At 63.6% G+C, this 416540-nt stretch carries 394 protein-coding genes, 7 tRNA genes, 1 pseudogene and 1 riboswitch; of the genes and pseudogenes, 229 read left to right on the top strand and 173 right to left on the bottom strand.

Features of this window, described 5'->3' with window-relative positions; translation table 11 throughout:
* Positions 1 to 300: 300 nt before the first annotated feature.
* Genes JKP78_RS12485 through JKP78_RS12475 form a run of 3 tightly spaced genes read left to right on the top strand, consistent with a single transcriptional unit; the run spans position 301 to position 3863 of the window.
* Complete coding sequence (locus JKP78_RS12485; protein ID WP_186674036.1) at positions 301 to 960, top strand: paraquat-inducible protein A; 660 nt, start codon at positions 301 to 303, stop codon at positions 958 to 960.
* Complete coding sequence (locus JKP78_RS12480) at positions 947 to 1570, top strand: paraquat-inducible protein A (protein WP_186689420.1); 624 nt, start codon at positions 947 to 949, stop codon at positions 1568 to 1570. Before JKP78_RS12485 ends, JKP78_RS12480 begins: the two co-directional genes overlap by 14 nt.
* Positions 1563 to 3863: a PqiB family protein gene (locus tag JKP78_RS12475; RefSeq protein WP_186689418.1), complete on the top strand. Its 2301-nt coding sequence runs from the start codon at positions 1563 to 1565 to the stop codon at positions 3861 to 3863. Before JKP78_RS12480 ends, JKP78_RS12475 begins: the two co-directional genes overlap by 8 nt.
* Positions 3864 to 4097: 234 nt before the next feature.
* Here the strand turns inward: JKP78_RS12475 and rpsT are convergent, their stop codons facing one another.
* Entirely contained in the window at positions 4098 to 4376 is a 279-nt protein-coding gene (gene rpsT, locus JKP78_RS12470; protein WP_003247625.1) for a 30S ribosomal protein S20, read from the bottom strand.
* 250 nt (positions 4377 to 4626) lie between these two features.
* Here rpsT and murJ point away from each other — a divergent pair, with 250 nt between their 5' ends.
* The 6 genes from murJ (at position 4627) to ispH (ending at position 11962) form a co-directional block, all read left to right on the top strand.
* Positions 4627 to 6165: a murein biosynthesis integral membrane protein MurJ gene (murJ, locus tag JKP78_RS12465; protein ID WP_200626751.1), complete on the top strand. Its 1539-nt coding sequence runs from the start codon at positions 4627 to 4629 to the stop codon at positions 6163 to 6165.
* 118 nt (positions 6166 to 6283) lie between these two features.
* Positions 6284 to 7234: a bifunctional riboflavin kinase/FAD synthetase gene (gene ribF / locus JKP78_RS12460; protein ID WP_200626750.1), complete on the top strand. Its 951-nt coding sequence runs from the start codon at positions 6284 to 6286 to the stop codon at positions 7232 to 7234.
* Positions 7231 to 10062, top strand: a complete 2832-nt coding sequence (gene ileS / locus JKP78_RS12455; RefSeq protein ID WP_186689413.1) for an isoleucine--tRNA ligase — start codon at positions 7231 to 7233, stop codon at positions 10060 to 10062. The genes ribF and ileS overlap by 4 nt, the downstream gene beginning before the upstream one ends.
* The gene (gene lspA, locus JKP78_RS12450) at positions 10055 to 10570 is read left to right on the top strand and encodes a signal peptidase II (protein WP_170028137.1); all 516 of its coding nucleotides are present in this window, start codon (positions 10055 to 10057) and stop codon (positions 10568 to 10570) included. Before ileS ends, lspA begins: the two co-directional genes overlap by 8 nt.
* Positions 10563 to 11000, top strand: coding sequence for an FKBP-type peptidyl-prolyl cis-trans isomerase (gene fkpB / locus JKP78_RS12445; protein ID WP_186674028.1), 438 nt, complete (start codon positions 10563 to 10565; stop codon positions 10998 to 11000). Before lspA ends, fkpB begins: the two co-directional genes overlap by 8 nt.
* 14 nt (positions 11001 to 11014) lie before the next feature.
* Positions 11015 to 11962: a 4-hydroxy-3-methylbut-2-enyl diphosphate reductase gene (gene ispH / locus JKP78_RS12440; RefSeq protein ID WP_170028139.1), complete on the top strand. Its 948-nt coding sequence runs from the start codon at positions 11015 to 11017 to the stop codon at positions 11960 to 11962.
* A gap of 57 nt (positions 11963 to 12019) precedes the next feature.
* On the opposite strand, the gene JKP78_RS12435 is transcribed toward ispH, so the two are convergent.
* Entirely contained in the window at positions 12020 to 12517 is a 498-nt protein-coding gene (locus JKP78_RS12435) for a GspH/FimT family pseudopilin (protein WP_186689411.1), read from the bottom strand.
* A gap of 109 nt (positions 12518 to 12626) precedes the next feature.
* Here JKP78_RS12435 and JKP78_RS12430 point away from each other — a divergent pair, with 109 nt between their 5' ends.
* Genes JKP78_RS12430 through thiO form a run of 5 tightly spaced genes read left to right on the top strand, consistent with a single transcriptional unit; the run spans position 12627 to position 15454 of the window.
* Positions 12627 to 12809, top strand: a complete 183-nt coding sequence (locus tag JKP78_RS12430) for a prepilin-type N-terminal cleavage/methylation domain-containing protein (RefSeq protein ID WP_186689432.1) — start codon at positions 12627 to 12629, stop codon at positions 12807 to 12809.
* Positions 12806 to 13450: a PilW family protein gene (locus JKP78_RS12425; protein WP_186689409.1), complete on the top strand. Its 645-nt coding sequence runs from the start codon at positions 12806 to 12808 to the stop codon at positions 13448 to 13450. Before JKP78_RS12430 ends, JKP78_RS12425 begins: the two co-directional genes overlap by 4 nt.
* Entirely contained in the window at positions 13447 to 13911 is a 465-nt protein-coding gene (locus tag JKP78_RS12420) for a hypothetical protein (RefSeq protein WP_186689407.1), read from the top strand. The genes JKP78_RS12425 and JKP78_RS12420 overlap by 4 nt, the downstream gene beginning before the upstream one ends.
* Before the next feature lies 1 nt (position 13912).
* Positions 13913 to 14302 (top strand): type IV pilin protein, encoded by a 390-nt coding sequence (locus tag JKP78_RS12415; protein ID WP_186689405.1) that lies wholly within the window; start codon positions 13913 to 13915, stop codon positions 14300 to 14302.
* Between the two features lie 54 nt (positions 14303 to 14356).
* Entirely contained in the window at positions 14357 to 15454 is a 1098-nt protein-coding gene (gene thiO, locus JKP78_RS12410) for a glycine oxidase ThiO (RefSeq protein WP_200626749.1), read from the top strand.
* Between the two features lie 155 nt (positions 15455 to 15609).
* Here the strand turns inward: thiO and JKP78_RS12405 are convergent, their stop codons facing one another.
* The 10 genes from JKP78_RS12405 to JKP78_RS12360 all read right to left on the bottom strand — a co-directional run bounded on the left by JKP78_RS12405 (position 15610) and on the right by JKP78_RS12360 (position 25432).
* On the bottom strand, positions 15610 to 17019 hold the full coding sequence (locus JKP78_RS12405) for an amidase (protein WP_200626748.1): 1410 nt from the start codon (positions 17017 to 17019) through the stop codon (positions 15610 to 15612).
* Between the two features lies 1 nt (position 17020).
* Entirely contained in the window at positions 17021 to 18298 is a 1278-nt protein-coding gene (locus JKP78_RS12400) for a Zn-dependent hydrolase (RefSeq protein ID WP_225931921.1), read from the bottom strand.
* Positions 18299 to 18409: 111 nt separating this feature from the next.
* Complete coding sequence (locus tag JKP78_RS12395; RefSeq protein WP_186689399.1) at positions 18410 to 19105, bottom strand: ABC transporter ATP-binding protein; 696 nt, start codon at positions 19103 to 19105, stop codon at positions 18410 to 18412.
* Entirely contained in the window at positions 19105 to 19857 is a 753-nt protein-coding gene (locus tag JKP78_RS12390) for an ABC transporter ATP-binding protein (protein ID WP_186689396.1), read from the bottom strand. The genes JKP78_RS12395 and JKP78_RS12390 overlap by 1 nt, the downstream gene beginning before the upstream one ends.
* The gene (locus JKP78_RS12385) at positions 19857 to 20876 is read right to left on the bottom strand and encodes a branched-chain amino acid ABC transporter permease (protein WP_170028149.1); all 1020 of its coding nucleotides are present in this window, start codon (positions 20874 to 20876) and stop codon (positions 19857 to 19859) included. The genes JKP78_RS12390 and JKP78_RS12385 overlap by 1 nt, the downstream gene beginning before the upstream one ends.
* 1 nt (position 20877) lies before the next feature.
* Positions 20878 to 21738, bottom strand: a complete 861-nt coding sequence (locus JKP78_RS12380) for a branched-chain amino acid ABC transporter permease (protein ID WP_170028150.1) — start codon at positions 21736 to 21738, stop codon at positions 20878 to 20880.
* Between the two features lie 65 nt (positions 21739 to 21803).
* The gene (locus tag JKP78_RS12375; RefSeq protein ID WP_186689395.1) at positions 21804 to 23006 is read right to left on the bottom strand and encodes an ABC transporter substrate-binding protein; all 1203 of its coding nucleotides are present in this window, start codon (positions 23004 to 23006) and stop codon (positions 21804 to 21806) included.
* 90 nt (positions 23007 to 23096) lie between these two features.
* Positions 23097 to 23861, bottom strand: a complete 765-nt coding sequence (locus JKP78_RS12370) for a FadR/GntR family transcriptional regulator (protein WP_170028152.1) — start codon at positions 23859 to 23861, stop codon at positions 23097 to 23099.
* Positions 23862 to 24087: 226 nt separating this feature from the next.
* The gene (locus JKP78_RS12365; RefSeq protein WP_170028153.1) at positions 24088 to 24318 is read right to left on the bottom strand and encodes a PP0621 family protein; all 231 of its coding nucleotides are present in this window, start codon (positions 24316 to 24318) and stop codon (positions 24088 to 24090) included.
* Between the two features lie 94 nt (positions 24319 to 24412).
* Positions 24413 to 25432: an outer membrane protein assembly factor BamD gene (locus tag JKP78_RS12360; RefSeq protein WP_200626747.1), complete on the bottom strand. Its 1020-nt coding sequence runs from the start codon at positions 25430 to 25432 to the stop codon at positions 24413 to 24415.
* A gap of 147 nt (positions 25433 to 25579) precedes the next feature.
* Between JKP78_RS12360 and rluD the strand changes: the two genes are divergently transcribed.
* From rluD to JKP78_RS12330, 6 genes are all read left to right on the top strand, one after another.
* Positions 25580 to 26542 carry a 23S rRNA pseudouridine(1911/1915/1917) synthase RluD gene (gene rluD, locus JKP78_RS12355; RefSeq protein WP_170028155.1) on the top strand — a complete coding sequence of 321 codons (963 nt, stop codon included), beginning with the start codon at positions 25580 to 25582 and terminating at the stop codon, positions 26540 to 26542.
* Positions 26539 to 27279: a peptidoglycan editing factor PgeF gene (gene pgeF, locus JKP78_RS12350; protein ID WP_186689393.1), complete on the top strand. Its 741-nt coding sequence runs from the start codon at positions 26539 to 26541 to the stop codon at positions 27277 to 27279. Before rluD ends, pgeF begins: the two co-directional genes overlap by 4 nt.
* A 250-nt stretch (positions 27280 to 27529) precedes the next feature.
* A complete protein-coding gene (gene clpB, locus JKP78_RS12345) occupies positions 27530 to 30094 on the top strand; it encodes an ATP-dependent chaperone ClpB (protein ID WP_186689392.1) in 2565 nt (854 codons plus the stop codon).
* A gap of 466 nt (positions 30095 to 30560) precedes the next feature.
* Positions 30561 to 30636 (top strand) — tRNA-Asn (locus tag JKP78_RS12340).
* Between the two features lie 4 nt (positions 30637 to 30640).
* Positions 30641 to 30717, top strand: a tRNA-Pro gene (locus JKP78_RS12335).
* A gap of 6 nt (positions 30718 to 30723) precedes the next feature.
* Positions 30724 to 30799 (top strand) — tRNA-Lys (locus tag JKP78_RS12330).
* A 228-nt stretch (positions 30800 to 31027) separates the two neighbouring features.
* On the opposite strand, the gene JKP78_RS12325 is transcribed toward JKP78_RS12330, so the two are convergent.
* The 3 genes from JKP78_RS12325 to JKP78_RS12315 form a co-directional block, all read right to left on the bottom strand.
* Positions 31028 to 32323, bottom strand: a complete 1296-nt coding sequence (locus JKP78_RS12325) for an NAD(P)/FAD-dependent oxidoreductase (RefSeq protein ID WP_170028158.1) — start codon at positions 32321 to 32323, stop codon at positions 31028 to 31030.
* Between the two features lie 84 nt (positions 32324 to 32407).
* The gene (locus tag JKP78_RS12320; RefSeq protein ID WP_013970765.1) at positions 32408 to 32581 is read right to left on the bottom strand and encodes a DUF3094 family protein; all 174 of its coding nucleotides are present in this window, start codon (positions 32579 to 32581) and stop codon (positions 32408 to 32410) included.
* Between the two features lie 133 nt (positions 32582 to 32714).
* Entirely contained in the window at positions 32715 to 33344 is a 630-nt protein-coding gene (locus JKP78_RS12315; protein ID WP_013970766.1) for a DUF1780 domain-containing protein, read from the bottom strand.
* A gap of 212 nt (positions 33345 to 33556) precedes the next feature.
* Between JKP78_RS12315 and JKP78_RS12310 the strand changes: the two genes are divergently transcribed.
* Complete coding sequence (locus tag JKP78_RS12310) at positions 33557 to 34240, top strand: energy-coupling factor ABC transporter permease (protein WP_186689379.1); 684 nt, start codon at positions 33557 to 33559, stop codon at positions 34238 to 34240.
* A gap of 191 nt (positions 34241 to 34431) precedes the next feature.
* Here the strand turns inward: JKP78_RS12310 and yacG are convergent, their stop codons facing one another.
* The 4 genes from yacG to JKP78_RS12290 are packed head-to-tail and all read right to left on the bottom strand — an operon-like array spanning position 34432 to position 37329.
* Complete coding sequence (gene yacG / locus JKP78_RS12305; protein ID WP_170028160.1) at positions 34432 to 34632, bottom strand: DNA gyrase inhibitor YacG; 201 nt, start codon at positions 34630 to 34632, stop codon at positions 34432 to 34434.
* Positions 34629 to 35252 (bottom strand): dephospho-CoA kinase, encoded by a 624-nt coding sequence (gene coaE / locus JKP78_RS12300; protein WP_186689368.1) that lies wholly within the window; start codon positions 35250 to 35252, stop codon positions 34629 to 34631. Before coaE ends, yacG begins: the two co-directional genes overlap by 4 nt.
* Entirely contained in the window at positions 35252 to 36118 is an 867-nt protein-coding gene (locus JKP78_RS12295) for a prepilin peptidase (protein ID WP_200626746.1), read from the bottom strand. The genes coaE and JKP78_RS12295 overlap by 1 nt, the downstream gene beginning before the upstream one ends.
* Positions 36119 to 36120: 2 nt before the next feature.
* Complete coding sequence (locus JKP78_RS12290; RefSeq protein WP_200626745.1) at positions 36121 to 37329, bottom strand: type II secretion system F family protein; 1209 nt, start codon at positions 37327 to 37329, stop codon at positions 36121 to 36123.
* Between the two features lie 216 nt (positions 37330 to 37545).
* Between JKP78_RS12290 and JKP78_RS12285 the strand changes: the two genes are divergently transcribed.
* The 3 genes from JKP78_RS12285 to JKP78_RS12275 all read left to right on the top strand — a co-directional run bounded on the left by JKP78_RS12285 (position 37546) and on the right by JKP78_RS12275 (position 39205).
* Entirely contained in the window at positions 37546 to 37914 is a 369-nt protein-coding gene (locus JKP78_RS12285; RefSeq protein ID WP_200626744.1) for a pilin, read from the top strand.
* 70 nt (positions 37915 to 37984) lie between these two features.
* Positions 37985 to 38060: transfer RNA gene (locus tag JKP78_RS12280), tRNA-Thr, on the top strand.
* Between the two features lie 182 nt (positions 38061 to 38242).
* Positions 38243 to 39205, top strand: a complete 963-nt coding sequence (locus JKP78_RS12275; protein WP_200626743.1) for an STM4504/CBY_0614 family protein — start codon at positions 38243 to 38245, stop codon at positions 39203 to 39205.
* Here JKP78_RS12275 and JKP78_RS12270 read toward each other — a convergent pair.
* The gene (locus JKP78_RS12270) at positions 39167 to 39778 is read right to left on the bottom strand and encodes a recombinase family protein (RefSeq protein WP_200626764.1); all 612 of its coding nucleotides are present in this window, start codon (positions 39776 to 39778) and stop codon (positions 39167 to 39169) included. The genes JKP78_RS12275 and JKP78_RS12270 overlap by 39 nt on opposite strands.
* A gap of 283 nt (positions 39779 to 40061) precedes the next feature.
* Between JKP78_RS12270 and JKP78_RS12265 the strand changes: the two genes are divergently transcribed.
* The 4 genes from JKP78_RS12265 (at position 40062) to JKP78_RS12255 (ending at position 43161) form a co-directional block, all read left to right on the top strand.
* Positions 40062 to 40916: a pentapeptide repeat-containing protein gene (locus JKP78_RS12265; RefSeq protein ID WP_200626742.1), complete on the top strand. Its 855-nt coding sequence runs from the start codon at positions 40062 to 40064 to the stop codon at positions 40914 to 40916.
* A 1311-nt stretch (positions 40917 to 42227) separates the two neighbouring features.
* Positions 42228 to 42437, top strand: a complete 210-nt coding sequence (locus JKP78_RS25445; RefSeq protein ID WP_442793984.1) for a hypothetical protein — start codon at positions 42228 to 42230, stop codon at positions 42435 to 42437.
* Positions 42434 to 42694 (top strand): hypothetical protein, encoded by a 261-nt coding sequence (locus tag JKP78_RS25440; protein ID WP_442793983.1) that lies wholly within the window; start codon positions 42434 to 42436, stop codon positions 42692 to 42694. The genes JKP78_RS25445 and JKP78_RS25440 overlap by 4 nt, the downstream gene beginning before the upstream one ends.
* Entirely contained in the window at positions 42691 to 43161 is a 471-nt protein-coding gene (locus JKP78_RS12255; protein WP_200626741.1) for a helix-turn-helix domain-containing protein, read from the top strand. The genes JKP78_RS25440 and JKP78_RS12255 overlap by 4 nt, the downstream gene beginning before the upstream one ends.
* Positions 43162 to 43384: 223 nt before the next feature.
* Here the strand turns inward: JKP78_RS12255 and JKP78_RS12250 are convergent, their stop codons facing one another.
* The gene (locus JKP78_RS12250) at positions 43385 to 43828 is read right to left on the bottom strand and encodes an Lrp/AsnC family transcriptional regulator (protein ID WP_200626740.1); all 444 of its coding nucleotides are present in this window, start codon (positions 43826 to 43828) and stop codon (positions 43385 to 43387) included.
* A gap of 112 nt (positions 43829 to 43940) precedes the next feature.
* Between JKP78_RS12250 and JKP78_RS12245 the strand changes: the two genes are divergently transcribed.
* Positions 43941 to 44588 carry a LysE family translocator gene (locus JKP78_RS12245; protein ID WP_200626739.1) on the top strand — a complete coding sequence of 216 codons (648 nt, stop codon included), beginning with the start codon at positions 43941 to 43943 and terminating at the stop codon, positions 44586 to 44588.
* 26 nt (positions 44589 to 44614) lie between these two features.
* Here JKP78_RS12245 and chrA read toward each other — a convergent pair whose 3' ends face one another.
* Both chrA and JKP78_RS12235 read right to left on the bottom strand, forming a co-directional pair.
* Positions 44615 to 45985: a chromate efflux transporter gene (gene chrA / locus JKP78_RS12240; protein ID WP_200626738.1), complete on the bottom strand. Its 1371-nt coding sequence runs from the start codon at positions 45983 to 45985 to the stop codon at positions 44615 to 44617.
* Complete coding sequence (locus JKP78_RS12235; RefSeq protein ID WP_200626737.1) at positions 45978 to 46919, bottom strand: chromate resistance protein ChrB domain-containing protein; 942 nt, start codon at positions 46917 to 46919, stop codon at positions 45978 to 45980. The genes chrA and JKP78_RS12235 overlap by 8 nt, the downstream gene beginning before the upstream one ends.
* A gap of 189 nt (positions 46920 to 47108) precedes the next feature.
* Between JKP78_RS12235 and JKP78_RS12230 the strand changes: the two genes are divergently transcribed.
* From JKP78_RS12230 to JKP78_RS12215, 4 genes are all read left to right on the top strand, one after another.
* Positions 47109 to 48314: an MFS transporter gene (locus JKP78_RS12230; protein ID WP_325166793.1), complete on the top strand. Its 1206-nt coding sequence runs from the start codon at positions 47109 to 47111 to the stop codon at positions 48312 to 48314.
* Positions 48315 to 48375: 61 nt separating this feature from the next.
* Positions 48376 to 48693 carry a metal-sensing transcriptional repressor gene (locus JKP78_RS12225; protein ID WP_200626736.1) on the top strand — a complete coding sequence of 106 codons (318 nt, stop codon included), beginning with the start codon at positions 48376 to 48378 and terminating at the stop codon, positions 48691 to 48693.
* A 4-nt stretch (positions 48694 to 48697) separates the two neighbouring features.
* Positions 48698 to 49138, top strand: coding sequence for a YqaA family protein (locus JKP78_RS12220; protein WP_186689294.1), 441 nt, complete (start codon positions 48698 to 48700; stop codon positions 49136 to 49138).
* The gene (locus tag JKP78_RS12215) at positions 49135 to 49869 is read left to right on the top strand and encodes a TraX family protein (RefSeq protein ID WP_200626735.1); all 735 of its coding nucleotides are present in this window, start codon (positions 49135 to 49137) and stop codon (positions 49867 to 49869) included. Before JKP78_RS12220 ends, JKP78_RS12215 begins: the two co-directional genes overlap by 4 nt.
* A gap of 71 nt (positions 49870 to 49940) precedes the next feature.
* Here JKP78_RS12215 and JKP78_RS12210 read toward each other — a convergent pair whose 3' ends face one another.
* Positions 49941 to 50054, bottom strand: a complete 114-nt coding sequence (locus JKP78_RS12210) for a YHYH domain-containing protein (RefSeq protein WP_225931953.1) — start codon at positions 50052 to 50054, stop codon at positions 49941 to 49943.
* A gap of 478 nt (positions 50055 to 50532) precedes the next feature.
* Between JKP78_RS12210 and leuA (JKP78_RS12205) the strand changes: the two genes are divergently transcribed.
* Entirely contained in the window at positions 50533 to 52233 is a 1701-nt protein-coding gene (gene leuA / locus JKP78_RS12205; protein ID WP_200626734.1) for a 2-isopropylmalate synthase, read from the top strand.
* Positions 52234 to 52346: 113 nt separating this feature from the next.
* Positions 52347 to 53276, top strand: coding sequence for a malate dehydrogenase (locus JKP78_RS12200; RefSeq protein ID WP_200626733.1), 930 nt, complete (start codon positions 52347 to 52349; stop codon positions 53274 to 53276).
* Positions 53277 to 53333: 57 nt separating this feature from the next.
* Here JKP78_RS12200 and JKP78_RS12195 read toward each other — a convergent pair whose 3' ends face one another.
* Together JKP78_RS12195 and JKP78_RS12190 are read right to left on the bottom strand one after the other, a co-directional pair.
* Complete coding sequence (locus JKP78_RS12195) at positions 53334 to 54155, bottom strand: amino acid ABC transporter permease (RefSeq protein ID WP_186689280.1); 822 nt, start codon at positions 54153 to 54155, stop codon at positions 53334 to 53336.
* Positions 54152 to 54973 carry an ABC transporter substrate-binding protein gene (locus JKP78_RS12190; protein WP_200626732.1) on the bottom strand — a complete coding sequence of 274 codons (822 nt, stop codon included), beginning with the start codon at positions 54971 to 54973 and terminating at the stop codon, positions 54152 to 54154. The genes JKP78_RS12195 and JKP78_RS12190 overlap by 4 nt, the downstream gene beginning before the upstream one ends.
* 118 nt (positions 54974 to 55091) lie before the next feature.
* On the opposite strand from JKP78_RS12190, the gene JKP78_RS12185 reads away from it, so the two are divergent.
* The 9 genes from JKP78_RS12185 to JKP78_RS12145 all read left to right on the top strand — a co-directional run bounded on the left by JKP78_RS12185 (position 55092) and on the right by JKP78_RS12145 (position 64823).
* Positions 55092 to 55976: a homocysteine S-methyltransferase family protein gene (locus JKP78_RS12185; protein ID WP_200626763.1), complete on the top strand. Its 885-nt coding sequence runs from the start codon at positions 55092 to 55094 to the stop codon at positions 55974 to 55976.
* Positions 55977 to 56146: 170 nt separating this feature from the next.
* Positions 56147 to 57418 carry a cystathionine gamma-synthase family protein gene (locus JKP78_RS12180; protein ID WP_200626731.1) on the top strand — a complete coding sequence of 424 codons (1272 nt, stop codon included), beginning with the start codon at positions 56147 to 56149 and terminating at the stop codon, positions 57416 to 57418.
* Between the two features lie 143 nt (positions 57419 to 57561).
* The gene (locus JKP78_RS12175; RefSeq protein WP_200626730.1) at positions 57562 to 59001 is read left to right on the top strand and encodes an amino acid permease; all 1440 of its coding nucleotides are present in this window, start codon (positions 57562 to 57564) and stop codon (positions 58999 to 59001) included.
* Between the two features lie 46 nt (positions 59002 to 59047).
* Positions 59048 to 59932, top strand: coding sequence for a LysR substrate-binding domain-containing protein (locus tag JKP78_RS12170; protein WP_186689267.1), 885 nt, complete (start codon positions 59048 to 59050; stop codon positions 59930 to 59932).
* A 22-nt stretch (positions 59933 to 59954) separates the two neighbouring features.
* Positions 59955 to 61343 (top strand): threonine synthase, encoded by a 1389-nt coding sequence (locus JKP78_RS12165; protein WP_200626729.1) that lies wholly within the window; start codon positions 59955 to 59957, stop codon positions 61341 to 61343.
* Complete coding sequence (locus JKP78_RS12160) at positions 61340 to 61777, top strand: Lrp/AsnC family transcriptional regulator (RefSeq protein WP_170028186.1); 438 nt, start codon at positions 61340 to 61342, stop codon at positions 61775 to 61777. The genes JKP78_RS12165 and JKP78_RS12160 overlap by 4 nt, the downstream gene beginning before the upstream one ends.
* 206 nt (positions 61778 to 61983) lie before the next feature.
* Positions 61984 to 63027 carry a homoserine dehydrogenase gene (locus JKP78_RS12155; protein ID WP_200626728.1) on the top strand — a complete coding sequence of 348 codons (1044 nt, stop codon included), beginning with the start codon at positions 61984 to 61986 and terminating at the stop codon, positions 63025 to 63027.
* Between the two features lie 12 nt (positions 63028 to 63039).
* Entirely contained in the window at positions 63040 to 64458 is a 1419-nt protein-coding gene (locus JKP78_RS12150) for an aldehyde dehydrogenase family protein (protein ID WP_186689258.1), read from the top strand.
* Between the two features lie 41 nt (positions 64459 to 64499).
* Positions 64500 to 64823, top strand: a complete 324-nt coding sequence (locus JKP78_RS12145; RefSeq protein ID WP_186689426.1) for a RidA family protein — start codon at positions 64500 to 64502, stop codon at positions 64821 to 64823.
* Between the two features lie 24 nt (positions 64824 to 64847).
* On the opposite strand, the gene JKP78_RS12140 is transcribed toward JKP78_RS12145, so the two are convergent.
* From JKP78_RS12140 to JKP78_RS12130, 3 genes are all read right to left on the bottom strand, one after another.
* On the bottom strand, positions 64848 to 65795 hold the full coding sequence (locus JKP78_RS12140) for a bile acid:sodium symporter (RefSeq protein ID WP_200626727.1): 948 nt from the start codon (positions 65793 to 65795) through the stop codon (positions 64848 to 64850).
* Positions 65796 to 66055: 260 nt separating this feature from the next.
* On the bottom strand, positions 66056 to 67309 hold the full coding sequence (gene glyA / locus JKP78_RS12135; RefSeq protein WP_186689252.1) for a serine hydroxymethyltransferase: 1254 nt from the start codon (positions 67307 to 67309) through the stop codon (positions 66056 to 66058).
* 206 nt (positions 67310 to 67515) lie between these two features.
* Positions 67516 to 71346, bottom strand: coding sequence for a sensor domain-containing protein (locus JKP78_RS12130; RefSeq protein WP_200626726.1), 3831 nt, complete (start codon positions 71344 to 71346; stop codon positions 67516 to 67518).
* Between the two features lie 248 nt (positions 71347 to 71594).
* Between JKP78_RS12130 and JKP78_RS12125 the strand changes: the two genes are divergently transcribed.
* The 3 genes from JKP78_RS12125 to gdhA all read left to right on the top strand — a co-directional run bounded on the left by JKP78_RS12125 (position 71595) and on the right by gdhA (position 75548).
* Entirely contained in the window at positions 71595 to 71996 is a 402-nt protein-coding gene (locus JKP78_RS12125) for a hypothetical protein (protein WP_186689247.1), read from the top strand.
* A 230-nt stretch (positions 71997 to 72226) separates the two neighbouring features.
* Positions 72227 to 73894: an energy-dependent translational throttle protein EttA gene (gene ettA, locus JKP78_RS12120; RefSeq protein ID WP_170028194.1), complete on the top strand. Its 1668-nt coding sequence runs from the start codon at positions 72227 to 72229 to the stop codon at positions 73892 to 73894.
* 313 nt (positions 73895 to 74207) lie between these two features.
* Positions 74208 to 75548 (top strand): NADP-specific glutamate dehydrogenase, encoded by a 1341-nt coding sequence (gdhA, locus tag JKP78_RS12115; protein WP_170028195.1) that lies wholly within the window; start codon positions 74208 to 74210, stop codon positions 75546 to 75548.
* A 403-nt stretch (positions 75549 to 75951) separates the two neighbouring features.
* Here gdhA and JKP78_RS12110 read toward each other — a convergent pair whose 3' ends face one another.
* From JKP78_RS12110 to JKP78_RS12095, 4 genes are all read right to left on the bottom strand, one after another.
* Positions 75952 to 76449 carry a GreA/GreB family elongation factor gene (locus JKP78_RS12110; protein ID WP_170028196.1) on the bottom strand — a complete coding sequence of 166 codons (498 nt, stop codon included), beginning with the start codon at positions 76447 to 76449 and terminating at the stop codon, positions 75952 to 75954.
* 66 nt (positions 76450 to 76515) lie between these two features.
* Positions 76516 to 76872, bottom strand: a complete 357-nt coding sequence (locus tag JKP78_RS12105) for a hypothetical protein (protein WP_186689245.1) — start codon at positions 76870 to 76872, stop codon at positions 76516 to 76518.
* Between the two features lie 94 nt (positions 76873 to 76966).
* Complete coding sequence (locus tag JKP78_RS12100) at positions 76967 to 78820, bottom strand: Lnb N-terminal periplasmic domain-containing protein (RefSeq protein ID WP_186689241.1); 1854 nt, start codon at positions 78818 to 78820, stop codon at positions 76967 to 76969.
* A gap of 74 nt (positions 78821 to 78894) precedes the next feature.
* Positions 78895 to 79383, bottom strand: a complete 489-nt coding sequence (locus JKP78_RS12095) for a DUF3015 domain-containing protein (protein ID WP_170028199.1) — start codon at positions 79381 to 79383, stop codon at positions 78895 to 78897.
* A 252-nt stretch (positions 79384 to 79635) separates the two neighbouring features.
* On the opposite strand from JKP78_RS12095, the gene JKP78_RS12090 reads away from it, so the two are divergent.
* The 5 genes from JKP78_RS12090 to JKP78_RS12070 all read left to right on the top strand — a co-directional run bounded on the left by JKP78_RS12090 (position 79636) and on the right by JKP78_RS12070 (position 84453).
* Positions 79636 to 82074, top strand: coding sequence for a Lon protease family protein (locus JKP78_RS12090; RefSeq protein ID WP_170028200.1), 2439 nt, complete (start codon positions 79636 to 79638; stop codon positions 82072 to 82074).
* Positions 82075 to 82234: 160 nt separating this feature from the next.
* Positions 82235 to 82573, top strand: a complete 339-nt coding sequence (locus JKP78_RS12085) for a PA4575 family protein (RefSeq protein WP_186673859.1) — start codon at positions 82235 to 82237, stop codon at positions 82571 to 82573.
* A gap of 110 nt (positions 82574 to 82683) precedes the next feature.
* Positions 82684 to 83172 carry a TIGR00645 family protein gene (locus JKP78_RS12080; RefSeq protein WP_170028202.1) on the top strand — a complete coding sequence of 163 codons (489 nt, stop codon included), beginning with the start codon at positions 82684 to 82686 and terminating at the stop codon, positions 83170 to 83172.
* 272 nt (positions 83173 to 83444) lie between these two features.
* Entirely contained in the window at positions 83445 to 83750 is a 306-nt protein-coding gene (locus JKP78_RS12075) for a DUF6482 family protein (protein ID WP_170028203.1), read from the top strand.
* An 85-nt stretch (positions 83751 to 83835) separates the two neighbouring features.
* On the top strand, positions 83836 to 84453 hold the full coding sequence (locus JKP78_RS12070) for an FKBP-type peptidyl-prolyl cis-trans isomerase (RefSeq protein ID WP_170028204.1): 618 nt from the start codon (positions 83836 to 83838) through the stop codon (positions 84451 to 84453).
* Between the two features lie 175 nt (positions 84454 to 84628).
* Here the strand turns inward: JKP78_RS12070 and JKP78_RS12065 are convergent, their stop codons facing one another.
* The 3 genes from JKP78_RS12065 to JKP78_RS12055 all read right to left on the bottom strand — a co-directional run bounded on the left by JKP78_RS12065 (position 84629) and on the right by JKP78_RS12055 (position 86450).
* Entirely contained in the window at positions 84629 to 84874 is a 246-nt protein-coding gene (locus JKP78_RS12065; RefSeq protein ID WP_170028205.1) for a PA4570 family protein, read from the bottom strand.
* An 83-nt stretch (positions 84875 to 84957) separates the two neighbouring features.
* Positions 84958 to 85299 (bottom strand): zinc ribbon domain-containing protein YjdM, encoded by a 342-nt coding sequence (locus JKP78_RS12060; RefSeq protein WP_009686103.1) that lies wholly within the window; start codon positions 85297 to 85299, stop codon positions 84958 to 84960.
* 182 nt (positions 85300 to 85481) lie between these two features.
* Entirely contained in the window at positions 85482 to 86450 is a 969-nt protein-coding gene (locus JKP78_RS12055) for a polyprenyl synthetase family protein (protein ID WP_170028206.1), read from the bottom strand.
* A gap of 244 nt (positions 86451 to 86694) precedes the next feature.
* Between JKP78_RS12055 and rplU the strand changes: the two genes are divergently transcribed.
* The 5 genes from rplU (at position 86695) to JKP78_RS12030 (ending at position 90390) form a co-directional block, all read left to right on the top strand.
* On the top strand, positions 86695 to 87009 hold the full coding sequence (gene rplU, locus JKP78_RS12050; RefSeq protein ID WP_003247466.1) for a 50S ribosomal protein L21: 315 nt from the start codon (positions 86695 to 86697) through the stop codon (positions 87007 to 87009).
* Between the two features lie 38 nt (positions 87010 to 87047).
* On the top strand, positions 87048 to 87305 hold the full coding sequence (gene rpmA, locus JKP78_RS12045) for a 50S ribosomal protein L27 (protein WP_070092741.1): 258 nt from the start codon (positions 87048 to 87050) through the stop codon (positions 87303 to 87305).
* A gap of 188 nt (positions 87306 to 87493) precedes the next feature.
* Positions 87494 to 88720, top strand: coding sequence for an Obg family GTPase CgtA (gene cgtA, locus JKP78_RS12040; protein WP_170028207.1), 1227 nt, complete (start codon positions 87494 to 87496; stop codon positions 88718 to 88720).
* Positions 88721 to 88805: 85 nt separating this feature from the next.
* Positions 88806 to 89924: a glutamate 5-kinase gene (gene proB, locus JKP78_RS12035; RefSeq protein ID WP_186673845.1), complete on the top strand. Its 1119-nt coding sequence runs from the start codon at positions 88806 to 88808 to the stop codon at positions 89922 to 89924.
* Positions 89925 to 89946: 22 nt separating this feature from the next.
* The gene (locus JKP78_RS12030; protein WP_085617292.1) at positions 89947 to 90390 is read left to right on the top strand and encodes a CreA family protein; all 444 of its coding nucleotides are present in this window, start codon (positions 89947 to 89949) and stop codon (positions 90388 to 90390) included.
* Between the two features lie 146 nt (positions 90391 to 90536).
* Here JKP78_RS12030 and mksF read toward each other — a convergent pair whose 3' ends face one another.
* Genes mksF through mksB form a run of 3 tightly spaced genes read right to left on the bottom strand, consistent with a single transcriptional unit; the run spans position 90537 to position 95348 of the window.
* Entirely contained in the window at positions 90537 to 93368 is a 2832-nt protein-coding gene (gene mksF, locus JKP78_RS12025; protein ID WP_170028209.1) for an Mks condensin complex protein MksF, read from the bottom strand.
* Positions 93365 to 94072, bottom strand: coding sequence for an Mks condensin complex protein MksE (gene mksE, locus JKP78_RS12020; RefSeq protein WP_170028210.1), 708 nt, complete (start codon positions 94070 to 94072; stop codon positions 93365 to 93367). The genes mksF and mksE overlap by 4 nt, the downstream gene beginning before the upstream one ends.
* The gene (gene mksB, locus JKP78_RS12015; protein ID WP_200626725.1) at positions 94062 to 95348 is read right to left on the bottom strand and encodes an Mks condensin complex protein MksB; all 1287 of its coding nucleotides are present in this window, start codon (positions 95346 to 95348) and stop codon (positions 94062 to 94064) included. Before mksB ends, mksE begins: the two co-directional genes overlap by 11 nt.
* Before the next feature lie 302 nt (positions 95349 to 95650).
* On the opposite strand from mksB, the gene JKP78_RS12010 reads away from it, so the two are divergent.
* Both JKP78_RS12010 and rimI read left to right on the top strand, forming a co-directional pair.
* Positions 95651 to 96436 carry an energy transducer TonB gene (locus tag JKP78_RS12010; protein WP_200626724.1) on the top strand — a complete coding sequence of 262 codons (786 nt, stop codon included), beginning with the start codon at positions 95651 to 95653 and terminating at the stop codon, positions 96434 to 96436.
* On the top strand, positions 96433 to 96888 hold the full coding sequence (gene rimI / locus JKP78_RS12005; protein ID WP_200626723.1) for a ribosomal protein S18-alanine N-acetyltransferase: 456 nt from the start codon (positions 96433 to 96435) through the stop codon (positions 96886 to 96888). The genes JKP78_RS12010 and rimI overlap by 4 nt, the downstream gene beginning before the upstream one ends.
* A gap of 94 nt (positions 96889 to 96982) precedes the next feature.
* Here rimI and JKP78_RS12000 read toward each other — a convergent pair whose 3' ends face one another.
* Complete coding sequence (locus JKP78_RS12000) at positions 96983 to 98140, bottom strand: hypothetical protein (RefSeq protein ID WP_200626722.1); 1158 nt, start codon at positions 98138 to 98140, stop codon at positions 96983 to 96985.
* Between the two features lie 67 nt (positions 98141 to 98207).
* Here JKP78_RS12000 and JKP78_RS11995 point away from each other — a divergent pair, with 67 nt between their 5' ends.
* On the top strand, positions 98208 to 98789 hold the full coding sequence (locus JKP78_RS11995) for a D-Ala-D-Ala carboxypeptidase family metallohydrolase (protein WP_200626721.1): 582 nt from the start codon (positions 98208 to 98210) through the stop codon (positions 98787 to 98789).
* Here the strand turns inward: JKP78_RS11995 and JKP78_RS11990 are convergent.
* Positions 98729 to 99646 (bottom strand): LysR substrate-binding domain-containing protein, encoded by a 918-nt coding sequence (locus JKP78_RS11990; RefSeq protein WP_186689213.1) that lies wholly within the window; start codon positions 99644 to 99646, stop codon positions 98729 to 98731. The genes JKP78_RS11995 and JKP78_RS11990 overlap by 61 nt on opposite strands.
* 182 nt (positions 99647 to 99828) lie before the next feature.
* On the opposite strand from JKP78_RS11990, the gene JKP78_RS11985 reads away from it, so the two are divergent.
* Positions 99829 to 100440, top strand: coding sequence for a LysE family translocator (locus JKP78_RS11985; RefSeq protein WP_186689210.1), 612 nt, complete (start codon positions 99829 to 99831; stop codon positions 100438 to 100440).
* A gap of 66 nt (positions 100441 to 100506) precedes the next feature.
* Here JKP78_RS11985 and JKP78_RS11980 read toward each other — a convergent pair.
* Positions 100507 to 100583, bottom strand: a tRNA-Met gene (locus JKP78_RS11980).
* Positions 100584 to 100842: 259 nt separating this feature from the next.
* Between JKP78_RS11980 and JKP78_RS11975 the strand changes: the two genes are divergently transcribed.
* The 3 genes from JKP78_RS11975 (at position 100843) to JKP78_RS11965 (ending at position 103536) form a co-directional block, all read left to right on the top strand.
* Positions 100843 to 102057, top strand: coding sequence for an MFS transporter (locus tag JKP78_RS11975; RefSeq protein ID WP_186689208.1), 1215 nt, complete (start codon positions 100843 to 100845; stop codon positions 102055 to 102057).
* A gap of 100 nt (positions 102058 to 102157) precedes the next feature.
* Complete coding sequence (locus JKP78_RS11970; RefSeq protein WP_186689205.1) at positions 102158 to 102295, top strand: hypothetical protein; 138 nt, start codon at positions 102158 to 102160, stop codon at positions 102293 to 102295.
* An 83-nt stretch (positions 102296 to 102378) separates the two neighbouring features.
* On the top strand, positions 102379 to 103536 hold the full coding sequence (locus JKP78_RS11965) for an MFS transporter (protein WP_186689203.1): 1158 nt from the start codon (positions 102379 to 102381) through the stop codon (positions 103534 to 103536).
* Positions 103537 to 103542: 6 nt separating this feature from the next.
* Here JKP78_RS11965 and JKP78_RS11960 read toward each other — a convergent pair whose 3' ends face one another.
* Entirely contained in the window at positions 103543 to 104499 is a 957-nt protein-coding gene (locus JKP78_RS11960) for a FecR domain-containing protein (RefSeq protein ID WP_186689200.1), read from the bottom strand.
* The gene (locus tag JKP78_RS11955) at positions 104486 to 105001 is read right to left on the bottom strand and encodes a sigma-70 family RNA polymerase sigma factor (protein ID WP_186689197.1); all 516 of its coding nucleotides are present in this window, start codon (positions 104999 to 105001) and stop codon (positions 104486 to 104488) included. Before JKP78_RS11955 ends, JKP78_RS11960 begins: the two co-directional genes overlap by 14 nt.
* 169 nt (positions 105002 to 105170) lie before the next feature.
* Between JKP78_RS11955 and JKP78_RS11950 the strand changes: the two genes are divergently transcribed.
* Genes JKP78_RS11950 through JKP78_RS11940 form a run of 3 tightly spaced genes read left to right on the top strand, consistent with a single transcriptional unit; the run spans position 105171 to position 109359 of the window.
* Positions 105171 to 105797 carry a DNA-3-methyladenine glycosylase family protein gene (locus JKP78_RS11950; protein ID WP_186689194.1) on the top strand — a complete coding sequence of 209 codons (627 nt, stop codon included), beginning with the start codon at positions 105171 to 105173 and terminating at the stop codon, positions 105795 to 105797.
* Positions 105798 to 105839: 42 nt separating this feature from the next.
* Entirely contained in the window at positions 105840 to 106892 is a 1053-nt protein-coding gene (gene ada / locus JKP78_RS11945) for a bifunctional DNA-binding transcriptional regulator/O6-methylguanine-DNA methyltransferase Ada (RefSeq protein WP_170028222.1), read from the top strand.
* A gap of 55 nt (positions 106893 to 106947) precedes the next feature.
* Complete coding sequence (locus JKP78_RS11940; RefSeq protein ID WP_186689190.1) at positions 106948 to 109359, top strand: DUF3772 domain-containing protein; 2412 nt, start codon at positions 106948 to 106950, stop codon at positions 109357 to 109359.
* A gap of 132 nt (positions 109360 to 109491) precedes the next feature.
* On the opposite strand, the gene JKP78_RS11935 is transcribed toward JKP78_RS11940, so the two are convergent.
* From JKP78_RS11935 to ehuB, 7 genes are all read right to left on the bottom strand, one after another.
* Positions 109492 to 110922: an aldehyde dehydrogenase family protein gene (locus tag JKP78_RS11935; RefSeq protein ID WP_200626720.1), complete on the bottom strand. Its 1431-nt coding sequence runs from the start codon at positions 110920 to 110922 to the stop codon at positions 109492 to 109494.
* 13 nt (positions 110923 to 110935) lie between these two features.
* Entirely contained in the window at positions 110936 to 112435 is a 1500-nt protein-coding gene (locus JKP78_RS11930) for a purine-cytosine permease family protein (protein ID WP_186689187.1), read from the bottom strand.
* Positions 112436 to 112531: 96 nt separating this feature from the next.
* Entirely contained in the window at positions 112532 to 112921 is a 390-nt protein-coding gene (locus JKP78_RS11925; RefSeq protein ID WP_186689185.1) for a YybH family protein, read from the bottom strand.
* Positions 112922 to 113265: 344 nt separating this feature from the next.
* Positions 113266 to 114060 carry an ectoine/hydroxyectoine ABC transporter ATP-binding protein EhuA gene (gene ehuA / locus JKP78_RS11920; protein ID WP_200626762.1) on the bottom strand — a complete coding sequence of 265 codons (795 nt, stop codon included), beginning with the start codon at positions 114058 to 114060 and terminating at the stop codon, positions 113266 to 113268.
* A gap of 59 nt (positions 114061 to 114119) precedes the next feature.
* Complete coding sequence (ehuD, locus tag JKP78_RS11915; protein WP_170028227.1) at positions 114120 to 114776, bottom strand: ectoine/hydroxyectoine ABC transporter permease subunit EhuD; 657 nt, start codon at positions 114774 to 114776, stop codon at positions 114120 to 114122.
* On the bottom strand, positions 114773 to 115432 hold the full coding sequence (ehuC, locus tag JKP78_RS11910) for an ectoine/hydroxyectoine ABC transporter permease subunit EhuC (RefSeq protein WP_200626719.1): 660 nt from the start codon (positions 115430 to 115432) through the stop codon (positions 114773 to 114775). The genes ehuD and ehuC overlap by 4 nt, the downstream gene beginning before the upstream one ends.
* A 62-nt stretch (positions 115433 to 115494) precedes the next feature.
* Positions 115495 to 116349, bottom strand: coding sequence for an ectoine/hydroxyectoine ABC transporter substrate-binding protein EhuB (ehuB, locus tag JKP78_RS11905; protein ID WP_186689183.1), 855 nt, complete (start codon positions 116347 to 116349; stop codon positions 115495 to 115497).
* A 238-nt stretch (positions 116350 to 116587) separates the two neighbouring features.
* Here ehuB and ehuR point away from each other — a divergent pair, with 238 nt between their 5' ends.
* The 14 genes from ehuR (at position 116588) to JKP78_RS11835 (ending at position 133134) form a co-directional block, all read left to right on the top strand.
* The gene (gene ehuR / locus JKP78_RS11900; protein WP_170034030.1) at positions 116588 to 117982 is read left to right on the top strand and encodes a MocR-like ectoine utilization transcription factor EhuR; all 1395 of its coding nucleotides are present in this window, start codon (positions 116588 to 116590) and stop codon (positions 117980 to 117982) included.
* Positions 117983 to 118196: 214 nt separating this feature from the next.
* A complete protein-coding gene (gene eutB / locus JKP78_RS11895; RefSeq protein ID WP_200626718.1) occupies positions 118197 to 119168 on the top strand; it encodes a hydroxyectoine utilization dehydratase EutB in 972 nt (323 codons plus the stop codon).
* Positions 119169 to 119200: 32 nt separating this feature from the next.
* Positions 119201 to 120193 (top strand): cyclodeaminase, encoded by a 993-nt coding sequence (locus JKP78_RS11890; protein ID WP_186689178.1) that lies wholly within the window; start codon positions 119201 to 119203, stop codon positions 120191 to 120193.
* Positions 120194 to 120230: 37 nt separating this feature from the next.
* Complete coding sequence (doeA, locus tag JKP78_RS11885) at positions 120231 to 121421, top strand: ectoine hydrolase DoeA (protein WP_170028232.1); 1191 nt, start codon at positions 120231 to 120233, stop codon at positions 121419 to 121421.
* A gap of 3 nt (positions 121422 to 121424) precedes the next feature.
* Positions 121425 to 122444 (top strand): N(2)-acetyl-L-2,4-diaminobutanoate deacetylase DoeB, encoded by a 1020-nt coding sequence (gene doeB / locus JKP78_RS11880; protein ID WP_200626717.1) that lies wholly within the window; start codon positions 121425 to 121427, stop codon positions 122442 to 122444.
* Between the two features lie 36 nt (positions 122445 to 122480).
* On the top strand, positions 122481 to 123947 hold the full coding sequence (locus JKP78_RS11875) for an NAD-dependent succinate-semialdehyde dehydrogenase (protein ID WP_186689173.1): 1467 nt from the start codon (positions 122481 to 122483) through the stop codon (positions 123945 to 123947).
* 12 nt (positions 123948 to 123959) lie between these two features.
* Positions 123960 to 125345, top strand: coding sequence for an aspartate aminotransferase family protein (locus JKP78_RS11870; RefSeq protein WP_200626716.1), 1386 nt, complete (start codon positions 123960 to 123962; stop codon positions 125343 to 125345).
* A 127-nt stretch (positions 125346 to 125472) separates the two neighbouring features.
* The gene (gene ycaC, locus JKP78_RS11865) at positions 125473 to 126093 is read left to right on the top strand and encodes an isochorismate family cysteine hydrolase YcaC (protein ID WP_010951959.1); all 621 of its coding nucleotides are present in this window, start codon (positions 125473 to 125475) and stop codon (positions 126091 to 126093) included.
* Positions 126094 to 126307: 214 nt separating this feature from the next.
* Positions 126308 to 127126 (top strand): polyphosphate kinase 2, encoded by an 819-nt coding sequence (ppk2, locus tag JKP78_RS11860; RefSeq protein WP_200626715.1) that lies wholly within the window; start codon positions 126308 to 126310, stop codon positions 127124 to 127126.
* 35 nt (positions 127127 to 127161) lie between these two features.
* Complete coding sequence (locus JKP78_RS11855) at positions 127162 to 128358, top strand: monovalent cation:proton antiporter-2 (CPA2) family protein (protein WP_200626714.1); 1197 nt, start codon at positions 127162 to 127164, stop codon at positions 128356 to 128358.
* Between the two features lie 38 nt (positions 128359 to 128396).
* Positions 128397 to 129494, top strand: a complete 1098-nt coding sequence (locus tag JKP78_RS11850; protein WP_170028238.1) for an AI-2E family transporter — start codon at positions 128397 to 128399, stop codon at positions 129492 to 129494.
* A gap of 13 nt (positions 129495 to 129507) precedes the next feature.
* Positions 129508 to 131028 (top strand): efflux transporter outer membrane subunit, encoded by a 1521-nt coding sequence (locus tag JKP78_RS11845; RefSeq protein ID WP_200626713.1) that lies wholly within the window; start codon positions 129508 to 129510, stop codon positions 131026 to 131028.
* The gene (locus tag JKP78_RS11840; RefSeq protein ID WP_186689155.1) at positions 131025 to 132122 is read left to right on the top strand and encodes an HlyD family secretion protein; all 1098 of its coding nucleotides are present in this window, start codon (positions 131025 to 131027) and stop codon (positions 132120 to 132122) included. The genes JKP78_RS11845 and JKP78_RS11840 overlap by 4 nt, the downstream gene beginning before the upstream one ends.
* Entirely contained in the window at positions 132112 to 133134 is a 1023-nt protein-coding gene (locus JKP78_RS11835) for a DUF2955 domain-containing protein (protein ID WP_200626712.1), read from the top strand. The genes JKP78_RS11840 and JKP78_RS11835 overlap by 11 nt, the downstream gene beginning before the upstream one ends.
* 165 nt (positions 133135 to 133299) lie before the next feature.
* Here JKP78_RS11835 and JKP78_RS11830 read toward each other — a convergent pair whose 3' ends face one another.
* Both JKP78_RS11830 and JKP78_RS11825 read right to left on the bottom strand, forming a co-directional pair.
* Positions 133300 to 135012: a SulP family inorganic anion transporter gene (locus tag JKP78_RS11830; RefSeq protein WP_200626711.1), complete on the bottom strand. Its 1713-nt coding sequence runs from the start codon at positions 135010 to 135012 to the stop codon at positions 133300 to 133302.
* Between the two features lie 146 nt (positions 135013 to 135158).
* Positions 135159 to 135374, bottom strand: coding sequence for a TIGR02450 family Trp-rich protein (locus JKP78_RS11825; RefSeq protein ID WP_200626761.1), 216 nt, complete (start codon positions 135372 to 135374; stop codon positions 135159 to 135161).
* Positions 135375 to 135581: 207 nt separating this feature from the next.
* Here JKP78_RS11825 and folE point away from each other — a divergent pair, with 207 nt between their 5' ends.
* Positions 135582 to 136142 (top strand): GTP cyclohydrolase I FolE, encoded by a 561-nt coding sequence (folE, locus tag JKP78_RS11820; RefSeq protein ID WP_200626710.1) that lies wholly within the window; start codon positions 135582 to 135584, stop codon positions 136140 to 136142.
* A 9-nt stretch (positions 136143 to 136151) separates the two neighbouring features.
* Here folE and JKP78_RS11815 read toward each other — a convergent pair whose 3' ends face one another.
* On the bottom strand, positions 136152 to 136622 hold the full coding sequence (locus tag JKP78_RS11815; protein ID WP_200626709.1) for an OsmC family protein: 471 nt from the start codon (positions 136620 to 136622) through the stop codon (positions 136152 to 136154).
* Between the two features lie 311 nt (positions 136623 to 136933).
* Here JKP78_RS11815 and JKP78_RS11810 point away from each other — a divergent pair, with 311 nt between their 5' ends.
* Positions 136934 to 137578: a hypothetical protein gene (locus JKP78_RS11810; protein ID WP_234454594.1), complete on the top strand. Its 645-nt coding sequence runs from the start codon at positions 136934 to 136936 to the stop codon at positions 137576 to 137578.
* A gap of 177 nt (positions 137579 to 137755) precedes the next feature.
* Here the strand turns inward: JKP78_RS11810 and ychF are convergent, their stop codons facing one another.
* The 8 genes from ychF to JKP78_RS11770 form a co-directional block, all read right to left on the bottom strand.
* A complete protein-coding gene (gene ychF, locus JKP78_RS11805) occupies positions 137756 to 138856 on the bottom strand; it encodes a redox-regulated ATPase YchF (protein WP_170028247.1) in 1101 nt (366 codons plus the stop codon).
* A 24-nt stretch (positions 138857 to 138880) separates the two neighbouring features.
* Complete coding sequence (pth, locus tag JKP78_RS11800) at positions 138881 to 139465, bottom strand: aminoacyl-tRNA hydrolase (protein ID WP_051095896.1); 585 nt, start codon at positions 139463 to 139465, stop codon at positions 138881 to 138883.
* A 79-nt stretch (positions 139466 to 139544) separates the two neighbouring features.
* Positions 139545 to 140138, bottom strand: a complete 594-nt coding sequence (locus tag JKP78_RS11795) for a 50S ribosomal protein L25/general stress protein Ctc (RefSeq protein WP_087502895.1) — start codon at positions 140136 to 140138, stop codon at positions 139545 to 139547.
* A gap of 121 nt (positions 140139 to 140259) precedes the next feature.
* Positions 140260 to 141201, bottom strand: a complete 942-nt coding sequence (locus JKP78_RS11790) for a ribose-phosphate pyrophosphokinase (protein ID WP_016391678.1) — start codon at positions 141199 to 141201, stop codon at positions 140260 to 140262.
* 47 nt (positions 141202 to 141248) lie between these two features.
* Positions 141249 to 141323: transfer RNA gene (locus JKP78_RS11785), tRNA-Gln, on the bottom strand.
* 20 nt (positions 141324 to 141343) lie between these two features.
* Positions 141344 to 142204, bottom strand: a complete 861-nt coding sequence (gene ispE, locus JKP78_RS11780; protein WP_200626708.1) for a 4-(cytidine 5'-diphospho)-2-C-methyl-D-erythritol kinase — start codon at positions 142202 to 142204, stop codon at positions 141344 to 141346.
* Positions 142205 to 142207: 3 nt separating this feature from the next.
* Positions 142208 to 142825: a lipoprotein insertase outer membrane protein LolB gene (gene lolB, locus JKP78_RS11775; RefSeq protein WP_170028250.1), complete on the bottom strand. Its 618-nt coding sequence runs from the start codon at positions 142823 to 142825 to the stop codon at positions 142208 to 142210.
* Positions 142826 to 142829: 4 nt separating this feature from the next.
* A complete protein-coding gene (locus JKP78_RS11770) occupies positions 142830 to 144551 on the bottom strand; it encodes a tetratricopeptide repeat protein (protein WP_200626707.1) in 1722 nt (573 codons plus the stop codon).
* A gap of 1121 nt (positions 144552 to 145672) precedes the next feature.
* Between JKP78_RS11770 and hemA the strand changes: the two genes are divergently transcribed.
* The 6 genes from hemA to JKP78_RS11740 all read left to right on the top strand — a co-directional run bounded on the left by hemA (position 145673) and on the right by JKP78_RS11740 (position 151022).
* On the top strand, positions 145673 to 146950 hold the full coding sequence (hemA, locus tag JKP78_RS11765) for a glutamyl-tRNA reductase (RefSeq protein WP_170028252.1): 1278 nt from the start codon (positions 145673 to 145675) through the stop codon (positions 146948 to 146950).
* Positions 146947 to 148029: a peptide chain release factor 1 gene (gene prfA / locus JKP78_RS11760; protein WP_170028253.1), complete on the top strand. Its 1083-nt coding sequence runs from the start codon at positions 146947 to 146949 to the stop codon at positions 148027 to 148029. Before hemA ends, prfA begins: the two co-directional genes overlap by 4 nt.
* Positions 148029 to 148859, top strand: a complete 831-nt coding sequence (gene prmC, locus JKP78_RS11755; RefSeq protein WP_200626706.1) for a peptide chain release factor N(5)-glutamine methyltransferase — start codon at positions 148029 to 148031, stop codon at positions 148857 to 148859. The genes prfA and prmC overlap by 1 nt, the downstream gene beginning before the upstream one ends.
* A complete protein-coding gene (locus JKP78_RS11750; RefSeq protein ID WP_170028255.1) occupies positions 148853 to 149608 on the top strand; it encodes a molybdopterin-synthase adenylyltransferase MoeB in 756 nt (251 codons plus the stop codon). The genes prmC and JKP78_RS11750 overlap by 7 nt, the downstream gene beginning before the upstream one ends.
* On the top strand, positions 149601 to 150398 hold the full coding sequence (gene murI, locus JKP78_RS11745) for a glutamate racemase (protein ID WP_200626705.1): 798 nt from the start codon (positions 149601 to 149603) through the stop codon (positions 150396 to 150398). The genes JKP78_RS11750 and murI overlap by 8 nt, the downstream gene beginning before the upstream one ends.
* 105 nt (positions 150399 to 150503) lie before the next feature.
* A complete protein-coding gene (locus JKP78_RS11740; protein ID WP_200626704.1) occupies positions 150504 to 151022 on the top strand; it encodes an acyloxyacyl hydrolase in 519 nt (172 codons plus the stop codon).
* A gap of 38 nt (positions 151023 to 151060) precedes the next feature.
* Here the strand turns inward: JKP78_RS11740 and JKP78_RS11735 are convergent, their stop codons facing one another.
* The 5 genes from JKP78_RS11735 to JKP78_RS11715 form a co-directional block, all read right to left on the bottom strand.
* Positions 151061 to 151759, bottom strand: coding sequence for an SDR family NAD(P)-dependent oxidoreductase (locus JKP78_RS11735; RefSeq protein ID WP_186686394.1), 699 nt, complete (start codon positions 151757 to 151759; stop codon positions 151061 to 151063).
* Positions 151756 to 153198 carry a deoxyribodipyrimidine photo-lyase gene (phrB, locus tag JKP78_RS11730; protein ID WP_200626703.1) on the bottom strand — a complete coding sequence of 481 codons (1443 nt, stop codon included), beginning with the start codon at positions 153196 to 153198 and terminating at the stop codon, positions 151756 to 151758. The genes JKP78_RS11735 and phrB overlap by 4 nt, the downstream gene beginning before the upstream one ends.
* Positions 153189 to 154088: a MerR family transcriptional regulator gene (locus JKP78_RS11725; RefSeq protein ID WP_200626702.1), complete on the bottom strand. Its 900-nt coding sequence runs from the start codon at positions 154086 to 154088 to the stop codon at positions 153189 to 153191. The genes phrB and JKP78_RS11725 overlap by 10 nt, the downstream gene beginning before the upstream one ends.
* Positions 154078 to 155046, bottom strand: coding sequence for a YbgA family protein (locus JKP78_RS11720; protein ID WP_186686387.1), 969 nt, complete (start codon positions 155044 to 155046; stop codon positions 154078 to 154080). The genes JKP78_RS11725 and JKP78_RS11720 overlap by 11 nt, the downstream gene beginning before the upstream one ends.
* Positions 155047 to 155143: 97 nt before the next feature.
* A complete protein-coding gene (locus tag JKP78_RS11715; RefSeq protein ID WP_200626701.1) occupies positions 155144 to 156130 on the bottom strand; it encodes an NAD(P)/FAD-dependent oxidoreductase in 987 nt (328 codons plus the stop codon).
* Between the two features lie 187 nt (positions 156131 to 156317).
* Here JKP78_RS11715 and JKP78_RS11710 point away from each other — a divergent pair, with 187 nt between their 5' ends.
* Together JKP78_RS11710 and hemH are read left to right on the top strand one after the other, a co-directional pair.
* Positions 156318 to 157223, top strand: coding sequence for a TIGR01777 family oxidoreductase (locus tag JKP78_RS11710; RefSeq protein WP_186686383.1), 906 nt, complete (start codon positions 156318 to 156320; stop codon positions 157221 to 157223).
* A gap of 13 nt (positions 157224 to 157236) precedes the next feature.
* Complete coding sequence (gene hemH, locus JKP78_RS11705; RefSeq protein WP_200626700.1) at positions 157237 to 158253, top strand: ferrochelatase; 1017 nt, start codon at positions 157237 to 157239, stop codon at positions 158251 to 158253.
* A gap of 115 nt (positions 158254 to 158368) precedes the next feature.
* Here the strand turns inward: hemH and JKP78_RS11700 are convergent, their stop codons facing one another.
* Positions 158369 to 159643, bottom strand: coding sequence for a uracil-xanthine permease family protein (locus JKP78_RS11700; protein ID WP_200626699.1), 1275 nt, complete (start codon positions 159641 to 159643; stop codon positions 158369 to 158371).
* Positions 159644 to 159645: 2 nt separating this feature from the next.
* Complete coding sequence (gene upp / locus JKP78_RS11695; RefSeq protein ID WP_186686379.1) at positions 159646 to 160284, bottom strand: uracil phosphoribosyltransferase; 639 nt, start codon at positions 160282 to 160284, stop codon at positions 159646 to 159648.
* Between the two features lie 159 nt (positions 160285 to 160443).
* Here upp and JKP78_RS11690 point away from each other — a divergent pair, with 159 nt between their 5' ends.
* From JKP78_RS11690 to JKP78_RS11675, 4 genes are all read left to right on the top strand, one after another.
* Positions 160444 to 161001 carry a hypoxanthine-guanine phosphoribosyltransferase gene (locus tag JKP78_RS11690; RefSeq protein WP_170028265.1) on the top strand — a complete coding sequence of 186 codons (558 nt, stop codon included), beginning with the start codon at positions 160444 to 160446 and terminating at the stop codon, positions 160999 to 161001.
* A gap of 2 nt (positions 161002 to 161003) precedes the next feature.
* Complete coding sequence (locus tag JKP78_RS11685; RefSeq protein WP_170028266.1) at positions 161004 to 161477, top strand: WbuC family cupin fold metalloprotein; 474 nt, start codon at positions 161004 to 161006, stop codon at positions 161475 to 161477.
* Between the two features lie 186 nt (positions 161478 to 161663).
* The gene (locus JKP78_RS11680) at positions 161664 to 162134 is read left to right on the top strand and encodes a hypothetical protein (RefSeq protein WP_200626698.1); all 471 of its coding nucleotides are present in this window, start codon (positions 161664 to 161666) and stop codon (positions 162132 to 162134) included.
* A gap of 68 nt (positions 162135 to 162202) precedes the next feature.
* Entirely contained in the window at positions 162203 to 162493 is a 291-nt protein-coding gene (locus tag JKP78_RS11675; protein ID WP_186686377.1) for a PA4642 family protein, read from the top strand.
* Positions 162494 to 162670: 177 nt separating this feature from the next.
* Here the strand turns inward: JKP78_RS11675 and mqo are convergent, their stop codons facing one another.
* Positions 162671 to 164179 (bottom strand): malate dehydrogenase (quinone), encoded by a 1509-nt coding sequence (gene mqo / locus JKP78_RS11670; RefSeq protein WP_186686374.1) that lies wholly within the window; start codon positions 164177 to 164179, stop codon positions 162671 to 162673.
* A 597-nt stretch (positions 164180 to 164776) separates the two neighbouring features.
* Entirely contained in the window at positions 164777 to 165010 is a 234-nt protein-coding gene (locus JKP78_RS11665; protein ID WP_170028270.1) for a hypothetical protein, read from the bottom strand.
* A 145-nt stretch (positions 165011 to 165155) separates the two neighbouring features.
* Between JKP78_RS11665 and JKP78_RS11660 the strand changes: the two genes are divergently transcribed.
* Positions 165156 to 165740: a YajG family lipoprotein gene (locus JKP78_RS11660; RefSeq protein ID WP_186686372.1), complete on the top strand. Its 585-nt coding sequence runs from the start codon at positions 165156 to 165158 to the stop codon at positions 165738 to 165740.
* 102 nt (positions 165741 to 165842) lie between these two features.
* Here JKP78_RS11660 and JKP78_RS11655 read toward each other — a convergent pair whose 3' ends face one another.
* On the bottom strand, positions 165843 to 166049 hold the full coding sequence (locus JKP78_RS11655; protein ID WP_170028272.1) for a hypothetical protein: 207 nt from the start codon (positions 166047 to 166049) through the stop codon (positions 165843 to 165845).
* Between the two features lie 160 nt (positions 166050 to 166209).
* Here JKP78_RS11655 and JKP78_RS11650 point away from each other — a divergent pair, with 160 nt between their 5' ends.
* The gene (locus JKP78_RS11650) at positions 166210 to 166470 is read left to right on the top strand and encodes a hypothetical protein (RefSeq protein WP_186673704.1); all 261 of its coding nucleotides are present in this window, start codon (positions 166210 to 166212) and stop codon (positions 166468 to 166470) included.
* A 93-nt stretch (positions 166471 to 166563) separates the two neighbouring features.
* On the opposite strand, the gene JKP78_RS11645 is transcribed toward JKP78_RS11650, so the two are convergent.
* The gene (locus JKP78_RS11645; protein WP_200626697.1) at positions 166564 to 167733 is read right to left on the bottom strand and encodes a 1-acyl-sn-glycerol-3-phosphate acyltransferase; all 1170 of its coding nucleotides are present in this window, start codon (positions 167731 to 167733) and stop codon (positions 166564 to 166566) included.
* Positions 167734 to 167855: 122 nt separating this feature from the next.
* Between JKP78_RS11645 and JKP78_RS11640 the strand changes: the two genes are divergently transcribed.
* The 4 genes from JKP78_RS11640 (at position 167856) to JKP78_RS11625 (ending at position 169868) form a co-directional block, all read left to right on the top strand.
* On the top strand, positions 167856 to 168041 hold the full coding sequence (locus JKP78_RS11640) for a CPXCG motif-containing cysteine-rich protein (RefSeq protein WP_170028275.1): 186 nt from the start codon (positions 167856 to 167858) through the stop codon (positions 168039 to 168041).
* The gene (locus JKP78_RS11635; protein WP_170028276.1) at positions 168041 to 168301 is read left to right on the top strand and encodes a putative signal transducing protein; all 261 of its coding nucleotides are present in this window, start codon (positions 168041 to 168043) and stop codon (positions 168299 to 168301) included. Before JKP78_RS11640 ends, JKP78_RS11635 begins: the two co-directional genes overlap by 1 nt.
* Positions 168302 to 168316: 15 nt before the next feature.
* Positions 168317 to 168937 (top strand): SOS response-associated peptidase, encoded by a 621-nt coding sequence (locus tag JKP78_RS11630; RefSeq protein WP_200626696.1) that lies wholly within the window; start codon positions 168317 to 168319, stop codon positions 168935 to 168937.
* A 115-nt stretch (positions 168938 to 169052) separates the two neighbouring features.
* Positions 169053 to 169868, top strand: a complete 816-nt coding sequence (locus tag JKP78_RS11625) for a M48 family metallopeptidase (protein ID WP_170028278.1) — start codon at positions 169053 to 169055, stop codon at positions 169866 to 169868.
* Positions 169869 to 169992: 124 nt separating this feature from the next.
* On the opposite strand, the gene JKP78_RS11620 is transcribed toward JKP78_RS11625, so the two are convergent.
* The 3 genes from JKP78_RS11620 to JKP78_RS11610 all read right to left on the bottom strand — a co-directional run bounded on the left by JKP78_RS11620 (position 169993) and on the right by JKP78_RS11610 (position 172860).
* Positions 169993 to 170574 carry a TMEM165/GDT1 family protein gene (locus JKP78_RS11620; RefSeq protein ID WP_170034036.1) on the bottom strand — a complete coding sequence of 194 codons (582 nt, stop codon included), beginning with the start codon at positions 170572 to 170574 and terminating at the stop codon, positions 169993 to 169995.
* Positions 170575 to 170664: 90 nt separating this feature from the next.
* Positions 170665 to 170804, bottom strand: a riboswitch (yybP-ykoY riboswitch).
* 39 nt (positions 170805 to 170843) lie between these two features.
* Complete coding sequence (locus JKP78_RS11615; RefSeq protein ID WP_200626695.1) at positions 170844 to 171842, bottom strand: class I SAM-dependent methyltransferase; 999 nt, start codon at positions 171840 to 171842, stop codon at positions 170844 to 170846.
* Between the two features lie 52 nt (positions 171843 to 171894).
* On the bottom strand, positions 171895 to 172860 hold the full coding sequence (locus tag JKP78_RS11610; RefSeq protein ID WP_200626694.1) for a 2-hydroxyacid dehydrogenase: 966 nt from the start codon (positions 172858 to 172860) through the stop codon (positions 171895 to 171897).
* A 237-nt stretch (positions 172861 to 173097) separates the two neighbouring features.
* Here JKP78_RS11610 and JKP78_RS11605 point away from each other — a divergent pair, with 237 nt between their 5' ends.
* From JKP78_RS11605 to JKP78_RS11570, 8 genes are all read left to right on the top strand, one after another.
* Positions 173098 to 174780, top strand: coding sequence for a fatty acid--CoA ligase (locus tag JKP78_RS11605; RefSeq protein ID WP_200626693.1), 1683 nt, complete (start codon positions 173098 to 173100; stop codon positions 174778 to 174780).
* Between the two features lie 331 nt (positions 174781 to 175111).
* Positions 175112 to 176998: a DUF1302 domain-containing protein gene (locus tag JKP78_RS11600; RefSeq protein WP_200626692.1), complete on the top strand. Its 1887-nt coding sequence runs from the start codon at positions 175112 to 175114 to the stop codon at positions 176996 to 176998.
* 25 nt (positions 176999 to 177023) lie between these two features.
* Complete coding sequence (locus JKP78_RS11595; RefSeq protein WP_200626691.1) at positions 177024 to 178388, top strand: DUF1329 domain-containing protein; 1365 nt, start codon at positions 177024 to 177026, stop codon at positions 178386 to 178388.
* A gap of 319 nt (positions 178389 to 178707) precedes the next feature.
* Positions 178708 to 181419 carry a LuxR C-terminal-related transcriptional regulator gene (locus tag JKP78_RS11590; RefSeq protein ID WP_200626690.1) on the top strand — a complete coding sequence of 904 codons (2712 nt, stop codon included), beginning with the start codon at positions 178708 to 178710 and terminating at the stop codon, positions 181417 to 181419.
* A gap of 158 nt (positions 181420 to 181577) precedes the next feature.
* A complete protein-coding gene (locus tag JKP78_RS11585) occupies positions 181578 to 183185 on the top strand; it encodes a response regulator (RefSeq protein ID WP_170028285.1) in 1608 nt (535 codons plus the stop codon).
* A complete protein-coding gene (locus tag JKP78_RS11580; protein WP_170028286.1) occupies positions 183182 to 183874 on the top strand; it encodes a sensor histidine kinase in 693 nt (230 codons plus the stop codon). Before JKP78_RS11585 ends, JKP78_RS11580 begins: the two co-directional genes overlap by 4 nt.
* Before the next feature lie 72 nt (positions 183875 to 183946).
* A complete protein-coding gene (locus tag JKP78_RS11575; protein WP_186686434.1) occupies positions 183947 to 184591 on the top strand; it encodes an MBL fold metallo-hydrolase in 645 nt (214 codons plus the stop codon).
* Between the two features lie 108 nt (positions 184592 to 184699).
* Entirely contained in the window at positions 184700 to 185419 is a 720-nt protein-coding gene (locus JKP78_RS11570) for an OmpA family protein (RefSeq protein WP_170028287.1), read from the top strand.
* Between the two features lie 36 nt (positions 185420 to 185455).
* On the opposite strand, the gene pta is transcribed toward JKP78_RS11570, so the two are convergent.
* Positions 185456 to 187543, bottom strand: a complete 2088-nt coding sequence (gene pta, locus JKP78_RS11565) for a phosphate acetyltransferase (protein ID WP_186686359.1) — start codon at positions 187541 to 187543, stop codon at positions 185456 to 185458.
* Between the two features lie 31 nt (positions 187544 to 187574).
* Positions 187575 to 187877, bottom strand: coding sequence for a DUF3565 domain-containing protein (locus tag JKP78_RS11560; protein WP_200626759.1), 303 nt, complete (start codon positions 187875 to 187877; stop codon positions 187575 to 187577).
* Between JKP78_RS11560 and JKP78_RS11555 the strand changes: the two genes are divergently transcribed.
* Together JKP78_RS11555 and JKP78_RS11550 are read left to right on the top strand one after the other, a co-directional pair.
* The gene (locus tag JKP78_RS11555) at positions 187876 to 188361 is read left to right on the top strand and encodes an FKBP-type peptidyl-prolyl cis-trans isomerase (protein ID WP_170028289.1); all 486 of its coding nucleotides are present in this window, start codon (positions 187876 to 187878) and stop codon (positions 188359 to 188361) included. The two genes, JKP78_RS11560 and JKP78_RS11555, sit on opposite strands and share 2 nt — an antisense overlap.
* 143 nt (positions 188362 to 188504) lie before the next feature.
* Positions 188505 to 188987, top strand: a complete 483-nt coding sequence (locus tag JKP78_RS11550) for a glutathione peroxidase (protein WP_200626689.1) — start codon at positions 188505 to 188507, stop codon at positions 188985 to 188987.
* Positions 188988 to 189066: 79 nt separating this feature from the next.
* Here JKP78_RS11550 and JKP78_RS11545 read toward each other — a convergent pair whose 3' ends face one another.
* Positions 189067 to 190257 (bottom strand): glycosyltransferase family 4 protein, encoded by a 1191-nt coding sequence (locus tag JKP78_RS11545; RefSeq protein ID WP_200626688.1) that lies wholly within the window; start codon positions 190255 to 190257, stop codon positions 189067 to 189069.
* 156 nt (positions 190258 to 190413) lie between these two features.
* Between JKP78_RS11545 and JKP78_RS25435 the strand changes: the two are divergent.
* Both JKP78_RS25435 and JKP78_RS25430 read left to right on the top strand, forming a co-directional pair.
* Positions 190414 to 191163, top strand: a pseudogene (locus tag JKP78_RS25435) (PAS domain-containing protein); the annotation flags it as partial.
* Between the two features lie 156 nt (positions 191164 to 191319).
* On the top strand, positions 191320 to 191751 hold the full coding sequence (locus tag JKP78_RS25430; protein ID WP_442793985.1) for a methyl-accepting chemotaxis protein: 432 nt from the start codon (positions 191320 to 191322) through the stop codon (positions 191749 to 191751).
* 162 nt (positions 191752 to 191913) lie between these two features.
* Here the strand turns inward: JKP78_RS25430 and cysZ are convergent, their stop codons facing one another.
* Entirely contained in the window at positions 191914 to 192642 is a 729-nt protein-coding gene (gene cysZ, locus JKP78_RS11535) for a sulfate transporter CysZ (protein ID WP_170028293.1), read from the bottom strand.
* Positions 192643 to 192973: 331 nt separating this feature from the next.
* Between cysZ and trxB the strand changes: the two genes are divergently transcribed.
* Positions 192974 to 193936: a thioredoxin-disulfide reductase gene (gene trxB / locus JKP78_RS11530; RefSeq protein ID WP_170028294.1), complete on the top strand. Its 963-nt coding sequence runs from the start codon at positions 192974 to 192976 to the stop codon at positions 193934 to 193936.
* A 125-nt stretch (positions 193937 to 194061) separates the two neighbouring features.
* Here the strand turns inward: trxB and nadC are convergent, their stop codons facing one another.
* A complete protein-coding gene (gene nadC, locus JKP78_RS11525) occupies positions 194062 to 194910 on the bottom strand; it encodes a carboxylating nicotinate-nucleotide diphosphorylase (protein WP_200626686.1) in 849 nt (282 codons plus the stop codon).
* 242 nt (positions 194911 to 195152) lie between these two features.
* Here nadC and JKP78_RS11520 point away from each other — a divergent pair, with 242 nt between their 5' ends.
* From JKP78_RS11520 to ampE, 3 genes are all read left to right on the top strand, one after another.
* Positions 195153 to 197300, top strand: a complete 2148-nt coding sequence (locus tag JKP78_RS11520) for a DUF1631 domain-containing protein (RefSeq protein WP_200626685.1) — start codon at positions 195153 to 195155, stop codon at positions 197298 to 197300.
* Positions 197301 to 197401: 101 nt separating this feature from the next.
* Entirely contained in the window at positions 197402 to 197974 is a 573-nt protein-coding gene (gene ampD / locus JKP78_RS11515; protein ID WP_200626684.1) for a 1,6-anhydro-N-acetylmuramyl-L-alanine amidase AmpD, read from the top strand.
* Positions 197971 to 198801: a regulatory signaling modulator protein AmpE gene (ampE, locus tag JKP78_RS11510; protein ID WP_170028298.1), complete on the top strand. Its 831-nt coding sequence runs from the start codon at positions 197971 to 197973 to the stop codon at positions 198799 to 198801. Before ampD ends, ampE begins: the two co-directional genes overlap by 4 nt.
* Positions 198802 to 198968: 167 nt before the next feature.
* Here the strand turns inward: ampE and JKP78_RS11505 are convergent, their stop codons facing one another.
* Positions 198969 to 199745, bottom strand: coding sequence for a TatD family hydrolase (locus JKP78_RS11505; protein WP_200626683.1), 777 nt, complete (start codon positions 199743 to 199745; stop codon positions 198969 to 198971).
* A 2-nt stretch (positions 199746 to 199747) separates the two neighbouring features.
* The gene (gene cra, locus JKP78_RS11500; RefSeq protein WP_170028300.1) at positions 199748 to 200743 is read right to left on the bottom strand and encodes a catabolite repressor/activator; all 996 of its coding nucleotides are present in this window, start codon (positions 200741 to 200743) and stop codon (positions 199748 to 199750) included.
* Between the two features lie 283 nt (positions 200744 to 201026).
* On the opposite strand from cra, the gene ptsP reads away from it, so the two are divergent.
* The 3 genes from ptsP to JKP78_RS11485 are packed head-to-tail and all read left to right on the top strand — an operon-like array spanning position 201027 to position 206563.
* Positions 201027 to 203879, top strand: a complete 2853-nt coding sequence (gene ptsP / locus JKP78_RS11495; RefSeq protein WP_200626682.1) for a phosphoenolpyruvate--protein phosphotransferase — start codon at positions 201027 to 201029, stop codon at positions 203877 to 203879.
* Complete coding sequence (gene pfkB / locus JKP78_RS11490) at positions 203880 to 204827, top strand: 1-phosphofructokinase (RefSeq protein WP_200626681.1); 948 nt, start codon at positions 203880 to 203882, stop codon at positions 204825 to 204827.
* The gene (locus JKP78_RS11485) at positions 204824 to 206563 is read left to right on the top strand and encodes a PTS fructose-like transporter subunit IIB (protein ID WP_200626680.1); all 1740 of its coding nucleotides are present in this window, start codon (positions 204824 to 204826) and stop codon (positions 206561 to 206563) included. Before pfkB ends, JKP78_RS11485 begins: the two co-directional genes overlap by 4 nt.
* 59 nt (positions 206564 to 206622) lie before the next feature.
* Here JKP78_RS11485 and JKP78_RS11480 read toward each other — a convergent pair whose 3' ends face one another.
* On the bottom strand, positions 206623 to 206844 hold the full coding sequence (locus JKP78_RS11480; RefSeq protein ID WP_170034042.1) for a DUF3820 family protein: 222 nt from the start codon (positions 206842 to 206844) through the stop codon (positions 206623 to 206625).
* Positions 206845 to 207045: 201 nt separating this feature from the next.
* Between JKP78_RS11480 and JKP78_RS11475 the strand changes: the two genes are divergently transcribed.
* Positions 207046 to 207522: a ferritin-like domain-containing protein gene (locus tag JKP78_RS11475; protein ID WP_200626679.1), complete on the top strand. Its 477-nt coding sequence runs from the start codon at positions 207046 to 207048 to the stop codon at positions 207520 to 207522.
* Here JKP78_RS11475 and JKP78_RS11470 read toward each other — a convergent pair.
* The 7 genes from JKP78_RS11470 to norR form a co-directional block, all read right to left on the bottom strand.
* Positions 207519 to 209009 (bottom strand): sensor domain-containing diguanylate cyclase, encoded by a 1491-nt coding sequence (locus JKP78_RS11470; RefSeq protein ID WP_186686336.1) that lies wholly within the window; start codon positions 209007 to 209009, stop codon positions 207519 to 207521. The genes JKP78_RS11475 and JKP78_RS11470 overlap by 4 nt on opposite strands.
* A gap of 277 nt (positions 209010 to 209286) precedes the next feature.
* On the bottom strand, positions 209287 to 210621 hold the full coding sequence (locus tag JKP78_RS11465) for an OprD family porin (RefSeq protein ID WP_200626678.1): 1335 nt from the start codon (positions 210619 to 210621) through the stop codon (positions 209287 to 209289).
* A gap of 204 nt (positions 210622 to 210825) precedes the next feature.
* Positions 210826 to 211050: a hypothetical protein gene (locus tag JKP78_RS11460; RefSeq protein ID WP_200626677.1), complete on the bottom strand. Its 225-nt coding sequence runs from the start codon at positions 211048 to 211050 to the stop codon at positions 210826 to 210828.
* Positions 211051 to 211243: 193 nt separating this feature from the next.
* Positions 211244 to 211978, bottom strand: a complete 735-nt coding sequence (locus JKP78_RS11455; RefSeq protein ID WP_200626676.1) for a YkgJ family cysteine cluster protein — start codon at positions 211976 to 211978, stop codon at positions 211244 to 211246.
* Complete coding sequence (locus JKP78_RS11450; protein ID WP_170028309.1) at positions 211975 to 212286, bottom strand: hypothetical protein; 312 nt, start codon at positions 212284 to 212286, stop codon at positions 211975 to 211977. The genes JKP78_RS11455 and JKP78_RS11450 overlap by 4 nt, the downstream gene beginning before the upstream one ends.
* 86 nt (positions 212287 to 212372) lie before the next feature.
* Positions 212373 to 213272: a chemotaxis protein gene (locus JKP78_RS11445; protein WP_170028310.1), complete on the bottom strand. Its 900-nt coding sequence runs from the start codon at positions 213270 to 213272 to the stop codon at positions 212373 to 212375.
* Positions 213273 to 213483: 211 nt separating this feature from the next.
* The gene (gene norR / locus JKP78_RS11440) at positions 213484 to 215037 is read right to left on the bottom strand and encodes a nitric oxide reductase transcriptional regulator NorR (RefSeq protein ID WP_186686326.1); all 1554 of its coding nucleotides are present in this window, start codon (positions 215035 to 215037) and stop codon (positions 213484 to 213486) included.
* A 154-nt stretch (positions 215038 to 215191) separates the two neighbouring features.
* Here norR and hmpA point away from each other — a divergent pair, with 154 nt between their 5' ends.
* The 13 genes from hmpA (at position 215192) to JKP78_RS11375 (ending at position 227850) form a co-directional block, all read left to right on the top strand.
* The gene (gene hmpA / locus JKP78_RS11435; protein ID WP_200626675.1) at positions 215192 to 216370 is read left to right on the top strand and encodes an NO-inducible flavohemoprotein; all 1179 of its coding nucleotides are present in this window, start codon (positions 215192 to 215194) and stop codon (positions 216368 to 216370) included.
* A gap of 494 nt (positions 216371 to 216864) precedes the next feature.
* Positions 216865 to 217371 carry a disulfide bond formation protein B gene (locus JKP78_RS11430; RefSeq protein WP_200626674.1) on the top strand — a complete coding sequence of 169 codons (507 nt, stop codon included), beginning with the start codon at positions 216865 to 216867 and terminating at the stop codon, positions 217369 to 217371.
* Between the two features lie 558 nt (positions 217372 to 217929).
* Entirely contained in the window at positions 217930 to 218874 is a 945-nt protein-coding gene (gene cyoA, locus JKP78_RS11425) for a ubiquinol oxidase subunit II (protein ID WP_015268993.1), read from the top strand.
* Positions 218875 to 218877: 3 nt separating this feature from the next.
* Positions 218878 to 220896 (top strand): cytochrome o ubiquinol oxidase subunit I, encoded by a 2019-nt coding sequence (cyoB, locus tag JKP78_RS11420; protein WP_063911280.1) that lies wholly within the window; start codon positions 218878 to 218880, stop codon positions 220894 to 220896.
* 3 nt (positions 220897 to 220899) lie between these two features.
* A complete protein-coding gene (gene cyoC / locus JKP78_RS11415) occupies positions 220900 to 221523 on the top strand; it encodes a cytochrome o ubiquinol oxidase subunit III (RefSeq protein ID WP_170028314.1) in 624 nt (207 codons plus the stop codon).
* Entirely contained in the window at positions 221523 to 221855 is a 333-nt protein-coding gene (cyoD, locus tag JKP78_RS11410) for a cytochrome o ubiquinol oxidase subunit IV (protein ID WP_003259128.1), read from the top strand. Before cyoC ends, cyoD begins: the two co-directional genes overlap by 1 nt.
* 11 nt (positions 221856 to 221866) lie before the next feature.
* Positions 221867 to 222754 carry a heme o synthase gene (gene cyoE, locus JKP78_RS11405; RefSeq protein ID WP_170028315.1) on the top strand — a complete coding sequence of 296 codons (888 nt, stop codon included), beginning with the start codon at positions 221867 to 221869 and terminating at the stop codon, positions 222752 to 222754.
* A gap of 336 nt (positions 222755 to 223090) precedes the next feature.
* A complete protein-coding gene (gene alaC, locus JKP78_RS11400) occupies positions 223091 to 224299 on the top strand; it encodes an alanine transaminase (RefSeq protein WP_186686323.1) in 1209 nt (402 codons plus the stop codon).
* Positions 224300 to 224496: 197 nt separating this feature from the next.
* A complete protein-coding gene (locus JKP78_RS11395; RefSeq protein WP_186686322.1) occupies positions 224497 to 225624 on the top strand; it encodes a hypothetical protein in 1128 nt (375 codons plus the stop codon).
* Between the two features lie 159 nt (positions 225625 to 225783).
* A complete protein-coding gene (locus tag JKP78_RS11390) occupies positions 225784 to 226167 on the top strand; it encodes a YkgJ family cysteine cluster protein (RefSeq protein ID WP_170028317.1) in 384 nt (127 codons plus the stop codon).
* 88 nt (positions 226168 to 226255) lie between these two features.
* Entirely contained in the window at positions 226256 to 226819 is a 564-nt protein-coding gene (locus JKP78_RS11385; RefSeq protein WP_170028318.1) for a GNAT family N-acetyltransferase, read from the top strand.
* Between the two features lie 84 nt (positions 226820 to 226903).
* On the top strand, positions 226904 to 227443 hold the full coding sequence (locus JKP78_RS11380; RefSeq protein WP_170028319.1) for a hypothetical protein: 540 nt from the start codon (positions 226904 to 226906) through the stop codon (positions 227441 to 227443).
* A gap of 20 nt (positions 227444 to 227463) precedes the next feature.
* Positions 227464 to 227850, top strand: a complete 387-nt coding sequence (locus JKP78_RS11375) for a lysozyme inhibitor LprI family protein (protein WP_186686321.1) — start codon at positions 227464 to 227466, stop codon at positions 227848 to 227850.
* Positions 227851 to 228017: 167 nt separating this feature from the next.
* Here the strand turns inward: JKP78_RS11375 and mnmH are convergent, their stop codons facing one another.
* Together mnmH and selD are read right to left on the bottom strand one after the other, a co-directional pair.
* A complete protein-coding gene (gene mnmH, locus JKP78_RS11370; protein WP_186686319.1) occupies positions 228018 to 229130 on the bottom strand; it encodes a tRNA 2-selenouridine(34) synthase MnmH in 1113 nt (370 codons plus the stop codon).
* Positions 229130 to 230164: a selenide, water dikinase SelD gene (gene selD / locus JKP78_RS11365; protein ID WP_186686317.1), complete on the bottom strand. Its 1035-nt coding sequence runs from the start codon at positions 230162 to 230164 to the stop codon at positions 229130 to 229132. Before selD ends, mnmH begins: the two co-directional genes overlap by 1 nt.
* Positions 230165 to 230290: 126 nt before the next feature.
* Between selD and JKP78_RS11360 the strand changes: the two genes are divergently transcribed.
* Genes JKP78_RS11360 through phnE form a run of 4 tightly spaced genes read left to right on the top strand, consistent with a single transcriptional unit; the run spans position 230291 to position 233539 of the window.
* Positions 230291 to 231145, top strand: a complete 855-nt coding sequence (locus JKP78_RS11360) for a putative selenate ABC transporter substrate-binding protein (protein ID WP_186686315.1) — start codon at positions 230291 to 230293, stop codon at positions 231143 to 231145.
* A gap of 14 nt (positions 231146 to 231159) precedes the next feature.
* Positions 231160 to 231954, top strand: coding sequence for a phosphonate ABC transporter ATP-binding protein (locus JKP78_RS11355; RefSeq protein ID WP_200626758.1), 795 nt, complete (start codon positions 231160 to 231162; stop codon positions 231952 to 231954).
* Positions 231948 to 232775, top strand: coding sequence for a PhnE/PtxC family ABC transporter permease (locus tag JKP78_RS11350; protein ID WP_200626673.1), 828 nt, complete (start codon positions 231948 to 231950; stop codon positions 232773 to 232775). Before JKP78_RS11355 ends, JKP78_RS11350 begins: the two co-directional genes overlap by 7 nt.
* Positions 232772 to 233539: a phosphonate ABC transporter, permease protein PhnE gene (phnE, locus tag JKP78_RS11345; protein ID WP_186686310.1), complete on the top strand. Its 768-nt coding sequence runs from the start codon at positions 232772 to 232774 to the stop codon at positions 233537 to 233539. Before JKP78_RS11350 ends, phnE begins: the two co-directional genes overlap by 4 nt.
* Positions 233540 to 233722: 183 nt before the next feature.
* On the opposite strand, the gene JKP78_RS11340 is transcribed toward phnE, so the two are convergent.
* The 3 genes from JKP78_RS11340 to JKP78_RS11330 all read right to left on the bottom strand — a co-directional run bounded on the left by JKP78_RS11340 (position 233723) and on the right by JKP78_RS11330 (position 236450).
* Positions 233723 to 234616: a bestrophin family protein gene (locus JKP78_RS11340; protein ID WP_186686308.1), complete on the bottom strand. Its 894-nt coding sequence runs from the start codon at positions 234614 to 234616 to the stop codon at positions 233723 to 233725.
* Positions 234617 to 234738: 122 nt separating this feature from the next.
* Positions 234739 to 235227 (bottom strand): GNAT family N-acetyltransferase, encoded by a 489-nt coding sequence (locus tag JKP78_RS11335; protein WP_186686306.1) that lies wholly within the window; start codon positions 235225 to 235227, stop codon positions 234739 to 234741.
* A 119-nt stretch (positions 235228 to 235346) separates the two neighbouring features.
* On the bottom strand, positions 235347 to 236450 hold the full coding sequence (locus JKP78_RS11330; protein WP_186686304.1) for a GlxA family transcriptional regulator: 1104 nt from the start codon (positions 236448 to 236450) through the stop codon (positions 235347 to 235349).
* Positions 236451 to 236548: 98 nt separating this feature from the next.
* On the opposite strand from JKP78_RS11330, the gene JKP78_RS11325 reads away from it, so the two are divergent.
* From JKP78_RS11325 to alr, 6 genes are all read left to right on the top strand, one after another.
* The gene (locus JKP78_RS11325) at positions 236549 to 237421 is read left to right on the top strand and encodes a substrate-binding periplasmic protein (protein ID WP_200626672.1); all 873 of its coding nucleotides are present in this window, start codon (positions 236549 to 236551) and stop codon (positions 237419 to 237421) included.
* Between the two features lie 71 nt (positions 237422 to 237492).
* The gene (locus tag JKP78_RS11320) at positions 237493 to 238281 is read left to right on the top strand and encodes an amino acid ABC transporter ATP-binding protein (RefSeq protein WP_170028331.1); all 789 of its coding nucleotides are present in this window, start codon (positions 237493 to 237495) and stop codon (positions 238279 to 238281) included.
* Positions 238281 to 238937, top strand: a complete 657-nt coding sequence (locus tag JKP78_RS11315; protein ID WP_186686298.1) for an amino acid ABC transporter permease — start codon at positions 238281 to 238283, stop codon at positions 238935 to 238937. The genes JKP78_RS11320 and JKP78_RS11315 overlap by 1 nt, the downstream gene beginning before the upstream one ends.
* Positions 238934 to 239617 carry an amino acid ABC transporter permease gene (locus JKP78_RS11310; RefSeq protein WP_186686295.1) on the top strand — a complete coding sequence of 228 codons (684 nt, stop codon included), beginning with the start codon at positions 238934 to 238936 and terminating at the stop codon, positions 239615 to 239617. Before JKP78_RS11315 ends, JKP78_RS11310 begins: the two co-directional genes overlap by 4 nt.
* Positions 239618 to 239621: 4 nt before the next feature.
* The gene (locus JKP78_RS11305; RefSeq protein WP_200626671.1) at positions 239622 to 241049 is read left to right on the top strand and encodes an amidase; all 1428 of its coding nucleotides are present in this window, start codon (positions 239622 to 239624) and stop codon (positions 241047 to 241049) included.
* A gap of 230 nt (positions 241050 to 241279) precedes the next feature.
* On the top strand, positions 241280 to 242521 hold the full coding sequence (alr, locus tag JKP78_RS11300; protein ID WP_200626756.1) for an alanine racemase: 1242 nt from the start codon (positions 241280 to 241282) through the stop codon (positions 242519 to 242521).
* Positions 242522 to 242629: 108 nt separating this feature from the next.
* Here the strand turns inward: alr and JKP78_RS11295 are convergent, their stop codons facing one another.
* Genes JKP78_RS11295 through JKP78_RS11285 form a run of 3 tightly spaced genes read right to left on the bottom strand, consistent with a single transcriptional unit; the run spans position 242630 to position 245181 of the window.
* On the bottom strand, positions 242630 to 243532 hold the full coding sequence (locus tag JKP78_RS11295; protein ID WP_186673559.1) for a transporter substrate-binding domain-containing protein: 903 nt from the start codon (positions 243530 to 243532) through the stop codon (positions 242630 to 242632).
* 29 nt (positions 243533 to 243561) lie between these two features.
* Entirely contained in the window at positions 243562 to 243912 is a 351-nt protein-coding gene (locus JKP78_RS11290) for a RidA family protein (RefSeq protein ID WP_200626670.1), read from the bottom strand.
* 27 nt (positions 243913 to 243939) lie between these two features.
* Positions 243940 to 245181, bottom strand: coding sequence for a D-amino acid dehydrogenase (locus JKP78_RS11285; protein ID WP_186686285.1), 1242 nt, complete (start codon positions 245179 to 245181; stop codon positions 243940 to 243942).
* Between the two features lie 107 nt (positions 245182 to 245288).
* On the opposite strand from JKP78_RS11285, the gene JKP78_RS11280 reads away from it, so the two are divergent.
* Positions 245289 to 246194, top strand: a complete 906-nt coding sequence (locus JKP78_RS11280) for a LysR family transcriptional regulator (RefSeq protein ID WP_186686283.1) — start codon at positions 245289 to 245291, stop codon at positions 246192 to 246194.
* 103 nt (positions 246195 to 246297) lie between these two features.
* Here the strand turns inward: JKP78_RS11280 and JKP78_RS11275 are convergent.
* A tRNA-Leu gene (locus JKP78_RS11275) sits at positions 246298 to 246382 on the bottom strand.
* 107 nt (positions 246383 to 246489) lie between these two features.
* Between JKP78_RS11275 and queA the strand changes: the two genes are divergently transcribed.
* The 6 genes from queA to JKP78_RS11245 all read left to right on the top strand — a co-directional run bounded on the left by queA (position 246490) and on the right by JKP78_RS11245 (position 252555).
* On the top strand, positions 246490 to 247539 hold the full coding sequence (gene queA / locus JKP78_RS11270; protein ID WP_170028339.1) for a tRNA preQ1(34) S-adenosylmethionine ribosyltransferase-isomerase QueA: 1050 nt from the start codon (positions 246490 to 246492) through the stop codon (positions 247537 to 247539).
* Positions 247540 to 247553: 14 nt separating this feature from the next.
* On the top strand, positions 247554 to 248669 hold the full coding sequence (tgt, locus tag JKP78_RS11265) for a tRNA guanosine(34) transglycosylase Tgt (protein ID WP_161959640.1): 1116 nt from the start codon (positions 247554 to 247556) through the stop codon (positions 248667 to 248669).
* 42 nt (positions 248670 to 248711) lie between these two features.
* Positions 248712 to 249047, top strand: a complete 336-nt coding sequence (gene yajC / locus JKP78_RS11260; protein WP_085623861.1) for a preprotein translocase subunit YajC — start codon at positions 248712 to 248714, stop codon at positions 249045 to 249047.
* A 64-nt stretch (positions 249048 to 249111) separates the two neighbouring features.
* Entirely contained in the window at positions 249112 to 250974 is a 1863-nt protein-coding gene (secD, locus tag JKP78_RS11255) for a protein translocase subunit SecD (protein WP_186673521.1), read from the top strand.
* 11 nt (positions 250975 to 250985) lie between these two features.
* Entirely contained in the window at positions 250986 to 251894 is a 909-nt protein-coding gene (gene secF, locus JKP78_RS11250; RefSeq protein ID WP_170028341.1) for a protein translocase subunit SecF, read from the top strand.
* A gap of 118 nt (positions 251895 to 252012) precedes the next feature.
* Positions 252013 to 252555, top strand: a complete 543-nt coding sequence (locus tag JKP78_RS11245; RefSeq protein WP_200626669.1) for a glycine zipper 2TM domain-containing protein — start codon at positions 252013 to 252015, stop codon at positions 252553 to 252555.
* A 218-nt stretch (positions 252556 to 252773) separates the two neighbouring features.
* Here the strand turns inward: JKP78_RS11245 and suhB are convergent, their stop codons facing one another.
* A complete protein-coding gene (gene suhB, locus JKP78_RS11240; RefSeq protein ID WP_186686281.1) occupies positions 252774 to 253592 on the bottom strand; it encodes a type III secretion system regulator SuhB in 819 nt (272 codons plus the stop codon).
* A gap of 151 nt (positions 253593 to 253743) precedes the next feature.
* On the opposite strand from suhB, the gene trmJ reads away from it, so the two are divergent.
* The 21 genes from trmJ to JKP78_RS11135 all read left to right on the top strand — a co-directional run bounded on the left by trmJ (position 253744) and on the right by JKP78_RS11135 (position 272488).
* Positions 253744 to 254499 carry a tRNA (cytosine(32)/uridine(32)-2'-O)-methyltransferase TrmJ gene (gene trmJ, locus JKP78_RS11235; protein ID WP_186686278.1) on the top strand — a complete coding sequence of 252 codons (756 nt, stop codon included), beginning with the start codon at positions 253744 to 253746 and terminating at the stop codon, positions 254497 to 254499.
* A gap of 3 nt (positions 254500 to 254502) precedes the next feature.
* Positions 254503 to 255288, top strand: coding sequence for a serine O-acetyltransferase (gene cysE, locus JKP78_RS11230; RefSeq protein WP_186686275.1), 786 nt, complete (start codon positions 254503 to 254505; stop codon positions 255286 to 255288).
* A gap of 179 nt (positions 255289 to 255467) precedes the next feature.
* Positions 255468 to 255959 carry a Fe-S cluster assembly transcriptional regulator IscR gene (iscR, locus tag JKP78_RS11225; protein ID WP_186686273.1) on the top strand — a complete coding sequence of 164 codons (492 nt, stop codon included), beginning with the start codon at positions 255468 to 255470 and terminating at the stop codon, positions 255957 to 255959.
* 46 nt (positions 255960 to 256005) lie between these two features.
* Positions 256006 to 257220, top strand: coding sequence for an IscS subfamily cysteine desulfurase (locus tag JKP78_RS11220; protein WP_170028346.1), 1215 nt, complete (start codon positions 256006 to 256008; stop codon positions 257218 to 257220).
* Positions 257221 to 257266: 46 nt separating this feature from the next.
* Positions 257267 to 257653: a Fe-S cluster assembly scaffold IscU gene (iscU, locus tag JKP78_RS11215; RefSeq protein WP_003248539.1), complete on the top strand. Its 387-nt coding sequence runs from the start codon at positions 257267 to 257269 to the stop codon at positions 257651 to 257653.
* 28 nt (positions 257654 to 257681) lie between these two features.
* The gene (iscA, locus tag JKP78_RS11210; RefSeq protein WP_170028347.1) at positions 257682 to 258005 is read left to right on the top strand and encodes an iron-sulfur cluster assembly protein IscA; all 324 of its coding nucleotides are present in this window, start codon (positions 257682 to 257684) and stop codon (positions 258003 to 258005) included.
* A gap of 8 nt (positions 258006 to 258013) precedes the next feature.
* Entirely contained in the window at positions 258014 to 258535 is a 522-nt protein-coding gene (gene hscB, locus JKP78_RS11205; protein ID WP_186686271.1) for a co-chaperone HscB, read from the top strand.
* A gap of 42 nt (positions 258536 to 258577) precedes the next feature.
* Entirely contained in the window at positions 258578 to 260440 is a 1863-nt protein-coding gene (hscA, locus tag JKP78_RS11200; RefSeq protein ID WP_200626668.1) for a Fe-S protein assembly chaperone HscA, read from the top strand.
* Between the two features lie 3 nt (positions 260441 to 260443).
* The gene (gene fdx, locus JKP78_RS11195) at positions 260444 to 260785 is read left to right on the top strand and encodes an ISC system 2Fe-2S type ferredoxin (protein WP_186686267.1); all 342 of its coding nucleotides are present in this window, start codon (positions 260444 to 260446) and stop codon (positions 260783 to 260785) included.
* 10 nt (positions 260786 to 260795) lie between these two features.
* The gene (iscX, locus tag JKP78_RS11190) at positions 260796 to 260996 is read left to right on the top strand and encodes a Fe-S cluster assembly protein IscX (RefSeq protein WP_110699949.1); all 201 of its coding nucleotides are present in this window, start codon (positions 260796 to 260798) and stop codon (positions 260994 to 260996) included.
* A gap of 89 nt (positions 260997 to 261085) precedes the next feature.
* Positions 261086 to 261517: a nucleoside-diphosphate kinase gene (gene ndk, locus JKP78_RS11185; protein WP_023382208.1), complete on the top strand. Its 432-nt coding sequence runs from the start codon at positions 261086 to 261088 to the stop codon at positions 261515 to 261517.
* A gap of 24 nt (positions 261518 to 261541) precedes the next feature.
* A complete protein-coding gene (gene rlmN, locus JKP78_RS11180; protein ID WP_170028351.1) occupies positions 261542 to 262687 on the top strand; it encodes a 23S rRNA (adenine(2503)-C(2))-methyltransferase RlmN in 1146 nt (381 codons plus the stop codon).
* A gap of 14 nt (positions 262688 to 262701) precedes the next feature.
* Positions 262702 to 263463, top strand: a complete 762-nt coding sequence (gene pilW / locus JKP78_RS11175) for a type IV pilus biogenesis/stability protein PilW (RefSeq protein ID WP_186686265.1) — start codon at positions 262702 to 262704, stop codon at positions 263461 to 263463.
* A complete protein-coding gene (locus tag JKP78_RS11170) occupies positions 263460 to 264518 on the top strand; it encodes a RodZ domain-containing protein (protein WP_200626667.1) in 1059 nt (352 codons plus the stop codon). Before pilW ends, JKP78_RS11170 begins: the two co-directional genes overlap by 4 nt.
* 3 nt (positions 264519 to 264521) lie before the next feature.
* A complete protein-coding gene (gene ispG, locus JKP78_RS11165) occupies positions 264522 to 265631 on the top strand; it encodes a flavodoxin-dependent (E)-4-hydroxy-3-methylbut-2-enyl-diphosphate synthase (RefSeq protein WP_038408727.1) in 1110 nt (369 codons plus the stop codon).
* Between the two features lie 24 nt (positions 265632 to 265655).
* Entirely contained in the window at positions 265656 to 266945 is a 1290-nt protein-coding gene (gene hisS, locus JKP78_RS11160) for a histidine--tRNA ligase (protein ID WP_186686260.1), read from the top strand.
* Positions 266946 to 266984: 39 nt separating this feature from the next.
* Positions 266985 to 267623, top strand: coding sequence for a tetratricopeptide repeat protein (locus tag JKP78_RS11155; protein WP_186686258.1), 639 nt, complete (start codon positions 266985 to 266987; stop codon positions 267621 to 267623).
* Positions 267624 to 268766, top strand: a complete 1143-nt coding sequence (gene bamB / locus JKP78_RS11150; protein ID WP_170028355.1) for an outer membrane protein assembly factor BamB — start codon at positions 267624 to 267626, stop codon at positions 268764 to 268766.
* A 117-nt stretch (positions 268767 to 268883) separates the two neighbouring features.
* Positions 268884 to 270350 carry a ribosome biogenesis GTPase Der gene (gene der / locus JKP78_RS11145; RefSeq protein WP_170028356.1) on the top strand — a complete coding sequence of 489 codons (1467 nt, stop codon included), beginning with the start codon at positions 268884 to 268886 and terminating at the stop codon, positions 270348 to 270350.
* Between the two features lie 210 nt (positions 270351 to 270560).
* Positions 270561 to 271709, top strand: coding sequence for a pyridoxal phosphate-dependent aminotransferase (locus tag JKP78_RS11140; RefSeq protein ID WP_186686256.1), 1149 nt, complete (start codon positions 270561 to 270563; stop codon positions 271707 to 271709).
* The gene (locus JKP78_RS11135; RefSeq protein ID WP_186686255.1) at positions 271697 to 272488 is read left to right on the top strand and encodes an amidohydrolase; all 792 of its coding nucleotides are present in this window, start codon (positions 271697 to 271699) and stop codon (positions 272486 to 272488) included. The genes JKP78_RS11140 and JKP78_RS11135 overlap by 13 nt, the downstream gene beginning before the upstream one ends.
* Before the next feature lie 142 nt (positions 272489 to 272630).
* Here JKP78_RS11135 and JKP78_RS11130 read toward each other — a convergent pair whose 3' ends face one another.
* Positions 272631 to 275186 (bottom strand): PepSY domain-containing protein, encoded by a 2556-nt coding sequence (locus JKP78_RS11130; RefSeq protein ID WP_200626666.1) that lies wholly within the window; start codon positions 275184 to 275186, stop codon positions 272631 to 272633.
* A gap of 239 nt (positions 275187 to 275425) precedes the next feature.
* Positions 275426 to 277708 (bottom strand): TonB-dependent receptor, encoded by a 2283-nt coding sequence (locus JKP78_RS11125; RefSeq protein ID WP_170028361.1) that lies wholly within the window; start codon positions 277706 to 277708, stop codon positions 275426 to 275428.
* Positions 277709 to 277931: 223 nt separating this feature from the next.
* Here JKP78_RS11125 and JKP78_RS11120 point away from each other — a divergent pair, with 223 nt between their 5' ends.
* Together JKP78_RS11120 and JKP78_RS11115 are read left to right on the top strand one after the other, a co-directional pair.
* On the top strand, positions 277932 to 278612 hold the full coding sequence (locus tag JKP78_RS11120) for a Fe2+-dependent dioxygenase (RefSeq protein ID WP_170028362.1): 681 nt from the start codon (positions 277932 to 277934) through the stop codon (positions 278610 to 278612).
* 3 nt (positions 278613 to 278615) lie between these two features.
* Positions 278616 to 279365 (top strand): tetratricopeptide repeat protein, encoded by a 750-nt coding sequence (locus JKP78_RS11115; RefSeq protein ID WP_186686253.1) that lies wholly within the window; start codon positions 278616 to 278618, stop codon positions 279363 to 279365.
* Positions 279366 to 279440: 75 nt separating this feature from the next.
* Here JKP78_RS11115 and JKP78_RS11110 read toward each other — a convergent pair whose 3' ends face one another.
* Complete coding sequence (locus tag JKP78_RS11110) at positions 279441 to 280604, bottom strand: type III PLP-dependent enzyme (RefSeq protein WP_170028364.1); 1164 nt, start codon at positions 280602 to 280604, stop codon at positions 279441 to 279443.
* 507 nt (positions 280605 to 281111) lie between these two features.
* Here JKP78_RS11110 and JKP78_RS11105 point away from each other — a divergent pair.
* The 3 genes from JKP78_RS11105 (at position 281112) to JKP78_RS11095 (ending at position 285118) form a co-directional block, all read left to right on the top strand.
* Positions 281112 to 281597, top strand: a complete 486-nt coding sequence (locus JKP78_RS11105; protein ID WP_186686252.1) for a sigma-70 family RNA polymerase sigma factor — start codon at positions 281112 to 281114, stop codon at positions 281595 to 281597.
* A 20-nt stretch (positions 281598 to 281617) separates the two neighbouring features.
* Entirely contained in the window at positions 281618 to 282580 is a 963-nt protein-coding gene (locus JKP78_RS11100; RefSeq protein WP_200626665.1) for a FecR family protein, read from the top strand.
* Between the two features lie 108 nt (positions 282581 to 282688).
* On the top strand, positions 282689 to 285118 hold the full coding sequence (locus JKP78_RS11095; RefSeq protein WP_200626664.1) for a TonB-dependent siderophore receptor: 2430 nt from the start codon (positions 282689 to 282691) through the stop codon (positions 285116 to 285118).
* A 118-nt stretch (positions 285119 to 285236) separates the two neighbouring features.
* Here JKP78_RS11095 and JKP78_RS11090 read toward each other — a convergent pair whose 3' ends face one another.
* From JKP78_RS11090 to JKP78_RS11075, 4 genes are read right to left on the bottom strand one after another with little or no spacing between them, the layout of a single operon-like run.
* Positions 285237 to 286394, bottom strand: a complete 1158-nt coding sequence (locus JKP78_RS11090; protein WP_200626663.1) for an osmoprotectant ABC transporter ATP-binding protein OsmV — start codon at positions 286392 to 286394, stop codon at positions 285237 to 285239.
* Complete coding sequence (locus JKP78_RS11085; RefSeq protein WP_200626662.1) at positions 286391 to 287044, bottom strand: ABC transporter permease; 654 nt, start codon at positions 287042 to 287044, stop codon at positions 286391 to 286393. The genes JKP78_RS11090 and JKP78_RS11085 overlap by 4 nt, the downstream gene beginning before the upstream one ends.
* On the bottom strand, positions 287041 to 287955 hold the full coding sequence (locus tag JKP78_RS11080) for a glycine betaine ABC transporter substrate-binding protein (protein WP_186686244.1): 915 nt from the start codon (positions 287953 to 287955) through the stop codon (positions 287041 to 287043). The genes JKP78_RS11085 and JKP78_RS11080 overlap by 4 nt, the downstream gene beginning before the upstream one ends.
* Positions 287956 to 287968: 13 nt before the next feature.
* Positions 287969 to 288682, bottom strand: coding sequence for an ABC transporter permease (locus JKP78_RS11075; protein WP_186686243.1), 714 nt, complete (start codon positions 288680 to 288682; stop codon positions 287969 to 287971).
* Positions 288683 to 289029: 347 nt separating this feature from the next.
* Here JKP78_RS11075 and JKP78_RS11070 point away from each other — a divergent pair, with 347 nt between their 5' ends.
* The gene (locus JKP78_RS11070) at positions 289030 to 289608 is read left to right on the top strand and encodes a hypothetical protein (RefSeq protein ID WP_186686241.1); all 579 of its coding nucleotides are present in this window, start codon (positions 289030 to 289032) and stop codon (positions 289606 to 289608) included.
* A gap of 107 nt (positions 289609 to 289715) precedes the next feature.
* On the top strand, positions 289716 to 291299 hold the full coding sequence (locus JKP78_RS11065; RefSeq protein WP_170028373.1) for a peptide chain release factor 3: 1584 nt from the start codon (positions 289716 to 289718) through the stop codon (positions 291297 to 291299).
* A gap of 137 nt (positions 291300 to 291436) precedes the next feature.
* Here the strand turns inward: JKP78_RS11065 and JKP78_RS11060 are convergent, their stop codons facing one another.
* From JKP78_RS11060 to JKP78_RS11000, 13 genes are all read right to left on the bottom strand, one after another.
* The gene (locus JKP78_RS11060) at positions 291437 to 292516 is read right to left on the bottom strand and encodes a polyamine ABC transporter substrate-binding protein (protein WP_200626661.1); all 1080 of its coding nucleotides are present in this window, start codon (positions 292514 to 292516) and stop codon (positions 291437 to 291439) included.
* A 52-nt stretch (positions 292517 to 292568) separates the two neighbouring features.
* A complete protein-coding gene (locus tag JKP78_RS11055) occupies positions 292569 to 292910 on the bottom strand; it encodes a cupin domain-containing protein (protein ID WP_186686237.1) in 342 nt (113 codons plus the stop codon).
* A gap of 32 nt (positions 292911 to 292942) precedes the next feature.
* Complete coding sequence (locus tag JKP78_RS11050; protein ID WP_200626660.1) at positions 292943 to 294349, bottom strand: NAD(P)/FAD-dependent oxidoreductase; 1407 nt, start codon at positions 294347 to 294349, stop codon at positions 292943 to 292945.
* A gap of 64 nt (positions 294350 to 294413) precedes the next feature.
* Positions 294414 to 295223 (bottom strand): AraC family transcriptional regulator, encoded by an 810-nt coding sequence (locus tag JKP78_RS11045; RefSeq protein WP_200626659.1) that lies wholly within the window; start codon positions 295221 to 295223, stop codon positions 294414 to 294416.
* 429 nt (positions 295224 to 295652) lie between these two features.
* The gene (locus JKP78_RS11040; protein WP_170028378.1) at positions 295653 to 296621 is read right to left on the bottom strand and encodes a peptide ABC transporter ATP-binding protein; all 969 of its coding nucleotides are present in this window, start codon (positions 296619 to 296621) and stop codon (positions 295653 to 295655) included.
* Positions 296621 to 297589: an ABC transporter ATP-binding protein gene (locus JKP78_RS11035; protein ID WP_200626658.1), complete on the bottom strand. Its 969-nt coding sequence runs from the start codon at positions 297587 to 297589 to the stop codon at positions 296621 to 296623. Before JKP78_RS11035 ends, JKP78_RS11040 begins: the two co-directional genes overlap by 1 nt.
* A 10-nt stretch (positions 297590 to 297599) precedes the next feature.
* The gene (locus tag JKP78_RS11030) at positions 297600 to 298526 is read right to left on the bottom strand and encodes an ABC transporter permease subunit (RefSeq protein ID WP_063911340.1); all 927 of its coding nucleotides are present in this window, start codon (positions 298524 to 298526) and stop codon (positions 297600 to 297602) included.
* A gap of 10 nt (positions 298527 to 298536) precedes the next feature.
* The gene (locus tag JKP78_RS11025) at positions 298537 to 299547 is read right to left on the bottom strand and encodes an ABC transporter permease subunit (RefSeq protein WP_170028381.1); all 1011 of its coding nucleotides are present in this window, start codon (positions 299545 to 299547) and stop codon (positions 298537 to 298539) included.
* 91 nt (positions 299548 to 299638) lie between these two features.
* The gene (locus JKP78_RS11020; RefSeq protein ID WP_186686231.1) at positions 299639 to 301249 is read right to left on the bottom strand and encodes an ABC transporter substrate-binding protein; all 1611 of its coding nucleotides are present in this window, start codon (positions 301247 to 301249) and stop codon (positions 299639 to 299641) included.
* Between the two features lie 77 nt (positions 301250 to 301326).
* Positions 301327 to 302706 carry an OprD family porin gene (locus JKP78_RS11015; RefSeq protein ID WP_170028383.1) on the bottom strand — a complete coding sequence of 460 codons (1380 nt, stop codon included), beginning with the start codon at positions 302704 to 302706 and terminating at the stop codon, positions 301327 to 301329.
* Between the two features lie 224 nt (positions 302707 to 302930).
* On the bottom strand, positions 302931 to 304523 hold the full coding sequence (locus tag JKP78_RS11010) for an ABC transporter substrate-binding protein (protein WP_186686230.1): 1593 nt from the start codon (positions 304521 to 304523) through the stop codon (positions 302931 to 302933).
* A gap of 149 nt (positions 304524 to 304672) precedes the next feature.
* Positions 304673 to 306298, bottom strand: coding sequence for an ABC transporter substrate-binding protein (locus tag JKP78_RS11005; protein WP_200626657.1), 1626 nt, complete (start codon positions 306296 to 306298; stop codon positions 304673 to 304675).
* A 320-nt stretch (positions 306299 to 306618) separates the two neighbouring features.
* Positions 306619 to 307335: an SIMPL domain-containing protein gene (locus JKP78_RS11000; protein ID WP_186686228.1), complete on the bottom strand. Its 717-nt coding sequence runs from the start codon at positions 307333 to 307335 to the stop codon at positions 306619 to 306621.
* Between the two features lie 203 nt (positions 307336 to 307538).
* On the opposite strand from JKP78_RS11000, the gene JKP78_RS10995 reads away from it, so the two are divergent.
* The 4 genes from JKP78_RS10995 (at position 307539) to JKP78_RS10980 (ending at position 311927) form a co-directional block, all read left to right on the top strand.
* Positions 307539 to 308795, top strand: a complete 1257-nt coding sequence (locus JKP78_RS10995; RefSeq protein ID WP_170028387.1) for an ATP-binding protein — start codon at positions 307539 to 307541, stop codon at positions 308793 to 308795.
* Positions 308795 to 309355, top strand: a complete 561-nt coding sequence (locus tag JKP78_RS10990) for a response regulator transcription factor (RefSeq protein WP_170028388.1) — start codon at positions 308795 to 308797, stop codon at positions 309353 to 309355. The genes JKP78_RS10995 and JKP78_RS10990 overlap by 1 nt, the downstream gene beginning before the upstream one ends.
* A 216-nt stretch (positions 309356 to 309571) precedes the next feature.
* Complete coding sequence (locus tag JKP78_RS10985) at positions 309572 to 310513, top strand: AEC family transporter (protein WP_186686227.1); 942 nt, start codon at positions 309572 to 309574, stop codon at positions 310511 to 310513.
* A gap of 55 nt (positions 310514 to 310568) precedes the next feature.
* Positions 310569 to 311927 (top strand): amino acid permease, encoded by a 1359-nt coding sequence (locus tag JKP78_RS10980; RefSeq protein WP_186686224.1) that lies wholly within the window; start codon positions 310569 to 310571, stop codon positions 311925 to 311927.
* Positions 311928 to 312053: 126 nt separating this feature from the next.
* Here the strand turns inward: JKP78_RS10980 and JKP78_RS10975 are convergent, their stop codons facing one another.
* From JKP78_RS10975 to gatC, 6 genes are all read right to left on the bottom strand, one after another.
* Positions 312054 to 312428: a carboxymuconolactone decarboxylase family protein gene (locus JKP78_RS10975; RefSeq protein ID WP_012270635.1), complete on the bottom strand. Its 375-nt coding sequence runs from the start codon at positions 312426 to 312428 to the stop codon at positions 312054 to 312056.
* A 10-nt stretch (positions 312429 to 312438) separates the two neighbouring features.
* Complete coding sequence (locus JKP78_RS10970; RefSeq protein ID WP_170034046.1) at positions 312439 to 313482, bottom strand: calcium/sodium antiporter; 1044 nt, start codon at positions 313480 to 313482, stop codon at positions 312439 to 312441.
* Positions 313483 to 313542: 60 nt separating this feature from the next.
* The gene (locus tag JKP78_RS10965; protein ID WP_186686221.1) at positions 313543 to 313917 is read right to left on the bottom strand and encodes a septal ring lytic transglycosylase RlpA family protein; all 375 of its coding nucleotides are present in this window, start codon (positions 313915 to 313917) and stop codon (positions 313543 to 313545) included.
* Between the two features lie 153 nt (positions 313918 to 314070).
* Complete coding sequence (gene gatB / locus JKP78_RS10960) at positions 314071 to 315516, bottom strand: Asp-tRNA(Asn)/Glu-tRNA(Gln) amidotransferase subunit GatB (RefSeq protein WP_170028393.1); 1446 nt, start codon at positions 315514 to 315516, stop codon at positions 314071 to 314073.
* 11 nt (positions 315517 to 315527) lie between these two features.
* Complete coding sequence (gatA, locus tag JKP78_RS10955; RefSeq protein WP_200626656.1) at positions 315528 to 316979, bottom strand: Asp-tRNA(Asn)/Glu-tRNA(Gln) amidotransferase subunit GatA; 1452 nt, start codon at positions 316977 to 316979, stop codon at positions 315528 to 315530.
* A 15-nt stretch (positions 316980 to 316994) separates the two neighbouring features.
* Positions 316995 to 317282: an Asp-tRNA(Asn)/Glu-tRNA(Gln) amidotransferase subunit GatC gene (gatC, locus tag JKP78_RS10950; protein ID WP_200626655.1), complete on the bottom strand. Its 288-nt coding sequence runs from the start codon at positions 317280 to 317282 to the stop codon at positions 316995 to 316997.
* A gap of 205 nt (positions 317283 to 317487) precedes the next feature.
* Between gatC and mreB the strand changes: the two genes are divergently transcribed.
* The 8 genes from mreB to tldD all read left to right on the top strand — a co-directional run bounded on the left by mreB (position 317488) and on the right by tldD (position 328587).
* Complete coding sequence (gene mreB / locus JKP78_RS10945) at positions 317488 to 318525, top strand: rod shape-determining protein MreB (protein ID WP_003255163.1); 1038 nt, start codon at positions 317488 to 317490, stop codon at positions 318523 to 318525.
* Between the two features lie 166 nt (positions 318526 to 318691).
* Complete coding sequence (gene mreC / locus JKP78_RS10940; RefSeq protein ID WP_200626755.1) at positions 318692 to 319738, top strand: rod shape-determining protein MreC; 1047 nt, start codon at positions 318692 to 318694, stop codon at positions 319736 to 319738.
* Positions 319738 to 320226: a rod shape-determining protein MreD gene (gene mreD / locus JKP78_RS10935; RefSeq protein ID WP_170028395.1), complete on the top strand. Its 489-nt coding sequence runs from the start codon at positions 319738 to 319740 to the stop codon at positions 320224 to 320226. The genes mreC and mreD overlap by 1 nt, the downstream gene beginning before the upstream one ends.
* A gap of 31 nt (positions 320227 to 320257) precedes the next feature.
* Complete coding sequence (locus tag JKP78_RS10930) at positions 320258 to 320869, top strand: Maf family protein (RefSeq protein WP_170028396.1); 612 nt, start codon at positions 320258 to 320260, stop codon at positions 320867 to 320869.
* A gap of 54 nt (positions 320870 to 320923) precedes the next feature.
* Complete coding sequence (gene rng, locus JKP78_RS10925; RefSeq protein ID WP_186686217.1) at positions 320924 to 322381, top strand: ribonuclease G; 1458 nt, start codon at positions 320924 to 320926, stop codon at positions 322379 to 322381.
* A gap of 82 nt (positions 322382 to 322463) precedes the next feature.
* A complete protein-coding gene (locus tag JKP78_RS10920; RefSeq protein ID WP_200626654.1) occupies positions 322464 to 326291 on the top strand; it encodes a YhdP family protein in 3828 nt (1275 codons plus the stop codon).
* A gap of 2 nt (positions 326292 to 326293) precedes the next feature.
* Positions 326294 to 327145 (top strand): carbon-nitrogen hydrolase family protein, encoded by an 852-nt coding sequence (locus tag JKP78_RS10915; protein ID WP_186686213.1) that lies wholly within the window; start codon positions 326294 to 326296, stop codon positions 327143 to 327145.
* 2 nt (positions 327146 to 327147) lie between these two features.
* Positions 327148 to 328587 carry a metalloprotease TldD gene (tldD, locus tag JKP78_RS10910; RefSeq protein WP_200626653.1) on the top strand — a complete coding sequence of 480 codons (1440 nt, stop codon included), beginning with the start codon at positions 327148 to 327150 and terminating at the stop codon, positions 328585 to 328587.
* A 114-nt stretch (positions 328588 to 328701) separates the two neighbouring features.
* Here tldD and yjgA read toward each other — a convergent pair whose 3' ends face one another.
* Positions 328702 to 329223: a ribosome biogenesis factor YjgA gene (yjgA, locus tag JKP78_RS10905; RefSeq protein WP_003255152.1), complete on the bottom strand. Its 522-nt coding sequence runs from the start codon at positions 329221 to 329223 to the stop codon at positions 328702 to 328704.
* Between the two features lie 108 nt (positions 329224 to 329331).
* Between yjgA and pmbA the strand changes: the two genes are divergently transcribed.
* The 3 genes from pmbA (at position 329332) to JKP78_RS10890 (ending at position 332619) form a co-directional block, all read left to right on the top strand.
* Positions 329332 to 330678, top strand: a complete 1347-nt coding sequence (gene pmbA / locus JKP78_RS10900; RefSeq protein ID WP_200626652.1) for a metalloprotease PmbA — start codon at positions 329332 to 329334, stop codon at positions 330676 to 330678.
* 169 nt (positions 330679 to 330847) lie between these two features.
* Positions 330848 to 331240, top strand: a complete 393-nt coding sequence (locus JKP78_RS10895; protein ID WP_186686422.1) for a FagA protein — start codon at positions 330848 to 330850, stop codon at positions 331238 to 331240.
* 2 nt (positions 331241 to 331242) lie between these two features.
* The gene (locus JKP78_RS10890) at positions 331243 to 332619 is read left to right on the top strand and encodes a class II fumarate hydratase (RefSeq protein WP_186686206.1); all 1377 of its coding nucleotides are present in this window, start codon (positions 331243 to 331245) and stop codon (positions 332617 to 332619) included.
* Positions 332620 to 332700: 81 nt separating this feature from the next.
* Here the strand turns inward: JKP78_RS10890 and JKP78_RS10885 are convergent, their stop codons facing one another.
* From JKP78_RS10885 to JKP78_RS10840, 10 genes are all read right to left on the bottom strand, one after another.
* Positions 332701 to 332973: an HPr family phosphocarrier protein gene (locus JKP78_RS10885; protein ID WP_170028403.1), complete on the bottom strand. Its 273-nt coding sequence runs from the start codon at positions 332971 to 332973 to the stop codon at positions 332701 to 332703.
* Positions 332974 to 332992: 19 nt separating this feature from the next.
* A complete protein-coding gene (gene rapZ / locus JKP78_RS10880) occupies positions 332993 to 333847 on the bottom strand; it encodes an RNase adapter RapZ (protein WP_170028404.1) in 855 nt (284 codons plus the stop codon).
* A 2-nt stretch (positions 333848 to 333849) separates the two neighbouring features.
* On the bottom strand, positions 333850 to 334314 hold the full coding sequence (gene ptsN / locus JKP78_RS10875) for a PTS IIA-like nitrogen regulatory protein PtsN (RefSeq protein WP_170028405.1): 465 nt from the start codon (positions 334312 to 334314) through the stop codon (positions 333850 to 333852).
* Between the two features lie 12 nt (positions 334315 to 334326).
* Complete coding sequence (hpf, locus tag JKP78_RS10870; RefSeq protein WP_003255135.1) at positions 334327 to 334635, bottom strand: ribosome hibernation-promoting factor, HPF/YfiA family; 309 nt, start codon at positions 334633 to 334635, stop codon at positions 334327 to 334329.
* Between the two features lie 79 nt (positions 334636 to 334714).
* The gene (locus tag JKP78_RS10865) at positions 334715 to 336208 is read right to left on the bottom strand and encodes an RNA polymerase factor sigma-54 (protein WP_170028406.1); all 1494 of its coding nucleotides are present in this window, start codon (positions 336206 to 336208) and stop codon (positions 334715 to 334717) included.
* Between the two features lie 176 nt (positions 336209 to 336384).
* Positions 336385 to 337110: an LPS export ABC transporter ATP-binding protein gene (lptB, locus tag JKP78_RS10860; protein WP_012270657.1), complete on the bottom strand. Its 726-nt coding sequence runs from the start codon at positions 337108 to 337110 to the stop codon at positions 336385 to 336387.
* On the bottom strand, positions 337111 to 337635 hold the full coding sequence (lptA, locus tag JKP78_RS10855; RefSeq protein WP_170028407.1) for a lipopolysaccharide transport periplasmic protein LptA: 525 nt from the start codon (positions 337633 to 337635) through the stop codon (positions 337111 to 337113).
* Complete coding sequence (gene lptC, locus JKP78_RS10850) at positions 337622 to 338194, bottom strand: LPS export ABC transporter periplasmic protein LptC (RefSeq protein WP_170028408.1); 573 nt, start codon at positions 338192 to 338194, stop codon at positions 337622 to 337624. Before lptC ends, lptA begins: the two co-directional genes overlap by 14 nt.
* 8 nt (positions 338195 to 338202) lie before the next feature.
* Positions 338203 to 338727, bottom strand: a complete 525-nt coding sequence (locus tag JKP78_RS10845) for a KdsC family phosphatase (RefSeq protein WP_085623989.1) — start codon at positions 338725 to 338727, stop codon at positions 338203 to 338205.
* Between the two features lie 12 nt (positions 338728 to 338739).
* Positions 338740 to 339714 (bottom strand): KpsF/GutQ family sugar-phosphate isomerase, encoded by a 975-nt coding sequence (locus JKP78_RS10840; RefSeq protein ID WP_170028409.1) that lies wholly within the window; start codon positions 339712 to 339714, stop codon positions 338740 to 338742.
* Between the two features lie 248 nt (positions 339715 to 339962).
* On the opposite strand from JKP78_RS10840, the gene JKP78_RS10835 reads away from it, so the two are divergent.
* From JKP78_RS10835 to hisC, 10 genes are all read left to right on the top strand, one after another.
* Positions 339963 to 340772: an ATP-binding cassette domain-containing protein gene (locus tag JKP78_RS10835; protein WP_012270662.1), complete on the top strand. Its 810-nt coding sequence runs from the start codon at positions 339963 to 339965 to the stop codon at positions 340770 to 340772.
* Positions 340772 to 341569, top strand: coding sequence for a lipid asymmetry maintenance ABC transporter permease subunit MlaE (mlaE, locus tag JKP78_RS10830; RefSeq protein ID WP_186673349.1), 798 nt, complete (start codon positions 340772 to 340774; stop codon positions 341567 to 341569). The genes JKP78_RS10835 and mlaE overlap by 1 nt, the downstream gene beginning before the upstream one ends.
* The gene (gene mlaD, locus JKP78_RS10825) at positions 341569 to 342054 is read left to right on the top strand and encodes an outer membrane lipid asymmetry maintenance protein MlaD (protein WP_170028411.1); all 486 of its coding nucleotides are present in this window, start codon (positions 341569 to 341571) and stop codon (positions 342052 to 342054) included. The genes mlaE and mlaD overlap by 1 nt, the downstream gene beginning before the upstream one ends.
* Before the next feature lie 9 nt (positions 342055 to 342063).
* The gene (locus JKP78_RS10820; protein WP_186673347.1) at positions 342064 to 342711 is read left to right on the top strand and encodes an MlaC/ttg2D family ABC transporter substrate-binding protein; all 648 of its coding nucleotides are present in this window, start codon (positions 342064 to 342066) and stop codon (positions 342709 to 342711) included.
* Positions 342708 to 343010 carry an STAS domain-containing protein gene (locus JKP78_RS10815; RefSeq protein ID WP_186686203.1) on the top strand — a complete coding sequence of 101 codons (303 nt, stop codon included), beginning with the start codon at positions 342708 to 342710 and terminating at the stop codon, positions 343008 to 343010. The genes JKP78_RS10820 and JKP78_RS10815 overlap by 4 nt, the downstream gene beginning before the upstream one ends.
* Before the next feature lie 117 nt (positions 343011 to 343127).
* Positions 343128 to 343367: a BolA family protein gene (locus tag JKP78_RS10810; protein WP_003255121.1), complete on the top strand. Its 240-nt coding sequence runs from the start codon at positions 343128 to 343130 to the stop codon at positions 343365 to 343367.
* Positions 343368 to 343390: 23 nt separating this feature from the next.
* Positions 343391 to 344656, top strand: a complete 1266-nt coding sequence (gene murA, locus JKP78_RS10805; protein WP_170028414.1) for a UDP-N-acetylglucosamine 1-carboxyvinyltransferase — start codon at positions 343391 to 343393, stop codon at positions 344654 to 344656.
* Positions 344657 to 344835: 179 nt separating this feature from the next.
* Positions 344836 to 345471: an ATP phosphoribosyltransferase gene (gene hisG / locus JKP78_RS10800; protein WP_051096610.1), complete on the top strand. Its 636-nt coding sequence runs from the start codon at positions 344836 to 344838 to the stop codon at positions 345469 to 345471.
* Between the two features lie 126 nt (positions 345472 to 345597).
* Positions 345598 to 346923: a histidinol dehydrogenase gene (hisD, locus tag JKP78_RS10795; RefSeq protein ID WP_170028415.1), complete on the top strand. Its 1326-nt coding sequence runs from the start codon at positions 345598 to 345600 to the stop codon at positions 346921 to 346923.
* Between the two features lie 2 nt (positions 346924 to 346925).
* Positions 346926 to 347975 (top strand): histidinol-phosphate transaminase, encoded by a 1050-nt coding sequence (gene hisC, locus JKP78_RS10790; protein ID WP_186686202.1) that lies wholly within the window; start codon positions 346926 to 346928, stop codon positions 347973 to 347975.
* Positions 347976 to 348024: 49 nt separating this feature from the next.
* Here hisC and JKP78_RS10785 read toward each other — a convergent pair whose 3' ends face one another.
* Positions 348025 to 349221, bottom strand: a complete 1197-nt coding sequence (locus JKP78_RS10785; protein ID WP_186686201.1) for an alkaline phosphatase family protein — start codon at positions 349219 to 349221, stop codon at positions 348025 to 348027.
* Between the two features lie 139 nt (positions 349222 to 349360).
* Between JKP78_RS10785 and JKP78_RS10780 the strand changes: the two genes are divergently transcribed.
* From JKP78_RS10780 to JKP78_RS10770, 3 genes are all read left to right on the top strand, one after another.
* A complete protein-coding gene (locus JKP78_RS10780; RefSeq protein WP_170028418.1) occupies positions 349361 to 350011 on the top strand; it encodes a FadR/GntR family transcriptional regulator in 651 nt (216 codons plus the stop codon).
* 12 nt (positions 350012 to 350023) lie between these two features.
* Positions 350024 to 351304: a CynX/NimT family MFS transporter gene (locus tag JKP78_RS10775; RefSeq protein WP_186686200.1), complete on the top strand. Its 1281-nt coding sequence runs from the start codon at positions 350024 to 350026 to the stop codon at positions 351302 to 351304.
* Between the two features lie 98 nt (positions 351305 to 351402).
* Positions 351403 to 351888 (top strand): nuclear transport factor 2 family protein, encoded by a 486-nt coding sequence (locus tag JKP78_RS10770; protein WP_186686199.1) that lies wholly within the window; start codon positions 351403 to 351405, stop codon positions 351886 to 351888.
* On the opposite strand, the gene JKP78_RS10765 is transcribed toward JKP78_RS10770, so the two are convergent.
* Positions 351867 to 352643, bottom strand: a complete 777-nt coding sequence (locus JKP78_RS10765) for a hypothetical protein (protein WP_186686198.1) — start codon at positions 352641 to 352643, stop codon at positions 351867 to 351869. The genes JKP78_RS10770 and JKP78_RS10765 overlap by 22 nt on opposite strands.
* A gap of 151 nt (positions 352644 to 352794) precedes the next feature.
* Between JKP78_RS10765 and JKP78_RS10760 the strand changes: the two genes are divergently transcribed.
* Complete coding sequence (locus JKP78_RS10760; protein WP_225931924.1) at positions 352795 to 353088, top strand: GIY-YIG nuclease family protein; 294 nt, start codon at positions 352795 to 352797, stop codon at positions 353086 to 353088.
* A 183-nt stretch (positions 353089 to 353271) separates the two neighbouring features.
* On the opposite strand, the gene yejK is transcribed toward JKP78_RS10760, so the two are convergent.
* Complete coding sequence (gene yejK, locus JKP78_RS10755; RefSeq protein WP_186686196.1) at positions 353272 to 354279, bottom strand: nucleoid-associated protein YejK; 1008 nt, start codon at positions 354277 to 354279, stop codon at positions 353272 to 353274.
* Between the two features lie 371 nt (positions 354280 to 354650).
* On the opposite strand from yejK, the gene JKP78_RS10750 reads away from it, so the two are divergent.
* The gene (locus JKP78_RS10750; RefSeq protein ID WP_112250800.1) at positions 354651 to 354932 is read left to right on the top strand and encodes an HU family DNA-binding protein; all 282 of its coding nucleotides are present in this window, start codon (positions 354651 to 354653) and stop codon (positions 354930 to 354932) included.
* A 50-nt stretch (positions 354933 to 354982) separates the two neighbouring features.
* Here JKP78_RS10750 and rlmF read toward each other — a convergent pair whose 3' ends face one another.
* The 5 genes from rlmF to JKP78_RS10725 form a co-directional block, all read right to left on the bottom strand.
* On the bottom strand, positions 354983 to 355936 hold the full coding sequence (gene rlmF, locus JKP78_RS10745; protein ID WP_200626651.1) for a 23S rRNA (adenine(1618)-N(6))-methyltransferase RlmF: 954 nt from the start codon (positions 355934 to 355936) through the stop codon (positions 354983 to 354985).
* Between the two features lie 179 nt (positions 355937 to 356115).
* Positions 356116 to 358962, bottom strand: a complete 2847-nt coding sequence (locus tag JKP78_RS10740; RefSeq protein WP_200626650.1) for a valine--tRNA ligase — start codon at positions 358960 to 358962, stop codon at positions 356116 to 356118.
* Positions 358963 to 359172: 210 nt separating this feature from the next.
* Entirely contained in the window at positions 359173 to 359532 is a 360-nt protein-coding gene (locus tag JKP78_RS10735; protein WP_200626649.1) for a DNA polymerase III subunit chi, read from the bottom strand.
* A gap of 5 nt (positions 359533 to 359537) precedes the next feature.
* A complete protein-coding gene (locus JKP78_RS10730) occupies positions 359538 to 359966 on the bottom strand; it encodes a DNA polymerase III subunit chi (protein WP_170028426.1) in 429 nt (142 codons plus the stop codon).
* A gap of 49 nt (positions 359967 to 360015) precedes the next feature.
* Positions 360016 to 361509, bottom strand: a complete 1494-nt coding sequence (locus JKP78_RS10725; RefSeq protein WP_200626648.1) for a leucyl aminopeptidase — start codon at positions 361507 to 361509, stop codon at positions 360016 to 360018.
* A gap of 301 nt (positions 361510 to 361810) precedes the next feature.
* Here JKP78_RS10725 and lptF point away from each other — a divergent pair, with 301 nt between their 5' ends.
* Together lptF and lptG are read left to right on the top strand one after the other, a co-directional pair.
* A complete protein-coding gene (gene lptF, locus JKP78_RS10720) occupies positions 361811 to 362926 on the top strand; it encodes an LPS export ABC transporter permease LptF (RefSeq protein WP_186686185.1) in 1116 nt (371 codons plus the stop codon).
* Positions 362919 to 363980: an LPS export ABC transporter permease LptG gene (gene lptG / locus JKP78_RS10715; RefSeq protein WP_170028429.1), complete on the top strand. Its 1062-nt coding sequence runs from the start codon at positions 362919 to 362921 to the stop codon at positions 363978 to 363980. Before lptF ends, lptG begins: the two co-directional genes overlap by 8 nt.
* A gap of 117 nt (positions 363981 to 364097) precedes the next feature.
* On the opposite strand, the gene JKP78_RS10710 is transcribed toward lptG, so the two are convergent.
* From JKP78_RS10710 to JKP78_RS10665, 10 genes are all read right to left on the bottom strand, one after another.
* Positions 364098 to 364586, bottom strand: a complete 489-nt coding sequence (locus tag JKP78_RS10710; protein WP_186686183.1) for an RDD family protein — start codon at positions 364584 to 364586, stop codon at positions 364098 to 364100.
* Positions 364587 to 364676: 90 nt separating this feature from the next.
* Positions 364677 to 364889 (bottom strand): cold-shock protein, encoded by a 213-nt coding sequence (locus JKP78_RS10705; protein WP_075043881.1) that lies wholly within the window; start codon positions 364887 to 364889, stop codon positions 364677 to 364679.
* Between the two features lie 358 nt (positions 364890 to 365247).
* Entirely contained in the window at positions 365248 to 366369 is a 1122-nt protein-coding gene (gene gcvT / locus JKP78_RS10700; RefSeq protein WP_186686181.1) for a glycine cleavage system aminomethyltransferase GcvT, read from the bottom strand.
* 27 nt (positions 366370 to 366396) lie between these two features.
* Positions 366397 to 367773 (bottom strand): L-serine ammonia-lyase, encoded by a 1377-nt coding sequence (locus JKP78_RS10695; protein WP_186686179.1) that lies wholly within the window; start codon positions 367771 to 367773, stop codon positions 366397 to 366399.
* A 111-nt stretch (positions 367774 to 367884) separates the two neighbouring features.
* Positions 367885 to 370740, bottom strand: coding sequence for an aminomethyl-transferring glycine dehydrogenase (gene gcvP / locus JKP78_RS10690; protein ID WP_200626647.1), 2856 nt, complete (start codon positions 370738 to 370740; stop codon positions 367885 to 367887).
* A gap of 11 nt (positions 370741 to 370751) precedes the next feature.
* Positions 370752 to 371135 (bottom strand): glycine cleavage system protein GcvH, encoded by a 384-nt coding sequence (gene gcvH / locus JKP78_RS10685; protein ID WP_200626646.1) that lies wholly within the window; start codon positions 371133 to 371135, stop codon positions 370752 to 370754.
* 328 nt (positions 371136 to 371463) lie between these two features.
* Complete coding sequence (locus tag JKP78_RS10680; RefSeq protein WP_170028435.1) at positions 371464 to 372918, bottom strand: TrkH family potassium uptake protein; 1455 nt, start codon at positions 372916 to 372918, stop codon at positions 371464 to 371466.
* Positions 372919 to 373071: 153 nt separating this feature from the next.
* The gene (locus JKP78_RS10675; protein WP_186686170.1) at positions 373072 to 373644 is read right to left on the bottom strand and encodes a histidine phosphatase family protein; all 573 of its coding nucleotides are present in this window, start codon (positions 373642 to 373644) and stop codon (positions 373072 to 373074) included.
* Between the two features lie 3 nt (positions 373645 to 373647).
* A complete protein-coding gene (locus JKP78_RS10670) occupies positions 373648 to 374694 on the bottom strand; it encodes an SDR family oxidoreductase (RefSeq protein WP_200626645.1) in 1047 nt (348 codons plus the stop codon).
* Between the two features lie 3 nt (positions 374695 to 374697).
* Positions 374698 to 375120 (bottom strand): ester cyclase, encoded by a 423-nt coding sequence (locus JKP78_RS10665; protein WP_186686163.1) that lies wholly within the window; start codon positions 375118 to 375120, stop codon positions 374698 to 374700.
* A 117-nt stretch (positions 375121 to 375237) separates the two neighbouring features.
* Between JKP78_RS10665 and JKP78_RS10660 the strand changes: the two genes are divergently transcribed.
* Positions 375238 to 376107: a LysR family transcriptional regulator gene (locus tag JKP78_RS10660; protein WP_200626644.1), complete on the top strand. Its 870-nt coding sequence runs from the start codon at positions 375238 to 375240 to the stop codon at positions 376105 to 376107.
* An 11-nt stretch (positions 376108 to 376118) separates the two neighbouring features.
* Here the strand turns inward: JKP78_RS10660 and JKP78_RS10655 are convergent, their stop codons facing one another.
* The 6 genes from JKP78_RS10655 to arcD (JKP78_RS10630) form a co-directional block, all read right to left on the bottom strand.
* Complete coding sequence (locus JKP78_RS10655; protein ID WP_170034054.1) at positions 376119 to 377627, bottom strand: sigma-54-dependent transcriptional regulator; 1509 nt, start codon at positions 377625 to 377627, stop codon at positions 376119 to 376121.
* A gap of 221 nt (positions 377628 to 377848) precedes the next feature.
* Positions 377849 to 378217, bottom strand: coding sequence for a DUF5064 family protein (locus tag JKP78_RS10650; protein ID WP_170028439.1), 369 nt, complete (start codon positions 378215 to 378217; stop codon positions 377849 to 377851).
* Between the two features lie 56 nt (positions 378218 to 378273).
* Entirely contained in the window at positions 378274 to 379203 is a 930-nt protein-coding gene (arcC, locus tag JKP78_RS10645; RefSeq protein WP_170028440.1) for a carbamate kinase, read from the bottom strand.
* Positions 379204 to 379378: 175 nt separating this feature from the next.
* Positions 379379 to 380389, bottom strand: coding sequence for an ornithine carbamoyltransferase (locus JKP78_RS10640; RefSeq protein WP_170028441.1), 1011 nt, complete (start codon positions 380387 to 380389; stop codon positions 379379 to 379381).
* 68 nt (positions 380390 to 380457) lie between these two features.
* On the bottom strand, positions 380458 to 381711 hold the full coding sequence (gene arcA / locus JKP78_RS10635; RefSeq protein WP_186686155.1) for an arginine deiminase: 1254 nt from the start codon (positions 381709 to 381711) through the stop codon (positions 380458 to 380460).
* Positions 381712 to 381743: 32 nt separating this feature from the next.
* Positions 381744 to 383171, bottom strand: coding sequence for an arginine-ornithine antiporter (arcD, locus tag JKP78_RS10630; RefSeq protein WP_170028443.1), 1428 nt, complete (start codon positions 383169 to 383171; stop codon positions 381744 to 381746).
* Positions 383172 to 383607: 436 nt separating this feature from the next.
* Between arcD (JKP78_RS10630) and arcD (JKP78_RS10625) the strand changes: the two genes are divergently transcribed.
* On the top strand, positions 383608 to 385035 hold the full coding sequence (gene arcD, locus JKP78_RS10625; RefSeq protein ID WP_186686152.1) for an arginine-ornithine antiporter: 1428 nt from the start codon (positions 383608 to 383610) through the stop codon (positions 385033 to 385035).
* On the opposite strand, the gene JKP78_RS10620 is transcribed toward arcD (JKP78_RS10625), so the two are convergent.
* The 6 genes from JKP78_RS10620 to gap form a co-directional block, all read right to left on the bottom strand.
* Entirely contained in the window at positions 385015 to 385428 is a 414-nt protein-coding gene (locus JKP78_RS10620) for a YbaN family protein (protein ID WP_170028445.1), read from the bottom strand. The genes arcD (JKP78_RS10625) and JKP78_RS10620 overlap by 21 nt on opposite strands.
* A gap of 55 nt (positions 385429 to 385483) precedes the next feature.
* Positions 385484 to 386077: a biliverdin-producing heme oxygenase gene (locus JKP78_RS10615; protein WP_186686149.1), complete on the bottom strand. Its 594-nt coding sequence runs from the start codon at positions 386075 to 386077 to the stop codon at positions 385484 to 385486.
* Positions 386078 to 386277: 200 nt separating this feature from the next.
* Positions 386278 to 388866, bottom strand: a complete 2589-nt coding sequence (locus JKP78_RS10610) for a TonB-dependent receptor (protein WP_200626643.1) — start codon at positions 388864 to 388866, stop codon at positions 386278 to 386280.
* A 242-nt stretch (positions 388867 to 389108) separates the two neighbouring features.
* Positions 389109 to 390071, bottom strand: coding sequence for a FecR family protein (locus JKP78_RS10605; RefSeq protein ID WP_186686143.1), 963 nt, complete (start codon positions 390069 to 390071; stop codon positions 389109 to 389111).
* A 74-nt stretch (positions 390072 to 390145) separates the two neighbouring features.
* Complete coding sequence (locus JKP78_RS10600; RefSeq protein ID WP_170028449.1) at positions 390146 to 390658, bottom strand: RNA polymerase sigma factor; 513 nt, start codon at positions 390656 to 390658, stop codon at positions 390146 to 390148.
* A gap of 236 nt (positions 390659 to 390894) precedes the next feature.
* Entirely contained in the window at positions 390895 to 391896 is a 1002-nt protein-coding gene (gene gap / locus JKP78_RS10595) for a type I glyceraldehyde-3-phosphate dehydrogenase (RefSeq protein ID WP_170028450.1), read from the bottom strand.
* Positions 391897 to 392161: 265 nt separating this feature from the next.
* Here gap and edd point away from each other — a divergent pair, with 265 nt between their 5' ends.
* The 11 genes from edd to JKP78_RS10540 all read left to right on the top strand — a co-directional run bounded on the left by edd (position 392162) and on the right by JKP78_RS10540 (position 405493).
* Positions 392162 to 393988, top strand: a complete 1827-nt coding sequence (gene edd / locus JKP78_RS10590; protein WP_186686140.1) for a phosphogluconate dehydratase — start codon at positions 392162 to 392164, stop codon at positions 393986 to 393988.
* A complete protein-coding gene (locus JKP78_RS10585) occupies positions 393985 to 394944 on the top strand; it encodes a glucokinase (RefSeq protein WP_186686138.1) in 960 nt (319 codons plus the stop codon). Before edd ends, JKP78_RS10585 begins: the two co-directional genes overlap by 4 nt.
* Before the next feature lie 173 nt (positions 394945 to 395117).
* Entirely contained in the window at positions 395118 to 395843 is a 726-nt protein-coding gene (gene gltR, locus JKP78_RS10580) for a two-component system response regulator GltR (protein ID WP_170028453.1), read from the top strand.
* Positions 395824 to 397278, top strand: coding sequence for an ATP-binding protein (locus JKP78_RS10575; RefSeq protein ID WP_200626642.1), 1455 nt, complete (start codon positions 395824 to 395826; stop codon positions 397276 to 397278). Before gltR ends, JKP78_RS10575 begins: the two co-directional genes overlap by 20 nt.
* A 119-nt stretch (positions 397279 to 397397) precedes the next feature.
* Positions 397398 to 398645, top strand: a complete 1248-nt coding sequence (locus JKP78_RS10570) for a D-mannose isomerase (protein ID WP_200626641.1) — start codon at positions 397398 to 397400, stop codon at positions 398643 to 398645.
* Between the two features lie 107 nt (positions 398646 to 398752).
* A complete protein-coding gene (locus JKP78_RS10565) occupies positions 398753 to 400051 on the top strand; it encodes an ABC transporter substrate-binding protein (protein WP_200626640.1) in 1299 nt (432 codons plus the stop codon).
* A 181-nt stretch (positions 400052 to 400232) separates the two neighbouring features.
* Complete coding sequence (locus JKP78_RS10560) at positions 400233 to 401141, top strand: carbohydrate ABC transporter permease (RefSeq protein ID WP_200626639.1); 909 nt, start codon at positions 400233 to 400235, stop codon at positions 401139 to 401141.
* The gene (locus tag JKP78_RS10555) at positions 401134 to 401979 is read left to right on the top strand and encodes a carbohydrate ABC transporter permease (RefSeq protein ID WP_170028458.1); all 846 of its coding nucleotides are present in this window, start codon (positions 401134 to 401136) and stop codon (positions 401977 to 401979) included. Before JKP78_RS10560 ends, JKP78_RS10555 begins: the two co-directional genes overlap by 8 nt.
* A 3-nt stretch (positions 401980 to 401982) precedes the next feature.
* Positions 401983 to 403137: an ABC transporter ATP-binding protein gene (locus JKP78_RS10550; RefSeq protein ID WP_186686129.1), complete on the top strand. Its 1155-nt coding sequence runs from the start codon at positions 401983 to 401985 to the stop codon at positions 403135 to 403137.
* A gap of 41 nt (positions 403138 to 403178) precedes the next feature.
* On the top strand, positions 403179 to 404522 hold the full coding sequence (locus tag JKP78_RS10545; protein ID WP_170028460.1) for a carbohydrate porin: 1344 nt from the start codon (positions 403179 to 403181) through the stop codon (positions 404520 to 404522).
* A 116-nt stretch (positions 404523 to 404638) separates the two neighbouring features.
* Positions 404639 to 405493, top strand: a complete 855-nt coding sequence (locus JKP78_RS10540; protein WP_186686128.1) for a D-hexose-6-phosphate mutarotase — start codon at positions 404639 to 404641, stop codon at positions 405491 to 405493.
* On the opposite strand, the gene hexR is transcribed toward JKP78_RS10540, so the two are convergent.
* A complete protein-coding gene (gene hexR / locus JKP78_RS10535; protein ID WP_169774905.1) occupies positions 405486 to 406349 on the bottom strand; it encodes a DNA-binding transcriptional regulator HexR in 864 nt (287 codons plus the stop codon). The genes JKP78_RS10540 and hexR overlap by 8 nt on opposite strands.
* Positions 406350 to 406560: 211 nt before the next feature.
* Here hexR and zwf point away from each other — a divergent pair, with 211 nt between their 5' ends.
* Genes zwf through JKP78_RS10520 form a run of 3 tightly spaced genes read left to right on the top strand, consistent with a single transcriptional unit; the run spans position 406561 to position 409428 of the window.
* A complete protein-coding gene (gene zwf / locus JKP78_RS10530; protein ID WP_200626638.1) occupies positions 406561 to 408030 on the top strand; it encodes a glucose-6-phosphate dehydrogenase in 1470 nt (489 codons plus the stop codon).
* Entirely contained in the window at positions 408017 to 408730 is a 714-nt protein-coding gene (pgl, locus tag JKP78_RS10525; RefSeq protein ID WP_186686124.1) for a 6-phosphogluconolactonase, read from the top strand. The genes zwf and pgl overlap by 14 nt, the downstream gene beginning before the upstream one ends.
* Positions 408731 to 408747: 17 nt before the next feature.
* A complete protein-coding gene (locus tag JKP78_RS10520) occupies positions 408748 to 409428 on the top strand; it encodes a bifunctional 4-hydroxy-2-oxoglutarate aldolase/2-dehydro-3-deoxy-phosphogluconate aldolase (protein ID WP_200626637.1) in 681 nt (226 codons plus the stop codon).
* Between the two features lie 238 nt (positions 409429 to 409666).
* On the opposite strand, the gene leuA (JKP78_RS10515) is transcribed toward JKP78_RS10520, so the two are convergent.
* From leuA (JKP78_RS10515) to JKP78_RS10500, 4 genes are all read right to left on the bottom strand, one after another.
* Entirely contained in the window at positions 409667 to 411340 is a 1674-nt protein-coding gene (gene leuA, locus JKP78_RS10515; protein WP_170028465.1) for a 2-isopropylmalate synthase, read from the bottom strand.
* Between the two features lie 431 nt (positions 411341 to 411771).
* Positions 411772 to 412599 carry a M23 family metallopeptidase gene (locus JKP78_RS10510; RefSeq protein WP_186686122.1) on the bottom strand — a complete coding sequence of 276 codons (828 nt, stop codon included), beginning with the start codon at positions 412597 to 412599 and terminating at the stop codon, positions 411772 to 411774.
* A gap of 3 nt (positions 412600 to 412602) precedes the next feature.
* The gene (xseA, locus tag JKP78_RS10505) at positions 412603 to 413982 is read right to left on the bottom strand and encodes an exodeoxyribonuclease VII large subunit (RefSeq protein ID WP_186686120.1); all 1380 of its coding nucleotides are present in this window, start codon (positions 413980 to 413982) and stop codon (positions 412603 to 412605) included.
* Positions 413983 to 414118: 136 nt separating this feature from the next.
* A complete protein-coding gene (locus JKP78_RS10500) occupies positions 414119 to 414997 on the bottom strand; it encodes a LysR family transcriptional regulator (RefSeq protein ID WP_186686118.1) in 879 nt (292 codons plus the stop codon).
* Positions 414998 to 415094: 97 nt separating this feature from the next.
* On the opposite strand from JKP78_RS10500, the gene JKP78_RS10495 reads away from it, so the two are divergent.
* Both JKP78_RS10495 and JKP78_RS10490 read left to right on the top strand, forming a co-directional pair.
* Complete coding sequence (locus JKP78_RS10495; RefSeq protein ID WP_200626636.1) at positions 415095 to 415850, top strand: sulfite exporter TauE/SafE family protein; 756 nt, start codon at positions 415095 to 415097, stop codon at positions 415848 to 415850.
* Between the two features lie 50 nt (positions 415851 to 415900).
* Positions 415901 to 416458: a sugar ABC transporter ATPase gene (locus JKP78_RS10490; protein ID WP_186686113.1), complete on the top strand. Its 558-nt coding sequence runs from the start codon at positions 415901 to 415903 to the stop codon at positions 416456 to 416458.
* Positions 416459 to 416540 lie beyond the last annotated feature (82 nt).

Here is a 416540-nt window from a genome sequence, read left to right as displayed (position 1 = left end):
CCGATGGTAGTGTGGGGCTTCCCCATGTGAGAGTAGGTCATCGTCAAGATTCATTTCGCAAAACCCCTATCTGCGCATGCAGGTAGGGGTTTTGTCTTTGCGCCGGCAAAACAAGCGCGCGCCCTGTAGGAGCGGCCTTGCGTCGCGATCGGCCGCACAGCGGCCGCCACCCCGTACCTGGCCACCGCGTCGCCTGTTTCGCGGCTAAAGCCGCTCCTACACCGATCGCACGAAAGGCCCGCTCCCACTATCCAGGCAAGAACACTAGAATAGCCCCACGCACCTATTCAGAAGCGCTATATGCCCAACCCTGTCGAACCCGAATCATTGGCCCGCTTGCCGTTGGACGAGCTGGTTGCCTGCCATGAATGCGATTTGCTGCTGCGCAAGCCCGTACTCCAGCATGATGAAAAGGCCTTGTGCCCACGCTGCGGCTACGAGCTCTATGCCCATCGGCACAACGTGGTCAACCGTAGCCTGGCGTTGGTGCTGACTGCCCTGCTGCTGTTCGTGCCGGCCAATTTCCTGCCAATCATGCAACTGCACCTGCTGGGCCAGACATCGGACGATACCGTGTGGAGCGGCGTGTTGGGCCTGTACAACTCAGGCATGCGCGGCGTGGCCGTAGTGGTATTCCTTTGCAGCATGGCCATACCCCTGGCAAAACTCCTGTGCCAACTGGCCGTACTGTTGAGCATCCGGTTGAACATCGGCCGTGATTACGGCCTGCTGTTCTACCGCATCTATCACCATTTGCGTGACTGGGGCATGCTCGAGGTCTATTTCATGGGCGTGCTGGTGGCCATCGTCAAGCTGGTGGACCTGGCTGAACTGACCGTCGGCCTGGGGTTGTTCTGCTTCATCAGCCTGCTGTTGATCCAGGTATGGCTCGAGGTGGTGATGTCGCCGCACCAGATCTGGAGTGCGTTATCGGGGGAGGACCTGCATGCGGGCGATTGATGCGGGCATTCTGGTCTGCAACGAATGTCACGAGCTGAACCGGCAAGAGCCGGGCAGCACTTCCCAAACCTGCACACGCTGCGGCGCCATCGTGCATGCCCGCCGCCCGAACAGCATCGTGCGTACCTGGGCGCTGCTGATCGCTGCATCGATCCTGTACATTCCGGCCAACATGCTGCCGATCATGACCGTGAGTACCCTCGGCCAAGGTAGCCCTGACACGATCATGTCCGGCGTCATTACCTTGCTCAAGCATGGCATGGTGCCCATTGCTGCGGTGGTGTTCATTGCCAGTATCCTGGTGCCCACCTTCAAGCTGGTGGGCATTGGCCTGCTGTTGTATTCCGTTCAGCGGCGGCAGCCGCTTTCGGCGCGGCAACGGATATTGATGTACCGCTTCATCGAATTCATCGGGCGCTGGTCCATGCTTGATATCTTCGTTATCGCCATCCTGGTGGCGGTGGTGAATTTTGGCCGTATCGCCAGTGTCGAAGCCAACCTGGGCGCTGTCGCCTTTGCAACTGTGGTGATCCTGACAATGCTTGCTGCTTTAACTTTCGATCCCCGACTGATTTGGGATAACACGGAGTCGGATGACGACCATGAGTGACCTGCCAACGGCTAAAACCCGCCCAGCCTCGAACTGGTCGGCCATCTGGATACTGCCTTTGATCGCCTTGATGATCGGTGGTTGGCTGGCCTGGCAGGCTTACCGTGATGCCGGGGTGGAAATTGAAGTGCGCTTCGAATCGGGTGAGGGGATCGTCGCCAACAAGACCGAGGTCATCTACAAGGGCATGCCGGTTGGCAAGGTGACCCGCCTGGTCCTGGATGCCAAGGGCGAGAACCAAGGGGTGATCGCCACCATCGAGATGAACAAGGCTGCCGAGCCCCACCTGACCAAGGGCACGCGCTTCTGGCTGGTGAAGCCAAGTGTCAGCCTGGCGGGTATTTCCGGTCTTGAGACATTGGTGTCAGGTAACTACATCGCCGTCAGCCCGGGGGAGGGTGAACGTACCAAGCGCTTCACCGCGTTGAAAGTGGCACCGCCGCTGTCGGACACCGAGCCCGGCCTGCACCTGACCCTCAAGGCCGACCGGCTGGGCTCGCTCAACCGTGACAGCCCTGTGTTCTACAAGCAGATCCAGGTCGGCCGGGTGAAAAGCTATCGTCTTTCCGACGACCAGAGCACCGTCGAAATCAAAGTTTTCATCGAGCCGGCATACGCCAGCCTGGTGCGCAAGCACACACGTTTCTGGAACGCCAGCGGCGTCAGCATCGATGCGTCGCTGTCGGGGGTGAAGGTGCGCAGCGAGTCGCTGTCGAGCATCGTGGCTGGTGGTATCGCCTTCGCCACGCCGGAACACCGCAAGGACAGCCCGCCTACCGACTCCAGCCTGCCGTTCCGCCTGTATGAAGATTTCGATGCGGCCCAGGCCGGTATCCGCGTAAAGCTGAAGTTGAGCGACTATGAAGGCCTGCAGGCGGGGCGTACCCCCGTCATGTACAAAGGTATCCAGGTCGGCTCGCTGAAAACCCTGAAGATGGAAGACAACCTGGCCAGCGCATCGGCCGAATTGACGCTGGACCCATTGACCGAGGACTACCTGGTCGAGGGCACGCAGTTCTGGGTGGTCAAGCCATCGATTTCGCTGGCGGGTATCACAGGCCTGGAAGCGCTGGTCAAAGGCAACTACATCGCTATTCGTCCCGGCGAGAAGGGCGCGCGCCCCGAGCGTGAGTTCGAGGCCCGTGCCAAGGCGCCGCCACTCGATCTGAAGGCACCTGGCCTGCACATGGTGTTGTTCGCCGACACCCTGGGCTCGCTGGAGATCGGTAGCCCGGTCATGTACCGCCAGGTCAAGGTGGGTAGCGTGCAGAGCTACCAGTTTGCGCGTAACAGCAACCGCATCCTGATCGGCGTGCATATCGAGAAGGAATACGAAAAACTGGTCAACGGCTCGTCGCGCTTCTGGAACGTCAGTGGTATCACGCTGAGTGGCGGTCTGTCCGGCATCAAGATCAAGAGTGAGTCGCTGCAGACGCTGATGGCCGGTGGTATCGCCTTCGACACGCCGCGACCCGATGTGGCGCTCAAACGCCATATTCCGCGCTTCCGCCTGCATGACAGCCAGGAAGCGGCCAACCGCGCTGGAACGTTGGTCACCATCCGTGTCGACCGTGCCGATGGTTTGAAGCCGGGTACGGCTATCCGCTTCCGTGGCCTGGATGTAGGCAGCATCGAGAGCGTCGACCTCACGGATGACCTGCAGGCGGTATTGCTGCGGGCACGTATTACCGAAGCTGCAGACCGTATTGCCCGGGTCGGCACGCAGTTCTGGGTGGTCAAGCCGGCTTTTGGCCTGGTGCGCACCCAGAACCTCGACACCCTGGTCGGCGGGCAATACCTGGAAGTGCAGCCGGCAGCCAAGGACCGTGGCCCGCAGCGTGACTTCATCGCGCTGGCCGAGGCTCCGCAAGTGGCTGGGCCGGAAGTCGGCCTGCCGTTGACGCTCAGCGCGCCGCGCCGTGGCTCGATCAAGCCGGGCGTGCCGGTGACCTACCGCGAGGTCGCGGTGGGCAAGGTGACAGGCTTCGAGTTGGGCCAGAGTGCTGACCGCGTGCTGATCCATATCCTGATCGAGCCGCGCTATGCGGCCCTGGTACGCAGCGGCAGTCGCTTCTGGAACAGCAGTGGCTTCGGTTTCGACTGGGGGCTGTTCAAAGGGGCTTCGGTGCGTACCGAGTCGGTGGAGACCCTGATCGACGGCGGTATCGCCTTCGCCACGCCGGATGGTGACCAGATGGGCACCCCGGCACGGCCGCAGCAGACGTTTGCCTTGTTTGACCAGGCCGAAGAAGACTGGCTGAAGTGGGCGCCGAAGATTCAGATAGCCAAGTAGTACCGGGCCACCTCAGGCTCGCCTCTTTGTAGGAGCGGCCTTGTGTCGCGATCGGGCTGCAAGGCAGCCCCAGCGGTATCTGCGTTGCAGTTGCAATCGAGGGGCTGCTACGCAGCCCGATCGCGACACAAGGCCGCTCCTACAAAAAGCGGTGCGGCGTGGGGTAGTGCCGAAGCACAAATCGCAGGCAATAAAAAACCGACCCTAGGGTCGGTTTTTCGACTAGCGCGTCGCTTAGGCAGCTGCAGCTTCTTTCAGCGCCTTGATGTGGCCATTCAGACGGCCTTTGTGACGAGCAGCCTTGTTCTTGTGGATGATGCCCTTGTCGGCCATACGGTCGATTACAGGCACAGCCAGAACGTAAGCGGCTTGCGCTTTTTCGGCGTCTTTTGCGTCGATGGCTTTGACTACATTCTTGATGTAGGTGCGGACCATGGAACGCAGGCTGGCGTTGTGGCTGCGACGCTTCTCAGCCTGTTTTGCACGTTTCTTGGCGGAAGGTGTGTTGGCCACCGTCGAGCTCCTCGAAAGACTTTAGGTAAATAGCAAACAAAATAGGCCGCGAATCATGCCGATCAGTCGAGCGGATGTCAAGGCCACCTGCAAGGTTCCGCCGAGCGGTGCGCCAACAGGAGGGAAAGATTCCTTTCTGCTGCGCGACCTGTAAACTCGGGAATTTTTGGCTCCCCTGCGAAGGCGCGGGAGTATCGCACATTCGGACGCTGTCTGGCAGCGTCCTCTGCCCTTGGCGTGAATCTTTTCGATGAACCTGCTCAAATCCCTGGCTGCGGTAAGCTCGATCACCATGATTTCGCGGGTGCTGGGCTTTGTCCGCGACACCATCCTGGCGCGTATCTTCGGCGCCGGCATCGCCACCGATGCCTTCTTCATCGCCTTCAAGCTGCCCAACCTGCTGCGGCGCATCTTCGCCGAAGGTGCGTTTTCCCAGGCGTTCGTGCCGATCCTGGCCGAATACAAGACCCAGCAAGGCGAGGAGGCCACCCGTACCTTCGTCGCCTATGTCAGCGGCCTGCTGACCCTGGTCCTGGCGCTGGTCACCGCCATCGGCATCCTGGCCGCGCCGTGGGTGGTCTGGGCGACCGCCCCCGGCTTCGTCGACAGTGCCGAAAAGTACCAGCTGACCACCGCACTGTTGCGGGTGACGTTTCCTTATATATTGCTGATCTCGCTGTCTTCGCTGGTCGGGGCCATCCTCAATACCTGGAACCGCTTCTCGGTACCGGCCTTCACTCCGACCCTGTTGAACGTGGCGATGATCGCCTTCGCCGTGCTGCTCACGCCGTACTTCGACCCGCCGATCATGGCCCTGGCCTGGGGTGTGCTGGCCGGAGGCCTGGCGCAGCTGCTGTACCAGCTGCCCGCGCTGAAGCGGATCGGCATGCTCGTGCTGCCGCGCCTGAACCTGCGCGACACCGGTGTATGGCGGGTGCTCAAGCAGATGCTGCCGGCGATCCTCGGGGTGTCGGTGAGCCAGATCTCGCTGATCATCAACACCATCTTCGCCTCGTTCCTGGTGGCTGGCTCGGTGTCGTGGATGTACTACGCCGACCGCCTCATGGAACTGCCTTCAGGCGTGCTGGGCGTGGCCTTGGGCACCATCCTCCTGCCGACCCTGGCCAAGACCTACGCCAACAAGGACCGCGAAGAGTACTCGCGGATCCTCGACTGGGGCCTGCGCCTGTGCTTCCTGCTGGTGCTGCCTTGCACCCTGGCCCTGGCCATCCTCGCCGAGCCGCTGACCGTGGCGCTGTTCCAGTACGGCAAGTTCACCGCCACCGACGCGGCGATGACCCAGCGGGCGCTGATTGCCTATTCGGTGGGCTTGCTGGCGATCATTCTGGTCAAGGTACTGGCCCCGGGTTTCTATGCGCAGCAGAATATCCGCACGCCGGTGAAGATCGCGGTGTTCACCCTGGTCTGCACCCAGCTGTTCAACCTGGCCCTGATCGGCCCGCTGGCTCATGCCGGGCTGGCACTGGCGATCAGCCTGGGTGCCTGCCTGAATGCCGGCCTGCTGTTCTGGAAGCTGCGCAGCCAACAACTGTTCCAGCCGCAGCCAGGCTGGGCGATGTTCCTGCTCAAGCTGCTGCTGGCAGTGGGGCTGATGTCGGCGGTGTTGCTGGCTGGCATGCACTTCCTGCCGGCCTGGGAGCAGGGCAACATGCTCGAGCGCCTGCTACGCCTGGCAGCGCTGGTACTGGCCGGCGTCGTGAGCTATTTCGGCTGCCTGTACCTGTGCGGCTTCCGCCCACGGCATTTCGCCCGCAAGGCCTTGCACTAGGGCAACGGGTGGGTCAGGCGTCGGTTTTTCGCATTCCACGCCGCCCTTGGGCGCTGCTGCCTGTCACCGGCGCCCGGGTGTGGTTATAATCGGCCACTTTATGAGCAAGAAGCGCGTTATGCAGCTGGTTCGAGGTCTTCACAACCTGCGCCCCGAGCACCGGGGCTGTGTCGCCACCATTGGCAACTTCGACGGGGTTCACCGCGGCCACCAGGCGATCCTGGCGCGCCTGCGCGAGCGCGGCCAGGCCTTGGGCCTGCCAACCTGCGTGGTGATCTTCGAACCCCAACCACGCGAGTACTTCGCCCCTGATAGCGCGCCGGCGCGCCTGGCGCGCCTGCGCGACAAGATCGAGCTGCTGGCAGCCGAAGGCATCGACCAGGTCCTGTGCCTGGCATTCAACCAGCGCCTGAGCCAGCTCGGTGCCGATGCCTTCGTCAAGACCATCCTCGTCGACGGCCTGGGGGTACGCCACCTTGAAGTGGGTGATGACTTCCGCTTTGGTTGCGATCGCGCCGGTGACTTTGCCTTCCTGGTCGATGCCGGCAAGCAGTACGGCTTCTCTGTCGAGGCCGCCAATACGGTGATCCAGGACGGCCTGCGGGTCAGCAGCACCGAAGTGCGCAAGGCGCTGTCCGAGGGCAACTTCGAACTCGCCGAGCACCTGCTGGGCCGCCCCTACAGTATCAGCGGCCGCGTGCTGCACGGCCAGAAGCTGGCCCGCCAGCTCGGTACACCCACTGCCAACATCCAGCTCAAGCGCCGTCGGGTGCCGTTGTCCGGGGTCTACCTGGCCAGCATCGAGATCGACGGCAAGGCCTGGCCGGGTGTCGGCAATATCGGCGTGCGCCCCACCGTTGCCGGTGACGGGCGCCCGCACCTGGAAATTCATCTGCTGGACTATGCCGGCGACCTGTATGGCCGGCGCCTGACGGTGGAGTTCCACCACAAGCTGCGTGAAGAGCAGCGTTTCGCCTCCCTGGAGGCGCTGAAGTCGGCGATCGATGCGGATATCGCCGCCGCACGTGCACATTGGCACGCTCAACCGTTAACGAAGAGCCTGAAATGACCGACTACAAAGCCACGCTAAACCTTCCGGACACCGCCTTCCCCATGAAGGCCGGCCTGCCACAGCGTGAACCGCAGATCCTGCAGCGCTGGGACAGCATTGGCCTGTACCAGAAGCTGCGCGAAATTGGCAAGGATCGTCCCAAGTTCGTCCTGCACGACGGCCCGCCCTATGCCAACGGCAAGATTCACATCGGTCATGCGCTGAACAAGATCCTCAAGGACATGATCGTCCGTTCCAAGACCCTGGCCGGCTTCGATGCGCCTTACGTGCCGGGTTGGGACTGCCATGGCCTGCCGATCGAGCACAAGGTCGAGGTCACCCACGGCAAGCACCTGTCCGCCGACCGCACCCGCGAGCTGTGCCGCGAGTATGCCGCCGAGCAGATCGAAGGGCAGAAGACCGAGTTCATTCGCCTGGGCGTGCTGGGTGACTGGGACAACCCGTACAAGACCATGAACTTTGCCAACGAGGCCGGGGAAATCCGCGCCCTGGCCGAGATGGTCAAGCAAGGCTTCGTGTTCAAGGGCCTGAAGCCGGTGAACTGGTGCTTCGACTGCGGTTCGGCGCTGGCCGAAGCCGAGGTCGAGTACGCCGACAAGAAATCGCAGACCATCGACGTGGCCTTCCCGGTTGCCGACGAGGCCAAGCTGGCCGCCGCGTTCGGCCTTGATGCGCTGGCCAAGCCGGCCGCCATCGTGATCTGGACCACCACTCCGTGGACCATCCCGGCCAACCAGGCGCTGAACATTCACCCGGAGTTCAAGTACGCCCTGGTCGATACCGGCGCGCGCCTGCTAGTGCTGGCCGAAGAACTGGTCGAAGCGTGCCTGAAGCGCTACAACCTGGAAGGCTCGGTCATCGCCACCGCCCAGGGTTCGGCACTGGAGCTGATCAACTTCCGTCACCCGTTCTACGATCGCCTGTCGCCGGTGTACCTGGCCGACTACGTCGAACTGGGCGCCGGTACCGGCGTGGTGCACTCCTCGCCAGCCTACGGTGAAGACGACTTCGTCACCTGCAAGCGCTACGGCATGGTCAACGACGACATCCTCACCCCGGTGCAGAGCAACGGCGTGTACGTGGATTCGCTGCCGTTCTTCGGCGGCCAGTTCATCTGGAAGGCCAACCCGGCCATCGTCGACAAGCTGAGCGAAGTCGGTGCGCTGATGCACACCGAAACCATCAGCCACAGCTACATGCACTGCTGGCGCCACAAGACCCCGCTGATCTACCGCGCCACCGCGCAGTGGTTCGTGGGCATGGACAAACAGCCGTCCACTGGCGAGCCGCTGCGTGAGCGCGCGCTGAAAGCCATCGAGGACACCAAGTTCGTACCCGCCTGGGGCCAGGCGCGCCTGCACGCGATGATCGCCAACCGCCCGGACTGGTGCATCTCGCGTCAGCGCAACTGGGGCGTGCCGATCCCGTTCTTCCTGCACAAGCAGACCGGCGAACTGCACCCGCGCACCGTCGAATTGATGGAAGAAGTGGCCAAGCGCGTCGAGCAGCAAGGTATCGAGGCCTGGTTCAAGCTGGACGCTGCCGAACTGCTGGGCGCCGAAGCCGAGCAATACGACAAGATCGCCGACACCCTCGACGTGTGGTTCGACTCGGGGACCACCCACTGGCATGTGCTGCGTGGTTCGCACGACATCGGCCACGCCACCGGCCCACGTGCCGACCTGTACCTGGAAGGTTCCGACCAGCACCGCGGCTGGTTCCACTCTTCGCTGCTGACCGGCTGCGCCATCGACGGCCATGCGCCGTACCGCGAGCTGCTGACCCACGGCTTCACCGTGGACGAGAACGGCCGCAAGATGTCCAAGTCGCTGGGTAACACCATCGAGCCGGAAAAGGTCAACAACACCCTGGGTGCCGACATCCTGCGCCTGTGGGTCGCCGCCACCGACTACTCCGGCGAGATGGCCGTTTCCGAGCAGATCCTGCAGCGTAGCGCCGACGCCTACCGTCGTATCCGCAATACCGCACGCTTCCTGCTGTCCAACCTGTCCGGCTTCGACCCGGCGCGCGACCTGCTGGCCCCGCAAGACATGCTGGCGCTGGACCGCTGGGCAGTCGACCGCACCCTGCTGCTGCAGCGCGAGCTGGAAGAGCACTACAGCGAGTACCGTTTCTGGAACGTCTACTCCAAGGTGCACAACTTCTGCGTGCAGGAACTGGGAGGCTTCTACCTCGACATCATCAAGGACCGCCAGTACACCACCGGCGCCAATAGTGTCGCCCGTCGTTCCTGCCAGACCGCGCTGTACCACATCAGCGAGGCGCTGGTGCGCTGGATCGCTCCGATCCTGGCGTTCACCGCCGACGAAATCTGGCAATACCTGCCGGGCGAGCGCAACGAGTCGGTGATGCTCAATGGCTGGTACCAGGGCCTGAGCGAGCTGCCGGAAGGCACCGAGCTGGACCGTGCCTACTGGGACCGCGTGATGGCGGTGAAGGCATCGGTCAACAAGGAGCTGGAAAACCAGCGTACCGCCAAGGTCATCGGCGGCAACCTGCAGGCCGAAGTCACCCTGTACGCCGACGAAGGCCTGAGCGCCGACCTGGGCAAGCTGGGCGACGAACTGCGCTTCGTGCTGATCACCTCGGCTGCCAGCGTGGTGCCGTTCGCCCAGGCGCCGGCCGAAGCCGTGGCCACCGAAGTCGAAGGCCTCAAGCTGAAGGTGGTCAAGTCCGGCCACGCCAAGTGCGGCCGTTGCTGGCACTTCCGCGCCGACGTCGGCAGCCACCCGGAGCATCCGGAAATCTGCGGCCGTTGCGTCGACAACCTGAGCGGCTCGGGTGAGGTGCGCCACTATGCCTAACCCTGCAGCGGGGCGCTTCGGGCGCCTTGCATGGCTTTGGCTGAGCCTGCTGGTCCTGGTCCTCGACCAGGCCACCAAGCTGTATTTCAACAATGCCCTGACCATGTACCAGCAGATCGTCGTGATTCCCGACTACTTCAGCTGGACCCTGGCCTACAACACCGGCGCGGCCTTCAGCTTCCTCGCGGAAAGCTCCGGCTGGCAGCGCTGGCTGTTCGCCCTGATCGCCGTGGTGGTCAGTGCCGTGCTGGTGGTATGGCTCAAGCGCCTGGGGCGCAACGAGACCTGGCTGGCCGTGGCGCTGGCGCTGGTACTGGGTGGTGCGATCGGCAACCTGTACGACCGCGTCGTGCTCGGCCATGTGGTCGACTTCATCCTGGTGCACTGGCAGAACCGCCATTACTTCCCGGCCTTCAACCTGGCCGACAGCGCCATCACCGTTGGTGCGGTGATGCTGGCGCTGGATATGTTCAAGAGCAAGAAGTCCGAGGATCCGGTTCATGACTGACACCCGTATCGGCCAGAACACCGAAGTCACCCTGCACTTCGCGCTGCACCTGGAAAACGGCGATACCGTCGACAGCACCTTCGACAAGGCCCCGGCCACCTTCAAGGTGGGCGATGGCAACCTGCTGCCAGGTTTCGAGAACGCCCTGTTCGGCTTCAAGGCCGGCGACAAGCGTAACGTGGTGGTGGCCCCGGAGAATGCCTTCGGCCAGCCTAACCCACAGAACGTGCAAGTCATGCCGCGGTCCCAGTTCGAGGGCATGGAGCTGTCCGAAGGATTGCTGATCATCTTCAACGATGCTGCCAATACCGAGCTGCCGGGTGTGGTCAAAGCGTTCGATGACGACCAGGTGACCATCGACTTCAATCACCCACTGGCTGGCAAGACCCTGACCTTCGAGGTGGAGATCCTCGAGGTCAAGGCCCTGTGAGCCTGGAGCCGAGCATGCAAATCAAACTCGCCAACCCTCGCGGCTTCTGCGCGGGGGTCGACCGGGCGATCGAGATCGTCAACCGCGCGCTGGAAGTCTTCGGCCCGCCGATCTATGTGCGTCACGAAGTGGTGCACAACAAGTTCGTGGTCGAAGACCTGCGCAACCGTGGGGCGATCTTCGTCGAGGAGCTGGACCAGGTGCCGGACGACGTCATCGTCATCTTCAGCGCCCACGGGGTTTCCCAGGCCGTGCGCCAGGAAGCCGCTGGCCGTGGCCTGAAAGTGTTCGACGCCACCTGCCCGCTGGTGACCAAGGTGCACATCGAAGTGGCCAAGTACAGCCGCGATGGCCGTGAGTGCATCCTCATCGGCCATGCAGGGCACCCGGAAGTCGAAGGCACCATGGGCCAGTACGACGCCAGCAACGGTGGCGCCATCTATCTCGTCGAGGACGAGGAGGATGTCGCCAACCTGCAGGTGAAAGACCCGGACCACCTGGCCTTCGTCACCCAGACCACGCTGTCGATGGACGACACCAGCCGCGTCATCGACGCCCTGCGCGCCCGCTTCCCGAACATCGGCGGCCCACGCAAGGACGACATCTGTTACGCAACCCAGAACCGCCAGGATGCGGTGAAGCAGCTGGCAGACGAATGCGACGTGGTACTGGTGGTCGGCAGCCCGAACAGCTCCAATTCCAACCGCCTGCGCGAGCTGGCCGAGCGCATGGGCACCCCGGCTTACCTGATCGACGGCGCCGAAGACCTGCAACGTGGCTGGTTCGAGCAGAAGGCGCGAATCGGCATTACCGCCGGCGCTTCGGCCCCCGAAGTGCTGGTGCGTGGCGTGATCGAGCAGCTCAAGGCCTGGGGCGCTACCGGCGCTGAAGAGCTGGATGGGCGAGAAGAGAACATCACCTTCTCCATGCCCAAAGAGCTGCGGGTTCGTTCGCTGATTTAAGGTGACCCTGTCCCGGCCCTATCGCTGGCTTGCCGGCGATAGGTGGCTACGGCTTGTTCAGGGCTGGGCGGCCGGACACTGGGTGTCTGGGCCGGCCTCTGTATCCAGCCTGACCCTGCCGGTCGATGCCAGCACCACCTTGTAGCGGCTGTCGCCTGGCGACCGCTCGCAAACACGCAGCGTGGCAGCCAGCAACTGGTTGCCCACCCCCAGCGGAACACCCTGCGCACTGAATTTCACCTGCCCGCCACGATTGCCAGCAATGTCCAGAGGCCGGGAAAGACGCTGTTCACGCAACACTTGCTGGTTATGTTCCAGCAGTACCCGCCAACCGTTCCCCCACTTACCGTTCAGGGCCTGCACCAGCACCGGCTGGCCTTGCAACATGGCATGGCTGCGCGCACTGCGCAGGGCCTGCGCCAGGTCGCGGGCGGCAGCTGCCCTGTGCAAGTCGTCGCTCAACCGGGCATAGGCGGGCATGCCGAGCTGAGTCAACAGAACTGCCACTGCCAAGGCCGACAACATTTGAATCAGTGTTACGCCGCGTTGCTTCACCGTGCATTCCTCCCTGGAAGTGCTTGGCTATAGCTTCTCGGTCGTTGGACAGGAGCACCAGTCGCCCGAGTTCAAGGCAATTGCAGGAAAAGTCCTAGGAGGTGCAGGGATGCACGGAGTTCAACGAGGCATGACACTGCTGGAAGTACTCTTGGCAGTGGTGGTAGTGGCGGTCGGCCTGTTTGCAGCAGCAGGCCTGCAACTGCAGGCATTGCAGGCCGTGGAGGACGCGCGCCGCGATGGACAGGCAGCAATGGCGGCGCACAGCGAGCGAGAACGGAGGCTGCAGTGAAGCGCAGGCAACGCGGGTTTGGTCTGCATGAGGTGATGATCGCCCTGGCGTTTGGCCTGATGTTGCTGGCGGCGGCTAGCCAGGTCTTTGTTTCGGCACACCAGGGCTGGCGACTACAGAGTACGGCAGCACACATGCAGGACGAGGCCCGCCTGGCACTGCTGCGCATGGCACAGGATATCCGCATGACGGGCATGTTCGGCTGCTTGCGCCTGCAGCCTGGCGATTTTGCCGATGCGGCAGCACGTCAGTCGTTCGGCCGCCCGTTGCAAGTCGAAGGCACCACGCTCAGCCTGGTGGTGACAGAGTTGCCCGGGCAGGCCGGGGCGCCAGACTGGTACTTGCACACAGACTGTCGGAGTAGGGTGCTTGTCGATGCGCAGCGCAAGGCGGGCTTCCCAGTGGTGCATCCGATCAGCAGGTATACCTATCAGCTGCAAGGCACCAGGCTGAGGTTCAAGCGCGGTGAAAGAGCGTTCCAACCGCTGCTCGAGAACGTGCAGGCGATGCGTCTCGAGCATGTGCAAATGCCGGAGGGAGAGCGGATAGACATTGCCCTGACGCTGTACGAACCGACGCTCGGGCTCGAACAGCGGCATGAGCTGAGCGTGGCAATCCGCAACCCGGTGCCTGCCTCATGAACCGCCAGCGTGGCCTGGTCCTGTTGCTGGCACTGCTATTGAGCATGCTGTTAAGCCTGCTGGCAGCTTCTGCCCTACGCGCGGCGCTGGTAGAAACGCGAATGGTCGGCTACCTGAGCGATGGCCTGCTGGCGCTGGAGCAGGCCGAGGAAGCCTTGCTGGCAGGGGAGGGCGAGGTGCATCGGGCACCGCCTGCCCCTTGTGATGCATGCCCGCCCCCGGTCCGCCCGCATGATCTGGCCGGGCAATGGCAGCGCACGCGGATGGGCTATTTCCAGTTGCAGAACCTGGGGTCAAGCAGCCGCGCCGCGCACATGCCGGAAGGACAGCAGGTCGCCCTGTTCAGGGTTACCGCCGTCAGCCTGCAAGCCCAGCCACGCTATGTACTGGAGGCGGTCTATGCCGTGGGCGACGACGGTGCACGGCGCATTGCCTGGCGGCAGAGATTGCAAGGAGACTGACATGCAGCAAGGCTTGAGCCTGATTGAGTTGTTGATTGTGCTGGCGGTCACCGGCATTCTGGCAGCCATTGCCTACCCAAGTTACAACGATCAGCTCCGGCGCGCTGCACGCAGCGAGGTGGTCGGCCTGCTGCACGATACCGCCCTGCGCCTGGAGCGCCATCGCGTGCTCACCGGCCAGTACGCCGAGGGCGAGCCGGACTTGCCCATGGGTAACCGCTACTACCGCCTGCAGGCCCAGCGTGACAGGGATACCTTCACGCTGCGTGCCCGGCGGCTGCCGGGCGCACTGATGGCGCAGGATAGCTGTGGTGATTTCCAGCTCGACCAGGCCGGTGTACGGAGTAATCCGGGCGCCGTTGGTGGCAGCGAACACTGCTGGGGAAGCTGAAGGTTGAATGATGCCGGGTGCATCGCGAATTTACTTCAGGTGTTGGATCGACAGATGAGCAAGCGAGTAGTGGTGGTCGGCGGCGGGGTGATCGGCCTGCTGACGGCGTTCAACCTGGCCGCGAAGGTCGGGCAGGTGGTGCTGTGTGACCAGGGCGAGGTCGGTCGCGAGTCGTCCTGGGCCGGCGGTGGCATTGTTTCGCCGCTGTACCCGTGGCGCTACAGCCCGGCAGTGACGGCCCTGGCGCACTGGTCGCAGGAATTTTATCCACAGCTGGGCGAGCGGCTGTTCGCCAGCACTGGCGTCGACCCTGAAGTGCACACCACTGGCCTGTACTGGCTCGATCTGGACGACGAGGCCGAAGCGCTGGCCTGGGCCGAGCGTGAGCAGCGGCCGCTGAGTGCCGTGGATATCTCGGCGGCCTATGACGCAGTGCCGGTGCTGGGCCCAGGCTTCAAGCGTGCCATCTACATGGCCGGCGTGGCCAACGTGCGCAACCCGCGCCTGGTGAAGTCGCTCAAGGCGGCGTTGCTGGCGTTGCCCAACGTGACCTTGCGTGAGCACTGCCAGATTACCGGCTTCGTCGGGCAAGGCGGCCGCGTGACCGGTGTGCAGACGGCAGACGGCGTGCTGGCAGCGGATGCGGTGGTGCTCAGCGCCGGGGCCTGGAGTGGTGAGCTGCTGGGTACGCTTGGCCTCGCGCTGCCGGTGGAGCCGGTGAAAGGCCAGATGATCCTGTTCAAGTGTGCCGAAGACTTCCTGCCGAGCATGGTGCTGGCCAAGGGGCGCTATGCGATCCCGCGGCGTGACGGGCATATTCTGGTAGGTAGCACGCTGGAGCATGCCGGGTACGACAAGACCCCGACCGGGGAGGCGTTGGAGAGCCTGAAAGCGTCGGCGGTGGAGTTGTTGCCTGAACTGGAGGGGGCTCCGGTGGTGGCGCATTGGGCCGGGTTGCGGCCGGGGTCACCGGAAGGTATTCCGTATATCGGACCGGTGCCGGGGCATGAGGGGTTGTGGTTGAACTGCGGGCATTACCGCAACGGTCTGGTGCTGGCGCCGGCTTCGTGCCAGCTGTTTACCGACCTGTTGACCGGGGCAGAGCCGATCATTGACCCGGCGCCGTATGCGCCAGCCGGGCGTTTGAGCTGAGATTGCCGGGGCCGCTGTGCGGCCCTTTCGCCGGCAGCCAGCTCCCACAGGTTCACCGACAGCCTCGGGACTTGTGCTTTACCTGTGGGAGCCGGCTGGCCGGCGATGGCCAGCAAGGCCAGTAAATATTTCAACCGGCGGGGCCAATGGAGCACTTAGCCGGTAATGGGGGCTTGCAAGTGCCGGCCAGGATAATGCTGCTCATACACCTTGCACACTCGCAGCACCTGCTCATCGGCAAAGCGCCCGGCCACCACCTGCAGCCCCACCGGCAACCCCTCGCGGGTGAACCCGCACGGCACCGAAGCCGCCGGCTGCTGAGTCAGGTTGAAGGGATAGCTGAACGGCGTCCATTCCATCCACTGCGCCATCCCCGACCCAGGCGGCACATTGTGCCCTGCCTCGAATGCCACCAGTGGCAGCATCGGCGATACCAGCACGTCATAGCGCTGGTGGAAGGCATTCATCCTGGCGATCAACTCTGCCCGTGCCTCCAGGGCCTGGGTGTATTCGCCCAGGTTGATCCGCGCCCCCTGTTCGGCAATCCAGTGCAGCCCTGGGTCAAGCAGCGCCCGCTGTTCATTGCTGAGCGCACTGGCCAACCGCGCCGCGCCGGCAAACCACAGGGTGTTGAACGTCTCCAGCGGGTCGCCGAACCCCGGGTCGACCTCTTCAACCTGCGCGCCCAGCCGTGCCAAGCGTTGCACGGCCTGGGCCACCAGTGCCTGGATTTGCGGGTCGACCTGCACGTAGCCGAAGTTGGCACTGTAGGCGATGCGCAGGCCGCTCAGGTCCTGCTCCTGGCACAGCCACGGCGCCTGCCTGGGTGCGCCAGCCAGCCCGTCACGGGCGTCGGGCCGGGCGACGCAGCCGAGCATCAGTACCGAATCGTCGACGGTGCGCGTCATCGGCCCCAGGTGCGACAGTACGGTCATGGCACTGGCGGGCCATTGCGGTACGTAGCCGAAGGTCGGCTTGATGCCGAACGTGCCGGTAAAGGCGCAGGGAATGCGAATCGAGCCGCCGGCATCGCTACCCTGGTGCAGCACGCCCAGGTTCAGCGCGGCTGCCGCCGCGGCACCACCGGAAGAGCCGCCAGCTGTCAGCCGGGTATTCCAGGGGTTGCGGGTGATGCCATACAGCGGGTTGTCGGTGACCCCCTTCCAGCCGAACTCCGGCGTGGTGGTCTTGCCCACCAATACAGCGCCGGCTTCGCGCATGAAGGCCGTGAAGGGCGCATCGACTTCCCACGGGCCGCTGCCCGAAGTGGTGCGCGAACCCTTGCGTGTGGGCATACCGCGGGTCAGGGTCAGGTCCTTGATCGAGGCGGGTACGCCATCCAGCCGGCCGCAGGGCTCGCCACGTTGCCAGCGCTGTTCGCTGGCGCGGGCGGCGGCGCGGGCACCTTCGCCGTCGACATGGCAATAGGCGTTGACCGCCGGGTTGTGCAGGTCGATGCGTGCCAGTACATCGTCGATCACCTCGACCGGTGACAGTTGGTGGCGCTGGTACAACTCGAGCAGTTCGACGGCGGTGAACTCGCCAATCGCGGTTTTCTGATTCATCTCAGCGGGCTCCCGGGTTGGCGGCCTGGAACATGGCGCGCAGCAGCACGTCGCAGCCATCGGCCAGGTCCTGTGGCGCGGCATTTTCGATTTCGTTGTGGCTGATGCCGCCCTCGCAGGGCACGAAGATCATCCCGGCCGGGCCCAGTTCGGCGAGGAAGATCGCGTCGTGGCCAGCGCCGCTGACGATATCCATGTGGCTCAGGCCCAGCTCCCGCGCGCCTTGGCGCACAGCGTCCACGCACTGCTCGGCGAAGTACAGCGGTGGAAAGTCGGCGGTTGGCGTCAGCTTGTAACTCAGCCCGTGTCTTGCCGTGCTGGTTTCAATGGCCGTGAACACCTCGTTGACCATGGCTGCGAGGTGCTCGGGGTCGAGGTGGCGCAGATCGATGGTCATTTGCACCTGGCCCGGAATGACATTGCGCGAGCCCGGGTGCAGGTTCAGGCAGCCGACGGTGCCGCAGGCATGCGGCTGGTGAGCATGGGCCACGCGGTTGACCGCAGCCACCACCTCGGCGGCACCGACCAGGGCATCCTTGCGCAGGTGCATCGGGGTGGGGCCGGCGTGGGCCTCTACGCCGGTCAGTACCAGGTCGAACCATTTCTGCCCCAGACAGCCCTGGACCACGCCAATGGTGGTGCGCTGGTCTTCCAGCACCGGGCCCTGTTCGATATGCGCCTCGAAGTAGGCGCCGACGGCGTGCCCGGTGGGTACACGCGGGCCAGCGTAACCGATGCGCTGGAGTTCCGCGCCTACCGACAGGCCCTTGTCGTCGACCTTGGCCAGCGTCTCCTGCAGGCCGAACTTACCGGCGAACACCCCCGAGCCCATCATGCATGGCGGGAAACGCGAGCCTTCCTCGTTGGTCCACACCACCACTTCCAGCGGGGCTTCGGTGGTCAGGTTCAGGTCGTTCAGGGTGCGCAGCACCTCGAGGCCGGCCATGACGCCGTAGCAGCCATCGAACTTTCCGCCGGTGGGTTGGGTGTCGATGTGGCTGCCGGTCATCACGGGCGGCAGCGATGGGTTGCGGCCGGGGCGGCGGGCGAAAATGTTGCCGATGGCGTCGATGCTGACGGTACAGCCGGCTTCTTCGCACCAACGCACGAAAAGGTCGCGGGCCTGGCGGTCGAGGTCGGTCAGGGCCAGGCGGCACACGCCGCCCTTGGCGGTGGCGCCGAGGCCGGCCAGGTCCATCAGCGATTGCCAGAGCCGTTCGCGGCTGACCAGCGGGCCCTGGCCGAGCAGGTGTTGCGAGGGATCGATGCGGTTGTTCATGGTTCATCTCTCCTGAAATGACTGGGTTGCTTGTGCCGGCCTCTTCGCGGGTGAACCCGCTCCGCAGGGACATCACTGCCTTCAGGCCTGCGGGCCCCTACGAGGCCTGTATCAGGCACTAAGGGCCAGATAACGGTTCTTGATACTCGGGTCCTCGCGGAACTGCGCGGCACTGCCTTGATAGGCAACCCGACCCTGCTCCAGCACGTAATGGCGGTCAGCCAGGGCATCGCAGACCATCAGGTTCTGCTCCACCAGCAGGATCGACAGGCCTTCGTCCTTGATCCGCCGCAGAATCTTCACCAGTTCGTCGACGATTACCGGGGCCAGGCCTTCGGTGGGCTCGTCGAGGATCAGCAGCTTGGGGCCGTTGAGCAGGGCGCGAGCGATAGCCAGCATCTGCTGTTCGCCGCCGGAAAGGGCGAAACCGCCGTTGCGGCGCCGTTCCTTCAGCCGCGGGAACATGCTGTACACGTCTTCCAGCTGCCAGCGGCTGTCCTTGCGTACGGCAATCCTCAGGTTTTCCTCCACGCTGAGCTGGCGAAAGATGCCGCGGTGCTCCGGCACCAGGGCAATGCCGAGCCGCGCGATATCGAAGATTTCGCGGCCGACCAGCTGCTGGCCGTTGAAGCTGATCTGCCCCTGTCGTGGGCGGACGATGCCGAGGATGCTGCGTAGGGTGGTGGTCTTGCCGGCGCCGTTGCGCCCCAGCAAGGTCACCAGTTCGCCAGCCTCGACCTTGAGCGAGACGCCTTCGAGCACATGGCTCTTGTCATAGTAGGAGTGGATCGAATCGACTTTGAGCATCAGGCGGCCTCTCCAAGGTAGGCGGTGCGGACACGCTCGTCGTTGCGCACCTGTTCAGGGGTACCCTCGACCAGGATCTGGCCGTGGCTCATCACTGTGATGCGCTGGCTGATTGACATGACGATGCTCATGTTGTGCTCGATCAGCAGCACGGTGTGGTCGCGGCCGAGGTCGCTGATCAGGTTGGTCATCACCGGGATGTCGTCGATGCCCATGCCCGAAGTGGGCTCGTCGAGCATCAGCAACGTCGGTTTGGCGCAGATCGACATGCCCACCTCCAGCACCCGTTGCTGGCCGTGCGACAACTCGCCGGCCAGGGTCTCGGCGCGGGCGGTCAGCTTCAGGCGCTCCAGCACCTGGTCGGCAGTGTCCCAGTGGCTGCGCTTGTGCTCGACGCTGCGCCAGAAGTTCAGCGCACCCAGACCATCGCGCCCCTGGGCGGCCAGGCGCAGGTTCTCGCGCACCGACAGGTTCTGGAACAGGCTGGTGAGCTGGAACGAACGGGCCATACCCAGCGCCACGCGCCCGTGGGACGGTTTGCGGATGATGTCCTGGCCGTTGAACAGGATCTTGCCCGCGGTGGCCTGGCGCTCGCCGGTCAGGCAGTGGAACAGGCTGGTCTTGCCGGCGCCGTTGGGGCCGATGATGGTGTGGATTGAGCCGGCGCTGACCTTGAGGTCGACGCCTGCAACCGCCTTGAACGGCCCGTAGGCCAGCTCCAGCTGGCGGGTTTCCAGAAGGTAGTCGCTCATCACAGGGTCTCCTTGGTCTTGGCCTGGGGTTTGTCATTGGCGTTGCGGGTAGCCAGCAGGCGCTTGCCCAGTCCGGCGAGGCCGCCCCACAGGCCACCGCGCATGAACACCACCACCAGGATCAGGATCACCCCCAGCAGCATCAGCCAGCGCGGCCACAGCTCCGACAGCACATCACCCAGCAACACGATGGCGCCGGCCCCCAGCAGCGAGCCGAACAGCGAGCCGGTGCCACCGACGATGGTCATGATCAGGATGTTCTCGCTCATCATCAGGTCGATGTTCGACAGTGGCGCAAAGTGCAGCAGCATGGCGTACAGCGCCCCGGCGATACCGGTGATGGCACCCGACAGCATGAACACCAGGATCTTGAAGTGGCGGGTGTCGTAGCCGATGGCTGCGGCGCGGGTCTCGTTTTCGCGGATGGCCAGCAGGGTACTGCCGAACGGTGAGCGGATCACCCGCAGGGCGCCGGCAAAGATCAGCAGGAACAGCACCGCAACGAACACATAGAAATGCCGTGGGTCGGCCAGGTCGAATAGCACATGGCCGGCGATTTCGATGTTGGGCCGGGGCACATCGAGCAGGCCGTTGTCACCGCCGGTCCAGCCGCTGAGGGTGTAGGCCAGGAAGTAGGCCATCTGGCTGAAGGCCAGGGTCAGCATGACGAAGTAGATACCCGTGCGGCGGATCGCCAGGGCACCTACCAGCAGCGCCAGGAAGGCACCGAACACGGCTGCGCCAAGCAGCGCGGCGAACATGCCCCACTGCAGGTGGATCATCAGCAACGCCGCGCCATAGGCGCCCACGCCAAAGAAGATGCCCTGGCCGAACGACAGCAGGCCGGTGTAGCCGAGCAGCAGGTTGCAGGCCAGCGCCGCCAGGGCAAAGATCAGGATCTCGGTGGCCAGGGTGGCAGATGGAAGCAGCAGCGGCAGCGCCACCAGGCTGGCGACCACCAGCAACAACAGGGCCGGGGCGCGGCCCTTGGCGACCGGCAATGGGTTTTTCTCGCTCATCTCAGGCTCTCCCGAACAGGCCATAGGGACGGACCAGGATCACGGCGGCCATGGCGCCGTAGATCATCAGGCTGGCGCCTTGCGGCCAGAGACTGGTCATCATGCTTTGCACCACACCCACCAGCAGGCCGCCGACCAGTGCACCGCCGAACGAGCCCATGCCGCCGATCACCACCACCACGAAGGCGATGCCGAGGATTTCCGGGCCGACGAAGGGCTGGGCGCCACGCAGCGGTGCGAATAGCACGCCCGCCACGCCGGCCAGGCCCACGCCCAGGGCGAAGGTCAGGGAGAACAGGCGGAAGATGTTGGTGCCCAGCAGCGACACGGTTTCGGTGCTTTCGCTGCCGGCCCGGACCAGGGCGCCGAAGCGGGTGCGCTCCAGCAGCAGCCACAGGCCAAGGCCGATCAGTGCGGCGAAAGCGATCAGGAACAGCCGGTAGTAGGGGTAGATGAAGTCACCGACGATCAGCACCCCGCGCAGCTCCGGCGGCACCGCGATGTTCTTGCCCACCGGGCCCCAGATCAGTACCGAGGCTTCCTGGATGATCAGCGCGATACCAAGGGTGACGAGGATCTGGAACGTGTGCGGCAGGTGGTAGATGCGCTTGATCAGCAGCCGCTCGACCGCCCAGGCCAGCGCCGCCACCACCAGTGGTGCGATCAGCAGGGCAAGCCAGAAGCTGCCGGTAATGGCCACGGCGGTATAGCACAGGTAGGCGCCCAGCAAGAAAAACGCGCCGTGGGCGAAGTTGACGAAGTTGAGCAGGCCGAAAATGATCGTCAGGCCCACGGCGATGAGGAAGTAGATCATCCCCAGGCCCAGGCCGTTGAGCAGTTGGAACAGGTACAAATCGAGCATGAACGTGCCCTCGACAGCGCGCGGTGCGGCTGCCTGTACGAGTGGGTGTGACTGACGCCGCGGCTTCAGGCCAGGGCGCAACCGGTGTGGTCGACTTCGACGAACGAGCGACCCGAGCTGATGACTTCGGCCAGGTCGTCCTCGTCGCGCATCTGCCCCTGGGGCTTGCCGCGCAGCAGGTAGTAGTCCTTGAGCACCTGGTGGTCGCCCGGACGGATAAGTTCATCACCCGTCGGGCCCTGGAAGCGCATGCCCTGCAGTGCCGCGGACACGGCCGCGCCATCCAGGCTGCCGGCCTTGATGATGGCCTCGAGCATGACCTTGGTGCCGATGTAGTCGGCCGCCAGCGGGTAGTTGGGGTTGATGCCATAGGCCTTGCGGGTGGCGGCGACCAGCTGTTTGTTCAGTGGGGTATCGACCTGGTGCCAGTACTGCGCGCCTAGGTACACGCCTTCGAGCACGTCGCTGCCCAGCTCCTGGAACTGATCGAGGCCGGCGGACCACACCATCAGCACTTTCATGCGCTCCTTGATACCGAAGTTCACTGCCTGGCGCAGGGCGTTGGACGCCTGGCTGCCGAAGTTGAGCAGCACCAGCACGTCGGGCTTGGCGGCGATGGCGTTGGTCAGGTAGCCGGAAAATTCCTGCTCCTGCAGCGAGTGGTAGCTGTTGCCGATGTGTTCCACGCCGAGCTCGGCAAACACCTTGCGGGCATTGTCCAGCAGGGCATCGCCGAACACGTACTGCGGGGTGATGGTGTACCAGCGCTTGGCCTGGGGCAGTTGGCGGATCATCGGCACCAGCGTTTCGCGGATGGCGCCGTAGGTGGGCACCGACCAGCGGAAGGTCGAGGCATTGCAGTCCTTGCCGGTAATCTCGTCGGCGCCGACCGGGGTCATGAATATGCCGCCGGCCTTGTGGATTTCCTTCGACACCGCCAGTGCCGAGGACGACAGGGTGCAGCCCTGGAAGAAGCGTGCGCCATCCTGGCCGATGGCTTCCTGCACCTTGCGCACCGCCTTGCCGGCGTTGCCTTCAGTGTCGATGACCTTGTACTTGAGCGGGTGGCCAAGCAGTTGCGGGTGTTCGGCGATAGCCAGGCGCGAGCCCATGTCGGCGTACTTGCCGTAGCTGGCGAAGGCGCCAGACATGGACTTGAGCCCATAGAAGGTCAACGGTTGGTCGGCGAATGCCCGGTGCGACCCCAGGGGGAGGCTACCTAAGGCACCCAGGGCAAGGCCTGCCTTGAGCAGGGTACGTCTTTGCATGAGTAACTCCTTGGTTGTAGTTATTAGGCAGGAGTAGCAATGACAAAGCGGGTACGGCCGGGCCTGTGTGCAGGCCTCTTTCCAGGTGGATCAGTGGTGGTGTTCGAACTCCAGCAGGAAGTTGCGGGCAACCTCGCCTTCCAGCGCGGTCATGTGGTGTTCGGCGTCGCACATGTGATCGTGCATCAGCCGGCGTACGGCAGGCTCGTCGCTGGCGCGCAGGGCGGTGAGCAATTGCTTGTGGTAGGCGATGTTGGCGGCGGCGAACTGCTGGCGCTTGGGCAGGTAGGCCTTTTTCAGCACCACCAGGTCGCGCAGCAGGTCATTGAGGAACACCGCCATGAAACGCAGCAACGGGTTGGAGCAGCGGTCGGCCAGCAGGGTGTGGAACTCCAGCTCGGCCAGGCGCTGTTCGCGCTGTCCTTCCTCGCTGTCCTCCGGTGCGCTGCAGAAGTCGATGTTGGCCTGCAGTGCGGCGTAGTCGGCTTCGCTCAGCTTGCCCATCACCGACACCGCCAGCTCCACCTCGATGACCTTGCGCAGCTGGTACACCTGCTCGCCGTCCAGGTGCTGGAAGTGCAGGTAGTTGCGCAGCGCGCGGCTGGCAGGTTCGGTGCCCACTTCGTTGAGGTAGGCACCGCCGCTCGGGCCGGTGCGGGTGCTGACCAGGCCCTCGACCTCCAGGGCCTTGAGCGCTTCGCGGGCGGTACCCTTGGAGCATTCGAAATGCTCCATCAGCTCGCGCTCGGTGGGCAGGCGGTCGCCGGGGTGCAGCGCTTCGGTGACGATCGAGCGCTTTACCGATTCGACAATCACGTCGGACAGCTTCTGGCGCTTGCGTTTGGGTTTGAGCATTTCGCTATTTTTCATATTTATGCGGATAAATAGGATTTAGCGAGTTTTGCCGGGGTGGGTCAATGCTGGTGGCGGGGGAGGGGTCGCAAATGGTGCGAAAGGGTCGGGGAGGGATAAGTGAAGAGGCGATCAACCGCGCAACCTGTGGGAGCGGGTTTGCCCGCGAATGCTGCAGTGAAGCCAGCGACGCATTCGCGGATGAACCCGCTTCCACAGGCTACCGTGTTCAGTTCTGGCGGCCGGGCCCCTGCTGCAGGTGCGCCTGGCTGCAATACCACTCGTTGCCCTGCTGCAGCGCCCGGTCATTGGGCAGGTGCACACCACAATGGGCGCAGCGCACCATCTTCAGTGGCGCATCCAGCTTGGCCTCGGGGCGTGACTGCTGGCTGACTTTGAATTTGCGCCACAGCCAGAACGCGGCGGCGATCAGGGCGATCCAGAAAAGTAGGCGAACCATGGTGTCCAGCTTGTCGGTTGAAGAAGTCGACAGTCTAGGACGCGGCCAATAAAAAAGGGAGGCCCAAGGCCTCCCTTTCACCTACCGCAGCAGATCAGTCGAACAGACCAAAGGTCATGTAGCTGAACCACGAGCGGTCTTGCTCGGCTTCCTTCGGCCCTTCCGGCACGATCGGGTCGCCGTTCTCGTCCTTCGGCAGCAGCTCTTCCGGCATCTCGTCGCGCGCGTCCTGGAACTGCTTGACCACGTCCTGGTTGGCGCGGGTTTCGCCCGGCGGCAGCGGGGTTTCGGTTTCGATCAGGCCCAGGGTGGCCTTGGACAGCCAGCCACGGCCATCAGACTCGGTCTGCTTGGGCTGGAATTCACCATCCACCAGGCTCGGGTGGTCCGGGTAGTTCAGCTTGAGGGTTTCCAGGCTGGTGGCCGCCAGTTCGTCCAGGTGCATCTTCTGGTACGACTCGGCCATCACCGCCAGGCCATCACCGACCGACGGGGTTTCCTGGAAGTTTTCCACCACGTAGCGGCCACGGTTGGCTGCGGCCACATAGGCCTGGCGGCTCAGGTAGTAGTCGGCCACATGGATTTCATACGCGGCCAGCAGGTTGCGCAGGTAGATCATGCGCTGCTTGGCATCAGGCGCGTAGCGGCTGTTGGGGAAACGGCTGGTCAGCTGGGCGAACTCGTTGTACGAGTCGCGCGCGGCACCCGGGTCACGCTTGGTCATGTCCAGCGGCAGGAAGCGCGCCAGCAGGCCACGGTCCTGGTCGAACGAGGTCAGGCCCTTGAGGTAGTAGGCATAGTCGACGTTCGGGTGCTGCGGGTGCAGGCGGATGAAGCGCTCGGCGGCCGACTTGGCAGCCTCGGGCTCCGAGTTCTTGTAGTTGGCGTAGATCAGCTCGAGCTGCGCCTGGTCGGCATAACGGCCGAACGGGTAGCGCGACTCCAGGGCCTTGAGCTTGTTCACGGCGCTGGTGTAGCTGGAGTTGTCCAGGTCAGCCTGCGCCTGCTGGTACAGCTCGGCCTCGCTGAGGTTCTCGTCAATGACTTCCTTATTCGAGGAACAGGCCGCGGTGAGCCCGAGGATGGCGATCAGCAGCAGGTGTTTCACTTGCATGGCGGCTTGCGTCCCTTTGACGGCCGCTGTCTTGGGCGGTGCCGTCCTGTTATGATGAGCGCCCCGGCCAACCCCGGGACAAAAGAAGCCGTATTTAACCACAAGCTCGCAGCCGAAACCAAAGGCTGTGCGCCCGCCGAATCGAGCATGTCCGAGATCATTCAACTTAGCGCAGAGGTGCCGTCCGAACTGGGCGGTCAACGCCTCGACCAGGTCGCCGCCCAATTGTTCGCCGAGTACTCGCGTTCGCGGCTAACTTCGTGGATCAAAGAAGGCCGTCTGACGGTCGATGGCGCGGTAGTGCGCCCTCGCGACCTCGTCCATGGTGGCTCGCAGCTTATCCTGGAGGCCGAGCAAGAGGCCCAGGGTGAGTGGGTCGCAGAAGATATCGAACTGGATATCGTCTACGAGGACGACCACATCATGGTGATCAACAAGCCTGCCGGGCTGGTTGTGCACCCAGCCGCCGGGCATGCCAGTGGCACCCTGCTCAATGCCTTGCTGCACCACGTGCCGGATATCGTCAACGTACCGCGCGCCGGTATTGTTCATCGCCTGGACAAGGACACCACCGGCCTGATGGTGGTGGCCAAGACCTTGCAGGCGCAGACCCGGCTGGTCGAGCAGATGCAGGCGCGCAAGGTCAGCCGCATCTACGAGTGCATCGTGATTGGCGTGGTGACAGCTGGTGGCAAGATCGATGCCCCGATCGGTCGCCATGGCGGCATGCGTCAGCGCATGGCGGTCACCGACGGCGGCAAGCCGGCGGTCAGCCACTACCGTGTGCTCAAGCGCTTCCGCTCGCACACCCACGTGCGGGTCAAGCTGGAAACCGGCCGTACCCACCAGATTCGCGTGCATATGGCGCATGTCGGTTTCCCGCTGGTCGGCGACCAGACCTACGGTGGCCGCTTCCGGATTCCACCGGCGGCCAGCCCGACCATGGTCGAGGCAGTGAAAACCTTCCCGCGTCAGGCACTGCATGCACGCTTCCTCGCGTTGGCCCACCCGATTACCGGTGAAGTCATGAAGTGGGAATCGCCACTGCCGGACGACTTCGTCTGGTTGCTGTCGCTGCTGAACCAGGACCGCGAGAGCTTTATCGGATGAGTGGCCTGACGCAGACGCTGCTGTACCCCGACTGGCCGGCCCCGGCCTCGGTGCGCGCCTGCGTCACCACTCGCCAGGGCGGCGTCAGCCTGCCGCCCTATGAAACCTTCAACCTTGGCGACCACGTTGGCGATGACCCGGCAGCGGTGGCCGAGAACCGTCGCCGCCTGAGCGACGCATTCGCCATTCAGCCGGCCTGGCTCAAGCAGGTACATGGGCTGGTGGTGGCGGATGCCGACCCGGCGATGGTGGCCGAAGCTGACGCCAGCTGGACCGACCAGCCTGGCATTGCCTGTGCCGTGATGACTGCCGACTGCCTGCCCGCGCTGTTCTGCGACCGGGCGGGTACCCGCGTGGCGGCGGCGCATGCTGGCTGGCGCGGGCTGGCCGGTGGTGTGCTGGAGGCCACGCTTGACCGTTTGGCAGTGGCCCCGGAAGAGGTGCTGGTGTGGTTGGGGCCGGCAATTGGCCCCCAGGCATTCGAAGTCGGGCTGGAAGTGCGTGATGCGTTTACTGCCGTTCATCCTGAAGCGGCCCGGGCGTTTGTCGACGGCGAACGGCCAGGCAAGCTGATGGCTGACATCTACGAACTGGCGCGCATTCGCCTGGCTGCCCGTGGGGTGACTGCCGTTTATGGCGGTGGCTGGTGCACGGTCAGCGATGAGCGCTTCTTCTCCTATCGCCGTACCCCGCAGGGGGGGCGGTTTGCTTCGCTGGTGTGGCTGGAGCCGCGCTGACCTGCACCGGCCTCTTCGCGGGTGAACCCGCTCCCACAGGATAATCACAGTCTCTGAGAGCAGTGCAGTACTTTTGGGAGCGGGTTCACCCGCGAATGGCCCGGCATTAATCCAACAGGTTGACTTTGGTCAACCCCGCTACGCTTGAATCTTCCACAATCAGCCTTATCTATAAGGTCATCTCAGGCAGGTTTCTTCATCAACAGGCGCTGTCCATCGCTCCGACCTGCCCTTTAAAGGAAGGTATCCCATGCGAATAGACCGTTTGACCAGCAAGCTGCAGCTTGCCATATCCGATGCCCAGTCCCTGGCCGTTGGCATGGACCACCCAGCCATCGAGCCCGTGCACCTGCTGCAGGCGCTGCTCGAGCAGCAGGGCGGTTCGATCAAGCCGCTGCTGATGCAGGTAGGTTTCGACATCAACAGCTTGCGCCAGGCGCTGGTGAAGGAGCTCGACCACCTGCCGAAAATCCAGAACCCGACCGGCGACGTGAACATGTCGCAGGACCTGGCGCGCCTGCTCAACCAGGCCGACCGCCTGGCCCAGCAGAAGGGTGACCAGTTCATTTCCAGCGAGCTGGTGTTGCTTGCTGCCATGGACGAGAACAGCAAGCTCGGCAAGTTGCTGCTCGGCCAGGGCGTCAGCAAGAAGGCCCTGGAAAACGCCATCAACAACCTGCGCGGCGGTGCGGCAGTCAACGACGCCAACGCCGAGGAATCGCGCCAGGCGCTGGACAAGTACACCGTCGACCTGACCAAGCGTGCCGAAGAAGGCAAGCTGGACCCGGTGATCGGCCGTGACGATGAAATCCGCCGTACCGTGCAGGTATTGCAACGCCGGACCAAGAACAACCCGGTGCTGATCGGCGAACCAGGGGTCGGCAAGACCGCCATCGCCGAAGGCCTGGCGCAGCGCATCATCAACGGTGAAGTGCCTGACGGCCTCAAGGGCAAGCGCCTGCTGGCGCTGGACATGGGCGCGCTGATCGCCGGTGCCAAGTACCGCGGCGAGTTCGAAGAGCGCCTCAAAGGCCTGCTCAATGAGCTGTCCAAGCAGGAAGGCCAGATCATCCTGTTCATCGACGAACTGCACACCATGGTCGGTGCCGGCAAGGGTGAGGGCGCCATGGACGCCGGCAACATGCTCAAGCCGGCCCTGGCCCGAGGCGAGCTGCACTGTGTGGGCGCGACCACGCTCAACGAATACCGCCAGTTCATCGAGAAGGACGCTGCCCTGGAGCGGCGCTTCCAGAAGGTGCTGGTCGAGGAGCCGAGCGAGGAGGACACCATTGCCATCCTGCGTGGCCTGAAGGAGCGCTATGAAGTGCACCACAAGGTGGCCATCACCGACGGTGCCATCATCGCCGCGGCCAAGCTCAGCCACCGCTACATCACCGACCGCCAGCTGCCGGACAAGGCCATCGACCTGATCGACGAAGCGGCCAGCCGCATCCGCATGGAGATCGACTCCAAGCCGGAAGTGCTCGACCGCCTCGACCGTCGCCTGATCCAGCTCAAGGTGGAATCGCAGGCGTTGAAGAAGGAAGAAGACGAAGCCGCGAAAAAACGCCTGGAGAAGCTCACCGAGGAAATTACCCGGCTGGAGCGTGAATACGCCGACCTGGAAGAAATCTGGGCGTCGGAAAAGGCCGAAGTGCAGGGCTCGGCGCAGATCCAGCAAAAGATCGAGCAGGCCCGCCAGGAACTGGAAGCCGCCCGGCGCAAAGGCGACCTGAGCCGCATGGCCGAGCTGCAGTACGGGGTGATCCCGGACCTGGAGCGCAGCCTGCAGATGGTCGACCAGCACGGCAAGGCCGACAACCAGCTGCTGCGCAACAAGGTCACCGAGGAAGAAATTGCCGAAGTGGTGTCCAAGTGGACCGGCATCCCGGTGGCCAAGATGCTCGAAGGCGAGCGCGAGAAGCTGTTGAAGATGGAAGAGCTGCTGCACCAGCGCGTGATTGGCCAGGGCGAGGCGGTAACCGCCGTGTCCAACGCCGTGCGCCGCTCGCGTGCCGGGCTGTCCGACCCGAACCGGCCCAGTGGCTCGTTCCTGTTCCTCGGCCCGACCGGGGTGGGCAAGACCGAGCTGTGCAAGGCGCTGGCCGAGTTCCTGTTCGACACCGAAGAGGCCATGGTGCGTATCGATATGTCCGAGTTCATGGAGAAGCACTCCGTGGCGCGGCTGATCGGCGCCCCGCCAGGCTATGTCGGCTATGAAGAGGGCGGTTACCTGACCGAGGCGGTACGCCGCAAGCCTTACTCGGTGGTGTTGCTGGACGAGGTGGAAAAGGCTCACCCGGATGTGTTCAACGTGCTGTTGCAGGTGCTGGAAGACGGCCGCCTGACCGACAGCCACGGGCGCACCGTGGACTTCCGCAACACGGTGATCGTGATGACCTCCAACCTGGGCTCGGCGCAGATCCAGGAACTGGTGGGTGACCGCGAGGCACAGCGGGCAGCGGTGATGGATGCGGTGGGTTCGCACTTCCGCCCGGAATTCATCAACCGTATCGACGAAGTGGTGGTGTTCGAGCCGTTGGGCCGCGAGCAGATTGCCGGTATTACCGAAATCCAGCTGGGCCGCCTGCGCAGCCGTCTGCAGGAGCGCGAGCTGTCGCTGAGCCTGAGCCCGGAAGCCCTCGACAAGCTGATTGCCGTGGGTTACGACCCGGTGTATGGCGCACGGCCGCTGAAGCGCGCCATCCAGCGCTGGATCGAAAACCCGCTGGCGCAGCTGATCCTGGCAGGCAAGTTCATGCCTGGTACGGCGATTACCGCCAAGGTGGAAGGCGAAGAAATCGTCTTTGCCTGAATAGCAGCACCCAGAGCCCCGCATCTGCGGGGCTTTTTCTTGCCTGTTTTCCTGTGCTGGCCCCTTCGCGGGCATGCCCGCTCCCACAGGAATTGCACAGATTTCGAGGGCTGCGCCGTCCCTGTGGGAGCGGGCGAGCCCGCGAAGAGGCCGGCGCGGCCCCAGCAAATCCGGGGTGTTTAGAATTTCCTGGATAACTTGCTGAAATTTTTGAAATTTTTGCTTGCATCTGAAATCGAGTGCCCCTAATATACGCCGCGTTGTCAGGCACTAAGCGAATCACCAGCAACATCGGGGATCGCAAAACAACTTACAAATCAGTAAGTTGAACGAAAAAAAGTGGTTGACAAGAAAAACGAAGAATGTAGAATAGCCGGCCTCAGCAGCGACAACGCGAAAGCGGATAGCCAAAGAGACCGAAGCTAACACAAGCTTCGAAGTAGTAAAGGTTGTACCGAAGTTCAGTTCCGCGATAGCTCAGTCGGTAGAGCAAATGACTGTTAATCATTGGGTCCCTGGTTCGAGTCCAGGTCGCGGAGCCAATCTCGGGGTGTAGCGCAGTCCGGTAGCGCGCCTGCTTTGGGAGCAGGATGTCAGGAGTTCGAATCCCCTCACCCCGACCATTTTCCGGGTCGTTAGCTCAGTTGGTAGAGCAGTTGGCTTTTAACCAATTGGTCGTAGGTTCGAATCCTACACGACCCACCATGTAAAAAGGGCATCTCGAATGAGATGCCCTTTTTCTTTTGCCTCGATTTTTTCCAGAGCGCCGGCCGTCCGGTGCATCTCGACGCTAGCCTTGCAAGAGGGCTACCAGCCCTGTCGCCGACAAGCCAGCTCCCACAGGTACAGCACAGAACTTGAGGTCTGTGAGCATTGTGTGGAGCCGGCTTGCCGGCGATGGGGCCAGTACAGGCAACCGCTACGGCGTGCCTGTCAGTGCAACTTCAGGCGCGGCTCGGTACCGCGGCCAATCTTGCTGCCCAGCATCATCAGCGCAGTGCGGAAGAAACCGTACAGCGCCATCTGGTGCATGCGGTACAACGACACATAGAACATGCGCGCCAGCCAGCCCTCCAGCTTCACGCTGCCCATCAGGTTACCCATCAGGTTGCCCACCGCCGAGAAGCGCGACAACGACACCAGCGAACCGTAGTCCTTGTACGCATAGGTCGGCAGCGCCTTGTTCTCCAGCCGTGCCTTCAGGCTCTGCGCCAGCATCGAGGCCTGCTGGTGCGCGGCCTGCGCCCGTGGCGGCACGTTGCGGTCGCTGCCGGGTTGCGGGCAGGCGGCGCAGTCGCCGAAGGCAAAGATGTTGTCGTCACGCGTGGTCTGCAGGGTCGGGCGCACCACCAGCTGGTTGATGCGGTTGGTTTCCAGGCCATCGATGTCCTTGAGGAAGGCTGGCGCACGGATACCCGCCGCCCACACCTTCAGGCTGGCCTGGATCACTTCGCCATCCTTGGTCTTCAGGCCATCTTCGGTCACTTCACTGACGGCGGCATTGGTCATCACCTTGACCCCGAGTTTCTCCAGGGTCTTGTGCACTGGCACGCTGATGCGCTCGGGCAGTGCCGGCAGCACGCGCGGGCCTGCTTCGATCAGGGTGATGTGCATGTCCTTGGGCTGGATACGGTCCAGGCCATAGGCTGCCAGTTCGTGGGCCGCGTGGTGCAGCTCGGCCGCCAGCTCCACACCGGTGGCACCCGCGCCGACGATGGCCACGCTGATTTTCTCGCTGGCCACGTCACCGGCATGGGCACGCAGGTAGTGGTTGAGCAATTGCTGGTGGAAACGCTCGGCCTGCTTGCGGGTGTCGAGGAACAGGCAGTGCTGCGCCGCGCCCAGGGTGCCGAAGTCGTTGGTATTGGAACCCACGGCAATCACCAGGGTGTCGTAGCCCAGGGTACGCGCAGGCAGCAACTCGCGGCCCTCTTCGTCGAGGGTGGCGGCCAGCTGGATCTGCTTGCCCTCGCGGTCCAGGCCGCTCATGCGTCCCAGCTGGAAGTTGAAGTGGTTCCACTTGGCCTGGGCCACGTAGTTCAGTTCGTCTTCCGAGGAGTTCAGCGAGCCGGCGGCCACTTCGTGCAGCAGCGGTTTCCAGATGTGCGTGAGGTTGGCGTCGACCAGGGTGATCTCGGCCTGCTTGCGCTTGCCCAGGCTTTTACCCAGGCGGGTCGCCAGTTCCAGGCCGCCGGCGCCGCCGCCGACAATCACGATGCGATGAGTCATGGGAATATCTCATAAGGTTTACGGAATTCGGGGCCCAGGGGGCCGGCCGCACACTGCGCGAGGGGAGGGCGAGCGCGAAGCAGCTCATAGCACCAACCCACTCAGCAGGCGGCTGATGAGACCCAACCCGATGGTCACGGCCACCACCAGCACAAGGAGCAGCCACGGCCGGAAGGGCCTGCGCTCGACTTGGTGCTGGGGGGCTCGCAGATACTCATCGACACGACGCTGATCTTCTGGATTCAGACGGCTGGTCATGGTGGGGCCTCGTCAGGTAGACGTTTGTGACTGCGCAAACGCTACAGCGTTCACGCAGGGGCTTGAAACAAATGATAATGCTTTCTATCTCTGGCGCCGAGTGTACGCCATCGCAAACACTCGCTGCACTGGATCAAAGACTGATGCCCACGTCGAACACGATGCTGCGCCCCAGGTTGCCGCGCAGGAAGTCCGGCGCATCCGGGTGGGCGAACAGCACCCGGGCAAAGGTCGGCCCGACCAGCGACAGCGAGCGCCAGCCCTGGCGCAGGTATTCGGTGGGGGGCGGGAAGTGTGTGTTGAGGTCGAGCACCTCGCGCTTGAGGCTGGCGAAGGCGATGATGTCCAGCTCGTTCAGCTCCAGCCCGCGCTCACGGTAGTTGTGTGCCTTCTTGCGCAAGGTCGGCGCCAGGCGCCCCAGCAGCTCGGTGGCACTGATGCGCCGCGGGCGCGCTTCGCGGCGCACCAGTTGCGCCAGGGAAAACGCACTGCGCCGGCGCTGCAGCTCTTCGCGCCATTCATCGTTCAGCCGGCGGCCCTCGTCGAGCACGAAGAACACCTCGAAGGCGGCGTCGCGGAACAGCACGTCTGGCGGCTCCTGGCCGGCCGGGGTGAAGTCCTCGCTGCGGTAGGGGATGTTCAGCCCCTGCAACAGGCGTTGGCACACCCAACGCTCCCGCTCCCACTTGCGGGCGTTGGAGAGAAAGGCATTGGCTTGTTCGGCCTGGATAGTAAGCAGGCGCAGGTAGTCTGAGTCATCCATGGTGCAAGCTTAGACGCTAATCGATGACGGTAAGATGCTGTTTGTGCGTATAAATCAGCGCCGCGTTGGCCCTTGCTGCCGGCCCTGCGTATTCACCGGGCCAAAGCCCGGCCGGCGCTGATGCTGTGGAGCGCTGCTGCCCGCAGCCGAATGAAACGGATAATAGGTGTAGACTCGGCCTTATCCACAGGAAGGCAGGGGGCATTGTTCAGGTGATCAGCGCGCAGGTATTGTCCGGCACCACCCTTACCCTTGGCTGGCTGGGTTACGTACCGTTGCTGATCTGGGCAATCAGCCAGGTGCGCTGGGTAGAGCTGTTCACCGACCGGCGCCGCCAGCACCTGCTGTTCGGCACGGTGTTCTGCCTGTTCGCCCTGTGGCTGGTGAGGCGCGATTTCGACACTGGGGTGTCGTACCACTTCATCGGCATGACGGCGGTGACGCTGTTGCTGGACTGGCCGTTGGCCGTGCTCGGCGGTTTCATGGCGCAGCTCGGTTTGCTGGTGCTCGGGCGCCAGGACCTGGCCGCGCTGGGGATCAATGGCTTGTTGCTGGTTGGATTGCCGGTGTTGATTGCCGAGGCGTGCGCGATAGGGGTCGAGCGCGCTCAACCCAGAAACCTGTTCGTGTATATCTTCTGTTCCGGCTTCTTCCCCGCAGCCCTGACGGTGCTGGCCTGCCTGTCGGCCGGGTTGGGCTTGCTGTGGCTGAACGGGCGCTTCGCCATGCCGGAGTGGCTGAGCGACTTTGTCGGCTACCTGTGGCTGATGATGTTCCCCGAGGCGTTCATCAATGGCACGGTGATCAGCGCGCTGGTGGTGTTTTGCCCGGAGTGGCTGGAAACCTTCAACCGCACGCGGTATTTGCAGGCGCCGTGGAAGGAGGATGAGCGATAGCTGTGCAACCACATGCCCCCTGTGGGGCGGGCTTGTGTCGCGGAAGGGCAGCGAAGCAGCCTCGGCGATAGTGGCCATGAAGCCATTGAAGGGGGCCGCTTTGCGGCCCATCGCGACACAAGGCCGCTCCTACAGGGGCGGAATGCGGCAGCAGGTTGCCAACGAAGGCCGGCATGGCCGGTGTGGTGGACTTAGTGGCGCGGTTCCAGGTCGCCCGAATACAGCTCATCCTCGGACTCGTCCGAACCCGGGATCTTGTGCTCCTCCGCCGCCCAGGCGCCCAAGTCGATCAGCTTGCAACGGTCCGAGCAAAACGGCCGGAACGGGCTTTTCTCGTTCCATTCCACAGGTGCGCCACAGGTCGGGCAATCGACGGTCAATGGCTGGCTCATGGCTGGCCTCCTCGTAAAGTCAGGTAAAAGTGGTGCAGGCGGTCAATCTGTTCATGCAACGCGGCGAGGTCGCCGTCATTGACCACCACATCGTCGGCATGGCGCAGGCGCTCCTCACGCGCCAGTTGGGCCTTGAGTATGGCCTGCACCTGCTCGGTACTGGTGTTGTCCCGCGCCAGGGTTCGCGCCATCTGCAGTTCTTGTGGCGCATCGATCACCAGCACCCGTTGGGTTTTCTGGTATTGCCCCGACTCGATCAACAGCGGCGAGACATACACCGCATACGGCGACTCGGCCTTGGCCAGGTAGCTGAAGATCTCCTGGCCGATCAGTGGGTGCAGCAATTGCTCCAGCCATTTGCGTTGCGCCGGGTCGGCGAAGATCAGCTGGCGCAGGGCCGTGCGGTCGAGCTGGCCGTCCGCTTGCAGCACGCCAGGGCCGAAGCGCTCGACGATGCTGGCCAGCGCCGGTCGGCCAGGTTCGACCACCCAGCGCGCCGCCTGGTCGGCATCGACCAGGTGCACGCCAAGCTCGACGAAGCGCTCGGCAGCGGCGCTCTTGCCGCTGCCGATGCCGCCGGTCAGGCCGAGAATCCAGGGGGTAAAGGCCGCAGTGGTCATCAGAATCCAAGCAGTTGCAGGTATGAGGCGTATATTTCATCACCCCAGAGCACGGCAATCCACCCCGCAATCGCCAGATAGGGCCCAAACGGCATCGCCGTGCCCAAGGCATGCCGGTGCAAGCGCAGCAGGCACAGCCCCACCAACGCCCCGACCAGCGACGACAGCAGCAGCGTCAACGGCAATACCTGCCAGCCCCCCCAGGCGCCGATCAGTGCCATTAGCTTGAAGTCGCCGTAGCCCATGCCCTCCTTGCCGGTGACCAACTTGAACAGCCAGTACACCGTCCACAGGCTGAGGTAGCCGATCACCGCCCCCCACAGCGCCCCGGCCAGGGGCGCATAGAGGCCGAAGGCGTTGACGATCAGCCCCAGCCACAGCATCGGCAGCACCAGCACATCCGGCAACAGCTGGTGCCTGGCATCGATCAGGCTCAGGGCCAGCAGGCACCAGGTCAGCGGCAGTGCCAGCACGGCCTCGAGCGAAACACCAAAGTGCCAGGCCACCACCAGCGAAAGCAGCGCGCTGGCCACCTCGACCAGCGGATAGCGAGGGCTGATGCGGGTCTTGCAGGCTGAACAACGCCCGCGCAAGGCCAGGTAGCTGATCAGCGGAATGTTCTCCCACGCGCGGATTCGATGACCGCAATGCGGGCAACGCGAGGCTGGCAGCCACAGGTCGAAGCGTTCCTGCGCCGTTGTCGGCAGTCCTAACACTTCCTGCGCCTCACGCTGCCATTGCTGCTCCAGCATGATCGGCAGGCGGTACACCAGCACATTGAGGAAACTGCCCACCAGCAGGCCGAGCAGCGTGGCCAGGGTGAGGAAGTACGCTGGCTGCTCCGCCAGCAAAGTCCATGAAGTCATGTTCAGATCAAGCTACCCAACTGGAAGATCGGCAGGTACATCGCCACCACCAGGCCGCCTACCAGCACGCCCAGAATCAGCACGATGGCTGGCTCCAGCAGGCTGGTCAACTGGTCCAGCGCCTGGCTGACCTGTTCCTCGTAATGGCTGGCGGCTTTCTCCAGCATCTGGTCCAGCGTACCGCTGGTTTCACCGATGGCCGTCAGTTGCACCAGCAACGGTGGAAACAGCGGCTCGACGGCCATCGCCTGGTTCAGCCCCTGCCCATTGGCCATGCCCTGGCGCAACCGCAAAACCACCTGTTCGTGCAAGTCGCCACCACTCACCCGCGCCACCGTACCCAATGCATCCAGCAAAGGCACTCCGGCGGCATAGGCCGTTGCCAGGCTACGGGCGAACCGCGCCAGCGCCGCCTGCGCCAGCAACCTGCCGAACACCGGCAAGCCCAGCACCTGCCGGGATAGCCACAGGCGCGTCGGTGCATGCTGCCGGTAAAGCCGGCGCATGGCGAAACCGAGCACAGCGCTCAGCACCACCAACAGCGGCGCAAACCGGCTCAGCAGCGTGGACAAGTCGATGACCCATTGGGTGTACGCTGGCAATGCCGCGCCCATGCCTGAAAACAGGTTCTCGAATTCGGGTATCACCTCCAGCAGCAGAATCGCCGACACCCCCAACCCGGTCAGCAACAGCAGCAGCGGATAGATCATCGCCTTGCGCACTTTCCTGTGCAGCGCCTGGCGTTGTTCCAGCATGGTCGCCAGCTGTTCCAGCTGCCGGTCGAGCGTGCCGGATTGCTCACCCACCCGCACCAGGTTGCAGTACAGCGCATCGAACCAGCCTGGGTGGCGCTGCAACGCGTCCGCCAGCCCCAGGCCCAAGGCCACATCCTGTTTCAATCTGCCCAGCAACGCCGCCTGCCCCGCGTCGCAGCCACTGCGCCCCATCACCTCGAACGCCTGCAGCAGCGGTACCCCGGCCTTGAGCAAGGTCGCCAATTGCCGGCTGAATCCCGCCGGGTCGGCTTTTGCCTGGCGTTTTGGCAAACTGAAGGTCAGCCCGCCGACGGGCCGCAAGCCTGTCACCTTGATGCCCTGACGAATCAGCCCGGCCCGGACATGGGCCGGGCTGCGCCCCGGCGTCTGGCCGCTGACCGGTTGGCCGTTGGCGTCGATGCCGTGCCAGGTGTAGAGAGGAGTCGATGGGTTCATGCCAAGGTCCTTTTTTCTGCCCGGGCGACAAGCTTGGAAACAGCTTGCCGCGTCCATGCCAGGGCGCGCGTCCATGATGCTCACTAGAGTAGTTCAGCGAAGATGACGCCCAAGCGGGCAGGGGTGACAAAAGGTGTCTGTTCAGGCCTACTGCGCCGCTGCCGGTTGGGGCGAGACAGACCTCAACGAGTACACGTATCAAAAAGGAAACCGTTCATGAAAGGGCAACGCGGTATCACCCTGATCGAACTGATGATCGTTGTCGCGATCATCGGCATTCTGGCGACCATCGCCTTACCGATGTACACCAACCACCAGTCCCGCTCGAAGGCTGCGGCCGGGTTGCTCGAAATCAGCGCGCTGAAGACGGCGATGGACCTGCGCCTGAATGATGGCAAGGACGTGGCGACGGTGGCCGAGCTGGGTGGGCAGCCGGCAACGGCGCATTGTGCGATCACGGCCAGCGGCAAGGCGGCGGATGGCAGCGGGAGCATCGTTTGTACCCTGACGCGCGCGGCGGCTGGCTGGGCGTGTACGACCGACATTGAAGAAGACCTGGCACCGAAGGGGTGCAAGGCGCCTTGAGGTGGGGTAATAAGGTAGGCGAAACAGGGGTTTGCGTAACGGGTGCGAGCAGTGGTACGTTGCGCTACACGCCGGTGTAGCTCAGTCGGTAGAGCAGCGCACTCGTAACGCGAAGGTCGCAGGTTCGATTCCTGTCTCCGGCACCAGACAAATCAAGGCTTTCAGCGTTTTAATCCTTCTGATTTGATATTTTGTGACAGCAGGGTGACAGCAAGAGAAATGCCTTCAGCTGGAGTTGTGAGCGTCTTGTCCTCCGTCAAATGCTTGCAGCATGGAGGCTTTCTGATGCTTTCAGCTCTCTCGCGTCGTGCGTCAGAGGAGATTGCTAGTGGCTGTAGTCGACCTGTACTCCAAGAGAGCACGCCGCGCTCGCGGTGAATTTCCGGACGTCTACCAGTACATAAGCCTGCCTTCGGCTCTCAAAACCCAGATTGTGCAGATCTGGATTGAAGCGCTCGGCAATCACGACGATTTCCGTCAGCGGGGCAAAAGTCCCCACGCTTGGTCCATGATGACCTCTATGCTCCGTCGAGAATATGGGGTCTTCGCTCTTACATCTCGGGCAGCTCATCAAGAGGACCCTATCGCAGAGCTCTGCGATTTTTTCATGGCCGAGAATAACGTTGAAAAGGCTCTAGATGCTGTGGAGTTGGCTTTTAGGGCAATCGACCGGCTCACCCGCTCGTGGGACTATTTGCAACGTAGCAACGCCGATGAGGTTGCATCTGAGGCTATCGCCGAACTAAACACTCGATTCCGCGAGCACGGCGTTGGTTTCGAATTCCTATCTGGAGAAATCATCAAAAAGGACTCGCAGCTTCTTCATGAGGAGGTAGTCAAGCCCGCGTTGCGACTGCTTCAACAGAGCTGTTATCGAGGACCTGAAGAGGAGTTTCTGCTAGCTCATTCTCACTATCGCCAAGGTAATACCAAGGAAGCTCTGAACGAGTGTCTGAAAGCTTTTGAGAGCATGATGAAGGCGATTTGTGACAAGCGCGGCTGGGAGTACGCCGACCATGCCACCGCCGGCAAACTGATCCAAGTGCTTTTCGATCACGAACTGATTCCGCTCTACTGGCAACAGTCACTCACGTCGCTCAGAAGCTCGCTCGAAAGTAGTGTGCCAACCGGGCGGAATAAGCTTTCTGGCCACGGGCAAGGTTCCGCACCTACTCAAGTCCCCGAGCATTTGGCCGCGTACATGCTGCACATGACTGCTTCTTGCCTGGTTTTTTTGGCTGAAGCGGAAGCCCTATACAGCGTCTCGGATACGCAGGACAGTCGTGGTTGAGCAGCTTGCGTGCCTAGCGGTTACTCGAATGCCTAAGCCGGCACTGAGCAGCTCTTTAACTCGCTTGTGCAATTCTTGGTCCACTGGCCGGCCCTGATACTTGCTGGCACTTTTAGCCTTCTGAATGCCCTGAGCCTGTCGCTCCCGCCTCTGCTCGTAGTCCTTCCTGACTATCGCCGCCATCATCTCAACTAACATTGAATTGATCGCTGCGAGCATTCTATCAGTGAACTCGTCACCCATGGTGTCGCGTATACCTTGGTGGCTCGTGGGTAAGTCGAGCGCCACAATCCGCAACCCCTTGGCATCGATTGCGGCCTTGAGCTTGCTCCAATCGTCAGCGGGGAGGCGGGAAAGGCAGTCGATGGATTCGACCAGTAGCACGTCACCTTTGCGGGCATCCTTTAGCAGACGAAGTAGCTCCGGGCGATCTGAGGCGCCGCCGCTGGCATTCTCCAAATACCCGCAGGCGATGACCTTGTTCTGGCTGCTGACAAAGTTTTCCAGCGAGCTGCGTGCCCGGCTGGCGTCTTGTTCGTCTGTGGAAGCTCGGAGGTAGGCGCGGATGAACATAATCAAGCCGTATCAGTTAGGGTGTTGTTCTCATGCTGTTGCATTTTGAGTGTCACCTATCGAGCGATAAGGCTAATAAAGGCCTAGGCATACCTATTAATGACCAGCTTGGGCTTTGCAGGGTAGTCAGTGGATGCACTCACCGAAGTCCTGCTACAGCATGTCCACTGTTATCAGCAGCTTGAAGGGCAGGGATTTCATAGAATATGATCTTTATAATGCTAATAATTCCTGAGTGCGTTTTTATTGATGGTTTTGGATTTGCGTTACTGATGGGGGTGGTATGAGTATTTTTGATAGTCAAATAAAAACATCGATCACTATTGTGACAATTGGCGCGATAACAATTTTTGGGATAACGGCTGGATGGGATATAGTCAGTGCTAAGTTACTTCCAAATGTGACTCTTGGGCTTTATGGTCGGGATTTTTGGGAAAACTATCTAGTTGAATTGCATGGGATGATATTGGAATTGGCAGTGGTTGGTGGGCTTATTCTATGGCTTGATTCTAGGAGAGTTGGCCGCTCGGAAATCAAGCGTCAGCTTGAGGATTTGAATGACTACGCGCTTTTGGATGCTCCGGAAATCAACCTAAAGAAAATAGGTATTCTCAAGAGGCTGAATGAGGCTCGTGTTACTTGTTTTAATGTGGCTAATATATCCGTCTTTGGAATGCTTCTTAACAATTTTGAAGCTAAGGGCGGGAAGCTTATTGGTTTCAAAATTGCACAGGGGGTACTGAAGAATGTCCTATTCTATGACGTAATGATGCGCTCTTCAAATTTTGAAGGCTGCGAAATAAAGAACTCGCGATTTACAAAGTGTAATTTGCTGAAATCGAAATTTATAGGTGCAGCATGCAGAGGGGTATCTTTTGAGGGGGCAGTCTTAGAACGCTGTGATTTTACTGACTGCGATCTTCAAAGCGCAAATCTTAAGGGTGCTGACGTGAGAGGCGTAAAATTTGATGGCGCAAATATGAAGCAATGCAGCCTAATGGGGGTGCAAAATCTCGACGTGCACGCTCTAGCCAAAGCGTCTTGTCTTGATTATGTAGCTATACCAGATACAGAGTTAAAAATACTAGCTGGCCTTCGGAAGGATATGAAGTACCAGAAAAGTAGGGGCCGGCCATGAGGGAATCGAACCCTCTCACCACCATGTGGCGGTTGACCCGCATCCGGCCTATCGCGAGCTAAACTAACAATGTCTTTAATCATTGTCAAGTGCCACAGATAGCGTGCAGTTTGCTCTAGCAGCCTTCGTATATTGGCTTTGTATTATGGTTCACAACTCGAGGGGGACCCGCCACCCGTTTACAAGGCAACGGCTGATAGAGGTATAGTTATCTAACCTAGCTAAGCTTATTGTAGGTGCTTGGTATCGTCGACTATCTCTGTGCAGCGATGTACATCTACTGATGCCTTGCAACGTGGACCCTGATCGACAGTGAGACCAGCTAGTCAGTATATGGGGACGTCTTAAATTCACAGGCTACCAATATCGCTTTTGTTAGTCAAAGGTGGCCATGCTTGAGTTATGCTCAGTATATGGCCCAGCGGTTAATGAGATCTCAGAGCAGCGGCGACATGACTATCAAGTTGTGTACAAGTAGCCGCTTTACTAAGACAGAAACAAACGAGCCCCGCCTGAAGCGGCACTCTTGAGGGCGTCGGCATACACAGTCAAATTTAGTTTTTTCGAGAATAAAATATTAGGGCTGCCAGCAGCTCCACCAGATGGGGCGCCAGATTTGAAATAATCATATAGAGCTTCGTCCAGGCTATAGCCAGCCTTTGCGAACGCTTTGTTCATGTATTTTGCATATACGTATGACTGTTCTGGCGTCGGAAATACGGATTGCGCCACTTTAGACATTTCATATTTAAAGTCAGTTTGGCGATAGTGTTCTTTGCTATCGCGCCATCAATAAGCCCGCCTAGTGCGGGCTTTCTTGGGCCTGTCTTTTCTCAGCAGGTCTGCGAGCCTCGGACTTAACTGTCTAACCCCTGCGATCAGCGCCACCACGCGACCCATTTTTACAGGCTAGCTCCCGCCCTGTAGGAGCGGGTTTACCCGCGATCACGGGCGAAGCCCGTACCATCCAACACCTGACCAGCGCAGATAAACTGGATCCTATAAACCATAGGCCGAATCACAGGCAGTTTCTGCTTGCCAGGCGCAGCGACCTCCAGCACCTCCAACGCGCGGTGAATGCGTAATCGGTAGTGTGATGCCGGTTTTTCCGTGCCGAAGCTCTTAATTAGCAAAATATGCCGGTTTATGCCGCAGGCACTATGATGATCGGCATTCAAATACTGATTAATGGTGTGGCGATGCCGCTCAGAATCACGATCCAGGCTTTCTCCGATGGCGCATGGAGCGATGCAGCGACACTCACGGTTGCAAATCCCGTGCGTGTTGCTGATGGGAGGTGCCTTGTCGCATATGACGACGACTAAATCATCGCGAACTTTGATCGCATGGTGGATCGACAACGGCCAGCAGGATGAGGTGGACGACCTGGTGTTCGAGTACGTGCGGCGCGATCTGCTGAACCGCATTCTAGGCAACACCGATAACCACGGCCGCAACACCTCCATCATGCGTGTGGGGGGAGGTTTCGTTTGGCGCCAATCTATGACCTCGCGCCAATGATCCTGGATGAAGAGGGCATCACACGGCCGACGAAGTGGGCGGCGGAGCGCAAGGGGTCTTCTGATTGGAGCGACAACTGCGCTGAGCTTGCTGGTTACACTGATCCCGATGCTCTGCTGCAACGGTTGATGGAGGCGGCTGAGGAATTCAGGGCGTTGCCCGACCTACTGACCGATGCTCCAGAATCGATGCGCAATGCAGCCTCTATACCCGTGAATAACCTGGACAAGCGACTCGTGGAGTGGGGACTGCGATGAAAAAACTACAGCCTGAAGAGCGCGCTCAGCTCGTAGAGGATATCGTCAAGCGCAACGCGGCGGGGCTCGATCCAATTGGGACATCCATCCGCCGTTTGCGGCTCGAAGTCACCGGGCTTGACCAAGAAACCTTCGCGGCCATGTGCAAGATATCCACGAAAAGCCTGTACGAACTGGAAAGCGGGAAGTCGAATCCAAAGCTCAGCACTTTGGACGCCGTGCTGCGTCTGTTTGGCGTGCGGATGGGTATGGTGATGACTGCCAAAGATAAGCCCACTGCAACGGTCGTCGGCAACAATGTCGGCCAGTTGAAGGCTAGTGGGCCAATCGCTGCAGCCGCGCTGCAGGCCAGTTCCTCCGTGGTAGCCGGACCGAAACGAGGGAAAAGCCCTGCGGCAGCCAAAGCGAAGAAGGCAGTATCGAGGCCGGCGTCGCCACGGGCCCGGAAAAGCTGTAAGGAAAACTGACTGACAGTCGCTGCGTTCAGCCGGCTCAGGATCTTTAGGCGCAGGTCTCATCGGTCAGTGCTGCCTCCACCCGCCCAGGTAATGGTGCTCAGGAGGCCCAATCGTGAGATGCCCGTGCTCCCGGTCGAACTGAGCCGCTAATCCCGCGTAGCGGAAAATCCCCACAGGTCGCAGAGATCTTGATCCTGGCCGGTTTTTGCTTCTGCTACTCCCGCCCGGCAAATCAAAACCGCGCAGGCCGCTCAAGCGCACGCGGTGGAATCGGGGTCGACATCACAATGGACGTCCGCGTCTCCCCATAGTGGTTGATCTTTTCAATCAACCGCTCCAAATCACCCATGCTCGCAGCCACCACCCGAAAGATGTAGGAGTCCGCCCCCGTTATGTGATGGCACTCCAAAACCTCCGGTATCCCCTCCAACACCTTGAGAAACTTCGCCTTGGCCGGCTGGGGCACGGTCATCGCCAACATTGCGCCAACCAGGTAGCCCGCAGCTATCGGGTTAACCCGAGCCGCATAGCCCTCGATCACCCCCTCTTCTTCAAGGCGCCTGACGCGCTCGGTTACAGCGGGCACCGATAGATGCACATGCCGCGCAAGCTCGGTATAGGTCATGCGGCCATTGCCTTGAAGGCGCTCGAGGATTTTCCAGTCAATATCATCCATGTGCCTTAATTCCTTAGGTAGATTTGTTTTTTTCCTTGGAAAACCCATTCTGCACAATCGCCGGTATACCTACCATTCTCCCGAGACCCCTGCCTATCGTCTGGAGAAACCCATGCTGCTGGCTAAATCATTCGTTATCGGCTTTTCGATTGCTGCGCCTGTCGGCCCGATTGGACTGCTGTGCGTTCAGCGAAGCCTGAAGAACGGCTTCCGTTCGGGGCTCGCGACCGGGCTGGGTGCTGCCAGCGCCGATACGGTCTATGGGTTGATCGGCGCGCTGGGCATTACCGGGATTTTCCTGTCTGCCCCTTCGCTGGCCACCGTGCTCAAAGTGTTGGGTGGTGCATTTCTGCTGTGGTTGGCCTGGGGCATTGCCCGAGATGCGTTGAAACCCAGGCAGGCTGCGGAGGCGGCCGCTTCTGCGTCGGTGACGCGCGACTTTCTCACAGCGTTTGGGCTAACCCTGTCAAACCCGATGACCATATTGGCCTTCATTGCCATTTTTGCAGCGCTCGATCCCTTGGCCAGCCAGCGACAGCAGAGCGACAGCGCAATGTGGTTCGCCACCTTCCTGATGCTCGCCGGGGTGTTTCTAGGATCGGCTGCCTGGTGGCTCTGCCTGAGCGGGTTTACCGCAGCACTGCGCAAGAAAATGCCTGTTGCCTTCATGCGCGTCATCTCTGCCGTTTCCGCAGTCGCCATCGGCACTTTCGGGTTCGTCCAGGTGTTCTCCGAGTTGTGGCAGGTCGTTCCTCGTTGAGCAGGGGCTGTGAATCGCCGCTGGTTTCAAGCCCGCAGCAAATGCACTACCAGGCCAAGCACGGCACAGCCAAACAGCACCTGAATCACCCCGCGCTTGAAGCGGAACAAGGCGACCGCCGCCGCAACCGCAATCACCGCCGAAGGCCAGTCGAACGCGCCAGCAAACCCCTTCGGCCAAAGCACGTGATAACCGAAGAACATCGCCAGGTTCAGGATCACCCCCACCACCGCCGCCGTAATCCCGGTCAGCGGCGCAGTGAACTTCACCTCGTCATGCGTCGACTCCACCAACGGCCCACCGCCGAGAATGAACAGGAACGACGGCAGGAAGGTGAACCAGGTGACCAGGCTGGCCGCGACCGCGCCAGCGAGGAACGGGTGTTCCGCGCCAAACATCGGGTGCAGGTAACCTCCAACGAAGCCGACAAAGGCCACCACCATGATCAGCGGCCCTGGCGTGGTTTCGCCCAGGGCGAGCCCGTCGATCATCTGCGCCGGTGACAGCCAGCCGTAATGGCCGACTGCGCCCTGGTAGACATAGGGCAACACGGCGTAGGCCCCGCCAAAGGTCAACAACGCGGCCTTGGTGAAGAACCAGCCCATCTGGGTCAGGGTCGCACCCCAGCCAAACGTCAGGGTCAGCAGCGCCATGGGCAGGCACCACAGCGCAGCACCGACCAGCAGCAGGCGCAGCAGGTGACCCCAGCTGAAACGGGCATGTTCGGGTGTCGGTGTGTCGTCATCGATCAGCGCCGGGCCATAGCTGTTCTTCGCAGCCCCATGGCCACCACCGATCACGAACTTGTCCGGGGCGAAGCGGCCGCCCGCATAGCCGATCAGCGCGGCGGCCAGCACGATCAGCGGGAACGGCACGTTGAGCGCGAAGATGGCCACGAACGAGGCCGCGGCCATGGCCCACAGCCAGCCGTTCTTCAGCGCTCGCGAGCCGATCCGGTGGGCCGCGTGAACGACGATGGCGGTGACCGCCGGCTTGATGCCATAGAAGATGCCGGCGACCACCGGCACCTCGCCGAAGGCGATGTAGACCCAGGACAAGCCAATCAGGATGAACAGCGAAGGCAGCACGAACAAGGCGCCGGCAATCACGCCGCCCCACGAGCGGTGCATCAGCCAGCCGATGTACGTGGCGAGCTGCTGGGCCTCGGGGCCGGGCAGCAGCATGCAGTAGTTCAGTGCGTGCAGAAAACGCTTCTCGCTGATCCATCGACGGCGCTCGACCAGCTCCTGGTGCATGATCGAAATCTGCCCGGCGGGCCCGCCAAAGCTGATGAAGCCCAGCTTGAGCCAGAACAGGAAGGCTTCGAACAAGCTGACCGGCCGCAGCGCAGCTTGCGGCTCTGGCTGTTCGCTCACGGCGGAGGGGGTATCAACCATTTTCGATTTCCTCACTTGCGAAAGCCGTCAGCAGCCCATCGAAGATGCCCCCGGCAACGGTTGTCAGTTGGTCGTCATCGCCGATGCTTGCGCGCAAGCCGGCGAGGACACGCTCGATACCGGGTGCTTCGGAGGGTTGGTAACCCCCCACGTCCAGGTAGTGAATCACGCGCGCCAGACGTGCCAGGCCTGGCTGCTGAACATCAAAACTGTCGATAAGCGTTTCGAACGACACCCGCTGCCCGACATGGCTGAACCTGGCGCCATCGAAGTCGAAGCCCAGCGCATCGTCTGGGCAATCGCCGGGGCTGTCGAGCCAGATGAACCGGGCGTTAGCATCAATGAAGCGGCGGATAAGCCAGGCACAGGCCAGGCGATCGACCCACGGGCGCTTGCGGGTCGCCCAGCGGCGGCCCTGGTAGTCGCCACGCGCCAAGCGGGTGATGGCCTGGTCGTGGGCGCGCGGCTCATCGGCAGACAAGGCGCGGCTGATGTCGGTCTCGAGCGCCTGCAAAGCCGAGTCGGTCTGGGCTTTCAGTGCGCCCGGGAAGAAATCGATGGCTGCCAGCTGAGTGAACATCTTCCTCAGCTTGCGCGCCTGCCGGGCTGTCTGCAGGGCATTGTCCGGCGACAGGTCCGCCCGGCAGCCGGCAATTTCGGCGAGCAGCTTGGCGTATTCGTCACTGCGGTCGAACAGCCCGCTGAAGCGCTCTTCACGTTCCGCCAGCGTCAGCAGAAATGCCGTGCCGTTGATGGCCAGCACGTCTCGTTCCACGGCTTCGAACGTTTCACGCCCCGCACTGTGTTCCGGCAGCAGGTATACGCCATCCCGAAGTACTGCGGCACCGCAGGCTTTCAGGGTTCTCCAGGCGCGCATACGCTCGGTGGCGTTGGCTGTCGGCAGCCCGAGGATCAGTAGCGCCCAGTCAGTCATGTAGGAAGCTCAACATAAAATGTATCTCTCTCTACATTAAGCCAGGTTGGCGCAAAAGTAACGGCATTTGACGAGGTGTCGTGGACAGCAGAGCGCCGCGTTGCTGTATCCCCCCTGGGGGGATAGGCTATTGGCATGATGATTCAGTCCAGGCGATAGCAATCGCCTTCAGCCTTGCCCCGAGGTGCCATGCTCTCCGTCTTGAAAAACCGCACTTACAGGCACCTGTTCATCGCCCAGGTGATCGCCTTGATCGGCACCGGTCTGGCGACCGTGGCGCTCGGGCTGCTGGCCTACGATCTGGCCGGCGCGCAGGCCGGTACCGTGCTGGGTACGGCGTTGGCAATCAAGATGCTGGCCTACATCGGCGTGGCGCCGATTGCCGGGGCGTTGGCGGAACATTTGCCGAGGAAGGCCATGCTGGTCACGCTCGATCTGGTCAGGGCCGCGGCGGCGCTGTTGCTGCCCTTCGTCACGCAGATCTGGCAAGTGTATGTCCTGATCTTCGTGCTGCAGTCGGCTTCCGCCGCTTTCACCCCGACGTTCCAGGCCACTATCCCAGACATCCTTCCCGATGAGCGTGAGTACACCAAGGCGCTGTCGCTTTCACGCCTGGCTTACGACCTGGAGAGCGTCATCAGCCCGATGCTGGCGGCGGCGCTGTTGACCGTGCTCAGCTTCCATAGCCTGTTTGGCGGCACCGTCGTCGGTTTTGTGGTTTCGGCGGCCATGGTGGTTTCGGCGGTACTGCCGGTTGCCGTGCGTGGGCCCAGGCGCAGCATCTACGAGCGCACCACCAAAGGCCTGCGGATTTTCCTGCATACCCCACGCCTGCGCGGCTTGCTGGCGCTGAACCTGGCGATTGCTGCGGCCAGTGCGATGGTGATCGTGAACACGGTGGTGTTCGTGCAGGCGCAGCTGGGGCTCGACCAGCGTGCCATGGCCATGGCCTTGATGGCCTTCGGCGGCGGGTCGATGGTGGTGGCACTGGTATTGCCGCGGCTTCTGGAGCGCCTGGACGAGCGCAAGGCCATGCTGGCCGGCGGCGCGATTCTGGTGGTCGGCTTGCTGCTCGGCGCTTTCGTCTCAAGCTATTCGGCCTTGATCGCGCTTTGGGTGGTGTTGGGTGCGGGCTACTCGCTGGCACAAACGCCGTCGGGGCGGATTCTGCGTCGATCGTCGTCTGCGCAGGACCGGCCAGCCCTGTTCGCGGCGCAATTCGCGTTGTCCCATGCCTGCTGGCTGGTCACCTATCCGTTGGCCGGGTGGCTGGGGGCCAGCGTCAACCTCACTGCAGCGTTCATCGGCCTGGGCCTGCTCGCCGGGGGCGCCTGGGTAGTGAGCAAACGGATCTGGCACCCTGACAGTGATCCAGCCGCAAAGCTGCAGGTTTGACCCAACCCCGAGGGGGGGATAGCATCGCCAGCGTAAATAACCCCTGACAGAGGCCCTGGATATGTCCGATCATTCCCATGATCACCCACATGATGCCGAGCCGGGGCATACCCATGTACACCAGAGCCATGAGGCGATCATCAAGCGCCTGAAGCGTGCTGACGGGCACCTGCGCAGCATCATCGCGATGATCGAGGACGGGCGTGAATGCCTCGACATTGCCCAGCAACTGCATGCGGTTGAAAAAGCGGTCTGCCAGGCCAAGCGCACGCTGATCCAGGACCATATCGATCACTGCCTGGAAGATTCGGTCACGGCCTTGAGCAAGGGCGATCGCTCGGCCCTCGACGAATTCAAGCAAATCACCAAGTACCTGTAGCGCCGTGTTCGCACTCAGCAGCTACCTCGGGCTGTTCCTGGCCGCGTTTGCAGCGGCAACCTTGTTGCCCATGCAATCGGAAGCGGCGCTGGTCGCAATGCTCCTGTCCGGGCACTACCTGCCAGTAACGCTGGTCGCGGTGGCCACCGCCGGCAACGTGCTTGGCTCAGTGGCGAACTGGGTGCTTGGCCGGGGCATCGAACATTTCCGCCACAAGCGCTGGTTCCCGGTCAGCGAGGCCAAGCTGGAAAAAGCGCAGGTCATGTACCGGCGCTACGGATACTGGTCACTGCTGCTGAGCTGGGTGCCGCTGATCGGCGATCCGATCACCCTGGTGGCCGGGGTCATGCGCGAACCGTTCTGGCGGTTCCTGTTGCTGGTCATCCTGGCCAAGGGTGGGCGTTACCTGGTGCTGACGCTGGTGGTGCTCGGGAGCATGGCATGACGCCGGCCCCCGTCTGCCCGCTGGCAGCGCGGCACAGCGGCCAGGACCTGATCAAGTGGATCGCCCTGATCAGCATGGTGCTCGACCACATGCGGTTGGCCTGGCCAGCGAGCGCTGACCTGTTCGTACTCGGCCGGCTGTCCTTTCCCTTGTTCTGCCTGGCAGTGGCGATCAATGTCTCGCGAAACCCGCGAGGCGAGTTGTTCACCTGCAGCAACGCTCGCTACCTCGCACTTCTGCTGCTGTTCGCTGCGCTTTCCGAAGTGCCTTACCGGCTGCTCGGCACTTCGGCAACCTTCAACGTGCTGGTCACCCTGGCGCTGGGCCTCATGGTCGCTTGGGGCGTGCAACACCGGACCCTCGCAAGCCTGATAGTGGCTGGCGCTGCACTGGTGGCGGGCTATTTGTTGAGCGAACCGTTGATGTACGGTTTTTACGGGGTGTTGCTCCCCGCTGCGCTGCTGCTTGCACTCAAGCGGCCCGAGCGGTTCTTGCTGGTCCCGGTCGCCTTGTGCGTTGCCAGCAACACGCGAAGCGACCTGTTCGAACGGGCCGCACAGCTTGAGCCATTCGCGATCCTGGCGCTTTCGACCGCAGCCCTGGCGCCGCTGCTCGGGTTGGCCCTGTTCTGGGCACGCCTGCCGTTCAAGGTCTTGCCCGTCACGCAGTGGGGCTACTGGTTCTACCCTGGGCATCTGCTGGCGTTGTTGGGTATTCGCCAGCTGTTGTAACGCTCATGAGTTGATTCCCTACTTGGCATCCTCAGGCTCAAGGACGCCAAGGTTCAGGGTTGATCACTCCCTCAGTGGCAGTGATAGCCACCCGTCTTGTGATTGGTATGGCAACCCTTGGAATCGGTACCGCCGCTATGTGCGAAAGCGGCTACCGAGTAGAACGAAAGGACTGCAGCGATCATGAGAGAAGCAACTTTCATCAGGCTACTCCTTGCTTGGTTTGAGTGATGGCTTATTGCCACATCTAGCGTAGGTCAAAGTGCTGCCGCACAACAACCAAGATGACGGTGAAGCTGATAAAAGGATTGGTCGGTAAGGACGGTGCAGGCTTTGGGCGGGCTGAAATCCGCGCCAGCCTGCTTCCCTGTTCACACCTGTCACCCTCGATGGCTGATTCAGACGGACGTTGAATACCGGCTGAGGGGCATCGGAAAGGCTTCGATATTTCTGGCAGCAATTAATAGCCTTCATTGTTTTTGCGCAAATAATAACCAATAAAACTATCTTTCATGCAATTCTGCATTACTTGAGTCACGCTTGCGGAAAAAAACGCAATCGCGGGCAACATCATTCGGCATAAATTGGATCCAATGTTGAAATCTGGTCGTCGTCTCGTCGCCGGCCATTCATGATCCGTCGCAGGCAAAGGAGACCGCCGCCATGATGTTGAAAGACCCTTCCACCAAGTACCGCCATTTCGCCACCGTCGATCTGCCAGACCGCACCTGGCCGGGCAGGGTACAGAAAGCGGCGCCCACCTGGTGCAGTGTCGATATGCGAGACGGCAATCAGGCGTTGATAGAGCCGATGAATGCCGAGCGCAAACGTCGCTTCTTCGATTTGTTGGTCAAGGTGGGCTTCAAGCAGATCGAAGTCGGCTTCCCGGCTGCCTCGCAGACCGACTTCGATTACCTGCGCGAATTGATCGAAAGCGGCGCAATCCCTGACGACGTCACGATCCAGGTCATGACCCAGGCCCGTACTCACCTGATCGAGCGCACTTTCGAAGCGCTCCAGGGTGTGCCACGGGCGATCGTGCATGTCTACAATGCCACCGCCCCAGTATTCCGTGAGGTCGTGTTCGGTGTCGATCGCCCAGGCTGCATCGCTATCGCCACCCAGGCCACCCGCGAGATCAAGGCGCTGATGCAGGCCAACCCGCAAACCCAGTGGACCTATCAATATTCGCCGGAAACCTTCTGTTTCACCGAGCTGGATTTTGGCCTGGAAATTTGTGAAGCGGTCATCGATGCGTTTCAGCCAACGCCGCACAACAAGATGATCCTCAACCTGCCCACTACCGTCGAGGTGTCCACCGCCAATGTGTTCGCCGATCAGATCGAGTGGTTCTGCCGCCACGTGAAAAAACGCGACAGCGTGGTCATCAGCGTGCACCCGCATAATGACCGTGGCACCGGGGTCGCTACTGCCGAACAGGCCTGCCTGGCGGGTGCCGAACGGGTCGAAGGGACGTTGTTCGGTAATGGTGAGCGCACCGGTAACGTCGATATCCTGACCTTGGCCATGAACCTGTACACCAGCGGTATCAGCCCCGGGCTGGACTTCTCGGACATCATCCATGTTCAGCGTGAAGTCGAGTATTGCAACCAGTTGCCCACCCATCCGCGTCATCCTTATGCCGGTGAACTGGTCTTCACCGCTTTCTCCGGTTCCCACCAGGACGCCATCAAGAAGGGCTTCGCCCGCCGCCGTGACAACCCTGGCGGCTATTGGGAAATTCCCTACCTGCCGATCGATCCGGCCGATATGGGGCGCAACTACGAGGCCGTGATCCGCGTCAACAGCCAGTCGGGTAAAGGTGGGGTCGCCTACTTGCTGGAGCAGCAGGGCATCGTCTTGCCGCGTCGCCTGCAGATGGAATTCAGCGGCCTGGTTCAGCGCGTCGCCGACGCCAAGGGCCAGGAAGTGACCAGCGAAATGATCCTGTGCAGCTTCAGCGATCACTATCTGGAGCGGGGCAAGCCCTACACGCTGACCCAGCCTGTGATCACCCGTGACGATGCCGGCACCTGCATCCATGCACAACTGGCCTTCGAGGGAGGGCGGGTGACGCTCGCTGGTAAAGGCAACGGGCCGCTGGCCGGGTTGGTCAATGCATTTGCCGCACAGGGGCTGAGTTTCGACATCGCCGACTACCACGAGCATGCGGTGCGTGATGGTGCCCAGGCCGAAGCCATTGCCTACGTGGAAATTCGCGTCCACGGCCAGCTGCTGTTTGGCGTCGGCAGGGACCACAGCAGTTTGCAGGCCTCGTTGCAGGCGGTGGTCAGCGCCGTATGCAGGGCGACTCGCCAGGGGTTGCTGGAGCCGATAGGGGACGCGGTTACGGCCCTCAGCTGAGAGCGCAACGGGCAAGATGATCGTCGGTCAATGTGGCCTTTTGGTCCCAACCGGCGATACTCCTTCTATACGCAGGCGTGTTCCTGGTGGCGCGCGCCGCTGGGAGGTGTCAGATGAACAAACTGTCAATCATAGGCGCTGGCATCGTCGGCGAGGCGGCGGCGCAGATCATTGCCCGGGACGAGCTGTGCCGTGAACTGGTGCTGATGGACGTGCAAGGTGAAATGGCCAAGGGCAAGGCGCTGGACGTGTGGCAAGCTGCAGTCGAATCAGGTTCCGATACCCGCGTGCATGGCGGCGGCGACGCCGAGTTGCTGCAGGGCTCCGAGCTGGTGGTGATCACCGCAGGCGTGCCGCGCAAGCCGGGCCAGTCGCGTCAGGATGTACTCGCTACCAACCTGCCGATCCTCGACGGCATCATGGCGGATATCAAGCAGCATGCGCCGGCAGCCACAGTGCTGGTGGTGTCCAACCCGGTCGATGTGCTCACCTACCGCGCCTGGAGCCTCAGCGGGCAGGGGCGCAACAAGGTGTTCGGCCAGGCAGGGGTGCTGGATACCGCGCGAATGAAGTGTTTCATCGCCGAACAGACCGGTTTCTCCGCCCGCGATATCACCGCGCTGGTGCTGGGTGGGCATGGCGACAGCATGGTGCCGCTGATGCGCTACTGCCAGATCGGCTCGGTGCCGTTGTCGCACTTCCTGTCCAATGAGCAGATCGAGCAGATCGTCGAGCGCACGCGCAAAGGTGGCGGCGAGATCCTTGGCTTGAAGAAGCTGGGCAGCGCCTGCGATGCGCCGGGCGTGGCCATTGCGCAGATGGTGGATGCGATCGCCAACGGGCGCAACCGCATCTTGCCGGCGGTAGCGATTCTGGAGGGCGAGTATGGGCGCAAGGATATTGCCATGGGCGTGCCTTGCGTACTGGCAGAGAAGGGGCTGGCGCGGGTGATCGAGCTGCCGCTGGATGCGCAGGAACAGGCAATGTTCGACCAGTCGGCCGATCAGGTGGCGCGGGATATTGCCGAAATGAAAGCGCTGTGACTGTGTGGGAGCGGGCACGCCCGCTCCCACAGAGCCCCTGCCTACCGAGCCTGGCCCTTAGCGCTGATACGCCCGGCCAAAATGCCGCTCCAGCCGCGCCTGCAACAGTTCCAGCAATATCGACAGCACCCAGTAGATCACCGCTGCCGTGGTCAGCATCTCCAGGTAGCGATAGCTCGAGCGCCCGTACGACTGCGCCAGGAACATCACCTCCCACACGCCCATTACCGAAATCAGCGACGAATCCTTGAGCATCGAGATGAACTGGTTGGCCGTCGGTGGAATGATCACGCGCATGGCCTGGGGCAGGACGATGTGCCAGAAGATCTGCGGCGTGCGCATGCCCAGCGCCAGCGCCGCTTCACGCTGCCCGCGGGCGACGCCGAGGATGCCGGCGCGGAAGATCTCGCTCAGGTAGGCCCCGTAGTTCAGCGACAGGGCGATGATGCCGGCACTGATGGCGCCCGGTACCAGGCCCAGCTGTGGCAGCCCCAGGTAGATCAGCAGGATCTGGATCAGCAGCGGCGTGCCGCGGAAGAACGAGGTGTAGAAGCTGGCGATGCCCACCAGCACCGCACTGTTCGACAAGCGCGCCAACGCGGCGGCAAAGCCGAACAGCACCGACACCACCATCGAACACAGGCACAGGAACAGGGTCAGCGCCGCGCCCTGCAGAAAACCGTTGGGCCCGAGCTTGAAGCCGGCGAGGTTCGGGAACTTCTCCAGGATGATCGAAAACTTCAGGTCGAAGCTGAGGAAAAACGCGACGAACAGGCCGAACAGCGCCAGCCAGGTCAGCAGTAACCGGGTGCGAAAGCCGAACAGGCCGGCACCCGTGGCTTTTGCCACGGGCTTGAGGGACGGGGGGAAGGTGCTCATTTGCTGATATCGGCGCCGATCCATTTCTGCGACAGCTTGGCCAGGGTGCCGTCAGCCTTCAGCTCGGCAAACACCTGGCGCACCTTGGCATCCCACTCGGGGTCGCCTTTCTCGATGGCCACCGAGTTCGGTTCCTCGTACAGCGGGGCGCCGGCCAGCTTGAAGCGCTTGTCCTGGTCCAGGCGCGGCTGCGCGGTCACCAGGTTGGTGAGGATGGCATCCAGGCGCACGCCAGCGCCCAGGCCCAGGTCCTGGAAGGCGACGTTGTCGGTGTCGTACGGCGCGATCTGCACGAAGTCGAAGGGGTAGTCGATCTTCTGCTCTTCCTTGCCTTCGATCACCAGGTTCTTGTTCAGGTAGCTCTCGTAGCTCGAGGCACTGGTCAGGCCGACCTTGCGACCGTCCAGGTCTTTCGCCCCATGGATGCGCTCATCCTTGGCGTTGACCACGATCACCGCAGGCGAGGCGTAGTACTCCACCGGGAAGTCGAACACCTCGGCGCGGGCCTTGCTCGGGGTCATCGAGCAGATGCAGATGTCATAGCGGCCACTCCAGCGGCCCGCGGCGATCACATCCCAAGATGGGGTTTCCAGACGCAGCTTGACGCCCAGCTTGTCTGCCACGGCCTTGGCCACATCCACGTCGAAACCGGCCAGTTGGTTATGCTCGTTGACGAAGGAGAACGGCGGGTAGCTTTCCATCAGCACGTTGACCAGTTCCTTGCGCGATTCAACCCGCTCCAGCGTGGCGCCAGCAAAGGCCTGGGAAGCAGTCGCGAGCAGCACGAGGCCCGCACCGAGCACAGTAGAAAATCGCATGCACATACCTGAAATGTTGGCCAATTGGGAGAAAGCGTATTTAATAGTTATAAATGAAACTCACATAATGAATTTAATTCATAAGAACCTGCAGAGTAGTTATATGAAACAGCGAGCGATGGTGATTCTCGACGGTGGCATGGGCCGTGAACTGCAGCGCAGTGGGGCGCCGTTTCGCCAGCCCGAATGGTCGGCCCTGGCGCTGAGCGAGGCGCCCGAAGCGGTGGTCGGCGTACACGCCGCATTTATCGCCGCCGGTGCCCAAGTCATCACCAGCAACAGTTATGCGGTGGTGCCTTTCCATATTGGCGAGGAGCGTTTTGCCAAGGAAGGGCGCCAGCTGGCCAATATCGCAGGGCAGCTGGCGCGGCACGCCGCCGATGTCGCTGCGCACCCGGTCAAGGTCGCGGGCTCGCTGCCGCCGCTGTTCGGCTCCTACCGCCCGGACCTGTTCCAGCCCGAGCGCGTCGAGGAAGTGCTGTCGCCGCTGTTGCAGGGCCTGGCCCCGCATGTCGACCTGTGGCTGGCCGAAACCCAGAGTTCGGTGGCCGAAGTACGGGCCATTCACGCCCACCTGCCGGAAGACGGCAAGCCGTTCTGGGTGTCGTTCACCTTGCAGGACGAGGAGGTGGACGAAACCCCGCGCCTGCGCTCCGGCGAACCGGTGGCCGATGCCATCGAGGCGGTGGTCGGCCTGGGTGTAGCGGCGGTGCTGTTCAACTGCAGCCAGCCCGAGGTCATCGGCGCTGCGGTGGATGTGGCGCGCTCGGTGATCGAGCGACACAACGCTGAGGTTGCCATCGGTGCCTATGCCAACGCCTTCCCGCCGCAGCCGAAGGAAGCCACCGCCAATGACGGCCTGGATGAACTGCGCGAAGACCTCGACCCGCCGGGTTACCTGGCCTGGGCTGCAGACTGGCGCAAGCGTGGCGCCAGCATGATCGGTGGCTGCTGTGGCATTGGCCCGGAGCACATTGCCGAGCTGAAGCGCAATCTGGCGTAAGGCCATGAGGGGGCCGGGCGGCTGCCGCACCCGCCCGGCCCCCAGCCATTAAAAAAAACGCCACTCAGACCCGGATTCCATCGTTTTTCAGTCCCCCGCCATGTCCCTATAGTCCGCTGAAAGCCGATGCTCGATCGGCATACACAACTCAGCCGTGCGGGAACCGGAATATGAACAACAACGAAAAATTCGAGGGCAATGCAGCGGCCGGAGTCGGTACGCGCGTGGTGTGGGGCGGCGAGCAGGTGCAGCACCCGTACAACGCCACCCAGACCCCGATCGTGGTCAGCGCCGCCTACGGCTACAACGATATCGACGCTTGGTATGACGTGGCCCAGGGCAAACTGCCGGGCTACATCTACAGCCGCATGAGCAACCCGACGGTCGCCACCCTGGAAGCCAAGCTGTGCGAGCTGGAGCAGGCCGAGTCGGCCGTGGCCTTCAGCAGTGGCATGGCGGCCATCAGCGCGGTGCTGCATACCTTCCTCTGCACCGGCAAGCGTGTGGTATCGACCCGCGACAGCTACGGTGGTACCAACAAGATCTTCGAGGAGTTCCTGCCGCGCATGGGCGTGCAGGTGTGCCTGTGCGACACCCTCGACACCGAGGCGCTGGAGCGCGAAATCGCCGCCGGCTGCGACCTGCTGTATCTGGAAACCCCGACCAACCCGACCTTGAAGGTACTGGATATCCAGCGCCTGTGTGCGGCTGCCCGGCGGGTGGGGGCCGTCGTGGTGGCCGACAACACCTTCGCCACCCCGCTGAATCAGAACCCGCTGGCCCTGGGCGTGGACGTGGTGGTGCACAGCGCCACTAAGTTCCTGTCCGGGCACGGTGACGTGCTGGGCGGGGTGGTCTGCGGTGCCGAGCCGCTGATGGCGCAGGTGCGGCACTACCGTGAAATCAACGGTGCGGCGCTGGACCCGTTTTCCGCCTACCTGATCATCCGCGGGATCAAGACCCTGGCTTTGCGCCTGCGTCAGCAACAGGCCAGCGCCCAGGCCCTGGCCCAGTACCTGAGCAGCGAACCGCTGGTCGAAGCGGTCAACTACCCAGGGTTGCCCGAGCACCCAGGCCATGCGATCGCCAAGGCGCAGATGCGCGGCTTCGGTGCCATTGTCAGCTTCGTGCTCAAGGGCGGCATGCCCACCGTGGCGCGGCTGCTGCCGCGCCTGAAGTATGCCCATCGGGCAGGCAACCTGGGCGCGGTGGAAACCATCTATGGCCCGGCGCGCACCACCAGCCATGTGGAAAACACCCTCGAAGAGCGCTTGGCCTTGGGCATCTCCGAAGGGCTGGTGCGTATTTCGGTGGGCATCGAAGACACCGAGGACCTGCTGGCAGACCTGGCACAGGCTTGTGCATCGGTGCGCCAGGAGTTGGCCACAGCAAAGGAATTGCACGGTGACGCGTACGCCGGCCTGGCCGCAGTACAGGCCTGAGGCAGGCGCGTGGCACCCGTTCCTTGCGGTGGGTGCCAGTTCATGAAGTCGAACAAAAACAATATGCAAGGCAATTCGCTTCGCTCTGCCAAGACGAGGTCGTTGCAACGTCCTTGCCCGCCAACTTTCATGAGAAAACCACAATGTCCCTGCAGACAACTACAACGACAAATGCTTCTGCGCATGGCTTCAAGCAGGATATGCAAACCCGCCATATCGTCATGCTGGCGCTGGGCGGTGTCATCGGTACCGGCCTGTTCCTGACATCGGGCTACACGGTCAACCAGGCCGGGCCCCTGGGTGCGGTCATCGCCTATATCCTCGGCGCGATCATGGTCTACCTGGTGATGATGTGCCTGGGCGAACTGGCCGTGCACATGCCCGAGGTCGGCTCGTTCAGCAGTTACGCCACGCGCTACATCGGGCCGGGTACCGGCTACATGGTGGCGTGGATGTACTGGCTGACCTGGACCGTGGCCATCGGCTCGGAATTCACCGCCGCCGGCATCCTCATGGTGCGCTGGTTCCCCGATACGCCGGTGTGGCTATGGAGTGCCCTGTTCGGCCTGGCAGTGTTCATCAGCAATATCATTTCGGTGCGGTCGTTTGCCGAGACCGAGTTCTGGCTGTCACTGATCAAGGTGCTGGCGGTGGTGGCCTTCCTGGTAGTGGGCGGTGGCGCGATCCTCGGCGTGTTCGAGATTACCCAGGCGCACAGTGTCGGGCTGGGCAACTTCACCCGTGAAGGGCTGTTCCCCACAGGCTTCTGGTCGATTGCCATGACCCTGCTGGCGGTGGCCTTCGCCTTCTCGGGCACCGAGCTGATCGGCATTGCCGCCGGCGAAACCCGCGACCCGGAAAAGAACGTGCCCAAGGCCATCCGCACCACGGTGCTGCGCCTGGCGCTGTTCTTCGTCGGCACCATTTTTGTCCTCGCCACCTTGTTGCCGCGCGAACAGGCCGGCGTGGTGGAAAGCCCGTTCGTGATGGCCTTTGAAATGATCGGCATCCCCTACGCAGCGGACATCATGAACTTCGTCATCATCACTGCGCTGCTGTCTGCGGCCAACTCCGGGCTCTACGCTGCCGCACGCATGCTCTGGACCCTCAGCGACCAAGGCAACATGCCGCGCCGCTATGCCGCGCTGTCCCGCCGTGGCACGCCGTTCAATGCCATCGTCCTGAGCATGGCCGGCGGCATGGCGTCGTTGCTGAGCAGCGTGTTTGCGCCCGATACCATCTACCTGGCGCTGGTGTCGATTTCCGGGCTGGCGGTGGTGGTGGTGTGGATCAGCATCGCGGCCAGCCAAATGGCCTTCCGTCGCCATTACCTCGCCCATGGCGGCAAGCTCGAAGACTTGAAGTTCCGCGTGCGCGGCTACCCGTTCGTGCCGCTGGCGGCGATCTTCTGCTGCGTACTGGCCTGCGTCGGCATCGCCTTCGACCCGGCCCAGCGCGTGGCCCTGTACTTCGGCCTGCCGTTCATCGCCTGGTGCTACCTGGCGTACTGGCTGACTTGCAAGTACCGCGCGCAGCGTCCGTTGCCGCTGCAAACCGTGACGTCAGGTTCCGAGCCCGCCTGAGCAGAGTGATACTAGGCCACCGGAACGTTGCCACGAGAAACCGCCGATGACCCAGAAAACCCTGCCCCCCTTGAACTGGCTGAGAGCCTTCGAAGTGTCGGCGCGTTACCTCAACTTCACCCATGCCGCGGAAGAGCTGCACCTCACCCAGGGGGCCGTGAGCCAGCAGATTCGCCACCTGGAGAGCCAGTTGGGGGTGGCGCTGTTCAAGCGCCTGCCCCGGGGGCTGGGCTTGACCGAAGAAGGGCAGTCCTACCTGCCGGTGGTGCAGGACGCGATCAGCCGCCTGGCAGTGGGCACCAACGAGATCTTCGGGCAGCGCCAGCGGCGGCCGCTGAAGGTGCGCGGCAGCCTGTCGTTCCTGCACTTCTGGCTGGCCCCCCGGCTGGCCGATTTCCGCCGTGCCCACCCACAGGTGGATATCCGCTACATCAGCAACCTGTGGGTCAAGGAACTGGATGCCGAGGACGACCTGGAAATCCGCTGGGGCAGCGGCCAGTGGCCGGGGGTGGAGGCGCAGCGGCTGACCCGCGACCTGCTGGTGCCGGTCTGCTCGCCTGCGCTGATCGCAGGCTCGCCGTTACGCGAGCCGCGCGACCTGGCCGGTGTGCCGTTGCTGCATGTGCTGGGTTACGAGGAGGGCTGGGGCTACTGGCTGGAGCGGGTTGGCGCCGATCAGGTCGATTCCTCCAGCGGCCTGCAGTTCGACACCCTGGTGTCGACCTTGCGCATGGCGGAGTTGGGGCTTGGGGTGGCGCTGGCGCGTTCGTCGCTGGTCGAGGACTTGCTGCAGGAAGGGCGGCTGGTCGCGCCTTTTACCCAACGCATCGAGGCCAGCGAATCGTTCTACCTGGTACGCGGCCTGGGTGAGGCGTTGTCCAGCGATGCCCAGGCCTTCAGCCACTGGTTGGTGGCGATGGCTCACCGTTAATCAATACATACCTGGAGCACCGATGCAGTACACATCCACGCGTGGCAACGAGATACGGGTCGATTTCCGCACGGCGCTGCTTTCCGGCCTGGCCGACGATGGCGGGCTGTACGTGCCGACTGCGGTGCCAACCTTCAGCCAGCAGGAAATCGCCAGCTGGTCCTGGCTGCCGTTCGATGAACTGGCCTGGCGGGTGATGGCGCCGTTTGTCGGCGATACCCTCGACGAGCCGACCCTCAGGGCGCTGGTCAGCGACAGCTACCGTGGCTTCAGGCACCGTGGCATCGCGCCGTTGCAGCAGATTGGCCATAACGAATGGATCCTGCAGCTGTTTCACGGGCCGACCCGCTCCTCCAAGGACTTTGCCGCGCAGTTGCAGGCGCGGCTCATCCGCCATTTCCTCGGCGCCGATTGCGAGCGGGTGATGCTGGTCGGTGCCAGCAACGGCGACACCGCGGTGGCGGCCATCGACGCCTTGCGCCATTGCCCGACGGCACGCCTGCTGGCGCTGTACCCCAACGCCGGGACGCCACCCGACCGGGCCGCAGTGATGCGCAGTGCCGCAGGCGAAAGCGTCAGCTGCGTGGCCGTGGCTGGCAGCTTCGATGACTGCCAGTCGCTGGTGTCGGCGCTGCTGCGCGCATGGCCGTGCCCGGAGCTGATTCCGGTCAGCTTCAACTCGACCAACTGGGTCGGCGTGCTGGCGCAGATCGTGTTCTATTTTCATGCGGCGCTGCAGCTGGGCGGGGGTATCCGGCCGGTCGGTTTCAGCATTCCCACGGCCAGTTTTGCCGAGATCTACGCGGGCTTCATCGCCCAGAAGATGGGCCTGCCGATCAACCAGATCATTGTCTCCACCAACCGTAACGATGCCTTGCACCGGTTCATCCACTGCAACCGCTACAGCCGTGGCTCAACCAGCCAGACCTTGTCACCGGTCATGGACTTCTCGCTGTTCTCCAACCTGGAGCGCTTCGTCTGGGAGCTGTATGAGCGCGACGGCGCGGCGACCAGGGCGTTGATGGAGCACTTCGAGGATTGCGGTGAACTGAGCATCGGTAACCGCCAGTGGCTGCATGCGCGCATGCTGTTCGACTCGTATGCCGTGGACGACGCGCTGATCCGCGAGGAAATCGTCACGCTGTTCCAGGAGACCGGCACGGCAGTAGACCCGCATGCGGCAACCGGGGCGTTCGCCGGGCGCCTGCACCGGCGCAATATCGGCGCGCCGATCGTCACGCTGGGGCAGTTCGCCCCGGAAAAGTCCACCGCGCTGCTGGCGGAACTGGGGGCCTGGCACGGCGAGGTGCCAGCCAACGTCGCTGGCACCGCAGACAGTGGGCCGCTGCTGGCACCCGAGGACCTGGCGGGGGTTCATGAACTGTTGGCGCAGTTGCAGGCACGGCGATGAAGCGCATCCTCGACCCCCTGGACGAGCGCATTCTCGCCGAGCTCACCGCCAATGCGCGCATTGCCCATGCCGAGTTGGGGCTGAAAGTGAACCTGTCGCGCAATGCGGTTCGCCAGCGCATCGAACGCCTGGAGCGGGACGGCGCCATCCAGGGCTACACCTTGCGCATTGGCGAGGGGCGACGGCCGACCTCGTTGATCAACGCGGTGATCTTCGTCTACCGCTACGACCGCATGCGCGGTGAAGCGGTGCTCGATGCCCTGCGCCAGATCCCCGAGGTGATCCAGTGCGAGGTACTCAGCGGCGAATTCGACCTGCTGCTACGTGTCGAAGCCTCCAGCCCGGAGCGGGTGCATCATGTGTGGAAGGAAATTGCCGCCATGCCCGGGGTCGAGAACACGGTGACGTCGTTCGTCCTGGCCGCGGTGATCTGAACCGCCCCGTTGCCCCCCAACCCTCGATACCACAACGCCGCCCGGGCTCGCGCCCTGGCGGCGTTGTGCATTCCTGGGCCGCCCAGCTGTGGTTAGGGCACTGGCCAGATTGGCCAATAAATACAGCGGATTGCCATATTCAACTGGCATTGCCCGGCTCATAGGCTTGTCCTCATCGACCCATCGCCTGGAAAGGACAGCAAACCATGACCGAATACAAGATCGCACTCGTTGGCTTTGGCGGCGTGAACCGTGCCCTGGCCCAACTGATCGCCGAACGCAACGCGCGCTGGCAGCAAGAACTGGGCTTTGCCCTGAAGATCGTCGGCGTCACCGACCTGTTCCTCGGCTCGGTGATCGACCGCGATGGCCTGGATGCAGCCAGGCTGGCCGCCTTGCCCGCTGAGAAGGGCGCCCTGGCGCAGTTCCCTCAGGGTTCGGCCGAGGCATTCAACGAGGCGGTGATCAAGCAGTCCGGCGCCGACATCATCGCCGAAGCCACCTTTACCAACCCCAAGGATGGCGAGCCGGCGGCTACCTTCTGCCGCTGGGCACTGGAAGCGGGCAAGCACGTGGTCACCACCAACAAGGGGCCGATCGCCTTGCATGCCCAGGCGCTGAAAACCCTGGCCAAGGCCAACGGCGTGTCGTTCGAATACGAAGGCGCAGTGATGAGCGGTACACCCGTACTGCGCATGGCCCGGCAGACCTTGGCCGGCGCAGGCCTGGTCGGCTTCGAGGGCATCCTCAACGGTACTTCGAACTACGTACTGACGCGCATGGAGCAAGGGCTTGGCTTTGCCGATGCAGTGGCGCAGGCACAAGCGCTTGGCTACGCCGAGGCCGACCCGACGGCCGATGTGGAAGGGCATGACGTGCGCCTGAAAGTGGTCATCCTTGCCAACGAGCTGCTCGGTGCCTGCCTGCAGGTGAGCGATGTCACCTGCAGCGGTATCAGTGGCATCGACAGCGCGGCGATCCAGCAGGCGCAGGCAGCGGGCGAGCGTTGGAAGCTGATCGGCAGCGCCAGCCGGCAGGCCGATGGTTCGGTGCGCGCCCGTGTCGAAGCGCGCCTGTTGCCGGGTAACCACCCCCTGGCCGGTATCACCGGCGCAACCAACGCGGTGGCGTTCGACACCGAGTTGCTGGGCGCGGTGACCGTGTCCGGCCCGGGTGCGGGGCGTGTCGAAACGGCCTTTGCCCTGCTGTCGGATATCGTCGCCATCCACACCGCTGGCCGTTCGGCCTGAGGAGCTACTTTCATGAGCCTGACTTCCGTGTCCCGGGTAGCCTTCCAGCAACCCGCCCTGATCGATGTGTACAGCCCCTACGACGGCAGCCTGGTCGGCAGCGTCGCCAACCTCACAGCCGATGCGGTGCCGGGCCTGCTGGCGCGTGCTCGCCAAGGGGTACGCGAAAGTGCCGCGCTGCCCCGTCACCGTCGCGCCAGCATTCTTGAACAGGCCGCCCGCCTCATCGAACGCGATGCTGCCGATTTTGCCGGGCTGATTGTCGATGAAGCGGGCAAGACCCTGCGCCAGGCCGAAAAGGAGGTAAAACGCTGCATCAACACGCTCAAGCTGTCTGCCGAGGAAGCGCGGCGCAACGCCGGTGAAGTGGTGCCGTTCGATGCCTATGAAGGCTCCGAGTCGCGCCAGGGCTGGTTCACCCGCGAGCCGCTGGGGCTGATCCTGGCCATCACCCCGTACAACGACCCGCTCAATCTGGTGGCACACAAGCTGGGCCCGGCCATTGCTGGCGGCAATGCGGTCGTTCTCAAACCCTCGGAGCTGGCCCCGTTATCGGCGCTCAAGCTGGTGCAGTACCTCACCGATGCCGGGCTGCCTGAAACCGTTGTCAGCGTTGCCACCGGCGGCGCCGAGCTGGGCAAGGCGCTGGTGGCCGTGCGTGATGTGCGCATGGTTTCGTTTACCGGCGGCTTCGCCACGGGCGAGCAGATTGCCCAGGGCGCAGGCCTGAAAAAGCTCGCCATGGACCTGGGCGGCAACGCCCCGGTGCTGGTGCTCAAGGACTGCGACCTCGAAGCCACTGTCGAATCGTGCGTGTCCGGCGCGTTCTGGGCCGCTGGACAGAACTGCATCGGCACCCAGCGTATCCTGGTCGACGCCTCGATCTACGAAGCATTTCGCCAGCGCTTCGTCGCCCTGACCCAGGCCATGGTGCTGGGAGACCCGGGCCTGCGCGAAACCGACATGGGGCCGATGATCAGCGAAGCCGCTGCACGGCACATCGAAGAGCGTGTCCAGCAGGCCCTGCAGGGCGGCGCCCGGCTGCTCTGTGGCCACAAGCGCCAGGGCGCCAACTACGCGCCGACGGTGCTGGAAGGTGTCGACCACAGCAGCCGGCTGTGGCGTGAAGAGGTGTTCGCCCCGGTGGTGATGCTGGCGCCTTTCGAGGACATCGAGCAGGCCGTCGCCTTGGCCAATGCCCCTGAGTACAGTTTGCATGCCGGGGTGTTTACCCGCGACTTGTCCTTGGCGCTGAGCCTGGCGAAGCGCATCGAGGCAGGCGGCGTGATGATCAACGACTCGTCCGACTACCGCTTCGACGCCATGCCATTCGGTGGTTCCAAGTATGGAAGCCTGGGCCGCGAGGGGGTGCGGTTCGCCTACGAGGACATGACCCAGCCCAAGGTCGTGTGCATCAACCAGATGGGCTGAGAGGGAAGCTTATGATCGAGCGATACGGGGTTGGCCAGCGGATGTCGTTGGCGGTCAGCTACAGGGGCCTGTTCGAAACCGCTGGCGTGGTCGCCGACGACCTGCAGCTGGACGTGCAGGGGCAGTTGCGCCAGGCGCTGAATACGATCGACGGGCTCATGGCTGAGGCCAGGGTGACCAAGGAGCAGTTGACCCGGGTCCAGCTGTGGATCGCCGACTACCGCCACTTCGACCTGGTGAACGAGGTATATGACGCCTGGTTGCAGGGCTGTGCCAAACCGGCACGGGCCTGCGTCGGTGCCGACCTGGGGGAAGGCTACCTGGTCGAGGTGCAGGTGTTTGCCGTGTGTAGCGAGCGCCCATGACCGGCGGTGGCATATGCCCGCGGGTCAGCGCACCAGCCGTGGTACCACCCGTACGTAGACGAGCTCGCTCACCAGCTCGACCAATGTCTGGGTAATCACGGCTGCTGCCGCCAACCCGCGCACCTCGTCCGGCAGCGCCAGCGCCAGCGGCAGCACTACCAGCGAGTTGCGCGTGGCGGCGCTGAAGGTCACCGCGCGTGCTTCGCTGGCCGGCAGGCGCAACAGGCGCGCCGCGAGCCTGCCGAGCAGCGGTGCCGCAAGCATGAAGCCCAGGTATACCGGGATCACCGGCAGTAACTGCTCGAAGTCACCCTGCACCTTGGTGATCTGCGAGGCGATCACCACCAGCAGTACCAAAGCCATCGCCGGTACCGGCAGCCATGCCCAGGCGCTGTTCCACGTTGCGACCCTGCGTGAGCGACGGGCGCCGGCGCTGGTGAGTACAGCCAGGGCCAGCGGCAGCACGATCAGCAGCACGAAGGCTTCCACGAACGGGGTGAGCGCGAGCGGCACGTTGTCACCCAGCATCAGCGCCAGGTACAGCGGCAACAGCGCCAGTTGCGCCAGCAGCAGCACAGGTGTGGCGGCCAGGGTCAGGCGCGCATCGCCTTTGCCGATATGGGTGAACACCACCACGTAGTCGATGCACGGGGTCAGCAGCACCAGCAGCGCACCGACGAGGAGTGCCGGCTGGTCGCCCAGACCACGGGTGATGGCCCAGACCAGCAATGGCACAAGAATGAAGTTGGCCAGCAGCAAGGCCGCCATGAAGCGGCGGTTACCCAGGCCTTGGCGCAGGTCGAGGAAGGGAATCTGCAGGAACATCGCGTACATCAGCACGGCGATCGCGGGCGTGATCATGGCTTGCAACAGGCGTGCGGTATCGCTGGCCAGCAGGCCGAAGGCGACGGCGGCGAATACGGCGGCGAAATAGATCGGGATCTGCCGGGTTTCGAGTTGCTCTCTGGTCAAGGTGCGGCCTGTGTCTGCTGGCTGAAAGGCACACAGGGTAATACGCACTATCAGCAGCGTGTCGCGCTTTTTTGTAGGAGCGGCCTTGTGTCGCGAAAGGACCGCAAAGCGGTCCCGGCTAGCCCGGCGGCGAAGCTAGGGTTGTGGGGCCGCTGCGCGCCCCTTTCGCGACACAAGGCCGCTCCTGCAGGTTGGCGACAGGGCCGAAAACGAAAAAGCCCGGCACTAGGCCGGGCTTTTTCCTGTCAGGCAATCGCCAATCAGTTGCCGTAGACCGGCAGCTTCTTGCAGATAGCCTTGACCTTCTCACGTACGGCGTCGATGACCGCTTCGTTGTTCAGGTCAGCCAGGATGTCGCAGATCCAGCCAGCCAGCTCGCGGCACTCGGCTTCCTTGAAACCACGGGTGGTCACGGCCGGGGTGCCGAAACGCAGGCCCGAGGTGACGAACGGGGAACGTGGGTCGTTCGGTACCGAGTTCTTGTTGACGGTGATGAAGGCTTTGCCCAGTGCGGCGTCAGCATCCTTACCGGAGATTTCCTGCTTGATCAGCGACAGCAGGAACAGGTGGTTCTGGGTGCCACCGGAAACCACGTCGAAACCACGCTCGATGAACACGGCGGCCATGGCCTGGGCGTTCTTCACCACCTGCTGCTGGTAAGCCTTGAACTCAGGCTGCAGGGCTTCCTTGAAGCAGATGGCCTTGGCGGCGATGACGTGCTCCAGCGGGCCGCCCTGGGCGCCCGGGAAGACGGCGGAGTTCAGCTTCTTCTCGATCTCTTCGTTCTTGCGAGCGAGGATCAGGCCACCGCGCGGGCCGCGCAGGGTCTTGTGGGTGGTGGTGGTGACCACGTCGGCGAACGGCACCGGGTTCGGGTACACGCCAGCGGCAACCAGGCCGGCAACGTGGGCCATGTCGACGAACAGGTAGGCACCGACCTTGTCGGCGATGGCGCGGAAGCGGGCGAAGTCCAGAACCTGCGAGTAGGCCGAGAAGCCGGCAACGATCATCTTCGGCTTGTGCTCGACAGCCAGGCGCTCGACTTCGTCGTAGTCGATCAGGCCGTTGGCATCGATGCCGTACTGGATGGCGTTGTACAGCTTGCCCGAGGAGCTTACCGAAGCACCGTGGGTCAGGTGGCCACCGTGGGCCAGGCTCATGCCCAGGATGGTGTCACCGGCCGACAGCAGGGCCAGGTAGACAGCGGCGTTGGCCTGGGAGCCGGCGTGCGGCTGAACGTTGGCGTAGTCGGCGCCGAACAGCTGCTTGGCACGGTCGATGGCCAGTTGCTCGACGACGTCGACATACTCGCAACCACCGTAGTAGCGCTTGCCCGGGTAGCCTTCGGCGTACTTGTTGGTCAGGACCGAGCCCTGGGCTTCCATGACTGCCGGGCTGGTGTAGTTTTCCGAAGCGATCAGCTCGATATGCTCTTCCTGGCGCAGAGCTTCTTGCTGCATGGCTTCGAAGAGCTCGGCGTCGTACTTGGCAATGGTCAAATCACGGCTGAACATGGCGGTCCTCAAGGATCGGGGTGAATTGGGGGGGCATTCTAACCGATTGATTCGCCGCTGGCATATGAAGTGGCATCAAGTCGCGGACCAATGGGCTTCATGTTGCATCCCGCGCCGTGTCTGGCCTGGGCGGGGATCGGAGTTGACTCGCAGGTCCGTTTTTCAGGGATGAGGCCCGGGCCCGGGTATGCCAGGAGAGGGCAGGTTCAATTGAACATGAACAATGTCTCGTTGGCGAACTGCGCCTCGAACTGATGCGCCGGCATTGGCCGCCCGAACAGGTAGCCCTGCACTTCGTCACAGCCATGCTCGCGGAGGAATTCCAGTTGCTCGTGGGTTTCCACGCCTTCGGCGATCACCGCCAGGTTGAGGCTGTGGGCCATGGCGATGATCGCCCGGGCAATCTGCGCATCCTGCTCGCCTTCCGGCAGGCCGTCGACGAAGGTGCGGTCGATCTTCAGCACGTCGATAGGGAACTGCTTGAGGTAGTTCAGCGACGAATAACCGGTGCCGAAGTCGTCTACCGCGATACTCAGGCCAAGGTTTTTCAGGCCGGCGAGAATCTGCAACGCTTCGTTCACCTCGCGCATCAGGATACTTTCGGTCAGCTCCAGTTCCAGGCACGCCGGCGGCAGGCCGCTCTCTTGCAGGACCCTGGCGATGCGCGTGCCCAGCTGGCCATCGGAGAACTGCCGCGCAGAAATGTTCACCGATACCTTCGGTACACGCACCTTGGCCTTGTGCCAGGCCTTGAGCTGGCGGCTGGCTTCGCGCAGCACCCAGTCGCCCACGTCCACCACCAGGCCCAGCTCCTCGATCACCGGGATGAAATCGCCCGGTGGCACCAGGCCGCGGGTCGGGTGCCGCCAGCGCAGCAGGGCTTCGGCACCGGTCAGGCGTTTGCCATCGCCGCTGAACTGCGGCTGGTAGTAGAGGATGAACTCGTTCTGCTCCATGGCATGGCGCAGGTCGCTCTCCAGCTCCAGGCGCTCCAGGGCGCTGGCGTTCATCTCGGCCTGGTAGAACTGGAAGTTGTTCTTGCCGCGTTCCTTGGCGTGGTACATGGCGGTGTCGGCGTTCTTCATCAGCTGGCTCAGTTCGCTGCCGTCCTGCGGGCTGAGGGCGATGCCGATACTGGCGGTGACGAAGAACTCGCGGTTTTCCAGCACGAACGGCCGCACCAGGCTGGCGAGGATGTTCTCGGCCACGTGAATCGCGCGGTTGAGGGCGATCTCGCGGGTAGCGCGTGGTTGCAGCAGCAGGGTGAACTCGTCGCCACCCATGCGCGCCACGGTATCGTCGTCGTCCACGCAGGCCAGCAGGCGCTGGGCCATGTCCTTGAGCATGCGGTCGCCGGCGGCGTGGCCGAGGGAGTCGTTGATCGGCTTGAAACGGTCCAGGTCGAGGAACATCAGCACCACCCAGGCCTTCTGCCGCTCGGCCTGCTGCAGGGCGTTGTACAGGCGGTCCTGGAACAGCGTGCGGTTGGGCAGGTGGGTGAGGGCGTCGTAGTACGCCAGGCGGTGGATGCGCTGTTCGCTGGCCTTGCGCTCGCTGATGTCGGTGAAGAAGCACACGTAGCTGGCCAGGTCGCCCTCGTCGTCCAGCACCGCGGTAATGCCGACCCAGGCTGGGTAGTGGTCACCGTCACGGCGCTTGAGCCACACTTCACCTTCCCAGCTGCCGCGCTGGTGCAGCTGCTTGACCACATAGCGCAGGTGGCCTTCCTGCTGTTCGTCGACGGTGAGCATGCCCGGCAACTGGTCGAGCACCTCGCTGACGGCGTAACCACTGACGCGGCTGAACGCCTCGTTGGCCTGCACGATATAGCCGGCCGGGTCGGTGATCAGAATCGCCGATGTCGAGTGCTCGAATACCGTCGCAGCCATGCGCAGGTCTTTTTCGGCACGGCGTTGCTGGCTGATGTCGCGGCCCACCCCGAGCACGCCTTCGAAGTGCTGGTCATCGTCCCACACCAGCACCAGGCGCAGTTCGATGGGTATCTTGCGGCCATCGGCGCGCAGGCAGTCGAACAGGAACAGCTGGGTCGGCAGTTGGCTGCGCAACTGGGCCAGCAGCGCGGGGTCGCCCATGGCCTTGCTGACGCGTTCCATCAAGCTGTAGATGCCGGTGAGTTGCGCCGGGTTGGCGATGATCGACTGCCAGCCATTGGTGAAGATCCAGTCGGCCTGGTAGCCCAGCACGCTCTGTACCGAGGGGCTGACATAGTTGAGCTGGAGCCGGCTGTCGGTGGAGAAGATCACGTCGCTGATGCTCTCGGCGAGCATGCGGTAGCGCTGCTCGCTGTCGCGCAGCGACTGGCTGGCCTCGATCTGTACCGTCACGTCCTTGCCCACGCCGATGATGCGCGTGACCAGGCCATCGGCGTCACGGGTCAGTACCTGTTCGCGAATGTCGTAGCAGCGCCAGCCGCCATCGCGGTGGCGGAAGCGCAGCTGGCAGTGCAGCGGCTGGTCATGGCCGCTGTCGCGCTGCTGGTGGCGCAGGGCCTGATAGTGCGTGGCGTCTTCGGGGTGCAGCAGCAACTCCCAGAAACGGTCGCCCATCTGCGCCAGCTCGGTACGGTCGTAGCCCAGGGTCTGGCCGAGATGGCGGTTGCTGAAGATCATCCGCTGGCTGAGCACGTCCTGCACGTACAGCTGGTCGGGTACGGTGCGCACGACGTCCGACCAGAAGCTTTCGCGCTCCAGCAGCGACAGCTCTACCTGCTTGCGGCTGGTGATATCGCTGATGCTGAGGATCACTGCCTGGTAATCACGGCGCTGTTGCGGCAGGCGCGCCATCAGCCACAGGTGCAGCTCGCCACCCAGCGGCGCCGGCAGGCGCACTTCCAGTTCCAGCAACGCACGTTGCTCGATCAATGCATCGATCAGCTGCATGCCCACGCTGTCGCGGCCATCGCCGGTGCCGTCGATCAGGCGCTGCCAGGCACCTTGGTGGCACTCGATGTTCAACAACTGGCGTGCCACCTGGTTGATCTCGGTGATCTTCAGCTCCAGCAGCAGCGAGCGGCGCAGGTTCGGGTCGAGGGCCAGGCTGTGTTTGAGCGCGGCGCGGTTGCGCAGGTGGTAGCGGTCGAGCTCGCCGGGCAGGCTGGACAGATCGAGCACGCACAAGGCCACGCCGGTGCCCTCGAAAATTTCCTGGTAGCGCCGACGGTCTTCCTGCAGCGCCCGTTGCCGACGGCGCATGTTGATCAGCGCCACAACCGGCAGCATGGCGCAGAACAGCACCAGCAGGCATTTGCCCAGCAGCGCGGGCAGCAGGGTCTGGCGCGCCAGCTTGGCGTCGAACAGGCCGCGCAGCTGCCAGGTGCTGTTATCGATGAAGGCCAGCATCACGCTCTGCAGCGGCGCGTTGCTGCCAGGGGTTGGCGCATGGCGCTGCAGCACTTCGCCGCTGCGGCTGTTTTCCAGCAGCCACAGCGGACGGCCGGGGCCATCCAGGTAGGTGATCAGCGGGCGGTAGTACGCTGGCGCCAGGCGCAACAGCCAATAACCGCTGTGCTCATCGGAGCCTTGACGCAGTAACAGGTAGACGGAGCTGTTGTTGGCCGAATTGGTGAAGAAATACGGGCTGCCCTGGCTCAGCTTGAGCAATTCGTCAATCGACTGGCGGTCGGGGCTGCCGGCAAGGCTGTCGGCCTGCAGCTTCCCGGCTGCATCCAGCCAGGCCAGGCTCTGCAGGTCCGGCAGGTGTTCGCGCAAACCGGCCAGCACGGCGGGCAGGGCCGTGGGCGTCGGTACATTGGCGTAGGGCTGCACCACATTCGTGGCCTGTTGGGCCTTGAACGCCAGGTTCAGGCTGAGGTGGTCGGCCAGCTCGGCGGTGCCTTCCAGGGTTTTCTTGCGCAGGTCGGCCTGGGTATGGCTGAACTGGGCGAACAACTGCCACAGCAGCAAACCCAGCAGGATCAGGGCCAGCAGCGCCAACGCACCCTTGATCGACCCGCGCAGGGAGGCAGCGGGCGCCTGGGGCGCGGAACGCAATGACGGCGGATGAGTGAGATTGGTCAAGCGTTGATCCTGCGATTGGGCTGGCGATGGCAGGGGTTGATGATGCACGGTACGTGCCGGTATCTGGTTGCCAGACTGCGGTGGCGCACTATAAGGCCGGACACCCGAAACGGGCTAGCATGCCTAGGATTATGGCAAAGTGCCAGCCAATGTGACCGGTGGTGCCTGCCGTGTGGTTCGGCAAGCCCCTGCGACCTGTGCGAGAATAGCGCCCGCTTCACATGACAACGCATCGGAGATGTTCGGTTTTGGTTACTCACTTTTCCTCCAATGGCCTCGATTCCGCCTGCGGGCGCAGCAGTCAGACCCTTGTCAGCACTGCCGTGACCGAGGACGTATCCTGCAAGTCTTGCCAGCGTTCGCTGAGCAAACCCGAGGCGGCCACTGCCGCCAAGAGCAAGAGCCCGTCGCTGGCGGAACTGCGCAAGACCGCCAAGGCGGCAGCAGAGCCGGCAGTTGCCGTAGCCGCGGCCAGCAAACCGGCCGCCAGGGTGGTCAGCGTGCCTGCTGCGCAGCCGGCCAAGGCGGCGCAACAACAGCCGGCCCGTGCCGCTGGCTTCAGTGTCAAGGCAGCCTGGGCTGCGCGCCTGGCCGAGCAGGGCGACCGTTGCCGCTTGCCCCGCGGCAAGGCCAAGCAGCGTCACGTCTGAGCCTTCTTCGGCTGTTGTGCCGGCCTCTTCGCGGGCGAGCCCGCGAAGAGGCCGGTACCGGCAACCATTTTCCCCGGGGGATCACCCCACCATCGGCCCCTCCTGTGCAACGCTGCGCGTTGGCGTAGAATGGTCGACTTTGTTCAATGACACCCCGTAAACACATCCCCCTGGCCAGCGTGCCGGGGCGATCGTCGATGTCTTTACCTATCTGATTAGAGGGCTTGGTTTTGGCTCAATACGTCTACACCATGCATCGGCTGAGCAAAGTCGTGCCGCCGAAGCGGGAAATTCTCAAGAATATTTCCCTGTCGTTCTTCCCGGGCGCCAAGATTGGCGTGCTCGGCCTGAACGGCGCCGGTAAATCGACCCTGCTGCGGATCATGGCGGGCGTCGACAAGGAATTCGACGGCGAAGCCCGTCCGATGCCCGACATCAACGTTGGCTACCTGCCGCAGGAACCGCAACTGGACCCGAACAAGTCGGTGCGTGAAGTGGTCGAGGAAGCGGTCAGCGTGATCAAGGACGCCCAGGCACGCCTGGACGAGGTCTACGCCGCCTATGCCGAACCCGATGCCGACTTCGACAAGCTGGCTGCCGAGCAGGCCAAGCTCGAGGCCATCCTGCAGGCCGCCGACGGCCACAACCTGGAGCGCCAGCTGGACGTTGCCGCCGACGCCCTGCGCCTGCCGGCCTGGGATGCGCGCATCGAGCACCTGTCCGGTGGTGAAAAGCGCCGTGTGGCCCTGTGCCGCCTGCTGCTGTCGGCCCCCGACATGCTGCTGCTGGACGAACCGACCAACCACCTGGATGCCGACTCGGTGGCCTGGCTGGAGCGTTTCCTGCACGACTTCCCGGGCACCGTGGTAGCGATTACCCACGACCGTTACTTCCTCGACAACGTCGCCGGCTGGATCCTGGAACTGGACCGCGGCGCCGGCATCCCGTACGAAGGCAACTACTCGGGCTGGCTGGAAGCCAAGTCCGAGCGCCTGGCGCAGGAATCGAAGCAGCAGAGCGCCCATGAAAAGGCCATGAAAGAGGAACTGGAATGGGTGCGCAAAGGCGCCAAGGCCCGCCAGTCCAAGTCCAAGGCCCGTCTGCAGCGCTTCGAGGAAATGCAATCGCAGGAATTCCAGAAGCGCAGCGAAACCAACGAGATCTACATCCCGGCCGGTCCGCGCCTGGGTGACAAGGTGATCGAGTTCAAGAACGTCACCAAGGGCTACGGCGACCGCGTGCTGATCGACAACCTGTCGTTCGCCATGCCGAAAGGCGCCATCGTCGGCGTGATCGGTGGTAACGGTGCCGGTAAGTCGACCCTGTTCCGCATGCTGATGGGCAAGGAGCAGCCGGACTCGGGCAGCATCGAGATCGGTGAAACCGTGCAGCTGGCCTGCGTCGACCAGAGCCGTGAAGACCTGGACGGCAGCAAGACCGTGTTCCAGCAGATCTCCGACGGTTCCGACGTGATCCGCATCGGCAACTACGAGATCCCGTCGCGTACCTATGTGGGCCGCTTCAACTTCAAGGGTGGCGACCAGCAGAAGTTCGTCAAGGACCTGTCCGGTGGTGAGCGTGGCCGCCTGCACCTGGCCCTGACCCTGAAGGAGGGCGGTAACGTCCTGCTGCTCGACGAACCGTCCAACGACCTCGACGTCGAAACCCTGCGTTCGCTGGAAGAAGCCCTGCTGGACTTCCCGGGCGCCGCGATCGTGATTTCCCACGACCGTTGGTTCCTGGACCGTGTGGCCACCCACATCCTGGCGTACGAAGACGACTCGAACGTGGTGTTCTTCGAAGGCAACTACACCGAGTACGAAGCCGACCGCAAGAAGCGCCTGGGTGATGCCGCTGCACAGCCGCACCGTGTACGGCACAAGAAGCTGGCCCAGTAAGCCGGTATTCAGATGCACAATAATGGGGCCTTGTCAGGCCCCATTTTTGTGCCTGGCTGGAAACTGGAGTTGGCTTCATTCGCGGGCATGCCCGCTCCCACAGCAGCCCTTGGAACCTCAGGTCTGTAATGGGCCTGTGGGAGCGGGCGAGCCCGCGAAGAAGCCGCCGCCGACATTTGGTTTTGTATACACTTATAGAAAACGCACCAAATAATTTCAAAAAAACGACATTTCGCCCTGTTCCGGTGCGATGGCTTCTTGGTACATTCGGGAAAAAACCAATAAGTCCAATCCTCTTGGTGAGATGTCTACCATGATCGAATCCGTCGACAATTTCCTCGCGCGCCTGAAGCAACGCGACCCGGCCCAGCCCGAATTCCACCAGGCGGTGGAAGAAGTGCTGCGCAGCCTGTGGCCGTTCCTCGAAGCCAACCCACATTACCTGCAGGCCGGCATTCTGGAACGCATGGTCGAGCCGGAGCGCGCCGTGCTGTTCCGCGTGTCCTGGGTCGATGACCAAGGCAAGGTGCAGGTCAACCGCGGCTACCGCATCCAGATGAGCAGCGCCATCGGCCCGTACAAGGGCGGCCTGCGCTTCCACCCGTCGGTCAACCTCGGCGTACTCAAGTTCCTGGCTTTCGAACAGGTGTTCAAGAACTCCCTCACCTCGCTGCCCATGGGCGGCGGCAAAGGTGGCTCGGACTTCGACCCGAAAGGCAAGAGCGACGCCGAAGTGATGCGCTTCTGCCAGGCGTTCATGAGCGAGCTGTACCGCCACATCGGCGCCGACCTGGACGTGCCGGCCGGTGACATTGGCGTAGGAGCCCGCGAAATCGGCTTCATGTTCGGCCAGTACAAGCGCCTGGCCAACCAGTTCACCTCGGTGCTGACCGGCAAGGGCATGACCTATGGCGGCAGCCTGATCCGCCCGGAAGCCACTGGCTACGGTTGCGTGTACTTCGCCGAGGAAATGCTCAAGCGCCAGGACAAGCGCATCGATGGTTGCCGCGTGGCGATTTCCGGCTCGGGCAACGTGGCCCAGTATGCGGCGCGCAAGGTCATGGACCTGGGCGGCAAGGTCATCTCGCTGTCCGACTCCGAAGGCACCCTGTACGCCGAGGCCGGCCTGACCGACGCCCAGTGGGAAGCGGTCATGCAGCTGAAGAACGTCAAGCGTGGCCGCATCAGCGAACTGGCCGCCCAGTTCGGCCTGGAGTTCCGCCAGGGCCAGACCCCATGGAACCTGCCGTGCGACATCGCCTTGCCGTGCGCCACGCAGAACGAGCTGGACGTCGAAGACGCCCGCACCCTGCTGCGTAATGGCTGCATCTGCGTGGCAGAAGGCGCCAACATGCCGACCACCCTCGCGGCTGTGGATATCTTCCTGGACGCCGGCATTCTTTACGCGCCTGGCAAGGCCTCCAACGCCGGCGGCGTGGCTGTGTCGGGGCTGGAGATGTCGCAGAATGCCATGCGCTTGCTGTGGAGCGCCGGTGAGGTGGACAGCAAGCTGCACAACATCATGCAGTCGATTCACCATGCGTGCGTGCACTACGGTGAAGAGGCCGATGGCCGGATCAACTATGTGAAGGGTGCGAACATCGCCGGCTTCGTGAAAGTGGCGGATGCGATGCTGGCGCAAGGCGTGGTCTGATTCGAGCGTGCCGGGGCCGCTTTGCGGCCCTTTCGCGACGCAAGTCCGCTCCTACAAGCGCCGCGGTCACCCAGGTTGTCGGGGTTTGCTGTAGAAGCGGCCTTGCGTCGCGATGGGCTGCAAAGCAGCCCCCTGGCTCCTACAAGCGCCGCGGTCATCCAGGTTGTCGCGGTCTGCTGCAGGAGCGGCCTTGCGTCGCGATGGGCTGCAAAGCAGCCCCCTGGCTCCTACAAGCGCCGCGGTCATTCAGGTTGTCGGGGTTTGCTGTAGGAGCGGCCTTGCGTCGCGATGGGCTGCAAAGCAGCCCCCTGGCTCCTACAAGCGCCGCGGTCACCCAGGTTGTCGGGGTTTGCTGTAGGAGCGGCCTTGCGTCGCGATGGGCTGCAAAGCAGCCCCCTGGCCTTCAATCCTCGCCCTCGATATCGACTACCTCGATCATCTGCTCTCCCGCCGGCCGTCGCCACAGCACTTCATCTCCAGGCCCGGCCCCGAGCAATGCCCGCCCCAGCGGCGAACCCCAGTTGATCAACCCGCGCCCCGCATCCGCCTCGTCCTCGCCCACCAGCCGCACCACATGCTCCTGGTCCTGGGCATCGACAAAGCGCACCCGGCTACCGATCTGCACCTTGCTCCGCGACGTCGCCGCCGCGACCACCTGGGCGCTCTGCAGCCGCGCGTTGAAATAGCGCAGGTCCCGCTCGGTATCGGCCAGGCGCTGCTTGTCGCCGCGCTCGCCTTGTGCCTGCAGCTCGTTGCGCAGGGCATTCAGCTCGGCCACGCGGTCTTGCAGCTGGCGCAGGCCACTGGCGGTCACGTAGTTGGGTTGTTCGCTGACCCGCCGCTCGACCGGCTGGTCGGCCTGGGCGGCGGCCTGGTCTTCGTTGACGAATGCTCGGCTCATGGATACCTCCTTGTGCAGGAGACCATCATGGCTGGCTGCCGGTTTCAAGGAATGTCCGATTGCGACTCAGTCGTGCCGATAAGCCTTGGCAGCGCCGCGATCCTTTTCCTGTTGCCATTCGCGTTCACGCTCGTCCCAGAAACGCTCGTGGTACTGGCGCTGTTCTTCACTGTTCTGCATGGCCTGGCACTGGCGGAAGCCGTCGTCCCAGCCCGATTCGTACTGCCGGTCGTGCAGGTAGCGCGGTACATCCTTGCGGAAGTCGCCGACCATCAGCCCGGCCGCCTGGCGGCCACTGCTGCAGCCATCTTCATAGCCGTCGGCGAATGCGGGGGGATAACCCCGGTCGACCAGCTGTTCGTGGGTCGTTTCGCAACCCGCCAGCAACAAGGCAATGCACAAGCCCGACCAATACCGCGACATGACCACCTGGACCTTCGGAGAGATACCGGAAAGTCTAGGTGGCGATTTGTCGGGGAGCTGTCAAAACAGTGTCAAAGAGTCGGTTGGTTCACACTCAGTAGTGGTACCACTTCAGTTCCAGCATCACCTCGTTCTGCGCCGTTGCCAGGTGGCTGAACTCGCGCGAGGCGCTCAGGCGCAGCCCCAGGTTCTGGCTGATTTCCCACTGCTGGTTCAGGCTCACGCTGCGTCGCACTTCGCCATTGGTGAAGTAATCCCCCTTGGCCTCGAGCGTCATGTTGCCCAGCCCGTTGCGCCACAGCAGCCCGCTGTTGAACCCCGCCGCCGGGGCGATGAACTGGGCAAAGTCGTTGTGGTGCTCGACTCGCAGCGTGCCCAGGGCAAAGCCCAGCAGCCCGTCCGCCAGCTGCCAGGTGCCACCGGCTCCACCATTCACATGGCTCACCAGCACTTCGTCATCATGCTTGCCCGGTACCCGTTCCAGCCCGCCGGCCACCTGCCACGACCACGGCTGCAGCAACTCGTTGCGCGGGGTCAGCGAGCGGATGGTGGCCAGGTCCAGGCGCTGTACCTGCCAGTCGTTGCCTTCGTACTGGCGCACCTTCAATTGCAGGATCTCGATCTGCGCCCCCAGCGGAAAGCCATAAGCGTTGTCATTCAGGTCGTGGTAGGCCATGCGCAGGCCGTATTCGGCATAGGCGCGGTCTTCGCGGGTGCCCACGCCCAGCTGCCAGGTGCGCGAGTCGTGGCCGTCCTCGGGCAGGCCCGGGCGCTCGATCTGCAGGGGCGGTGGCGGGTTGCTGTTGATCGCCCGCAGCAGTTCGAAACTGCGCTTGGCCTGCCCAGGGTCGCGCTCCTGGCCATTGGCGCGGTAACGCTCCAGGCGGTACGCGGCATCCTGCACCAGCGCCTGGCGCTGGGGGGGCAGGGCCTTGAATTCGCGGCTCTGTAGTTGCGCGGTGTCGGCGCTTACCGCCAGCACCTGGCGTTTTTCGTCGTGATCGAGTGGCTCGGCCCGGGCCAGCAGTTCACGTTCGCGAGAGGGGCGGTACGTCTCGCTGGCGACCAGGCCGGACTGTTTCACGGCCTTCACCGTGTCGGTGGGGATGGCGGTCAGCGGGAACTGTGAGGTCAGGTCCAGGCTCGGCCGGGCTACCTGCAGCAACTCCAGCAGGCGATACGAGCAGTTTTCGTCGAAGAAGAAGTAGTCGAACTGGATCTGCTTCAGCTCCCACACATGCTCGACCATGCGCCCGGTCTCTGCTGGCGTCAGGTCCAGCTGGTATTCCCACAGGTCGCGGTTTTCCAGGCTGCGGTACTCGGAGAGTTTTTCCTGGTAGGGCATCAGCGCGAACAGCCCCGGGTAGCCGCCCATCAGGCCTTTCCAGGCATACAGGATGCTGTTGTCGCTGCCTTCGATATAGGCGCCGAAGTTGATCGCGTAGCTCAGCAGCGTGGTGTCGTCGCTGCGGGTTTTCGACTGGTCGATGCGCAGCAAGGTATGGCCGAACATCGAAGACGGGCTGTTCAGGTACGCCGCCGGAAAGATCAGCGCCGCGCTGTGCGGGTCGATCGACTGGTACCAGGTGGTGAATTCCTGGCAGGCCGGCTGTGGCAAGCCTTGCAGGTCGAGCTGTTCGCGCAGCCAGCGGGTACGCGCCGGGAACCGGCACTGGGCGTGCTGGTCGCCGAGGCTGGCCGGGGCGTACAGCGCTTCGACGGTGGCTTGCAGCTCCTGGTCGGGGTGGTGCGCGCCGTCCTCGGCGAGGAAGAATGCGTCATCGTCCACATAGCTGCGCCAGCCACCGAGCTTGGCGGTTTCGTAGTGGCCCAGGGCAGTCCAGTAGGGGGTGTTGGCCAGTTGCTGGAGACGGCCTTGGTCCAGCAACGGTGCGGCATGTACAGGGGCGCAGGCACACAGCGCCAGGGAAACGAGGCGTTTGAGCATGTCGGGCAACTACTTCTCAACGATGCCGAAAAAAGGCGAAACCCGCCCCGTAGCCGGGGCGGGGGCAGCTGCGCTTAGGCCTCGGTAGCGTATTTGGCCAGGCGTGGATCGTTCTTCAGAACGGCCAGGGTGTTGCTGTGGACCGTTTCGGCAGTGACGTCGGCACTGCTGAAGATCTGGTTGAAGTGCTGGTGGGTGACTGCTGCGAAGTAGCCGCGGTCTTCCGGCGCTACGCCGAGTACCACGGCATAGGTGGTCAGTGCTTCGCCCTGGCCCATGGCCATGTCTTCGGACAGCTCGTTCATCATGCCGTTCATGGCGAACCAGGACTTGCCGCCGTAGGTCAGCGAAGCCTTGGTCGAGCAACCGTTGGTGCCGGACGTCATGCCGAAGGTAGCGTTACCGGAGGTGCCGTTGGTGGTAGAAGCCAGGAAGTGTGCCGGAGTGCCGCGCTGGCCTTCGAACAGCATGTTGCCCCAGCCGCAGTTCGGGCCACCTGGCGCTTCGGCCATGGCGTTGAGAGAAACTACGGTGAACAGAGTACCCAGAAGAATCCGTTTCATAGCATTTGTTCTCTATTTGACTTAACCAAGGGTCAGGGTTTCTGGCAACTCGGTTGCCAGGTCGGGAAAGCTTTTCACCCACCCGCGCAGCTTGGAGTTTAGGCACGATCTAAAGGTTGCGTTGCTGATTGCGAAAAATTTGCTCTCAGATGACCCGCTGCGGCTGGAGATAAAGTCCCGCGGAGCCTTGCAAGGCGCGCGCGGGCAGCGCCAGAATGCTGCGTATCTGCCCCGCCGAAGTAAGGAAACCCAATGCCCGATCCTGTCGCTGCGCGCCTGCGTCTCGCGCCTGAAGCCCTGACCCGGCGTTTCTCCCCCGAGCAGTTTGCCTTTACCAACACCGACGATCTGGAGCCGTTTCGCGGAGTCCTGGGCCAGGAACGTGCTGTCGAGGCCCTGCAGTTCGGCGTGGCCATGCCGCGCCCCGGTTACAACGTGTATGTGATGGGCGAGCCCGGCACCGGCCGTTTCTCGTTCGTCAAGCGCTACCTCAAGGCCGAGGGCAAGCGCCAGCAGACCCCGGCCGACTGGGTCTACGTCAATCACTTCGATGACACCCGCGAACCGCGCGCGCTGGAATTGCCCTCCGGCAGCGCCGGGGCGTTCATTGCCGACATGAACGGGTTGATCGACAACCTGTTGGCGACCTTCCCGGCGGTGTTCGAGCACCCGTCCTACCAGCAGAAGAAAGGCGCCATCGACCGCGCTTTCAACCAGCGCTACGACCGCGCCCTGGATGTGATCGAGCGTGCCTCGCTGGAAAAGGACGTGGCCCTGTACCGCGATGCCAGCAATGTCGCCTTCACCCCGATGGCCGACGGCAAGGCCCTGGATGAAGCCGAATTCGCCCAGCTGCCGGAAGAAGTACGCGAGCAGTTTCACGAAGATATCGCCCTGCTCGAGGAGCGCCTGAACGAAGAACTGGCCAGCCTGCCGCAATGGAAGCGCGAGTCGAACAACCAGCTGCGCCAGCTCAACGAAGAAACCATCACCCTGGCCCTGCAGCCGTTGCTGGCGCCGTTGTCGGAAAAATACGCGGAAAACGCGGCGGTCTGTGCCTACCTGCAGTCGGTGCAGTTGAACCTGCTGCGGACCGTGGTCGAGCAACTGGTCGACGACAGCAAGAGTGACGCCGCCGCGCGCAAGCTGCTCGAAGAGCAGTATGCTCCCAGCCTGGTGGTCGGCCACCACGCCGACGGCGGTGCGCCGGTGGTGTTCGAGCCCCACCCGACCTACGACAACCTGTTCGGCCGCATCGAGTACAGCACCGACCAGGGCGCCCTGTATACCTCGTACCGCCAGCTGCGCCCGGGCGCACTGCATCGCGCCAACGGGGGGTTCCTGATCCTCGAAGCCGAGAAGATGCTCGGCGAGCCGTTCGTCTGGGACGCACTCAAGCGTGCCCTGCAGTCGCGCAAGCTGAAGATGGAGTCGCCGTTGGGCGAGCTGGGCCGCGTGGCCACCGTCAGCCTGACGCCGCAGGTGATCCCGCTGAACGTCAAGCTGATCATCATCGGTTCGCGCCAGCTGTACTACGCGCTGCAAGACCACGACCCGGACTTCCAGGAGATGTTCCGCGTGCTGGTCGACTTCGACGAAGACATGCCCATGGTCGACGAGAACCTGGAGCAGTTCGCCCAGTTGCTGCGCACCCGCACCAACGAAGAGGGCATGGCGCCGCTGACCAGTGATGCGGTGGCGCGCCTGGCCACCTACAGCGCCCGCCTGGCAGAGAACCAGTCGCGCTTGTCGGCGCGTATCGGCGACCTGTTCCAGCTGGTCAGCGAAGCCGATTTCATTCGCCAGCTGGCCAGTGACGAAATGACCGACGCCGGCCATATCGAACGCGCGCTCAAGGCCAAGGCCACCCGTACCGGGCGTGTTTCGCAGCGGGTGCTGGACGACATGCTGGCCGGCATCATCCTGATCGACACCGAAGGCGCGGCCATCGGCAAGTGCAACGGCCTGACCGTGCTGGAAGTGGGCGACTCGGCGTTCGGCATGCCGGCGCGTATCTCCGCCACCGTGTACCCGGGCGGCAGCGGCATCGTCGACATCGAGCGCGAGGTCAACCTCGGCCAGCCAATCCACTCCAAGGGCGTGATGATCCTTACCGGTTACCTGGGCAGCCGTTATGCCCAGGAATTCCCGCTGGCGATCTCGGCGAGCATTGCCCTGGAACAATCCTACGGCTACGTCGACGGTGACAGCGCCTCGCTGGGCGAGGCCTGCACGCTGATCTCGGCCTTGTCGCGCACGCCGCTCAAGCAGTGCTTCGCCATCACTGGCTCGATCAACCAGTTTGGTGAAGTGCAGGCGGTGGGTGGGGTCAACGAGAAGATCGAAGGTTTCTTCCGTTTGTGCGAGGCACGTGGCCTGACCGGCGAACAGGGGGTGATCATCCCGCGGGCCAACGTCGCCACGCTGATGCTCGACGAGCGCGTGCTGCAGGCGGTGGAGAACGGCATGTTCCACGTCTATGCGGTCAGCCAGGCCGACGAGGCGCTGAGCCTGCTGGTGGGCGAGGAGGCCGGCGTGCTGGATGACAAGGGCCAGTTCACCGAAGGCAGCGTCAATGCTCGCGTAGTAGAGCGCCTGCGCGAGATCGCCGAGATGATCGGCGAGGAAGAAATCGAGAAGGCGGAGAAAGAGCGTCTGGAAGAGGTGATTGCCCAGGCCAAGCCGGCCTGAGTCAATAAATCGGCGCTGGCGGCGATATGCTACCGTTCAGCGCCGGTTTTCCATCTTTTCGTGCTGTTCTTCTATGCTGGAACTTAAGGACGTTATCAGCGTTCAGGATGGAAACAGCCTGACTCCAGGCTGAACAAGGCTCTTTGGAGGGGACGCGGCCATGCGCAACCTCAGCCTCACGCGCCAGTGCCTAGGCCTGGTGACCCGTATCGAATGTTGCATCCGACCGCTGGCCGGGGACAACGGTATGTGGACGCTGCTGTTCGCTGCTGGAATGGCCGGTGAACAGCCTTCCGCGATCAAGGCCCAGGGGCCGTTTCATGGGCCGCTGGTGGCCGAGTCGGTAATGAATGCCATTGTCGACAGCCTGACCTTGCATGGCTACCAGGTGGCCGAAGATCCGCAGATCTGGTGTTTGCACCTGCAGGCGCAGTTGCGGCGAATCAATGGCGATCGTTGTCGCAACCTTGGGGATTTCCAGTTCCATCCTGAAACCTGAACCATTGCTGGGGCTGCAGCACAGCCCCTTTTCAGCGGGCTTTTGCTGCAACAGGTGGCTGGCTATACTCGCCGTCGCTTTTTTAGTCACCTGATGAGTCCCAACCCTCCATGGAACGTATCCTCGAAAACGCGATGTATGCCTCGCGCTGGCTGCTCGCACCGATCTACTTCGGTCTGTCCCTTGGCCTGCTGGCCCTGGCGCTGAAATTCTTCCAGGAAGTGATCCACGTCCTGCCCAATGTCTTCGCCCTGAGTGAAGCCGACCTGATCCTGGTGATCCTGTCGTTGATCGACATGTCGCTGGTCGGTGGGCTGCTGGTGATGGTGATGATCTCTGGCTATGAGAACTTCGTCTCGCAACTGGATATCGACGAAAGCAAGGAAAAGCTCAACTGGCTGGGCAAGATGGATTCTTCGTCGCTGAAGATGAAAGTCGCGGCGTCGATCGTGGCCATTTCGTCCATTCACCTGCTGCGAGTGTTCATGGATGCGCAGAACATCTCCACCGACTACCTGATGTGGTACGTGATCATCCACATGACCTTCGTGGTCTCGGCGTTCTGCATGGGCTACCTGGACAAGCTCACCAAGCACTGAACCCTCGCCTGACGCGGCCCGTGTAGGAGCGGCCTTGTGTCGCGATGGGGCGCGCAGCGGCCCTGACGATTGCAGCTTCGCCGCGAATTTGCAGCTTTGCACGACTATGGCCGGGACCGCTGCGCGCCCCATCGCGACGCAAGGCCGCTCCTACAGCAATTGCGCTGCTTGGCGCTGGCAACTGACGAGCGGCGTCAGTCGTGCCTTGTGTATTCTGCGTTTCTGTACAAAAAATGAGCTTTCATGCGTGGTTCCCGTCCCGAGGTGCTCTCATGAACCTGCATCAGCTCAACACCGAGGCCAGGTCTGGCCATGTCGACGAACTGAACCTGATCGCCATCGAAGGCGGTGACTACCTGCTCGAGGCCCGGGTCAAGGGCCACGCCCATCCGCTGTCCGACGCCCGTGGGCAACGCCTGCGCGTGCACTCGGTAGAGGATGCGCGCAAGCTGCTGCAAACCATCCCCATGGTTTCGATGAACCTGGTGCACTGGTCGGTGCAGGATGAAATGTGTGGCATGGGCACGCACCCGGAAGAAGACTTGAAGGTGCCGATTTCCCAGCGCTCGGCCTGGTAGCTGCTCGCGGCGCCCCAGTGTGCTAGGCTGCTCGCCCTTTTCATCAAGGGCGCGGCTTCACTGCGCCCTGCAGTGGAGCACGACAATGTCCGAACTCAACCTGTCCACCGACGAAACTCGCGTCAGCTACGGCATCGGCCGTCAGCTGGGCGGCCAGCTGCGTGACAACCCGCCACCAGGCGTGAGCCTGGAAGCCATCCTGGCCGGCCTGACCGACGCCTTCAACGGTGCCGACAGCCGCGTCAGCGAAGCCGACCTGTCGGCCAGCTTCAAGGTCATCCGCGAAGTGATGCAAGCCGAAGCGGCCGCCAAGGCTGAAGCTGCTGCTGCCGCTGGCAAGGAATTCCTGGCTGAAAACGCCAAGCGCGAAGGCATCACCACCCTGGCCTCGGGCCTGCAGTTCGAAGTGCTGACCGCAGGTGAAGGCGCCAAGCCGACCCGCGAAAGCAACGTTCGCACCCACTACCACGGCACCCTGATCGACGGCACTGTGTTCGACAGCTCCTACGATCGTGGCCAGCCGGCCGAATTCCCGGTGGGTGGCGTGATCGCTGGCTGGACCGAAGCCCTGCAACTGATGAACGCCGGCAGCAAATGGCGCCTGTACGTACCGAGCGAGCTGGCTTACGGCGCCCAGGGCGTTGGCAGCATCCCGCCGCACAGCGTGCTGGTGTTCGACGTCGAGCTGCTCGACGTTCTGTAATACCGCTGGGGCCGCTTTGCGGCCCATTCGCGACACAAGGCTGCTGCTACAGGGTGAACTGCGCCCCTGATGTTGGACAAAAAAATCCAACCTCAGGGGCGTAGTTCAGGGATATGCGTTCTCCTGTAGGAGCGGCCTTGCGTCGCGATCGAGGGCGAAGCCCTCGCCAGGCTAGTCAGTTCCAGTCTGTTCCCCCAGGGCGCAATGCCCGTGCATAGCAGAACAGAAACAGGTTGCGCACCAGCTCCTTGAGCACCCCCGGTTCACTCGAGTTGAGCCCGCTCATGTCCAGGTCGCCCTGGTCACGCAGTTCGTCGAGCGCTTCTTGTTCAAGCACCGCGCACACTTCGCCGGTTTCCCGATGAAGGATGCGCAGGTAGGGGTGAGGGCGGTCCAGCCAGGCGTCGATCAGATAAGTCATGGCTATTCTCCTTGGATAGCGGCTCCAATGAGAATAATTCTTATTATCTAAATAGCAAGCGCCAATTGGCGGTTTTTGCGTTATCAGACTTTACGCACGAACTCGGACTTCAGCTTCATGGCGCCGATGCCGTCGATCTTGCAGTCGATGTCGTGGTCGCCATCGCACAGGCGGATGTTCTTGACCTTGGTACCGACCTTGACCACCAGGGACGAACCCTTGACCTTGAGGTCCTTGATCACGGTGACGGTATCGCCGTCCTGCAGGATGTTGCCGACCGAGTCCTTCTTCACCACCTCGTCGCTGGCTGCCTCGGCATCGCCGCTGGCCGACCATTCGTGGGCGCATTCAGGGCAGATCAGCTGAGTGCCATCCTCGTAGGTGTATTCGGAGTTGCATTTTGGGCAGGGTGGCAGAGTGCTCACTTCGGTTCCTCAAACAGACAGGCGGTAAAGCCCGACATTGTAAGAGGTATCGTTGCAGAAGGGATTATGTCCGGACAAAAGCATTCGCGGGCTTGCCCGCTCCCACCGGGATAGCACCACCTCGAGGGCTGTACTTATCCTATGGGAGCGGGCGAGCCCGCGAATGGAGTTGACGCGATCTATCAGTGAGTACGCGCGACCGCAAACTCGCTTAGCTCAACCAGCGCATCCCGGTACTCGCTGGCCGGCAGCACCTCGAGGCATGCGATGGCGCGCTTCACATAGTCACGTGCCAGCTCGGCGGTGTAGTTCAGCGCACCGGATGCCTCGACCGCCACGCGAATCTGCTCGAGGTCTTCCAGGCCACCCTTCTGGATCGCCTGGCGCACCAGCGCAGCCTGTTCGGCGGTGCCTTCGCGCATGGTGTAGATCAGCGGCAGGGTAGGCTTGCCTTCGGCCAGGTCGTCGCCGACGTTCTTGCCCAGGGTCTGCGAGTCGCCCTTGTAATCCAGCAGGTCGTCGACCAGCTGGAAGGCCACGCCCAGGTGATCGCCGAAGGTGCGCAGGGCTTCGCGCTGCTCGTCGCTGGCATCCGCCAGCGCGGCGGCGCTGTGGGTCGAGGCCTCGAACAGCATCGCGGTCTTGCCGCGAATCACCTCCATGTAGACTTCCTCGGTGGTGCTGGCATCGCGTACCCGCGACAGCTGCAGCACTTCGCCCTCGGCAATCACCCGGGTGGCCTTGGACAGGATCTGCATGACCGGCATCGAACCGAGTTCGACCATCATCTCGAACGAGCGCGAATAGAGGAAGTCGCCCACCAGCACGCTCGGCGCGTTGCCCCACAGGGCATTGGCGGTGGAGCGGCCACGGCGCATGCCGGACATGTCGACCACGTCGTCGTGCAGCAGGGTGGCGGTGTGCAGGAACTCGATGGTGGCGGCCAGCAGGCGCAGGTCGTCGCCTTCGCGGCCCAGGGCCTTGCCGCACAGCAGGACCAGCAGCGGACGCAGGCGCTTGCCGCCGGCCGACGTGATATAGTCGCCGATCTTCGATACCAGCGGCACGCGCGAGGTCAGCTGCTTCTTGATGATCTCGTCGACGGCGCTGAAATCATCAGCCACCGCTCGGTAGAAGGATTGGGGTTGCATCGGCTGCTCCAGTGAGGTTGCGCGGCATGCTAGGTCGCGGGTCCCGGTGTGTCAAGGCACGGTGCCGCCTGCCCGGGGGCGGTACTTGCAAGCAAAACCGCGGTTGCGTACAATCGCGCACCCTAACTTCCTGGGCAGCACCTGCCTTACGCAATTGCACCGGGCCGTTCCAGCCCTGTGCAGCCATGCCAGCCAATACTCATCATATAAAGCGCTGGGTGAGCAGGATTATCGGAGAAATACCATGTCTTACGCAGTAATCGTTACCGGCGGCAAGCAGTACAAAGTCGCTGAAGGTGAATTCCTCAAGATCGAAAAACTGGAAGTCGCCACTGGCGAATCCGTGACCTTCGATCGCGTTCTGCTGGTCGCCAACGGTGAAGAAGTCACCATCGGTGCTCCAGTTGTTGCTGGCGCTAAAGTAGTGGCCGAAGTCGTTTCGCAAGGCCGCCACGACAAGGTTCGCATCATCAAGTTCCGTCGTCGTAAGCACCACATGAAGCGCATGGGCCACCGCCAGTGGTTCACCGAGATCAAAATCACCGGCATCCAGGCTTAATCCCCTAGATCCCCTGAATTTATTTGGAGAATTGAACCATGGCTCACAAGAAGGCTGGTGGTAGTACTCGTAACGGTCGCGACTCAGAATCGAAACGCCTTGGCGTGAAGATGTATGGCGGCCAGGTTATCAAGCCAGGCAACATCATCGTCCGCCAGCGCGGCACCGAATTCCACGCCGGCTACGGTGTTGGTATGGGCAAGGATCACACCCTGTTCGCCAAGATCGAAGGCGTGATCAAGTTCGAGAAGAAAGGCGAGTTCAACCGCCGTTACGTGAGCATCGTCGCAGCTTAATCGCGACGTCGCTCCAGAAGCCCCGTCATGCGACGGGGCTTTTTCGTTTGTGGTGAGCCTCTTGCAAAGCTGTTTGTATGGGCTGCCGGCGTGGGTTTCTACGGTCGTACGGGGCCGCCGCGCTCATTTTTGCAAGAGCCTCAGGTTTATCAGTATTCAGCTCGTCGGAAGGCGAGAGGCGGTTTTGAATGAAGTTTGTTGACGAAGTATCCATTCGGGTCAAGGCCGGTGACGGTGGCAACGGTTGCATGAGCTTCCGTCGCGAGAAATTCATCGAGAACGGTGGTCCCAACGGCGGTGACGGTGGCGACGGCGGCTCGGTGTACATGGTCGCCGACGAAAACCTCAACACTCTGGTCGACTATCGCTACACCCGTCACCACGAGGCCCAGCGTGGCGCCAACGGTGGCAGTACCGATTGCACCGGCAAGAAAGGCGACGACCTGTTCCTGCGCGTACCGGTCGGCACCACCGTGATCGACGCTTCCACCCAGGAAGTGATCGGTGACCTGGTTACCCCGGGGCAGAAGCTGATGGTCGCCCAGGGCGGCTGGCACGGCCTGGGCAACACCCGTTTCAAGTCCAGCACCAACCGTGCCCCGCGCCAGACCACCCCGGGCAAGCCGGGTGAGCAGCGCGACCTGAAGATGGAAATGAAAGTGCTGGCCGACGTCGGCCTGCTGGGCTTGCCGAACGCCGGCAAGAGCACCTTCATCCGCTCGGTTTCGGCAGCCAAGCCGAAAGTGGCCGACTACCCGTTCACCACCCTGGTGCCGAACCTGGGCGTGGTCAGCGTCGACCGTTGGAAGAGCTTCGTCATCGCCGACATTCCCGGCCTGATCGAGGGCGCTTCCGAAGGTGCCGGTCTGGGTATCCGCTTCCTCAAGCACCTGGCGCGTACCCGCGTGCTGCTGCACCTGGTGGACCTGGCGCCTCTGGACGGCAGCAGCCCGGCCGATGCTGCCGAAGTGATCATCAACGAGCTGACCCAGTTCAGCCCGTCGCTGGCCGAGCGTGAGCGCTGGCTGGTACTGAACAAGGCCGACATGGTCATGGATGACGAGCGCGACGAGCGCGTCAAGGAAGTGGTCGAGCGCCTGCAGTGGGAAGGCCCGGTCTACGTGATTTCGGCCATCGCCAAGCAGGGCACCGAGAAGCTCAGCCACGACCTGATGCGCTACCTCGAAGACCGCGCCGACCGCCTGGCCAATGACCCGGCCTACGCCGAAGAGCTGGCCGACCTCGACCAGCGCATCGAAGACGAGGCGCGTGCCCAGCTGCAGGCCCTGGACGACGCTCGTACCCTGCGTCGTACTGGCGTCAAGAGCGTGCACGACATCGGCGACGATGATGGTTGGGACGATGATTTCGAGGACGACGAAGACGGCCCGGAAATCATTTACGTGCGCGACTGACCGGTTGCAGTACACTAAACGCCGCTCTCGGGAGCGGCGTTTTTGTATCCACGGTATCTACAGATTCGACATAGGTTGGAAGAAGATGCGAAGCAAGGTGACGGGCGCCAAGCGCTGGGTCGTGAAGATTGGCAGTGCTCTGCTGACCGCCGATGGCAAGGGCCTCGACCGCGGTGCCATGGCCGTTTGGGTCGAGCAGATGGTTGCGCTGCGTGAGGCAGGCGTGGAGTTGGTTCTGGTCTCCTCCGGGGCCGTGGCTGCCGGCATGAGCCAGCTGGGCTGGACTTCGCGACCGAGTGCGATGAACGAGCTGCAGGCGGCCGCCTCGATTGGCCAGATGCGCCTGGTGCAGGCCTGGGAATCGAGCTTCGGCGAGCACGGCAAGCACACTGCGCAGATTCTCCTGACCCATGACGACCTGTCCGACCGCAAGCGCTACCTGAATGCCCGCAGCACCCTGCGTACGCTGGTCGACCTGGGCGTGGTGCCGGTGATCAACGAAAACGACACCGTGGTCACCGACGAGATCCGCTTCGGCGACAACGACACCCTGGCGGCGCTGGTGGCCAACCTGGTCGAGGCCGATTTGCTGGTGATCCTCACCGACCGCGATGGCATGTTCGACGCCGACCCGCGCAACAACCCCGAAGCCCAGCTGATCTACGAAGCCCGCGCTGACGACCCGGCGCTGGATGCCGTGGCCGGCGGTACCGGTGGTGCGCTGGGCCGTGGCGGCATGCAGACCAAGCTGCGCGCCGCACGCCTGGCGGCCCGTTCCGGTGCCCACACCATCATCATCGGTGGCCGCATCGAGCGCGTGCTGGACCGGCTCAAGGCCGGCGAGCGCCTGGGTACCCTGCTGTCGCCAGAGCGCGGCATGCTCGCGGCGCGCAAGCAGTGGCTGGCCGGCCACCTGCAGACCCGTGGCACCCTGGTGCTGGATGCCGGTGCGGTGCAGGCCTTGCGCCAGGCCAACAAGAGCCTGCTGCCGGTCGGCGTGAAGACCGTGCAAGGCAGCTTCCGCCGCGGCGAAATGGTGGTGTGCGTCGGCCCGGACGGCCATGAAGTGGCGCGCGGCCTGGCCAACTACAGCGCCCTGGAGGCGCAGAAGATCATCGGCCAGCCGTCGGATGCCATCGAAGGTATCCTCGGCTACATCGCGGAGCCCGAGCTGGTGCACCGCGACAACCTGGTTCTGGTCTGAGGGTGCCTACGTGCTGAAAAGGATGATTGCCGTGGCGGCACTGGCCTTGCCGATGCTGGCCGGGGCCGAGGAAATCGGCCAGGTGTCCACCGTGTTCAAGTTCCTCGGGCCGAACGACCGGATTGTCGTCGAGGCGTTCGACGACCCCAAGGTCGAGGGCGTGACCTGCTACCTGTCGCGGGCCAAGACCGGCGGCGTGAAGGGCGGGCTGGGGCTGGCGGAAGACCGGGCCGAGGCATCGATCGCCTGCCGTCAGGTGGGGCCGATCAACTTCAAGGGTGAGCTGAAGGATGGCGAGGAGGTGTTCAAGGAACGCACCTCGCTGGTGTTCAAGACCATGCAAGTGGTGCGCTTCCTCGACAAGAAGCGCAATACGCTGGTGTACCTGGTGTACAGCGACCGGATGATCGAAGGCAGCCCGCAGAATGCGGTGACGGCGATACCGATCCTGCCTTGGGCGCATTGATCGCCTGGTAGAACCTGGGAGGCCTTTGGCCTCCATCGCGACACAAGGCCGCTCCTACAGGGATTCGCGTATTCCGGTGATACGCAAATCCCTGTAGGAGCGGCCTTGTGTCGCGAAAGGGCCGCAAAGCGGCCCCACGCTCTCTGTCAGGCCAACTCCTCGGCCTGATCTTCGCGCACAACCGCCTTCACCTCATCCCGACGGCTGATGTACTTCCAGTCCGCCTCGTCGATGTAGATGCCGTTCGGCCCGCTGCCACCTTCCAGGTCGATTGCCACGCGCGCCGACACCTGCGGCTTCACGCTCGCCAGAATCGGCACGAAGCCCAGCTGCAGGCTGGTCTCCAGCAGCGCGGCCTGGTTGCGTTCGTCGATGTCCGCCGCTTCGTCCAGGTAGTACGGCAGGCGGATGCGCCCGGCCAGGTCACGGTCCATCAGGTGCAGCAACAGGTACATGTTGGTCAGCGCCTTGATGGTCATGGTGGTGCCGTTGGATGCCGCGCCGTCGATGTCGGCGTGGATCACCGGCTGGCCGTTGACCTTGGTGATCTCGAACGCCAGTTCGAACAGGTCCTTGAGGCCCAGCTGGTTGTGGTTGGCCGCCACCAGGCGTGCCAGGTACTCCTTGGCCTCTTCGTTCTTGTTGTCCTGCTCGGCGCTCTGGGTCAGGTCGAACACCGACAGGGTCTCGCCCTCTTCGTACTGGCCGGCGCTGTGGATGATCTGGTCGATGTGCTTGAGCGCCTCCTTGTTCGGTGCCAGCACCACGCGGAAGCTCTCCAGGTTGGACACCTGGCGCCGGTTGATCTCGCGGTTGAACAGGGCCAGCTGGTGCTCGAGGCTGTCGTAGTCGCTACGGATGTTGCGCAAGGTCCGGGCGATGTCGGTGACCGCGGCGCGGCGGGCCTTGGCCAGGGTCAGGGCCTCGTCGGTGCGGTGCGCGTAGGCGTTCACCAGCAGCTGCAGGCGGCGTTCCATGTCGTCTTCGCTGTCGAACTTGGCCACGCCTTTGAGGCGCACCTGGGCGTACAGCGCCTCGATCTGGTTGTCCACCCGCTGCAGGCTCTGCCAGCTGTCCTGGTAGTCGTTGAGCAGCGGCAGCAGGTTGTCCATCGAATCGTCGATGGCCTCCATGTACGGTGTGCCGTAGGGCAGGTCGGCTGGCAGCAGCTGGCGACGGCGCAGGGCGTCTTCCAGGGTGCGCTGCTTGGCCTCGAGGTCACCGATCTGCCGGCCAACCAGCTGCAGCTTGGCCGACAGCTGCTGGACGCGCTCGGTGAAGGCATCGCTGGAGCGCTTGAGTTCGTCCTGGGCGGCTTCCAGCTGCGCCAGCTGCTCCAGTTTCTCGGGCTCTTCGGCGGCCAGGGTTTCGCTGCGGCGGAAGTCTTCCAGCGCTTTCTGCGCGTCCAGCACCTGCTGGTACAGGGCTTCGGTCTGGGCCTTGGACGCGGAGCGGTCGGCGGCTACGGCTTGCTGGGTCTTGAGCTGCTTCAGCTCTTTTTCCAGGCGCTCCTTCTGGTCGCGCAGGGCGGCGCGGTCGGCCAGGGCCTGCAGTGCCGGCGGGTCGATGTGCGACAGGTCGATGGACAGGCCGGGCGCCTCGAAACGCTCGCCCTTGAAGCCGTCGAGCACCGCTTCCAGCGATTTTACCCACAGCTCGCTGTCATCCAGCTCGATCCCCCGGTCGCCCAGCGGCAGGCTGAACAGGGCCCCGTTGAACAGGCGCATCAGGCGGTCGACGTCCTGCTGCGAGAACTCTTCGCGCAGGCGCGCGTAGCTGTTGTTGTCGGCGTGGTCGAGCTGCTGGCGTACCTGCTTCAGGCGTTTTTCCAGGTCGCGCACGCGTTCGTCCAGGTCTTCGGCACTGAACTGCCGCGACTGGGCCAGGGCGCCGGCCAGTTCGTCGTGGGCGTCCTTGGCCGCCAGCAGCTGCTGCTCCAGGACCTTGACGTCATCGACCAGGGCAAAGCGGTGCTTGAGCACCGACAGCTCGCCCAGCCAGCGCTGGATGCCGGTGATTTCCCGCTCCAGGCGCATCAGCTCCTGGGTGCCGCCACGCTGGTCGTTCTGCAGGCGGTCCTGCTCGCCACGGTAGTGCTCGGCCTGGATCACCAGCTCTTCCTTGCGCGCCATGGCGTATTCCTGCCAGGTCGCCAGCAGGGTATCGAGCACGGGTGAAATGCGGTGCAGCTTGCCGCGCAGGATGTCGCGCTGCGCCACACCACCGGCCAGGGCCTCGACCAGTGGGCCGGCGGCGACCAGGGCGTTGTAGTCCTGTTCCATGCGGCGTACGTCGCGGAAGGCCTCTTCGCAAGCGGCGATGTAGTCGACACTGCCGGAGCGCAGGCTGTGCTCGAAGGCATCGAGGAACAGCTGCTTGAGCTTGGCGGCGGTGATCTCGCGCATGTGCAGCAGGTTGATGAACAGCGCGCGGAAGGTTTTCAGGCTTTGCTCGCTGGTCGAGCGCAGCGGGATCATGGTCAGGTCCAGCGGCACCGAGGTGTGGCCGCCGACCAGCAGCCGGCGCAGCTCGTCCGGCTTCACTTCATAGGCCTTGATGCCCAGGCGTTCGAGGTTGGTGAACAGCTCTTTCTGGCGCAGGCAGGTGTCGTTCTTCTGATAGTGGGCCAGGTCCAACTCGCCCTTGTAGGCGAAGAACTGGTGGCCGAAACCGCCGCCCGGGCCACGCCCGACCACGCCGATCACGTGCGGGCCGTGGGGCAGGCTCAGCTCGCAGAGGATGTACGAGGTGTCGCTGGCGAAGTAGAAGCGGCGCGACTGCTCCAGGCTGTACTTGCCGAAGCTCATGTCCGACATGCGTGCCAGGATCGGGAACTGCAGGGCGTTGATCGACGCCGATTTACCCAGGTTGTTGGCACCGTAGACCGACAGCGGCTGTTCCAGCGGGAACAGGCCAAGGCTGTAGCCAGCGGTGTTGAGCAGTGCGAAGCGGCGGATGCCGTAGCGTTCCTGGCTCATGCGTCAATCTCCTGTTGCTCTTCGCGGATCGCCCGGGCCAGGGCTTCCTCTTCGCTTTCCTCGCCCTCGAAGGGGCTGAGGTCGAGCGGGTCGTCGGTGCGGTTGAGTTCTTCGGGGCTTTCTTCCTCGACCAGCACCGGGGTCGGCAGTGGCAGGTCGCTGTGCAGCGTGGCCGCCAGGTCGCGGTCCTGCTGCACCGCCAGGCACACGTCGAGGAAACGGTGCATCGGCGGCAGGAAGCGGTAGATACCGCCTTCCTCGAAGGCGAAACCGAGCTGGGTCATACGCCGGAGGATTTTTTCTTCCAGCTCGTCCACGGTCTGCACTTCGGCCTGCAGGAACAGGTCGCGGTACTTGTCCAGCAGCGACGGCAGTTCGTCGCGGCCAATGCTGCCGCCGTCGAGCACGGCCATCGGGTCGCGGCCCTGGTCGGCCAGGTGCTCGACCAGGATGAAGGTGAACAGCGACAGGCGCTGCGCGGTCTTGTTGACCTGCGCGGCGCTCAGGTCCGGCACGAAGTAGTAGAAGCCACGGGTGTCGCACACCAGTTCGAAGCCCAGGGCCTTGAACAGGGTGCGGTACTGGTCCTGGAAGTTCGACAGCTGGGCATACAGCTCGGGGTCGCGGCGGCTGACGTGGAAGCCTTTGAACAGCTCGCGGAAGATCGGCGCGAGCTGGGACAGTTCGGAAAGATCAAGATGCATGGGCTGGGCTCGCGTTGGTTTCGGTAGACGCAGTGGCGTCTTCGCGGCTGGAGGTCAGGGCGAACGAGCGCAGGCTGACCAGGTGTTCCTGGGTGGTGTACTCGCGGCGGTCGAGGCGTTCGCGCTTGAAGCGCTTTTCCCGCGACAGGCGCGAGAACCAGTACAGCAGCTCGTCGGTGGCGCTTTCCGGTTCCTGCTCCAGCAGCCAGACCATCAGGTCGGGCAGCGGCAGGGCCTGTTCGCAGCGTTCGGCCATTTCCTTGACCGTGCGCGGTGCGCGCGGCAGGACGCCGGACTGGGTCTTGTGGGCCTTGGGGAAGCGCGCCGGCTTGGGCTCGAAGCGAGCCAGGGCGTAGACGTAGGCTTCAACCTGGCTGGCACTGCCGAGGAAGGTGCTTTGCGGGCGAGTGAACAGCGGCATGGCGGCTTGCGGCACGGCATCGATGCCCTTGCGCCGGATCACTGACAGGGCCAGCGCGGCGCCACGGGTCACGGCGTTGTGCCGGCGGGCTTCTTCACGCAGCGGCAGCAACAGTTCGCGGGCGTGGCGCAGGGTCAGCTGGGCGCTGGTCTGCATTTCCAGGATGCGTGCGTGGGTGCGCAGCAGCATGTCGTCGTCGACCAGGTGACCCAGGCGCGCCTGTTCGCCGAGCAGCTTCAACAGCACCGTCTCGACCTTGCGCACGCCCTGCTCGAAGGCGCCGTCGGCGTTGACCAGCTGGATCATCGGCTCGACGTATTCGTCCCAGGTGGCGAGCACTTCGGCATAGCGCTGGCGCAGCGGGATCTGGCGGTTGCTGGTCTTGGCCCGTTCGGCCACGGCCACCAGTGCCTGCTCGTCATTGTCGAGTTTCTTCAGCACATCGCGCACGCGCATGTCGAGCAGGCGCAACTGGCGCGCCAGGTCGTCGCTGTCGCGGTTGTCGAAGGCATCCTGGATATGCCCGGCCAAGCGCTCCAGGTGGCGCAGGTAGGCTTCGATCTCCAGGCACAGGCCCAGCCGGTGTTCGCGGCGCAGGTAGGCGAGGAAGTCGTGGATCTGCGCGTTGAGCTCGAAACGGTTCGGGCTCTTGGCCACCGGGACCAGGATGTCCAGGCGGATCCACACCTCGAGCAGCTGGGTGATGTCCTGCGGTGTGCTCTCGACCTGCTGGCGGGCGACGTGCTGGCGCAGTTCGACCAGGCTCAGGGTGCCCTGGTCGAAACGCTCGCACAGCGGCTCGATCAGGGCCCAGTGTTCGGCTAGGGCGCGCAGGACGCGCTTGGGTTCGATCATTGGCTTCGACTCGTTGCCAAGAAAAAGGGGGCGATTGTACTGCATCCGGGGGGGAGGTTTTCACCCCTTGGTCTGTAATGCGAGATAACCTTTGCTTCTATAAGGGATTCACTGGCCTCTTCGCGGGCTCGCCCGCTCCCACAGATCCTCCATGCACCTCAAACTGTGGGTGATGCCTGTGGGAGCGGGCGCGCCCGCGAATGCGTCGGCACAGGCATCAAAAATCCGCCGACCAGTTGCGGCACTCGCATGCCAACAGCGTTAGAATGCGCAATTGTCTTCACCCCTCGGGACCCCGCACCTTGCTCACCGAACCCCGTCGCCGCGCCTACCTTTCCGCCATGCAAGTGGTGCACTGGCTGCCGCGCGCCGAACTGCCGTTCGCCGCATCGTCGCGGCCCGAGCTGCTGCTGCCGGTGGCACCGGTCGAGGACGTCGATTTCCAAGCCCGGCCCGCACCAGCCACCAACGAAGCGCCCGCCGCCCCACAAGCGCGCGCCGGCGAGCGGCCGAAAATCGAGATACCGCGACCGGCCAGTCTGCCCAAGCCGGCCGCCAAAGCCGCCGAGGCCGAGGAGCCGGTCGCCGCTACCCGCCCGGCACCGGTGCCGCCCCCGCGCTTCTCGCTGCAGCTGCTGCGCGCCGGCAACTGCCTGCTGCTGGTGGAATTGGCCACCGGCCAGCCGTTCCAGAGCCGCGACCCGTCCTACCTGCTGCTCAAGGACATGCTGCGCGCCGCCGGCCTGCCCGATGCCCCGCAGATCATCGGCGAACCGGTGCGCTGGCCGCTGCTGGTGCGCGGCAACCTGGACCAGGGCCCGGAAGCCGCGCGCGACTTTGTCCAGGGCTTTGTCCAGGCACGCCTGGAAGACGCCCCGTGCGCCTGCCTGTGGCTGGTCGGCCTGCCGGCGCTGCGCTTTGCCGCCAATACCGACAGCGACGCCTATTACCAAACCCTGACGCTCGAGGGCCTGGGCGACGCCTGGGCCTTGCCGGGCCTTGAACTGTTGATGGACGAGCCGCAGCGCAAGGCGGACGTCTGGAAAGCCATGCGCCAGCTGATGGCGCGCTGGAAGAGCGTTGAATGAGTGACTCGATCAGTTTCCGCCGGATGACCGAGGCGGATCTGGATGCCGTACTTAAAATCGAATATGCCGCGTTCAGTCATCCCTGGACCCGTGGGATCTTCCAGGATGCGCTCAAATCCTACGAAGTCTGGCTGATGTTCGACGGCCAGCAGCAGGTGGGACATGGCGTGATCAACGTGATCATCGACGAGGCGCACCTGCTCAATATCACGGTCAAGCCGGAAAATCAGGGCCGCGGCCTGGGCTTGCGCCTGCTCGAACACCTGATGGCCCGGGCTTACCAGCTCAACGGTCGTGAGTGCTTCCTGGAAGTGCGTGCCAGCAACCAGTCGGCCTATCGCCTGTACGAGCGCTATGGTTTCAACGAAATCGGTCGCCGGCGCGACTATTACCCGATCGCCGGCGGCCGTGAGGATGCGTTGGTGATGGCCTGTACCCTGCTCGAAGACTGAGCGGGCCTGCCCGCTCCCACAGATGAAGTGCAAGGCCCGAGGCCCGTAGTTCACCTGTGGGAGCGAGCGTGCTCGCGAATAGGCGGTTTGCCGGTCACAAGCCCTGCGGCTGAGCCTCGACCGGCCTGTCCAGTTCGCGCAGGCTGCGGGTCACGCTGGCGGTATTGCATTTGGCTGCGGCCTGCTCCGGCGTGTACTTGCGTATGGTGCGGAAGAACAATTCACAGGTCTGCTTTTTCTGCGTCACTTGCCACTTGGTCGCGCAAGCATCCAGCGTCAGCTTGGCATCGGCCCGTTGATTGCGCCCCATCCCCGCCTGCCAGCAGGCGGCCGTCAGGTCCTGCCCCATCATTTTCAAGCCCGCGGCATCGGCCGCATCCTGATCGCCACCGTGGCTATCCTTGTTCGCGGTATACCAGATAGCACTGGGGTGGTTGGCACCCAGCACCGGCACCTTGGTCCCGGCTTGCGGGCTGATGGTGACCAACCCCAGCACATTCACCTGCGGCCCATATTGCTGCTGGATCCAGCTGCGCACTGGCGCGCCGAAGGCGACCATCGGCAGGGGCTTGGCGGGGTTCTGCAGGGTCATCTCGCTGACCATGCGCACCTGGTAGTCCTTGAAGTAGCTATAGGTGTCCTTCAGCGTTTCACCGGCGCTGGCCGGCGCGGCGATGGGGGCGATATCGATGATGGTCTGGTAGGCCGGGGTCTGGCTGGCGTCGACACCGTTGAAGGTCAGCAGCTCGGCCCAGCGGTCGGTGGTGTTGGAGCGCAGGTAGTCCTGGGCCTGGGTCAGCGAGTAATCCGGCGGGAAGTGCAGCAGCTCGATGCTGCGGCGGTTCTGCAGGGCCATGCCCAGCGGCAGGAACAGGTACCAGTCGTAGGACCATTTGCCGTCCTTGTTCAGCTGGGTCGCGCCCTGGTAGGCCAGCTCGCCGGTGTCGAGCAGCTTGCGCAGGGGCTTGGCATAGCTGGCGGGTACACCGCTGATGGTCGCCTGCAGGCGGTCGTTGTCGCGGCTCACCTTTACCTGGGCATCGGCGTGGCCATCGCGCCGTACGCTCTGGGTCAGGTAGTGCTCGACGGTCTGTTCCAGGGTCCAGTCGCGATAGCAGATGACGTGGCAGTTGTTGGGGAAGGCGAACAGGCGGGTAACGCGCTGGGCGTCGCCCAGGTCGATGCGAGCGTCGGCCGCGGCCAGGCCGCTGAAGGCGAGGGCGACGAGGCCCGGTAAGGCAATCTTGTGCATGCTTAACTCCTTGTCGTGCGCCGCCGTGTTTGGCAGCGTTGCACATACTGGGGCAGGGAGAGCAGGGATGAAAAGGGCTAGATGGTTGCTGCTGGCGCTGGGCATGCTGGGGGCTGCGCTGCAGGCCGATGAGCGTGACCTGTGGATGTTCGCGCAATGGGCCGGGGACCATCAGACCCGGCCATTTCGCCAGATGCTGGTGGACGCCCGGCTGTATGGCGTGGTGCCCATCCACCAGTTGCTGCGTTCGGCTTCGGACTGGCGGCTGTGCCGGGCTTCGCCTTTTGCGCTGCCGCCTGCCAGCAACTGGCCGGCAGTGCGGGCCACGCTGTCGCTGATCAAGGTGCTTGACCAACAAGGCATCCTGCGCCAGTTCGAAGTGGTGTCGGCCTACCGTGACCCAGGCCTCAACCGCTGCGCGGGTGGTGCCGTGGGTAGCGCGCATACTCGCGCCTTTGCGGTGGATATCCTGCTGCCGGTGTGGGCCGACCCCAACCCGCTATGCCGTTTCTGGCAGCAATCCGGCCAGGCCTGGAACATGGGGCTTGGGCGCTACCCGAGCGGGCGCATTCACATCGATACCGCAGGCTATCGCACCTGGGGCGGTGACGGCCGTTCGGGTTCGTCGTTCTGCACCAGGCCCAGCTGAGCCAGGCAGCTGCGGCATTCGTCCGTCACCCAGGCGGCGAAGCGCTGGCGCTTGCCGCCGTCGTGCAAAGGCTGGGGGCTGAGCAGATGATAGGCCGAGCCGTCAGGTACAAAGCCGAAGGGGGCTTGCAACTGCCTGCTGTCGAGTTCGTCGCGTACCATCAGGGCGGAGGCCATGGCCAGGCCCAGGCCAGCGCTGGCGGCCTGGATCGACAGGTAGAAGTGCTCGTAGTCGCTGCGCTCGGCATGCCGGGCCTGCTGCCCGCTCAGGCGCAGCCAGGTGGGCCATGCCGCGGGGCGGGTGCTGCTGTGCAGCAGGCGCTGGTGGTCGAGCCGCACGCTGGCGGTGGGGTGGCACACCGGGCCGATCCATTCGTCACAGATCTTCACGCTGTGCAGCTGGTTGCCCCAATGGAAGTCGTCGCGGCGGATTGCCAGGTCGACACCGCTGCGGGTGAAGTCCAGCGGCCCGCCGGCAGCCACCAGGTGCAACTGCAGGTCGGGGTGGGCAGCATGAAAGCGCGGCAGGCGCGGGATCAGCCAGCGCATGGCGATGGTGGGCTCGCAGGACAGCACCAGTACATTATCGCGGCCCTGTTGTTGCAGGCGCTGCACAGCGCCTTCGAGTTGCTCGAAAATCGCCTGGGTGGTGCTGTGCAAGGTGCGGCCGGCCGGAGTCAGGAAAATGGCCCGGTTACGGCGCTCGAACAGTTCCACGCCAAGGCTTTCTTCAAGCAGGCGCACCTGGCGGCTGACCGCGCCATGGGTGACATGCAGGTGCTCGGCGGCGCGCACGAAGCTTTCGGCCTGCGCGGCGATGTCGAAATAGCGGAAGGCGTTCAGTGGCGGCAGCTTCATGGCGTCCCTGTTTGGCTGTGCCGGCCTCTTCGCGATTAAACCGCGAAGAGGCCGGCACAGGTTTCTATGATCAGTGAGAAAAACTAGCAGATTTACCTCACTTTAAATCGATTTTGCCTTGTCCATAAGCTCTCGATAATCAGCGAATCTGTGCATTTACATCGTCTATCGAGAGCCCCTTCATGACCGAACTCATCGCCATCGCCCTGTTCACCTTGCTCGCCGTCATCAGCCCCGGCGCGGATTTCGCCATGGTTACCCGCAGCAGTTATGCACAGGGCCGCAAGGCAGGGCTGGCTGCCGCCGTGGGCATAGCGCTGGGCGTGCAGGTGCACGTGCTGTACACGGTGCTGGGAATTGCCCTGATCATCAGCCACAGCCCGACGCTGTTCCTGGCCATGAAAGTGCTCGGTGCGGGTTATCTGATCTACCTGGGTTACCGGTTGCTGACCCGCCGCAGCCAGGTAAGCGTGAACGGGGAGGCGGGCCAAGCAGGCTTGCTGATTGCGCTGCGCACCGGCTTTCTGACCAATGCCCTCAACCCCAAGACCATGCTGTTCGTGATCAGCGCCTATACCCAGGTGGTTCAGCCGGGCAGCTCGCTGGCACTGGACTTCGCCTATGGTGGGTTCATGTCATTCGCTCACTGGGCCTGGTTCAGCCTGGTGGCGGTGTTCTTTTCCAATGCGGGATTGCGCAAGGCGATGCTGGCAAGGCAGCAGCTGGTCGATCGGATGATCGGCGTCGCGCTGATCGGCCTGGGCCTGGCCGTGGCGTTCGCCGGGGTGAAGTGAGGGAGGGCGGATTTTCTGCAGGCAAAGAAAAAGGGCTTACCTTGCGGTAAGCCCTTCGTCTTTGTTTGGTGGCTACACAGGGACTTGAACCCCGGACCCCAGCATTATGAATGCTATGCTCTAACCAACTGAGCTATGTAGCCGATGGCGCGCATTATTCTCTTGAACGGCCCCCCTGTCAACACTCATTTCAAAAAAAATTTGCACGCTTTCAAAAACTTAGCGGCCAGGCTGGGTTTCTGCCTGGCCTGATGGGATCACCCTGCCGCGACAGCGGGCATTTCGCCCAACGCTGGCGGGGACATTTGCAAGAAAAGCGCGACTGGATTGTAAAAAAGGTAGCTAGGTAGCTATCTATTTCCTGATAATCGGATCCCAGACTGCGGACGGAGACTCAGGGCCATGGCCATCAGTAGCGCCCCCACGGCATCCACCAGTGCGGCGGCGAGCCAAGCCACGCCGCTGGTGATGCGCATCATCGGTTTCTGCGCGCTGGCGCACCTGATCAATGACCTTATCCAGTCGGTACTGCCGGCGATCTACCCGATGCTCAAGGCCAACTACGACCTGAGTTTCGCCCAGATCGGCATGATTACCCTGACCTTCCAGATCACCGCCTCGTTGCTGCAGCCCTGGGTCGGCTTCTTCACCGACCGCCGGCCCGCACCCAACCTGTTACCGCTCGGCACCCTGTGCACCTTGGTCGGCATCGTGATGCTGGCTTTCGTCGGCAGCTTCCCGATGATCCTGCTGGCTTCGGCGCTGGTAGGCATTGGCTCTTCGACGTTCCATCCCGAGACTTCACGCATCGCCCGCCTGGCTTCGGGTGGCCGTTTCGGCCTGGCCCAGTCGACCTTCCAGGTCGGTGGCAACACCGGTTCGGCGCTGGGCCCGCTGCTGGCGGCAGCCATCGTCATTCCGTTCGGCCAGAGCCACGTCGCCTGGTTCGGCCTGGCCGCGCTGTTCTTCCTCGGCGTCACCCTGATGCTGCGCAGCTGGTACAAGGAACACCTCAACCAGGCCAAGGCGCGCAAGGCAGTACAGGCAACCCATGGCATTTCCCGCACGCGGGTGGTCGCGGCGCTGATCGTGCTGGGCCTGCTGGTGTTCTCCAAGTACTTTTACATGGCCAGCTTCACCAGCTACTTCACCTTCTACCTGATCGAGAAGTTCCAGGTGTCGGTGGCCAGCTCGCAGCTGCACCTGTTCCTGTTCCTCGGTGCGGTGGCGGCGGGTACGTTCTTTGGTGGGCCGATCGGTGACCGCATCGGGCGCAAGGCGGTGATCTGGTTCTCGATCCTGGGCGCGGCGCCGTTCACCCTGGCACTGCCGTATGCCGATTTGTTCTGGACCACGGTGCTGAGCGTGGTGATCGGTTTCATCCTGGCTTCGGCATTTTCCGCCATCGTGGTGTATGCGCAGGAGCTGGTACCGGGTAGCGTCGGCATGATCGCCGGCATTTTCTTCGGGCTGATGTTTGGCTTCGGTGGCATTGGCGCGGCACTGCTGGGGTATGTGGCGGACTTGCGCGGCATCGAATATGTATATGGGCTGTGCTCGTTCCTGCCACTGTTCGGATTGTTGGCGGTGTTCTTGCCGAGTACCGGTAAGCGCTGATATTGGCGGGGCGCGCAGCCGCCCCGGCGATTGACGACCTGGCCCCCTTGGCCTAGAGTGCCGCCTCTTTTCCCCAGCCACCTGCGTAGTAGCCACCGCAATGCGCCGTACCCAGTCCCTGCCACACGCCCGCCAGCCTGCCCTGCAGGCCCTGCGTCGTGCGTGGCCGAGCGACACCGTGCTCAAGCGCCGCCGCAGCGTGCTGTTTGCCTTCACTTTCTCGCCACACTCCGCCTGACCTGATCTGCGCTTTCGCGTCGCGCGCCGCCCTGGCGTGCGCGCCTGTGTCTGCACGTCTTTTCGGTTTGCAAGGAGTGGTACATGAACATGCGTTTGCTGGCGGGCCTATTGTTCGCCGTCTCGGTGGTGGGTTTCAGCCTGGGGGCCAGCCTGCCGCTGGTGTCGTTGCGCCTGCATCAAGCGGGGGCGAGCACGCTGGAGATCGGCGTCCTCTCGGCCATTCCGGCTGCGGGCATGATGCTCTCGGCATTCCTGGTCGATTTCTGCTGCCGCCATTTCACCCGGCGCACCCTCTATCTGCTGTGCTTCAGCCTGTGCACGGTCAGCATCGCCCTGCTCGAATCGGCGTTCGGTTCCCTGTGGCTGCTGGGCTTGCTCCGCCTGGGCCTGGGGCTGGGCATGGGTATCGCCATCATTCTCGGCGAATCATGGGTCAACGAACTGTGCCCGGAACATAACCGCGGCAAGATCATGGCCCTGTACGCCACCAGTTTTACCGGCTTCCAGGTGCTCGGCCCGGCCATGCTGGCCGTGCTGGGGGCCGACAGCCCATGGATCACCGCCGTGGTCACGGCCTGCTATGGCCTGGCATTGCTGTGCATCGTGCTGACCGTGCCTAACGACTATGTCGAACACGAAGAGGGCGACAAGAGCTTCGGCCTGGCCGGCTTCTTCCGCGTGGCGCCGGCGTTGTGCGTGGCGGTGCTGTTCTTCTCGTTCTTCGATGCGGTGGTGCTGTCGTTGCTGCCGGTCTATGCCAGCAGCCATGGCTTCGCCATGGGCGTGGCGGCGCTGATGGTGACGGTGGTGTTCGCCGGCGACATGCTGTTCCAGCTACCGCTGGGCTGGTTGGCCGACCGGGTCGAGCGTACCGGGCTGCACCTGGCCTGCGGGCTGGTGGCGATGGCGATCGGTATCGGCTTGCCCTGGCTGCTGAACATGCCCTGGCTGCTCTGGCCGCTGCTGGTGCTGCTGGGGGCCGTGGCCGGAGGCATCTATACCTTGGCGCTGGTGCTGATCGGGCAGCGCTTCAAGGGCCAGGACCTGGTTACCGCCAACGCCAGCGTGGGCTTGCTGTGGGGTGTCGGCAGCCTGGTCGGGCCGCTGCTGAGCGGCGCGGCGATGGACGTGGCGCCGCATGGCCTGCCGATGGCGCTGGCCCTGATGGCCGGCTTGTTCGTGTGCTTTGCCCGGCAGTCTTACCGGCGCGCGGGGCGCTTGCGGGCATTGGCGGACTGAGGTTGTTCAGGCCGCGTCGATGCTCACCCAATAGCGTGTGTGGTAATCGACCCGCACCGGCAGGCTGCGGGTGAGCAGTTGCAGGATCTGCCCGGTGTCGTTCAGCTGGTAGGTGCCGGACACCGCCAGCCCGGCCACCTCGGGGGCGCAGCGCAGCAGGCCCGGGCGGTAGCGGGCCAGTTCGGCGATGAACTCGCCCAACGGCATCTGTTGCACGCTGAGTACGCCGTCGGTCCAGCCCCACGGGTCGCTGCGCAGGGTCACCGCCTGGAAGCTGCCGCTGGCCCACACCTGCAAGGTTTCGCCAGGCAGCACCCGACGTGGCGAAGCAGAGGCGGGGAACAGCGTGACATCGCCCCGACGCACCGCCAGCAGCAGGCCGTGGTCGTTCTCGCGCAACAGTAGTTGGCCATCGAGGGTGGTCATTGGGCCGACGCGAGTGTCGATGCGGAATGGGCGCTTGTCGTTGGGGTTGCTGTCCAGGCTTATCTCGCCGCGCAGCAGTTGCAGCCGGCGTTGCCCGGCGTCGAAGTGCAGGTCGATGGCGCTGGCGGTGTTGAGCTGGATGTGGCTGCCATCGCTGCCTTGCAACTGGCGGCGCTCGCCGGTGGCGGTACGGCTGTCGGCCAGCAGCTGAGGCAGGCCCAACGGTTCACGCGCGGCCCAGCCCAGGCTGCCGCCCACGGTCAGCACGGCCAATAGCTTGAGGTGGTCGCGACGGCTGCTGCGCTGCCGCTGGCAGGTATCCAGGGTGCGCCGGCTCAGGTCGTTGGGCAGCCCGGCCAGCTCGTCGCCGAGGCGGCTGACCCGCTGCCAGGCCAGGGGGTTATGCGGATGGCTGGCCAACCACTGCTGGAACTGCTGCTGCAGACGCGGGCTGGGGCGGTCGAAGCGCAACTTCACCAGCCAATCGATCGCCTGGTCGACATGCGCCTGCGCGGGCGTGCTGTCAGGCGTCGGCATAGCGCAACCGGTAGCAGGCGCCCAGGGCCTTGGCCAGGTCGCGCTCGACCGTGGCCCGCGACACGTTCAGCCGTTGGGCAATCCGCACGATGCCCAAGCCGTCCAGCTGGGCCAGCAGGAATGCCTGCCGGGCGCGCGGCTTCAATTGCTGCAAGGCTTGGTCGAGGCGTGCCAGGGTATCGAGTATGAGCAGGCGATCTTCTTCGCTGGGCACGTCGGCTTCCGGCAGGTGGGCCAGGCTTTCCTGGAAGGCCCGCTCCAGCGCGCGACGACGGAACTGGTCGATCATCAGGCCCCGGGCGATGCTGCTGAGGTAGGCGCGCGGTTCCTTCAGTGGCGACACCTGGCGCGCCCGCAACAGCCGCACGAAGGTATCCTGGGCCAGGTCGGCGGCATGCTCGCTGCACCCGACCCGGCTGCGTAGCCAGCCGCGAAGCCAGCTGTGGTGGGCCTGATAGAGCAGAGCGACCTCGGCCGGCTTGAGCATGTCGTTGGTCTGCATCTTGGTGAAGGCCCGGTCCCGTGTGCATGCGATTGTGAATGGTTCTCAATTCTATGCGGGGATGATGCCGCTGGGCAACGGCATGCGCGCAATTAACGCGCAAGAACCGGCGTTTGTCTGGTGCACGGCTGCGCTAAGCTGGACCTGCAATCGACCTGATGGAGGTGCCATGATCCTCGCCGACCTTTCGCCTGACACCTACCGGGAGGCCACCGAATACCTGGCGGCGCTCGACCCGGACTGGGCGCGGCACATCGCCGCGACCGGGCCCTGCCTGCATCAGGCCACGCCGGGGCGTGAACCCTATGAAGTGCTGGTGCGGGCGATTGCCTACCAGCAGCTGCATGCGCGTGCCGCCGAAGCCATTCTCGGGCGGTTGCTGGCACTGTTCCCGGACAACGCGTTCCCAGGGCCGGAGCAGTTGTTGGCGGTTGCCCCGGAAACGATGCGCGCCTGTGGCTTTTCGGCGAGCAAGATGGCCACGCTTCAAGGCATCGCCCGGGGCCGGCTGGAGGGCTTGGTGCCGACTCGGGAAGAGGCCCTGGGCATGGCCGACGAGGCGTTGATCGAGCGGCTGGTGGCGCTGCGCGGGGTGGGGCGGTGGACCGTGGAAATGTTGCTGATCTACAGCCTGGCGCGTGCGGATGTGCTGCCGGTGGACGATTTCGGCGTGCGTGAGGGATACCGGCGGCTGAAGGGGCTGGACAAGGCGCCGACACCGGCGCAGATGCGCTCGTTGGGGGGCGGCTGGCGGCCGTACCGTACCGTGGCGGCCTGGTACCTGTGGCGGGCCTGAAGCAGCGCCTGCACAGGCAACAACCTATCTGGACACTGACTAATGAACCTTTACACCACCCCCGAGCAACGCTGGCAAGCCGTGGAATCCCGTGACCGCGCCGCCAGCGGCCACTTCGTCTACGCCGTACGCACCACCGGCATCTATTGCCAGCCCGGCTGCAAGTCACGCCTGGCCAAGCGCAGCAATGTCGTGTTCTACGATACCCCGGCCGCCGCCGAAGCGGCCGGTTACCGCGCCTGCAAACGTTGCACCGCGTCCACCAGCCCCACTCGCCATAGCCAGCTGGTCACCCGCGCCTGCCGCCTGATCGAAGCCTGCGACCCCGCGCCCAGCCTGGACCAGCTCAGCGCCGAGCTGGCGATCAGCCCGTTCCACCTGCACCGGCTGTTCAAGGCCGAAACCGGCCTTACCCCCAAGGCCTACGCCACGGCCTTCCGCGCCCGGCGCCTGCGTGCGCACCTGGTGGATGGCCAGCGTTCGGTCACCGATGCCATCTACGACGCTGGCTACAACTCCAACAGCCGGTTCTACGAAAGCGCCGAGCAGCGCCTGGGCATGCGCCCGCGGCAATACCGCGCCGGTGGTGCCGGGGCGACCATTCACTTCGCCCTTGGCCAATGTTCCCTGGGCGCGATCCTGGTGGCGCAGAGCGAGAAGGGCATCTGCGCGATCCTGCTGGGCGACGACCCCGAGGCCTTGTTGCGTGAGCTGCAGGACCAGTTCCCCAAGGCCCGGCTGATCGGTGGCGATAGCGCCTACGAACAGCTGGTTGCCGAAGTGGTGGGCTTCGTCGAAGCGCCATCATTGGGCCTGGCCCTGCCACTGGATGTGCAGGGCACCGCCTTCCAGGAGCGGGTATGGCAGGCCTTGCGCGAGGTGCCGGCCGGTAGCCGGGTCAGCTACACCGAGATCGCCGAGCGCATCGGTGCGCCCAAGGCGGTACGCGCGGTGGCGATGGCCTGCGCGGCCAACCACATTGCCGTGGCGATCCCTTGTCATCGGGTGGTGCGCCGCGACGGCGACCTCAGCGGCTACCGCTGGGGCGTAGCGCGCAAAGCGCAACTGCTCAAGCGAGAAACGGCACTCTCCTGATCGCCTGAAGCCGCGTAGAATCCCCCGCCAAATCGAATTGCAAGAGGAATATTCGATGAGGCGTGTCAGCCTTGCCCGTTACTGCCCAGGCCTGATGGTCCTGATGGCCTTCATGCTGGTTCTTGCCAACCCTGCCTGGTCGGCCCCGGCCACGCCGTTATCCAACCTGGCGGTCGCCGAAGCGCCCGTGCTGGATGAAAACGCCAGCATCGAGCAACTGAGCGAGCGCCTGGACCAGATCCGCCAAGGCGTTACCAGCGAGGCCAACGACGACCTGCTGGCGCAACTGCGCCTCGGCGCCGTGCAGGTGCAACGCCAGGCCGATGCGTTGAGTGCCCTGCGCACTGCCGACGTGGAAAAGCTCGACGACAAGCTCAAGGTCATCGGCCCGCGCCAGCCGGACGAGGCTGCCACCCTGACCCAGCAGCGCAAGGAACTGGAAGCTGAGAAAAAGGCGCTGGTGGCGCAGCAGGACCAGGCCATCAAGCTGACCCAGTCGGCCCGCGACCTGTCCACGCAGATCGTCAACCTGCGCCGCAGCCAGTTCAACTCGCAGATCACCAGCCGCGCCGCCTCGCCGCTCAGCCCGGCGTTCTGGCAGAGCATCATTCGCCCGACCCAGGACGATGTGGCGCGCTTGCGCGACCTGCGTGGCGAGGCAGCCGATGCCATCGGCAGTGCCTTCAGCGTCGAGCACCGCTGGTTGTTCATTACCAGCCTGGTGGCGGCCATCCTGGTCTGGACCCTGGTCCGCCGTGTGTTCGAGCGCCTGCTGGCCAGCGCCATGGTCCGCTGGCTGCCGGAAGGCCGGCTGCGCCGCAGTTCGTTGGCGCTGAGTGTGAGCCTGGCAACCCTGGGGACCATCGCCGGCTCGGTTTCGCTGCTGCGTTGGGGGCTGGAGAGCAGCGCCGAACTGGGCTCCGATATCGCCAGCCTGGCCAACCATGTGCTCGCCCTGGTGGTGTTCAGCGCCTTCATCACCGGCCTGGGCCGCGCCATGCTGATGCTCCAGCGGCCGTCCTGGCGCCTGCCGCCGATCCATGACGAAGTGGCCAGCGCGCTGGGCTGGTTCCCCAAGGTCCTGGCGCTGGCGCTGATGGTCATGATGACCATGGAACGCATCAACAGTGTGATTGGTGCCAGCCTGGCGTTGACCGTGGCGGTCAACGGTCTGACCGCGCTGGTGGTGGCGTTTACCTTCGCCGGTGCGCTGCTGTGCTACCGCCGTACCCTGCGCAAGCATGACCTGGAGCGCCCCACGGGCCTGGCCGGGTTGATTCCGTTCGTGATGGTGATCTGGCTGACGCTGATCCTGCTGGCGCTGCTTGCCGGCTACCTGACGCTCGCCTACTTCCTCACTGGCAAGTTGCTGTGGGTCAGCCTGGTCATCACCTGTGCCTACCTGCTGACCACGTTCTTTGGCGACCTGTGCGAAACCCTGTTGTCGCCGCGTCAGCCCGGTGGCCTGGCGCTGGCCTCGACCCTGGGCCTGGCGCCTCGTCACCAGGCCCAGGCCAGCACCATCCTTGCCGGTATCGGCCGTACCGTGGTGCTGTTCCTGGCGCTGTTGCTGGCGCTGATGCCGTCGGGCACCAGCCCCAGCGAGCTGCTGCTGAGCCTGGCTGACTGGGACGGCACCGGCGGCAAGTTGCTCGGCAACCTGAACATCGTGCCCCAGGACATCCTGCTGGCGCTGGCGATTTTCTTCGGCGGGCTGTTCGCCATCCGCGTGGTCAAGCGCTGGCTGAGTGAGCGCCTGCTGCCGGAAACCGACATGGACGCTGGCATGCGCGCCTCGTTGGTCACCCTGGTGGGTTACCTGGGCTTCATCTTCCTGGCCATGCTGGTGATGTCGACCTTGCGCATCAACCTCACCAGCCTGACCTGGGTGGTCAGTGCCCTGTCGGTGGGTATTGGTTTCGGCCTGCAGCAGATCGTGCAGAACTTCATCTCCGGCCTGATCCTGCTGACCGAGCGCCCGGTGAAGGTGGGTGACTGGGTCAGCCTGGCCGGTGTCGAAGGTGACATTCGCCGCATCAACGTGCGTGCTACCGAGATCCAGATGTCCGACCGTTCGACGGTGATCGTGCCCAACTCGCAGTTCATTTCCCAGAACGTGCGCAACGTGACCATGGGCAATGCGCTGGGCGTGGTCGGCATCACCCTGACCTTGCCGCTGGAGACCGATGCCAACCGCGTGCGTGAGCTGCTGTTGGCGGCGTACCAGGAGCATGAGGCGATTCTGGATGCGCCGGCCACTTCCGTGTCGTTCAAGGACCTGACCAGCAGTGGCATGGTGATTGGCGTGAGTGGTTACGTGGCGGGGCCGCGGCAGGTGTCGGGTACTCGCAGCGATCTGCTGTTCACCATCCTTGGGCGCTTGCGTGCCGAAGGTATTGCCTTGTCTTCGCCGCAGAGCATGGTACTGCTGCAAGAAAGCGCGCGGTCGGCTGACGAGACGGTGTGAATGCCGGGGGCTGCTGTGCAGCCCATCGCGACGCAAGGCCGCTCCTACAGGTATCGCGCCAGCACATGGACTGCGCATTCCCTGTAGGAGCGGCCTTGTGTCGCGAGCGGGCCGCAGAGCGGCCCCAGAAATCTAGCCCAAACACCGCGTCACATGTTTGACCGACTGATACGCCGACAACCCCCATGGCCCCAACTCGCGCCCGATCCCGCTGCCCTTGGTGCCGCCCCACGAAGTCTCGACGAACACCGCCTGCACCGAGTTGATCCACACATGGCCAACCTCAAGTGCATCGGCCACCCGCTCGGCACGCGCCAGGTCGGTAGAGCACACCGTCGCCACCAGCCCGAAACGGCTGTCGTTGGCTTCGGCAATCGCCTGTTCCTCGGTAGCGAAGCGACGCGCGCAGAGCACCGGGCCGAAAATCTCCTCGGTCCACAAGCGGCTGTCCTTCGGCACATCGGCATACAACGTCGGGCTGACGAACCAGCCGTCCCGGTCCAGCGCCCTGCCACCGGCCAGGCACTGCAAACCCTCTTCCCGCGCCGTGGCAAAGTAGCTGGCCACCTTCAGCCATTGCGCCTGGCTGGTCAGTGGGCCCATGTCGACCTCTTCGGTCAGCGGGTTGCCCACCCGCAGGTTTTCCAGGGCCGCCTGCAAACGTGGCAACAGCGTATCGGCAATGCCGTCCTGCACCAGCAACCGCGACGTGGCCGAACACATCTGCCCGGCGTTCCAGGTGATGCCGGCGACAATCCATGCCACCGCCTGGTCGACATCGCAATCATCGAACACCACGATCGCCGACTTGCCGCCCAGCTCCAGCGTCACTGGCCGACATTGCGCCGACGCGCTGCGCATCACCTGGCTACCGACGCTGTTGCTGCCGGTGAAGGACAGCTTGTCCAGGCCAGTGTGGTTGCTCAGTGCGGCGCCGGTTTCGGCCTTGCCGTTGACGATATTCAGCACCCCGGCGGGCAGGCCCAGGGCATCGGCGATCTGGCCGTAGGCCTGTTCGACCAGCGGGGTGACTTCCGAGGGCTTGAGCACCACCGTGCAGCCCGCTGCCAAAGCCGGGGCGAGCTTCCAGGCGCTGGTCACCAGCGGGAAGTTCCACGGCACGATCAGGCCGACTACACCCACCGGCTCCAGGCGGGTGCGTGCCGTGAAACCCGGGGCGGCCAGGGGGACCTCACGGTTTTTCGACGGAAGTTGCGCGGCCAGCTCGGCGTAGTAGTTGAACGTGGCAATGGCATCATCCAGGTCGATTTCCGCCTCGTGGCGCGGCTTGCCGTTGTTGCGCATCTGCACGCTGATCAGCGCTTCGCGGCGCTGGCCCAGTTGCTCGGCAAAGCCGCGCAGGTAGCCTGCGCGCTCGCTGGCGCTGGTGGCTTTCCAGGCGGGCAGGGCACCACGGGCGGCAGCCACGGCCTGGTCGACCTGGGCGGCGCTGGCTGCCATCAGTTCGGCGAACGGTTGCCCCAGCGCAGGGTCGTTGACGCTGATGCAATCGCTACCCTGGCCTTCGACCCAGCGGCCAGCGATGTAATGGGAAGTGGTCATGGTCAGTTTCCAGTCAGGCCATTTCGGCAGTGGTTACCGGCGTATGCGCGGCGCTTTTGCAACGCACCCAACGCGGGCCCTGGGGGCCATACACGCCAGCAGGTTCGGGGAACAGGTTGAGCAGTGCCAGGTACAGCACGCCGGCCAGGCCCAAGGTGACCGGCAGGCTCAGGTCGATGCCGCCCGCCAGGTCACCCAGCGGGCCGACGAACTGCCCCGGCAGGTTGACGAAGCACAGGCCGACTGCCGCGCTGGGGATCCACGCCCCCATGCCGCGCCAGTTCCAGCCATGCAGGAACCAGTAGTGGCCGCCGCGCTGGCCACGGGTGAACACCTGCAGGTCATCGGCATGGTAGAAGCCGCGGCGGGTGACCAGGCCAAGGATCATGATCACCATCCACGGGCTGGTGCAGGTGATGATCAGCACGGCAAAGGTCGACACGCTCTGCACCAGGTTGAAGGTGAAGCGGCCGATGAAGATGAAGCCGATCGCCAGCACCCCGATCAGCAGGGTGGCACCGGCGCGGCTGAGCAGGCGCGGGAACACGCTGGACATGTCCAGGCCGGTGCCATACAGCGCGGTGGTGCCGGTGGACATGCCGCCGATCACGGCGATCAGGCACACCGGCAGGAAGAACCAGCTGGGCGCCACTGCCAGCAGGCCACCGACGTAGTTGTTGGCGGCGATGTAGTCGGGGGCCTGGGTCGCTACCAGCGTGGCCGTGCACAGGCCGAACAGGAACGGGATCAGCGTCGCGCCCTGGGCCGCGATCACCGCCAGCATGATGCGCGCCTTGGGCGTTGCTCGCGGGATGTAGCGCGACCAGTCGCCGAGGAACGCGCCGAACGACACCGGGTTGCTCATGGCCAGGATCGCCGCGCCGACGAATGCCGCCCAGAAGCCCGCCTGGCCGAGGTTGACGCTGCCGGCATAACCGGCATCGAACGGCCCGGCGAAGGCGACGATGCCGAGCAGGAACAGCAGGCTCGAAGCCCACACGGCCACCTTGTTGACCCACAGCATGAAGCGGAAGCCGAAGATGCACACCACCAGCACCAGGACCGCGAACAGGCCATAGGCCAGACCCAGGGTCAGGTCGGTTTCCGGCAGGCCGGCCAGGCGCTTGGCACCGCCCACCAAGGCATCGCCCGAACTCCATACCGACAGCGAGAAGAACGCCACCGCCGTGAGCAGCGACAGGAACGAGCCGACGATGCGCCCGTGCACGCCAAAATGCGCGCCCGACGACACCGCGTTGTTGGTGCCGTTGAGTGCACCGAACAGGCCCATCGGTGCAAGGATCAGGGCGCCTACGCCGACGCCAAGCAGGATCGCCCATACCCCGGCCTGGAACGACAGCCCGAACAGTACCGGGAAGCTGCCCAGCACCGCCGTGGCAAAGGTATTGGCACCGCCGAAGATCAGGCGGAACAGGTCCAGCGGGGAGGCGTCGCGTTGATCGTCAGGGATCTGTTCGACGCCGTTGGTCTCGATAGCGGTCGAGTGGCTCATGGTGATGCTCCAGCGCGGTTGTTGTGGGCCGGCGCGGTGCGCGGGCCTTCTTGTGGGTGCGATGGCAGGGCGGCAAGGCCGCAGGAAAAATGCAGGTCAGCCCGAGGACACGACCGACAGGTGCTCGTGGCACGCCAACCATTGGGCGCCGTGGCGGCGGAACACGATGGTCTCGCGTTCGCTTAGCTGGTGCTCTTCACCGGCATTGCGGATGTGCGTGGCCACGTCATGCATGAAGATCGCCACATCGCCTTGCAGGCTGACCTGGGCATTGCCGGATTCGCAGGCGAGCACGGCAAAGCCGTCGGCCTGCCACTGCGCCCACAGTTCTTCGTAGGCACGGCGTGACAGCAGGGGCTGTGGCAAGGTGTGGAACAGGAAGGTGGCGTCTTCGCTGAAGCAGGCGAAATAACGGGCGGTGTCGTTGCTGGCGAACGCGGCAACGAGCTCGGCGGCGGCTTGGCGTACCTGGAGTGTCTGGTCCACGGAAGTGGCCTCACGGTTCTTGTGATTATGGTGAAGCGATTCTGGTGGCGGTCGGCGGGCGGAAAAATCGCTATCGGCAAATAATCAGTTCAGAAATTCGTGAAGTGATGTGGCATGCGCGCAGTTGACCCTGTGGGAAAGGGCATGCCCGCGAAGCAGGCAACGCGGTGGATGGTACCGGCGTTGCCGGTGATCGCGGCTGAAGCCGCTCCTACAGGCAGCGTCGATTCGAAGTGTAGGAGCGGATTTATCCGCGAAGCAGGTAGCGCAGTTTACAGGTTGCTTGCCCCGCCTGGCGTGGCGGCGCTGGTCGTTTCGCAAGCAGTGTGCGCAGCGCCCCGTGCTCAGTTCGCCTCCCGCACGGCGCTGAGAAACGCCCGGGTACGTTCCTGTTGCGGGTTCTCGTAGATCTGCGTCGGCGTCCCCTGTTCATGGATCTGCCCCTTGTAGAAGAAGCACACCCGGTCGGCGAACTCGCGGGCAAAGCCCATCTGGTGCGTGACCATCAGCATGGTCAGGTTGTGCTCGCTGCCCAACCGACGGATCACGTTCAGTACCTCGCCGCACAGTTCCGGGTCCAGCGCCGAGGTGACTTCGTCGAACAGCATCACCTTGGGCCGCATCGCCAACGCCCGGGCAATCGCCACGCGCTGTTGCTGGCCGCCGGACAACTGCGAGGGGTAGTGCTCGAACTTGTTGCCCAGGCCAACCATCTCCAGCAGCTCGGCAGCCCGCTCGCGCGCTTCGGCCGGCTTGATCCCGAGCACCTGCACCGGGGCCTCGATCACGTTCTGCAAGGCGCTCATGTGCGGGAACAGGTTGAAACTCTGGAACACCATGCCGATCTTCGCCCGCACCTTGCGCACATGGCGCTCGCTGGCGGTGACCAGCGCGCCGTTGCGCCCGGGCATGTGGGTGAGCGATTCGCCATCGACTTCGATCATGCCCTGGTCGATGCCTTCCAGCGTCATCAGCACGCGCAGCAAGGTCGACTTGCCCGAGCCGCTGGGGCCGATGATCGCCACCTTCTCGCCGGGGGCGACATCCAGGTTGAGGCCATCGAGCACGGTGAAGTTGCCGTAGCGCTTGGTCACGTCCTTGAAGCTGACGATGGGTTGGGCGATGGCCGGTGCGGGCATGGCGGTGTCCAACGGCAGGGCGGTAGTTGCGGTTGCGAGGTGGGTCACAGGCGCGATCATCAGCGGAGCTCCAGGCGCACTTCAAGGCGCCGCACGAGGTAGGCCAGAGCGACGCTCAAGGCCAGGAAGAACAGGCCGACCAGGGTGATCGGCTCGAGGTAGCGGAAGCTTTCCGAGCCGACGTTCTTGGCCTGCTGCATGATTTCCACCACGGTAATGGCCGACAGCACCGGGGTGTCCTTGAGCATGGCGATCAGGTAATTGCCCAGCGGCGGCAGGATCGGCCGGATCGCCTGGGGCAGGATGACCACCCGGTAGGCGGTCCACGGTGCGAAGTTCAACGCGACCACCGCCTCCCACTGGCTGCGTGCGACCGAATCCAGGCCGCCGCGGTATACCTCGGCCAGGTAGCAGGCGTAGTGCAGGCCGATACCGATGATGCCGGCCTGCATGGCGGTCATGTTGACGCCGTAGTTGGGCAGCACGTAGTAGAGGAAGTACACCTGGATCAGCAACGGCGTGCTGCGGATGAACTCGATCAGCACTGCCACCGGCCATGACAGCCAGGCCTGGCGGCTGCGCCGGGCGATCGCCAGGAACAGGCCGAGCACGACCGCGATGAGGAAGCCGGCAACGGTGATGCCCAGGGTTTTCAGCGATGCCTGCAGCAGGTCGGGCAGGATCTGCGCAACATAGTTCCAGTCCCAGACATTCATGACAGGCTCCCCCGCAGGCGACCACGCCCCAGGCGCCGTTCGACCCGGTGCATGAGCAGGTTGATGACCTGCGCCAGGATGAAATACAGCAGCAGGGTAAGGCTGAAGATCTCCAGGGTCTGGAACGTCGCCTGGTCCAGCTGGCGGGCGCGGAAGCTCAGGTCCGACAGGGTGATCAGCGACACCAGCGAGGTGTTCTTCAGCAGTTCGATCAGCAGGTTGGTACCCGGCGCGATGGCCGCCAGCAAAGCCTGCGGCAGGATGATGCGCCGAAAGCGGATGGCGGCGGGCATGTTCAATGCCGTGCAGGCTTCGTACTGCCCCTTGGCCACCGAGCTGATCGCCCCGCGCATCACTTCGGCGCCGTAGGCACCGATATGCAGCCCGAGGCCGACGATGGCCACCGTGTAGGCGCTGAGTTCCAGGTTGAACGGTGGCAATGGCAACACGAAGAACAGCCAGAACAACTGCACCAGCAACGAGGTGCCGCGGAACACTTCGATATAGGCCACGCACAGCCAGCTCAGTGGCCGCCACGACGAGCGTCGGCCAAGCGCGGCGAGGATCGCGGCGACGATGGCCAGCAGCGAGCCGAAGAAGGTGACCTGGACGGTGATCCAGGCGCCTTGCAACAACAACGGTATCAATTCACCCATGGTTCGACCTGAATAAGCGGATTACACAGGGAATGGCACGGCAAGCGCCATGCCACCTCGATTCACTGCTGGGCACACAGCTCGGCGGCGGTCTTGTCCGTCACGTTGTTGCGGTCGAAGCCGAACGGCGCGACGGTCTGCAGGTGCTCCTCGCTGCCCAGCCACTTTTTCAGCTCGGCGTTCACTGCATCGCGCAGGGCTTTGTCTTCCGGGCGGAAGGCCAGCGCGCCGTAACCGGTATGGGCCGGGTCGTCGCTGAAATCGCTGATCGCCTCGACCTTGTCGCCGCCTTTTTTCGCCAGGCCCTTCATGGTCAGCTGGGTACCGACGGCAGCATCGGCGCGGCCGGCGCGCACGGCCTGCAGCTGGGCGGTGGTGTCCGGCACCTGGAGGATCTGCGCGTCCTCGACCCCGGAGTCGCGGGCATAGGCGAGGTTGACCGTGCCAGCCATGATCGCCAGCTTCACCTCCGGGTTCTTGGCGATGTCGGCGTAGCTGTGCAGGTTCTTCGGATTACCCTGGGCCACCAACAGGGTGTCGGGCAGGGCGTATTGCGGGTCGGTGAAGATCACTTGCTTGCAGCGCGCCGGGGTGATGTACATGCCGGCGGCAATCACATCGAAGCGCCCGGCCCGCAAGCCGGGAATCAGCGAGCCCCACTCGGTGAGCACGCCATCGACCTGTTGGATGCCCATCTTGGCGAAGATGACCTTGGCGATTTCCGGCGATTCCCCGGTTACCCGGCCATCGGTCTCGGTGAAGGCGAACGGGGTTTCGTTGGCGTAGCCGATGCGGATGTGGCTGCTCGCCTTGATCTCGTCCAGGCTGGCGGCCTGGGCGCTGGTGAGCACGGCGCTGGTGGCGCAGGCCATCAGCAGGCGTTGGAACGGGCGTGGGATGTTGAACGGCTGGCTCATCAATGAATCTCCTGTTTGTTATAAAAACCGTCGCCGACGGCTCTGTGTTAGGAGGCAGTGGAGCAAAACAGCGAACGCAGGCTCGGTCGTTTGTTCGAGGCTGCCAGGCAGCGGGTGGTCGACCTTGGGCCGAGCATACAAAAGCTGAAACGGCGGTGGCATTGCACTAGGACAATTGCCCGAGGCGCTTGTCCGGGAGATGCTGTGTCCTGGCCCGGCAAGCGAAGCGAAGATCATGATGCACAGTTGGAAGGCAGCCCTGGATGCCGCGCGCATCGGCGAGTCCAAGTACAAGATTCTGGTGCAGGCGGTTACCGGCGAGATCGAGCGTGGCGTGCTGGTGCACGACCAGCGCCTGCCACCGCAGCGCCAGGTGGCCGACGCCTTGGGTATCAGCGTGCAGACCGTGACCAACGCCTACAAGGAGCTGGAGCGTCAAGGGCTGGTGCGCTGCGAGATCGGCCGTGGCAGTTTCGTCAGCCGACGCATGAGTGACCGTGTGTCGGACGACATCATCGACCTGCCCGAGCGCACCCTGGTCGACTTCTCCATCACCCGCATCCTCCATACCCAGGTGCATGAGCGCATCTGGCGCGACACCTGCGCCGAGCTGGCCGTGGAGGAGGAGCAGCCGTGGATCCACGCCTACCGGCCGATCGCCGGTTTCGAGAGCCACCGCGAGGCGGCGGTACGCTGGCTCGACGGCCTGGGCATGCAGGTGGAGCGCGACGATGTGTTGGTCACCAACGGTGCCGCCCACGCTATTTTCCTGGCCCTGGCGTCACTGGCCGGGCCGGATGACGTGGTGCTTTGCGAAGGGCTGACCGACCACGGCGTGATCGGCAATTCCCAGGTGCTCGGGTTTACCCTGAAAGGCCTGGAAATGGACCGCGAAGGTATCAACCCGGAACATTTCGAGGACATCTGCAGCAACGAGCGGGTCACCGCACTGGTGTGCACCCCCAACCTCAACAACCCCACCGTCAGCCTGATGCCCGACAGCCGGCGCCAGGAGATTGCTGCAATTGCCCGGCGTTTCGGCGTACACATCATCGAGGATGATGTGTACGGGCCGCTGCTCGGCGGGCGCCATGCACGGCCGCTCAGTGCCTATGCACCGGAGCTGTCGTTCTATTGCACCAGCATGACCAAGTCGGTGTTGACCGGCCTGCGCGTGGGCTACCTGGTGATGCCCAAGCGCCTGGCTTTGCGCACCGAGAGCATCCTGCGGGTGAACAGCTGGATGGCCACGCCGCTGGTGGCGGAAATCGCTGCGCGCTGGATCAACGACGGGCGCGCCCTGCAGCTGGTGGAATTGCAGCGCGAGTTGCTGGGCAAGCGCCAGGCATTGCTGCGCGAGTATCTGGGCGAGTACCTGCGCGGTCAGCATGCCCATGCCCTGGGGGCATGGCTGAACATTCCCGAGCGCTGGGAGGTGGACAGCCTGGTACGCGCCTTGCGCCGCCGGCAGATTGCCGTGACGCCGCCAGAGCCGTTCCTCGTGCGTGGCACGCCGCGGCCACGGGCCGTGCGTTTGTGCGTAGGCGCCGAGTGTTCCGAGGCCAAGCTGCGCCAGGCGCTGGGCGATATGCGGGAGTTGTTCGGGCAGTATCCGCAGATTCACGAACTTTGAGCTGCCTGTACCGGCCTCTTCGCGGGTAAACCCGCTCCCACAGGAACAGCGCACTTTCTGCACCTCGCACGGAACCTGTGGGAGCGGGTTTACCCGCGAAGAGGCCGGTACAGGCAAAAACAAATTCCCCGGTAAATTGCCCTAGTACATTCATCACGACAATTTTCGCCTCATACACTCCGCCCAACATCAGCTCACTGGTTGGGTCCCGGTCATGTCAGCGCTCTCGCTCCACGATATCTACCTTGCTCGCCAGCGCATCCACGGTCTGGTGCGCAACACGCCGCTGGAGCTTTCACCCAGCCTGTCACGCCACCTGGGCGCGCCGGTCTACCTGAAACTCGAAGCGCTGCAGACCACCGGCAGCTTCAAGCTGCGCGGGGCCAGCAATGCCATTGCTGCGCTCAATGCCGAACAACGCGCTTGCGGCGTGGTTACCGCCTCCACTGGTAATCACGGCCGGGCAGTGGCCCATGCGGCAGCTCAACTGGGCGTGAAGGCGACCGTATTTCTTTCGCAACGGGTACCGGGCAACAAGGTCCAGGCCATCCGCGACCTGGGTGCCGAGGTGTGTATCGTCGGCCATTCCCAGGACGACGCCCAGCACGCCGCGCAACAGTATGCCGAGCAACAGGGCGCAACCCTGGTTCCACCCTTCGACCACCCCCAGGTCATCGCCGGCCAAGGCACCTTGGGCGTGGAAATCATCGAGCAGTTGCCCGAGGTGGCGCAGGTGCTGGTGCCGCTCTCCGGTGGCGGCCTGTTCGCCGGTGTGGCGCTGGCCCTGAAAAGCATCAACCCGGCGATTACCACCCACGGCATCAGCATGCAGCGCGGCGCCGCGATGCACGCCAGCCTGCAAGCCGGCCGGCCGGTCGAGATCGAGGAGTTGCCGACCCTGGCCGACTCGCTCGGCGGTGGTATCGGCCTGGGCAACCAGCACACCCTGAGCATGACCCAACGGCTGCTCAACCAGCTGCACCTGTTGCCGGAAGGGTCGATCGCCAATGCCATGCGCCACGCCTACCAGCACGAACGCCTGGTACTCGAAGGCGCCGGCGCAGTGGGTATCGCGGCGCTGCTCGACGGCCTGGTGCCGGCCCGTGGCCCGGTGGTGGTGGTGCTCAGCGGGCGCAATGTCGACAGCGCACAACACCTGCGCGTGCTCAATGGCGGCGACGCCTGAAACCCACGTTTCCCTGCCCTGGAGGTATTCGAATGCCGGCCATCACCTTGCTCAGCGAAGCCGACCTGCGTAGCTGCATCACCCTCGATCGCGCCGCGGTCGATGCCATCGAACAGGCCTTTGCCCTGCTCGCCACGGCCAAGGTGGCAATGCCGCCGATCCTGCGCCTGGATATACCCGAGCACAATGGCGAAGTGGACGTGAAGACCGCCTACCTGCCGGGGCTGGAGCGCTTCGCGATCAAGGTCAGCCCGGGTTTCTTCGACAACCCCAGGCTTGGCCTGCCCAGCCTCAACGGCATGATGATGCTGTTGTCGGCGCGCACTGGCCTGCTGGATGCCTTGCTGCTCGACAACGGCTACCTCACCGCCGTGCGCACTGCCGCAGCCGGTGCGGTGGCCGCTCGCTGGCTGTCGCGGCCAGACAGCCGCAGCGTGGCCCTGATCGGCAGCGGCGAACAGGCCCGCCTGCAATTGCAGGCACTGCGCCTGGTGCGGCCGATCGCGCAGGTCAGGGTGTGGGGCCGCGATGCGCAGAAGACCGCAGCCTTGTGTGATGACCTGGGGCGCGACGGGCAGTTGCAAGTGCAGGCCTGCGCCAGTGTCGACCAGGCCATGCAGGCGGTGGACATCGCCATTACCTGCACGCCCAGCCGTGAGCCGCTGATCCAGCCGCAGCACCTGCAACCGGGGCTGCACATCACCGCCATGGGCTCGGATGCCGAGCACAAGAACGAAATCGCGCCAAGCGCACTGGCCCTGGTCGATCGCTACGTCGCCGACCGCCTGAGCCAGACCCGCGTCCTGGGCGAGCTGCACCACGCCTTGCGCGCCGGCACGCTCGACGACCAGGCCATGCTTGCCGAACTGGGCCAGGTCATCGCCGGCCTGCAACCGGGCCGCGTGCACGCCGAAGAGGTCACCCTGTGCGACCTGACCGGCACCGGGGCCCAGGACACCGCCATCGCCAACCTTGCCTTCGAACGCGCAGTCGCTGCCAACAAAGGCCTGGCGTTTCACAGCTGACACCTTTTAGCAACCCACTCACAAGAAGGGCACCCGTATGTCACAGACAGTGGTCAACCTGCCGTTCAGCCGGCAGGAGTACGCCCAGCGCCTGGCCAGGACCCGCAGCGCCATGCAGGCGCAGGGCCTGGAGCTGTTGCTGGTCACCGATCCCTCGAACATGGCTTGGCTTACCGGCTATGACGGCTGGTCGTTCTACGTGCACCAGTGCGTGCTGCTGGCGCTCGACGGCGAGCCGATCTGGTTCGGCCGCGGGCAGGACGCCAACGGTGCCAAGCGCACGGTGTTCATGCAGCACGACAACATCGTTGGCTACCCGGACATCTACGTGCAGTCACGCGAGCGCCACCCGATGGACTACCTGTGCCAGGAAGTGATTCTGGCCAAGGGCTGGGGCGGCCTGAGCATTGGCGTGGAGATGGACAACTACTACTTCAGCGCGGCGGCCTACCAGGCCCTGTGCAAGCACTTGCCGCAGGCGCGTTTCAGCGATGCCGCCGGGTTGGTCAACTGGCAACGGGCGGTCAAGTCGCCGCAGGAAATCCAGTACATGCGCATTGCCGCACGCATCGTCGAGAAGATGCACGGGTGCATCCTCGAACGTATCGAGCCCGGCATGCGCAAGAACGAGCTGGTGGCCGAGATCTACCGCAGCGGCATCCTCGGTGTCGATGGCCACGGCGGCGACTACCCGGCGATCGTGCCGCTGTTGCCGACCGGCGCGGACGCCAGTGCGCCGCACCTGACCTGGGACGATTCACCCTTTGCCCGGGGCGCCGGTACCTTCTTCGAGATCGCCGGCTGCTACAAGCGCTACCACTGCCCGCTGTCGCGCACGGTTTACCTGGGCAAGCCGCCGCAGCATTTCCTCGACGGCGAAAAGGCGGTGGTCGAAGGCATTGCGGCCGGCCTCGATGCCGCGCGGCCGGGCAACACCACCGGTGACATCGCCCGGGCGTTCTTCGGCGTGCTGGAGAAGTTCGGCATCCACAAGGACAGCCGCTGTGGCTACCCGATCGGTATCAGCTATCCGCCAGACTGGGGCGAGCGGACCATGAGCCTGCGCCCGAGCGACACCAGCGTGTTGCAACCGGGCATGACCTTCCACTTCATGCCGGGGCTGTGGATGGACGACTGGGGCCTGGAAATCACCGAAAGCATCCTCATCACCGAGACCGGGGTCGAGACCCTGTGCAACGTGCCGCGCCAGCTGTTCGTGAAGGACTGACCCATGAATGCGATCGCACAGGCCGCCACCTCGGTGGCCAATCCCATCAGCTGTAACCTGGACTTCGAGCAGGACGGCGTGCAGCACGGTTTTCTCAAGCTGCCGTACTCGCGTGACGACTCGGCCTGGGGCGCGGTGATGATCCCGCTGACGGTGGTCCGCAATGGCAACGGCCCGACCGCCTTGCTCACCGGCGGCAACCACGGCGACGAATACGAGGGCCCGGTGGCGCTGAGCAAGCTGGCCCAGCAACTGCAGGCCGGGCAGGTGCGCGGGCGGGTGATCATCGTGCCGTTCATGAACACGCCGGCGTTCCACGCCGGTACCCGCACCTCGCCGATCGACCGCGGCAATCTCAACCGCAGCTTCCCGGGCCGCGCGGATGGCAGCGTGACGGAAAAGATCGCCGATTACTTCCGCCGCACCTTGCTGCCGTTGGCCGATATCGTGCTGGACATCCATTCCGGTGGCCGCACCCTCGACTTCCTGCCGTTCGCCGCTTGCCATGTACTGGCCGACAAGGCCCAGCAGGCCCGCTGTGAAGCCGCCATGCTGGCCTTCGCCGCGCCCTACAGCATGCGCATGCTCGAGCTGGATGCGCAGGCCATGTACGACACCGCGGCGGAGGAGCAGGGCAAGGTGTTCGTCACCACCGAGCTGGGCGGTGGCGGCACCTCCACGGCAAAAAGCGTGGCCCTGGCCGAACGCGGTGTGCGCAACCTGCTGATTCACGCCGGCATCCTCGCGGGCGAAAGAGAGCAGGGCGAGACCACCCTGCTCGACATGCCCGATGGCGACTGCTTCATCGCCAGCGAACACGACGGCCTGCTGGAGATGTGTCGCGACCTGGGCGAGACGGTCAGCCAGGGCGAAGTGATCGCGCGAATCCATGACATCCGCCGCACCGGCAGCGCCCCGGTCGAGTATCGCGCCAGGCGAACGGGCCTGCTCACCGCCCGGCACTTCCCCGGGCTGGTGCAGTGTGGCGACACCCTGGCGGTGATCGCCGACGTACTGGCCTGAAGCGGGCGCCACGACAACGAGGTATGGAGAACAGTCATGTCACACCACTACCCATTCAACAGCCTGTGCTACGTCGATGGCCAATGGCTGCACAGCAATAGCGGCAACAGCATCGCCGTGCATGACCCGGCCAGCCGCCAGGTCATCGGCCATGTGCCGCTGCTCGAGCACGAGCAGATCGTCGCTGCGGTGGATGCTGCGCAGCAGGCCTTTGCCGCCTGGCGCCAGCAGAGCCTGGATAGCCGCGCCGCGCTGTTGCGGCGCTGGGCCGAGCTGATGCTGGAGCATCAGGAAGCGCTGGCGCGCATCCTCAGTACCGAGCAGGGCAAGCCGCTGGCCGAAGCACGCGGCGAGATCGCCTATGCGGCAAGCTTCATCCCCTGGTTTGCCGAAGAGGCCCGGCGCCTCAACGGGCAGACCATCCCCAGCCATATTCCTGGCGCGCAGCTGAGCACGCTGAAGGAGCCTGTCGGCGTCTGCGCACTGCTCACTCCCTGGAACTTCCCCAGCGCCATGATCACTCGCAAGGCGGCTGCAGCGTTGGCTGCCGGCTGCAGCGTGGTGGTCAAGCCGGCCCATGAGACGCCGTTTTCGGCGCTGGCCCTGGCCCAGCTGGCGGAGGACGCCGGCTTCCCGCCGGGGGTGTTCAACGTGGTCATCGGCGAGCCGCAGATGGTCATGGAAACCCTGGTCCGCGACAGCCGGGTGCGGGCGGTCAGCTTCACCGGCTCGACCCGGGTCGGCAAGCTGGTGCTGCAGGCCGCGGCGCAGGATGTGAAGAAAGTGGCGCTGGAACTGGGCGGCAATGCACCGTTCATCGTCTGCGCCGATGCCGACCTCGAACTGGCCGTGCGGGTGGCCGTGGCGGCCAAGTTCCAGACCTCTGGCCAGGACTGCTGCGCTGCCAACCGGATCATGGTGCAACGGCCGCTGTACGAAGCCTTCCTGGCGCGCTTCGCCGAAGCGGTACGGGCGCTGAAGGTTGGCCCGGCCATGGTCGATGGCGAGGCAACGACGGCAGAGGTCGGCCCGCTGATGCACCAGGCCGCCTTCGATGCCACCCAGGCCCGGGTCGAGGACGCCCTGCAGCGTGGCGCGCGGCGGCTGGTCGGCGGCGAAGGGCATGCGCTGGGAGGCTGGTTCTTCCAGCCGACGGTGTTGGCCGATGTGACCCCGGCGATGCGCATCTACCAGGAAGAAAACTTCGCGCCGATTGCCGGGGTCATGCCGTTCGACACGCTGGAGCAGGCCATCACTCTGGCCAACGACACCGAGTACGGCCTGGCGGCCTATATCGTCGGCAATCGCCTCGATGTGGTGCACCCGCTGGTGCGCCGCCTCGACCACGCGATGGTGGCGATCAACGGCGTCAAGTTCACCGGCCACCCCATCCCGTTCGGCGGCATGAAGGCTTCCGGCCTGGGCCGCGAGGGCGGTAGCGAAGGCTTCGAGCCCTTCGTCGAGACCAAATACGTTTGCCTGCACCACCACGGTCAGTTCTAAGGAGTGTTTGCCATGAGCCAAGATTTCAGCCAGCTGTTCGAACAGGACCGCGCCCACTTCATGCACCCTTCGACCCACGCCCACGATCACGCCAGCGGCGTGCTCAAGGGCCGGATCATTACCGGTGCCGAGGGCATCCGCCTGCGTGACCATGAAGGCCGCGAGTTGATCGACGCCTTCGCCGGGCTGTATTGCGTGAATATCGGCTACGGCCGTACCGAGGTCGCCGACGCCATCCACCGCCAGGCCACGGAGCTGGCGTACTACCACACCTACGTCGGCCACTCGACCGAGGCAATCATCGAGCTTTCCAGGCGCATCATCGACTGGGCGCCGGCAGGCATGAAGAAGGTCTACTACGGCCTGTCGGGGTCCGATGCCAACGAGACTCAGGTCAAGCTGGTGCGCTACTACAACAACATCCTCGGCCGCCCAGGCAAGAAGAAGATCATCTCCCGCGACCGCGGCTACCACGGCTCGGGGATCATGACCGGCAGCCTCACCGGCCTGCCCAGCTTCCACCAGCATTTCGACCTGCCGGTGGAGGGCGTGCGGCACACGGTCTGCCCGCACTGGTACCGCAAGGCGCCAGCGGGCATGGACGAGCAGGCGTTCGTGCAGTACTGCGCCGATCAGCTGGAGCAGTTGATCCTTGCCGAAGGCCCCGACACCGTCGCCGCGTTCATTGGCGAGCCGCTGATGGGTACCGGTGGCATCATCGTGCCGCCCAAGGGTTACTGGAAGGCGATCCAGGCCGTGCTCGATCGCTACGATGTGCTGCTGATCGCCGACGAAGTGGTCTGCGCGTTCGGCCGCCTGGGGTCGAAGATGGGCAGCCAGCGTTACGACATCCGACCGGACCTGATCACCACCGCCAAGGGCCTGACCAGCGCCTATGCGCCGCTGTCGGCGGTGATCGTTGGCGAGAAGGTGTGGAACGTGATCGACGAGGGCTCGCAGAAGGCTGGCCCGATGGGCCACGGCTGGACCTACTCGGGGCACCCGATCTGCGCGGCGGCGGCGCTGGCCAACCTGGATATTCTCGAGCGCGAGAACCTGACCGGGAATGCCGAAGTGGTGGGGGCGTACCTCAACCGGCGCATGCGCGAAACCTTCGAAGGCCACCCGCTGGTCGGTGAAGTGCGCGGTGACGGCATGCTCTGCGCGGTCGAGTTCATGGCTGACCGCGATGCCCGCACGGCATTCGACCCGGCGCTGAAAGTCGGGCCGCAGGTGTCGGCAGCATGCCTTGAACGCGGCATGATCGCGCGGGCCATGCCACATGGCGACATCCTCGGTTTTGCCCCACCGTTGGTGCTGACCCAGGCGGATGCCGAGCAGATCGTTGCCATTACCAAGGCGGCGGTCGACGAGGTGTCTGCCAAGGTGCTTGGCTGAAGCCGTGCCGGGGCCGCGCGCGGCGGCCCCATTGCCGGCGCCCCGGGCGAACCGACTGGCGGTATTCCCTGCGGCTGATCCTTGCCTACGCTGATATTCCCAACCTGCCGAAGCAAGGAGATCCGTCATGGCCTTCCAATACAAGCGTCTGGACAAGAACAACGCAGCGGTGCTGCTGGTCGATCACCAGACCGGCCTGCTCTCGCTGGTGAGGGATATCGACCCTGACCGTTTCAAGAACAATGTGCTGGCCCTGTCGGACCTGGCCAAGTACTTCAAGCTGCCGACTATCCTCACCACCAGTTTCGAAACCGGTCCCAACGGCCCGCTGGTCCCCGAGCTCAAAGAGCAGTTCCCCGACGCCCCGTACATCGCCCGCCCGGGCAACATCAATGCCTGGGACAACGAGGATTTCGTCAAGGCGGTCAAGGCCACCGGCAAGAAGCAGTTGCTGATTGCCGGTGTGGTCACCGAAGTGTGCGTGGCCTTCCCGGCACTGTCGGCGCTGGAGGAGGGCTTCGAGGTGTTCGTCGTCACCGACGCCTCCGGGACCTTCAACGAACTGACCCGTGACTCGGCCTGGCGGCGCATGGAGGCAGCCGGGGCGCAGTTGATGACCTGGTTCGGCGTGGCCTGCGAGCTGCATCGCGACTGGCGCAACGACATCGAAGGGCTGGGCACCCTGTTCTCCAACCATATTCCGGACTACCGCAACCTGATGACCAGCTACAACAAGCTGGCCAAGTAGCCACCTCCCAGCCACTACACACTCTGTGGGGACGGGTTCACCCGCCAATGCTGCGCTCGCTTCACTGACGCATCCGCGGCTAAAACCGCTCCCACAGTCAGCTGAACACCCACAAATCGATCGGCTGGAAGCCAATCCTGGGGAAACTACAAGCGAAGCGGCAAATCGCCATGGATCGACCATACTGACTCTTCAATCGCCTCAGGAGAGCGCCATGTCGAAGCCGTCCAGGAAAAAAGCCACCCTCGATCTACCGGAAAAACTGGGCAGCAAGGCGTACGAGAAGGAACTCAAGCGCCTGCATGTGGAGCTGGTAAAACTGCAGGAGTGGGTGGTGGCCCAGGGCCTGAAGGTCTGCATTGTCTTCGAAGGCCGCGACGGCGCTGGCAAGGGCGGCACCATCAAAGCCATTACCGAGCGGGTCAGCCCACGGGTATTCCGCGTGGTGGCGCTGCCGGCACCGACCGAGCGGGAAAAGACCCAGATGTACGTGCAACGCTACCTGGGCCATCTACCCGCTGCGGGAGAGGTGGTGATCTTTGACCGCAGCTGGTACAACCGTGCCGGCGTCGAGCGGGTAATGGGCTTCTGTACCGAGGAGCAGAGCAGCAAGTTCCTCACCGTGGTGCCGCTGTTTGAAAAGTTGATGGTCGAGTCCGGGATCATCCTCATCAAATACTGGCTGGAGGTCAGCGCCGAGGAGCAGACCCGGCGTTTGCAGGACCGCATCAACGACGGGCGCAAACTGTGGAAGCTGTCGCCGATGGACCTCAAATCCTACACCCGCTGGGATGACTACACCCGCGCTCGCGATGACATGTTCGCCGCCTCCGATTCGTCCTGGGCGCCCTGGTTCATGGCCAACTCCAACGACAAGCGTCGTGCCCGTCTGAACATCATCAGCCATTTGCTGGCACGTATTCCCTACAAGGACGTAACCCGTGACCAGGTAGTGAAGCTGCCCAAGCGCGGCAAGATCGGCAAGTACAAGGCCGTTGCCTACCCGTTCAAAGTGGTCGAAGAGCGTTTCTGATCCCTCCCTGCGGGGAGCAGCAAGGGTGCAAACCTATGCCACATGACGGCAGCCTGCTACAGGCGACGGTGGTGTTCCTGCTGGCCGTGGTGCTTCTGGTACCGCTGGCGCAGCGTCTGAAAATGGGGGCGGTGCCGGGCTATCTGCTGGCCGGCATCCTCATCGGCCCCTCCGTGCTCGGGCTGCTCGACAACCCCGAGAACGTGACGCGGCTATCGGAAATGGGCGTGGTCATGCTGCTGTTCGTCATTGGCCTGGAGCTGTCACCGCAGCGCCTGTGGACCATGCGCCGGGCGCTGTTTGGCGTCGGTTCGCTGCAGGTAGGGCTGACCGCCGTCGCGCTGGGCCTGCTGGCGTATTTCGCGTTCGGCCAGTCGAAGGCCGCAGCGATCGTGCTGGGCCTGGGCCTGGCGTTGTCTTCGACAGCGTTCGGCCTGCAAGTCCTGGCCGAGCGCAAGGACCTCGGCAAGCCACACGGGCGGCTGGCCGTGGCCATCCTGCTGTTCCAGGACATCGCTGCCATTCCCTTGATCGCCGTGGTGCCCCTGCTCGGTGGCAATGTCAGCACCGCCGACGAAGGCACCTGGCCGCTGTTGGCGGTGGCGCTCGGCCTTGGCACGTTGATCGTGTTTGGCCGCTATCTGTTGAGCCCGGTGTTCAAGTGGACGGTCGGTTCGGGTTTGCCCGAGCTGTCGACCGCTACCGCTTTGCTGGTGGTGCTGGGCACGGCCTGGGTGATGGAGCATGTGGGCGTGTCGATGGCCCTGGGTGCCTTTCTCGCCGGCGTGCTGATGGCCGAGTCGCCTTTCCGGCACGAGCTGGAGACCCAGATCGAACCGCTCAAAGGCTTGCTGCTGGGGTTGTTCTTCGTCGGCGTCGGCATGAGCGCCGACCTGCGCCTGCTGTTCGATCTGCCGTTGCTGGTGTTGGGGCTGACGCTATTGCTGGTGGCCATAAAGCTGCCGCTGCTGTACGGCCTGGGGCGTACGGCCGGTGGCCTCAACCAGGCGCAGGCGCTGTGCCTGGGCGTGGTGCTGGCCTCTGGCGGCGAGTTTGCCTTCGTGGTGTTCAAGCTGGCGCTGGAGCACCAGGTGCTGGCGCAGCAGGTGCACGACCTGTTGGTGCTGGCCATCACCTTGTCGATGGCAGTGGTGCCCCTGGTAATGATGGCCCTGGCGCGGCAACTGCGTGACCCCAGCCCCGCCCAGGCAAGCCCTGAAACGGGCCACTGATCGCGCCACACGGCGCAGCTGAAGTTCGGAGGTGAAGCATGCAACCGGGTGTCAAGCTGGACAGCCGCCTGTCGCGGGGCTTGCTCGATGTGCTCATCAAGGCTGGCCTGATAGCTGCCCTGGTGATGTTTGCCTTCCAGACGTTCCAGCCGTTCCTGGAACTGATGCTGTGGTCGGTGATCCTGGCAGTGACCCTGTATCCGCTGTATTGCCGTATCCAGCGCCGCACGGGGCTCAAGGACGGGCTCTCGGCGACCCTGGTCGTAGTGCTGGTACTGGTCGTGCTGCTGGTGCCGATCTACCTGGTGGTGATGTCCATCGGCGAATCGGTGGACAGCCTGGTGACCTTGCTCAAAAGCGGTGCCTGGAGCGTGCCGCCACCCCCTGAGTCGGTGGCCACCTGGCCGCTGATCGGGCCGAAAGTCCATGCCCTGTGGCTGGCGGCTTCGGAAAACATGGCCGGTGTGCTGAACCAGTGGATGCCGCAACTCAAGGGCGCCGGGCGCACGGTGCTGGGGGCTGCTGCCAGCGCCGGGGGCGCGTTCCTGCTGTTCATCGCGGCGATCGTCATCTCTGGCATCATCATGGCCTTCGGTGAGCGTGGCGAAATTGCCGCGCAGCGCATTGCCATGCGGGTATCGGGCGAGGAGCGCGGCAAGCCGCTGGCCAAACTGTGCACCGCCACCATTCGGGCCGTGGCCCAGGGGGTGATCGGCATTGCCTTCATCCAGATGTTGCTGATCGGTGTCGGCTTTGTCGTCAAGGGCGTGCCAGGTGCCGGGATGCTGGCCATCGTCATCCTCATGCTGGGGATTGCCCAGGCACCCGCCACGCTGGTCACCGTGCCGGTGATCATCTATGTCTTCAATGCCGAAGGCTTCACCGTGGCCACCATCGTATTCGCCATCTACACCTTCGTCGCCGGGCTTGCCGACAACGTGCTCAAACCGTTGCTGCTGGGGCGCGGGGTGGATGTGCCGATGCCAGTGGTACTGATCGGCGCGCTCGGTGGCATGGTGGTCAAAGGCATCATTGGCCTGTTCATTGGCCCGGTGATCCTCGGCGTCACCTATGTGCTGTTCTGGCAGTGGGTGGCGCTGCAGGTGCCGGAAAACCCCGCAGAGCCGACCGCCTGAGCCAAGGATTGCCATGCCCGGACGCGTCTACGGTTGTGCACTGAGCCTGGTTGCCGTGTTGGCCGGCTGCACCCAGGTCGGCCCGGATTTCCAGCCGCTGCAGGACCCCTGGCTGCACACGTGGGATACTCCTTTGCTGAAGCAGGCCGGGCAGCAGGCCAGCGCGCCCGACCTGCGCCAGTGGTGGGCGGTGTTCGCCGACCCGGCGCTGGACGCCCTGATTGCCGAGGCGGATGCCAACAACACCAACCTGCGCGTGGCTGGCTTGCGCATTGCTGAAGCCCGTGCCCAGCTGGCTATCGTGCAGACCGGGCGTTATCCACAGCTGCAGCAACTACGTGCCCAGAGCCTGTACCTGAAGCAGGACCAGTCCGGCAGCGCCAACGCCCGCGACTCGGTGTTCTGGCAATCCAGCGCAGGCTTCGACATCGGCTGGGAAATCGACTTCTGGGGGCGCTTCAGCCGCGCCATTGAAAGTGCCGATGCTGCCTACTTCGCCTCCCAGGCCAATTACGCCGATGCCATGCTGCTGTTGCGGGCGCAAGTGGCTGACACCTACTTTGCCCTGCGCACTGCCGAGGCGCGGCTGGATATCGCCGAAGAAAACGCCCGACGCCAGGCGCGCAGCCTGGACATTACCGAACGGCTGTTCCGCCATGGTGAAAACGACGAACTCGACTGGCAACAGGCGCGTAGCCAATACCTGGCCACCCAAGCCACCATCCCCGAGTTCCACAACCAGCTCAATGCCCTGCGCAACGTGTTGTGTGCGCTGCTCGGCCGGCCACCCGGGCCGTTGCCGCAGCTGGACGCAGGCCACGGCCAGTTGCCGTTGCCGGACCGTGCCGTACTGCAGGACGTACCCGCCAACCTGCTGCAGCGCCGCCCGGACATCCGCGCCGCCGAGCAGGCAGTGGCCGCGCAATCGGCGCTGGTCGGGGTGGCCGAGGCCGATCTCTATCCCCAGCTGAGCCTGCTGGGCAGCATTGGCTGGAGCTTCGTCACGGCCAGTCACCTGCCCGACACGTTTGATCTTGCCGCCGGGCCCAGCCTGATCTGGAACCCGTTCGACTACGGCCGGCGCAAGAACGCCGTGCGCGTGGAGGATGCTCGCTTGCAGCAACTGATCGAGCTGTACCACCAGGGGGTGCGCGAAGCCGCGCGCGAGGCGGACGATGCCGCCAGCGGGCTGGTGCGCTCGCTGCAGAGCGCGCGCATTCGCGAGCAGGCCTCGCAGGCCGCGCAACGCTCGTTGAGCCTGGCCAGCTCGCAGTACCGCGAAGGTTTCGCCGACTTCCAGCGGGTGCTCGATGCCCAGCAACTGCTGTTGCAGCAACAGGACGGTTACCTGGTCAGCCGCGGCAATGCCGTGAGCAGCCTGGTGACCTTGTACAAGGCCCTGGGTGGCGGTTGGGACGCCAGCCGCACGCCGATCGACCCGGCCACGCGCCAGCAGATGCAGCAACGGACCGACTGGGGCGAGCTGCTCGACGAGCCAGCCCCCAGCGCACATGCACAAGGTGAAATGAAATGAGTGACGCCGCCCCGACGCCGCCCCCAGCCGCCCCCGATCGCGGCATGCGCTGGGTATTGCTGCTGATTGCCGTGAGCCTGCTCTGGTACCTGCTGGCCGACCGCTTCACGCCCTACACCCAGCAGGCCCGCTTGCAGGCCTATGTGATACCGGTCAGTGCCGAGGTGGCCGGCCAGGTGAAGCGTGTGGCGGTGGGCAACAACCAGGAAGTGCGCCGGGGTGATGTGCTGTTCGAGCTGGACCAGGAGCAGTACCGCATCGCCCTGGCGCGTGCCGAGGCCGACCTGGACGCGGTGCGCCGGCAGATCGGCGCGCACACGGCTGGCATCGATTCGGCACAAGCGGCGTTGCTCGCGGCGCAGGCCAACGAGCGCAAGGCGCGGCAGGACGCCGAACGGCTCAAGCGCCTGATCGACGAAGACCCGGGGACGGTGTCGGTGCGCCGCCTGGAAGGCGCCCAGGCCACTCGCGACCAAGCCATCAGCCAGGTGGCTGCAGCCCGCGCCGAAGTGGAGCGGGCGCGGGAGCAGCAGGGCGGAGGGCAGGATGACAACGCCCAATTGCGCAGTGCCGCAGCCAATGTGGAAAAGGCCCGCCTGGACCTGGCACGCACCGTGGTGCGCGCCGATGCGAACGGCTTGATCACCGACCTGCGTACCGACGTCGGCCACTATGTCGGGGCCGGCAGCCCGATGATGACCCTGATCGCCATCCATGACGTGTGGATAAGTGCCGACATGACCGAGAACAACCTCGGCCGCCTGCGCCCCGACACCCCGGTGCTGGTGGTGCTCGACGCACTGCCCGGCACGGTGTTGAAGGGGCGCATTCGCAGCATCGGCTACGGTGTGAGCGTGGGCCAGAGTACCCCGCCGGGTACGCTGCCGAGCGTGCAGAACAGCCGCGAGTGGCTGCGTTCGGCGCAACGCTTCCCGGTCATCGTCGAACTTGAGCGTGACCAGTTGCAGGACAAGAGCGGGCTGCGGGTTGGCGGGCAGGCCGAGGTCATGGCCCTGCCCAGCGAAGGTAACCCGTTGAACCTGCTGGGCCGGCTGTTCATGTGGCTGATGAGCTGGTTGTCGTATGCCTATTGAATTGCGCCGCCTGCGCGCCCTGCGCCTGGCCTGGGGCGTGGCACTGTGCCTGGCGGTGAGTTTCGGCATCGGCCTGCCGGTGCCGATCCTGGCGCCGGTGTTCGCGGTACTGTTGCTGGCCATGCGCAGCCAGCCCTTGCCGCTGCGTGCGGCACCGGTTTTGGCGTTGCTGGTGCTGCTCAGTTGCGGCAGCGGGCTGTTGCTGATTCCGCTGCTGCGCCATGCGCCGGTGAGCGGGGTGTTGCTGGTGGGCGTGGGGGTTTTCCTGACCTTGCGCTACGCCCTGAAGGGCGGCAACGGCTTGCTGGCGAACCTGCTGGTGATCGGGCTGACCATGATCGCTGCCGCCGGTACCAGCGACTTCACCCTGGCACTGTCGGTGGTCGAAGCGTTGGCCAAGGGTATGCTGCTGGCGGTACTTGGCACGGCCTTGGCCCATGTGCTGTTTCCCGAACCTGCCGATGCGCCGGCGCAACCTGCGCCGCCGTTGCTGGGCAGTGAGCAGGTCAGCTGGGTGGCGCTGCGTGCCACGCTGATCGTTATGCCAGCGTTCCTGCTGGCATTGATCGCCCCGGACCAGTACATGCCACTGATCATGAAGGCGGTAAGCCTTGGGCAACAGGCTGGCGAGACCCGTGCACGGCATGCCAGCCGGGAGCTGATTGGCTCGACCTTGCTGGCCGGCTTGCTGGCGATCCTGATGTGGGGGGCGCTGAGCCTGTTCGTGCACCTGTGGATGTTTTTCCTGTGGGTGCTGCTGTTCGCACTTTGGCAGGGGCGGCGGATGTACCAGGCCGTGCCCAACCGGCAGGGCCCGGCCTATTGGCTGAGCTGCCTGACGACCATGCTGATATTGCTGGGGCAGTCGGTGCAGGACAGTGCCGGTGGGCAGGATGTCTACCGCGCCTTTGCCGTGCGCATGGCGCTGTTCCTGGCGGTGTCGGTATATGCCAGTGCCATGCTCATCTGGATCGACCGGCTTCGGCTACAGCGTGGCCTGCTTCGCGGGTAAACCCGCTGACGCAGCTCAAACGTTGTAGGAGCGGCCTTGTGTCGCGAAAGGGCTGCGTAGCAGCCCCAGGTTTTCAGCGCAGATGCACAAATTGCTGGGGCTGCTTCGCAGCCCTTTCGCGACACAAGGCCGCTCCTACAAGGGGGCGCAGGACGTCCATTGCTACTAGGGCTTCCAGTCAACCCCACTCTCGTCCAGATAAGCATCCACCGCCGCCCCCACGGTGGGATGAAACGCGGTCTCCCCCATGTGCTCGAACAACTCGAACTGCCGCATCTTGTCCTTCACCGGGTCTTTCATCTCGGCAAACTGCAACTCCACCCCGCGCGCCTCCAGGGCCCGGTCCAGCTCGGCGAGCATGTCTGCCGAGGTGACATCGATACTGGTCACCGGTTCTGCCGCAATCACCAGCCGTTGCACCGGGGTAGGCGATGCGTCCACCGCCGCCATCACCGTGCTCTGGAACTGCTCGGCATTGGCAAAGAACAACGGCGCATCCCAACGCAGCAGCACCAGCCCCGGAATGCGCCGGGCCTGTGGATAACGCTGCACGTCATGGTAACCGCGGGTGCCATCCACCCGGCCCAGCACCGCATGATGCGGCCGCCAGCCGTCCCACAGGAACTCGATCACCGAAATCACCACGGCAATGCCGATACCGGGGATCGCACCGAACACCGCCACCCCGACAAAGCAGGTGATGGACAACCAGAACTCCCACTGCTGCATGCGGAAGATGCGCTTGAGGTCGGCGAACTCGAACAGCCCCAGTGCGGCTGCTATCACCACCGCTGCCAGGGCGCTGTTGGGCAGGTACTGCAGCAGGTTGGGCGCCACCAGCAGCAACAGGGTCACCGCCAGTGCACCGATGATGCCGGTGAGCTGGGTCTGCGAGCCGGCCGCTTCGGCCACCGGGGTACGTGACGAACTACTGCTGATGGGGATGCCCTGGAACAGCCCGGCGGCCAGGTTGGCCACGCCCAGGCCGAACATTTCCTGGTTCGGGTTGACCGGCATCTTCATGCGCGCGGCATAGGAGCGCGACAGCACGCTGGTATCGGCGAACGACACCAGCGCCACGGCAATGCCGCCCAGTACCACTTCGACCAGGTCGATGTCGGAGACCCAGGGGAACACGAAACTGGGCAGGCCCTGGGGCAGTTGACCGAGTACCTTGACACCCATCTGCTCAAGGTCGAGCAGGCTCACTGCGAGTGTAGCCAGGACCACGGCGATCAGGATCCCTGGCAGGCGCTTGTAGGGTTTGAGCAGCAGGATCAGCAGCAGGCTACCGCCACCGACGATGAAGCTGGGCCAGTGCCCTTGGCCGGCAAGCAGTGCTTCGCCCAGTTGCCAAAGGTCGCGCAAGGGCCCCTGGCTATCCACCTTGATGCCGAACAGCTTGGGCAACTGGCTGATCAACACGGTGAGGGCAATGCCGTTCATGTAGCCATAGCGGATCGGCTTGGACAGCAGTTCGGTAATGAAGCCCAGGCGCAACAGCCCGGCGATCACGCAGAACGCCCCGGCGACCAGGGCCATCAGGCTGGCGATGGCGATGGCCCGCTGCGGGTCGCTGGCAGCATACTGCACCACCACCGCCAGGATCGGTGCGGCCAGCGCCGAATCCGGGCCCAGCACCAGGATGCGGCTGGGGCCGAACAGGGCATAGGCCAGCAACGGGATGATGGTGGCGTACAGGCCATAGATGCCCGGTACGCCGGAGGCCTCGGCGTAGGCGATGCCCACCGGTACCAGCATGGTGGTGAGCACCAGGCCGGCAGCGATGTCCTTGGGCAGCCAGGCGGGTTGGTAATGGAGCAGGGTGACCAGGCCGGGTAACCAGCGTTGCCAGTCGAAGCGGTTCTTTTCCGCCATGGTGCGCTCCGAGGGAACAGTGCTGAGTCACAGCTTAGATGCTGTTTTTTCTGCCCGCTGGCAAACGCTGCCGTGCCGAGAAAGCAGTACGAGGCTGCTTCTTGCTTATCGTCATTCGCTGCTAGCTCGGATGGTGCCCTGGTTGTTCAACACCAGCCGAATTTCCAGCGTTGGCTATCCCTGAGTTCTCGCCAGTCGAACACCTGTTTGCGTCGGCTGTGGACGGCCTCCAGTTCAATCTGCAGAGGCGTACCGTCTTCGTCGCAAATCAGCTCGGTTACCATGAAGTGCTTTTCCCGGTTTACAGGCTGACACGCCGTCCATTTGGACGACCCCAGCTTGCGCGGATTGAATCTGTTCATCATGTGGATCCCCAGATCACGTTGAGGTTCGTGACGCTCTCCGCCCGACCGGGTCCGGGCCGGCGGAAGCTGCTGGCGACATTTCGAGCTGGGAGCCAGAGCGGGTATTGCTTATTGCTGGCTTTCGGCTAAATTGTACAAAACCTATACAATAATTCAATCTTGTACATATTTTGCTGATCGTCGCCGTAGCGGTGAGGAGTCCAAATGTCCCATTCGTTAGCTGAAAACTATCGCGAAATTCTGCTCGAAGTAGGCGAAGACCCGCAGCGAGAAGGGCTGTTGGACACTCCCCAGCGCGCGGCCAAGGCCATGCAGTACCTGTGCAACGGCTACAGGCTGAATATCGAAGAAGTCATCAATGGAGCGCTGTTCGAGTCCCAGAACGACGAGATGATCGTCGTGCGCGATATCGAGCTTTATTCATTGTGCGAGCACCACATGCTGCCCTTTATTGGCAAGGCGCATGTTGCCTACCTGCCCACTGGCAGGGTGCTGGGGTTGTCCAAGGTCGCGCGCGTGGTCGATGTCTTTGCCCGCCGTCTGCAGATTCAGGAAAACCTCACCCGGCAAATTGCCTGTGCCATACAAGACATCACCGATGCGGCAGGGGTCGCTGTGGTCATCGAAGCAAAGCATATGTGCATGATGATGAGAGGTGTCGAAAAGCAGAACTCGGTGATGGTGTCATCCGTGATGCTGGGCGTGTTCCGCGACTCGGCGACGACGCGCCAGGAGTTTCTTCAACTGATTGGTCGAAACAATTGACCGCAACCTCTACGCCAGCGTCACCAGTGCCTCGCACTCGACCGGGAAATTGACCGAATTGGCAATGAAGCACTCATGGTGCGCCTCCTCATGCAAACGCAAGGCAAGCTCACGGTTCGAGCCGGCGCTGATGGTCACCTGCGGGCGCAGCAGCACATGGGTGAAGCGGCCTTTGCCCTGAGCGTCGCCTTCCACCATGCGTCCCAGGGGCTGGTCGACATAGGCCAGCACATTCACGCCATTTACCGCGCACAAGTGCAGGTACCAGAGCTTGTGGCACGCCGACAGTGAGGCCACCAGCAGGTCTTCCGGGTTCCAGCGCAGGGGGTTACCGCGAAAAGCCGGGTCGGCCGAACCTTCCAGAGTCGACTTGCCCGGGGCTTCGACACTGAAGTCGCGGGCGTAAGCGGTGTAGCTGGATGTGCCATTGCCATTGTTGCCGGTCCAGGTCACCTGGACCTCGTACTGGTGTTCTTTCATGGTTCTTCCTTGAATCGATCTTTCAACCACGGACAGCGCTGACCAGAGCGCTTTTTAACGGTTGTTGCATGGAGTCGCTCAGCACTGTGGGCTTCGCTGCCATGCAAGGAACAGGTCCTGGGCGCGCATTTTGTCAAAGTGACAACGACAGCCTTGAAACCATAGAATATATCGATAGGCGAAACCAAGGACGTTTCTAAAAAATTGTCGATTCTGGGTGCCGCTCAGGTTTCCTTGAACTGTAGGCGGCGCACACTTCGTGCGCCTTTATTGGCGCCATATTCAAACGATGATCCTAGCGAGGGACTGCAATGAAAATGTATCGAGCTTTAGCGCTTCTGCCTTTTTTTGTGACGGGTTGTTCGTCAACAGAAATGCAGGGAGCGTTGAACTCGCTCAATGGTGTAGGGCAATCGATCAGTGCCAATCTGAAGCAGGTATCCCCCGCATCGGTTGGCACAACCAGCAAGAACAGCTTGCTGCGTACACCGCTTTACAACGCTTTGCGGCAGAATATCTCTACGGACGGGCGCGCACCTGAGTGGCCAAAGGTAGTTATCACGAACCTCGACATTCCGGCCGATCAACGTAGCCTGTCCCGCAGTCTAACTCTCAAGGCAAACGACTGCGTTCATTTCGACGCAGTGCTTTGGCACGATGCCAGACGCTCCGAACATTTCGAGAACCTTTCCCTGTGCGCGCCGGACCTGCCCAAGCAGTCCAACAACTTTGTGTTGACCTGGAAGAGCTTTTCCGTATCAGGAAAGACGACAGGCCAAGCCCGTACGGATGGACCAACGCCTCCGTACAGCAAGTTGCCCAGTGATGCGGTCATGGACAGTTGGGTGATGAACCAGTTTGGCCTTTACTATGTGGGCTCGATGCTGACACTGGTTGGCTACGATCCCAACTTCAGCGTTGATGATCGACGTTTCTGGATCAAGAACATCAAGTGAGCTAATAGAAACGAAAGAGCCGCGCTATTGCGCGGCTTTTTCGTATCGAGCTGTTTGGGGCGGCTAATTATACGGAATGGAAGGCGTTGGCTGACGCACACGTTGAAGCGCACTAACAAAACAAAACCCCTTGAAGCCATGGGCCTCAAGGGGTTTGTCAGTACTGCAAACGGCCGCTTAGACGTTGAAGCGGAAGTGCATCACGTCGCCATCCTTGACGATGTAGTCCTTGCCTTCCAGGCGCCATTTACCGGCTTCCTTGGCACCGCTTTCACCCTTGAACTGGATGAAGTCGTCATAGGCCACCACTTCAGCGCGGATGAAGCCTTTTTCGAAATCGGTGTGGATAACCCCGGCTGCCTGCGGTGCGGTGGCACCCACGCGCACGGTCCAGGCGCGTACTTCCTGCACGCCGGCAGTGAAGTAGGTCTGCAGGTTCAGCAGTTCGTAACCGGCGCGGATCACACGGTTCAGGCCAGGCTCTTCCAGGCCCAGGGCCTCGAGGAACATGTCCTTCTCTTCACCGTCTTCCAGCTCGGCGATTTCCGCTTCGATCTTGTTGCACACCGGCACCACGACCGCGCCTTCTTCCTCGGCGATGGCCTTGACCACGTCCAGGTGCGGGTTGTTCTCGAAGCCGTCTTCGGCCACGTTGGCGATGTACATCACCGGCTTGCTGGTCAGCAGATGGAAGCCGCGAATGACCGCCTTGTCTTCGGCGCTCATGTTCTTCATCAGGCTGCGCGCTGGCTTGCCTTCGGTGAAGTGCGGGATCAGCTGTTCGAGAATCGCCTTCTGCGCCAGGGCATCCTTGTCGCCGCCCTTGGCGTTGCGGGCAACCTTCTGCAGCTGCTTCTCGCAGCTGTCGAGGTCGGCGAAGATCAGCTCGAGGTCGATGATCTCGATGTCACGCTTGGGGTCGACGCTGTTGGAAACGTGGATCACGTTCTCGTCTTCGAAGCAGCGCACCACGTGGGCAATGGCGTCGGTCTCGCGGATGTTGGCGAGGAACTTGTTGCCCAGGCCTTCGCCCTTCGACGCACCGGCCACCAGGCCGGCGATGTCGACGAATTCCATGGTGGTCGGCAGGATGCGGTTGGGCTTGACGATTTCAGCCAGCGCATTCAGGCGTGCATCGGGCATCGGCACGATGCCGCTGTTGGGCTCGATGGTGCAGAAAGGGAAGTTCTCCGCCGCGATGCCAGACTTGGTCAGGGCGTTGAACAGGGTGGACTTGCCGACGTTGGGCAGGCCGACGATGCCGCAATTGAAACCCATGGGTATTCCCCTCTCTAAAGGAAATCAGGCCTTCTGGCTGTGCAGCTCGCGCATCGCCTTGGCGAAGTCGCCGGCAAGCACGTCCGGCAGCACGCCGAGGGCAAAATCGATGCTGGCGTCGAGCTTCTCCTGCTCGGCGCGCGGCGCGCGGCCCAGGACGAAGTTGGAGACCAGTTTGGCGTCACCCGGGTGGCCGATGCCAAGCCGCAGGCGGTGGAAGTCGTTCTGGTTGCCGAGCTGCGCGATGATGTCGCGCAGGCCGTTGTGCCCACCATGGCCACCGCCGCGCTTGAGCTTGGCGACGCCCGGGGGCAGGTCGAGTTCGTCATGCGCCACCAGGATCGCTTCCGGCTTGATGCGGAAGAAATTGGCCAAGGCCGCCACGGCCTGGCCGCTGCGGTTCATGTAGGTGGTGGGGATGAGCAGACGAACGTCGTTGCCCTGATGGCTGAATTTAGCCGTCAGGCCGAAATATTTGCGGTCAGCGGTCAACGAGACACGCTGGGCGCTGGCAATGCGTTCAACGAAAAGAGCCCCTGCGTTATGCCGGGTCTGTTCGTATTCGGGGCCGGGGTTACCCAGGCCGACGATCAACTGGATGGCGGTCACGTCAGGGGCTCTTCCTTGGAGTTGGTGGGTTACAGTGCGCGCGGCACTGTAACCCGATCAACGCCGGCGCGCGAGTGGATTACTCGGCAGCGCCTTCTGCTTCTGGAGCAACGCGTGGAGCGTGTACGTTGGCAACAGCTTTGTCATCACCGTGGGCCAGAGCGACGAACTCTACGCCTTTCGGAGCTTTCAGGTCCGACAGGTGGATGATGGTGCCGATTTCAGCGTTGGCCAGGTCGACTTCGATGAACTCAGGCAGGTCCTTGGCTTCGCAGGAAACTTCGATCTCGGCTTCTACGTGGGAGATCTCGCCGCCTTTCTTGACCGGGGCTTCTTCGTTGACGAAGTGAACCGGTACCTTGGCGGTCAGTTTCTGGCCAGCAACGACGCGAACGAAGTCGGCGTGCATGATGAAGCCTTTGGCCGGGTGGCGCTGCAGGGCCTTGACCACGACGTTTTGCTTGGCGCCGTCGACGTTCAGTTCCAGAACGTGGCTGAAGGCAGCCTCGTTTTCGAACAGCTTGGTGATTTCCTTGGCCAGGATGGTCAGGGACTGAGCGTCCTGGTTACCACCGTAGACAACGGCTGGGATGTTCGCGGAGTGACGCAGGCGGCGGCTCGCACCTTTCCCCAGGTCAGTACGCGCTTGGGCGTTCAGAGTGAATTCGGTCATTTTGTTTCTCCAAAATAGCCCCCCGAGGGCGTTTGCGACCAGCGCCAACGGGGATGGCAAAAAAGCCCCGCCCCAACAACCAGTGTTGGGGCGGGGCGCTTTTCGTCAGCGTGTGTTCCGCTTAGCGGAACATCGCGCTGATCGATTCTTCGTTGCTGATGCGGCGTACCGCTTCAGCCACAACCGGTGCGATATCCAGCTGGCGGATACGATCACAGGCTTGAGCAGCGGCGGACAGCGGAACGGTGTTGGTCACCACCAGCTCGTCCAGTACCGACTTCTCGATGTTCTCGATCGCGCGGCCCGACAGGACAGGGTGCGTGCAGTAGGCGTAAACCTTGGCAGCGCCGTGTTCTTTCAGGGCTTTGGCCGCGTGGCACAGGGTGCCGGCGGTGTCGACCATGTCGTCTACCAGGATGCAGGTGCGCCCTTCGACGTCGCCGATGATGTGCATGACCTCGGAGTGGTTAGCCTTCTCGCGGCGTTTGTCGATGATACCCAGGTCGACACCCAGGGACTTGGCGACGGCACGTGCGCGCACGACACCACCGATGTCCGGGGAGACGATCATCAGGTTCTCGAAACGCTGGTCCTCGATATCGTCGACCAGTACGGGCGAGCCGTAGATGTTGTCGACCGGGATATCGAAGAAACCCTGGATCTGGTCAGCGTGCAGGTCGACGGTGAGTACACGGTCGATACCGACGACAGTGAGCATGTCAGCGACGACTTTGGCGCTGATGGCTACACGTGCCGAACGCGGACGGCGGTCCTGGCGGGCGTATCCGAAGTAAGGAATCACGGCGGTGATTCGGGATGCTGAGGAGCGGCGGAAGGCGTCGGCCATCACTACCAGTTCCATCAGGTTATCGTTGGTCGGGGCACAGGTCGGCTGAATAATGAAGACGTCTTTACCGCGAACGTTTTCATTGATCTCGGCACTGATCTCGCCGTCGGAGAACTTACCGACAGAGACGTCACCGAGAGGGATATGCAGCTGACGTACTACACGCCGAGCCAGATCGGGGTTGGCATTCCCCGTAAAGACCATCATCTTGGACACGCGCAGTACCTGGAGGCTGAGGGTAACCTGGATGAGTATAAGGAAAATGGCAGGGGCGGCTGGATTCGAACCAACGCATGGCAGGATCAAAACCTGCTGCCTTACCGCTTGGCGACGCCCCTGTATCTGTTGCTGCGAACGCTTATGCGCTCGACTTCTTGATCAGACTTTGCAGCTTGCGATGCAACATCGAAATATTGCTTCCTTTCGCCACAAACCCTGTTTGGGTCGCTGAAAGAAGGGCCAGAACTTTATCAGCTTCGGCTTTGCTTGGGAAGGCCCCAAACACACAACTTCCAGTTCCGGTTAGTCGAGCTTCAGTGAATTTGCCCAAATAATTCAACGCATTGCGAACTTCCGGGTAACTCTGCTCTACCACCGGTTGGCAGTCATTTCGACTGTTTCCCTCGGGAACGGGGCGCATCTTAAGGGGCAGTGAATCACGTGTCAACTGCGGATGTGAAAAAATTTCTGCTGTGCTGACAGACACTTGCGGCACCAGCACGACATACCAGGGCTCGACCGGGTCGACCGGGGTCAGTTGTTCGCCCACGCCCTGGGCGAAGGCCGCATGGCCGCGCACGAACACAGGTACATCGGCACCCAGGCTCAGGCCCAGGGCGGCCAGGCGGTCTTCGTCCCAGTCCAGTTGCCACAGGTGGGCGAGGGCCAGCAGGGTGGTGGCGGCATCCGAGCTGCCACCGCCGATGCCGCCGCCCATGGGCAACACCTTGGTCAGCCAGATGTCGGCGCCCAGCGTCGTGCCGGATTGTGCCTGCAGCATGCGCGCGGCACGCACGATCAGGTTGCTGTCGTGCGGTACCGTCGCGATCTCGGTGTGCAGGTGGATCACGCCGTCGTCACGCACGGCGAAACTCAGCTCGTCGGCGTGGTCGAGGAACTGGAACACGGTTTCCAGCTCGTGATAGCCGTCGGCGCGGCGGCCGATGATATGCAGCCACAGGTTGAGCTTGGCCGGGGCGGGCAGGGTGAGCGTGCGCATATGTCAGTGCCCCAGCTGGCGTGGCTGCCAGTCCTTGACCACCAGGGTGACGTCGAGGTCCTTGCCGTGCAGCTTCAGGCGCTCGGGCAGCCAATAGCCGTTCTGCTCGGTGTAGCTCAGGTACTGTACCTGCCAGCCATCCTGGTCAAGGCTGGCCAGGCGGCTGTCACCGTCCAGGGTCAGTTTGCTCTTGCTGTCGGGGGCGGGCAGGCCGCGGACCCACCAGACCAAATGGGAGACCGGCAGTTGCCAGCCCAGCTGCTCTTCCAGCAGTGCCTCGGGGCTGCTGGCCTCGTAGCGGCCCTGGTTGGCCACTTCCAGCACCACGCCACCGGGGCGGCCGGTCAGGCGTGCGGCGCCACGGCCCAATGGGCCGGCCAGGCGGATGTCGTAGTAGTCCTGGCGTTGCAGCCAGAACAGCGTACCGCTGCCGGAATCACGCGGGGCGCGGATACCGACCTTGCCGTTGATCTGCCAGCCATCGAGGCTGCTCAACTGCTCTTTATGGGCGCGCCACTGCTGCGGGTTGCCGTGGCCCTCCAGGGCCTCGCGGCTACCGAAACCGGCACAGCCGGCCAGCAGGGCGATCAGGGTGAAGGTGATGCAATGGCGCAGGAACATGGCGTTAAAGGGTCTCGGATCCGGTCAGGCGCAGGAGGGTCTTGCGCAGGATGGGGCTGTCGGCCTGGGCGTCGAAGCCCTTGGCCCAGACCTGGCGGGCTTCGCGGCGCTTGCCGTTGGCCCACAGTACTTCGCCCAGGTGGGCGGCCACTTCATGGTCGGGGAAGCTGGCGAAGGCCCGGCGCAGGTACGACTCAGCCTCGTCGAGGTTACCCAGGCGGTAATTGACCCAGCCCAGGCTGTCGAGTATCGCCGGGTCGTCCGGGGTCAGCTGGTGGGCCTTGTCGATCAGCGCCTTGGCTTCGCTGTAGCGGGTGGTGCGGTCGGCCAGGGTATAACCCAGGGCGTTCAGGGCCATGGCGTTTTCCGGCTCGCGGGCGATGATCGCGCGCAGGTCCTTTTCCATCTGCGGCAGGTCATCGCGCTTTTCCGCCAGCATGGCGCGGGTGTACAGCAGGTTGAGGTCGTCCGGGTAGCGCTGGATGGCCTGCTGCAGGACCTGGCTGGCCTGGGCGTCCTTGTTGTTGTTGCTGTAGCTTTCCGACTCGATCAGGTACAGCTGGATGGCGTAGTCCGGCTGGGCTTCGCGGGCCTCGGCGAGCAGGCGCGAGGCTTCGCTGCCGCGGCCGTTGGCAACCAGGATGTCGGCCTGGCGCAGCTGCGCCGGCAGGTAATCGGGGCCTGGGCCGACCAGGGCGTATTCACGCAGGGCGCCGGCGGGGTCGTGGCGTTCCTCGCGGATGCGGCCCAGGTTCAGGTGCGCGGCGTCGACATTGCTGTCGCGCTCGATCAGCTCCTGCAGGTAGCCTTCGGCTTCATCCCAGTCTTTGTTTTCCAGGCATACCAGGGCCAGCGAATAGCGCAGTTCGTCGTCGTCGGGGTATTGCTGGACCAGGCTGAGGAACTCGCCCTTGGCATCGGCAATGCGGTCCTGTTCGACCAGGGTGCGCGCGTAGGTCAGGCGCAGGCGTTTGTCGTCGGGGTTGTCGCGGATCGCCCCGCGCAGCAGTGGCAGGGCTTCCGGACCACGGTCCAAGGCCTGCAGCAGGCGGGCGCGGAGCAGGATGGGGGCGACCTCGCCGTTTTGCGGCGGGTGCGACTCGAGCAGCTCGAGGGCTTCTTCGGCCTTGCCATCCTGGTTCAGCAGCAGGGCCTTGCCGAACACCAGCTGGCTGTTTTGCGGATACTTGACCAGCAGCCGCTCGAAGCTTTGCAGCAGGCCGTCGCGAGTGCTCTGGTCGGTTTCTGCCGCAGACAGGGCGAGGAAGTCGAAATGAGTGTCACCCTGGCCTTGCAGGACCTTTTCCATGTACGCCATGGACTCGTCATAACGGCCGGCGCGCGCCAGCTGGATGGCGGCGGCGCGCTGGGCGTCGAGGTTCTGCGGGTCGTTGCGGGCCCAGACCAGCGCATTTTCCAGGGCCGGCTCGTCGGCGCCGAGGTATTCGGCAATGCGGTAGGCGCGCTCGGAAACTGCGGGGTCCTGGGTTTTCGCGGCCTGGTCGGTGTAGTTGGCCAGGGCGATGTCGAAGCGGTTGCGTTGGCCGGCCAGCTCTGCCACCAGCAGGCTATAGAGTGTTTCCTGTGTGAACGAGCCATACACCACGGGCTTTTCCGCCTCGCGCTTGGCGGCCTCGGCAGTGGGAGGCTCGGCCTTTTGTGGGGCCAGGCTCTGGCAGCCCTGGAGCAGGGCGAAGGCAAGCAGCAATGCGTATGGTTTGTTCATAAAAGGCTTTAGAAAGACTCACCGGCGGTCGGAGCATGATGACACAAGCGCGGGGGCAAACCCACCTGCGAAGGTATGAAGCTATCGCTTCGCTCATGAAGACCGCGCCATGCACGGGTGGTTCGTCCCAGAGCAGTCACGATGGTACCTGGACTGTTGTTTTTGCTCTTGCTTCGGCTCTTGCTCTTGCTCTTGCTCTTGCTTCTAAGCGCGCAGTAGTCCAGGCGCCGCCGAATGCGACTTCAGGAGGCCGAGCGAAGGGCTTGCGGAGGGAGGTGACGGGCATGGATGCCCGTCAAGCGCTGAGGCCCCATGGATGGGGCCTGCAGCGCGTCCTCCCGGGAGCAAGCCCGTAGCGAGGGGACCCCGGAGCGCAGCGTAGGGGCCGGATGATGGGAGCCAGCGTTTTTTGGTTACTTTTTGCCGCGTTTGGCAAAAAGTGACCCGCCGTAAGGGCGGAAAGGTGACTAAGCGCCGCCTTTGAAAATGAATGTTGATTTCATTGTTGAAGCCCACGCTTGAAAACGAAAAGCGAAAAGCGAAAAGCGAAAAGCGAAAAGCGAAAAGCGAAAAGCGAAAAGCGAAAAGCGAAAAGCGAAAAGCGAAAAGCGAAAAGCGAAAAGCTTGAAGCGGGATAGCGCTGGTTTTTATCGCGCGCAAAGTCCATTGGCGATGGCGACGCTGAATCACCTTTTCGCCCTTACGGCGAGTCACTTTTTGCCAAACGCGGCAAAAAGTAACCAAAAAACGCTGCGCTCCCATCATCCGGCCCCTCCGCTTCGCTCCGGGGTTCCCTCACTCCGGCCTTGCTCCCGGGAGGACGCGCTGCAGGCCCCATCCATGGGGCCTCAGCGCTTGACGGGCATCCATGCCCGTCACCTCCCTCCGCAAGGCCTACGTTCGGCCTACTGAAGTCGCGAAGATCAAAAGCAAGATCAAAAGCAAGATCAAAAGCAAGATCAAAAGCAAGATCAAAAGCGGAGCATGCCTGAAATCGCTGCTTGTGCAGGCCTGGAGGCGGCGATAGCCGCAGCGCTACCAGCGCAATAGCGAACGGTGGTTGTCCTGAAACCTGCGAAAGAGGACAATTATCGGCTTCCCGTCACAACCAGCGACCTTGCATGGCCTTTCTTGCACTTGGTATCAACCATAAGACTGCCTCGGTAGACGTACGCGAGCGCGTGGCGTTTACCCCAGAGCAGCTGGTAGACGCCCTGCAGCAGCTCTGCCGGCTGACATCCAGCCGCGAAGCGGCGATCCTGTCGACCTGCAACCGCAGCGAGCTCTATATAGAGCAGGATCACCTGTCCGCCGATGCCGTGCTGCAATGGCTGGCCGACTATCACCGGCTCAGCCTGGACGAGCTGCGCGCCAGCGCCTACGTGCACGAAGAACACGAGGCGGTGAAACACATGATGCGCGTGGCCTCGGGCCTGGATTCGCTGGTGCTCGGCGAGCCGCAGATCCTCGGCCAGATGAAATCTGCCTATGCTGTGGCGCGTGAAGCCGGGACCGTCGGCCCGCTGCTCGGGCGCCTGTTCCAGGCCACCTTCAGCGCCGCCAAGCAGGTGCGCACCGACACCGCCATCGGCGAAAACCCGGTGTCGGTGGCGTTCGCCGCAGTCAGCCTGGCCAAGCAGATCTTCAGCGACCTGGGCCGCAGCCAGGCCCTGCTGATCGGCGCCGGTGAAACCATCACCCTGGTCGCCCGCCACCTGCACGAGCAGGGCGTGCGCCGCATCGTCGTCGCCAACCGGACCCTGGAGCGGGCCAGCATCCTCGCCGAACAGTTCGGCGCACATGCCGTGCTGCTGGCCGATATTCCCCAGGAACTGGCCAACAGCGACATCGTCATCAGCTCCACCGCCAGCCAACTGCCGATCCTCGGCAAGGGCGCGGTGGAAAGCGCACTGAAGCAGCGCCGACACAAGCCCATCTTCATGGTCGACATCGCCGTGCCACGCGACATCGAGACCGAAGTCGGTGAGCTGGACGATGTCTACCTGTACACTGTCGATGACCTGCACGATGTAGTGGCGGAAAACCTCAAGAGCCGCCAGGGCGCAGCCCAGGCCGCCGAAGAGCTGGTGGCGGTCGGGGCGGAAGATTTCATGCTGCGCCTGCGTGAGCTGGCCGCAGTGGACGTGCTCAAGGCCTATCGCCAGCAAAGCGAGCGCCTGCGCGACGAAGAACTGCAAAAAGCCCTGCGCCTGCTGGCCAACGGCGGCAACCCCGAAGACGTGCTGGCCCAACTGGCCCGGGGGCTGACCAACAAACTCCTGCATGCGCCCAGCGTGCAACTGAAAAGGCTCTCGGCCGAGGGCCGCCTCGATGCGCTGGCCATGGCCCAGGAACTCTTTGCCCTCAACGAGGGCTCGACGGACAAATCCCCGCAATGAAAGCGTCGCTGCTGAACAAACTGGAAATCCTCCAGGACCGCTTCGAAGAACTCACCGCGCTGCTCGGTGATGCCGAGGTCATTTCCGACCAGACGCGCTTCCGCGCCTATTCCCGTGAATACGCCGAAGTCGAGCCGGTCTACGCTGCATATAAAGAGTGGCGCAAAGTCCAGGACGACCTCGAAGGCGCCCAGGCGCTGCTCAAGGACAGTGACCCGGACCTACGCGAAATGGCCGTGGAAGAAGTGCGTGAAGCCAAGGAACAACTGCTGACGCTGGAGGCGCAGCTGCAACGCATGCTGCTGCCCAAAGACCCCAACGACGGCCGCAACGTGTTCCTCGAAATCCGTGCCGGTACCGGTGGCGACGAGGCGGCGATTTTCTCCGGCGACCTGTTCCGCATGTATTCGCGCTACGCCGAAAAGCGTGGCTGGCGCCTGGAAATCCTCTCCGAGAACGAAGGCGAGCACGGCGGCTACAAGGAAATCATCGCCCGCGTCGAGGGTGACAACGTGTACGGCAAGCTCAAGTTCGAGTCCGGCGCGCACCGTGTACAGCGCGTGCCCGAGACCGAGTCCCAGGGCCGTATCCACACGTCGGCGTGCACCGTGGCGGTACTGCCCGAACCGGACGAACAGGCCGCCATCGAGATCAACCCGGCCGACCTGCGTGTGGACACCTACCGCGCATCCGGTGCCGGTGGCCAGCACGTCAACAAGACCGACTCGGCGATCCGCATCACCCACTTGCCGACCGGCATCGTGGTCGAGTGCCAGGAAGAGCGTTCGCAGCACAAGAACCGTGCCCGCGCCATGTCCTGGCTGTCGGCCAAGCTCAACGACATGCAGACCAGCGCCGCGCAGAACGCCATCGCCAGCGAGCGCAAGCTGCTGGTGGGGTCGGGCGACCGCTCCGAGCGCATCCGTACCTACAACTACCCACAGGGCCGGGTGACCGACCACCGTATCAACCTGACCCTGTACTCGCTGGACGACATCCTCGCCGGTGGCGTGGAGGCCGTCATCGAACCGCTGTTGGCCGAATACCAGGCCGATCAGCTGGCCGCGCTGGGGGACTGATGACCATCATCGCCAGCCTGCTGCGCAACGCGCAGCTGCCAGAATCGCCCACCGAGCGGCTGGATGCCGAGCTGTTGCTGGCTGCGGCCATCGGCAAGTCGCGCAGCTACCTGCACACCTGGCCCGAGCGGATCGTCAGCAGCGAAGATGCCGAGACCTATGCCAGCTACCTGCAGCGCCGCCGCGACGGCGAGCCGGTCGCCTACATCCTCGGCCAGCAGGGCTTCTGGACGCTCGACCTGGAAGTCGCCCCGCATACCCTGATCCCGCGGCCGGATACCGAGCTGCTGGTGGAAACCGCCCTTGAAGTGCAACCCGCCACGCCGGCCAAGGTCCTTGACCTGGGCACCGGCACCGGCGCGATTGCCCTGGCCCTGGCCAGCGATCGCCCGGCCTGGCAGGTAACCGCAGTGGACCGGGTGGAGGAGGCTGCCGCCCTGGCCGAGCGCAACCGCCAGCGCCTGGGCCTGGCCAACGCCCAGGTGCGGGTCAGCCACTGGTTCGACAGCCTGGTCGGCGAGCGTTTCGACCTGATTGTCAGCAACCCGCCGTACATTGCCGCCGCCGACCCGCACCTGGCCGTCGGCGATGTACGTTTCGAGCCCAGCAGCGCCCTGGTGGCCGGCGCCGATGGCCTGGACGACCTGCGCGTCATCGCCGCCCAGGCCCCCGCCCACCTGGTAGCGGGCGGCTGGCTGCTGCTGGAACACGGCTACGATCAGGCAGCGGCAGTACGCGCCTTGCTGGCTGAACAAGGCTTCACCGAGGTCGCCAGCCGCACCGACCTGGGTGGCCATGAACGCATTACCCTGGGACGCCTGCCATGCTGAGTGATCAGGAACTGCTGCGTTACAGCCGGCAGGTATTGCTGGCCCAGATCGACATTGACGGCCAGTTGCGCCTCAAGCGGAGCAAGGCGCTGATCGTCGGGCTCGGTGGCCTTGGTTCACCGGTCGCCTTGTACCTGGCTGCCGCCGGCGTGGGCGAGCTGCACCTGGCCGACTTCGACACCGTCGACCTGACCAACCTGCAACGCCAGGTCATTCACGACAGTGCCAGCGTCGGCATGAGCAAGGTCGATTCGGCCTTGCAGCGTTTGCAGGCGATCAACCCGGAAATCAGCCTGGTCGCCCATCGCCAGGCACTGGACGAAGACTCGCTGGCCGCAGCAGTGGCAGCGGTCGACCTGGTGCTGGACTGCTCCGACAACTTCAGTACCCGCGAGGCGGTCAATGCCGCCTGTGTCGCTGCGGTCAAACCGCTGGTCAGCGGTGCGGCGATCCGCCTGGAGGGGCAGCTGTCGGTATTCGACCCACGGCGCGACTACAGCCCTTGCTACCACTGCCTGTACGGCCATGGCAGCGAAGCCGAACTGACCTGCAGCGAAGCCGGGGTGATTGGCCCTCTGGTCGGCCTGGTAGGCAGCCTGCAGGCGCTGGAGGCCATGAAGCTGCTGGCCGGGTTTGGCGAACCGCTGGTCGGGCGCTTGCTGCTGATCGATGCCCTTGGCACCCGCATGCGCGAATTGCGGGTGAAACGCGACCCGGCCTGTGCGGTCTGCGGTAAGCGCGATGGCTGAGCGCTCGGCGCCGATCGGCGTGATGGATTCTGGGGTAGGCGGCTTGTCGGTACTCGCCGAGATCCAGCGTTTGCTGCCCCACGAGACGCTGCTGTACGTGGCCGATTGCGGTCACGTGCCGTATGGCGAGAAGACCCCGGACTATATCCGTGAGCGTTGCCGGCGCATTGCCGGGTTCTTCCATGAACAAGGCGCCAAGGCCATGGTGCTGGCCTGCAACACCGCAACGGTGGCAGCGGTGGCCGACCTGCGTGAGTTGTACCCGAGCTGGCCGCTGGTTGGCATGGAGCCGGCGGTAAAGCCCGCTGCGGCCGCCACGCGTTCCGGCGTGGTGGGTGTGCTGGCGACCACTGGTACCCTGCAGAGCGCCAAGTTCGCCGCCTTGCTCGACCGTTTCGCCAGCGACGTACAGGTCATCACTCAGCCTTGCCCGGGCCTGGTCGAGCGCATCGAGGCGGGTGACCTGGCCAGCCCGGCGCTGCACCAGTTGCTGTCGGGTTATGTGCAGCCTCTGCTGGCTGCGGGCTGCGATACCCTGATCCTCGGCTGCACCCATTATCCCTTCCTGCGCCCGTTGCTGGCCGACATGGTGCCTGCCGACGTGGCAATCATCGACACCGGCGCCGCGGTGGCACGCCAGCTGCAACGCTTGCTGGCCGCACATGACCTGCTGGCCGCTGGGCCTGCCGGCGATACCCGCTTCTGGACCAGCGCCGATCCGCGAGCGTTGAGAAAAATCCTACCTTTGCTGTGGCATAAATCCGACAGTGTGCAAAGCTTTGCGTTGTGAAAAAAACGTGAAATCAAGCTGAACTATCGTACTACTGCCGCTTTCTACCGTTTGCCTGCCATGAGGCAGACACTAATAACAGCATCAGGAAGAAGGATGTTTCTCATGAAGAAACTGCTGTGCTTGGCGGCGGCTGCCGTCGTAACCCTGGGGCAAGCATTGTCGGCGCAGGCTGCCGACGTTTCGTTTTCGGTGGGCCAGACCGGCGACTCGACCATGGTCTATCGGCTGGGGCTGCAATCGAACTGGGACGCGAGCTGGTGGCAAACCAGTGTCGGCCGCCTGACCGGTTACTGGGATGGGGCCTACAGCTATTGGGACGGGGATGAGACCGCGAGCAATCACAGCCTCTCGTTCGCACCGGTATTCGTCTATGAATTTGCTGGCGACTCGGTGAAGCCGTACATCGAGGCGGGTATTGGCGTGGCAGCGTTCTCCAGTACCGAGCTGGAAGACAACGACCTGGGCTCGTCATTCCAGTTCGAAGACCGCATCGGCTTTGGCCTGCGCTTTGCCGGTGGGCATGAGATCGGGGTACGGGCGATCCACTATTCCAACGCCGGCCTGAAACAGCCCAACGATGGGGTCGAAAGCTACAGCCTGCATTACCGCATGGCGCTCTGAACCCGCCTGGCAGTCGGGCCCTGCAGGCGCCATGCCGGCTAGCGTGGCAAAGGCCACAAACCGCTTGGGTCCAGGGTTTCCAGGACCAGCTCCGGCTCCCGCTGCGGCCACCGCCGCCGCAGCTCTTCTGCCGCGCTCTGCGCTGCCCACGCCTCCGGTATCGCCTGCACCGGGGTCACCGGTGCCTTGAGCGACTGTGGTCCCACCACGGTCAGCTCGATCCCTTCGGCTTTCAATGCCTGGCGCTGCTTGCGCATCCACTGCGGCATGTTGTTCCAGTCTGCGCTCGGCTGCGTCGGCGCGTACAACTGCAACGCCGAATAACGGTTGAAAACCGCCATCACCTGCGGCGAGTCACCTTGCGCCAGCAATGGCAGCGCATTGGCCAGGCAATTTTCGCCGGCCAACTGGTTGCTGGTGACAATTGCCTCGAACAGTTCGCTGGCTGGCACATTGTCCGCCAGGTAATCGCTGGTCCCGGCATTCAGGATCAGGCCATCCAGCGAGCACCAGGCATGGCAGATCTGCTGGCTGGCCTGTGCCGCCTGCTGTTCTTCATGCAACTGCCAGGGCAAACGCAACAGCTGGCGGCCATAGCGCGCCGCCAAGGCATCCAGCGCCTCGTCCTCCTTGCCACTTGCGGCTACCTGATGCCCTTGCCCAAGTAACCCCTCCACCAACGCCAGGCCTAGTCCGTTGGCGGCGCCCGTCACCCAGATACGACGAACATTATTCACGATACTGCCCTCTGATCCTGCCGACGGGGGAGGTTCTTGAATGCTTCCAGTGCGCGTTGGCGACTACTGTCGAGATCGACAATGGGACTGTGATAGCAATGTGTAGCAAAAAGATCGGCTGTCTTCACCGGCAAGTGAATAGTTTTTTCATTCAGCCCCTGCAATTCAGGCAACCAGTGGCGAATGAATTGCCCCTGGGGGTCGAAACGCTGCGATTGCGAAACCGGGTTGAACAGGCGGAAATAGGGTACGGCGTCGGTGCCGGTGGACGCGCTCCACTGCCAGCCGCCGTTGTTGGCAGCGAGGTCGCCATCGATCAGGTGGCGCATGAAGTGCCGTTCGCCCTTGCGCCAGTCGATCAGCAGGTTCTTGCTGAGGAACATGGCCACGATCATGCGCAGGCGGTTGTGCATCCAGCCGGTGTGCAGCAGCTGGCGCATTGCCGCGTCGATGATTGGAAAGCCGGTGCGGCCCTGTTCCCAGGCAGCGAGGTCGCCCGGTGCGTCGCGCCAGGGCAACGCTTCGGTATGGGCGCGGAAGGCGCGGTGGCGCGAGACCTGTGGATAACCGGTCAGGATGTGTTTGTAGAATTCGCGCCAGAGCAGTTCGTTGATCCAGGTCTGCACGCCGCTGCTGCCGCTGTCGAACTCGCCTCGGTTGCTGGCCAAGGCGGCGTGCAGGCACTGGCGCGGCGAGATCACGCCGGCGGCCAGATAGGGGGACAGCTGGCTGGTGCCAGGCTTGGCCGGCAAGTCGCGCAGCTGGTGGTAATCGTCGATGGTTTCGTCGACAAAGCGGGCCAGCCGCGCCTGTGCCTCGGTTTCACCGGCAGGCCAATGTTCGCGCAGGGAGCGCCCCGGCTGTTCGAAGCCATTCACTTGCTCGGGTATGGGGTCGCTGGCGACCTGGAGCGGTGCCTGACGCTGCACCCGCCGGGCCAGGGCCGGCAGGCTGCGGTGCAGGTGCTCCAGGCAGCTCTTCTTGAACTGGCTGAACACCTGGAAGTAGTCACCACTGCGGGTGAGGATGCTGCCCGGACGGAACAACAGCTGGTCGAGATGGCTGTGAACCTGGATGGCCGAGCGTTCCAGCAAGGCCCGTGTGGCGTCGTCACGGCGCTGCTCGTTGAGGCCGTACTCTTCGTTCCAGTGCACACCTTGCACCCGATGCTGGCGGCAAACCTTGAGCACGGCCTGTGGCGCCTGTTCCCAGCTGTCGACCGTGCGAATCAGCAGGGGGATGTTCAAGCGCGCCAGTGACTGGCTCAGGTCGCGCAGGTTACGCAGCCAGAAGTCGACTTTGCAGGCTGCATCGTCATGTGCCAGCCACTGCCCGGGGCTGACCAGCCACAAGGCGATGGTCGGGCCGCGTTCAGTGGCGGCACTGAGTGCGGTATTGTCATCGATGCGCAGGTCGCTGCGCAGCCAGGTCAATTGCATGATGAGTCCAGTCCTGCAGGCGGCCGCTCATTGCCCTGAAGCAACCGCAGGGCGGCCTGGGGGGTGTCGAACAAGGAGAGGTCGGGGTGGTCGAGGTTACCGAGCTGCGCTTCGTGCATGGCCACTGTCGGTCCGCCCAGCAGGGCGGGCGTTGGCAGATTGCGTAGCATGCGTTGCAGCGCCTTGGCATCGATGCGCGGGCCAAGGTACAGGATGACGGCGCGCACTTTCAGGGTGGTGGCGGCATGGCTGAGTTGAGCACCTGCGATGGGGTGTTCCAGCACTTCCACGGCGATACCGTTATTGGTCAGCAGCCAGGCGCATAACCACAGTTCAGGGTTGAAGCCGCGCTCGTGATCATCGGCCAATAGCACCGCAGGGCCTTGCAGCAACTGGTTGTCGTGATAGACCCGGGCACCGAGCTTGCTGCGCAGCCATGTGTTGAAAAAGATCTGTTCCAGCCCTGCATTGAAGTAGTTGCGCCAGCGCAGCTCGAGTATGTCGAGCAGCGGCAGCAGCAATTGCTCGCACAGGGTCACTGCCGGGTACAGCGCCATGGCCTGGTTGAGCTGCTGGTCGAGCGCACGCTGGGATAGATTGGCGATGGCTTCGATCAACTGGAACTGCCTGGCCTGCCAGTCGCCTTTGGGGGGCGTGGCAGTGGGCTTGTCGAGTAGCTCGCCTACCTGGCTGACCGATGCACCGCGCTGCAGCCAGGCGAGGATCGTCTGTACCCGCTCCACCTGGTCCAGCGGATACAGGCGATGGCCCTTGGCTGTGCGCTGAGGCTTGAGCAAGCCGTAGCGCCGCTCCCACGCCCGCAGGGTAACCGGGTTGACGCCGGTGCGACGGGCCAGCTCGCCGATGGGCAGCAAAATCTCAGACAGCATTGCGCAACCCCAGGCGCTCGGGATGCGGCTGCAGGTAGGCCTGTTGCAACAGGTACGGGTCGGGGTGCTTGCGCAAGTGGTGCTTGAGCAAGGTCAGCGGCACCACCAGTGGCACCACGCCTTGCCGGTACTGGCTGATGATGCTCTGCAGCTCGGCCTTGTCCTGCTGCGTCAGGGCATCCTTGAAATAGCCGCTCAGGTGCTGCAGCACATTGCCATGGGTGCCACGGCTGGCGCAGCGGCGCAGCGCCTGCATCAGCTGGCTGAAGTAGCGCGGGCCGATGCTTTGCGGGTCGTCATCACGGCGCATGCTGCCGAGCATGCGCCCCAGGGTGCGGTAGGCCTGGGGGTTGTTGGCCATCAGCAGGTACTTGTAGCGCGCATGGAAATGCACCAGCGCCCCACGGCTCAGGCCCTCGGCCAGCAGGCGCTGCCAGTCGGCATAGGCGTATACCCGGCTGATGAAGTTCTCGCGCAGCACGGCATCGTGCAGGCGGCCTTCTTCTTCCACGGGCAGGTCCGGGCGCTGTGCGCAGAACGCCTGGGCGTACACACCACGCCCGTTGTGGAAGGCCGGGCGGCCGTTGTCCTGGTAGACCTTGACCCGCTCCAGCCCGCAGGACGGCGACTTTTGCATGAAGATGTAGCCGCAGATGTCATCGAGTTCCGCGGCCATCTGCTGGCCATAACTGCGCAGCGGGCCGGTCAGGTCGATGTCGGGGTTGCGTGTGCCGACCACTTCCGGTTGCTCGGGGTCGCCGACCAGGCGAATCGGGTCGCGCGGTACGCCCAGGCCGATGGCCACTTCAGGGCATACCGGCAACCAGTCGAAATGTTCCTCGAGCTGCGTTCGACACAGGTCGGAGGCCTTGTGGCCGCCGTTATAGCGCACGCTGTGACCGGTCAGGCAGGCACTGATGGCAATGCGCGGCTTGCGATGCGTGGAGGGGTCGTGCATGGCTGTCTCCATAAACCTGTACATGGTCAAAAACTTGTACAGGTCAATTCCAGCACAGCCAAGAAATTATGCAAACTAGTTTTTTTGTATAACTCTGTCACTCAAGGTGTTCAAGCAACCGCCGCGCTGCTTCCTGGCCACTCAGCCAGGCGCCCTCGACACGCCCGGACAGGCACCAGTCGCCACAGGCGTACAAGCCTTGGTCGGCATCGGCCAGCGCGCCCCATTCATGGTTGCTGGTCGGGCGGGCATACAGCCAGCGGTGGGCCAAGGCAAAGGTCGGTGCCGGTACCACGCAGCCGACCAGCTCGGCGAATTCGCCCCACAGCTGTTCGATCACCTCTTCCTTGGCCAGGTCGATGTGTTGCCGGCTCCAGGCTGAGGTGGCGTGCAGCACCCAGGTGTCGAGCTGCTCGTCACGGCCTGGTTTGCTGCGGTTGCGCGCCAGCCAGTCGAGTGGGTTGTCCTGCACGAAGCAGCCTTGCATCGGGGTGTCCAGCGGGGTCTGGAAGGTCAGGGCGACGGCCCAGGTGGGCTCCATCTGCACGCCAGCGGCAACGGCAGCCAGCTTCGGGGTAGCGGCCAGCAGCGGTGTGGCTTGTGGGGCCGGCACGGCGATGACCACGCGGCTGTACGGGCCGTGGCTGCAGCCTTCGGTATCCTGCAGGTGCCAGTACTGCTTGCCACGGAACACTTCGGCGATGCGGCAGCCGAAGTTGACGGTCACATCCTTGAGCAGGCCGCGGGTGATGGCGCTCATGCGCGGTACCCCCACCCAGCGCGTCTGCTCGTCGGGCGAGGGGCTGAGTTCGCCATCGCGGTAGTTGTACAGCTGCGGTTTCCATTGCTCGGCCCAGCCGGCGGCAACCCACTGTTGCACCTGCTCGACGAAGCGCCGGTCGCGCGCGGTGAAGTACTGGGCACCAAGATCCAGCGCGCCAGCCTCGCTGCGCTTGCTGGCCATGCGCCCGCCACTGCCATGGCCTTTGTCGAACAAATGCACGGATTGCCCGGCCTTCTGCAAAGCCTGGGCGGCAGACAGGCCGGCGATACCGGCCCCGATGATGGCGATTGGTACTGTCATGATGGCCTCTTTAAACCTTGCTGTAAGCAGACTACGCTGTCAGGCAAACCTGTACAATGCACAATTTTTGTATAAGGTTATACCGCTTTGGCGGGCAGGTTGGCCTATGTTTATCCGAGAGCGTCGGGTCAAAAAAGTGCCTTGTTGTTAAAAATAGACCACCGCCGCAATCTGCGAGGACACTGCCATGCATATATTACTGACAGGCGGCACCGGGTTGATTGGCCGGCACCTGTGCCGCTACTGGCTTGGCCAGGGACATCGGCTGACGGTGTGGAGCCGCCGACCTGAGCAGGTGCCGACGATCTGCGGGGCGGGCGTGCGTGGCATCGCCCGCCTGGAGCAACTGGAGCCGGGCGATCAGCTCGATGCGGTGGTCAACCTGGCCGGTGCACCGATCGCCGACCGCCCCTGGACGGCGACTCGGCGCAACCTGCTGTGGGCCAGCCGTATCGCCCTCACCGAACAATTGCTGAGCTGGCTGGGCAGCCGTGAGCAGCGCCCGGAAGTGCTGATCTCGGGTTCGGCGGTGGGCTGGTACGGGGATGGCGGCGAACGCGAGCTGAGCGAGGCTTCACCCCCGGTGCGAGAGGATTTCGCCAGCCAGTTGTGCATTGCCTGGGAAGAAACCGCCCTGCGTTCGCAGGCCCAGGGCATCCGCGTGGTGCTGGTACGGACCGGGTTGGTGCTGGCCAGCGATGGCGGCTTTTTGTCGCGCCTGCGCCTGCCCTTCAAGCTGGGACTGGGCGGGCCCCTGGGCCACGGGCGGCAATGGATGCCCTGGATCCATATAGACGACCAGGTGGCCCTGATTGATTTTCTCTTGCAGCACAAGGACGCCAGCGGTCCCTATAATGCCTGCGCCCCAGAGCCGGTGCGCAACCGCGAGTTCGCCAGGCGCCTGGGCCGCACCTTGCATCGCCCGGCGCTGCTGCCGGTGCCGGCGGTGCTGCTCAAGGCCCTTCTGGGCGAGCTGTCGATCCTCCTGCTCGGCGGCCAGCGCGCGCGCCCGGTACGCTTGCTGGCGGCAGGCTTCACCTTCCGCTTCAACGATCTGCAATCGGCCCTGGACAACCTGTCCAGCCAACTTTGACATAGGACGCTGCATGACCGATCACGCTCTGCTGCTGGTCAACCTGGGTTCCCCTGCCTCCACTTCGGTGGCCGATGTGCGCCGCTACCTCGACCAGTTCCTCATGGACCCGTATGTGGTCGACCTGCCCTGGCCGCTGCGGCGCCTGCTGGTGTCGCTGATCCTGATCAAGCGGCCGGAGCAGTCGGCGCACGCCTATGGCTCGATCTGGTGGGACGAGGGCTCGCCGCTGGTGGTGCTGACCCGGCGCCTGCAGGCGGCCATGGTCGAACACTGGCCCCACGGCCCGGTGGAAATCGCCATGCGCTACGGCCAGCCGGCCTTGCCTGAGGTGCTGGAACGGCTTGCCCGACAAGGCGTGCGCAAGGTGACCCTGGCGCCGCTTTACCCACAGTTCGCCGACAGCACGGTGACCACCGTGGTAGAGCAGGCCAGGCGGACCATCGAAGAGCAGCGGTTAGCGCTGCAGATGCGCGTGCTGCAACCGTTCTACCAACACCCGGCGTACATCGAGGCGCTGGCCGCCAGCGCCCGTCCTTACCTGGAACAGCCGTATGACCACGTACTGCTCAGCTTCCATGGCCTGCCGGAGCGGCACCTGAAGAAGCTGTTCCCCAAAGGCAGCCGGCACGACCTGCGGGCTGCCGATTGCTGCCATGATGCGTCCGCCGAGGTACGGGCGGTTTGCTACCGTGGGCAGTGCCTGGCCACGGCCAGGGCTTTTGCGCAGAAAATGGGCATCGCCGAGGGTAAGTGGTCGGTATCGTTCCAGTCGCGGCTGGGCCGGGACAAGTGGATCGAGCCCTACACCGAGACGCGGCTGGATGAGTTGGCCAAGGCTGGGGTGAAGAAGTTGCTGGTGATGTGCCCGGCATTCGTCGCCGATTGCATCGAGACGCTGGAAGAAATCGGCATGCGTGGCAGCGAGCAGTTTGTCGAGGCGGGTGGGCAGGAGCTGGTGCTGGTGCCGTGCCTGAATGACCACCCGGAGTGGGCGAGGGTGCTGGCTGACATGTGCGAAAAGGCTTGAACAGCTGGGGCTGCGTTGCAGCCCTGCCGCGACACAAGGCTGCTTCTACAGGGGCCGGAATTCCGGGCAGGGGCGGCCTTGTGACCCGACCGGGCTGCAAGGCCGCCCCAGGACCTCAAGGCATCTGATCATCCAGCTTCTTGTGCTTCCAACCAACGTTGCCCGGCAGGATCAGGTTCAGGGCGATCGCCACGATGGCGCACAGGGCAATGCCTTTCAGGCCCCAGTCATCCGGGCCATCGCCGCTGCCGATGAGCACGCCGCCGATACCGAACACCAGAGTGACCGAGACGATCACCAGGTTGCGCGCTTCGGCCAGGTCGATCTTGTGACGGATCATGGTGTTCATGCCCACCGCTGCGATCGAGCCGAACAGCAGGCACAGGATGCCGCCCATCACCGGCACCGGGATGCTCTGCAGCAGCGCGCCGAACTTGCCGATGAAGGCCAGGGTGATGGCAAAGATCGCCGCCCAGGTCATGATCTTCGGGTTGTAGTTCTTGGTCAGCATCACCGCGCCGGTCACTTCGGCGTAGGTGGTGTTGGGCGGGCCACCGAACAGGCCGGCTGCGGTGGTGGCCAGGCCGTCGCCGAGCAGGGTGCGGTGCAGGCCGGGTTTCTTCAGGTAGTCACGGCCGGTCACGCTGCCGACGGCGATCACCCCGCCGATGTGCTCGATCGCCGGTGCCAGGGCAACCGGGACGATGAACAGGATGGCCTGCCAGTTGAACGCCGGCGCGGTGAAGTTGGGCAGTTCCAGCCACGGGGCGGCGGCGATTTTGGCCGTGTCGACCACGCCAAAGGCGAACGACAGGGCAAAGCCTACCAGCACGCCGGCAATGATCGGCACCAGGCGGAAGATGCCTTTGCCGAACACGGCGACGATCAGTGTGGTCAGCAGGGCGGGCATGGAGATCATCATCGCCGTCTTGTACGGCAGCAGCACGCTGCCGTCCCCGGCCTTGCCCATGGCCATGTTCGCCGCGATCGGTGCCATGGCCAGGCCGATGGAAATGATCACCGGGCCGATCACTACTGGCGGCAGCATGCGGTCGATGAAACCGGTGCCTTTGATTTTCACCATCAGGCCCATGAAGGTGTAGACGAAGCCTGCGGCCATCACCCCGCCCATGGTCTCGGCCAGGCCGAACTGGCCCTTGGCGAGGATGATCGGGGTGATGAAGGCAAAGCTCGAGGCCAGGAACACCGGTACCTGGCGGCCGGTGACCAGCTGGAACAGCAGGGTACCGATGCCGGCGGTGAACAACGCGACGTTCGGGTCGAGGCCGGTGATCAGTGGCATCAGCACCAGCGCGCCGAATGCCACGAAGAGCATCTGCGCGCCCGAAACGACCTGGCGCCAGAGCGGGTCGTTGAAGCCGTCCTGCATGGTCAGGCGTCCTTTTGCTTGGTGCCGAAGATCTTGTCACCGGCATCGCCCAGGCCAGGCACGATATAGCCGTGTTCGTTCAGGTGCTGGTCGATCGACGCGGTGTAGATCTGCACGTCCGGGTGGGCTTTTTCCACCGCTTCGATGCCTTCCGGCGCGGCCACCAGGACCATGGCACGGATTTCCTTGCAGCCGGCCTTCTTCAGCAGGTCGATGGTGGCGACCATCGAACCGCCGGTGGCCAGCATCGGGTCGATGATCAGGGCCAGGCGCTGGTTGATGTCCGGGGCGAGCTTTTCCAGGTAGGTGTGGGCTTCGAGGGTTTCTTCGTTGCGGGCAACGCCGACCGCGCTGACCTTGGCCCCGGGGATCAAGCTGAGCACACCGTCGAGCATGCCGATGCCGGCGCGCAGGATCGGCACCACGGTAATCTTCTTGCCAGCGATCTTTTCAACCTGCACCTTGCCGCACCAGCCGTCGATCTCGTAGGTTTCCAGCGGCAGGTCCTGGGTCGCTTCGTAGGTCAGGAGCGCGCCGACTTCCTGGGCGAGTTCGCGAAAATTCTTGGTGCTGATATCGGCACGGCGCATCAGGCCGAGCTTGTGGCGGATCAGCGGATGGCGGATCTCACGAGTGGGCATAGGGGGCTCCGAAAGGCGGGCAAAAAAACCGGGCTAGATTAATCTATTCAGCCTGTGCTGTCGTCTGGTCATTTTGGACGTTAGTCCATAAATGCTTGATCTGTGACGAGCGGATGCGTACCTTTGCCCGCTTTTCCAAAGTGCCACCCGGAGAGCGCCATGTCCGCCGATCTCGAGCATATCCGTCAAGTCATGCGTGAAGCTGACTGCCTGTACACCGAAGCCGAAGTCGAAGCGGCCATCGCCAAAGTCGGCGAGCAGATCTGCAAGGACCTGCACGACAAGAATCCGGTGGTGTTCTGCGTAATGAACGGCGGCCTGATCTTTTCCGGCAAATTGCTGACCCACCTGCAGTTCCCGCTGGAGGCCAGCTACCTGCACGCCACCCGCTACCGCAACCAGACCAGCGGCGGCGAGTTGTTCTGGAAGGCCAAGCCGGAAGTGTCGTTCATCGACCGTGACGTGCTGATCGTCGACGACATTCTCGATGAAGGCCATACCCTCAGCGCCATCATCGAGTTCTGCAAGCATGCCGGCGCGCGCTCGGTGCACACTGCAGTGCTGATCGACAAGGACCACGACCGCAAGGCCAGCCCGGACCTCAAGGCCGACTACGTGGGCCTGCCCTGCGTCGACCGCTACATCTTCGGCTACGGCATGGACTACAAAGGCTACTGGCGCAACGCCAACGGCATTTTCGCGGTCAAGGGGCTGTAACCATGCGCCAGCCTGCGTTCATCGACCAAGCGTTGTTCGCCGGGCTGGCCGCGCAGGCTGCCGCCAACCCGCGCGGGCGCCAGCACCATAATTTCCACGAGATGGAAGAACCCTGCCACCGCATGGCAGTCGGCCTGCAACCGGGTACCTACATCCCGCCGCACCGCCACCTCAGCGCCGACAAGGCGGAAACGCTGCTTGCCCTCAAGGGGCGCTTCGGCCTGCTGTTGTTCGATGAGCAGGGTGCGGTGACCGGCAAGCGGATATTGCAGGCTGGCGGCGACTGCCTGGGCGTGGACCTGGCGCCTGGCACCTACCACGGGTTGGTGGTACTGGAGCCGGACAGCATCCTGTTCGAGTGCAAGGCCGGGCCGTACCGGCCGGTGGGCGAGGGCGAGCACGCGCACTGGGCGCCGCGCGAAGGTGACGAGGGCGTTGCCGAGTACCAGGCCTGGATGCTTGCGCAGTTCGATTGATGCCAGGCCGGCGTACTCAGCTGTAGGAGCGGCCTTGTGTCGCGATGGGCCGCAAAGCGGCCCCGACCTTGTTGGTGCGAAGCTTCAATCGAGGAGCTGCGGCGCAGCCCGATCGCGACACAAGGCCGCTCCTACAAGAGGCTGTGCACGCCGTGCTAGAGTGCCCCTTCATACAAGGAGCCTCACATGCGTGCGATTCTTCCCCTGCTGCTGGCGGTCAGCCTGCCACTCGCCGCCGCACCGCTGCACAGCCAGTTCCTGCCACCTGACGACCTGTCCCTGCGCCAGGAAGCGCCGACCGGCCAGCAATTGCTGCAAGTGACCGATTATTCGGTGGTCGTCGGGGCCCAGCGCCAGTCCGACCAGCAGCCGATCCCGATCACTTCATCATTGCAGGTGCGCCTCAAGGGCAAGCCACTGAGCAAGGGCGCCACCATCACCCAGGTGCTGCTGACCTTCGATGGAGAAGCGGCCAAGAGCCTGAAAAAGCCTGTGTATGACGAGAAGACTCGCACCCTGAGCCTGAATTACCCGGTCAGCGACTATCGGGTGATCATGGACCTGCTGCGCAACGAGACGCTGTATGTGCAGTTCCTCACCTACGGTAACGGCCATATCTGGGCCGACCTGCACACCGGCACCGTACGTACGCGTTGAGGCGCGCGGCCTGCGGGGGGTACACTGCCGGCCTTCGAAATCCCGTGATGGTCCAGTTGGAGTCGGCAATGCGTAAAGACAAGAAACAGGTAATCGGCGACGAGATCAGCGACGACTACATCAAGACGTTCCTGCAATTCGAGCCTGCCGACGGGGTGACCTCGCCGTCGCTGCACAAACTGGTCAAGGCCTACCGCGGCCTGCGCGTCGACGATTTCGAGCGCTTTGTCGGCTTCTTCGTCGAAGCGGGCCTGGACCTGGATGGCAAGGACGAGCATGGCAAGACCTTCGTCGAGCAGATTGCCGACCAGCGCAATGCGGCAGAGTACCTCGAGATCATCGCCAACGCCCGTGGTTGATCGTTAGCCTGCACCGGCCTCTTCGCGGGCGCGCCCGCTGCCACAGGGATAGCACAGAGCCTGAGGGCGGCGCCGAACCTGTGGGAGCGGGCATGCCCGCGAAGAGGCCGGCACAGGTTGGTGAGTATCCAGGCACAAAAAAACGCCCCGAGGGGCGTTTTTTCGTTACCGGTTCAATCAGGCGTAATGCTTGGCCGCCGGGCTGCTTTCCACCAGGTCCAGCGCCACGTCGTTGTCGGCACTGATCTTGTGGTACAGGGCCGCGTCGGTCGCCAGGGTCTTCTCGCGAGCCGGGAAGATTTCCTTGAGCTTGGCAGCCCAGGCACCTTTGGCCTGCTCGGGGAAGCAGCGCTCGATCAGTTCCAGCATGATCGACACGGTCACCGAAGCACCCGGGGATGCGCCGAGCAGTGCGGCCAGGCTGCCGTCCTGGGCCGAGACCAGCTCGGTACCGAACTGCAGCACACCGCCTTTCTTCGGGTCTTTCTTGATGATCTGCACGCGCTGGCCAGCCACTTCCAGGCGCCAGTCTTCGGCCTTGGCCTGCGGGTAGAAGCGACGCAGGGCTTCCAGGCGCTGTTCCATCGACTGCATCACTTCACTGACCAGGTACTTGGTCAGGTCCATGTTGTCGCGGGCCACGGCCAGCATCGGGCCGATGTTGCCCATGCGCACCGACAGCGGCAGGTCCATCAGCGAACCGTGCTTGAGGAACTTGGTGGTGAAGCCGGCGTATGGCCCGAACAGCAGCGACTTCTTGCCGTCGACCACGCGGGTGTCCAGGTGCGGTACCGACATCGGCGGGGCGCCGACCGCAGCCTGGCTGTAGACCTTGGCCTGGTGCTGCTTGACGATTTCCGGGTTGTCGCAACGCAGCCACTGGCCGCTGACCGGGAAGCCACCGAAGCCTTTGCTTTCCGGAATGCCAGACAGCTGCAGCAGCGGCAGGGCCGCGCCACCGGCTCCGAGGAAGACGAAGCGGGCGTCCACTTCGCGGCTGCCGCCGCTGTTGACGTCCTTGATGCTCACGGTCCAGCCGCTGCCGTTACGGCGCAGGCCAACGACCTTCTTGCTGTACTTGACCTGTGCATGCTCGGCGTCGCCCAGCAGCTTGAGCAGCTTGTTGGTCAGTGCGCCGAAGTTGACGTCGGTGCCCTTGAGTACGCGGGTGGCGGCGATGCGCTGGTCGGCCGGGCGGCCTGGCATCATCAGCGGCATCCACTCCTTCATCAGCGCCTTGTCTTCGGTGTATTCCATCTCGGCGAAGGCGTGGTGCTGCTTGAGCAGCTCGAAGCGCTTCTTGAGGAAGGCAATACCCTTGTCACCCTCGACGTAGCTCAGGTGTGGGACAGGGTTGATGAAGGCACGCGCCGAGCCGAAGTTGCCCTTCTTGCTCAGGTAGGCCCAGAACTGGCGCGAGACCTCGAACTGGGTGTTGATGTGCACGGCCTTCTTGATGTCGATGCTGCCATCGGCGGCCTGCGGCGTGTAGTTAAGCTCGCACAGGCCGGCGTGGCCGGTACCTGCGTTGTTCCAGGGGTTGGAGCTTTCCGCGGCTCCGGAGTCCATCGCCTCGACGACCTCGAGTTTCAGGGTCGGGTCGAGCTCCTTGAGCAGTACGGCCAGGGTGGCACTCATGATGCCCGCGCCTACCAGTACCACATCAACCGATTCGTTCTGCGCCATTTAACGCGTCTCCACAATCTACAGCTACCTAATTGACAGCATAGGACCTGGGGTCGCCAGGATCGCCATGTCCGACTTATCGCAGTTCTTGCAACTTCCGCGGGCACCGCCAATCAGTCTTCGGGTTCGCTATTGAACGCCGTTTGCCACGGGTGCGGCAATTCGACTTATGGTCAAGGTGTCGTGCGTGCGTTATGGAACGGCTCAGATACTCATCCGCGATGAGCGCATTTGCCGCCTGTTCAGGGCTGTTCGGGACACATCTGCCGCTTTTGCACATGCCAGACTGTTCATTTGCTCGCCACACTCTTGTGAAGTTGTGAAAACCGTTTTTTCACGCTCTTTTGGAGACGTGAACCTCAAAAGGGGACTGCGCGATGGCAACCCGCAGGTTCATGCAGTGTGAAGGGCCGGAAAGCAGGCACGACAGCCGATGCAAGACCTGAGTGGAAGGCTCTCTGTGGGCGAAGCGGTGAAGTTGCCGGGGTCAAGCGGCGATGCGGGGCCCGATCAGGAGACGTCCTTATAATCGGGGGGAGATTATAGCGATGTCGCGCGCAGAAATGTCGCCATTCGTGGTTTTTATTGCAGCGTTTGTCAGGCCGTGAGGATGCGCTGGTGCCAGCGGCGGCTTGCGCGTGCGCAAACCCGGGCGCTGGCGGGCAGCTCGCGGCCCAGCCAGGCGAGCTGGATTTCCCCGACCCGGACCCAGCCGCTGCCGCTGGGGGCCTGGCTGCATTGCTTGAAGGCCAGGCATTTGCCGTCGGCGTCGAGGCGGGCATAGGCGTTGTGGCGCGGGCGTCGGAAGAGCAGGGTCCAGAGCGAGGCCATGGCAGCAGGTCCTGTGCGTTGGGGCTTGGCGCAAGGATAAGGGCGCGGCGATGAAACCATTGTGACAACCGGGCCAGGCCGATGACTGGTCGATGTGTCGCTGGGTATACTGTGGGCCTTCGCCGCATTTTCTGGAGTAACGCGCATGTTGCAACGTCTGTTGTTCGGTTTGATCACCGTGGCCAGCCTCAGCCTGGTTGGTTGTGCCCACAGCCCGCAACAACTCAACCCGCAACCCACGCTCAAGGCCCAGCTCGCCCCGGTCGGCCATGGCCAGCCGGTGGTGGTCCGGGTGGTTGACGGCCGGGCGTCGCAGTCCCTGGGCACTCGTGGTGGCATGTACCCCGAAACCAGCACCATCAGCGTCAGCGGTAACGACATCGTGCCCAAACTGCAGGCCCAGGCCGAAGCCGCCGTGCGTCTGCTCGGCTTCACCCCGACGCCCAACGCCTATAACGCGCCGCAGCTGACCGTGACCCTGGCCGAACTGAAGTACCAGTCGCCGAAAGACAACCTGTACGTCACCGAGGCGACCATCGGCGCTACCTTCCGTGCCGACGTCGCCAACGGCGGCCGTACCTACAGTGGCCGTTACGGCGCCTCGCTGGACCAGCGTTTCGGCATGGCGCCGAACCAGGAAACCAACAACCAGTTGGTGGGTGATGTGCTGAGCGATGCCCTGACCCGCCTGTTCAAGGACCCGAGCATCGGCCAGGTGCTGGGGCAGTAAGCCTTCAGCCGCACGAAGAAAACCCGCTGCCTGGTTTCAGGTAGCGGGTTTTTTGTTATCTGGACTTTTTGCCGGCGCGCCCGCGAACAGGCCGGCGCAGGGTTACGCAGCTTCTATCTGGAAATCCAGCACGCTGAGGCCGGTATGGGGATCGATATCCGGCAGGCTTTCATGCGCGTGCCCGCCCAATGCGCAATACACCAGCCACTGGCGGTCCTGCACGTTGATGGCAAAACCATCGATCAGCGCCTGCTGGTCATCGCTCTGGGCGACCAGATAGAGGCGGTCCTGGTTTTCGGCATGCAGCATGAACAAGCTCCGGGTCATGGAAAGGCCGACAGGGTGGCCTGTTCAGATGACGAGCTCATGACAGATGAAATTTAATGACACTTTGTCGCCCGGGCCGGGCGTGAGGGCTTGACTTGGGTAGAATGCGGGCCTTTGCCGTCGCTCACACCGAGGTTGCGTGATGTCCTTGCAAGTGCTCTGGGGGTTCCTGGCCGCCCATCCGACCAAGCTGATCAATCTGCTGGCGCTGTTGCTGACCTGCCCGGGCGGGTTGCTGCTGCACAGTGCACGGCGCCGCGAGGCGGAAACCCGCGAGATGCTGGCGCTGGAGGATGTGCTGGTCGACGCGTTCGACCTGCGGGTACCGCGATACTTCTACATTCTGGGTTTTTCGTGCCTGGCGATGGCGTTGCTGCTGTCCTGGCTCAGTACCTGGGTCTGATTTCGACACCGCCTTGCGCCCATCGCAGGCAAGCTCGGCCGCTGTGGCAGCTGGCTTGCCTGCGATGGGCTGCAAAGCAGCGCCGGCGTTCCTTCAGGCGACCGATGCCTGCTGCCTGACCTGATACTGGTTACGCACCGGCGTTGCATATTGCAGCACCAGATACGGCCGCTGCTCCTCAGGGCAGGCCTCCAGGCGGCGTAGCCATTCCTCCCTGGCCCGGGCCAGCTCATCAGCCGGGAATACCTTTTCCGCACTCGGCACCTGCAAGGACTCATCCTTGCCGTCCCACATCGCATACGCCAGGTAATGGACCGGGAACAGCCGGTAGCCACCGAGGATCTGACGGTCGATTTCGGCAGCCAGTTGCTTGGTGTCCTCGTAGTACTCGGTCACCGGTGGGGCGAAGTTGATATGTACCCGGCCTTTGTAGCCGGTAATGCCCTTGGCAATGCTGTTGTCGTCCTCGCCCGGCGCCTTCTTGTAGGTGCCGGTGGTAGCGCGGATGTACAGCTCGCGGGCCTTGGCCTGGTCGCATGGGTCGTATTCGTAGCTGATCGACACCGGCGTCAGGTTCAGGCTCTGGATCACCGCGCCGAACGGTTCGTCCTTGCGGCTCATGTGGAACATCTTGAGGATCGCCGAATCGGTGCGATCGTCACCATCCTTGGCGCGGCCTTCGGCCTGGGCGATCCAGATCGAGGTAACGTCGTTGCGGATCGAGTGGTTGATGTACGCCGAAAGCAGCTGGTAGGCGGCCAGCTTCTCGCGCCGCCCACTGATCGAGCGGTGCACGATGAAGCTCTTGTTCAGGCGCATCATGTCGCTGACAAAGGGTTTTTGCAGCAGGTTGTCACCGATGGCGATGCGCGGCGTGGGCAGGCCGGCGTGGTACACCGCATAGTTGACGAAGGCCGGGTCCATGACGATGTCACGGTGGTTGGCCAGGAACAGGTAGGCCGTGCCGGCCTTGAGCTGCTCGACGCCAGAATAGGTAACGCCGTCGGTGGCGCGATCGATCGTCTGGTCGACGTAGTACTCGACTTTGTCCTGCAAGGTCGAGACACAGGTAACGCCGGCGAATTCCTTGCGCAGGCGGCGGGCGATCAGCGGCTTGAGCAACCAGCCCAGGGCGCCGGCGGCACGCGGGAAGCGGAAGTGGGTGAGGATATCGAGGAATGCCGGGTCGCTGAGCAGGCGTGCCAGAACGGCAGGGACCTCAGCGTCGTCGTACGGTCGGATGGCATCGAATTCGCCCATCATGCTCTCTTGTTGGAAACGGCTAGGGTAATAAGGTAGGGACGGGCTCCGAAAAACGGCTCGGACGCACGCAGGCCCTGTAAACAGACCGGCAATTATACGCATAAGTCACTGCGGAGACCGCGATGCTGGAAACCGACTTCTACGATTGCCCTTATTGTGGCGAACGGGTGGAAACTACCGTCGATCTGTCTGCTGGCGACCAGGTCTATACCGAGGATTGCCAGGTGTGTTGCCAGCCTGTGGTGTGCATTCTGCAGGTGCATGGTGACGAATGGCTGCTCGAAGTCCGCCGTGAGGATGACACTTGATGCAGCGCATCTACGAACCGGAAAGCCTGCTCGAGGCGGAAATGCTGGCGGGTATGCTTGCCAGCGAAGGGGTCGTGGTGCACGTGGTTGGCCGTGACCTGGTCGGTGCTGCCGGCGAGCTGCCGCTGCAAGGCCTGCTGGGGCTGGCCGTGGCTGATGAGCAGGCCGAATACGCACGACAGCTGATCGATGCGTACAATGACGCCCAGCCACTGGTTGGCGACGAACCGGAGAGTTTCCCCGGTACCTTGATCTGTTAGGTTCTGAATTCGCCCATGTGTGGACGTTACGCGCTGTTTCGCTGGCCCCAGGCGCTGGCCTGCCTGCCGGGCTTTCCTGCCGGGCAACCGGCCCAATGGAACATCTCGCCCGGGGCTTCGGTGCTGATCCAGCGCCAGTTGGACGGCCAGTTGCAACTGGCCAAGGCGCGCTGGGGGCTGACCCCGGCCTGGCTCACCGACCTGTCCCGCACCCCCGCCCATGCCCGTGCCGAGACCTTGGCCGAACAGCCGATGTTTCGTGATGCGTTCCGCCAGCGGCGCTGCCTGATGCCGGCCAACGGTTTCTACGAATGGCGTGGCAATGTGCGCAAGCGCCCGTATTGGTTGACCCCAGGGGAGGGCGCATCGCTATACTTTGCCGCCGTTTGGGAGGCTTACCCCGTGCAAGACCAGGTGTGGCTGAGCTGTGCAGTGGTGACCCAGGCGGCAATGAACCAGCGCCGGCCGCTGATCCTGGACGAAGCAGGGCAGGCGGCCTGGCTTGACCCGGACACGCCGCTGACGCGCCTGCACGAGCTGCTGGCCAGCCCGTCGGCACAGTTGCGTGAACGGGCGTTGGCCAACTTTGTCAATGACCCGAAGCTGGACGCCCCGGAGTGCCTGACCCCGGCCTGATGGCCGGTGTGCACCCGAGGTTGTCTGGCTTCAGTGTGAAATCTTATCTACGGCTATGGCGGCCCACGGGCCAGTCAGCCTAGGATACGGCGCATGTAGTAAAGGGAGTGTTTTCATGCGTAAGTCTTTTGTCGTCAGCCTGTTGAGTGCTGGCATCCTGCTAGCTGGCTGCCAGGCGGTGAATACCACCAGCGGCGGTGCTGTCGGCGTCGAACGCCAGCAATACATGTTCAGCATGCTGTCGGCCGATGAGGTCAACCAGATGTACGCCCAGTCGTACCAGCAGACCCTCGGCGAGGCGTCCAGCAAAGGCGTGCTCGACAAGTCCAGCAGCGATGCCAAGCGCGTGCAGGCCATCGCCGACCGCCTGATCGCCCAGGCCCCCAAGTTCCGCCCGGATGCCGCGCAGTGGGACTGGCAGGTCAACGTGATCAAGAGCGACGAGCTCAACGCCAACTGCGGCCCGGGTGGCAAGATCATCGTCTATACCGGGCTGATCGACCAGCTCAAGCTCACCGATGCGGAAATCGCCGCGGTGGTCGGCCACGAGATCGCCCACGCCTTGCGTGAGCACAGCCGCGAGGCGATGTCCAAGGCGTATGGCGTGGAAATGGCCCGCCAGGGTGCCGGTGCCATCTTCGGCCTGGGCCAGAGCAGCATGGCCCTGGCCGACACGGTGGTGAACTATGCCATGACCCTGCCCAACAGCCGGGCCAACGAGAACGAGGCCGACCTGATTGGCCTGGAACTCTCGGCACGTGCCGGTTACGACCCGAATGCCGCGATCACCCTGTGGAACAAGATGACCAAGGCTTCCGAAGGTGCGCCGCCCGAGTTCATGAGCACCCACCCGGCGTCATCGAGCCGTATCGCTTCGTTGCAGGCGGCGATTCCGAAGGTGATGCCGCTGTATCAGGCGGCCAAGAAGTAATTGCTGGTCATGGGGCCGCTTCGCGGCCCTGTCGCGACACAAGGCCGCTCGTACAGCAGGCGCGTACTGCTTGTAGGCGCGGCCTTGTGTCGCGATGGGCTGCGCAGCAGCCGCGCCTTGCGGGTTACCCGACCCAGCCACTGGCCTTCATCGCCGAGTAGACGGCCACGATCGCCAGCACGAAGAACGCTGTCGCTGCCAGGCGACGAATCAGCGTCAGCGGCAGTTTGTCTGCTGCGAAGTTACCTGCCAGGACCACCGGTACGTTGGCAATCAGCATGCCCAGGGTGGTGCCGATGATGACCATGATCAGGTGCGGATACTGAGCCGCCAGCATCACCGTGGCGACCTGGGTCTTGTCCCCGATTTCCGCCAGGAAGAACGCGATCAGCGTCGTCAGGAACGGCCCGAAGCGGCGCGCCGGGCTCTCGTCGTCATCCATCTTATCCGGCACCAGGGTCCACAGCGCCGTGGCGGTGAAGCTCGCGGCCAGCACCCAGTGCAGCGCCGCAGCGCTGAAGAAACTGCCGACCCATGCCCCCACGGCACCGGCTGCGGCATGGTTGGCCAGGGTCGCCGCGATGATGCCGGCGATGATCGGCCATGGCTTGCGGAAGCGGGCCGCGAGAATGAGCGCGAGCAGTTGCGTCTTGTCGCCAATTTCGGCGAGCGCAACGATTGCGGTGGGGACCAACAGAGATTCCAGCATCAGGATTCCTACGGGGGCGGGTCGACACGGCTATGACACGTACAGCCTCCCCGCCCCGGGTAAGGTGTGCGTGTCATAGGTCTTGTCAAACCCTGGATCCGTCTATGCGGATCTCGCCATGCAGCCTGCATGGTGGGTCGCACGCGCCATGGCCTGTGGGCCAAGTATGTTGACGCGTACCGGGCGAGCTGGGCGCTCGCGGGAGACTACTCCCCTAGGACGGTGCGGATTCTGCCTAGGCAAAACGCTTTCGGCAAGCGCTGTTTTTATCCGTGTGTTGCCTGGTAGATGCGGAAGCCATCGGCTTCGTCGCGCACCCGGCAGTTGCCCAGCGCGCCTTCGATCAGCGGCTGGTAGCGCAGGAAGCTGTTGGCCACCAGGCGCATTTCGCCACCTTTTCGCAGATGAATTGCCGATTTTTTCAGCAAGTTTTCCGATGCCTGGTAGTTGGTGTGGACCCCGGTGTGGAATGGCGGGTTGCTCAGGATCAGGCTCAGTTCGGTAGGGGCCGCGTCGATGCCGTCGCCGCTGATCACTTCGCCTTCCAGGCCGTTGGCCGCCAAGGTCAGGCGGCTGGCGGCCACGGCGAAGGCATCCACGTCGAGCAGGGTCACGCGGCTTTGCGGATAACGGCGTTTCACCGTGGCGCCGAGCACCCCGGCGCCGCAGCCGAAGTCCAGCACATGCCCGCTTGGCAGGTTATCGAGGTGCTTGAGCAGCAGGGCTGTACCGCGATCGAGGCGACCATGGCTGAACACCCCGGGCAGGCTGACCACGTGCAACGGGCCGTCTTCCAGGGCGAGTTCAAAGCGTTCGGCCAGGCTTTCCAGGGGTTTGGCTTCTGGTGCCTGGTCGATGCTCACTTGCCACAGCTGGCAATGGCGGGCGCTGTCGAGTTTGCGTGGTTTGCCGAACGCCTGCAGCTGCCTGGCTGCGCCTTCGATGCCGCCACGTTTCTCGCCGACCAGGTACAGCTCGCGGCCGCCCAGGCGCGCGGCCAGGGCATTGAGCAGGTAGGTTGCCAATTCGCGGGACTTGGGCAGGAACAGCACGGCACTGTCGAACGCCACCTGTGGCGGCTCGACCCCGTAGTGGCTGCGGCCGGCGTAACGGCTTTCGAGGATGCCCTGATCGCCGGCATGCCAGGTCCAGGCCTGGGCCTGGGGCAACTGGCCGAGCAGGCCGTCGGCGGGGGCGCCGGCGAGCAGCAGCGGCCCCTGGAACAGCTCTGCCTGGCGGAGCAACACTTCACTGCGCGGGTCCATGGACGACGCCTCCTGAAAAAGTGGCGCAGTGTAGCAGAGCCGGGCGCCGCGCTCAGCTGACCACGCGGCGCGGCTGCCCGGCGAAGAAGGCCTGGGCGTTCTCGCTCAGCTGGCCGACGATGCGCTGGCGCGACTCCACTGCGCCCCAGGCACTGTGCGGGGTGATGATCAGGCGCGGAATACCGGGTTCAAGCAACGGATTGCCGTTGACCGGCGGCTCCACGCTCAGCACGTCGGTGGCGACGCCGCCGAGGTGGCCGCTGCGCAGGGCGTCGGCCAGCGCCTGCTCGTCGATCAGGCCACCGCGAGCGGTGTTGACCACCAGTGCATTGGGCTTGAGCATCGCCAGTTCGCGGGCGCCGAGCATGTGCCGGGTGTGCTCGTTCAGCGGGCAGTGCAGGCTCAGGGCGTCGACCTGTGGCAGCAGCTCGTCCAGCGGCAGCCGGTCGGGGCGTTCCGGGCGGCCGGGGATCTGCCCGCTCAGTACGCGCATGCCAAAGGCTTCAACCAGCCGCGCCACCGCGCCACCCAGCTCGCCGTGGCCGAGCAGGCCGAGGGTCTTGCCTTCCAGTTCGACGATAGGGAAATCCAGCAGGCAGAACTGGCTGGCCTCGGCCCAGCGGCCGTCGGCCACTGCCTGGTTGTAGTCGCACAGGCGGGTGGCCAGGGCCAGCAGCAGGGCGAGGGTGTGCTGGGCCACAGACGGGGTGCCGTAGCCCTGGCAGTTGCAGACGGTGATGCCCTGGGCACGGGCCGCCGCCAGGTCGACATTGTTGGTGCCGGTGGCGGCAATCAGGATCAGCTTCAGCTGCGGATTGGCGACTAGCGCCGCGGCGTCGAGCACGACCTTGTTGCTGATTACCGCCACTGCGCCCTGCAGGCGTTCGGCGACCTGGTCCGGGCGGGTTGCGGCGTAGAGCTCGAATTCGTCGAACTGTTGCTTCAGGGGCGAGAGGTCGAGATCGCCCAGGTCCAGGGACTGGTGATCGAGAAACACGGCACGACGCGGGCTGGGCATGGGGCTCTCCGGTGCAGGGCAGGGGTATCGGTGTTCTGGCCCGCGAAAGGGCCTGCAGATCCAGCACAAATCCTGAAGCTGTCAGCGCAGTGTCTAGCCCGCGGTTACCGCCCGTCAACGCCCGTCACTCATACCTTTGGCGCACAAATCATTCCTTCGGCTGATTTGGCCGTCACATTGGCGGACTACAGTAGTTGCCAGAGTTGTCCGGCCCGCCTTTTCCAGAAAGGGATACCCATGTTGCAGACCCGCATCATCAAGCCCGCCGAGGGCGCCTACGCCTACCCGCTGCTGATCAAACGCCTGCTGATGTCTGGCAGCCGCTATGAAAAGACCCGTGAAATCGTCTACCGCGACCAGTTGCGGCTGACCTATCCACAGCTCAACGAGCGCATTGCGCGCCTGGCCAACGTGCTGACCGAGGCGGGCGTGAAGGCGGGTGACACCGTGGCCGTGATGGACTGGGACAGCCACCGCTACCTGGAATGCATGTTCGCCATCCCGATGATCGGTGCGGTGGTGCACACCATCAACGTGCGCCTGTCGCCCGAGCAGATCCTCTACACCATGAACCACGCCGAAGACCGCGTGGTGCTGGTCAACAGCGACTTCGTCGGCCTGTACCAGGCCATTGCCGGGCAATTGACCACTGTCGACAAGACCCTGCTGCTGACCGATGGCCCGGGCAAGACCGCCGAGCTGCCCGGGCTGGTCGGCGAATACGAGCAACTGCTGGCCGCTGCCAGCCCGCACTACGCCTTCCCGGATTTCGACGAAGATTCGGTGGCCACCACCTTCTACACCACCGGCACCACCGGTAACCCCAAGGGTGTGTACTTCACTCACCGGCAACTGGTGCTGCATACCCTGGCCGAAGCTTCGGTGACCGGCAGCATCGACAGCGTGCGGTTGATGGGCAGCGACGACGTGTACATGCCGATCACCCCGATGTTCCACGTGCACGCCTGGGGCATCCCCTACGTTGCCACCATGCTCGGCATGAAGCAGGTGTACCCGGGGCGCTACGAGCCGGAGATGCTGGTCAAGCTGTGGCGCGAGGAAAAGGTCACGTTCTCCCATTGCGTGCCGACCATCCTGCAGATGCTGCTCAACTGCCCGACCGCCCAAGGGCAGAGTTTTGGCGGCTGGAAGATCATCATTGGCGGCAGCGCGCTCAACCGTTCGCTGTACCAGGCCGCCCTGGCGCGTGGCATCCAGCTGACTGCGGCGTATGGCATGTCGGAAACCTGCCCGCTGATTTCCGCCGCCCACCTGAACGACGAGCTGCAGGCCGGCAGCGACGATGAGCGCGTCACCTACCGCATCAAGGCCGGCGTGCCGGTACCGTTGGTGGAAGCGGCGATCGTCGACGGTGACGGCAACTTCCTGCCTGCCGACGGCGAAACCCAGGGCGAGCTGGTGTTGCGTGCACCTTGGCTGACCCTGGGCTATTTCAAGGAGCCGGAGAAGAGCGAGGAGCTGTGGCAGGGGGGCTGGCTGCACACCGGTGATGTCGCCACCCTGGACGGCATGGGCTACATCGACATCCGCGACCGCATCAAGGATGTGATCAAGACCGGTGGCGAGTGGATTTCCTCGCTTGATCTGGAGGACCTGGTCAGCCGTCACCCGGCGGTGCGCGAAGTGGCCGTGGTGGGGGTGGCCGACCCGCAATGGGGCGAGCGCCCGTTTGCCCTGCTGGTGGTGCGCGAAGGCCAGGCCATCGACGCCAAGGCACTCAAGGAGCACCTCAAGCCCTTTGTCGAGCAAGGGCATATCAACAAATGGGCGATTCCAAGCCAGATCGCCATTGTTACTGAAATTCCCAAGACCAGCGTCGGCAAGCTCGACAAGAAACGCATCCGCCAGGACATCGTCCAGTGGCAGGCCAGCAACAGCGCCTTCCTTTCCACCCTGTAACCGCCCTGCGGGTCGCCTTGCACAGCATGCGACCCGCATTCTAGAGCGCTCCAACCTTGCCAAACGGCGAAAATACGCCATCCTTTAGCACCGCCAGCGCGCCACCGACAGCACACGGCAGCGCGTTGGCAGCACGGAGCGCAAATCACACTTTAGAGGGATCAAGCGCCTGTGCCTTGCTGGCTATAGTCGGGGCCAGGGGATTTTCAGGAATGGGGGTGGCGACATGCGCAAGCCATGTCGTCGCGGGCGCAAGCCTGCAAACCGGTCGCTCGGGCCGTTCTTGAAAGGACTCACTGCCATAACAAAAAAAGTACATGGAGTAGCGTCGATGAAATCTGCAAACCCGTTCTGGCGCCGGGCCAAGTTGCCCTTGGCCGTCAGCCTTGCTTCCACGCTCGCAAGTCCTGCTTTCGCTGTCAGTTTCAACATTGGTGAAATCGAAGGCCAGTTCGACTCGTCGCTCTCCATCGGCGCCAGCTGGTCGACGGCCAACCCCAACAAGAACCTGATCGGGGTGAACAACGGCGGCAAGGGCCTGTCGCAGACATCGGACGATGGCCACCTGAACTTCAAGAAGGGCGAAACCTTCTCCAAGATCTTCAAGGGCATCCATGACCTGGAGCTCAAGTACGGCGACACTGGCGTATTCGTGCGGGGCAAGTACTGGTACGACTTCGAACTGAAAGACGAAGGCCGCGAATCCAAGGACATCAGCGACTCCAACCGCAAGGAGGGGGCCAAGTCGTCCGGTGCCGAGCTGCTCGATGCCTTCGTCTACCACAACTATTCCATCGGCGATCAGCCAGGCTCGGTACGCCTGGGCAAGCAGGTGGTGAGCTGGGGTGAAAGTACCTTCATCGGTGGCGGCATCAACTCGATCAACCCGATCGACGTGTCGGCGTTCCGCCGCCCGGGGGCCGAGATCAAGGAAGGCCTGATTCCGGTCAACATGTTCTACGTCTCGCAGAGCCTGACCGACAACCTGTCGGCCGAGGCCTTCTACCAGATCGAGTGGGACCAGACGGTCGTCGACAACTGCGGCACCTTCTTCTCCCAGCCGGACATCATTGCCGACGGCTGTACCGACAACCTGCGCGTGCTCAACAGCAGCCGCACGGTGCCGGGCGCGGCGCAGCAGTTCCTGGCCAGCCGGGGCGTGAACATCAACGAAGAGGGGGTGATGGTACGCCGTGGCGCTGATCGTGATGCGCGCGACAGCGGCCAGTTCGGCGTAGCGATGCGTTACATGTTCGAGCCGCTGGATACTGAATTCGGCGCTTATTTCATGAACTACCACAGCCGTGCGCCAATCTTCAGCGCCACAGGCGCACCGCCTTCCGTGTTTGGCGGGTTGAGCGCCCTGCCTGCACAACTGCGTGCGCTGGCACCGCTGATCGTGGCTGGCAATTCCGAGTACTTCGTCGAGTATCCCGAAGATATTCGCCTTTATGGCTTGAGCTTCTCCACCACCTTGCCCACCGGGACCGCCTGGAGCGGCGAACTCAGCTATCGCCCCAACGCACCCGTGCAGCTCAATACCACGGATATCCTGTTCGCCGGGGTGCGTCCGATTGGCGGCGCGTTGAGCAATGCATCGTTGCTGAGCGGTACGCCAGGGCAGGACCTGCACGGCTACCGCCGCAAGGAAATCACGCAGTTCCAGACCACCCTGACGCACTTCTTCGACCAGGTGATGGGCGCCAGCCGCATGACGGTGGTCGGTGAGGTGGGTGTCACTCATGTCGGCGGCCTGGAGAGCGCACACGATACCCGTTACGGTCGTGACCCTGTATTCGGCCCCGGCCCGTTGCCATCCACGGGCGGTGCCAATACTTGCCAGGCGCTCAATGCCAGCACCATCGCGGGCGCAGGCGCTGGGGCCTCTACCGCCAACCTGTCGCGCAACTGCGAGAACGATGGCTTTACCACCAGTACTTCCTGGGGTTACCGCGCTCGGGTCATCTGGGACTACAACGACGTTTTCGCCGGGGTCAACCTGAAACCCAGCGTGGCCTGGTCGCATGACGTCTCCGGCTACTCGCCAGGCCCGGGCGCCAACTTCGAGGAAGGCCGCAAGGCGGTCAGCCTGGGACTCGACGCCGAGTACCAGAACACCTACACGGCAAGCCTGTCGTACACCAACTTCTTCGATGGCAAGTACACCACCGTGGATGACCGTGACTTCGTCGCGCTCAGCTTCGGCGTGAACTTCTAAGCACACAGATCCAGGACGACACGACATGAACAAGACCAGAAGTCTGCTGCAGGCCGGTGTACTGGGCCTGTCCCTGCTGGCCACCAGCGTCATGGCTGCGGTATCCGCCGACGAGGCAGCCAAGCTGGGCAGTACCCTGACCCCGATGGGGGCCGAAAAGGCCGGTAACGCCGATGGCTCGATCGGCCCATGGGAGCCGCTGGCGAAGAGCGCCGGCAGCGCCGACGGCAAGGGCTTCCTGTCCGACCCGTACGGCAGTGAAAAACCGCTGTTCACCATCACCGCGCAGAATGCCGAGCAGTACAAGGACAAGCTGTCGCCGGGCCAGCTGGCCATGCTCAAGCGCTACCCGGACACCTTCAAGCTTCCGGTATACAAGACCCATCGCGGTGCCACGGTACCGGCCGATGTGTTCGCCGCCATCAAGGAAAACGCCACCAAGACCACCCTGGTCGAAGGCGGCAACGGCCTGAGCAACTTCCGCACCGCCGTACCGTTCCCAGTCCCGAAAAGCGGCCTGGAAGTGATCTGGAACCATATCACCCGCTACCGCGGCGGCAGCGTCAGCCGCCTGGTGACCCAGGCCACGCCGCAGCAGAACGGGTCTTTCAACCCTGTGTACTTTTCCGACCAGTTCGTCTTCCGCGACAAGATGAAGGACTACGACCCGAACAACCCGGGCAACATCCTGTTCTACTTCAAGCAGGAAGTGACCGCGCCTGCGCGCCTGGCCGGTACCGTGCTGCTGGTACACGAAACCCTCGACCAGGTGAAGGAACCGCGCAAGGCGTGGATCTACAACGCTGGCCAGCGCCGCGTGCGCCAGGCACCGCAAGTGTCGTATGACGGCCCGGGTACCGCCGCCGACGGCCTGCGCACCTCGGACAACCTGGACATGTTCAACGGCGCCCCGGACCGCTATGACTGGAAGCTCGAAGGCAAGAAGGAGCTGTATATCGCTTCCAATGCCTTCAAGCTCGACGATCCCAAGCTCAAGTACACCGACATCATCAAGGCCGGCCACATCAACCAGGACCTGGCCCGTTACGAGCTGCGCCGTGTGTGGCACGTGGTCGCCACCTTGAAGCCGGGCCAGCGGCACATCTACGCCAAGCGTGACTTCTACATCGACGAAGACACCTGGCAGGCAGCGGTGATCGACCAGTATGACGGCCGTGGCCAGCTGTGGCGGGTGTCCGAGGCCCATGCCCAGCCGTACTACAACGTGGAAGTACCGTGGTACACCCTGGAGGCGATCTACGACCTGCAGTCAGGCCGTTACCTGGCCCTGGGCATGAAGAACGAAGAGAAGCGCGCCTACGACTTCGGCTTCAGTGCCAGCAAGGCGGATTTCCAGCCTGCGGCACTGCGCCAGTCGGGCATTCGCTAGGTTGTGCAGCCCCAGAACGCCCCGGCTTGCCGGGGCGTTTCCATTTGCCTGTTCCGCGCGCTTCGCGGGTAAGCCCGCTGCTACCGGGATAGCGCAGTTCAGGTGGCAGCGGGTTTACCCGCGAAGCGCCCGGAACAGCCGATAAACCTGCTGAATATCTCTCCAAACCCCCGCTCCAGCTCCTGTCCATCAGCCTTGTTGCTTTTTGTCGTAGTCTTTTCCGGCCCGGTGGCGCCCATCATCTTCAAATACGCAGCGTTACCCGCTAGTCTCGCAGGCATCCATATCGCCGTAGTCTTCCAACCAGAACGAGCCGGCCATGACAGATCTGTCCCGTACGCATGGATTCACCAGCCAGGCCCTGGGCCTGCTGGACGGGCGTTTCTTCCGGCCGCCCTTGCCGGACGGCCATGTCCCGCGCCTGCGCCTGTGCCAGCGGCTGCAGGCCGGCCTCGGCGGGCGGCTGCTGCTGGTCAACGCCCCCGCAGGGTTCGGCAAAAGCTCGCTGGCCATCGAATTTTGCGAAGCGCTACCCGAACACTGGCGCAGCCTGTGGCTGGGCCTGAGCCAGCGCGATGCCGACCCTGGCCGCTTCCTCGAGCGCCTGCTCGAAGGCCTGCAGCAGTATTGCCCGGCGCTGGGCGGCCAGGCCATGGGCCTGCTGAAAATGCGCCAGCGCCACCAGCCGTTCGCCTTCGAGGAATGGCTCGATGGCCTGCTCGACGAGCTGGCGCAGTACCTGCAAACCGATACGCCGCTGTTGCTGGTGCTGGATGACTATCACCTGGCCCAAGGGCCGGTACTCGACCGTTGCCTGCAGTTCTTTCTCAATCACCTGCCGCCCGGCCTGGTGCTGCTGGTCACCAGCCGCCAGCGCCCGGACTGGCACCTGGCGCGCCTGCGCCTGTCGCGGCAGCTGGTCGAACTCAATGAGCAGGACCTGCGGCTGACCGCCGAAGAGTCACTGGCGGTGATCGGCCGCCAACCCACCGGCCTGCGTGGCCAGGCGCTGGACAACCTGATCCAGCGCAGCGACGGCTGGGTGGCCGGGTTGCGCTTCTGGCAGCTGGCGGCCAGCGAGTCCGCTGACGAGCAGGCCTTGCCCCAGGCTTTGCATGGCGGCGAAGGCTTGATCCGCGATTACCTGCTGGAAGAAGTCATCGACAGGCTACCGGCCGACGTGCAGGCCTTCCTCTACGACACCGCCTGCCAGGAACGCTTCTGCGCCCCGTTGTGCGATGCCGTGCGTGGTCGCCACGACAGTGCCGCGATCCTGCGCTTCCTGCAGGCGCACCAGGTGTTCCTGGTACCGCTGGACGAGCATGGCCACTGGTTTCGCTACCACCACCTGTTCTCCGACCTGTTGCGCAGCCGCCAGGCCAGCCAGCCGCTGGCAGCGCTGCAGTTGCGCGCCTGCCGCTGGTTCGAAAGCCAGGGCCTGCTGGACGAGGCGGTGGAACAAGCCCTGCGTGCCGGCCACCTGGATGTCGCCGCCAACCTGGTGCAGAGCTTGTCCGAGGAACAATTGCTGGCCGAACAGAACGTCGGCATGTTGCTGCGCTGGAAGATGGACCTGCCCGACAGCCTGCTGATCAGCACGCCGCGGCTGATCGTGCTGTACAGCTGGGCGTTGGGCCTGGCCTGCCAACTGGACGCGGCCGAGGAGCTGGCAGGCTACCTCAGCCGCTTCCTGCCGGCGCCTTCGGCGACCGCGCAAAAGTCCATGCTGGCGCAGTGGCTGGCGCTCAGCGGTGTGATCGCCCGGGGCCGTGGCGACCGCGAACGCACCCTGGCCTATTGCAGTGAAGCCCTGCAAAGCCTGCCGAACAAGCGTTATGGCCAGCGCCTGGTGTGCCTGTCGACATTGTCCAACCTGGCGATTGCCGATGGCGACTTCTGGCGCGCGCGGGGCTGGAACCGCGAGGCCCTGGAGCTGGCGCAGCGGGTCGGCAACCCGTTGTTCGAGGCCCTGGCCCATTACGACCGCGCACGCGTCCTGCACGCGCGTGGCGAGGTGCTGCGGGCACTGGACGAAGTGCGCCAGGGGCTGCAACGCCTGCAAGGGCTGTCGGCGCAGCGCCTGTATGCCGTGCGCGCGCGCCTGACCTTGTACGAAGGCTACCTGCTGGTCTCGCGCCTGCAACCGGCCCAGGGCCGTGCCCGCTTGCGTGCGGGGCTGGGCGAGGCACGGGCGTGCCGTGACATCAGCGTGCTCATCGGCCACTGCGTGATTGCCACCCTGGATGGCCGCGAAGGGCATTTTGCCGAGGCCTTTGCCGAACTGGCCGAGGCCGAGCGGCTGATGCACATCTGGGACGTCCCGCCGGTCTACTACCTGGCCATGATCACCCTGGTCAAATGCGAGTTGTGGCTGGCCCAGGGGCGCATGGACCTGGCCGAATCCTGGCTGCTGCGCCTGGGCCAGACCTATGGCGGCGAACACCCGGCGGCGGCGCCGGAATTCCACCCGTTGCTGCCGCTGCACATTGCCTTGCAACAGGCGCTGCTGGAGCGCACCCAGTCGCGTGGCGACGCTGCGGAGCAACGCCTGGCCGGCCTGGTGGAGCGCGGCCAGGCCAATGGCGGCATGCTGCTGGCCGTCAACGCCCTGTGCCAGTGGCTTGCCTTGTTGTTGGGCGAAGGCCGGGAAGGGCAGGCCGCCCAGTTGCTGCCCAGGCTGCTGGAAGCTGCCCGTGGCGGCGTGCTGCAACCGTTTCAGCCGTTGCTGGAGCAGCACCCGCAGTGGCTTCACGAGCACTTGCAGGCAAGCGCCGCTTGCCCGGTGCAGGCCGAGCTGCTCAAGCGCCTGCCGCAGATGCCCTGCAGCGGCAGCGGCGAAGCGCTGAGCGGCCGTGAGCTGGCGGTGCTGGAGCTGATTGCCCAAGGCTGTTCCAACCAGCAGATCAGCGAGCGGCTGTTCATTTCCCTGCACACGGTAAAAACCCACGCCAGCCATATCAACAGCAAGCTGGGGGTAGAGCGGCGTACCCAGGCGGTGGCCAAGGCCAAAACCCTGGGGCTGCTGGCCTGAAGCTGGCTGCGCAGGGCATTGCCCGCTAGCGTCATGACCGAGGCCAGGGCTGATGGCCGCCAACGCGCTGCCCTCATCTTTCCCGAGCCGCTGCCGATACAGCTAGCGGTGGCATCGCTTCGCGCGATTTTTCAATTATTCCAAGGCAGGCCGTGTTGATGCTGCAGTACGGGCAAAAGAGCTTTCTGATCGTCGACGACTTTACCGACTTTCGCACGTCGACCCGGTCCATGCTGCGCGAGCTGGGTGTGCGTGACGTGGACACCGCCGACAGCGGCGAGCAGGCGCTGCGCATGTGCGCGCAGAAGCGTTATGACGTGATCCTGCAGGACTTCCACCTGGGCGACGGCAAGAAGAATGGCCAGCAGGTGCTCGAAGACCTGATCCTCGACAAGCACATCAGCCATGAGTGCATATTCATCATGGTCACGGCCGAGAGCAGCCAGGCCATTGTCCTCAGCGCCATCGAGCACGAGCCCGATGCCTACCTGACCAAGCCGTTCAACCGGGTTGGCCTGGCCCAGCGCGTCGAGAAGCTGTACCAGCGCAAGAACCTGCTGAAGCCGATCCTGCAGGCCCTGGACCGCGATCGCCCGGCCGAAGTGCTGGCTGCCTGCGCCGAGCTGTGCAAGCGCGACCCGCGCCTGGCGCCGCTGTGCCTGCGCTATCGGGCCGATGCCCTGCGCAATCTCAATCGCTTCGAGGAACTGGAGAAATTCCTCAAGGCCATCCTCGCCAGCCGCCCGCAGCCGTGGGTGTACGCGGCCCTGGGCAGCCTGATGCACAAGCGTGGCCAGAATGCCCAGGCCCAGGGGGTGTACGAGCAGGCGCTCAAGGCCTTCCCGATCATGCCAAGCCTGTACGATGGCATGGCCGAGGTGCTGGTGGCCCAGGGCGAAACCAGGCGTGCGCAGAGCATGCTCGAAGAAGCCGTGCGGCTGTCACCGTTGTCGGTGCGCCGGCAGTCGACGCTGGGCAAGCTGGCATTGGAAAACGACGACTTCGAGAGCGCCTCGAAGGCGTTTCGCCATGCGGTGAACCAGGGCCAGAGCTCGCGCTACAAGGACCCCGAGAACAACCTTGGCCTGGTGCAGTCGCTGATGAACAAGAATTCCGGTTTTGGCCTGGATGCACGCACCCGGGTCGAGATCAACGCCACGCTCAGCGAGGTGGCCAAGGACAACCCCGAGGACCAGGGGTTGCAGGTGCGCGCGCGCATGATGAAGGCCGCCAGCCTGCAGCAGGCCGGCGACCCGGAAACCGCGGCCAAACTGACCGAGCAGGCTATCCAGCGCCTGGACAAGATGAACCAGTTCTTCTCGGTCGATTCGGCCCTGACCGTCGCCGCACAGTTGCAGGCCATGGGCCAGGAAGCCGCCGCCGCCGGTGTGCTGAAGGGCTGTGTGGAAAGCTACGGTGATGACCCCAAGGTCATGGAAAAGGTGGGCAAGCTGACCAGCGACCCGGGCGTGCTCAATGCCATTACCGAAGCCGTCAGCCTCAATCGCCAAGGCGTGCGCAGTTACCAGGAGGGGCAGCTTGGCGAGGCGTTGCAGCTGTTCCGCAAGGCGTTGGGCTTGCAGCCGAAAAACATCAGTATCGCCCTGAACACCGCCCAGGCGCTGCTGCGCATCGGCGGTGAGAACCCCCAGCCAGCGATCATGCAGGAATGCCGCGACGCCCTGACCAGCGTGGCCGGCATCCCCGCCAGCGACAACCGTTACGACCGTTACCGCAAATTGCACATTCGGGTGTTCGGCGCATGAATCAAGACAATCAAGGGCTGGATTTTTCCACGGTGATCGCCTCCACCGTGCATGACCTGAAGAATTCCCTGTCGGCGCTGATCCAGGCCCACAACCAGTGGATGGAGCGTTTGCCCGAAGAACTGCGCGGTGGTACCGAGCAGGGGGTGATGGAACATGAGTTTCGCCACCTCAACGGCATGCTGGTGCAGCTGTTGGGGTTGTACAAACTGGGCGTCAACCAGCTGCCGGTATGCCCGGACTACCACGAGCTGGACGACTTCATCGAAGCCCAATTGGCCGCCCACGAGGAAGTGCTCAGGCACAAGGACATCCTCGCCACCTGGCGCGTCGACACCGACAACCCACTGGGCTTCTTCGACCGCGAGCTGGTGGCCTCGGTGGTCGCCAACGTCATCACCAACGCCACTCGCTTTGCCGCGCATGCCTTGCTGATCACCATCGAGGAAGCCGACAACCAGCTGGCCATCTGCGTCAACGATGACGGGCCAGGTTATCCACAGCGCATGCTCGAACGCCAGGAAGAATTCATCCAGGGCATCGATTCGACCAGCGGCAGTACCGGCCTTGGCCTTTACTTTGCCGCACGCATCGCGGCGTTACATGAAAGCGGCGGGGTGCGCGGGCGCATCGAGATCGCCAATGGCGGGGCGCTCGGCGGGGGGCTGTTCAAGCTGTTCTTGCCTTGAAACTGGCAGGGTTTGCATTTCGGACGGGCACGCATGCAAACTCTTCCGATCAACCAGCTGCCGTATTCCCCCATGCATAGTCCATCGCCAGCGCTTATTCGCGAAACCTTCCCCGTAGGCCCCTTGCAATGCAATTGCACCCTGATTGGCGACCCGCTGAGCAAGAAGGCCATCGTCGTCGACCCGGGCGGTGACCCGGAGAAGATCCTGGCCCGCCTGCAGGCCCATGGCCTGACGCTGGTGAGCATCATCCATACCCACGCGCACTTCGATCACTTCCTGGCCTCTGGCAAGCTCAAGGCGCTGACCGGTGCCACCCTGCACCTGCACAAGGACGACCAGGCGTTGTGGGACAACCTGGAGATGCAGTGCCAGATGTTCGGCGTGCCATATACCCCGGTACCTGCGCCAGACCGCTGGCTGAATGACGACGAAGAGCTGGCCTGCGGCTGCGGCGTGGCCCTGCATACCCCAGGCCACACGCCGGGCTCGATGAGTTTCTGGTTTGCCGATGCCAAGCTGCTGATCGCCGGCGACACCCTGTTCCGTCGCGGTATTGGCCGCACCGATTTGTGGGGCGGCGACCAGCGGGCTATCGTGCGTTCGATCCGGGAGCGGCTTTACCGGCTGGATGAAGAGGCCATCGTGGTGACCGGCCATGGGCCTGATACCCGGCTGGGTGACGAGATGCGCGAAAACCCCTTCGTGCGGGCCTGATGGCACATGAAGGCACTTTCACGGAATTTTTCGTTGCCTGCGCAATCCAAGGCTGGCATAGATCCGTTTGCGATCTCTCGCATTCATGAATTCAGTAGGAGCTTGTCCATGTTCACCATGCGTCGTCTGATTATCGTCGCAACCGCCGCTGCCCTGATGACCGGCTGTGCCGGCCAGAACCCGTATGACAGCCAGGGTCAGGCGCAGGGCTCCACAGGGATGAGCAAGACCGCCAAGTACGGTGGCCTGGGCGCGCTGGCCGGCGCTATTGCCGGTGCCGCCATCGACCACAACAACCGCGGCAAGGGTGCGCTGATCGGCGCCGCCGCCGTGGGTGCCGCCGCCGCCGGTTATGGCTACTACGCCGACAAGCAGGAAGCCGAGCTGCGCGCGCAAATGGCCAACACCGGCGTGGAAGTGCAGCGCCAGGGTGACCAGATCAAGCTGATCATGCCGGGCAACATCACCTTCGCCACCGACTCCGCGAATATCGCGCCAAGCTTCTATTCGCCGCTGAACAACCTGGCCAACTCGTTCAAGCAGTTCAACCAGAACACCATCGAGGTGGTCGGCTTCACCGACAGCACCGGCAGCCGCCAGCACAACATGGACCTGTCCCAGCGTCGCGCGCAGGCGGTCAGCACCTACCTGACCTCGCAGGGTGTGGATGCCTCGCGTATTTCGGTACGTGGCATGGGCCCGGACCAGCCGATCGCCAGCAACGCCGATGCCAATGGCCGTGCGCAGAACCGTCGGGTGGAAGTGAACCTGAAGCCGATTCCGGGTCAGCAGTATGACCAGCAAGGCCAGGTTCAGCAGTATCCCTGATCGACCCTTGGGGCCGCCGCAAGGCGGCCCCAGCTTTTAGCGCGCCACGCTGGCCTGAATCGCCGTCAGGGCGATGGTATGCACGATATCGTCTACCTGGGCCCCACGCGGCAAGTCGTTCACCGGCTTGCGCAGCCCCTGCAGCATGGGCCCCAGGCTGACCCCGTCGGTACTGCGCTGCACTGCCTTGTGCGTGGTGTTGCCGGTATTCAGGTCGGGGAACACGAACACCGTGGCACGCCCGGCCACCGGGCTGTCTGGCGCCAGTTCACGGGCAATCGCCGGGTTGGCTGCTGCGTCATATTGCAACGGCCCGTCGATCAGCAGCTCCTGTGCCGCCCCCTGCGCCAGGCGGGTCGCTTCGCGCACTTTCTCGACTTCTTCATCGCTGGCCGAATCGCTTGAATAACTGATCATCGCCACGCGCGGTGCGATGCCGAAGGCCTGCGCCGATTCGGCACTCTGCCGGGCGATTTCGGCCAGTTCGGCAGCGCTCGGGTGCGGGTTCATCACGCAGTCGCCGTACACCAGCACCTGCTCGGGGAACAGCATGAAGAACACCGACGACACCAGGCTCGAGCCTGGGGCAGTCTTGATCAGCTGCAGGGCCGGGCGGATGGTGTTGGCGGTCGAGTGCACCAGGCCTGATACCAGGCCATCCACTTCATCCAGCGCCAGCATCATGGTACCGATCACCACCGGGTCTTCCAGTTGCTGCTCGGCCATCGGCGCATTGAGATTCTTGCTCTTGCGCAGCTCGACCATCGGCTCCACGTAGCGCCCGCGAATCAGTTCCGGGTCAAGAACTTCCAGGCCCGGTGGCAGGGTGATGCCCTGCGCGCGGGCCACCGCATCGACCTCCTCTGGCCTGGCCAGCAGCACGCAGCGGGCGATGCCACGGGCCTGGCAGATGGCTGCAGCCTGCACCAGCAGTGGCTCGGCGCCTTCCGGCAGGACGATGCGCTTGTTGGCCTGCTGCGCCCGCTGGATCAACTGGTAGCGGAACACCGCCGGCGACAGGCGCAGTTCGCGCGGGGTACCACAACGCTGGTGCAACCAGGCGGCGTCGAGGTGGCTGGCGACAAAGTCGGTAATGAATTCGGCGCGCTCGCGGTCGTCCACCGGGATTTCACGGTTCAGCGAGTTGAGCTGGTTGGCGGTGTCGTACGAGCCGGTACTGACCGACAGGATCGGCAGGCCGGCCTGCAGGGCGCCACGGCACAGACCGAGGATGCGCGCGTCTGGCTTGCTGTCGCTGGTCAGCAGCAGGCCGGCCAGCGGTACGCCGTTGATCGCCGCGAGGCTGACGGCGAGGATGATGTCGTCGCGGTCGCCCGGGGTGACCACCAGGGTGCCCGAGGTCAGCAGCGGCACCGTGTTGGCCACCGTGCGTGCGCAGATGATGATCTTGCTCATGCGCCGCTGCTCGTAGTCGCCAGCGTTGAGCACCTGGGCACCGAGCAGTTCGGCCACGTCGCGGGTGCGCGGGGCGTTCAGTTCCGGCTGGTAGGGGATGCAGCCGAGCAGGCGGAAGTCATTGCCGCGCAGCAGCGGCGAGTGCTCACGCAGGCGGGCGGAGAATTCCGCCATGCTCTCGTCGGTGCGCACTTTGTTGAGGATCACCCCGAGCACTTTCGGGTCGCGCGGGCCACCGAACAGCTGCGCCTGCAATTCGACCCGGCCAGACAGCTCGCTGAGCACTTCGTTTTCCGGCGCCGAGACCAGGATCACCTCGGCATCCAGGCTCTTGGCCAGGTGCAGGTTGACCCGTGCCGCATAGCTGGCGTGGCGGGTAGGCACCATGCCCTCGACCACCACCACGTCGTTGCCGATGCAGGCTTGCTGGTACAGGCGGATGATTTCCTCAAGCAGTTCGTCCAGCTGGCCTTCGCCGAGCATGCGTTCGACGTGGGCCAGGCTCAGCGGTACTGGGGGCTTGATGCCGTGGGTGCGGGCGACCAGTTCGGTGGAGCGCTCGGGGCCGGTGTCGCCCGGGTGCGGCTGGGCGATCGGCTTGAAGAAGCCGACCTTCAGGCCGGCGCGCTCCAGGGTGCGCACCAGGCCCAGGCTGATGGAGGTCAGGCCGACACCGAAGTCGGTCGGCGCAATGAAAAATGTCTGCATGCGTGCTTCTCGAAATAAGCGGTGCAAGAAATTAGCGGCCAAGGGTAGCGCTATCGGCCCCCTGTGCGCACCAGCCGCAAGCGAAAGGCTGGCCGATGCGCTGCGCGCGCTGGGCCGGGTCCAGCACCCACGGGCGCGCCTGCCACGGCGGCTGGTGGCGCAGATGCTGGGTATGGCCGCAGGACAGTTCGACCACCCAGTGGCCTTGTTCGTCCTGGTGAAAGCCGATGATCCGACTGATGGGCCGCTGCTCATCCGCAGTGCGGTCGCAATCGGGCGATGGCTTGGTTACACTTGTCCGCTCTACATTCTTTTGCAAAAGGTCTTGCCCCATGCTGATCGCCGCCAACAAGGCTGTCTCCATCGACTATACCCTGACCAACGACGCCGGGGAGACCATCGACAGCTCCGCCGGTGGCGCGCCGCTGGTTTACCTGCACGGTGCCGGCAACATCATCCCGGGCCTGGAAAAAGCCCTGGAAGGCAAGCAGGCCGGTGACGAGCTGAACGTTTCCGTCGAGCCGGAAGACGCCTACGGTGAATACCTGGCCGAGCTGGTCAGCACCCTGAACCGCAGCCTGTTCGAAGGCGTCGACGAGCTGGAAGTGGGCATGCAGTTCCACGCTTCGGCGCCGGACGGCCAGATGCAGATCGTCACCATCCGCGACATCGACGGCGACGACATCACTGTCGACGGCAACCACCCGCTGGCCGGCCAGCGCCTGACCTTCCAGGTCAAGGTAGTCAACGTGCGTGACGCCAGCGATGAAGAAATCGCTCACCGTCACATCCACGGTGAAGGTGGCCATCACCACTGATTTTCTGCGCTAAGCTCAGAAAGTCGCCAGGCGCTCGGGCAAGCCGACTTGCCTTCCTTCGGGAGGTGGACGGCTTGGCCGGGCGCCTTTTTAGTGGGTGGAATTCGCCTGCGCGGCAACCGGCAACCTGAGAGGGATTCATCATGAGTGCATTTCACGACCTGAAACTGGAGGGGCTGGACGGCAAGGAGCTGCCTCTCGCCCCCTTCAAGGGCCAAGTGGTGCTGGTGGTCAACGTAGCCTCCAAGTGTGGCCTGACGCCGCAGTACAAGGCCCTGGAAAACCTCTACCAGGACTACAAGGACAAGGGCTTCAACGTGCTGGGCCTGCCGTGCAACCAGTTTGCCGGCCAGGAGCCGGGCAGTGAAAAGGAAATCCAGGCGTTCTGCAGCCTCAATTACGGGGTGAGCTTCCCGCTGGGCGCCAAGCTGGAAGTCAACGGGCCACATCGCCATTCGCTGTATCGCCTGCTGGCGGGCGAGGGCGCCGAATTCCCCGGCGACATCACCTGGAACTTCGAGAAATTCCTGGTCGGCAAGGACGGGCGGGTGCTGGCGCGTTTTTCGCCGCGCACGGCACCGGATGATCCTGCGGTGGTGCAGGCAATCGAGAAAGCCTTGGCCTGAAGCGCCTGACGCGATGTATGCAGGATTGCCACACTATCGAGGGGCTGCTCTGCAGCCCGGTCGCGACACCAGGCCGCTCCTACACAGATCGCGTGGAACCCAGCCTCGAAGCTGGTGCACTCGCAGCCTGGTTCCGGGCTGCATGGAGATACCCCTCGAACTGCTCGACAATCGCCGGCCAGCCCTGGCGGCTGGCATGCTGCCGTGCATTCAGGCGCACCCGGCGCAAGGTTTCCGCTTCTTCCAGCAGCCAGCAGGCGGCATCGACAAATGCCGCCTGGTCGCCCGGCATGGCCAGTGCACCGCTGTGCCCGTGGCGAATATGCTGCGCTGCGGCCGCCTCGTCATAGGCGACTACCGCCAACCCCGAAGCCATGGCTTCGAGCACCACATTGCCAAAGGTCTCGGTCAGGCTCGGGAACAGGAACAGGTCACCGCTGGCATAGTGCTCGGCCAGCACCTCGCCGCGCTGGGCGCCGCAGAACACGGCATCGGGCAACTGCTGGGCGAGGGTGCTGCGCTGCGGGCCATCACCGACCACGATCAGGCGCAGGCGCTTTTGCGGATAAGCCTTGTGCAACGCATCAAGGCATGGGCGCAATAAGCTCAGGTTCTTTTCCACTGCCAGCCTGCCGACGTGCAGTACGGCGATATCGTCCGGGCCAAGCCCCCAGCTGTCGCGCAATGCCTGGCTGCGGCGTGCCGGATTGAACAGGCCGGCATCGACCCCCCTTGCCAGCAGTGCCAGGCGTTCGAAACCACGGCGTTCAAGTTCCAGGCGCTGGCTGAGGCTGGGTACCAGGGTGGTGGCCGTGCGCCGATGGAACCAGCGCAGGTAATGGGTGAGCAAGCGCGTCAGCAGGCCCAGCCCGTACTGGCCGGAATACTGCGGGAAATTGGTGTGAAAACCGCTGACCACGGCCACCCCAAGGCGCCGCGCGGCGCGCAAGGCGCTGAGCCCCAGCGGCCCCTCGGTGGCGATGTACAACACATCCGGGCGCTGCCGACGCCAGCGACGCAACAGCTTGTGCATCGACACCTCGCCCCACTGCAAACCCGGGTAGCCGGGCAGTGGCCAGCCACGGCACAGCACCAAGGCCGGGTCGTTGTGCTGTGGTCCTTCACCGGCCTGGCGCGGGCGCACCACCTCGACCGTGTGGCCGCGTTGACACAAGCCTTCGCTGAGCCGGCCAAGGGTGTTGGCCACACCATTGATTTCGGGTGGGAAGGTTTCGCTGACCAGCGTGATACGTAGCGCGGGTGTATTCATGACAAAAAGTTTCCGCCCCCTGAGTTGCGCCGATGTGACGGCGTTGTGACAGATGCATGACGCCTGATCGCTGACGTTCCGGGTTTGTGAAATTTTCCTTGCAAGGCACTCAAGAAGCTGTGGCCGGCAGCCGATGCAGAAGCATTCGACGACCTGATGCGCTCCAGGAGAGCGGTGATGTTCAACAACAAGCTCAAGCAAGAAATCCGGCAACTGCGTGAAGACCTGATGTCCATCGAACAGGTCAAGAGCAGCCTCGACAGCGAGATGTTGGTACTGCAACTGGACCCTCAGGGGCGGATCGAGATGGTCAACGGCAACTTCGAGAGCGAGATGCTCTACCGTGCCGAACAACTGCTTGGCCGCAACATCGAGGAAATCGTCCCTGCGCACGTGAAGACGCTGGACTTCTACCAGCGCATGAAAAGTGCGATCAGCCGCGGTGAGCACCTGAACGGCGCCTTCCGTCTGCTGCGCGGCAATGGCCAGGAAGCCTGGCTGCGGTCGATCCTGCAACCGGTCAAGGACAGCCAGGGGCGCATCAAGTACTTCACCCTGCACTCCAGCGACCTGACGCGTACCATCGAGACCTCTCGGGAGCACGAGAGCCTGATCAAGGCATTGATGCGTTCCACTGCGGTGATCGAATTTTCCCTCGACGGCACCATTCTCACCGCCAATGATCGGTTTTTGTCCGCGCTCGGCTATCGCCTGGAACAGATCCGTGGCAAGCATCACCGCATGTTCTGCGAGCCGGAGGAGGTCAACTCGGCGGGCTACCAGGCGTTCTGGGACAAGCTGCGCCGTGGCGAATACGTTGCCGACCGCTTCAAGCGTATCGATGCCCACGGCCGGGTGGTCTGGCTGGAGGCTTCGTACAACCCGATCTTCGACGCCCATGACGTACTGTACAAGGTGGTCAAGTTCGCCACCGTCATCACCGACCAGGTGAACCAGGAGCAGGCCGTGGCCGAGGCGGCGGACGTGGCGTTCAACACCTCGCTTGGCACCGATGCCAGTGCCCGCAAGGCGACCGATGTGGTGACCCAGACGGTCAGCGTGATGCGTGGGCTGGAAGCCTCGATGCAAGAAGCCGCCGAGGGCATCCAGGCGCTGGACACCCAGTCGCGGGTGATCGGCTCGATCATCAAGACCATCAGCGACATCGCCGGGCAGACCAACCTGCTGGCGCTCAACGCGGCCATCGAAGCGGCCCGCGCTGGTGAGCAGGGCCGTGGCTTTGCCGTGGTTGCCGATGAAGTGCGCCAGCTGGCCTCGCGCACCAGCACCGCCACCGAGGAAATCGCCCGGGTGGTGCAGCAGAACGAGCAGCTGGCCCAGGCGGCGGTGGCCATCATCGACACCAGCAAGCGCCAGGCCGAGCAGGGGCTGGCGCTGGCCGATGAGACGGGCGAGGTGATTGTCGAGATCCAGGACGGGGCGAAGCGGGTAGTGGATGTGGTGGGGCAGTTTTCCAGCCGGTTGGGGCAGTGAAACCCAAGCCGGACCTGGTTCCTGTAGAAGCGGCGTGGTATCGCGACAGGCCGCAACACGGCCCCGGCATTGCAGCGCTGAGGCATACAATCGACTGGGGCCGCTGTGCGGCCCTATCGCGACACAAGGCCGCTCCTACCGGGAATGCGTACGGCCTTGGCGTCAGTTGCGCTCCCGCACCCAGAACAACGTGGCGCCGGCCACCGCTGCCGGCATCATCAGCACGTTCACCAGCGGTATCATCAGCGCCAGATAGGTGATGCCGCCAAAGCCCAGCGACTGCCAGCGCTTCTGGCGCAGCCAGGCGAGCATGTCCTGCCAGCTCATCTTGTTGTTGTCTGCCGGGTAGTCGATGTACTGGATGGCCATCATCCAGACCCCGAAGATCAGCCACAGCGGCGCAGCCACCACGTTGACCACCGGGACCAGCGACAGGATGAACAGGCCGATGGCCCGTGGCAGGAAGTAGCCCAGCTTGCGCATTTCGCGGCTGAAGGTACGTGGCACCATGGCCACCAGCTCGGCCCAGCTGAAGGCCGGGAAGGTGTCTTCGCCACGCAGCACCACCTCGACCTTTTCCGCCAGGAAGCCATTGAACGGTGCGGCAATGATGTTGGCCACCAGGGTGAAGGTGAAGAACACCATCAGCACCACCAGGGCGACGAACAGCGGCCAGAGGATGTAGGTGAGGAAGCTCAGCCAGCTCGGCAGGGTGGGCATCAGGGCATCCACCCACAGGCTGAACTGGTGGCCGGCGAAGTAGATCAGGCCACCGAACAGCAGCAGGTTGACCGCCAGCGGCAGCAGCACGAACAACCGCAGGTTGGGGCTCAGCACCAGTTTCAGGCCTTCGCGCAGGTACTGGGGGCCAGACAGGACAGGGGCTTGCATCGGGAGACTCCGCAGAGAAGGTAAACGCGCTGACCTTACCGAGTTTGCCGCGCCGACGAAAGGCGGGCAGCGGCAGGGAAACGGGGTGTAACAAAAGCGCCAGCCCATGGCTATCCGAACAAATCGATGGATAGGCGATGCCTATGAGGTGGATTGTCTAAGGATATTTCCTTAATCTTTGCCACCTCGCTACAGTGCGTTCAACTTTCCGCTTTTCGGGCCTGCGCGTTGTAGCCTTCCCCAAGTGCTGCGTGGGTCCCTTTTAAATTCCAGCTGGCGCAGCCGGTGCACACGATGCCGGCCCGTGCGGCCCGCTCGACAGGAGTTCGACATGTCTGAAGTACGTCATTCGCGCGTCATCATTCTCGGTTCCGGCCCTGCCGGTTACAGTGCCGCGGTGTACGCCGCCCGCGCCAACCTCAAGCCGCTGCTGATTACCGGCATGCAGGCCGGCGGCCAGCTGACCACCACCACCGAAGTCGACAACTGGCCGGGCGACCCCCATGGCCTGACCGGCCCGGCGCTGATGCAGCGCATGCAGGAGCACGCCGAGCGTTTCGAAACCGAAATCGTCTTCGACCACATCAATGCCGTCGACCTGGCCAACAAGCCCTTCACCCTGCAGGGTGACAGTGGCAAGTACACCTGCGATGCGCTGATCATCGCCACGGGTGCCAGCGCCCGCTACCTCGGCCTGCCGTCCGAAGAAGCGTTCATGGGCAAAGGTGTCTCGGCCTGCGCCACCTGCGACGGCTTCTTCTACCGCAACAAGCCGGTTGCCGTGGTCGGCGGCGGCAACACTGCCGTTGAAGAGGCGCTGTACCTGGCCAACATCGCCAGCAAGGTCACCCTGGTGCACCGTCGCGATACCTTCCGCGCCGAGAAGATCCTGGTCGACAAGCTGCACGCCCGTGTCGCCGAAGGCAAGATCGAGCTCAAGCTCAACGCCACCCTGGATGAAGTACTGGGCGACAACATGGGTGTGACCGGTGCGCGCCTGAAGAACAACGACGGCAGCAGCGACGAAATCAAGGTCGACGGCGTGTTCATCGCCATCGGCCACACCCCGAACACCTCGCTGTTCGAAGGCCAGCTGACCCTGAAGGACGGCTACCTGGTGGTCAACGGTGGCCGTGAAGGCAATGCCACCGCCACCAACGTCGAGGGCGTGTTCGCCGCCGGTGACGTGGCTGACCACGTTTACCGTCAGGCCATCACCTCGGCCGGTGCCGGTTGCATGGCGGCACTGGACGTCGAGCGTTACCTGGACGGTCTGGCCAACGCCTCGTTCTGATCCGGGAATGCCAGGGCCGCTTTGCGGCCCATCGCGACACAAGGCCATTGCAACAGAATGGCTACGCCCCAGATGTCGCATGAAAAAACCGGCCAGAGGCCGGTTTTTTCATGCCTGCAATTCGATTACAGGCTCAGTCGCATCGACAGGTCCACTGCCTTCACGTCCTTGGTCATGGCACCAATCGAGATGTAGTCCACCCCGGTCTCGGCAATCACGCGCAAGGTCTGCTCGTTGACCCCGCCGCTGGCCTCGAGCTTGGCCTTGCCGGCGGTAATGCGCACCGCTTCGCGCATTTCCTCCAGGTTCAGCTCGTCGAGCATGATGATATCCGCACCGGCGACCAGCGCCTGGCGCAGTTCGTCCAGGCTTTCCACTTCGATTTCCACCGGTTTGCCCGGTGCAATACGGTGCGCGGCTGCCACTGCCTCGGCCACGCCGCCACTGGCTGCAATGTGGTTTTCCTTGATCAGGAAGGCATCGTACAAGCCAATGCGGTGGTTGTCGCAGCCGCCACAGGTCACTGCGTACTTCTGCGCCAGGCGCAGGCCGGGCAAGGTCTTGCGGGTGTCCAGCAGGCGTACCTGGGTGCCTTGCACCAGGTCGGCGAGAAAGCGTGCTCGGGTGGCCACACCCGACAGCAACTGCAGGAAGTTCAGCGCACTGCGTTCACCGCTGAGCAGCGAGCGTGCCGGGCCTTCCAGGTGGAACAACGCCTGGTTGGCCGTGGCGCGTTCGCCGTCGGCCACCTGCCAGTGCACCGCCACCCGCGGGTCGAGTTGGCGAAACACCGCATCGACCCAGGCGGTGCCGGCAATCACGCAGTCTTCGCGGGTGATGATGGTCGCCTTGGCCAGGCGCTCGGCCGGGATCAACTGCGCGGTTATATCGCCACTGCCGATGTCCTCCAACAGCGCGCGGCGCACGTTGGCTTCGATTTCAGCGGTCAGATCGGCGAGGCGTAGGTTCGGCATGGTCGGCTCCACAAGCTAGATGCCCGCGATTATAGGGCAGGGGGCCGGTGTGTACAGCCGCCTTGGCAGCGACCTTCGGTCGGGCGCATTGAGCAACCGGGGCAAATCGGGGTCACTAGCCAGCGAGTGAAACGGCGCTGGCAGCGGTATGGTTTTTTGCCGATAATAGCGACCAGTATTTGGCGTCATAGCTTTGACGATCTTCAGCCCCTTCGGGCGAGACACCCTGCAAGGAGTCCAGGATGCAAAAAGAAGGCAAGGTGGTGCCCTTGGCGGCCGCCATCGACCGAGGGGGGCGTGCGCCCCTGCCTTGCCTTCCGGTATTGCTTCTGCAAGTGCGCGACAAAGCCGCCTTGCAGTTGCGCCAGGGCTTGCAAGGCTTGTTCGACAACGCCGACGACACCCTTTTCGAAATGGCCGACAAGGCATTCGACCGTGGGGACCAGAACCTCTACTTCGAGGCCATGCGCGACCTGCGCCTGAAGCGCAAGAGCATCGAACGGGGCTTTCTCGACACCTTCTACGACGCCTTTTCCCGGATGGGCCAGGTCGACCTGCTGGCCCACCTGGGCGATCCTCGCGACCTGCGCAGCAAGGCCCAGGCCGAGCGGGCCGCCGCGATCGAAGGCATGGTCGCGCGGGTGCTGTCGCGTGACGGCATTGCCCTGCAGCAACTGGGCCTGCGCTTGCAGGCACTGCTCGATCGCCCGCTGCATGAGCAGCACAACCCATTGGGGCCGGCTGCACTGTGTGGCTACTTCCTCGATGCCGGGCGTAACCTGGGGGTTGGCCTGCGGGTAAAGCTGGTGCTGCTGAAACTGTTCGAGCGCTATGTACTGCGCGATGCCGACGTCATCTATGGCGAAGCCAACCAGTTGCTGGCTGCAGCAGGCGTGCTCCCCGAGTTGCCGCCGGCACCGCGCCGGCGTGCCGAAGACCGGCGTATGGGCGCTCGACGTGGCACGGCGAACCTGGCGCAGGAGGTTGGCGCCGACGCGGCAGGGCAGGCCTTCTTTGCCGCGTTGCAGCCCCTGCTGGCGCCGTTGCGCGGGCAGTTTGCGCCGCGTCTGCAAGCGGTAGCCGCTGCCCAGCCGATCAGCACCGCCGACCTGCTGCGGTTGCTGTCCCATTTGCAGCACTACGTGCCCGCTACCCACGAAGACGAGGATTTCGAACTCGGCCAGCAGCTTGAACAGTTGCTCTTGCGGGTCAGCGTGCGCAGCGGCACACGCCGGCGCATCGAAGTGGCCGACGAGGACATGATCAACCTGGTAGGCCTGTTGTTCGGCTACATCCGCAACGACGACAATTTGCCGGCCAGCCTGCGCGCGCTGATCGTGCGCCTGCATATTCCGCTGTTGAAAGTCGCCCTGCTGGACAAGGGGCTGTTCAGCCGGGCCAGCCACCCGGCCAGGCGGCTGCTCAACGAGATCGCCGGTGCCGCCATCGGCTGGGAATGTGCCGGCGATGGTCTGCGCGACAGCCTGCATCTGCGCGTGGAGCGGACCATCCAGCGCCTGCTCAACGATTTTGCCGAAAATACCAGCCTGTTCGCTGAACTGCTGGAAGACTTCCTCGCTTTCAACCAGGACGAGCGGCGGCGCAACGAACTGCTCGAACAACGCACCCGCGATGCCGAAGAAGGGCGTGCCCGCGCCCAGCAGGCCAGGCAACAGGTGCAGCATGCGCTGAACCAGCGCCTGCGAGGCCGGGTATGGCCGCAGGTGGTGGTGCAGATGCTGGTGCAGTCGTGGAGCCAGGTCATGCTGCTGGCCTGGCTCAAGCAGGGCGAGGCTTCCCAGGCCTGGCGGGATGCAGTGCAGACCATGGACGCGCTGCTGGCCAGCATCACCCCACCGCATGAAACACAAGCCTTGTTGCAGCAGGTGCCTGGCCTGCTCAAGGCACTGCGCGATGGCCTGGCCAGCGTGGCCCCGGACTCGGCCGCGACCCGCGAATTCTTCCTGCAACTGGAGCAGTTGCACTTGCGCGCCTGCGCCGGCACCGAGCTACAGCCTGGCGCAGAGGGCCAACGCCTGGGCGAGGTGCTGGTGGCCGAGGATATCGTGTTGGCCATTGCCGAAGAGCCCGCCTGCGCGCCGTTGCATGTCGCCCATGGCCAGGCCGCTGCGCTGCGTCAGGTCCAACGCCTGCGTATCGGTACCTGGGTCGAGGTGCTCGACGAGGACGAGCCGCTGCGCTGCAAGCTGGTGGCGCGCATCGACAGTAGCGACAGGCTGGTGTTTGCCAACCGCACCGGCATGAAAGTGCGCGAGTGGAACGGCGCCAGCCTGGCCCGGGCCCTGCACCGGGGCGAGGTGCGGGTGCTGGACGACGGCCTGCTGTTCGAGCGGGCGCTGGACGCGGTGCTCCAGGCGTTGCGACAGTAACCAGGCCTGTAGGCGCAAACATTACAATCATTCACATGCAAACGGCCTTGGCCACAGGGCATACTGATGCCCTGTTCACGGCGCTTTCAGGATCTGCCCCCATGCAATTGGACCGTGCCACTGGCTGGTTCCACGGAATCGGAATCACCCACTGCCCCTCGCCGAACTTCAATGCCCGCCCCCAGGGCGAATCGATTTCCCTGCTGGTGATCCATAACATCAGCCTGCCTCCGGCCTGTTTCGGCACCGGCAAGGTCCAGCAATTCTTCCAGAACCGCCTGGACCCTGACGAGCATCCGTATTTCGCCAGCATCAACCACCTGACCGTGTCGGCGCACCTGTTCGTCGAGCGCGACGGCGCGGTGACCCAGTTCGTGTCATTGCACGACCGTGCCTGGCATGCCGGTGTGTCATGCTTCGACGGGCGCGAGGGTTGCAACGACTTCTCCATCGGTATCGAGCTGGAAGGCACTGACGAGCTGCCCTATACCGATGCCCAGTACGCAGTGCTGGAGCAACTTACCCGGCATATCCGCAACGCCTGGCCGGCCATCGACCTCAGCCGTATCCAAGGCCACAGCGACATTGCCCCGCAGCGCAAGACCGACCCTGGCCCGGCCTTCGACTGGCCACGCTACCGCAAGGCGCTGCTGCACAACGAGGACAAGGCATGAGTTTTCTGGTGTTGTTGCTGGCGCTGTGGGTCGAGAAGTTCTCGGCGTTGCGCCATCAGGTGCAGCGTGACGGGTTCTTCCTTGGCGAACTGGTGCGCCTGGAGCGCAGCGGCAAGGTGCACCCGTGGTGGACGCTGGCCATTCTGGTGTTGGCTCCGGTCGCGTTGCTGGTGTTGCTGCTGCATGTGCTGGACCCTGTGGCGTATGGCCTGCTGGCCTTGCCGGTGCATCTGCTGGTGCTGATCTACAGCCTGGGCCGCGGCGATGCCAAGGCATCGCTGGGGCCGTTCCGCGACGCCTGGCGCCGGGGCGATGACCAAGCCGCGCTGCACGTGGCAGAACGTGACCTGGGGCTGGCTGCCGACAATCCCCGCAGCTTGCTGGTAAGCGTTCAGGGCAACCTGTTGTGGCAGGTATACCAAGGCTTTTTCGCGGTGATCTTCTGGTACTTCGTGCTCGGCCCGGGCGCCGCGCTGGCCTATCGTCTGCTGGCACTGTGTGGCGAGCACAGCAAGCAGCCAGCGCTCAAGGCCCGTGCCGAGCAGCTACGGCATGTGATGGACTGGTTACCGGTGCGGGTGTTGGCATTGAGCTTTGCCTTGGTGGGCAATTTTGTCGCGGTCACACGGGTGATGCTGCATGAGTTGCTGAACTGGCACATCAGCGCCGCGCATCTGGTGGCTCGGGTCGGGCGCATTGCCGATGACATTCCAGAGGAAGAAGACGACCAGCGTGGGCTGGGGCGGCTGGACAGCCTGTGGGAATTGCTGCTGCGCTGTGCGGTGCTGTGGTATGCCGGGTTTGCGCTGTGGACGGTACTGGTCTGACGTAGACGCGTTCCTTTGTAGGAACGGCCTTGTGTCGCGATGGGCTGCGCAGCAGCCCCGGGGGTGCAGATTCGCCACCTGATGGTCGGGGCCGCGTTGCGGCCCTTCGCGACCCAAGGCCGCTTCGGCAAAGATCATGAAATCCTGGGGCCGAGGCGATCCAGCTGCTACCAGCCAAACACCTCGCAAGCATTGCGGCTGCTGGCTGCGGCCAGCTCCCCGACGTCCACCCCCATCACCTCTGCCAGCACCGTGGCGATCTCCGGCAGGTGCTCCGGGCTGTTCCGTTCCCCCGGGTACATCACCGGTGCCATGTCCGGTGCATCGGTCTCCAGCACCACGCTGTCCAGCGGCAACCGTGCCAGGGTCTTGCGCAGCCGCAGCGCCTGCGGCCAGGTACCTGCTCCTCCCAGCCCAAGCCGGAAGCCCAGCTTGATGTATTCCCGGGCTTCTTCGTAACTGCCAGCGAAGGCATGAATCACCCCCGCCCGCGCCGGCTTGTAGCGCTTGAGCGTGGCGATCACCTGGGCGTGGCTGCGGCGCACATGCAGCAGGGCCGGCAGCTCGAAGTCGCAGGCCATTTGCAGTTGCGCTTCGAACAGGTCCTGTTGGCGCGCCTTGTCCAGGTTTTCGAGGTAATAGTCCAGGCCGAACTCACCAACGGCACATAACCGAGGGTGGCCACGCAGGCGCTCCAGCCACTCGCGCAATTGCGCCAGATGCTCCGGGCGATGTTGGTCGAGGTAGACCGGGTGCAGGCCGAGCGCGGCGAACAGGCGCTGATCGCTGCAAGCCAGGTCCCACACGCGTTGGAAATTGGTCTGATAAACGCCCAGCACCACCATTCGTTCCACCCCGCGCGCCGCCGCATTGGCCAGCAGGCGCGGGCGGTCGGCGTCGAAATCGGGGAAGTCGAGGTGGGTATGGGTGTCGATCAGGCGCATGTTCAGGCCGCTGCGATGCGTTGCTTGAAGGTTCGACCGACCGCGTGCACGCCAGGTTCGTAACGTTTCTCCTCGATCGCGGCCAGTGCCAGTTCCAGCGCGGTGGCGGCAATCAGGCCATGCTGCTGGGCCATGGCGTTCACCGGCAGCGGCAGGAAGTCGAGCAGCTGGTTGTCGCCGAAGGTGCCCAGCTGCAGCTGGCGTGAGTCGGCCGGGCGCGCCTGAAGGGCGTCGAACACCCCTTGCAGCAGCACGTAGGAGGTGGTCACCAGGGCGTCCGGCAGGCCGCCGAGGTCACCAATCAGCTGTTGCATCAGGCGTTGGCCGCATTCACGGCTGAAGGCTTCGCCCTGGTAGCGGCGAACTTCGCCGGCATAACCGTGCAGGGCCTCGTCGAAGCCGCCGGCACGCGCCTGGCTGACCGAAAGCTCCGGGCGTGCGCCGATCAGAGCGATGCTGCGCGGGGCCGCGCTGAGCAGGCTGGCGGCCAGTTGGCGGCTGGCATCGCGGTCGTCGCTGATGACCGAACAGAAGTGCGCCGGGTCCAGGCGGCGGTCGATGGCGATCACCGGCAGGCCTTTGTCCTGCAGTTCGCGGTAGCTGTCGTCTTGCGGTGGCAGGCAGCTGGCGACGAACAGCGCATCGCAACGGCGCGCGCGGAACAGCTGCTGCAACTGGCGCTCGCTGTCGGGCTGGTCATCGCTGCTGGCGATCAGCAACTGGTAGCCACGGGCTCGGGCGCCTTGTTCAAGCTGTTTGGCGATGCGCGCGTAGCTGGGGTTCTCCAGATCGGGGAGAATGAAGCCCAAGGTACGCGTATGCCGGCTGCGCAAGCCAGCAGCCTGCGGGTTGGGGGTGAAGCCATGGGCTTCGACCACCGCACGCACCCGCTCGACGGTGCTGTTGCTGATGCGCTGTTGTTCGGCCTTGCCATTGATGACGTAGCTGGCAGTGGTCACGGACACACCGGCCAGACGGGCGATATCGCTGAGTTTCACCGAATTTTCCTTGTTATTACCGGGGCTGGCTGTGAAGCCTGACCGGGTAGTTTGACCCGGCAGCGGCGCCACGCGCAGACGACCATTGTCGCAATTGTCCGACAGGATGGGGCTTTTTCCCTGGCAGATTATCGAGTAACGTGGCCGCCTGGTCAGATTAAACGTTTCAGCTGCCGATTTTTCTGCCTCGGCTGCCATCGTGCAAGGCTGTCGAACTGGCCGTTCATGTGAATTCCACAACAATACTCCAGTACCCGACCGGGAACTGCAAAAGGAGAAGGTCATGCTCGAGCTCGCCAAGGAGCAGATAGCCATGGGCCAGAAGGCCGCCACCAAGGCCGAGGCCTTGTGCCTGCTGGCCGACCGGTTGGTCGCCGACGGCCTGGTCGCCGAAGGGTACCTGCAAGGGCTGCAGGCCCGCGAGGTGCAGGGCTCCACCTTCCTTGGCCAGGGCATCGCCATTCCCCACGGCACCCCGCAGACGCGCGACCTGGTGTACGCCACCGGCGTGCGTCTGCTGCAGTTTCCCGAGGGTGTGGACTGGGGCGATGGGCAAATGGTCTACCTGGCCATTGGCATCGCCGCCCGTTCCGACGAACACCTGCGCCTGTTGCAGCTGCTGACCCGCGCCCTGGGCGAGACCGACCTGGCCGAAGCGCTGCGTCGCGCCGGCTCCGCCGAGGCGTTGCTGAAACTGTTGCAAGGCGCGCCCCAGGAACTGGCCCTGGATGCGCAACTGGTCGGCCTGAACCTGCCTGCTGAAGACTTCGACGAACTGGCCTGGCGCGGCGCTCGCCTGTTGCAGCGGGCCGAGTGCGTCGACAGCGGGTTCGCTGCCGTGCTGCAGCAGGCCGAACCGTTACCGCTGGGCGAGGGCCTGTGGTGGCTGCACAGCGAACGCCAGGTGCGTCAGCCGGGGCTGGCCTTCATCACCCCGCAACAGCCATTGCGCTATCGCGACCAGCCGCTCAACGGCCTGTTCTGCCTGGCCAGCCTCGGCGCAGCCCACCAGGCCTTGCTCGAACGCCTGTGTGAAGTACTGATCGAAGGGCGCGGGCAGATGCTCTACCAGGCCACCAGCAGCCGCGCAGTCCTGGAAGTGCTGGGCGGAGAGGCGCCGGCGGACTGGCCCAGCGCGCGTATCGTGCTGGCCAACCCGCATGGCTTGCATGCCCGCCCAGCCAAGGTGCTGGCGCAGTTGGCCAAAGGTTTCGAGGGGGAAATCCGCGTGCGCCTGGTCGACAGCGCGCAGCCAGCGGTGTCGGTGAAGAGCCTGAGCAAGTTGCTCAGCCTCGGCGCCCGTCGTGGCCAGGCGCTGGAACTGGTGGCTGAACCCACTATTGCCGCCGATGCCTTGCCGGTGCTGTTGGCTGCCATCGAACAAGGTCTGGGCGAGGAGGTGGAACCGTTGCCGCAGGGCAGCGCGGCTGCCGTCAGCGCCACCGCCGAAGTGCTGCAGGCACCGCCGGCCGGTAGCCGTGTCCAGGGCGTGGGCGCCGCCCCGGGTATTGCCAGCGGCCCGGCCCACGTGTGTGTCGAGCGCGAGTTCGACTACCCCCTGCGCGGCGAGTCGTACGCCCAGGAGCGGCAGAGGCTGCGTGAAGCCGTGGCGACTGTGAACAGCGAATTGCAAGCCTTGGTCCAGCGCAGTGACAAGGCCATTGGCGAGATCTTCGTGACCCACCAGGAAATGCTCGCCGACCCGGCCCTGAGCGACGATGTCGAGCAGCGCCTGACCCAGGGCGAGAGCGCCGCGGCGGCGTGGATGGCGGTGATCGAGGCGGCGGCACGCCAGCAGGAGTCGCTGCACGATGCCTTGCTCGCCGAACGTGCCGCTGACCTGCGCGACATCGGTCGCCGGGTGCTGGCGCAACTGTGTGGCGTGCAGGCGCAAGCCGAACCGCAACAGCCTTACGTCCTGGTGATGACTGAAGTCGGCCCGTCCGATGTCGCCCGGCTGGACCCGAGCCGTGTTGCCGGTATCGTCACTGCCCAGGGCGGCGCCACCGCCCACAGCGCGATTGTCGCCCGTGCCCTGGGCATCCCGGCGGTGGTCGGCGCCGGTGCCGCGATCCTGCTGCTGGAGGCGGGCACGCCGTTGCTGCTCGATGGCCAGCGCGGCGTGGTCAGCGTGGCGCCACCGGCAGATGAACTGCAACGTGCCCTGGCCGAGCGGGACCTGCGCGAGCAACGCCTGCAGGCGGCCTGGGCCAACCGCTTCGAGCCGGCAGTCACCCGCGATGGGCATGCCATCGAGGTGTTCGCCAACATCGGCGAAAGCAGCGGCATCGCCAAGGTGGTGGAGCAGGGCGCCGAAGGCGTGGGCTTGCTGCGCACCGAGCTGATTTTCATGGCCCACCCCCAGGTGCCGGACGTGGCCACCCAGGAGGCGGAATACCGGCGCGTGCTCGATGGCCTCGACGGTCGCCCGCTGGTGGTGCGTACCCTCGATGTCGGCGGCGACAAGCCGCTGCCGTACTGGCCGATCGCTGCCGAGGAAAACCCGTTCCTCGGCGTGCGTGGGGTACGCCTGACCTTGCAGCGCCCGCAGGTGATGGAGGACCAGCTGCGCGCCTTGCTGCGGGCCGCCGACCAGCGCCCGCTGCGCATCATGTTCCCGATGGTGGGCCAGGTGCACGAGTGGCGCGAAGCGCGGGCCATGGTCGAGCGCCTGCGGGCGGAAATCCCGGTGGCCGATTTGCAATTGGGCATCATGGTCGAAGTGCCGTCGGCAGCCCTGCTGGCCGCGCAACTGGCGCGCGAAGTCGACTTCTTCAGCATCGGCACCAATGACCTGACCCAGTACACCCTGGCCATCGACCGTGGCCACCCGAGCCTTTCGGCCCAGGCCGATGGCCTGCATCCGGCGGTGCTCAGCCTGATCGACATGACCGTGCGCGCCGCGCATGCCCATGGCAAGTGGGTGGGCGTGTGCGGCGAACTGGCGGCCGACCCGCAGGCGGTGGCGGTGCTGCTCGGCCTGGACGTGGACGAGCTCAGCGTTGCGGCGCGCAGCATTGCCGAAGTCAAGGCCCTGGTCCGCCAGGCCGATCACCAGACGGCCCGCGCCCTGGCGCGCGAGGCCCTGCAACAGGACAGCGCCGCAGCGGTTCGCGCGCTGGTGGAGCGTTACTGAATGGCCAAGATCCTCACCCTCACCCTGAACCCGGCGCTGGATATCACCATCGGCCTGGGGACCCTGCGCCCGGGGCAGGTCAACCGCAGCCAGACGCAGCACAGCCACGCCGCGGGCAAAGGGCTGAACGTTGCCCAGGTACTGGCCGACCTGGGGCACAGTGTCACGGTAGGCGGCTTCCTCGGCCGCGATAACCTGCAGCCGTTCGAAGCGCTGATCCAGTGGCGTGGCTTTGCCGACTGCTTTGTCCGTGTGCCCGGCGAGACCCGCAGCAACATCAAGCTGGTCGAGGCCGATGGTCGTGTCACCGACGTCAACGGCCAGGGCCCGGAGGTCGACGAGGCGGCCCGCAGCGCCTTGTTGCGCCTGCTGGAGCAGGTTGCGCCGGGGCATGACGCGGTGGTGGTGGCGGGCAGCCTGCCGCGCGGCATCAGTGCCGAGTGGTTCTGCCAGTTGCTCGAACGATTGAAAGCCCTGGGGCTGAAGGTTGCCCTGGACAGCAGTGGCGAAGCCCTGCGTGCTGGCTTGCAGAGCATCCCCTGGCTGGTCAAGCCGAATACCGAAGAGCTGGGCGAAGTGCTGGGCCTGGCTGTGGATAACCCGCAACAGCAGCGTGCCGCCGCCGCCCGCCTGGTGGCCAGTGGCATCGAACACGTGGTGGTGTCGGCGGGCGAGCAGGGTGTCAGCTGGTTCACCCGCGAGCTCGCCGTGCATGCCCGCCCGCCCAAGGTGCAGGTAGCCAGCACGGTTGGGGCGGGGGATTCGCTGGTAGCCGGCATGGTCCATGGCCTGCTGCAGGGCGAAGCCCCGGCACAGACCTTGGCCCGCGCCACCGCTATCGCCGCCCAGGCCGTTACCCAGGTGGGGTTCGGCATCTGTGACCGGGAGCAACTGGCGCGCCTGCAAGCCGCCGTGCAACTGACAGAACAACAAGAGGGTTGCCGATGAACATTGCCATTGTCACCGCCTGCCCCAACGGCCAGGTGTCGAGCGTGCTGAGCGCGCGTTTGCTGTCTGCCGCGGCCCAGCGGCGCGGCTGGAGTACCAGCGTCGAGGTACAGGACGCAGAGCACCCCGAGCGGAAACTGAGCGCCGCGCAGATCGCCGAGGCCGACTGGGTACTGGTGATCAGCACCGGGCCGGTGGAACTCGCCCGCTTCGTCGGCAAGCGGGTCTACCAAAGTACGCCGTCCCAGGCTTTGACCGACCGCGAGGGCTTTCTCGACGAAGCCGCCGCCAATGCCGAGCTGCTGACTTCAGTGGCAACCGGCCCGGCCGAGCTGGCCGGTGCCGGTGCACGCATCGTCGCGGTCACCGCCTGCCCGACCGGCGTCGCGCACACGTTCATGGCCGCAGAAGCACTGCAGCAGGCCGCGCAGCAACTGGGCTACCAGCTCACCGTCGAGACCCAGGGTTCGGTCGGCGCGCGCAACCCTTTGTCTGCCGAAGCCATCGCCGCCGCCGACGTGGTCCTGCTGGCTGCCGACATCGAAGTGCCCACCGCGCGTTTCGCCGGCAAGCGCATCTACCGCTGCGGCACTGGCATCGCCCTCAAGCAGGCCCGTGCCACCCTGGACAAGGCCCTGGCCGAAGCCAAGGTGGAAAGCGGCGCCGATGCCTCGGCAGCGGCTACGCCAACCAAGGGCGAGAAGACCGGGGTGTACAAGCACCTGCTTACCGGTGTGTCGTTCATGCTGCCCATGGTGGTGGCGGGCGGGCTGCTGATCGCCCTGTCGTTCGTGTTCGGTATCGAGGCCTACAAACAGCCGGGGACCCTGCCAGCGGCGTTGATGCAGATCGGTGGCGAGGCGGCATTCAAGCTGATGGTGCCATTGCTGGCGGGCTACATCGCCTGGTCGATCGCCGACCGCCCGGGGCTGGCCCCCGGCATGATCGGCGGGCTGCTGGCCAGCACCCTGGGTGCGGGCTTCATCGGCGGCATCGTCGCCGGCTTCCTCGCCGGTTACAGCGCCAAGGCCATCGCCCGCTGGGCACGCTTGCCCAGCAGCCTGGAAGCGCTCAAGCCGATCCTGATCATCCCGTTGCTGGCCAGCCTGTTCACCGGGCTGGTGATGATTTACGTGGTTGGCCAGCCGGTGGCGGCGATGCTCGACGGCCTTACTCACTTCCTCGACAGCATGGGCACCACCAACGCCATCCTGCTGGGGCTGTTGCTGGGCGGCATGATGTGCGTCGACCTGGGCGGGCCGATCAACAAGGCCGCCTATGCCTTTTCGGTGGGGCTGCTGGCCTCGTCGAGCTACGCGCCGATGGCGGCGACCATGGCCGCGGGCATGGTGCCGCCGATCGGCCTGGGTATTGCCACCTTCGTGGCCCGTCGCAAGTTCGCCCAAAGCGAGCGCGAGGCGGGCAAGGCAGCCCTGGCGCTGGGCCTGTGCTTCATTTCCGAAGGGGCGATACCGTTTGCCGCCAAGGACCCGCTGCGGGTCATCCCCGCCAGCATCGCCGGCGGCGCGCTGACCGGGGCCTTGTCGATGTACTTCGGCTGCAAGCTGATGGCGCCGCATGGCGGCCTGTTCGTGCTGCTGATCCCGAATGCGATCAACCATGCGGCGCTGTACCTGCTGGCGATCGTGGCCGGTAGCTTGCTGACGGCGGTGGTGTATGCGCTGATCAAGAAGAGCGAAGGGGTAGAGCTGGCGGTAGCACCGGCGAAAGTCTAGAGGCCTGGGTTGGCGCACTGGCCGCTTCGCGGATTCAACCGCGAGGTGGCCGCTGCCGGCTAGCGTCGATGCTTCTGCCGCAGTGGCACCAGCAAGTCGCCCAACCCGTTATGGTCGATCTCGTGCATCAACGCCAACAACCCACCCAGTTCCCCTGCCGGGAAGCCTTTGCGGGCGAACCATGCCAGGTAGTCCCCCGGCAGGTCGGCGATCAGCCGGCCCTGATACTTGCCGAACGGCATGCTGCGGGTCACCAGCAGTTCTAGGGTTTCCGGCTTCATCATCGGCGCACCTGGCAGGAGAGAGTGCCGACCATACTGCAAAGTGCACGAACGCCCAAGCGGCAATCATGCAGAACGCCGCTTGCCGGGCTTCCGTTAATCAAGCTAACTATTTGATATTTGGTGTGTTTTGTTTTTGAAGCGGGTTGGCACGATCACTGCTCCCATCTAGTGGACTATCACCTGCCAAGGAGTATTGCCATGAGCAACCCGAACAAAGATGTGATCGACGTACTGAACGACCTGATCGAGTACAGCAAGGACGGCGAAAAGGGTTTTCGTGAATCGGCCGATGATGTCAAGAACCCGGAGCTGAAAGCCTTCTTCGTGCAACGTGCCGGCGAGTGCGCCAATGCTGCTGGTGAGCTGCAAAGCGAGGTGCGGCGCCTGGGCGGTGATCCGGAAACCTCGACCAGCCTGAGCGGCGACCTGCACCGTGGCTGGGTCAACTTCAAGTCGATGCTTACCGGCAAGAGCGAAGAGGCCGTGTTGAACGAGGTCGAGCGTGGTGAAGACTACGCACTCAAGGCCTACAAGGACGCCCGGGAAAAACTGGTAAAACTGGGCCGCACCGCCAGCGACCAGACCTACAACCTGGTGGAAAAGCAGCTGCAGGGCGTGCAGCGCAATCATGACCAGGTCAAGGCACTGCGCAACGCTGTACGCGCCAGTTCCTAATCGGCCGGCCCCTCTACCCGGTTGCGGCCCTTGGCCTTGGCCCGGTAGAGGGCTTCATCCGCAGCACCCAGCACCCTTGCCAGGTCGTGCTGGGTGCCGGAAACGCCGATGCCGATGCTCACCGTGACCGAGTGGGCATCATCGGCGAACGGCGTCAGTGCTTCGACACTGGCGCGGATACGTTCGGCCAGCCAGTGTGCGCCTGCCAGGTCGGTTTCCGGCAGCACCACCTGGAATTCCTCCCCACCATAGCGCGCCGCCAGGTCGGCAGGGCGGCGGATACAAGCCTCGATGGTCTTGGCCACTTCGCGCAGGGCATGGTCGCCTCCCGCGTGGCCATGGCGCTGGTTGAAGGCCTTGAAATGGTCCACATCCACCATCAATACCGCCAACGGCTTGCGGTTGCGTTGCGCGCGCGCCCACTCCTGGCGCAACACCTGGTCCAGGCGACGGCGGTTGGCCAGGCCGGTCAGGCTGTCGGTGGAGGCCAGTGTTTCCAGGCCTTGTTCGGCCTCGTGCCGGCGGCGTAATTCGCGGCCCAGCAGCAGGGTCAGCCAGAGGATGCCCACGCACAGTACGCCGGTGGCGACGCTGACCATGATCGCGGTGCGGCGCCAGGACTGGAACACTTCGTCGGCCGAGTGCGCCACCAGTACGATCAGCGGCAGCTGCGGGACCCGGGCAAAGGTATAGATGCGCAGTTTTGCACTACTGCCGGAGCGGGCGGTGAAGCTGCCGCTCTGTTCGTTGAGGATGCGTTTGAAATTGGGGCGGTCGGCGAAGTTGGTGCCAATCAGCGGGTCCTGTGCACGTGATGGCTGGCGTGCGAGCAGTTGGCCGTCGGTGTTGATCAGGTTGATGCTGCTGTCGTCGCCAATGTCCAGTCGCTGAAATAGTTCGCTGAAGTACGACAGGCGCAGCGCGCCAGCTGCCACCCCGGCAAACTCGCCATCCGCGCCGGAGATGCGTCGGCTGAAACTGATGCACCAGTCCAGGTCGCCGAGCTGCGCCTTGAACGGTGGGCCCACCAGCAGGCCGAGGTTGGCATCGCGCTGGTGCGCCTGAAACACCCCGGTAGCGCCGAAATTGGCTGTACGCGGTACGCTGCTGGTGGAGTCGCCTACCACATTGCCCTGTTTGTCCAGCCACAGCACATCACCGCGCTTGCGGTCGACGAAGGCTTCATTGAAAAGCAGGCGCTGGCGCAGCGGGCCGGGTATGTTTGGCAGCTCCTGGCGCCCGACTGCCCAGATCAGGCCCTTCAGGGACTGGTCGTAGAGTTCGACATTGCGCAGGATATCGCTTTCGATCAGCTGGACGATGTTGTTGGACGAGCGGATCGCCGACAGCTCGACGCTATCGCGCTCACGGGCCAGCAGGTAGCTGACGATGGCCACGATGGCGAGCACGGCAAGGCAACTGCCCAGGTTGAGGAACAGCTCGGGGTGTGACCTGTAAAGTGCGAAACGCGGGGGTCGGGGGGTCATGCTCGCTACTGCGTGGGCAGGGCCATTCGCGGCGGCCACATTCTAGGGAAGTGGGGATTGTCGAACAAGATTTGTCCGACGGAATTACGCAGGCGAGTCTGCGCAGCCCATCGCCGGCAAGCTCCCACAGCTACCGCGTTGCCTGCTTCGCGGATAAATCCGCTCCTACAGATGTGAACTGCCCTGTAGGAGCGGCTTCAGCCGCGATCACCGGCGAAGCCGGTGCCATCCACCGTCTTAGCGAACCGAGGGCAAAGCCTTCGCTGGCGGTTTCGAATCAGAACACGTTCAACGGGTAATCGACGATTACCCGCAATTCATCGTTGTCGCTGTTGCTGTCGATCGAGGCATAACCCTGGCTGCCACGGTGCACGGCATAGCGCAGCAGCACCGACAAGTCCTTCAGGTCACCTTCCTGGAATACGTACTTCAGGTCCAGGTCCCGCTCCCAGTGCATGGCGTTTTTGCCATCGGCACGGTAGTAGTCGTAGTGGCTGGTGTCCTGGGTGGCCTTGGTCAGGTCGGCCTCACCGCGCGAGTACGACAGCGCGCTGGTCAGGCCCGGGACGCCCCAGCCAGCGAAGTCATAGTTGTACTGCAGCTTCCACGAACGCTCGTTCGGCGCGTTGAAGTCGGAGTACATGCGCGAGTTGTCCAGGTAGATGCTGTCGCCAAGGTTGATGTAGTCGAACGGCGTGTTGCCGTTGACCCGCTGGTAGGCGGCAGTGACGCTGTGGTACCCGGCGTTGACGGTGAAGTGCACGCTGTAGGTATTGTTGTCGATCTTGCCCAGCAGCGCCTGGCCGGTGTCCTGGGTGTGATAGAAATGCACGCCCGGGTTCAGGCTGACCAGGTCGTTGACCACATAGGTGTAGTCGAAATCGGCGTAGTACTGGTTCCAGATGTCCTTCAGCTCGGCGGCATACAGGTTGGCCGTAATGTTCGGGGTACCGCTCCACGACGCGCCGGCCCAGTTCAGGTGCTTGCTCTTGTCGTGCTCGTCCAGCGTGCCGTAGTAGGTGTCGATACGGCGGTGGCCGCTCTGGTTATAGGGCTTGGTGAAGCTTGCCTGGCCGCCTTCGAGCAGCAACCCGTCGATGCTGGTGTTGGTCAGGCTTACGCCACGGAAGGTCTGCGGCAGCATGCGGCTTTCGCCACCGGCGATCACCGGGTTGGTGAGGAACAGGTCACCGGCTTTGAGCTCGGTGTCGAATGCCTTAAATTTGATCGCGGCCCCGGCAGTGGAGAACGAATGCGGCGCTGCACCCAGCTCGCCATCGTCCTTGATGTGCTCGGGCAGGATGCTGGTGCCGGCGTGGCCGCCACCGCCATCGAGCTTCAAGCCCAGCATGGCATGGGCATCCAGGCCAACGCCAAGCACCCCTGGGGTGTAGCCAGATTCGAAGCGCGCAACCGCGCCCTGGCCCCACTCGCGGGTGTCACGCACGCCAGCGTTGTGGTTGTCGCGGTTGAAATAGGCATTACGCAAATGCAGGTTGAGCGACGACCCTTCGATGAAGCCATCAGCCTTGTCTTCATCTGCCTGGGCGGCGAAAGGGATCGTTGCAGTCAACGCAATGAACAGCGGGGTAAAACGAAACGCGGAAGGCACCGGTACTCGCTCCTTTGGTCTGGCGGTGGGGCAGTTTTTATTTTCGAATGTGCGTCTTTTTATTGATGTACGTTACAGCCGGGCTGGTAGTTGAAGCACATAAAAAAAGCCGCTGATCGGCAGCGGCTTTAAAAGGCTAACATATCGGCACCGGTGGTGCCCATGGCGTAGCCAAGGGAAAACGGGAGCAGCGACAGCGCTTGCTCAACTGTCGGCATTGGCATCGACTTCAGCTTTCGAAGCTGTCTGGTTTGCGCTTTTGGCGGCATCAGCCTTCTGTGCGGCTACGGCTTCGCGGGCCTCTTGATGAATGGCGGCAAGCTCAGCGTTACGGGTGATGAAAGCCTGGGATTCTTCGGCCATGGCCAGCGGCGACAACAACAGGGACGACAGGACGAAGAGGCTGGCAATACCCTTACTGTTGGACATTTGAAACTACCTTCTTGCAGTGCAAGTGCTAATGAGGACAGGGCTAAAGTTAGTCCTTTCAATGCATTTGAAACAGAGCGAAGCGCGATAAGCACTGTTGCGCAAAAGGTAATTATTGGGCAAAAAGCAATTGGACTTTCGCCGGAAAGCCCCGTGCTAGACAGGCCCGTGCACGGGGGCGCGTACGGCCTGGTCAGAAGCCGATGAAGGCGTAGTACACCGGGGGCTTGTGGGTGGTGCGCAATCCCTGCTGTCGCAAGTCCGCCAGCAACGCTTCATCCTCCACGTGCAGGGTCCACTGTGCTCCGGCATCGTCCGGCATTTGCCCCAGCGCCGCGGCAAATACGTGCATGTCGGGCAGGTAAGCAGTAAAACCATTGCCCTTGAGCGCACTGGTGGTCATGCCCAGCGCCTGGCATAGCGCCACCTTGGTCGCGATGTCATCCCGGTCAGCCTGACGCGAGGCTTGCACCAGCGCCTCCAGCTCGGTGTCGACCAGGCGCGTGCCGTGGATCAGCACAGGCCCCTGCTGCCAGGCTTGTGGCGGGCAGTCCTTGCTGCCTGGGCGCAGCGGGATATGCGGGTTGATCTCTACCGGGTAAATGCGGCAGACCAGCGGGCGCTGGTCATAGATAGTGCAGCGGTCGTTGGCGTCGAGGTTGCGGCAGCGGCCAGGGTTGAACGCGGCAAAGGTCACCGCGACGCGTATTTCGCCTTCGCCGCAGCGCACGGGATGGGAGCGGGGTAGTACGTGCTCGCGCTGCTCCTGCGGCATGCCTGGGCCGTCGGTCACGAACGCTTCGAGCAACACGATCACCTGGCCGTTGTCTGCCGCCCAGCGACGGGTTTCGGCCAGGGTCAGTGGCACGTGGTGGCCGGTGCAACACTTGCCGCAGCCAGTGCAGGCGAAACGCAAGCTGCCGGTCACCTGGCCTCGGGGCTCCATTCGCTGACGAAGGCGCGCTGCTGACGGCGGTCGTACAGGCACAGTTCGCTGCCGGTACGCTGCTGCATGTGCTGCTGTGGGTAGACGCCTTCGATCAGCAGGGCGCTCATGCCGACCTGGTCATCGAACTCGGCGGGCTTGCCGCGGGCGTGGGCATCCTTGAACTGGCTGGCGGCCAGGCAGGCTTTGAGCATCTGCTGGCGCTGCTCGTTCCAGGCCTGGCTGGTCGAGGCCTGGGCGGCTGCGCTGAACAGGGCGTAGACGACCAGGATGGAGCTGAAGCATTTCATGGCGATACCGGCAAATTGCATGCGTAGGCCGCGATTATGCCTGGCTCGGCCCCGGCGGCAAGCCGGTGATTTTGTCGCTGAATTTATCAGCGCTCGGCAAACACCACGGTACGCGCCGCCACCACCAGGCAATCGGTCAGCTCCGGCGAGGAGAACTTGGTGAGGATGGCATTGGCTCCGGCCAGCCTGGCCTTCTCGGCGCTCATGGTGCTGTCCAGCGAAGTATGCAGCAGGATGTACAGGTGCTGGAAATCCGGGGTCTCGCGCAGGGTGCGGGTGAATGCGTAGCCATCCATCTCGGACATTTCGATGTCGGATACGATGATGTTGATTTCCTGCGCGGTGCCCTGCAGTTCCAGCAGCACGTTGATGGCGTCCTTGGCGCTGCGCGCGGTGTGGCATTCGATGCCGAGGTTGCGCAGGGTATGCACCGACTGCTGCAGGGCCACCTGGCTGTCGTCCACCACCAGGATGTTGGCGGCGGCCAGCAGGCTGATGTCTTCTTCACTCAAGGTTTTTTGCGGCGGCTCAGGCAGCGGCGGGGCAATGGCGTGGATGACTTTTTCAATGTCCAGCACCTGCACCAGGGTGTTGTCGACCCGGGTCACGCCGGTAATGAACGAGCGGTTGCCCGAGCCATAGGGTGGCGGTTTGATGTCAGTGCTCAGGCAATGCACGATACGGCTGACCGCCTGCACATGCAGGCCCTGGCGCGAGCGGCTGATCTCGGTGACGATCAGGCAGCCGCCGTCCGGGTCGGTCAAAGGCTGTTCACCGATGGCGCGGGACAGGTCGATGACCGACAGCGAATGGCCGCGCAGGGTCGCCACGCCTTTCACGTGGGGGTGCGATTCGGGCAGCTTGGTCAGCGCTGGGCAGGGGATGATCTCGCTGACCTTGAGCAGGTTGATTGCCATCAACTTGCCGCTGCGCAGCGTGAACAGCAGCAGGGACAGCGAGTCCGCGCGGGCATTTTGCGTGGCCATGGTGACCTTCGTCGGGAACAGGGGTAACCGGTTATCGGCCTGATCTGTTCGGGCTTTAGGCTCTGTACGAAAAGCCTTGATACTTGTTCATGCTGCGTTGAAAACAGCCTCGGAATGCTCATTCACTCCAGTACACTCCGCTTCCTCGGCTGTTTTCGCCTTGCCTGACCTGCGTCTCAAGACTTTTCGTACAGAGCCAAGGGGCAACCCCTCAGCGTAATCCCAGGCGGTGCGCCAAACGGCTGAGATTGGCCCGATCCAGTCCCAGCTCTCGGGCTGCGGCCGCCCAGTTGTGCTGATGCCGCTGCAGGCAGGCTTCGATCAGCTGGCGCTGGTAGACGTCGACGGCTGCGCGCAGTCCACCTTCGGCCAGGGCCGCCGCCTGTATGGGGGCAGCAGGGGAGGGCGGGGTGCCGGGCGCGGCGTTTGCGCGCAGGTCGAGGTCGATGGCTTCCAGGGTGAGGATGCGTGGCCTGTCTGGGTGCTGGCCCAGCGCCTTGAGCGCCGAGCGGCCGATCAGGTGTTCCAGTTCCCGCACGTTGCCTGGCCAGTCGTAGGCCAGCAGTGCCGCCTGGGCGCCGCTGCTCAGGCGCAGGCTGTTCAGGCCCAGGCGCGAACGGTTCTGTTCGAGGAAGTAGCCAGCCAGCAGCAGCACATCGCGCCCGCGTTCGCGCAACGGCGGCACGTGCAGCGGGTAGACACTGAGGCGGTGGTAGAAATCGGCGCGGAAGTTACCGCTGCGCACCTCCGCCGCCAGGTCGCGGTTGGTGGCGGCGATCAGGCGCACATCCACCCGGTGCTCGCGGTCCGAGCCAAGGCGCTGCAACTGGCCGCTCTGCAGGACACGCAGCAACTTGGCCTGCACCGTCAGCGGCAGTTCACCCACTTCGTCGAGGAACAGCGTGCCGCCATTGGCCAGCTCGAACTTGCCGCGGCGCTCGCCATGGGCGCCGGTGAAAGCGCCGCGGACATGGCCGAACAGTTCGCTTTCAACCAGCGTGTCGGGCAAGGCGGCGCAGTTGAGGCTGACCAGCGGTTTGTCGGCGCGGTTGCTGGCCTGGTGCAAGGCCTGCGCCACCAGTTCCTTGCCAACCCCGGTTTCACCGGTGATCAGCACGGTCAGGTCGCTGCCACCAACCAGGCGGATTTCCTCCACCAGGCGCTTGTGGGCGGGGCTCTGGCCGATCAGTTCTCTATCCTGGCCGCTGGCCTGGCGGTAGATCTCGGCGCGGTGGTGCTCGTCTTCGGCACGCAGGGCCAGGTGCTCGATTCGTTCGGCCACGGTAACCGTGGCGGCAGCCAGGCTGGCGAAGGCCTGCAGGGCATCCAGCTCCAGGCTCTGGAACTGCCCGGGGGTGAGGGCGTCGAGGGTGACCAGGCCCCAGGGGCGCTCATCGACCATCAGTGGGCAGCCCATGCAGTCATGTACTTCCAGGTTGGCATGGGCGGCGTTGACCAGGCCATCGTAAGGGTCGGGCAGCTCGGAGTCGCTGGCGAAGCGGGTGGGCTCCGGGCGGCTGAGCAGGATCTGGAAGCGCGGGTGCTCGCTGACCCGGAAGCGCCGGCCAAGGGTATCCGGGCTCAGGCCGTCCACCGCCAGCGGCACCAGCCACTCACCGTCCAGGCGCAGCAGCGCGGCGGCATCGCAGGGCAGTAGCCCGCGCATGGCCTGTAACAGGCGGCGGTATCGTTCCTGGTCCGGCAAGTCGCGGGACAGGTCACTGACCAGGGGCAGCAGGGCGGTGAGCAGTGGCTTTGTAGTCATATGGACTCCTGTGGGTCGTTATGACTATACGCGCGGGCGGGTCGTTTTGACATGACGCCGGTCAAAGCCCTGATTTTGCTGGGAATAAAAGTTGGCACGATTGCTGTAATAACCGCGGCAGTCATTCGAAGCCACAGGCTCAGGAGTTGTCGCAATGCTCAATGCCGAACAACGTGCAATCATCAAGGCCACTGTCCCCCTGCTGGAAAGCGGCGGCGAAGCGCTGACCACCCACTTCTACAAGATGATGCTCAGCGAGTACCCGCAGGTACGCCCGCTGTTCAACCAGGCCCACCAGGCCAGCGGTGACCAGCCGCGTGCCCTGGCCAACGGCGTGCTGATGTATGCCCGCCACATCGATCAACTGGAGCAGCTGGGCGGCCTGGTCGGTCAGATCATCAACAAGCATGTCGCCTTGCAGATTCTGCCGGAGCACTACCCGATCGTCGGCAGCTGCCTGCTGCGCGCCATCGAGGAGGTGCTGGGCAAGGACATCGCCACCCCCGCCGTCATCGAGGCCTGGGGCGCGGCCTATGGCCAACTGGCCGACATTCTGATCGGCGCTGAAGAAAATCTCTACAAGCAGAAGGAAGAAGCCGAAGGTGGCTGGCGCGGTACCCGTGAATTCCGCCTGGTACGCCGGGAGCAGGAAAGCAGCGAGATCGTTTCGTTCTACTTTGCCCCGGTTGATGGCAAAGCGGTGCTCAAGGCCGAACCTGGCCAGTATATCGGCCTGAAGCTGGACATCGACGGTGCCGAGCAGCGCCGCAACTATTCCCTGTCGGCCCTGTGCGATGGCAAGGAATATCGCATCAGCGTCAAGCGCGAGCAGGGTGGCAAGGTTTCCAATTACCTGCATGACCAGTTGGCCGTGGGCGATACCCTGCAGCTGTTCCCGCCGGCTGGCGACTTCACCCTGGCCGCAGGTGACAAGCCGCTGGTGCTGATCAGTGGTGGCGTTGGCATCACCCCGACCTTGGCGATGCTGCAGGCGGCCCTGCAAACCCGGCGCGAGGTGCATTTCATCCATTGTGCGCGTAACGGCGCCGTGCATGCCTTCCGTGACTGGGTCGATGGCCTGGCCGAGCGTTATCCTCAGCTCAAGCGCTTCTATTGCTATGCCGAGCCGGAAGGTGCTGCTGCAGCCGATGCGGTGGGCTTGCTGAGTGAAGACCTGCTGGCCGAGTGGCTGCCGCAGGAGCGCGATGTGGATGCGTACTTCCTCGGGCCGAAGGGCTTCATGGCGGCGGTCAAGCGCCAGCTGAAAGGCCTGGGCGTGCCGGAGCAGCAGAGCCGCTACGAGTTCTTCGGGCCGGCGGCGGCGCTGGAGTGATGTAGCGCCGGTATCGGCCTCTTCGCGGGTTTACCTGCGAAAGGTCCGGTACGGGCTTGCGAAACTCGTCATCCCAGCCGCTGGCAAGCCAGCTCCCTTGCAGCATTGCTCCCGCCCGTGGGTAATCGAGAACGAAACGGTCGACAGCATTCGCCGCCTGGGGGCTGGCTTGCCAGCGGCTGGGCCAGCCACCTTGTGCCTATATATATGGAACGATTAAAACCTTCGTGTAGTTTTCATCGTTAATTCTCCTTTAATCACGGTATCCTTCACTCCCGGGTGTCGAGGGGCTTGGCCCTGCGCGGCACCTGGGCAGCCGCTTTTTGCTGCCCGACGTTGAACCGACGTCGTCGCGGCCGGTCTCAGCCACGCTGGATAGCCCTGCGCCGCGCTATCACGCTGCTTCCTCGGCATGCTCACAGGCCCTGCCCAGCGTGTAGACTTGCGCCCAGGCAGGCGGACCACGCTGCCACTATCCATCGAAGGAATCGGCAATGAACGAACAAACATCGCGCCTGAATCGGGAACGGCGCTTTCTGGTGCTGTTGGGCCTGATCTGCATTTCGCTGATCGGCGGCGCCCTGTACATGCAGATCGTGCTCGGCGAGGCGCCGTGCCCTCTGTGCATCCTGCAGCGTTATGCGCTGCTGTTCATTGCCCTGTTCGCCTTGATCGCGGCTGCGATGCCCGGGCGCCGCAGCCTGACCTTCTTCGAGGCACTGGTAGTGCTCAGCGCCATTGGCGGAATCGTTGCGGCCGGCAACCATGTGTATATACTCGCCAACCCCATGGTCAGTTGTGGCATCGATACCCTGCAGCCAATCGTGGACGATCTGCCGCTGGCCAAGCTATGGCCGCTGGTGTTCCAGGTCGATGGTTTCTGCAGCACGCCGTATCCGCCGATCCTCGGCCTGTCCCTGGCGCAGTGGGCGTTGCTGGCGTTTGTCCTGACGGCCGTGCTGGTTCCGCTCGGGATCTACCGCAACCGACGCCAGGCTTAGACAAAAGTACCGAATGGCATGGGGTCTTTTGCACCCCATGAGAAGAGTGAAAAGTTGCTCCCCGCTTGATCCAGATCAACCCGTAGGCCTTGCAGAATGCGGCTTTGGGGGCTAGCAAGCGGGGTGCGACAAACTGTCGCGAAGTTGAATTTTCGAGCAGTATTGTTGCGGATTCTGTAAAAGACTGTTGCTCAATAAGTCATAGTCAAGGGTTGGCGACCTATCTACAATCGCCCCCAATTTCCGTTCGGCACTGCTTGCGAGTCGCAGGATTGAAGGAAGCCCCAGCGCTCCTTTTTGCTGACTTCGTCAAGTTTCGCCCAACGGCGATACCGGGCGGACCCCCCTCCGCGTTTTCCCGCACCAAATGGACTTGGTCTGAAGTACAGGCCTGTTGCCTACGAAACCATAAGCACCGCTAACCCGCTTGACGCCAAGGTCCTGCAGTCGGACCCGGGCAGGAGCGAGTACGGGCGCGAAATGCCGCACTTGGCAGGACGAAGTGTTGGCTACCAAAACACAAATTGCATTGAAGCAAGCTGATCTAGAGGTCGTGAGATGAGTAAAAAGCGTTACCCCAGACTGTTTGGCATATTGCCCTTTTTAGGCATGCTTTTACTCAGTGGGTGCAACTGGACCCTGCTCGACCCGAAGGGCCAGGTCGGCATTGAGCAAAAGAACCTGATCCTCATCGCTACCGGCCTGATGCTGCTGGTGGTGATTCCGGTCATCATCATGACCGTGGTTTTCGCCTGGAAGTACCGTGCTTCCAACAAGGCCGCCACCTACACCCCCGACTGGTCGCACTCGACCAAGATCGAAGCCGCGGTGTGGATCATCCCGATCCTTATCATCATCGCCCTGGGCTACTTCACCTACCACTCCACGCACAAGCTGGACCCGTATCGCCCACTGGATTCCGATGTGAAGCCGGTGCAGATCGACGTGGTCGCGCTGGACTGGAAATGGCTGTTCATCTACCCGGAGCAGGGCATTGCCACGGTCAACAAGATCGTCTTCCCGGCTAACACCCCGGTCAACTTCCGCGTCACTTCCGACGCCGTGATGAACTCGTTCTTCATCCCGGGCCTGGGCGGCCAGATCTACGCCATGGCCGGCATGACCACCAAGCTGCACCTGATCGCCAACGAAAACGGCGAGTTCGACGGTATCAGCGCCAACTATAGCGGTGCTGGCTTCACCGGCATGAAATTCAAGGCTACTGCCACCTCCCAGGAAGACTTCGACAAGTGGGTCGCCGAGGTCAAGCAGTCGCCGAAGAAGCTGGACAAGGCCGAATACGACGCCTTGGCCAAACCAAGCGAAAACAACCCGGTCGCGCTGTACAGCGAGGCTTCGCCTGACCAGTTCCAGCTGATCGTCGACAAGTACGAAGGCATGAACCGCGGTCGTCCGAGCCACGAAGAAGCAGGCAGCAAAGATCTGGCCACTACCAAGGGTGTGGAATCGAGTATGCAACCAGCTGCCGGTGCAGAGGAGTAAGAGATGTTCGGTAAACTAAGCCTGGAGGCGATACCCTATCACGAGCCGATAGTCATGGTGACACTTGCCATGATCGCGCTCGGTGGTATCGCTGTCGTCGGTGCTATCACCTACTTCCGCAAGTGGACCTACTTGTGGACCGAGTGGTTGACGACTGTCGACCACAAGAAGATCGGGGTGATGTACATCATCGTCGCGATGGTCATGCTGCTGCGCGGCTTTGCCGACGCCATCATGATGCGTACCCAGCTGGCTGCCGCTACCGGTGGCTCCGAAGGCTACCTGCCGCCTGAACACTATGACCAGATCTTCACCGCGCACGGTGTGATCATGATCATCTTCATGGCGATGCCGTTCTTCACCGGCCTGATGAACCTGGCGGTTCCGCTGCAGATCGGTGCACGTGACGTTGCCTTCCCGTTCCTCAACTCGCTGAGCTTCTACCTGCTGCTGGCAGGCGTGCTGCTGGTCAACATCTCGCTGGGCGTTGGTGAATTCGCCAAGACCGGCTGGGTTGCCTATCCGCCGCTCGCGGGCATTCAGTACAGCCCTGGGGTGGGTGTCGACTACTACATCTGGGCGCTACAGCTATCAGGCCTGGGTACGACGCTTACCGGTGTGAACTTCCTCGTCACCGTGATGAAGATGCGCGCACCTGGCATGAAGCTGATGGACATGCCGATCTTCACCTGGACCTGCACCTGGGCCAACGTGCTGATCGTGGCTTCCTTCCCGATCCTGACCGCTGCACTCGCTCTGCTGACTGTTGACCGTTATCTGGACTTCCACATCTTCACCAACGAGCTTGGTGGGAACCCGATGATGTACGTCAACCTGTTCTGGGCGTGGGGTCACCCTGAGGTTTACATCCTGATCCTGCCGGCCTTCGGTGTGTTCTCGGAAGTCACCTCGACCTTCTCCGGCAAGCGTCTGTTCGGCCACCACTCGATGATCTATGCATCGGGCGCGATCGCCGTGCTGGGCTTCGCTGTATGGCTGCACCACTTCTTCACCATGGGTGCCGGCGCCAGCGTCAACACCTTCTTCGGCCTGGCGACGATGCTGATCTCCATTCCGACCGGTGTGAAGCTGTTCAACTGGCTGTTCACCATCTACCAGGGCCGTCTGCGCTTCACCGCGCCGATCATGTGGACCCTGGGCTTCATGATCACCTTCTCCATCGGTGGCATGACTGGCGTTCTGCTGGCTGTTCCGGGTGCTGACTTCGTCCTGCACAACAGCCTGTTCGTAATTGCTCACTTCCACAACGTGATCATCGGTGGTGCGGTATTCGGCTACATCGCCGGCTTCGCCTACTGGTTCCCGAAAGCCTTCGGTTTCACCCTGAACGAGAAGTGGGGCAAAGCTGCCTTCTGGTTCTGGATCTCGGGCTTCTACGTAGCGTTCATGCCGCTGTACGCCCTGGGCTTCATGGGCATGACCCGTCGTCTGAACCACTCCGACAACCCGCTGTGGGAACCCTACCTGTACGTAGCCGTCGTCGGCGCCGTGCTGATCCTGTTCGGTATCGCCTGCCAGCTGATCCAGCTGTACGTATCGGTTCGCGACCGCAACCAGAACCTGGACGTGACCGGCGACCCATGGGGCGGCCGTACCCTGGAATGGTCGACTTCGTCGCCACCTCCGTTCTACAACTTCGCCCACATGCCTGAGAAGGTTGGCCTGGACGCCTGGCACGAAGCCAAGGAAGCCGGTGTTGCCTACAAGCCAGCGGCCAAGTACGAAGCGATCCACATGCCGAGCAACACCTCCACCGGTTTGTTCATGGGCCTGTTCCTGACCGTCTTCGGCTTCGCCTTCATCTGGCACATCTGGTGGCTGGTTGGCGCGAGCCTGGTTGCAACCATCGCTGTCTTCGTTCGCCACGCTGCGCGTGACGACCAGGGCTACATGGTTCCGGCCGAAGAAGTGGCGCGCATCGAAGGCGAGCGCATGAAAGCGTTGGCCAAAGCAGGTGCTCTGCCTGCCGGCGCACGTGTCGAATCGTTTGAGCGGGTGTAATCAATGTCCAGTCAAGTAATGCACGGTGCTGCTCATGGTCACGACCATGGGCATGACGACCACCACCACGACTCGGGCCAGATGACCGTACTGGGTTTCTGGCTGTACCTGATGACCGACTGCATCCTGTTTGCGTCGCTCTTCGCCACCTACGCGGTGCTGTCCGGCAGTTTTGCCGGCGGCCCGTCGGGTCATGACATCTTCCAGCTCGATTTCGTAGCTGTTGAAACGCTGTTCCTGCTGCTGTCCTCGATCACCTTCGGCTTCGCCATGCTGAAGATGTTCGATGGCAAGAAAGCTGGCGTACTGGGCTGGTTGGCTGTGACCTTCCTGTTCGGTGCAGGCTTCATCGCGATGGAAATCTATGAATTCCATCACCTGATCGGCGAAGGCTTCGGCCCGAACCGCAGTGGCTTCCTGTCGGGCTTCTTCGCCCTGGTAGGTACCCACGGCCTGCACGTGACCGCCGGCCTGATCTGGATGGCAATCATGATGTACCAGATCAACAAGCACGGCATCACGCCGACCGCCAAGACCCGCATGAGCTGCCTGAGCCTGTTCTGGCACTTCCTGGACGTGGTCTGGATCTGCGTATTCACCGTCGTCTACCTGTTGGGAGTTCTGTAATGGCTAACGCACACGACACTCATCACGAAGGTAACCACGGCAGCGTCAAGTCGTACATGATCGGCTTCATCCTGTCGATCATCCTGACTGCGATCCCGTTCGGCCTGGCCATGTCGCCAAGCCTGCCGAAGAACCTGACCGTTCTGATCATTGTTGCCATGGCCGTGATCCAGGTAGTCGTACACCTCGTGTACTTCCTGCACATGGACCGCTCGAAAGAGCAACGCAACAACGTTTCGACGTTCCTGTTCACCACCTTGGTGATCGCGCTGCTGGTCGGCCTGTCGCTGTGGATCATGTTCAGCATCCACTTCGAAATGTTGGCCAAGTGAGGTAAGACTGCATGTCCGTTAAGCACTTTATCCAAATCACCAAACCGGGGATCATTTTCGGTAACGTGCTTTCCGTGGCAGGCGGTTTCTTCCTTGCCGCGAAGGGCCATGTGGATTTCGCCCTGTTCCTGGCGGTGGTAGTGGGTACTTCGCTGGTAGTCGCGTCCGGTTGCGTGTTCAACAACTGCATCGACCGCGACATCGACCAGAAGATGGAACGCACCAAGAACCGCGTCATGGTTCAGGGCGGCATGCCGCTGCCCCTCGCGCTGATCTACGCCACCCTGCTCGGGGTGGCGGGTTTCAGCCTGCTGTATGTCCAGGCCAACCCGCTGTCGGCGTTCTGCGCGCTGATCGGCTTCATCGTCTACGTCGGTTTCTACAGCCTGTGGCTGAAGCGTAAATCGGTGCACGGCACCCTGGTTGGCAGCCTGTCCGGTGCCATGCCTCCGGTGATCGGCTACTGCGCCGTGAGCAACAGCTTCGACCTGGCTGCGGTCACCCTGCTGGTGATGTTCAGCCTGTGGCAGATGCCGCACAGCTTTGCCATCGCGATCTTCCGCTTCAAGGACTACAGCGCTGCCAACATTCCGGTCCTGCCGGTGGCGCGCGGTGTCCTCGCGGCGAAGAAGCAGATCGTGCTGTACGTGCTGGCCTTCGTGCTCGCCACCCTGATGCTTACCCTCGGCGGTTACGCCGGCCTCGGCTACCTGGCCGTGGCTGCTGCCATGGGCCTGTACTGGCTGTACATGGCCTGGGGAGGCTACAAGGCCGAGGACGACAGCAAATGGGCACGCAAGGTGTTCGGCTTCTCCATCCTCACCGTCACTGCACTCAGCGTGATGATGGGTGTGGACAGCCAGACCGCTGCGGACGTGCTGATGACCTACGCGCGCTGAGACTGCTGCCTGTTTCACGAAAACCCCGGCCATGTGCCGGGGTTTTTTTATGTGCGTTTTCCTGTGCCGGCCCCTTCGCGGGCTCGCCCGCTCCCACAGGGTTACTCTCGGCCCTGAGACTGCGCCGTATCTGTGGGGGGGGCGGGCGAGCCCGCGAAGAGGCCCGTCCTGAAAACATAAAGTTCAGATTTTCAAAAAATACATCTGAAAAATTCTATGAAAACAGGAAATTACCCTTTACAAAATTCCTGTTTCGGCACTATCTTCTGATCCAGGCCGCCATATCGGCCAACGTCGCTCGGACGGTTCCGGGCGCTTACGTACTCAGAGGAAGCCATGGCCAACCCAGGTTCGCCGCGCCGCTTTGCGCGCATCGATCGTCTCCCCCCTTACGTCTTCAATATCACTGCCGAGCTCAAGATGGCTGCCCGCCGCCGTGGCGAGGACATCATCGACCTGAGCATGGGCAACCCCGATGGCGCCACTCCGCCGCACATCGTCGAAAAACTGGTGCAGGTCGCCCAGCGTGAAGACACCCACGGCTATTCCACCTCTCGCGGTATTCCGCGCCTGCGCCGGGCCATCTCCAACTGGTACAAGGAACGCTACGAGGTCGATATCGACCCGGAAAGCGAAGCCATCGTCACCATTGGTTCGAAGGAAGGCCTGGCGCACCTGATGCTGGCCACACTCGACCAGGGCGATACGGTGCTGGTGCCCAACCCCAGCTACCCGATCCATATCTACGGTGCAGTGATCGCCGGTGCCCAGGTGCGTTCGGTGCCGCTGGTGCCGGGGGTGGACTTCTTCAACGAGCTGGAGCGGGCCATACGCGAGTCGATCCCCAAGCCGAAGATGATGATCCTTGGCTTCCCGTCCAACCCTACCGCGCAGTGCGTGGAGCTGGATTTCTTCGAGCGCGTGGTGGCCCTGGCCAAGCAGTATGGGGTTCTGGTGGTGCATGACCTGGCGTATGCCGACATCGTCTACGACGGCTGGAAAGCGCCGTCGATCATGCAGGTGCCGGGGGCCAAGGATATCGCCGTGGAGTTCTTTACCCTGTCCAAGAGCTACAACATGGCCGGCTGGCGCATCGGCTTCATGGTTGGCAACCCCGAGTTGGTCAGCGCCCTGGCGCGGATCAAGAGCTACCACGACTACGGCACCTTCACCCCGCTGCAGGTAGCCGCCATCGCTGCGCTGGAAGGTGACCAACAGTGCGTTCGCGACATTGCCGAGCAGTACCGCCAGCGCCGCAACTTGCTGGTGAAAGGGCTGCACGAACTGGGCTGGATGGTCGAGAACCCCAAGGCCTCGATGTATGTGTGGGCGAAGATTCCGCCGGAGTATGTGCACCTGGGTTCGCTGGAGTTTTCCAAGAAGCTGCTGGCCGAGGCCAAGGTGTGCGTGTCGCCGGGGATCGGCTTTGGTGACTACGGTGATGACCACGTACGCTTTGCCCTGATCGAGAACCAGGACCGCATTCGCCAGGCGATTCGCGGGATCCGGCAGATGTTTCGGGCCGATGGTCTGACCCGCAAGTAAGCCATTGGTGCCGCTTTGCGCCCATCGCCTCACAGGTATGCTCAATCCCTGGGGCCTGTGATACCCCTGTGGGAAACCGGCGATGGGCTGTGAAGCAGCCCCCGATACCAAGAGGTAAAGGGAGCTGCCTTCCGCCTGCGTTCTCATTGTTCATCGCCCTACCTTGCGCACTCATTTCTCACCACAGAGACCCACAAATGAGTGTATTCACCGCCTACTTCTGCGGCACCGGCTCCCACCGCTTCGACCACGCCAACCCCAATTTCTGGAACGGCGAGCTGGTATCAACCCTGGCCAGCAACGATCTAGGCCGCGAGTTCGCCCATTGGATCGCCGTGGATGGCCCAGGCAGCGGCAACCTGCAGGATGACAACCTGTTCGTCGAGCCCGGTGGCTATTTCAACTGGACCGGCCAGCTGTTCGGGCGTGGCTGGGAAGAGAACGTCAGGCATGTGTTGCAGGTGATAAAAGGCGAAAGCAGCTGGCAGCGTACCGAACTGAGCGAGCAAGAATACCAGCGCCTGAAAGACGCCGGCGTACCGGTTCCGGACCCTTCTTCCACTGCCTCCTGGTTCTGGCGTACCCATTACTATGGTCACCGCCATCCGACACCCCAGCAATTGCAAGAGCGCATTATCGGCATCTTCCGCAAGCCGCGCATTCCGGCCCAGGTCAACCTGATCGGCTGGAGCCGGGGAGGGATCAGCTGCCACATGCTGGCCAATGCCATGGCCCAGGACCCGGTGTTGCGCCACATACCCGTGAACATCTTTGCCATCGACCCGGTGCCAGGCGTTGGCAACGTGCAGACCGAGCGTGTGACGCTGGCGGAGAACGTCAAAGAGTACGTGGGCTTCTACTCGCGGGATGAGCGTTCCAAAGGGTTTGCCTGTGTGATCCCTTCGGTAGCGAGCGGGACGCGGATATGCGTTTACCCCATGCCAGGCCGCCACGCCACGCTGGTCGGCAACGCCTCGGCGGATGGCGCCGGTGCCGGCAAGGTGCTGGTGGAGCCGGGGCTGATCGTGCGTCATTTCGCCGAGGTTTGCCTGACCCGCTGGGGTGTGCAGCTCGACAAGCGCTTGACGCTGGACGACAGCCAGCTGATGAAGCATCACCAGGCCATGGCGACAGCAGATAGCCAATATCAGGCCATGCGCAGCGAGTCCTACACGGTACTCACCGAGGGTGAAAAGGACGACCGCCTGGTGCACTGTGGTGAAGCACGTACCTACTTCAGCAAGGTGCAAGGCAGCCATTATGAGCCAAACGCCGGGCTTGCTCTGCAGCGCGCGGATGCCTCGACGTACAAGGCTATCTGCTAATGGAAACGGGCGGTCGGCGCAGGTGTTGGCCGCCCTCGGCCGGCCGCCGGATCAGCGGCAAATATTTTTGCATTGCCCCCCTATCCAGCAGCCCCGGCTTGGATTGAAAATGGCGCCGCGGGCCAGCCCCGATAACAACAACCTTCCCTCCGTGCCATCATGTCCGAATATAACCCTTGCCTTGACTGCGGCGCCTGCTGCGGGTACTTCCGTGTGTCCTTCTTCTGGGGCGAATGCCAGTCATCCGGCGGCCTGGTACCGGATGACCTGGTGGTACAGATCAACCCCACCCGTGTCGCCATGATCGGCACCGACGCCAAGCCATGCCGCTGCATCAGCCTGCAGGGCGAGATTGGCCAGCAAGTGGCGTGCACCATCTACGCCAACCGCTCCAGCCCCTGCCGCGAGTTCGAGGCGTCGTGGGTGGGTGGGGTACACAACCCCAGCTGTGACGATGCGCGGGCGGCATATGGGCTGCCACCGCTGACGCCGCCAGGGGCCAATGAGCCGCATTGGCCGGATGACGGCGCTGAGGTGGCCTGAGCGCCAGCCTGCGCGGGCCACCCGGATGCCTGAACCGTGCGCTTGACGTTAAACTGTCATTTCCCCAGCCATGGACAGGAGATCCGGCGTGACCCCACCCCGCAGTTTCCCCAGTGACCTCTGCCTTGACAGCCCGCGCCTGCAATTGCGCCCCATGCGCCATGCCGATGCAGCACAGTGGCTGGCAATCATGGCCGACCCCGAGGTCATGCGCTATTGGCACCATGCCCCCTGGCAAGACCTGGCCGAAGCCGAAAGCGCCCTGGCCGCCGATCGTGAAGCCTATGCCAACGGTGACCAGCTCAAGCTGGGCATGTACCGGCGCGACAACGGTGAACTGATCGGCATGGTCCAGCTGTTCAACATCGACGATGTCTCTCGCCGTGGCGAGATCGGTTATTGCCTGGCCAGCGCCATGCAGGGCCGAGGCTACATGGACGAGGCGCTGACCTGCTTCATCGACTACCTCGCCCACACCCTGCACATGCGCCGCCTGGAGGGCGAGATCGACCCACGCAACCAAGGCTCGGCACGTACCCTCGAACGCCAGGGCTTCGTGCTAGAAGGTACCCTGCGTGCGCGCTGGTGTGTGGCTGGCGAACTGTCCGACTCCGGTATCTATGGCCTGCTGCTGGAGCCGCCGGTTGCCTGACCGCATGCCATCCCATCGAAGGTTTGGAAGCGGGGCAGGGGCTGGGTTATGGTCACAGCCTGTTCCTTTCCCCAGGTATGCCCCTTGCCCGTTTTCTACCTGAGCGCCAGCTTGCTGCTGTACCTGCTCGCACTGTTCTTCGATGGCGCGCTGATGAGTGGCGACCGTCACATGCCGGCCTTGCAGATGCTGTTGTATGGGCCATGGGGCCTGCCTTTCGGGATGTATCAGTGGTTCGCCAACCCGTTGCTGGCGCTGGCCGTCCTGGCGCATCGGCGGTTCCGCCGGCTGGCACTCCTGGCCGGCCTGGTGGCGCTGTACCTGGCTGCCAGCAGTTTCGGAATTGACCGCTTGCCGGACAACCAGAGCTACGCGTTTCATGAGCGTACCGGCTTTGGGGCCGGGTTCTACCTGTGGCTGGCGGCGATGATGGTGTTCTGCCTGGGACAGGCCTGGTGTTGCTGGAAGGCGCGCAGTGCCGCCGATATGCCGGGTTGGAGCTGGCTGGACGTGGTGCTGGTTGCGGCGCTGGGTGTGGCGTTCTATGCCGCGACGCAGATGCCGACGTTGCGCTTTGAGCCGGGCAGGGTGCTGATGCCGCAGGAGCAGCCGCAGACGCTTTGAAATCCACAAGGAGAGTTTGCATGATCAAGCATTACCTGACCGGCCTGGCATTGGCCTGCTCGCTGTCATCGGCAATGGCCGATGACTACACGGCCGCCTACGGGCAGTGCATGGACAAGGCGTCCAGTACCGTGGCCATGAGTGAATGCATCAAGGCCGAAACGCAGGTGCAGGACCAGCGCCTGAACCGGGTGTACAAGCAACTGATGGGCAAGCTCGATGCCGGGCAGCAGAAGCGCCTGCGGGATGTGCAGCGTACGTGGCTGGCTTACCGCGATGGCAATTGCCAGTTCCATGTGCAGGCCAGTGGTGGAACCATGGCGGTACTGGAAGGTGGGTCCTGTTTGATGGACATGACCCGCGACCGGGCGGCGGAGCTGGAACGAGTGCTCAGCCCCGGGCAATGAGGTCGTGTCCGGGATGACTGGCCCCGTTGTAGGAGCGGCCTTGTGTCGCGAAAGGGCCGCAAAGCGGCCCCCCGGTTCAACATGGCGAAAACGGCCGGGGCCGCTGCGCAGCCCTTTCGCGACACAAGGCCGCTCCTACAGGTATTGCCGTGCCCTTGGCAGCAGCTTTAGCTGCGCGGTGCGCGTAGTGCCCGGGCCTTGAGGTACTCGCGTACTTCCACGGCATCCCCGGCAAACTCGATACGCTCTGCCTTGGCTGCGCGCTGGTAGGCGTACATCGGGTCGTAGTACTCGTTCAGCAAGCCTTCGATCCAGCCTCGATGCAAGTCCACCGCACCGCTGCGCTGCTGTTCCTCTAGGGCCAGGCGGAGGATGTCCGACAGGCGCTGATAGCGTTCGCCGCCCAAGCGCTTGTAGATGTTGGCCATGCTCTGCAGCAGACGCTCGGCGAACAGCCGGCGGCCGTCCTCTTCGCCATGCACGCTGACGAACTCGGCGCTCAGGTTGATCACATAATCGCGCAGGATGCGCTCCACCCGGTTGGCGAACGTGTCTTCCAGCCACACCAGTGGGTACTGCTGCATACCCTGGTATAGCTCCAGTGGCACCGTGCAGCTGCCGACAATGCGGCCTTCGTCTTCCAATACGAACTGCTCGATGCCGCGGGCACGTTTCTTCAGTACATCGATGGCCAGCTGGTTCTCGAAGTCGATCTGCGCCGGCTGTGCGGTGGCGCGCTTGCCGAAGCTGGAGCCGCGATGGTTGGCGTGGCCTTCCAGGTCGAGCACGTTGTCCAGCTGGTGCAGCACGTCGGTCTTGCCGGTGCCGGTCAGGCCGCCAACCAGCACGAAATCACATTGCTCCACTGCCTGCTGAGTGGTTTCCAGCAGGAAGGTACGCATGGCCTTGTAGCCACCTTTGATCCGCGGGTAATGGATACCCGCTTCATCACGCAGCCAGCCCTGCACGATCTGCGAGCGCAAGCCACCACGGAAGCAATACAGGTAACCCTCCGGGTGAGCCTGGGCAAATGCCGCCCAGGCTTCCAGGCGGGCCTGTTTGCTGGCGCCACTGACCAGCTGGTGGCCGAGGGCGATGGCGGCGGCCTGGCCCTGCTGCTTGTAGCAGGTACCGACCTTCTGCCGTTCCTGATCGGTCATCAGCGGCAGGTTGACGGCGCCGGGGAAGGCGCCCTTGGCAAATTCGATGGGGGCGCGCATGTCCATCATCGGCACGTCATCGAGGAACAGCTGGCGGAAGTCGGTGCAGTCGGGGCGCATCAGATCACCTCGACCGCGTGGCTCTGTCGCTCGACCAACTGGCCGATCGCTGCCAATTGCAGGCCCAGCCCGGCGGCTTCGGCGAGGAACTCGGCTTCCCCGTCCGGGGTGACCGCCACCAGCAGGCCGCCGCTGGTTTGCGGGTCGCACAGCAGGTGCTTCTGGTCGTCAGTGAGGGCGCCGATCTTGTGCCCGTAGCTGTCGAAGTTGCGCAGGGTGCCACCGGGGATGCAGCCCTCGGCCAGGTAGTGTTCGACACTCGGCAGCCGTGGCACAGCGGCGTACTCCAGGTGCGCGGTGAGGCCACTGCCTTCGGCCAGTTCCACCAGGTGGCCGAGCAGGCCAAAGCCGGTGACGTCGGTCATCGCCTTGACCCCGTCGAGCTTGCCGAAGCGGCTGCCGGGGGTATTGAGGGTGCACATCCAGTCACGGGCCAGGCCCTGGTCCTGTGGGCGCAGCTTGGCCTTTTTCTCGGCGGTGGTGAGGATGCCGATGCCCAGCGGCTTGGTCAGGTACAGGCGGCAACCTGCGCTGGCGGTGTCGTTGCGCTTGAGGTGGCGCTTGTTCACCACGCCGGTGACAGCAAGGCCGAAGATCGGTTCGGGGGCGTCGATGGAGTGGCCTCCAGCCAGCGGGATGCCGGCTTCGGCGCACACCGCACGGCCACCGCGGATCACTTCGCGGGCCACTTCCGGCGGCAGCACATTTACTGGCCAACCGAGGATGGCGATGGCCATCAACGGGTCGCCGCCCATGGCATAGATGTCGCTAATGGCGTTGGTGGCGGCGATGCGGCCGAAGTCGTAGGGGTCATCGACGATCGGCATGAAGAAGTCGGTGGTCGAAACCACACCACGCTCGTCGTCCAGCGCATACACGGCCGCGTCGTCACGCGAGGCGTTGCCGACCCACAGTTTCGGATCCAGGGCCTGGGCGCCGCTTTCGGCGAGGATCACATCCAGCACCTTGGGGGAGATCTTGCAGCCACAGCCGGCACCATGGCTGTACTGGGTCAGGCGAATCGGCTCGCTCATGTGTACCTCGGCAGGTCAAATTATTGCGCGATTGTAGCAAAGCTGGCCTTTGCGCCCGCGCCTCTTATAATTCCCGTGGTCGGCCTGACGGTCGGCCTTTCCCCGCTATTGAACCGGAGAACACCCATGCTCAAACGCCCCCTGGCGCTCGCCGCCGGCCTCGTGCTGTCCTGCTGTGCCGTAGTCGCCCAGGCTGCTGAAACCCTGCGGGTCAGCGCCATTCCCGACGAAGCACCGACCGAACTGCAGCGCAAGTTCAAGCCGTTGGGCGAATACCTGGCCAGGCAACTGGGCATGGAAGTCAAGTTCGTGCCGGTCGCCGACTACCCGGCAGTGGTCGAGTCGCTGGCTTCCGGTCGCCTGGACCTGGCCTGGCTGGGCGGTTTCACCTTCGTTCAGGTCCACCTGAAGGACCCGACCGCCACGCCGCTGGTGCAGCGTGAGCAGGATGCGCAGTTCACCTCCAAGTTCATTACCGCCAACCCCGATGTGAAAAGCCTGGCCGACCTCAAGGGCAAGTCGTTTGCCTTCGGTTCCATCTCGTCCACCTCGGGCAGCCTGATGCCGCGTTACTTCATGCTCAAGCAGGACAATATCAAGCCTGAAGACTACTTCAGCCGAGTGGCCTATTCCGGTGCCCACGATGCCACCGTGGCCTGGGTGCAAGCCGGCAAGGTCGATGGCGGCGTGCTCAACGCCAGTGTCTGGCAGAAGCTGGTCGATGCCGGCAAGGTCGATACCGCCAAGGTGAAGGTGTTCGCCACCACCCCGACCTACTACGACTACAACTGGACCGTGCGCGGCAACATGGACCCGGCGCTGAAGGAAAAGATCCAGAAGGCGTTCCTCGACCTCGACCCGGCCAACCCGGAGCACAAGGCCATTCTCGACCTGCAAGCGGCCAGCCGCTTCATCGAGACCAAGCCCGAGAATTACGTGGGCACCGAGCAGGCTGCACGCGAGGCCGGCCTGCTCAAGTGACAGTCTCTTGCGAAGTGGCTATTCAGCTGCACGGCGCCGGCCTGCGCCATGGCCAGGTGCGTGCGCTTGACGCGGTGAACCTGCGTATCTGCCAGGGCGAGCGCGTCGCCATCATCGGGCCGTCAGGGGCAGGCAAGTCCAGCTTGCTGCACCTGATGGCCACGGCGATCCAGCCCAGCAGCGGGCGCCTGGAGCTGCTGGGCGAACAGCCCTGGGCGTTGTCCGCCAGGGCGCGGCAGCGCCTGCGTGCGCGGGTCGGCCTGGTGCATCAGGCCCCGCCATTGCCGCCACGCCAGCGGGTGGTGACGGCGGTGCTGGCCGGCCGCCTGGGGCAGTGGGGTGTGCTGCGCGGCTTGCTCAACCTGTTGTACCCCAGCGATGTGCCTGGCGCGCGCCAGGTCCTGGCCGAGTTGGGCCTGGCCGACAAATTGTTCGTGCAGTGCGGGCAATTGTCCGGCGGCCAGTTGCAGCGCGTGGGCATTGCCCGCGCGTTGTACCAGCAGCCACAGCTGTTGTTGACCGATGAGCCGGTGTCGGCCATGGACCCGGTACTGGCTGACCACAGCCTGGCCTTGCTCAACCGTCACGCCCAGGCCCATGGCATAACCCTGGTGGCCAGCCTGCACGCGGTGGAGTTGGCGCTGGCGCACTTTCCGCGGGTGGTGGGGATCCGCGAAGGGCAGGTGGTATTCGACTGCCCGGCGCACGCGGTGACCGAGCAGTTGCTCGATGCGCTGTACGCCAACGAACAGCTGGTGCCGGCGCCGCCTCAGGGGCCGACGCTGACTGTGCAGATTCCGCGATGCTGAAGGCTGACGTGCGCGACCCGGCCTTGCTGCCGAGGTTGCTGCTGGCGCTGCTGGCGGTACTGCTGCTGTGGCCGGGCGTGCAACTGAGCGAACTGAACCCGAGGGTGCTGCTCCAGGCGCAGAATCGCCAGCAGATCGCCAGTTTTACCAGCGCCTTCTGGCCGCCGGCTCACACAGCAGACTTCCTGGCGCTGCTGTATGAAGCCACCTTGCAGACCCTGGCCGTGGCCACCGCCGGGATGGCGTTGGCCTTGTTGCTGGCGGTCCCTGCCGGGCTGCTGGCCAGCCGGGCCTTGTCGTTGCGCGCGGCCTCGCGTGGCGGTCGTGCCGGGCTAAGGTCACGCGTGCTGCGCCTGCCGGTGCGCTGGCTGCTGATATTCCTGCGCAGTGTGCCGGAAATTGTCTGGGCGTTGCTGTTCGTGCGGGCTGTCGGGCTGGGGCCGACGGCCGGTGTGCTGGCTATCGCCATTACTTACAGCGGCATGCTCGGCAAGGTCTACGCGGAAATCTTCGAGTCGGTCGACCAGCGCCCGGCCCATGCGTTGTTGCAAGCGGGCAGTGGCAGGTTGGCGGCGTTTCTCTACGGCATCCTGCCCAGCGCTGCGTCGGAAGTGGTGTCGTATACCGTGTATCGCTGGGAGTGTGCGGTGCGGGCCTCGGTGGTGATGGGCTTCGTCGGTGCCGGTGGGTTAGGGCAGCAGATCGACCTGTCGATGCGCATGTTCGCCGGTGCGGAAGTGGCGAGCATGCTGCTGACATTTTTGGTGCTGGTGATGCTGGCTGACCTGCTCAGCCGCTTGCTGCGCTGGAGGCTGGCATGAACCGGGCGATCAACCTGCTGCTGCTCGGGGCCATTATCGCCGCAGTGGTGGCCTCGTTCGCCTACCTCGAGCTGGACTGGCAGGCCCTGTTCGGCAATGGCGGGCTGGGGCAGATGGCGGAATATGCCGGGCGTTTTCTGCACCCGGACCTGTCTGCCGGGCATTTGCGCGCGGTCGCGCATGGCGCGTTGGAAACCTTGGCCATGTCTGGGTTGGGTACTTTGTTGGCCATGCTGTTGGGCCTGGTGCTGGCGTTACCCGCCGCGGGCCGCTTCGGGTGGCCGCTGCAGGGCTGTGCGCGGTTGTTGCTCAATGCCCTGCGGGCCATTCCGGAACTGGTGTGGGCCGCGCTGACGGTACTGGCGGCCGGGCTGGGGCCCAATGCCGGTACCCTGGCCCTGGCGCTGCACACCGCCGGCGTGCTCGGGCGGCTGTTTGCCGAGGCCCTGGAGAACGCGCCGCCGGAGCCGGCGGCGGCCATCCGCCTGCAGGGTGGCAGCCAGCTGGCGGCGTTCTGCTTCGGTACCTTGCCTAACCTGTGGCCGCAGTTGCTGGCCTACAGCTTGTACCGCTGGGAGAACAACATCCGCATGGCCAGCGTGCTGGGGTTTGTCGGCGCTGGTGGTTTGGGGCAGATGCTGTACACCACCTTGAGCCTGTTCCAGGAGGCCCAGGCCAGCACGGTGATCATGGGCATGCTGGTGCTGGTTTTGCTGGTGGATGCCTTGAGCGATGTGCTGCGTCAACGCTACGTACGCGCCTGATCGGTAGCCGGGGCTGCTCTGCAGGCTGGCGCTGTACCTGTAGGAGCGGATTCATCCGCGAAGCAGGCGACGCGGTGGCTGGCACCGGCTGTGCCGGTTATCGCGGCTGAATCCGCTCCTACGAGGATCGCGCAAGGCCTAGGATCCCGAGCAAGGCAGATGCTTGCGTGGAGTCGGAATCGTTCACGCACCAACCACTTCGGCACATTGCGCTTCCCGCTGCATCGACTCCAGGTTGCGCTCGATCGTCTCGCAAATGCTGTCCATCTGGATCTGGTGCTCACTGAAGCGGAACGGGCTCTGCAAGTCCGTTCCGATCCGCTCGATCGCCAGCAGCATGAACCCCACCACCGTCGACGCCAGCGGCGTGAACCAGCCCAGCGACTCCACCAGCCCCACCGGTACGATCAGGCAGAACAGGGTGATGAACAGCCGCGGGAAATACACATAGGGGTAGGGCAGCGGGGTGTTGGCGATCCGCTCCATGCCACCCTGGGCATTGGACAGGTCTACCAGCGTCGACTCCAGCCGCGCCAGGCGAATGCTGTCCAGCCGCCCGGCCTGGTACTCCCGCGCCAGCAGGGCCGCCGAGCCGCTGAGGATGTCGTTGGCGAAATTGTTCGAGCGGTTGCGCCGTTCGAACTCTGCGGGCGGGATGAAAGCCATCAGCGCGTCCGGGCAGCTTTCGCCCTTCAAATGCGCTGCCAGGCAGTTCACATAGGCGATATGCCGGCGCAGCAGGGTGGCCTTGACCGGGTTGAGCGCGTCATCCGCGTCGTCGATCAACGTAAGTGTCTGCCGAGCGAAGCTGCGCGAACTATTGACCAGCGCCCCCCACAAGGTGCGTGCCTCCCACCAGCGGTTGTAGGCGCTGCTGTTGCGAAAACTCACCAGCACCACCAGCGCAGAACCCAGCAAGGTCAACGGGATCAGCGGCAGGGTGAACTTGCTGTTGAAGAACAGCATGAAGTCGATGGTGACCAGCACATCCCAGATCAGCAGCCAGAACAGCGACCAGCCGATGTAGCCGATGGTCTTCACGGCCAGGCGGTACTTGCGGACGATGATGTCTTTCACGCGGGGTACCTCGAAAATGGGCAGATGCAGGATCCGACGTCGAGGTAGTGTGAAGGTTCGCTGGATGATTGTTGCAAGGGATTTTGCTTTCCTCGTTCAGCCCCATGCACTGCCACGCTGACTCAGCCGGGCTGAGTCAAGACCTGTTTCATCTGCACCAACGCCACTCGCGAACCCTCCCACGCCTGCCGTTCCTCGATACCGAACGGCACGAAGCCCAGCTGTGGATAAAGCAGCAGGCCCGCGGTGTTGTGGTTGAAGCACGACACCCACACCTCCCGGGCTGCGAACTGTTGGCGGGCCAGTTCGATCATGGCCGTTACCAGGTAGCGCGCCACGCCGTGGCCGCGTGCAGCGGGGGCCACGACCACGTTGCCCAGGGCGCATACACCGCCGTGTTCGGCCTTGTAGAAGTTGGCGAAGGCCAGCACCGTGCCGTTGCCTTCCACCACCGTGGAGCCGCTGCGTTGGGCGATGGCATCGCTCAATTGCGCGGGGGTGAGGGGATAGGTGGCTTTGGGGAACATATAGAACAGCTCGGCCGGGCTTTGCGGGAAGCGGCAGATTGCGGGGATGTCGTCGGGCCGTACCGCGCGGTGGGTCAGGTGCATGGCGAGTCCTTGTGTGCTGGCTGATCGGGCCTATTCGCGGGTTGGGGCAGTATCGGTGTGGGCAGGTGTGCCCGCGAAGCCACATTCTGCCCCACGACGGGTCAATGCTCACTGTCTGGCTATTTCCCCGCTTGGTTCGGGTTGGCGTTTCGCAGCAGCTCTTTGCGCAATTTGCCGGGAGACATGCCGAACAGGTTCTGGAAATGCCGAATGAAATGGGGCGCATCGGCAAAACCGCATTCAAAAGCGATTTCGCCGATATGTCGATCCGAGCTGATCAGCAGCCAGCGGCCAAACCTGAGGCGAACCTGGCGATAGAACTGGGCCGGAGTGCTACTGGTTTCAGCAACGAACAGCCGCTCAAGCTGGCGTTTACTGGTCCCGACCAGGTTGGCGATCGCGTCGATAGCCAAAGGCTCGGTCATGTGCTTTTCCATCAGCATCACGGCTTCGTGCAGGCGCCTGTTCGAAGAGCTGGCGTAGCCCAGCGCCTTGCGCCGGTCGACGAAACTGCCAGAGCTGCTTTTCGCGACGGTCATCTGGTGCACGACCTTGCCGGCCCGATCCGGACCGCAATGCAGCCCGACAAGATGGATGGCCAACTCGATCACCGAGATACCCCCTGCGCAGGTGATGCGATCCTTGTCGATGAGGAAGTCACTGTTGCTGACAAAGCGCAATCGGGGGAACAGGCGTTTCCAGTCATCGCAATGGTAGGCATGCACGCAAGCGGTACGCCCTTCCATCAGGCCATGGCGTGCGAGCACGAAGCTGCCCGTGCACAGGCCGATCAATGGCACGCCAGCGGCAGCCGCCTGATGCAGGAATGCCGGATAAGTCTTCGGCGCTGTCTCCAGGTAGTCCAGTAACCCACCTATCACCACGATGTAGTCGAATTGATGAGGGTCGCTGAGTTCACTGTCGATGGGTACATCCAGCCCGCAACTGGAAACAACCCTTTGCCCAGGGCTACCGAGGACATTCCATCGGCAACGTATCGGGCGGCTCTGATCGCCGGTGTCGGCAGCATGTCGCAACGCATCGGTCAGCCCCGAGAGAGACAGCAAGGGGAAACGCGGCCATAGCACGATCCCGATAGACAACTCGGTGGCGCCGCGTCGGCTTGGCGGATGCCGTGCCTGGCCCTTGTCGAGTGCTTCCACGAGGCTTGCGCTGGAGGTGTTGGGCAGCACATCTCCGAAATGTCGCAAATGTTCAATCATTCCTGCAAACCATCCAACCAGTTATGCCGCTGGTCACCATACGATGAGTGCCTGCCTAACACCATGCTGTTCATAGAAAAACAATCAAGGAGCACGTGATGCAGAAGCCCATTGTTCAACGGTTGGCCGGTATCTACGCGGGTTTGCTGGTATCCATGCTGGCCTCGCTACCGGCGTCCGCACTGGAAACGGTAGAGCCGGGAAGCCTGACTATCGCCTTCACCGGGGACATGCCAGGGACCGGTTATCAAGACAGCCGGATGGTCGGCTACGACGGTGAAATCCTTCAACAAATATCCGAGAAACTGGGTTTGAAGGTCAAACCTGCCTTGATGGACTGGGCCAGCACCATTGCCTCGGTACAAGCCAACCGCGTGGATGTCATGGCCGGCACCATGGGTTGGACCGAGCAGCGCGCGAAGATCATGACCGTGAGCGACCCGATTCACTATTTCAAGAACGGCATCACCCAGACCGACAAGACCAACTGGAGCAGCCTCAAGGATCTGCAGGACAAGAAAGTCGGCACCATCACCGGTTTTTCGTTCATCCCGGAGATGCGCAAGATCGAAGGGTTGCAAGTGGCGCTGTACGACACCTCGGATGCTGCGGTGCGTGATCTGCTCGCCGGGCGCATCGATGCAGTGATTGGCGACCCTCCAGTCATGCAGTACGCCATTTTCCGCAATCCACAATGGCACCTGCGCTTCAACGCATTCACCGACAACGATCCGAAGTTCCCCCTGCTGACCGGCCTGGGGCAGGTGGTGTACGGCTTCAACAAAGAGGCCAGCCCGCAGCTGGTGGCCGCCGTCAACGAGCAGATCCAGACCCTCTGGAAAAACTGTGAAATGCGCAAGATCGGTGCCCGCTACGGCCTGACCCAGGATGTCTGGTATGTGCCGCAAGGCAGCAACCTGAGGCTGGGTGTCGACCGCCCGGCGGACTGGCAACTGCCTGGCTGCAAGTAAGCGCCTGAGCGGATGAATCGGCCACATGCCGGTTCATCGCCACACCTATAACAATAAAGAGGTTAACCAAGATGTCGACCCCGTCCGAACCTGCGTTGCTGCGCGTGCATGACCTGCACAAGAGTTATGGTGATCTGGAGGTGCTCAAGGGCATCAACCTGGAGTTGAAAGCCGGGGAAACGCTGTCGTTGATCGGCCCCAGCGGGTCGGGCAAGTCCACTTGCCTGCGCTGCATCAATTACCTGGAAAAACCCACCCGGGGCGATATCTGGCTGGGCGACGAGCTGATCGGTCAGGTCAAGGACGGCAAGCGCATACGCCTGATGAGTGATCGGGAAATGGCCCCGCAGCGTCGCGAGATCGCGATGGTGTTCCAGCTGTTCTACCTCTGGCCACATTTGACCGTGCGCGACAACGTTGCGCTGGGGCCGATCAAGGCGCAGGGCATGCCACGCAAGCAGGCCTACGAGCTGGCTGATGCCATGCTGGAAAAGGTCCACCTGCGGCACAAGGCCGAGGTCTATCCCGAGCAGTTGTCCGGCGGCCAGCAACAGCGGGTGGCTATCGCCCGCGCGTTGGCCCAGCAACCCAAAGTCATCCTGTTCGACGAGCCGACCTCGGCACTGGACCCCGAGCTGGTGGGCGAAGTACTCGCCGTGATTCGTGAGCTGGCGCAGGAGGGCCGCACCATGATCATGGTGACCCATGAAGTGCGCTTTGCTCGGGACGTGGCGGACCGGGTGATCTTCATGGACGGTGGCCACATTGTCGAGCAAGGGCCCTCGGCGCAGGTAATCGACAGCCCGCGTCATGAGCGTACCCGCAGTTTTCTTGGGCGCATGGCCATGGAGGGCGCTTGATGGCGAACGTCGAGGTGTTTCTCGGGCTGTTGCCCCTGTTGCTCAAAGGCGCGCTCACCGCTCTGGAAATCGCACTATGCACCTTGCTGCTGGCGAGCGCCGGCGGCGTGGTATTGGCTGTGTTGCTGACGTTCAGTCGGTCACGGCTGTTGCATGGGGTGATTGGCTGCTTCATCGAGTGGATGCGCAATGTGCCGGCGCTGGCGCATCTGTTCCTGATCTATTTCGGTCTCTCCTACCTTGGCATCAACCTGCCCGCGTGGCTGGCCGCCATCGTTGGCCTGAGCCTGGTCGGCAGTGCGGTGTTGGCCGATATTTTCCGTAGCGGCTTGCAGTCGCTGCATGTCGGCCAGCATGAAGCCGGGTTGGCTGTCGGCCTGAGCCGGATGCAGATTCTGCGTTGCATTCTGTTGCCCCAGGCCCTGCGAGTGACCTTGCCAGCGTTCGCCAACTACGTCACCCAATTGATCAAGGACACCTCCATCGCCTCGGCCATCGCCGTGCCGGAGATCATGTTCCTGGCGCGCAATCTGGTGACCTCAACCTTCCAGACGTCACTGATCTACCTGGCGGTGATGTGCATCTACGCGGCGATGATCCTGCCGATCGGTGTGGGATTCATTCGCCTCGAACGTCATTTGGGGAGCGCGCGATGATCGGTTTCTTCCAGCAATACCCGGAGTACTGGAGCGACTGGAGCGTTCGCCTGTTGCTCGGTGCACGGATCACTGCCGAACTGTCGCTGATCGGGTTCGCCCTGGCGGTCGTGCTGGGCGCGTTGCTGGTCTGGGCGCTGAGAAGCCCCAACCGCATCCTCAAGCGCCTGGCAGCGTTGTTCATCCAGAGCATGCGGGCAGTACCGCTTCTGGCGTTGCTGCTGGCCCTGTATTTCGCACTGCCCAGCCTGGGGTTGACCTTGTCCGGCTATTGGGCCGGGGCCATCGGCCTGGGGCTGCAGGGTGCCGCGTACGTTGCGGAAATCCTCCGTGGCGGCCTGGATTCGCTGCATCGCGGCCAGCGCGAAGCCGCTATCGCAATCGGCCTGACGCCGCTGAAAGCGTTTACCGCGGTCATCCTGCCGCAAGTGTTTCGGGTCATCTTGCCGCCCCTGCTCAATGCCTACGTGTCGATCCTCAAGGACAGCTCGTTGTGCGCCCTGATTGCCACCGATGAATTGATGCTGGCAGCGCGGGCCATCGCTTCGGAAACCTTCCTGCCAATGCATGTCTTCCTGCTGGTAGGGCTGTTCTATTTCGTTATCGCCTTCCCTCTTTCAATGCTGTCGCGGGTGCTTGAAAAGCACGTTTCACGCGGCCGCAAAACCGTGCGAGGTTGAACCTATGAACACCATGGATCAGGTAACTTTCCACAGCATCGGCCAGTTGCAGCAGGCGCTGCAGGCCGGCTCGCTGACCAGCGAAGCGCTGGTGCGTGCGCAACTGGCGCGCATCGAGCGCTTTGACGAGCAACTGAATGCCTATGTCGAAGCCTATCCCTCGCGTGCGTTGAACGCGGCCATCGCTGCAGATCGCCAGCGTGCTTCCGGCATTCACCTGGGGCCGCTGCATGGCATTCCGTTGGCGATCAAGGATTTGTTCGAGATCCAAGGCCAGGCCATCACCGGTGGCTCATTGGCGCAGCAACCGCGAGTTTCCACGTTGACCGCCACTGCAGTGCAACGCCTGGAGCGGGCCGGTGCGATCATTCTCGGCAAGACCCACACCGTCGAATTCGCTTTTGGTGGCTGGGGCACCAATGCGGTGATGGGCACGCCGTGGAACCCGTGGGACCGTAACGTACATCACGCTCCGGGTGGCTCCAGCAGTGGTTCGGCAGTGGCCGTGGCCAGCGGCCTGGCGAGCGCGGCGTTGGGTACCGATACCGGCGGTTCGGTGCGGATTCCGGCGGGGATGTGCGGCCTGGTCGGGCTGAAAACCACGCGTGGCCTGGTCAGCCGCCATGGCTTGATCGAGCTGTGCCCTTCGCTGGACTCGGTAGGGCCTATCACGCACAAGGTGGAAGATGCGGCGTGGATGCTGGATGCCCTGCTGGGGCCAGACCCGCTGGACCCGGTTTCGGCCCGCGCACCGGTGTTCAGCGCCGCTGCCGGCCTCGAGCGGCCGGTCGCCGGCTTGCGCATCTGGGTGTTGCCCGAGGCGGAACGCGCGCACATCGCCCCCGGGGTACTGAAGGCATACGACCTGGGGCTCAAGCAGTTGGCCGCGCTGGGCATGCAATTGATCGAGCAACCGCTGCCCACGTCGCTGGAGCAGTGCATGCGCATCGCTGGCGGGCTGATGAGCGCCGAGGGTTACGCCAACCTCGGGCGCTTGTTCGAGCGCGACGACCTGCGTTTCGACCCCCATGTCCAACGTCGCATACTCAGCGGGCGCGCCATCGACGCGGCGTCGTATATCCAGCTGCACAATCAGCGCCGCGCCGCCCGGCAAGCCATGCAGGAGGCGATGAGCAACATAGACGCCTGCGTTTTCCCGACCAACGCTATTGGCAGTGTGCCGTTGGAGGAGGTCGACGAATATGGCACGCCACTGGCCTTGTTAGGGCGCTTCGCCAACTTGCTGAACCTGTGCTCGGTGGCGCTGCCCATCGGCTTCGATGAAAAGCGTATGCCTGTCTCGATGCAGGTTGTCGGGCCGGCCTTCGCTGAAGCGCTGGTTCTTCGCATCGGTCATGCCTATCAACAGGTCAGCGACTGGCACACGCTACGGCCTGAGGGCTGGGCGCTGGCGGGCAAAGCGGTGGCATGATCCATGTGACGGTTTGATATATCCCTGAGTATCACTTTGGCAGTATTAAAGTTGCGGGCGTTTCAAACTTCTTGACCCTGTGTTTAGTTTTTTGTCGCTGTTGGTGAAGTTTATTGCTGCACGTCAAGTCAAGCCATTTTCTGCCCCGGTTAATGGCTTGCAGAGGGCAATACATGACTGTAAGCTTCGCCGCCCTCATCAGCTGTATAGTGTACCCGGAGATGTATTGTATGCCTTTAACACGGACTGTTATTGCTCTTTCCCTGGCGATGATCATAGGGCAAGGGTATGTTCAGGCTGCACCGTTGCTTGCTGTGGATAATGCGCAATCTGAACAGGCCGTGGCAACCAGTAACGCCTGGGTTGAAGTTAACCAGGCGGTGTTTGAAAACAATATCCGTATGCTGCAGAGCACCTTGACGAATAAAGCGAAGCTGTGTGCCATTCTCAAGGCGGATGCCTATGGGCACGGTGTCGCTTTATTGATGCCGTCGGTCATGAAAATGGAGGTGCCCTGCGTAGGCGTTGCCAGCAATGAAGAGGCTCGTATCGTACGGGAAAGCGGGTTCAAGGGTGAACTTGTCCGCGTGCGTACAGCGACGTTGGCCGAGGTGGAAGGTGCACTGCCATACCACATGGAAGAGTTGGTCAGTGGCCTCGATTATGCTCGAAAAATGGCCGCCGTTGCGGAAAAGCACGGGAAGCGCCTGAAGGTCCACCTGGCCTTGAACGCAGGTGGCATGAGCCGTAACGGCCTTGAGATGAGCACTGAACACGGTCGGCAAGAAGCCTTGGCTATCACGCGTCTGGCGCCTCTGGAGTTGGTCGGCATCATGACTCACTTCGCGGTGCAGGATAAGGATGATGTTCGCCAAGGGCTCAATGCCTTCAATGAGCAAACGGCTTGGCTGATCAAGGCTGCCGGCATTGATAGAAGTAAAATTACTCTTCATGCGGCGAATTCCTACGCGACGTTGGAAGTGCCAGAGTCGCACCTGGACATGGTGCGTGCCGGTGGTGCCTTGTATGGGATGATGCAACCTTCGCATGCCCAGTACAAACCTGTCATGCAGGTCAAGTCATACGTGGCGTCTGTTAACCAATACCCTAAAGGCAATACCGTGGGGTATGACCGAACAGTGACGCTTAGTCGTGACTCAAGGCTCGCGAATATTCCAGTAGGCTTCTCTGACGGTTACCGTCGCGCGTTTACCAATAAAGGCGTTGTGCTGGTAAATGGACAGCGTGCGCCAGTGGTAGGGAAAGTTTCCATGAATACCGTCATGGTGGACGTGACAGATATTCCGGCTGTGGCGGCCGGCGATCAAGTTGTGCTGTTCGGTAAACAGGGTGAAAGTGAGATCACCCAGGGTGAAATCGAAGAACTCAGTGGGACATTGCTGGTTGACCTTGCTACCGTTTGGGGGAGCAGTAACCCGCAAACGCTGGTGACGGGTAAAACTTCTGATTAACCCATAAGCGTGGCGAGTCGCTACTGCGGCAATGATGCTCCGCAGTAGCGACGTTTGGCCGTGACACATCGTTTCCTGATGTTTATCCCGATGGGCGTCGGGCTGAAGTTACTGCACCGGGTCGCTCACCGGCTTGGCAAAGATGGCCTTGAGTTCGCTGGTCATCGGGAATTCCAGGTTCAAGCCTTTAGGCGGGATTGGCTGTTGGAACCAGCGTTGGTAGATGCCGTTGATTTCCCCTGAGCTGTACAGCTCGCCCAGCGACGCGTTCACCAGAGCGAGGAACTGCGGGTCACCCTTGCGCACCATGCAGCTGTAGATTTCCCGCGACTGCTCTTCCCCGACCACTATCCAGTTGTGCGGATCACGGGCCTTGGCGCGCTCGCCGTAAAGTAGCGCATCGTCCATGTAGAACGCCGCCGCCCGGCCGGACTGCAGCATCTGGAAGGCTTCGCCATGGTCCTTGGCGCTGACCACGAACATGTCCATCTTGTGATCGACGTTGTAGCTTTTCAGGTAGCGTTCGTTGGTGGTGCCGGCGGTGGTCACCACATTCTTGCCGCGCAGGTCGGCGAAACTTTTGATCCCGCTGTCCTTGGCCGTCAGCAACTGACCTTTGACATAGATGAACCCATAGGAAAACGCCACCTGTTTCTGCCGCTCTGCGGTGACGCCGGTCGAGCCGCACTCCAGGTCAACGGTCCCGTTCTGCACCAGGGGAATGCGGCTCTGCGAGGTCACCAGGTTGTACTTCACCTTGAGTTCGGGCAAAGCCAGCTTCTGCCGCACACGCTCGACGATCTTGTTTGCCAGGTCGACCGAGTAGCCCATGGGTTGGCCCGAATGGTCGCCCACGTAGGAGAACGGCACTGAAGCATCGCGATAGCCCAGGGTGATGCTGTTGGCTTTGGCAATCTTGCTTAGCGTGGGCCCCAACGTTGCTTCGTCAGCATGGGCCTGGGCACCTAGCAGCAGGGCGAGGGTGCAACCGATCAACGTGATTTTTTGCATTGTTGTTCTCCGTTGTGGGTAAGAGGGGGTCAGCGGCGTGCCGCGATCACGGATATTTCCACCAGCACCTGCGGGCGTGCCAGTTCGGCCTGCAAGGTGGTGCGGCTGGGGGCCTGGCCGGGCGACAACCAGGCGGACCAGACGTCATTCATCGCGGCGAAATCCCTGCCGATGTCCTTCAGGTAGATGGTCGCGCTGAGCAGATGGTCTTTGTCGCTGCCAGCCTCGGCCAGCAATGCGTCGATTTTTTCCAGTACCTGGGCAGTCTGGCCGGTGGCATCGCTGGCGTCACCCGGCACCTGGCCGGAGAGAAACACCAGGTCGCCATAGGTGACGGCGGCGGACAAGCGTGGGTTGGGCTGGATGCGCTCAATGATCATTGCGGTAGTCCTTCAGAGGGTTGGGGTTCAGGCCGCACGGGGCGTAAAGCCGTGCAGGTCGATGGCGGGGCGGCGCTGGCCGATCAGTTCGCTGAGCAGGCGTGCGCTGGCGCAGGCCAGGGTGAAGCCCAGCGCACCATGGCCAAGGTTCAGCCACAGGTTGCGATACGCCGTTGCGCCCAGCAGCGGTACGCCGCTAGGGGTCGCCGGACGCATGCCGGCCCATTCGATGGCATAGTCGTAGTCGCCGGCATTGGCGAAGGTTTCGCGGGCCTGGCGTTTGAGCAGGGCCAGGCGCTTGGGGTCCAGCGATGGGTCGAAACCGACGATGTCGACCATCGCCGCCACCCGCAACTGCTCGCCAATCCGCGCGTAGACGATCTTGCGGTCGTAATCGGTGATGCTCAGGTCTGGCGCCCGGTGCTGGCTGCCGATCGGTACGGTCAGGCTGTAACCCTTGAGCGGGTACAGCGGCAGGTCGACACCCGGCAGTGCCAGCAATGCACTGCGATGGCCGGCAGCAACCACCAGGTGCTCCACCGGCAGCACTTCGTCACCCAGTTCGATCGCACTTACCGCGCCATGCGCATGGCGAATGCCGGAGACGGCCTGGCCCAGGCGGAACTGGCAACGTCCCGACGCCCGCAGGCGCGCCGCCAGTTGCTGGCAGAACGCGTGGCAATCACCGACTTCTTCATCCGGGGTATAGACGGCGCCGACAAAGGGCGCCTCCGCCAGCGCCGGGTCCAGGCGGGCGCAGTCGGCGTGCGACAGCACCTGTTGTTGCTGAGGCGCGGCAAGGTTGTTGCGTGCGTGTGCGAAGCTGCTGGCCTGGCGGAAGGTGACCAGCTTGCCGTTGCGCCGCCAGTTGAAACCACTCAGGCCATCCTCTTCACGCCAGGCCTGCAAGGTCGACTGGCTCAACAGCGCCAGGCGCAACAGATGGCCTGCATTGGCGCGGTTGACCGAGGAGCGGCAAGCAGCGAGGAACGCGGCCATCCAACGCCACTGTGCAGGATCGAAGCGTGGGCGCAATCTCAGCGGTGAGTCACCGCGCAGCATCCAGCCAATGGCCTGCAACGGCACGCCGGCATCGGCCAGCGGCGCCACGTAGCGATAGGACAACTGGCCGCCGTTGGCGAAGCTGGTTTCACTGCCCAGCGAATCGCGAGCCTCGACCAGCGTCACCTCAACGCCGTCGCGCACCAGTGCGTAAGCCGTTGCCAGGCCAATCACGCCACCGCCGATGATGCATACATGCTTTGCCATGTCAGTCCTTGTTCGTGGTTGGAACAAGCCTGAGGTTAGGGTCAGGTGACAGGTGGCGAAAAATGAATAAAGATCACTGAGCCATAAACAAAGGTTATAGGCTTGCCATGCGCCTTCGCCATATCGAGATTTTCCAGGCCATCCGCCAGACCGGCTCGGTCAGCGGTGCCGCGCAGTTGCTGCACGTGTCCCAGCCTGCCGTGACCAAGGTGCTGCAACACGCCGAGCAGCAGTTGGGCTTCCCGTTGTTTCTGCGAGTGCGCGGCAAGCTGCAGCCGACGCCCGAAGCGCTGGAGCTGGAGCGTGAGGTCGACAAGGTCACGGAGAGCCTGCAAGGGGTGCGCCGCCTGGCGCAAAGCCTGCGTCGTGAGCCGGGCCACAGCCTGCGCATCGGTGCCACCCCGGCGCTGGCCCTGTCGCTGTTGCCGCCGGCGATTCACGAGTGGACCCAGCGTTATCCGGACATCGCCTGTGAACTGTCCAGCGCCCACAGCCGCGAACTGGTGCAGAACCTGCTGATGCGCGAGATCGATGTCGCCCTGACCCTGCAACAGCCCGATCACCCTGCGCTGAAGGCGCAGGCACTGGCCAGTGGGGTGCTGGTGGCGTTGGCACCGGTCGGCTATTGGCCGCCTGCGGATGAAGGCAAGCCGCTGCCATTGACGGCCCTGGCCGATGCGCCGTTGATCGGCCTGAGCAGTGCCGACCCGCTGTCGGCCCGCCTCGACAGCTACCTGAAGGCAGTCGAGCCACCGCCGCGAGTGAGCATCGCGGTGCAGACCTATTCGCTGGCCAGGGCGATGGTCGAATCCGGCGCCGGGCTGGCGGTCATCGACCCGTTCACCGCGCTTGGCGCAGCGCCCGGGGCGACCACGATTCGTCCGCTGGCACCGGCATTGCCGATCAACTTGTATGCGGTGACCCGCGCTGCCGAGCCGTCAGCGCATACCCTGAGCGAGCTGCTGGCCATCTTCAGCAGCCGTGCCCAGGGGCAGTTGGACCGTTGGCGCTGATTGAAAACCGGCTGATTGAAAACCGATAGGCACAAAAAAACCGGCTCAGTGGCCGGTTTTTCTGCTGTTCCGGGTCCGCTAGGGACCGCTTGGAACGATGTGATGGTGCCCCGAGGGAGACTCGAACTCCCACTCCTTTCGAAAACGGATTTTGAATCCGCCGCGTCTACCAATTCCGCCATCAGGGCTTGTGGCGCGCAGTATAGAGAGGCTCCGCTGGTCGGTCAATCGGCTTTCATGGTCAATTTTCACACATTGGGCTAAACTTCCCGGCCCTGCCGAACCGAACATCATCATGCGCGTCGCCGATTTTTCCTTCGAACTCCCTGATTCCCTGATCGCCCGCCACCCGTTGGCCGAGCGCCATGGCAGCCGTCTGCTGGTGCTCGATGGGCCAACCGGCGCGCTGGCGCACCGGCAATTCCCCGACCTGCTCGAGTACCTGCGCCCGGGCGACCTGATGGTGTTCAACAACACCCGGGTGATCCCGGCGCGCCTGTTCGGCCAGAAGGCTTCCGGCGGCAAGCTGGAAGTGCTGGTCGAGCGCGTGCTCGACAGCCACCGGGTGCTGGCCCACGTGCGTGCCAGCAAGGCGCCCAAGGAGGGCGCGGTCATCCTCATCGACGGTGGTGGCGAGGCGGAAATGGTCGCGCGCCATGACACGTTGTTCGAGCTGCGCTTCAGCGAAGAGGTGCTGCCGCTGCTCGACCGCGTCGGCCACATGCCGCTGCCGCCCTATATCGACCGCCCGGACGAGGGCGCCGACCGCGAGCGCTACCAGACCGTGTACGCCGAACGCGCCGGTGCGGTCGCCGCGCCGACGGCGGGCCTGCACTTCGACGAGGCGCTGCTGGAGAAGATCGCCGCCAAGGGCGTCGAGCGCGCCTTCGTCACCCTGCACGTGGGCGCAGGTACCTTCCAGCCGGTGCGGGTCGACAAGATCGAAGACCACCACATGCATAAAGAGTGGCTTGAAGTGAGCCAGGATGTGGTGGATGCCATCGACGCCTGCCGCGCCCGTGGCGGCCGGGTGATCGCGGTTGGCACCACCAGCGTGCGTTCGCTGGAAAGCGCAGCGCGCGACGGCGTGCTCAAGGCCTTCAGCGGCGACACCGACATCTTCATCTACCCGGGCCGGCCGTTCCATGTGGTCGACGCCCTGGTCACCAACTTCCACCTGCCGGAGTCCACGCTGCTGATGCTGGTCTCGGCCTTTGCCGGCTACCCCGAGACCATGGCCGCCTATGCGGCGGCGGTGGCGCAGGGGTACCGCTTCTTCAGTTACGGTGATGCCATGTTCATCACCCGCAATCCGGCGCCACGCGGGCCCGAGGATCAAGCATGAGTCGCACCTGTCGAATGTCCTTCGAACTGCTGGCCACCGACGGCAAGGCCCGTCGTGGCCGCATCACCTTCCCACGTGGCACCGTGGAAACCCCGGCGTTCATGCCGGTGGGCACCTATGGTACGGTCAAGGGCATGCTGCCGCGCGATATCGAGGCCATCGGCGCCGAGATGATCCTGGGCAACACCTTCCACCTGTGGCTGCGCCCGGGCACCGAGGTGATCAAGAAGCACAACGGCCTGCACGACTTCATGCAGTGGAAAGGCCCGATCCTCACCGATTCCGGTGGTTTCCAGGTGTTCAGCCTGGGCGCCATGCGCAAGATCAAGGAGGAGGGCGTGACCTTCGCCTCGCCGGTCGACGGCGCCAAGGTGTTCATGGGCCCGGAAGAGTCGATGCAGGTGCAGCGCGACCTGGGCTCGGATGTGGTGATGATCTTCGACGAGTGCACCCCGTACCCGGCCGAGCACGATGTGGCGCGCGCCTCGATGGAGCTGTCGCTGCGCTGGGCCCAGCGCTCGAAGAACGCCCATGCCGACAATACCGCGGCGCTGTTCGGTATCGTCCAGGGCGGCATGTACCAGGACCTGCGCATGCGCTCGCTGGAAGGCCTGGAAAACATCGGTTTCGATGGCCTGGCCATCGGCGGCCTGTCGGTCGGCGAACCCAAGCACGAAATGATCAAGGTGCTGGATTACCTGCCGGGCCAGATGCCTGCTGACAAACCTCGTTACCTTATGGGGGTAGGCAAACCGGAAGATCTCGTTGAGGGTGTGCGCCGCGGCGTCGACATGTTCGACTGCGTGATGCCTACGCGTAACGCACGCAACGGCCATCTGTTCGTCGATACCGGGGTGATCAAGATCCGCAACGCGTTCCATCGCCACGATGATTCGCCGCTGGATCCGACCTGTGATTGCTATACCTGCAGCAACTTCTCCCGCGCCTATCTGCATCACCTGGACAAGTGCGGCGAAATGCTGAGCAGCATGCTGAATACCATCCACAACTTGCGCCATTACCAGCGCTTGATGGCCGGTTTACGCGAGGCTATTCAACAAGGTAAATTGGCCGCCTTTGTCGACGCCTTCTACGCCAAGCGCGGGCTTCCGGTACCGCCCTTGGACTGACTGTTCGCATCCATTATTAGAAAATTACATTAGGAGTGCCCAATGAGCTTCTTGATCCCCGCCGCATACGCGGACGCCGCAGCACCCGCCGCCGGCCCAGCCGGTACCGGCTTCGAGTGGATTTTCCTGGTCGGTTTCCTGGTCATCTTCTACCTGATGATCTGGCGCCCGCAGGCCAAGCGTGCCAAAGAGCAGAAGAACCTGCTAAGCAACTTGCAAAAGGGTGACGAAGTTGTCACCAACGGCGGCATCGCCGGCAAGATCGTCAAGGTTTCCGATGATTTCGTGGTCCTGGAAGTTTCCGACAGCGTCGAGCTGAAGTTCCAGAAGGGTGCCATTGCGGCCACCCTGCCAAAAGGTACGCTCAAGGCTATCTGAGTTACCAGTTTCATTTTTCCAGTCGGGGCGCGCAAAGCGCCCCGCGTCTTGAACGGGCGGCGTGATGCTGAACAAATACCCTCTGTGGAAATACGCACTGATCGTGCTGGTACTGGCGATCGGTTTTATTTATTCCGCTCCCAACCTCTACCCGGATGATCCGGCGGTACAGATCAGCGGTGCCAGCTCGGCGCTGCACGTGAGCCAGGCCGACCTCGATCGCGTCAGCAAGGCGCTGGTCGATGCCAAGATCGCCGTCAAGGGCGCGAGCCTGGGTGAAAAGGGCAGCGGGCTGATCCGCCTGACCAGTCAGGAAGACCAGCTGCCAGCCAAGGATGTAGTGCGCAAGGCACTTGGCGATGACTATGTCGTGGCCCTGAACCTGGCCCAGACCACCCCGCAATGGCTGCGCAGCCTGGGCGCCAGCCCGATGAAGCTGGGCCTGGACCTGTCCGGTGGTGTGCACTTCCTGCTGGAAGTGGACATGGACAAGGCCATGAGCGCGCGCATGAAAGTCTACGAAGGCGAGGTCAAGACCTTGCTGCGCAAAGAGCGCGTCCGCTACCGCAGCCTGCCTCAGCAGGATGGCGGCATCATGCTGGGCTTCGCTGACGATGCCACCCGCGAGCAGGCACGTGCCCTGATTCGCAAGAATTTCAATGATTTCGACCTGACCACCACCGAGCGCAACGAGCTCGCCGTGCTGCGTCTGGCGCTGACCCAGGCGAAAGTCGCCGAGATCCGCGAATACTCGATCAAGCAGAACCTCACCACCGTGCGCAACCGGGTCAACGAGCTGGGCGTGGCCGAGCCGCTGGTACAGCGCCAGGGCGCCAACCGCATCGTGGTCGAGCTGCCAGGCGTGCAGGATACTGCCGAAGCCAAGCGCATCCTCGGCAAGACCGCCAACCTGGAATTCCGCTTCGGTGCCGAGCCGGGTGCATCCAAGGCCACCACCGAAGTGTTCGAGTTCCGTGAAGGCGGCCGCTCCGCCGCGGTCGAGCGCGGCCTGATCATCACCGGTGACCAGGTCACCGACGCCCAGGCCAGCTTCGACGAGCACGGCCGCCCGCAGGTGAACATCCGCCTCGATGGCCATGGTGGCGAGCTCATGAGCCGCGCTACCCGCAGCAATGTCGGCCGCAGCATGGCGGTGATCTTCATCGAGCAGAAGCCGGTTACCCGCTACGTCAAGCAGACCGTCGACGGCGTCGAGAAGGACGTTGCCGTACAGAGCTTCCAGGAAGAGAAGAAGATCATCAGCCTGGCGACCATCCAGTCGCCGCTGGGCAGCCAGTTCCGCATCACCGGCCTGAACGGCCAGGGCGAATCGTCCGAACTGGCCCTGCTGCTGCGTGCCGGTGGCCTGGCCGCGCCGATGTACTTCGCTGAAGAACGGACCATCGGCCCAAGCCTGGGTGCCGACAACATCACCAAAGGTATCGATGCGTCGCTGTGGGGCATGCTGTTCGTCTCGCTGTTCATCATCGCCATCTACCGCGGCTTCGGCGTGCTGGCGACCATCGCCCTGGCTGGCAACATGGTATTGCTGCTGGCGTTGATGTCCTTGCTGGGGGCCACCCTGACCCTGCCGGGTATCGCCGGTATCGTACTGACCATGGGTATGGCGGTAGACGCCAACGTGCTGATCTTCTCGCGTATCCGTGAGGAACTGGCGGCGGGCATGTCGGTGCAGCGTGCCATCCATGAAGGTTTCAACCGCGCCTACTCGGCCATCGTCGACGCCAACCTGACCACCTTGCTTGTAGGTGGCATCCTGTTCGCCATGGGCACCGGGCCGGTGAAGGGCTTTGCGGTCACCATGTCCCTCGGGATTTTCACATCGATGTTCACTGCCGTGATGGTGACCCGTGCGCTGGTCAACCTGACCTGCGGCGGGCGTGACATCAAGAAGCTGTGGGTTTGAGGGGAGCTGCGATGAAAACCATCAACTTCATGGGCGTGCGCAATGTCGCGTTCGCCATTACCTTGCTCCTCACTGTGCTGGCGCTGTTCAGCTGGTGGCACAAGGGCCTGAACTTCGGCCTGGACTTCACTGGCGGTACGCTGATCGAGCTGACCTACGAGCGCCCGGCCGACCTTGAGGCGGTGCGCACCGAGCTGGTCGGTTCCGGCTTCCACGAGGCAGTGGTGCAGAGCTTCGGCGCCACCACCGACCTGCTGGTGCGCATGCCGGGCGATGACCCGCAGTTGGGCACCAAGGTCGCCGAGGCCTTGCAGAAGGCTGGCGGCGACAACCCGGCCACGGTCAAGCGGGTCGAGTTCGTCGGCCCGCAAGTGGGTGAAGAGCTGCGCGACCAGGGTGGCCTGGGCATGCTGCTGGCCCTCGGCGGCATCCTCATCTACCTGGCCTTCCGCTTCCAGTGGAAGTTCGCCGTGGGCGCGATCGTCTCGCTGATCCACGACGTGGTGGTGACCCTGGGGATCCTGTCGTTCTTCCAGATCACCTTCGACCTGACCGTGCTGGCAGCGGTGCTGGCGATCATCGGCTACTCGCTGAACGACACCATCGTCGTGTTCGACCGGGTGCGCGAGAACTTCCGGGTCATGCGCAAGGCCTCGCTGATCGAGAACATCAACGTTTCCACCACGCAAACCCTGCTGCGCACCGTTGCCACCTCGGTTTCGACCTTGCTGGCGATTGCCGCGCTGCTGTTCTTCGGTGGTGACAACCTGTTCGGCTTCTCGCTGGCGCTGTTCATTGGCGTCATGGCCGGTACCTACTCGTCGATCTACATCGCCAACGTGGTGCTGATCTGGCTGAACCTGAACAGTGAAGACCTGATCCCGCCGGCCAAGACCGACGGCGTCGACGACCGCCCATAAGGCATGCAGCATGCCGCCCGGCGGCCCAAAAGGCGCAAGTGTTGAACTTGCGCCTTTTTTTTTGCTCCAAGGCTGGGAGAAGGCGGGTCGGACCCGCGGGTATGATCAGGAGGTTCATGTGAACAAATCAATGCTGGTGGGTGCGGTACTGGGTGCTGTCGGTGTGACTGCCGGAGGTGCTGTCGCGACCTACAGCTTGGTCAACAAGGGGCCTGAGTATGCGCAGGTCACCGACGTGCAACCGATCAAACAACAGGTAAAAAACCCGCGTGAGGTCTGCAAGGACGTCACCGTGACGCGCCAGGCGCCGGTCAAGGACCAGCACCAGATCGCCGGTACCGTGGTGGGTGCCATTGCCGGTGGCCTGCTGGGTAACCAGATCGGCGGTGGTACCGGCAAGAAGATTGCCACCGTGGCCGGTGCGGTCGGTGGCGGTTATGCCGGTAACAAGGTGCAGGAAGGCATGCAGGAGCGTGATACCTACACGACCACGCAAACCCGCTGCAACACGGTCAATGACATCAGCGAGAAGGTGGTGGGCTACAACGTCAAGTACACCCTCGGCGACCAGGTAGGGCAGGTGAAGATGGATCACGAGCCTGGTTCGACCATTCCGGTGGACAAGAATGGCAAGCTGATCCTCAGCGAAGCCGGGCAGTAAGTCCCGGCGCGGTCTGTTCTTTGTAGGAGCGGCCTTGTGTCGCGAAAGGGGTGCGAAGCAGCCCCGACAATCTCTGATATGGCACAGATCGTGGGGGCGCTTCGCACCCCTTTCGCGGCACAAGGCCGCTCCTACACGGATCGCGAAAGCCCTGGGATATGGGTACAGGCACAAAAAAAGCACCCCGCGGGGTGCTTTTTCGTATCTGCAATTCGCGCTTAGCGCTTCATGCTTTCTGGCAGGTGCGGCTGGATGGCGGTCAGCACCGCCTTGAAGCACTTGATGTTGCCAGCAACGATATGGCCTTTCTCGAGGAAGTCATGGCCACCGTTGAAGTCGCTGACCAGGCCGCCCGCTTCCTGGATCAGCAGCACGCCGGCCGCCATGTCCCACTCGGACAGGCCCGACTCCCAGAAGGCGTCGAAACGGCCAGCGGCAACGTAGGCCAGGTCCAGGCTGGCGGAGCCGGCGCGGCGGATGCCGGCGGTCTGGCCGGTCAGCGCGCGGAACATCCCCAGGTAGTTGTCCAGCTCGGCCATCTGGCTGTCACGGAACGGGAAGCCGGTGCCCAGCAGGGCGCCTTCGAGGCTGGTGCGCGAGCTGACGCGCAGGCGGCGGCCATTGAGCTGGGCGCCACGGCCACGGCTGGCGGTGAATTCTTCCTGGCGAACCGGGTCGACGATTACGGCGTGCTCAAGGCGGCCACGGTATTTGCAGGCGATGCTGACCGCGAAGTGTGGGATGCCACGCAGGAAGTTGGTGGTGCCGTCCAGCGGGTCGATGATCCACAGGTAGTCCTTGCCTTCTTCGCCACTACCCACGTGCAGGCCGGTTTCCTCGCCCTGGATGGAGTGGTTCGGGTAGGCCTTGCGCAGGGCGTTGACGATGCTCTGCTCGGCGGCGCGATCGACTTCGGAAACGTAGTCCTTGGCCTCTTTCTCATCGACCTTGATGCTATCCAGGCGTTCGATGGAGCGGAAAATCAGTTCACTGGCGCTGCGAGCGGCGCGCAGGGCGATATTCAGCATAGGCTGCATGGGCGGGTCACCTGGAGATGTTAAAGAAGAAAGCCGATCATTCTAGCAGAAATCTTTGGCGGCAGAAGTGTCACATTTGCTTTCGTGGCGTTACGTCTGTCGGTTCTGTAAGATCGGAAGCCCTGATTCCTGCATCTGTGAGCACAACACCTTGCTGCAAAATATTCGTGTTGTTCTGGTCAATACCAGCCACCCCGGCAACATCGGCGGCGCTGCACGAGCCATGAAAAACATGGGCTTGTCGCGTCTGGTGCTGGTGCAGCCGAAAGAATTTCCCGCCGTGGATGCAAGCGCCCGAGCCTCCGGGGCCGACGATGTGCTGGACAGCGCCCAGGTGGTCGACAGCCTGGAGCAGGCGCTGGTCGGCTGCAACCTGGTGATGGGCACCAGCGCCCGCGAGCGGAGCATCCCCTGGCCGCTGATCGGCCCACGTGAATGCGGAGCCAAGGCAGTGGAGCATGCCAATGGCGGCGAGGAGATCGCCCTGGTGTTCGGGCGCGAGCACGCCGGCCTGACCAACGAAGAACTGCAGCGATGTCACTTCCACGTGCACATTCCCTCCAGCCCCGACTTCAGCTCGCTGAACCTGGCTGCGGCTGTCCAGGTGCTCGCCTACGAGGTGCGCATGGCCTGGCTGGCGGCCGGCGAAGCGCCGGGCAAGGTCGACAAGGTTGACGCCAGCGAACTGGCGACCATGGACGAAATGGAGCTGTTCTACGACCACCTGGAGAAGACCCTGGTCGGTATCGGCTTCCTCGACCCCGAAAAGCCCAAGCACCTGATGCCGCGCCTGCGCCGGCTGTATGGGCGGGTCGCGGTCGAACGTTCGGAAATGAGCATTTTGCGCGGCATCCTCACCGAGACCCAGAAAGTGGTCCGCGGCGAGCCGCATAAACGGAAGGACTGACAGATGTTCGAACGCCTGCGTGAAGATATTCAAAGCGTATTCCACCGCGACCCGGCCGCGCGCAATGCCTTCGAGGTGCTGACCTGCTACCCCGGCATGCACGCCATCTGGCTGCACCGCCTGGGCCATGCCCTGTGGAAGCGTGATTTCAAATGGCTGGCTCGCCTGGTGTCGAACTTCGGGCGCTGGCTGACCGGCATCGAGATCCACCCCGGCGCCACCATCGGCCGGCGCTTCTTCATTGACCATGGCATGGGCATCGTCATCGGTGAAACCGCCGAGATCGGCGATGATGTCACCCTGTACCAGGGGGTGACCCTGGGCGGCACCAGCTGGAACAAGGGCAAGCGCCACCCGACCCTGGAAAACGGCGTGGTGGTAGGGGCGGGGGCCAAGGTGCTGGGCCCGTTCACCGTCGGCGCCGGGGCCAAGATCGGCTCCAATGCGGTGGTGACCAAGGCGGTGCCGGCAGGCGCCACGGCGGTGGGTATCCCGGGGCGTATCATCGTCAAGAGCGAAGACACTGAAGTCGAGGCCAAGCGCAAGGCCATGGCCGAGAAGATCGGCTTCGATGCCTACGGGGTCAGCGGCGACATGCCCGATCCGGTGGCCCGTGCCATCGGCCAGATGCTCGATCACCTGCAAGCGGTCGACGAGCGGCTTGAGGGGATGTGCGGCGCCCTGACCAAGATGGGCAGCGATTATTGCGCCAAGGAGCTGCCGGCCCTGCCGGAAGATGACTTCAAGGATGTCGCCCAGGTGGCCCAGCGCGACACCCAGCCGCATTGATTGCGCCGTGCCCGCGGTGCCGTGACATACGGGGCGTGTGCTCACGCCCCTGGTCTGCTACAATCGCGCCCGCCTCCCCGATGCAAACCCGACTAAAGCACTAGGTCTAATAGTTGACTTAAATGCTCGGGAATCGCATACTCGCACACATCCCGAAACTCCCGTGGTACCCAATAGCCATGCGACTGACTACCAAAGGCCGATACGCCGTGACCGCCATGCTCGACCTGGCGTTGCACGCGCAGCATGGGCCGGTGTCTTTGGCCGACATTTCCGAGCGCCAGGGCATTTCCCTCTCTTATCTGGAGCAGCTGTTCGCCAAGCTGCGCCGCAGCAGCCTGGTTTCCAGCGTGCGCGGTCCAGGCGGTGGCTACCAGCTGTCGCGGGGCATGGAAACCATCCGGGTGGCCCAGGTCATCGATGCGGTCAACGAATCGGTCGATGCCACCCGCTGCCAGGGCCTCGGGGACTGCCATGCCGGTGATACCTGCCTGACCCACCACCTGTGGTGCGACCTCAGCCAGCAGATCCATGAATTCCTCAGCGGCATCAGCCTGGCCGACCTCGTCATGCGCCGTGAGGTGCAGGAAGTCGCCCAGCGCCAGGACCTGCGTCGTGTCGCAGGCCGAGCCGCCCAGCTGGACAAGATTGAGACGTCCGCCGTCGATTGATCCCCTTGGGACGACGAGCGACGCCACCGCCTGATAGGAGAGACAAATGAAGTTGCCGATCTACCTCGATTACTCCGCGACCACCCCGGTCGACCCACGCGTGGCCCAGAAGATGGCCGAGTGCCTGCTGGTCGACGGGAACTTCGGTAACCCGGCTTCGCGCTCCCATGTCTTCGGCTGGAAGGCCGAGGAAGCGGTCGAGAACGGTCGCCGTCAGGTTGCCGAACTGATCAATGCCGATCCGCGCGAAATCGTCTGGACCAGCGGTGCCACCGAGTCCGACAACCTCGCACTGAAAGGTGTCGCGCACTTCTATCAGACCAAGGGCAAGCACATCATCACCTCCAAGATCGAGCACAAGGCGGTGCTGGACACTGCTCGCCAGCTGGAGCGTGAAGGGTTCGAAGTCACCTACCTGGAGCCGGGCGAAGACGGCATCGTCACCCCGGCCATGGTCGAGGCGGCGCTGCGTGACGACACCATCCTGGTCTCGCTGATGCACGTGAACAACGAAGTCGGCTCGATCAATGACATCGCCGCCATCGGTGAACTGACCCGCTCGCGCGGCGTGCTGTTCCACGTCGATGCCGCGCAGTCGGCCGGCAAGGTCGAAATCGACCTGCAGAAGCTGAAGGTCGACCTGATGTCGTTCTCGGCGCACAAGGTCTATGGCCCCAAGGGTATCGGCGCGCTGTACGTCAGCCGCAAGCCGCGTGTGCGCCTGGAAGCCATCATCCACGGCGGTGGTCATGAGCGCGGCATGCGTTCGGGCACCCTGCCGACCCACCAGATCGTCGGCATGGGCGAAGCCTTCGCCATCGCCAAGCAGGAAATGGCCGCTGAAAACGCGCGCATCAAGGGCCTGAGCGAGCGCTTCTTCAAGCAGGTTTCCAACCTGGAAGAGCTGTACGTCAACGGCAGCCAGACCGCCCGCGTACCGCACAACCTGAACCTGAGCTTCAACTACGTCGAAGGCGAATCTCTGCTGATGTCGCTGAAGGACATCGCCGTATCGTCCGGTTCGGCATGCACCTCCGCGTCGCTCGAGCCGTCGTACGTACTGCGCGCCCTGGGCCGCAACGACGAGCTGGCGCACAGCTCGATCCGCTTCTCCTTCGGCCGTTTCACCACCGAAGAAGAAGTCGACTACGCCGCGCAGAAGGTCTGCGAGGCAGTGAACAAACTGCGTGAGCTGTCGCCGCTGTGGGACATGTACAAAGACGGCGTTGACATCTCCAAGATCGAGTGGGCCGCCCACTAAGCAGTCGCCGGCAAGAGCGGCTCCCTGATGAGGAAGGAATTGCACCATGGCATACAGTGAAAAGGTCATCGACCACTACGAAAACCCGCGCAACGTCGGCAAGATGAATGCCGAAGACCCGGACGTCGGCACCGGCATGGTCGGCGCCCCGGCCTGCGGTGACGTGATGCGCCTGCAGATCAAGGTCAACGAACAGGGCGTGATCGAAGACGCCAAGTTCAAGACCTATGGCTGCGGTTCGGCCATCGCTTCCAGCTCCCTCGCCACCGAGTGGATGAAGGGCAAGACCCTGGACGAAGCCGAAACCATCAAGAACACCCAGCTGGCCGAAGAACTGGCGTTGCCGCCGGTCAAGATCCACTGCTCGGTACTCGCCGAAGATGCCATCAAGGCAGCGGTACGCGATTACAAGCAGAAGAAAGGCTTGATCTAAGTCGCCTGTTGCGAGGTAAGGATTGCAGATGGCTATCAGCATGACAGAAGCCGCCGCCAACCACGTGCGGCGTTCCCTGGAAGGGCGCGGCAAGGGTGAAGGCATTCGCCTGGGCGTGCGCACCACCGGTTGCTCGGGCCTGGCCTACGTGCTGGAGTTCGTCGACGAACTGGCGGAGGAAGACCAGGTGTTCGAGAACCATGGCGTCAAGGTGATCATCGATCCCAAGAGCCTGGTCTACCTCGACGGCACCGAGCTGGACTTCGTCAAGGAAGGGTTGAACGAAGGCTTCAAGTTCAACAACCCCAACGTGCGCGGTGAGTGTGGCTGCGGCGAAAGCTTCAACGTTTGAGGCTGGCTGTGGGTACTCCTTGTCATTTCGCATTGTTTGACCTCCAGCCAGGCTTCCGTCTGGATCTCGACAAGCTGGCCACTCGCTATCGCGAGTTGGCCCGCGAAGTCCATCCCGACCGCTTTGCCGATGCCTCCGAGCGCGAGCAGCGCGTAGCCCTGGAAAAGTCCGCAGCTCTCAACGACGCCTACCAGACCCTGCGCAGTGCGCCGCGTCGCGCCCGCTACCTGCTGGCCATCAGCGGCCACGAAGTGCCCCAGGAAGTCACGGTCCATGACCCGGACTTCCTGTTGCAGCAGATGCAGTGGCGCGAGGAGCTCGAAGAGCTGCACGACGAAGCCGACCTTGACGGTGTCGGTGTGTTCAAGAAGCGCCTGAAGGTCGCCCAGGACACGCTGAACGAGGATTTTGCCGCCTGCTGGGACGCCCCGGGCGAGCGCGACAAGGCAGAGCGCCTGATGCGCCGCATGCAATTCCTCGACAAGCTCGCCCAAGAAGTGCGCCAACTGGAAGAGCGCCTCGACGACTAACCCGGTGCTGCCCGTGATGGCACCTAAGGTATTCAGATAAGCATGGCCCTACTGCAGATTGCCGAACCCGGTCAAAGCCCTCAGCCGCATCAGCGCCGCCTGGCGGTGGGGATCGACCTGGGTACCACCAACTCCCTGGTCGCCGCTCTGCGCAGCGGCCGTAGCGAGCCCCTGCCCGACGCGCAGGGCAACGTCATTCTGCCGTCCGCGGTGCGCTACCTCGAAGGGCGCAACGAAGTGGGGCAGGCTGCGCGTGACGCTGCCTCCAGCGACCCGCTGAACACCGTGCTGTCGGTCAAGCGCCTGATGGGGCGCGGCCTGGCCGACGTCAAGCAATTGGGCGAGCAGCTGCCCTATCGCTTCGTTGGCGGTGAATCGCACATGCCGTTCATCGATACCATACAGGGGCCGAAGAGCCCGGTTGAAGTGTCCGCCGACATCCTCAAGGTGCTGCGCGAGCGTGCCGAAGCCACCCTGGGTGGTGAGCTGGTGGGCGCGGTGATCACCGTGCCGGCCTATTTCGACGACGCCCAGCGCCAGGCCACCAAGGACGCTGCGCGCCTGGCCGGCCTCAATGTGCTGCGCCTGCTCAACGAGCCGACCGCGGCCGCCGTGGCCTATGGCCTGGACCAGAACGCCGAGGGCGTGGTGGCCATCTATGACCTGGGTGGTGGCACCTTCGATATTTCCATTCTGCGCCTGACCGCCGGCGTGTTCGAAGTGCTGGCCACCGGTGGCGATACCGCCCTGGGTGGAGACGACTTCGATCACGCGATTGCCGGCTGGATCATCGAGCAGGCCGGCCTGTCGTCCGACCTGGATCCCGCCACCCAGCGCGCATTGCTGCAAACCGCCTGTGCCGCCAAGGAAGCCCTGACCGACGTTGACGTGGTCAGTGTCCGCCATGGCGCCTGGCAGGGCGAGCTCAGCCGTGCCGCTTTCGAAGCCATGATCGAACCGCTGGTCGCCCGCAGCCTCAAGGCCTGCCGCCGCGCCGTGCGCGACAGCGGCATCGAGCTGGAGGAAGTCAGCGCCGTGGTCATGGTCGGTGGCTCGACCCGCGTGCCGCGTGTGCGCGAAGCGGTGGGCGCGTTGTTCGGGCGCACCCCGCTGACCTCGATCGACCCTGACCAGGTAGTGGCCATCGGTGCCGCGATCCAGGCCGATACCCTGGCCGGCAACCGCCGTGAGGGTGGCGAACTGCTGCTGCTCGATGTCATCCCGCTGTCGCTTGGCCTCGAGACCATGGGCGGGCTGATGGAGAAGGTCATCCCGCGCAACACCACCATTCCGGTGGCGCGGGCCCAGGAGTTCACCACCTACAAGGATGGCCAGACGGCCATGATGATCCATGTGCTGCAAGGTGAGCGCGAGCTGATCAGCGACTGCCGCTCGCTGGTGCGTTTCGAGCTGCGCGGCATTCCGGCCATGGTCGCCGGTGCGGCAAAGATCCGCGTCACCTTCCAGGTCGACGCCGACGGCCTGCTCAGCGTGGCTGCCCGCGAGCTGGGTTCGGGCGTGGAAGCCAGCATCCAGGTCAAGCCGTCCTACGGCCTGACCGACGGCGAAATTGCCCGCATGCTCAAGGATTCCTTCGAACACGCAGGTTCCGACAAGCAGGCCCGCCAGTTGCGCGAGCACCAGGTGGACGGTGAACGCCTGCTCGAAGCGGTACAGGGCGCCCTGGACGCCGATGGCGAACGCCTGCTCAGCAGTGACGAACGCGAAGCCATCGAATTCCAGATGCAAGAACTACGTGATTTGCTGGCCGGCACCGATGGCGCTGCCATCGAGCAACAGACCAAGCGTCTGTCGCAGGTGACCGACGCATTTGCCGCCCGTCGCCTTGATTCGACGGTCAAAGCCGCACTGGCCGGGCGCAACCTGAATGAGATCGAGGAGTAACCGATGCCGCTGGTGACATTCCTGCCGCACGAGAAATTCTGCCCCGACGGGCTGACTGTGGAGGTTGAGCCCGGGACCAACATCCTGGAGCTGGCCCACGACCATCACATCGAGATGGAAAGCGCCTGCGGCGGCGTCAAGGCCTGCACCACCTGCCATTGCATCGTGCGCAAGGGCTTCGACTCGCTGCAAGAAGCCGACGAGCTGGAAGAGGACATGCTGGACAAGGCCTGGGGCCTGGAGGCTCAATCGCGGCTCGGCTGCCAGGTGGTCGTCGCTGACCAGGACCTGGTCATCGAAATCCCCAAGTATTCGCTCAACCACGCCGCCGAAGCGCCGCACTGAGGTTTGTTCCATGAGCCTGAAATGGATTGATGTACTTGAGATCGCCATCCAGCTTGCAGAAAGCAAGCCTGACGTCGATCCTCGTTATGTGAATTTCGTCGATCTGCACCGTTGGGTGCTGGCCTTGCCAGAATTCAGCGACGATCCGTCACGCGGCGGTGAGAAGGTGCTCGAGGCCATCCAGGCGGCCTGGATCGACGAAGCCGACTGAACGCGTCCTGCAGGTTAGGCAATCCCCTGGAACCCGCGTATAATTCGCGGGTTTAATTTTTCGCAACACTCATTTTTCTGGAGTTTTCCATGGCTGTTCAACGTACTTTCTCCATCATCAAGCCTGACGCCGTCGCCAAGAACGTCATCGGCGAGATCACCACTCGTTTCGAGAAAGCCGGCCTGCGCGTCGTCGCTTCGAAAATGAAGCAGCTGTCCAAAGCCGAAGCCGAAGGCTTCTACGCCGAGCACAAAGAGCGCGGCTTCTTCGCTGACCTGGTTGCCTTCATGACTTCCGGCCCGGTCATCGTTCAGGTTCTGGAAGGCGAAAACGCCGTTCTGGCCAACCGCGAGCTGATGGGCGCCACCAACCCGAAAGAAGCTGCTGCCGGCACCATCCGTGCTGACTTCGCCGTTTCCATCGACGAGAACGCCGTTCACGGTTCCGACTCGGAAGCTTCGGCTGCCCGCGAAATCGCTTACTTCTTCTCCGCTACCGAGCTGTGCGACCGCATTCGCTAAGCGAAGCAGGTCTTGGGTGATTCCATGAGTGACATGACTGGCAAGATCAACCTGTTGGGCCTGACCCTGCAGGAAATGGAAAAATTCTTCGAGTCGATCGGAGAGAAGCGTTTTCGTGCCGGTCAGGTCATGAAATGGATTCACCACTATGGCGTCGACGATTTCGCCGCCATGACCAATGTCGGCAAGGCCTTGCGCGAAAAGCTCGAGGCCGTTGCCGAGATTCGGGGCCCGGAAGTGGTCAGTGAAGACATTTCCGCCGACGGCACCCGCAAGTGGGTGGTGCGCGTTGCTTCCGGCAGCTGCGTCGAAACCGTCTACATCCCCACCGACGACCGCGGCACCCTGTGTGTCTCGTCGCAAGCCGGCTGTGCCCTGGATTGCAGCTTCTGCTCCACCGGCAAGCAAGGCTTCAACAGCAACCTCACCGCCGCCGAAGTGATCGGCCAGGTGTGGCTTGCCAACAAATCCTTCGGGACCGTTCCGGCCAAGATCGACCGCGCCATTACCAACGTGGTCATGATGGGCATGGGCGAACCCCTGCTGAATTTCGACAATGTCATCGCCGCCATGAAGATCATGATGGAAGATCTCGGCTATGGCATTTCCAAGCGTCGCGTCACCCTCTCGACATCAGGCGTGGTGCCGATGATCGACGAGTTGGCCAAGCATATCGACGTGTCGCTGGCCCTGTCGCTGCACGCGCCGAACGACGAACTGCGCAACAAGCTGGTACCGATCAACAAGAAGTACCCGCTGAAGATGCTGCTGGAATCGTGCATGGGCTATATGTCCACCCTGGGTGGCAAACGCGTGCTGACCATCGAGTACACCCTGCTCAAGGACGTCAACGACCAGCCCGAGCACGCTGCGCAAATGATCGAGCTGCTGCGCGACGTGCCGTGCAAGATCAACCTGATCCCGTTCAACCCGTTCCCGCATTCGGGCTACGAGCGGCCGAGCAACAACGCTATCCGCCGCTTCCAGGACCTGTTGCACCACGGTGGCTTCAACGTCACTACCCGTACTACCCGTGGTGATGACATCGACGCCGCCTGCGGCCAGCTGGTTGGCCAGGTCAACGACCGCACCCGCCGCAGCGAGCGCTATATCGCTGTGCGCCAGCTTTCTGCGGACGCCGACCTGCAAGACAGCGCTGCGCAGCACTGACCGGGACCTTGCCCATGAGCCTGCGCGCCGCGCTGTCGATCCTTGCGCTTTCGCTGCTGGCCGGCTGCGTGTCGGGCGGCGCGGGCGACCCCCTGGCCAGCCGCCAGGGCAGGGCAGAGGCAGGGCGGGCTTATGTGCAGCTTGGCCTGGGCTATTTGCAACAAGGTTTGACCGAGCAGGCCAAGGCGCCGCTGGGCAAGGCCTTGGCCCTGGACAACGACGACGCCGATGCGCATGCCGCCCTGGCGCTGGTGCTGCAGGCCGAAGGCGAGGCCGAAATGGCCGAAAGCCACTACCGCAAGGCACTGCAGGCGCGCCCTGGCGACACGCGAATTCGCAACAATTACGGCAGTTTCCTTTATGCTCGGGGACGATTTGCCGAGGCCGAGCAGATGTTTCGCCTGGCCAGCGCCGATACCCTGTATCCTGAGCGTTCACGCGTTTACGAGAACCTGGGCCTGACTGCCCTGAAGCTCGAGCGCCGCGACCAGGCGCACGCCTATTTGCTGAAAGCTTTGCAACTCAACCAGCGGCAACCGAAAGCGTTGTTGGAAATGGCTGAGTTGTCCTACGAAAACAGGCATTATGTGCCGGCCCGGGACTACTACGATCGTTTCAGCCAGCTGAGCGAACACGATGCCCGTAGCCTGCTGCTGGGCAGCCGCCTTGCCAGGGTGTTCGACGAGCAGGGCAAACTGGCCGAGCTGGGTCAGCAATTACAACGACTTTATCCCGGTACGCCGGAATATCAGCAATACCTGTCGGAGCAACGATGAAAGCCGCGCATCCCGAAGTAGCCGTAGCGCCTGGCCAGAACCCCGGTGAGCTTTTGCGTCAGGCCCGTGAGAACCGGGACTGGTCACAAGCCGAGGTGGCCCGCAAGCTCAACCTCACTGTCAGTTCGTTGAACCACGTGGAAACCGGCGCCTTCGACAAGCTGCCCGGGCATACGTTTGCCCGTGGCTACATCCGCGCCTATGCCAAGCTGATGGAGCTGGACCAGGCCGCCCTGGTAGATGCCTTCGACCGCTACACCGGTACCCACGCCAAAGGCAGCGACGTGCACTCGCTGGGCCGTATCGAAGAGCCGGTGCGCCTGTCGCACAACATCCTGCGTGGCGTCAGCCTGCTGTTGCTGGTGGCCGTGGTCGGTGGCGGCTTTGTCTGGTGGCAGGACCAGGGCAGCCTGCGTGGCAAGGACCTGGCCAAGATCGCCCTGGAACACGTCGAAGTCGAGAGCGCCGACGGTACCACCCAGATTCACCCGCTCGATGAGCCTGAAGACCAGGCCGTTTCGGCTGGCCAGCAGCTCGAGAGCGCGCCGCTGCCGCTGGAGCAGGGCGCTAGCGGGCAGCCCGCCGCTGTCGCCGAACAGGCCCCGGCAAGCCCCGCCGCCGCCGCTGCCGCAGCACCTGCCCCGGCGCCCGCGCAGCCGGCTCCGGCGCAGCCTGCGGTCAGTGCACCGGTGGTGGCGCCTGCGCCGGCAGCGCCGGTTGCTCCGGCCCCGGCGGCTGCTCCGAGCGCCCCGGCGGCGACCGTAGCCGCCGCCGAGCCTGCCACGCCCGCCGTGCCCGCCGAAGTGCCGGCCGGCAGTGGCAAGGTGGCCATCCAGTTCAGCGCCGATTGCTGGACCCAGGTCAGCGACGGCAATGGCAAGGTGCTGTTCAGCGCCATCAAGCGCAAGGGGGACAACCTCGAGCTGACCGGCAAGCCGCCGTTCGCGGTACGCCTGGGCTTTGCCCGTGGCGCCCAGGTCAGCTACAACGGCCAGGCCGTCGATGTTGCCCCGTTCACCAGTGGCGAAACCGCTCGCCTGAAGTTGGGACAGTAAGTCATGCACGGCGAATCTCCGATCAAACGTCGCGAATCCCGCAAAATCTGGGTCGGCAATGTGCCTGTGGGTGGTGATGCGCCCATCGCGGTGCAGAGCATGACCAACACCGACACCAACGATGTGGCCGCCACCGTGGCGCAGATCCAGCGCCTGGTCGATGCCGGCGTGGACATCGTGCGGGTCTCGGTGCCGGACATGGACGCCGCCGAGGCGTTCGGCCGCATCAAGCAGCAGGTCAGCGTGCCGCTGGTTGCCGACATTCACTTCGACTACAAGATCGCCCTGCGCGTAGCCGAACTGGGCGTCGACTGCCTGCGTATCAACCCGGGCAACATCGGCCGTGAAGACCGCGTGCGCGCGGTGGTCGATGCGGCCCGCGACCGTGGCATCCCGATCCGTATCGGCGTCAACGCCGGCTCCCTGGAGAAGGACCTGCAGAAGAAGTATGGCGAACCGACCCCGGCTGCGCTGGTCGAGTCGGCGCTGCGCCACGTCGAACACCTCGACCGCCTGGACTTCCAGGACTTCAAGGTCAGCGTCAAGGCCTCCGACGTGTTCATGGCCGTCGAAGCCTACCGCCTGTTGGCCAAGCAGATCGTGCAGCCGCTGCACCTGGGCATCACCGAAGCCGGTGGCCTGCGTTCCGGCACGGTGAAATCCGCTGTCGGCCTCGGTATGCTGCTGGCCGAAGGCATTGGCGATACCATCCGTATCTCGCTGGCGGCCGACCCGGTCGAAGAAGTGAAGGTCGGCTACGACATCCTCAAGTCGCTGCACCTGCGCTCGCGTGGCATCAACTTCATCGCCTGCCCGAGCTGCTCGCGGCAGAACTTCGATGTGGTCAAGACCATGAACGAGCTGGAAGGGCGCCTGGAAGACCTGCTGGTACCGCTGGACGTGGCGGTGATCGGTTGCGTGGTCAACGGCCCGGGCGAAGCCAAGGAGTCCCATGTGGGGCTGACCGGCGGTACGCCGAACCTGGTCTACATCGACGGCAAGCCGGCGCAGAAGCTGACCAACGACAACCTGGTCGACGAGCTGGAAAAGCTCATTCGCCAGAAAGCGGCCGAAAAGGCCGAAGCCGACGCGGCGCTGATCGTCCGTGGCTGACACCCGAATTCGTAAGGACTTTTCGTGAGCAAATCGCTGCAAGCCATCCGTGGCATGAACGACATCCTGCCTGAACAGTCGCCTTTGTGGCGCTACTTCGAAGGCACCGTGGCCGGCCTGCTGGATACCTACGGGTACAGCCAGATCCGCACGCCGATCGTCGAGTTCACCGAGCTGTTCAAGCGCTCCATCGGTGAAGTGACCGACATCGTCGAAAAAGAGATGTACACCTTCGAGGACCGCAACGGCGATTCGCTGACCCTGCGTCCAGAAGGTACTGCTGCCTGTGTGCGTGCCGTGCTCGAGCATGGCATCACCGGCAACGGCCAGGTACAGAAACTGTGGTACATCGGCCAGATGTTCCGCCACGAGCGCCCGCAGAAAGGCCGTTACCGCCAGTTCCACCAGATTGGCGTGGAAGTGTTCAACCTGGACGGCCCGGACATCGACGCCGAGCTGATCATGCTGACCTGGCGCCTGTGGGGCCTGCTGGGCATCCAGGACGCGGTCAAGCTGGAGCTCAACAGCCTGGGCACCAGCGAAGCCCGTGCGCGTTACCGCGATGCGCTGGTCGAGTTCCTCTCGGCACGCCTGGAGCAGCTGGATGAAGACAGCCAGCGCCGGCTCAAGAGCAACCCGCTGCGCATCCTCGACAGCAAGGACCAGAACACCCAGGCGGTGCTGGTTGGCGCGCCGAAGCTGGAAGACTACCTGGACGAAGAATCGCGCGTGCACTTCGAGGGCCTCAAGGCCCGCCTGGACGCTGCCGGTATCCCGTTCGTGATCAACACCAAGCTGGTGCGTGGCCTGGACTACTACAGCAAGACCGTGTTCGAGTGGGTGACCGACAAGCTCGGCGCCCAGGGCACGGTCTGCGCTGGTGGCCGCTACGACGGCCTGGTCGAGCAGATGGGCGGCAAACCGACCCCGGGCGTCGGTTTCGCCATGGGTATCGAGCGCCTGATCCTGCTGCTGGAAACCCTGGGCAAGGTGCCCGAGTCCATCAGCCGACAGATCGACGTCTACCTCTGCGCCTTCGGCGAACCGGCCGAACTGGCAGGCCTGCGCTTGTCCGAGGGCCTGCGCGACCGCCTGCCGGGCCTGCGCCTGGCGGTCAACGCCGGTGGCGGCAGCTTCAAGAGCCAGTTCAAGAAAGCCGACAAGAGCGGCGCGCTGTTCGCGCTGATCCTTGGTGATGACGAGCTGGCCAAGCAAGAGATCGGCTTCAAGCCCCTGCGTGGGCAGGGCGAACAACAGAACATTGCCTGGGATGCTCTGGCTGAGCACCTGGAAACCGCGATCGCGCAGGCGTAACGCGGTTCAACAAGCGAATAGGCGAAAAGGAGTATTGGGGTGTCGAGTACCGATGATGAACTGGCAGGGGTCAAGGACTGGTGGAACCGCAACGGCAAGCCGCTGCTGACCGGTGCCCTGCTGGCTGGCGTGGTGGTGTTGGGCTGGAATACCTGGCACAAGTACCAGAACAATCAGTCGCAAGGTGCCTCGCAGCTGTACCAGGCCTTGCTGGAAACCAGCCTGACGCCCACTGGCCAGCCTGACGCGACCAAGGTCGCGGAACTGGCCGGCAAGCTCAAGAGCGAGTTCGGCGGTACCGCCTACGCCCAGTACGGCAGCCTGTTCGTGGCCAAGGTCGCGGTCGAGAGCGGCAAGCTCGACGACGCCGCTGCCGAGCTGAAAAGCGTGCTGGACAAGCCGGCCGATGCCACCCTGGGCGAAATTGCACGCCAGCGCCTGGCTCGCGTACTGGCTGCCCAGAACAAGGCCGAGGACGCCCTCAAGCTGCTCGACGGGGATGCCGACCAGGCCTTCCTGGCCAGCCGTGAAGAGTTGAAGGGTGACCTGCTGGTGCAGCTGGGTCGCGCCGACGACGCGCACAGTGCTTACGAGAAAGCCAAGGCTGCGTTGTCCGATGAGGCGGCGGTCGGTGGCCTGCAATTGAAGCTGGATGACTTGGCCAAAGGGGACGCGTAAGTGATCGGTTGGAAACATGCAGCAGTGCTGACCCTGGCCGTACTGGCCGCGGGTTGCAGCAGCAACAGCAAGAAGGAACTGCCCCCGGCCGAGCTGACCAAGTTCACCGAGGAAGTGGTGCTGAAGAAGCAGTGGAGCCGTTCGATCGGTGACGGCCAGGGCGAAACCTACAACACCCTGGTGCCGGCCATCGAAAACGACCGCATCTACGCCTCCGACGTCAATGGCGAAGTCTTCGCCCTCGACCGCATCACCGGCGACGTGGTGTGGAAGAAGGACCTCGAGCTGCCGGTTTCCGGTGCTGTCGGCGTCGGCTATGGCCTGGTCATGCTGGGTACCCTCAAGGGTGAAGTGATTGCCCTGGACTCCAGCACTGGCGAGGAGCGCTGGCGCTCCCGGGTGACCAGCGAAGTGCTGGCCCCGCCTGCCAACAATGGTGATGTAGTAGTCGTGCAGACCCAGGACGATCGCCTGATCGGCCTGGATGCCGCTACCGGTGACCGCCGCTGGATCTACGAGAACAGCCCGGCCGTGCTGACCCTGCGTGGCACCGGCGCGCCGATCGTCACCAACCGCCTGGCCGTCGCCGGCCTGTCCACCGGCAAGGTGGTGGCGGTAGACATCAACAACGGTGTGCCGGTGTGGGAAAGCCGTGTGGCGATTCCGCAAGGCCGTTCCGAGCTGGACCGTGTGGTCGATATCGACGGCGGCCTGCTGCTGTCGGGTGGTACCCTGTACGTCAGCACCTACCAGGGCCGCGTCGCGGGCCTGGACCTGGAAAGCGGCCGGGTGCTGTGGCAGCGTGATGCCTCCAGCTACGTGGGTGTCGCCCAGGGCTTCGGCAACGTCTACGTCAGCGAAGCTTCCGGCACTGTCGAAAGCGTCGATGAACGCTCTTCCAGCGCGCTGTGGAGCAACGACACCATGGCGCGTCGCCAGCTGACCGCGCCGGAAGTGTTCTCCAGCTACGTGGCGGTGGGTGACTTCGAGGGCTACCTGCACCTGCTGAGCCAGGTCGATGGCCGCTTCGTCGGCCGTGAGCGTATCGACAGCGATGGCCTGCGTGCCCGCCCACTCGTGGTCGGCGACACCATCTACGTCTTTGGCAACAGCGGCAAGCTCGAGGCACTGACCATCCGCTGAAGCTATGCTTGAAGCCTTGGCGGGCTTCAAGCCGCGGCGTAGGACACGCCGCCCGAACTCCGGCCGCTGCCTTGCAGCGGCCTTTGCATTTTCAAGAATTCAAGAGTGGAGAGCCGAATGGTTCCCGTAATCGCCCTGGTGGGCCGCCCGAACGTCGGCAAATCCACCATGTTCAACCGCCTGACCAAGACCCGCGATGCCATCGTTGGTGACCTGTCGGGCCTGACCCGTGACCGCCAGTATGGTGATGCCAGCTGGCAGGGTCGTTCCTTCATCCTGATCGACACCGGCGGTATTACCGGTGACGAAGTGGGCATGGACGAGAAAATGGCCGAGCAGTCGCTCATGGCCATCGAAGAAGCCGACTATGTGTTGTTCCTGGTCGATGCCCGTGCTGGCATGACCGCCGCTGACCAGATGATCGCCGAGCACCTGCGCAAGCGGAACAAGGAAGCGATCCTGGTTGCCAACAAGATCGACAACATCGATGCCGATGTCGCCCGCGCCGAGTTCTCGCCGCTGGGCATGGGCAATGCCATTCCGGTGGCGGGCTCCCAGGGCCGTGGTATCAATGCGTTGATGGAGGCCGTGCTCGGCCACCTGCCGCGCGACCAGGTCGAGGAAGCGCTGGACGCCGAAGTCGCCGAAGGCGAAGAAGCGGTGCGCATCCCTGGCCCGAGCGAGAAGGACGGCATCAAGATCGCCATCATCGGCCGCCCCAACGTGGGCAAGTCGACCCTGGTCAACCGCATGCTCGGCGAAGAGCGCGTGGTGGTGTACGACCAGCCGGGCACCACCCGCGACAGCATCTACATCCCGTTCGAGCGCGATGACGAGAAGTACACCTTCATCGACACCGCCGGCGTACGCAAGCGCGGCAAGATCCACGAGGAAGTCGAGAAGTTCTCGGTGGTGAAGACGCTGCAGGCGATCAAGGACGCCAACGTGGTGATCTTCGTCATGGATGCCCGCGAAGGCGTGGTGGACCATGACCTGAACCTGCTGGGCTTCGCCCTGGAAGCCGGCCGCGCCATTGTCATCGCCCTGAACAAGTGGGACGGCATGGAGCCGGGCGAACGCGACTACGTGAAGACCGAGCTGGAGCGCCGGCTGTTCTTCGTCGACTTCGCCGACATTCACTTCATCTCCGCCCTGCACGGCACCGGCGTAGGCCACCTGTACAAGTCGGTGCAGGCCGCGTTCAAGTCGGCCGTGACCCGTTGGCCGACCAGCCGCCTGACGCAAATCCTCGAAGATGCCGTGAGCGAGCACCAGCCGCCGCTGGTCAATGGCCGCCGCATCAAGCTGCGCTATGCCCACCTCGGTGGTGCCAACCCGCCGCTGATCGTGATCCACGGTAACCAGACCGACAAGATTCCGAAGTCGTACTCGCGTTACCTGGAAAACACCTACCGCCGCGTGCTGAAACTGGTCGGTACGCCGATTCGCATCGAATACAAGGGCGGTGAGAACCCGTACGAGGGCAAGAAGAACACCCTCACCGATCGTCAGGTCAACAAGAAACGCCGCCTGATGTCGCACCACAAGAAGGCCGAGAAGAAGCGTCGCGACAAGAAACGCTGATTCCGCGTCAGCTTCTTCGCGGGCTTGCCCGCTCCCACAGATACGGTACGACCCTTGAGCTACGTGCAGTACCTGTGGGAGCGGGCAAGCCCGCGAATCGCCCTTTGACCCAGCGCAATGCCCCCAGCGTTTCAACCTTTTTCCTGACCGCTCGATCCGCTATGCTCGGACTCCAACCCGTGCCGGATACACCCCAGGAAAGAGGGCTTCATGATCCGCAGCAAACTGCCGAATGTCGGCACGACCATCTTCACCAGCATGTCCCAGCTCGCCGCGCAGACCGGTGCGCTCAACCTGTCGCAAGGCTTCCCCGACTTCAATGGCCCGCAGGCGCTGCTCGATGCAGTGGGCCGGCATGTGGCTGCCGGGCATAACCAGTATTCACCGATGACCGGCCTGCCGGCGTTGCGCCAGCAGGTGGCGGCCAAGGTCGCGCGGCTATACGGTGCACAGGTGGATGCCGACCAGGAAGTGACCATCACCCCCGGTGCCACCGAGGCGATTTTCTGTGCCATCCAGGCGCTGGTCCACGCTGGCGACGAGGTGATCGTCTTCGACCCGTGCTATGACAGCTACGAACCGTCCGTGGAACTGGCCGGTGGCCGTTGCGTGCATGTGCGCCTGAGCGATGGCGACTTCCGTATCGACTGGCAGCAGTTCGCCGATGCGCTCAGCCCGCGCACGCGCATGGTCATCCTCAACTCGCCGCACAATCCCAGCGGTGCGCTGATCACTCGCGCAGACCTGGACCAGCTGGCGCAGCTGATCGCCGGCCGCGATATCCACCTGATCAGCGATGAAGTGTACGAACATCTGGTCTATGACGGTGTGCGCCATGCCAGCGTACTGGCCCATGAGCAGCTGTACTCGCGCGCTTTCGTGGTCAGCTCGTTCGGCAAGACCTATCACGTTACCGGCTGGAAGACCGGTTATGTGATCGCGCCGCCGGCGCTGAGCGCCGAGCTGCGCAAGGTGCACCAGTACGTCAACTTCTGCGGGGTGACGCCGCTGCAGTGCGCCTTGGCCGAGTTCATGGCCGAGCATCCCGAGCATATCGATCAATTGCCTGCCTTCTACCAGGCCAAGCGCGACCTGTTCTGCGGTTTGCTGGACGGCTCGCGGTTTCGTTTCACCCGCACGGCGGGTACCTATTTCCAGCTGGTGGACTATTCGCAGATCCGCCCGGACCTGAACGATGTCGACATGGCACTGTGGCTGACCCGTGAGCACGGAGTGGCGAGCATCCCGGTGTCGGTGTTCTACCAGCAGCCCATCCCCGAGCAACGCCTGGTCCGCCTGTGCTTTGCCAAACGAGAGGAGACGCTGCGTCAGGCAGCGGAAAGACTATGCGCGATCTGAGCACACTGCCCAACCTGAAAGTCGCCCTGGTGCAAACCACCCTGGCCTGGCACGACCGCGAGGCCAACTATGCGCACTTCGAGGAGCTGCTGGCGCAGGTCGGCGAGGTGGACCTGGTGATTCTGCCGGAAATGTTCACCACCGGTTTCTCGATGCAGTCGGAGAGCCTGTGCGAGCCTGAGAATGGCCCGACCTACAAATGGTTGAAGGCCCAGGCGAAGAAGTGCAACGCGGTTGTCACCGGCAGCGTGATCATCCAGGCCGCCGATGGCAGCCACCGTAACCGCCTGCTGTGGGCACGGCCGGATGGCGAGATCCTGCACTACGACAAGCGCCACCTGTTCCGCATGGCCGGTGAGCACAAGCATTACACCCCGGGCGAGCGCCAGGTGCAGTTCGAGCTCAAAGGCTGGCGGATTCGCCCGCTGATCTGCTACGACCTGCGCTTCCCGGTGTGGAGCCGCGATGCCCAGGACACCGACCTGCTGCTGTACACCGCCAACTGGCCGGCTGCGCGGCGCCAGCACTGGAACCGCCTGTTGCCGGCACGGGGCATCGAGAACCTGTGCTATGTGGCGGCGGTGAACCGGGTAGGCACCGATGGCAAGGGCTTCGCCTATTCTGGCGACAGCCAGGTGCTGGACTTCCAAGGCGAGAGCCTGCTCAGTGCCGGGGAGGCGGACGGGGTGTTCACCGCCGTATTGAGCGCGGCGGAACTGGCGGCGTACCGGGCCAAGTTCCCGGCCAACCTGGATGCCGATACCTTCGAACTCCGTTGAGCTGCCACTGGCCCCTGTAGGAGCGGCCTTGTGTCGCGAAGGGCCGCAGAGCGGCCCCAGGGTTCTGGTGGCGATGCGAAGATTGCCGGGGCCGCTTTGCGGCCCTTCGCGACACAAGGCCGCTCCTACAGAGGTTGCGTTATCAGTACACATCCCGTCGGTAGCGTCCATCCTCGATCAGTTGCTGCACTACTGCTTCGCCCAGGATGCCATTGAGCGCCGTGTCGACACCCGCCGCCATCCCTTGCAGGCTACCGCAGACATATACACAGGCGCCGTCGTGCATCCAGCGCTTGAACTCATCGGCCTGTTGCCACAACACATCCTGCACATACACCTTCTCGGCCTGGTCCCGCGAAAACGCCAGGTCCAGGCGCGCCAGGTCGCCGCTGGCCAGCCAGCCTTGCAGTTCGTCGCCACACAACAGGTCGTGCGCCCGGTTGCGCTCGCCAAACAGCAGCCAGTTGCGCTGCTCACCTGCATTCACCCGCGCGCGGATCAGGCTGCGCAGGCCGGCCAGGCCGGTGCCGTTACCGATCAGCACCAACGGTGCCGCCGTTTCCGGCAGGTGGAAGCTGCTGTTACGCCGCACCCGCAGGCTCAGCGTGCCGTTCAGCGGCAGGTACTCGGTCAGCCAGCCGGAGCCCAGGCCCAGGTGGCCATCGGCGTGGCGTTCCTGGCGCACGATCAGTTCCAGCACGCCATCGCTGGCGATCGAGGCGATCGAGTATTCGCGGCTGCCGATCGGCACAAGTGCATCGACCAGCGCTTGCGGCTGCAAGCCGACCAGATGCTCGCGATGGGCCGGCAACTGCCGGCCGGCCAAGGCTTGGACGAGGGTTTCAGCCAGGCCGTTCACCTGCACCTTGGCCCCGGCATCCAGCGCCATGCCAGCGAGGAAGGCGTCGATCCGCGGCTGGCGATTGAGTGGCAGGATCTCGACCAGGTCGCCGGCTTCCCAGCTGGCGGGCTGTTGCGGCTGCAGGCCGAGCAGGTACACCGGTTGGCCCTGACTGCCCGGGTTGAGCAGTACCCGGCGCACCAGTGACCAGTTGCCGAAGCTCGGCGGCTGCCAGGCAGCCACTGGCTGGGCGCCAGTCAGTTGCGCCAGTTCCTGCTGCCACTGCTGCAGGGCGGCCTGGTCGGCGTTGTCCACTTCCACCGGGCTGAATGCGCTGCTGGCACCGCGCTCACCCAGCCACGCCTGCAGGCGCCGGGCGAAGCCGCAGAAGTGCGGGTACTGGCGGTCGCCGAGGGCGAGCAGGGCATAGCTGAGGTTGTTCAGCGCCCACGGCTGGCCGAGCACCTTGCGCTCGAACACGCGGGCGCTGTCCGGGGCTTGGCCGTCGCCGAAGGTGCTGACCACGAACAGCGCACGGCGGGCCTGGCGCAAGTCGTTTTCACCCAGTTCGGCCAGGGCGCGCACCTGTACCGCCAGGCCGGCAGCCTGCAACTGACCGGCGCTCTGCCAGGCAAGCTGCTCGGCCAGGCCGCTCTGGCTGGCAAACCCGATCAGCCAGCTGTCGCCGCTGCCATGGCTGTCGGCGACCTTGCCACGTGCGGCGCGCACCTGGCGCTTCTTGCGGCGGCGGTCGAGGTACAGCAGCCAGCCGGTGACGAAGAACAGCGGCATGCTCAGGCTGGCGAGGGTGACGATGATGCGCCCCGGCAGGCCGAAGTATTCGCCGACATGCAGGGCGTAGACGCTCTGCAGCAGTTGCGCCTTGAAGGATTTTTCGCTGTAGCGGTCATGCTTTTTTACCTGGCCGGTGGCCGGGTCCAGCACCAGGGTGTTGAAGGCACGCGGATGGTCGGCGTTTTCCAGCAGGTAGAACAGGTTGGCCGGTTGGCCGCCCACCGGTGGCAGGCGCAGGTTGTACATGGCCAGGCCCGGGCCCGCAGCGTCCTTCAGGTTGGCCCAGATCGCGTCATAGTCGACCACCAGCGGCGGGGCGTTCTTGTCGCTGTGCTGCGGCCCGTGGCGGCCACGGCCTTCGCCACGTTGCTGCTGCTGGCCGCTGGCTGGGGCGTCGGCCAACAGCCGGTTCAGGCCTTCGCGGTACCACTCGTAGGACCAGAACAGCCCGGTCAGGGCGAACAGCAGGTAGAACAGCAGGCACCAGGTGCCGGCCACGGCGTGCAGGTCCCAGTTGAACGCACGGCCCGTCTTGGCCCAGTCGAGGGTCAGCCAGGCGCGCCAGTCCAGCGCCTTGCGCGGCCAGCGCAGGTACAGGCCGGACAGGCAGAAGAACACCAGCATCAAGGTGCAGGCACCGGTAATCTGCCGGCCAGTGTCGCCCATGGCCAGAAAACGGTGCAGGTTGAGCATGAGGTTGAAGAAGCCTTGGCCGGCTGCTTCACCCTTGAGTTCGCCGGTGTAGGGGTCGGCATAGCGCAGCTGGCCACGGCGCTCGCCCGGTGGCGGCGTGAAGAAGATACGTGCGGCATTGCCGTCGCGCACGTCAACCCACAGCATTGCCACCTTGTCGTGTTGCTGGGCCTCCACCCGCCGTACCAGCTCGGCCGGCGGCAGCACGCCTTCGGTGCGCACTTCTACCTTGAGGACATCGGCATTGAAGGCACGCAGCAGTTCGTCCTGAAACGAATACAAGGCCCCGGTAATGCCCATCAAGGCCAGCACCAGGCCGGCGCTGATGCCGAACAACCAGTGCAACTGGAACAGCGTCTTCTTCACCACCTGATCACCTTGTGTTTCTGCCGCATACCGCGCGGCGTGCATTATGCCTTGATACGCGAACGCCCCGCTCACGGCGTGTGAACGGGGCGGGGGCTTATCGGTCATTGGTTGCCCGTGCCGGCCTCTTTACGGGTAATCTCGCTCCCGCCGTTGCTCCACTAAACTCGGGGCTGGTGACACCTGTGGCAGCGGTTTACCCGCGAAGAGGCCAGCACAGATGCATCAACCCCGCCCGGCCATCAGAAGTGCACGCTGGTGGTCAACAGCGCAGTCCGCCCGGCTGCCTGGTTGGCGAAGTGGGTCGAGAACGCCTTGTCGTAGTACACCTCGTTGGTCAGGTTCTGCACGTTCAGCTGCAGGTCGACATTCTTGGTCAGCTTGTAGGCGGCCATGGCGTCGTAGCGCACGTAGCTGTCGACCATCGTGGTGTTGGCCACGTTGCCATACACGTCATCCACGTAGAACGCGCCACCGCCGACGGTCAGCTTGGGCGTAATGGCGTAAGTGGTCCACACGCTGGCACTGTTGTTCGGCGTGTTCGGCAGCTGGTTGCCATCGTTGGCCTTGCCCATCGGCCCGCCGTCGATCTGGCGGGCTTGCAGGTAGGTGTAGCCGGCGAACACCTGCCACTTGTCGGTCAGCTTGCCGCTGGCCGACAGCTCGATGCCTTGGACCCGGGTTTCGCCGACGTTTTCGTAACTGGTGGTGTCCACCTGCACACGGGCGTTTTCCTTCTCGGTGCGGAAGATCGCGGCCGCCAGCGACAGGCGTTCGTCCAGCAAGTCCCACTTGGTACCGATTTCGTAGTTGCTGGTTTCTTCCGGTTCCAGGTCGCTGCTGAGAATGTTGCCGCCGCGGTCAGTGGTGCCTGACTGTGGGTTGGTCTCGGTACCTTCGCCGAGCATGGCGCCAGGCGGAGTCGCGGATGTGGCGTAGGAAACATAGATGCTGCCGTTCTCGGCCGGCTTCCAGACCAGACCCAGCTGGCCGGTGAAGAATTCGCTCTTGTCGCGGCCTTTGAGAGGGACGCCATTCTTGTTCACGCTGGTTGCGCCATTGGCGTTGTAGGTGCGGAAGCGGGTATCGAAGTGGTCGTAACGCAGGCCCATGTTCAACAGCCACTGGGGCGTCAGCTCCAATGTGTCGAACGCATAGATCGCCCGGGTCTTGCCGCTGGTCTTGGTACCGGCGTAGTTGCGCGTGACGGTGCCGTCCCAGGCGTCGTCCGGGTTCGGGTCGCTCAGCGAGGTGCAGCTACCGCCATTGCCGGGCCCGCTGCAGGTGAGCTTGCTGTTGGGCGTGACGGTGTAGCTCTGGCGGTCGGAGTCTTCCTTGCTGAGCTCGATACCGGTGGAAAAGCTGTTCTTGAAACCTGCCACGAAGAACTCGCCGAACAGGTCGGTCTGGTTGGTGGTGGTAGCGGTATTGCCCACACGGCTGTTGGCACGACGCCATACACCGTTGTTGTTCACGTTGCCGGCACTGTCGTCAGGCTGGGTCAGCACATAGTCCTGCATGCTGTTGCCGTGACGCAGGGTGTTCTTGATGGTCAGCGAATCGCTGAGGTCATGCTCGATGGCGATGGTCGCGATATCGGTGCGGGTCTTGCGGAAGTCGCGGCCGGTGAGGCCGTAGAAGTTGTCGCTGTCACCGCCATCGATTGGCTTGCTCGGATGGGCCGAAGTACGCGCGTTGCTGCCGCCAGCCGGAATGCTGTAGGGGATGCCGGAATCCGGCAGGTCGTCGCTTTCCAGGTGGTAGTAGTCGAGGTTGACGCGGGTCGGCGTGCCCAGGCCGAAGGCCAGCGATGGGGCGATACCCCAACGGTCGTAGTTGACCTTGTCGCGGCCGGCGACGTTGCTTTCGTGGGTCATCAGGTTCAGGCGCCCGGCCGCGCTGTCGCTGAACTGGTAGTTGCCATCGAAGGTGTAGCGCTGGGTCTGGTCGCTGCCCCAGGTCCAGGCGCCGTCCAGCGAGTTGCCCAGGTGCGCGCGCTTGCTCACCAGGTTGATGGTGCCACCCGCGGCGCCGCGGCCACCGATGGCAGAGTTCGGGCCCTTGGCCACTTCCACCGATTCGATGGCGAAGATCTCGCGGGTTTGCGCGCCGGTATCACGTACACCATCCAGGTAAGTGTCGCCCTGGGCATCGAAGCCGCGGATGAACGGGCGGTCGCCTTGCGGGTTGCCACCTTCGCCAGCACCGAAGGTGATGCCCGGCACGGTGCGCAGGGCGTCCTGCAGGGTCAGGGCGGTGGTGTCCTTGATCACTTGCTGCGGGATCACGGTGACCGAGCGCGGGGTGTCCACCAATGGCGCGGTGTACTTCTGCGAGGAAGCTTTCTCAACCTTGTAGTCGGTGCTGGCCTGTTCGGCCTTGCCCTGGACGCTGGTGGCATCCAGGGTGATCGCGTTGCTGGCGGCCGGGTCGGCGGCGTAGGCCGTCGAGGCGCTGAGGGCAACGCCGATGGCGGAGGCGATCAGGCGTGGTGAACTCACTGCAGTTGGTACGGATTGGCGCATTGCTCAGGACCTTCCCCAAGGTTTCAAGGCCGCGGATCTTAATGTAAGCAATTAGGAGTCTCAATTGAGATCGGTTACCATTCGCGAATAATTTACAAACTTTACAATTTGCCTTTACGGTTTCATCCGCCTGTAGCGTCTTGCCGGGTGGATAGGGCTTGTGAAGCGCAAAAGGGAATCAATATCATTGGTCCCCCTTTCTGTTGCCAATGGTGCTGACGCCATGCTGCTTCACATCCCCGGCCTGTTCGACGCCGATGAACTGGCCCGTATCCGCGAGGCGCTGGAACAGGCCGACTGGGCTGATGGCAAGATCACCGCTGGCTATCAGTCGGCCAAGGCCAAGCACAACCTGCAGCTGCCGGAAGGCCACCCGCTGGCCAAGGAGATCGGCAGTGCGCTGATCGAGCGCCTGTGGAAAACCCCGCGCTTCATGTCGGCGGCCTTGCCGCACAAGGTGTTCCCGCCACTGATCAACTGTTACCGCGAAGGCGGCAACTTCGGCTTCCACATCGATAATGCCCTGCGCCAGCCCAAGGGCAGCCCGGAGCGGGTGCGCACCGACCTGTCCTCGACGTTGTTCCTCAGCGACCCGGAAAGCTACGACGGCGGCGAGCTGGTGATTCAGGACACCTTTGGCGAGCAGCAGGTCAAGCTGGCCGCCGGTGACCTGGTGCTGTACCCGGGCACCAGCCTGCACAAGGTCAACCCGGTCACTCGTGGCCAGCGTTACGCCGCGTTCTTCTGGACCCAGAGCCTGGTCCGCGAGGACAGCCAGCGCGCCTTGCTGTTCGAGATGGACAATGCCATCCAGCAACTGACTGCCGATGTGCCGGACCATCCTGCGTTGCTGCAGCTGACCGGCACCTACCACAACCTGCTGCGCCGCTGGGCGGAGGTCTGAAACGTGTCCTACCCGTTGCGACGTGAGGAAGTACTGGATGTGGCCGGGTTGCAGGCCATGCTCGAACAGCGTCCTGGCAAGGCCGCCCAGGCGATCCTGGCGGCGGCGGGGCAGGGTGTGGTCGAGGCCCAGTTGCTGCTGGGGCAGATCCTGCTCGACGGGCGGGGTATCGAAACGGATGCCGGCGTGGCCCGGCGCTGGTTCGGCATTGCTGCCCAAGGCGGCAGCGCCATGGCGCACAACATGCTGGGGCGGTGCCTGGAGCATGGCTGGGGCGGCAGCGTAGACCTTGCGCAAGCTGCCATCCACTATGCCCGGGCAGCCGATGCGGGGTTGGACTGGGGGCTCTACAACCTTGGCAACCTGTTGGCCACCGGCCGTGGCGTACCGGCCAACCAGGCGCAGGCACTGCTGTGCTACGAGAAGGCCGCACACATGGGGCATGCCAAGTCGATGAACCTGTATGGGCGTTACCTTGAACAGGGCATTGCCACCGCGCCCAGCCCGGCGCGGGCGGTACGCTGGTATCGGCGTGCGGCCGAGGCGGGGGATTTCCGCGGCATGTTCAGCCTGGGCCTGGTGCTGGTCGAACGCGGGCAGATGGTCGAGGCCGGGCGTTGGCTGGAGCAGGCTCGGCTCGAGGGCAACATGAACTTCCTGCGCAGTGCGCTGGCGACCTTGCAGGGCGCGGGGCCGGTGCTGATGGCTGTTGCGGCGCGCTATGCCGAAGAGATCGAACGGCGCGGGAAATGAGGTTTGGCTGTGCTGGCCGGATCGCCGGCGCCGCACTGCACAAATGAAAACGGGGCCTCGCGGCCCCGTCGTGCATTACAGGTAGTAAGCCTTCAGCGGCGGGAAGCCGTTGAATTCCACTGCGCTGTAGCTGGTGGTGTAGGCACCGGTCGACAGCCAGTACAGGCGGTCACCGATTGCCAGGTTCAGCGGCAGGCCGTACTTGTAGTGCTCGTACATGATGTCGGCGCTGTCGCAGGTCGGGCCGGCGATGACCACTTCTTCGGTTTCGCCTTTTTTCTCGGTCCAGATCGGGAACTTGATCGACTCGTCCATGGTTTCGATCAGGCCGGAGAACTTGCCCACGTCGGTGTAGATCCAGCGCTCGACGGCGGTGCGCGACTTGCGCGCCACCAGCACCACTTCGCTGACCAGGATCCCGGCGTTGGCAATCAGCGAACGGCCCGGCTCGAGGATGATTTCCGGCAGGTCGTCACCGAAGTCTTCCTTGAGGAAGCGGATGATTTCTTCGGCGTAGGTTTCCAGGCTGTTGGTACGGGTGATGTAGTTGGCCGGGAAACCGCCACCCATGTTGATCAGCTTCAGCTCGATGCCGTCTTCGTCCTTCAGGCGTTCGAAGATCACCTTGACCTTGGCGATGGCGGCGTCCCACACGCTGATATCGCGCTGCTGCGAGCCCACGTGGAAGGAGATGCCGTATGGCACCAGGCCCAGGTCGCGGGCGAGGATCAGCAGGTCCATGGCCATGTCGGTCTGGCAGCCGAACTTGCGCGACAGCGGCCAGTCGGCAGTGGTGGAGCCTTCGGTAAGGATGCGCACGTACACTTTCGAACCCGGTGCGGCCTTGGCGATGTTGCGCAGGTCGGCTTCCGAGTCGGTGGCATACAGGCGCACGCCCTTCTCGTAGAAGTAGCGGATGTCCTTGGACTTCTTGATGGTGTTGCCGTAGCTGATGCGGTCGGCGCTGACACCGCGGCCCATTACCTTGTCCAGCTCGTAGATCGAGGCGATGTCGAAGCTCGAACCTTTATCCTTGAGCAGGTCGATGATCTCGACGGCCGGGTTGGCCTTGACCGCGTAGTACACCTTGGCGAACTCGAAGCCGGCGCGCAGGTCGTCATAGGCCTGGCTGATCATCTGGGTATCGATGAGTACGAACGGGGTTTCCTGCTTGTCGGCGAACGCCTTCATCTTCTGGAAGGTGTCACGCGCGAAATAGTCTTCGACCTGGATCGACATGCTCAGGGACTCCATGGGCAAACTGAAAGATTAAGTGGCTGCAAACTGAACGTCCTCCGTATCCCCACTTTGGTTCGCCTACTCAGTACTTGAGCCGGATGGATCGTTTCCAGCATGGACGTTCGGCGCGCACTTTAGGGCGTGAAGAATGCAGAATCAACAGGCAATCCGGGCGTGATCGACGCGGATCGACGACCAGCCATTTGAATAACCGACTCGTGTGACCGGCTGATGTTCCCCAGCGTGTTTCAAACGTAAAAAATAGTGGAATGGAATGCGTTGGCTCCTTCGCGGGCACGCCCGCTCCCACAGGCATCTCGCGGTTCCTGTGGGAGCGGGCATGCCCGCGAAGGGGCCTCAGGTGTTCATATTTATGGCCACATTTCCCTGGCACTGCCGTGCATGAAAAAGACGATAAATTTTTTGTTACCGACTGGCGGAATTGCCGTTCTTGATGAGAAACATTACTATTCGCACCCTCATCCGCCTCCCTGACGACCACCGACCGTGTCCGGACCCAAAGGCTTCCTAGACCACTACCATGAGCTGATCGGCACCTGGACGCGCAAGCTGCGCAGTCGTCAGCAGGCCGAGGACCTCGCCCACGATGCCTTCGTCCGGGTCCTGGAAAGCCCGGGCGAGCAGGTCGAGCAGCCACGCGCCTACCTGCACCAGACCGCACGCAACATTGCCGTGGATGGTTTTCGTCGCGAGGATCGGCGCCAGGCCCTGGAGCTGCAGGCCTGCGACGAAAGCCCGGCCGGCGGTGGCGACCCCGAGGCCTACGTGCACGCCCTGGAACTGGCCGACAGCGTCGAGCGGGCGCTGGCCGAGCTGCCGCTCAACTGCCGCCAGGTGTTCATCTGGCAGAAGCTCGAAGGCCGCACCCAGGCGGAGATCGCCGCGCGCATGGGGTTGAGCAAGAACATGGTCGAAAAGTATATGATCCGCACGCTCCGGCATCTGCGTGAGCACCTGGATGTGTCGGCATGATGAGTCAGGAGGCCTTTTCGATGGAACAGCACGGTAGCGAAACCGTCCGCGAGCAGGCGGCCGCATGGTTCGCCCGCGTGCAGGATGCGCCGCGGGATGCCGGGCTGCAGGTGCAGTTGCGGGCCTGGCTGGAGGCTGACAGGCAACACCGTGACGAGTACGAGCAACTCGCCCGCCTGTGGCACGCCGCCGATTTCATCCCCCGCCAGCGCCTGGAAGCGCTGGCCCGGCCAGCCCCGGTACCCCAGTTGCCACGGCGGCGCCTGGTGCGCATGGCGTTGGCCGCCACGCTGGGCGCCGTGGCGGTGGGGCTGGGCTGGGGCGGCTGGCAGTACCAGCAGCTCAATCACCAAGGCAGCCTGCAAACCGCCTTCAACGAACGCCGCCAGGTCGAATTGCCGGATGGTTCCTACCTTGAACTCAACGGCAGCAGCCATGTGCAGGTCGCGTTCAGCGCCGGCCAGCGTCATGTCCGGCTGATGGCGGGCGAGGTGATGTTCACCGTCGCCCACGACAGCGGCAGGCCGTTCGTGGTCGACACTGCCCAAGGCCGCGTGACGGTCACCGGTACCCGTTTCGACGTCCGTCAGGATACGGCCAGCACCCGCGTGGCGGTGGAGCAGGGTTCGGTGCGCGTGCAGGGCAAGGGCGCTTCGCTGGCACAGCTTACCGCTGGCCAGGGCTCGCACATCGACGCCCAGGGCCAGGTGGCTGCGCCCTATGCGGTGAATGCCGCCGCGCTGACGGCCTGGCGCCAGGGCAAGCTGGTGTTCGACAACGCCACCCTGGCCGACGTGGTGGCGGAAGTTTCCCGCTACCGCAGCCAGCCGCTGCGGGTCGCCCCCGGCAAGGTTGCCCAGCTACGCCTGTCCAGCACGTTCCGCACCGACGACAGCGACGCCTTGCTGCGCGCCTTGCCGAGCATCCTGCCGGTGGCCATCAAGGCCCATGCCGATGGCTCCAGCGAAATAATCGCGAAATAGATTCAGGTTTTTTTCCGCTCGTTCGTCTTCCCCGCCAGCTGCAACTGCCAAGCATTTCCATTTGCATGCAATTGGCGTTTATTCGGTTTTCCAGGAAGTTTCGACGACGTGAACAACAACAAGCCCTTCCCACGCTTGCGCGCCCTGGCCCTGACCCTGGCGGTCAGTGCCGTGGCCGCCGGCAGCCAGGCCGCAGAAACTGGCAACACCATCCAGATCCAGGCACAACCGTTGGCTTCGGCACTGAACCAGCTGGGTCAGCAGAGCAACCTGCAGCTGTTCTTCAGCCCCGAGCTGGTGACCGGCAAGCAGGCCCCGGCGGTGTCTGGCCAGCTGACGCCCGAGCAGGCGCTGCAACAGTTGTTGCAAGGCAGCGGCCTGACCTATGAAATGTCCCAGGGCACCGTGGTGCTCAAGGCGGCCCAGGCCGATGGCACTGCCACGCCTGGCAGCCTGGAGCTGGCGCCCACCGACATCAAGGTGGTGGGTGACTGGCTGGGCGATGCCCAGCAGAGCGTGGTGCAGAACCACCCCGGTGCGCGGACCGTGGTGCGCCGCGAAGCGATGGTGGAGAAGGGCGCGATGAACGTGCGCGATGTGCTGCGCGGCATCCCGGGGGTACAGGTGCAGGACTCCAACGGCACCGGCGGCAGCGACCTGTCGCTGAACGTTGGCGTGCGTGGCCTGACTTCGCGGCTGTCGCCGCGCTCCACGGTACTGATCGATGGCATCCCGGCCGCTTTCGCGCCGTACGGCCAGCCGCAGCTGTCGATGGCCCCGATTTCCTCGGGCAACCTCGACAGTATCGACGTGGTGCGTGGTGCCGGCTCGGTGCGTTATGGCCCGCAGAACGTCGGCGGGGTGATCAACTTCGTGACCCGGGCGATTCCGGAAAAGCCTTCGGCAGAGCTGGCCACCACCCTGGAAACCTCCCAGCATGGCGGCTGGAAGCACACCGAGTCGGCGTTCGTCGGCGGTACGGCGGACAACGGCATGGGCCTGGCGCTGCTGTACACCGGGGTAAATGGCAACGGCTACCGGGAAAGCAACAATGGCAATGACATCGATGACGTCATCCTCAAGACGCACTGGGCGCCCACCGAGGTCGACGAGTTCTGGCTCAATTTTCATTACTACGACGGCCGTGCCGACATGCCGGGCGGCCTGACCCAGGCCCAATACGACAGCAACCCGTACCAGTCGCTGCGCGACTACGACTACTTCGCTGGCCGGCGCAAGGATGTCTCGTTCAAGTGGCAACGCCAGCTCGACGAGGCCACTCAGTTCGAAGTGCTGACCTACTACACCGACAGCTTCCGCGGCAGCGCCATTGCCTCGCGGGACATGAAGACCCTGTCGACCTACCCGCGCAACTACCATACCTTCGCCATCGAGCCGCGGCTGTCGCGCATCTTCTTCGCCGGGCCGACCACCCAGGAAGTCAGCGTGGGTTACCGTTACCTGAAGGAAGCGATGCGCGAACAGTCGACGCGCCTGGGCCTGGTCGACAACGTGCCGACCCCCGTGCCGGGCTCCGACGGCCATGTGTTCCAGGACCGCAGCGGCGGCACCGAGGCCAGCGCCTACTATATCGACGACAAGATCGACGTGGGTAACTGGACCATCACCCCCGGCCTGCGCTTCGAGCACATCAATACCGACTGGCGCGACCGCCCGGTGCTCGGTGCCAACGGCAAGCCGGTGGCGGAGAAGAAGCGCAGCATCACCAGCAACGAACCGCTGCCGGCGCTGAGCGTGATGTATCACCTCTCCGATGCGTGGAAGCTGTTCGCCAACTACGAGACCTCGTTCGGCAGCCTGCAGTACTTCCAGCTGGGCCAGGGCGGTACCGGCAACAGCACGGCCAATGGCCTGGAGCCGGAAAAGGCCAAGACCTACGAAATCGGTACGCGCTATGACAATGGCGGTTTTGCCGGTGAGCTGACGGCGTTCTACATCGACTTCGACGATGAGCTGCAGTACATCAGCAACGACGTGGGCTGGACCAACCTGGGCGCGACCAAGCACCAGGGTATCGAGGCCTCGGTGCGCTATGACCTGGCCGGGCTGGACCCGCACCTGGACGGGCTGTCGGTGAGCGGCGGCTACACCTATACCCGCGCGACTTATGAAGGGGACATTCCCGGCTTCAAAGGCCGTGACCTGCCGTTCTATTCACGCCAGGTGGCCACCGCCGGGGTGCGCTATGCCGTCAACCGCTGGACCTGGAACCTGGATGCCTATGCGCAATCCAGGCAGCGCGCGCCGGGAACCGGGATCAATGCCGATGGCAGCTTCAATGGTGACTACATCACCGAGCCGAGTGCCGATGGGCAGTATGGCGACATTCCCGGCTATGTGACCTGGCATGCCCGTGGCGGCTACGAGTTCGGGCCACAGCTGTCCAACCTGAAGCTGGCGGCGGGGGTGAAGAACCTGTTCGACAAGCAGTACTTCACCCGCTCCAGCGACAACAATGCCGGCCTCTATGTGGGTGAGCCGCGGACCTTCTACGTGCAGGCCAGTGTAGGGTTCTGATCGGCATTGCCGGGGCCGCTTTGCGGCCCACCGCGACACAAGGCCGCGCCTACAGGAGATCGCATTCCGCTGTAGGCGCGGCCTTGTGTCGCGATGGGGCGCAAAGCGCCCCCAGCGTTCAGGAAGTCACCACCTCAGCCGGCGAGACAATGCTGGTCTTGGCCCCGCGCGAGCGCCCCGAACTCAGGTAAGCCGCAATCGACTCTTGGGTCACCTCACCCAGGAACACCTGCCCGGCATCCAGCACCGGCAACCATGCCCGGTTGTACTCGTACATCCGCGACAACAGGATACGCAGGTGCTCGTCATGTGACGCCGTGGCATTGAAGGGCCGCAGGAACTCGCCACAGCTGCCCTGCTGGCGATGCATGTCGCGCCGGCGCACATAGCCCAGCGCCTTGTTCTGCCCGTCGGTCACCACCACATAACGGCGGTCGTGCTCGTCGAGCAGTTCCAGCGCCTCGCCCACCGGGGTTTCCGGGCTCACCGATGGCGCGTTGTCCGCCGCATCCTCGGCCCGCACCAGCAGCAGGCGCTTGAGGGTGCTGTCCTGGCCGACGAAATTGCTCACGAACTCATCCGCAGGATGGGCCAGCAAAGTGTCCGGGTGGTCCAGCTGCAACAGCTTGCCGGCACGGAAGATGGCGATCTTGTCGCCCAGCTTGATCGCTTCGTCGATATCGTGGCTGACCATGATCACGGTCTTGTTCAAGGCCCGCTGCATCTCGAAGAATTCGTTCTGGATCAGCTCGCGGTTGATCGGGTCGACCGCACCGAATGGCTCGTCCATCAACAGCACCGGCGCTTCGGCAGCCAAGGCACGGATCACGCCGATACGCTGCTGCTGGCCGCCGGACAGCTCGCGCGGGTAGCGCTGCAGGTACTGCTTGGGCTCCAGCTTGATCATGTGCATCAGCTCGCGGGCGCGTTCGTGGCACTTTTGCCGGTCCCAGCCGAGCAGGCGCGGGACCACGGTGATGTTCTCCTCGATGGTCATGTTCGGGAACAGGCCGATCTGCTGGATCACGTAGCCGATGTGTCGACGCAGGGTCACTTCGTCCAGCCCGGTGGTGTCTTCGCCATTGATGAACACCTGGCCAGAGGTGGGCATGATCAGGCGGTTGATCATTTTCAGCGTGGTGCTTTTGCCGCAGCCCGAGGGGCCGAGGAACACGCAGATCTCGCCTTCATTGACGGTGAGGCTTACCGAGTCGACGGCTTTGACGTCCTTGCCGTTGACGTTGAAGGTTTTGCTGAGGTTCTTCAGTTCGATCATGGGCGCAGTCCTTCTGGAGTCAGGGCACGTTGCAGGGTTTGCAGGAGCAGGTCGGCGACGATCGCCAGCAGGCTGACCAAGACCGCACCGACCAGCAGCATCGACATGTCGCTGCGGCTGATGGAGGTGAGGATGAGCACGCCCAGGCCGCCAGCGCCGATGGTGGCGGCAATGGTCATGACGCCAATGTTCATCACCACGGCGGTGCGCACGCCGGCGAGGATCACCGGCACCGCGATGGGCAGCTCGACCATGCGCAGGCGCTGGCCGAAGGTCATGCCGATACCGCGCGCGGCCTCGCGAATGCCGGGTTCGACGTTGGTCAGGGCGAGGTAGGTGTTGCGCAGGATGGGCAGCAGCGAATAGAGGAACACGGCGGTGATCGCCGGCAGCGGCCCCAGGCCCTGGCCGAACTTCGAGTAGAACGGCAGCAGCAGGCCGAACAGGGCGATCGAGGGGATGGTCAGCAGCACCGTGGCGCTGGCTTGCAACGGCCCGGCGACGGCGGGGAAGCGGGTCATCAGGATGCCCAGTGGTACGCCGACGAGGATGGCCAGGCCCACGGCGACGCCCACCAGCATGATGTGCTGCCAGGTGAGCTGCAGCACCTGGGCCCAGTCCAGGTGGCTGAAGGTATTGATCAGGTTCATGGCTGGCCCTCGCTGTTCAGTGGGTGCTCACGCAGGAAGGCCGCCGCCACGGAGGAGGGGTTCTGGTGTTCGACATCGACCTTGGCGTTGAGCTGGCGCATGGTTTCATCGTCCAGTTGCTCGGCCAGTGGCTTGAGCAGGCCGGCCAGTTGCGGGTTGGCGTCGAGCACGGCCTTGCGCACCACCGGGGCGGCGGTGTAGTCGGGGAAGTAGTGCTTGTCGTCTTCCAGCAGCTTGAGCTTGAACGCGTTCAGGCGGCCGTCGGTGGTGTACACCAGGCCGGCGAACACCTGGTTGTTGTGCATGGCGGTGTAGACCAGGCCAGCGTCCATCTGGCGAATGTTGGCGCGATCCACTTGCAGGCCGTACATGGCCTTCAGGCCGACCAGGCCATCCGGGCGGTTGGCGAACTCGGTGTCCAGTGCCACCAGGTGCTGGCGGCTACGTTCGCTGCGCAGCACCTGGTTGAGGTCGCTGATCGAATTGATCTGCGGGTAGGCCTCGGCGACCTGGCTGGGCAGGCCAAGCGCGTAGGTGTTGCTGAACTTCGACGGGGTCAGCCAGATCAGCCCCTTCTGCGCATCCAGTTGCTTGACCTTGGCATAGGTTGCGGCAGCACTGGGCATGCGTTGCTCGACGTGGTTGTACGACACCAGTGACACACCGGTATATTCCCACATCAGGTCGAGCTGGCCGGTTTCCTGGGCCTGGCGCGCGATATTGCTGCCCAGGCCGCCGGTGACACGCACGTCAAAGCCATTGGCGCGCAGGTATTGCGCAGTGATTTCGGCGAGTACGGTCTGTTCGGTGAACACCCGCGCGCCGATGCGGATCAGTGGTTTTTCTGCCGCTTGGGCAAATCCTGCGAACAGCAGGGCCGCGCCCAGCAGCAAGGCGATTTTCTTGTTCATCGGTTCCCTCTCGTTATCCGGCCAGGCCGCGTTCCAGCCAGCGTTTGCTGGCGAAGCTCACCGCAGCGTCCAGCGCCAGTGCCAGCAGCGCGGTGCAGGCGGCACCCAGCAGCAGCTGCGGCTGGTTGTTCAGGGCGATGCCGGGGAAGATCAGGCTGCCCAGGCTGTTGGCGCCGATCAAAAAGGCCAGCGGTGCGGTGCCCACGTTCAACGCCAGGGCCACGCGCACACCGCCGACGATGATCGGTACGGCATTGGGCAGTTCCACCTGCCACAGTTGCTGGCGCGGGGTCATGCCGATGCCGGTGGCGGCTTCCTTGAGCGAGGCGGGGACGTTTTTCAGGCCCTCGTAGGTGTTGCGTACGATGGGCAGGAGCGAGGCGAGGAACAGGGCGAAGATTGCAGGCCCGGCGCCGATGCCCAGGATACTCAGGGCGATGGCCAGAACGGCCAGGGGAGGGATGGTGTTGCCAACATTGAACAACTGCATGAAGCGCTCGGCCTTGTCGACCCGTTGCGGTCGACTCAAGGCAATGCCGGCGGGGATGCCCACGGCCAGCGCCGCCGCCATCGAAGCCAGCACCAGTACCAGGTGCGCTTGCAGGTAGAACCCGAGATCGTCGCGATAACGGGCGATCGTGTCGATGCCGATCCAGTGGACCAGCAGGGCCAGGATGACGAGCACGGCGGCCCATCCCAACAGCCCTTTTCCGTAGCGTTCAGCCACAGGCGGACTCCTTGTGTAGTCGGCGAGCACACTTCTTGATAGCCGGCCAGTCCTGGCGGCGGGTGGTGTGTTCGCGAGTAGCAGCGTGACGCATGCCGAAGGCAGCGATCAGGCCATGAGCCGAACCCCGTCGGGTCCGAAAATGCTGATGAAACCAGTCCCCAACCGAAGCGGGTTACGGGGGAGTGGACGTCTCCGAAGGGATAAAGGTTCCCATGGAAAGCGGCATGTGGCCAGCCCGGGTTGCCCCGACGTGCGCTCTTTCCTTGTGCCAATCGCTCGTCCATTGGGTTTGGATACGAGGCCTGTGGGATACCCGTGGGCATTTATTTCAAGGAGCCAATCTGATGCTTGTTCATAACTATGATCGATCTTTCGTTGCACATGTCGCATGCACCACACCGGAGTTCGAGGGCTACCTGGATTGCGCCAAGCTCTCCGAACGGGAGGGCCAGGCAGCGCGCATAGCCGATGATTTTCTAGTGGTTTCCTCGCTGCTGGGCAGAGAGCCTCATCGTTTCTGGTTCCGTTGCATGGTGGACGAGACCCGGGGGCGTCGCTACTACGACATTCAGTCCTGGAGCCGGCGCACCGGTCGTGATTTCAATTCCAGAAAGCGCTACCTGGATCGTGACGGCAATGGCTACGCTTGCCTGTATGACACAAAGGTCAGCGACGACAGGTTATGGAAGGTGATGACACGCAACGATCAAGGGCAGTTTGTCAGCATGGATCAGGACCTGCACGCGGGTGACAAGCTGGCCGTGCGCATCTGGACCCGCACCACCAACATCCAGTTGTGCGCGATGGGCCGGATGGACGTGCTTGATCATTGGTTTGCCTACGGCTGTGCCGGCACGGGCGAACCGCTCGACCTGGAAGTACAGATCACCGACATCGGCGAAGAATTGCTGGACGACCATTGATCCGCAACCGGCATGCGGCTTCGATGGGGGGCATGCCGGTGCTTTGGTCTGCCTGCGGTTTCGGGTATAATCTTGGCCCTTTTTGATCCCCAGTCAGGCGATTTCCCATGACCAACCAGGCCGCCGAAGTCGCGAAGCGCCGCACTTTCGCAATCATTTCCCACCCCGACGCCGGTAAGACCACCATCACCGAGAAGCTGCTGCTGATGGGCAAGGCCATTGCCGTCGCCGGTACCGTGAAGTCGCGCAAGTCTGACCGCCACGCCACTTCCGACTGGATGGAGATGGAGAAGCAGCGTGGCATCTCCATCACCACCTCGGTGATGCAGTTCCCGTACCGCGAGCACATGATCAACCTGCTCGACACCCCCGGCCACGAAGACTTCTCGGAAGACACCTACCGCACCCTGACCGCGGTGGACTCGGCGTTGATGGTGCTCGACGGTGGTAAGGGTGTAGAGCCGCGTACCATCGCCCTGATGGACGTGTGCCGCCTGCGCGACACGCCGATCGTCAGCTTCATCAACAAGCTCGACCGTGACATCCGTGACCCGATCGAACTGCTCGACGAGATCGAAGCCGTACTGAAGATCAAGGCCGCGCCGATCACCTGGCCGATCGGTTGCTACCGCGACTTCAAGGGCGTGTACCACCTGACCGGCGACTATATCGTGGTCTACACCCCGGGCCACGGCCACGAGCGTACCGAGGCCAAGATCATCCAGAAGCTGGACTCGGACGAAGCCCGCGCCCACCTCGGCGACCAGTACGACGCGTTCGTCGAGCAGCTGGAGCTGGTGCAGGGGGCCTGCCACGAGTTCAACCAGGACGAGTTCATCAACGGCCAGCTGACCCCGGTGTTCTTCGGTACCGCGCTGGGCAACTTCGGTGTCGACCATGTGCTCGATGCGGTGGTCGACTGGGCGCCGCGCCCGCTGAGCCGGGTCGCCCACGAGCGCACCGTGGAGCCTGTGGAAGAGAAGTTCAGCGGCTTCGTGTTCAAGATCCAGGCGAACATGGACCCGAAACACCGCGACCGCATCGCCTTCATGCGCATCTGCTCCGGCAAGTACGAGAAGGGCATGAAGATGCGCCACGTGCGTATCAACAAGGACCTGCGCATCGGCGATGCGCTGACCTTCTTCTCCTCCGAGCGTGAGCAGCTGGAAGAGGCCTACGCCGGCGACATCATCGGCCTGCACAACCACGGCACCATCCAGATCGGCGACACCTTCACCGAAGGCGAGGCGCTGGGCTTCACCGGTATTCCGCACTTCGCCCCGGAACTGTTCCGCCGTGTGCGCCTGAAGGACCCGCTGAAATCCAAGCAGCTGCGCCAGGGCCTGCAGCAGCTGGCCGAAGAGGGGGCGACCCAGGTGTTCTTCCCCGAGCGCAGCAACGACATCATTCTCGGTGCGGTCGGTGTGCTGCAGTTCGACGTGGTCGCCAGCCGGTTGAAGGAAGAGTACAAGGTCGAGTGCGCCTACGAGCCGATCACCGTGTGGTCGGCTCGCTGGATCACCTGCGACGACAAGAAGAAGCTCGAGGAATTCCAGAACAAGGCCATGGAAAACCTGGCCATCGACGGTGGCGGGCACCTGACCTACCTGGCGCCGACCCGGGTCAACCTGTCGCTGATGGAAGAGCGCTGGCCGGACATCAAGTTCCGCGCTACCCGAGAGCACCACTGATTTCGCAAGCTTGCTCCTGATTTCCAGGGCCTGCTCCTGCCCCTTGTGGGAGCGGGTTTACCCGCGAATGCGTCGGTAAACTAAACATCGCATTCGCGGGTGAACCCGCTCCCACAGGGACCGTGTTACGGTCGAAATCAATTCCCTGCCTTGATACTGGTCCAGATCCGCGTCCGGATACGGTCGATCTTGGCCGGCATCGCTTGCAGCGCATACAACTTGCCCATCACGTCGTCGCTCGGGTAGATCATCGTGTTGCTCTTCAGCGCCGGGTTCACCAGTGCGTCCGCCTCGCGGTTGCCGTTGGCGTACTGCACGTGATTGCTGATGTTGGCCATCACCTCTGGCTGCAGCAGGTAGTTCATGTAGGCATACGCAGCCTTCTCGTCCGGTGCATCGGCTGGCATGGCGACCATGTCGAACCACATCGGCGCACCTTCCCTGGGGATCGAGTAGCCCACTTTCACCCCGTTGTTCGCTTCTTCGGCACGGTTCTTCGCCTGCAGTACATCCCCCGAGAAGCCCACCACCACGCAGATGTCGCCATTGGCCAGGTCACCGGTGTACTTCGAGGAGTGGAAGTAGCTGATGTACGGGCGCACCTGCATCAGCAGCGCCTTGGCCTTGTCGTAATCCGCCGGGTCCTGGCTGTGGTGCGGCAGGCCGAGGTAGTGCAGGGCGATCGGCAGCAGTTCGGGGCCGTTGTCCAGCACCGCGACGCCGCAGCTTTTCAGCTTGCTCATGTATTCGGGCTTGAAGATCAGGTCCCAGGAATCCACCGGCGCATTGTCGCCAAGCACGGCCTTGACCTTGTCGATGTTGTAGCCGATGCCGGTACTGCCCCACAGGTAGGGGAAGCCGTACTGGTTGCCCGGGTCGTTGACTTCCAGTGCCTTCAGCAGCACCGGGTTGAGGTTGTGCCAGCCGGGCAGTTGCGCCTTGTCCAGGCGCTTGAGGGCCTTGCCCTGGATCTGCCGGGCCATGAAGTGGTTGGAAGGGAACACCACGTCGTAGCCGGAGTTGCCGGTCATCAACTTGCCATCGAGTGTTTCGTTGCTGTCGTACACGTCGTAGGTGGGTACGATGCCACTGGCCTGCTGGAAGTTCTTCAGCGTGTCGGGGGCAACATAGCTGGACCAGTTGTAGATCTTCACCGTTTCGGCGGCGCTGGCCACGCTGGCAGCCAGCATCAGGGGGGCGAGAAGGTGCGTGCGCATGTCGGGTTTACCTTGCTTTGTCTGTTGTTATCGAAGGCAGGCGATCAGCGGATCAGAAGATAAGGACGTAGGTCTTGCGCACCGTCTCCTGGATGTCCCAGGTGCCGGTGCTGTTGGCCGGTAGCATCAGTGCGTCTCCGGCTTCTATATGCAGCGGCTCGCCGTCGTCGGGGGTGAAGGTGCAGCGGCCCTTGATGAAATGGCAGAACTCCTGCTGCACGATTTGCCGACGCCAGCGCCCGGGGGAGCACTCCCAGATGCCGGTCTCGACGCCGTCGTTGCGAGCCACACAGGTGACCGAGGTCACTGCCACGGGGTCGCCGAGGGGGACCGCGACCGGACTGGAACTGTCGAGCACGGCGATGTCGGTGTTCTTGAACTGGGTGATGCTCATGACCGCTTGATCCTGTGTCGGGTGATGGGAAATCAGTGCATGAAGCCTTCCATGAAGTCCGCCAGCGCGCCGGCCAGACGCCGCCGCCAGGGCGCGCTGGCGGGGTTGGCGAGGGTACGGTCCTCGTGGACGAAACTCTGGATGATCGCGTTGTAGCCCAGCCAGCGGCAGGGCTCGGCGGGCCAACTGGCCAGGCTCGACAGCGGGCGGTTGTCGAGCACCCAGGGTTGCCCGGTCAGTTCGTTGTGCTGGTTGAGGATCAGCGCCGCCAGGGTGCGCCCGCCGAGGTTGCTGGCGCCGACGCCTTCGCCACCGTAGCCACCGGCCAGGGCGATGCCACGCTGGCGGTCGCAGAGCATGTGTGGACGAAAACGCCGGGCCATGCCCAGGTTGCCGCCCCAGGTGTGGGTGATGCGCACATGCTTCAGCTGCGGGAACAGCTCGCTGAACAGGTAGCGGCGCAGTTCGACTTCGTGTTCGCCAAGGGTGAAATTTTCTCGCAGGCGGCCGCCGAAGCGGTAGCCGCCACGCGCACCGAACACCAGGCGGTTGTCGGCCGTGCGTTGGCCGTAGGTGACCTGGCGGCTGCTCTCGCTGAAGGCCTGGCCCTGGCTCAGGCCGATCTGTGCCCAGGTGGCCTCTGGTAGCGGTTCGGTAGCCACCAGCAGGCTTTGCACCGGTAACTGGTGTTTGTCCAGTGGCGGCAGGGTGACGGCATAGCCTTCCACGGCAGGTACGGTCCACTGGCAGCGGATACGTGCCAGCGGGGTACGCACCTCACCGGGCTGCCAGTCGATGGCCGGGGTATTTTCATAAAGCTGCACGCCCAGCGCTTCCACCGCCCGAGCCAGGCCGCGCACCAGCTTGGCCGGCTGAATGGTGGCGGTGTGCGGGCTGTAGATGGCGCCATAGGCGTTGCTGACCCGCAGCTGGGTGTCCAGTTGCTCGGGGCGCAGCCAGCGGTAGTCGTCTTCGGTCATGCCCTGGCGGTACAGGTCGTCCAGATAAGCGCGCAGGCTGCGCTCCTGCTCCGGATAACGCGCGGCGCAATACAGCACGCCGCCCTTGCGGTAGTCGCAATCGATGCCTTCGCGTTGCAATACGCGGTGCACTTCATCGGGGATGCCGTGCAGCAGGTCGATGCTGGCCCGGCGCTGCTGCGGCGACAGGCTGGCCAGCAGGCGGTCTTCACCGAGCAGGTTGCCCATCAACCAGCCGCCATTGCGCCCCGAGGCGCCGAAGCCGGCGATGTTGGCCTCGATCACCGCGATGTTCAGCTGTGGTGCCTGGCGCTTGAGGTAGTAGGCAGTCCACAGCCCGGTGTAGCCGGCGCCGAGGATGCACACATCGACTTCGAGGTCCTGGCGCAGGGCCGGGCGCGCGCACAGTGGCTCGTCGAGCTGGTCCATCCACAGGCTGAGCGTGCGCAGGGGTTGCATCGGGTTTTGCTCCACATCCGTCGAGGTCTGTGGGCGATGCTAGTCGTGTCGGTCGGCGCCTGTCTTACGTGCGTGCACGCAGGGAATTTTGCTTCAGATAGGCCTTGGGAGTCAGGCCGGTGTGTTCGCGGAAACACTTGTAGAACGCCGAGAGCGAGTTGAAGCCGGCGTTGAACGCCAGGTCATCGATCGTCGCCTCGACGCTGTCGTGGTCGAGGCTGGCCATCAGGTGTTGCAGGCGAGCCTGGTTGACGTAGCGGTAGAAGCTTTGCCCGAGCACCTGGTTGAGCAGGTAGGAAATCTGGTTGCGGCTATAGCCACTCGCGTCCGCCACCTGTTGCAAGTCCAGTTGCGGGTCCAGGTAGGGGCGCTGGCGCTGGAAGTAGTGCTCCAGGTCCTGGGCCATGGTCGACAGCTGCCGCGGTGACAGGCCCAGGCGGCTGGTGGCCGGGCGCGGGCCGCTGCTGGCCAGGCCGTTGCCGTTCTGGCGCACCAGGGTGGCGTACTCGTTGACCTGCCAGATCAGGCCGTCCTTGACGGTAATCGCCTCGCTGGACTGGAACGCCACCAGGCCGTCGCCGCCCTGCACCGTGACCTGGTACTGGATGAACGCCGTGTTGCCGTCGACGCGGATGCGGTCGCTGTGGACGATGTCTTCGCCGGCTTCATGGGGCAGGCAGGCGCGTACGTAGTCGCGCAGTTCCTGGTAGCGGAGCACGCGGTTCTGGAAAAAATCGTGGTAGTGGATGTCGGGGTGGTAAAGCGCGATGACGCCGTCGAGGTCACGGTGCTTCCAGCACAGGTGGTAGCGCAGCACGGTGTCGGCGGTGAGCGAGGTCTGCTCGGGGCCGTCGGGGAGGGTGGTGGCGGTCATGAGGCCGATAGTGCATTGCAGAACACCCAGGTGCAAGGGTGGGGATCTGGCATATTGCATGGTTCTGGCAAGCGGCTTGGGGAGTAAGCCTTTGATTCGGTTGGGTGTGATTCTTTGACAAGGATGGCATGGCAAGTGCACCGAACTGTTCAACATCGAACAAGGAGAAAGGCCATGCGCTCGATACTGCTGTGGATGATTGGGGTGCCGATTCCGGTGATTATCCTGATCTGGTTGTTCATGCATTGAGAATTCAGGGGGCCGCTTTGCGACCCTTTCGCGACACAAGGCCGCTCCTACAGGATGAGGTGCGCCTCATTTGTTGGACAAAAAATCCAACCTAGGGGCGCAGTTCAGGAGATCGCGGTCCCTTGTAGGAGCGGCCTTGTGTCGCGAAAGGGCTGCAAAGCAGCCCCGGCAATCCAAGGGCTAAAGAAACTGCTCGGCATAATGACAAGCCACCTGCCGCGTACCCACCTGCCTGAACGCCGGCACCTCCTTGGCACAGCGCTCGGTCGCATACGGGCAGCGCTTGTGGAACGCGCACCCGTCCGGTGGATTGAGCGGGTTGGGCAGCTCCCCGGCAATGCGGATCTTCGGTTTCAGCGGATCAGGATGGATCGCCGGTGTCGCCGACAGCAGCGCCTGGGTATACGGATGCAGCGGCTTCTCGTAGATGTCCTCCTTCGGCCCCATTTCCGCCGGTCGGCCCAGGTACATCACCAGCACCTGATCCGCCACATGCCGCACCACTGCCAGGTTGTGCGAGATGAACACATAGGCGGTGTTGAACTCCTTCTGCAAGTCCATGAACAAGTTCAGCACCTGGGCCTGGATCGACACGTCCAGCGCGGAGGTCGGTTCGTCGGCGACCAGCACCTTGGGTTGCAGCATCATCGCCCGGGCCAGGGCAATACGTTGGCGCTGGCCACCCGAGAACATGTGCGGGTAGCGCTGGTAATGCTCGGGGCGCAGGCCGACCTGTTCCATCATCTTCTGCACCTTTTCGCGCCGCTCGGCCTTGCTCAGCGAAGTGTTGATCAACAGTGGCTCGGCGAGCTGGTCGCCAATCTTCTGCCGCGGGTTGAGCGAGGCGTAGGGGCTCTGGAACACCATTTGCACGTCGCGACGCAGTTGCTTGCGTTCGGTTTTGCTGGCGCCTTTCACCTCGGTGCCGGCGATCTGCAGCGAGCCGGACGACGGCTCTTCGATCAGGGTCAGGGCGCGGGCCAGGGTCGACTTGCCACAGCCGGACTCGCCGACCACGGCCAGGGTCTTGCCCGCCTCCAGCTCGAACGACACGCCATTCAATGCACGCACCAGGGCATGGCCCTTGAACAGCCCGCGGGAGACTTCGTAATGCCGGGTAAGCTCCCGGGCGGAGAGAACGACGGCCATTACGCCACCTCCTGGTTCAGCGGGTAGAAGCAACGTGCCAGGCTGTTGGCCTGGGGATCGAGGGGGGGGCGCTGGTGCCGGCAGTTGTCCTGCACGTAGGGGCAGCGCGGCGACAGCAAGCATCCCGCCGGGCGGTCGTAGCGACCGGGGACGATGCCGGGCAGGGTAGCCAGGCGTTCGGCACCGATGCTGTGCTCGGGGATCGCCGCCAGCAGCGCTTCGCTGTAGGGGTGGGCGGGCACGTCGAACAGCTCTGGCACCTGGCCGACTTCCACAGCCTGGCCGGCGTACATCACGCACACCCGCCTGGCGGTTTCGGCTACCACGGCGAGGTCATGGGTAATCAGGATGAGCGCCATGTTGCGCTCCTTCTGCAGGTTGACCAGCAGCTCCATGATCTGTGCCTGGATGGTCACGTCCAGCGCCGTAGTCGGTTCGTCGGCGATCAGCAGCTTGGGTTCGCCAGCGATGGCCATGGCGATCGCCACACGCTGGCTCATGCCGCCGGACAATTGATGCGGGTAGGCGTCCAGGCGGCTTTCCGCCGCCGGGATCTCGACTTTCTTCAACAGCTCCAGGGCCCGCTGGCGCGCGGCCTTGCCCTTCAGGCCCAGGTGCTGGCGCAGCACTTCCTCGATCTGGTAGCCCACGGTGTAGCTGGGGTTGAGCGCGGTCATCGGGTCCTGGAAGACCATGGCGATGTCCTTGCCCACCACCTTGCGCCGCTGGCGCCCGCTGAGCTTGAGCATGTCGGTGCCATCGAAGGTCAGTGCGTCGGCGGTGATGCGCCCGGGGGCGTCGACCAGGCCCATCAGAGCCATCATGGTGACCGACTTGCCCGAGCCGGATTCACCGACGATGGCCAGGATCTCGCCGGCTTCCACCGCCAGGTCCAGGCCATCGACCACCGGTACGGCATTGGCGTCGCCGAAGCGCACGTTCAGGTTGTTGATCTGCAACAGTGACATGGCGTTCTCCTCAGGCGGCGTTCTTGAGTTTCGGGTCCAGCGCATCGCGCAGGCCGTCGCCCATCAGGTTGATTGCCAGCACACTGAGCAGAATGGTCAGGCCGGGCAGGCTCACCACCCACCAGGCGCGCTCGATGTAGTCACGGGCCGATGCCAGCATGGTGCCCCACTCGGGGGTCGGTGGTTGTACACCGAGGCCGAGGAAGCCCAGGGCGGCGGCGTCGAGAATGGCCGAAGAGAAACTCAGGGTGGCCTGCACGATCAGCGGTGCCATGCAGTTGGGCAGCACGGTGACGAACATCAGCCGTGGCAGGCCGGCACCGGCCAGGCGCGCGGCGGTGACATAGTCGCGGTTCAGCTCGCCCATCACGGCGGCGCGGGTCAGGCGCACATAGGAGGGCAATGAAACGATGGCGATGGCGATCACCGTGTTGATCAGGCCAGGGCCGAGGATGGCAACGATGGCCACTGCCAGCAGCAGCGAGGGCAGGGCCAGCATCACGTCCATCAGGCGCATGATCGACGGGCCGAGCAGTTGCGGGAAGAACCCTGCCAGCAGGCCCAGGAGGATGCCCGGGATCAGCGACATCACCACCGACGACAGGCCGATCAGCAGCGACAGCCGCGCGCCCTGGATCAGCCGCGAAAGCAGGTCGCGGCCCAGCTCGTCGGTGCCGAGGATGAACTGCCAGCTGCCGCCTTCCAGCCATACCGGCGGGGTCAGCAGGAAGTCGCGGTACTGCTCGCTCGGGTCGTGCGGGGCGACCCACGGCGCGAACAGCGCGCAGAACACCACCAGGCACATGAAGGCCAGGCCCATCACCGCGCCTTTGTTGCGCGCGAAGGCTTGCCAGAATTCTTTGTACGGCGAAGGGTAGAGCAGGCTCTGGTCCACCGGGCTGGCCGGTGTGACGGATTTCGGAATCGGGCTAGTCATGGCGAAGGCCTCAGCGCTGATGACGGATGCGTGGGTTGGCCAGGCCGTAGAGGATGTCCACGACGAAGTTGACCAGGATCACCAGGCAGGCGATCAACAGGATGCCGTTCTGGACCACGGGGTAGTCACGGGCACCGATGGCTTCGATCAGCCATTTGCCGATGCCCGGCCAGGAAAAGATGGTTTCGGTCAGCACCGCACCGGCCAGCAGCGTGCCGACCTGCAGGCCGAACACGGTCAGCACCGGGATCAAGGCATTGCGCAGGCCGTGCACGAACACCACGCGGGCTGGCGACAGGCCTTTGGCGCGGGCGGTACGGATGTAGTCCTCGCGCAGCACTTCGAGCATCGACGAGCGGGTCATGCGGGCAATCACCGCCAACGGGATGGTGCCGAGCACGATGGCGGGCAGGATCAGGTGCATCAGCGCGTCCTTGAACGCGCCTTCCTCGTCGCTGAGCAGGGTGTCGATGAGCATGAAGCCGGTTTTCGGCTCGATGTCATAGAGCAGGTCGATGCGCCCGGATACCGGGGTCCAGCCCAGGCTTACCGAGAAGAACATGATCAGGATCAGGCCCCACCAGAAGATCGGCATGGAGTAGCCCGCCAGGGAAATCCCCATCACCCCATGGTCGAACAGCGAACCGCGCTTGAGCGCGGCGATCACCCCGGCCAGCAGGCCGACGATGCCGGCGAACAGCAGGGCGGCGAAGGCCAGTTCGAGGGTAGCCGGGAACAGGGTGAGAAACTCGTGCCAGACACTCTCGCGGGTGCGCAACGATTCACCCAGGTCGCCCTGGGCCAGCTTGCCAACGTAGTCCAGGTACTGGACCGGCAGCGGCTTGTTCAGCCCCAGACGCTCCATGGCCTGGGCATGCATTTCGGGGTCGACCCTGCGCTCGCCCATCATCACTTCCACCGGGTCGCCGGGGATCAGGCGTATGAGCGCGAAGGTCAGCAAGGTGATGCCGAAGAACGTCGGTATCAACAGGCCAAGGCGCCGGGCAATAAAACTCAACATTGTCGGGGTTACCTCATCAGGCCGTGGGGCGATCAGCCCGTTACGGCGGGGCCGCCGGGCCCCGTGTGGGCGGCCGGCGGTCGTTGTTGTTCTACTTCACCTTGGTAGTGGCGAAGTTGTTGTTGGTCAGAGGGTTGATCACGTAGCCCTCCACGTTGTCACGCATGGCGGTGAACATCTTCGGATGGGCCATGCTGATCCAGGGTTGTTCGTCATCGTACACTTTCAATGCCTCGTTATAGAGCCTTGCACGCTCGTCGTTGTCGATCACTTCGCGGGCGCGGCTGATCAGCTCCTGGAACTTAGGGTTGCACCAGCGCGCATAGTTCTCGCCGCTCTTGACGGCATCACAACTGAGCATCGGCGTGAGGAAGTTGTCCGGGTCGCCGTTGTCGCCGGCCCAGCCGGCGGACACCAGGTCGGCTTCGCCCTTCTTGGCCCGGCGCAGCATCTCGGCCCACTCCATGACGCGGATATCCAGCTTGAGGCCGATCTGTTTGAGGTCGCCCTGCAGCATCTCGGCGGACAGCCGCGGGTTGGGGTTGGTCGGGCCACCACCGTTGCGGGTGAACAGGGTGAACGTCGTGCCCGGCGGTACGCCAGCTTCGTTGAGCAGTTGGCGTGCCTTGGCCAGGTCGCGGGGCGGGTTCCTGTTCTCGTTGTTGTAGCCGATCATGGTCGGCGGATAAGGGTTCACGCCCACCAGCGCATTGCCCTTGCCGAACAGCTGGTCGACGTGGGTCTGGCGGTCGAAGGCCATGTTGATGGCTTTGCGTACCCGCACGTCGCTCAGGTATTTGTGTTCGGTGTTCATCGAGATGTAACCGGTGACCAGGGCCTCGATTTCCTCGACCTTGAGTTTCGGGTCCTGCTTGATCGACGGCACATCATCGGGCTTGGGATAGAGCGCCACCTGGCACTCGTTGGCGCGCAGTTTCTGCAGGCGCACGTTGCTGTCGGTGGCGATGGCGAACACCAGCGCATCGGCCGGCGGCTTGCCACGGAAATAGTCCGGGTTGGGCTTGAAGCGAACCTGGGCGTCCTTGTTGTAACGCTGGAAGATGAACGGGCCGGTGCCGATCGGCTTGCTGTTCAGCTCGGCGGTCTTGCCAGCCTTGAGCAACTGGTCGCCGTACTCGGCGGAGTAGATCGAGGTAAAGCCCATGGCCATGTCGCGCAGGAACGGCGCTTCCGGTCGGGTGAGGGTAATCACCACGGTGTGCTCGTCAGCCTTGCTGACCGACTTGAGCAGTTGCTTGAACCCCATGCTCTCGAAGTACGGGTAGCCGACGCTGGTCTTGTCATGCCAGGGATGGTTCGGGTCGAGCTGGCGATTGAGGCTCCACAGCACGTCATCGGCGTTGAAGTCGCGGGTCGGCTTGAAGTAGTCGGTGGTGTGGAACTTCACCCCCTGGCGCAGGTGGAAGGTGTAGGTCAGGCCGTCGTCGGAAATGTCCCAGCGCTCGGCCAGGGCCGGCTGGATTTCGGTAGTACCGGGCTTGAAGTCGACCAGGCGGTTGAACACTGTCTCGGCCGAGGCATCGGCGGTGACCGCAGTGGTGTACTGGACGATGTCGAACCCTTCCGGGCTGGCTTCGGTGCACACCACCAGCGGTTTGGCCGCCAATTGCGTGGCGCCACCCAGAAGCAGCGCGGCCAGGGCCAGGCGCAGTGGTCGCGATTTGGTGAACGTTCTCTGCATGGGGTGAAACTCCCTGCTTGCATTGGTTCCAGCGTAGCCGCCCCGGCCCGCAGCGAAGCAGGCCGGGGCGCCGACGGTCAGAGGATGTTGAACGGAATGGTGGTGACCACCCGGAACTCGTCCAGGCTGCCATCGCCCTGGGCCTTGCTGGCGCGGTGCGCGGTGTAGGTGGCGCGGATGCTGGTGTCCTTCAGCGGCCCGCTCTGCACCGCGTAGCTGGTGCCGATGCCCCACTCGTAGTGGGTTTCGCCATCCAGGCCGTTGACGTCATAGGCGGTACCACGGTAATGGGTGCCGTCGATACCCCAGCCGCGGGCGTTGTACAGGTTGAATTTCAGCCCCGGCACGCCATACGGCGCCATGTTCAGCACGTAGGAAAGCTGCAGCGATTTCTCGTTGGGGCCGTTGAAGTCCGACAGCAGCGAGTTGGCCAGGTAGATGCCATTGGTTTCGTGCAGGTAGTCGAAGTACTCGTTGCCGTTGACCTGCTGCCACGAGGCGCTGACGGTGTGGGCCTGGTGGGTCAGGCCGAATGACAGGCTGTAGGTGTCGTTGTCGATTTCGCCCATCTTCTGGCTGCCGGCGTCGACGGTCTTGTAGTAGTTCAGGCCGGTGCTCAGGCTCAGCACTGCGCTGTCGCCGAGCACGTGGTTGGCGCCGAAATAGTACTGGTTCCAGAAGTCGTCGACCTTGGTGGCGTACAGGCTGGTGGTCAGGCTCTTGAACGGCTGGTAGTTGATGCCGGCGGTGCTGGCGCGGTCGGTTTCAACGCCAGTGGCGCTGTACTCGCTGCGGAACTTGCTGAGGCTCTGCTCGGTGCGTGGCGAGACGCGGTCGAAGGTGCCCAGGTCGAAGCTCAGGTTGTCGAATTCGGCGCTGTGCAGGAATGCCCCCTGGAAGCTCGAGGGCAGGGCGCGGTTGCCGATGTAGGCGATCATCGGTGTGTCCACCGATTGGCGGCCGACGGTCAGGGTGGTGTTGGACACGCGTGCCTTGACGTTGGCCAGGCCCATCTTGCTCCACTGGCCGACCGGGTCGCCATCGCTGTGGGTCAGGGTGCGGTTGTTGGGGCCTGCGACCGCCTCGCGGCTTTGCTGCAGGGCGATGGCGTTGTAGCCAGCGGCTTCGACGGCGAAGCCGACGGTGCCCTGGGTGAAGCCGGAACTGTAGTTGAGGATGGTGCCCTGCACCCAGTTTTCGCGGCTGTGGGTGTCATGACGGGTGCCGTCGCTCTTGTAGTACTTCCACAGCGGTGCGCGGGCGGCGCGTTCGTGGGCATACCAGTTGCGGGTGCTGCCCGACAGGCTCTGGCCGTCGATGAAACCGCTGGCCTGCTCCTGCTCGCTGCTGCCTTTGAGGGTGACGGGCACATAGTCCTGGCTTTGCGGGTCGGCCAGGGTCACGGTGGATAATGCACTGATGGATAACGCCAGTGCGGTCAAGGTGAATAGTCTCAAGGTTAAAGCTCCCTTTCTGTTCTTCTAGTTATTCCCTGGCCTTGTGGGCCGGGCTTCTTGCTGCGGTGTTGCCAGGGTTGCCCGGGGTCACCGGGCAGAATCGGGGCGTTGTGTTGGCTGTGCCGGCCTCTTCGCGGGCGCGCCCGCTCCCACAGGTTTGGTGAACCTGAGGAGAACCCTGTGGGAGCGGGTTTACCCGCGAAGAGGCCGGTACCGGCTAATGCTCAATCAACACTCACACCGGAAAAATCGTTGCGCCCGAAAGGGCTGACCTTGAATTCGGAAACCTTGATGCTCAGCGGTTGGTTGACCGTTGAATGTGCCACGGGGGTAATCGGCACCTGTTGCTTGAGCCGCTGCTGGGCCTGCTGGTACAGGGCGGTGCGCTGGGAGCGGTCGGTGACCTGCTTGGCCTGCTTGACCAAGCTGTCGTACTGCGGGTCGCACCACAGCGAATAGTTGTTGCTGCCAATCGCATCGCAGTTGTAAAGAGTGCCCAGCCAGTTGTCCGGGTCACCGTTGTCACCGGTCCAGCCGATCAGGGCGATATCGTGTTCACCGCTTTTCATGCGCTTGAGGTATTCACCCCATTCGTAGCTGACGATGCGCACCTTGAAGCCGAGCTTGCTCCAGTCGGCCTGGAGCATTTCCGCCATCAGCTTGGCGTTGGGGTTGTACGGACGCTGTACCGGCATGGCCCACAGGGTGATTTCGCTGCCGGGCTTCACGCCGGCCTGCTGCAGCAGCTGCCGGGCCTTGTCCGGGTCGTACGGCGCATCCTTGATGCTGCTGTCATAGGACCACTGGGTCGGCGGCATGGCGTTGACGGCCAGCTGGCCGGAGTCCTGGTACACCGCCTGGAGGATCGCCTGTTTGTTCACCGCCATGTCCATCGCCTGGCGCACTTCCAGGCGGTCGAATGGCGGGTGCTTGGTGTTGTAGGCGATGTAGCCGAGGTTGAAGCCCGGTTGCTGCAGCACCTGCAGCTTGCTGTCGGCCTTCAGCGCCGGCAGGTCGGCCGGGCGCGGGTGCAGGGTGACCTGGCATTCGTTGCGGCGCAGCTTCTGGATGCGCACCGACGGGTCGGTGTTGATCGAGAACACCAGGTTGTCGATCTTCACCTCGTCTGCTGCCCAGTAAGCCTGGTTGCCCTTGTAGCGAATCTGCGAATCCTTCTGGTAGCGCTGGAACACGAACGGCCCGGTGCCGATCGGTTGCTGGTTGATGTCGCTGGGGCGCCCGCTGGCCAGCAACTGCCCGGCGTATTCGGCAGAGAGAATGGAGGCGAAGCTCATGGCCAGGTTCTGGATGAAGGCGGCATCGACCGCGTTCAAGGTGAATACCACGGTCATGGGGCCGGTTTTCTCGACACGGGCGATGTTCTTGTCCAGGCCCATGCTGACGAAATAGGGGAACTCGGTCGGGTAGGCCTGGCGGAACGGGTGGCCCTTGTCGAGCATGCGGTTGAAGGTGAACAGCACGTCGTCGGCGTTGAACTCGCGGCTGGGTGTAAAGGCCTTGTTGCTGTGGAACTTCACTCCCTCGCGCAGGTGAAAGGTGTAGCGCAGGCCATCGTCAGACACCTCCCAGCGGGTTGCCAGCGCAGGCTGCACGGCGGTGCCACCGCGCTCGAACTCGACCAGGCGGTTGTAGATGGGCTCGGCGGCATCGTTGTCGGTGGCGCTGGTGTACTGCGCGGTGTCGAAGCCGGCCGGGCTGCCTTCGGAGCAGAACACCAGGTTGTTGGCCAGCACGACCGGGGTCTGGCTGACCAGGCCGAGGGCCAGCAGGGCGGAAAGGCGGGTGGTGTAGCGCATGAACAAGTCCTTTTACGTCTGTTTGCGCCGCCGCGTGCAAAAAATGCCGGCAACAGCGCGCCGCCCCCGCAGTGCTGGCGGCGGGGCGACATGAAGGGGGAGGCGAGGTTGGCAGGGGCACCCGCACTTCAGCGGGTGCCACAGCTAGCCTATTTGTCCACGCTGACGCCGTAGAAGGAGTTCAGGCCGAACGGGCTGATCTTGAAGTCCTTCACTTTGGCGCTCATGGGCTGGTACACGGTGGAATGGGCGATCGGGGTGATCGGCACCTGCTCCTTGAGGATGTGCTGCGCCTGCTTGTACAGCTCGGTGCGCTTGGCCTGGTCGGGAGTGGCCTTGGCCTGCTTGATCAGATCGTCGTAGGGTTTGTAGCACCATTTGGAGAAGTTGTTGCCGTTCATGGCATCGCAGCCGTACAGGGTGCCCAGCCAGTTGTCCGGGTCACCATTGTCACCGCTCCAGCCGATCAGCATGGCGCCCTGTTCGCCACCCTTGGAACGTTTGATGTATTCCCCCCATTCATAGCTGACGATCTTCGCCTTGATGCCCACCTTGGCCCAGTCCGATTGCAGCATTTCGGCCATCAGCTTGGCATTGGGGTTGTACGGGCGCTGCACCGGCATGGCCCACAGGGAGATTTCGGTGCCTTCCTTGATGCCGGCTTCCTTGAGCAGCTGCCGGGCTTTCTCCGGGTCGTACGGGGCGTCCTTGATACTGTCGTCGTAGGACCACTGGGTGGGCGGCATGCCATTGACCGCCAGCTGGCCGGCGCCCTGGTAGACCGACTCGATGATCTTTTTCTTGTCCACAGCCATGTCCAGCGCCTGGCGGACTTTCAGCTGGGCCAGCGGGTTGGCTTCGTTGCTGCCCTTGACCTTGTCCATCACGTTGTAGGCGATGTAGCCGAGGTTGAAGCCGGCCTGGTCAGGCATCTGCAGCTTGGGGTCCTGCTTCAGCGGCTGGATGTCGGCCGGGCGCGGGAACAGGGTGACCTGGCACTCGTTCTTCTTCAGCTTCTGCATGCGCACCGAGGCGTCGGTGGTGATGGCGAAGATCAGGTTGTCGATCTTCACGTCATCCGGTTGCCAGTAGTCCTTGTTGCCCTTGAAGCGGATCTGCGCGTCTTTCTGGTACTTGCTGAACACGAACGGGCCGGTGCCGATCGGCTTCTGGTTGATATCGGCAGCCTTGCCCGCCTTGAGCAACTGGTCGGCGTATTCGGCGGACTGGATCGAGGCAAAGCTCATGGCCAGGTTCTGGATGAAGGCGGCGTCGACCTCGTTGAGGGTGAACCTCACCGTGTGGTCGTCGAGCTTCTCCACCTTGGCGATGTTCTTGTCCATGCCCATGTCGGTGAAGTACGGGAACTCGGTGGGGTAGGCCTTGCGGAACGGGTGGTCCTTGTCGAGCATGCGGTCGAAAGTGAACAGCACGTCGTCGGCGTTGAATGCACGGGTGGGCTTGAAGTAGTCGGTGCTGTGGAACTTGACCCCTTCGCGCAGGTGGAAGGTGTAGGTCTTGCCGTCATCGGACACTTCCCACTTGGTCGCCAGGCCCGGGATCACGGCGGTGCCGCCGCGTTCGAACTGGGTCAGGCGGTTGAACACGGTCTCGGCCGAGGCGTCGAAATCGGTCCCCGTGGTGTATTGCCCCGGGTCGAAGCCGGCCGGGCTGCCTTCGGAGCAGAACACCAGGTTGGACGCGGCGAGGGCCGACGGTGCGCCGGAGAGCAAGCCTGCGCCTAGCAGGAACGGAATGACTGCGTGTTTGAGCATGGTGGCCTCATTGTTGTCATTTTTCGATTTGAGGTGGCCTCGTGAGCCGACCTGCGGATACTTATGCAGGGGGTGTACCCAATGCAATACGGGAAGGGTTCCTTGGCGCCAGAAAAGTGGTACGGCCGTACATGGATGTCGCATTGGTGTAACTTTTCGCGAAGTTGAACGTTTGCGCGGGCAGAATGATGGCTTTTTGCGGGATATTTCGGGGCGGGGAAAGCTGTAGGAAGCACCTGAATGGTGCGTAGGAGTGTTCTGAAAAGCTTGAAGTTGACGCGATCCTCAAGGAGCGGGCTCGCCCGCTCCCATCGGTTGGATCAAGGCATTTGCACTTCGATCAGGCCATCGGCATTCATGCTGACTTCGCTGGTGCCAGCCTCGATATCCGGTGCCGGCGCCGCTTCATCGGCTGCCATCGCCTTCATCGGCATCGGCGCGCTGCGCATGTAGGGGTGGGGGTAACCACTGCTGTTGAGGTTCAGGCTGACCACCTTGTAGCCTTTGCCGCCCAGCGCCTCGGTGGCGAGTTGCGCGCGTGCCTTGAAGGCATCCACCGCATCCTTGAGCAGCGCATCCTCACTGGCCTTGCGCGTGGCCGGGGCAATGGAGAAGTCCATGCCGCCCATCTTCAGCTCCTGCAGCAGGTCGGCGGTCAACTGCGACAGGGCCGGGAAGTTGGCGCTTTCCAGGCGCAGCTCGGCGCGCTCGCGCCAGCCGGTGATCTTCTGCCCCTTGCTGTCATACACCGGGTAGCTGTTGCGGCTGCCCTGGCTGATCTTCACGTCCTTGACCTGGCGCGCCTGCTTGACGGCCTTGTTCATGGTTTCGGTGATCTGCTGGGCGAGCTTGCCCGGGTCGGTGTTCTGCGCTTCGCTGTAGAGGGTCACCACCATCAGGTCGCGCGCCACTTCCTTGCTGACTTCAGCACGCAGCGATACCTGGTTGTAGCGCGGTTCATCGGCAGCCAGCGCCGGCAGGCTGGCGAGCAGGCCGCAGGACAGGATCAGCGCGGCGCCGCGACGAGGGTTTTGCATGTGGGATACTCCTTGGCAATAAAAGGCGTGGGCTTTGGCCATCCATTCCACGCATGGGCCATCAGACCGGCAACAGTGTAGTGGGTTCAAAAGTGCCATCATGGACTTGTGACAAAGTGTGGCGCTTTGCCGCATCACTGCAGCGCGGCGCCAGGCTTCGGTATACTCCAGCCGATTTTCTGGAGCACTCATCAGGAGAGCTCATGCTCGCCGCCGTACAACCGCTGTCCGCTACCCGCCAGAACCTCTGGCGCCTGACCGTCATTCGGGTCCTGGTCCTGGCTGCCCAGGCCGGCTCCGTAGGCGTCGCCTACTGGACCGAACTGCTGCCGCTGCCCTGGCTGTCGCTGGCTGGCACCTTGGCCTTGTCATCGCTGCTGTGTGCTTTCACGGCCCTGCGCCTGCGCCTGTCGTTGCCGGTTACCGAGCTGGAATACGCCCTGCAGCTGGCCTGCGACCTGCTGATCCACAGTGCCTTGCTGTACTACTCCGGCGGTTCGACCAACCCGTTCGTCTCGTATTACCTGGTGCCGCTGGCGATTGCTGCGGTGACCTTGCCGTGGCTGTATTCGCTGATTCTTTCCGGCATCGCGCTGACCGCCTACAGCTTGCTGCTGGTGCAGTTCTACCCGCTCGAAGGCTTGCCGATGGCGCGGGACAAGATGCAGGTCTATGGCATGTGGCTGAGCATCGCCCTGGCCGCTGCCGTGATCACCTTCTTTGCGGCGCGCATGGCCGAAGAGCTGCGTCGCCAGGAGCAGTTGCGCTCCGAGCGGCGCGAAGAAAGCCTGCGCGACGAGCAGCTGCTGGCCGTGGCCACCCAGGCTGCCGGCGCAGCCCATGAGCTGGGCACGCCGTTGGCGACCATGAGCGTGTTGCTCAACGAAATGCGCCAGGACCACGCCGACCCGCTGCTGCAGGAAGACCTGCAGATCCTCCAGGACCAGGTGAAGCTGTGCAAGGAGACCTTGCAGCAGCTGGTGCGCGCCGCCGAGGCCAATCGCCGCCTGGCGGTGGTGGAGCAGGACGTGACTGCCTGGCTCGACGAAGCGCTCAACCGCTGGCACCTGATGCGCCCGGAGGCCAGCTACCGCTTCCAGCGTCTGCGCGATGGCCAGGTACCGCGCCTGACCCCGCCACCCGACCTGACCCAGGCGCTGCTGAACCTGTTGAACAATGCTGCCGATGCCTGCCCCGATGACCTTGAAGTGCGCCTGGACTGGGATGCCCACGACATCGTCATCAGTATCCGCGACCATGGCCCCGGCGTGCCGCCGGCCATTGCCGAAGCCATCGGCAAGCCCTTCATTACCACCAAAGGCAAAGGCTTCGGCCTGGGCCTGTTCTTGAGCAAGGCCAGCGTGACCCGTGCGGGCGGTTCGGTGAAACTCTATAGTCATGAACAGGGTGGCACCCTGACCGAACTGCGCCTGCCCCATGGCAAGCGAGGAGATGAATGATGAGCGAAGAAAACCAGGTCGAAGGCGAAGAGCTTCCGCACCTGCTGCTGGTGGATGACGATGCCACCTTCACCCGGGTCATGGCCCGTGCCATGAGCCGCCGCGGGTTCCGCGTAAGCACCGCCAGCTCGGCCGAGGAAGGCTTGCTGCTGGCCCAGCAGGACCTGCCGGACTACGCCACGCTGGACCTCAAGATGGACGGCGACTCCGGCCTGGTGCTGCTGCCCAAGCTGCTGGAGCTGGACCCGGAAATGCGCGTGGTGATCCTGACTGGCTATTCGAGCATTGCCACCGCCGTGGAGGCGGTCAAGCGTGGTGCCTGCAACTACCTGTGCAAACCGGCCGATGCCGATGACGTGCTGGCGGCGCTGCTGTCGGAACACACCGACCTGGATACCCTGGTGCCGGAAAACCCGATGTCGGTCGACCGCCTGCAGTGGGAGCACATCCAGCGCGTGCTGAACGAGCACGAAGGCAATATCTCGGCCACTGCGCGGGCGCTGGGCATGCACCGCCGGACCTTGCAGCGCAAACTGCAGAAGCGCCCGGTCCGGCGCTGATTCCTGCCGGGCTTGTACCGGCCCTTTCGCGGGCTCGCCCGCTCCCACAGGTACTGCACAGGTCTTGGGCTTGTGGAATACCTGTGGGAGCGGGCAAGCCCGCGAAGAGGCTGGTACTGACAGAGATTTCTCTGTATTACCCCGCGATCCCCGCAAGTCCCGGCCGTTGGCGTATCATTAGCCGCCTAACGGCAACCCCTCCAGGATCGCTTGCGCATGCTCGCCCTTCTTATCCAGACGCTGAACATCACGGCACCGGTCTTCGCCATGCTGTTCATGGGTGTGCTGCTCAAACGCATCCGTCTGATCGATGACAATTTCAACCGCGTCGCCTCGCAGCTGGTATTCAACGTATGCATGCCGGCGCTGCTGTTCCTCGGCATCTACCACGCCGACCTGGGCGCTGCGGTCAAACCCGGGGTCCTGCTGTATTTCACCGCCGCCACCCTGGTCGGCTTCGCCATCGCCTGGGGGCTGGCCATCTGGCGTTGCCCCGAAGCGGACCGGGGCATCTACACCCAAGGCGCATTCCGTGGCAACAACGGTGTGATCGGCCTGGCCCTGGCCGCCAGCCTGTACGGCGACTACGGTATTTCCCTGGGCGCGGTGCTCGCCGGCCTGGTGATCCTGCTGTACAACTCGCTGTCGGCGGTGGTGCTGGCGGTGTACAGCCCGGACCTGAAGTCCGACCCATGGAGCATCTGCAAGAGCATCTTCAGCAACCCGTTGATCATCAGCGTACTGGTGGCCACGCCGATGGCCTACGGCCAGGTGCCGCTGCCCAACTGGCTGCTCACTTCAGGCGACTACCTGGCGCAGATGACCCTGCCGCTGGCGTTGATCTGCATCGGCGGCACCCTGTCGCTGGCGGCGTTGCGCGACAGCGGCAGGCTGGCCATCGACGCCAGCCTGGTGAAGATGGTCTGGCTGCCGCTGGTCGGCACCCTGGGTGCCTGGCTCTGCGGCTTTCGCGGTGCCGAACTGGGCATCCTGTTCCTGTACATCGGTAGCCCGACCGCAGCAGCCAGCTACGTGATGGCGCGGGCAGCCAACGGTAACCATGAGCTGGCGGCGTCGATCATCGTGGTTACCACGCTGATGGCGGCAATTACCACCAATATTGGTATTTTCATCTTGCAGTGGGGCGGATGGATCTAGATCCTTCACTGCAAATAACACAACAACACTGCCTCACTGAGCTAAAGGACACTTCATGCAAGACCAGAGCACGCCCGAGCGGTTGCAGCGCGGGCTGAAGAATCGCCATATCCAGCTGATTGCGCTGGGTGGGGCTATCGGCACCGGTTTGTTCCTGGGTATCGCCCAAACCATCCAGCTGGCCGGCCCCTCCGTCCTGCTGGGCTATGCCATCGCCGGTCTGATGGCCTTCCTGATCATGCGCCAACTCGGCGAAATGGTGGTGGAAGAGCCAGTGGCCGGCAGCTTCAGCCACTTCGCGCACCAGTACTGGAGCGAGTTCGCCGGTTTCGTCTCGGGCTGGAACTACTGGGTGGTGTACGTGCTGGTCGGCATGGCCGAACTCACCGCGGTGGGTATCTATGTGCAGTACTGGTGGCCGGGCTTCCCCACCTGGGCGACGGCAGCGATCTTCTTCGTGGTGATCAACCTGATCAACCTGACCCAGGTGAAGGTCTATGGCGAGATGGAATTCTGGTTCGCCCTGGTCAAGGTGGTAGCCATCGTCAGCATGATCGGTTTCGGCGCCTGGCTGCTGACCAGTGGCCATGGTGGCCCGGATGCCAGCGTGGCCAACCTGTGGCAGTACGGCGGCTTCTTCCCCAACGGTGTCACCGGCCTGGTGATGGCATTGGCGGTGATCATGTTTTCCTTCGGCGGCCTGGAACTGGTGGGTATCACTGCTGCCGAGGCCGACAACCCGCGCCAGAGCATCCCCAAAGCCACCAACCAGGTGGTGTACCGCATCCTCATCTTCTACATCGGTGCCCTGGCGGTGCTGCTGTCGCTGTACCCGTGGCAGAAGGTGGTGCAGGGCGGCAGCCCGTTCGTGATGATCTTCCACGAACTGGACAGCGACCTGGTGGCGACCATCCTCAACATCGTGGTGCTGACGGCCGCGCTGTCGGTGTACAACAGCTGTGTATACGCCAACAGCCGCATGCTGTTCGGCCTGGCCAGCCAGGGCGACGCGCCGCGGCAGTTGCTGAAGGTCAGCCGCAGCGGCGTGCCGCTGACCGCGCTGGGCGTGTCGGCGCTGGCGACCGGGCTGTGCGTGTTGATCAACTACCTGATGCCAGGTGAAGCGTTCGGGTTGCTGATGGCGCTGGCGGTCTCGGCGCTGGTGATCAACTGGGCGAGCATCAGCATTACCCACCTGAAATTCCGCAAGGCCAAGCTGGCGGCCGGGATCATCCCGTTCTACAAGAGCTGGGGGCACCCGTTGACCAACTACCTGTGCCTGGCGTTCATCGTGCTGATCCTGGTGGTGATGTACCTGACTCCGCCGATTCGCATTTCGGTGATGCTGATTCCATCGTGGATTGCTGCGCTGTGGGTGGCCTTCAAGCTGAAGAAGGCGCGCCAGGCCAAATAGGCAAGGCAGGCCTGGCCTCTTCGCGGGCACGCCCGCTGCCACAGGTACTGCACAGGTTTCGGAGCCTGTGGGGTCCCTGTGGGAGCGGGCGTGCCCGCGAAGAGGCCGGGCCTGAAAAAGGCTGAATCAGCCCTGATAGCTGTCAATCACTTCCTGCGCGGCCCGGAACGCATCGATCGCCGCCGGCACCCCGGCGTACACCGCGCAATGCAGCAGCGCTTCACGAATCTCCTCCACCGTACAGCCATTGTTCAACGCCCCGCGTACATGCCCCTTGAGTTCCTGCGGGCACTTGAGTGCCGTCAGCGTGGCCAGGGTAATCAGGCTGCGGGTCTTCAGCGGCAGGCCATCGCGCGCCCACACGCTGCCCCAGGCATGTTCGTTGACGAAGTCCTGCAGCGGCTGGGTAAAGTCGGTGGCATTGCCCAGGGCGCGGTCGACGAACGCGTCGCCCATTACCTGGCGGCGAATCTGCTCGCCGGTCTTGTTGCTATCAGCCATGTTGTTTTCCTTAGTGTTGGCGGCGCCAGGCACGCACGGTGGTGTACAGCAACACCACGGCGAGCACTGGCAGTACGTAGAACAGCATCAGCCGCTCCAGGCGGCCGGCCAGCGGCAGGCCCATGGTAAACGCCGCCACGTGCAGCCCATAGGCCAGATACAGGCAGAGGAACACCAGGCCTTCGGCGCGGGTAATGCGGTAGCCGGAATAGAACACTGGCAGGCTCAGCGCGGCAACGCCAAGCATCACTGGCAGGTCGAAGGCCAGGGCGTTGGGTGAAATCGACAGCGGCTGCGGGGTGACCAGTGCGGTCAGGCCCAGTACGGCCAGCAGGTTGAACAGGTTGCTGCCGATCACCGTACCCACGGCGATTTCTCGTTCCCCGCGCAGTGCGGCGATCAGCGCGGCGGCCAGTTCCGGCAGGGAGGTGCAGATGGCGACCACGGTCAGGCCGATGATGCGCTCGGACAGGCCGAGGTCGGTGGCCACTTCCACCGCGGCTTCCAGCAGCAGGTGGCCGGCCAGGCTCAGCAGGCCCAGGCCGGCCAGCACCTGCAACAGCGTGCCCGACCAGAAGCGTCCGGCGCTGGTGACGAGCGTGGCCGGTGCAGGGTAGGTGCGTGCATAGTGGCGGGACTGATGCCACAGCGTGGCCAGGTAGCCGGCCAGGCCAAGCAGCAGCAATGCCCCTTCGATGCGGCCCAGGTGGCCGTTGGCGGCTAGCCCGAAGACCAGCCCGCTGGCGGCGATCATCAGCGGAATGTCCAGGCGCACCAGTTGCCGTGACACGCGCAGCGGAATGATCAGCGCGGCCAGGCCGAGGATGACCAGCACGTTGAAGATATTGCTGCCGACCACGCTGCCCACTGCCACGTCCGGCGCCCCCTGGTAGGCGGCCTGCAGGCTCACCGTCAGTTGCGGCGCGGTGCTGCCGAAGGCCACCAGGCTCAGGCCGATGATCAGCGGGCGTACATGCAGGCGCTGGGCCAGGCGCAAGGCTGCGCGCACCAGCAATTCGGCGCCAGCAACCAGCAACAGCAGGGCGATGCCCAGTTGCAGAAGGCTGAAGGTAGCAAGGGTGGCCAGGTCGAAAATGGTCGGACTCCTGTCGCGTCAGTCGCTAAGCCCTTGTACTCGCACCTGCGCGGTTCCGCTACGGATCATGCCGATTTTTTCCGCCGCGGCACGTGACAGGTCGATGAGGCGGCCACGCGTATGTGGCCCACGGTCGTTGATGCGCACTACCACGCTGCGCTGGTTGGCGGTGTTGGTGACCCGTACCCGGGTGCCGAAGGGCAGGCTGCGGTGGGCGGCAGTGAGGCCGTTCTGGTTGAACGGTTCGCCGCTGGCGGTGCGTTTGCCGTGGTGGCGCGAGCCGTAGTAGGAGGCGGTGCCTGTCTGGTCGTAGCCGCGCGGGTCGATGTCATGGCTGGCGCAGCCGGCCAGCAGGGAATAGAGGGCGAGGGTGCTCAGGGATCGTTTTAGCAATTCAGATGCTCCGATGCTGCATTTGGGGCCGCTGTGCGGCCCATCGCTGGCAGGCCGGCTCCCACAGGGGCCCCACAGCCCTCGAGAGCGCTGCTGTACCTGTGGGCGCTGGCTTGCCGGCGATCGAGGGCGGGGCCCTCGCCGATGTTCAGATCACCCTTCGAGCTTGGCCTTGAGCAGTTGGTTCACCTGCCCCGGGTTGGCCTTGCCTTTGGAGGCTTTCATCGCCTGGCCGACGAAGAAGCCGAACATCTTGCCACGCTTGGCCTCGTCGGCTGCGCGGTACTGTTCGACCTGCTCGGCGTTGGCCGCCAGCACTTCGTCGAGCATCTTGTCGATCGCGCCGGTATCGGTGACCTGCTTGAGGCCTTTGCTGTCGATGATGCTGTCGGCATCACCTTCACCGGCAGCCATGGCCTCGAACACGGTCTTGGCGATCTTGCCGCTGATGGTGTTGTCGCGGATACGCAGCAGCATGCCACCCAGTTGCGCGGCGCTGACCGGGGCCTGGTCGATCTCGATGCCCAGCTTGTTCAGCAGGCTGCCCAGCTCGACCATGACCCAGTTGGCGGCCAGCTTGGCATCGCCACCGATCTTCACCACTTCTTCGAAGTAATCAGCCTGTTCGCGGCTGGATGCCAGCACGTTGGCATCGTAGGCCGACAGGCCGTATTGCTGCTGGAAGCGCTCGACCTTTTGTGTTGGCAGCTCGGGCAGGCTGGCGCGGACGGTTTCCAGGAAGCTGTCCTCGATCACCACCGGCAGCAGGTCCGGGTCGGGGAAGTAACGGTAGTCGTTGGCTTCCTCCTTGCTGCGCATGGAGCGGGTCTCGTCCTTGTTCGGGTCGTACAGGCGGGTTTCCTGGACCACCTTGCCGCCGTCTTCGATCAGGTCGATCTGGCGCTGGATCTCGCTGTTGATCGCGCGCTCGATGAAGCGGAACGAGTTGACGTTCTTGATCTCGCAGCGGGTGCCGAACTCGGCCTGGCCTTTTGGCCGGATCGACACGTTGCAGTCGCAACGCAGCGAGCCTTCGGCCATGTTGCCGTCGCAGATGCCCAGGTAACGCACCAGCGCATGAATCGCCTTGACGTAGGCCACGGCTTCCTTGGCGCTGCGCATGTCCGGCTCGGAAACGATCTCCAGCAGCGGGGTGCCGGCACGGTTGAGGTCGATGCCGGTGGAGCCGCTGAAGTCTTCGTGCAGGCTCTTGCCGGCATCTTCTTCGAGGTGCGCACGGGTTACCCCGATGCGCTTGATGGTGCCGTCTTCCAGGGCGATGTCGAGGTGGCCCTTGCCGACGATCGGCAGGTCCATCTGGCTGATCTGGTAGCCCTTGGGCAGGTCGGGGTAGAAGTAGTTCTTGCGCGCGAACACGTTGCGCTTGCCGATTTCGGCGTCGATGGCCAGGCCGAACATGCACGCCATGCGCACGGCTTCCTGGTTCAGCACCGGCAGAACGCCTGGCATGCCCAGGTCAATCAGGCTGGCCTGGGTGTTCGGCTCGGAACCGAAGGTGGTGGCGCTGCCGGAGAAGATCTTCGACTGGGTGGCGAGCTGAGTGTGGATTTCCAGCCCGATCACAACTTCCCATTGCATGTGTGAATTCCTCAGAAGCCGTTGGGGGCGCGGGTGTGCCAGTCGGTCACTTGCTGGTAGCGGTGCGCGACATTGAGCAGGCGGCCTTCCTGGAAGTACGGCGCCAGCAGTTGCACGCCGACCGGCAGGCCGTCGACGAAGCCGGCTGGCATCGACAGGCCCGGCAGGCCTGCCAGGTTGGCGGTGATGGTGTAGACGTCTTCCAGGTACGCGGCGACCGGGTCGCTGCCCTTGGCGCCGAGTTTCCAGGCCGGGTTCGGCGTGGTCGGGCCGAGGATCAGGTCGACGTCGTTGAACGCGGCCATGAAGTCGTTCTTGATCAGCCGGCGGATCTGCTGCGCCTTCACGTAGTAGGCGTCGTAGTAGCCAGCCGACAGGGCATAGGTACCGACCATGATGCGGCGCTGCACTTCGATGCCGAAGCCTTCGCCACGGGAACGCTTGTACATGTCGGTCAGGTCTTTCGGGTTTTCGCAGCGGTAGCCGAAGCGCACGCCGTCGAAACGCGACAGGTTGGACGAGGCTTCCGCCGGGGCGATCACGTAGTAGGCCGGAATGGCGTGCTGCATGTTCGGCAGGCTGATTTCCTTGACCACCGCGCCGAGCTTTTCCAGCTCCTTGACGCTGGCCTGGACCAGGTCGGCAATGCGCGGGTCGAGGCCGGCACCGAAGTATTCCTTCGGCAGGCCGATACGCAGGCCCTGCAGCGAGGCGTTGAGGCTGGCACTGTAGTCCGGCACCGGCTCCTCGATGCTGGTGGAGTCCTTGGCATCGAAGCCGGCCATGCTTTGCAGCAGCAGGGCACAGTCTTCGGCGGTACGCGCCAGCGGGCCACCCTGGTCGAGGCTGGAGGCATAGGCGATCATGCCCCAGCGCGACACGCGACCATAGGTCGGCTTGAGGCCGGTGAGGTTGGTCAGGGCCGCCGGCTGGCGGATCGAACCGCCGGTGTCGGTGCCGGTGGTGGCGGGCAGCAGGCGCGCGGCCACGGCTGCGGCCGAACCGCCCGACGAGCCGCCCGGGACGTGCTCGAGGTTCCACGGGTTCTTCACCGCGCCGTAGTGGCTGGACTCGTTGGCCGAACCCATGGCGAATTCGTCCATGTTGGTCTTGCCCAGGGTGACCATGCCGGCTTCGGCCAGCTTGGCCACCACGGTGGCGTCATACGGCGCCTTGAAGTTGTCGAGCATCTTCGAGCCGCAACTGGTGCGTACGCCGTTGGTGCAGAACAGGTCCTTGTGGGCGATCGGGGCACCCAGCAGCGCGCCGGTTTCGCCAGCGGCGCGACGGGCGTCGGCAGCCCGCGCCTGGCCCAGGGCCAGGTCTTCGGTGACGCTGATGAAGCTGTTGATCTGCGGGTCGAGCTGCTTGATGCGCGCCAGCAGGGCGCCGGTCAGCTCTTCGGAGGAAAACGACTTGTCGGCGAGTCCGCGGGCGATCTCGGCCAGGGTCAATTGATGCATGGCAGGCTCTATCCCTTACTCGATGACTTTGGGTACCAGGTACAGACCGCTTTCGGTCGATGGCGCGATGGCCTGGTAGGCGTCGCGCTGGTTGCTCTCGGTGACCTGGTCGGGGCGCAGGCGCTGGCTGGCCTCCAGGGGGTGGGCGAGGGGCTCGATGCCCGTGGTATCGACCGCTTGCATCTGGTCGACCAGCCCGAGAATGCTGTTGAGGGCGTCGGTAATTTGTGGCAGTTCGCCATCATTCAGCCCCAGACGGGCCAGATGGGCGATCTTTTCCACGTCGCAGCGTTCAAGCGCCATGGGGATCTCCAGGGGAAACAAAGAACGGAATTTGGGTCCGCAGTGAGGAACATGTCAGCTTTCTGACGGTCTAACGGCCGCGATCATCTGCTGGCTTGCTCGGAAAAACAGCCAATTTAACATATTGGCTCCTTGCCCAAAATCCCTGCCATTGTTAGAGTTTGCCGCACTTTTTTACCCACGCTTTCCCCAGGGTCACTTTCCCATGTTCAAGAAACTGCGTGGCATGTTTTCCAGCGATCTGTCCATCGACCTGGGTACTGCCAACACCCTTATTTACGTGCGTGAGCGCGGTATCGTCCTGAATGAGCCCTCGGTTGTTGCCATCCGTACCCATGGCAACCAGAAAAGCGTCGTCGCCGTCGGTACCGAAGCCAAGCGCATGCTGGGCCGCACGCCTGGCAACATCGCTGCCATTCGTCCGATGAAGGACGGCGTGATCGCCGACTTCAGCGTTTGCGAAAAAATGTTGCAGTATTTCATCAACAAGGTTCACGAGAACAGCTTCCTGCAGCCGAGCCCGCGCGTGCTGATCTGCGTGCCGTGCAAGTCGACCCAGGTAGAGCGCCGCGCCATCCGCGAGTCGGCCCTGGGTGCCGGTGCCCGTGAAGTGTTCCTGATCGAAGAGCCGATGGCTGCTGCCATCGGTGCCGGGCTGCCGGTTGAAGAAGCCCGCGGCTCGATGGTCGTCGATATCGGTGGCGGTACCACCGAAATCGCGCTGATCTCGCTGAATGGCGTGGTCTATGCCGAATCCGTGCGCGTTGGCGGCGACCGCTTCGACGAAGCCATCGTCACCTACGTGCGCCGCAACTACGGCAGCCTGATCGGCGAATCCACCGCCGAGCGCATCAAGCAGGAAATCGGTACCGCCTACCCGGGCGGCGAAGTACGCGAAGTCGATGTCCGTGGCCGCAACCTGGCCGAAGGCGTCCCGCGTGCCTTCACCCTGAATTCCAACGAAGTGCTCGAAGCGCTGCAGGAATCCCTGGCGACCATCGTCCAGGCAGTCAAGAGTGCCCTGGAGCAATCGCCGCCCGAGCTGGCCTCGGACATCGCCGAGCGTGGCCTGGTGCTGACCGGTGGTGGCGCGCTGCTGCGCGACCTGGACAAGCTGCTGGCCCAGGAAACCGGCCTGCCGGTGATCGTCGCCGAGGACCCGCTGACCTGTGTTGCCCGTGGCGGCGGTCGCGCCCTGGAAATGATGGACAAGCACGCGATGGACCTGCTCTCCAGCGAGTGATTCAGCTCGCTGTTCACGAGCGCCCGGTTTACAGGTAGCACGCACAGTGCTACCTGTATGTGCTGGGCTGGCGCCTGTTCGCGGCGCCGTATCCATCAACCCGCAACCAGGCTGGTGCGTTGTCCCATGTCCAATGACCTCCTGAGTCGTCCACGAGGAACGGCCCATTAAACCGCTTTTCTCCAAGGGCCCTTCGCTGGGCGTTCGCCTGCTCGTTCTGGTGGTGCTGTCGGTCGCGTTGATGGTGGTCGACGCGCGCTTCGACGTGCTCAAGCCGGTGCGCAGCCAGATGGGCCTGGTACTCATGGAGTCGTACTGGATCACCGACCTGCCGCAGCGTGCCTGGCAAGGTGTGGCCGGCCAGTTCGGCAGCCGCACCGAACTGATCGCGGAAAACGAAAAGCTCAAGACCGAAGCCCTGCTGCTGCAGGGGCGCCTGCAGAAGCTGGCCGCCCTGACCGAGCAGAACGTGCGCCTGCGCGAGTTGCTCAACTCGTCGGCGCTGGTCAACGAAAAGGTCGAAGTGGCCGAGCTGATCGGGGTCGACCCCAACCCCTTCACCCACCGCATCCTGATCAACAAGGGCGAGCGCGATGGCGTGTTCCTTGGCCAGCCGGTGCTCGATGCGCGCGGCCTGATGGGCCAGGTGGTCGAGTTGATGCCCTATACCTCGCGGGTGCTGTTGCTGACCGATACCACCCACAGCATCCCGGTGCAGGTCAACCGCAACGGCCTGCGTGCGATCGCCAGTGGCACCGGTAACCCGGAGCGCCTGGAGCTGCGCCATGTGGCCGACACCGCCGACATCAAGGAAGGCGACCTGCTGGTCAGTTCCGGCATGGGCCAACGGTTCCCCGCCGGCTATCCGGTCGCCACGGTCAACGAAGTGATCCACGATTCTGGCCAGCCGTTCGCCATCGTGCGTGCCATCCCGACTGCCGCGCTCAACCGCAGCCGCTACATGCTGCTGGTGTTCAGTGACCGGCGCAGCCCGGAGCAGCGTGCCACCGAAGCTGCCATCGCCCAGGAAGAAGCCGACCGCAAGGGCTCTGCGGCGCCTGGCCAGCCGGCCAGCGCGGGTGCGCCGGGGGCAGCCGCCGGTAGCGTGCCGGCCAACCCGGCGACCCCGGCAGCACAGCCTGCAGCACCGGCGGCCGCGCCTGCCACGCCTGCCGCAGCGCCTGCCGCACCTGCTCACACCCGGAGGCAATGATGGCTGTATCACGCCGCAACAATGGCTGGGTCATCTGGCTGACTTTCGCCCTCGGCCTGCTGCTCAGCGTCTCGCCCATGCCTCAGTTCATGGAAGTGTTCCGGCCAATGTGGCTGGCCTTGCTGGTGTCGTTCTGGACCCTCGCCGTACCGGGCAAGGTCGGCATGACCACGGCGTTCGTACTGGGCCTGGCCGAGGACGTGCTGTATGGCACCCTGCTTGGGCAGAACGCGCTGATCCTCACCCTCATCACCTTCCTGGTGCTGTCCTTGCAGCAGCGCCTGCGCATGTTCCCGATGTGGCAACAGAGCCTGGTGATCCTGGTGATCTTTGGTATTGCCCAGTTGATCCAGCTGTGGCTCAGCGCGCTGACCGGCAATCGCCTGCCCACCCTGGCGCTGGTCTGGTCGGCGGTGATCAGTGCCTTGCTCTGGCCGTGGATCAGCTTCGCCCTGCGCGACCTGCGCCGACGCCTGCATATCAACTGACGGCCGCCACGCCTGACAGGGAGATGTCTGCATGACCCCGCTATTCCTGGCCTCCGGCTCGCCCCGCCGTCGTGAACTGCTGACCCAGATCGGCGTGCCGTTCAGCGTCGTCAATGCCCCGATCGATGAAACCCCGCTACCCGCCGAAGGCGCCCCGGCCTATGTCGAGCGCCTGGCCAGGGCCAAGGCTGGCGCCGGCCTGGCCAGCATCGCAGGCCCGGCCGTGGTGCTCGGGGCGGACACCGCCGTGGTGCTCGATGGTCGCATCCTCGGCAAGCCAGAAGATCGCGAACAGGCCCTGGCCATGCTCGCCGGCCTGTCGGGCCGCGAGCACCAGGTACTGACCGCAGTCGCCGTCGGCGATGGCCAGCGCATGCACAGCGTGTGCGTTACCAGCACGGTGCGTTTCCGCCCGATCAGCGCCGATGAAGCGCAACGCTACTGGGCCAGTGGCGAACCCTTGGACAAGGCCGGCGGCTATGCCATCCAGGGCCTGGGTGCGGTATTCGTCACCGGCCTTTCCGGCAGCTACTCGGCGGTGGTCGGCCTGCCGCTCAGTGAAACGGCCCAACTGCTTGGCCTATTCGGCATCGCCTGCTGGCAATCCCCCGCGCATACGCCAGAGGTAACAAACCAGCGGTAGCCAGCACTGCATACGCCGTCCATCATTACCAGATACCTTTGACGAGAGCCTGCCATGAGTGAAGAGATCCTGATCAACATCACCCCGATGGAGTCACGCGTGGCGGTGGTGGAAAACGGGGTACTGCAGGAAGTACACGTCGAGCGTACCCAGCGCCGGGGCATCGTCGGCAATATCTACAAGGGCAAGGTGGTGCGCGTGTTGCCAGGCATGCAGGCGGCGTTCGTCGACATTGGCCTGGAGCGCGCGGCGTTCATCCACGCCTCGGAAATCTCCCAGCGCGAAGGCTCGGCGGTGGAGAACATCACCGCCCTGGTGCACGAAGGCCAGGCGCTGGTGGTGCAGGTTACCAAGGACCCGATCGGTACCAAGGGCGCGCGCCTGACCACCCAGCTGTCGATCCCGTCGCGCTACCTGGTATACATGCCGCGCAGCAGCCATGTCGGTATTTCGCTGAAGATCGAAGACGAAGCCGAGCGTGAGCGCCTCAAGCAGGTGGTCAGCGACTGCATGGAAAGCGAAAACATCAAGGATGCCGGCGGCTTCATCCTGCGCACCGCTGCCGAAGGTGCGCGCGCTGAAGAGATCCTGCAGGACATCCGCTACCTGCGGCGCCTGTGGGAGCAGATTGGCACGCAGATCAAGACCTGTGGCGCGCCAATGGTCATCTACGAGGACCTGGGCCTGGCCCTGCGGACCTTGCGCGACCTGGTCAACCCGAAGATCGAGAAGATCCGCATCGATTCGCGGGAAACGTTCCAGAAGACCACGCAGTTCGTCGGCGAGCTGATGCCGGAAATCGCCGACCGCCTCGAACACTATCCGGGCGAGCGGCCGATCTTCGACCTGTACGGGGTCGAGGATGAAATCCAGCGCGCCCTGGAGCGCAAGGTGCCACTCAAGTCCGGTGGCTACCTGGTGGTCGATCCGGCCGAAGCGATGACCACCATCGACGTCAACACCGGCGCCTTCGTTGGCCATCGCAACCTTGAAGAGACCATCTTCAAGACCAACCTCGAGGCTGCCACCGCCATCGCCCGGCAGCTGCGCCTGCGCAACATCGGCGGCATCATCATCATCGACTTCATCGACATGGAAGATGAGGAGCACCAGCGCCAGGTGCTGCGCACCCTGGAAAAGCAGCTCGAGCGCGACCATGCCAAGACCAACATCATCGGTATCACCGAGCTGGGCCTGGTGCAGATGACCCGCAAGCGCACCCGCGAGAGCCTGGAGCAGGTGCTGTGCGAGCCCTGCCTGGCTTGCCAGGGGCGCGGCAAGCTGAAGACCGCCGAAACCATCTGCTACGAGATTTTCCGCGAGATCCTGCGCGAGGCCCGTGCCTACCAGGCCGAAGGCTACCGGGTGCTGGCCAACCAGAAGGTGGTCGACCGGTTGCTGGACGAAGAATCCGGTAACGTGGCCGAGCTGGAGGCTTTCATCGGCCGAACCATTCGCTTCCAGGTCGAGTCGATGTATTCGCAGGAACAATACGATGTGGTGCTGCTCTGACACCTTCTGAAATGCATTGCGGGTGGGCCGGGCTGGCAGAACCGGTGCTACCGCCGATCATGGATAAACGACCTGGAGGGCCATGGCCGTGGGACGTCTGAACCGCGTTCTTGTCGCCTTGACCCGCTGGGGGCTGGGCATTTGCGCCCTGCTGGCAGTCCTGGTGGCGCTGTATGTCAGCCTCGGCCGCGAGCTGGTGCCGTTGGTGGCCGAGTACCGTGCCGATGTGCAAAGCAAGGCCGAAAAAGCCCTGGGCTTGCCCGTGCACGTCGGTGCCCTCGAGGGCCGCTGGAGCGGCCTGGCGCCGGTGTTGCAGGTACGCGACCTGCAACTGGGCGAGGGCGCCACGGCCCTGCGCCTGGATGACGTCAAGGTGGTGCCTGACATCTGGGCCAGCCTGACGACAGGCGAAGTACGCCTGGCCCGCATACAGCTGGGCGGCCTGCAACTGATCCTGCGCGAGAACGAGCAAGGCAACTGGGCCCTCGAAGGCCTGCCGAAGAAGGACGATGCGCCGCTCGACCCCGCCGAACTGCTGCAGCGCCTGCGCCAGCTGGGCCGCATCGATGTGTTCGACAGCCAGGTCACCTTGCACCCCTGGCAGCGCGACCCATTGACCCTCACCTATGTCAGTGCCGGCTTGCAGGCCGGTGCTTCGCGGCAGTCCCTGGAGCTGCGTGCGACCTTGCCTGATGGCCAGCCCCTGGCGCTGAACCTGCGCAGCCGCGCCTCGGCCAGTGCCTGGCGCGACGGCCAGGTCGAAGCCTACCTCAGCTTGCCGCAGAGCGACTGGGCACGTTGGCTGCCGCCACGCCTGCTCGGCCAGTGGCATGCCGACAGCTTGCGGGCGGGGGGCGAGTTCTGGGTCGACTGGCAGCAAGGGCAGTTGCAGCAGGCCGTGGTGCGCCTCAATGCCCCCGAGCTGCATGGCGCCTATGCCGGGCGCAAGGCGGCCAAACTGCACAACCTTGCCCTGGGGGCCTGGTTCCAGCGGCGCGAGCAAGGCTTCGACGTGGTGCTCGATTCGCTGGCCATGGATATCGGCAAGACCCGTTGGGAGTCGCACCTGCAGTTGCAGCAGCGTCCTGGCGAGAGCGCTGCCGATGAGCGCTGGCAGTTGCAGGCCGACCGCCTCGACCTGACGCCGCTGACCCCCTTGATCGACGCCCTGGCGCCGTTGCCGGACAAGGTCATGGCGGTGGTCGATGGCCTCAAGGTGACTGGCGCATTGCGCAACGTGCGGTTGGAAGCCAGGCCCAAGGCCGAGGGCGACCAGCGCCTGCAGTTCGCAGCCAACCTGGAGAAGGTCGGCTTCGACGCCTATCACAATGCGCCGGCTGCCGGTAACGTCAGCGGCAGCATCAGCGGTGACCTTGGACATGGCGAGCTGCGCCTGGACACCGACGCGTTCATGCTGCATCTGTACCCGATCTTCGCCAAACCCTGGCACTACCAGAAGGCCAATGCACGCCTGACCTGGACTTTGGACCAGCAAGGTTTCACCCTGGTCGCGCCGTACCTCAAGGTACTGGGCGAGGAAGGCAAGATCGCCGGCGACTTCCTGATCCGCCTGCTGTTCGAAGAAGGGCGTGAGGACTACATGGACCTGCGGGTCGGCCTGACCGAAGGCGATGGCCGCTATACCGCCAAGTACCTGCCCGAGGTGCTCAGCCCGGCCCTCGATGAATGGTTGCGCAGTGCAATCGTCAAAGGCACGGTGGACGAAGGCTACTTCCAGTACCAGGGCTCGCTGAACCATGGCGCGGCGCCGGAAGCGCGCAGCATCAGCCTGTTCTTCAAGGTGCGTGATGCGGCGCTGGACTTCCAGCCCGGCTGGCCGCAGGTGCAGCACGTGGATGGCGATGTGCTGATCGAGGACAGCGGGGTACGGATCAAGGCCCAGCGTGGCGTACTGCTCGATACCAAAGTCAGTGATGTGAGCGTCGATATCCCGCATGCCGAGGCGGGCCAGCCCAGCCACCTGTACCTCGATGGCGCCTTCGACGGCAGCCTCGGCGATGGCCTGAAGATTCTCAAGGAAGCGCCTATCGGCACGGGCGAAATGTTCGCCGGCTGGGAGGGCGAGGGGCCACTCCAGGGCAAGGTCAGGCTCGACATCCCGCTGGCACATGGGCAGCGGCCGAAAGTGCAGGTGGACTTCGCCACCCACGATGCACAGCTGAAAGTGGCGCCACCAAGCCTGGAGCTGAGCAACCTGAAGGGCGACTTCAGCTTCGATTTCGACAAGGGCCTCAGTGGCAAGGGCATCAGCCTGCAGGCTTTCGGCAAACCGGTGACGGCGCAGATCACCGCCGAAGGCCAGCCAGGGCAGATACAGTCGCGCATCAATGCCAATGGCCGGGTGTCGCTCAAGGCGCTGACCGACTGGCTGCAGTTCAAGCAGGCTTTGCCAGCCTCCGGCGAGCTGCCGTACCGCTTGCAGCTTAGCCTGGGGGGCCGCGACAACCGGCTGAGCGTCAACTCCAGCCTCAAGGGCCTCGCCATCGACCTGCCGGCACCGTTCGGCAAGGCAGCGGCGGAAACCCGTGACGGTCGGTTCAGCATGACGCTGCAAGGTCCGGAGCGGCGCTTCGATGCGGCATACGCCGACCTTGCCCGCTTTGCCTATGCGGCGCCGGCCGACAAGTTGGCCCAGGGGCGTGGCGAGCTCGTGCTGGGCGGCGGCGATGCGCAGCTGCCTGGCGGCCAAGGCCTGCGTGTGCGCGGTCGCCTGGACACGCTGGACCTGGCGCCCTGGCAAGATCAGGCTGCACGTCTGGGCGGCGACGACCCGGGCGGCAGCGCGCGGCAGAATCTGCAGGGCGTCGACTTGAGCATCGGCCAGTTGAAGGCGTTCGGCATGGACCTGAACCAGGCCGTGGTGCGCCTGGCCCGCGGCGGCCCAGCCTGGGACCTGCGCCTGGACAGCAAGGAGGTCATCGGCAACGCCCGGCTTGCGGATGCCAAGGGTGCGCCGCTGCTGGTGCGGCTGCAGAGCTTGCGCCTGCCGGCTGCCAGCGCTGCCGAGCAGCAGGCAGAAGACGGCGTGGACCCGCTGGCTGCCTTCGACCCACGCAAGGTCCCGGCGTTGGACCTGAGCATCGACAAGCTGTATCGCGGTAACGACCTGTTCGGCAGCGCATCGCTCAAGTTGCGGCCGACCGCGCGTGGTGTAAACGCCAGTGATATCGACCTGGCCTTCAAAGGCCTGCATATCAACGGTGGTGGCGGCTGGGAAGGCGAACCGGGCAGCACCGGCAGCTGGTACAAGGGGCGTCTGGACGGCAAGAACCTGGCAGACGTGCTCAAGGCCTGGGGCTTTGCCCCTACCGTGACCAGCCGCGAATTCCGCCTGGATGTGGATGGCCGCTGGCCGGGTTCGCCGGCAGCCGTCGGCCTCAAACGCTTCTCCGGCAGCATGGACGCGGCGCTGCGCACCGGCCAGTTCGTCGAGGTCGAAGGCAGCGCCCAGGCGCTGCGGGTATTCGGCCTGCTCAATTTCAACTCGATCGGCCGACGCCTGCGCCTGGACTTCTCCGACCTGTTCGACAAGGGCCTGGCCTACGACCGGGTCAAAGGCCTGCTGGTGGCCAGCGATGGCGTCTACGTGACCCGCGAGCCGATCGCGGTGACCGGGCCGTCGAGCAATTTCGAGCTGGATGGCACGCTGGACATGGTGAACGACCGGGTCGATGCCAACCTGCAAGTGAGCCTGCCAGTGACCAACAACCTGCCCCTGGCGGCGCTGATTGTCGGCGCGCCAGCGGTAGGCGGGGCGCTATTCCTGGTCGACCGGCTGATTGGTGACCGGGTGTCGCGTTTTGCCAGTGTCCACTACCGTGTCGAAGGGCCATGGAAAGAGCCTAGAATCACATTTGTGAAACCTTTCGAGAAATCCCGCCAGGAGTAACCATGAAGGCAGCGGTCATCCAGATGGTCAGCCAGGACGATGTGCTGGCCAACCTGCAACGCGCCGGTGCCCTGCTGGAGCAGGCAGCATTCGGCGGCGCGCGTCTGGCCGTGCTGCCAGAAAACTTCGCCGCCATGGGGCGCAAGGATGCCGCTGCCCTCGGCCGCGCCGAAGCATTGGGCGAAGGGCCCATCCTGCCATGGTTGAAACGCACCGCCCGCGACCTCAGGTTATGGATCGTCGCCGGTACCCTGCCATTGCCGCCGGTCGGGCAGCCTGAGGCGAAGGCCCATGCCTGCTCGCTGCTGATCGACGAACACGGTGAGGTGGCGGCACGCTATGACAAGCTGCACCTGTTCGATGTGGACGTTGCCGACAACCGTGGCCGTTACCGGGAGTCTGACGACTACGCCCATGGCGGCCAGGTGGTGGTAGCCGATACGCCGGTAGGGCGAGTGGGGCTGAGCGTATGCTACGACCTGCGCTTTCCCGAGCTTTACAGTGCACTGCGTGCCGCAGGTGCCGAGCTGATCACGGCGCCGGCCGCCTTCACCGCGGTAACCGGGGCGGCGCACTGGGAAGTGCTGGTGCGCGCCCGTGCCATCGAAACCCAGTGCTACCTGCTGGCAGCAGCGCAGGGCGGGACCCACCCGGGGCCACGGGAAACCCATGGCCATGCGGCGATCGTCGACCCCTGGGGGCGCATCGTCGCGGAACAGGCGCAAGGCGAAGCAGTACTGCTGGCCGAGCGCGACATCGACGAACAAGCGTCCATCCGGGCGCGCATGCCGGTGCTGTCGCACCGGCGCTTCTTCTCGCAGGACGCGTTGCGGCCTGCGCACACCTCGGAGTGACTATGAGCCAGATGTTATCCACCGTCAGCGAACATCTCCTGGCCCCAGGCGGCTTGACCCTGGACAGCCTGCAGAGCGTGCTGGGTGAGTTGGCCGGCCCCGGCATCGATGCCGCCGACCTGTATTTCCAGGAGCAGATCTCGGAAACCTGGGCGCTGGAAGACGGCATCGTCAAAGAAGGCAGCTTCAACCTGGACCAGGGCGTGGGCGTGCGTGCCCAGTCCGGCGAAAAGACCGGCTTTGCCTATAGCAACGCGATCAACCTCGAGGCACTGACCTCGGCGGCCCGTGCCGCCCGTTCGATTTCGCGCGCCGGGCAGAACGGCAAGGTGCAGGTGTTCCATAGCCAGGATGTGGCCGCCCTGTACCCGGCGGACAACCCGCTGGATGTGCTGAGCCGCGCCGAGAAGGTCGAGCTGCTCAAGCGTGTCGACGCCGCCACCCGCGCCCTCGATCCGCGCATCCAGCAGGTCAGCGTGAGCATGGCCGGGGTCTGGGAGCGCATCCTCATCGCCGCCGCCGATGGCAGCCTGGCCGCTGATGTGCGCCCGCTGGTGCGTTTCAACGTCAGCGTCATCGTCGAGCAGAACGGCCGTCGCGAGCGCGGCGGGCAGGGCGGGGGCGGGCGTACCGACTACCGTTTCTTCACCGACGAACGGGTAATGGGCTATGCCCGCGAGGCGCTGCGCCAGGCCCTGGTCAACCTCGAGGCTATCCCGGCGCCGGCCGGTACCCTGCCGGTGGTGCTCGGGTCGGGCTGGTCGGGCGTGCTGCTGCACGAGGCTGTCGGCCATGGCCTGGAAGGCGACTTCAACCGCAAGGGCAGTTCGGCGTTCAGTGGCCGTATCGGCGAAAAAGTGGCGTCGAGCCTGTGCACCATCGTCGACGACGGCACTCTGGAAGGCCGCCGTGGTTCGCTGAGCGTGGATGATGAAGGCACACCGACCGAGTGCACCACGCTGATCGAAAATGGCGTGCTCAAAGGCTACATGCAGGACAAGCTGAACGCCCGCCTGATGGGCATGGCGGTGACCGGCAACGGCCGCCGCGAATCCTACGCCCACCTGCCGATGCCACGCATGACCAATACCTATATGCGGGCTGGCGAAAGCGACCCACAGGAAATCATCGCCTCGGTGAAAAAAGGCATCTACTGCGCCAACCTGGGCGGTGGTCAGGTGGATATCACCAGCGGCAAGTTCGTGTTCTCGACCAGTGAGGCCTACCTGATCGAAGACGGCAAGATCACCGCGCCAGTAAAAGGGGCGACCCTGATCGGCAATGGCCCGGAGGCGATGAGCCGGGTGTCGATGGTTGGTAACGACCTGGCGTTGGACAGCGGGGTAGGGACCTGCGGCAAGGACGGGCAGTCGGTGCCGGTCGGGGTCGGTCAGCCGACCTTGAAGCTGGATGCGATCACGGTTGGCGGTACCGGGGCGTGATGGCTTCGGGGACCGTTGTGGGAGCGGGCGTGCCCGCGAAGCAGGCGACGCGGCGCATGGCACCGGCTTCGCCGGTGTTCGCGGGCTTGCCCGCTCCCACAGGAGCCCGGGCTGTCAGCGCAAGCCGCGCTGCAATTCGTCGAGGTCGCGGATGTACTTGAACACCTTGCGCGCAGCGGCAGGTGGCTTGTTCCGCGCTTTTTCATGCTGGGCATGGCGCACCAGCGAGCGCAACTGCTGGCGGTCGGTATCGGGGTATTCGTTGACGAAGCGTTCGAGGTCTTCGTCGTTACCGTCGATCAGTCGGTCGCGCCAGCGCTCCAGGCTGTGGAAACGCTCGTTGTACTGGCGCGTGGAGCTGTCCATCTGTTCGAGCAAGGCGTGGATGGCATCCAGGTCCTGCACACGCATCAGCTTGCCGACGAACGACATGTGCCGTTTGCGCGCGCCGTGAGCAGTGTGCTTGCTGGCCTCGGCCAGGGCCTTGCGCAACTCGTCGGTCAACGGCAGGCGGGCCAGGGTATCGGCCTTGAGCGTGGTAAGGCGCTCGCCGAGTTCGACCAGCGCATGCAATTCACGCTTGATCTGGGTTTTGCTTTTTTCGCCGTCGAAGGCGTCGTCGTTTGAATCAACCATGGTGGCAGTCCGCTAGAAATCGCCGCCATGATAACCAGTCGGGGGCCGCTTGTCCGGCCCGGTCGTAGAATGATCCTTGCCGAACGCAGAATTTGAGTGGAGAGAACCATGAGTGCAGTCCAGAGCGTAGGTCCGAAGGACCTGCCAGCATTGCAGGAGCAGGTCGAGGCGATCATCGCCGAGGCGCGCCGCCAGGGGGCCAGTGCCTGCGAAGTGGCGGTGTCGCTGGAGCAGGGCCTGTCCACCACGGTACGCCAGCGCGAGGTCGAAACGGTCGAGTTCAATCGCGACCAGGGCTTTGGCATCACCCTCTATGTCGGCCAGCGCAAAGGCTCGGCCAGCACCTCGGCCAGTGGCCCGGAGGCGATTCGCGAAACCGTTGCCGCTGCCCTGGCGATTGCCAGACATACGTCCGAGGATGCCTGTGCCGGCCTGGCCGATGCGGCCCTGATGGCCCGCGAGTTCCCGGACCTTGACCTGTACCATGACTGGGATCTGGAGCCCGAGAAGGCCATCGAGATGGCGCTGGCCTGCGAGGCGGCGGCATTCGATGCCGACCCACGCATCCTCAACGCTGACGGCACCACCCTCAATACCCATCAGGGGTGCCGCGTGTATGGCAACAGCCATGGCTTCATCGGTGGCTACGCCTCGACCCGGCACAGCCTGAGCTGTGTGATGATCGCCGAAGGCGACGGGCAGATGCAGCGCGACTACTGGTACGACGTGAACCGCCAGGGCCAGCTGCTGGCCGACCCGCGTAGCATTGGTGTGCGCGCTGCCCAGCGTGCCGCCAGCCGCCTGGGCGCGCGGCCAGTACCGACCTGTGAAGTGCCAGTGCTGTTTTCCGCCGAGCTGGCGGGTGGCCTGTTCGGCAGCTTCCTGTCGGCCATTTCCGGCGGCAACCTGTACCGTAAGTCGTCGTTCCTTGAGGGGACCATCGGCCAGCGCCTGTTCCCCACCTGGCTGACCCTCGACGAGCGCCCGCACATTCCGCGTGCGCTGGGCAGTGCCGCGTTCGATGGTGATGGCCTGGCGACCTATGCCAAGCCGTTCGTCGACAAGGGCGAGCTGGTCTCCTACCTGCTGGGTACCTATTCCGGGCGCAAGTTGGGGCTGCCAAGCACGGCCAATGCCGGCGGCGTGCACAACCTGTTCGTCAGCCATGGCATCGAAGACCAGGCGGCGCTCATCCGGCGCATGGGCCGCGGGCTGCTGGTGACCGAACTGATGGGGCACGGTCTGAACATGGTAACGGGCGATTATTCGCGTGGTGCGGCGGGCTTCTGGGTCGAGAATGGCGAGATCCAGCATGCGGTGCAGGAAGTGACTATCGCCGGCAACATGAAGGACATGTTCCAGCAGATTGTGGCGATTGGCAGCGATCTTGAAACCCGCAGCAATATCCACACCGGTTCGGTGCTGATCGAGCGGATGACTGTGGCGGGTAGCTGATTCGCTGCGGGTGGCGGCCTCTTCGCGGGTGAACCTGTGCACAGGCCCAGTCCAGACGGAAGACAATCCAATCCCGGCGCTCACGCCGGGATTTTTGTTTCCGCCCCTGCCCCTTGAAGTGATATAGATTCTCAATTAATAATGAATGTCATTATCTGGCAACCCGGCGATGATGTTCATGAAACCCGCTCTCCGCGAACTGCCCTACCTGGACAACTGGCGCTGGCTCAGTCGACGCATACGCTGCGCGCTCGACCCCGACGAGCCGCGGCTGATCGAGCATTACCTGGCCGAAGGCCGCTACCTGGTGTGCTGCACCGAAACCTCGCCATGGACCGTGGCCCTGACCTCGTTCCGCCTGCTGCTGGATACCGCCTGCGATCGCATGTTGCCCTGGCACTGGCGCTGCCAGTGCCTGGACCAAGCCTGGCGCCCGCTGCTGGACCTGCGCAACCTCGATCGCCAGGCGCACAACCAGCGCTGGCAACCCTATGCCCTGCAGTTGGCCAATTGCCGCCTGCTGCCGTCGTATTCCCCCGATGAACTGATGCAAGGATTGTGAACATGAGTGATACCCGTATCGAGCGCGACAGCATGGGCGAACTGCAGGTGCCGGCCCAGGCCCTGTACGGTGCCCAGACCCAGCGCGCGGTCGACAATTTCCCGATCAGCGGCCAGCGCATGCCGGCCCAGTTCATTCGGGCGCTGTTGTTGGCCAAGGCCGCGGCGGCCAAGACCAACGTCGAGCTGCAACAGCTGTCTGCAGCGCAGGGCCAGGCGATCGTCACGGCAGTCGAACAACTGTTGGCGGGGGAGTTCATCCAGCATTTCCCGGTGGATGTGTTCCAGACCGGCTCTGGTACCAGCTCGAACATGAACGCCAACGAGGTGATTGCCACCTTGGCCAGCCGTGTCCTGGGTGATGCTGTCAGCGCCAACGACCACGTCAACTGCGGCCAGAGCAGCAACGACATCATCCCTACCACCATTCATGTCAGCGCGGCGTTGGCCCTGCATGAGCAACTGCTGCCGGCCCTGGCGCATCTGGTGGAGGTCATCCAGGCCAAGTCGCAGCAAGTGCATCAGTACGTCAAGACCGGCCGTACCCACCTGATGGATGCCATGCCGGTGCGCATGAGCCAGGTGCTGGATGGCTGGGCCGCGCAACTCAACGGCGCCAAGGCGCATATCGAAGCTACCCTGCCGAGCCTGCAGGCGCTGGCCCAGGGCGGCACTGCGGTGGGTACCGGCATCAACGCCCACCCGCAATTCGCTGTCGGCTTCGCCCGCCAACTCAGCAGCCTGACCCGGGTCGAGTTCACCCCCGGGCAGAATCTGTTCGCCTTGATCGGCTCGCAGGACACCGCCGTGGCCCTGTCCGGTCAGCTCAAGACCACCGCGGTGGCGCTGATGAAAATCGCCAACGACCTGCGCTGGATGAACTCCGGGCCATTGGCCGGCCTGGGTGAGATCGAGCTGCAAGGCCTGCAACCGGGCTCTTCGATCATGCCGGGCAAGGTCAACCCGGTCATTCCGGAAGCCACCGCCATGGTCGCCGCCCAGGTGATCGGCAATGACGCCACCATCGCCATTGCTGGCCAGTCCGGTAACTTCGAGCTGAACGTGATGCTGCCGGTGATCGCCCGCAACCTGCTGGAAGGCATCGAGCTGATGGCCAACGCCAGCCGCCTGCTGGCTGACAAGGCCATCGCCAGCTTCAAGGTCAACGAAAGCAAACTCAAGGAAGCCTTGGCGCGCAACCCGATCTTGGTCACGGCGCTGAACCCGATCATCGGTTACCTGAAGGCTGCTGAAATTGCCAAGACCGCCTACAAGCAGGGCCGACCGATCATCGACGTGGCCCTGGAGCACACCGACCTGTCGCGTGAGCGACTGGAAGCGCTGCTGGATCCGGAGAAACTCACCGCTGGCGGCCTCTGATCCTGCGTCATCGCCCTGGTGGCCGGCGTCGAGCGGCTCCCTGGGCGGGTATACCGTACTTCGAGGTTATCCGACGTGGGCTTATTCGCCTTCGTCGAAATAGTTGTTGATCAGTTCGACCAGCGCCTCCATGGCTTCGTTGTCCTGGTCCCCTTCGGTATGCAGGTGCACCTGGGTGCCTTTGCCAGCCGCCAGCATCATCACCGCCATGATGCTTTTGCCATCCACCAGCTTGTCTGGCGCGCGGCCCACCCTGACCTGGCAGGGGAAGCGGCCGGCCACGCCAACGAACTTGGCTGCCGCCCGGGCGTGCAGCCCCAGCTTGTTGATGATGGTGATTTCACGGGCGGGCATCGTGGGGCGGATCCTTGGGCTAGAGGTCGCGGTGACGGACCTGGACGTTTTTCAGGGATTGCTGCAGCAACTGGCCGAGGCGCTCGGTGATGTATACCGAACGGTGATGACCACCGGTGCAGCCGATGGCGATGGTGACGTAGGCACGGTTGCTGGCGGCGAAGCGGGGCAGCCACTTCAGCAGGTAGCTGGAGATGTCGTTGAACATTTCTTCGACGTCCGGCTGTGCGGCCAGGTAGTCGATCACCGGTTGCTCGAGGCCGGAGTGTTCACGCAACTCGGGCTTCCAGTAGGGGTTGGGCAGGCAGCGTACGTCGAACACCAGGTCGGCATCGACCGGCATGCCGCGCTTGAAACCGAACGACTCGACCAGGAACGCAGTACCAGGCTCGGGCTGGTTGAGCAGGCGCAGCTTGATGGAGTCGCGCAGCTGGTACAGGTTCAGGCTAGTGGTGTCGATCTTCAGGTCGGCCAAGTCGGAAATCGGCCCCAGCAGCTCGCTCTCAACGCGGATTGCCTCGGCCAGCGAACGGTCGGCATTGGTCAGCGGGTGGCGCCGGCGGGTTTCCGAAAAGCGCTTGAGCAGCGTGTCTTCGTCGGCATCCAGGAACAGTACGTCGCACTGGATATGCCGGGCACGGGCTTCTTCGAGCAATTGAGGGAAACGGCTCAGGTGGCTGGGCAGGTTGCGTGCGTCGATCGACACGGCAACCTTGGGTTGCAGCAGCTCGGTGTTGATCAGCGCGTTTTCCGCCAGTTGCGGCAGCAGCCCGGCGGGCAGGTTGTCAATGCAGTAGAAACCGTTGTCTTCCAGGACATCGAGGGCGGTGCTCTTGCCGGAGCCGGACCGGCCGCTGACGATGATCAGGCGCATGTTCAGTGCTCGTTCTGTACGTCCAGGACAACCTGGAACAGGGCCTCGCTGCTGGTGGCCGCACGCAGGCGGTCACGCACTTCCTTGCGATCAAGCATGCTGGCAATCTGCCGCAGTAATTCCAGGTGAGCATCGGTCGCGGCTTCCGGTACCAGCAGGACGAACAGCAGGTCCACCGGAGCGCCATCGATCGCGTCATAGTCGATGGGGGCTTCCAGGTGCAGCAGGGCGCTGACCGGAGCGGAGCATCCTGGGAGCCGGCAGTGCGGGATGGCAATGCCATTACCGAAACCGGTCGAGCCGAGTTTCTCCCGGGCGACCAGTTTTTCGAAGACGTCCTGCATCTCCAGTTCTGGTACTTGGTCGGCGATGACGGTGGCGACCTTTTCAAGGGCGCGCTTCTTGCTGCCGCCCGGCACGTTCACCAGGGAACGGCCGGGGGTCAGGATGGTTTCAAGTCGGATCATGGATGAGGGGGATCAGCGGGCAGCTGCACCTTGCAGCAGGCTTTGCTGTTTTTCCTTGTGTTTTTTCAGTTGGCGGTCGAGCTTGTCGGCCAAGGCATCGATCGCTGCATACATGTCTTCGTGTTCGGCGTTGGCAACCACTTCGCCGCCGGGAATCTGCAGGGTCGCCTCGACCTTCTGTTGCAGCTTCTCGACCTTCATGATGACCTGCACGTTGGTGATCTTGTCGAAGTGACTTTCCACCCGAGCGAGTTTTTCAAGCACGTAATCGCGCAGTGGCTGGGTGACTTCTACATGCTGTCCACTGATATTGACTTGCATACAGCTTCTCCTTTGTTGCCCGTGCATAAAGAGGCAGGTCTTGCACCTGCCCCACAAACGCTGTGGCGCATCTCAGGGGCTACATCAGTCGCTTGCGTTCGCTCGACGGTGCGATGCCGAGAGACTCGCGGTACTTGGCGACGGTGCGACGGGCTACCTGGATGCCTTGTGCCTCCAGTAAACCAGCGATCTTGCTGTCACTCAATGGCTTTTTCTGATTTTCCGCCGCAACCAGTTTCTTGATGATCGCGCGGATCGCCGTGGACGAGCATTCTCCGCCTTCGGAGGTGCTGACGTGGCTGGAGAAAAAGTATTTCAGTTCGTAGATGCCACGTGGCGTGTGCATGTATTTCTGCGTGGTAACCCGCGAAATGGTCGATTCGTGCATGCCGACCGCCTCGGCGATGTCATGCAGCACCAGGGGTTTCATCGCTTCGTCGCCGTGGTCGAGGAAGCCGCGCTGATGCTCGACGATCTGCGTGGCCACCTTCATCAGCGTCTCGTTGCGGCTTTGCAGGCTCTTGATGAACCAGCGCGCTTCCTGCAGCTGGTTGCGCATGAAGGTGTTGTCGGCACTGGTATCGGCCCGGCGCACGAAGCCGGCGTACTGCGGGTTGACGCGCAGGCGCGGGATGGCTTCCTGGTTCAGCTCCACCAGCCAGCGGTCATTGTCCTTGCGCACGATGACGTCGGGCACCACGTATTCAGGTTCGCTGGACTCGATCTGCGAACCGGGGCGCGGGTTCAGGCTCTGCACCAGCTCGATGACCTGGCGCAGCTCGTCTTCCTTGATTTTCATGCGCCGCATCAGCTGGCTGTAGTCGCGGCTGCCGAGCAGGTCGATGAAATCGGTGACCAGGCGCTTGGCTTCGGTCATCCACGGGGTATTGGCTGGCAGTTGGCGCAGTTGCAGCAGCAGGCATTCGCCCAGGTTGCGGGCACCGACGCCGGCCGGTTCGAACTGCTGGATGCGGTGCAGCACCGCTTCGACCTCGTCCAGCTCGATATCCAGCTCGGGGTCGAAACCGGCACAGATCTCCTCGAGGGTGTCTTCCAGGTAACCCTGGCCGTTGATGCTGTCGATCAAGGTGACCGCAATCAGCCGGTCGGTATCTGACATCGGTGCCAGGTTCAACTGCCACAGCAGGTGGCTTTGCAGGCTTTCGCCGGCCGATGTCCGCGTGGTGAAGTCCCATTCGTCATCGTCGTTGCTGGGTAGGCTGCTGGCGCTGGTCTGGTAGATGTCTTCCCAGGCGGTGTCCACTGGCAGCTCGTTGGGAATGCGCTCGCTCCACTCACCGTCTTCAAGGTTGTCGGCACTGGTGGTGCTTTCCTGGAAGCTGTTGTCCTGGACTTCGGCGGCCGGTTTGTTCTCGGCGTTGTCCGCCATCGGGTCGCTGTTGTCGAAGTCGTCGCCGTCTTCCTGACGTTCGAGCATCGGGTTCGACTCCAGCGCTTCCTGGATTTCCTGTTGGAGGTCCAGGGTGGAGAGCTGGAGCAGGCGGATGGCCTGTTGCAACTGCGGCGTCATCGTCAGTTGCTGGCCCATTTTTAGGACGAGCGATGGTTTCATGGCTGGGGCTTAATACCTTGTTCGCCGGCGCGCATGCGCCATCCACTACACGAGGGCGCCAGGGCGCCAGATCAAGCAAGTTTTATGCCTTAAATTGTAGCGTTTGCCTAGAGTACCGTAACAACTTTACCCGCGATTGCAGGGTGAATTGCCGGCACTCCAGGCGCGCACTGGGTTCAGAGCCGGAACTCGTGGCCCAGGTAAACCTCTTTGACCAGGTCGTTGGCCAGGATGGTCTCGGCATCGCCTTCGGCGATGAGCCGACCATCATTGACGATATAGGCGGTTTCGCAGATATCCAGGGTTTCGCGGACGTTGTGGTCGGTGATCAGCACACCGATGCCCTTGGCCTTGAGGTGGTGGATGATCTGCTTGATGTCGCCGACGGAAATCGGGTCGACACCGGCAAACGGTTCGTCCAGCAGGATGAACTTGGGGGCGGTCGCCAGCGCACGGGCGATCTCGACGCGACGGCGCTCGCCACCGGACAGGCTCATGCCGAGGTTGTCGCGAATGTGGCTGATGTGGAACTCCTGCAGCAGGCTTTCCAGTTCCTTGCGGCGGCCTTCGCGGTCGAGGTCCTTGCGGGTCTCGAGAATGGCCATGATGTTGTCGGCCACCGACAGTTTGCGGAAGATCGAGGCTTCCTGCGGCAGGTAGCCGATACCGGCGCGGGCGCGACCGTGCATGGGCTGGTGGCTGACATCGAGGTTGTCGATCAGCACGCGGCCCTGCTCAGCCTGGACCAGGCCGACAATCATGTAGAAGCAGGTGGTCTTGCCGGCGCCGTTGGGGCCGAGCAGGCCGACGATCTGGCCGCTGTCGATCGACAGGCTGACGTCACGTACGACTTGCCGCCCCTTGTAGCTCTTGGCCAGGTGCTGGGCTTTGAGGGTTGCCATTTACTCGGCCTTCTTCTTGGGCTGGATCACCATGTCGATACGCTGACGCGGCGAAGTCACGTTGCCACCACGACCGGCGGTCGCCACCTGGGTCTTGGTGTTGTAGACGATCTTCTCGCCTTCGGTGGTGTTGCCTTCGTTCTCGACCTTGGCGCGATCGGTGAGGACCACCATGTCCTTCTGCGCCTGGTACTGGATGGTAACTGCCCAGCCTTTCATCTTGTCCGGCTTGGCTGCGCTCTGCTGCTGCTCGAAGTAGGCCAGGTTGCCCACCGAGGTCACCACGTCGATGTCGCCAGAGGCGGAACGGGTGATGGTCACGGTGTTGCCTTTGATCATCATCGAACCCTGGGTGATGATCACGTCGCCGGTGTAGGTGGCCACGCCCTGCTTGTCGTCCAGGTGGGCGTTGTCGGCCTGGATGCGGATAGGCTGGTCACGGTCATTCGGCAGGGCGAGGGCGCTCGCGCTTCCCAGTGCTGCGCTCAGGCTGAGCAAAAGGGGGAGGGTTTTAACGAGCCTCATACTGTCCTCTTACGTTAGAGAGCAAGTCCATCTTGCCTTCTTTCAAATACGCTTTCATTCCTTTACCCGTAGTCGTGCCACCGGCGCCGTCGATTCTAACGGCTTGCTCGGTCTGCGCATATTGCTTCTGCGGGAACACGGTCATGCGTGAGCTGGTAATGATGGTTTCGCGCTGTTTTTCGTCGGTGCGGGCAACCCGCACGTTGTCGATCAGTTCAACTTCGCTGCCGTCCGGGTTGACCTCGGCGCGGGTGCTCTGCACGTGCCAGGGGAACGCGGTGCCGCGGTACAGGTGCAGGTCCGGCGTGGTCAGCAGGGTGATTTCGCTGGCCTTGAGGTGCTCGACCTTGTCGGCGGTCATTTCGTACTGCAGCTTGCCGTCGGGCAGGAACTGCACGCTGTGGGCGTTGACTGCGTAGTAGTCGATGGCGCTCTTGTCGACCTGCGCTACCGGTTTGTCGAGGAAGCTTTCCGGGCTGACATTCCAGTAGCCGATCGCCACCAGCAGGGCGGCGATCACCGCGAGCAGCGCAATGTTGCGGGCTTTCTTGCTGAACATGGGCAGCCTTACAGGTAGTTGGCGTTGGCAGCGTCCAGGGTGCCCTGGGCCTGCATGATCAGTTCGCAGAATTCACGGGCCGCGCCTTCGCCGCCACGTGCCTGGGTCACGCCATGAGCGTGCTGGCGAACGAATGGGGCGGCGTTGGCCACCGCCATGCCCAGGGCGACCCGGCGAATCACCGGCAGGTCCGGCAGGTCGTCGCCGAGGTAGGCCACTTGAGCATAGCTCAGGCCCAGTTCGGCGAGCAGGCCGTCAAGCACCACCAGCTTGTCCTCGCGGCCTTGATAGAGGTGCGGGATGCCGAGGTTCTTCGCCCGGCGCTCGACCACCGGGGTCTTGCGCCCGCTGATGATCGCGGTGGTCACGCCCGAGGCCATGAGCATCTTGATGCCCTGGCCGTCGAGGGTATTGAAGGTCTTGAATTCGCTGCCGTCCTCGAGGAAGTACAGGCGCCCGTCGGTGAGCACGCCGTCCACGTCGAACACTGCCAGCTTGATGTGCTTGCCGCGTTGCATGAGGTCCTGGTTCATTCCATCGTTCCTTTACATTACGCCGGCGCGCAGCAGGTCGTGCATGTTCAGGGCGCCGGTCGGGCGGTCCTCGCGGTCTACCACCACCAGGGCGCCGATCTTGTGGTCTTCCATGATTTTCAGCGCCTCGGCCGCGAGCATGTCGGCGCGGGCCGTCTTGCCGTGCACGGTCATGACCTGGTCGATCAGGGTGGTGTGGACGTCGATGTTGCGGTCCAGGCTGCGGCGCAGGTCGCCGTCGGTGAAGATCCCGGCCAGCTTGCCGTCGGCTTCGACGATCACGGTCATGCCCAGGCCCTTGCGGGACATTTCCAGCAGGGCGTCCTTGAGCAGGGTGCCGCGCGGCACCTGGGGCAGGTCGTCACCGGCGTGCATCACGTTCTCGACCTTCAGCAGCAGGCGGCGGCCCAGTGCCCCACCCGGGTGCGAGAAGGCAAAGTCCTCGGCGGTGAAGCCACGGGCCTCGAGCAGGGCGATGGCCAGGGCGTCGCCAAGTACCAGCGAAGCGGTGGTGGAAGAGGTGGGGGCCAGGTTGAGCGGGCAGGCCTCTTGCTCGACGCGCGCGTCGAGGTTGACCTCGGCAGCCTGGGCCAGGGGCGAATCCGGATTGCCGGTCAGGCTGATCAGCTTGATGCCCAGGCGCTTGATCAGCGGCAGCAGGGTGACGATTTCGGCGGTGCTGCCGGAATTCGACAGGGCCAGGATGACATCATCGCGGGTAATCATGCCCATGTCGCCATGGCTGGCTTCGGCGGGGTGCACGAAAAACGCCGGCGTACCGGTGCTGGCGAGGGTGGCGGCGATCTTGTTGCCGATGTGCCCGGACTTGCCCATGCCGACCACGACGACCCGGCCCTTGCTGGCCAGGATCAGTTCGCAGGCCTTGACGAAATTGTCGTCGATGCGCGCCAGCAGGGCCTCTACGGCCTCGACTTCCAGGCGCAGGGTGCGTTGGGCGGATTGGATCAGCTCGCTGGATTGGCTCATGTCGAAAAAGCAATGCCTGATGAAAAGGCGGCGATTATAGCTGCAATGAAAGAAACCCTCACGCTTTCGATTGCCCTGGCGAATCTCGCGCCAGCCTGTCACCGGGCTGAACGACTCGTTAGCCGACCTTGGGGCGGCGGGGTCAGCGGTGCTATAGTTCGCCGCTATTCGGCCTGCCAGGGGCGCGTGTGCCTTCCAGATCGAGGCCGGCGTCCATTAGGACGAGGCTGCATCAGCAAGGAGTCTAGATGAGTGTGGATAGCGCCTACGCGGTCGAGTTGAAGGGGGTTACCTTCAAACGCGGTTCGCGCAGCATTTTCAGCAACGTCGACATTCGCATCCCGCGCGGCAAGGTCACCGGTATCATGGGGCCATCGGGGTGCGGCAAGACCACGTTGCTCCGTCTGATGGGCGCGCAGTTGCGCCCTTCCAGCGGTGAGGTCTGGGTTGCCGGGCAGAACCTGCCGACGCTGTCGCGCAGCGACCTGTTCGACGCCCGCAAGCAAATGGGGGTGCTGTTCCAGAGCGGCGCGCTGTTCACCGACCTCGATGTGTTCGAGAACGTCGCGTTCCCGCTGCGCGTGCACACCCAGCTGTCGGACGAAATGATCCGTGACATCGTGCTGATGAAACTGCAGGCCGTGGGCCTGCGTGGCGCCATCGACCTGATGCCGGACGAACTGTCCGGCGGCATGAAGCGCCGCGTGGCGCTGGCCCGGGCGATTGCCCTGGACCCGCAGATCCTCATGTACGACGAACCGTTCGTCGGCCAGGACCCGATCGCCATGGGGGTGCTGGTGCGCCTGATCCGCCTGCTCAACGATGCGCTGGGTATCACCAGCATCGTGGTCTCCCATGACCTGGCGGAAACCGCCAGCATCGCCGACTACATCTATGTGGTGGGTGACGGCCAGGTACTTGGCCAGGGGACCCCTGACGAGCTGATGGGGTCGGACAACCCGCGCATTCGCCAGTTCATGAAAGGCGACCCGGACGGTCCGGTACCTTTCCATTTTCCCGCGCCTGACTACCGCGCCGACCTGCTGGGGGCGCGTTGATGCGCAGAAAATCCTTACTCGAACGTGTGCGCCTGCTCGGGCGTTCGGCAATCGACGTGCTGGCGGTGCTGGGGCGTTCCTGCCTGTTCCTGTTCCATGCCCTGGTCGGCCGTGGCGGTATCGGTGGCGGATTCCAGCTGCTGACCAAGCAGCTGTACTCGGTGGGTGTGCTGTCGCTGGCGATCATCGTCGTGTCCGGGGTGTTCATCGGCATGGTGCTGGCGCTGCAGGGCTACAGCATCCTGACCAAGTACGGCTCGGAGCAGGCCGTGGGGCAGATGGTGGCCCTGACCTTGCTGCGTGAACTGGGCCCGGTGGTGACCGCCTTGCTGTTCGCCGGCCGCGCCGGCTCCGCGCTGACCGCTGAAATCGGCAACATGAAGTCCACCGAGCAGCTGTCGAGCCTGGAAATGATCGGCGTCGACCCGCTCAAGTACATCGTCGCACCGCGCCTGTGGGCCGGTTTCATCTCGCTGCCGTTGCTGGCGCTGATCTTCAGCGTGGTGGGCATCTGGGGTGGCTCGTGGGTCGCCGTGGACTGGCTGGGCGTCTACGAGGGCTCGTTCTGGGCCAACATGCAGAACAGTGTTTCGTTCACCGACGACGTGCTCAACGGGCTGGTCAAGAGCCTGGTATTCGCCTTCGTCACGACCTGGATCGCCGTATTCCAGGGGTACGACTGTGAGCCCACCTCAGAAGGGATCAGCCGTGCCACCACCAAGACCGTGGTCTATGCCTCGTTGGCAGTGCTGGGTCTGGACTTTATTCTGACCGCCTTGATGTTTGGAGATTTCTGATGCAAAACCGCACCCTGGAAATCGGTGTCGGCCTGTTCCTCCTGGCCGGGATCCTGGCGCTGCTGCTGCTGGCCCTGCGTGTCAGCGGCCTGTCGGCCAGCCCGAGCAGCGATACCTATAAAGTTTATGCGTACTTCGACAATATCGCCGGTTTGACGGTCAGAGCTAAAGTGACCATGGCCGGTGTGACCATCGGCAAGGTGACCGCCATCGACCTGGACCGTGATTCCTATACCGGTCGGGTGACGCTGCAGCTGGACAAGTCGGTGGATAACCTGCCGGTCGACTCCACTGCCTCGATCCTGACCGCTGGGTTGCTGGGCGAGAAGTACATCGGCATCAGCGTGGGCGGTGAAGAGCAGGTGCTCAAGGATGGCGCGACCATCCATGACACCCAGTCTGCCCTGGTGCTGGAAGATCTGATTGGCAAGTTCCTGCTCAACTCCGTTGGCAAGGAACCGAAAGAAGCGCAACCGGCTAATTAAGGAGTTTCCATGATTTCGATCCTGCGACGTGGCCTGCTGGTCCTGCTGGCGGCCTTCCCCCTGCTGACCATGGCCGCACAGACACCCCATGATGTGGTTCAGGGCACCACCACCGAACTGCTCGGCGACCTGAAGGCCAACAAGGAACAATACAAGTCCAACCCCAACGCCTTCTACGATGCGCTGAATCGCATTCTCGGCCCGGTGGTTGACGCAGACGGTATTTCCCGCAGCATCATGACCGTCAAGTACTCGCGCAAGGCCACCCCGGAGCAGATGCAGCGCTTCCAGGAAAACTTCAAGCGTAGCCTGATGCAGTTCTATGGCAACGCCCTGCTCGAATACAACAATCAGGGCATCACCGTCGACCCGGCCAAGGCCGATGACGGCAAGCGCGCCAGTGTCGGAATGAAGGTCACCGGCAACAACGGTGCCGTGTACCCGGTGCAGTACACCCTGGAAAACCTCGGCGGCGAGTGGAAGGTGCGTAACGTGATCGTCAACGGCATCAACATCGGCAAGCTGTTCCGCGACCAGTTCGCCGACGCCATGCAGCGCAACGGTGGCGACCTGGACAAGACCATCGACGGCTGGGCCGGTGAAGTGGCCAAGGCCAAGCAGGCTGCCGACAACTCCCCGGAGAAGACCGTCAAATGAGTGAGGCTGCCGTAAGCATGGCCGAGCCGGGCGTGCTGCGCCTGGCCGGCGTGCTGGACTACCGCAGCGGGCCGCTCCTGCGCAAGCAGGGCAAGGCGCTGATCGGCGCCTGCGGCGAGGCGCAGGTAGTGCTCGATTGCGCGGCGGTGCAGCGCTCCACCAGTGTCGGCCTGTCACTGCTGCTGGCCTTCATGCGTGATGCCCAGGCCGCTGGCAAGGGTTGTCAGGTGCGCAAAATGCCCGACGACATGCGCGAAATTGCCGAGGTCTATGACCTCGACGAAGTGCTGGCAACCTGATGGCGTGACAGGAATGATGGCCCCTCGGTCAGTGAAGCCCTCGTTGGGCTTCGCAGGCGAGGGGCTTTTTTGTATGATGGCCGACCCGTGCGCATCGGGCGCCGATTGAGGTTGAGCATGCAGGCCGTAGAAGTTAAAAGCTTCCTTGAAGAGAAATTGCCGGGTTCCCGGGTCGAAGTTGAAGGCGAAGGCTGCAACTTCCAGTTGAACGTGATCAGCGACGAGTTGGCTGGCCTGAGCCCGGTCAAACGCCAGCAGGCGATCTATGCTCACCTGAATCCGTGGATCGCCAATGGCAGCATCCATGCGGTAACCATGAAATTTTTCAGCAGCGCAGCCTGGGCTGAGCGCACCTGAGCCAACGTGGCGGCGAGATTCCAATGGACAAACTGATTATTACTGGCGGCGCTCGCCTTGATGGCGAGATCCGCATTTCGGGCGCGAAGAACGCAGCCCTGCCGATCCTGGCGGCGACCCTGTTGGCCGACGGCCCGGTCACCGTAGGCAACCTGCCGCACCTGCACGACATCACCACCATGATCGAGCTGTTCGGGCGCATGGGCATCGAGCCTGTGATCGACGAAAAGCTGGCGGTGGAGATCGACCCGCGCACCATCAAGACCCTGGTCGCGCCGTACGAGCTGGTGAAGACCATGCGCGCCTCGATCCTGGTCCTTGGCCCGATGGTCGCCCGCTTCGGCGAGGCCGAAGTGGCCCTGCCTGGCGGTTGCGCCATTGGCTCGCGCCCGGTCGACCTGCACATCCGTGGCCTCGAAGCCATGGGCGCCAAGATCGAAGTCGAGGGCGGCTACATCAAGGCCAAGGCGCCTGAAGGTGGCCTGCGCGGTGCGCACTTCTTCTTCGACACCGTCAGCGTGACCGGTACCGAGAACATCATGATGGCCGCAGCCCTGGCCAAGGGCCGCAGTGTGCTGCAGAACGCTGCGCGCGAGCCGGAAGTGGTCGACCTGGCCAACTTCATCAACGCCATGGGCGGCAAGATCCAGGGCGCGGGTACCGACACCATCGTCATCGATGGCGTCGAGCGCCTGGCCTCGGCCAACTACCGCGTGATGCCAGACCGTATCGAGACCGGTACCTACCTGGTTGCCGCTGCCGTGACCGGTGGCCGCGTCAAGGTCAAGGACACCGACCCGACCATCCTTGAAGCGGTCCTGGAAAAACTCAAGGAAGCCGGCGCCGACATCAACACCGGCGAAGACTGGATCGAGCTGGACATGCATGGCAAGCGGCCGAAAGCCGTCAACCTGCGTACCGCCCCGTACCCGGCGTTCCCGACCGACATGCAGGCGCAGTTCATCTCGCTCAACGCCATTGCCGAAGGCACTGGCGCGGTGATCGAGACGATCTTTGAAAACCGCTTCATGCACGTCTATGAAATGCACCGCATGGGCGCGCAGATCCAGGTCGAAGGCAACACCGCAATCGTCACTGGCGTGAATACGCTCAAGGGCGCCCCGGTCATGGCCACCGACCTGCGTGCGTCGGCCAGCCTGGTGCTGTCGGCACTGGTTGCCGAAGGCGATACCCTGATCGATCGCATCTACCACATCGACCGTGGTTACGAGTGCATCGAAGAGAAACTGCAGATGCTGGGCGCGAAAATCCGTCGCGTACCGGGCTAGTTATCTGCCTGGCACATCCTGTGGGAGCGTGCATGCCCGCGAAGAAGCCTCCGCGGTGCATGGCACCGGCTATGCCGGTGTTCGCGGGCTAGCCCGCTCCCACAGGCTGGGCCTGATGAATTGAATGCGGTCGGGCCCGTGGCCCGGCCGGCAGTAGCCGCTTGAGGACCGACGTTCCAATGTTGACCATCGCGCTTTCCAAAGGCCGTATTCTCGACGATACCCTGCCGCTGCTGGCGGAAGCCGGTATCGTGCCGACCGAGAACCCGGACAAGAGCCGCAAACTGATCATCCCCACCACGCAGGACGACGTGCGCCTGCTGATCGTGCGTGCCACCGACGTGCCGACCTATGTCGAGCATGGTGCCGCCGACCTGGGTGTGGCCGGCAAGGACGTGCTGATGGAGTATGGCGGCCAGGGCCTGTACGAGCCCCTGGACCTGCAGATTGCCCGTTGCAAGCTGATGACTGCCGGCGTGGTCGGTGCAGCCGAGCCCAAGGGCCGTCTGCGCGTGGCGACCAAGTTCGTCAACGTAGCCAAACGCTATTACGCCGAACAGGGCCGTCAGGTCGACATCATCAAGCTGTACGGCTCGATGGAGCTGGCACCGCTGATCAACCTCGCCGACAAGATCATCGACGTGGTCGACACCGGCAATACCCTGCGTGCCAACGGCCTGGAGCCCCAGGAACTGATCGCCACGATCAGCTCGCGCCTGGTGGTCAACAAGGCCTCCATGAAAATGCAGCACGCCCGTATCCAGAGCCTGATCGACACGCTGCGCCAAGCAGTCGAGTCGCGACACCGCGGTTGACTCCTGCGCGCGACCTTCGCTGTCGCGCCCGTCTATCCGCGTCATAGCCTTTTTTCTTGGGTGCCCGCGCGGATCGACTGGTAGCCTAGGGCGCCTGAGCATTCGCCAATAATCGAGGCCCTCGCCATGACCGTGTCCACTGCAATTGCCCGTCTCAACGCTGCTGATCCGGATTTCGCCCGACATCTGGATCATCTGCTGAGCTGGGAAAGTGTGTCCGATGACGCGGTCAACCAGCGCGTGCTCGACATCATCAAGGCTGTGCGCGAGCGCGGCGATGCGGCGCTGGTGGAGTTCACCCAGCGTTTCGATGGTGTTGATGCCAAGTCGATCGACGACCTGATCCTCAAGCGCGACCGCCTGGAACTGGCTCTGACCCGCATTACCCCGGCCCAGCGCGAAGCCCTGGAAAAAGCCGCCAACCGTGTGCGCCTGTACCACGAGCGGCAGAAGCAGGACTCCTGGCAATACACCGAAGCCGACGGCACCGTGCTCGGCCAGAAGGTCACCCCGCTGGACCGCGCCGGCCTGTACGTGCCGGGCGGCAAGGCGTCGTACCCGTCGTCGGTGCTGATGAATGCCATCCCGGCCAAGGTTGCCGGCGTGGCCGAAGTGGTCATGGTGGTGCCCACCCCGCGTGGCGAGGTCAATGAGCTGGTGCTGGCGGCGGCCTGCATCGCCGGGGTCGACCGGGTGTTCACCGTCGGTGGCGCCCAGGCCGTTGCGGCGCTGGCCTACGGTACCGAGAGCGTGCCGCAGGTAGACAAGATCGTCGGCCCGGGCAACATCTACGTCGCCACGGCCAAGCGCCACGTGTTCGGCCAGGTAGGCATCGACATGATCGCCGGCCCATCGGAAATCCTCGTGGTGTGTGACGGCCAGACCGACCCGGACTGGATCGCCATGGACCTGTTTTCCCAGGCCGAGCACGACGAAGACGCCCAGGCGATCCTGGTCAGCCCGGACGCCGCTTTCCTTGACCGCGTTGCCGCCAGCATCGACAAGTTGCTGCCGACCATGGAGCGTGCCGCGATCATCGAGAAATCGATCAATGGCCGTGGCGCGTTGATCCAGGTGCGTGACATGCAGCAGGCCATTGAAGTGGCCAACCGTATCGCGCCGGAGCACCTCGAACTGTCAGTGGCCGACCCGCAGGCCTGGCTGCCGCAGATCCGCCACGCGGGCGCGATCTTCATGGGCCGCCACACCAGCGAAGCGCTGGGTGACTACTGCGCCGGCCCCAATCACGTGCTGCCCACTTCCGGCACCGCGCGTTTTTCCTCGCCGCTGGGGGTGTATGACTTCCAGAAGCGTTCGTCGATCATCTTCTGCTCCGAACAGGGCGCGTCCGAACTGGGCCACACCGCTTCGGTCCTGGCCCGTGGCGAGTCGCTGACCGCCCACGCCCGCAGCGCTGAATACCGTATCCTGACCCAACAGAAGGGGAACTGAGCATGAGTCGATTCTGGAGCCCCTTCGTCAAGGACCTGGTGCCTTACGTGCCGGGCGAGCAACCCAAGCTGGCCCGCCTGGTCAAGCTGAACACCAACGAGAACCCCTATGGCCCATCGCCGAAGGCGCTGGAGGCCATGCGTGGCGAGCTGAACGACAACCTGCGCCTGTACCCGGACCCGAACAGCGACCGCCTGAAGCAGGCGGTGGCCGAGTATTACGGCGTCACCCCGGCGCAAGTGTTCGTCGGCAACGGCTCCGACGAGGTGCTGGCACACATCTTCCACGGCCTGTTCCAGCACGCTCGCGGCCCGTTGCTGTTCCCCGACGTCAGCTACAGCTTCTACCCGGTGTACTGCGGCTTGTATGGCATTGCGTTCGAGCAGGTGGCGCTGGATGAGCAGTTCCAGATCCGCATTGCTGACTACAACAAACCCAACGCCGGGATCATTTTCCCCAACCCTAACGCGCCGACCGGCTGCCTGCTGCCGTTGCAGGCGATCGAGCAGTTGCTGCAAGCCAACCGCGACTCGGTGGTGGTGGTGGACGAAGCCTACATCGACTTCGGCGGTGAAACGGCCATCAGCCTGGTGGATCGCTATGACAACCTGCTGGTGACCCAGACCCTGTCGAAGTCCCGCTCGCTCGCCGGTTTGCGTGTGGGCCTGGCAGTCGGTCACCCGGACCTCATCGAGGCGCTGGAGCGGATCAAGAACAGCTTCAACTCCTACCCGCTTGACCGCATGGCGATCGTGGGCGCTGCGGCTGCCTTCGAGGACAAGGCCTACTTCGAGGCAACCTGCCGCAAGGTGATCGACAGCCGTGAAGCATTGGTGGAACAGTTGGTCGGCAAGGGCTTCGAGGTATTGCCATCGGCGGCCAACTTCATCTTCGCCCGCCACCCCCAGCAGGATGCCGCACAGCTGTCGGCGCGCCTGCGTGAGCAGGGCGTGATCGTGCGTCACTTCAAGCAGGAGCGCATTGCCCAGTTCCTGCGTATCACCATTGGCACGCCGGAGATGAACCAGGCGCTGCTCGATGCCTTGAACTGAGCCGAGGTCTGCAGGAGTGGGGACATCCGCTCCTGCAGGGCCGCCCCGCTCAGTACCTGATTTTCTCGATACTCAATCGCGCGCTGGCTGGCCGGGTGCGCACCGCGACCGGCGTGCCATCAAGTTCGAGCACGTAGTCGTCGGCCTGGCGCATGCCTTCGGGATCGGTCCACTGCTGCAGGTAAGCCTGCGCATTGGCGACGACCTGGCCATTCTTGTGAATGATCACGGTCCCTGGCGAGTCGCTGTTCCACAACAATTTGCCTTCGGCTTCGATGGCCCGTGCCTTGCGTACGCCGGTAGCGCCCAGCAGCGGCGTACCGTCGAGCCGCCATTCCGGCAGCAGGTCGAGCCCCATGTGCCTGAGCACGGTTGGGGCTACCGAGGTCTGCGCTGCGTAGCCATACAAGTTGTTGGGCCCCGGGTTGTCTTCTGGAATGCTGGGTTGGTTCAGCTCTTCATTCAACGGCTTGTTGCTGGCAATGAACACGGTCTTCTCCTGCTCGGTCACACCGCCATGGCCAGTGCCCCAGTAATCCCGACCGTGGTCAGTGCAGACAATCACCAGCCAATCCTCCTGCGGATACTGGGTCATGCGCTGTTCCACCTTGTCCAGCAGGCGCCCCAGGCGCGCGTCAGCTTCGCGCAGGGCTGCCTGGTAGGCCGGCCCGAAGCCACTGGCGTGGCCGGCCTGGTCGGGTTCGTCGAGCTGAATGAAGGTGAAGTCGGCCGGGGTATTGCCCAGTATCTCCAGGGTTCGCGCGGTGACCTGCTCATCATTCAGGCCGCTTTCGCGCAGGTTATTGCCCTGCGCGTCCACCAGCAGGTAGGCAGTGTTGATCGGCGACCAGTTGACGATGCTGGCGATGTAGGCGTTTGGCCGTGCATCGCGTAGCCGCTTGAACAGGCTGGGGAACTCGGGAGCGATGCGCAAGGTTTCGGAGTTGGAGACCACCTTGTGCTTGTTGGCCCACACACCTGACAACAGGGTGATCCACCCCGGGCCGCTGACCGTGGCCTGCTCGCTGGCCCGCCCGGTTATGCCGCCGGCATAGGCCTTGCCATAGAACAGGCGCTTGTGCAGGTTGGTATCGGCGCCCAGCTGTTCGTAATGCTGAAGTTGGACGCCGTCCATGCCGATGATCAGCGTCTTCGGTTGCGTTTGCAGCGGTTTGACGTCGCAGCCATTGACCAGCAGCGCAGCCAGCAGCAGGGCGGTCCAGCGTAGGGCTCTGATGATCGACATAAGTCATGCCTTGATGAGGTCGGGCTCAAGCGTTGCAACAACCCCACGCGCTGACAACTGGTAGAAATGCCAGTTGAATTGCCGTGCGCAAGGCTTTCCATTAAGCTGCACGAATTCATCGGATGATTGGTTGAGTGAAATGAGCAGCGAATTGACCAGGCGCTCACTGGTCGAACTTGCCGTCGAGCGCATGCGCGAACGCATCCTCCAGGGCGACTGGCAAATCGGCCAACGTCTGCCCACCGAACCGGTGCTGGCCGTGGAGCTGGGCATCAGCCGTAATACCGTGCGCGAGGCCATGCGTGTGCTGGCATTCAGCGGCCTGGTGGAAATTCGCCAGGGCGATGGCAGTTACCTGCGCACCGCCCAGGATCCGCTGCAGGCCGTGCAGGCGATGTCACGCTGCTCACCTGAACATGCCCGTGAAACCCGGCACATTCTGGAAGCAGAGGCTATCGGCCTGGCCGCGCTGCGGCGTACCGATGCCGACCTGCAGGCGTTGCGTGATGCTCTGGCGGTCAGTGCCGGGCATTTTCATGGCGATGTTGCCGCCTACGTGGCCTGCGACCTGGTGTTTCACCAACGGCTGGTCGATGCCGCCCACAACCCGGCACTCAGCGAGTTGTACCGCTACTTTTCCGGGGTGGTGGCTGCCGCGCTGCAGCACAACATGACCACCGTTCCGCGCTGCCAGGCCACGTTCGACCTGCACGGGCAGATTCTCGAGGCCATCGAGCAACGCGACGCGGAGCGGGCCAAACGCCTGAGCCGTACCCTCATCGAATCCTGACCCGAGAACGCCATGGCTGAATCCATCACCCGTAACACCCCGCCACCTGAGCGGGAACTCGATGAGCTGCTGATCGATGCCGAGGCTGACGACGAGCAGGTCCAGCAGCAGCCTGTGCTGCTGCGGCGGCCGTGGCTGCTGTTGCTCGGCCTGGTGCTGGTGGCGCTGAACCTGCGCCCGGCGTTGTCGAGCATGGCGCCAGTGCTTGGCCAGGTGTCCGCGGGCCTGGGGCTGAACGCCTCGCTGGCTGGCTTGCTGACCACCTTGCCAGTGTTGTGCCTGGGTTTGTTCGCCCCGTTGGCGCCAGTGCTGGCGCGTCGCTTCGGCAGTGAGCGGGTGATCCTCGGCATCCTCGCCAGCCTGGCGCTGGGCATCGTGGTGCGCAGTAGCTTCGGTGCTATCGGAGTGTTCCTCGGCAGCCTGGTGGCCGGGGCCAGCATCGGCATCATCGGCGTGCTGTTGCCGGGTATCGTCAAGCGCGACTTCCCGCAGCACGCCGGCACGCTGACCGGCGTGTACACCATGGCGCTATGCCTGGGCGCGGCCATGGCAGCGGGGGCCACCGTCCCGCTGGCGCAGCACTTCGACGGCAGCTGGGCGCTGGGGCTGGGCTTCTGGGCGCTACCGGCGCTGCTGGCCATGCTGGTCTGGCTGCCCCAAGCCCGCCAGGGGCATGGCTTGCACAAGGTGGCCTATCGCGTGCGTGGCCTGTGGCGTGATCCCTTGGCCTGGCAGGTGACCTTGTACATGGGCCTGCAATCGTCGCTGGCCTACATCGTGTTCGGTTGGTTGCCGTCAATCCTGATTGGTCGCGGCCTGAGCCCGACCGAGGCGGGGTTGGTGCTGTCGGGGTCGGTGATCGTGCAGTTGCTCAGTTCGCTCAGTGCGCCGTGGCTGGCCACGCGCGGCAAGGACCAGCGGCTGGCGATCGTGCTGGTCATGCTGACCACCCTGGCCGGCTTGTTCGGTTGCCTGTATGCGCCGCTTGGCGGGCTGTGGGGCTGGGCGGTACTGCTGGGCCTGGGGCAGGGCGGTACCTTCGCCCTGGCGCTGACCTTGATCGTGCTGCGTTCGAAAGACGCCCATGTCGCGGCCAACCTGTCGAGCATGGCCCAGGGCGTGGGCTACACCTTGGCGTCGATGGGGCCGTTTGCGGTGGGCCTGGTGCATGACCTGAGCGGTGGCTGGGCCGCCGTAGGCTGGATTTTTGCCGTGCTGGGGGTTGGCGCCATCGTGTTCGGGCTGGGGGCTGGGCGAGCTTTGCATGTGCAGGTGACCAGCGAGAAGGTTTGAAGGGGAACCTGGCCAGTACCGGCCTCTTCGCGGGTACTGGTATAAGCCTGTGGGGCAGATTATCGTGCAGCTTTCCACCCCAGGACGGACCAGCCCTCATGAGCGACGCCAACCGCGAACTCATCACCCGCTTCTACCAGGCCTTCCAGCGCCTTGACGCCGAGGCCATGGTGGCCTGCTACAGCGACGATATCGTCTTCAGCGACCCGGTATTCGGTACCTTGCGTGGCAGGGACGTGGGTGACATGTGGCGGATGCTCACTACCCGGGCGAAGGATTTCACCCTGACGTTCGACGGCGTACGCGCCGATGAGCGCAGCGGTGGCGCACACTGGGTCGCCACCTACCTGTTCAGCCAGACTGGCCGTACTGTGGTCAACGATATCCAGGCGCGTTTCGTGATCCGCGATGGGCTGATCTGCCAGCATGACGACACCTTCGACCTGTGGCGTTGGGCGCGGCAGGCGCTGGGTGCTCCAGGCCTGCTGCTTGGCTGGTCGCCGCTCGTACAGAACAAGGTACGCCAGCAAGCGTTCAAGGGCTTGCGGGCGTATCAGCATGCTCAGGGCAGCGCCACGGCCTGATCACTGTCGTGGTAGCTGAAGATGGCACGCTCAGTGGTGTTGTCCGGTAGGCGGATGCGAATCACCGGAATGAAACTGCCATAGGTCTGGTGCCAGTCCTGCTGGTCGGCCTGAGCCTGCTGCAGGGCACCATGCTCGCCCTCGATGTGGAAAAACGACTGGATCGGCAGGCGATTGGCGCTCGCTTCGTCCCAGGCGCCAATCACCACTTCGTTCCAGGGAAATGGCAGCTCGCGGGCGAACAGTTGTTTGGCGCGCAGGCTTTGATGGAAGGCCTCGGCCCGTTCCGGCACCCTCGCGCGGCGGATGTCGAAGGCGCATTGGCGTTTATAATCCCCGCTCTGCCTGAAGCGCGCGATCCATTGCTCGGCAGTGAACACCTCCTGTTCATGGCAGGCTGCCTCGGTTTCGGCCGTTTGCCGGTTATTGCCGCAACCGCGATTATCGCGTTCCCAGGTGTCGCCGTCGGTGGGCCAGGCGCACAGCATCTCGTAGCGTAGGGAGCCTTGCGGGCGTTGCAGTATCGGGTACAGGGTGAAGCCACTACGGCCATCGGCAGCCAGCCGGGTGGTGGGGATATCGCTGCGCAGGTAGGAGAACGATACGCCGCCCTTGTCCTTGCTGTTCTGGCTATGATGCCAGGTGTGGTAATGCGGTGACGGCCTGGTCGAGCGAAGCAGCACACCCGAGCAGGCGTGGGCAGGTACGGCTTTGCCCTCGCACTGGGCGGGGGTGGCGTCGTAGTTGTCTTGCATTTGTCTGGCGGTTTCCTTTCCAGTCGACGCCTGTGCGGCGAATGCAGCCACAAGCAGTGCTGCACCCAAGCCAATGTGTGGAAGCGAATCAAGCATGATGAAGCCCTCGATGAGTGGGCTCACCAAACTAGTGATGAAAAGAGCAGGCGTCGTGAGTGAACAAGTGCCGGATCAGGCAGTGAAACCCTGGTATGTCTACCTGGTACGGGCTGCCAATGGTTCGTTGTATTGCGGCATCAGCGATGATCCGCAGCGGCGCTTCCTGGCCCACCAGAAAGGGCAGGGCGCACGTTATTTCAAGACCAGCCCGGCCCAGGCGCTGGTGTATATGGAGCAATGGCCGGACAAGGGCGAGGCGTTGCGCCAGGAACGGCTGGTGAAGCGCCTGCGCAAGTCGGCGAAGGAGGCGTTGGTGGCCGGCTATGACAGCGCTTCGTCGCCCTAGGCTCTGTACGAAAAGCCTTGATACTTGTTCATGCTGCGTTGAAAACAGCCTCGGAATGCTCATGTACTCCAGTACACTCCGCTTCCTCGGCTGTTTTCGCCTTGCCTGACCTGCGTCTCAAGACTGTTCGTACAGAGCCTAGGGTCGCTTCGCGATGGGGCTGCGCAGCAGCCCCTTGGGCCATCAGTCCTTGCGCCGCTTCAGCTGGTCCACCAGGGTGGTCGGCAGCCCCTTGATGATCAAGGTCCCGGCCGCTTCGTCATATTCCACCCTGTCCCCCAATAGATGCGCTTCGAAGCTGATCGACAGCCCCTCGGCACGCCCGGTGAAGCGGCGGAACTGGTTGAGGGTGCGCTTGTCCGCGGGGATTTCCGGTGACAGGCCGTAATCCTTGTTACGGATGTGGTCGTAGAACGCCTTCGGCCGGTCCTCGTCGATCAGGCTGGACAGCTCTTCCAGGGTCACCGGCTCGCCCAGCTTGGTCTGGGTGGTGGCATAGTCCACCAGGGTCTGGGTTTTTTCGCGGGCGGACTCCTCCGGCAGGTCTTCGCTCTCGACGAAGTCACTGAAGGCCTTGAGCAGGGTGCGGGTTTCGCCCGGGCCGTCGACACCTTCCTGGCAGCCGATGAAATCGCGGAAGTAGTCGGAAACCTTCTTGCCGTTCTTGCCCTTGATGAACGAGATGTACTGCTTGGAGTTCTGGTTGTTCTTCCATTCCGACAGGTTGATGCGCGCCGCCAGGTGCAACTGCCCGAGGTCAAGGTGGCGCGAAGGCGTCACATCGAGTTCGGCGTTCACCGCCACGCCTTCGCTATGGTGCAGCAGGGCGATCGCCAGGTACTCGGTCATGCCTTGCTGGTAATGGGCAAACAGGATGTGGCCGCCGGTGGACAGGTTGGACTCTTCCATGAGCTTTTGCAGGTGTTCCACGGCCACGCGGCTGAAGGCGGTGAAGTCCTTTTCCTGGTCCAGGTACTGCTTCAGCCAGCCGCTCAGCGGGTAGGCGCCGGACTCACCGTGAAAGAAACCCCAGGCCTTGCCTTGCTTGGCGTTGTAGCTGTCATTGAGGTCGGCCAGCAGGTTTTCGATAGCATCGGAGGCGGCCAGCTCGGAGTCGCGGGCATGCAGCACGGCGGGGCTGCCATCGGGCTTTTTGTCGATCAGGTGAACGATGCAATGACGGATTGGCATGGAATTCTCGGCGGGCTGCAAAAGGTGCCAAGTTTACCCCAGACGCCAGGTGATGCAGTGGCCGGATGTTGGCAGAAATGCCGGTTGTTCGTTTTTTGTGCAAATTCGCGCGTTCGAGGCTAAAACCCCCGAAAAACCTGCATTTAATCGAAGTGCGCAGCGGATATTTATCCGTTCCTGTGGTAGCTTTGCGCGGTCTTGCGCCCAGCATGTGGCGCATTGCTGGCAACGTGCTGCCGGCGTGTCGAACCAAACGCCGATTTGCGTATCTACATACGCGATTGGCGCGGCCCTCCACTTTCAGGGGCTGGCCCGATAACGTCGTTAGTCCGCTGCATAACCATCGAATTTGATAGGGAAGGAACACCACCATGGCATTGACCAAAGACCAACTGATTGCCGACATCGCCGAATCGATCGCCGCGCCAAAAGCCACCGCCAAGAACGCTCTGGAGCAACTGGGCCAGATCGTTGCCGACCAGCTGGAAAACGGCGCTGAAATCACTCTGCCAGGCATCGGCAAGCTGAAAGTCACCGAGCGTCCTGCCCGTACCGGCCGCAACCCGTCGACTGGCGCTGCCATCGAAATCGCTGCCAAGAAAGTCGTCAAGTTCGTTCCAGCCAAAGTGCTGACCGACGCCATCAACAAGTAATTGTTGAAGCTTTGACGAAACCGCGCCCGGCTTGCCCGGGCGCGGTTTTTTCATGCCTGTTGTCTACGCCGGGCGTGCCAGGCCTGGCGTGCCGCCTCGTCGAGGAAGCTCCAGGCGACCATGCGGCTCTGTTTCTGCCCCTGGCCCATTTCGGCAACGCGCACGGCCTTGGCGCCGGCCTTCTTCAGCGCGGCCTCGATCCCTGGCAGGTTGCTGGCCTTGGACACCAGGCTGGTGAACCACAGCACCCGTTCTGCGTACTGCACGCTTTCGCCAACCAGCTGGGTGACAAAGCGGATCTCGCCACCTTCGCACCACAGTTCATTGTTCTGGCCACCAAAGTTCAGCACCGGCAACTTGCGCTTGGGGTCCTGCTTGCCGAGGTTCTTCCACTTGCGCTGGCTGCCGCGCGTGGCTTCGTCGCGCGAAGCGTGGAAGGGCGGGTTGCACAGGGTCAGGTCAAAGCGTTCGTCCTCCTGCAGCAAGCCGCTGAGGATGTGGGCACGGTTGGCCTGGTGGCGCAGGGTGATGGCCTTGTCCAGGCGGTTGGCCTGGACGATGGCCTTGGCCGAGGCCAGGGCCACCGGGTCGATGTCCGAACCGAGGAAGCGCCAGCGGTAGTCGCTGTGGCCGAGCAGCGGGTAGATGCAGTTGGCGCCGACGCCGATGTCCAGTACGCGAACCTGCGCGCCCTTGGGGATCTCGGCGGCATTGTCGTCGGCCAACAGGTCGGCGGCCACGTGGAGGTAGTCGGCGCGGCCGGGGATCGGCGGGCACAGGTAGTCGGCCGGGATGTCCCAGTGCTGGATGCCGTATTGGGCCTTGAGCAGGGCGCGGTTGAATACCCGTACGGCTTCGGGGTTGGCGAAGTCGATGCTGGGCTTGCCGTAAGGGTTGGTGATGGTGAAGCGCGCCAGCTCGGGGAGGGCCTTGATCAGGCTGGGGAAGTCGTAGCGGCCCTGGTGGCGGTTGCGCGGGTGCAGGGTGGGTTTGTTCGGGGTCATGACAGTGTCCAGCCCTATACGAGCGGTGGCTGATAGAGTCTGGGGCTGCTGTGCAGCCCTTTCGCGACACAAGGCCGCTCCTGCAGGATAGCGGCGCCCTTCAAACCGGCGCCGTCCCTGCAGGAGCGGCCTTGTGTCGCAAAAGGGCCGCACAGCGGCCCCAGCTGTTTCTCTAGTGATTAAAGCGCCGCAATCCGCGCGTGCTGCTCGGTGAAGTTGGCCAGGGCCTGTTCGGACTCGGCCAGCTTGGCGCGTTCCTTCTCGATCACCGCAGGCGGAGCCTTGTCGACGAAGGCAGCGTTGGACAGCTTGCCGCCCACGCGTGCCACTTCACCTTGCAGGCGCTGGATTTCCTTGTTCAGGCGCGCCAGCTCGGCATCCTTGTCGATCAGGCCGGCCATCGGCACCAGCACCTGCAGGTCACCGACCAGGGCGGTGGCCGACAGCGGTGCTTCGTCGGCATCACTCAGCACGGTGAACGACTCGACCTTGGCCAGCTTCTTCAGCAGGGCTTCGTTTTCCTGCAGGCGACGCTGGTCGTCGGCGTTGGCGTTCTTCAGGAACAGCGGCAGCGGCTTGCCCGGGCCGATGTTCATCTCGGCGCGGATGTTGCGCAGGCCGACCATCAGCTCCTTGAGCCATTCGATGTCGCCTTCGGCGGCCGGGTCGATGCGGCTTTCATTGGCCACCGGCCATGGCTGCAGCATGATGGTCTTGCCGCTGATGCCGGCCAGCGGCGCGATGCGCTGCCAGATTTCCTCGGTGATGAACGGCATGAACGGATGCGCCAGGCGCAGTGCCACTTCCAGCACGCGCACCAGGGTACGGCGGGTGCCACGGGCGCGCTCGACCGGTGCGTTTTCGTCCCACAATACCGGCTTGGACAGTTCCAGGTACCAGTCGCAGTACTGGTTCCAGATGAACTCGTACAGTGCCTGGCTGGCCAGGTCGAAGCGGAACTGCTCCAGCTGGCGGGTCACTTCGGCTTCGGTGCGCTGCAGCTGCGAGATGATCCAGCGGTCGGCCAGCGACAGTTCGACGGCCTCGCCGTTCTGGCCGCAGTCCTCGCCCTTGTCCAGCACGTAGCGGGCGGCGTTCCAGATCTTGTTGCAGAAGTTGCGGTAGCCTTCGACGCGGCCCATGTCGAACTTGATGTCGCGGCCGGTGGAGGCCAGCGAGCAGAAGGTGAAGCGCAGGGCATCGGTGCCGTAGCTGGCAATACCATCAGGGAACTCGGCCTTGGTCTGCTTGGCGATCTTCTCGGCCAACTTAGGCTGCATCATGCCGCTGGTGCGTTTTTCCAGCAGGGCGTCGAGGGTGATGCCGTCGACGATATCCAGCGGGTCCAGCACGTTGCCTTTGGACTTGGACATCTTCTGGCCCTGGCCGTCCCGCACCAGGCCGTGCACGTACACGGTCTTGAACGGTACCTGCGGGGTGCCGTCTTCGTTCTTGATCAGGTGCATGGTCAGCATGATCATGCGCGCAACCCAGAAGAAGATGATGTCGAAGCCGGTCACCAGCACATCGGTGGAGTGGAACTTCTTGAGGAATTCGGTCTGCTCCGGCCAGCCCAGGGTGGAGAAGGTCCACAGCCCGGAACTGAACCAGGTGTCGAGCACGTCGTCGTCCTGGCGCAGGGCAACGTCGGCGCCCAGGTTGTGCTTGGCGCGCACTTCTGCCTCGTTGCGGCCGACATAGACCTGGCCGGCCTCGTCGTACCACGCCGGGATACGGTGGCCCCACCACAGCTGGCGGCTGATGCACCAGTCCTGGATGTCGCGCATCCAGGAGAAATACATGTTCTCGTACTGCTTGGGCACGAACTGGATGCGGCCGTCTTCCACGGCAGCGATGGCAGGTTCTGCCAACGGCTTGGTGGAGACGTACCACTGGTCGGTCAGCCATGGCTCGATGACGGTGCCCGAACGGTCGCCTTTCGGCACCTTCAGGGCGTGGTCGTCGATGCTCACCAGCAGGCCCTGGGCGTCCAGGTCGGCGACGATCTGCTTGCGCGCGACGAAGCGGTCGAGGTTGGCGTACTGGGCGGGCAGGCGGGTGTCGACCTGCTCGTTGACGCTGCCGTCGAGGTTGAAGGCCTGGGCGCTGGCCAGCACGAAGGCGTTCTTGTCGAAGATGTTCAGCAGCGGCAGGTTGTGGCGCTTGCCGACTTCGTAGTCGTTGAAATCGTGGGCCGGGGTGATTTTCACGCAACCGGTACCGAACTCGGGATCGCAATAGTCGTCGGCGATGATCGGGATGCGACGGCCGACCAGTGGCAGTTCGACGAACTTGCCGATCAGCGCCTGGTAGCGCTCGTCGTTCGGGTTGACCGCTACCGCGGCGTCACCCAGCAGGGTTTCCGGACGGGTGGTGGCGACGACCAGGTAATCCTTGCCTTCGGCGGTCTTGGCGCCATCGGCCAGCGGGTAGCGCAGGTTCCACAGGTGGCCCTTCTCGTCGTGGTTTTCCACTTCGAGGTCGGAGATGGCCGTGTGCAGCTTGGTGTCCCAGTTGACCAGGCGCTTGCCGCGGTAGATCAGGCCGTCCTCGTGCAGGCGCACGAAGGCTTCCTTGACCGCTTCGGACAGGCCGTCGTCCATGGTGAAGCGCTCGCGGCTCCAGTCTACCGACGAGCCCAGGCGGCGGATCTGGCGGCTGATGTTGCCGCCGGACTGGTCCTTCCATTCCCAGACCTTTTCCAGGAACTTTTCGCGGCCCAGGTCATGGCGGTTCTGGCCCTTGGCCTCGAGCTGGCGCTCGACCAGCATCTGGGTGGCGATACCGGCGTGGTCGGTGCCAGGCTGCCACAGGGTGTCGCGGCCTTGCATGCGGCGGAAACGGATCAGGGCATCCATGATCGCGTTGTTGAAGCCGTGGCCCATGTGCAGGCTGCCGGTCACGTTCGGCGGCGGGATCATGATGGTGTAGGACTCGCCTGCACCTTGTGGGGCGAAATAATTCTCGGACTCCCAGGTGTTGTACCAGGAAGTTTCGATGGCGTGCGGCTGGTAGGTCTTATCCATGCGCGGCGGGACCCTGTGCATTTATTCGGGAAAGCCGGGAAGTATAACCAAGCTGGGGGCCGCAGGCGACAAGCTGCTGCTATCTGGCACGGCAGGGATGGCCTATTCGCGGGTAAACCCGCTCCCACAGGACCGGCGCAAGTCTCAAAGCTTGCGCCGGTCCTGTGGGAGCGGGTTTACCCGCGAAGAAGGTACCGCCGAATTTCGGTTTTACTCGGAACGCTTGATCAACCGCTCGATCCGCGCATCCAGCCGGCGTTTGATCTCGTTCTCGATATGCGGGGTAAAGTCGTTGATCACGTCCTGCATGATCATCTGCGCCGCGGCACGCAGCTCGCTTTCCAGGTGCAGCAGGGTATCCTGGCGGCGGGTCTGCGGATCGTCTTCGGGCTCGACCGGTTCGGCCGCAGGCGCGGGGTTGCCGGGCGCTTCTTCCAGCAGCAGTGGGATCTGCTCCACTGTCTCGGTCAGCAGTGGCGGTTGCAGGTCGGCATCGCCAAGCAACTGGCGGATCGACTCGAGGTCATCGAGCAGATGGGCGGAATCGGGTAGCGGGGAGGGTTTGTCCATCGTCGTCAAAGTCGCTGTAAGCGGTGGTCTTGCAGAGCATAGCCCTGTTCACGGTAGAAACGGAATCGCTCACGTGCCGATTGGCGGATGCCAGGTTCTTCGACGACGATCTCGGCGATGCGCTCGAACTGGCCGACGAAGCCCGGCACGCCGGCGCCCAGGTTGATCAGCAGGTCGCGATGGTCGCCGGCGTCGTCGGCCAGGCCTAGGGCCACGCGCGCGTCGGCGTGCACCTCTGCCAGGTCGTGAGGCACGAAAGCTTCGCCCTTGAAGTGCCACAGGCGTTGGTCCAGCTGGTCGCGCTGGTCGGCATCCTGGCAATGCAGGTAGACCCGGTGGCCGAGGCGCCAGGCCTTTTCACACAGCTTGCAGGCGAAGTCCAGGCGCGCCGACAGTGCGTCGGTGGGCAGGATGTAGAAATCGACTTTGCTCATGGTGGTATCGCCGGCCGATGGCGCACGAGGCGCCACCGGCTGCACGGCGTCAGGCGCCAGCGCGGTCCAGCAGGTACTGGGTCAGCAGGGGCACCGGGCGGCCGGTGGCGCCCTTGTCCTTGCCACCGCTGACCCAGGCCGTGCCGGCGATGTCCAGGTGCGCCCAGTCGTAGGCCTTGGCGAAGCGCGACAGGAAGCAGCCGGCGGTGATGGTGCCGGCTTTCGGCCCACCGATGTTGCCCATGTCGGCGAACGGGCTGTCCAGCTGCTCCTGGTATTCATCGAACAGCGGCAGCTGCCAGGCGCGGTCGTCGGCGCGCTTGCCGGCGTCGAGCAACTGGCCGACCAGGTCGTCATTGTTGCCCATCAGGCCGGAGGTGTGGCTGCCCAGGGCGACGATGCAGGCGCCGGTGAGGGTGGCGATGTCGATCACCGCCTGGGGCTTGAAGCGTTCGGCGTAGGTCAGGGTGTCGCACAGCACCAGGCGGCCTTCGGCGTCGGTGTTGAGGATTTCCACGGTCTGGCCGCTCATGGTGGTGACGATGTCACCCGGGCGGGTGGCGCCGCCGCTCGGCATGTTTTCGGCACAGGCCAGCAGGCACACCAGGTTGATCGGCAGTTGCAGCTCGAGCACCGCACGCAGGGTGCCGAGCACGCTGGCCGCACCGCACATGTCGTATTTCATCTCATCCATGCCGGCACCTGGCTTGAGGCTGATGCCGCCGGTGTCGAAAGTAATGCCCTTGCCAACCAGCACGAACGGCTTTTCGGCTTTCTTGCCGCCCTGGTAGTTGAGCACGATCAGGCGTGGCGGCTGGTCGCTGCCCTGGCCGACGGCGTAGAACGCGCCCATGCCCAGGTCCTTGATCTTCTTCTCGTCCAGTACCTCGACCTTCAGCGCCTTGTGCGCCTTGCCCAGGTCCTTGGCCTGTTCGGCGAGGAAGCTTGGGTGGCACAGGTTGGGCGGCAGGTTGCCGAGGTCGCGGGTGAAGGCCATGCCGGTGGCGATGGCACTGGCGTGCTTGACCGCGCGCTCGACGTCGGCCTGGCCGGCCTTGTCGGCCAGCAGGGTGACCTTTTTCAGGGCGCGAGGCTCGGCCTTCTGGCTTTTGAAGCGGTCGAACGTGTATTCGCCATCGAGCAGGGTTTCGGCCAGCAGGCGGTATTTGCCGTAGTGGGCGTCGCGGTTGTTGACCGCAATGTCATCCAGGGCCAGCACTGCATCGCTGCCGTTCAGGCCCTTGAGCACGCCGGCGACGCTGCTGACCAGTTTGCGCCAGGCGCGGTCGCCCAGGGCTTCGTCCTTGCCGCTGCCCACCAGCAGCACGCGTTCGGCCTTCAGCCCGGGGACACTCTGCAGCAGCAGGGTCTGGCCCGGCTTGCCGGCCAGGTCGCCACGCTTGAGCACGGCACCGATAGCGCCTTCGCTGGCCTGGTCGACGGCCTTGGCCACGGCGCCGAGCTTGCTGTTTTCACCTACCGGAATGACCAGGGTGGCGGTTTTTACGGATGCAGCAGCTACGCTTTTTACAACCAGTTCCATGTCAGGATCCCCGAATGATCGATGCAGTTGGCGCTGTGTGCTCCAGCGCTCTGGACGGGCCTGGCTGCGTTATCGCGCGCCAGCGGAAAAGCTGCCAGTTTGAGCCTGCGGCAAGCGTGCTGACAACCCCGTTGTACGCCTTCATGCGCAGCGAAGTGACAGGGGCGTTCAATCACAGGATAATGCGCGCACTTTACATGGAGGTTCGCCTTTGGCGAACCGGCATTGGTCTTGGATGTACTAAGTCATTGTCTGGCGCCATTGCTTGGCAGTCCGCCCTGACAACCCAGGAGTGTCTGGTTTGATCGTCTTTCGTTATCTGTCCCGCGAGGTCCTGGTGACCTTGAGCGCCGTCAGCGCCGTGCTGCTGGTGATCATCATGAGCGGGCGCTTCATCAAGTACCTGGCCCAGGCTGCCCAGGGTGTGCTCGACCCGAGCGTGCTGTTCCTGATCATGGGCTTCCGCCTGCCGGGTTTCCTGCAGCTGATCCTGCCTTTGGGGCTGTTCCTCGGCATTCTCCTGGCGTACGGGCGCCTGTACCTGGAAAGCGAGATGACCGTGCTGTCGGCCACTGGCATGAGCCAGCAGCGCTTGCTCGGCCTGACCATGGCGCCGGCCGCCCTGGTTGCCCTGCTGGTGGCCTGGCTGAGCCTGAGCCTGGCGCCGCAGGGCGTTGCCCAGGTGCAGCAGATCATCAGCCAGCAGGATGCCCTGACCGAGTTCGACACCCTGGTGCCGGGCCGCTTCCAGACCCTGCGCGATGGTTCGCGGGTGACCTACACCGAACAGTTGTCTGACGATCGCATCAACCTGGCCGGGGTGTTCATCTCCGAGAAGCGCTTCAACCAGGACAAGACCAAGGACCGCGCTCCATCGGTGCTGGTCGCCGAAAAAGGCCACCAGGAAATCCAGGCCGACGGCAACCGCTACCTGGTGCTGGAAAACGGCTACCGTTACGACGGTAACCCCGGCCAGGCCGACTACCGCGCCATCAAGTACGACACCTACGGCGTGCTGCTGCCCAAGCCGGAGGTCAGCGAGGAAGTGACCGAGCGCGAAGCCATCCCCACCTCCGAGCTGATCGGCAAGCCGGGCCTGCGTGAGCGTGCCGAGCTGCAATGGCGCCTGTCGCTGCCCATCCTGGTGTTCGTGGTCACCTTGCTGGCGGTACCGCTGTCCCGCGTGAACCCGCGCCAGGGCCGCTTCCTCAAGCTGCTGCCGGCAATTCTTCTGTACATGGCCTACCTGACAATGCTGATTTCCACACGCGGCGCCCTCGAAAAGGGCAAGTTGCCGATCGCCCTGGGCATGTGGTGGGTCCACGGCCTGTTCCTGCTGATCGGCCTGGGCCTGATGTACTGGGAGCCGCTGCGCCTCAAGCGCGCCGCCCGCCGTGCGGAGGTGGCCCATGGCTAAGCTCGACCGTTACATCGGCCAGAGCGTGCTGCTGGCCATTCTCGCCGTACTGGGCATCATCCTTGGCCTGGCCTCGCTGTTCGCCTTCATTGATGAAATGAGCGACCTGAGCGATACCTACACGGTGATGGAGGCGGGCAACTTCGTTTTGCTGACCGCCCCACGGCGCCTGTACGAAATGCTGCCGATGGCCGCCCTGATCGGTTGCCTGATTGGCCTGGGCAGCCTGGCCAGCAGCAGCGAACTGACCATCATGCGTGCTGCCGGGGTATCGATCGGCCGCATCGTCTGGGCGGTGATGAAGCCGATGCTGGTGCTGATGCTGGTCGGCCTGCTGATCGGCGAATACGTGGCACCGGTGACCGAGAACAAGGCCCAGGCCGACCGTTCGCTGGCCCAGGGTGGGGGTGAGGCACAAAGCTCCAAGCGTGGCATGTGGCACCGCCAGGGTGACGAGTTCGTGCACATCAACGCCGTGCAGCCCAACGGCCTGCTGCTGGGCGTGACCCGCTACCGCTTCGACAGCGAACGCAAGATCGTCACTTCGAGTTTCGCCCGCCGAGCCCAATACCAGGACGATCACTGGCTGCTTGCCGACGTGCGCACCACCTTCTTCCGTGGTGACCATACCGAAGTGGTGAACACACCGCAGGAGCGCTGGGACGTTTCGCTCACCCCGCAATTGCTCAATACCGTGATCCTGGCGCCTGAGTCGCTATCGATTACCGGCTTGTGGGATTACATCCACTACTTGTCCGACCAGGGCCTGAACAACGCCCGTTACTGGCTGGCGTTCTGGACCAAGGTGCTGCAACCGATGGTGACCGCGGCGCTGGTGCTGATGGCGATCTCGTTCATCTTCGGCCCGCTGCGTTCGGTGACCCTTGGCCAGCGCGTGTTCACCGGTGTGCTGGTGGGCTTCGTGTTCCGCATTGCCCAGGACCTGCTGGGGCCATCGAGCCAGGTGTTCGGCTTCCCACCGCTGTTGGCGGTGGTGATCCCGGCCGGCATCTGTGCGTTGGCAGGGATGTGGCTGTTGCGCCGGGCGGGGTAATGGCCTGAACCGTACAAAAAAAGCCGACCTCAGGGTCGGCTTTTTGCTGGCATTTGTGTTGGCTTCTTCGCGGGCGTGCCCGCGAATAGGCTGGAAGCAGGCAATACAGGTCTCAGCTCATTTGTTCTGCTTCGGCACCCGCACCAGCTGGCTTTCCGAATAGATGTCATGCCAGCCGCGCTTGCGCTTGTCGATCAACGCCCAGAAGAAACCCAGCCCCAGGCACAGCCATGAGGCGATCGACACCACGAAGCGCAACAGCGCCTGCCACAGGCTGATGGCCGTGCCATCGGCGTTCTGCACCCGCACCCCCCACACCTGCATGCCCAGGGTCTGCCCGCCATGGGTCCAGAACTTGGCAAAAAAGCCGAACAGGGCAAACAGCAGTAGCGTCGACAGCAGCGGGTCGCCATCCAGCGCACCGGCCTCGGTCAGCTCGCGCATGCGTGCTTCGCCGATGATTGCCATCTGGATCATCTTGTAGGCGCCAGCGGTCACGATCAGTAGTGCCGTGCACAGCAAAAAGTCGTAGAACATCGCCGCCAGGCGCCGGCCCAGGCCGACCGGCGGAAAATCACCCTGGGGTGTGAGCAGAGGCTTGGACATGCAGAACGGCTCCAGAAGACGAAGCCGATATTCTACGGGCAAAAAAAAGCCCCTGCACTTGGCAGGGGCTTTTTCGAAGTCGGGCTCAGCTTAGCCGATGACCTGAACTTTGTCAGCTTGTAGGCCTTTCTGGCCCTGCACTGCTTCGAAGGAGACCTTCTGGCCTTCTTTCAGGCTCTTGAAGCCGTTGCCTTCAATAGCGCGGAAGTGCACGAACAGATCAGCACCGCTTTCTGGGGTGATGAAACCGTAACCTTTTTCGTCATTGAACCACTTGACGGTACCGTTCTGACGCTCAGCCATTGTCTTATTTCCTATGAAGCTTGAATTTTGATGACAGTTTCTTTTGCAATAAATAGTAAGCAAAAGATTACTGGGCTGGGTTGCAGGAAAGTAAGAGACGTCAAACGGGTTGTAGCAGATTGCGGCTACTGGCCCAGGTCACGAACTGTTGCGACCCATGCAAACACAGTGCAGTGACTCTACGCCAACTCCCGAGCGAAAAACAAGCCCTTGGTCGTCTGGAAAATCGGCCGTTTGCCGATAACCGACCAGTTTGTCGGAAACGGCATGGCGCCTGGCCTGGCGCCATGTTCAAAAGTTATTAGGCAGGTTCGGAAACGAATAAGCCGAACCTGGCTGCACGCTTCACAAAACGGCTTCAGCCTCGGTAGTAACGTTGCGCCACGAAAGGCATTTTACTGACTTTCAAAGCCACCTTCTTGCCACGCACCACGGCAAACAGTGGCGTGTCGATTGCTGCATGTTCGCTATCGATATAACCCATTGCGACCGGTGCGCCGAGTGTCGGGCCAAAGCCGCCACTGCACACTTTGCCTACCGGGTGATCGTTGGCATCGACAATGTCAGCGCCTTCGCGTACTGGCGTACGTTCCTGCGGCAACAGGCCCACGCGTTTGCGCGGCACGCCATCGCGCTGCTGGGCGAAGATGTGCTCGGCCCCAGGGAAGCCACCGGCACGCGCGCCATCGGCACGGCGTACCTTGGAAATGGCCCACAGCAGGCTGGCTTCGACCGGGGTGGTTTCGCTGTTCATGTCGTGGCCGTACAGGCACAGGCCGGCTTCCAGGCGCAGCGAGTCGCGCGCGCCCAGGCCGATCGGCTGCACTTGCGGCTCGGCCAGCAGGCGACGGGCCAGGGCTTCGGCAGCGTGTGCCGGTACCGAAATCTCGTAGCCGTCTTCGCCGGTATACCCCGAGCGGCTGACGTAGCAGTCTTCACCCAGCAACTTTACTGTGCGGAACTGCATGAAGGTCATGCTGGCTACTTCCGGGGCCAGGCGCGCCAGCACCTCGGCTGCCGCCGGGCCTTGCAGGGCCAGCAGGGCACGCTCCTCGAACAGCGCTTGCACCTCGCAGCGGCCACCGATATGCGCTCGCAGGTGGGCCAGGTCCTGGTCCTTGCAGGCAGCGTTGACTACCAGGAACAGGGTGTCGTTGCCCAGGTTGGCGACCATCAGGTCGTCGAGGATACCGCCTTGCTCATTGGTGAACATGGCATAGCGCTGCATGCCTACCGGCAGGTCGAGGATATCCACCGGCACCAGGCTTTCCAGGGCCTTGGCGGCGTCGCTGCCGTGCAGCTTGATCTGGCCCATGTGCGAGACATCGAACAGGCCGGCCTGCTCGCGGGTGTGCAGGTGCTCCTTGAGCACGCCCAGCGGGTACTGCACTGGCATGTCGTAGCCGGCGAACGGCACCATGCGCGCACCCAGTTCCAGGTGCAGGGCGTGCAGCGGGGTCTTGAGCAGTGTTTCGGACATCGGTGACTCCTTGCTGTAGTTGTCGGGTCAACATTCGATGATGTTGACGGCCAGGCCGCCTCGGGCGGTCTCTTTGTATTTGCTTTTCATGTCGGCGCCGGTCTGGCGCATGGTACGGATCACCTTGTCGAGCGACACGTAGTGCTGCCCGTCGCCGCGCAAGGCCATGCGCACCGCATTGATCGCCTTCACCGAGCCCATGGCGTTGCGCTCGATGCAAGGCACCTGGACCAGCCCGCCAATCGGGTCGCAGGTCAGGCCCAGGTTATGTTCCATGCCGATTTCGGCGGCGTTTTCCACTTGCTGCACGCTACCACCCATCACCTCGCACAGCGCCCCGGCGGCCATCGAGCAGGCCACGCCGACCTCGCCCTGGCAGCCCACTTCGGCGCCGGAGATGGAGGCGTTTTCCTTGTACAGGATGCCGATCGCCGCGGCGGTGAGCAGGAAGCGCACCACCCCGTCTTCGCTGGCGCCTGGCACAAAGCGCATGTAGTAGTGCAGCACCGCCGGCACGATTCCCGCGGCACCATTGGTGGGCGCGGTGACCACGCGCCCGCCGTTGGCGTTTTCCTCGTTCACGGCCAGGGCGTAGAGGTTGACCCAGTCGAGTACCGACAGGGCATCGCGCAGGCTGGCTTCCGGGTGGCCGCTCAACTGGCGGTACAGCGCCGGTGCCCGGCGCTTGACCTTCAGCCCGCCCGGCAGGATGCCTTCATGCCGGCACCCGGCGTCCACGCAGCCCTGCATCACCTGCCAGATGCGCAGCAGGCCGGCACGGGTTTGCGCCTCCGGGCGCCAGGCCGCTTCGTTGGCCAGCATCACCTGGCTTATCGACAGGTTTTGCGCGGTGCAATGGCCGAGCAGCTCCTTGGCGGTCTTGAACGGGTAGAGCAGTGGCGTACTGTCCTCGACGATGCGGTCGTGGCCGGCGGCATCCTCGTCAACCACGAAACCACCGCCCACCGAGTAGTACTCGCGGCTGCGGATCTGCAGGCCGGCTTCGTCGAAGGCGCGGAAGATCATGCCGTTGGGGTGGTAGTCCAGTGGTTTGCGGATCATCGCCAGGTGCTGTTTTTCGACGAACGCGATGCTGCGCTCGCCGAGCAGGTTGATCCGGCCGCTGTCGCGGATCGCCTGCAGGCGGGCGGGGATGGTGTCGGTATCGACGCTGTCGGGGTGTTCGCCTTCAAGGCCCAGCAGCACGGCCTTGTCGCTGCCGTGGCCCTTGCCGGTGGCGCCCAGCGAGCCATACAGCTCGGCTTTGACGCTGCGGGTACGGGCGAGCAGGCCATCACGGCGCAGCCCCTCGGCGAACCGTGCTGCAGCGCGCATCGGGCCGACCGTGTGGGAGCTGGAGGGGCCGATGCCGATCTTGAACAGGTCGAAGACGCTCAGTGACATGGGAGACCTCCAGCCAGGAATATTGGGCGGATTTGGTGAACCCTGTGGGAGCGGGCACGCCCGCTCCCACAGAGGCCCACACCTCAAGCAAGGTAGCGGGCCCGAGGGCTATCAGGCGTCCTGATAGCTCTCGATCGACGGGCAGGCGCAGACCAGGTTGCGGTCGCCGAACACGTTGTCGACCCGACCGACCGGCGGCCAGTACTTGCCTTCCACCAGGCTCGGCAGCGGGTACACCGCCTGCTCGCGGCTGTAGCCGTGGGCCCATTCGCCAACCAGCTCGGCCGCCGTGTGCGGCGCGTTCTTCAGCGGGTTGTCGTCCTTGTCCAGGCTGCCGTTCTCGACCGCGCGGATTTCTTCGCGGATCTGGATCATCGCGTCGCAGAAGCGGTCCAGTTCTTCCTTGGACTCGCTTTCGGTCGGTTCGATCATCAACGTACCGGCCACCGGGAAGGACATGGTCGGGGCGTGGAAACCGAAGTCGATCAGGCGCTTGGCCACATCGTCGACGCTGATGCCGCTGGTGTCCTTCAGCGGGCGCAGGTCGAGGATGCACTCGTGGGCCACCAGGCCATTGCCGCCGGTGTACAGAACAGGATAGTGCTCTTCCAGGCGGCGAGCGATGTAGTTGGCGTTGAGGATCGCCATCTGCGAGGCACGCTTGAGGCCGGCACCGCCCATCATGCGAATGTACATCCAGGTGATCGGCAGGATGCTGGCGCTGCCGAACGGTGCGGCACATACCGCGCCTGCGGTGTTGTCGAGCTGCGCGTGGCCGGGCAGGAACGGTGCCAGGTGCGACTTGACGCCGATCGGGCCGACACCTGGGCCGCCGCCGCCGTGCGGGATGCAGAAGGTCTTGTGCAGGTTCAGGTGGGAAACATCGCCACCGAACTTGCCCGGCGCGCACAGGCCGACCATGGCGTTCATGTTGGCGCCGTCGATGTACACCTGGCCGCCGTTGTCGTGGATGATCGCGCAGATTTCGCCGATCGCTTCCTCGAACACGCCGTGGGTCGACGGGTAGGTGATCATGATCGCGGCCAGGCGCTCGCGGTGTTCGATGGCCTTGGCGCGCAGGTCCTCGACATCGACGTTGCCGCGGGCGTCACAGGCGGTGACCACTACGCGCATACCGGCCATGTGCGCAGTGGCCGGGTTGGTGCCGTGGGCCGACGACGGGATCAGGCAGATGTCGCGGTGGCCTTCGCCACGGCTGCGGTGGTAGGCGCGGATGGCCAGCAGGCCGGCGTACTCGCCCTGCGAACCGGCGTTGGGCTGCAGCGACACGGCGTCATAGCCGGTGGCGGCGCAGAGCATGGCCTCCAGCTCGGTGGTCAGCTGCAGGTAGCCCTGGCTCTGCCCGGCCGGGGCGAACGGGTGCAGGTTGCCGAACTCGGCCCAGGTGACCGGGATCATTTCGCTGGCAGCATTGAGTTTCATGGTGCACGAGCCCAGCGGGATCATGCTGCGGTCCAGCGCCAGGTCCTTGTCGGCCAGGCGGCGCAGGTAGCGCATCAGCTCGGTTTCGCTGTGGTAGCGGTTGAATACCGGGTGCTGGAGGATGGCCGACTGACGCAGCAGCGCCGCAGGCAGCAGCGAGCCGGTGCTGCTGGCCAGGGCGTTGAAGTCTGGCTGCGCCTGGTCGCCACCGAGCAACTGCCACAGGGCTTCGACATCGGCCTGGCTGCTGGTTTCGTCAAGCGACAGGCCGAGGTGCTCGGCGTCGATCTGGCGCAGGTTGATACCCTGGGCACGGGCCTTTTCATGCAGGCTGGCGGTGGCACTGCCGGTGGCCAGGGTGAGGGTGTCGAAGGCGCTGCTGCCGACTACCTGGAGGCCCAGTGTCTTCAGGCCGGCGGCCAGGATCGCGGTCAGCGCATGGGTGCGTTCGGCGATGCGCTTGAGGCCGGCCGGGCCGTGGTACACGGCGAACATGCTGGCGATGTTGGCCAGCAGCACCTGGGCGGTGCAGATGTTGCTGGTGGCCTTCTCGCGGCGGATGTGCTGCTCGCGGGTCTGCATGGCCAGGCGCAGGGCGGTCTTGCCGAAGCGGTCGATCGACACACCGACCAGGCGGCCCGGCATGTCGCGCTTGAACGCATCGCGGGTGGCGAAGTAGGCCGCATGCGGGCCGCCGAAGCCCAGTGGCACGCCGAAGCGCTGGGCGCTGCCGATGGCCACGTCGGCGTCGAACTCACCCGGCGGGGTCAGCAGGGTCAGGGCCAGCAGGTCGGCGGCCACGGCGACCAGCGCATTGGCTGCGTGGAAGCGCTGCACCACCTCGCGGTAGTCGAACACTTCACCATTGCTGGCCGGGTATTGCAGCAGGGCGCCGAAGAAGGGGCTGACATCACCCAGTTCGCGCTCGTCGCCGACCACGATCTCGATACCCAGCGGCTCGGCACGGGTGCGCAGCACGTCGAGGGTTTGCGGGTGGCAGTGCACCGAGGCGAAGAAGGCATGGCTGGCCTTGTTCTTCGACAGGCGTTTGCAGAAGGTCATGGCCTCGGCCGCGGCGGTGGCTTCGTCGAGCAGCGAGGCGTTGGCAATCGGCAGCCCGGTCAGGTCGCTGATCAGGGTCTGGAAGTTCAGCAGCGCTTCCAGGCGGCCCTGGGAGATTTCTGGCTGGTAGGGGGTGTAGGCGGTGTACCAGGCCGGGTTTTCCAGCAGGTTGCGCAGGATTGGCGCCGGGGTGTGGGTGTTGTAGTAGCCCTGGCCGATGTAGCTCTTGAACAGCTGGTTCTTGCCGGCAATGGCCTTGAGCGCAGCGAGCGCGTCGGCTTCGCTGTGGCCGCCGTGCGCACCCAGCACGCTGGTGCCCTTGATGCTGGCGGGGATGACTGCGTCGGTCATGGCGTCCAGCGAGTCGAAGCCGAGGGCGGCCAGCATGGCTTGTTCGTCAGCGGCACGCGGGCCGATGTGACGGGCGATGAATTCGTTGGCGGTGCCGAGGTTGATCGTCATGGCGCAGGTCCTCAGGCGTCGTCGTTGGCTTTGATCAGGCGGTTGTAGGCGTCCTGGTCGAGCAGGGCGGCTACGGCGCTGGCATCGGCGGGAATGAAGCGGAAGAACCAGCCTTCACCCAGCGGGTCTTCGTTGACCAGTTCCGGGCTGTCTTCAAGCTGGCCATTGACCTGCACCACTTCACCGGTCAGCGGCATGTACACGCCGCTGGCGGCCTTGACCGACTCGACGGTGGACGCTTCGCTGCCTTTCTCATACTGCTGCAACTCTGGCAGTTGCACGAAAACCACATCGCCAAGGGCATTCTGCGCGTAGGCGGTAATGCCCACGGTAACGCTGCCATCGGCTTCGACGCGCAGCCATTCGTGATCTTCAGTGAAACGCAACTCGCTCATGGGGAATCCTCGGGAAGCAGGGGCGTTGGGCGCGGTGGTTCCGCGCTCTTGGGTTGGGATTCCCTTAGCAAAAATGCGGCCAATCAAATAAAAACCTTTTAAATCAATTGGTTATGTTTTTTGTTGGCGCTTGTTGTGTTCACGGTGGAATGAAAACGCTACACGCAATCGTTACGGGAAAAGCGTTGGAGGATCAAACCCTTGTCCAGCGCCTTCCAGGCTAGCCTGTAGCGAATCCAATACAGTGTAATGAAATGGATACAGTGGTGCCCGTCAGCACCACAGGCCGTCGCGCCTGAACTACCCGGCAGGCGCGTCTCAGGTGTGCCTAGAAGCGCCAGAATGCGGGCGCGATGAGTACCAGCACAGTAAGGATTTCGAGCCGGCCCAGCAGCATTCCGATCGTCAGCAACCACTTCGCTGCATCGGGTAGCGAAGCAAAATTGCCGGCCGGTCCAATCAGATTGCCCAATCCGGGCCCGACATTGCACACGGCGGTGGCGGCACCGCTCAAGGCCGTGGTCCAGTCGAGGCCGATCAGGGTCAGCAGCAGGGCGATCACCGCGATGGTGATGAAGAAGAAAAACGAAAAGGTCAGCAGCGAACGCACGATATCTTCGTCGATGGGGTGGCCATTGTACTTCTTCGAAATCGTCGCGCGCGGATGGATCAACTGCTTCAGGCTGCTGACCAGCAACGATGCCGCCACCTGGAAGCGGAAGATTTTCAGGCCCCCGGCCGTCGACCCTGAACAGCCCCCGACGAAGGTCAGGTAGAAGAACAACAGCACGGCAAAGCTGCCCCACAGCGTGTAGTCACCGACCGCAATCCCCGTCGTGGTGACCACCGAGGTGACATTGACCGCCACGATCCGCAACGCGTCCCACCACGACAAGTCGCTGTGCCAGCAGAGCCACGTGCCCACCGTGACCGACACGAAAGCCAGAAAGCCGAGGAAGCCGCGTACCTGATGATCCTTGATCAAGGCCCGGCGGTGGCCGCGCAAGGTCGCCACATACAAGGTGAAGGGCAGGCTGCCGAGGATCATGATGACCACCGCCACCCAGTGCACTGCGGGCTGGGTCCAGTGCCCGAGCGATGCATCGGAAGTCGAGAAGCCACCGGTCGAGATCAGTGACATCGCATGGTTGATGGCTTCGAACGGGGTCATCCCGGCGGCCCACAGCGCCAGCGTGCCGACTGCGGTGAGCCCCAGGTACACCGCCAGAATCATCTTCGCCGCGACGTGCGAGCGTGGTGTGACTTTGTCCGACCAGTCCGAAGATTCGGTCTGGAACAGGCGCATGCCACCGACGCGCAACAGCGGCAAGACCGCGACGGCCATGCCAATGAAGCCGATGCCGCCGAGCCAGTGCAGCATCGAGCGCCAGATCAACAGCCCGGGCGAGGCGCTGTCGAGGCCGGTCAGGACCGTGGAACCGGTGGTGGTGATGCCCGACATGGTTTCGAAGAATGCATCGGTGTAGCTGATGTGCCGGATCAGCACCATGGGCAAGGCGGCGAACGCGCAAACCACGATCCAGCTCGCGGTGGTCAGGAAATACATGTCCCTGGCGCGGATCTGCGGCGCCTCAGGTACGCCGCGGGCTACCAGCACCAGGCCAGCGCACAGCGCGATCAGGCTCGACCAGAGAAATGCGCCAAGATCGTCGCTGCGGCTGTACAGGATCAGCGTGGCCATGGGCACGACCATGCTGAGGGACAACGTGATCAGGAAGACACCGATGATGAAGGCGATGAAGCGCAGCGCGGGGAGAGGCATCGAACAAGCTCGCTTGGAATATGCCGGGCAGTATTTACAGCGCCACGGCATTGTCGAGTAAAAAAACCGTAAAGGTCCTGACCCGGCCGGCGCATCGTAAGGGTTGTTCGACAGTGTATCAGCGCTGCGTTTGTGTCATCGGGCTTTCCCTTTTCAGGTTGGGCCGTCAATGCGCTTGGCGAGCACAACTGCGCTCCAGTAGTGGCTGCCGTTGTGGCTCCGGCGAGTCCACCCCTGAGCCATCAGTTGCCTGGCGATCATCCGGTTCATGAGCCCATGACCCAGCAGCATCACCGGCCCCTCGCTGGCAAGTGACAGTAACCGTTGCGCTGCGATGCTGGCACGGAGCCTGGCAGCGCTGACGGTTTCGACATCGCGCGAGTAACCGCACAACCACAGCAGGCGAAGAATGAATGCCCAGGTAAACGGTGAAAGTCGAGGTAACCTCCATTGGCCAAACGGCAGCTGCGCTTCACAAAAAAGTGCATCGACGTGGCTGGGCGCAAGACCAAGCGCCTGTAGCGAGCTCAGTGCACGTGGCGCTGTGCTCGACACGATCACCCGTGCCCGCGTGGCAAGCTGCAGGCTGGCGGCCGGGACGGGCTGGTCGGTGATTCCGGCGCGGTCGTAGCCGTCGATCCAGCCCTGCATATCCCGTGCGGACACTTTTTTGCCGGCAACCAGTGCCGGCTGGCCGTGGCGCATCAGGATTATTTCCCTGTCCATGGGCTATTGACTTTCCTGTTTCGTGAGCGAGCCGTGTCGTGCAAACCAGCCGTGGTCTCGATACCACGCCACGGTATCGGCGACAGTCAGTTCCAGCGCCCTGAAACTCAGGCCGAGCGCGTGTTCGCTTTTGCTGTGGTTGAAGCGCGTACGGTCCTTTTCCCGCACCAGCAGGCGCAGCGTGGCCAAGCTTAGCAGGATGGGCTTGCCGGTGAGCCGCGCATACATTTCCTGGACTGCGGCCAGGCAGAACAGCAACGGCAACGGCAAATGCCGAGTAGGCGTCGGTACGCCGGCCAGACGGCCGACTATCGGTACCAGTTCGGCCATGGTCATATGCCGCCCTGCGGCCAGGTAGCGTTCACCGCTGCGTCCCTGGGTGGCTGCGGCAATCTGCGCCAAAGCCACATCGCGGGCATCCACCACCGAAAAACTACCCGGGATCAAGCCAGGCAGCTTGCCCTGCACCACATCGTTGACCAGTTGCCCGGCCGACGTCGGGCCGATGTCGCCAGGGCCCCACATCCAGCCTGGGAGTACCATGCAGGCGTACATGTCGGGGTGGGCCTGGAGAAACGCAGCCACCACACGGTCAGCGAGGATCTTGCTGCGGTAGTAGTCATCGGCATCTGCTTCGGCCCGCAGGCATGTCTCATCGATGGCTGTGCCAGGTGCGCCGTCGAGCACCGCAATGGACGAGGTGTGAATGAACCGGCGGATACCGGCCTGGTAGGCCTGTTCCAGCAGACGGCGGGTGCCGCTCACATTGATCTGCTCAAGTGCCTGCCAATGGCTGCCGCCCTTGTAGTTGTCGCGAAAGAATGCCGCCGTATGGAATACCGTATCGCAGCCGTGCAACGACGCCGCGAAGGCATCGACATCGGCCATGTCGCCCTCGACCAGCTCCACTTCGGGCAGATCGGCAAACTGCTGTCGGCCCTTTGCGCTCGACCGCACCAGCCCTTTGACCGTGTAGCCACGTGCGACCAGTTCACGCACCAGGTTGTTGCCCAGCAAGCCGGTTGCGCCGGTCACGAACACATTGCGCATGGCTCAACCCTCGCCCTGTTCGGCAGATGGCCGCAACGTGGCACTGTCGAAAAACACCGTTTCGCGAACCGCCAGGCCGTTTCTGAAGGTGAAGTGGGCCGCATACTGCAGGCAGACCCGGCGCCCATGGGCCGGAACGATCACCCCTGCCGGCAGCCACAGCGGCGAGCTGAAGGTGCCGGTCAGGACGGCGCTCATGGCCAGCCGATCGTCCGCGACCATGAACGGGGTCAGGGCCACCTGGGCATCAGGGAAAGCGCTGAACAACGCCAACTCGCGGGCGCGCATGGCTTCGCGCCCGGTTTGCCTGGTCATGCCATCCAGGTACACGAAGTCTTCGTCAACCAATGCCAGCAGCCCTTGCACATCACGCTGGTTGAAGGCGTTGGCGGCACGCTGGGCATAGTCCTTGGGGCCAGTCATCATGCATTGCATTCCATTCGTTCAGGGAGGGCCCAAGGTACTCCCGGGCTTGCTGTCGAAAAACAGCGGCTATTGCATAATCGCTTTGCATATTCGCAAAGCGTGGAGAAGCCGGCACAGATGGCGTTGCAGGAAAACTGGGATGATCTTCGGCTGTTGCTGGCGGTAGCGCGGCGTGGCAGCTTTCTTCGCGCTGGCGAGTTGCTGGGCATCGCGGCGTCGACCGTGTCGCGTCGCCTGACCCAGCTTGAGGCCGCACTGGCCGAGCCGCTGGTCGAGCGGGGCGTAGAAGGTTGCAGGCTGACTTCGCGCGGCCAAGCGCTGGTAGAGGTGGCCCTGGCAGCAGAAGCTGGCCTGCGCCGGCAAACTCGAGGCGGCGACGACGATCTGCCTTGTGCACTCTCTGGCACTGTCCAGGTGAGTGCAGGGGACGGCTTCTCGACGAGCGTGCTGGAGGCGGCCGATCGCTTTACCAGCCTGCACCCGGGTTGTTCGGTGGAGCTGACCGTGACCGCTGACTTTCACAAGATTGCCCGCGGCGTGGCGGACATTGCCGTGCGCACGGTCCACCTGGGGGAACCCTCACTGATCTATCGGCCCGTGGGCCGGCTTGGCTATGGCGTGTTCGCCGCTGCTGGTTACCTGCAGCGCTACCCGGGCGTTACCCCGGCGACGGCGGTCAATATCGGCCTGCTGCCGCCGCTGGATGCGTTACCGCAACTGCGTGCGGCCAAGGCAGGGGGGCTGGACCGGGCGCCCATCCGCGTGAGTTCGTTCATCGCACAACTCGAATCGGTGAGACGGGGCATGGGCGTTGCCGTACTGCCGAGGATACTGGCGAACGATCTGATCGAGCTGTTCCCGGACCTGCGCCTGCCAGACATGGAGGTCTACATGGTTACCCGGCCGCAGGCCTTGAAGCAGGCCCACATAAGGGCGTGTTTCGTAATCCTTGAGCAGGTGCTGCAGGAAGCCCTGGGAACCGGCTGAACAACATCCGATCAAGCCTTGCCGGGTATGCCATATTTACGCAGGCGCTGGGCAATGGCGGTGTGCGAGGTTTGCAAGCGCCCGGCCAGTTGCCGTGTAGATGGGTAGCTGGTGTACAGGCGTTGCAGCAGCTCGCGCTCGAAATCGGCCACCGCCTGCTCCAGGCTGGCCACTTCGCCGTCCTGGCCACGCGCCACCGAGGTGCCGGCGATGTCCAGGTCGCCGATATCCACCAGGTTGCCCTCGCAGATGGCCGCAGCGCGAAAGATCACGTTCTGCAACTGGCGCACATTGCCTGGCCAAGGGTTGGCCAGCAGTGCGCAATGGGTGGCCGGGGCCAGCCGGCAGGGCGGGCGCTGGATCTGCGTGCAGGCCTGTTGCATGAAGAAATGCGCCAGCATCAGGATGTCCTGGCCTCGGTCGCGCAGCGGCGGTACCTGCAGGTTGAGCACGTTGAGGCGGTAGAACAGGTCTTCACGGAAGCTACCGTCGGCGACCATGCGTTCCAGGTCACGGTGGGTGGCGCTGATGATGCGTACATCCACCTTCACTTCCCGGTCGCCACCTACCCGGCGGAAGCTGCCATCGCTGAGAAAGCGCAGCAGCTTGGCCTGCAGGTAGGGCGACATCTCGCCGATTTCATCGAGAAACACCGTGCCCTGGTTGGCCAGCTCCATCAGCCCGGGCTTGCCGCCTCGTTGCGCGCCGGTGAAGGCGCCCGGGGCGTAGCCGAACAGTTCGCTTTCGGCCAGGCTCTCGGGCAGCGCAGCGCAGTTCAGCGCCAGGAAGGGCGCCGCGTGGCGGCTGCTGATGGCGTGGCAGGCGCGGGCTACCAGCTCTTTGCCGGTGCCGGTTTCGCCGTGCACCAGCAGCGGCGCATCGAGCGTCGCCACACGCAGGGCTCGGGCCTTGAGGGTACGGATGGCCGGCGACTCGCCGAGCAAGGCATCGAAGCCTTCGGCATGGTCGTGGTGCAGGGCCGACAGGCGTTCGCCCATGCGTGTGGGTGGGTACAGGGTCAGCAGGCCACCGGCGTTGGTGATCGGCGTGGCGTCCAGCAGCAGGCTCTGGCCGTTGAGCTGCATCTCGCGCATCGGCAGGTGGAAGTTGTTGTCCAGCAGTGCCTGCAGCAGTGCCGGGTCGCCGAACAGCTCACCCACCGAGCGCCCCGCGGATTCGCGGCCGCACAGTTCGATCAGTGCCGGGTTGGCCAGCAGTACCTTGCCGGCACTGTCCACCGCCAGTACCGGGTCGCTCATCGCCGCGAGCAGGGCGTCGAGCTGCAGGTGGCGGCGTTGGCCGGGAAGGATGTCGACCACCTCCACCGATTGCACGCCCTGTACCTCGAATAGCGCGTCGTGCAGTTCTTCGAGCACGGCGGGGCTGAGGGTGGGGGCGTCGATGTAGACGTTCGGCGGGACCATCTCCACTGCGTCCAGGTTGAGGTTGCGGGCACCGAGCAGGGCGAGGACTTCCTGGGTGATGCCGACGCGGTCGATGAAGCTGACGTGGATGCGCATGGGGACGAAGAGGTGGTGGCTGGGGACGGCGGTAGTATGCCTCAACAACGCCGGGGCCGCTTTGCGGCCCATCGCGACGCAAGGCCGCTCCTACAGGGGAATGAGCTGCGCCCCAATGTCGGACATATGTCCCACCATCTGGGCGCAGCTCAAAATACATCACCTTTGTAGGAGCGGCCTTGCGTCGCGATGGGCTGCACAGCAGCCCCAGAAGGGTGGCATCACTCCAGATGTTCAGGCTTGATCGGGTCGCCCGACTTCACATCGAGTTTTTCACGGATGTCCGAGAACATATGGTCGTAGAGTTTGTGCGGCGAACCCAGGCTTTCGAATTTCTTGGGCGGCGCCAGGTATGACTGGGCCTTGCGGCTCAGGACCATGAGAAAACTGGGTAGCACCTGGTCCTTGGCCAGGAAGAACTTTTCTTCCACTGGCTTGCCCTCGATGCTGCCATGCATACGAAACTGGATGCCTCTGCCTTCCTTGGGGTCCGACGCAGCCTCGTATTCGATGTTCAGGTCATAGCTGTGGTCGTTCTTGTTCAGCGCGGTGCGCTCGATATGTACATGACCGGGTTGGTACTGGGCCATGGCAAGCTCCTTTGGAAGGTCGAAAATGGCGGGCATCAAGCGCCCGCCCACTGCATTCAACGGTAGCTGATACCCGGCTTCGCGGTGGAAACGCGCGTACCGGCGGTGCCTTTGACGATGTCCTCGATGTTTTCCAGCGAACTGATCACCGCCACCTTGCCGGTGTGGCGGGCAAAATCGCAGGCGGCCTGCACCTTGGGCCCCATGGAGCCGGCGGCGAAACCCAGGCGTTCGAGTTCGTCGGGGTGGGCCTGGGCGATGGCTTTCTGCGTGGGTTTGCCCCAGTCAATATAGGCGGCATCGACATCGGTGGCGATTATCAGAAGGTCGGCATCCAGCTGCTCGGCCAGCAGGGCTGAGCACAGGTCCTTGTCGATCACCGCCTCGATACCCTTGAGCTTGCGGTTTTCGTCGTACATGGTGGGGATGCCGCCACCGCCGGCGCAGATCACGATGCTGTTTTTTTCCAGCAACCACTTGATCGGGCGGATCTCGAAGATGCGCTTGGGTTTCGGGCTGGCCACCACGCGGCGGTACTTGTCGCCGTCGGCCTTGACTACCCAGCCTTTCTCCTTGGCCAGGCGCTCGGCCTCTTCCTTGGCATACACCGGGCCGATGAACTTGGTCGGGTCCTTGAAGGCGGGGTCGTTGGCGTCCACCTCCACCTGGGTCAGCAGGGTGGCGAACGGCACTTCGAAGGCCAGCAGGTTGCCCAGCTCCTGCTCGATCATGTAGCCGATCATGCCCTCGGTCTCGGCACCGAGCACGTCCAGCGGGTAGGCCTCGTCGGGCTTGTAGGAAAGCCCTTGCAGCGACAGCAGGCCGACTTGCGGGCCGTTGCCGTGGGCGATGACCAGTTCGTTGCCAGGGTGGATCTTGGCGATCTGCTCGGTGGCGGTGCGGATATTGGCGCGCTGGTTGTCAGCGGTCATGGGCTCGCCGCGACGCAGCAGGGCGTTGCCGCCCAATGCAACAACGATACGCATGGGGAATGTCCTTTAACGAAAAGAATGAGCTGCCGCTACACGGGGGTTGCAGGGTTCCCTGTGGGAGCGGGCGTGCCCGCGAAGAGGCCAGGCACCATCACTGGTGCGGCTGACGCATTCGCGGGCATGCCCGCTCCCACAAGTACAGCGCAGTCCCCCGGTAGGCGGGCGAGGCTTACAGGTCAGCCAGGGTCGACACCAGGATCGCCTTGATCGTGTGCATGCGGTTTTCCGCCTGCTCGAAGGCGATGCAGGCCGGCGACTCGAACACGTCGTCAGTCACTTCGATACCGTTGGCCAGGTCCGGGTATTGTTCGGCGATCTGCTTGCCCACCTTGGTTTCGGAGTTGTGGAACGCCGGCAGGCAGTGCATGAACTTGGTCCGCGGGTTGCCGGTGGACTTCATCAGCTGCGTGTTGACCTGGTACGGCTTGAGCAGCTTGATGCGCTCGCCCCAGGCCTCGATCGGCTCGCCCATCGATACCCAGACGTCGGTGTGCACGAAGTCCACGCCTTTGACCGCGGCCACCGGGTCCTCGGTGAGGGTGATGCGCGCGCCGCTTTCCTCGGCGTACTTGCGGCAGCGCTCGACCAGGTCGTCATGCGGCCACAGTGCCTTGGGCGCGGCGATGCGCACGTCCATGCCGAGCTTGGCACCGATCAGCAGCAGCGAGTTGCCCATGTTGTTGCGGGCATCGCCCAGGTAGGCGTAGCTGATGTCGTGCAACGGCTTGTCGCTGTGCTCGCGCATGGTCAGCACGTCGGCGATCATCTGGGTCGGGTGGTATTCGTCGGTCAGGCCGTTGAACACCGGCACGCCGGCGAACTTGGCCAGCTCCTCGACGATTTCCTGCTTGAAGCCACGGTACTCGATGGCGTCGTACATGCGCCCGAGCACGCGGGCGGTGTCCTTCATGCTTTCCTTGTGGCCGATCTGCGAGGAGGTCGGGTCAATGTAGGTGACGTTGGCGCCTTGGTCATAGGCGGCCACTTCGAAGGCGCAGCGGGTACGGGTGGAGGTTTTTTCGAAGATCAGGGCGATGTTGTTGCCCTTCAGGTGCTGTTGCTCGGTGCCGGTGTACTTGGCGCGCTTGAGGTCGCGGGACAGGTCCAGCAGGTAGCGCAGCTCGCGGGTGGTGTGGTGTTCCAGGCTGAGCAGGTTGCGGTTGTGAATGTTGAACGCCATGACTTATCTCCTTGAGTTTGGTGAACGCACCGGCCGCCGCTGGGTATGGGCGGCCGGGGGTATGGTCGTTAGTAGTCGATCGGGTCGCGTACGATCGGGCAGGTCATGCAGTGGCCGCCGCCACGGCCGCGGCCCAGTTCACCGGCGCTGATGGTGATGACTTCGATCCCGGCCTTGCGCAGCAGGGTATTGGTGTAGGTGTTGCGGTCGTAGCCAATGACCACGCCCGGCTCGATGGCCACCACGTTGTTGCCGTCATCCCACTGTTCGCGTTCGGCGGCGAAGCTGTTGCCGCCGGTTTCGACCACGCGCAGCTTGACCCCCAGTTGCTCGCCCACCACCTCGATGAACGACTTGTGTTCGCGGCGCACGTCCATGCCATATGGCTTGCTCTCGTCCGGGCGAATGATGAACGGCACGATCTCCTTGACCACTTCCGGGAAGACCGTGACCAGGTCGCGATCGCAGAAGCTGAACACGGTATCCAGGTGCATGGCGGCACGCGATTTGGGCAGGCCGGCAACAATGACCTTTTCCACCGCGCCCTTGGCGAACAGGTTCTGCGCCAACTGGCCGATGGCCTGGCGCGAGGTGCGCTCGCCCATGCCGATCAGCACGATGCCCTTGCCGATTGGCATGACATCGCCGCCTTCGAGGGTGGACTGGCCGTGCTCCTTGTCCGGGTCGCCGTACCACACCTGGAAGTCGGCGTTGGTGAACTGCGGGTGGAACTTGTAGATGGCAGTGGTCAGCAGGGTTTCCTGACGTCGCGCCGGCCAGTACATCGGGTTCAGTGTCACGCCGCCGTAGATCCAGCAGGTGGTGTCACGGGTGAACTGGGTGTTGGGCAGCGGTGGCAGGATGAAGCTGGAGTGGCCCAGATAGTCGTTGTACATCTTGACCACCTCGGCACCTTCGCTTTGCGGCAGGTCCTGGCCAGCCACGCCGCCAATCAGGAACTCGGCCAGATGGCGCGGTTCGAGGCCTTCGAGCCAGCTGCGCACTTCGTTGGTCAGGCCGACACCGACAGTGTCGGGGGTGATCTTGCGATCGAGAATCCACTTCAGCGCTTCGGGTTGCTGGACGATGTCGGTCAGCAGGTTGTGCATCTCCAGCACATCCACGCCCCGTTCGCGCATCTTGGTGACGAAGTCGAAATGGTCACGCTTGGCCTGGTCGACCCAGATCACATCGTCGAACAGCAGCTCGTCACAGTTGCTCGGCGTCAGGCGCTTGTGCGCCAGGCCCGGCGAGCAAACCATCACTTTGCGCAGTTTGCCGGCTTCGGAGTGGACACCGTACTTCTGTTTTGCAGCGGACATGGTTCATTCCTCCAATTGAACGAAGACGTGGATCACAGGGTCAGGAAGCCGTCGTACAGGCCGAAGGCTGCCACCAGGGCACCGATGACCACGGCTGCGAAGATCAGTTTTTCCACGTTGGTGAAGACAGGCTGGCCAACCTCACGCTTGGCCTTGGCGAACAGGATCGCGCCAGGTGCGTAGAGCAGGGCCGAGAGCAGCAGGTATTTCACGCCGCCGGCGTACAGCAGCCAGATCGCGTACACCAGGGCGATGCCACCGATGATCAGGTCCTTCTGCCGTTCGGCCAGGGCCTGTTCGTAGGTTTCGCTGCGCACTGCCAGCAGCACGGCATAGGCGGCCGACCACAGGTAGGGCACCAGGATCATCGACGTGGCCAGGTAGATCAGCGACAGGTAGGTGCTTTCGGAGAACAGCGTGATCACCAGGAAGATCTGCACCATGGCGTTGGTCAGCCACAGGGCGTTGGCCGGTACCTGCTTGGCGTTCTCGCGGCGCAGGAACTCCGGCATGGTGTGGTCCTTGGCGGCGGCGAACATGATCTCGGCGCACAGCAGCACCCACGACAGCAGGGCCCCGAGCAGCGAGATGACCAGGCCGACGCTGATCAGCACCGCGCCCCAGTGGCCGACTACATGTTCCAGCACGGCGGCCATCGACGGGTTCTGCAGCTTGGCCAGTTCCGGTTGGGTCATGATGCCCAGCGACAGCACGTTGACCAGTACCAGGAACAGCAGCACGGTCACGAAGCCGATCACCGTGGCCTTGCCCACGTCGCTGCGTTTTTCCGCCCGCGCCGAGAAGATGCTCGCGCCTTCGATGCCGATGAACACCCACACGGTGACCAGCATCATGTTGCGCACCTGGTTCATCACGCTGCCCAGCTCTGGCGTGCCCAGGCCCCAGATGTCGGCGGTGAAGATGTCGAGTTTGAAGGCGAACAGGCAGATCAGGGCGAACAGCACCAGCGGCACCACTTTGGCGATGGTGGTGACCAGGTTGATGAATGCCGCTTCCTTGATGCCGCGCAGTACCAGGAAGTGCACCGCCCACAGCAGCACCGAGGCGCCGATGATGGCGGCCGGGGTGTTGCCTTCGCCAAAGATCGGGAAGAAGTAGCCCAAGGTGCTGAACAACAGCACGAAGTAGCCGACGTTGCCCAGCCAGGCACTGATCCAGTAGCCCCAGGCCGAGGAGAAGCCCATGTAGTCACCAAAACCGGCCTTGGCGTAGGCATACACCCCGCCATCCAGGTCAGGCTTGCGGTTGGCCAGGGTCTGGAACACGAACGCCAGGGTCAGCATGCCGACCGCGGTAATGGCCCAGCCGATCAGCACTGCGCCGACCCCGGCGCTGGCCGCCATGTTTTGCGGCAGCGAGAAGATCCCGCCACCAATCATCGAACCGACGACAAGTGCAACTAACGCGCCGAGTTTTAGTTTTCCGGACGAATCAGACATTTAACAACTCCTGCCAGGAGAAAGTTGACGACAGAGTAAATCCGACGCCGCTGCCATACGCTGACTTAGGTCAGTTCATGGCGACGTGAAGTGGGAAAAATCCTTCACGGTACTCCTGGAGAGTGCCGACAGCTTCTGCTGCAGGCCTTGCGCGCTGGCACCTCCATGTCCTTCTAGAGCAAACGCTCTGTTCTGCCTGCGATGCTTGAAGCTAGTCGCTTTTGCCGCTTTCGCAAATTTTTGACAAGAATTTTGAGTTTTATCAGGCGCTTTCCTAGTTGCCCCGGCAGGTGCTAGTTTTCCCGTAGCTGCGTTATAGACAGAGCAGTTATGAGTACTGTAGCTTCATCGATCTCTAACATTATAAGTAACAATATTTATATAGCCCGCTTGGCTGTTTCAAACCTGTGACAGTGGGCAAAAAAACAGGAGGCACATGAGCGAACCGGGACAGAAGCTGCGCCTCGGCGCGCTGATCGCGCTGGTGGTCGGCTCGATGATCGGTGGCGGGATCTTCTCGCTGCCGCAGAACATGGCGGCGCGTGCTGAAGTGGGGGCGGTGCTGATCGGCTGGGCCATTACCGCGGTCGGCATGCTGGCGCTGGCGTTCGTGTTCCAGACCTTGGCCAACCGCAAGCCGGCGCTGGATTCAGGTGTGTACGCCTACGCCAAGGCCGGCTTTGGCGACTACATGGGCTTTTCCTCGGCCTGGGGCTACTGGATCAGCGCCTGGCTGGGCAACGTTGGCTACTTCGTGTTGTTGTTCAGCACCCTGGGGTTCTACTTCCCTGTGTTTGGCGAAGGCAACACGCCGATCGCCATCGGCTGTGCCTCGCTGCTGCTGTGGGCGGTGCATTTTCTGGTGCTGCGCGGCATCAAGGAAGCGGCGTTCATCAACCAGGTGACCACCGTGGCCAAGGTCGTGCCGTTGCTGATTTTCGTGGTGATTGCAGCGTTCGCCTTCCGTGCCGATATCTTCACCCGGGACATCTGGGGCCTGGGCAACCCGCAGTTCGGCAGCGTGTTGGAGCAGGTGCGCAACATGATGCTGGTTACCGTGTTCGTGTTCATCGGCATCGAAGGTGCCAGCGTGTATTCCGGGCGTGCCCAGCGCCGTGCGGATGTGGGCAAGGCCACGGTGATCGGCTTTCTCGGGGTGCTGGCGCTGCTGGTACTGGTCAACGTGCTGTCCTTGGGCACCATGACCCAGCCGGAGCTGGCCGGGTTGCAGAACCCGTCGCTGGCCTCGGTGCTGGAGCATATCGTCGGGCCCTGGGGCGCCCTGCTGATCAGCCTCGGCCTGGCGGTTTCGCTGCTCGGCGCGCTGTTGTCGTGGGCGCTGCTGTGTGCCGAGATCCTCTACGCCACGGCGCGCGACAAGACCATGCCGCGTTTCCTGGCCAAGGAAAACGCCAACCATGTGCCGGCCAACGCCCTGTGGCTGACCAACTGCATGATCCAGGGGTTTCTGCTGATCACGCTGTTTTCCGCCGGTACCTATACCAGCCTGATCTACCTCGCCTCGTCGATGATCCTGGTGCCCTACCTGTGGTCGGCGGCCTACGCCGTGCTGCTGGCGGTGCGCGGAGAAACCTACGCCGGGCAGCCGGCGCTGCGCCGCAAGGACCTGCTGGTGGCGCTGGTTGCCTTGCTGTATGCCATCTGGCTGCTCTATGCCGGCGGCCTCAAGTACCTGCTGTTGTCGGCGTTGCTCTACGCCCCGGGGGTGATTTTGTTCGCCAGGGCCAAGCGTGAGCAGGGCCAGACCTTGTTCAGCCATTGGGAAAAGCTGATATTTGCCGCCGTGCTGGCAGGCGCCGCATTGGCCGCCTATGCCCTGTACTCAGGGCTGCTGAGCCTGTGAAGGGGCAGGGCTGGGATGCTCGGGGCGTGACCAGATCCACAGGTTGCCCAGGGTCATGCCGGCAATGGCCAAGTATACCGGCCAGTGGTGTTGCAGCAGCGTCAGCATCAGCCCTGCGCACAGCAGCATGCTGAGTGTCGCGCTCACTTTCGCCCGCCGCTGGATCACCTTGCCATTGCGCCAGTTGTACAGGATCGGCCCGAACAGCCGGTGGCTTTCCAGCCAGGCCGACAGCCGCGGTGAACTGCGGGTAGCCGCCCAGGCCGCCAGCAGGATGAATTCGGTGGTCGGCAGGCCGGGAATGACAATCGCCACCAGGCCCACGCCCAGGCTGACATAAGCCAGGATCGCATACAGCAGGCGGGCGAGTTTCGAGCGGGCGGGTCGGGTCATGGTCTCACTGCATAAAAAGCGGTCGGCCACCGACAGGGTGGCCGGGTATGGCCTGTCAAGCCAGCGCGGCATGCGTAGCATAGGCGTGCCTGAGCAGTTCGGTGAAGCGCTCGAAGGCAGCCACTGCGCCGCGTTCGGCAGCAGCCTCGTCGTCGGCCGACAACGCCAGGCCATCAATAATACGGGTGAACTGTTTCCAGCCTTCGGCGCGGCCCCCGGCCGGCTCGCCGAGGTGGCGGGCACCGAAGCTGTCGGACAGGCCCAGGGCCATGGCGCGCTTGATCAGAAACGCCGCGCCCAGTTTGGAGCCTTCGGAGACGAAGATCCAGCCCATTGCCTCGCCCAGGCCTGGATTGCGCAGGGCACCTGGCACGGCGGGTGGCACTTCGGTGTCGAGGTCGGCGAGGTCCAGGCGGGCCTGTTCGGCGCGGCAGCGCTCGGCCAGGTCGGGGACGATGGCGATCAGTTGCGGGTCGTTGTACAGGGCCTGCAGCTCGGCCTGGAACAGGTACTGGGCGATCACGAAGCGGGCGAAGCTTTCGCGGCTGTCGAAGGGTGCGTGGGCTTTGACCAGGGCATCCAGTTCGGCATGGGGGGCGTGGGTGATCTGGTTGAGGCGCTGGGAGCGCAGGGCTGGGCGGTCGGTCATGGGGCAGTCCTTGGAAAGGGGGCATCTAGAGACAAGACGAAACAGCGGGGACGGAACAGTAAAAAATCGGGTTTTCGTGTTGCCTGTACTGGCCTCTTCGCGGGCATGCCCGCTCCCACAGGTCCAGCGCAGGCCCAAGGCTTGCGCAGTACCTGTGGGAGCGGGCGAGCCCGCGAAGAGGCCGTTACAGGTGCAAAGGGTCAGATATCCCAGACCACATTGATGCCGAAGTTGCGCCCCGGCATGCTCAGGCGGTCGATGTTGGCTGGCTGGGTCACTGCCGCTTCACCCTGGCCGTCGTAGCTGCGCACCGAATCCCACTGCCAGTACTTCTTGTCGGTGAGGTTGTACAGGCCAGCGTTGATGGTGACGTCGTCGCTGACCCGGTAGTAGCCGGTCAGGTCCAGTACGCCGTAGCCCGGGGTGCGGAACTTGCTGGCGGAGCCGTCGGGCGAATGGAAGCTGCTGTCGTCGACGCGGGTCTTGCGCTTGACCAGTGTCCAGCTCAGCAGGCCACCATATTGCTGTTGCTCGTAACCCAGGCCGAACACACCCTTGAGCGGGTTGACGCTGTTCAGCGGTGCGCCGCTGTCATCGTTGCGGCCGTAGGTATAGGCAAGCGAGCCCTGGCCATACAGGCCCTGCGGCGCGCCGAAGCGGTCGAGGTTCAGGCGGCCCTTGAACTCGGCGCCCTTGATGGTGGCGTGCTCGATGTTGCTGGCGCGGAAGGTCTGTTCCAGGTTGGCGCTCTGCACCGCGTCTTCATCGATGAAGTCGCGGTACTTGTTGTAGAACACCGCCACATCGAAGCTGCCGGCGTCGAAGTTGCCGCGCAGGCCGGTTTCATAGCTTTTGCTCTTTTCCGGTTCCAGGCCTGGGTTGCCTTCCACGCGGTAGCCCTGGTCGAGGTTCTGGAATTTGCCGAACATGGCTTTGGCGGTCGGCGTGCGGAAGCCTTCGGCGTACTGGCCGTACCAGGTGTAGTTATCGTTGAAGGCATAGGTGAGGCCGAACTTGGGCGAGACACGGTGCCACTTCCTGGTGGAATCGTCCTGGGAGGTGGGCGCCGCACCGGTGGATTCCAGGCCGCGCAGGTATTCCTCGGTGAACCTTGGCTCCATGCGCGTGTAGTCATAGCGTGCACCGGGCAGGAAGGTCCAGTCGTTCCAGCGGATTTCATCCTGCACGAACAGGCTGTAGGTGTTCACGGTCGGGTCGGGGAAGTCGCTGACCAGGGCCTGGCCATCGGCCGGGCGATCAGCACCGGCGGCAGGGCAACCTGCGCCAACGGCCAGGCAGGTACCGGTGCCGCTGCGCGAGCCGGTGACCTTCTCATGCCTTAGGGTGGTGCCGTAGGTCAGCAGGTGGTCGCTGGCGCCAATGCTGAAGGCCTTGTCCAGCTGCGCATCGAACACCCACTGGCGATCCTTGTAGAGGGTATCGCGGGTGCGCAACACCTGGCGGGTAAACGGGGCGTAGATTTCCTCGGTATGCTGGTCGGTCTTGGCAACCTGGTAGTTGAGGCTCCACTTCAGGTGGTCGGCCACCGGCGATGCCAGGCCCAACTCATGGCTGATGCCGAAGCGCTCACGGGTGATGACGTCGTTGCCGCTACGCGCCTTGTAGAACCCCATGCCCTTGCCGCCGCCGATGAACGGCCCGCCCACCGCGCTGAGGATATTCTGCTCGCGGTCATCCTTGTAGTGTTCGTAGGTAAAGCCCAGGCGAGCATCCTCGGCGTAGTCCCAGCCCAGCTTGGCCAGCACGTTGGTGGTGCGTGCGTCCATCGGGTTGGCTTCGCTACGCGACAGCCCGGCGCCGCTGTGGCCGCCGTGGGTCTCGGTCTCATGGCCGTTGCGCTGGCTCAGGTGCAGCAGGCCGTCGACGTCACCTTGGCGAGCGGCGACAGTGGCGGAGGTCAGCCAGCTTTCGTCGGCCGAGCTGTAGCCGCTCTTCAGGCGTGCGCCGGCGTCCTTGCCGGGCTTGATGATGTCGTCCGGGTCGAGGGTGAAATAGCTGACCGCGCCACCGATGGCGTTGCTGCCATACAGCACCGAGGCTGGGCCGCGCAGGATTTCCACGCGTTTGACGATTTCCGGGTCGACGTAGTTGCGCTGGGTCTGGGCGTAGGGGCCATAGAAGAAACTGTCGGGGATCGACACGCCGTCGACCTGGGTGAGGATTCGCTCGCCGTCGATGCCACGGATGTTGTAGCCGTTCAGGCCGCTGCGCTGGCCGGTGCCGGCCACTGACACCCCTGGCTCATAGCGCACCAGGTCGTGGATAGTGTTGACGTTCTGCCGGTCCAGTTGTTCGCGGGTCTGCACGCTGACGGTGCTCGGCACCTGGCTGACGTCCTGGGCGCTGCGGGTGGCGCTGACGGTGACCTGCTGCAGGGCGACCACGTTATTGCCGGCCTGGCGTTCGAGCACCACATTGCCGTTGCCGATCTTGCGCACGCCCAGGCCGGTGCCGTGCAGCAGGCGCTTGAGTGCGGCTTCCGGCAGTAGCGCGCCGTGCACGCCTGGCGAGACTACGCCGTCGGCCAGCTCGGCGCTGAAGCCGACCTGCCAGCCGGTGACCTGGCTGAAGGCATTGATGGCCGTCACCAGTGGTTGCTGGCCGATGTTGAAGCGGTATTCACCCATGCGCGGGCTGCTGGCCTGGGCCGGCTCGGCGGCCAGCGTCGGCAGGCTGCAGGTGCCGCTGGCGAGCAGGGCCAGGGTCAGCAGGGACAGTGGCACTGTACGGCGGGGAAGGGTGGAGGGGCGGGTAGGACCTGTGGACATCGAAAGCGCTCCCTGACGCGCGGACTGTTATAGGTGTTGGCTGTTCCTGTTTTGAAACAAGAATCGGTCGCATTGGCTATAACGAGACGGGCGAGGTGACGCGACCGCGTAAAAATAAATACAAGACCGTGCGCCCTATCGCCGGCAAGCCAGCGCGTTACCTGTAGGAGCGGATTTATCCGCGATGCAGGCGGCGCGGTGTGTGCGGGGTCGCCAGCGATCAAGCCGGCCTAGGCAAAAGATCAGTTCAGGATGACCAGCGCCGGGTACTCATGCAGCCGGGCCGAGGTGATGTGGGCCAGCGCGCGCAGGGTCTGCAGGGGCTGGTCGAGGCGGTAGTTGCCAGTCACCGTCACGTTTTCCAGCTGCGTATTGCGGTTGATGATCCAGCCTGGGTAGTAGCGCCGCAGCTCTGCCAGCACCTGGCTCAGCGGGCAGTCTTCAAACACCAGGCGGCCCTCCACCCAGGCCAGGTCCTTGCGCATGTCGGGGCGCTGGCGCTGGCCAAAACCATGGGGGCCGATGCTGATGCTTTCGCCGGCACTCAGGCGGATACGCTGGTCGCGGGCGCCCTGCAAGTCGACATCGCCGCGTTGCACCCGCACTTGTGCTTCGCCGCCAAGGTAGCGCACGGCAAAGTCGGTATCGCCCACCTGGGCGCGCAGCGGCCCGGCCTGTACTTCCAGTGGCAACCGTGCTTCTCCGGCAACCTGGAAATAGGCCTCACCTTGCAGCAGGCGGGCGACCTGGCGGCCGTCACGGTACTCGCTGGCGAATGCCGAATCGGTGTTGAGCAACACTTTCGCCCCGTTGTCCAGTTGCAGGCGCTGGCGTTCGCCGACCAGCGTCAGGTGATCGGCCTGCAGGCGCAGGGGCAGGTTGCCAAAGGTGCACAGCCCGACCAGCAGCAGCGCGGCGGTAGCCAGCGGTTTCCAGTGGCTGCGCAGGCGCCCACGCCACGACCGGCGCTGTTGCAGATGCATCTGCACGGCCACCTGGCGCAGCGGTGCGCCGTGCCACAGGGCTTCGGCCTCGACATAGGCTTCGGCGTTTTCCGCTGCTGCGCTCAGCCAGGCTTCGAAGGCCAGGGTCTCCTCGGCATCGGCGCATTGCAGGCGTACCAGCCAGTCCAGCGCCTCGTCCATGGCACGGGCACGGGCGTCTGGGCCGGCGGGTGACGGGCGGGGGGCGGGGCTGTCGGTCACGGTGAATCCCTGAATGGTCTTTTCTGCGAATGATCAAGGCTGGGGCGGGTGGGTAGCAAGGGCTTTGCGTCGCCTCACTTGAGGCGGTCGGCAACACCCATGCAGATCGCCATGATCAGTTTCAGTTCCTTCTGGACCGTGCTGGGCGAAACTTTCAGTTGTTCGGCAATTTCCAGGTAGGTGGCGCCATGCAGGCGGCTGAGGATGAAAATGCGTTGCTGGCGTTCGCTCAGCTGGCCAAGGCTGACGCTCAACTGCTTGAGCAACTGTTCGGCATGCGCGGCATCCTCGCTGCTGGAGGCCGGCGCGGCCACGCTATGCAGCACCTCGTCGGGCACATCGTCGACCAGCATGCGCGATTGCACCCGGCGTGCGCGCAGGTGGTCGAGGGCCAGGTTGCGCGCGGTCTGGAACACGAACGGTTCGATGTGTTCGACGCGCCGCTCAGCGAGGGCGCGGGATACCCGCAGGTAGGTCTCCTGCAACAGGTCCTCGGCCGTGTTCGGGTTGCCAACCATGCGCTGCAGGGTACGCAGCAGGCTCAGGCGCTGGACGAGGAAGACGGAATTGAACCGGGACTGACTCACGAGGGGACCTGGGCGACAAGGGGTTAATGATAATGCTTATCATCCTTGTCGAAGGTCAAGCTTGGAAATGTTAGGAAAAGGTAAAGTTTGTGAGTGCCGCGCCTTGCGCGATCCCTGTGTAGGAGCGGCCTTGCGTCGCGATGGGGCGCGGAGCGGCCCCTGGATCGCGACCCCAGCACATTTGGCCGGGGCCGCTTTGCGGCCCATCGCGACGCAAGGCCGCTCCTACCCGGCACTCAGCCGGCCCGGCACAGCGCCAGGCAGTTATCCAGCATGCGGTTGGAGAAGCCCCACTCGTTGTCATACCAGGCCAGCACCTTGAGCATGCGCCCGTTGGCCCGGGTATGGTTGGCATCGAAGATCGACGACAGCGGATTGTGGTTGAAATCGCAGGAAACCAGCGGCAAGGCGTTGTAACCCAGCACCCGCGAATGCTTGCTGGCTTCGAGGAACAGCTGGTTGACCTGCTCGGCCGTGGCCTCGCGCCGGAGGTTGACAGTGAGATCCACCAGCGACACGTTGATCACCGGCACGCGCACCGCCATGCCGGTCAGCTTGCCGGCCAGTTCCGGCAGCACCAGGCCTACCGCCTCGGCGGCCCCGGTCTTGCTGGGGATCATCGACTGGGTCGCCGAGCGTGCGCGGTACGGGTCGCCGTGATACACGTCGGTCAGCACCTGGTCGTTGGTATAGGCATGGATGGTGGTCATCAGGCCCTGCTCGATACCGAACTCGCGGTGCAGCACCTGGGCAATCGGCGCCAGGCAGTTGGTGGTGCAGGAGGCGTTGGAGATGACCTGGTGCGAGGCCCGCAGGACATCATGGTTGACGCCGTATACCACCGTGGCATCGGCGCCTTTGGCGGGGGCCGAGACGATTACCTTGCCTGCCCCCGCAGCCAGGTGCGCGGCGGCCTTGGCGCGCTCGGTGAACAGCCCGGTGCATTCGAACACCACGTCGATCGCCTCGGCCTTCCACGGCAGTTCGGCCGGGTTGCGGATGGCGCTGACGGCGATACGGTCACCATTGACCGTCAGGCTTTCGTGGTCGGCCTCGACGCTGGCGTCAAAGGTGCCATGCACGCTGTCGTATTTGAGCAGATGGGCGTTCATGGCGCTGTCGCCCAGATCGTTGATGGCGACGACCTGCAGGTCCTGGCGGTAGCCTTGGGTATACAGTGCGCGCAGGACGTTGCGCCCGATGCGGCCGAATCCATTGATGGCGATGCGTAAAGTCATGGCAGTACCTCTGGCAGTCCGAGTGAAACCTGTGGCACAAAGGAGCTTCACTGAAACGGTTTTGTTGTTGGAATTACAAGATTATTCACTGGCCGATAGAAAACAAGCCTTTTTAGTGGCAATATTTTGTTTAAACATACAACGAGTGGTCGGGCGACGTGCCTCCACCGATGCAGCGGGCTCCTCTACCTTGAGCCTAGGCCGCAATCGTTTGGAGGGGAAATGCCTGGTAAACCGCCCTTACAATTAGCCTGGAGTCCAGTACATGCATCCGCGCATCCTTGAGGTCACCCAGCGGCTGGTCGAGCGCAGCCGTGCCACCCGCGAACGCTACCTGCAGCTGATTCGCGGCGCGGCCAGTGAAGGCCCCATGCGTGCCAGCCTGCAATGCGCCAACTTCGCCCACGGCGTGGCCGGTTGCGGCAGCGAGGACAAGCAGACCCTGCGCCTGATGAACGCGGCCAACGTGGCCATCGTCTCGGCCTACAACGACATGCTCTCGGCGCACCAGCCGTACCTGCACTTCCCCGAGCAGATCAAGCAGGCCTTGCGCGAAGTCGGTTCGGTCGGCCAGTTCGCCGGTGGCGTGCCGGCCATGTGCGACGGCGTGACCCAGGGCGAGCCGGGCATGGAGCTGGCGATTGCCAGCCGTGAAGTGATCGCCATGTCCACCGCCGTGGCGCTGTCGCACAACATGTTCGACGCTGCGCTGATGCTGGGCATCTGCGACAAGATCGTCCCCGGGCTGATGATGGGCGCATTGCGCTTCGGCCACCTGCCGACCATTTTCGTCCCGGGCGGGCCGATGGTGTCCGGCATCTCCAACAAGCAGAAGGCCGACGTGCGCCAGCGCTACGCTGAAGGCAAGGCCAGCCGCGAGGAGCTGCTGGAGTCGGAGATGAAGTCCTACCACAGCCCGGGTACCTGTACCTTCTACGGCACGGCCAACACCAACCAGCTGGTGATGGAAGTGATGGGCCTGCACCTGCCCGGCGCCTCCTTCGTCAACCCGTACACGCCGCTGCGTGACGCGCTCACTGCCGAGGCCGCGCAGCAGGTCACGCGCATGACCAAGGCCAGCGGCAACTTCATGCCGCTGGGCGAAATTGTGGATGAGAAGGCGCTGGTCAACTCCATCGTCGCCCTGCATGCCACTGGCGGTTCCACCAACCACACCTTGCATATCCCGGCAATTGCCCAGGCGGCGGGGATCCAGCTGACCTGGCAGGACATGGCCGACCTGTCCGAAGTGGTGCCGACCCTGTCCCACGTCTACCCCAACGGCAAGGCCGACATCAATCACTTCCAGGCCGCTGGCGGCATGGCCTTCCTGATCCGCGAGCTGCTCGATGCCGGGCTGCTGCACGAGGACGTCAACACCGTGGCCGGCCATGGCCTGCGTCGCTACACCCAGGAACCGTTCCTCGACGAGGGCAAGCTGGTGTGGCGCGAAGGGCCGCAGCACAGCCTGGACGAAAGCATCCTGCGCCCGGTGGCCCGACCATTCTCGGCCGAAGGCGGCCTGCGGGTAATGGAAGGCAACCTTGGCCGCGGCGTGATGAAGGTGTCGGCGGTCGCCCCGGAGCACCAGGTGGTCGAAGCCCCGGCACGGGTGTTCCACGACCAGCAGTCGCTGGCCGATGCCTTCAAGGCCGGCGAGCTGGAGCGTGATTTCGTTGCCGTGGTGCGCTTCCAGGGCCCGCGCTGCAACGGTATGCCGGAGCTGCACAAGCTCACACCGTTCCTCGGTGTGCTGCAGGATCGCGGCTACAAGGTGGCGCTGGTCACCGATGGGCGCATGTCCGGTGCCTCCGGCAAGATCCCGGCAGCTATCCACGTCTGCCCCGAGGCGTATGACGGTGGCCCGCTGGCGCGGGTGCGCGACGGTGATATCGTGCGCGTCGATGGTGTCGAAGGCACGCTGCGGGTAATGGTGTCGGCCGAAGAACTGGCCAGCCGCGACCTGCCACCCGCACCCCAGGGCAACGACCTGGGCTGCGGGCGCGAGCTGTTCGGCTTCATGCGCATGGCGTTCAGCCCGGCAGAGCAGGGCGCCAGCGCCTTCACCGCGACCCTGGAGAACCTCAAATGAAAGACCTGCTGGTTGGCGACATCGGCGGCACCAATGCCCGTTTCGCGTTGTGGCGTGACAACCAGCTACATGCGGTGAAGGTCTTCGCCACCGAGGACTACACCAGCCCGGAACAGGCCATCGAGGCTTACCTGGAAGGCCTTGGCATCGCTCGCGGCGGCGTGACTGCTGCCTGCCTGGCGGTGGCCGGGCCGGTCAATGGCGACGAGTTCCGCTTCACCAACAACCATTGGCGCCTGAGCCGTCAGGCGTTCTGCCAGCGGCTGCAGATCGAGCAGTTGCTGCTGATCAATGACTTCACCGCCATGGCGCTGGGCATGACCCGTCTGCGCGATGGCGAGTTTCGCGAGGTGTGCCCGGGCCAGGCCGACCTTTCGCGCCCGGCGTTGGTCATCGGCCCGGGTACCGGTTTGGGTGTCGGCTCGCTGTTGCGAGTGGGTGAGCGTTGGTGCGCCTTGCCGGGTGAGGGCGGGCACGTCGACCTGCCGGTGGGCAATGCCCGCGAAGCGGCAATATACCAACAGATTCACGCCCAGATCGGCCATGTCAGCGCCGAAACCGTGCTCAGTGGCGGTGGCCTGCTGCGCCTGTACCAGGCAATCTGTGCACTGGACGGCGACACACCCCGACACAACACCCCGGCGCAGATCACCGATGCTGCGCTGGGCGGCGAACCACGGGCGCTGGCGGTGATCGAGCAGTTCTGCCGGTTCCTCGGCCGAGTGGCGGGTAACAATGTGCTGACGCTGGGCGCGCGCGGTGGGGTCTATATTGTCGGCGGTGTGATCCCACGGTTTGCCGAGCTGTTCCTGCGCAGCGGGTTCGCTGCCAGCTTTGCCGACAAGGGCTGCATGAGCGGTTATTTCGCCGGGGTGCCGGTATGGCTGGTGACGGCGGAGTTTTCCGGGTTGCTGGGGGCTGGAGTGGCCTTGCAACAGGCGCTGGATCACGGCTAGGTGATTGAGGGCCGCTGCGCGGCCATCGCGACCCAACGCCGCTGCTGCACCGGGACCTGGGATTTCCGGCCCGGCGCAGTCGCTGTAGGAGCGGCCTTGGGTCGCGATGGGCTGCGCAGCGGCCCCGATAGCAGGCAACGAAGACCTGTAACCAGACAAAAGGAAAGACCACCTTGAGCACTGCCGGTAAATCGATCCTGATGGTCGACGACGACCAGGAAATCCGCGAACTGCTGCAAACCTACCTGAGCCGTTCCGGCTTCCAGGTGCATGCCGAAGCCGACGGCAAGGGCTTTCGCCGCGCCCTGGAAACCACCCCTTGCGATCTGGTCATCCTCGACGTCATGTTGCCCGACGAAGACGGCTTCAGCCTGTGCCGTTGGGTACGCCAGCACCCGCGCCAGGCACGGGTACCGATCATCATGCTCACCGCCAGCTCGGACGAAGCCGACCGGGTCATCGGCCTGGAACTGGGCGCCGACGACTATCTGGGCAAACCGTTCAGCCCGCGCGAATTGCAAGCACGGATCAAGGCCCTGCTGCGCCGTGCCGAGTTCGGCCAGGCGGCGCCGGGCAGTGCCGTGCTGGCTTTCGACGACTGGCGCCTGGACACGGTCAGCCATCGCCTGTTTCATCGCGACGGCGAGGAGGTGATGCTCTCCGGCGCCGACTTTGCCCTGCTCAAGCTGTTTCTCGACCACCCCCAGCAGATCCTCGACCGCGACACCATCGGCAACGCCACCCGAGGTCGCGAGCCGATGCCGCTGGACCGCATCGTCGACATGGCGGTGAGCCGCCTGCGCCAACGCCTGCGCGATACCGACAAACCGCCCCGGCTGATCCGCACCGTGCGCGGCAGTGGCTACCTGCTGGCTGCCCATGTCTGCAGTGGCTCCTGAGCGGCGCTGGCGGCTGCTGCCGCGCTCGTTGCTGGGGCGCATGCTGCTGCTGACCTTGCTGGTGGTGCTGCTGGCCCAGGGCTTGTCCAGCATCATCTGGGTCGCCCAGTTGCGCGCCAGCCAACTGCAAGGCCTGCGCGCCAGTGCCAGCAGCCTGGCCCACTCGATGAGCGCCAGCGTCAGCTACTTTCGTTCGTTGCCGGTGGGCTACCGGCCCATGGTGCTCGATCAGCTGCGCAGCATGGGCGGCACGCGCTTCTTCGTATCGCTCAACGCCAAGCCACTGGACATGCCGGTACTGCCGGTCACCCCGCGCAAGCAGGTGGTGATCGACGTGTTCCAGCAAGTGCTGCATGAGCGCCTGGGTTCGCAGATGGAAATTTCCGTGGCGTTCGTCAGCCCCGACGACCTGCGCATCTTCAACAGCGGCCTCAAGCTCGACGAGCTGCCGCGCTCGTGGGCGCACTACTCGTTGACCCTGGAACCGCTCAACCCGCCGGTGCTGGTGACACAGATCCGCCTGGGTGAGGGCGAGTGGCTGTACATCGCCTCGCTGCTGCCCGAGCCCTATACCAGCCTGGAGGCCGAACGCCTGCCGCGCCAGCAGATCGGCTTCATCGTGCTGACCACCGTGTTGCTGCTGCTGTTCATCGGCCTGCTGGTGCACTGGCAGAGCTGGCCGCTCAAGCGCCTGGCACGGGCGGCGCGCGAAATGTCGCTGGGTGCCGATGTGGCGCCGGTGGCCGAAGGCGGTGGCAGTGAGGTGGTGGAAGTGGGCCGGGCGTTCAACAGCATGCGCGAACGTATCAGCCGCTACCTGACCGAACGTAGCCAGCTGTTCAGCGCTATCTCGCACGACCTGCGCACGCCGATCACTCGCCTGCGGCTGCGGGTCGAGCTGCTGGAGAACGAACGCCTGCAGGCCAAGTTCAGCCAGGACCTGGATGAGCTGGAGTTGCTGGTCAAAGGGGCCTTGCAGTGCGTGAAGGACACCGACATTCATGAAAACATCGAGCCGGTCGACCTCAACCAGGTGCTGGAAATCCTCGCCGAGCCCTACCTGGGCGATGGTCGCATCACCCTCGAAGGCCGGGCACTGGCACCGTATCCGGGCAAGCCGCTGGCGTTGCGACGGTGCATCGGCAACCTGATCGACAATGCCATCAAGTACGGCGAGCGGGCACGGTTACGCATCATCGACAGTGCCGAGGGCTTCGTGCTGCAGGTCGATGACCAGGGGCCGGGGGTGCCCGAGCAGCAGCTGGAACAGGTGTTCGAGCCGCACTTCCGCCTGGCGGGGCAGCAGCAGGGCTATGGGCTGGGGTTGGGCATCGCGCGCAACATCGCTCATAGCCATGGCGGCGAGGTGAGTCTGCTCAACCTGCGCGAGGGCGGGTTGCGGGTGACCTTGTACCTGCCGCGGGGCATGGACTGAGAGCCGGTGCCGGCAAGCGAAATGTCACTGCGCGGTGACAATCCACCGGCCCTTCGTGACATCCCACCCGACCGCGCTGACTAGAATTCGCCCACGACTGGCAAGGATCAAGCTGGCCCATGAATACGCATAACCTGCCTGCCACCCGTTGGCTCGATGCCCCGGCTCACACCGCCTGGCGCCTGGCCGAAGCACAGCGCCTGCTGGCGTTCGCCAAGGCTGCGAAACTGCCCGATGGCTTCGGCAGCCTGGATGCCAAGGGGCAGCTTGCCCCCGGTGCCCGTGCCGACACCCTGAACACCGCCCGCATGACCCACTGCTTCGCCCTGGCCCAGCTGCAGGGCTTGCCCGGTTGCCTGGCCTATGTCGAACACGGTGTGGCTGCCCTGCGTGGCGCCATGCAGGACGCCACCCATGGCGGCTGGTTCGCCCACCCCGATGGCGCTACCGACAGCGGCAAGGCCGCCTACCTGCATGCCTTCGTCGCCCTGGCCGCCAGCTCGGCGGTGCTGGCCGGCGCTGCCGACGCGCCCGCCCTGCTGGAAGACGCGGTGCAGATGCTTGTCGCGCATTTCTGGAGCGAAGCGGAGGGCGCCCTCTGCGAATCCTTCTCCCGTACCTGGCAGTCGCCCGAGCCGTACCGTGGCGCCAACAGCAACATGCACGCGGTCGAAGCCTTCCTCGCCCTGGCCGATGTCACTGGCCAGCGCCTGTGGCTGCAACGCGCCCTGCGCATCGCCGAACGCGTCATTCATGGCCATGCCGCCGCCAACGGCCATCGCGTCATCGAGCACTTCGATGCCTTCTGGCAGCCACTGCCGCATTACAACCTGGAGCGTCCGGCTGATCCTTTCCGGCCGTATGGGACCACCCCCGGGCATGCGCTGGAGTGGGCGCGGTTGCTGCTGCACCTGGAGGCCAGCCTCGAACGGGCCGGCCTGCCTGCGCCGGGCTGGCTGGTGGACGACGCGCGCGCGTTGTTCGACGCGGCCTGCCAGCACGCGTGGCACGTCGATGGCGCGCCGGGCTTTGTCTATACCCTGGACTGGGCCGATCGGCCGGTGGTGCACGCGCGCCTGCATTGGGTGCACGCCGAGGCCTGCGCCGCCGCAGCGGCGCTGTTGCAGCGTACTGGCGAGGCACGCTACGAGCAGTGGTACCAGCGCTGCTGGGATTTCATTGCCAAGCATTTCATCGACCTGGTTGCGGGCAGCTGGCACCACGAGCTCGATGCACATAACCAGCCAGCCGGGATGCTGTGGCCGGGCAAGCCCGACCTCTACCACGCCTACCAGACATTGCTGCTGCCGGGCTTGCCGCTGGCACCGAGCCTGGCCAGCAGCCTGGCCGCCAATGTAACCAGATGATGACATTCACGCGTCGCTTCGTTACCTGACGAGGCGCGCACGCTGTTTAGACTCAATGCAACGCAAGCGACCGACTTGCACGGCATAACAACAAGAAAGGTGCTTCGATGAACTCTACGCTTCGTCTCGCTGCCGCAATCTCCATTGCCTCGCTAGGGGCCTCCCTGTTCCCGCTCACTGCCCTGGCTGCCGATTCCAAAGGCAGTATCGAGGTGGTGCACTGGTGGACATCCGGTGGTGAAAAAGCGGCAGTCGATGTGCTCAAGGCCCAGGTCGAAAAAGATGGCTTCACCTGGAAGGACGGCGCAGTCGCTGGCGGCGGTGGTGCCACGGCCATGACCGTGCTCAAGAGCCGCGCCGTGGCGGGCAACCCGCCGGGTGTCGCACAGATCAAGGGCCCGGACATCCAGGACTGGGCAGCCACCGGCCTGCTCGACGCCGATGTGCTCAAGGATGTGGCCAAGGAAGAGAAGTGGGACACGCTGCTCGACAAGAAGGTCGCCGACACCGTGAAGTATGACGGTGACTACGTCGCCGTACCGGTGAACATCCATCGCATCAACTGGCTGTGGATCAACCCCGAAGTGTTCAAGAAGGCCGGCATCGACAAGGCGCCGACCACCCTCGACGAATTCTACGCCGCCGCCGACAAGCTCAAGGCCGCCGGTTTCATCCCGCTCGCCCATGGTGGCCAGCCGTGGCAGGACAGCACCGTATTCGAAAGCGTGGTGCTGGCCGTGATGGGGGTCGATGGCTACAAGAAGGCCCTGGTCGACCTCGACAGCGAGGCGCTGACCGGCCCGCAGATGATCAAGGCGCTGACCGAGCTGAAGAAGGTCGCCACCTACATGGACCCGGATGGCAAGGGCCAGGACTGGAACCTCGAAGCGGCCAAGGTCATCAACGGCAAGGCCGGTATGCAGATCATGGGCGACTGGGCCAAGAGCGAATGGACCCTGGCGAAGAAAACTGCCGGCAAGGACTACCAGTGCGTGCCATTCCCTGGCACGGACAAGGCTTTCCTCTACAACATCGACTCGCTGGTAGTGTTCAAGCAGAACGACGAAGGCACCGCCGCCGGGCAGCGGGACATCGCACGCAAGGTGCTGGGCCAGGACTTCCAGAAGGTGTTCAGCATCAACAAGGGCTCCATCCCGGTACGCAACGACATGCTCGCCGACATGGGCAAGTACGGCTTCGATGCCTGCGCGCAAACCTCCGCCAAGGACTTCCTCGCCGATGCCAAGAGCGGCGGGCTGCAGCCGAGCATGGCGCACAACATGGCCACCACGCTGGCCGTGCAGGGCGCGTTCTTCGATGTGGTGACCAACTACATCAACGACCCGAAGGCCGACCCGGCCGATGCGGCGAAGAAGCTGGCGGCGGCGATCAAGGCTGCCCAGTAAAGCAGACGCGATTCCGTTGTAGGAGCGGCCTTGTGTCGCGATGGGCTGCGCAGCAGCCCCATAACCTGCGCACTCGATCTTCAAGGTAGGTAATCGTCCTTGAGTCCTTTGGGGCTGCTGTGCAGCCCATCGCGACACAAGGCCGCTCCTACAGGGGAGTGCGGCGCCTTCGAGGTGAACCATGACTACAGCAACCGCCCAACTGCGGGCCTCACCCCTGGACGCGCTTCAGCGCTGGCTGCCCAAGCTGGTGTTGGCGCCGAGCATGTTCATCGTCCTGGTGGGCTTCTACGGCTACATCCTCTGGACCTTTGTCCTGTCCTTCACCACGTCGACCTTCCTGCCGACCTACAAGTGGGCCGGCCTGGCCCAGTACGCCCGGCTGTTCGACAACGACCGCTGGTGGGTGGCGAGCAAGAACCTGCTGCTGTTCGGCGGCCTGTTCATCGCCATCAGCCTGGTCATCGGCGTGCTGCTGGCGGTCCTGCTGGACCAGCGGATCCGCCGCGAAGGCTTCATCCGCACCATCTACCTGTACCCCATGGCGCTGTCGATGATCGTCACCGGCACTGCCTGGAAGTGGCTGCTCAACCCGGGCATGGGCCTGGACAAGCTGCTGCGAGACTGGGGCTGGGAAGGTTTCCGCCTGGACTGGCTGATCGACCCGGACCGGGTGGTGTACTGCCTGGTGATTGCCGCGGTATGGCAGGCATCGGGCTTCATCATGGCGATGTTCCTCGCCGGCCTGCGCGGGGTCGACCCGTCGATCATCCGCGCCGCGCAGATCGACGGCGCCAGCCTGCCGCGCATCTACTGGCGTGTGGTGCTGCCCAGCTTGCGCCCGGTGTTCTTCAGCTCGCTGATGATTCTCGCGCACATTGCCATCAAGAGCTTCGACCTGGTGGCGGCAATGACCGCCGGCGGCCCGGGCTATTCGTCCGACCTGCCAGCGATGTTCATGTATTCGTTCACCTTCAGCCGCGGGCAGATGGGCATGGGCTCGGCCAGCGCCATCCTCATGCTCGGGGCGATCCTGGCGATCCTCGTGCCTTACCTGTACTCGGAGCTGCGGAGCAAACGCCATGCATAGCCCTGTCGACAAACCGGTGCTGAGCCTCAGCCGCATCGCCATCCACGCGGTGCTGTTGCTGGCCGTGTTGCTGTACCTGGTGCCGCTGGTGGTGATGCTGCTGACCAGCTTCAAGACCCCGGACGATATCAGCACCGGCAACCTGCTGAGCTGGCCGGCGGTGTTCAGCGGTATTGGTTGGGTCAAGGCCTGGGCCACGGTCAGCGGGTACTTCTGGAACTCGATCATGATCACCGTGCCGGCGGTACTGATCTCCACTGCCATCGGCGCGCTGAACGGCTACGTGCTGTCGATGTGGCGCTTCCGTGGTTCGCAGCTGTTCTTCGGCCTGCTGCTGTTCGGCTGCTTCCTGCCGTTCCAGACCGTGCTGCTGCCGGCCTCGTTCACCCTCGGCAAGCTCGGCCTGGCCAGCACCACCAGCGGCCTGGTGCTGGTGCACGTGGTCTATGGCCTGGCCTTTACCACGCTGTTCTTCCGCAACTTCTACGTGAGCGTCCCCGATGCGCTGGTCAAGGCTGCGCGGCTGGATGGCGCCGGGTTCTTCACCATCTTCCGCCGCATCATCCTGCCGATGTCCACGCCGATCATCATGGTCTGCCTGATCTGGCAGTTCACCCAGATCTGGAACGACTTCCTGTTTGGCGTGGTGTTCTCCAGCGGCGACTCGCAACCGATCACCGTGGCCTTGAACAACCTGGTCAACACCAGTACCGGGGCCAAGGAATACAACGTCGACATGGCGGCGGCGATGATTGCCGGCCTGCCAACCCTGCTGGTCTACGTGGTGGCAGGCAAATATTTCGTCCGCGGCCTGACGGCTGGCGCGGTAAAGGGGTAAGTCATGGCAACGCTCGAACTTCGCAATGTGAACAAGACCTACGGCAGCGGCTTGCCGGACACCCTCAAGGACATCCAGCTGTCGATCAAGGATGGCGAGTTCCTGATCCTGGTCGGCCCGTCGGGCTGCGGCAAGTCGACCTTGATGAACTGCATTGCCGGCCTGGAGCAGATCACCGGCGGGGCGATCCTCATCGACCAGCAGGATGTCAGTGGCATGAGCCCCAAGGATCGTGACATCGCCATGGTGTTCCAGTCCTACGCGCTGTACCCGACCATGAGCGTGCGCGAGAACATCGAGTTCGGCCTGAAGATCCGCAAGCTGCCCCAGGCTGCCATCGACGAAGAGGTGGCGCGGGTGGCCAAGCTGCTGCAGATCGAGCACCTGCTGGCGCGCAAGCCGGCGCAGCTGTCCGGTGGCCAGCAGCAGCGCGTGGCCATGGGCCGGGCGCTGGCGCGGCGGCCGAAGATCTACCTGTTCGATGAACCGCTGTCCAACCTCGATGCCAAGCTGCGTGTCGAGATGCGCACCGAAATGAAACTGATGCACCAGCGCCTGAAGACCACCACCGTGTACGTCACCCATGACCAGATCGAGGCCATGACCCTGGGCGACAAGGTAGCGGTGATGAAGGACGGCATCATCCAGCAGTTCGGCACCCCACAACAGATCTACAACGACCCGGCCAACCAGTTTGTCGCCAGCTTCATCGGTTCGCCGCCGATGAACTTCATCCCGGTACGCCTGACCAAACAGGATGGCCGCCTGCTGGCGCTGCTGGACAGTGGCCAGGCGCGCTGCGAACTGCCTTTGGGCCTGGCTGCCGACGAACTCGAGGGGCGCGAGATCATTCTGGGCATCCGTCCCGAGCAGATCGCGCTGGGCACCGGGGAGGGCAACAGCTTGCCGGGCATCCGCGCCGAGGTGCAGGTGACCGAACCTACCGGGCCGGACCTGCTGGTGTTCGTCACCCTCAACCAGACCAAGGTTTGCTGCCGCCTGGCGCCGGATGTGACGTGCCAGGTAGGTGACAACCTGAACCTGCAGTTCGACCCGGCCCGGGTGCTGCTGTTCGACGCCGACAGCGGCGAGCGCCTGCACCTGGCCAGCTCCGCCGCAGCAGTAAAGGACAACGTGGCTCACTTCAAGGGCCGTTGACTCGTCTACACCACCAATAAGAAAAAAGAGGACGCAAAGGGATGGAACAGCGCAAACGCATCAGGACATTGGGCTCGCTGGCCTTGCTTGCCATCGTTGGCAGCAGCGGGGCGCAGGCTGCCGAGGCCTTTTCCAGCGAATCGAAGTGGATGACCGGCGACTGGGGCGGCACCCGCACCGAACTGCTGGAAAAAGGTTACGACTTCACCCTGGATTATGTCGGTGAGGTAGCCGGCAACCTGCACGGCGGCTACAACGACGACAAGACCGCGCGCTACAGCGACCAGTTCGCGCTGGGCGCACACCTGGACCTGCAGAAAATCCTCGGCTGGCACGATGCCGAGTTCAAGCTGGCGATCACCGAGCGCAGTGGCCGCAACCTGTCCAACGACCGCATCAGCGACCCGCGCGCCGGGCAGTTCAGCTCGGTGCAGGAAGTGTGGGGCCGCGGCCAGACCTGGCGCCTGACCCAGATGTGGGTCAAGCAGAAGTACTTTGACGGTGCGCTGGACGTCAAATTCGGCCGCTTCGGCGAAGGCGAGGACTTCAACAGCTTCCCTTGCGACTTCCAGAACCTGGCCTTCTGCGGCTCGCAAGTGGGCAACTGGGTCGGTGGCATCTGGTACAACTGGCCGGTGAGCCAGTGGGCACTGCGGGTCAAGTACAACATCACCCCGGAATTCTTCGTCCAGGTCGGTGCCTTCGAGCAGAACCCTTCCAACCTGGAAACCGGCAACGGCTTCAAGCTCAGCGGCAGCGGCACCAAGGGCGCGATACTGCCGGTGGAAGCGGTGTGGTCACCCAAGGTCAATGGCCTGCCGGGCGAGTACCGCCTGGGTTACTACTACAGCACGGCCAAGGCCGATGATGTATTCGACGATGTCAACGGCAACCCGCAGGCGTTGACTGGCGAAGCCTTCAAGTCACACTCCAGCAAGCACGGCTGGTGGGTCGTGGCGCAACAGCAAGTCACTGCCCATGCTGGCGATGTCAACCGTGGCCTGAGCCTGTTCGCCAACTTCACTGTGCACGACAAGGCCACCAACGTGGTCGACAACTACCAGCAGGTAGGCCTGGTCTACAAGGGCGCCTTCGACGCCCGGCCCAAGGACGATATCGGCTTCGGTGTGGCACGTATTCATGTGAATGACGACGTCAAGAAACGCGCCGAGTTGCTCAATGCCCAGAGCGGTATCGACGATTACGACAACCCCGGCTTCGTGCCGCTGCAACGCACCGAATACAACGCCGAGCTCTATTACGGCTTCCACGTCACCAACTGGCTGACCGTGCGGCCCAACCTGCAGTACATCAAGAGCCCCGGCGGGGTCGATGAGGTGGACAATGCGTTGGTCGCAGGCTTGAAGATTCAGTCGTCATTCTAAGGGCAATTGTTGTAAATTTACGCCAATCCAATTTCGGCTCCCGGCACCCACTGGCCTGCAGTGGGTGCCAGGGATAGGCCGAGACAGCGCTATCTCAAACAACAAGAGCCCTGAACATGCCCGAACATCCGCTTCATCGCTTCTTCACCTCGCAGCGGCCCCGGCCGACATTCGAGTGGGAGCGTTACCAGCAGCGCGATGTGCTGATCATCGACCACCCACGTTGCCAGGCGGTGTTCAGCCGCCAGGGCGCGCAACTGCTGCATTTTCAGCCGGCCGGCGAACGGCCCTGGCTGTGGTGTGCCGAGCAGTGGCCGCAGGTTGGGGCGATCCGCGGTGGCGTGCCGGTGTGCTGGCCCTGGTATGGCCGTCACCCCAGCGAAGACCTGTGGCCAGCCCATGGCTGGGCGCGCCTGTTGGACTGGAAGCTGGTCGACAGCCGCGAGGACGAGGAGGGCGTTACCCTGAAATGGCGGCTGGACCTGTGCGACTGGCAGGTCGACCTGCATGCCCGGCTGGGCAGCCGCATGGAGCTGAGCCTGAGCACCGAGCACCAGGACAGCGAACCCTGCCAGCTGAGCCATGCTCTGCTGGCCTACTGGTGTATCAGTGACGTGTCCGAGATAGCGCTGTCCGGGCTCGAGGACATCGAAGGCTACGACCGCCTCAACCGCCAGGCCTGCCGTGAGGATGGCGCGCTGAAGCTCAAGGGCGGCTGCCAGAAGGTCTACCCCGGCACGCCACGGGTGCAGCTGCAGGACCCGGCCTGGCAGCGTGAGCTGTGCATCGACACCGGCGACAGTGACGACACCGTGGTCTGGCACCCGGGCAACCGCCCGCTGATGGGCGTGACTGGCCGCGAATGCCAGCGCTTCGTCTGCGTCGAGGCCGCCAGTGGCAGTGGTGAAGGCCTGAGCCTGGCGCCGGGGCAGCGGGTACACCTGCGTTTGCAGGCGCACCGGCTCAGTTGAGTTCGTCGTCCTCGATCGGGTAGCGGCTGGCGTTGAGGCTTTCCTTGATCTTGCGCAGGTGCGGCTGGAAGTCCACGCCACGGCGCAGGGTCATGCCGGTGGCCAGCACATCGAGCACGGTCAGCTGGATGATCCGCGAGGTCATTGGCATGTAGATGTCGGTGTCTTCCGGCAACGGAATATGCAGGCTCAGGCTGCAGGCATTGGCCAATGGCGAACCGGCGGCCGTCAGGCCCAGCACCGAGGCGCCATTTTCCCGGGCAAGGCGCGCCACTTCGACCAGTTCGCGGGTGCGTCCGGTGTAGGAAATGATCACGAACAGGTCGCCGGTGTGGGCGACCGAGGCCAGCATGCGTTGCATCAGTACGTCGGCGTGGGCCGACACCGCCAGGTTGAAGCGGAAGAACTTGTGCTGGGCATCCAGCGCCACCGGGGCAGAGGCGCCGAGGCCGAAGAAGTGGATCTGCCGCGCCTGGATCATCATGTCCACGGCACGGCTGACCTGCTGCGGGTCGAGTTGCTGGCAGGCGCTGTCGAGCGAGGCGATGGCGCTGGCGAAGATCTTCTGGGTATAGGCTGCCGGATCATCGTCGGCCTCTACCGCGCGGCTGACATAGGCGGCGCCGCTGGCCAGGCTCTGCGCCAGCTGCAGCTTGAGTTCGGGGTAGCCGCTGACGCCGAACGAGCGGCAGAAGCGGTTGACGGTCGGCTCGCTGACCTTGGCCGCCTGGGCAAGCGCAGCGATGCTGAAACGGGTGGCTTGTTGTGGGTTGAGCAGGATGACTTCGGCGACTTTGCGTTCGGCCTTGTTCAGCTCGTCGAGGCGTCCCTGGATCTGTTCCAGGAGGTTTCGCACGCGGTCCATGGGTGTGTCCTTGGGTCGGGAAGACAGCCGGCTGTGGGAGCAGCAGGCTTTTTGCACGGTCGTCTATCGTACTGTTGGCGCGGTTGGCGTACCACTTGTCTGTAACACTTGTGTCGAATGTTGTGGTTTTTACTACATTATCCCTTGAAAACCGTATGTGAAAGCGGTATTCCTAGACCAACTTTAGGAAAGAACCAACATCATGGCTGCGATCAGTGTCGAACCTTGCACCTTTGCCCTGTTTGGCGCCCTCGGCGACTTGGCATTGCGCAAGCTGTTTCCTGCGCTTTATCAGCTCGACCGGGCCAACCTGTTGCACCCGGATACCCACCTGCTGGCCCTGGCCCGCGAGGCCGGTACTGCGCAGGAACACCTGAACAGTATCGAAGCGCACCTGCGCCGGCATGTACCCGAGGCTGACATAGAGCCTGCAGCGCTGGGCCGCTTCCTTGCCCGGCTGAGCTACCAGCACCTCGACTTCCTCCAGCCCGAGGGCTATCAGGCCTTGGCCGAACAGGTGCAGGGCGAGCAGCCGCTGATCGCCTATTTCGCCACGGCGGCGGCGGTGTACGGCGCCATCTGCGAAAACCTCGACAAGGCCGGTTTGGCTGCGCGCACCCGGGTGGTGCTGGAGAAGCCCATTGGCCACGACCTGGAGTCGTCGCGCCGGGTCAACGACGCCGTGGCACGGTTCTTCCCCGAGAACCGGGTCTACCGCATCGACCACTATCTGGGCAAGGAGACGGTGCAGAACCTGATCGCCCTGCGCTTTGCCAACAGCCTGTTCGAAACCCAGTGGAACCAGAACTCCATCTCCCACGTGGAGATTACCGTTGCCGAGAAGGTCGGTATCGAAGGCCGCTGGGGCTATTTCGACAAGGCCGGCCAGCTGCGCGACATGATCCAGAACCACCTGCTGCAGCTGCTGTGCCTGATCGCCATGGACCCGCCCAGCGAACTGTCCGCCGATGCCATCCGTGACGAGAAGGTCAAGGTGCTCAAGGCCCTGGCACCGATCACTGGCGAAGGGCTGAGCACCCGTGTGGTGCGTGGCCAGTACATTGCCGGCTACAGCGATGGCAAGCCGGTGCCCGGTTACCTCGAAGAAGACAACGCCAACGCCCAGAGCGATACCGAAACCTTCGTCGCCCTGCGTGCCGACATCCGCAACTGGCGCTGGTCGGGCGTGCCGTTCTACCTGCGTACCGGCAAGCGCATGCCGCAGAAACTGTCGCAGATCGTCATTCATTTCAAGGAAACGCCGCACTACATCTTTGCCCCGGAACAGCGTTTGCAAATCGGTAACAAGCTGATCATCCGCCTGCAACCGGACGAAGGCATTTCCCTGCGGGTGATGACCAAGGAGCAGGGCCTGGACAAGGGCATGCAACTGCGCAGCGGCCCGTTGCAGCTGAATTTTTCCGACACCTGGCGCAGCGCGAGGATTCCGGATGCCTACGAGCGGCTGTTGCTCGAGGTGATGCGCGGCAACCAGAACCTGTTCGTGCGCAAGGACGAAATCGAATATGCCTGGAAGTGGTGCGACCAGTTGATCGCCGGCTGGCGTAACGCGGGCGATGCACCGAAACCTTATGCGGCCGGTTCCTGGGGGCCGATGAGCTCGATTGCTCTGATCACACGCGACGGGAGGGCGTGGTATGGGGATATCTGAACTGAAACTGCCCGGCTCGGTGAACGTGCACGAGCTGGCCAACGCCAAGGCCCTGGCCGTGCGCCAGGCACATGACGTGGCTGTTCGCCTGCGCGAGGCGATCGCCAGCAAGGGCCAGGCCTGCCTGGTGCTGTCGGGCGGTCGCAGCCCGGTACCGTTCCTCGAACAGCTGGCCAGCGAAGACCTCGACTGGGCCAGGGTCACCGTCAGCCTCGCCGATGAGCGTTGGGTGCCAGTGGAACACGCCGACAGCAACGCCGGTCTGCTGGCTCGCCACCTGTTCAAGGGCGCCGCGGCCAAGGCCCGTTTCGTTGGCTTGTACCAGCAGGCGCAGAACCTCGACGCCGCTGCCAACAAGGCCGACCAGGCGCTGGCCGAGCTGCCGCCGATCGATGTGCTGGTGCTGGGCATGGGTGACGATGGCCATACCGCCTCGCTGTTCCCCGCCAGCCCCAACCTGGACGCCGCCCTCGACCTGGCCAACCCACGCCGCTGCCTGCCCTTGCTGGCACCGAGCGTACCGCGCCAGCGCCTGTCGATGACCCGCTCGCTGCTGGCCAGTGCCGCTTTCACCGCGCTGTCCGTGCAAGGGCAGGGCAAACTCGCTACCCTGCGCGCCGCGCTGGCTGGCACCGACCTTACGGAAATGCCGATTCGCGCTTTTCTTCACGCCCCCCTGGACATCTACTGGTGCCCATGAGCCAAGGATCCACAGTCATGACCACCCTCGAACGCCCACAGCCCAAGCTCTCGATGGCCGACAAAGCCGCACGGATCGATGCCATTTGCGAACAGGCGCGCATCCTGCCGGTGATCACCATCGCCCGCGAGGACGACATCCTGCCCTTGGCTGATGCCCTGGCCGCTGGCGGTATCCGTACCCTGGAAGTGACCTTGCGCTCCCAGCATGGCCTGAAGGCCATCCAGGTACTGCGCGAGCAGCGCCCGGAGCTTTGTGTCGGCGCCGGCACCGTGCTCGATCGCAGCATGTTCGCGGCGGTTGAAGCTGCAGGGGCGCAGTTCGTCGTTACCCCAGGCATCACCCAGGACATTCTCGAAGCGGGTGTAGACAGCGAGATTCCGCTGTTGCCGGGTATCAGCACGCCCTCCGAAATCATGATGGGCTACGCCCTGGGTTATCGCCGTTTCAAGCTGTTTCCGGCGGAAATTTGCGGCGGCGTTGCGGCGATCAAGGCCTTTGGCGGCCCGTTCGGCGACATTCGCTTCTGCCCGACCGGCGGGGTCAACCCGGCTAACGTGCGCAACTACATGGCGCTGCCCAATGTGATGTGCGTGGGCGGGACCTGGATGCTCGACAGCAGCTGGATCAGGAATGGCGATTGGGCGCGGATCGAGGCATGCAGTGCGGAGGCGATTGCGCTGCTGGACGCCAACTGAATTTGTTGTGTGCTTTACGGCTTATGGGGCGCTTGGTCAGCGCCCCTTTTTTTTGCCTGGAATTCGTCTGCTGTCTGTACCGGCCCTTTCGCGGGCTTGCCCGCTCCCACAAGTATCGCGCTGCTCCAGGTGCCGTGCAGTACCTGTGGGAGCGGGCGAGCCCGCGAAAGGGCCGGCACAGGCCAACAAAAAAGCCCGCATCAAACGATGCGGGCTTTCTTGTTCATCGGGGTACGGTTCAGGCGGCCTTGGCTTCCTGCTGGCTCAGCGAGCGGTTCAGTGCGCTGAACAGCGCCTTGAAGCTGGCGGTGGTGATGTTTTCATCGATACCCACGCCATGCACCGGACGACCGCCGGCTACGCGCAGCTCGATGTAGGCGGCAGCCTTGGCATTGGTGCCTGCGCCAATCGCGTGTTCGTTGTAGTCCATGATCTCGACGGCAATCGGCAGGCCGGCCACCAGGGCTTCCAGCGCGCCGTTACCCTTGCCGCGCCAGTGCAGGGTGGTCTCGCCTTCGCCGGCGACTTCCACTTCCACGGCGCTGTGGCCGTTTTCTTCCTGCAGGCGGTGGCTGACCAGCGCGTACGGCGCGTTGGCCTGGAGGTATTCCTTGTGCAGCAGGTTGTAGATCTGCTGGGCAGTCATTTCCAGGCCCAGGCGGTCGGTTTCACCTTGCACCACCTGGCTGAACTCGATCTGCATGCGGCGCGGCAGGCTGATGCCGTATTCCTGCTCGAGCAGGTAGGTGATGCCGCCTTTGCCCGACTGGCTGTTGACGCGGATCACCGCTTCATAGCTGCGGCCGATGTCGGCCGGGTCGATCGGCAGGTACGGCACTTCCCACAGCTCGCCTTCCTGTTGCTTGGCGAAGCCCTTGCGGATGGCGTCCTGGTGCGAGCCGGAGAATGCGGTGTGGACCAGGTCGCCCACGTACGGGTGACGCGGGTGCACCGGCAACTGGTTGCACTCTTCGACCACCTTGCGCACGCCATCGATGTCGGAGAAGTCCAGCAGCGGGTCGATGCCCTGGGTGTAGAGGTTCAACGCCAGGGTCACCAGGTCCACGTTGCCGGTACGTTCGCCGTTGCCGAACAGGCAGCCTTCGGCGCGGTCGGCACCGGCCATCAGGCCCAGCTCGGTGGCGGCGATGCCGGTGCCACGGTCGTTGTGGCAGTGCAGGCTGATGATCACGCTGTCGCGGCGGTTGATGTTGCGGCAGAACCACTCGATCTGGTCGGCGTACACGTTCGGCGTGGAGACCTCCACGGTGGCCGGCAGGTTGAGGATGATCTTGTGCTCAGGCGTGGGGTTCCATACCTCGATGACCGCGTCGCAGACTTCCTTGGCGAACTCCATTTCGGTGGCGCTGAAGGTTTCTGGCGAGTACTGGAAGGTCCACTGGGTTTCTGGCTGCTGCGCGGCGTATTTGACGAACAGCTTGGCCGCGTTCACCGCGATGTCCTTGACGCCTTGCTTGTCCTGGTTGAAGACGATGCGGCGGAACGACGGGCTGGTGGCGTTGTACAGGTGGACGATGGCCTTCTTCGCGCCGCGCAGCGACTCGAAGGTGCGGGCGATCAGGTCTTCACGGGCCTGGGTGAGCACCTGGATGGTGGTGTCGTCCGGGATGTGGCCGTCTTCGATCAGCGTGCGCACGAAGTCGAAATCGGTTTGCGAGGCAGACGGGAACGAGGCTTCGATTTCCTTCACGCCTACCTGCACCAGGGTCTTCCAGAAGCGCAGTTTCTTCTCCGAATCCATCGGCTCGATCAGCGACTGGTTGCCATCACGCAGGTCGGAGCTGCACCAGATCGGCGCGGCGGTGATGGTCTTCGACGGCCAGGTACGGTCAGGCAGGTCGATGGTCGGGAAAGCACGGTATTTCTTCGAAGGGTCTTTGAGCATGGTCATGGAAGCAATCCTTTTGTGTGCGGCCGAGATCGGGCCTGCCGAGCGATAACGAGATGAATAGGCGAGGCGATGCGATTCAGCCTGGTAGTCGGGCGCTGACCAGGCAGAGGCTGCGATGTTGTCGGAGCAGGATGAGGGTGCTGAAGGTTTTCATGCCTTCAACCCTAACCAGTGGGGTGGGGGATGGCAAGCGTTCACAAAAAATTGAGAGGAATGCTTAAAAAAAGCGCTTCGGCGAGATTTTATAGCTTGATTGAGCTGAGTACTTATTTATTTTTGCGTGGTATTTTTCGATGGCGCAACACGGTTGAACTGATGTCGACTGTGTTGGCCTCTTCGCGGGCGCGCCCGCTCCCACAGGTACGATGCAGCCTCAAGACGCAGCGCAATACCTGTGGGAGCGGGCATGCCCGCGAAGCAGACACGCGGTCTCAGGGCTGGAATGCCCCAATGAAAATCGCCGGATCCACCCGCGCATCATTCAGGCTGACATTCCAGTGCATATGTGGCCCGGTAGCCCGCCCGGTCGAGCCCACCCGGCCGACCACGTCACCCCGGCGCAGTGGTTGGCCCACCTGCACGTCGATCTTGGACATGTGGCAGAACATGCTGATGAAGCCCTGCCCATGGTCGACGAACACCGTGCGGCCATTGAAGAAGTAATCGCCCACCAGGATCACCTTGCCATTGGCCGGGGTCTTGATCGGCGTGCCGGCCGGCACCGCGAAGTCCAGCCCGGCATGCGGGTTGCGTTCTTCGCCATTGAAGAAGCGCCGCACGCCGAACTTGCTCGACAGCGGGCCATTGACCGGTTTGTCGAGGATCAGGTTGCTCGGCAGCGCTGGACTGAAGCTGCGGTAGGCCGCGATCTGCTCGGCCAGTTCGCGGTCGATGCGTTTGAGGTCGGCCGGGTTCGGGTTGACCTGGCGGGTGTTCTTCAGGGTAATGCGCTGTTCGGGGTATTTCTTGCTGGTGACGGTGAAGGGCAGGGTGCGGTCGCCCTGGCTCAGCAGCGCAGTACCCGGCTTCTGGGTCAGCGGGATACCGACGATGGCCAGCCAGTTGTCCTGCTCCTTCACCACCAGCACCGGCTTGCCGTCGAAGCGGGCGCTGGGCGCGCTGGCGGCGGGGCCGAGGTCGACCACTGCAACGCCGCCGGGTACCGGCTTGTTCAGCGTGCGGGTGATATAGCTGGCCTGGGCGCCGCCGGCCAGCAGCAGGAGGGAAAGGGCAAGCAGGGGCGCGAGCAGGCGAGGCATGTGTCAGTCCAGAAGTGAGAGGGTGACCGGGGTCAGGTGGTTGTCTTCGACCCGCACCAACAGCTCGCCTTCGTTCAGGCGCGCGGTCAGGCGCTGGCCATTGCGGGTTTGTCCGGCGCTGCGGATAGCCTGGCCCTGCTCGTCCAGCAGAATGCTGTAGCCGCGGGCAAGCGTGGCCAGGGGGCTGACCACCTGCAGCGTCTGCAGTTGGGCCTGGAAGCGCTGACGACGGTCCTTGAGCACCTCGCGCATGGCCCGTGGCAGGCGTTCGGCCAGGCTGTCCAGGCGCTGGCCCAGCAGTTTCAGGGTGCGACCGGGGTGCTGCGCAGCCAGGCGGGTATCCAGCCGTGCCAGGCGTTCGTGGCGCTGGTTGAGGCTGAGCATGAATGCCCGGCGCAGACGCATGTCCAGGTCATCCAGGCGCTGCGCCTGCTGGCGCAGGCGCTCGCCCGGGTGACGCAAGCGCCGGGTCAGCGATTCGAGGCGCAGGCGGTCGTGGCTCAGGCGGTTCTGCATGCGTAGCAACAGGCGCCGTTGCAGGCCATCCAGGCGTTGCTGCAGGCCGCTGTTGTCGGGTGCCAGCAGCTCGGCGGCGGCCGACGGCGTGGGGGCGCGCACGTCAGCGACGAAATCGCTGATCGAGACATCGGTTTCATGGCCCACGGCGCTGACGATCGGCGTGACGCAGGCCGCCACGGCGCGCGCCACGGCTTCTTCGTTGAAGCACCACAAGTCTTCCAGCGAGCCGCCGCCCCGGGCCAGGATCAGTGCATCGAAACCGAGGCTGTCGGCCAGGCGGATGGCGCGCACGATCTGGGCAATCGCTTCGCGACCCTGCACGGCGGTGGGGATCAGGTTCAGTTCCACTTGCGGGGCGCGGCGGCCGAACACGCTGATGATGTCGCGGATCACTGCGCCGGTGGGCGAGGTGATGATGCCGATGCGCTGCGGGTGGGCGGGCAGCGGTCGCTTGCGTTCGGCGCTGAACAGCCCTTCGGCGCCGAGCTTTTCCTTCAGCGCCTCGAAGGCCAGGCGCAAGGCGCCGTCACCGGCCGGCTCGACGGTATCGAGGATCAGTTGGTAATCGCCACGCCCCTCGAACAACGACACCTTGCCACGTACCCGCACCGCCAGGCCATCGCGCAGGGCCTGGCGCACCCGCGTGGCGTTTTGCCGGAACAGCGCGCAGCGCACTTGCGCGCCGCTGTCCTTGAGGGTGAAGTACATGTGGCCGGACGCCGGGCGGGCGAGGTTGGAAATCTCGCCTTCCACCCACACGCTGCGGAACACGTCTTCCAGCAGCACGCGAGCGCGGCCGTTGAGTTGGCTGACGGTGAGGACCTCGCGGTCCAGGCCGAGTCGTTCGAAAGGGTCTCTGATCATGCCGGGCATCATAAAGGACATCGGCCCCGGTTGTCTGTCCCGGCCCTATCGCCGGCAAGCCGGCTCCTACCGCTATCGCGCTGGCTTGGGCGCCATGCTGTCGCTGTGGCGGCCGGCTTGCCGGCGATGGGGCCGTTCAGGCCTGCATCGCCGTCACGAACTGGCGCACCAGCGGCCCTGCATCACGCCGGCAGGCCAGCGCCACGGTACTCTCACATTCCCCCGCCAGCGCCACGAAGCTGACCGAAGCCGGTGCAATCTCACGCATGCATTCCGGCAACAACGCCACGCCGAAGCCCGCCTGTATCAACTGCAACTGCGTGGTCTTGCGCGACAGCACCTGCGCCGCCTGCGGAAAGAAACCTGCCGCCATGCACAACGAGGCCGCCAGGTAGCTCAGCCCGCCACGGTCCCGATGCGGGATGGAAATGAAACGCTCCTCGCGCAACTGCTCCAGCTGCACCTGTACCGCGCTGGCCAGGGGATGCCCGGCGGCGACCGCCAGCAGCAGGGGCTCACTGAACAGTGCCTGCAGCATCACCCCTTCATGCTGGCGCAGTACTGGCAAGCGCAGCAGGCCAACATCCAGCCGCCCCGCGGCGATATCCTCCAGCTGTGCCTCCGACGATTGCTGGGCGATCTCCAGCGAAATGCCCGGGTTGCCGCTCAGGTAGCTGCCCAGGCGAGCCAGCAGCAGGCCGCTCAGCGGCACCGTACTGGAGTGGTTCAGGCGCAGGCTGCCTTGCCGCCCCTCGCCAATGTCGCGGGTTACCCGCTCGGCCTGCGCCAGTTCCGCCAGCAGCCGGCGCGCCCGTTGCAGGAAAACCTGGCCAGCCAATGTCAGGCGCGGCAGACGTGCCGTGCGCTCGAACAGCGGAGTGGCCAATTGCTGTTCCAGCTCCTTGATTTGCCGGCTCAGTGCCGACTGGGCGATGTACAACCGCTCGGCCGCGGCACTGAAGCTGCCGCATTCGGCGATTTCCACGAAGTAACGCAACTGGCGGATCGACGTCATGTCATGCCTTTTCGAGATGGGTGTGGCAACAAAGGCATATTAGTCGGCATGACTCGTCGCTGGCTAACCTTTGCCTGTATTCCTCGGAACCGCTGCCATGCTCGCTCAATTGTCGTTTTCCGGCCTCGACTGGCTACCCGTCCTGCTGGGTGTAGGCGCCGCCTACATCGTGTTCGGCATTGCCGGGTTCGGCACCGCGCTGGTGGCCGGGCCGATCCTCATCCACTTCATGCCGTTGTCGCGGATCATCCCGTTGCTGGTGCTGCTCGACTTCGTCGCCGCCTTCGGCAACCTGCTGCCCTCGCGCCGCGACGTGGTGCGCGGCGAGCTGCTGCGGTTGCTGCCGTTCATGGCCATCGGTTGCACGCTGGGCGTGGTGTTCCTGTTGCAGTTGAAGTCCGACCTGCTACTGCTGCTGATGGGGCTGTTCGTGACCGCCTATGCCCTGTACGAGCTGGCGGTGAAGGTGCGGCCGGCGAGCCTGTCCGGCGTGTGGGCGGCACCGATGGGCACGGCGGGCGGAATGTTCGGCGCCTTGTTCGGCAGCGGTGGCTTCCTTTACGCGCTGTACCTGAGTGCGCGGCTGGAGGCAAAGGAACAGGTCCGCGCCACCCAGAGCGCGTTGATCAGCTGCAGTACGCTGGTGCGCCTGACGCTGTTCCTGGTCGCCGGCGTGTATGCCGACCAGAGCCTGCTGCTACTCGCCGCCTGCCTGCTGCCGGTGATGGGCGCCGGGCTCTGGGCCGGGCGCAGGCTGACCCACCGCCTGTCCCGTGAAGCCTTCGTGCGCCTGGTCACCTGGCTGGTGCTGGCCAGCGGCCTGGCGCTGATCGGTCGCTACCTGAGTACCTGAGCAGGCGGTAGAATTGCAGCACAACCGCAGTTTTCAGGCTTGCCCCGTTCATGAACACCCAAAGCATCATCGTTCCCAAACTGTCCACGGTCCCGGTGCACGAAGCCCGGGCTCGCGCCATCCTGCGCTGGCTGGTGCGCGAAAAGATCGTCGAGGAGCAACTGACCACCTGTGGTCGCACCGGCAACCGCATGGGCCATGCCTTGGCCGAAGGTGCCCGCAAAGTGGCCCTGCACCCGGAAAGACTGCCCTTCGGCGAGCCGGTCAACGGCCTGGAAGTGATGCTCAAGCGCTGCATCTATACGCCCACCGAAGGTTTCCTCGAAGAAGCCGGTTGCCCGGAATGCCGGCGCGAGGTGGGCGAGCCGCTGTTCGAAAGCCTGGAGGAATGGATGCCGGCGGTGAGCGACAACTTCACCTGCCCGCTGTGCGGCTTCGAAGACGACATCAACGGCTTCATTTTTCTGCAGCCATGTGCCTTTTCCAACCTGGGGTTCATCTTCAACAACTGGGGCGAGGCCGGGTTCACCCCGGCCTTTCTCGACAGCTTCGCCGACTGGCTCGACCAGCCGGTGGCGGTGGTACAGGTAAAACTGCCACAAGGCTGACCGAAGGCCCTTATTTTGCATTGAGCGGCGCGCCGTGCATGAGTATAATGGCGCGCTTCCATTTTTCCCGCCCGGGAGCCCC

It is taken from the genome of Pseudomonas sp. LAM2023 (assembly GCF_016620375.1).
GTDB classification, from domain to species: Bacteria; Pseudomonadota; Gammaproteobacteria; order Pseudomonadales; family Pseudomonadaceae; genus Aquipseudomonas; species Aquipseudomonas anuradhapurensis.
This window is presented reverse-complemented; position numbering and strand designations above follow the sequence as displayed.

Bases quoted from the DNA above. Each gene is read 5' to 3' on its own strand.
- doeB (WP_200626717.1), top strand. From the start codon at position 121,425: ATGAATGCGATCGCACAGGCCGCCACCTCGGTGGCCAATCCCATCAGC.
- gdhA (WP_170028195.1), top strand. From the start codon at position 74,208: ATGATCGAATCCGTCGACAATTTCCTCGCGCGCCTGAAGCAACGCGAC.
- der (WP_170028356.1), top strand. From the start codon at position 268,884: ATGGTTCCCGTAATCGCCCTGGTGGGCCGCCCGAACGTCGGCAAATCC.
- prfA (WP_170028253.1), top strand. From the start codon at position 146,947: ATGAAAGCGTCGCTGCTGAACAAACTGGAAATCCTCCAGGACCGCTTC.
- JKP78_RS11940 (WP_186689190.1), top strand. From the start codon at position 106,948: ATGAGGCGTGTCAGCCTTGCCCGTTACTGCCCAGGCCTGATGGTCCTG.
- JKP78_RS11170 (WP_200626667.1), top strand. From the start codon at position 263,460: ATGAAAGCCGCGCATCCCGAAGTAGCCGTAGCGCCTGGCCAGAACCCC.
- JKP78_RS12200 (WP_200626733.1), top strand. From the start codon at position 52,347: ATGAACAAACTGTCAATCATAGGCGCTGGCATCGTCGGCGAGGCGGCG.
- JKP78_RS12235 (WP_200626737.1), bottom strand. From the start codon at position 46,919: ATGACTGACTGGGCGCTACTGATCCTCGGGCTGCCGACAGCCAACGCC.
- JKP78_RS11110 (WP_170028364.1), bottom strand. From the start codon at position 280,604: ATGTCGATCCAGGTCGAAGACTATTTCGCGCGTGACACCTTCCAGAAG.
- ehuR (WP_170034030.1), top strand. From the start codon at position 116,588: ATGCACAGTTGGAAGGCAGCCCTGGATGCCGCGCGCATCGGCGAGTCC.
- gcvP (WP_200626647.1), bottom strand. From the start codon at position 370,740: ATGACGATCAACCTCGGCACCGCCAACGAATTCATCGCCCGTCACATC.
- JKP78_RS11650 (WP_186673704.1), top strand. From the start codon at position 166,210: ATGTCCTTGCAAGTGCTCTGGGGGTTCCTGGCCGCCCATCCGACCAAG.
- JKP78_RS11390 (WP_170028317.1), top strand. From the start codon at position 225,784: ATGTCCGAATATAACCCTTGCCTTGACTGCGGCGCCTGCTGCGGGTAC.
- cyoC (WP_170028314.1), top strand. From the start codon at position 220,900: ATGTCCAGTCAAGTAATGCACGGTGCTGCTCATGGTCACGACCATGGG.
- ispG (WP_038408727.1), top strand. From the start codon at position 264,522: ATGCACGGCGAATCTCCGATCAAACGTCGCGAATCCCGCAAAATCTGG.
- JKP78_RS11815 (WP_200626709.1), bottom strand. From the start codon at position 136,622: ATGAAAGAACACCAGTACGAGGTCCAGGTGACCTGGACCGGCAACAAT.
- mlaD (WP_170028411.1), top strand. From the start codon at position 341,569: ATGCAAAACCGCACCCTGGAAATCGGTGTCGGCCTGTTCCTCCTGGCC.
- JKP78_RS11125 (WP_170028361.1), bottom strand. From the start codon at position 277,708: ATGCGCCAATCCGTACCAACTGCAGTGAGTTCACCACGCCTGATCGCC.
- glyA (WP_186689252.1), bottom strand. From the start codon at position 67,309: ATGTTCAGCCGTGATTTGACCATTGCCAAGTACGACGCCGAGCTCTTC.
- ehuB (WP_186689183.1), bottom strand. From the start codon at position 116,349: ATGAGCCAGCCGTTCAACATCCCACGCCCGTTCCAACGCCTGCTGATG.
- JKP78_RS12395 (WP_186689399.1), bottom strand. From the start codon at position 19,105: ATGCTCAAAGTCGATTCGATCCACTCCTACTATGACAAGAGCCATGTG.
- thiO (WP_200626749.1), top strand. From the start codon at position 14,357: ATGAGCAAGCGAGTAGTGGTGGTCGGCGGCGGGGTGATCGGCCTGCTG.
- selD (WP_186686317.1), bottom strand. From the start codon at position 230,164: ATGAGCGAGCCGATTCGCCTGACCCAGTACAGCCATGGTGCCGGCTGT.
- JKP78_RS11485 (WP_200626680.1), top strand. From the start codon at position 204,824: ATGAACATTGCCATTGTCACCGCCTGCCCCAACGGCCAGGTGTCGAGC.
- mreB (WP_003255163.1), top strand. From the start codon at position 317,488: ATGTTCAAGAAACTGCGTGGCATGTTTTCCAGCGATCTGTCCATCGAC.
- JKP78_RS11045 (WP_200626659.1), bottom strand. From the start codon at position 295,223: ATGACCGCCACCACCCTCCCCGACGGCCCCGAGCAGACCTCGCTCACC.
- coaE (WP_186689368.1), bottom strand. From the start codon at position 35,252: ATGACCACTGCGGCCTTTACCCCCTGGATTCTCGGCCTGACCGGCGGC.
- JKP78_RS10920 (WP_200626654.1), top strand. From the start codon at position 322,464: ATGGCCGTGGGACGTCTGAACCGCGTTCTTGTCGCCTTGACCCGCTGG.
- JKP78_RS11040 (WP_170028378.1), bottom strand. From the start codon at position 296,621: ATGGCCGTCGTTCTCTCCGCCCGGGAGCTTACCCGGCATTACGAAGTC.
- JKP78_RS11395 (WP_186686322.1), top strand. From the start codon at position 224,497: ATGAGTGTATTCACCGCCTACTTCTGCGGCACCGGCTCCCACCGCTTC.
- JKP78_RS12365 (WP_170028153.1), bottom strand. From the start codon at position 24,318: ATGGTTCGCCTACTTTTCTGGATCGCCCTGATCGCCGCCGCGTTCTGG.
- JKP78_RS11375 (WP_186686321.1), top strand. From the start codon at position 227,464: ATGATCAAGCATTACCTGACCGGCCTGGCATTGGCCTGCTCGCTGTCA.
- JKP78_RS10585 (WP_186686138.1), top strand. From the start codon at position 393,985: ATGAAAGACCTGCTGGTTGGCGACATCGGCGGCACCAATGCCCGTTTC.
- JKP78_RS11575 (WP_186686434.1), top strand. From the start codon at position 183,947: ATGCATAGTCCATCGCCAGCGCTTATTCGCGAAACCTTCCCCGTAGGC.
- cyoB (WP_063911280.1), top strand. From the start codon at position 218,878: ATGTTCGGTAAACTAAGCCTGGAGGCGATACCCTATCACGAGCCGATA.
- JKP78_RS11320 (WP_170028331.1), top strand. From the start codon at position 237,493: ATGTCGACCCCGTCCGAACCTGCGTTGCTGCGCGTGCATGACCTGCAC.
- JKP78_RS11985 (WP_186689210.1), top strand. From the start codon at position 99,829: ATGACCGAACTCATCGCCATCGCCCTGTTCACCTTGCTCGCCGTCATC.
- JKP78_RS10640 (WP_170028441.1), bottom strand. From the start codon at position 380,389: ATGGCGTTCAACATTCACAACCGCAACCTGCTCAGCCTGGAACACCAC.
- JKP78_RS10680 (WP_170028435.1), bottom strand. From the start codon at position 372,918: ATGCCTCTCCCCGCGCTGCGCTTCATCGCCTTCATCATCGGTGTCTTC.
- mlaE (WP_186673349.1), top strand. From the start codon at position 340,772: ATGCGCAGAAAATCCTTACTCGAACGTGTGCGCCTGCTCGGGCGTTCG.
- JKP78_RS11060 (WP_200626661.1), bottom strand. From the start codon at position 292,516: ATGCGCACGCACCTTCTCGCCCCCCTGATGCTGGCTGCCAGCGTGGCC.
- JKP78_RS11675 (WP_186686377.1), top strand. From the start codon at position 162,203: ATGCGTAAAGACAAGAAACAGGTAATCGGCGACGAGATCAGCGACGAC.
- ehuD (WP_170028227.1), bottom strand. From the start codon at position 114,776: ATGAATGTCTGGGACTGGAACTATGTTGCGCAGATCCTGCCCGACCTG.
- JKP78_RS11220 (WP_170028346.1), top strand. From the start codon at position 256,006: ATGAAGTTGCCGATCTACCTCGATTACTCCGCGACCACCCCGGTCGAC.
- JKP78_RS11680 (WP_200626698.1), top strand. From the start codon at position 161,664: ATGCGTGCGATTCTTCCCCTGCTGCTGGCGGTCAGCCTGCCACTCGCC.
- JKP78_RS10890 (WP_186686206.1), top strand. From the start codon at position 331,243: ATGAGTGATACCCGTATCGAGCGCGACAGCATGGGCGAACTGCAGGTG.
- JKP78_RS12160 (WP_170028186.1), top strand. From the start codon at position 61,340: ATGAAGCGCATCCTCGACCCCCTGGACGAGCGCATTCTCGCCGAGCTC.
- JKP78_RS10885 (WP_170028403.1), bottom strand. From the start codon at position 332,973: ATGCCCGCCCGTGAAATCACCATCATCAACAAGCTGGGGCTGCACGCC.
- eutB (WP_200626718.1), top strand. From the start codon at position 118,197: ATGTCAGCGCTCTCGCTCCACGATATCTACCTTGCTCGCCAGCGCATC.
- JKP78_RS12185 (WP_200626763.1), top strand. From the start codon at position 55,092: ATGGTGATTCTCGACGGTGGCATGGGCCGTGAACTGCAGCGCAGTGGG.
- JKP78_RS10695 (WP_186686179.1), bottom strand. From the start codon at position 367,773: ATGTCACTGAGCGTCTTCGACCTGTTCAAGATCGGCATCGGCCCCTCC.
- JKP78_RS11645 (WP_200626697.1), bottom strand. From the start codon at position 167,733: ATGATGGGCGAATTCGATGCCATCCGACCGTACGACGACGCTGAGGTC.
- JKP78_RS11505 (WP_200626683.1), bottom strand. From the start codon at position 199,745: ATGCGCCTGATCGACACCCATACCCACCTCGACTTCCCCGATTTCGAC.
- prmC (WP_200626706.1), top strand. From the start codon at position 148,029: ATGACCATCATCGCCAGCCTGCTGCGCAACGCGCAGCTGCCAGAATCG.
- JKP78_RS11330 (WP_186686304.1), bottom strand. From the start codon at position 236,450: ATGATTGAACATTTGCGACATTTCGGAGATGTGCTGCCCAACACCTCC.
- JKP78_RS12415 (WP_186689405.1), top strand. From the start codon at position 13,913: ATGCAGCAAGGCTTGAGCCTGATTGAGTTGTTGATTGTGCTGGCGGTC.
- JKP78_RS12215 (WP_200626735.1), top strand. From the start codon at position 49,135: ATGACGCCGGCCCCCGTCTGCCCGCTGGCAGCGCGGCACAGCGGCCAG.
- JKP78_RS11560 (WP_200626759.1), bottom strand. From the start codon at position 187,877: ATGGGGCAAGACCTTTTGCAAAAGAATGTAGAGCGGACAAGTGTAACC.
- ptsN (WP_170028405.1), bottom strand. From the start codon at position 334,314: ATGATCCGACTTGAAACCATCCTGACCCCCGGCCGTTCCCTGGTGAAC.
- queA (WP_170028339.1), top strand. From the start codon at position 246,490: ATGCGCGTCGCCGATTTTTCCTTCGAACTCCCTGATTCCCTGATCGCC.
- JKP78_RS10985 (WP_186686227.1), top strand. From the start codon at position 309,572: ATGCTCGCCCTTCTTATCCAGACGCTGAACATCACGGCACCGGTCTTC.
- ppk2 (WP_200626715.1), top strand. From the start codon at position 126,308: ATGTCGAAGCCGTCCAGGAAAAAAGCCACCCTCGATCTACCGGAAAAA.
- JKP78_RS11610 (WP_200626694.1), bottom strand. From the start codon at position 172,860: ATGCCCAGCCCGCGTCGTGCCGTGTTTCTCGATCACCAGTCCCTGGAC.
- cgtA (WP_170028207.1), top strand. From the start codon at position 87,494: ATGAAGTTTGTTGACGAAGTATCCATTCGGGTCAAGGCCGGTGACGGT.
- iscA (WP_170028347.1), top strand. From the start codon at position 257,682: ATGGCTATCAGCATGACAGAAGCCGCCGCCAACCACGTGCGGCGTTCC.
- JKP78_RS11135 (WP_186686255.1), top strand. From the start codon at position 271,697: ATGCGCGATCTGAGCACACTGCCCAACCTGAAAGTCGCCCTGGTGCAA.
- JKP78_RS11445 (WP_170028310.1), bottom strand. From the start codon at position 213,272: ATGGCCACGCAAAATGCCCGCGCGGACTCGCTGTCCCTGCTGCTGTTC.
- hpf (WP_003255135.1), bottom strand. From the start codon at position 334,635: ATGCAAGTCAATATCAGTGGACAGCATGTAGAAGTCACCCAGCCACTG.
- JKP78_RS11065 (WP_170028373.1), top strand. From the start codon at position 289,716: ATGACCAACCAGGCCGCCGAAGTCGCGAAGCGCCGCACTTTCGCAATC.
- xseA (WP_186686120.1), bottom strand. From the start codon at position 413,982: ATGATCAGAGACCCTTTCGAACGACTCGGCCTGGACCGCGAGGTCCTC.
- JKP78_RS11635 (WP_170028276.1), top strand. From the start codon at position 168,041: ATGCAGCGCATCTACGAACCGGAAAGCCTGCTCGAGGCGGAAATGCTG.
- JKP78_RS10510 (WP_186686122.1), bottom strand. From the start codon at position 412,599: ATGCCTCGCCTGCTCGCGCCCCTGCTTGCCCTTTCCCTCCTGCTGCTG.
- JKP78_RS11070 (WP_186686241.1), top strand. From the start codon at position 289,030: ATGCTTGTTCATAACTATGATCGATCTTTCGTTGCACATGTCGCATGC.
- JKP78_RS11285 (WP_186686285.1), bottom strand. From the start codon at position 245,181: ATGGCAAAGCATGTATGCATCATCGGCGGTGGCGTGATTGGCCTGGCA.
- JKP78_RS10980 (WP_186686224.1), top strand. From the start codon at position 310,569: ATGCAAGACCAGAGCACGCCCGAGCGGTTGCAGCGCGGGCTGAAGAAT.
- ileS (WP_186689413.1), top strand. From the start codon at position 7,231: ATGACCGACTACAAAGCCACGCTAAACCTTCCGGACACCGCCTTCCCC.
- arcC (WP_170028440.1), bottom strand. From the start codon at position 379,203: ATGCGTATCGTTGTTGCATTGGGCGGCAACGCCCTGCTGCGTCGCGGC.
- JKP78_RS10990 (WP_170028388.1), top strand. From the start codon at position 308,795: ATGAGCGAAGAAAACCAGGTCGAAGGCGAAGAGCTTCCGCACCTGCTG.
- JKP78_RS11295 (WP_186673559.1), bottom strand. From the start codon at position 243,532: ATGCAAAAAATCACGTTGATCGGTTGCACCCTCGCCCTGCTGCTAGGT.
- JKP78_RS25445 (WP_442793984.1), top strand. From the start codon at position 42,228: ATGACGACGACTAAATCATCGCGAACTTTGATCGCATGGTGGATCGAC.
- JKP78_RS10895 (WP_186686422.1), top strand. From the start codon at position 330,848: ATGATGTTCATGAAACCCGCTCTCCGCGAACTGCCCTACCTGGACAAC.
- leuA (WP_170028465.1), bottom strand. From the start codon at position 411,340: ATGACCATGCTCAAAGACCCTTCGAAGAAATACCGTGCTTTCCCGACC.
- JKP78_RS11010 (WP_186686230.1), bottom strand. From the start codon at position 304,523: ATGCGCTACACCACCCGCCTTTCCGCCCTGCTGGCCCTCGGCCTGGTC.
- JKP78_RS11475 (WP_200626679.1), top strand. From the start codon at position 207,046: ATGAGCAACCCGAACAAAGATGTGATCGACGTACTGAACGACCTGATC.
- JKP78_RS12175 (WP_200626730.1), top strand. From the start codon at position 57,562: ATGTCCCTGCAGACAACTACAACGACAAATGCTTCTGCGCATGGCTTC.
- murA (WP_170028414.1), top strand. From the start codon at position 343,391: ATGGACAAACTGATTATTACTGGCGGCGCTCGCCTTGATGGCGAGATC.
- mksB (WP_200626725.1), bottom strand. From the start codon at position 95,348: ATGATCGAACCCAAGCGCGTCCTGCGCGCCCTAGCCGAACACTGGGCC.
- rapZ (WP_170028404.1), bottom strand. From the start codon at position 333,847: ATGCGCCTGATCATCGTCAGCGGCCGGTCCGGCTCCGGCAAGAGCACC.
- iscU (WP_003248539.1), top strand. From the start codon at position 257,267: ATGGCATACAGTGAAAAGGTCATCGACCACTACGAAAACCCGCGCAAC.
- ampD (WP_200626684.1), top strand. From the start codon at position 197,402: ATGCAATTGGACCGTGCCACTGGCTGGTTCCACGGAATCGGAATCACC.
- JKP78_RS11460 (WP_200626677.1), bottom strand. From the start codon at position 211,050: ATGTCCAACAGTAAGGGTATTGCCAGCCTCTTCGTCCTGTCGTCCCTG.
- JKP78_RS11665 (WP_170028270.1), bottom strand. From the start codon at position 165,010: ATGGCCTCGCTCTGGACCCTGCTCTTCCGACGCCCGCGCCACAACGCC.
- JKP78_RS11030 (WP_063911340.1), bottom strand. From the start codon at position 298,526: ATGACTAGCCCGATTCCGAAATCCGTCACACCGGCCAGCCCGGTGGAC.
- JKP78_RS11875 (WP_186689173.1), top strand. From the start codon at position 122,481: ATGTCACACCACTACCCATTCAACAGCCTGTGCTACGTCGATGGCCAA.
- JKP78_RS12180 (WP_200626731.1), top strand. From the start codon at position 56,147: ATGAACAACAACGAAAAATTCGAGGGCAATGCAGCGGCCGGAGTCGGT.
- JKP78_RS12095 (WP_170028199.1), bottom strand. From the start codon at position 79,383: ATGAAACGGATTCTTCTGGGTACTCTGTTCACCGTAGTTTCTCTCAAC.
- JKP78_RS12475 (WP_186689418.1), top strand. From the start codon at position 1,563: ATGAGTGACCTGCCAACGGCTAAAACCCGCCCAGCCTCGAACTGGTCG.
- pgeF (WP_186689393.1), top strand. From the start codon at position 26,539: ATGAGTGGCCTGACGCAGACGCTGCTGTACCCCGACTGGCCGGCCCCG.
- ehuA (WP_200626762.1), bottom strand. From the start codon at position 114,060: ATGCCCGCACCGGCCATCGCCCAACCCATCGTCAGCTTCAAGGACGTG.
- JKP78_RS12195 (WP_186689280.1), bottom strand. From the start codon at position 54,155: ATGAGCACCTTCCCCCCGTCCCTCAAGCCCGTGGCAAAAGCCACGGGT.
- folE (WP_200626710.1), top strand. From the start codon at position 135,582: ATGTCCCATTCGTTAGCTGAAAACTATCGCGAAATTCTGCTCGAAGTA.
- JKP78_RS10840 (WP_170028409.1), bottom strand. From the start codon at position 339,714: ATGAGCCAATCCAGCGAGCTGATCCAATCCGCCCAACGCACCCTGCGC.
- JKP78_RS10750 (WP_112250800.1), top strand. From the start codon at position 354,651: ATGGCATTGACCAAAGACCAACTGATTGCCGACATCGCCGAATCGATC.
- JKP78_RS12295 (WP_200626746.1), bottom strand. From the start codon at position 36,118: ATGACTTCATGGACTTTGCTGGCGGAGCAGCCAGCGTACTTCCTCACC.
- JKP78_RS11470 (WP_186686336.1), bottom strand. From the start codon at position 209,009: ATGACCCCCCGACCCCCGCGTTTCGCACTTTACAGGTCACACCCCGAG.
- JKP78_RS10740 (WP_200626650.1), bottom strand. From the start codon at position 358,962: ATGGATAAGACCTACCAGCCGCACGCCATCGAAACTTCCTGGTACAAC.
- suhB (WP_186686281.1), bottom strand. From the start codon at position 253,592: ATGCAGCCTATGCTGAATATCGCCCTGCGCGCCGCTCGCAGCGCCAGT.
- JKP78_RS12325 (WP_170028158.1), bottom strand. From the start codon at position 32,323: ATGACTCATCGCATCGTGATTGTCGGCGGCGGCGCCGGCGGCCTGGAA.
- gatA (WP_200626656.1), bottom strand. From the start codon at position 316,979: ATGCATCAATTGACCCTGGCCGAGATCGCCCGCGGACTCGCCGACAAG.
- JKP78_RS11795 (WP_087502895.1), bottom strand. From the start codon at position 140,138: ATGACCGAATTCACTCTGAACGCCCAAGCGCGTACTGACCTGGGGAAA.
- JKP78_RS12360 (WP_200626747.1), bottom strand. From the start codon at position 25,432: ATGCAAGTGAAACACCTGCTGCTGATCGCCATCCTCGGGCTCACCGCG.
- JKP78_RS10780 (WP_170028418.1), top strand. From the start codon at position 349,361: ATGAGCAGCGAATTGACCAGGCGCTCACTGGTCGAACTTGCCGTCGAG.
- JKP78_RS12105 (WP_186689245.1), bottom strand. From the start codon at position 76,872: ATGTCGCGGTATTGGTCGGGCTTGTGCATTGCCTTGTTGCTGGCGGGT.
- ehuC (WP_200626719.1), bottom strand. From the start codon at position 115,432: ATGGGTGAATTGATACCGTTGTTGTTGCAAGGCGCCTGGATCACCGTC.
- JKP78_RS11280 (WP_186686283.1), top strand. From the start codon at position 245,289: ATGCGCCTTCGCCATATCGAGATTTTCCAGGCCATCCGCCAGACCGGC.
- JKP78_RS12315 (WP_013970766.1), bottom strand. From the start codon at position 33,344: ATGGATGACTCAGACTACCTGCGCCTGCTTACTATCCAGGCCGAACAA.
- JKP78_RS11770 (WP_200626707.1), bottom strand. From the start codon at position 144,551: ATGAACAAACCATACGCATTGCTGCTTGCCTTCGCCCTGCTCCAGGGC.
- ispH (WP_170028139.1), top strand. From the start codon at position 11,015: ATGCAAATCAAACTCGCCAACCCTCGCGGCTTCTGCGCGGGGGTCGAC.
- tldD (WP_200626653.1), top strand. From the start codon at position 327,148: ATGAGCCAGATGTTATCCACCGTCAGCGAACATCTCCTGGCCCCAGGC.
- ychF (WP_170028247.1), bottom strand. From the start codon at position 138,856: ATGGGTTTCAATTGCGGCATCGTCGGCCTGCCCAACGTCGGCAAGTCC.
- JKP78_RS11710 (WP_186686383.1), top strand. From the start codon at position 156,318: ATGCATATATTACTGACAGGCGGCACCGGGTTGATTGGCCGGCACCTG.
- JKP78_RS11840 (WP_186689155.1), top strand. From the start codon at position 131,025: ATGAGTGACGCCGCCCCGACGCCGCCCCCAGCCGCCCCCGATCGCGGC.
- hmpA (WP_200626675.1), top strand. From the start codon at position 215,192: ATGCTCAATGCCGAACAACGTGCAATCATCAAGGCCACTGTCCCCCTG.
- cyoD (WP_003259128.1), top strand. From the start codon at position 221,523: ATGGCTAACGCACACGACACTCATCACGAAGGTAACCACGGCAGCGTC.
- ampE (WP_170028298.1), top strand. From the start codon at position 197,971: ATGAGTTTTCTGGTGTTGTTGCTGGCGCTGTGGGTCGAGAAGTTCTCG.
- JKP78_RS11025 (WP_170028381.1), bottom strand. From the start codon at position 299,547: ATGTTGAGTTTTATTGCCCGGCGCCTTGGCCTGTTGATACCGACGTTC.
- JKP78_RS11120 (WP_170028362.1), top strand. From the start codon at position 277,932: ATGCTGCTTCACATCCCCGGCCTGTTCGACGCCGATGAACTGGCCCGT.
- JKP78_RS11050 (WP_200626660.1), bottom strand. From the start codon at position 294,349: ATGCAACCCCTGCGCACGCTCAGCCTGTGGATGGACCAGCTCGACGAG.
- JKP78_RS10675 (WP_186686170.1), bottom strand. From the start codon at position 373,644: ATGGACAGGGAAATAATCCTGATGCGCCACGGCCAGCCGGCACTGGTT.
- murI (WP_200626705.1), top strand. From the start codon at position 149,601: ATGGCTGAGCGCTCGGCGCCGATCGGCGTGATGGATTCTGGGGTAGGC.
- JKP78_RS11965 (WP_186689203.1), top strand. From the start codon at position 102,379: ATGAACATGCGTTTGCTGGCGGGCCTATTGTTCGCCGTCTCGGTGGTG.
- hscA (WP_200626668.1), top strand. From the start codon at position 258,578: ATGGCCCTACTGCAGATTGCCGAACCCGGTCAAAGCCCTCAGCCGCAT.
- rlmF (WP_200626651.1), bottom strand. From the start codon at position 355,936: ATGACCCCGAACAAACCCACCCTGCACCCGCGCAACCGCCACCAGGGC.
- JKP78_RS12070 (WP_170028204.1), top strand. From the start codon at position 83,836: ATGTCCGAACTCAACCTGTCCACCGACGAAACTCGCGTCAGCTACGGC.
- hisC (WP_186686202.1), top strand. From the start codon at position 346,926: ATGAGTCGATTCTGGAGCCCCTTCGTCAAGGACCTGGTGCCTTACGTG.
- JKP78_RS11700 (WP_200626699.1), bottom strand. From the start codon at position 159,643: ATGCAGGACGGCTTCAACGACCCGCTCTGGCGCCAGGTCGTTTCGGGC.
- JKP78_RS10710 (WP_186686183.1), bottom strand. From the start codon at position 364,586: ATGTCCAAGCCTCTGCTCACACCCCAGGGTGATTTTCCGCCGGTCGGC.
- JKP78_RS11890 (WP_186689178.1), top strand. From the start codon at position 119,201: ATGCCGGCCATCACCTTGCTCAGCGAAGCCGACCTGCGTAGCTGCATC.
- JKP78_RS10490 (WP_186686113.1), top strand. From the start codon at position 415,901: ATGAACACCCAAAGCATCATCGTTCCCAAACTGTCCACGGTCCCGGTG.
- JKP78_RS12190 (WP_200626732.1), bottom strand. From the start codon at position 54,973: ATGCGATTTTCTACTGTGCTCGGTGCGGGCCTCGTGCTGCTCGCGACT.
- JKP78_RS11310 (WP_186686295.1), top strand. From the start codon at position 238,934: ATGATCGGTTTCTTCCAGCAATACCCGGAGTACTGGAGCGACTGGAGC.
- JKP78_RS11960 (WP_186689200.1), bottom strand. From the start codon at position 104,499: ATGCCGACGCCTGACAGCACGCCCGCGCAGGCGCATGTCGACCAGGCG.
- JKP78_RS11955 (WP_186689197.1), bottom strand. From the start codon at position 105,001: ATGCAGACCAACGACATGCTCAAGCCGGCCGAGGTCGCTCTGCTCTAT.
- JKP78_RS12075 (WP_170028203.1), top strand. From the start codon at position 83,445: ATGAACCTGCATCAGCTCAACACCGAGGCCAGGTCTGGCCATGTCGAC.
- JKP78_RS11835 (WP_200626712.1), top strand. From the start codon at position 132,112: ATGCCTATTGAATTGCGCCGCCTGCGCGCCCTGCGCCTGGCCTGGGGC.
- mksF (WP_170028209.1), bottom strand. From the start codon at position 93,368: ATGAGCCAGGAACGCTACGGCATCCGCCGCTTCGCACTGCTCAACACC.
- JKP78_RS10730 (WP_170028426.1), bottom strand. From the start codon at position 359,966: ATGAGCAAAGTCGATTTCTACATCCTGCCCACCGACGCACTGTCGGCG.
- hisG (WP_051096610.1), top strand. From the start codon at position 344,836: ATGTTGACCATCGCGCTTTCCAAAGGCCGTATTCTCGACGATACCCTG.
- JKP78_RS11750 (WP_170028255.1), top strand. From the start codon at position 148,853: ATGCTGAGTGATCAGGAACTGCTGCGTTACAGCCGGCAGGTATTGCTG.
- JKP78_RS10725 (WP_200626648.1), bottom strand. From the start codon at position 361,509: ATGGAACTGGTTGTAAAAAGCGTAGCTGCTGCATCCGTAAAAACCGCC.
- JKP78_RS12320 (WP_013970765.1), bottom strand. From the start codon at position 32,581: ATGACCAGCCGTCTGAATCCAGAAGATCAGCGTCGTGTCGATGAGTAT.
- JKP78_RS10655 (WP_170034054.1), bottom strand. From the start codon at position 377,627: ATGCGCATCCACGTCAGCTTCATCGACCGCGTCGGCATCACCCAGGAA.
- lptA (WP_170028407.1), bottom strand. From the start codon at position 337,635: ATGAGGCTCGTTAAAACCCTCCCCCTTTTGCTCAGCCTGAGCGCAGCA.
- nadC (WP_200626686.1), bottom strand. From the start codon at position 194,910: ATGCCGAACCTACGCCTCGCCGATCTGACCGCTGAAATCGAAGCCAAC.
- pfkB (WP_200626681.1), top strand. From the start codon at position 203,880: ATGGCCAAGATCCTCACCCTCACCCTGAACCCGGCGCTGGATATCACC.
- JKP78_RS11990 (WP_186689213.1), bottom strand. From the start codon at position 99,646: ATGAAGCTGCCGCCACTGAACGCCTTCCGCTATTTCGACATCGCCGCG.
- JKP78_RS12225 (WP_200626736.1), top strand. From the start codon at position 48,376: ATGTCCGATCATTCCCATGATCACCCACATGATGCCGAGCCGGGGCAT.
- JKP78_RS11350 (WP_200626673.1), top strand. From the start codon at position 231,948: ATGCTGAAGGCTGACGTGCGCGACCCGGCCTTGCTGCCGAGGTTGCTG.
- phnE (WP_186686310.1), top strand. From the start codon at position 232,772: ATGAACCGGGCGATCAACCTGCTGCTGCTCGGGGCCATTATCGCCGCA.
- gap (WP_170028450.1), bottom strand. From the start codon at position 391,896: ATGACTTTACGCATCGCCATCAATGGATTCGGCCGCATCGGGCGCAAC.
- JKP78_RS12090 (WP_170028200.1), top strand. From the start codon at position 79,636: ATGCCCGATCCTGTCGCTGCGCGCCTGCGTCTCGCGCCTGAAGCCCTG.
- JKP78_RS11055 (WP_186686237.1), bottom strand. From the start codon at position 292,910: ATGAGCATCACCCAGTTCAAGAACACCGACATCGCCGTGCTCGACAGT.
- gcvT (WP_186686181.1), bottom strand. From the start codon at position 366,369: ATGTCCGAAACACTGCTCAAGACCCCGCTGCACGCCCTGCACCTGGAA.
- yajC (WP_085623861.1), top strand. From the start codon at position 248,712: ATGAGCTTCTTGATCCCCGCCGCATACGCGGACGCCGCAGCACCCGCC.
- JKP78_RS11950 (WP_186689194.1), top strand. From the start codon at position 105,171: ATGATCCTCGCCGACCTTTCGCCTGACACCTACCGGGAGGCCACCGAA.
- JKP78_RS10975 (WP_012270635.1), bottom strand. From the start codon at position 312,428: ATGGCTGATAGCAACAAGACCGGCGAGCAGATTCGCCGCCAGGTAATG.
- JKP78_RS10865 (WP_170028406.1), bottom strand. From the start codon at position 336,208: ATGAAACCATCGCTCGTCCTAAAAATGGGCCAGCAACTGACGATGACG.
- JKP78_RS11005 (WP_200626657.1), bottom strand. From the start codon at position 306,298: ATGCTCAAACACGCAGTCATTCCGTTCCTGCTAGGCGCAGGCTTGCTC.
- JKP78_RS11035 (WP_200626658.1), bottom strand. From the start codon at position 297,589: ATGTCACTGTTGCAGATCAACAACCTGAACGTGCGCTTCGGCGACGCC.
- JKP78_RS10555 (WP_170028458.1), top strand. From the start codon at position 401,134: ATGCATAGCCCTGTCGACAAACCGGTGCTGAGCCTCAGCCGCATCGCC.
- cysZ (WP_170028293.1), bottom strand. From the start codon at position 192,642: ATGCAAGCCCCTGTCCTGTCTGGCCCCCAGTACCTGCGCGAAGGCCTG.
- JKP78_RS10835 (WP_012270662.1), top strand. From the start codon at position 339,963: ATGAGTGTGGATAGCGCCTACGCGGTCGAGTTGAAGGGGGTTACCTTC.
- hisD (WP_170028415.1), top strand. From the start codon at position 345,598: ATGACCGTGTCCACTGCAATTGCCCGTCTCAACGCTGCTGATCCGGAT.
- ndk (WP_023382208.1), top strand. From the start codon at position 261,086: ATGGCTGTTCAACGTACTTTCTCCATCATCAAGCCTGACGCCGTCGCC.
- alr (WP_200626756.1), top strand. From the start codon at position 241,280: ATGCCTTTAACACGGACTGTTATTGCTCTTTCCCTGGCGATGATCATA.
- JKP78_RS10665 (WP_186686163.1), bottom strand. From the start codon at position 375,120: ATGATGACTGGCCCCAAGGACTATGCCCAGCGTGCCGCCAACGCCTTC.
- JKP78_RS11625 (WP_170028278.1), top strand. From the start codon at position 169,053: ATGCGTAAGTCTTTTGTCGTCAGCCTGTTGAGTGCTGGCATCCTGCTA.
- JKP78_RS11585 (WP_170028285.1), top strand. From the start codon at position 181,578: ATGCTGCAGTACGGGCAAAAGAGCTTTCTGATCGTCGACGACTTTACC.
- JKP78_RS12245 (WP_200626739.1), top strand. From the start codon at position 43,941: ATGCTGCTGGCTAAATCATTCGTTATCGGCTTTTCGATTGCTGCGCCT.
- JKP78_RS11975 (WP_186689208.1), top strand. From the start codon at position 100,843: ATGGCCATCAGTAGCGCCCCCACGGCATCCACCAGTGCGGCGGCGAGC.
- JKP78_RS11090 (WP_200626663.1), bottom strand. From the start codon at position 286,394: ATGATCGAACTGAAGAACCTCAGCAAAACCTTCAACGTCAACGGCAAG.
- JKP78_RS10785 (WP_186686201.1), bottom strand. From the start codon at position 349,221: ATGTCGATCATCAGAGCCCTACGCTGGACCGCCCTGCTGCTGGCTGCG.
- JKP78_RS11480 (WP_170034042.1), bottom strand. From the start codon at position 206,844: ATGAAGCCGGAAACCCTAGAACTGCTGGTGACCCGCAGCATGCCGTTC.
- JKP78_RS25430 (WP_442793985.1), top strand. From the start codon at position 191,320: ATGCGTGGGCTGGAAGCCTCGATGCAAGAAGCCGCCGAGGGCATCCAG.
- JKP78_RS11715 (WP_200626701.1), bottom strand. From the start codon at position 156,130: ATGACAGTACCAATCGCCATCATCGGGGCCGGTATCGCCGGCCTGTCT.
- gcvH (WP_200626646.1), bottom strand. From the start codon at position 371,135: ATGAGCGAGTTGCGTTTCACTGAAGATCACGAATGGCTGCGCGTCGAA.
- fdx (WP_186686267.1), top strand. From the start codon at position 260,444: ATGCCGCTGGTGACATTCCTGCCGCACGAGAAATTCTGCCCCGACGGG.
- JKP78_RS11845 (WP_200626713.1), top strand. From the start codon at position 129,508: ATGCCCGGACGCGTCTACGGTTGTGCACTGAGCCTGGTTGCCGTGTTG.
- JKP78_RS10765 (WP_186686198.1), bottom strand. From the start codon at position 352,643: ATGCAAGACAACTACGACGCCACCCCCGCCCAGTGCGAGGGCAAAGCC.
- JKP78_RS11550 (WP_200626689.1), top strand. From the start codon at position 188,505: ATGAGTGCATTTCACGACCTGAAACTGGAGGGGCTGGACGGCAAGGAG.
- JKP78_RS12480 (WP_186689420.1), top strand. From the start codon at position 947: ATGCGGGCGATTGATGCGGGCATTCTGGTCTGCAACGAATGTCACGAG.
- JKP78_RS11930 (WP_186689187.1), bottom strand. From the start codon at position 112,435: ATGAGCCACTCGACCGCTATCGAGACCAACGGCGTCGAACAGATCCCT.
- JKP78_RS10575 (WP_200626642.1), top strand. From the start codon at position 395,824: ATGTCTGCAGTGGCTCCTGAGCGGCGCTGGCGGCTGCTGCCGCGCTCG.
- JKP78_RS10570 (WP_200626641.1), top strand. From the start codon at position 397,398: ATGAATACGCATAACCTGCCTGCCACCCGTTGGCTCGATGCCCCGGCT.
- secF (WP_170028341.1), top strand. From the start codon at position 250,986: ATGAAAACCATCAACTTCATGGGCGTGCGCAATGTCGCGTTCGCCATT.
- JKP78_RS11590 (WP_200626690.1), top strand. From the start codon at position 178,708: ATGACAGATCTGTCCCGTACGCATGGATTCACCAGCCAGGCCCTGGGC.
- JKP78_RS10995 (WP_170028387.1), top strand. From the start codon at position 307,539: ATGCTCGCCGCCGTACAACCGCTGTCCGCTACCCGCCAGAACCTCTGG.
- gatB (WP_170028393.1), bottom strand. From the start codon at position 315,516: ATGCAATGGGAAGTTGTGATCGGGCTGGAAATCCACACTCAGCTCGCC.
- JKP78_RS10550 (WP_186686129.1), top strand. From the start codon at position 401,983: ATGGCAACGCTCGAACTTCGCAATGTGAACAAGACCTACGGCAGCGGC.
- mreD (WP_170028395.1), top strand. From the start codon at position 319,738: ATGGCTGTATCACGCCGCAACAATGGCTGGGTCATCTGGCTGACTTTC.
- cyoE (WP_170028315.1), top strand. From the start codon at position 221,867: ATGTCCGTTAAGCACTTTATCCAAATCACCAAACCGGGGATCATTTTC.
- rluD (WP_170028155.1), top strand. From the start codon at position 25,580: ATGTCCGAGATCATTCAACTTAGCGCAGAGGTGCCGTCCGAACTGGGC.
- gatC (WP_200626655.1), bottom strand. From the start codon at position 317,282: ATGGCGCTTGAACGCTGCGACGTGGAAAAGATCGCCCATCTGGCCCGT.
- lptG (WP_170028429.1), top strand. From the start codon at position 362,919: ATGGCTAAGCTCGACCGTTACATCGGCCAGAGCGTGCTGCTGGCCATT.
- arcD (WP_170028443.1), bottom strand. From the start codon at position 383,171: ATGTCTGATTCGTCCGGAAAACTAAAACTCGGCGCGTTAGTTGCACTT.
- JKP78_RS11305 (WP_200626671.1), top strand. From the start codon at position 239,622: ATGAACACCATGGATCAGGTAACTTTCCACAGCATCGGCCAGTTGCAG.
- JKP78_RS11290 (WP_200626670.1), bottom strand. From the start codon at position 243,912: ATGATCATTGAGCGCATCCAGCCCAACCCACGCTTGTCCGCCGCCGTC.
- alaC (WP_186686323.1), top strand. From the start codon at position 223,091: ATGGCCAACCCAGGTTCGCCGCGCCGCTTTGCGCGCATCGATCGTCTC.
- iscX (WP_110699949.1), top strand. From the start codon at position 260,796: ATGAGCCTGAAATGGATTGATGTACTTGAGATCGCCATCCAGCTTGCA.
- JKP78_RS10495 (WP_200626636.1), top strand. From the start codon at position 415,095: ATGCTCGCTCAATTGTCGTTTTCCGGCCTCGACTGGCTACCCGTCCTG.
- pta (WP_186686359.1), bottom strand. From the start codon at position 187,543: ATGCAGACATTTTTCATTGCGCCGACCGACTTCGGTGTCGGCCTGACC.
- JKP78_RS10815 (WP_186686203.1), top strand. From the start codon at position 342,708: ATGAGTGAGGCTGCCGTAAGCATGGCCGAGCCGGGCGTGCTGCGCCTG.
- JKP78_RS12420 (WP_186689407.1), top strand. From the start codon at position 13,447: ATGAACCGCCAGCGTGGCCTGGTCCTGTTGCTGGCACTGCTATTGAGC.
- rlmN (WP_170028351.1), top strand. From the start codon at position 261,542: ATGAGTGACATGACTGGCAAGATCAACCTGTTGGGCCTGACCCTGCAG.
- JKP78_RS11630 (WP_200626696.1), top strand. From the start codon at position 168,317: ATGTGTGGACGTTACGCGCTGTTTCGCTGGCCCCAGGCGCTGGCCTGC.
- JKP78_RS11100 (WP_200626665.1), top strand. From the start codon at position 281,618: ATGGAACAGCACGGTAGCGAAACCGTCCGCGAGCAGGCGGCCGCATGG.
- JKP78_RS10820 (WP_186673347.1), top strand. From the start codon at position 342,064: ATGATTTCGATCCTGCGACGTGGCCTGCTGGTCCTGCTGGCGGCCTTC.
- JKP78_RS12030 (WP_085617292.1), top strand. From the start codon at position 89,947: ATGATTGCCGTGGCGGCACTGGCCTTGCCGATGCTGGCCGGGGCCGAG.
- JKP78_RS12210 (WP_225931953.1), bottom strand. From the start codon at position 50,054: ATGATCGCTGCAGTCCTTTCGTTCTACTCGGTAGCCGCTTTCGCACAT.
- JKP78_RS11935 (WP_200626720.1), bottom strand. From the start codon at position 110,922: ATGACCACTTCCCATTACATCGCTGGCCGCTGGGTCGAAGGCCAGGGT.
- JKP78_RS11995 (WP_200626721.1), top strand. From the start codon at position 98,208: ATGAAAAGGGCTAGATGGTTGCTGCTGGCGCTGGGCATGCTGGGGGCT.
- secD (WP_186673521.1), top strand. From the start codon at position 249,112: ATGCTGAACAAATACCCTCTGTGGAAATACGCACTGATCGTGCTGGTA.
- mksE (WP_170028210.1), bottom strand. From the start codon at position 94,072: ATGCATCTTGATCTTTCCGAACTGTCCCAGCTCGCGCCGATCTTCCGC.
- rimI (WP_200626723.1), top strand. From the start codon at position 96,433: ATGAGTGACTCGATCAGTTTCCGCCGGATGACCGAGGCGGATCTGGAT.
- JKP78_RS11335 (WP_186686306.1), bottom strand. From the start codon at position 235,227: ATGCACCTGACCCACCGCGCGGTACGGCCCGACGACATCCCCGCAATC.
- JKP78_RS12230 (WP_325166793.1), top strand. From the start codon at position 47,109: ATGCTCTCCGTCTTGAAAAACCGCACTTACAGGCACCTGTTCATCGCC.
- ada (WP_170028222.1), top strand. From the start codon at position 105,840: ATGAACCTTTACACCACCCCCGAGCAACGCTGGCAAGCCGTGGAATCC.
- JKP78_RS12385 (WP_170028149.1), bottom strand. From the start codon at position 20,876: ATGAGCGAGAAAAACCCATTGCCGGTCGCCAAGGGCCGCGCCCCGGCC.
- JKP78_RS11020 (WP_186686231.1), bottom strand. From the start codon at position 301,249: ATGCAGAGAACGTTCACCAAATCGCGACCACTGCGCCTGGCCCTGGCC.
- cysE (WP_186686275.1), top strand. From the start codon at position 254,503: ATGTTCGAACGCCTGCGTGAAGATATTCAAAGCGTATTCCACCGCGAC.
- tgt (WP_161959640.1), top strand. From the start codon at position 247,554: ATGTCCTTCGAACTGCTGGCCACCGACGGCAAGGCCCGTCGTGGCCGC.
- rpmA (WP_070092741.1), top strand. From the start codon at position 87,048: ATGGCTCACAAGAAGGCTGGTGGTAGTACTCGTAACGGTCGCGACTCA.
- JKP78_RS11325 (WP_200626672.1), top strand. From the start codon at position 236,549: ATGCAGAAGCCCATTGTTCAACGGTTGGCCGGTATCTACGCGGGTTTG.
- doeA (WP_170028232.1), top strand. From the start codon at position 120,231: ATGTCACAGACAGTGGTCAACCTGCCGTTCAGCCGGCAGGAGTACGCC.
- JKP78_RS11570 (WP_170028287.1), top strand. From the start codon at position 184,700: ATGTTCACCATGCGTCGTCTGATTATCGTCGCAACCGCCGCTGCCCTG.
- arcA (WP_186686155.1), bottom strand. From the start codon at position 381,711: ATGTCCGCTGCAAAACAGAAGTACGGTGTCCACTCCGAAGCCGGCAAA.
- yacG (WP_170028160.1), bottom strand. From the start codon at position 34,632: ATGAGCCAGCCATTGACCGTCGATTGCCCGACCTGTGGCGCACCTGTG.
- edd (WP_186686140.1), top strand. From the start codon at position 392,162: ATGCATCCGCGCATCCTTGAGGTCACCCAGCGGCTGGTCGAGCGCAGC.
- JKP78_RS10565 (WP_200626640.1), top strand. From the start codon at position 398,753: ATGAACTCTACGCTTCGTCTCGCTGCCGCAATCTCCATTGCCTCGCTA.
- JKP78_RS11520 (WP_200626685.1), top strand. From the start codon at position 195,153: ATGCAAAAAGAAGGCAAGGTGGTGCCCTTGGCGGCCGCCATCGACCGA.
- JKP78_RS12155 (WP_200626728.1), top strand. From the start codon at position 61,984: ATGACCGAATACAAGATCGCACTCGTTGGCTTTGGCGGCGTGAACCGT.
- JKP78_RS10810 (WP_003255121.1), top strand. From the start codon at position 343,128: ATGCAGGCCGTAGAAGTTAAAAGCTTCCTTGAAGAGAAATTGCCGGGT.
- JKP78_RS10670 (WP_200626645.1), bottom strand. From the start codon at position 374,694: ATGCGCAATGTGTTCGTGACCGGCGCAACCGGCTTGCTGGGCAACAAC.
- lspA (WP_170028137.1), top strand. From the start codon at position 10,055: ATGCCTAACCCTGCAGCGGGGCGCTTCGGGCGCCTTGCATGGCTTTGG.
- JKP78_RS11720 (WP_186686387.1), bottom strand. From the start codon at position 155,046: ATGCACGACCCCTCCACGCATCGCAAGCCGCGCATTGCCATCAGTGCC.
- JKP78_RS12170 (WP_186689267.1), top strand. From the start codon at position 59,048: ATGACCCAGAAAACCCTGCCCCCCTTGAACTGGCTGAGAGCCTTCGAA.
- JKP78_RS12405 (WP_200626748.1), bottom strand. From the start codon at position 17,019: ATGAATCAGAAAACCGCGATTGGCGAGTTCACCGCCGTCGAACTGCTC.
- JKP78_RS12380 (WP_170028150.1), bottom strand. From the start codon at position 21,738: ATGCTCGATTTGTACCTGTTCCAACTGCTCAACGGCCTGGGCCTGGGG.
- proB (WP_186673845.1), top strand. From the start codon at position 88,806: ATGCGAAGCAAGGTGACGGGCGCCAAGCGCTGGGTCGTGAAGATTGGC.
- ribF (WP_200626750.1), top strand. From the start codon at position 6,284: ATGCAGCTGGTTCGAGGTCTTCACAACCTGCGCCCCGAGCACCGGGGC.
- JKP78_RS11615 (WP_200626695.1), bottom strand. From the start codon at position 171,842: ATGGACCCGCGCAGTGAAGTGTTGCTCCGCCAGGCAGAGCTGTTCCAG.
- JKP78_RS10610 (WP_200626643.1), bottom strand. From the start codon at position 388,866: ATGTCCACAGGTCCTACCCGCCCCTCCACCCTTCCCCGCCGTACAGTG.
- JKP78_RS11685 (WP_170028266.1), top strand. From the start codon at position 161,004: ATGCGCCAGCCTGCGTTCATCGACCAAGCGTTGTTCGCCGGGCTGGCC.
- JKP78_RS11660 (WP_186686372.1), top strand. From the start codon at position 165,156: ATGTTGCAACGTCTGTTGTTCGGTTTGATCACCGTGGCCAGCCTCAGC.
- JKP78_RS11605 (WP_200626693.1), top strand. From the start codon at position 173,098: ATGTTGCAGACCCGCATCATCAAGCCCGCCGAGGGCGCCTACGCCTAC.
- ptsP (WP_200626682.1), top strand. From the start codon at position 201,027: ATGCTCGAGCTCGCCAAGGAGCAGATAGCCATGGGCCAGAAGGCCGCC.
- JKP78_RS12290 (WP_200626745.1), bottom strand. From the start codon at position 37,329: ATGAACCCATCGACTCCTCTCTACACCTGGCACGGCATCGACGCCAAC.
- zwf (WP_200626638.1), top strand. From the start codon at position 406,561: ATGGCTGCGATCAGTGTCGAACCTTGCACCTTTGCCCTGTTTGGCGCC.
- arcD (WP_186686152.1), top strand. From the start codon at position 383,608: ATGAGCGAACCGGGACAGAAGCTGCGCCTCGGCGCGCTGATCGCGCTG.
- JKP78_RS12265 (WP_200626742.1), top strand. From the start codon at position 40,062: ATGAGTATTTTTGATAGTCAAATAAAAACATCGATCACTATTGTGACA.
- JKP78_RS11850 (WP_170028238.1), top strand. From the start codon at position 128,397: ATGCAACCGGGTGTCAAGCTGGACAGCCGCCTGTCGCGGGGCTTGCTC.
- JKP78_RS11825 (WP_200626761.1), bottom strand. From the start codon at position 135,374: ATGAACAGATTCAATCCGCGCAAGCTGGGGTCGTCCAAATGGACGGCG.
- JKP78_RS11855 (WP_200626714.1), top strand. From the start codon at position 127,162: ATGCCACATGACGGCAGCCTGCTACAGGCGACGGTGGTGTTCCTGCTG.
- JKP78_RS11430 (WP_200626674.1), top strand. From the start codon at position 216,865: ATGAACGAACAAACATCGCGCCTGAATCGGGAACGGCGCTTTCTGGTG.
- JKP78_RS10540 (WP_186686128.1), top strand. From the start codon at position 404,639: ATGCCCGAACATCCGCTTCATCGCTTCTTCACCTCGCAGCGGCCCCGG.
- JKP78_RS10930 (WP_170028396.1), top strand. From the start codon at position 320,258: ATGACCCCGCTATTCCTGGCCTCCGGCTCGCCCCGCCGTCGTGAACTG.
- JKP78_RS12165 (WP_200626729.1), top strand. From the start codon at position 59,955: ATGCAGTACACATCCACGCGTGGCAACGAGATACGGGTCGATTTCCGC.
- JKP78_RS12085 (WP_186673859.1), top strand. From the start codon at position 82,235: ATGCGCAACCTCAGCCTCACGCGCCAGTGCCTAGGCCTGGTGACCCGT.
- JKP78_RS10735 (WP_200626649.1), bottom strand. From the start codon at position 359,532: ATGGACAAACCCTCCCCGCTACCCGATTCCGCCCATCTGCTCGATGAC.
- norR (WP_186686326.1), bottom strand. From the start codon at position 215,037: ATGACTACAAAGCCACTGCTCACCGCCCTGCTGCCCCTGGTCAGTGAC.
- chrA (WP_200626738.1), bottom strand. From the start codon at position 45,985: ATGGTTGATACCCCCTCCGCCGTGAGCGAACAGCCAGAGCCGCAAGCT.
- JKP78_RS10520 (WP_200626637.1), top strand. From the start codon at position 408,748: ATGACCACCCTCGAACGCCCACAGCCCAAGCTCTCGATGGCCGACAAA.
- pmbA (WP_200626652.1), top strand. From the start codon at position 329,332: ATGAGTGCAGTCCAGAGCGTAGGTCCGAAGGACCTGCCAGCATTGCAG.
- JKP78_RS10915 (WP_186686213.1), top strand. From the start codon at position 326,294: ATGAAGGCAGCGGTCATCCAGATGGTCAGCCAGGACGATGTGCTGGCC.
- JKP78_RS11000 (WP_186686228.1), bottom strand. From the start codon at position 307,335: ATGCAAAACCCTCGTCGCGGCGCCGCGCTGATCCTGTCCTGCGGCCTG.
- JKP78_RS11810 (WP_234454594.1), top strand. From the start codon at position 136,934: ATGAAAATGTATCGAGCTTTAGCGCTTCTGCCTTTTTTTGTGACGGGT.
- ycaC (WP_010951959.1), top strand. From the start codon at position 125,473: ATGGCCTTCCAATACAAGCGTCTGGACAAGAACAACGCAGCGGTGCTG.
- JKP78_RS12100 (WP_186689241.1), bottom strand. From the start codon at position 78,820: ATGCTCAAACGCCTCGTTTCCCTGGCGCTGTGTGCCTGCGCCCCTGTA.
- JKP78_RS11140 (WP_186686256.1), top strand. From the start codon at position 270,561: ATGATCCGCAGCAAACTGCCGAATGTCGGCACGACCATCTTCACCAGC.
- JKP78_RS12250 (WP_200626740.1), bottom strand. From the start codon at position 43,828: ATGGATGATATTGACTGGAAAATCCTCGAGCGCCTTCAAGGCAATGGC.
- JKP78_RS12270 (WP_200626764.1), bottom strand. From the start codon at position 39,778: ATGTTCATCCGCGCCTACCTCCGAGCTTCCACAGACGAACAAGACGCC.
- JKP78_RS12000 (WP_200626722.1), bottom strand. From the start codon at position 98,140: ATGCACAAGATTGCCTTACCGGGCCTCGTCGCCCTCGCCTTCAGCGGC.
- JKP78_RS11725 (WP_200626702.1), bottom strand. From the start codon at position 154,088: ATGCTGTCTGAGATTTTGCTGCCCATCGGCGAGCTGGCCCGTCGCACC.
- JKP78_RS25440 (WP_442793983.1), top strand. From the start codon at position 42,434: ATGATCCTGGATGAAGAGGGCATCACACGGCCGACGAAGTGGGCGGCG.
- clpB (WP_186689392.1), top strand. From the start codon at position 27,530: ATGCGAATAGACCGTTTGACCAGCAAGCTGCAGCTTGCCATATCCGAT.
- JKP78_RS11360 (WP_186686315.1), top strand. From the start codon at position 230,291: ATGCTCAAACGCCCCCTGGCGCTCGCCGCCGGCCTCGTGCTGTCCTGC.
- JKP78_RS10620 (WP_170028445.1), bottom strand. From the start codon at position 385,428: ATGACCCGACCCGCCCGCTCGAAACTCGCCCGCCTGCTGTATGCGATC.
- hemA (WP_170028252.1), top strand. From the start codon at position 145,673: ATGGCCTTTCTTGCACTTGGTATCAACCATAAGACTGCCTCGGTAGAC.
- lptB (WP_012270657.1), bottom strand. From the start codon at position 337,110: ATGGCAACCCTCAAAGCCCAGCACCTGGCCAAGAGCTACAAGGGGCGG.
- JKP78_RS11450 (WP_170028309.1), bottom strand. From the start codon at position 212,286: ATGAAATGCTTCAGCTCCATCCTGGTCGTCTACGCCCTGTTCAGCGCA.
- JKP78_RS10650 (WP_170028439.1), bottom strand. From the start codon at position 378,217: ATGGCCCAGTACCAACCCGGTCATGTACATATCGAGCGCACCGCGCTG.
- phrB (WP_200626703.1), bottom strand. From the start codon at position 153,198: ATGCAATTGACCTGGCTGCGCAGCGACCTGCGCATCGATGACAATACC.
- JKP78_RS11655 (WP_170028272.1), bottom strand. From the start codon at position 166,049: ATGCTGCATGCCGAAAACCAGGACCGCCTCTATCTGGTCGCCCAGAGC.
- upp (WP_186686379.1), bottom strand. From the start codon at position 160,284: ATGCCCACTCGTGAGATCCGCCATCCGCTGATCCGCCACAAGCTCGGC.
- JKP78_RS11545 (WP_200626688.1), bottom strand. From the start codon at position 190,257: ATGAATACACCCGCGCTACGTATCACGCTGGTCAGCGAAACCTTCCCA.
- JKP78_RS12145 (WP_186689426.1), top strand. From the start codon at position 64,500: ATGTCGTTGGCGGTCAGCTACAGGGGCCTGTTCGAAACCGCTGGCGTG.
- JKP78_RS11600 (WP_200626692.1), top strand. From the start codon at position 175,112: ATGAAATCTGCAAACCCGTTCTGGCGCCGGGCCAAGTTGCCCTTGGCC.
- JKP78_RS11970 (WP_186689205.1), top strand. From the start codon at position 102,158: ATGCGCCGTACCCAGTCCCTGCCACACGCCCGCCAGCCTGCCCTGCAG.
- leuA (WP_200626734.1), top strand. From the start codon at position 50,533: ATGATGTTGAAAGACCCTTCCACCAAGTACCGCCATTTCGCCACCGTC.
- JKP78_RS11080 (WP_186686244.1), bottom strand. From the start codon at position 287,955: ATGAACAAGAAAATCGCCTTGCTGCTGGGCGCGGCCCTGCTGTTCGCA.
- hemH (WP_200626700.1), top strand. From the start codon at position 157,237: ATGACCGATCACGCTCTGCTGCTGGTCAACCTGGGTTCCCCTGCCTCC.
- JKP78_RS10500 (WP_186686118.1), bottom strand. From the start codon at position 414,997: ATGACGTCGATCCGCCAGTTGCGTTACTTCGTGGAAATCGCCGAATGC.
- JKP78_RS10705 (WP_075043881.1), bottom strand. From the start codon at position 364,889: ATGGCTGAGCGTCAGAACGGTACCGTCAAGTGGTTCAATGACGAAAAA.
- mqo (WP_186686374.1), bottom strand. From the start codon at position 164,179: ATGGCGCAGAACGAATCGGTTGATGTGGTACTGGTAGGCGCGGGCATC.
- JKP78_RS12485 (WP_186674036.1), top strand. From the start codon at position 301: ATGCCCAACCCTGTCGAACCCGAATCATTGGCCCGCTTGCCGTTGGAC.
- yjgA (WP_003255152.1), bottom strand. From the start codon at position 329,223: ATGGTTGATTCAAACGACGACGCCTTCGACGGCGAAAAAAGCAAAACC.
- JKP78_RS12055 (WP_170028206.1), bottom strand. From the start codon at position 86,450: ATGCAACCCCAATCCTTCTACCGAGCGGTGGCTGATGATTTCAGCGCC.
- JKP78_RS10845 (WP_085623989.1), bottom strand. From the start codon at position 338,727: ATGAACCAGGACCTCATGCAACGCGGCAAGCACATCAAGCTGGCAGTG.
- JKP78_RS11580 (WP_170028286.1), top strand. From the start codon at position 183,182: ATGAATCAAGACAATCAAGGGCTGGATTTTTCCACGGTGATCGCCTCC.
- trxB (WP_170028294.1), top strand. From the start codon at position 192,974: ATGTCTGAAGTACGTCATTCGCGCGTCATCATTCTCGGTTCCGGCCCT.
- JKP78_RS10660 (WP_200626644.1), top strand. From the start codon at position 375,238: ATGGCGTTGCAGGAAAACTGGGATGATCTTCGGCTGTTGCTGGCGGTA.
- JKP78_RS12080 (WP_170028202.1), top strand. From the start codon at position 82,684: ATGGAACGTATCCTCGAAAACGCGATGTATGCCTCGCGCTGGCTGCTC.
- pgl (WP_186686124.1), top strand. From the start codon at position 408,017: ATGGGGATATCTGAACTGAAACTGCCCGGCTCGGTGAACGTGCACGAG.
- JKP78_RS11555 (WP_170028289.1), top strand. From the start codon at position 187,876: ATGCTGATCGCCGCCAACAAGGCTGTCTCCATCGACTATACCCTGACC.
- yejK (WP_186686196.1), bottom strand. From the start codon at position 354,279: ATGCCAATCCGTCATTGCATCGTTCACCTGATCGACAAAAAGCCCGAT.
- ispE (WP_200626708.1), bottom strand. From the start codon at position 142,204: ATGCGCACGCTCACCCTGCCCGCCCCGGCCAAGCTCAACCTGTGGCTG.
- JKP78_RS10770 (WP_186686199.1), top strand. From the start codon at position 351,403: ATGAGCGACGCCAACCGCGAACTCATCACCCGCTTCTACCAGGCCTTC.
- JKP78_RS12390 (WP_186689396.1), bottom strand. From the start codon at position 19,857: ATGAGCGACTACCTTCTGGAAACCCGCCAGCTGGAGCTGGCCTACGGG.
- JKP78_RS12110 (WP_170028196.1), bottom strand. From the start codon at position 76,449: ATGAGCCGAGCATTCGTCAACGAAGACCAGGCCGCCGCCCAGGCCGAC.
- JKP78_RS11740 (WP_200626704.1), top strand. From the start codon at position 150,504: ATGAAGAAACTGCTGTGCTTGGCGGCGGCTGCCGTCGTAACCCTGGGG.
- fkpB (WP_186674028.1), top strand. From the start codon at position 10,563: ATGACTGACACCCGTATCGGCCAGAACACCGAAGTCACCCTGCACTTC.
- JKP78_RS11085 (WP_200626662.1), bottom strand. From the start codon at position 287,044: ATGAACCTGATCAATACCTTCAGCCACCTGGACTGGGCCCAGGTGCTG.
- JKP78_RS12285 (WP_200626744.1), top strand. From the start codon at position 37,546: ATGAAAGGGCAACGCGGTATCACCCTGATCGAACTGATGATCGTTGTC.
- JKP78_RS11830 (WP_200626711.1), bottom strand. From the start codon at position 135,012: ATGGCGGAAAAGAACCGCTTCGACTGGCAACGCTGGTTACCCGGCCTG.
- JKP78_RS10560 (WP_200626639.1), top strand. From the start codon at position 400,233: ATGACTACAGCAACCGCCCAACTGCGGGCCTCACCCCTGGACGCGCTT.
- rplU (WP_003247466.1), top strand. From the start codon at position 86,695: ATGTCTTACGCAGTAATCGTTACCGGCGGCAAGCAGTACAAAGTCGCT.
- lptC (WP_170028408.1), bottom strand. From the start codon at position 338,194: ATGTTCAGCAAGAAAGCCCGCAACATTGCGCTGCTCGCGGTGATCGCC.
- JKP78_RS12255 (WP_200626741.1), top strand. From the start codon at position 42,691: ATGAAAAAACTACAGCCTGAAGAGCGCGCTCAGCTCGTAGAGGATATC.
- JKP78_RS12375 (WP_186689395.1), bottom strand. From the start codon at position 23,006: ATGCAAAGACGTACCCTGCTCAAGGCAGGCCTTGCCCTGGGTGCCTTA.
- lolB (WP_170028250.1), bottom strand. From the start codon at position 142,825: ATGTTCCTGCGCCATTGCATCACCTTCACCCTGATCGCCCTGCTGGCC.
- JKP78_RS12065 (WP_170028205.1), bottom strand. From the start codon at position 84,874: ATGACTTATCTGATCGACGCCTGGCTGGACCGCCCTCACCCCTACCTG.
- JKP78_RS12430 (WP_186689432.1), top strand. From the start codon at position 12,627: ATGCACGGAGTTCAACGAGGCATGACACTGCTGGAAGTACTCTTGGCA.
- iscR (WP_186686273.1), top strand. From the start codon at position 255,468: ATGCGACTGACTACCAAAGGCCGATACGCCGTGACCGCCATGCTCGAC.
- cyoA (WP_015268993.1), top strand. From the start codon at position 217,930: ATGAGTAAAAAGCGTTACCCCAGACTGTTTGGCATATTGCCCTTTTTA.
- JKP78_RS12370 (WP_170028152.1), bottom strand. From the start codon at position 23,861: ATGCTCAAACCCAAACGCAAGCGCCAGAAGCTGTCCGACGTGATTGTC.
- murJ (WP_200626751.1), top strand. From the start codon at position 4,627: ATGAACCTGCTCAAATCCCTGGCTGCGGTAAGCTCGATCACCATGATT.
- JKP78_RS11690 (WP_170028265.1), top strand. From the start codon at position 160,444: ATGTCCGCCGATCTCGAGCATATCCGTCAAGTCATGCGTGAAGCTGAC.
- JKP78_RS11640 (WP_170028275.1), top strand. From the start codon at position 167,856: ATGCTGGAAACCGACTTCTACGATTGCCCTTATTGTGGCGAACGGGTG.
- mnmH (WP_186686319.1), bottom strand. From the start codon at position 229,130: ATGCGCCCCGACTGCACCGACTTCCGCCAGCTGTTCCTCGATGACGTG.
- JKP78_RS10615 (WP_186686149.1), bottom strand. From the start codon at position 386,077: ATGACCGACCGCCCAGCCCTGCGCTCCCAGCGCCTCAACCAGATCACC.
- JKP78_RS10545 (WP_170028460.1), top strand. From the start codon at position 403,179: ATGGAACAGCGCAAACGCATCAGGACATTGGGCTCGCTGGCCTTGCTT.
- pilW (WP_186686265.1), top strand. From the start codon at position 262,702: ATGAGCCTGCGCGCCGCGCTGTCGATCCTTGCGCTTTCGCTGCTGGCC.
- JKP78_RS11870 (WP_200626716.1), top strand. From the start codon at position 123,960: ATGAGCCAAGATTTCAGCCAGCTGTTCGAACAGGACCGCGCCCACTTC.
- JKP78_RS11595 (WP_200626691.1), top strand. From the start codon at position 177,024: ATGAACAAGACCAGAAGTCTGCTGCAGGCCGGTGTACTGGGCCTGTCC.
- JKP78_RS10775 (WP_186686200.1), top strand. From the start codon at position 350,024: ATGGCTGAATCCATCACCCGTAACACCCCGCCACCTGAGCGGGAACTC.
- JKP78_RS11315 (WP_186686298.1), top strand. From the start codon at position 238,281: ATGGCGAACGTCGAGGTGTTTCTCGGGCTGTTGCCCCTGTTGCTCAAA.
- rng (WP_186686217.1), top strand. From the start codon at position 320,924: ATGAGTGAAGAGATCCTGATCAACATCACCCCGATGGAGTCACGCGTG.
- JKP78_RS12400 (WP_225931921.1), bottom strand. From the start codon at position 18,298: ATGAACAACCGCATCGATCCCTCGCAACACCTGCTCGGCCAGGGCCCG.
- JKP78_RS12150 (WP_186689258.1), top strand. From the start codon at position 63,040: ATGAGCCTGACTTCCGTGTCCCGGGTAGCCTTCCAGCAACCCGCCCTG.